At 51.1% G+C, this 461,373-nt stretch carries 416 protein-coding genes, 14 tRNA genes, 2 other RNA genes, 27 pseudogenes, 1 riboswitch and 1 other annotated feature (2 of these 461 only partly in view); of the genes and pseudogenes, 210 read left to right on the plus strand and 249 right to left on the minus strand.

The window, feature by feature from the left end; translation table 11 throughout:
• A protein-coding gene (gene rhlE, locus KXD89_RS14815; protein WP_000007101.1) for an ATP-dependent RNA helicase RhlE crosses the window boundary here: on the minus strand, nt 1-15 show its beginning. It extends 1,350 nt beyond the left edge of the window; 15 of the gene's 1,365 nt are visible here — the first part of the coding sequence; its start codon is at nt 13-15; its stop codon lies off the left edge, out of view.
• Nucleotides 16-243: 228 nt separating this feature from the next.
• On the opposite strand from rhlE, the gene cecR reads away from it, so the two are divergent.
• From cecR to KXD89_RS14840, 5 genes are read left to right on the plus strand one after another with little or no spacing between them, the layout of a single operon-like run.
• Nucleotides 244-915 (plus strand): DNA-binding transcriptional regulator CecR, encoded by a 672-nt coding sequence (gene cecR / locus KXD89_RS14820; RefSeq protein WP_001296991.1) that lies wholly within the window; start codon nt 244-246, stop codon nt 913-915.
• Nucleotides 916-917: 2 nt separating this feature from the next.
• The gene (gene hlyD / locus KXD89_RS14825; protein ID WP_001393495.1) at nt 918-1,913 is read left to right on the plus strand and encodes a secretion protein HlyD; all 996 of its coding nucleotides are present in this window, start codon (nt 918-920) and stop codon (nt 1,911-1,913) included.
• The gene (locus tag KXD89_RS14830; RefSeq protein ID WP_000996107.1) at nt 1,906-3,642 is read left to right on the plus strand and encodes an ATP-binding cassette domain-containing protein; all 1,737 of its coding nucleotides are present in this window, start codon (nt 1,906-1,908) and stop codon (nt 3,640-3,642) included. Before hlyD ends, KXD89_RS14830 begins: the two co-directional genes overlap by 8 nt.
• Nucleotides 3,635-4,768: an ABC transporter permease gene (locus KXD89_RS14835; protein WP_000070131.1), complete on the plus strand. Its 1,134-nt coding sequence runs from the start codon at nt 3,635-3,637 to the stop codon at nt 4,766-4,768. The genes KXD89_RS14830 and KXD89_RS14835 overlap by 8 nt, the downstream gene beginning before the upstream one ends.
• A 10-nt stretch (nt 4,769-4,778) precedes the next feature.
• Complete coding sequence (locus KXD89_RS14840) at nt 4,779-5,885, plus strand: ABC transporter permease (protein ID WP_000469031.1); 1,107 nt, start codon at nt 4,779-4,781, stop codon at nt 5,883-5,885.
• On the opposite strand, the gene KXD89_RS14845 is transcribed toward KXD89_RS14840, so the two are convergent.
• Nucleotides 5,847-6,257 (minus strand): YbhQ family protein, encoded by a 411-nt coding sequence (locus tag KXD89_RS14845; protein WP_000871982.1) that lies wholly within the window; start codon nt 6,255-6,257, stop codon nt 5,847-5,849. The two genes, KXD89_RS14840 and KXD89_RS14845, sit on opposite strands and share 39 nt — an antisense overlap.
• 132 nt (nt 6,258-6,389) lie before the next feature.
• On the opposite strand from KXD89_RS14845, the gene KXD89_RS14850 reads away from it, so the two are divergent.
• Genes KXD89_RS14850 through KXD89_RS14860 form a run of 3 tightly spaced genes read left to right on the plus strand, consistent with a single transcriptional unit; the run spans nt 6,390 to nt 9,345 of the window.
• A complete protein-coding gene (locus KXD89_RS14850; protein WP_001113348.1) occupies nt 6,390-7,151 on the plus strand; it encodes an endonuclease/exonuclease/phosphatase family protein in 762 nt (253 codons plus the stop codon).
• Entirely contained in the window at nt 7,148-8,389 is a 1,242-nt protein-coding gene (gene clsB / locus KXD89_RS14855; protein ID WP_000650337.1) for a cardiolipin synthase ClsB, read from the plus strand. The genes KXD89_RS14850 and clsB overlap by 4 nt, the downstream gene beginning before the upstream one ends.
• Nucleotides 8,389-9,345, plus strand: coding sequence for a YbhN family protein (locus KXD89_RS14860; protein WP_000045450.1), 957 nt, complete (start codon nt 8,389-8,391; stop codon nt 9,343-9,345). The genes clsB and KXD89_RS14860 overlap by 1 nt, the downstream gene beginning before the upstream one ends.
• A gap of 35 nt (nt 9,346-9,380) precedes the next feature.
• Here the strand turns inward: KXD89_RS14860 and KXD89_RS14865 are convergent, their stop codons facing one another.
• From KXD89_RS14865 to moaA, 7 genes are all read right to left on the minus strand, one after another.
• The gene (locus KXD89_RS14865; protein WP_000446911.1) at nt 9,381-10,094 is read right to left on the minus strand and encodes a Bax inhibitor-1/YccA family protein; all 714 of its coding nucleotides are present in this window, start codon (nt 10,092-10,094) and stop codon (nt 9,381-9,383) included.
• A 204-nt stretch (nt 10,095-10,298) separates the two neighbouring features.
• Nucleotides 10,299-11,003 (minus strand): Bax inhibitor-1/YccA family protein, encoded by a 705-nt coding sequence (locus KXD89_RS14870; RefSeq protein ID WP_000373624.1) that lies wholly within the window; start codon nt 11,001-11,003, stop codon nt 10,299-10,301.
• 136 nt (nt 11,004-11,139) lie between these two features.
• Nucleotides 11,140-11,592, minus strand: coding sequence for a molybdopterin synthase catalytic subunit MoaE (moaE, locus tag KXD89_RS14875; RefSeq protein WP_000852296.1), 453 nt, complete (start codon nt 11,590-11,592; stop codon nt 11,140-11,142).
• 1 nt (nt 11,593) lies between these two features.
• Entirely contained in the window at nt 11,594-11,839 is a 246-nt protein-coding gene (moaD, locus tag KXD89_RS14880; protein WP_000598619.1) for a molybdopterin synthase sulfur carrier subunit, read from the minus strand.
• Nucleotides 11,832-12,317 carry a cyclic pyranopterin monophosphate synthase MoaC gene (gene moaC / locus KXD89_RS14885; RefSeq protein WP_000080885.1) on the minus strand — a complete coding sequence of 162 codons (486 nt, stop codon included), beginning with the start codon at nt 12,315-12,317 and terminating at the stop codon, nt 11,832-11,834. Before moaC ends, moaD begins: the two co-directional genes overlap by 8 nt.
• Nucleotides 12,318-12,319: 2 nt before the next feature.
• A complete protein-coding gene (gene moaB, locus KXD89_RS14890) occupies nt 12,320-12,832 on the minus strand; it encodes a molybdenum cofactor biosynthesis protein B (protein WP_000084639.1) in 513 nt (170 codons plus the stop codon).
• 21 nt (nt 12,833-12,853) lie between these two features.
• Nucleotides 12,854-13,843: a GTP 3',8-cyclase MoaA gene (gene moaA / locus KXD89_RS14895; protein WP_001350494.1), complete on the minus strand. Its 990-nt coding sequence runs from the start codon at nt 13,841-13,843 to the stop codon at nt 12,854-12,856.
• Nucleotides 13,831-13,975: riboswitch (molybdenum cofactor riboswitch) on the minus strand. It overlaps the preceding gene by 13 nt.
• Before the next feature lie 264 nt (nt 13,976-14,239).
• Here moaA and yvcK point away from each other — a divergent pair.
• On the plus strand, nt 14,240-15,148 hold the full coding sequence (gene yvcK, locus KXD89_RS14900; protein ID WP_001295302.1) for a uridine diphosphate-N-acetylglucosamine-binding protein YvcK: 909 nt from the start codon (nt 14,240-14,242) through the stop codon (nt 15,146-15,148).
• Nucleotides 15,149-15,205: 57 nt separating this feature from the next.
• Nucleotides 15,206-15,303, plus strand: a pseudogene (locus tag KXD89_RS22475) (hypothetical protein); the annotation flags it as partial.
• A 36-nt stretch (nt 15,304-15,339) separates the two neighbouring features.
• On the opposite strand, the gene uvrB reads toward KXD89_RS22475, so the two are convergent.
• From uvrB to bioB, 5 genes are all read right to left on the minus strand, one after another.
• Entirely contained in the window at nt 15,340-17,361 is a 2,022-nt protein-coding gene (gene uvrB / locus KXD89_RS14905) for an excinuclease ABC subunit UvrB (RefSeq protein WP_000042533.1), read from the minus strand.
• 578 nt (nt 17,362-17,939) lie between these two features.
• The gene (gene bioD, locus KXD89_RS14910) at nt 17,940-18,617 is read right to left on the minus strand and encodes a dethiobiotin synthase (RefSeq protein WP_000044843.1); all 678 of its coding nucleotides are present in this window, start codon (nt 18,615-18,617) and stop codon (nt 17,940-17,942) included.
• Nucleotides 18,610-19,365, minus strand: a complete 756-nt coding sequence (bioC, locus tag KXD89_RS14915; protein ID WP_000246761.1) for a malonyl-ACP O-methyltransferase BioC — start codon at nt 19,363-19,365, stop codon at nt 18,610-18,612. The genes bioD and bioC overlap by 8 nt, the downstream gene beginning before the upstream one ends.
• Entirely contained in the window at nt 19,352-20,506 is a 1,155-nt protein-coding gene (gene bioF, locus KXD89_RS14920; protein ID WP_000118826.1) for an 8-amino-7-oxononanoate synthase, read from the minus strand. Before bioF ends, bioC begins: the two co-directional genes overlap by 14 nt.
• A complete protein-coding gene (gene bioB / locus KXD89_RS14925) occupies nt 20,503-21,543 on the minus strand; it encodes a biotin synthase BioB (RefSeq protein WP_000951213.1) in 1,041 nt (346 codons plus the stop codon). The genes bioF and bioB overlap by 4 nt, the downstream gene beginning before the upstream one ends.
• A gap of 86 nt (nt 21,544-21,629) precedes the next feature.
• On the opposite strand from bioB, the gene bioA reads away from it, so the two are divergent.
• The 3 genes from bioA (at nt 21,630) to KXD89_RS14940 (ending at nt 24,889) form a co-directional block, all read left to right on the plus strand.
• Nucleotides 21,630-22,919: an adenosylmethionine--8-amino-7-oxononanoate transaminase gene (gene bioA, locus KXD89_RS14930; protein ID WP_001295303.1), complete on the plus strand. Its 1,290-nt coding sequence runs from the start codon at nt 21,630-21,632 to the stop codon at nt 22,917-22,919.
• 58 nt (nt 22,920-22,977) lie between these two features.
• The gene (locus KXD89_RS14935; protein ID WP_000767389.1) at nt 22,978-23,454 is read left to right on the plus strand and encodes a kinase inhibitor; all 477 of its coding nucleotides are present in this window, start codon (nt 22,978-22,980) and stop codon (nt 23,452-23,454) included.
• A gap of 151 nt (nt 23,455-23,605) precedes the next feature.
• On the plus strand, nt 23,606-24,889 hold the full coding sequence (locus KXD89_RS14940) for a putative acyl-CoA thioester hydrolase (protein ID WP_001091569.1): 1,284 nt from the start codon (nt 23,606-23,608) through the stop codon (nt 24,887-24,889).
• Nucleotides 24,890-25,122: 233 nt separating this feature from the next.
• Here the strand turns inward: KXD89_RS14940 and KXD89_RS14945 are convergent, their stop codons facing one another.
• The 3 genes from KXD89_RS14945 to KXD89_RS14955 all read right to left on the minus strand — a co-directional run bounded on the left by KXD89_RS14945 (nt 25,123) and on the right by KXD89_RS14955 (nt 30,128).
• Nucleotides 25,123-27,384, minus strand: a complete 2,262-nt coding sequence (locus KXD89_RS14945) for a hydratase (protein ID WP_000593938.1) — start codon at nt 27,382-27,384, stop codon at nt 25,123-25,125.
• 182 nt (nt 27,385-27,566) lie between these two features.
• Nucleotides 27,567-29,000, minus strand: coding sequence for an anion permease (locus KXD89_RS14950; protein ID WP_001036475.1), 1,434 nt, complete (start codon nt 28,998-29,000; stop codon nt 27,567-27,569).
• A 75-nt stretch (nt 29,001-29,075) separates the two neighbouring features.
• A complete protein-coding gene (locus KXD89_RS14955) occupies nt 29,076-30,128 on the minus strand; it encodes a 4-oxalomesaconate tautomerase (protein ID WP_000723652.1) in 1,053 nt (350 codons plus the stop codon).
• Nucleotides 30,129-30,311: 183 nt separating this feature from the next.
• Between KXD89_RS14955 and KXD89_RS14960 the strand changes: the two genes are divergently transcribed.
• Nucleotides 30,312-31,265 (plus strand): LysR family transcriptional regulator, encoded by a 954-nt coding sequence (locus KXD89_RS14960; RefSeq protein ID WP_001350493.1) that lies wholly within the window; start codon nt 30,312-30,314, stop codon nt 31,263-31,265.
• A gap of 40 nt (nt 31,266-31,305) precedes the next feature.
• On the opposite strand, the gene pgl is transcribed toward KXD89_RS14960, so the two are convergent.
• Nucleotides 31,306-32,301 carry a 6-phosphogluconolactonase gene (pgl, locus tag KXD89_RS14965; protein WP_000815435.1) on the minus strand — a complete coding sequence of 332 codons (996 nt, stop codon included), beginning with the start codon at nt 32,299-32,301 and terminating at the stop codon, nt 31,306-31,308.
• Nucleotides 32,302-32,455: 154 nt separating this feature from the next.
• On the opposite strand from pgl, the gene ybhA reads away from it, so the two are divergent.
• Nucleotides 32,456-33,274, plus strand: a complete 819-nt coding sequence (ybhA, locus tag KXD89_RS14970; protein WP_001300666.1) for a bifunctional pyridoxal phosphate/fructose-1,6-bisphosphate phosphatase — start codon at nt 32,456-32,458, stop codon at nt 33,272-33,274.
• Here the strand turns inward: ybhA and modC are convergent, their stop codons facing one another.
• From modC to acrZ, 4 genes are all read right to left on the minus strand, one after another.
• Nucleotides 33,275-34,333 carry a molybdenum ABC transporter ATP-binding protein ModC gene (gene modC / locus KXD89_RS14975; RefSeq protein WP_000891692.1) on the minus strand — a complete coding sequence of 353 codons (1,059 nt, stop codon included), beginning with the start codon at nt 34,331-34,333 and terminating at the stop codon, nt 33,275-33,277.
• 2 nt (nt 34,334-34,335) lie between these two features.
• Entirely contained in the window at nt 34,336-35,025 is a 690-nt protein-coding gene (gene modB, locus KXD89_RS14980) for a molybdate ABC transporter permease subunit (RefSeq protein WP_000604034.1), read from the minus strand.
• A complete protein-coding gene (gene modA, locus KXD89_RS14985; RefSeq protein ID WP_000101984.1) occupies nt 35,025-35,798 on the minus strand; it encodes a molybdate ABC transporter substrate-binding protein in 774 nt (257 codons plus the stop codon). Before modA ends, modB begins: the two co-directional genes overlap by 1 nt.
• A 166-nt stretch (nt 35,799-35,964) precedes the next feature.
• Nucleotides 35,965-36,114 carry a multidrug efflux pump accessory protein AcrZ gene (gene acrZ / locus KXD89_RS14990; protein WP_000891515.1) on the minus strand — a complete coding sequence of 50 codons (150 nt, stop codon included), beginning with the start codon at nt 36,112-36,114 and terminating at the stop codon, nt 35,965-35,967.
• Nucleotides 36,115-36,242: 128 nt separating this feature from the next.
• On the opposite strand from acrZ, the gene modE reads away from it, so the two are divergent.
• From modE to gpmA, 7 genes are all read left to right on the plus strand, one after another.
• Nucleotides 36,243-37,031: a molybdenum-dependent transcriptional regulator gene (gene modE, locus KXD89_RS14995; RefSeq protein WP_001147439.1), complete on the plus strand. Its 789-nt coding sequence runs from the start codon at nt 36,243-36,245 to the stop codon at nt 37,029-37,031.
• Between the two features lie 67 nt (nt 37,032-37,098).
• Nucleotides 37,099-38,571, plus strand: a complete 1,473-nt coding sequence (gene modF, locus KXD89_RS15000) for a molybdate ABC transporter ATP-binding protein ModF (protein WP_000096869.1) — start codon at nt 37,099-37,101, stop codon at nt 38,569-38,571.
• Nucleotides 38,572-38,831: 260 nt separating this feature from the next.
• On the plus strand, nt 38,832-39,848 hold the full coding sequence (galE, locus tag KXD89_RS15005; protein ID WP_001265438.1) for a UDP-glucose 4-epimerase GalE: 1,017 nt from the start codon (nt 38,832-38,834) through the stop codon (nt 39,846-39,848).
• A gap of 9 nt (nt 39,849-39,857) precedes the next feature.
• The gene (gene galT, locus KXD89_RS15010) at nt 39,858-40,904 is read left to right on the plus strand and encodes a galactose-1-phosphate uridylyltransferase (protein WP_000191497.1); all 1,047 of its coding nucleotides are present in this window, start codon (nt 39,858-39,860) and stop codon (nt 40,902-40,904) included.
• A 3-nt stretch (nt 40,905-40,907) separates the two neighbouring features.
• Nucleotides 40,908-42,056 carry a galactokinase gene (galK, locus tag KXD89_RS15015; RefSeq protein WP_000053415.1) on the plus strand — a complete coding sequence of 383 codons (1,149 nt, stop codon included), beginning with the start codon at nt 40,908-40,910 and terminating at the stop codon, nt 42,054-42,056.
• On the plus strand, nt 42,050-43,090 hold the full coding sequence (gene galM, locus KXD89_RS15020; RefSeq protein WP_000931389.1) for a galactose-1-epimerase: 1,041 nt from the start codon (nt 42,050-42,052) through the stop codon (nt 43,088-43,090). The genes galK and galM overlap by 7 nt, the downstream gene beginning before the upstream one ends.
• 201 nt (nt 43,091-43,291) lie before the next feature.
• Entirely contained in the window at nt 43,292-44,044 is a 753-nt protein-coding gene (gene gpmA, locus KXD89_RS15025; protein ID WP_001295305.1) for a 2,3-diphosphoglycerate-dependent phosphoglycerate mutase, read from the plus strand.
• Nucleotides 44,045-44,201: 157 nt separating this feature from the next.
• Here gpmA and aroG read toward each other — a convergent pair whose 3' ends face one another.
• Entirely contained in the window at nt 44,202-45,254 is a 1,053-nt protein-coding gene (aroG, locus tag KXD89_RS15030; RefSeq protein ID WP_001109196.1) for a 3-deoxy-7-phosphoheptulonate synthase AroG, read from the minus strand.
• 315 nt (nt 45,255-45,569) lie between these two features.
• Here aroG and KXD89_RS15035 point away from each other — a divergent pair, with 315 nt between their 5' ends.
• Together KXD89_RS15035 and zitB are read left to right on the plus strand one after the other, a co-directional pair.
• Nucleotides 45,570-45,950: a YbgS-like family protein gene (locus KXD89_RS15035; protein WP_000784351.1), complete on the plus strand. Its 381-nt coding sequence runs from the start codon at nt 45,570-45,572 to the stop codon at nt 45,948-45,950.
• Nucleotides 45,951-46,063: 113 nt separating this feature from the next.
• A complete protein-coding gene (zitB, locus tag KXD89_RS15040) occupies nt 46,064-47,005 on the plus strand; it encodes a CDF family zinc transporter ZitB (RefSeq protein ID WP_000951292.1) in 942 nt (313 codons plus the stop codon).
• Here zitB and pnuC read toward each other — a convergent pair.
• The 23 genes from pnuC to mngA form a co-directional block, all read right to left on the minus strand.
• Complete coding sequence (gene pnuC / locus KXD89_RS15045; protein WP_000345410.1) at nt 47,002-47,721, minus strand: nicotinamide riboside transporter PnuC; 720 nt, start codon at nt 47,719-47,721, stop codon at nt 47,002-47,004. The two genes, zitB and pnuC, sit on opposite strands and share 4 nt — an antisense overlap.
• A gap of 37 nt (nt 47,722-47,758) precedes the next feature.
• Nucleotides 47,759-48,802 carry a quinolinate synthase NadA gene (gene nadA / locus KXD89_RS15050; RefSeq protein ID WP_000115290.1) on the minus strand — a complete coding sequence of 348 codons (1,044 nt, stop codon included), beginning with the start codon at nt 48,800-48,802 and terminating at the stop codon, nt 47,759-47,761.
• Nucleotides 48,803-49,078: 276 nt separating this feature from the next.
• A non-coding RNA gene (locus tag KXD89_RS15055) (RtT sRNA) lies at nt 49,079-49,204 on the minus strand.
• A gap of 30 nt (nt 49,205-49,234) precedes the next feature.
• Nucleotides 49,235-49,310: transfer RNA gene (locus KXD89_RS15060), tRNA-Lys, on the minus strand.
• A 132-nt stretch (nt 49,311-49,442) separates the two neighbouring features.
• A tRNA-Lys gene (locus tag KXD89_RS15065) sits at nt 49,443-49,518 on the minus strand.
• 146 nt (nt 49,519-49,664) lie between these two features.
• Nucleotides 49,665-49,740 (minus strand) — tRNA-Lys (locus KXD89_RS15070).
• 3 nt (nt 49,741-49,743) lie between these two features.
• Nucleotides 49,744-49,819, minus strand: a tRNA-Val gene (locus tag KXD89_RS15075).
• A gap of 149 nt (nt 49,820-49,968) precedes the next feature.
• A tRNA-Lys gene (locus KXD89_RS15080) sits at nt 49,969-50,044 on the minus strand.
• Nucleotides 50,045-50,046: 2 nt separating this feature from the next.
• A tRNA-Val gene (locus KXD89_RS15085) sits at nt 50,047-50,122 on the minus strand.
• 135 nt (nt 50,123-50,257) lie between these two features.
• A tRNA-Lys gene (locus KXD89_RS15090) sits at nt 50,258-50,333 on the minus strand.
• A gap of 164 nt (nt 50,334-50,497) precedes the next feature.
• Nucleotides 50,498-51,289, minus strand: a complete 792-nt coding sequence (gene cpoB / locus KXD89_RS15095; RefSeq protein ID WP_000097571.1) for a cell division protein CpoB — start codon at nt 51,287-51,289, stop codon at nt 50,498-50,500.
• Nucleotides 51,290-51,298: 9 nt separating this feature from the next.
• Complete coding sequence (pal, locus tag KXD89_RS15100) at nt 51,299-51,820, minus strand: peptidoglycan-associated lipoprotein Pal (RefSeq protein WP_001295306.1); 522 nt, start codon at nt 51,818-51,820, stop codon at nt 51,299-51,301.
• A gap of 34 nt (nt 51,821-51,854) precedes the next feature.
• A complete protein-coding gene (tolB, locus tag KXD89_RS15105) occupies nt 51,855-53,147 on the minus strand; it encodes a Tol-Pal system beta propeller repeat protein TolB (RefSeq protein WP_001295307.1) in 1,293 nt (430 codons plus the stop codon).
• Between the two features lie 132 nt (nt 53,148-53,279).
• On the minus strand, nt 53,280-54,545 hold the full coding sequence (tolA, locus tag KXD89_RS15110) for a cell envelope integrity protein TolA (RefSeq protein ID WP_000030637.1): 1,266 nt from the start codon (nt 54,543-54,545) through the stop codon (nt 53,280-53,282).
• A gap of 64 nt (nt 54,546-54,609) precedes the next feature.
• Nucleotides 54,610-55,038 (minus strand): colicin uptake protein TolR, encoded by a 429-nt coding sequence (tolR, locus tag KXD89_RS15115; RefSeq protein ID WP_000090097.1) that lies wholly within the window; start codon nt 55,036-55,038, stop codon nt 54,610-54,612.
• Nucleotides 55,039-55,041: 3 nt separating this feature from the next.
• Nucleotides 55,042-55,734 (minus strand): Tol-Pal system protein TolQ, encoded by a 693-nt coding sequence (gene tolQ / locus KXD89_RS15120; protein WP_000131314.1) that lies wholly within the window; start codon nt 55,732-55,734, stop codon nt 55,042-55,044.
• The gene (ybgC, locus tag KXD89_RS15125) at nt 55,731-56,135 is read right to left on the minus strand and encodes a tol-pal system-associated acyl-CoA thioesterase (RefSeq protein ID WP_001098384.1); all 405 of its coding nucleotides are present in this window, start codon (nt 56,133-56,135) and stop codon (nt 55,731-55,733) included. The genes tolQ and ybgC overlap by 4 nt, the downstream gene beginning before the upstream one ends.
• A 149-nt stretch (nt 56,136-56,284) precedes the next feature.
• On the minus strand, nt 56,285-56,578 hold the full coding sequence (gene ybgE / locus KXD89_RS15130; RefSeq protein ID WP_000034602.1) for a cyd operon protein YbgE: 294 nt from the start codon (nt 56,576-56,578) through the stop codon (nt 56,285-56,287).
• On the minus strand, nt 56,578-56,691 hold the full coding sequence (gene cydX / locus KXD89_RS15135; RefSeq protein WP_000270282.1) for a cytochrome bd-I oxidase subunit CydX: 114 nt from the start codon (nt 56,689-56,691) through the stop codon (nt 56,578-56,580). Before cydX ends, ybgE begins: the two co-directional genes overlap by 1 nt.
• A gap of 14 nt (nt 56,692-56,705) precedes the next feature.
• Entirely contained in the window at nt 56,706-57,845 is a 1,140-nt protein-coding gene (cydB, locus tag KXD89_RS15140) for a cytochrome d ubiquinol oxidase subunit II (RefSeq protein WP_000568275.1), read from the minus strand.
• A 15-nt stretch (nt 57,846-57,860) separates the two neighbouring features.
• A complete protein-coding gene (gene cydA / locus KXD89_RS15145) occupies nt 57,861-59,429 on the minus strand; it encodes a cytochrome ubiquinol oxidase subunit I (protein ID WP_000884361.1) in 1,569 nt (522 codons plus the stop codon).
• Between the two features lie 846 nt (nt 59,430-60,275).
• The gene (gene mngB / locus KXD89_RS15150) at nt 60,276-62,909 is read right to left on the minus strand and encodes a mannosylglycerate hydrolase (RefSeq protein ID WP_000648976.1); all 2,634 of its coding nucleotides are present in this window, start codon (nt 62,907-62,909) and stop codon (nt 60,276-60,278) included.
• A 17-nt stretch (nt 62,910-62,926) separates the two neighbouring features.
• Entirely contained in the window at nt 62,927-64,843 is a 1,917-nt protein-coding gene (mngA, locus tag KXD89_RS15155) for a PTS 2-O-a-mannosyl-D-glycerate transporter subunit IIABC (protein ID WP_001054864.1), read from the minus strand.
• Between the two features lie 168 nt (nt 64,844-65,011).
• Here mngA and mngR point away from each other — a divergent pair, with 168 nt between their 5' ends.
• Nucleotides 65,012-65,734 carry a mannosyl-D-glycerate transport/metabolism system transcriptional repressor MngR gene (gene mngR / locus KXD89_RS15160; RefSeq protein ID WP_000509902.1) on the plus strand — a complete coding sequence of 241 codons (723 nt, stop codon included), beginning with the start codon at nt 65,012-65,014 and terminating at the stop codon, nt 65,732-65,734.
• A gap of 103 nt (nt 65,735-65,837) precedes the next feature.
• Here mngR and sucD read toward each other — a convergent pair whose 3' ends face one another.
• The 9 genes and pseudogenes from sucD to sdhC form a co-directional block, all read right to left on the minus strand.
• Complete coding sequence (gene sucD / locus KXD89_RS15165; protein ID WP_000025458.1) at nt 65,838-66,707, minus strand: succinate--CoA ligase subunit alpha; 870 nt, start codon at nt 66,705-66,707, stop codon at nt 65,838-65,840.
• On the minus strand, nt 66,707-67,873 hold the full coding sequence (sucC, locus tag KXD89_RS15170) for an ADP-forming succinate--CoA ligase subunit beta (RefSeq protein WP_001048602.1): 1,167 nt from the start codon (nt 67,871-67,873) through the stop codon (nt 66,707-66,709). The genes sucD and sucC overlap by 1 nt, the downstream gene beginning before the upstream one ends.
• A gap of 274 nt (nt 67,874-68,147) precedes the next feature.
• On the minus strand, nt 68,148-69,365 hold the full coding sequence (gene odhB / locus KXD89_RS15175; protein ID WP_000099823.1) for a 2-oxoglutarate dehydrogenase complex dihydrolipoyllysine-residue succinyltransferase: 1,218 nt from the start codon (nt 69,363-69,365) through the stop codon (nt 68,148-68,150).
• Nucleotides 69,366-69,379: 14 nt separating this feature from the next.
• The gene (sucA, locus tag KXD89_RS15180; RefSeq protein ID WP_001181473.1) at nt 69,380-72,181 is read right to left on the minus strand and encodes a 2-oxoglutarate dehydrogenase E1 component; all 2,802 of its coding nucleotides are present in this window, start codon (nt 72,179-72,181) and stop codon (nt 69,380-69,382) included.
• Nucleotides 72,182-72,359: 178 nt separating this feature from the next.
• A pseudogene (locus KXD89_RS22580) lies at nt 72,360-72,453 on the minus strand (hypothetical protein); the annotation flags it as partial.
• Nucleotides 72,454-72,481: 28 nt separating this feature from the next.
• Nucleotides 72,482-73,198: a succinate dehydrogenase iron-sulfur subunit SdhB gene (gene sdhB, locus KXD89_RS15185; protein WP_001235254.1), complete on the minus strand. Its 717-nt coding sequence runs from the start codon at nt 73,196-73,198 to the stop codon at nt 72,482-72,484.
• A gap of 15 nt (nt 73,199-73,213) precedes the next feature.
• A complete protein-coding gene (gene sdhA, locus KXD89_RS15190) occupies nt 73,214-74,980 on the minus strand; it encodes a succinate dehydrogenase flavoprotein subunit (protein WP_000775540.1) in 1,767 nt (588 codons plus the stop codon).
• Entirely contained in the window at nt 74,980-75,327 is a 348-nt protein-coding gene (gene sdhD / locus KXD89_RS15195; protein WP_000254365.1) for a succinate dehydrogenase membrane anchor subunit, read from the minus strand. The genes sdhA and sdhD overlap by 1 nt, the downstream gene beginning before the upstream one ends.
• Nucleotides 75,321-75,725, minus strand: coding sequence for a succinate dehydrogenase cytochrome b556 subunit (gene sdhC / locus KXD89_RS15200; protein WP_000263347.1), 405 nt, complete (start codon nt 75,723-75,725; stop codon nt 75,321-75,323). The genes sdhD and sdhC overlap by 7 nt, the downstream gene beginning before the upstream one ends.
• 380 nt (nt 75,726-76,105) lie before the next feature.
• On the opposite strand from sdhC, the gene KXD89_RS15205 reads away from it, so the two are divergent.
• From KXD89_RS15205 to KXD89_RS15235, 7 genes are all read left to right on the plus strand, one after another.
• A complete protein-coding gene (locus KXD89_RS15205) occupies nt 76,106-76,213 on the plus strand; it encodes a hypothetical protein (protein ID WP_001305582.1) in 108 nt (35 codons plus the stop codon).
• 205 nt (nt 76,214-76,418) lie between these two features.
• Complete coding sequence (gltA, locus tag KXD89_RS15210; RefSeq protein ID WP_000785834.1) at nt 76,419-77,702, plus strand: citrate synthase; 1,284 nt, start codon at nt 76,419-76,421, stop codon at nt 77,700-77,702.
• A 389-nt stretch (nt 77,703-78,091) separates the two neighbouring features.
• On the plus strand, nt 78,092-78,658 hold the full coding sequence (locus tag KXD89_RS15215; RefSeq protein WP_000472412.1) for a fimbrial protein: 567 nt from the start codon (nt 78,092-78,094) through the stop codon (nt 78,656-78,658).
• Between the two features lie 50 nt (nt 78,659-78,708).
• Nucleotides 78,709-81,165: a fimbria/pilus outer membrane usher protein gene (locus tag KXD89_RS15220; RefSeq protein ID WP_001310647.1), complete on the plus strand. Its 2,457-nt coding sequence runs from the start codon at nt 78,709-78,711 to the stop codon at nt 81,163-81,165.
• 14 nt (nt 81,166-81,179) lie between these two features.
• Nucleotides 81,180-81,908 carry a molecular chaperone gene (locus KXD89_RS15225; RefSeq protein WP_000142799.1) on the plus strand — a complete coding sequence of 243 codons (729 nt, stop codon included), beginning with the start codon at nt 81,180-81,182 and terminating at the stop codon, nt 81,906-81,908.
• Nucleotides 81,905-82,966: a fimbrial protein gene (locus KXD89_RS15230; protein ID WP_001272410.1), complete on the plus strand. Its 1,062-nt coding sequence runs from the start codon at nt 81,905-81,907 to the stop codon at nt 82,964-82,966. The genes KXD89_RS15225 and KXD89_RS15230 overlap by 4 nt, the downstream gene beginning before the upstream one ends.
• Nucleotides 82,967-83,117: 151 nt before the next feature.
• Entirely contained in the window at nt 83,118-84,164 is a 1,047-nt protein-coding gene (locus tag KXD89_RS15235) for an AbrB family transcriptional regulator (RefSeq protein WP_001336221.1), read from the plus strand.
• Here KXD89_RS15235 and nei read toward each other — a convergent pair.
• From nei to ybgI, 5 genes are read right to left on the minus strand one after another with little or no spacing between them, the layout of a single operon-like run.
• Nucleotides 84,161-84,952: an endonuclease VIII gene (gene nei, locus KXD89_RS15240; protein WP_001113989.1), complete on the minus strand. Its 792-nt coding sequence runs from the start codon at nt 84,950-84,952 to the stop codon at nt 84,161-84,163. The two genes, KXD89_RS15235 and nei, sit on opposite strands and share 4 nt — an antisense overlap.
• A 35-nt stretch (nt 84,953-84,987) precedes the next feature.
• Complete coding sequence (gene pxpA / locus KXD89_RS15245) at nt 84,988-85,722, minus strand: 5-oxoprolinase subunit PxpA (protein WP_000687112.1); 735 nt, start codon at nt 85,720-85,722, stop codon at nt 84,988-84,990.
• Nucleotides 85,712-86,644 (minus strand): 5-oxoprolinase subunit PxpC, encoded by a 933-nt coding sequence (gene pxpC, locus KXD89_RS15250; RefSeq protein ID WP_000912724.1) that lies wholly within the window; start codon nt 86,642-86,644, stop codon nt 85,712-85,714. Before pxpC ends, pxpA begins: the two co-directional genes overlap by 11 nt.
• A complete protein-coding gene (gene pxpB / locus KXD89_RS15255; protein WP_001188343.1) occupies nt 86,638-87,294 on the minus strand; it encodes a 5-oxoprolinase subunit PxpB in 657 nt (218 codons plus the stop codon). The genes pxpC and pxpB overlap by 7 nt, the downstream gene beginning before the upstream one ends.
• A gap of 22 nt (nt 87,295-87,316) precedes the next feature.
• Nucleotides 87,317-88,060: a radiation resistance protein YbgI gene (ybgI, locus tag KXD89_RS15260; RefSeq protein ID WP_000798871.1), complete on the minus strand. Its 744-nt coding sequence runs from the start codon at nt 88,058-88,060 to the stop codon at nt 87,317-87,319.
• Between the two features lie 270 nt (nt 88,061-88,330).
• On the opposite strand from ybgI, the gene dtpD reads away from it, so the two are divergent.
• Nucleotides 88,331-89,812 (plus strand): dipeptide permease DtpD, encoded by a 1,482-nt coding sequence (gene dtpD / locus KXD89_RS15265; RefSeq protein ID WP_001032689.1) that lies wholly within the window; start codon nt 88,331-88,333, stop codon nt 89,810-89,812.
• Between the two features lie 149 nt (nt 89,813-89,961).
• Here the strand turns inward: dtpD and phrB are convergent, their stop codons facing one another.
• From phrB to KXD89_RS15315, 10 genes and pseudogenes are all read right to left on the minus strand, one after another.
• Complete coding sequence (gene phrB, locus KXD89_RS15270) at nt 89,962-91,380, minus strand: deoxyribodipyrimidine photo-lyase (protein WP_000207142.1); 1,419 nt, start codon at nt 91,378-91,380, stop codon at nt 89,962-89,964.
• Entirely contained in the window at nt 91,377-91,886 is a 510-nt protein-coding gene (locus KXD89_RS15275; protein WP_001053305.1) for a YbgA family protein, read from the minus strand. The genes phrB and KXD89_RS15275 overlap by 4 nt, the downstream gene beginning before the upstream one ends.
• Nucleotides 91,887-92,036: 150 nt before the next feature.
• Nucleotides 92,037-92,795 (minus strand): annotated as a pseudogene (locus KXD89_RS15280) (ISAs1 family transposase); the annotation flags it as partial.
• A 130-nt stretch (nt 92,796-92,925) separates the two neighbouring features.
• A pseudogene (locus KXD89_RS15285) lies at nt 92,926-94,062 on the minus strand (ISAs1 family transposase).
• A gap of 143 nt (nt 94,063-94,205) precedes the next feature.
• A pseudogene (locus tag KXD89_RS15290) lies at nt 94,206-94,442 on the minus strand (ISAs1 family transposase); the annotation flags it as partial.
• Nucleotides 94,443-94,667: 225 nt separating this feature from the next.
• Nucleotides 94,668-95,237: a protein YbfC gene (gene ybfC, locus KXD89_RS15295; protein WP_000832338.1), complete on the minus strand. Its 570-nt coding sequence runs from the start codon at nt 95,235-95,237 to the stop codon at nt 94,668-94,670.
• A pseudogene (locus KXD89_RS15300) lies at nt 95,234-96,754 on the minus strand (RHS repeat-associated core domain-containing protein); the annotation flags it as partial. The gene ybfC and the pseudogene KXD89_RS15300, both read right to left, overlap by 4 nt.
• A gap of 30 nt (nt 96,755-96,784) precedes the next feature.
• Complete coding sequence (gene ybfB, locus KXD89_RS15305; RefSeq protein WP_000873944.1) at nt 96,785-97,111, minus strand: protein YbfB; 327 nt, start codon at nt 97,109-97,111, stop codon at nt 96,785-96,787.
• Nucleotides 97,111-101,304: a rhs element protein RhsC gene (gene rhsC / locus KXD89_RS15310; protein ID WP_000015200.1), complete on the minus strand. Its 4,194-nt coding sequence runs from the start codon at nt 101,302-101,304 to the stop codon at nt 97,111-97,113. Before rhsC ends, ybfB begins: the two co-directional genes overlap by 1 nt.
• 242 nt (nt 101,305-101,546) lie before the next feature.
• Nucleotides 101,547-101,753, minus strand: a complete 207-nt coding sequence (locus KXD89_RS15315) for a YbfA family protein (protein ID WP_000424924.1) — start codon at nt 101,751-101,753, stop codon at nt 101,547-101,549.
• Nucleotides 101,754-102,065: 312 nt separating this feature from the next.
• On the opposite strand from KXD89_RS15315, the gene kdpF reads away from it, so the two are divergent.
• From kdpF to KXD89_RS15370, 11 genes and pseudogenes are all read left to right on the plus strand, one after another.
• Nucleotides 102,066-102,155 (plus strand): K(+)-transporting ATPase subunit F, encoded by a 90-nt coding sequence (kdpF, locus tag KXD89_RS15320; protein WP_001272653.1) that lies wholly within the window; start codon nt 102,066-102,068, stop codon nt 102,153-102,155.
• Entirely contained in the window at nt 102,155-103,828 is a 1,674-nt protein-coding gene (gene kdpA / locus KXD89_RS15325; protein WP_000741129.1) for a potassium-transporting ATPase subunit KdpA, read from the plus strand. Before kdpF ends, kdpA begins: the two co-directional genes overlap by 1 nt.
• 22 nt (nt 103,829-103,850) lie before the next feature.
• Nucleotides 103,851-105,899, plus strand: coding sequence for a potassium-transporting ATPase subunit KdpB (gene kdpB / locus KXD89_RS15330; RefSeq protein ID WP_000087939.1), 2,049 nt, complete (start codon nt 103,851-103,853; stop codon nt 105,897-105,899).
• An 8-nt stretch (nt 105,900-105,907) separates the two neighbouring features.
• Nucleotides 105,908-106,480, plus strand: coding sequence for a K(+)-transporting ATPase subunit C (gene kdpC, locus KXD89_RS15335; RefSeq protein ID WP_001300431.1), 573 nt, complete (start codon nt 105,908-105,910; stop codon nt 106,478-106,480).
• Nucleotides 106,473-109,157, plus strand: a complete 2,685-nt coding sequence (kdpD, locus tag KXD89_RS15340; protein WP_001310640.1) for a two-component system sensor histidine kinase KdpD — start codon at nt 106,473-106,475, stop codon at nt 109,155-109,157. The genes kdpC and kdpD overlap by 8 nt, the downstream gene beginning before the upstream one ends.
• On the plus strand, nt 109,154-109,831 hold the full coding sequence (gene kdpE, locus KXD89_RS15345; protein WP_000186076.1) for a two-component system response regulator KdpE: 678 nt from the start codon (nt 109,154-109,156) through the stop codon (nt 109,829-109,831). Before kdpD ends, kdpE begins: the two co-directional genes overlap by 4 nt.
• 233 nt (nt 109,832-110,064) lie before the next feature.
• Nucleotides 110,065-110,169 carry a leader peptide SpeFL gene (locus KXD89_RS15350; RefSeq protein ID WP_211180488.1) on the plus strand — a complete coding sequence of 35 codons (105 nt, stop codon included), beginning with the start codon at nt 110,065-110,067 and terminating at the stop codon, nt 110,167-110,169.
• A gap of 257 nt (nt 110,170-110,426) precedes the next feature.
• Complete coding sequence (speF, locus tag KXD89_RS15355) at nt 110,427-112,625, plus strand: ornithine decarboxylase SpeF (protein ID WP_000040195.1); 2,199 nt, start codon at nt 110,427-110,429, stop codon at nt 112,623-112,625.
• Nucleotides 112,622-113,941: a putrescine-ornithine antiporter gene (gene potE / locus KXD89_RS15360; RefSeq protein WP_000075845.1), complete on the plus strand. Its 1,320-nt coding sequence runs from the start codon at nt 112,622-112,624 to the stop codon at nt 113,939-113,941. The genes speF and potE overlap by 4 nt, the downstream gene beginning before the upstream one ends.
• 90 nt (nt 113,942-114,031) lie before the next feature.
• A pseudogene (locus KXD89_RS15365) lies at nt 114,032-114,166 on the plus strand (winged helix-turn-helix domain-containing protein); the annotation flags it as partial.
• Nucleotides 114,167-114,289: 123 nt separating this feature from the next.
• Nucleotides 114,290-114,940, plus strand: a pseudogene (locus KXD89_RS15370) (DUF2625 domain-containing protein).
• 40 nt (nt 114,941-114,980) lie between these two features.
• Here KXD89_RS15370 and KXD89_RS15375 read toward each other — a convergent pair.
• The 3 genes from KXD89_RS15375 to seqA all read right to left on the minus strand — a co-directional run bounded on the left by KXD89_RS15375 (nt 114,981) and on the right by seqA (nt 117,900).
• Complete coding sequence (locus KXD89_RS15375; protein WP_000856353.1) at nt 114,981-115,475, minus strand: lipoprotein; 495 nt, start codon at nt 115,473-115,475, stop codon at nt 114,981-114,983.
• A gap of 213 nt (nt 115,476-115,688) precedes the next feature.
• Nucleotides 115,689-117,329 carry a phosphoglucomutase (alpha-D-glucose-1,6-bisphosphate-dependent) gene (gene pgm, locus KXD89_RS15380; protein ID WP_001297249.1) on the minus strand — a complete coding sequence of 547 codons (1,641 nt, stop codon included), beginning with the start codon at nt 117,327-117,329 and terminating at the stop codon, nt 115,689-115,691.
• A gap of 25 nt (nt 117,330-117,354) precedes the next feature.
• Nucleotides 117,355-117,900, minus strand: coding sequence for a replication initiation negative regulator SeqA (seqA, locus tag KXD89_RS15385; RefSeq protein ID WP_000848387.1), 546 nt, complete (start codon nt 117,898-117,900; stop codon nt 117,355-117,357).
• Between the two features lie 184 nt (nt 117,901-118,084).
• Here seqA and ybfF point away from each other — a divergent pair, with 184 nt between their 5' ends.
• The 5 genes from ybfF to fur all read left to right on the plus strand — a co-directional run bounded on the left by ybfF (nt 118,085) and on the right by fur (nt 120,687).
• On the plus strand, nt 118,085-118,849 hold the full coding sequence (gene ybfF / locus KXD89_RS15390) for an esterase (RefSeq protein WP_000773288.1): 765 nt from the start codon (nt 118,085-118,087) through the stop codon (nt 118,847-118,849).
• Nucleotides 118,850-118,988: 139 nt separating this feature from the next.
• Complete coding sequence (gene ybfE / locus KXD89_RS15395; RefSeq protein WP_001300829.1) at nt 118,989-119,282, plus strand: LexA regulated protein; 294 nt, start codon at nt 118,989-118,991, stop codon at nt 119,280-119,282.
• A 139-nt stretch (nt 119,283-119,421) separates the two neighbouring features.
• Entirely contained in the window at nt 119,422-119,952 is a 531-nt protein-coding gene (gene fldA / locus KXD89_RS15400) for a flavodoxin FldA (RefSeq protein WP_001018618.1), read from the plus strand.
• A gap of 209 nt (nt 119,953-120,161) precedes the next feature.
• Nucleotides 120,162-120,248, plus strand: a complete 87-nt coding sequence (gene uof, locus KXD89_RS15405; protein ID WP_001406816.1) for a fur leader peptide — start codon at nt 120,162-120,164, stop codon at nt 120,246-120,248.
• Entirely contained in the window at nt 120,241-120,687 is a 447-nt protein-coding gene (fur, locus tag KXD89_RS15410; protein ID WP_000131702.1) for a ferric iron uptake transcriptional regulator, read from the plus strand. The genes uof and fur overlap by 8 nt, the downstream gene beginning before the upstream one ends.
• A gap of 83 nt (nt 120,688-120,770) precedes the next feature.
• Here fur and chiQ read toward each other — a convergent pair whose 3' ends face one another.
• The 4 genes from chiQ to nagE form a co-directional block, all read right to left on the minus strand.
• Nucleotides 120,771-121,097, minus strand: coding sequence for a ChiQ/YbfN family lipoprotein (gene chiQ / locus KXD89_RS15415; protein WP_000733579.1), 327 nt, complete (start codon nt 121,095-121,097; stop codon nt 120,771-120,773).
• Between the two features lie 49 nt (nt 121,098-121,146).
• Entirely contained in the window at nt 121,147-122,553 is a 1,407-nt protein-coding gene (gene chiP / locus KXD89_RS15420; protein WP_001258819.1) for a chitoporin, read from the minus strand.
• A gap of 576 nt (nt 122,554-123,129) precedes the next feature.
• Nucleotides 123,130-124,794 carry a glutamine--tRNA ligase gene (glnS, locus tag KXD89_RS15425; RefSeq protein ID WP_001287154.1) on the minus strand — a complete coding sequence of 555 codons (1,665 nt, stop codon included), beginning with the start codon at nt 124,792-124,794 and terminating at the stop codon, nt 123,130-123,132.
• A gap of 202 nt (nt 124,795-124,996) precedes the next feature.
• The gene (nagE, locus tag KXD89_RS15430) at nt 124,997-126,943 is read right to left on the minus strand and encodes a PTS N-acetyl glucosamine transporter subunit IIABC (RefSeq protein ID WP_001023093.1); all 1,947 of its coding nucleotides are present in this window, start codon (nt 126,941-126,943) and stop codon (nt 124,997-124,999) included.
• Nucleotides 126,944-127,275: 332 nt separating this feature from the next.
• Between nagE and nagB the strand changes: the two genes are divergently transcribed.
• Genes nagB through nagD form a run of 4 tightly spaced genes read left to right on the plus strand, consistent with a single transcriptional unit; the run spans nt 127,276 to nt 131,313 of the window.
• On the plus strand, nt 127,276-128,076 hold the full coding sequence (nagB, locus tag KXD89_RS15435) for a glucosamine-6-phosphate deaminase (RefSeq protein WP_001237072.1): 801 nt from the start codon (nt 127,276-127,278) through the stop codon (nt 128,074-128,076).
• A 59-nt stretch (nt 128,077-128,135) separates the two neighbouring features.
• The gene (gene nagA / locus KXD89_RS15440) at nt 128,136-129,284 is read left to right on the plus strand and encodes an N-acetylglucosamine-6-phosphate deacetylase (RefSeq protein ID WP_000271153.1); all 1,149 of its coding nucleotides are present in this window, start codon (nt 128,136-128,138) and stop codon (nt 129,282-129,284) included.
• 8 nt (nt 129,285-129,292) lie between these two features.
• On the plus strand, nt 129,293-130,513 hold the full coding sequence (nagC, locus tag KXD89_RS15445) for a DNA-binding transcriptional regulator NagC (RefSeq protein WP_000187594.1): 1,221 nt from the start codon (nt 129,293-129,295) through the stop codon (nt 130,511-130,513).
• Between the two features lie 47 nt (nt 130,514-130,560).
• The gene (gene nagD, locus KXD89_RS15450; protein WP_000153129.1) at nt 130,561-131,313 is read left to right on the plus strand and encodes a ribonucleotide monophosphatase NagD; all 753 of its coding nucleotides are present in this window, start codon (nt 130,561-130,563) and stop codon (nt 131,311-131,313) included.
• 50 nt (nt 131,314-131,363) lie between these two features.
• Here nagD and KXD89_RS22480 read toward each other — a convergent pair.
• Nucleotides 131,364-131,462 (minus strand): annotated as a pseudogene (locus KXD89_RS22480) (hypothetical protein); the annotation flags it as partial.
• Nucleotides 131,463-131,709: 247 nt separating this feature from the next.
• On the opposite strand from KXD89_RS22480, the gene asnB reads away from it, so the two are divergent.
• From asnB to KXD89_RS15485, 7 genes are all read left to right on the plus strand, one after another.
• Nucleotides 131,710-133,374, plus strand: a complete 1,665-nt coding sequence (gene asnB, locus KXD89_RS15455; protein ID WP_000337077.1) for an asparagine synthase B — start codon at nt 131,710-131,712, stop codon at nt 133,372-133,374.
• A gap of 379 nt (nt 133,375-133,753) precedes the next feature.
• Nucleotides 133,754-133,830 (plus strand) — tRNA-Met (locus KXD89_RS15460).
• Between the two features lie 9 nt (nt 133,831-133,839).
• Nucleotides 133,840-133,924 (plus strand) — tRNA-Leu (locus KXD89_RS15465).
• Nucleotides 133,925-133,947: 23 nt separating this feature from the next.
• A tRNA-Gln gene (locus KXD89_RS15470) sits at nt 133,948-134,022 on the plus strand.
• A gap of 34 nt (nt 134,023-134,056) precedes the next feature.
• Nucleotides 134,057-134,131 (plus strand) — tRNA-Gln (locus KXD89_RS15475).
• 15 nt (nt 134,132-134,146) lie between these two features.
• Nucleotides 134,147-134,223: transfer RNA gene (locus KXD89_RS15480), tRNA-Met, on the plus strand.
• Nucleotides 134,224-134,270: 47 nt separating this feature from the next.
• Nucleotides 134,271-134,345: transfer RNA gene (locus KXD89_RS15485), tRNA-Gln, on the plus strand.
• A gap of 265 nt (nt 134,346-134,610) precedes the next feature.
• Here KXD89_RS15485 and ubiF read toward each other — a convergent pair.
• The gene (gene ubiF, locus KXD89_RS15490) at nt 134,611-135,786 is read right to left on the minus strand and encodes a 3-demethoxyubiquinol 3-hydroxylase (protein ID WP_000184541.1); all 1,176 of its coding nucleotides are present in this window, start codon (nt 135,784-135,786) and stop codon (nt 134,611-134,613) included.
• 145 nt (nt 135,787-135,931) lie between these two features.
• On the opposite strand from ubiF, the gene miaB reads away from it, so the two are divergent.
• The 12 genes from miaB to hscC all read left to right on the plus strand — a co-directional run bounded on the left by miaB (nt 135,932) and on the right by hscC (nt 149,164).
• A complete protein-coding gene (miaB, locus tag KXD89_RS15495) occupies nt 135,932-137,356 on the plus strand; it encodes a tRNA (N6-isopentenyl adenosine(37)-C2)-methylthiotransferase MiaB (RefSeq protein WP_000162740.1) in 1,425 nt (474 codons plus the stop codon).
• Nucleotides 137,357-137,508: 152 nt separating this feature from the next.
• Nucleotides 137,509-138,549 carry a PhoH family protein gene (locus tag KXD89_RS15500; protein WP_001018040.1) on the plus strand — a complete coding sequence of 347 codons (1,041 nt, stop codon included), beginning with the start codon at nt 137,509-137,511 and terminating at the stop codon, nt 138,547-138,549.
• Nucleotides 138,546-139,013, plus strand: a complete 468-nt coding sequence (ybeY, locus tag KXD89_RS15505; RefSeq protein ID WP_000084469.1) for an rRNA maturation RNase YbeY — start codon at nt 138,546-138,548, stop codon at nt 139,011-139,013. Before KXD89_RS15500 ends, ybeY begins: the two co-directional genes overlap by 4 nt.
• Nucleotides 139,014-139,102: 89 nt before the next feature.
• Nucleotides 139,103-139,981, plus strand: a complete 879-nt coding sequence (gene corC / locus KXD89_RS15510; RefSeq protein WP_001278605.1) for a CNNM family magnesium/cobalt transport protein CorC — start codon at nt 139,103-139,105, stop codon at nt 139,979-139,981.
• A gap of 24 nt (nt 139,982-140,005) precedes the next feature.
• Complete coding sequence (lnt, locus tag KXD89_RS15515) at nt 140,006-141,544, plus strand: apolipoprotein N-acyltransferase (RefSeq protein WP_000853021.1); 1,539 nt, start codon at nt 140,006-140,008, stop codon at nt 141,542-141,544.
• A 365-nt stretch (nt 141,545-141,909) separates the two neighbouring features.
• On the plus strand, nt 141,910-142,890 hold the full coding sequence (locus KXD89_RS15520; RefSeq protein WP_000019403.1) for an IS5-like element IS5 family transposase: 981 nt from the start codon (nt 141,910-141,912) through the stop codon (nt 142,888-142,890).
• 249 nt (nt 142,891-143,139) lie between these two features.
• Nucleotides 143,140-144,048 (plus strand): glutamate/aspartate ABC transporter substrate-binding protein GltI, encoded by a 909-nt coding sequence (gltI, locus tag KXD89_RS15525; protein ID WP_001177086.1) that lies wholly within the window; start codon nt 143,140-143,142, stop codon nt 144,046-144,048.
• Nucleotides 144,049-144,217: 169 nt separating this feature from the next.
• Nucleotides 144,218-144,958 carry a glutamate/aspartate ABC transporter permease GltJ gene (gene gltJ, locus KXD89_RS15530; protein WP_000020941.1) on the plus strand — a complete coding sequence of 247 codons (741 nt, stop codon included), beginning with the start codon at nt 144,218-144,220 and terminating at the stop codon, nt 144,956-144,958.
• Nucleotides 144,958-145,632, plus strand: coding sequence for a glutamate/aspartate ABC transporter permease GltK (gene gltK / locus KXD89_RS15535; protein WP_000272824.1), 675 nt, complete (start codon nt 144,958-144,960; stop codon nt 145,630-145,632). The genes gltJ and gltK overlap by 1 nt, the downstream gene beginning before the upstream one ends.
• Complete coding sequence (gltL, locus tag KXD89_RS15540; RefSeq protein ID WP_000631384.1) at nt 145,632-146,357, plus strand: glutamate/aspartate ABC transporter ATP-binding protein GltL; 726 nt, start codon at nt 145,632-145,634, stop codon at nt 146,355-146,357. The genes gltK and gltL overlap by 1 nt, the downstream gene beginning before the upstream one ends.
• Before the next feature lie 117 nt (nt 146,358-146,474).
• Nucleotides 146,475-147,410 (plus strand): pyrimidine-specific ribonucleoside hydrolase RihA, encoded by a 936-nt coding sequence (gene rihA / locus KXD89_RS15545; RefSeq protein WP_001207520.1) that lies wholly within the window; start codon nt 146,475-146,477, stop codon nt 147,408-147,410.
• Nucleotides 147,411-147,493: 83 nt separating this feature from the next.
• Nucleotides 147,494-149,164 (plus strand): molecular chaperone HscC, encoded by a 1,671-nt coding sequence (gene hscC / locus KXD89_RS15550; RefSeq protein ID WP_000367875.1) that lies wholly within the window; start codon nt 147,494-147,496, stop codon nt 149,162-149,164.
• A gap of 59 nt (nt 149,165-149,223) precedes the next feature.
• Here the strand turns inward: hscC and djlC are convergent, their stop codons facing one another.
• Together djlC and KXD89_RS15560 are read right to left on the minus strand one after the other, a co-directional pair.
• Nucleotides 149,224-150,675, minus strand: coding sequence for a co-chaperone DjlC (djlC, locus tag KXD89_RS15555; RefSeq protein ID WP_001300403.1), 1,452 nt, complete (start codon nt 150,673-150,675; stop codon nt 149,224-149,226).
• Nucleotides 150,672-151,379 carry a DUF1266 domain-containing protein gene (locus tag KXD89_RS15560; protein ID WP_001030934.1) on the minus strand — a complete coding sequence of 236 codons (708 nt, stop codon included), beginning with the start codon at nt 151,377-151,379 and terminating at the stop codon, nt 150,672-150,674. The genes djlC and KXD89_RS15560 overlap by 4 nt, the downstream gene beginning before the upstream one ends.
• A gap of 101 nt (nt 151,380-151,480) precedes the next feature.
• On the opposite strand from KXD89_RS15560, the gene KXD89_RS15565 reads away from it, so the two are divergent.
• Nucleotides 151,481-152,035 carry a tetratricopeptide repeat protein gene (locus tag KXD89_RS15565; RefSeq protein ID WP_001035674.1) on the plus strand — a complete coding sequence of 185 codons (555 nt, stop codon included), beginning with the start codon at nt 151,481-151,483 and terminating at the stop codon, nt 152,033-152,035.
• 9 nt (nt 152,036-152,044) lie between these two features.
• Here the strand turns inward: KXD89_RS15565 and KXD89_RS15570 are convergent, their stop codons facing one another.
• Together KXD89_RS15570 and KXD89_RS15575 are read right to left on the minus strand one after the other, a co-directional pair.
• A complete protein-coding gene (locus KXD89_RS15570; RefSeq protein ID WP_001698092.1) occupies nt 152,045-153,472 on the minus strand; it encodes a J domain-containing protein in 1,428 nt (475 codons plus the stop codon).
• Nucleotides 153,469-154,176, minus strand: a complete 708-nt coding sequence (locus KXD89_RS15575; protein WP_000367023.1) for a DUF1266 domain-containing protein — start codon at nt 154,174-154,176, stop codon at nt 153,469-153,471. Before KXD89_RS15575 ends, KXD89_RS15570 begins: the two co-directional genes overlap by 4 nt.
• A 163-nt stretch (nt 154,177-154,339) precedes the next feature.
• On the opposite strand from KXD89_RS15575, the gene ybeQ reads away from it, so the two are divergent.
• A complete protein-coding gene (gene ybeQ / locus KXD89_RS15580; RefSeq protein WP_000578178.1) occupies nt 154,340-155,317 on the plus strand; it encodes a Sel1 family TPR-like repeat protein YbeQ in 978 nt (325 codons plus the stop codon).
• Nucleotides 155,318-155,386: 69 nt separating this feature from the next.
• On the opposite strand, the gene KXD89_RS15585 is transcribed toward ybeQ, so the two are convergent.
• Nucleotides 155,387-155,869, minus strand: a complete 483-nt coding sequence (locus KXD89_RS15585; RefSeq protein WP_001044880.1) for a zinc ribbon-containing protein — start codon at nt 155,867-155,869, stop codon at nt 155,387-155,389.
• A gap of 234 nt (nt 155,870-156,103) precedes the next feature.
• On the opposite strand from KXD89_RS15585, the gene leuS reads away from it, so the two are divergent.
• From leuS to lipA, 15 genes are all read left to right on the plus strand, one after another.
• On the plus strand, nt 156,104-158,686 hold the full coding sequence (gene leuS / locus KXD89_RS15590; RefSeq protein WP_001340834.1) for a leucine--tRNA ligase: 2,583 nt from the start codon (nt 156,104-156,106) through the stop codon (nt 158,684-158,686).
• Nucleotides 158,687-158,700: 14 nt separating this feature from the next.
• A complete protein-coding gene (gene lptE, locus KXD89_RS15595; protein ID WP_001269673.1) occupies nt 158,701-159,282 on the plus strand; it encodes an LPS assembly lipoprotein LptE in 582 nt (193 codons plus the stop codon).
• A complete protein-coding gene (gene holA, locus KXD89_RS15600) occupies nt 159,282-160,313 on the plus strand; it encodes a DNA polymerase III subunit delta (RefSeq protein WP_000620535.1) in 1,032 nt (343 codons plus the stop codon). The genes lptE and holA overlap by 1 nt, the downstream gene beginning before the upstream one ends.
• Nucleotide 160,314: 1 nt before the next feature.
• Complete coding sequence (nadD, locus tag KXD89_RS15605; RefSeq protein ID WP_000838889.1) at nt 160,315-160,956, plus strand: nicotinate-nucleotide adenylyltransferase; 642 nt, start codon at nt 160,315-160,317, stop codon at nt 160,954-160,956.
• A gap of 23 nt (nt 160,957-160,979) precedes the next feature.
• Nucleotides 160,980-161,591: an adenosylcobalamin/alpha-ribazole phosphatase gene (locus KXD89_RS15610; protein ID WP_001241872.1), complete on the plus strand. Its 612-nt coding sequence runs from the start codon at nt 160,980-160,982 to the stop codon at nt 161,589-161,591.
• A 259-nt stretch (nt 161,592-161,850) separates the two neighbouring features.
• Nucleotides 161,851-162,168, plus strand: coding sequence for a ribosome silencing factor (rsfS, locus tag KXD89_RS15615; RefSeq protein WP_001161664.1), 318 nt, complete (start codon nt 161,851-161,853; stop codon nt 162,166-162,168).
• A 3-nt stretch (nt 162,169-162,171) separates the two neighbouring features.
• Nucleotides 162,172-162,639 carry a 23S rRNA (pseudouridine(1915)-N(3))-methyltransferase RlmH gene (rlmH, locus tag KXD89_RS15620; RefSeq protein WP_000776104.1) on the plus strand — a complete coding sequence of 156 codons (468 nt, stop codon included), beginning with the start codon at nt 162,172-162,174 and terminating at the stop codon, nt 162,637-162,639.
• Nucleotides 162,640-162,669: 30 nt separating this feature from the next.
• On the plus strand, nt 162,670-164,571 hold the full coding sequence (gene mrdA / locus KXD89_RS15625) for a peptidoglycan DD-transpeptidase MrdA (protein WP_000776191.1): 1,902 nt from the start codon (nt 162,670-162,672) through the stop codon (nt 164,569-164,571).
• A gap of 2 nt (nt 164,572-164,573) precedes the next feature.
• On the plus strand, nt 164,574-165,686 hold the full coding sequence (gene mrdB / locus KXD89_RS15630) for a peptidoglycan glycosyltransferase MrdB (RefSeq protein WP_000131719.1): 1,113 nt from the start codon (nt 164,574-164,576) through the stop codon (nt 165,684-165,686).
• 10 nt (nt 165,687-165,696) lie between these two features.
• On the plus strand, nt 165,697-166,785 hold the full coding sequence (rlpA, locus tag KXD89_RS15635) for an endolytic peptidoglycan transglycosylase RlpA (protein ID WP_001231430.1): 1,089 nt from the start codon (nt 165,697-165,699) through the stop codon (nt 166,783-166,785).
• A 138-nt stretch (nt 166,786-166,923) separates the two neighbouring features.
• Nucleotides 166,924-168,135 carry a D-alanyl-D-alanine carboxypeptidase DacA gene (dacA, locus tag KXD89_RS15640; protein ID WP_001092082.1) on the plus strand — a complete coding sequence of 404 codons (1,212 nt, stop codon included), beginning with the start codon at nt 166,924-166,926 and terminating at the stop codon, nt 168,133-168,135.
• A gap of 109 nt (nt 168,136-168,244) precedes the next feature.
• The gene (ybeD, locus tag KXD89_RS15645; RefSeq protein ID WP_000850550.1) at nt 168,245-168,508 is read left to right on the plus strand and encodes a DUF493 family protein YbeD; all 264 of its coding nucleotides are present in this window, start codon (nt 168,245-168,247) and stop codon (nt 168,506-168,508) included.
• Nucleotides 168,509-168,608: 100 nt separating this feature from the next.
• Nucleotides 168,609-169,250, plus strand: coding sequence for a lipoyl(octanoyl) transferase LipB (lipB, locus tag KXD89_RS15650; protein WP_000284027.1), 642 nt, complete (start codon nt 168,609-168,611; stop codon nt 169,248-169,250).
• A 258-nt stretch (nt 169,251-169,508) separates the two neighbouring features.
• A complete protein-coding gene (locus tag KXD89_RS15655; protein ID WP_000378026.1) occupies nt 169,509-170,462 on the plus strand; it encodes a YbeF family transcriptional regulator in 954 nt (317 codons plus the stop codon).
• A 208-nt stretch (nt 170,463-170,670) separates the two neighbouring features.
• Nucleotides 170,671-171,636 (plus strand): lipoyl synthase, encoded by a 966-nt coding sequence (lipA, locus tag KXD89_RS15660; RefSeq protein WP_000042632.1) that lies wholly within the window; start codon nt 170,671-170,673, stop codon nt 171,634-171,636.
• Between the two features lie 100 nt (nt 171,637-171,736).
• On the opposite strand, the gene tatE is transcribed toward lipA, so the two are convergent.
• Together tatE and KXD89_RS15670 are read right to left on the minus strand one after the other, a co-directional pair.
• Nucleotides 171,737-171,940 carry a twin-arginine translocase subunit TatE gene (tatE, locus tag KXD89_RS15665; protein WP_000503931.1) on the minus strand — a complete coding sequence of 68 codons (204 nt, stop codon included), beginning with the start codon at nt 171,938-171,940 and terminating at the stop codon, nt 171,737-171,739.
• A 128-nt stretch (nt 171,941-172,068) separates the two neighbouring features.
• Nucleotides 172,069-172,856, minus strand: a pseudogene (locus KXD89_RS15670) (deaminated glutathione amidase).
• A 92-nt stretch (nt 172,857-172,948) separates the two neighbouring features.
• Between KXD89_RS15670 and crcB the strand changes: the two are divergent.
• Nucleotides 172,949-173,332, plus strand: coding sequence for a fluoride efflux transporter CrcB (gene crcB, locus KXD89_RS15675; protein ID WP_000939747.1), 384 nt, complete (start codon nt 172,949-172,951; stop codon nt 173,330-173,332).
• Between the two features lie 53 nt (nt 173,333-173,385).
• Here the strand turns inward: crcB and cspE are convergent, their stop codons facing one another.
• Both cspE and pagP read right to left on the minus strand, forming a co-directional pair.
• Entirely contained in the window at nt 173,386-173,595 is a 210-nt protein-coding gene (cspE, locus tag KXD89_RS15680) for a transcription antiterminator/RNA stability regulator CspE (RefSeq protein WP_000034825.1), read from the minus strand.
• 174 nt (nt 173,596-173,769) lie between these two features.
• Nucleotides 173,770-174,330, minus strand: coding sequence for a lipid IV(A) palmitoyltransferase PagP (pagP, locus tag KXD89_RS15685; RefSeq protein ID WP_001103094.1), 561 nt, complete (start codon nt 174,328-174,330; stop codon nt 173,770-173,772).
• Between the two features lie 588 nt (nt 174,331-174,918).
• Here pagP and dcuC point away from each other — a divergent pair.
• Complete coding sequence (gene dcuC, locus KXD89_RS15690) at nt 174,919-176,304, plus strand: anaerobic C4-dicarboxylate transporter DcuC (RefSeq protein WP_000955063.1); 1,386 nt, start codon at nt 174,919-174,921, stop codon at nt 176,302-176,304.
• Nucleotides 176,305-176,344: 40 nt separating this feature from the next.
• On the opposite strand, the gene dpiA is transcribed toward dcuC, so the two are convergent.
• The gene (dpiA, locus tag KXD89_RS15695) at nt 176,345-177,025 is read right to left on the minus strand and encodes a two-component response regulator DpiA (RefSeq protein ID WP_000126500.1); all 681 of its coding nucleotides are present in this window, start codon (nt 177,023-177,025) and stop codon (nt 176,345-176,347) included.
• Nucleotides 176,994-178,652 carry a sensor histidine kinase DpiB gene (gene dpiB / locus KXD89_RS15700; RefSeq protein WP_000939767.1) on the minus strand — a complete coding sequence of 553 codons (1,659 nt, stop codon included), beginning with the start codon at nt 178,650-178,652 and terminating at the stop codon, nt 176,994-176,996. Before dpiB ends, dpiA begins: the two co-directional genes overlap by 32 nt.
• Before the next feature lie 378 nt (nt 178,653-179,030).
• On the opposite strand from dpiB, the gene citC reads away from it, so the two are divergent.
• The 10 genes from citC (at nt 179,031) to yldA (ending at nt 187,557) form a co-directional block, all read left to right on the plus strand.
• The gene (gene citC / locus KXD89_RS15705) at nt 179,031-180,089 is read left to right on the plus strand and encodes a [citrate (pro-3S)-lyase] ligase (protein ID WP_000467705.1); all 1,059 of its coding nucleotides are present in this window, start codon (nt 179,031-179,033) and stop codon (nt 180,087-180,089) included.
• A gap of 14 nt (nt 180,090-180,103) precedes the next feature.
• On the plus strand, nt 180,104-180,400 hold the full coding sequence (gene citD / locus KXD89_RS15710; RefSeq protein WP_000700703.1) for a citrate lyase acyl carrier protein: 297 nt from the start codon (nt 180,104-180,106) through the stop codon (nt 180,398-180,400).
• Nucleotides 180,397-181,305, plus strand: a complete 909-nt coding sequence (citE, locus tag KXD89_RS15715; RefSeq protein ID WP_000622357.1) for a citrate (pro-3S)-lyase subunit beta — start codon at nt 180,397-180,399, stop codon at nt 181,303-181,305. Before citD ends, citE begins: the two co-directional genes overlap by 4 nt.
• A gap of 10 nt (nt 181,306-181,315) precedes the next feature.
• The gene (gene citF / locus KXD89_RS15720) at nt 181,316-182,848 is read left to right on the plus strand and encodes a citrate lyase subunit alpha (RefSeq protein ID WP_000192242.1); all 1,533 of its coding nucleotides are present in this window, start codon (nt 181,316-181,318) and stop codon (nt 182,846-182,848) included.
• Nucleotides 182,849-182,851: 3 nt separating this feature from the next.
• Nucleotides 182,852-183,403 carry a citrate lyase holo-[acyl-carrier protein] synthase gene (gene citX / locus KXD89_RS15725; RefSeq protein ID WP_000550422.1) on the plus strand — a complete coding sequence of 184 codons (552 nt, stop codon included), beginning with the start codon at nt 182,852-182,854 and terminating at the stop codon, nt 183,401-183,403.
• Nucleotides 183,378-184,256, plus strand: a complete 879-nt coding sequence (citG, locus tag KXD89_RS15730) for a triphosphoribosyl-dephospho-CoA synthase CitG (protein ID WP_000062457.1) — start codon at nt 183,378-183,380, stop codon at nt 184,254-184,256. Before citX ends, citG begins: the two co-directional genes overlap by 26 nt.
• A gap of 50 nt (nt 184,257-184,306) precedes the next feature.
• Nucleotides 184,307-185,770 (plus strand): citrate/succinate antiporter CitT, encoded by a 1,464-nt coding sequence (gene citT / locus KXD89_RS15735; protein ID WP_000050323.1) that lies wholly within the window; start codon nt 184,307-184,309, stop codon nt 185,768-185,770.
• Nucleotides 185,771-185,883: 113 nt separating this feature from the next.
• Nucleotides 185,884-186,690 carry a ribonuclease I gene (gene rna / locus KXD89_RS15740; protein ID WP_000643397.1) on the plus strand — a complete coding sequence of 269 codons (807 nt, stop codon included), beginning with the start codon at nt 185,884-185,886 and terminating at the stop codon, nt 186,688-186,690.
• Between the two features lie 229 nt (nt 186,691-186,919).
• Nucleotides 186,920-187,330, plus strand: a complete 411-nt coding sequence (rnk, locus tag KXD89_RS15745) for a nucleoside diphosphate kinase regulator (RefSeq protein WP_000089731.1) — start codon at nt 186,920-186,922, stop codon at nt 187,328-187,330.
• Between the two features lie 137 nt (nt 187,331-187,467).
• Nucleotides 187,468-187,557 (plus strand): small membrane protein YldA, encoded by a 90-nt coding sequence (gene yldA / locus KXD89_RS22485; protein ID WP_000796528.1) that lies wholly within the window; start codon nt 187,468-187,470, stop codon nt 187,555-187,557.
• A 3-nt stretch (nt 187,558-187,560) separates the two neighbouring features.
• Here yldA and KXD89_RS15750 read toward each other — a convergent pair whose 3' ends face one another.
• Nucleotides 187,561-188,799: a zinc-dependent alcohol dehydrogenase gene (locus KXD89_RS15750; protein WP_000646173.1), complete on the minus strand. Its 1,239-nt coding sequence runs from the start codon at nt 188,797-188,799 to the stop codon at nt 187,561-187,563.
• A gap of 220 nt (nt 188,800-189,019) precedes the next feature.
• On the opposite strand from KXD89_RS15750, the gene uspG reads away from it, so the two are divergent.
• Nucleotides 189,020-189,448: a universal stress protein UspG gene (gene uspG, locus KXD89_RS15755; protein WP_000278509.1), complete on the plus strand. Its 429-nt coding sequence runs from the start codon at nt 189,020-189,022 to the stop codon at nt 189,446-189,448.
• Between the two features lie 120 nt (nt 189,449-189,568).
• Here uspG and ahpF read toward each other — a convergent pair whose 3' ends face one another.
• Together ahpF and ahpC are read right to left on the minus strand one after the other, a co-directional pair.
• On the minus strand, nt 189,569-191,134 hold the full coding sequence (gene ahpF / locus KXD89_RS15760) for an alkyl hydroperoxide reductase subunit F (protein WP_000887629.1): 1,566 nt from the start codon (nt 191,132-191,134) through the stop codon (nt 189,569-189,571).
• A gap of 244 nt (nt 191,135-191,378) precedes the next feature.
• A complete protein-coding gene (gene ahpC / locus KXD89_RS15765) occupies nt 191,379-191,942 on the minus strand; it encodes an alkyl hydroperoxide reductase subunit C (RefSeq protein ID WP_000052796.1) in 564 nt (187 codons plus the stop codon).
• A 371-nt stretch (nt 191,943-192,313) separates the two neighbouring features.
• On the opposite strand from ahpC, the gene dsbG reads away from it, so the two are divergent.
• The 4 genes from dsbG (at nt 192,314) to KXD89_RS15785 (ending at nt 196,140) form a co-directional block, all read left to right on the plus strand.
• Complete coding sequence (dsbG, locus tag KXD89_RS15770; protein WP_000913829.1) at nt 192,314-193,060, plus strand: thiol:disulfide interchange protein DsbG; 747 nt, start codon at nt 192,314-192,316, stop codon at nt 193,058-193,060.
• A gap of 208 nt (nt 193,061-193,268) precedes the next feature.
• Nucleotides 193,269-194,171 carry a LysR family transcriptional regulator gene (locus KXD89_RS15775; protein WP_000002474.1) on the plus strand — a complete coding sequence of 301 codons (903 nt, stop codon included), beginning with the start codon at nt 193,269-193,271 and terminating at the stop codon, nt 194,169-194,171.
• A 146-nt stretch (nt 194,172-194,317) separates the two neighbouring features.
• Nucleotides 194,318-195,538 (plus strand): phosphoadenosine phosphosulfate reductase, encoded by a 1,221-nt coding sequence (locus KXD89_RS15780; RefSeq protein ID WP_000029814.1) that lies wholly within the window; start codon nt 194,318-194,320, stop codon nt 195,536-195,538.
• The gene (locus KXD89_RS15785) at nt 195,511-196,140 is read left to right on the plus strand and encodes a ParB/RepB/Spo0J family partition protein (RefSeq protein ID WP_000502945.1); all 630 of its coding nucleotides are present in this window, start codon (nt 195,511-195,513) and stop codon (nt 196,138-196,140) included. The genes KXD89_RS15780 and KXD89_RS15785 overlap by 28 nt, the downstream gene beginning before the upstream one ends.
• Here the strand turns inward: KXD89_RS15785 and ybdL are convergent, their stop codons facing one another.
• Nucleotides 196,141-197,301 carry a methionine-oxo-acid transaminase gene (ybdL, locus tag KXD89_RS15790; protein ID WP_000183907.1) on the minus strand — a complete coding sequence of 387 codons (1,161 nt, stop codon included), beginning with the start codon at nt 197,299-197,301 and terminating at the stop codon, nt 196,141-196,143.
• A gap of 108 nt (nt 197,302-197,409) precedes the next feature.
• Here ybdL and hcxA point away from each other — a divergent pair, with 108 nt between their 5' ends.
• Nucleotides 197,410-198,498, plus strand: coding sequence for a hydroxycarboxylate dehydrogenase HcxA (gene hcxA, locus KXD89_RS15795; RefSeq protein WP_001120441.1), 1,089 nt, complete (start codon nt 197,410-197,412; stop codon nt 198,496-198,498).
• Between the two features lie 9 nt (nt 198,499-198,507).
• Here the strand turns inward: hcxA and KXD89_RS15800 are convergent, their stop codons facing one another.
• The 7 genes from KXD89_RS15800 to entC form a co-directional block, all read right to left on the minus strand.
• A complete protein-coding gene (locus KXD89_RS15800) occupies nt 198,508-198,705 on the minus strand; it encodes a YbdD/YjiX family protein (protein WP_000460431.1) in 198 nt (65 codons plus the stop codon).
• A 182-nt stretch (nt 198,706-198,887) separates the two neighbouring features.
• Entirely contained in the window at nt 198,888-200,993 is a 2,106-nt protein-coding gene (gene cstA / locus KXD89_RS15805; RefSeq protein ID WP_001043156.1) for a pyruvate/proton symporter CstA, read from the minus strand.
• 180 nt (nt 200,994-201,173) lie between these two features.
• Complete coding sequence (entH, locus tag KXD89_RS15810) at nt 201,174-201,587, minus strand: proofreading thioesterase EntH (RefSeq protein WP_000637953.1); 414 nt, start codon at nt 201,585-201,587, stop codon at nt 201,174-201,176.
• Nucleotides 201,588-201,589: 2 nt separating this feature from the next.
• Nucleotides 201,590-202,336, minus strand: coding sequence for a 2,3-dihydro-2,3-dihydroxybenzoate dehydrogenase EntA (gene entA, locus KXD89_RS15815; RefSeq protein WP_000347651.1), 747 nt, complete (start codon nt 202,334-202,336; stop codon nt 201,590-201,592).
• The gene (gene entB, locus KXD89_RS15820; protein WP_001007138.1) at nt 202,336-203,193 is read right to left on the minus strand and encodes an enterobactin biosynthesis bifunctional isochorismatase/aryl carrier protein EntB; all 858 of its coding nucleotides are present in this window, start codon (nt 203,191-203,193) and stop codon (nt 202,336-202,338) included. Before entB ends, entA begins: the two co-directional genes overlap by 1 nt.
• A 13-nt stretch (nt 203,194-203,206) precedes the next feature.
• Nucleotides 203,207-204,817, minus strand: a complete 1,611-nt coding sequence (gene entE / locus KXD89_RS15825; protein WP_000026812.1) for a (2,3-dihydroxybenzoyl)adenylate synthase EntE — start codon at nt 204,815-204,817, stop codon at nt 203,207-203,209.
• 9 nt (nt 204,818-204,826) lie between these two features.
• Nucleotides 204,827-206,002: an isochorismate synthase EntC gene (gene entC / locus KXD89_RS15830; RefSeq protein WP_000381303.1), complete on the minus strand. Its 1,176-nt coding sequence runs from the start codon at nt 206,000-206,002 to the stop codon at nt 204,827-204,829.
• A 374-nt stretch (nt 206,003-206,376) separates the two neighbouring features.
• Here entC and fepB point away from each other — a divergent pair, with 374 nt between their 5' ends.
• Complete coding sequence (gene fepB / locus KXD89_RS15835; protein ID WP_001234311.1) at nt 206,377-207,333, plus strand: Fe2+-enterobactin ABC transporter substrate-binding protein; 957 nt, start codon at nt 206,377-206,379, stop codon at nt 207,331-207,333.
• Between the two features lie 3 nt (nt 207,334-207,336).
• On the opposite strand, the gene entS is transcribed toward fepB, so the two are convergent.
• Nucleotides 207,337-208,587 (minus strand): enterobactin transporter EntS, encoded by a 1,251-nt coding sequence (gene entS / locus KXD89_RS15840; RefSeq protein WP_001041786.1) that lies wholly within the window; start codon nt 208,585-208,587, stop codon nt 207,337-207,339.
• A 110-nt stretch (nt 208,588-208,697) separates the two neighbouring features.
• Between entS and fepD the strand changes: the two genes are divergently transcribed.
• From fepD to fepC, 3 genes are read left to right on the plus strand one after another with little or no spacing between them, the layout of a single operon-like run.
• Nucleotides 208,698-209,702, plus strand: coding sequence for a Fe(3+)-siderophore ABC transporter permease (gene fepD, locus KXD89_RS15845; protein ID WP_000016947.1), 1,005 nt, complete (start codon nt 208,698-208,700; stop codon nt 209,700-209,702).
• Nucleotides 209,699-210,691, plus strand: coding sequence for an iron-enterobactin ABC transporter permease (fepG, locus tag KXD89_RS15850; RefSeq protein ID WP_000640988.1), 993 nt, complete (start codon nt 209,699-209,701; stop codon nt 210,689-210,691). The genes fepD and fepG overlap by 4 nt, the downstream gene beginning before the upstream one ends.
• Entirely contained in the window at nt 210,688-211,503 is an 816-nt protein-coding gene (gene fepC / locus KXD89_RS15855; RefSeq protein ID WP_000140647.1) for an iron-enterobactin ABC transporter ATP-binding protein, read from the plus strand. Before fepG ends, fepC begins: the two co-directional genes overlap by 4 nt.
• Here fepC and wzz(fepE) read toward each other — a convergent pair.
• From wzz(fepE) to fes, 4 genes are all read right to left on the minus strand, one after another.
• Nucleotides 211,500-212,633, minus strand: coding sequence for an LPS O-antigen length regulator Wzz(fepE) (gene wzz(fepE), locus KXD89_RS15860; RefSeq protein ID WP_000096692.1), 1,134 nt, complete (start codon nt 212,631-212,633; stop codon nt 211,500-211,502). The genes fepC and wzz(fepE) overlap by 4 nt on opposite strands.
• 215 nt (nt 212,634-212,848) lie before the next feature.
• Nucleotides 212,849-216,730, minus strand: a complete 3,882-nt coding sequence (gene entF, locus KXD89_RS15865; protein ID WP_000077805.1) for an enterobactin non-ribosomal peptide synthetase EntF — start codon at nt 216,728-216,730, stop codon at nt 212,849-212,851.
• Complete coding sequence (gene ybdZ, locus KXD89_RS15870; RefSeq protein ID WP_000885798.1) at nt 216,727-216,945, minus strand: enterobactin biosynthesis protein YbdZ; 219 nt, start codon at nt 216,943-216,945, stop codon at nt 216,727-216,729. Before ybdZ ends, entF begins: the two co-directional genes overlap by 4 nt.
• 2 nt (nt 216,946-216,947) lie before the next feature.
• On the minus strand, nt 216,948-218,150 hold the full coding sequence (gene fes / locus KXD89_RS15875) for an enterochelin esterase (RefSeq protein ID WP_000125843.1): 1,203 nt from the start codon (nt 218,148-218,150) through the stop codon (nt 216,948-216,950).
• A 242-nt stretch (nt 218,151-218,392) separates the two neighbouring features.
• On the opposite strand from fes, the gene fepA reads away from it, so the two are divergent.
• Nucleotides 218,393-220,633, plus strand: coding sequence for a siderophore enterobactin receptor FepA (fepA, locus tag KXD89_RS15880; protein ID WP_001034943.1), 2,241 nt, complete (start codon nt 218,393-218,395; stop codon nt 220,631-220,633).
• Nucleotides 220,634-220,807: 174 nt separating this feature from the next.
• Nucleotides 220,808-221,428, plus strand: a complete 621-nt coding sequence (gene entD / locus KXD89_RS15885) for an enterobactin synthase subunit EntD (protein WP_001749708.1) — start codon at nt 220,808-220,810, stop codon at nt 221,426-221,428.
• A gap of 281 nt (nt 221,429-221,709) precedes the next feature.
• Here entD and KXD89_RS15890 read toward each other — a convergent pair whose 3' ends face one another.
• Both KXD89_RS15890 and hokE read right to left on the minus strand, forming a co-directional pair.
• A complete protein-coding gene (locus tag KXD89_RS15890; protein WP_001300563.1) occupies nt 221,710-222,822 on the minus strand; it encodes an IS4-like element IS421 family transposase in 1,113 nt (370 codons plus the stop codon).
• Nucleotides 222,823-222,898: 76 nt separating this feature from the next.
• On the minus strand, nt 222,899-223,051 hold the full coding sequence (gene hokE / locus KXD89_RS15895; RefSeq protein WP_000956455.1) for a type I toxin-antitoxin system toxin HokE: 153 nt from the start codon (nt 223,049-223,051) through the stop codon (nt 222,899-222,901).
• On the opposite strand from hokE, the pseudogene KXD89_RS22490 reads away from it, so the two are divergent.
• From KXD89_RS22490 to ybdG, 6 genes and pseudogenes are all read left to right on the plus strand, one after another.
• Nucleotides 223,020-223,288: pseudogene (locus KXD89_RS22490) on the plus strand (hypothetical protein). The gene hokE and the pseudogene KXD89_RS22490 overlap by 32 nt on opposite strands.
• Nucleotides 223,289-223,503: 215 nt before the next feature.
• Nucleotides 223,504-224,622: a YbdK family carboxylate-amine ligase gene (locus tag KXD89_RS15900; protein ID WP_001130654.1), complete on the plus strand. Its 1,119-nt coding sequence runs from the start codon at nt 223,504-223,506 to the stop codon at nt 224,620-224,622.
• 65 nt (nt 224,623-224,687) lie between these two features.
• On the plus strand, nt 224,688-224,936 hold the full coding sequence (locus KXD89_RS15905; RefSeq protein WP_000682509.1) for a DUF1158 domain-containing protein: 249 nt from the start codon (nt 224,688-224,690) through the stop codon (nt 224,934-224,936).
• Nucleotides 224,937-225,000: 64 nt separating this feature from the next.
• Complete coding sequence (locus tag KXD89_RS15910; RefSeq protein WP_000360951.1) at nt 225,001-225,369, plus strand: MmcQ/YjbR family DNA-binding protein; 369 nt, start codon at nt 225,001-225,003, stop codon at nt 225,367-225,369.
• Between the two features lie 93 nt (nt 225,370-225,462).
• A complete protein-coding gene (nfsB, locus tag KXD89_RS15915) occupies nt 225,463-226,116 on the plus strand; it encodes an oxygen-insensitive NAD(P)H nitroreductase (RefSeq protein ID WP_000351487.1) in 654 nt (217 codons plus the stop codon).
• A gap of 107 nt (nt 226,117-226,223) precedes the next feature.
• Nucleotides 226,224-227,471: a mechanosensitive ion channel YbdG gene (gene ybdG, locus KXD89_RS15920; protein ID WP_001153148.1), complete on the plus strand. Its 1,248-nt coding sequence runs from the start codon at nt 226,224-226,226 to the stop codon at nt 227,469-227,471.
• An 80-nt stretch (nt 227,472-227,551) separates the two neighbouring features.
• On the opposite strand, the gene pheP is transcribed toward ybdG, so the two are convergent.
• The 5 genes from pheP to cusC all read right to left on the minus strand — a co-directional run bounded on the left by pheP (nt 227,552) and on the right by cusC (nt 235,287).
• Complete coding sequence (gene pheP / locus KXD89_RS15925) at nt 227,552-228,928, minus strand: phenylalanine transporter (protein ID WP_001698081.1); 1,377 nt, start codon at nt 228,926-228,928, stop codon at nt 227,552-227,554.
• 101 nt (nt 228,929-229,029) lie between these two features.
• A complete protein-coding gene (cusA, locus tag KXD89_RS15930; protein ID WP_000573945.1) occupies nt 229,030-232,173 on the minus strand; it encodes a Cu(+)/Ag(+) efflux RND transporter permease subunit CusA in 3,144 nt (1,047 codons plus the stop codon).
• 11 nt (nt 232,174-232,184) lie between these two features.
• A complete protein-coding gene (cusB, locus tag KXD89_RS15935; RefSeq protein ID WP_000717157.1) occupies nt 232,185-233,408 on the minus strand; it encodes a Cu(+)/Ag(+) efflux RND transporter periplasmic adaptor subunit CusB in 1,224 nt (407 codons plus the stop codon).
• Nucleotides 233,409-233,423: 15 nt separating this feature from the next.
• Nucleotides 233,424-233,756: a Cu(+)/Ag(+) efflux RND transporter periplasmic metallochaperone CusF gene (gene cusF / locus KXD89_RS15940; protein ID WP_000709870.1), complete on the minus strand. Its 333-nt coding sequence runs from the start codon at nt 233,754-233,756 to the stop codon at nt 233,424-233,426.
• Nucleotides 233,757-233,913: 157 nt separating this feature from the next.
• Complete coding sequence (cusC, locus tag KXD89_RS15945; RefSeq protein WP_000074234.1) at nt 233,914-235,287, minus strand: Cu(+)/Ag(+) efflux RND transporter outer membrane channel CusC; 1,374 nt, start codon at nt 235,285-235,287, stop codon at nt 233,914-233,916.
• Nucleotides 235,288-235,443: 156 nt separating this feature from the next.
• Here cusC and cusR point away from each other — a divergent pair, with 156 nt between their 5' ends.
• The 7 genes from cusR to ompT all read left to right on the plus strand — a co-directional run bounded on the left by cusR (nt 235,444) and on the right by ompT (nt 246,207).
• Entirely contained in the window at nt 235,444-236,127 is a 684-nt protein-coding gene (gene cusR, locus KXD89_RS15950) for a copper response regulator transcription factor CusR (protein ID WP_000770953.1), read from the plus strand.
• On the plus strand, nt 236,117-237,559 hold the full coding sequence (cusS, locus tag KXD89_RS15955; RefSeq protein WP_000253839.1) for a Cu(+)/Ag(+) sensor histidine kinase CusS: 1,443 nt from the start codon (nt 236,117-236,119) through the stop codon (nt 237,557-237,559). The genes cusR and cusS overlap by 11 nt, the downstream gene beginning before the upstream one ends.
• 149 nt (nt 237,560-237,708) lie before the next feature.
• Entirely contained in the window at nt 237,709-239,946 is a 2,238-nt protein-coding gene (gene nrfB, locus KXD89_RS15960; protein ID WP_000383932.1) for a cyclic di-3',5'-guanylate-activated glycosyltransferase NrfB, read from the plus strand.
• Nucleotides 239,933-242,905, plus strand: a complete 2,973-nt coding sequence (gene nfrA / locus KXD89_RS15965) for a bacteriophage adsorption protein NfrA (RefSeq protein WP_000662357.1) — start codon at nt 239,933-239,935, stop codon at nt 242,903-242,905. Before nrfB ends, nfrA begins: the two co-directional genes overlap by 14 nt.
• Complete coding sequence (locus KXD89_RS15970) at nt 242,906-243,796, plus strand: DUF4434 family protein (RefSeq protein WP_001224604.1); 891 nt, start codon at nt 242,906-242,908, stop codon at nt 243,794-243,796.
• 182 nt (nt 243,797-243,978) lie between these two features.
• Nucleotides 243,979-244,740: a DNA-binding transcriptional regulator EnvY gene (gene envY / locus KXD89_RS15975; RefSeq protein ID WP_001177471.1), complete on the plus strand. Its 762-nt coding sequence runs from the start codon at nt 243,979-243,981 to the stop codon at nt 244,738-244,740.
• Between the two features lie 513 nt (nt 244,741-245,253).
• The gene (gene ompT, locus KXD89_RS15980) at nt 245,254-246,207 is read left to right on the plus strand and encodes an omptin family outer membrane protease OmpT (protein ID WP_001201845.1); all 954 of its coding nucleotides are present in this window, start codon (nt 245,254-245,256) and stop codon (nt 246,205-246,207) included.
• 249 nt (nt 246,208-246,456) lie between these two features.
• Here ompT and appY read toward each other — a convergent pair whose 3' ends face one another.
• Both appY and KXD89_RS22325 read right to left on the minus strand, forming a co-directional pair.
• A complete protein-coding gene (gene appY, locus KXD89_RS15985; RefSeq protein WP_000386784.1) occupies nt 246,457-247,206 on the minus strand; it encodes a DNA-binding transcriptional activator AppY in 750 nt (249 codons plus the stop codon).
• A 545-nt stretch (nt 247,207-247,751) separates the two neighbouring features.
• A pseudogene (locus KXD89_RS22325) lies at nt 247,752-247,919 on the minus strand (tail fiber assembly protein); the annotation flags it as partial.
• 149 nt (nt 247,920-248,068) lie between these two features.
• Here KXD89_RS22325 and KXD89_RS15995 point away from each other — a divergent pair.
• Nucleotides 248,069-248,735, plus strand: a pseudogene (locus KXD89_RS15995) (class I SAM-dependent methyltransferase).
• Here KXD89_RS15995 and KXD89_RS22495 read toward each other — a convergent pair.
• The 4 genes and pseudogenes from KXD89_RS22495 to KXD89_RS16010 form a co-directional block, all read right to left on the minus strand.
• Nucleotides 248,680-248,817: a nucleocapsid protein gene (locus KXD89_RS22495; RefSeq protein WP_071592174.1), complete on the minus strand. Its 138-nt coding sequence runs from the start codon at nt 248,815-248,817 to the stop codon at nt 248,680-248,682. The pseudogene KXD89_RS15995 and the gene KXD89_RS22495 sit on opposite strands and share 56 nt — an antisense overlap.
• Nucleotides 248,790-249,227: pseudogene (locus KXD89_RS16000) on the minus strand (tail fiber assembly protein); the annotation flags it as partial. The pseudogene KXD89_RS16000 and the gene KXD89_RS22495, both read right to left, overlap by 28 nt.
• A pseudogene (locus tag KXD89_RS16005) lies at nt 249,225-249,533 on the minus strand (phage terminase large subunit family protein); the annotation flags it as partial. The pseudogenes KXD89_RS16000 and KXD89_RS16005, both read right to left, overlap by 3 nt.
• Entirely contained in the window at nt 249,508-250,053 is a 546-nt protein-coding gene (locus KXD89_RS16010; RefSeq protein ID WP_000453566.1) for a DNA-packaging protein, read from the minus strand. The gene KXD89_RS16010 and the pseudogene KXD89_RS16005, both read right to left, overlap by 26 nt.
• A gap of 388 nt (nt 250,054-250,441) precedes the next feature.
• On the opposite strand from KXD89_RS16010, the gene KXD89_RS16015 reads away from it, so the two are divergent.
• Nucleotides 250,442-250,636 carry a YlcI/YnfO family protein gene (locus KXD89_RS16015; RefSeq protein ID WP_001421937.1) on the plus strand — a complete coding sequence of 65 codons (195 nt, stop codon included), beginning with the start codon at nt 250,442-250,444 and terminating at the stop codon, nt 250,634-250,636.
• 164 nt (nt 250,637-250,800) lie between these two features.
• On the opposite strand, the gene ybcW is transcribed toward KXD89_RS16015, so the two are convergent.
• Nucleotides 250,801-251,007 carry a protein YbcW gene (ybcW, locus tag KXD89_RS16020; RefSeq protein ID WP_001031427.1) on the minus strand — a complete coding sequence of 69 codons (207 nt, stop codon included), beginning with the start codon at nt 251,005-251,007 and terminating at the stop codon, nt 250,801-250,803.
• Nucleotides 251,008-251,292: 285 nt separating this feature from the next.
• On the opposite strand from ybcW, the gene KXD89_RS16025 reads away from it, so the two are divergent.
• Together KXD89_RS16025 and KXD89_RS16030 are read left to right on the plus strand one after the other, a co-directional pair.
• Nucleotides 251,293-251,703 carry a DUF1398 domain-containing protein gene (locus KXD89_RS16025; RefSeq protein WP_000079503.1) on the plus strand — a complete coding sequence of 137 codons (411 nt, stop codon included), beginning with the start codon at nt 251,293-251,295 and terminating at the stop codon, nt 251,701-251,703.
• Between the two features lie 68 nt (nt 251,704-251,771).
• Nucleotides 251,772-252,752 (plus strand): IS5-like element IS5 family transposase, encoded by a 981-nt coding sequence (locus tag KXD89_RS16030; RefSeq protein WP_000019403.1) that lies wholly within the window; start codon nt 251,772-251,774, stop codon nt 252,750-252,752.
• Nucleotides 252,753-253,149: 397 nt separating this feature from the next.
• On the opposite strand, the gene quuD is transcribed toward KXD89_RS16030, so the two are convergent.
• The 16 genes and pseudogenes from quuD to KXD89_RS16110 all read right to left on the minus strand — a co-directional run.
• Nucleotides 253,150-253,533 (minus strand): antitermination protein QuuD, encoded by a 384-nt coding sequence (gene quuD / locus KXD89_RS16035; RefSeq protein WP_001204791.1) that lies wholly within the window; start codon nt 253,531-253,533, stop codon nt 253,150-253,152.
• An 85-nt stretch (nt 253,534-253,618) separates the two neighbouring features.
• Nucleotides 253,619-253,759 (minus strand): YlcG family protein, encoded by a 141-nt coding sequence (locus KXD89_RS16040; protein WP_000971055.1) that lies wholly within the window; start codon nt 253,757-253,759, stop codon nt 253,619-253,621.
• Nucleotides 253,756-254,118, minus strand: coding sequence for a crossover junction endodeoxyribonuclease RusA (gene rusA, locus KXD89_RS16045; protein WP_001099712.1), 363 nt, complete (start codon nt 254,116-254,118; stop codon nt 253,756-253,758). The genes KXD89_RS16040 and rusA overlap by 4 nt, the downstream gene beginning before the upstream one ends.
• Nucleotides 254,115-254,405 carry a DUF1364 domain-containing protein gene (locus tag KXD89_RS16050; RefSeq protein ID WP_000774486.1) on the minus strand — a complete coding sequence of 97 codons (291 nt, stop codon included), beginning with the start codon at nt 254,403-254,405 and terminating at the stop codon, nt 254,115-254,117. Before KXD89_RS16050 ends, rusA begins: the two co-directional genes overlap by 4 nt.
• Nucleotides 254,398-254,568: a protein NinE from lambdoid prophage DLP12 gene (locus KXD89_RS16055; RefSeq protein WP_000224915.1), complete on the minus strand. Its 171-nt coding sequence runs from the start codon at nt 254,566-254,568 to the stop codon at nt 254,398-254,400. Before KXD89_RS16055 ends, KXD89_RS16050 begins: the two co-directional genes overlap by 8 nt.
• On the minus strand, nt 254,568-255,023 hold the full coding sequence (ybcN, locus tag KXD89_RS16060) for a DNA base-flipping protein YbcN (RefSeq protein WP_001054340.1): 456 nt from the start codon (nt 255,021-255,023) through the stop codon (nt 254,568-254,570). The genes KXD89_RS16055 and ybcN overlap by 1 nt, the downstream gene beginning before the upstream one ends.
• On the minus strand, nt 255,020-255,121 hold the full coding sequence (locus KXD89_RS16065) for a hypothetical protein (RefSeq protein WP_001303586.1): 102 nt from the start codon (nt 255,119-255,121) through the stop codon (nt 255,020-255,022). The genes ybcN and KXD89_RS16065 overlap by 4 nt, the downstream gene beginning before the upstream one ends.
• A gap of 116 nt (nt 255,122-255,237) precedes the next feature.
• Complete coding sequence (locus KXD89_RS16070) at nt 255,238-256,035, minus strand: helix-turn-helix transcriptional regulator (protein WP_000881075.1); 798 nt, start codon at nt 256,033-256,035, stop codon at nt 255,238-255,240.
• A gap of 9 nt (nt 256,036-256,044) precedes the next feature.
• Nucleotides 256,045-256,596, minus strand: coding sequence for a Raf kinase inhibitor-like protein YbcL (gene ybcL, locus KXD89_RS16075; protein ID WP_001306955.1), 552 nt, complete (start codon nt 256,594-256,596; stop codon nt 256,045-256,047).
• 464 nt (nt 256,597-257,060) lie between these two features.
• Nucleotides 257,061-258,587 carry a recombinase family protein gene (locus KXD89_RS16080; protein WP_000709082.1) on the minus strand — a complete coding sequence of 509 codons (1,527 nt, stop codon included), beginning with the start codon at nt 258,585-258,587 and terminating at the stop codon, nt 257,061-257,063.
• A 57-nt stretch (nt 258,588-258,644) separates the two neighbouring features.
• The gene (ylcJ, locus tag KXD89_RS16085; protein WP_001372443.1) at nt 258,645-258,794 is read right to left on the minus strand and encodes a protein YlcJ; all 150 of its coding nucleotides are present in this window, start codon (nt 258,792-258,794) and stop codon (nt 258,645-258,647) included.
• A gap of 47 nt (nt 258,795-258,841) precedes the next feature.
• Nucleotides 258,842-259,174 (minus strand): multidrug efflux SMR transporter EmrE, encoded by a 333-nt coding sequence (gene emrE, locus KXD89_RS16090; protein WP_001070439.1) that lies wholly within the window; start codon nt 259,172-259,174, stop codon nt 258,842-258,844.
• A 67-nt stretch (nt 259,175-259,241) separates the two neighbouring features.
• Nucleotides 259,242-259,460: pseudogene (locus tag KXD89_RS16095) on the minus strand (protein ren); the annotation flags it as partial.
• A gap of 24 nt (nt 259,461-259,484) precedes the next feature.
• A protein-coding gene (locus KXD89_RS16100) for an IS3-like element IS3 family transposase (RefSeq protein WP_085947771.1) occupies nt 259,485-260,647 on the minus strand; the annotation gives its coding sequence in 2 pieces (ribosomal slippage) (nt 259,485-260,386 and nt 260,386-260,647; 1,164 coding nt in all).
• A gap of 68 nt (nt 260,648-260,715) precedes the next feature.
• Nucleotides 260,716-260,805 (minus strand): annotated as a pseudogene (locus KXD89_RS16105) (protein ren); the annotation flags it as partial.
• Nucleotides 260,802-261,113: pseudogene (locus KXD89_RS16110) on the minus strand (replication protein P); the annotation flags it as partial. The pseudogenes KXD89_RS16105 and KXD89_RS16110, both read right to left, overlap by 4 nt.
• Between KXD89_RS16110 and KXD89_RS16115 the strand changes: the two are divergent.
• Both KXD89_RS16115 and KXD89_RS16120 read left to right on the plus strand, forming a co-directional pair.
• A pseudogene (locus KXD89_RS16115) lies at nt 261,113-261,391 on the plus strand (exonuclease); the annotation flags it as partial. The pseudogenes KXD89_RS16110 and KXD89_RS16115 sit on opposite strands and share 1 nt — an antisense overlap.
• A 119-nt stretch (nt 261,392-261,510) precedes the next feature.
• Nucleotides 261,511-262,674, plus strand: a complete 1,164-nt coding sequence (locus KXD89_RS16120; RefSeq protein WP_001350488.1) for a site-specific integrase — start codon at nt 261,511-261,513, stop codon at nt 262,672-262,674.
• Between the two features lie 15 nt (nt 262,675-262,689).
• Here KXD89_RS16120 and KXD89_RS16125 read toward each other — a convergent pair.
• A tRNA-Arg gene (locus KXD89_RS16125) sits at nt 262,690-262,766 on the minus strand.
• 242 nt (nt 262,767-263,008) lie between these two features.
• Between KXD89_RS16125 and fimZ the strand changes: the two genes are divergently transcribed.
• Nucleotides 263,009-263,641 carry a fimbria biosynthesis transcriptional regulator FimZ gene (fimZ, locus tag KXD89_RS16130; protein WP_000805428.1) on the plus strand — a complete coding sequence of 211 codons (633 nt, stop codon included), beginning with the start codon at nt 263,009-263,011 and terminating at the stop codon, nt 263,639-263,641.
• 2 nt (nt 263,642-263,643) lie between these two features.
• Here the strand turns inward: fimZ and sfmF are convergent, their stop codons facing one another.
• From sfmF to fimA, 5 genes are all read right to left on the minus strand, one after another.
• Nucleotides 263,644-264,159 carry a fimbria assembly protein gene (gene sfmF / locus KXD89_RS16135; RefSeq protein WP_001255230.1) on the minus strand — a complete coding sequence of 172 codons (516 nt, stop codon included), beginning with the start codon at nt 264,157-264,159 and terminating at the stop codon, nt 263,644-263,646.
• A gap of 10 nt (nt 264,160-264,169) precedes the next feature.
• On the minus strand, nt 264,170-265,147 hold the full coding sequence (gene fimH / locus KXD89_RS16140) for a type 1 fimbria D-mannose specific adhesin FimH (RefSeq protein ID WP_001301128.1): 978 nt from the start codon (nt 265,145-265,147) through the stop codon (nt 264,170-264,172).
• Nucleotides 265,148-265,188: 41 nt separating this feature from the next.
• Nucleotides 265,189-267,792: a fimbrial biogenesis usher protein gene (locus KXD89_RS16145; protein ID WP_001333622.1), complete on the minus strand. Its 2,604-nt coding sequence runs from the start codon at nt 267,790-267,792 to the stop codon at nt 265,189-265,191.
• Nucleotides 267,793-267,822: 30 nt separating this feature from the next.
• Entirely contained in the window at nt 267,823-268,515 is a 693-nt protein-coding gene (gene fimC / locus KXD89_RS16150) for a type 1 fimbria chaperone FimC (protein ID WP_000988364.1), read from the minus strand.
• A 219-nt stretch (nt 268,516-268,734) separates the two neighbouring features.
• Complete coding sequence (fimA, locus tag KXD89_RS16155; RefSeq protein ID WP_000776555.1) at nt 268,735-269,277, minus strand: type 1 fimbrial major subunit FimA; 543 nt, start codon at nt 269,275-269,277, stop codon at nt 268,735-268,737.
• Nucleotides 269,278-269,747: 470 nt separating this feature from the next.
• On the opposite strand from fimA, the gene folD reads away from it, so the two are divergent.
• From folD to KXD89_RS16170, 3 genes are all read left to right on the plus strand, one after another.
• The gene (gene folD / locus KXD89_RS16160; protein WP_000729160.1) at nt 269,748-270,614 is read left to right on the plus strand and encodes a bifunctional methylenetetrahydrofolate dehydrogenase/methenyltetrahydrofolate cyclohydrolase FolD; all 867 of its coding nucleotides are present in this window, start codon (nt 269,748-269,750) and stop codon (nt 270,612-270,614) included.
• A 1-nt stretch (nt 270,615) separates the two neighbouring features.
• The gene (gene ybcJ, locus KXD89_RS16165; RefSeq protein WP_000190288.1) at nt 270,616-270,828 is read left to right on the plus strand and encodes a ribosome-associated protein YbcJ; all 213 of its coding nucleotides are present in this window, start codon (nt 270,616-270,618) and stop codon (nt 270,826-270,828) included.
• 107 nt (nt 270,829-270,935) lie between these two features.
• On the plus strand, nt 270,936-271,457 hold the full coding sequence (locus KXD89_RS16170) for a metal-dependent hydrolase (protein WP_001143542.1): 522 nt from the start codon (nt 270,936-270,938) through the stop codon (nt 271,455-271,457).
• A 35-nt stretch (nt 271,458-271,492) separates the two neighbouring features.
• Here KXD89_RS16170 and cysS read toward each other — a convergent pair whose 3' ends face one another.
• Entirely contained in the window at nt 271,493-272,878 is a 1,386-nt protein-coding gene (gene cysS / locus KXD89_RS16175) for a cysteine--tRNA ligase (RefSeq protein ID WP_000912385.1), read from the minus strand.
• Nucleotides 272,879-273,051: 173 nt separating this feature from the next.
• Between cysS and ppiB the strand changes: the two genes are divergently transcribed.
• The 4 genes from ppiB (at nt 273,052) to purK (ending at nt 275,962) form a co-directional block, all read left to right on the plus strand.
• Nucleotides 273,052-273,546, plus strand: coding sequence for a peptidylprolyl isomerase B (gene ppiB / locus KXD89_RS16180; RefSeq protein WP_000255997.1), 495 nt, complete (start codon nt 273,052-273,054; stop codon nt 273,544-273,546).
• A 2-nt stretch (nt 273,547-273,548) separates the two neighbouring features.
• Nucleotides 273,549-274,271, plus strand: coding sequence for a UDP-2,3-diacylglucosamine diphosphatase (gene lpxH / locus KXD89_RS16185; RefSeq protein ID WP_000212247.1), 723 nt, complete (start codon nt 273,549-273,551; stop codon nt 274,269-274,271).
• Nucleotides 274,272-274,388: 117 nt separating this feature from the next.
• Entirely contained in the window at nt 274,389-274,898 is a 510-nt protein-coding gene (gene purE / locus KXD89_RS16190) for a 5-(carboxyamino)imidazole ribonucleotide mutase (protein WP_001295318.1), read from the plus strand.
• Complete coding sequence (purK, locus tag KXD89_RS16195; protein ID WP_000815571.1) at nt 274,895-275,962, plus strand: 5-(carboxyamino)imidazole ribonucleotide synthase; 1,068 nt, start codon at nt 274,895-274,897, stop codon at nt 275,960-275,962. The genes purE and purK overlap by 4 nt, the downstream gene beginning before the upstream one ends.
• Before the next feature lie 194 nt (nt 275,963-276,156).
• Here purK and KXD89_RS16200 read toward each other — a convergent pair whose 3' ends face one another.
• Genes KXD89_RS16200 through KXD89_RS16215 form a run of 4 tightly spaced genes read right to left on the minus strand, consistent with a single transcriptional unit; the run spans nt 276,157 to nt 280,809 of the window.
• Complete coding sequence (locus KXD89_RS16200) at nt 276,157-277,050, minus strand: carbamate kinase (RefSeq protein WP_000855379.1); 894 nt, start codon at nt 277,048-277,050, stop codon at nt 276,157-276,159.
• Complete coding sequence (locus tag KXD89_RS16205; RefSeq protein WP_000152519.1) at nt 277,047-277,862, minus strand: DUF2877 domain-containing protein; 816 nt, start codon at nt 277,860-277,862, stop codon at nt 277,047-277,049. Before KXD89_RS16205 ends, KXD89_RS16200 begins: the two co-directional genes overlap by 4 nt.
• A 10-nt stretch (nt 277,863-277,872) precedes the next feature.
• Complete coding sequence (locus KXD89_RS16210) at nt 277,873-279,132, minus strand: DUF1116 domain-containing protein (protein ID WP_000495367.1); 1,260 nt, start codon at nt 279,130-279,132, stop codon at nt 277,873-277,875.
• 9 nt (nt 279,133-279,141) lie between these two features.
• Entirely contained in the window at nt 279,142-280,809 is a 1,668-nt protein-coding gene (locus KXD89_RS16215) for an acyl-CoA synthetase FdrA (protein ID WP_000580829.1), read from the minus strand.
• A 316-nt stretch (nt 280,810-281,125) separates the two neighbouring features.
• Between KXD89_RS16215 and allD the strand changes: the two genes are divergently transcribed.
• Genes allD through allE form a run of 3 tightly spaced genes read left to right on the plus strand, consistent with a single transcriptional unit; the run spans nt 281,126 to nt 284,228 of the window.
• Complete coding sequence (gene allD, locus KXD89_RS16220; RefSeq protein ID WP_000703900.1) at nt 281,126-282,175, plus strand: ureidoglycolate dehydrogenase; 1,050 nt, start codon at nt 281,126-281,128, stop codon at nt 282,173-282,175.
• A gap of 21 nt (nt 282,176-282,196) precedes the next feature.
• Nucleotides 282,197-283,432 carry an allantoate deiminase gene (gene allC, locus KXD89_RS16225; RefSeq protein ID WP_001310618.1) on the plus strand — a complete coding sequence of 412 codons (1,236 nt, stop codon included), beginning with the start codon at nt 282,197-282,199 and terminating at the stop codon, nt 283,430-283,432.
• 10 nt (nt 283,433-283,442) lie between these two features.
• Nucleotides 283,443-284,228: a (S)-ureidoglycine aminohydrolase gene (gene allE, locus KXD89_RS16230; RefSeq protein WP_000540997.1), complete on the plus strand. Its 786-nt coding sequence runs from the start codon at nt 283,443-283,445 to the stop codon at nt 284,226-284,228.
• 227 nt (nt 284,229-284,455) lie between these two features.
• Here the strand turns inward: allE and glxK are convergent, their stop codons facing one another.
• The 9 genes from glxK to allA form a co-directional block, all read right to left on the minus strand.
• Nucleotides 284,456-285,601: a glycerate 3-kinase gene (gene glxK / locus KXD89_RS16235; protein WP_001333621.1), complete on the minus strand. Its 1,146-nt coding sequence runs from the start codon at nt 285,599-285,601 to the stop codon at nt 284,456-284,458.
• A 21-nt stretch (nt 285,602-285,622) separates the two neighbouring features.
• Nucleotides 285,623-286,924, minus strand: a complete 1,302-nt coding sequence (locus KXD89_RS16240) for a uracil/xanthine transporter (RefSeq protein ID WP_001302767.1) — start codon at nt 286,922-286,924, stop codon at nt 285,623-285,625.
• 56 nt (nt 286,925-286,980) lie between these two features.
• Nucleotides 286,981-288,342 carry an allantoinase AllB gene (gene allB, locus KXD89_RS16245; protein WP_000006900.1) on the minus strand — a complete coding sequence of 454 codons (1,362 nt, stop codon included), beginning with the start codon at nt 288,340-288,342 and terminating at the stop codon, nt 286,981-286,983.
• A 59-nt stretch (nt 288,343-288,401) separates the two neighbouring features.
• Nucleotides 288,402-289,856, minus strand: a complete 1,455-nt coding sequence (locus KXD89_RS16250) for a putative allantoin permease (RefSeq protein WP_000401100.1) — start codon at nt 289,854-289,856, stop codon at nt 288,402-288,404.
• A gap of 168 nt (nt 289,857-290,024) precedes the next feature.
• Complete coding sequence (glxR, locus tag KXD89_RS16255; RefSeq protein ID WP_000765839.1) at nt 290,025-290,903, minus strand: 2-hydroxy-3-oxopropionate reductase; 879 nt, start codon at nt 290,901-290,903, stop codon at nt 290,025-290,027.
• A 99-nt stretch (nt 290,904-291,002) separates the two neighbouring features.
• A complete protein-coding gene (gene hyi / locus KXD89_RS16260) occupies nt 291,003-291,779 on the minus strand; it encodes a hydroxypyruvate isomerase (protein ID WP_000943544.1) in 777 nt (258 codons plus the stop codon).
• Nucleotides 291,780-291,791: 12 nt separating this feature from the next.
• A complete protein-coding gene (gcl, locus tag KXD89_RS16265) occupies nt 291,792-293,573 on the minus strand; it encodes a glyoxylate carboligase (RefSeq protein ID WP_001698076.1) in 1,782 nt (593 codons plus the stop codon).
• A gap of 89 nt (nt 293,574-293,662) precedes the next feature.
• Complete coding sequence (gene allR / locus KXD89_RS16270; protein ID WP_000141275.1) at nt 293,663-294,478, minus strand: HTH-type transcriptional repressor AllR; 816 nt, start codon at nt 294,476-294,478, stop codon at nt 293,663-293,665.
• A gap of 77 nt (nt 294,479-294,555) precedes the next feature.
• Nucleotides 294,556-295,038 (minus strand): ureidoglycolate lyase, encoded by a 483-nt coding sequence (allA, locus tag KXD89_RS16275; protein ID WP_000776377.1) that lies wholly within the window; start codon nt 295,036-295,038, stop codon nt 294,556-294,558.
• Between the two features lie 229 nt (nt 295,039-295,267).
• On the opposite strand from allA, the gene allS reads away from it, so the two are divergent.
• The 3 genes and pseudogenes from allS to KXD89_RS16290 form a co-directional block, all read left to right on the plus strand.
• Nucleotides 295,268-296,194: an HTH-type transcriptional activator AllS gene (gene allS, locus KXD89_RS16280; RefSeq protein WP_000460145.1), complete on the plus strand. Its 927-nt coding sequence runs from the start codon at nt 295,268-295,270 to the stop codon at nt 296,192-296,194.
• A gap of 68 nt (nt 296,195-296,262) precedes the next feature.
• The gene (mnmH, locus tag KXD89_RS16285) at nt 296,263-297,357 is read left to right on the plus strand and encodes a tRNA 2-selenouridine(34) synthase MnmH (protein ID WP_001157938.1); all 1,095 of its coding nucleotides are present in this window, start codon (nt 296,263-296,265) and stop codon (nt 297,355-297,357) included.
• Between the two features lie 115 nt (nt 297,358-297,472).
• Nucleotides 297,473-297,838 (plus strand): annotated as a pseudogene (locus KXD89_RS16290) (helix-turn-helix domain-containing protein); the annotation flags it as partial.
• A gap of 58 nt (nt 297,839-297,896) precedes the next feature.
• Here KXD89_RS16290 and KXD89_RS22585 read toward each other — a convergent pair.
• The 8 genes and pseudogenes from KXD89_RS22585 to ybbA all read right to left on the minus strand — a co-directional run.
• Nucleotides 297,897-297,992 (minus strand): annotated as a pseudogene (locus KXD89_RS22585) (hypothetical protein); the annotation flags it as partial.
• A 366-nt stretch (nt 297,993-298,358) separates the two neighbouring features.
• On the minus strand, nt 298,359-298,532 hold the full coding sequence (locus KXD89_RS16295) for a hypothetical protein (RefSeq protein WP_001297301.1): 174 nt from the start codon (nt 298,530-298,532) through the stop codon (nt 298,359-298,361).
• 56 nt (nt 298,533-298,588) lie between these two features.
• The gene (locus KXD89_RS16300) at nt 298,589-298,849 is read right to left on the minus strand and encodes a hypothetical protein (protein WP_001320180.1); all 261 of its coding nucleotides are present in this window, start codon (nt 298,847-298,849) and stop codon (nt 298,589-298,591) included.
• Nucleotides 298,830-299,516: pseudogene (locus KXD89_RS16305) on the minus strand (RHS repeat-associated core domain-containing protein); the annotation flags it as partial. The gene KXD89_RS16300 and the pseudogene KXD89_RS16305, both read right to left, overlap by 20 nt.
• Nucleotides 299,517-299,539: 23 nt before the next feature.
• Nucleotides 299,540-299,908, minus strand: coding sequence for a YbbC/YhhH family protein (locus KXD89_RS16310; RefSeq protein WP_000877768.1), 369 nt, complete (start codon nt 299,906-299,908; stop codon nt 299,540-299,542).
• 39 nt (nt 299,909-299,947) lie between these two features.
• Nucleotides 299,948-304,228, minus strand: a complete 4,281-nt coding sequence (gene rhsD, locus KXD89_RS16315; protein WP_046607490.1) for a rhs element protein RhsD — start codon at nt 304,226-304,228, stop codon at nt 299,948-299,950.
• Nucleotides 304,229-304,658: 430 nt separating this feature from the next.
• Nucleotides 304,659-307,073, minus strand: coding sequence for a putative ABC transporter permease subunit YbbP (ybbP, locus tag KXD89_RS16320; RefSeq protein ID WP_000561872.1), 2,415 nt, complete (start codon nt 307,071-307,073; stop codon nt 304,659-304,661).
• Complete coding sequence (gene ybbA, locus KXD89_RS16325; RefSeq protein ID WP_001110573.1) at nt 307,070-307,756, minus strand: putative ABC transporter ATP-binding protein YbbA; 687 nt, start codon at nt 307,754-307,756, stop codon at nt 307,070-307,072. Before ybbA ends, ybbP begins: the two co-directional genes overlap by 4 nt.
• On the opposite strand from ybbA, the gene tesA reads away from it, so the two are divergent.
• The 3 genes from tesA to cnoX are packed head-to-tail and all read left to right on the plus strand — an operon-like array spanning nt 307,727 to nt 310,064.
• Entirely contained in the window at nt 307,727-308,350 is a 624-nt protein-coding gene (tesA, locus tag KXD89_RS16330; RefSeq protein ID WP_001295836.1) for a multifunctional acyl-CoA thioesterase I/protease I/lysophospholipase L1, read from the plus strand. The genes ybbA and tesA overlap by 30 nt on opposite strands.
• Nucleotides 308,340-309,149, plus strand: a complete 810-nt coding sequence (gene ybbO / locus KXD89_RS16335) for an NADP(+)-dependent aldehyde reductase (protein WP_000148959.1) — start codon at nt 308,340-308,342, stop codon at nt 309,147-309,149. Before tesA ends, ybbO begins: the two co-directional genes overlap by 11 nt.
• A 60-nt stretch (nt 309,150-309,209) precedes the next feature.
• On the plus strand, nt 309,210-310,064 hold the full coding sequence (gene cnoX, locus KXD89_RS16340; protein WP_001300573.1) for a chaperedoxin: 855 nt from the start codon (nt 309,210-309,212) through the stop codon (nt 310,062-310,064).
• A gap of 62 nt (nt 310,065-310,126) precedes the next feature.
• On the opposite strand, the gene fetB is transcribed toward cnoX, so the two are convergent.
• Together fetB and fetA are read right to left on the minus strand one after the other, a co-directional pair.
• Complete coding sequence (gene fetB / locus KXD89_RS16345) at nt 310,127-310,906, minus strand: iron export ABC transporter permease subunit FetB (RefSeq protein ID WP_001295323.1); 780 nt, start codon at nt 310,904-310,906, stop codon at nt 310,127-310,129.
• Entirely contained in the window at nt 310,893-311,570 is a 678-nt protein-coding gene (gene fetA, locus KXD89_RS16350) for an iron ABC transporter ATP-binding protein FetA (RefSeq protein WP_001157540.1), read from the minus strand. The genes fetB and fetA overlap by 14 nt, the downstream gene beginning before the upstream one ends.
• 145 nt (nt 311,571-311,715) lie before the next feature.
• Here fetA and KXD89_RS16355 point away from each other — a divergent pair, with 145 nt between their 5' ends.
• Complete coding sequence (locus KXD89_RS16355; RefSeq protein ID WP_000904502.1) at nt 311,716-312,633, plus strand: SPFH domain-containing protein; 918 nt, start codon at nt 311,716-311,718, stop codon at nt 312,631-312,633.
• Nucleotides 312,630-313,088, plus strand: coding sequence for an NfeD family protein (locus KXD89_RS16360; protein WP_000970323.1), 459 nt, complete (start codon nt 312,630-312,632; stop codon nt 313,086-313,088). The genes KXD89_RS16355 and KXD89_RS16360 overlap by 4 nt, the downstream gene beginning before the upstream one ends.
• On the opposite strand, the gene cueR is transcribed toward KXD89_RS16360, so the two are convergent.
• From cueR to glsA, 4 genes and pseudogenes are all read right to left on the minus strand, one after another.
• Complete coding sequence (gene cueR / locus KXD89_RS16365; protein WP_001026747.1) at nt 313,089-313,496, minus strand: Cu(I)-responsive transcriptional regulator; 408 nt, start codon at nt 313,494-313,496, stop codon at nt 313,089-313,091.
• A pseudogene (locus KXD89_RS22330) lies at nt 313,493-313,590 on the minus strand (hypothetical protein); the annotation flags it as partial. The pseudogene KXD89_RS22330 and the gene cueR, both read right to left, overlap by 4 nt.
• Before the next feature lie 30 nt (nt 313,591-313,620).
• Nucleotides 313,621-314,913 (minus strand): APC family permease, encoded by a 1,293-nt coding sequence (locus KXD89_RS16370; protein ID WP_000982172.1) that lies wholly within the window; start codon nt 314,911-314,913, stop codon nt 313,621-313,623.
• Between the two features lie 2 nt (nt 314,914-314,915).
• Entirely contained in the window at nt 314,916-315,848 is a 933-nt protein-coding gene (gene glsA / locus KXD89_RS16375; RefSeq protein WP_000883034.1) for a glutaminase A, read from the minus strand.
• 261 nt (nt 315,849-316,109) lie between these two features.
• On the opposite strand from glsA, the gene copA reads away from it, so the two are divergent.
• Entirely contained in the window at nt 316,110-318,614 is a 2,505-nt protein-coding gene (gene copA, locus KXD89_RS16380) for a copper-exporting P-type ATPase CopA (RefSeq protein ID WP_000083955.1), read from the plus strand.
• A gap of 315 nt (nt 318,615-318,929) precedes the next feature.
• On the opposite strand, the gene KXD89_RS16385 is transcribed toward copA, so the two are convergent.
• Nucleotides 318,930-319,271: a HigA family addiction module antitoxin gene (locus tag KXD89_RS16385; RefSeq protein ID WP_000806442.1), complete on the minus strand. Its 342-nt coding sequence runs from the start codon at nt 319,269-319,271 to the stop codon at nt 318,930-318,932.
• Between the two features lie 137 nt (nt 319,272-319,408).
• Here KXD89_RS16385 and KXD89_RS16390 point away from each other — a divergent pair, with 137 nt between their 5' ends.
• Nucleotides 319,409-320,203 carry a TraB/GumN family protein gene (locus KXD89_RS16390; protein ID WP_000365173.1) on the plus strand — a complete coding sequence of 265 codons (795 nt, stop codon included), beginning with the start codon at nt 319,409-319,411 and terminating at the stop codon, nt 320,201-320,203.
• A gap of 203 nt (nt 320,204-320,406) precedes the next feature.
• On the plus strand, nt 320,407-320,886 hold the full coding sequence (gene ybaK, locus KXD89_RS16395) for a Cys-tRNA(Pro)/Cys-tRNA(Cys) deacylase YbaK (protein WP_000186631.1): 480 nt from the start codon (nt 320,407-320,409) through the stop codon (nt 320,884-320,886).
• Between the two features lie 36 nt (nt 320,887-320,922).
• On the opposite strand, the gene ushA is transcribed toward ybaK, so the two are convergent.
• The gene (ushA, locus tag KXD89_RS16400; RefSeq protein ID WP_000771748.1) at nt 320,923-322,575 is read right to left on the minus strand and encodes a bifunctional UDP-sugar hydrolase/5'-nucleotidase; all 1,653 of its coding nucleotides are present in this window, start codon (nt 322,573-322,575) and stop codon (nt 320,923-320,925) included.
• A 217-nt stretch (nt 322,576-322,792) separates the two neighbouring features.
• Between ushA and fsr the strand changes: the two genes are divergently transcribed.
• Entirely contained in the window at nt 322,793-324,013 is a 1,221-nt protein-coding gene (gene fsr, locus KXD89_RS16405) for a fosmidomycin MFS transporter (protein WP_001251608.1), read from the plus strand.
• 237 nt (nt 324,014-324,250) lie between these two features.
• Nucleotides 324,251-325,927, plus strand: coding sequence for a YbaL family putative K(+) efflux transporter (gene ybaL, locus KXD89_RS16410; protein ID WP_000546237.1), 1,677 nt, complete (start codon nt 324,251-324,253; stop codon nt 325,925-325,927).
• A gap of 132 nt (nt 325,928-326,059) precedes the next feature.
• Here ybaL and gsk read toward each other — a convergent pair whose 3' ends face one another.
• Nucleotides 326,060-327,364, minus strand: coding sequence for an inosine/guanosine kinase (gene gsk, locus KXD89_RS16415; protein ID WP_000671574.1), 1,305 nt, complete (start codon nt 327,362-327,364; stop codon nt 326,060-326,062).
• Between the two features lie 151 nt (nt 327,365-327,515).
• Here gsk and aes point away from each other — a divergent pair, with 151 nt between their 5' ends.
• The gene (gene aes, locus KXD89_RS16420; protein ID WP_000801813.1) at nt 327,516-328,475 is read left to right on the plus strand and encodes an acetyl esterase; all 960 of its coding nucleotides are present in this window, start codon (nt 327,516-327,518) and stop codon (nt 328,473-328,475) included.
• Here the strand turns inward: aes and hemH are convergent.
• The 8 genes from hemH to KXD89_RS16460 form a co-directional block, all read right to left on the minus strand.
• Complete coding sequence (gene hemH, locus KXD89_RS16425) at nt 328,472-329,434, minus strand: ferrochelatase (protein ID WP_001250103.1); 963 nt, start codon at nt 329,432-329,434, stop codon at nt 328,472-328,474. The two genes, aes and hemH, sit on opposite strands and share 4 nt — an antisense overlap.
• Before the next feature lie 235 nt (nt 329,435-329,669).
• Complete coding sequence (adk, locus tag KXD89_RS16430) at nt 329,670-330,314, minus strand: adenylate kinase (protein ID WP_001220233.1); 645 nt, start codon at nt 330,312-330,314, stop codon at nt 329,670-329,672.
• 180 nt (nt 330,315-330,494) lie between these two features.
• Nucleotides 330,495-332,369 carry a molecular chaperone HtpG gene (gene htpG / locus KXD89_RS16435; protein WP_001776001.1) on the minus strand — a complete coding sequence of 625 codons (1,875 nt, stop codon included), beginning with the start codon at nt 332,367-332,369 and terminating at the stop codon, nt 330,495-330,497.
• Nucleotides 332,370-332,478: 109 nt separating this feature from the next.
• A complete protein-coding gene (recR, locus tag KXD89_RS16440) occupies nt 332,479-333,084 on the minus strand; it encodes a recombination mediator RecR (RefSeq protein WP_001195025.1) in 606 nt (201 codons plus the stop codon).
• Entirely contained in the window at nt 333,084-333,413 is a 330-nt protein-coding gene (locus KXD89_RS16445; RefSeq protein ID WP_000467098.1) for a YbaB/EbfC family nucleoid-associated protein, read from the minus strand. The genes recR and KXD89_RS16445 overlap by 1 nt, the downstream gene beginning before the upstream one ends.
• Before the next feature lie 52 nt (nt 333,414-333,465).
• Entirely contained in the window at nt 333,466-335,397 is a 1,932-nt protein-coding gene (dnaX, locus tag KXD89_RS16450) for a DNA polymerase III subunit gamma/tau (protein ID WP_000122013.1), read from the minus strand.
• Nucleotides 334,069-334,133, minus strand: a sequence feature (DnaX frameshifting element). Its footprint overlaps the gene before it by 65 nt.
• A 128-nt stretch (nt 335,398-335,525) precedes the next feature.
• Nucleotides 335,526-336,077, minus strand: a complete 552-nt coding sequence (gene apt, locus KXD89_RS16455) for an adenine phosphoribosyltransferase (protein WP_000127356.1) — start codon at nt 336,075-336,077, stop codon at nt 335,526-335,528.
• Nucleotides 336,078-336,229: 152 nt separating this feature from the next.
• Complete coding sequence (locus tag KXD89_RS16460) at nt 336,230-336,607, minus strand: DUF454 family protein (protein WP_001188905.1); 378 nt, start codon at nt 336,605-336,607, stop codon at nt 336,230-336,232.
• Nucleotides 336,608-336,676: 69 nt separating this feature from the next.
• Between KXD89_RS16460 and priC the strand changes: the two genes are divergently transcribed.
• Together priC and rsmS are read left to right on the plus strand one after the other, a co-directional pair.
• Entirely contained in the window at nt 336,677-337,204 is a 528-nt protein-coding gene (priC, locus tag KXD89_RS16465; RefSeq protein ID WP_000844874.1) for a primosomal replication protein N'', read from the plus strand.
• 13 nt (nt 337,205-337,217) lie between these two features.
• Nucleotides 337,218-337,379, plus strand: a complete 162-nt coding sequence (gene rsmS, locus KXD89_RS16470; protein ID WP_000051153.1) for a pleiotropic regulatory protein RsmS — start codon at nt 337,218-337,220, stop codon at nt 337,377-337,379.
• Nucleotides 337,380-337,590: 211 nt separating this feature from the next.
• On the opposite strand, the gene mscK is transcribed toward rsmS, so the two are convergent.
• Together mscK and acrR are read right to left on the minus strand one after the other, a co-directional pair.
• Nucleotides 337,591-340,953, minus strand: coding sequence for a mechanosensitive channel MscK (gene mscK / locus KXD89_RS16475; protein ID WP_000177732.1), 3,363 nt, complete (start codon nt 340,951-340,953; stop codon nt 337,591-337,593).
• A gap of 127 nt (nt 340,954-341,080) precedes the next feature.
• Nucleotides 341,081-341,728 (minus strand): multidrug efflux transporter transcriptional repressor AcrR, encoded by a 648-nt coding sequence (gene acrR, locus KXD89_RS16480; RefSeq protein ID WP_000101737.1) that lies wholly within the window; start codon nt 341,726-341,728, stop codon nt 341,081-341,083.
• Nucleotides 341,729-341,869: 141 nt separating this feature from the next.
• Between acrR and acrA the strand changes: the two genes are divergently transcribed.
• The 7 genes from acrA to pdeB all read left to right on the plus strand — a co-directional run bounded on the left by acrA (nt 341,870) and on the right by pdeB (nt 350,422).
• Nucleotides 341,870-343,063, plus strand: a complete 1,194-nt coding sequence (gene acrA / locus KXD89_RS16485) for a multidrug efflux RND transporter periplasmic adaptor subunit AcrA (RefSeq protein ID WP_001295324.1) — start codon at nt 341,870-341,872, stop codon at nt 343,061-343,063.
• 22 nt (nt 343,064-343,085) lie between these two features.
• Nucleotides 343,086-346,235, plus strand: coding sequence for an efflux RND transporter permease AcrB (gene acrB, locus KXD89_RS16490; protein ID WP_001132469.1), 3,150 nt, complete (start codon nt 343,086-343,088; stop codon nt 346,233-346,235).
• A 545-nt stretch (nt 346,236-346,780) separates the two neighbouring features.
• On the plus strand, nt 346,781-347,155 hold the full coding sequence (gene tomB, locus KXD89_RS16495; RefSeq protein WP_000344800.1) for an Hha toxicity modulator TomB: 375 nt from the start codon (nt 346,781-346,783) through the stop codon (nt 347,153-347,155).
• Nucleotides 347,156-347,180: 25 nt separating this feature from the next.
• Nucleotides 347,181-347,399 carry an HHA domain-containing protein gene (locus tag KXD89_RS16500; protein WP_001291435.1) on the plus strand — a complete coding sequence of 73 codons (219 nt, stop codon included), beginning with the start codon at nt 347,181-347,183 and terminating at the stop codon, nt 347,397-347,399.
• A gap of 171 nt (nt 347,400-347,570) precedes the next feature.
• The gene (gene maa, locus KXD89_RS16505; RefSeq protein ID WP_000102564.1) at nt 347,571-348,122 is read left to right on the plus strand and encodes a maltose O-acetyltransferase; all 552 of its coding nucleotides are present in this window, start codon (nt 347,571-347,573) and stop codon (nt 348,120-348,122) included.
• A 115-nt stretch (nt 348,123-348,237) separates the two neighbouring features.
• The gene (locus tag KXD89_RS16510; protein ID WP_000136192.1) at nt 348,238-348,708 is read left to right on the plus strand and encodes a YlaC family protein; all 471 of its coding nucleotides are present in this window, start codon (nt 348,238-348,240) and stop codon (nt 348,706-348,708) included.
• 163 nt (nt 348,709-348,871) lie between these two features.
• Nucleotides 348,872-350,422 (plus strand): cyclic-guanylate-specific phosphodiesterase PdeB, encoded by a 1,551-nt coding sequence (pdeB, locus tag KXD89_RS16515; protein ID WP_001310610.1) that lies wholly within the window; start codon nt 348,872-348,874, stop codon nt 350,420-350,422.
• 41 nt (nt 350,423-350,463) lie between these two features.
• Here pdeB and KXD89_RS16520 read toward each other — a convergent pair whose 3' ends face one another.
• Nucleotides 350,464-350,817, minus strand: a complete 354-nt coding sequence (locus tag KXD89_RS16520) for a DUF1428 domain-containing protein (protein ID WP_000878140.1) — start codon at nt 350,815-350,817, stop codon at nt 350,464-350,466.
• A 119-nt stretch (nt 350,818-350,936) separates the two neighbouring features.
• An RNA gene (ffs, locus tag KXD89_RS16525) (signal recognition particle sRNA small type) lies at nt 350,937-351,033 on the minus strand.
• A 162-nt stretch (nt 351,034-351,195) separates the two neighbouring features.
• On the opposite strand from ffs, the gene KXD89_RS16530 reads away from it, so the two are divergent.
• Nucleotides 351,196-351,507: an MGMT family protein gene (locus KXD89_RS16530; protein ID WP_000409911.1), complete on the plus strand. Its 312-nt coding sequence runs from the start codon at nt 351,196-351,198 to the stop codon at nt 351,505-351,507.
• Between the two features lie 30 nt (nt 351,508-351,537).
• Here the strand turns inward: KXD89_RS16530 and KXD89_RS16535 are convergent, their stop codons facing one another.
• Nucleotides 351,538-352,110 (minus strand): YbaY family lipoprotein, encoded by a 573-nt coding sequence (locus KXD89_RS16535; RefSeq protein WP_000779842.1) that lies wholly within the window; start codon nt 352,108-352,110, stop codon nt 351,538-351,540.
• Between the two features lie 217 nt (nt 352,111-352,327).
• On the opposite strand from KXD89_RS16535, the gene tesB reads away from it, so the two are divergent.
• Nucleotides 352,328-353,188: an acyl-CoA thioesterase II gene (gene tesB, locus KXD89_RS16540; RefSeq protein ID WP_000075876.1), complete on the plus strand. Its 861-nt coding sequence runs from the start codon at nt 352,328-352,330 to the stop codon at nt 353,186-353,188.
• 48 nt (nt 353,189-353,236) lie between these two features.
• On the opposite strand, the gene amtB is transcribed toward tesB, so the two are convergent.
• The 6 genes from amtB to cof all read right to left on the minus strand — a co-directional run bounded on the left by amtB (nt 353,237) and on the right by cof (nt 360,077).
• Entirely contained in the window at nt 353,237-354,523 is a 1,287-nt protein-coding gene (gene amtB / locus KXD89_RS16545; RefSeq protein WP_000685029.1) for an ammonium transporter AmtB, read from the minus strand.
• A 29-nt stretch (nt 354,524-354,552) separates the two neighbouring features.
• Nucleotides 354,553-354,891, minus strand: coding sequence for a P-II family nitrogen regulator (gene glnK, locus KXD89_RS16550; protein ID WP_000780338.1), 339 nt, complete (start codon nt 354,889-354,891; stop codon nt 354,553-354,555).
• A gap of 180 nt (nt 354,892-355,071) precedes the next feature.
• The gene (locus tag KXD89_RS16555) at nt 355,072-356,853 is read right to left on the minus strand and encodes a SmdB family multidrug efflux ABC transporter permease/ATP-binding protein (RefSeq protein ID WP_001256201.1); all 1,782 of its coding nucleotides are present in this window, start codon (nt 356,851-356,853) and stop codon (nt 355,072-355,074) included.
• The gene (locus KXD89_RS16560; RefSeq protein WP_001235649.1) at nt 356,846-358,618 is read right to left on the minus strand and encodes a SmdA family multidrug ABC transporter permease/ATP-binding protein; all 1,773 of its coding nucleotides are present in this window, start codon (nt 358,616-358,618) and stop codon (nt 356,846-356,848) included. The genes KXD89_RS16555 and KXD89_RS16560 overlap by 8 nt, the downstream gene beginning before the upstream one ends.
• A 29-nt stretch (nt 358,619-358,647) precedes the next feature.
• Complete coding sequence (gene decR, locus KXD89_RS16565; RefSeq protein ID WP_000884589.1) at nt 358,648-359,106, minus strand: DNA-binding transcriptional regulator DecR; 459 nt, start codon at nt 359,104-359,106, stop codon at nt 358,648-358,650.
• Between the two features lie 152 nt (nt 359,107-359,258).
• Nucleotides 359,259-360,077 carry an HMP-PP phosphatase gene (gene cof / locus KXD89_RS16570; RefSeq protein WP_001336137.1) on the minus strand — a complete coding sequence of 273 codons (819 nt, stop codon included), beginning with the start codon at nt 360,075-360,077 and terminating at the stop codon, nt 359,259-359,261.
• A gap of 99 nt (nt 360,078-360,176) precedes the next feature.
• Between cof and KXD89_RS16575 the strand changes: the two genes are divergently transcribed.
• Together KXD89_RS16575 and queC are read left to right on the plus strand one after the other, a co-directional pair.
• Entirely contained in the window at nt 360,177-361,877 is a 1,701-nt protein-coding gene (locus KXD89_RS16575; protein ID WP_001238234.1) for an SgrR family transcriptional regulator, read from the plus strand.
• Nucleotides 361,878-361,941: 64 nt separating this feature from the next.
• On the plus strand, nt 361,942-362,637 hold the full coding sequence (gene queC / locus KXD89_RS16580) for a 7-cyano-7-deazaguanine synthase QueC (RefSeq protein WP_000817220.1): 696 nt from the start codon (nt 361,942-361,944) through the stop codon (nt 362,635-362,637).
• A 51-nt stretch (nt 362,638-362,688) separates the two neighbouring features.
• On the opposite strand, the gene fadM is transcribed toward queC, so the two are convergent.
• From fadM to bolA, 10 genes are all read right to left on the minus strand, one after another.
• Nucleotides 362,689-363,087, minus strand: a complete 399-nt coding sequence (fadM, locus tag KXD89_RS16585; RefSeq protein ID WP_001194534.1) for a long-chain acyl-CoA thioesterase FadM — start codon at nt 363,085-363,087, stop codon at nt 362,689-362,691.
• Nucleotides 363,088-363,180: 93 nt separating this feature from the next.
• Nucleotides 363,181-363,552, minus strand: a complete 372-nt coding sequence (locus KXD89_RS16590; RefSeq protein ID WP_000680312.1) for a helix-hairpin-helix domain-containing protein — start codon at nt 363,550-363,552, stop codon at nt 363,181-363,183.
• A gap of 150 nt (nt 363,553-363,702) precedes the next feature.
• Complete coding sequence (gene ppiD / locus KXD89_RS16595; RefSeq protein ID WP_000969372.1) at nt 363,703-365,574, minus strand: peptidylprolyl isomerase; 1,872 nt, start codon at nt 365,572-365,574, stop codon at nt 363,703-363,705.
• Between the two features lie 191 nt (nt 365,575-365,765).
• On the minus strand, nt 365,766-366,038 hold the full coding sequence (gene hupB / locus KXD89_RS16600) for a nucleoid-associated protein HU-beta (protein WP_001043542.1): 273 nt from the start codon (nt 366,036-366,038) through the stop codon (nt 365,766-365,768).
• Nucleotides 366,039-366,246: 208 nt separating this feature from the next.
• Complete coding sequence (gene lon, locus KXD89_RS16605) at nt 366,247-368,601, minus strand: endopeptidase La (RefSeq protein ID WP_001295325.1); 2,355 nt, start codon at nt 368,599-368,601, stop codon at nt 366,247-366,249.
• Nucleotides 368,602-368,872: 271 nt separating this feature from the next.
• Nucleotides 368,873-369,985 (minus strand): IS4-like element IS421 family transposase, encoded by a 1,113-nt coding sequence (locus KXD89_RS16610; protein ID WP_001300563.1) that lies wholly within the window; start codon nt 369,983-369,985, stop codon nt 368,873-368,875.
• Between the two features lie 153 nt (nt 369,986-370,138).
• On the minus strand, nt 370,139-371,413 hold the full coding sequence (gene clpX / locus KXD89_RS16615) for an ATP-dependent protease ATP-binding subunit ClpX (protein WP_000130305.1): 1,275 nt from the start codon (nt 371,411-371,413) through the stop codon (nt 370,139-370,141).
• A 125-nt stretch (nt 371,414-371,538) separates the two neighbouring features.
• On the minus strand, nt 371,539-372,162 hold the full coding sequence (clpP, locus tag KXD89_RS16620; RefSeq protein ID WP_000122253.1) for an ATP-dependent Clp endopeptidase proteolytic subunit ClpP: 624 nt from the start codon (nt 372,160-372,162) through the stop codon (nt 371,539-371,541).
• A gap of 245 nt (nt 372,163-372,407) precedes the next feature.
• A complete protein-coding gene (tig, locus tag KXD89_RS16625; RefSeq protein ID WP_001198386.1) occupies nt 372,408-373,706 on the minus strand; it encodes a trigger factor in 1,299 nt (432 codons plus the stop codon).
• Nucleotides 373,707-374,049: 343 nt separating this feature from the next.
• Nucleotides 374,050-374,367 carry a transcriptional regulator BolA gene (bolA, locus tag KXD89_RS16630; protein WP_000973448.1) on the minus strand — a complete coding sequence of 106 codons (318 nt, stop codon included), beginning with the start codon at nt 374,365-374,367 and terminating at the stop codon, nt 374,050-374,052.
• Nucleotides 374,368-374,671: 304 nt separating this feature from the next.
• On the opposite strand from bolA, the gene KXD89_RS16635 reads away from it, so the two are divergent.
• From KXD89_RS16635 to KXD89_RS16670, 8 genes are all read left to right on the plus strand, one after another.
• Nucleotides 374,672-375,250 (plus strand): lipoprotein, encoded by a 579-nt coding sequence (locus tag KXD89_RS16635; protein ID WP_001295326.1) that lies wholly within the window; start codon nt 374,672-374,674, stop codon nt 375,248-375,250.
• Nucleotides 375,251-375,293: 43 nt separating this feature from the next.
• A complete protein-coding gene (gene ampG / locus KXD89_RS16640) occupies nt 375,294-376,769 on the plus strand; it encodes a muropeptide MFS transporter AmpG (protein ID WP_000098429.1) in 1,476 nt (491 codons plus the stop codon).
• 459 nt (nt 376,770-377,228) lie between these two features.
• Nucleotides 377,229-378,176 carry a cytochrome o ubiquinol oxidase subunit II gene (gene cyoA, locus KXD89_RS16645; protein ID WP_001239436.1) on the plus strand — a complete coding sequence of 316 codons (948 nt, stop codon included), beginning with the start codon at nt 377,229-377,231 and terminating at the stop codon, nt 378,174-378,176.
• Nucleotides 378,177-378,197: 21 nt separating this feature from the next.
• Nucleotides 378,198-380,189: a cytochrome o ubiquinol oxidase subunit I gene (gene cyoB / locus KXD89_RS16650; protein ID WP_000467180.1), complete on the plus strand. Its 1,992-nt coding sequence runs from the start codon at nt 378,198-378,200 to the stop codon at nt 380,187-380,189.
• Nucleotides 380,179-380,793, plus strand: coding sequence for a cytochrome o ubiquinol oxidase subunit III (locus KXD89_RS16655; protein WP_000179819.1), 615 nt, complete (start codon nt 380,179-380,181; stop codon nt 380,791-380,793). Before cyoB ends, KXD89_RS16655 begins: the two co-directional genes overlap by 11 nt.
• Nucleotides 380,793-381,122, plus strand: coding sequence for a cytochrome o ubiquinol oxidase subunit IV (locus tag KXD89_RS16660; RefSeq protein WP_000019869.1), 330 nt, complete (start codon nt 380,793-380,795; stop codon nt 381,120-381,122). The genes KXD89_RS16655 and KXD89_RS16660 overlap by 1 nt, the downstream gene beginning before the upstream one ends.
• An 11-nt stretch (nt 381,123-381,133) precedes the next feature.
• On the plus strand, nt 381,134-382,024 hold the full coding sequence (gene cyoE, locus KXD89_RS16665) for a heme o synthase (protein ID WP_000971336.1): 891 nt from the start codon (nt 381,134-381,136) through the stop codon (nt 382,022-382,024).
• Between the two features lie 148 nt (nt 382,025-382,172).
• Entirely contained in the window at nt 382,173-383,537 is a 1,365-nt protein-coding gene (locus KXD89_RS16670) for an MFS transporter (protein ID WP_001000963.1), read from the plus strand.
• Nucleotides 383,538-383,664: 127 nt separating this feature from the next.
• On the opposite strand, the gene yajQ is transcribed toward KXD89_RS16670, so the two are convergent.
• Nucleotides 383,665-384,156, minus strand: a complete 492-nt coding sequence (gene yajQ / locus KXD89_RS16675; protein WP_001138904.1) for a nucleotide binding protein YajQ — start codon at nt 384,154-384,156, stop codon at nt 383,665-383,667.
• Between the two features lie 167 nt (nt 384,157-384,323).
• On the opposite strand from yajQ, the gene panE reads away from it, so the two are divergent.
• Together panE and yajL are read left to right on the plus strand one after the other, a co-directional pair.
• A complete protein-coding gene (gene panE / locus KXD89_RS16680; protein WP_000705865.1) occupies nt 384,324-385,235 on the plus strand; it encodes a 2-dehydropantoate 2-reductase in 912 nt (303 codons plus the stop codon).
• The gene (yajL, locus tag KXD89_RS16685) at nt 385,198-385,788 is read left to right on the plus strand and encodes a protein deglycase YajL (protein WP_001276305.1); all 591 of its coding nucleotides are present in this window, start codon (nt 385,198-385,200) and stop codon (nt 385,786-385,788) included. Before panE ends, yajL begins: the two co-directional genes overlap by 38 nt.
• Before the next feature lie 53 nt (nt 385,789-385,841).
• Here yajL and KXD89_RS16690 read toward each other — a convergent pair whose 3' ends face one another.
• Nucleotides 385,842-387,290 (minus strand): tRNA 4-thiouridine(8) synthase ThiI, encoded by a 1,449-nt coding sequence (locus KXD89_RS16690; RefSeq protein ID WP_000668662.1) that lies wholly within the window; start codon nt 387,288-387,290, stop codon nt 385,842-385,844.
• 205 nt (nt 387,291-387,495) lie between these two features.
• Between KXD89_RS16690 and xseB the strand changes: the two genes are divergently transcribed.
• From xseB to yajO, 4 genes are all read left to right on the plus strand, one after another.
• The gene (gene xseB / locus KXD89_RS16695; protein ID WP_001124935.1) at nt 387,496-387,738 is read left to right on the plus strand and encodes an exodeoxyribonuclease VII small subunit; all 243 of its coding nucleotides are present in this window, start codon (nt 387,496-387,498) and stop codon (nt 387,736-387,738) included.
• Nucleotides 387,738-388,637, plus strand: a complete 900-nt coding sequence (gene ispA, locus KXD89_RS16700; protein ID WP_000347217.1) for a (2E,6E)-farnesyl diphosphate synthase — start codon at nt 387,738-387,740, stop codon at nt 388,635-388,637. Before xseB ends, ispA begins: the two co-directional genes overlap by 1 nt.
• Nucleotides 388,638-388,661: 24 nt before the next feature.
• On the plus strand, nt 388,662-390,524 hold the full coding sequence (dxs, locus tag KXD89_RS16705) for a 1-deoxy-D-xylulose-5-phosphate synthase (protein WP_000006797.1): 1,863 nt from the start codon (nt 388,662-388,664) through the stop codon (nt 390,522-390,524).
• Nucleotides 390,525-390,703: 179 nt separating this feature from the next.
• Nucleotides 390,704-391,678, plus strand: coding sequence for a 1-deoxyxylulose-5-phosphate synthase YajO (yajO, locus tag KXD89_RS16710; protein WP_001199800.1), 975 nt, complete (start codon nt 390,704-390,706; stop codon nt 391,676-391,678).
• A 53-nt stretch (nt 391,679-391,731) separates the two neighbouring features.
• On the opposite strand, the gene pgpA is transcribed toward yajO, so the two are convergent.
• From pgpA to nrdR, 6 genes are all read right to left on the minus strand, one after another.
• Nucleotides 391,732-392,250 carry a phosphatidylglycerophosphatase A gene (gene pgpA / locus KXD89_RS16715; protein ID WP_000154044.1) on the minus strand — a complete coding sequence of 173 codons (519 nt, stop codon included), beginning with the start codon at nt 392,248-392,250 and terminating at the stop codon, nt 391,732-391,734.
• Nucleotides 392,228-393,205, minus strand: coding sequence for a thiamine-phosphate kinase (thiL, locus tag KXD89_RS16720; protein ID WP_000742109.1), 978 nt, complete (start codon nt 393,203-393,205; stop codon nt 392,228-392,230). Before thiL ends, pgpA begins: the two co-directional genes overlap by 23 nt.
• Nucleotides 393,206-393,282: 77 nt before the next feature.
• Nucleotides 393,283-393,702: a transcription antitermination factor NusB gene (gene nusB / locus KXD89_RS16725; protein ID WP_000801125.1), complete on the minus strand. Its 420-nt coding sequence runs from the start codon at nt 393,700-393,702 to the stop codon at nt 393,283-393,285.
• Nucleotides 393,703-393,721: 19 nt separating this feature from the next.
• Nucleotides 393,722-394,192 (minus strand): 6,7-dimethyl-8-ribityllumazine synthase, encoded by a 471-nt coding sequence (gene ribE / locus KXD89_RS16730; protein ID WP_001021161.1) that lies wholly within the window; start codon nt 394,190-394,192, stop codon nt 393,722-393,724.
• An 88-nt stretch (nt 394,193-394,280) separates the two neighbouring features.
• Nucleotides 394,281-395,384: a bifunctional diaminohydroxyphosphoribosylaminopyrimidine deaminase/5-amino-6-(5-phosphoribosylamino)uracil reductase RibD gene (ribD, locus tag KXD89_RS16735; RefSeq protein ID WP_001150457.1), complete on the minus strand. Its 1,104-nt coding sequence runs from the start codon at nt 395,382-395,384 to the stop codon at nt 394,281-394,283.
• A 3-nt stretch (nt 395,385-395,387) separates the two neighbouring features.
• Nucleotides 395,388-395,837 (minus strand): transcriptional regulator NrdR, encoded by a 450-nt coding sequence (gene nrdR, locus KXD89_RS16740; RefSeq protein WP_000543535.1) that lies wholly within the window; start codon nt 395,835-395,837, stop codon nt 395,388-395,390.
• Between the two features lie 150 nt (nt 395,838-395,987).
• Between nrdR and KXD89_RS16745 the strand changes: the two genes are divergently transcribed.
• Both KXD89_RS16745 and tsx read left to right on the plus strand, forming a co-directional pair.
• Nucleotides 395,988-396,527, plus strand: a complete 540-nt coding sequence (locus KXD89_RS16745) for a DUF3251 domain-containing protein (RefSeq protein ID WP_001326929.1) — start codon at nt 395,988-395,990, stop codon at nt 396,525-396,527.
• A gap of 298 nt (nt 396,528-396,825) precedes the next feature.
• Nucleotides 396,826-397,710 carry a nucleoside-specific channel-forming protein Tsx gene (gene tsx / locus KXD89_RS16750; RefSeq protein ID WP_001295328.1) on the plus strand — a complete coding sequence of 295 codons (885 nt, stop codon included), beginning with the start codon at nt 396,826-396,828 and terminating at the stop codon, nt 397,708-397,710.
• 176 nt (nt 397,711-397,886) lie between these two features.
• On the opposite strand, the gene yajD is transcribed toward tsx, so the two are convergent.
• The 6 genes from yajD to queA form a co-directional block, all read right to left on the minus strand.
• The gene (yajD, locus tag KXD89_RS16755; RefSeq protein WP_000974813.1) at nt 397,887-398,234 is read right to left on the minus strand and encodes an HNH nuclease YajD; all 348 of its coding nucleotides are present in this window, start codon (nt 398,232-398,234) and stop codon (nt 397,887-397,889) included.
• Nucleotides 398,235-398,362: 128 nt separating this feature from the next.
• Complete coding sequence (gene secF / locus KXD89_RS16760) at nt 398,363-399,334, minus strand: protein translocase subunit SecF (RefSeq protein ID WP_000046637.1); 972 nt, start codon at nt 399,332-399,334, stop codon at nt 398,363-398,365.
• Nucleotides 399,335-399,344: 10 nt separating this feature from the next.
• Nucleotides 399,345-401,192, minus strand: a complete 1,848-nt coding sequence (gene secD, locus KXD89_RS16765; protein ID WP_000934822.1) for a protein translocase subunit SecD — start codon at nt 401,190-401,192, stop codon at nt 399,345-399,347.
• A 27-nt stretch (nt 401,193-401,219) separates the two neighbouring features.
• Nucleotides 401,220-401,552, minus strand: a complete 333-nt coding sequence (gene yajC, locus KXD89_RS16770) for a preprotein translocase subunit YajC (RefSeq protein ID WP_000007629.1) — start codon at nt 401,550-401,552, stop codon at nt 401,220-401,222.
• Between the two features lie 22 nt (nt 401,553-401,574).
• Nucleotides 401,575-402,702 (minus strand): tRNA guanosine(34) transglycosylase Tgt, encoded by a 1,128-nt coding sequence (gene tgt, locus KXD89_RS16775; RefSeq protein ID WP_000667319.1) that lies wholly within the window; start codon nt 402,700-402,702, stop codon nt 401,575-401,577.
• A gap of 55 nt (nt 402,703-402,757) precedes the next feature.
• On the minus strand, nt 402,758-403,828 hold the full coding sequence (queA, locus tag KXD89_RS16780; RefSeq protein WP_001266503.1) for a tRNA preQ1(34) S-adenosylmethionine ribosyltransferase-isomerase QueA: 1,071 nt from the start codon (nt 403,826-403,828) through the stop codon (nt 402,758-402,760).
• Nucleotides 403,829-403,920: 92 nt separating this feature from the next.
• On the opposite strand from queA, the gene acpH reads away from it, so the two are divergent.
• Nucleotides 403,921-404,502: an ACP phosphodiesterase gene (gene acpH / locus KXD89_RS16785; RefSeq protein ID WP_001009885.1), complete on the plus strand. Its 582-nt coding sequence runs from the start codon at nt 403,921-403,923 to the stop codon at nt 404,500-404,502.
• 4 nt (nt 404,503-404,506) lie between these two features.
• On the opposite strand, the gene malZ is transcribed toward acpH, so the two are convergent.
• The 5 genes from malZ to phoB form a co-directional block, all read right to left on the minus strand.
• The gene (gene malZ / locus KXD89_RS16790; RefSeq protein ID WP_001310597.1) at nt 404,507-406,324 is read right to left on the minus strand and encodes a maltodextrin glucosidase; all 1,818 of its coding nucleotides are present in this window, start codon (nt 406,322-406,324) and stop codon (nt 404,507-404,509) included.
• 155 nt (nt 406,325-406,479) lie between these two features.
• Nucleotides 406,480-407,853, minus strand: coding sequence for a proline-specific permease ProY (proY, locus tag KXD89_RS16795; protein WP_001295329.1), 1,374 nt, complete (start codon nt 407,851-407,853; stop codon nt 406,480-406,482).
• A 75-nt stretch (nt 407,854-407,928) separates the two neighbouring features.
• The gene (brnQ, locus tag KXD89_RS16800; RefSeq protein ID WP_000149639.1) at nt 407,929-409,248 is read right to left on the minus strand and encodes a branched-chain amino acid transporter carrier protein BrnQ; all 1,320 of its coding nucleotides are present in this window, start codon (nt 409,246-409,248) and stop codon (nt 407,929-407,931) included.
• Nucleotides 409,249-409,654: 406 nt separating this feature from the next.
• Nucleotides 409,655-410,950: a phosphate regulon sensor histidine kinase PhoR gene (gene phoR, locus KXD89_RS16805; protein ID WP_000893623.1), complete on the minus strand. Its 1,296-nt coding sequence runs from the start codon at nt 410,948-410,950 to the stop codon at nt 409,655-409,657.
• Nucleotides 410,951-411,007: 57 nt separating this feature from the next.
• Nucleotides 411,008-411,697, minus strand: coding sequence for a phosphate response regulator transcription factor PhoB (gene phoB, locus KXD89_RS16810; protein ID WP_000113933.1), 690 nt, complete (start codon nt 411,695-411,697; stop codon nt 411,008-411,010).
• A gap of 189 nt (nt 411,698-411,886) precedes the next feature.
• Here phoB and sbcD point away from each other — a divergent pair, with 189 nt between their 5' ends.
• The 3 genes from sbcD to araJ all read left to right on the plus strand — a co-directional run bounded on the left by sbcD (nt 411,887) and on the right by araJ (nt 417,542).
• Nucleotides 411,887-413,089: an exonuclease subunit SbcD gene (gene sbcD, locus KXD89_RS16815; RefSeq protein ID WP_001221319.1), complete on the plus strand. Its 1,203-nt coding sequence runs from the start codon at nt 411,887-411,889 to the stop codon at nt 413,087-413,089.
• A complete protein-coding gene (sbcC, locus tag KXD89_RS16820; RefSeq protein ID WP_000698951.1) occupies nt 413,086-416,232 on the plus strand; it encodes an exonuclease subunit SbcC in 3,147 nt (1,048 codons plus the stop codon). The genes sbcD and sbcC overlap by 4 nt, the downstream gene beginning before the upstream one ends.
• Before the next feature lie 125 nt (nt 416,233-416,357).
• A complete protein-coding gene (araJ, locus tag KXD89_RS16825; RefSeq protein WP_001326926.1) occupies nt 416,358-417,542 on the plus strand; it encodes an MFS transporter AraJ in 1,185 nt (394 codons plus the stop codon).
• Nucleotides 417,543-417,786: 244 nt separating this feature from the next.
• Here the strand turns inward: araJ and mak are convergent, their stop codons facing one another.
• Entirely contained in the window at nt 417,787-418,695 is a 909-nt protein-coding gene (mak, locus tag KXD89_RS16830; protein ID WP_001698066.1) for a fructokinase, read from the minus strand.
• 124 nt (nt 418,696-418,819) lie between these two features.
• Here mak and rdgC point away from each other — a divergent pair, with 124 nt between their 5' ends.
• Nucleotides 418,820-419,731, plus strand: a complete 912-nt coding sequence (rdgC, locus tag KXD89_RS16835) for a recombination-associated protein RdgC (protein ID WP_001298537.1) — start codon at nt 418,820-418,822, stop codon at nt 419,729-419,731.
• Between the two features lie 77 nt (nt 419,732-419,808).
• Here the strand turns inward: rdgC and KXD89_RS16840 are convergent, their stop codons facing one another.
• The 7 genes and pseudogenes from KXD89_RS16840 to KXD89_RS16870 all read right to left on the minus strand — a co-directional run bounded on the left by KXD89_RS16840 (nt 419,809) and on the right by KXD89_RS16870 (nt 423,075).
• Nucleotides 419,809-419,892 (minus strand): protein YkiD, encoded by an 84-nt coding sequence (locus KXD89_RS16840; RefSeq protein ID WP_120795376.1) that lies wholly within the window; start codon nt 419,890-419,892, stop codon nt 419,809-419,811.
• Nucleotides 419,889-420,230, minus strand: a pseudogene (locus KXD89_RS16845) (DUF2773 domain-containing protein); the annotation flags it as partial. The gene KXD89_RS16840 and the pseudogene KXD89_RS16845, both read right to left, overlap by 4 nt.
• Nucleotides 420,231-420,377: 147 nt before the next feature.
• A complete protein-coding gene (ppnP, locus tag KXD89_RS16850; protein ID WP_000941942.1) occupies nt 420,378-420,662 on the minus strand; it encodes a pyrimidine/purine nucleoside phosphorylase in 285 nt (94 codons plus the stop codon).
• A 71-nt stretch (nt 420,663-420,733) separates the two neighbouring features.
• Nucleotides 420,734-421,411, minus strand: coding sequence for an AroM family protein (locus KXD89_RS16855; protein ID WP_001276420.1), 678 nt, complete (start codon nt 421,409-421,411; stop codon nt 420,734-420,736).
• A gap of 257 nt (nt 421,412-421,668) precedes the next feature.
• The gene (yaiA, locus tag KXD89_RS16860) at nt 421,669-421,860 is read right to left on the minus strand and encodes a protein YaiA (protein WP_001142439.1); all 192 of its coding nucleotides are present in this window, start codon (nt 421,858-421,860) and stop codon (nt 421,669-421,671) included.
• A gap of 49 nt (nt 421,861-421,909) precedes the next feature.
• Entirely contained in the window at nt 421,910-422,434 is a 525-nt protein-coding gene (aroL, locus tag KXD89_RS16865; protein WP_000193393.1) for a shikimate kinase AroL, read from the minus strand.
• Between the two features lie 182 nt (nt 422,435-422,616).
• Complete coding sequence (locus KXD89_RS16870; protein ID WP_000158159.1) at nt 422,617-423,075, minus strand: YaiI/YqxD family protein; 459 nt, start codon at nt 423,073-423,075, stop codon at nt 422,617-422,619.
• A gap of 119 nt (nt 423,076-423,194) precedes the next feature.
• Between KXD89_RS16870 and proC the strand changes: the two genes are divergently transcribed.
• Nucleotides 423,195-424,004: a pyrroline-5-carboxylate reductase gene (gene proC / locus KXD89_RS16875; protein ID WP_001295331.1), complete on the plus strand. Its 810-nt coding sequence runs from the start codon at nt 423,195-423,197 to the stop codon at nt 424,002-424,004.
• Between the two features lie 16 nt (nt 424,005-424,020).
• Here the strand turns inward: proC and adrA are convergent, their stop codons facing one another.
• From adrA to KXD89_RS16900, 5 genes are all read right to left on the minus strand, one after another.
• Nucleotides 424,021-425,136 (minus strand): diguanylate cyclase AdrA, encoded by a 1,116-nt coding sequence (gene adrA / locus KXD89_RS16880; protein ID WP_000484048.1) that lies wholly within the window; start codon nt 425,134-425,136, stop codon nt 424,021-424,023.
• 101 nt (nt 425,137-425,237) lie between these two features.
• The gene (gene psiF / locus KXD89_RS16885) at nt 425,238-425,558 is read right to left on the minus strand and encodes a phosphate starvation-inducible protein PsiF (RefSeq protein ID WP_001295332.1); all 321 of its coding nucleotides are present in this window, start codon (nt 425,556-425,558) and stop codon (nt 425,238-425,240) included.
• 118 nt (nt 425,559-425,676) lie between these two features.
• Complete coding sequence (phoA, locus tag KXD89_RS16890; RefSeq protein ID WP_000814403.1) at nt 425,677-427,092, minus strand: alkaline phosphatase; 1,416 nt, start codon at nt 427,090-427,092, stop codon at nt 425,677-425,679.
• Between the two features lie 100 nt (nt 427,093-427,192).
• Complete coding sequence (gene iraP / locus KXD89_RS16895) at nt 427,193-427,453, minus strand: anti-adapter protein IraP (RefSeq protein WP_000792970.1); 261 nt, start codon at nt 427,451-427,453, stop codon at nt 427,193-427,195.
• 181 nt (nt 427,454-427,634) lie between these two features.
• Nucleotides 427,635-427,838: a hypothetical protein gene (locus KXD89_RS16900; RefSeq protein WP_001300163.1), complete on the minus strand. Its 204-nt coding sequence runs from the start codon at nt 427,836-427,838 to the stop codon at nt 427,635-427,637.
• Nucleotides 427,839-427,915: 77 nt separating this feature from the next.
• Between KXD89_RS16900 and ddlA the strand changes: the two genes are divergently transcribed.
• The gene (gene ddlA / locus KXD89_RS16905; RefSeq protein WP_000413677.1) at nt 427,916-429,010 is read left to right on the plus strand and encodes a D-alanine--D-alanine ligase; all 1,095 of its coding nucleotides are present in this window, start codon (nt 427,916-427,918) and stop codon (nt 429,008-429,010) included.
• A 23-nt stretch (nt 429,011-429,033) separates the two neighbouring features.
• On the opposite strand, the gene KXD89_RS16910 is transcribed toward ddlA, so the two are convergent.
• Entirely contained in the window at nt 429,034-429,246 is a 213-nt protein-coding gene (locus KXD89_RS16910) for a DUF2754 domain-containing protein (RefSeq protein WP_001295334.1), read from the minus strand.
• A gap of 259 nt (nt 429,247-429,505) precedes the next feature.
• On the opposite strand from KXD89_RS16910, the gene KXD89_RS16915 reads away from it, so the two are divergent.
• The gene (locus tag KXD89_RS16915; RefSeq protein WP_000763151.1) at nt 429,506-429,814 is read left to right on the plus strand and encodes a YaiY family protein; all 309 of its coding nucleotides are present in this window, start codon (nt 429,506-429,508) and stop codon (nt 429,812-429,814) included.
• A 58-nt stretch (nt 429,815-429,872) separates the two neighbouring features.
• Here KXD89_RS16915 and yaiW read toward each other — a convergent pair whose 3' ends face one another.
• Both yaiW and sbmA read right to left on the minus strand, forming a co-directional pair.
• Nucleotides 429,873-430,967 carry a surface-exposed outer membrane lipoprotein YaiW gene (gene yaiW / locus KXD89_RS16920; RefSeq protein WP_000092067.1) on the minus strand — a complete coding sequence of 365 codons (1,095 nt, stop codon included), beginning with the start codon at nt 430,965-430,967 and terminating at the stop codon, nt 429,873-429,875.
• A 12-nt stretch (nt 430,968-430,979) separates the two neighbouring features.
• A complete protein-coding gene (gene sbmA / locus KXD89_RS16925) occupies nt 430,980-432,200 on the minus strand; it encodes a peptide antibiotic transporter SbmA (protein ID WP_001301663.1) in 1,221 nt (406 codons plus the stop codon).
• Between the two features lie 351 nt (nt 432,201-432,551).
• Here sbmA and ampH point away from each other — a divergent pair, with 351 nt between their 5' ends.
• A complete protein-coding gene (ampH, locus tag KXD89_RS16930; protein ID WP_000830741.1) occupies nt 432,552-433,709 on the plus strand; it encodes a D-alanyl-D-alanine-carboxypeptidase/endopeptidase AmpH in 1,158 nt (385 codons plus the stop codon).
• Here the strand turns inward: ampH and iprA are convergent, their stop codons facing one another.
• Together iprA and KXD89_RS16940 are read right to left on the minus strand one after the other, a co-directional pair.
• The gene (gene iprA / locus KXD89_RS16935; RefSeq protein ID WP_001295335.1) at nt 433,710-434,333 is read right to left on the minus strand and encodes a hydrogen peroxide resistance inhibitor IprA; all 624 of its coding nucleotides are present in this window, start codon (nt 434,331-434,333) and stop codon (nt 433,710-433,712) included.
• Nucleotides 434,334-434,420: 87 nt separating this feature from the next.
• Nucleotides 434,421-435,872, minus strand: a pseudogene (locus tag KXD89_RS16940) (autotransporter outer membrane beta-barrel domain-containing protein); the annotation flags it as partial.
• Nucleotides 435,873-435,937: 65 nt separating this feature from the next.
• Between KXD89_RS16940 and KXD89_RS16945 the strand changes: the two are divergent.
• Nucleotides 435,938-437,100, plus strand: a protein-coding gene (locus KXD89_RS16945) for an IS3-like element IS3 family transposase (protein ID WP_085947771.1) whose coding sequence is annotated in 2 segments (ribosomal slippage) — nt 435,938-436,199 and nt 436,199-437,100 — 1,164 coding nt in all. Because the reading frame shifts where the segments join, the coding sequence is not laid out codon by codon here.
• A 29-nt stretch (nt 437,101-437,129) separates the two neighbouring features.
• Here KXD89_RS16945 and KXD89_RS16950 read toward each other — a convergent pair.
• Nucleotides 437,130-437,783, minus strand: a pseudogene (locus KXD89_RS16950) (helix-turn-helix domain-containing protein); the annotation flags it as partial.
• Between the two features lie 302 nt (nt 437,784-438,085).
• Between KXD89_RS16950 and KXD89_RS16955 the strand changes: the two are divergent.
• A pseudogene (locus KXD89_RS16955) lies at nt 438,086-438,214 on the plus strand (aldo/keto reductase); the annotation flags it as partial.
• Between the two features lie 158 nt (nt 438,215-438,372).
• Here KXD89_RS16955 and rclC read toward each other — a convergent pair.
• The 3 genes from rclC to rclA all read right to left on the minus strand — a co-directional run bounded on the left by rclC (nt 438,373) and on the right by rclA (nt 440,648).
• Nucleotides 438,373-438,966 carry a reactive chlorine species resistance protein RclC gene (rclC, locus tag KXD89_RS16960; RefSeq protein WP_001299021.1) on the minus strand — a complete coding sequence of 198 codons (594 nt, stop codon included), beginning with the start codon at nt 438,964-438,966 and terminating at the stop codon, nt 438,373-438,375.
• A gap of 11 nt (nt 438,967-438,977) precedes the next feature.
• A complete protein-coding gene (gene rclB, locus KXD89_RS16965; RefSeq protein WP_000474084.1) occupies nt 438,978-439,214 on the minus strand; it encodes a reactive chlorine resistance periplasmic protein RclB in 237 nt (78 codons plus the stop codon).
• A gap of 108 nt (nt 439,215-439,322) precedes the next feature.
• The gene (gene rclA / locus KXD89_RS16970; protein WP_001046307.1) at nt 439,323-440,648 is read right to left on the minus strand and encodes a reactive chlorine resistance oxidoreductase RclA; all 1,326 of its coding nucleotides are present in this window, start codon (nt 440,646-440,648) and stop codon (nt 439,323-439,325) included.
• Nucleotides 440,649-440,873: 225 nt separating this feature from the next.
• Between rclA and rclR the strand changes: the two genes are divergently transcribed.
• From rclR to KXD89_RS16990, 4 genes are all read left to right on the plus strand, one after another.
• Nucleotides 440,874-441,728: a reactive chlorine-specific transcriptional regulator RclR gene (rclR, locus tag KXD89_RS16975; RefSeq protein WP_000339594.1), complete on the plus strand. Its 855-nt coding sequence runs from the start codon at nt 440,874-440,876 to the stop codon at nt 441,726-441,728.
• A 526-nt stretch (nt 441,729-442,254) separates the two neighbouring features.
• On the plus strand, nt 442,255-442,974 hold the full coding sequence (locus KXD89_RS16980; protein ID WP_001102108.1) for a (Fe-S)-binding protein: 720 nt from the start codon (nt 442,255-442,257) through the stop codon (nt 442,972-442,974).
• 10 nt (nt 442,975-442,984) lie between these two features.
• Nucleotides 442,985-444,412: a LutB/LldF family L-lactate oxidation iron-sulfur protein gene (locus KXD89_RS16985; protein WP_000023927.1), complete on the plus strand. Its 1,428-nt coding sequence runs from the start codon at nt 442,985-442,987 to the stop codon at nt 444,410-444,412.
• The gene (locus tag KXD89_RS16990) at nt 444,405-445,100 is read left to right on the plus strand and encodes an LUD domain-containing protein (protein WP_000370307.1); all 696 of its coding nucleotides are present in this window, start codon (nt 444,405-444,407) and stop codon (nt 445,098-445,100) included. The genes KXD89_RS16985 and KXD89_RS16990 overlap by 8 nt, the downstream gene beginning before the upstream one ends.
• Before the next feature lie 242 nt (nt 445,101-445,342).
• Here KXD89_RS16990 and ykgH read toward each other — a convergent pair whose 3' ends face one another.
• From ykgH to betI, 4 genes are all read right to left on the minus strand, one after another.
• Complete coding sequence (ykgH, locus tag KXD89_RS16995) at nt 445,343-446,011, minus strand: protein YkgH (RefSeq protein ID WP_001209100.1); 669 nt, start codon at nt 446,009-446,011, stop codon at nt 445,343-445,345.
• A 212-nt stretch (nt 446,012-446,223) separates the two neighbouring features.
• Complete coding sequence (gene betA, locus KXD89_RS17000) at nt 446,224-447,894, minus strand: choline dehydrogenase (RefSeq protein ID WP_001159094.1); 1,671 nt, start codon at nt 447,892-447,894, stop codon at nt 446,224-446,226.
• Between the two features lie 13 nt (nt 447,895-447,907).
• The gene (gene betB / locus KXD89_RS17005; protein WP_000089110.1) at nt 447,908-449,380 is read right to left on the minus strand and encodes a betaine-aldehyde dehydrogenase; all 1,473 of its coding nucleotides are present in this window, start codon (nt 449,378-449,380) and stop codon (nt 447,908-447,910) included.
• Nucleotides 449,381-449,393: 13 nt separating this feature from the next.
• Entirely contained in the window at nt 449,394-449,981 is a 588-nt protein-coding gene (gene betI / locus KXD89_RS17010) for a transcriptional regulator BetI (protein ID WP_001335745.1), read from the minus strand.
• Between the two features lie 128 nt (nt 449,982-450,109).
• On the opposite strand from betI, the gene betT reads away from it, so the two are divergent.
• The 3 genes from betT (at nt 450,110) to pdeL (ending at nt 454,106) form a co-directional block, all read left to right on the plus strand.
• Complete coding sequence (gene betT, locus KXD89_RS17015; protein ID WP_000131044.1) at nt 450,110-452,143, plus strand: choline BCCT transporter BetT; 2,034 nt, start codon at nt 450,110-450,112, stop codon at nt 452,141-452,143.
• Nucleotides 452,144-452,448: 305 nt separating this feature from the next.
• On the plus strand, nt 452,449-452,523 hold the full coding sequence (locus KXD89_RS17020; RefSeq protein WP_120795374.1) for a protein YahV: 75 nt from the start codon (nt 452,449-452,451) through the stop codon (nt 452,521-452,523).
• Nucleotides 452,524-453,017: 494 nt separating this feature from the next.
• Nucleotides 453,018-454,106: a DNA-binding transcriptional activator/c-di-GMP phosphodiesterase PdeL gene (gene pdeL / locus KXD89_RS17025; RefSeq protein WP_001301264.1), complete on the plus strand. Its 1,089-nt coding sequence runs from the start codon at nt 453,018-453,020 to the stop codon at nt 454,104-454,106.
• A 41-nt stretch (nt 454,107-454,147) separates the two neighbouring features.
• Here pdeL and KXD89_RS17030 read toward each other — a convergent pair whose 3' ends face one another.
• Together KXD89_RS17030 and KXD89_RS17035 are read right to left on the minus strand one after the other, a co-directional pair.
• Nucleotides 454,148-455,080 (minus strand): LysR substrate-binding domain-containing protein, encoded by a 933-nt coding sequence (locus KXD89_RS17030; RefSeq protein ID WP_001084394.1) that lies wholly within the window; start codon nt 455,078-455,080, stop codon nt 454,148-454,150.
• Nucleotides 455,081-455,171: 91 nt separating this feature from the next.
• Entirely contained in the window at nt 455,172-455,669 is a 498-nt protein-coding gene (locus KXD89_RS17035; RefSeq protein ID WP_001013892.1) for a DUF1097 domain-containing protein, read from the minus strand.
• 257 nt (nt 455,670-455,926) lie between these two features.
• On the opposite strand from KXD89_RS17035, the gene KXD89_RS17040 reads away from it, so the two are divergent.
• From KXD89_RS17040 to KXD89_RS17065, 6 genes are all read left to right on the plus strand, one after another.
• Nucleotides 455,927-456,532 carry an ankyrin repeat domain-containing protein gene (locus KXD89_RS17040; protein ID WP_000023635.1) on the plus strand — a complete coding sequence of 202 codons (606 nt, stop codon included), beginning with the start codon at nt 455,927-455,929 and terminating at the stop codon, nt 456,530-456,532.
• Between the two features lie 39 nt (nt 456,533-456,571).
• The gene (locus KXD89_RS17045) at nt 456,572-457,435 is read left to right on the plus strand and encodes a DUF2877 domain-containing protein (protein WP_001310582.1); all 864 of its coding nucleotides are present in this window, start codon (nt 456,572-456,574) and stop codon (nt 457,433-457,435) included.
• Complete coding sequence (fdrA, locus tag KXD89_RS17050) at nt 457,425-458,972, plus strand: acyl-CoA synthetase FdrA (protein ID WP_000111836.1); 1,548 nt, start codon at nt 457,425-457,427, stop codon at nt 458,970-458,972. The genes KXD89_RS17045 and fdrA overlap by 11 nt, the downstream gene beginning before the upstream one ends.
• Entirely contained in the window at nt 458,972-460,390 is a 1,419-nt protein-coding gene (locus KXD89_RS17055) for a DUF1116 domain-containing protein (protein ID WP_000083429.1), read from the plus strand. Before fdrA ends, KXD89_RS17055 begins: the two co-directional genes overlap by 1 nt.
• 25 nt (nt 460,391-460,415) lie before the next feature.
• Nucleotides 460,416-460,736, plus strand: coding sequence for a protein YahH (gene yahH / locus KXD89_RS17060; protein ID WP_001360107.1), 321 nt, complete (start codon nt 460,416-460,418; stop codon nt 460,734-460,736).
• 75 nt (nt 460,737-460,811) lie between these two features.
• On the plus strand, nt 460,812-461,373 hold the 5' portion of the coding sequence (locus KXD89_RS17065) for a carbamate kinase family protein (RefSeq protein WP_000661672.1). The gene runs 389 nt beyond the window's last position; the window shows 562 of its 951 coding nt (coding positions 1-562); the start codon lies at nt 460,812-460,814; its stop codon lies off the right edge, out of view.

The following is a 461,373-nucleotide window of genomic DNA, read 5'->3' on the forward strand; positions in this document are numbered from 1 at the left end:
AGAATCGAAAGACATAACTACTCCGAACCGCCCCGACCGTTACCGGTGTAGTTTTCAGGGAGATACTGAAAAGGAAAATGACAAAAACCACAATGTCATGAGGGAGCGGAGTGTAGCAGTTTTTGTGACGCAGCGCATAAATTATCCCTGTGACTGGCGTTGCTAAAATTCTTAGCCATACTGGACAACTCCCCTATGGAGTCATAATCTTAATCAATCATTTGATTAAGAATGGACTGTGCGATGAATAATCCTGCCATGACAATCAAGGGTGAACAGGCGAAAAAACAGCTGATTGCTGCCGCACTGGCGCAGTTTGGTGAATATGGAATGAACGCCACCACTCGCGAGATAGCCGCCCAGGCCGGGCAGAATATCGCTGCCATCACCTACTACTTCGGTTCGAAAGAAGATTTGTACCTCGCCTGCGCCCAGTGGATTGCCGATTTTATTGGCGAGCAGTTCCGTCCGCATGCCGAGGAAGCCGAACGCTTGTTCGCGCAACCACAGCCTGATCGGGCTGCCATCCGTGAACTGATCCTTCGCGCCTGCAGGAACATGATTAAGCTGCTCACCCAGGATGACACCGTCAACCTCAGCAAGTTTATCTCCCGTGAGCAGCTCTCTCCCACGGCAGCCTACCACCTGGTGCACGAACAGGTGATTAGTCCGCTACACAGCCACCTGACACGCCTGATTGCCGCCTGGACCGGCTGCGACGCCAATGACACCCGCATGATCCTTCATACCCATGCGTTGATTGGTGAGATTCTGGCGTTCCGTCTTGGCAAAGAAACAATTCTGTTACGTACCGGCTGGACCGCGTTCGATGAAGAAAAGACCGAACTGATCAACCAGACGGTGACCTGTCATATCGACCTGATTTTGCAAGGATTATCGCAAAGGAGTTTGTAGTGATGAAAAAACCTGTCGTGATCGGATTGGCGGTAGTGGTACTTGCCGCCGTGGTTGCCGGAGGCTACTGGTGGTATCAAAGCCGCCAGGATAACGGCCTGACGCTGTATGGCAACGTGGATATTCGTACGGTAAATCTTAGTTTCCGTGTTGGGGGGCGCGTTGAATCGCTGGCGGTGGACGAAGGTGATGCTATCAAAGCGGGCCAGGTGCTGGGCGAACTGGATCACAAGCCGTATGAGATTGCCCTGATGCAGGCGAAAGCGGGTGTTTCGGTGGCACAGGCGCAGTATGACCTGATGCTTGCCGGGTATCGCAATGAAGAAATCGCTCAGGCCGCCGCAGCGGTGAAACAGGCGCAAGCCGCCTATGACTATGCGCAGAACTTCTATAACCGCCAGCAAGGGTTGTGGAAAAGCCGCACTATTTCGGCAAATGACCTGGAAAATGCCCGCTCCTCGCGCGACCAGGCGCAGGCAACGCTGAAATCAGCACAGGATAAATTGCGTCAGTACCGTTCCGGTAACCGTGAACAGGACATCGCTCAGGCGAAAGCCAGCCTCGAACAGGCGCAGGCGCAACTGGCGCAGGCGGAGTTGAATTTACAGGACTCAACGTTGATAGCCCCGTCTGATGGCACGCTGTTAACGCGCGCGGTGGAGCCAGGCACGGTCCTCAATGAAGGTGGCACGGTGTTTACCGTTTCACTAACGCGTCCGGTGTGGGTGCGCGCTTATGTTGATGAACGTAATCTTGACCAGGCCCAGCCGGGGCGCAAAGTGCTGCTTTATACCGATGGTCGCCCGGACAAGCCGTATCACGGGCAGATTGGTTTCGTTTCGCCGACTGCTGAATTTACCCCGAAAACCGTCGAAACGCCGGATCTGCGTACCGACCTCGTCTATCGCCTGCGTATTGTGGTGACCGACGCCGATGATGCGTTACGCCAGGGAATGCCAGTGACGGTACAATTCGGTGACGAGGCAGGACATGAATGATGCCGTTATCACGCTGAACGGCCTGGAAAAACGCTTTCCGGGCATGGACAAGCCCGCCGTCGCGCCGCTCGATTGTACCATTCACGCCGGTTATGTGACGGGGTTGGTGGGGCCGGACGGTGCAGGTAAAACCACGCTGATGCGGATGTTGGCGGGATTACTGAAACCCGACAGCGGCAGTGCCACGGTGATTGGCTTTGATCCGATCAAAAACGACGGCGCGCTGCACGCCGTGCTCGGTTATATGCCGCAGAAATTTGGTCTGTATGAAGATCTCACGGTGATGGAGAACCTCAATCTGTACGCGGATTTGCGCAGCGTCACCGGCGAGGCACGTAAGCAAACTTTTGCTCGCCTGCTGGAGTTTACGTCTCTTGGGCCGTTTACCGGACGCCTGGCGGGCAAGCTCTCCGGTGGGATGAAACAAAAACTCGGTCTGGCCTGTACCCTGGTGGGCGAACCGAAAGTGTTGCTGCTCGATGAACCCGGCGTCGGCGTTGACCCTATCTCACGGCGCGAACTGTGGCAGATGGTGCATGAGCTGGCGGGCGAAGGGATGTTAATCCTCTGGAGTACCTCGTATCTCGACGAAGCCGAGCAGTGCCGTGACGTGTTACTGATGAACGAAGGCGAGTTGCTGTATCAGGGAGAACCAAAAGCCCTGACACAAACCATGGCCGGACGCAGCTTTCTGATGACCAGTCCACACGAGGGCAACCGCAAACTGTTGCAACGCGCCTTGAAACTGCCGCAGGTCAGCGACGGCATGATTCAGGGGAAATCGGTACGTCTGATCCTCAAAAAAGAGGCCACACCAGACGATATTCGCCATGCCGACGGGATGCCGGAAATCAACATCAACGAAACTACGCCGCGTTTTGAAGATGCGTTTATTGATTTGCTGGGCGGTGCCGGAACCTCGGAATCGCCGCTGGGCGCAATATTACATACGGTAGAAGGCACACCCGGCGAGACGGTGATCGAAGCGAAAGAACTGACCAAGAAATTTGGGGATTTTGCCGCCACCGATCACGTCAACTTTGCCGTTAAACGTGGGGAGATTTTTGGTTTGCTGGGGCCAAACGGCGCGGGTAAATCGACCACCTTTAAGATGATGTGCGGTTTGCTGGTGCCGACTTCCGGCCAGGCGCTGGTGCTGGGGATGGATCTGAAAGAGAGTTCCGGTAAAGCGCGCCAGCATCTCGGCTATATGGCGCAAAAATTTTCGCTCTACGGTAACCTGACGGTCGAACAGAATTTACGCTTTTTCTCTGGTGTGTATGGCTTACGCGGTCGGGCGCAGAACGAAAAAATCTCCCGCATGAGCGAGGCGTTCGGCCTGAAAAGTATCGCCTCCCACGCCACCGATGAACTGCCATTAGGTTTTAAACAGCGGCTGGCGCTGGCCTGTTCGCTGATGCATGAACCGGACATTCTGTTTCTCGACGAACCGACTTCCGGCGTTGACCCCCTCACCCGCCGTGAATTTTGGCTGCACATCAACAGCATGGTAGAGAAAGGCGTCACGGTGATGGTCACCACCCACTTTATGGATGAAGCGGAATATTGCGACCGCATCGGCCTGGTGTACCGCGGGAAATTAATCGCCAGCGGCACGCCGGACGATTTGAAAGCACAGTCGGCTAACGATGAGCAACCCGATCCCACCATGGAGCAAGCCTTTATTCAGTTGATCCACGACTGGGATAAGGAGCATAGCAATGAGTAACCCGATCCTGTCCTGGCGTCGCGTACGGGCGCTGTGCGTTAAAGAGACGCGGCAGATCGTTCGCGATCCGAGTAGCTGGCTGATTGCGGTAGTGATCCCGCTGCTACTGCTGTTTATTTTTGGTTACGGCATTAACCTCGACTCCAGCAAGCTGCGGGTCGGGATTTTACTGGAACAGCGTAGCGAAGCGGCGCTGGATTTCACCCACACCATGACCGGTTCGCCCTACATCGACGCCACCATCAGCGATAACCGTCAGGAACTGATCGCCAAAATGCAGGCGGGGAAAATTCGCGGTCTGGTGGTTATTCCGGTGGATTTTGCGGAACAGATGGAGCGCGCCAACGCCACCGCACCGATTCAGGTGATCACCGACGGCAGTGAGCCGAATACCGCTAACTTTGTACAGGGGTATGTCGAAGGGATCTGGCAGATCTGGCAAATGCAGCGAGCGGAGGACAACGGGCAGACTTTTGAACCGCTTATTGATGTACAAACCCGCTACTGGTTTAACCCGGCGGCGATTAGCCAGCACTTCATTATCCCCGGTGCGGTGACCATTATCATGACGGTCATCGGCGCGATTCTCACCTCGCTGGTGGTGGCGCGAGAATGGGAACGCGGCACCATGGAGGCTCTGCTCTCTACGGAGATTACCCGCACGGAACTGCTGCTGTGTAAGCTGATCCCTTATTACTTTCTCGGGATGCTGGCGATGTTGCTGTGTATGCTGGTGTCAGTGTTTATTCTCGGCGTGCCGTATCGCGGGTCGCTGCTGATTCTGTTTTTTATCTCCAGCCTGTTTTTACTCAGTACCCTGGGGATGGGGCTGCTGATTTCCACGATTACCCGCAACCAGTTCAATGCCGCTCAGGTCGCCCTGAACGCCGCTTTTCTGCCGTCGATTATGCTTTCCGGCTTTATTTTTCAGATCGACAGTATGCCCGCGGTGATCCGCGCGGTGACGTACATTATTCCCGCTCGTTATTTCGTCAGCACCCTGCAAAGCCTGTTCCTCGCCGGGAATATTCCAGTGGTGCTGGTGGTAAACGTGCTGTTTTTGATCGCTTCGGCGGTGATGTTTATCGGCCTGACGTGGCTGAAAACCAAACGTCGGCTGGATTAGGGAGAAGAGCATGTTTCATCGCTTATGGACGTTAATCCGCAAAGAGTTGCAGTCGTTGCTGCGCGAACCGCAAACCCGCGCGATTCTGATTTTACCCGTGCTAATTCAGGTGATCCTGTTCCCGTTCGCCGCCACGCTGGAAGTGACTAACGCCACCATCGCCATCTACGATGAAGATAACGGCGAGCATTCGGTGGAGCTGACCCAACGTTTTGCCCGCGCCAGCGCCTTTACTCATGTGCTGCTGCTGAAAAGCCCACAGGAGATCCGCCCAACCATCGACACACAAAAGGCGTTACTACTGGTGCGTTTCCCGGCTGACTTCTCGCGCAAACTGGATACCTTCCAGACCGCGCCTTTGCAGTTGATCCTCGACGGGCGTAACTCCAACAGTGCGCAAATTGCCGCCAACTACCTGCAACAGATCGTCAAAAATTATCAGCAGGAGCTGCTGGAAGGAAAACCGAAACCTAACAACAGCGAGCTGGTGGTACGCAACTGGTATAACCCGAATCTCGACTACAAATGGTTTGTGGTGCCGTCACTGATCGCCATGATCACCACTATCGGCGTAATGATCGTCACTTCACTTTCCGTCGCCCGCGAACGTGAACAAGGTACGCTCGATCAGCTACTGGTTTCGCCGCTCACCACCTGGCAGATCTTCATCGGCAAAGCCGTACCGGCGTTAATTGTCGCCACCTTCCAGGCCACCATTGTGCTGGCGATTGGTATCTGGGCGTATCAAATCCCCTTCGCCGGATCGCTGGCGCTGTTCTACTTTACGATGGTGATTTATGGTTTATCGCTGGTGGGATTCGGTCTGTTGATTTCATCACTCTGTTCAACACAACAGCAGGCGTTTATCGGCGTGTTTGTCTTTATGATGCCCGCCATTCTCCTTTCCGGTTACGTTTCTCCGGTGGAAAACATGCCGGTATGGCTGCAAAACCTGACGTGGATTAACCCTATTCGCCACTTTACGGACATTACCAAGCAGATTTATTTGAAGGATGCGAGTCTGGATATTGTGTGGAATAGTTTGTGGCCGCTACTGGTGATAACGGCCACGACAGGGTCAGCGGCGTACGCGATGTTTAGACGTAAGGTGATGTAACTTCTTATCTTTCGCCAGCAAAGACACTACCGCCGGGCCGGCAAGGATTGCCAGCCCTGCAATTGCCAGCAAAAAGTTGTTTTCCAGAACGCGGGACAACAGCCACAGCACAATCAGCGCTGCGCCAAAATACCAGGTCGTGGTCAGCTCTTCCAGCACGTCTGCCACCTCACGCCAGCGTTGCTCGGGGTGGCGCTGAAACACCAGCATCATCACTACCGTGACACAATACAGTGCGCATAATCCCACGCCGACGTGAACCAGAGTCTTACTCATCCAGCCCACCACCAGCAGCGCCACTACCAGTAAATGCAACATAATCTGCCAGCAACTTAGACCCGTTGCGACACGAACACGTTGTTGCCACTTCATGGCTTCTCTCCTGAAGAATTTATCTCTACTTACTCAGAGTACCGAACTTTACGGAAAATTCCGTAAGACCGCACCTTTTTGTGACGCCGACTACACTATTTCAATGAGATAAGAGGCAAAGACAGGAAAATTATGCCCGATCAAACACAACAATTTTCGTTCAAGGTGCTCACCATCAATATTCACAAAGGCTTTACCGCGTTTAACCGACGCTTCATTTTGCCGGAACTTCGCGACGCCGTGCGTACCGTCAGCGCCGATATTGTTTGCCTGCAGGAAGTGATGGGCGCGCACGAAGTTCATCCGCTGCATGTGGAAAACTGGCCCGATACCTCGCACTACGAGTTTCTCGCCGACACTATGTGGAGCGATTTTGCCTACGGTCGCAATGCCGTATACCCGGAAGGGCATCACGGCAACGCCGTACTGTCGCGTTATCCCATTGAACATTATGAGAATCGCGATGTTTCGGTCGATGGTGCGGAAAAGCGCGGCGTGCTCTACTGCCGCATTGTGCCGCCGATGACCGGAAAAGCGATTCATGTGATGTGCGTACATCTGGGCCTGCGTGAGGCGCACCGTCAGGCGCAGCTTGCGATGCTCGCCGAATGGGTGAATGAGCTACCGGACGGCGAACCGGTATTGGTGGCGGGTGATTTCAATGACTGGCGGCAAAAAGCTAATCATCCGTTAAAAGTGCAGGCCGGACTGGATGAGATTTTTACCCGCGCCCACGGACGCCCGGCGCGCACGTTTCCGGTGCAATTTCCTCTACTACGACTGGACAGGATCTACGTCAAAAATGCCAGCGCCAGCGCGCCAACCGCGTTGCCGCTGCGGACATGGCGACACCTTTCTGATCATGCCCCTTTAAGTGCGGAGATTCATTTATGAAATGTAGCTGGCGCGAAGGCAATAAGATCCAGTTGCTGGAAAACGGCGAGCAATATTATCCCGCGGTGTTTAAGGCGATTGGCGAGGCACAAGAACGCATCATTCTTGAAACGTTTATCTGGTTTGAGGATGACGTCGGCAAACAACTGCATGCGGCACTACTGGCAGCAGCGCAACGCGGGGTTAAAGCGGAAGTCTTGCTGGATGGCTACGGTTCGCCGGATCTCAGCGATGAGTTTGTCAATGAACTGACGGCAGCTGGCGTAGTGTTCCGCTACTACGATCCCCGCCCTCGCCTTTTTGGTATGCGCACCAATGTGTTTCGCCGGATGCATCGCAAAATTGTGGTGATCGACGCGCGTATAGCCTTTATTGGCGGGCTGAATTACTCCGCCGAGCATATGTCCAGCTACGGTCCAGAGGCTAAACAGGATTACGCGGTACGCCTTGAAGGGCCGATTGTCGAAGATATTCTCCAGTTTGAGCTGGAAAACCTGCCTGGACAGAGCGCGGCACGACGCTGGTGGCGACGTCATCACAAAGCGGAAGAGAACCGCCAGCCGGGAGAAGCGCAGGTATTGCTGGTCTGGCGCGATAACGAAGAACATCGCGATGATATTGAACGCCATTATTTGAAAATGCTCACTCAGGCGCGGCGGGAAGTGATTATCGCCAACGCCTACTTCTTCCCCGGCTATCGATTTTTACACGCCTTGCGTAAAGCGGCACGGCGCGGGGTGCGGATCAAACTGATCATTCAGGGCGAACCGGATATGCCGATTGTCAGAGTCGGTGCGCGCTTGCTGTATAACTATCTGGTTAAAGGCGGCGTTCAGGTTTTTGAGTACCGCCGCCGCCCGCTCCACGGCAAAGTGGCATTGATGGACGATCACTGGGCGACAGTAGGGTCCAGTAATCTCGATCCGCTCAGTTTGTCACTGAATCTCGAAGCAAATGTCATCATCCACGATCGTCATTTTAACCAGACGCTGCGCGATAATCTGAACGGCATTATTGCCGCAGATTGTCAGCAGGTGGATGAAACCATGCTGCCCAAACGCACCTGGTGGAACCTGACCAAAAGCGTGCTGGCGTTCCACTTTTTACGCCACTTCCCGGCGCTGGTTGGCTGGCTTCCGGCACACACGCCACGTCTGGCGCAGGTTGATCCGCCCGCACAACCGACAATGGAAACGCAGGATCGGGTAGAAACTGAAAACACGGGGGTAAAACCCTGATGAGTAAATCACACCCGCGCTGGCGCTTAGCAAAGAAGATCCTCACCTGGCTGTTTTTTATCGCGGTGATTGTGTTGCTGGTGGTCTACGCCAAAAAAGTGGACTGGGAAGAGGTCTGGAAGGTCATCCGCGACTACAATCGCGTTGCGCTGCTTAGTGCGGTCGGGCTGGTGGTCGTCAGCTATCTGATTTACGGCTGCTATGACCTGCTCGCCCGCTTTTACTGCGGTCACAAACTGGCGAAGCGCCAGGTGATGCTGGTGTCGTTTATCTGCTACGCCTTCAACCTGACGCTCAGTACCTGGGTCGGCGGCATTGGTATGCGCTATCGTTTGTACTCTCGTCTGGGGTTGCCCGGTAGCACTATTACGCGGATTTTCTCGCTCAGTATTACCACCAACTGGCTGGGCTACATTTTACTGGCAGGGATTATCTTTACCGCAGGCGTGGTGGAGTTGCCGGATCACTGGTATGTCGATCAAACTACGCTGCGTATTCTCGGCATTGGCTTACTGATGATTATCGCGGTTTATTTGTGGTTTTGCGCTTTCGCGAAGCACCGCCATATGACCATCAAAGGGCAAAAGCTGGTGCTGCCTTCATGGAAATTCGCCCTCGCTCAGATGCTGATTTCCAGCGTTAACTGGATGGTAATGGGGGCGATTATCTGGCTGTTACTTGGTCAAAGCGTGAACTATTTCTTTGTACTGGGCGTGTTACTGGTTAGTAGTATTGCTGGCGTCATCGTGCATATTCCGGCGGGGATCGGTGTGCTGGAAGCGGTGTTTATCGCACTACTGGCTGGGGAGCATACCTCCAAAGGTACAATTATCGCCGCCCTACTCGCTTACCGTGTGCTGTATTACTTTATCCCACTGCTGCTGGCGCTGATCTGTTACCTGTTGCTGGAAAGCCAGGCGAAGAAGCTACGGGCGAAAAATGAAGCGGCGATGTGAAGTTTAGTTAAGTTCTTTAGTATGTGCATTTACGGCTAATGAAAAAAACGCGTATGCCTTTGCCAGACAAGCGTTATAGCTATCGCGGCAAGTATCCCAAAGAAGCCGATAAAATAGTAATAGAGTGTTAATGCACCTGTAAAAGCGCAACGAACCGGACTCCACAACTCTTCACTATGGCATTTCCCCGCCAATTCAAGGAGCTTATTTCGTCCATGCGAGATAATGCCTGACCATAACACAATCATTAAGCAACTTATTATCCAAATGGGCCGTTCACTCATTAATGCCGCATTCACGATGATTACCAGGGCCAACCCTGTCAACGTCATCATAATGATAAAACGGTGAGAACCAGGATCAACATTAAATAATAAACCGGCCAGCATACTGATTAAAAACATCGCGCCCGCAGTGCTGAACACGATGATAATGGCATATACAGGAACTAAACTTGCAACGACAATCGCCACCAAAGAGAGTAAAAACAGATATATTACGCCCGCGATGGCGGCATTTATCTTGTTGATATCCTTACTTAAGCCATACATACAAAGTAATAATAACCCTATGGCGACATACATTGGTGGTGAATCATATTTGGTTGCCGTAATTTCGATATACTTAGCTCCCCAGGCTAGTCCTGCGGTTGCCACCAAACCTAAAGCGGTAATGAGCCATATACCGTTTAATATCCTGGCCTCGTGCTGAAAATCTAATTTATTGCTGTTTTGCGAGTATGATTCCATTCTTTTAGTTATCCTTAGAAAAAATATTAATATTCACCATCAATAAATTTAAAACCACGCATACAAAATACTTTTGCATTTATGGATACAGAAAACGCTTCCGCTCGTCCATAAGGCATATTTTATACCTGGTACTTGTTAAGTGTCGTTTTTAGTAAGAAAAAAATCCCGACACATGGCCGGGATAGTGATGGTGAAAAAGAATTAACGGCGGTTGCCGAAGATCCGCAACAACATCAGGAACAGGTTGATGAAGTCCAGATACAAGGTTAACGCGCCAAGAATGGAATATTTGCGCAGGTTCGACGTGTCGCGGGTATCAATCTGCTCACCCATATTTTTCAGTTTCTGCGTGTCATACGCCGTCAATCCGACAAAGACAATCACGCCGATGTAGGTAACTGCCCACATCAATGCTTCGCTTTTCAACCAGAAGTTGACCAGCGATGCCAGCACAATGCCGATTAACGCCATAAACAGCATATTGCCAAAGCCACTTAAATCGCGCTTCGTGGTGTAACCGTACAGGCTCATTGCGCCGAACATCCCGGCAGTAACGACGAAAGTACTGGCGATAGAAGCAGCGGTATAGACAATGAATATACTGGAAAGCGTAAGACCCGTCAGCGCCGAATAAAGCATAAAGAGCATCGTCGTTACACCTGCGCTCAGCTTTTGAATCATCGCTGATAACACAATAACCAATGCTAATTGCGCGATGATCAGACCGATTAAAAAGACACGGTTAGTGAACAACAGCTCCATCACGGCCGCGGAATTAGCCGCATACCAGGCAACAAATGCGGTCAGCAACAAGCCAACGGTCATCCAGCCATAGACTTGAGCCATATAAGTTTGCAAGCCAGCCCGGGGTTGTACGATTGAATCAGAACGTGGGAATCTGTCCATGACGATCTCCTGAAGATATAAGGAATATCTTAAGGATACTGCAAAATGATGAGGCTGTGCATCGACGCAGCGTAAACGTATGTACTGAGCGGTGAAATTGCCGGACGCAGCGGTGCCTTATCCGGCTAACAAAAAACTACCAGCGTTTTGCCGCCTGCTGATCGCTCTCCCGAGCTTCAACCCAGCGGTCGCCTTCCGGCGTGGCTTCGCGCTTCCAGAACGGTGCGCGGGTTTTGAGATAATCCATAATAAACTGCCCGGCTTCAAACGCACTGCTGCGATGCGCACTGGTGACACCGACAAAAACGATTTCATCGCCCGGCCATAATTCCCCGATGCGGTGAATCACAGTGACGCGCCCCAGCGGCCAGCGGTTACGCGCTTCATCAACAATTTCTGCCAGTGCTTTTTCAGTCATCCCCGGATAGTGTTCGAGGGTTAATGCGTTGACGCTGTCGCCCAGGTTATGGTTGCGCACCTTACCAGTAAAGGTGACTACCGCACCGTCTTCGTCACGCTCCGCCAGCCACGGGTACTCTTCTCCTACGCTGAACGGCTGCGGACCAACAACAATTTTGGTTTCTGCCATCTTAACCTCCGGTTACCGGCGGGAAGAAAGCTACTTCGTCGCCGTCAGTCAGCGGATGGTCAAAACTCACCAGCGTCTGGTTGACGGCAGCCAGTAATTTGCCATCTTCCAGCGCCAGCGCCCAGCGATCGCTCTGCGCAGCCATGTGCTGGCGTAACGCTTCAACAGTTGGGAAATCCGCAGCCACTTCGGTTGCATCTGTTCCCACCAACTCGCGCACCTGGGCGAAAAAAAGAACTTTAATCATCCGCTTCCACCTTAAAGTCACCCGACTTGCCGCCGCTCTTCGCCAGCAAACGTACCGGACCAATCACCATATCTTTTTGCACCGCTTTGCACATGTCATAAATGGTCAGCGCCGCCACGGAGGCCGCGGTTAATGCTTCCATTTCGACACCGGTTTTCCCGGTCAGGCGGCATAAGGTTTCTATACGCACCCGATTGTGCTCCGGCTCGGCCTGTAAATTGACTTCAACTTTGCTGAGCATCAGCGGATGACAGAGCGGGATCAGATCCCAGGTGCGTTTTGCCGCCTGAATACCGGCAATACGCGCAGTGGCAAATACGTCGCCTTTGTGGTGGCGACCATCAATAATCATCGCCAGCGTCTCGCTGCGCATGGTGACAAAGGCTTCCGCCCGCGCTTCACGCACGGTTTCCGCTTTGGCGGAGACATCCACCATGTGCGCTTCGCCAGCGGCGTTGATATGGGTCAGTTGCGACATACTTATTTCTTCAAATGTGGATGGAAATTACACGGACGCGTACGGGCATCCAGCTGCGGCGCGATGATATTTTCCCATGCGGTACGGCACGCTTTGGTCGAACCCGGCATGGCGAAAATCAGCGTTTTGTTGGCGACGCCCGCTACCGCACGAGATTGCAACGTGGAAGTGCCAATCTCTTCAAACGACAACATCCGGAACACTTCACCAAAACCTTCAACTTCACGGTCGAACAACGGCAGCAATGCTTCGGGAGCCTGATCACCTTCCGTCAGGCCAGTACCACCCGTAATCAATACCACTTGTACATCGTCGCTGGCGATCCACGCAGATACCTGAGCGCGAATAGCGTAGCGGTTTTCTTTCACAATGGCTTTATCGACAACGTGATGGCCCGCTTCTTGCGCCGAATCGCGCAGATAGTGACCGGAGGTATCGTCTTCTTCACCGCGACGATTAGAAACCGTAAGAATAGCAATACGGGTCGGGATAAATTCAGTGCTTACCTGACTCATCTGATCTCTCCTTTTGACGTTTTAGCCGCCAATGTACGATAAGTTTTGCGTAATACCGGTGTTGTTTTGATGCAGGAAATGGGTCTGTTTCTTCTCCCGCAGCGCCGCTGAAATACGCGCTTCCAGCGCCTGTTGCTGGGTATCGTCTTCCAGCAGATCGCGCAGGTTAACGCCGCCTTCACCAAACAGGCAGAGATGGAGTTTACCAATGGAGGAAACGCGCAGGCGGTTGCAAGTGGCGCAGAAGTCTTTTTCATACGGCATGATAAGGCCAATCTCTCCGGCGTAATCTGGATGGCAAAAGACTTGCGCGGGACCGTCGCTGCGTTGACGTAATTGGTGGATCCAGCCGCGACGCAGTAGCTCGTCACGCAGAACCTGACCAGAGATGTGATGCTTACGGAAGAGCTCGCTGCCCTCGCCCGTTTCCATCAGTTCGATGAAACGCAGCTGGATAGGGCGATGCTGGATCCAGTTCAGAAAGGTGTCGAGCTGGTGATGATTAACATCACGCATCAGCACGGTATTGACTTTGACCTTCTCAAAACCGGCCTCAAATGCAGCATCAATCCCTGCCATGACCTGGTTGAATTTATCCTGCCCGGTAATAGCGTGAAACTGGCGGGCGTCCAGACTGTCGACACTGACGTTAATGCCAGTAAGTCCCGCATCGCGCCAGCTCGCCACATCGCGTTCCAGACGGTAACCATTGGTTGTGACCGCAATCTGGCGGATAGCGTCGTTTTCCCGCACAGCGGCGATGATATCGGTAAAGTCGCGGCGTAAAGACGGCTCTCCTCCTGTCAGGCGCACTTTTTCGGTGCCCAGTCTGGCGAAGGCGCGCGTAACCCGGCGAATTTCATCGACGGTAAGAAAGCCTTTATTGGTGACGCCGCTCGGTTTGTAGCCATCCGGCAGGCAGTAGGTGCAACGAAAGTTACACACATCGGTAATCGACAGGCGCAAGTAGTAAAACTTACGCGCAAATGCATCAGTCAGTTGTGAAGCCATGTACACCTTTCCAGATACGGGAGGCGAAGTCATTTCTTCCTTCGCCCTGGTGGCAATCTTTACGAGCATTGTCACGGCCAAAGCACCGTATCAGTTGACCCAGGTGCAGAGGCTAGAGTGTTTAGTGGTTATGCCGATACTAGCGTGTAAATGAGATTTTTACCATCCACACTTTCGCTATGTAATCATGTATATAGCGTCATGATCGTGCTATTTCGCTACAGAATAAGGGAAAATGGCGGTTTTACTTTGATATACATCATCAGGGAGGCATAGCGTGCATCGTCCTTTAGAGGTAGAAGAAAATAGTTTGTATCCTCAATATTGGCAGGTTAATTGCTGTTTCCCCGCAATTTGCGCTACTGTAGCGCGGATAATCTGACTCCAGGAAACTATATGCGCAATCGTACGCTGGCTGATCTTGATCGTGTCGTTGCTCTCGGCGGAGGGCATGGACTGGGACGCGTTCTCTCATCACTTTCGTCTTTGGGTTCTCGTTTAACGGGTATCGTCACCACCACCGATAATGGTGGCTCGACGGGGCGTATTCGCCGTTCAGAAGGCGGCATTGCCTGGGGCGATATGCGCAACTGCCTCAACCAGCTGATAACGGAACCGAGCGTCGCCTCCGCGATGTTTGAATACCGTTTTGGTGGCAATGGCGAACTTTCCGGTCATAATCTCGGAAACTTGATGTTAAAGGCGCTGGATCACCTTAGCGTGCGGCCTCTGGAAGCCATCAATTTAATTCGTAATCTGCTGAAAGTGGATACGCATTTGATTCCAATGTCAGAGCATCCTGTTGATCTGATGGCGATTGACGATCAGGGGCATGAAGTTTACGGCGAGGTCAATATCGACCAGTTAACTACGCCGATTCAAGAGTTATTGTTAACGCCTAATGTACCCGCAACGCGTGAGGCGGTTCACGCTATCAATGAAGCGGATCTCATCATTATTGGGCCTGGCAGTTTTTATACCAGCCTGATGCCAATTCTGCTGCTGAAGGAAATCGCCCAGGCATTACGCCGCACGCCAGCGCCGATGGTTTATATCGGCAATCTGGGGCGTGAGTTGAGTTTACCTGCGGCTAATTTGAAGCTGGAAAGCAAGCTGGCAATTATGGAGCAGTATGTTGGTAAAAAGGTCATTGATGCGGTCATCGTCGGGCCAAAAGTGGATGTCTCGGCGGTGAAAGAGCGGATTGTGATCCAGGAGGTACTGGAGGCCAGCGATATTCCGTATCGTCATGACCGCCAGTTGTTACATAACGCGCTGGAAAAGGCGTTACAGGCTTTAGGTTAACGGAAATCCGAAGGAAAATTCCGGCTTCCTATTGAAGACAAAGTGCGCGTTGTTTATGCCGGATGCGGCGTGAACGCCTTATCCGGCCTACAAACCGCGCAAATTCAATATATTGCGGAGAAAATGTAGGCCTGATAAGCGTAGCGCATCAGGCTGTTTTCCGTTTGTCATCAGTCTTCTTCGCTATCCTGTTACGATGCCGCGATAAACAGCTCACGCAGCTGATGCAACTGGTCACGAATTTGCGCCGCTTCTTCGAACTCCAGATTCTGCGCGTGTTGCATCATCAACCCTTCCAGCTCATGGATTTTCTGCTGCAACGCTTTAGGCGACATATCCATCGGCACATTATCCGGCTCAACAATCGGGCGCGATTTTCCTCTGCCCTTCGCTTTGGTTTTGGCAATGTTCTGCCCCAGCGCCAGGATATCGACCACTTTCTTGTTCAAGCCTTGCGGCGTAATTCCGTGTTCCTCGTTGTACTTCTGCTGTTTCTCACGGCGACGTTCGGTTTCGCCAATCGCTTTCGCCATTGATGGGGTGATCTTATCGCCGTAGAGAATCGCTTTACCGTTAACGTTACGTGCCGCACGACCAATGGTCTGGATCAACGAACGTTCGGAACGCAGGAAGCCTTCTTTGTCAGCGTCGAGGATCGCCACCAGCGACACTTCCGGCATATCCAGACCTTCGCGCAGTAAGTTGATCCCTACCAGCACGTCGAACTCACCCAGACGCAAGTCGCGGATAATCTCCATACGTTCGACGGTGTCGATATCTGAGTGAAGATAACGCACGCGCTCGCCATGTTCTTCGAGATATTCGGTAAGATCTTCCGCCATCCGCTTGGTCAGTGTGGTGACCAGTACGCGTTCGTTAATTGCCGCTCGCTGACGAATCTCCGAAAGAAGATCATCAACCTGTGTCGCCACCGGCCGCACTTCGATAATCGGGTCAAGCAATCCGGTTGGACGCACCACCTGATCCACCACATCGCCGCCGGATTTTTCCAGCTCGTAATTACCCGGCGTCGCCGAAACATAGATGGTTTGCGGCGCTAATGCTTCGAACTCTTCAAACTTAAGCGGACGGTTATCCAGCGCTGATGGCAGGCGGAAGCCGTACTCCACCAGTGTCTCTTTACGCGCCCGGTCACCGCGATACATGCCGCCAATTTGTGGAATGGTGACGTGAGATTCATCGACGACCAGCAGCCCATCGGCAGGCAGGTAATCAAACAGCGTCGGCGGTGGCTCACCCGGTCCACGACCGGAGAGGAAGCGCGAGTAGTTTTCAATCCCCGAACAGTAGCCCAGCTCGTTCATCATCTCCAGATCAAACTGGGTACGCTGGGTCAGCCGCTGCTCTTCCAGCAGTTTGTTGTTTTCCAACAGCACTTTGCGTCTGGCGGCCAGCTCTTCTTTGATCTCCTCCATCGCCTGTACGATGCGCTCGCGCGGTGTGACGTAGTGCGTTTTCGGGTAGATGGTAAAACGTGGAATAGTGGAAACAATCTGCCCGGTCAGCGGGTCAAATAACGACAATCGTTCCACTTCCTCGTCAAACAGTTCCACGCGAAGTGCAATGTCATCCGATTCTGCCGGGAAGATATCTATCACCTCGCCACGAACGCGGAAAGTACCACGCTGGAATGCTTGATCATTACGAGCGTATTGCAGCTCCGCCAGTCGGCGCAGAATCGCGCGCTGATCGATAATCATACCGACCGTGAGATGGAGCATCATCTTGAGATATAAATCAGGATCGCCCAGACCATAAATCGCGGAAACAGACGCCACCACAACCACATCACGCCGCTCCAGCATCGCTTTGGTGGCGGACAAACGCATCTGCTCAATATGTTCGTTAACCGAGGCATCTTTCTCAATGAAAGTGTCGGAACTCGGTACATAGGCTTCCGGCTGATAGTAGTCGTAGTAGGAAACGAAATATTCCACCGCGTTTTCCGGGAAGAACTCTTTCATTTCGCCATACAGCTGGGCCGCCAGCGTTTTGTTGGGCGCAAGTACCATGGTTGGGCGCTGAAGGTCAGCAATGACATTGGCAATGGTGAAGGTTTTCCCTGAGCCAGTCACGCCAAGTAACGTCTGGTGCGCCAGGCCATCTTCCAGCCCCTCTTCGAGACGTCGAATCGCCTCTGGCTGATCGCCAGAAGGTTTAAAAGCGGAATTCAGTTTGAACGGTTTACTCATGAGTCGCTACCTGAAGGAGTTGGGCGGGCAGGTATGTAATTTTACTCGTCGTACTTAATTATGCCAACAAATTATACTGGATAAAAAAACAGTTCATCACCATAATATTTCTGATACAGCGTAAACTCCGCTGTCAATCATGAGCAAAATTTACTCTGTGGCGAGATAAAACTCCGGCCTTACCGGGTTATCCCCAAAGCAACGGCTTTTTTAACATTTGTCAAGATGAGTGATGACAGTTTTATGGCAAGAGATGCCTGTTCAGTGACTGCCATTGCATTTATCTAACCAGTTAAAAAATAAAAGATATTTCTTTGAGCCGTCTTTAACGCCAATTCGCGTGCAAGCCGCGTATTCTCTCGCTTGCCTCGTGTTTTCTAACTCTAATACACATGGTTATCCACAGGAATAGTGGATAACTGTCTCCAGCCCCTATCCCCCGCCGCCTGGGCAATTCCCACATTCGCCGCATGAGGCGGAAGTAAAATTTTTTTCGTGATTATTTTAGAATTTAATTGGTTAAATTGCAGTCAATCGAAGACGCGATCTCGCTCGCAATTTAACCAAATACAGAATGGCTACAACAAGGCAAGGTTTATGTACTTTCCGGTTGCCGCATTTTCTGGATTTTCTGCAAGCCAGGGGATCTCTCCCAGCAGCGGCGCGGGAATCATGCGGGTGAGCGTGGTCATATATTCAGCGTGACGTTTTCCCGGAGGCGTAACATCGTTCGCCACCCAACCCGCCAGAGTCAGTCCGGCGTGTTGTATTACCTGTGCAGTCAACATCGCGTGATTAATACAGCCGAGTTTCACACCAACTACCAGTATCACCGGCAGTTGTTCCTGTGTTACCCAATCTGCAAAAGTGAAAGTGTCAGAAAGCGGCGTAAACCAGCCGCCAGCACCTTCCACTAACACCCAGTCAGCCTGTTGTTCAAGCGCGCGTAATCCGGCGCTCATTACCAATGATTCTATCGGTCTGCCCTCTTGCGCGCTGATGATGTGCGGCGAAGTGGGTTCTGCGAAGGTGTAAGGATTTACTGTTGCGTAATCCAGCTGCAGGCTGCTGTTGCGCTGTAACGCCAGCGCGTCGCTATTGCGTAAACCTTCCGGGGTCTTTTCGCTGCCAGAGGCGACCGGTTTATAACCTGCCGTCCGGTAGCCTGCTGCCTTTGCGGCTTGTAAAAGTGCACAACTGGCGACAGTTTTCCCCACTTCGGTATCCGTTCCGGTGACAAAATAACGTTTACTCACGAGCAATCACTCCCAAAAAAAGATGATACGTCAGAGGATATCGCCCCTGCTGTTGCGGCCAGGCCAGTTGCAATCGCTGCAACTGCGAACGCGTTAATATTCGCGGGTCGCGCCCTTCATGAAGATGCGTGGCACCGATGCCTTTCAGCGAACGCATGGCACTGAGCGCATCATCAAACCACAGCGTGATGGGCTGAATATGATGTTGATAATGCACGCCGTTCAGCGACTGTTCGATTTCATCTGGCGGTAAAAAGCGATTAGCATGCGGACGCTCGTCCACCGCCTGCCACGCCTGATGCAGTTCGGGTAACGATCCCTGCACCAGCGTGGTAAACGCGACCACGCCTTTGGGGCGCACCACCCGATACAGCTCGCGGAGTGCCGTGGATAAATTACCGCACCACTGCACTGCGAGATTGCTCCATGCAAGATCGAACGTCGCAGTCGCTAACGGCAGGGATTCGATATCTCCCGCCAGATAATGGTCTGCGGCATCCTTCTGGCGTGCCTGAACAAGCATTGGCGGCGAGAGATCTAAGGCCGTCACCTGCGCGTGACGTTCCCGCCAGTGGCGGCTCATCCAGCCAGGTCCACAACCCGCGTCCAGTACGTGGGTGTATTTACGCTGTGGAAGCATTGCCAGTAAGGCGTCAGCACTCTGGCGCTGTAGATCTGCATGTTGCTCATAGTGTGCGGCTGCCCGACCAAATGCCGCTGCAATGGCTTGTTTATTAACCGTTGCCATGCAGCACCTCCAGCAGACGGTCGATATCCTGCATTTCATGCGCAGCGGTTAGCGTTAAGCGCAGTCGCGCAGTACCAGCGGGTACGGTTGGCGGGCGAATCGCCGTGACCCAGCAGCCTTGCTGACGCAGTTTTTCTGCCAGTTGTAACGCACGGCTGTTATCACCGACAATCAATGGCTGGATGGCGCTGCATGAATCAGCAAGCGTAAACGGCAAATCCTGTACTCCGGCACGAAAACGCGTAATGAGTGCCGCCAGTTTTTCGCGCCGTGCATCACCCTCATCACTGCGAATGACCGCCAGCGACGCACGTAATGCCTGCGCCTGAGCGGGCGGCATACTGGTGCTGTAGATAAGGTGGCGGGCGAATTGCAGCAGATAATCCGCCACCGTACTGGAGCAAAGCACCGCTGCCCCGCTGACGCCAAATCCTTTGCCAAAAGTCACTACCAGCAATTCTGGTTTTACCTTTTGCAGCCAGCAGCTGCCGCGCCCCTGCTCCCCGATAACGCCCGTGCCGTGGGCATCATCGACCATCAACCAGCCATTGTGCTGTTGCGTTACCTGCTGGATTTCCGCCAGTGGCGCACTATCGCCGTCCATGCTGAACACGCCTTCTGTCACCACCATTTGCTGCCCCGGACAGGGGGAAGCAAGCAATCGCGCCAAATGAGTGACATCGTTATGAGCAAAACGGCGAAGCTGCGACGGGCTTAAACTGGCAGCTTCCAGCAATGAGGCATGGCTAAGCCGGTCGGCAGCAATACGGTCCTCTTTCGCCATCATCGCGGCAATAACTGCCTGATTAGCGGCGAAACCAGAGATAAACAGCAGTGCCCGCGAATAGCCAAGCCACTCGGCCAGCTCTTCTTCCAGTGCCTGATGCACCACGCTATAACCGCTGACGTGACCGGAGCCGCCGCTACCGATGCCAAATTGCTCCGCCCCCTGCTGCCAGGCACGGATAATTTGCGGATGATGGCTTAAACCTAAATAATCGTTACTGGAAAAGTTCAGATACTGGCGATCATCCGCCACCAGCCAGCGTCCGGCTCCTTGCGCCACCGGATAACGGCGACGCAGGGCATCGGCAGCACGCCGCGCATCGAGCGCCGCGTTGATTTTCTCCTGCCAGCTCATAATGCTGCCGCGTTGTAATATTCGTCGGTGTCCGGGGTCATCAGCGCCTGTTCAAGACGTTGCTGTTGTTCGTTATCCCCTGCCAGCACGGCAGTTTGCTGCGGATTTAGCCCCAGTTTGCGGAACAGTTGCAGGTCTTTATCTTCTTCCGGATTCGGCGTGGTCAGCAGTTTGCAACCGTAGAAAATCGAGTTTGCGCCTGCCATAAAGCACATCGCCTGAGTCTGTTCGTTCATCTGCTCGCGTCCGGCAGAAAGGCGCACGTAAGAGGTTGGCATCATGATCCGCGCGACCGCAATGGTGCGAATAAAATCAAAGGCATCGACATCATCGTTATCGGCAAGCGGCGTGCCTTTCACCTTCACCAGCATGTTGATTGGCACGCTTTCCGGCGGCGTCGGCAGGTTTGCCAGTTGCAGCAATAATCCGGCGCGATCTTTTACCGTTTCGCCTAAGCCCACAATGCCGCCAGAACAGACTTTGATCCCGGCATCGCGCACTTTTTCCAGCGTATCGAGGCGTTCCTGATAAGTGCGTGTGGTGATGATATTGCCGTAAAACTCCGGCGAGGTGTCCAGGTTGTGGTTGTAGTAATCCAGCCCGGCGTTCGCGAGGCGCTGCGCCTGAGATTCACTCAACGTGCCCAGCGTCATACACGCCTCCAGCCCCATCGCTTTTACCCCCTGCACCATTTGTTCCAGGTACGGCATATCGCGTTCGTGGGGATTCTTCCACGCCGCGCCCATACAGAAGCGCGTCGATCCTGCCGCTTTCGCTTTGCGCGCCGACTCCAGCACCTGTTCAACTTCCATCAACCGCTCGGCTTCCAGCCCGGTTTTGTAGCGCGAGCTTTGCGGGCAGTATTTGCAATCTTCCGGACAAGCTCCGGTCTTAATCGACAGCAACGTGCTGACCTGCACCTGACGAGGATCGAAATGCTGGCGATGCACCTGCTGCGCTTCAAACAGCAGATCCAGCAACGGTTTTTCAAATAATTCTGTGACTTGCGACAATGTCCAGCGTGGGCGGTGAGCCATGGGGCTTCTCCAAAACGTGTTTTTTGTTGTTAATTCGGTGTAGACTTGTAAACCTAAATCTTTTCAATTTGGTTTACAAGTCGATTATGACAACGGACGATCTTGCCTTTGACCAACGCCATATCTGGCACCCATACACATCCATGACCTCCCCTCTGCCGGTTTATCCGGTGGTGAGCGCCGAAGGTTGCGAGCTGATTTTGTCTGACGGCAGACGCCTGGTTGACGGTATGTCGTCCTGGTGGGCGGCGATCCACGGCTACAATCACCCGCAGCTTAATGCGGCGATGAAGTCGCAAATTGATGCCATGTCGCATGTGATGTTTGGCGGTATCACCCATGCGCCAGCCATTGAGCTGTGCCGCAAACTGGTGGCGATGACGCCGCAACCGCTGGAGTGCGTTTTTCTCGCGGACTCCGGTTCCGTAGCGGTGGAAGTGGCGATGAAAATGGCGTTGCAGTACTGGCAAGCCAAAGGCGAAGCGCGCCAGCGTTTTCTGACCTTCCGCAATGGTTATCATGGCGATACCTTTGGCGCGATGTCGGTGTGCGATCCGGATAACTCAATGCACAGTCTGTGGAAAGGCTACCTGCCAGAAAACCTGTTTGCTCCCGCCCCGCAAAGCCGCATGGATGGCGAATGGGATGAGCGCGATATGGTGGGCTTTGCCCGCCTGATGGCGGCGCATCGTCATGAAATCGCGGCGGTGATCATTGAGCCGATTGTCCAGGGCGCAGGCGGGATGCGCATGTACCATCCGGAATGGTTAAAACGAATCCGCAAAATATGCGATCGCGAAGGTATCTTGCTGATTGCCGACGAGATCGCCACTGGATTTGGTCGTACCGGGAAACTGTTTGCCTGTGAACATGCAGAAATCGCGCCGGACATTTTGTGCCTCGGTAAAGCCTTAACCGGCGGCACAATGACCCTTTCCGCCACACTCACCACGCGCGAGGTTGCAGAAACCATCAGTAACGGTGAAGCCGGTTGCTTTATGCATGGGCCAACTTTTATGGGCAATCCGCTGGCCTGCGCGGCAGCAAACGCCAGCCTGGCGATTCTCGAATCTGGCGACTGGCAGCAACAGGTGGCGGATATTGAAGTACAGCTGCGCGAGCAACTTGCCCCCGCCCGTGATGCCGAAATGGTTGCCGATGTGCGCGTACTGGGGGCCATTGGCGTGGTCGAAACCACTCATCCGGTGAATATGGCGGCGCTGCAAAAATTCTTTGTCGAACAGGGTGTCTGGATCCGGCCTTTTGGCAAACTGATTTACCTGATGCCGCCCTATATTATTCTCCCGCAACAGTTGCAGCGTCTGACCGCAGCGGTTAACCGCGCGGTACAGGATGAAACATTTTTTTGCCAATAACGAGAAGTCCGCGTGAGGGTTTCTGGCTACACTTTCTGCAAACAAGAAAGGAGGGTTCATGAAACTCATCAGTAACGATCTGCGCGATGGCGATAAATTGCCGCATCGTCATGTCTTTAACGGCATGGGTTACGATGGCGATAATATTTCACCGCATCTGGCGTGGGATGATGTTCCTGCGGGAACGAAAAGTTTTGTTGTCACCTGCTACGACCCGGATGCGCCAACCGGCTCCGGCTGGTGGCACTGGGTAGTTGTTAACTTACCCGCTGATACCCGCGTATTACCGCAAGGGTTTGGCTCTGGTCTGGTAGCAATGCCAGACGGCGTTTTGCAGACGCGTACCGACTTTGGTAAAACCGGGTACGATGGCGCAGCACCGCCGAAAGGCGAAACTCATCGCTACATTTTTACCGTTCACGCGCTGGATATAGAACGTATTGATGTCGATGAAGGTGCCAGCGGCGCGATGGTCGGGTTTAACGTTCATTTCCACTCTCTGGCAAGCGCCTCGATTACTGCGATGTTTAGTTAATCACTCTGCCAGATGGCGCAATGCCATCTGGTATCACTTAAAGGTATTAAAAACAACTTTTTGTCTTTTTACCTTCCCGTTTCGCTCAAGTTAGTATAAAAAAGCAGGCTTCAACGGATTCATTTTTCTATTTCATAGCCCGGAGCAACCTGTGAACACATTTTCAGTTTCCCGTCTGGCGCTGGCATTGGCTTTTGGCGTGACGCTGACCGCCTGTAGCTCAACCCCGCCCGATCAACGTCCTTCTGATCAAACCGCGCCTGGTACCTCTTCTCGCCCGATTCTGTCGGCAAAAGAAGCGCAGAATTTCGATGCTCAACACTATTTTGCATCCCTGACACCAGGTGCTGCAGCGTGGAATCCTTCCCCGATTACCCTGCCTGCGCAACCTGACTTTGTTGTCGGCCCGGCGGGCACTCAAGGTGTAACGCATACCACGATTCAGGCGGCGGTAGATGCGGCAATTATCAAGCGTACCAACAAGCGCCAGTATATTGCCGTGATGCCTGGTGAGTATCAGGGAACGGTATATGTCCCTGCCGCTCCGGGTGGAATTACTCTGTACGGTACAGGTGAAAAACCGATTGATGTGAAGATTGGGCTTTCCCTTGATGGTGGCATGAGCCCTGCCGACTGGCGTCACGACGTCAACCCGCGCGGCAAATATATGCCAGGTAAACCAGCGTGGTATATGTACGATAGCTGCCAGAGCAAACGCAGCGACAGTATCGGTGTTCTCTGCTCTGCGGTCTTCTGGTCACAAAACAATGGCCTGCAACTGCAAAATCTGACCATCGAAAACACGCTGGGCGATAGCGTAGATGCAGGTAACCATCCGGCGGTGGCACTGCGTACTGATGGTGACCAGGTACAGATTAACAACGTTAACATTCTCGGTCGTCAGAACACCTTCTTTGTCACCAACAGCGGTGTGCAGAACCGTCTGGAAACGAATCGTCAGCCGCGTACGCTGGTGACCAACAGCTACATTGAAGGGGATGTGGATATCGTTTCTGGTCGCGGCGCAGTGGTGTTCGATAACACCGAATTCCGCGTGGTGAACTCACGTACTCAGCAAGAAGCGTATGTGTTTGCACCGGCTACGCTGTCCAACATTTACTACGGTTTCCTCGCCGTAAACAGCCGTTTCAATGCTTTCGGTGATGGTGTGGCGCAACTGGGCCGCTCGCTGGATGTTGATGCCAATACCAACGGTCAGGTGGTGATCCGTGATAGCGCCATCAACGAAGGTTTTAACACGGCTAAACCGTGGGCCGATGCGGTGATCTCTAATCGTCCGTTTGCGGGTAATACCGGCAGCGTAGATGATAACGACGAAATACAGCGCAATCTGAATGACACTAACTACAACCGCATGTGGGAATACAATAACCGCGGCGTGGGTAGTAAAGTGGTTGCAGAGGCGAAGAAGTAAGAGCAATTAACTATTTGCCGGATGCGGCGTAAACGCCTTATCCGGCCTACGGTTCGATGCGATTTGTAGGTCGGATAAGATGCGCAAGCATCGCATCCGACAATAAGTGCCGGATGCTGCGAAAATGCCTTATCTGGCCTACAGATTCGATGCGATTCGTAGGTCGGATAAGATGCGCAAGCATCGCATCCGACAATAAGTGCCGAATGCGACCTACATTCACATGGCGCTTTTTACATCTGACGGTTTTTATTGAAGTTAATCAAACTACCCGCCTTGATAATCTCGCGCTCTTCAGCAGTCAGACTTTCCATATAGAGCGTAATTTCCGTTACCGGCGCATCTTCATGGATCACATAACCTTTAAACGTCGTACCCGGATTATCCAGCGCCGCTTTAATGCCAGGGATGTAAATGTAATCCCCCACTTCAAAGGTTGGTACTTCCGCCATTTGCAGCGGTAACATCCCCCAGTTGATGACGTTAGAACGATAGCGTTTAGTCGCGTACTCCTCGGCAATATTCGCCAGACCGCCAATCACACGCTGGCAGCTCGCCGCCTGTTCACGCGCAGAACCATCGCCTGGTTTCACCGCATAGACCATGCTGCCAATTTCAGTTTGCAGCGGATCAATATGCTCCTGACCAGCAATCTGCTTAATGCGCGCAAACACCTCTGTCAGCTCGCTGACATTCCCCGCCAGACGCTGATTTTCCAGCTCAGCAGTCGCTTTACTTCTGCTAACATAACCGGGATCGCGGCGAGACAGGGTAAACTCCGCCAGACCAATCGGATTTGAACGATAAGAAGAGGTTTCACCGGAAGGAATCAGTTCGTCGGTGGTGGTCACTTCGTCGAGGATCTTCGAGCACACTTTCAGGACGATATTGTCAGTCAGCGCACCCAATTCCGGCCAGTCTTTAATGTTCGGCCCGTAAATCAGCGGTTGCTGAGTTGCCCCTTTCACAAAGCCCTGATAAACACGGTTTTTATACGGCGTTACATCGAAGGCGTACTCCGGCACGTTGTCCCAGCAATCAAGTTCGCTGGCAGAGGTTAAATAGCCACCGTTTGCCGCAGTCGCAGCGATAGAACGAGCGTCCATCAACGCCACCGCTGACATCTGCCCATTAGCTGGCTTAGAGCCTTCGCGGTTCGGGAAGTTACGCGTGGTGTGGCGAATACTCAAACCGTTGTTGATTGGCGTATCGCCCGCGCCAAAGCATGGGCCGCAGAACGCGGTTCTGATGATTGCGCCTGCGCCAATCAAATCTGCTACCACACCTTTTTTGGCGAGATCCATAAACACCGGCTGTGATGACGGGTAAACTGCCAGCGAGAAGGTGTCATTGCCACAGGATTGACCGCGCAGTGCATTCGCCGCCGCGATGACGTTTTCGTAGTTACCGCCAGAACAGCCCGCGATAATCCCCTGCTGCACTTTCAGGCGACCATTTTCCACTTTATCCAGCAGCGAGAGTTTGGCTTTACCGTGCGCCACGCGTTCGGACTCAATTTCAATCTCACGCAGAATGTCGGTCAGGTTCTGGTTCAGTGTGTCGATTTCATACACGTTGCTCGGGTGGAACGGCAGCGCAATCATTGGTTTGATGGCGCTTAAATCAACGCTGATGCAGCCATCGTAGTACGCCATCGGTTGAGGGTTAAGCTGGCAGTAATCCTGGCCGCGACCGTGCAGCGCCAGCCAGTTATGGACTTCTTCATCGGTTTGCCAGACAGAACTTAAACAGGTCGTTTCAGTGGTCATCACGTCAACGCTGTTACGGAAATCGGTAGAGAGCGCGCTAACGCCCGGTCCAACGAACTCCATGACTTTGTTTTTGACGTAACCGTTTTTGAACACCGCGCCAATGATAGCCAGCGCCACATCCTGTGGCCCCACATACGGCGCAGGTTTTCCGGTCAGATGCACCGCAACCACGCCCGGATAGTCGATATCCCAGGTGTCATTAAGCAGCTGTTTTACCAACTCACCGCCGCCCTCACCGACTGCCATTGTCCCTAATGCACCGTAACGGGTGTGGCTGTCTGACCCGAGGATCATTTTGCCGCCGCCTGCCATCATCTCACGCATATATTGATGGATGACCGCAATATGCGGAGGCACAAAAATACCGCCATAACGCTGGGCCGCCGATAAACCAAAAACATGGTCATCACCGTTAATAGTGCCGCCGACGGCGCAGAGTGAGTTATGGCAGTTGGTCAGCACATACGGCAGCGGGAAACGTTCCATACCGGACGCTTTAGCGGTCTGTACAATACCAACAAAGGTAATATCGTGAGAGGCTAATGAATCAAACTTAATTTTAAGTTTATCCATATTTCCGGACGTATTATGCGAAGAGAGAATAGACCAGGCAATAGTGCCTTTTTTGGCTTCTTCTTTTTTAATTTCGCCGGTGAAATGTTCTTCGGCAATTATTTCGTTATTACTGGCGAGAAACACGCCTTTTTCAGATAACTTGATCATCAAATGCTCCAGATATCTGCGCACCGTGAAGTGCGCAGAAAGATAATAAATGGATATACTCTAAATAATTCGAGTTGCAGGAAGGCGACAAGCGAGTGAATCCCCAGGAGCTTACATAAGTAAGTGACTGGGGTGAGCGAACGCAGACGCAGCACATGCAACTTGAAGTATGACGAGAATATTTACAGCATGTTCCAGCCGATCAGCATATTCCACCACCACACGCCGAGGGTGATATGCACCAGGAAGGTTAATATCGTCAGTACCGCACCGACCAACCACCAGGATTTAATATCGTTATAACCCACGCCAAAGATGACCGGACCTGCCGCGCCGCCATAGTGAGTAACCATGCCGCCATAGGAGTTGGAGAACAACAGTGCCAGCGCGGTTAACATTAACGGTGCGCCGGAGACGTTCGCCAGCATGGCAAATACCGGTAACATAGCAACGATATAGGCACTACCGGAAGCGAAGAAATAACGCACGATAATGCTGAGGAAAATAATAACGAAGAAAGCAACGTTACCGTGACCATCAAATGCCAGGTTATTTTTAAAGACTTCAGCTAACCATTCGAAGAATTTAACTTTCGATAATAAGGAGCTTAAGCCGATAATACCGCCGTACCAGATTAAGGTATTCCAGCCGCCTTTATTTTTAACCACGTCTTCCCAGGTAACGATACCCAGCAGCAGCATGGTTGCCATAACAACGATTGCCACGGTGGATTCATCAACCCCCAGAGACTTACTGAAAATCCAGCCCAGCAGCGCCAGCACAAAGACACCGAGCAGCATTTTTTCGCGGATTTTCATCGGTCCTAGTTCGGCAAGGCCCGCTTTAGCGATGGTTTTGTTATCCACCTTCTTAATTTCTGGTGGATACATGGTGTAAATCACCAGCGGGGTGACCAGCAGCATAATGATGCCCGGCAATCCGGCTGCCAGCGCCCATCCACCCCAGCTAATTTGCAGGTGCAGAATGTCGTTGATCATTTTCAGCGCCAGAATGTTCCCCGCCATTGCGGTAAAGAACATATAGCTGGTGGTTTTGGTGACCATGTAAATGGACATCATCAGGTAATGTCCGACACGACGCGGACTTTTTTCCGGTTCGGACCCCAAAGCCACCGCCACGCTGTTGATGATCGGTAACACAATGCCGCCCGCACGCGCGGTGTTAGACGGTGTTGCCGGAGCCAGTACCAGATCGAGGAATACCGTAACGTAACCCAGACCCAGCGTGGTGTTACCGATTTTACCAATCAGCAGATAGGCAATACGTTTACCTAAACCGGTGGTCACAAATGCGGCGCTTAAGGTAAACGCCGAGAACACCAGCCAGGTGGTACCTGAAGAGTAACCGCTTAATACGGCGGTGGTTTTAAACGCACCGTCGGATAAGTTACCGACCACCACCATTGAGGCAGCAACGGCAATTAACAGTACGACAGGTTCCGGGAAAGGCTTGATAACCAGCCCCACAATGGCCGCCAGGTAAATACCAAAAAGCACCCACGCCAGTTCGCTTAATCCTGCCGGAGCTGGCATAAAACCAATAATACATGGGATCGCTAATATCAGAATTAGCTTCCATAACGATTTCTTATTCATTTAAAATCCTGTTCTTTCTGTATGACTCATACAGAAGTCCTTTATTGATTGTCCTTATCCTGACAACGAATTTTTTCAGGGAAGATAAACTTCACCGGAAAATATTTTTCTGGTCGTCCGAATAACAGATGCGCGTAACGTCGTGGCATCCTGACCTTCATTACTTAAATGAACGTCGAGCGCACCACTGGGGTGTTCAATATTGATATTGCCGTATCCTACAGAAGGGACGATTTGTCGGGTGACGGTGCCTTCCAATGCACAACTACTGGAAATAGCAATAGCACCGGTTATCGCCAGCGCGCGATGGCAAGAATGCGGCATAAAATAACGCACATTAATTGCCCCGCCTTTCTGCGCTGGAGAAATAAGCACAGGTTTAGGGATAACCATATTACTGACATCACCTAAGCCCATTGCTTTACCCGCTTGTAGACGGATAGATTCAATGCGGGCTAATAATGCTTTGTCGGCATCCAGTTCCGCCGGTAATTCATAACCTGTTTTTCCCAGATATTCAGCCGGAATAATGACGACTGGCATCGCCATATCGATACAGGTCACCGGGACATCGTCAAAATAATCAATCTGATTATCAGTCGGGAAAACTTTTCCGGTTTTGGTTCCAGCGGCATTCAGGAAAGTGAGCGCAACCGGTGCGGCAGTACCCGGTACGCCGTCAATTCTGGCGCTACCCTCGTACTCGACAACACCATTTGGCGTTTGCACATCAGCTTCGATGAACGTACCCGTATTGACGTTGCGGATACGTACGCGAGTAACTGGCGAAGTCGCTGCAATCAAACCATTTTCAATGGCGAATGCCCCAACACCAGACAGCATATTGCCGCAGTTAGGCGTGGTATCGACACGTTGCTCATGAACGATTACCTGCGCAAACAGATAATCGACATCAGCACGCGGATCGCTGGAACGGCTAATAATGGCGACTTTACTGGTCAGTGGATTACCGCCGCCAATACCGTCAATTTCCAGATCGTTACCGGAACCCATAATTGCCATCAATATTTTATCGCGCTGCGTTTGATCTTCGGGTAAATGTTCCGCTAACAGGAACGCGCCCCTCGAGGTTCCACCTCGCATCATCACGCAGGGTATTTTTTTCATAATAATGCCCTCAATTTAAAAACATAACTTATTGCGATATGGTTACATTAAGGGCAAAGCATCTCTAATGACTTTAGCTCAACGATTAATAACATTTTTTCATTAATTTAAGTTGGCTAAATGCAGTTAAAATTTTTAACGGCCAGCCACCCAAAATCGTCGCTTCCATTTTCCGGAGTAATAATGAAGCATGAATTATCAAGTATGAAGGCATTTGTCATACTGGCAGAGTCCAGTTCGTTTAACAATGCCGCTAAATTACTCAATATTACGCAACCTGCATTAACGCGAAGAATAAAAAAGATGGAGGAAGATTTACATGTTCAACTATTTGAGCGTACAACTCGCAAGGTTACGTTAACAAAAGCAGGAAAAAGGTTGCTCCCGGAGGCGCGGGAATTAATAAAGAAATTCGATGAAACGCTTTTTAATATTCGTGATATGAATGCTTATCATCGTGGTATGGTGACGTTAGCGTGTATTCCGACCGCAGTATTTTATTTTTTACCGCTGGCAATCGGTAAATTTAATGAGCTGTATCCCAATATTAAAGTGCGGATTCTGGAACAAGGCACGAATAATTGCATGGAATCGGTGCTGTGTAACGAATCAGACTTTGGCATAAACATGAACAACGTCACAAATTCATCCATTGATTTTACCCCACTGGTCAACGAGCCGTTCGTGCTGGCCTGTCGGCGTGACCATCCATTGGCCAAAAAGCAGCTTGTAGAATGGCAGGAGTTAGTGGGTTACAAAATGATTGGCGTACGCTCCTCCAGCGGCAACCGACTGTTGATAGAACAACAGCTGGCCGACAAGCCCTGGAAGCTGGACTGGTTTTACGAAGTGCGTCATCTTTCGACGTCATTAGGACTGGTGGAGGCGGGACTGGGGATTTCGGCGCTTCCTGGCCTGGCAATGCCTCATGCGCCCTATTCTTCGATTATTGGTATCCCATTGGTGGAACCCGTTATACGTCGAACATTGGGAATAATTCGCCGTAAAGATGCCGTACTTTCTCCAGCAGCAGAACGCTTTTTTGCCTTGCTGATTAATTTATGGACTGACGATAAAGACAATTTGTGGACCAATATCGTCGAACGCCAGAGACACGCGTTACAGGAGATAGGTTAATACACCGGCGCAGGAGAGACTGCGCCGGGTAAATCAGCGGTTAGTGTGCGTTAACCACCACCCACATTGGTCCCTGCCCGACCGCATAGCGGCCTTTTTCATGCAGTAGCCCCTGCTCGCCAACAATTTCGTATACCGAGATGTGGTGAGATTTTTGCCCGGCGGCAATCAGATACTTGCCGCTGTGATCAACATTGAAGCCGCGCGGCTGGGTTTCCGTTGGCTGGAAGCCTTCTTTACTCAACACGCTGCCATCTTCCGAAACGCTGAAAACGGTAATCAGGCTGGCGGTACGGTCGCAGGCGTATAAATGGCGACCATCCGGGGTGATATGAATATCAGCCGCCCAACGGGTGTCGGAGAAGTTTTCCGGCATCATATCCAGCGTCTGGACACATTCGATATTACCGTGCGGATCTTTCAGTTCCCAGACATCCACTGAGCTGTTTAACTCATTGACGCAATACGCATATTGTTCGTTTGGATGGAATACCATATGACGCGGGCCGGCCCCTTCAACGGTGGTCACTTCCGCAGGGTCCTGCGCCACGAGATGACCATCATCGCTGACCGTAAACAGGCAAATGCGATCCTGCTTTAATGCCGGAACCCACAGCGTACGGTTGTCCGGTGAGATATTGGCGGAATGGCAACCGTCCAGCCCCTCGACCACATCGACGACGCCCACTGGCAGGCCATCTTCCAGACGCGTTACGCTCACGTTACCCGCATTGTAAGAACCTACAAAGACAAACTGCCCCTGGTGATCGGTGGAAATATGCGTCGGACTACCCGGCAGCGCAGACTCTGCGGCAAAGGTCAGTGCGCCATCGTCCGGGGCGATACGATACGCCAGGACGCGAAACTCAGGGCGAACACCAACATAGAGATAACGTTTGTCCGGGCTGACCACCATCGGCTGCACCTGCCCCGGCACATCGACAACCTGTGTCAGCGTCAGTGCGCCTTCATGATTCAGATTCCAGACGTGAATTTGCTGGCTCTCAGGGCTGGCGATATAAACTGTTTGCTTCATGAATGCTCCTTTGCATTTAGCAACTGACTGTAACAGCTAAAATTAGTCGCTTTTGGCGGTGAATGCTGAATTAAAACGCAGAATTTTGTCCGATAGTGGTATCGGTGTACCATTCGCGCAGACGAAAATTCTTAACCTTAATCTGGAATACGCCATGACCACACGCGTGATTGCTCTCGACTTAGACGGCACCTTATTGACCCCGAAAAAGACCCTGCTTCCTTCATCGATAGAAGCCCTGGCCCGCGCTCGCGAAGCAGGCTATCAATTAATCATCGTCACAGGTCGCCATCACGTCGCTATTCATCCTTTTTATCAGGCGCTGGCGCTGGATACACCTGCTATTTGCTGTAATGGCACCTATTTGTATGATTATCATGCAAAAACCGTGCTGGAAGCGGACCCAATGCCCGTTATTAAAGCCCTGCAACTCATTGAGATGCTGAATGAACACCACATTCACGGTCTGATGTATGTCGATGATGCAATGGTCTATGAGCACCCGACCGGGCATGTCATTCGCACATCTAACTGGGCGCAAACCCTGCCGCCGGAACAGCGTCCGACTTTCACACAAGTCGCTTCTCTGGCTGAAACGGCGCAACAAGTTAACGCCGTATGGAAGTTCGCCCTGACGCACGATGACCTGCCGCAATTGCAGCATTTTGGTAAGCATGTCGAACATGAACTGGGACTGGAGTGTGAATGGTCCTGGCACGATCAGGTTGATATTGCACGCGGCGGCAACAGCAAAGGTAAACGTTTGACGAAATGGGTTGAGGCGCAAGGTTGGTCGATGGAAAACGTCGTGGCATTCGGCGATAACTTTAATGATATCAGTATGCTGGAAGCCGCTGGTACAGGCGTGGCGATGGGCAACGCCGATGACGCGGTAAAAGCGCGCGCCAACATTGTGATTGGTGATAACACCACCGACAGCATTGCCCAGTTCATTTATAGCCACCTGATTTAATCAGGCGGTTATCGACACACTTTTAATTTGCGCGTACAGCCACAGGCCAGGTTTGATCGCCAGTTCATCCCTGGCCCACGGGCTGATACGCGCCCACAGCGTTTTACCGCCGACTTCCAGTTCCACTTCCACCTGGCCGTTGTCGTCATAACTATTAACAACTTTTGCCCGCAATACGTTACGAATGCTGGTTTGCTGCGGCGGTTGTAAAACCAGAGAAACATCGGAAGCCTGAATGCGGATACGTAGCGCAGCTTGCAGCGGTTCGTCCAGCTTATTGACCCACAAATGCTGATCGCCCAGCGCCAGCGCGGTCATCGCGTAATGCGGATGATGCTCAAGCACCGTCACTTTCAGAATGCTACTTTGTTGCTCTTTCGGCAGCCACGGATTCATCACGCTACTGCCCCACACTTCCTCCAGCGCGCCAAAGGCTTTCACCTGACCGTTTTCCAGTACCATCACTCTGTCTGCCAGATGGAGGATCTCATCCAGCGAATGGCTGACATACAACATCGGAATGTTGATTTCCCGTGTCAGCCGTTGCAGATAAGGCAACAGTTCGCGTTTACGCGGAATATCCAGTGACGCCAGCGGTTCATCCAGCAACAGCAATTCCGGTGCTGTCAGCAAAGCCCGACCAATCGCCACGCGCTGTTTTTCGCCTCCGGACAGGCTGCCTGGTAAACGGTCAAGCAACGGTTCAATGCCTAAAAGCGCCACCAGCTTATCGAACTGATCGACCATACTTTTCGACATGCCGTAGCGCAGATTGCCACGCACTTTGTAATGCGGGAACAGCCGCGCATCCTGAAAAACATAGCCAACGCGACGCTTTTCCGGCGTCAGGCAGATACCTTTTTCGGCATCATTTAGTACCCGCCCATTGAGGACAATCCGCCCTTTTTGCGGGCGCGTCAGTCCACTGATGGCGTTAATCAGCGAAGTTTTTCCGGCACCGGAGACGCCAAAGATAGCAGTGATGCCATTGGCGGGCAGCGTTTCATTAATAGTCAGGCAATGGTTGCCCAACGTCTGGGAAAAATTCAGTTCCAGCATGATTAGCGCCCCGCCCGTTCACGGCTGATTCTGGCCAGCCATTCTGAAATCAACAGGGAGATCATCGCCAGCGCAATAGAAATAATGCACAGTCTCGCCGCTCCACTTTCCCCGCCGGGGGTCTGGATCAGGGTATACATGGCAGAAGGAATGGTTCGCGTTTCACCAGGAATGTTCGACACAAAGGTGATGGTTGCACCAAACTCACCGAGAGAACGAGCAAAAGCCAGTACCGTACCAACAATAATTCCCGGTAAGGTCAGCGGTAACGTGATAGTAAAGAAAACGCGCCAGCGCCCGGCCCCCAGTGTTCTTGCGGCCTGTTCCAGTTTGACATCAACCCCTTCCAGCGCCAGACGAATTGCCCGCACCATCAGCGGAAACGACATGACGGCGGCAGCGAGAACCGCGCCGCGCCAGCTAAAGGCGAAGGTAATACCAAACCAGTCATACAGACGTTCACCGATAAATCCGCGCCGTCCCATCGAAACTAATAATAAGTAACCGACGACCACGGGCGGTAACACCAGCGGTAGATGCAGTACGCTGTCGAGCAGAGCTTTGCCCGGAAACGTGCAACGCACCAGTAACCAGGCAAAAAAGATCCCAAACGGCAGGCTAAACAGCACAGCCAGGGAAGAAACTTTCAGGCTTAATAAAACTGCCTGCCATTCTGGATCGGTCAGTATCATTACTTGATTGTAAATCCGTAACGTTTAAAGATTTCCGCTGCCTGCGGTCCCTTCAGATAATCATAAAATGCTTTCACTGTCGCATTGTTATGCCCTTCCACAACAGCAACCGGATATTCCACTTTTTTATGTGAATCTTCCGGGAAGGTGGCAACCACTTTTACCCCTTTGCTGGCAACTGCGTCAGAACCGTAGACAATGCCCAGAGGCGCTTCGTTACGTTCGACCAGCGCCAGCGCCCCACGAACATCTTCCGCTGGGGCCAGTTTCGGAGAGAGCGTATCCCATGCGCCCAGTTTTTGCAGTGCTTCTTTTGCATAAATGCCAGCGGGAACATGTTCCGGATCGCCAACCGCCAGGCGACCGCCATTCAGCAGTGAAGTCCAGTTGGTTTTGCTGTCGATGGTGAAATCTTTCTGCACGCTGGCTTTCGGTGCTACAACGACCAGGCTATTGCCGAGCAGTGTCTGACGCGTAGCTGTATCGATCGCTTTTTTATCAACCGCATAATCCATCCATTTCTGATCGGCAGAAATAAACAGATCCGCAGGCGCACCCGCTTCAATCTGACGGGCGAGAGTAGATGACGAAGCGAAAGAAGAAACCACATCCACGCCTTTCTCTTTTTTAAACTGCGTAGCAATGTCCTGCATTGCGTTAGTCAGTGATGCGGCGGCGAACACCGTGATTTTCCCTTCATCTGCCAGTGCATTGCCAGCAACAGCGAAAGAGAGTGCCGCCCCGGCAAACAAGTTCAACCATTTACGAGCCATTGGTAACCCCTTAATGTAACGTTATGTAGGCGACAATATAACGACTAACTCGGAATTTTCCCAGCAGTTATTGCTAACCTTTGTGAGGTAGATAAGAAAAAATATCGGCAGGAAAAGCAGGAAGTTGAGAAAAAGAAAATGCCCGACTAAGCGGGCATTCAGGGAATCAATGATTTTGTCCGGGCTGGTCTTTTTTACCAACACCAGAAAAGATGTTGAATACTTCACCAAGACCGTAAATCAGACCCAGGATGATGGCCATCACGACAGGTACCATGATTACGGCGAATACCAGACTTTTTAATAACTCTAACATGGTCAACTCCAGATATAGTCATGAGACTATTCTAACCGCTAAGCACAGAAAAGCACTCCCCTTTTGTGCGGTCAGCTTTGCGTGGCGTTCGTTTTCCGTCACAATAAGACTTTTGCCAGGACATTGTTATGCAGGCCGAAATCCTTCTCACCCTTAAGCTCCAACAAAAATTATTCGCCGACCCGCGCCGCATTTCGCTACTAAAACACATTGCGCTTTCCGGTTCCATTAGCCAGGGAGCGAAAGATGCCGGTATTAGCTATAAAAGCGCCTGGGATGCCATTAACGAGATGAATCAGTTAAGTGAGCATATTCTGGTCGAGCGCGCAACAGGCGGTAAAGGTGGCGGCGGCGCAGTACTGACCCGCTATGGTCAGCGACTGATTCAGCTCTATGACTTACTGGCGCAAATCCAGCAAAAAGCCTTTGATGTGTTAAGTGACGATGACGCCCTGCCGCTGAACAGCCTGCTGGCCGCGATCTCACGTTTTTCACTGCAAACCAGCGCCCGTAACCAGTGGTTCGGTACCATCACCGCCCGCGATCATGATGACGTTCAACAGCATGTTGATGTCTTACTGGCTGACGGAAAAACACGCCTGAAAGTCGCAATTACCGCACAAAGCGGCGCGCGTCTGGGGCTGGATGAAGGCAAAGAAGTGTTGATATTGCTAAAAGCGCCGTGGGTAGGTATTACTCAGGACGAGGCGGTCGCGCAAAACGCTGACAACCAATTACCGGGTATTATTAGTCATATTGAGCGCGGCGCAGAGCAGTGCGAAGTATTAATGGCGCTACCCGACGGGCAAACACTGTGCGCCACAGTGCCGGTAAATGAAGCGACTTCTCTTCAGCAAGGACAGAATGTCACGGCCTACTTTAATGCCGACAGCGTGATTATCGCCACGCTGTGCTAAGCGTGTTGACAATTTGTTATGAAACACGTATCCCTGTCAGTAATCGCTGCACAAAGTGGGATATAAAATGTCATCGTTGCAAATTTTGCAAGGCACGTTTCGTCTTAGCGACACAAAAACGCTGCAATTGCCTCAGCTAACGTTAAACGCGGGTGATAGTTGGGCGTTTGTCGGTTCGAATGGAAGCGGGAAATCGGCCCTGGCCCGCGCGCTGGCGGGGGAACTTCCGCTTTTGAAAGGTGAACGGCAAAGCCAGTTTTCCCACATCACTCGTCTCTCCTTCGAGCAATTGCAAAAACTCGTCAGCGACGAATGGCAGCGGAATAACACCGATATGCTCGGCCCTGGCGAAGATGACACCGGACGCACTACGGCTGAGATCATTCAGGATGAAGTAAAGGATGCACCGCGTTGCATGCAACTGGCGCAGCAGTTCGGTATTACCGCCCTCCTCGACCGACGCTTTAAATACCTTTCCACTGGCGAGACGCGAAAAACCCTGCTGTGTCAGGCGCTGATGTCGGAGCCTGACTTGTTGATTCTTGATGAGCCGTTCGATGGCCTGGATGTTGCCTCACGTCAGCAGCTGGCTGAGCGACTCGCCTCGTTACATCAGTCCGGTATTACTCTGGTACTGGTGCTCAATCGCTTCGATGAGATCCCGGAGTTTGTCCAGTTTGCTGGCGTGCTGGCGGATTGCACGTTAGCGGAAACTGGCGCTAAAGAGGAACTGCTCCAACAAGCACTCGTCGCGCAACTGGCGCATAGTGAACAGCTTGAAGGTGTGCAACTGCCGGAGCCGGATGAACCTTCAGCACGTCACGCCTTACCCGCCAACGAACCGCGCATTGTGCTGAACAATGGCGTGGTTTCTTATAACGATCGCCCCATTCTTAATAACCTTAGCTGGCAGGTGAATCCAGGCGAACACTGGCAAATTGTCGGGCCAAATGGTGCAGGAAAATCGACGTTATTAAGCCTGGTTACTGGCGATCATCCGCAAGGTTACAGCAACGATTTGACGCTTTTCGGACGACGTCGCGGCAGCGGCGAAACCATCTGGGATATCAAAAAGCATATCGGTTACGTCAGCAGTAGTTTGCATCTGGATTACCGGGTCAGCACTACCGTGCGTAATGTGATTCTTTCTGGCTATTTTGATTCGATTGGCATTTATCAGGCCGTTTCGGATCGCCAGCAAAAACTGGTGCAGCAGTGGCTGGATATTCTCGGCATTGATAAACGCACGGCTGACGCTCCGTTCCATAGTCTTTCCTGGGGACAGCAGCGTCTGGCGCTGATTGTCCGCGCACTGGTGAAACATCCGACGTTGCTTATTCTCGATGAACCACTACAGGGGCTTGATCCGCTGAATCGCCAGCTTATCCGCCGTTTTGTTGATGTGCTGATTAGCGAAGGTGAAACGCAATTGTTGTTTGTTTCGCACCACGCTGAAGATGCGCCTGCCTGTATTACCCATCGTCTTGAGTTCGTGCCGGACGGTGGACTCTATCGCTATGTGCTGACAAAAATATATTGAGTCGGTAGTGCTGACCTTGCCGGAGGCGGCCTTAGCACCCTCTCCGGCCAACGGTTCGACGCATGCAGGCATGAAACCGCGTCTTTTTTCAGATAAAAAGCGCAATCATTCATAAACCCTCTGTTTTATAATCACTTAATCGCGCATAAAAAACGGCTAAATTCTTGTGTAAACGATTCCACTAATTTATTCCATGTCACACTTTTCGCATCTTTGTTATGCTATGGTTATTTCATACCATAAGCCTAATGGAGCGAATTATGAGAGTTCTGGTTACCGGTGGTAGCGGTTACATTGGAAGTCATACCTGTGTGCAATTACTGCAAAACGGTCATGATGTCATCATTCTTGATAACCTCTGTAACAGTAAGCGCAGCGTACTGCCTGTTATCGAGCGTTTAGGCGGCAAACATCCAACGTTTGTTGAAGGCGATATTCGTAACGAAGCGTTGATGACCGAGATCCTGCACGATCACGCTATCGACACCGTGATCCACTTCGCCGGGCTGAAAGCCGTGGGCGAATCGGTACAAAAACCGCTGGAATATTACGACAACAATGTCAACGGCACTCTGCGCCTGATTAGCGCCATGCGCGCCGCTAACGTCAAAAACTTTATTTTTAGCTCCTCCGCCACCGTTTATGGCGATCAGCCCAAAATTCCATACGTTGAAAGCTTCCCGACCGGCACACCGCAAAGCCCTTACGGCAAAAGCAAGCTGATGGTGGAACAGATCCTCACCGATCTGCAAAAAGCCCAGCCGGACTGGAGCATTGCCCTGCTGCGCTACTTCAACCCGGTTGGCGCGCATCCGTCGGGCGATATGGGCGAAGATCCGCAAGGCATTCCGAATAACCTGATGCCATACATCGCCCAGGTTGCTGTAGGCCGTCGCGACTCGCTGGCGATTTTTGGTAACGATTATCCGACCGAAGATGGTACTGGCGTACGCGATTACATCCACGTAATGGATCTGGCGGACGGTCACGTCGTGGCGATGGAAAAACTGGCGAACAAGCCAGGCGTACACATCTACAACCTCGGCGCTGGCGTAGGCAACAGCGTGCTGGACGTGGTTAATGCCTTCAGCAAAGCCTGCGGCAAACCGGTTAATTATCATTTTGCACCGCGTCGCGAGGGCGACCTTCCGGCCTACTGGGCGGACGCCAGCAAAGCCGACCGTGAACTGAACTGGCGCGTAACGCGCACACTCGATGAAATGGCGCAGGACACCTGGCACTGGCAGTCACGCCATCCACAGGGATATCCCGATTAAGGAACGACCATGACGCAATTTAATCCCGTTGATCATCCACATCGCCGCTACAACCCGCTCACCGGGCAATGGATTCTGGTTTCACCGCACCGCGCTAAGCGCCCCTGGCAGGGGGCGCAGGAAACGCCAGCCAAACAGGTGTTACCTGCGCACGATCCAGATTGCTTCCTCTGCGCAGGTAATGTGCGGGTGACAGGCGATAAAAACCCCGATTACACCGGGACTTACGTTTTCACTAATGACTTTGCGGCTTTGATGTCTGACACGCCAGATGCGCCAGAAAGTCACGATCCGCTGATGCGTTGCCAGAGCGCGCGCGGCACCAGCCGGGTGATCTGCTTTTCACCGGATCACAGTAAAACGCTGCCAGAGCTCAGCGTTGCAGCATTGACGGAAATCGTCAAAACCTGGCAGGAGCAAACCGCAGAACTGGGGAAAACGTACCCATGGGTGCAGGTTTTTGAAAACAAAGGCGCGGCGATGGGCTGCTCTAACCCGCATCCGCACGGTCAGATTTGGGCAAATAGCTTCCTGCCTAACGAAGCTGAGCGCGAAGACCGCCTGCAAAAAGAATATTTTGCCGAACAGAAATCACCAATGCTGGTGGATTATGTTCAGCGCGAGCTGGCAGACGGTAGCCGTACCGTTGTCGAAACCGAACACTGGTTAGCCGTCGTGCCTTACTGGGCTGCCTGGCCGTTCGAAACGCTACTGCTGCCCAAAGCCCACGTTTTACGGATCACCGATTTGACCGACGCCCAGCGCAGCGATCTGGCGCTGGCGTTGAAAAAGCTGACCAGTCGTTATGACAACCTCTTCCAGTGCTCCTTCCCCTACTCTATGGGCTGGCACGGCGCGCCATTTAATGGCGAAGAGAATCAACACTGGCAGCTGCACGCGCACTTTTATCCGCCTCTGCTGCGCTCCGCCACCGTACGTAAATTTATGGTTGGTTATGAAATGCTGGCAGAGACCCAGCGAGACCTGACCGCAGAACAGGCAGCAGAGCGTTTGCGCGCAGTCAGCGATATCCATTTTCGCGAATCCGGAGTGTAAGAAATGAGTCTGAAAGAAAAAACACAATCTCTGTTTGCCAACGCATTTGGCTACCCTGCCACTCACACCATTCAGGCGCCTGGCCGCGTGAATTTGATTGGTGAACACACCGACTACAACGACGGTTTCGTTCTGCCCTGCGCGATTGATTATCAAACCGTGATCAGTTGTGCACCACGCGATGACCGTAAAGTTCGCGTGATGGCAGCCGATTATGAAAATCAGCTCGACGAGTTTTCCCTCGATGCGCCCATTGTCGCACATGAAAACTATCAATGGGCTAACTACGTTCGTGGCGTGGTGAAACATCTGCAACTGCGTAACAACAGCTTCGGCGGCGTGGACATGGTGATCAGCGGCAATGTGCCGCAGGGTGCCGGGTTAAGTTCTTCCGCTTCACTGGAAGTCGCGGTCGGAACCGTATTGCAGCAGCTTTATCATCTGCCGCTGGACGGCGCACAAATCGCGCTTAACGGTCAGGAAGCAGAAAACCAGTTTGTAGGCTGTAACTGCGGGATCATGGATCAGCTAATTTCCGCGCTCGGCAAGAAAGATCATGCCTTGCTGATCGATTGCCGCTCACTGGGGACCAAAGCAGTTTCCATGCCCAAAGGTGTGGCTGTCGTCATCATCAACAGTAACTTCAAACGTACCCTGGTTGGCAGCGAATACAACACCCGTCGTGAACAGTGCGAAACCGGTGCGCGTTTCTTCCAGCAGCCAGCCCTGCGTGATGTCACCATTGAAGAGTTCAACGCTGTTGCGCATGAACTGGACCCGATCGTGGCAAAACGCGTGCGTCATATACTGACTGAAAACGCCCGCACCGTTGAAGCTGCCAGCGCGCTGGAGCAAGGCGACCTGAAACGTATGGGCGAGTTGATGGCGGAGTCTCATGCCTCTATGCGCGATGATTTCGAAATCACCGTGCCGCAAATTGACACTCTGGTAGAAATCGTCAAAGCTGTGATTGGCGACAAAGGTGGCGTACGCATGACCGGCGGCGGATTTGGCGGCTGTATCGTCGCGCTGATCCCGGAAGAGCTGGTGCCTGCCGTACAGCAAGCTGTCGCTGAACAATATGAAGCAAAAACAGGTATTAAAGAGACTTTTTACGTTTGTAAACCATCACAAGGAGCAGGACAGTGCTGAACGAAACTCCCGCACTGGCACCCGATGGTCAGCCGTACCGACTGTTAACTTTGCGTAACAACGCAGGGATGGTAGTCACGCTGATGGACTGGGGTGCGACTTTACTTTCCGCCCGTATTCCGCTTTCCGATGGCAGCGTCCGCGAGGCGCTGCTCGGCTGTGCCAGCCCGGAATGCTATCAGGATCAGGCCGCGTTTCTGGGGGCCTCTATTGGTCGTTATGCCAACCGTATCGCCAATAGCCGTTATACCTTTGACGGTGAAACCGTGACGCTTTCGCCAAGTCAGGGCGTTAACCAGCTGCACGGCGGGCCGGAAGGGTTCGACAAACGTCGCTGGCAGATTGTGAACCAGAACGATCGTCAGGTGCTGTTTGCCCTGAGTTCAGATGATGGTGATCAGGGCTTCCCGGGTAATCTCGGCGCGACGGTGCAATATCGTCTGACCGACGATAACCGTATCTCCATTACTTATCGCGCCACAGTTGATAAACCTTGCCCGGTGAATATGACTAATCACGTCTATTTCAATCTTGACGGCGAGCAGTCTGACGTGCGCAATCACAAGTTGCAGATTCTGGCGGACGAATATCTGCCGGTTGATGAAGGCGGCATTCCGCACGACGGCCTGAAATCTGTCGCCGGAACGTCTTTTGATTTCCGCAGCGCCAAAATCATCGCCAGTGAGTTTCTTGCCGACGACGATCAGCGCAAAGTGAAAGGTTACGATCACGCATTCTTGTTACAGGCCAAAGGCGATGGCAAGAAAGTGGCGGCGCATGTCTGGTCAGCAGATGAAAAATTGCAGCTGAAGGTCTACACCACCGCTCCGGCTCTGCAATTCTACTCCGGCAACTTCCTCGGCGGCACACCGTCGCGGGGAACCGAACCTTACGCCGACTGGCAAGGGCTGGCTCTGGAAAGCGAGTTTCTACCGGACAGCCCGAACCACCCTGAATGGCCGCAACCGGACTGCTTCCTGCGTCCTGGCGAAGAGTATTCCAGCCTGACGGAATATCAGTTTATTGCTGAGTAATGTTACGCCCTCGTCATGAGGGCTTTATCTCATATTGTTCAAATCACCAGCAAACACCGACATATTTGCAACTCAATATTCACAACAACCTTACACTGCGCCACTATTTTCGCTATGGTTATGCGTAAGCATTGCTGTTGCTTCGTCGCGGCAATATAATGAGAATTATTATCATTAAAAGATGATTTGAGGAGTAAGTATATGGCTGTAACTAAGCTGGTTCTGGTTCGTCATGGCGAAAGTCAGTGGAACAAAGAAAACCGTTTCACCGGTTGGTACGACGTGGATCTGTCTGAGAAAGGCGTAAGCGAAGCAAAAGCAGCAGGTAAGCTGCTGAAAGAGGAAGGTTACAGCTTTGACTTTGCTTACACTTCTGTGCTGAAACGCGCTATCCATACCCTGTGGAATGTGCTGGACGAACTGGATCAGGCATGGCTGCCCGTTGAGAAATCCTGGAAACTGAACGAACGTCACTACGGTGCGTTGCAGGGTCTGAACAAAGCGGAAACTGCTGAAAAGTATGGCGACGAGCAGGTGAAACAGTGGCGTCGTGGTTTTGCAGTGACTCCGCCGGAACTGACTAAAGATGATGAGCGTTATCCGGGTCACGATCCGCGTTACGCGAAACTGAGCGAGAAAGAACTGCCGCTGACGGAAAGCCTGGCGCTGACCATTGACCGCGTGATCCCTTACTGGAATGAAACTATTCTGCCGCGTATGAAGAGCGGTGAGCGCGTGATCATCGCTGCACACGGTAACTCTTTACGTGCGCTGGTGAAATATCTTGATAACATGAGCGAAGAAGAGATTCTTGAGCTTAATATCCCGACTGGCGTGCCGCTGGTGTATGAGTTCGACGAGAATTTCAAACCGCTGAAACGCTATTATCTGGGTAATGCTGACGAGATCGCAGCGAAAGCAGCGGCGGTTGCAAACCAGGGTAAAGCGAAGTAAACGTCATTCGTTTAAAATGAGAAAGCCGACTGCAAGTGAGTCGGCTTTTTTGTTGCTAACAATGGAGCACATTGCCTGATGCGACGCTGCGCGACTTATCAGGCCTGTGGTGATTCATCGGATACGCCACTCTGACGGCGCATCCGACAATTAAACCTTACCCGCGACGCGCTTTTACTGCATTCGCCAGTTGACGTAACAGAGCATCGGTATCTTCCCAGCCGATGCAGGCATCGGTGATGCTCTTACCGTAGGCCAGCGGCTCCCCGCTCTCGAGGCTCTGATTGCCTTCCACCAGATGGCTTTCCACCATCACGCCAATAATGGCCTTTTCGCCACCGGCAATCTGCTGGCAAACGTCAGCACAAACATCCATCTGCTTTTTGAATTGTTTGGACGAGTTAGCATGGCTGAAATCGATCATCACCTGTGCTGGCAGGCCTGCTTTGTTCAGCCCTTCTTTCACTTCAGCAACGTGCTTCGCGCTGTAGTTAGGCTCTTTACCGCCGCGCAGAATGATATGGCAATCGCCGTTACCGCTGGTATTCACAATCGCCGAATGCCCCCATTTCGTTACGGACAGGAAGCAGTGCGGCGCACCGGCGGCATTAATGGCATCGATAGCCACTTTAATCGTACCGTCGGTGCCATTTTTGAAGCCGACCGGACAAGAAAGCCCTGATGCCAGTTCGCGGTGCACCTGCGATTCGGTGGTACGTGCGCCAATTGCGCCCCAGCTCATCAGGTCAGCGAGATATTGTGGGGTGATCATATCGAGAAACTCACCTGCCGCTGGCAGACCGCTGTCGTTAATATCAAGCAGCAATTTACGGGCTATACGCAGACCGTCGTTGATCTGGAAGCTATTATCCATATGCGGATCGTTAATCAGCCCTTTCCAGCCCACCGTGGTACGCGGCTTTTCAAAATAGACGCGCATTACGATTTCCAGCTCATCTTTCAGCTCTTCACGCAGCGCCAGCAAGCGAGTGGCATACTCTTTTGCCGCGACAGGATCATGAATTGAGCATGGGCCAATCACAACCAACAGGCGATCATCATTACCTTTCAGGATCTTATGGATCGCTTTTCGGGCATGGGCAACCGTATTCGCGGCATTTTCAGTAGCGGGGAATTTTTCCAGCAATGCGACAGGAGGAAGTAACTCTTTGATTTCTTTGATGCGTAAATCGTCGTTCTGATAATTCATGTCTGTTCCAGTGTTGCCATACTTATCTTAGTGAATGCAATACTTCCAATCTATATCTTCCGTCAGAATGTGTAAACGGGGTTTTACACTATGAACGGATTAATCCTGGAATTAGCAAGAAAAACGCCAGATTGTCGCGAAAAACGAGATCTCTCCTACAATTTCTAACTGTAACTCCTTTGTTTGTTAATTATTTCAAGATTCTCTGCTGCGTTTCATAACCTGGCTGAAATCTTAAACCAATGCCTTATATTCACCTGCAAATGCACTGTTGGAAGAGGTTATCCGACATAACGACCATAACAGGAGCATCCTATGAAAATGACAAAACTGGCCACATTATTTCTGACTGCCACTCTAAGCCTTGCCAGCGGTGCCGCACTGGCTGCCGATAGCGGAGCGCAAACTAATAACGGCCAGGCAAACGCCGCAGCTGATGCGGGCCAGGTAGCCCCTGACGCCCGTGAAAATGTCGCGCCAAATAACGTCGACAATAACGGGGTAAATACCGGTTCTGGCGGCACAATGCTGCATTCGGATGGTTCTTCAATGAACAATGACGGAATGACCAAAGATGAAGAGCACAAGAACACCATGTGCAAAGATGGTCGCTGTCCGGATATCAATAAAAAGGTACAAACCGGTGATGGCATCAATAATGATGTCGATACCAAAACCGACGGTACCACGCAGTAACCCTGCAAAATAGCCAATAATGGGAGAGCGGAGTCTCTCCCTTTTAATTTTTCACTTCTAAAAGCAGTATGATGTCATAAAGTTAAGTGAGAATAATTAAGGGATGACTCGTCATGGCGCACTCACACTCACACACGTCCTCACACCTGCCAGAAGATAATAATGCTCGTCGCTTGTTGTATGCTTTCGGCGTGACTGCCGGGTTTATGCTGGTAGAAGTCGTTGGTGGTTTTCTTTCTGGTTCTCTGGCATTGCTGGCCGATGCGGGTCATATGTTGACCGATACTGCCGCCCTGCTTTTCGCCCTACTCGCCGTGCAATTTTCACGTCGTCCTCCCACCATTCGCCACACTTTCGGTTGGCTAAGACTGACCACGCTCGCGGCGTTTGTGAATGCCATAGCCCTCGTGGTAATTACCATTTTGATTGTCTGGGAGGCGATAGAACGCTTCCGCACGCCGCGTCCGGTCGAGGGCGGCATGATGATGGCAATTGCCGTGGCTGGGTTGCTGGCAAATATACTTTCTTTCTGGTTACTTCATCACGGCAGCGAAGAGAAAAACCTCAACGTACGAGCAGCGGCACTGCATGTGCTCGGGGACCTGCTGGGTTCGGTTGGGGCTATTATTGCCGCGTTGATTATTATCTGGACTGGCTGGACACCTGCTGACCCCATTCTCTCGATACTGGTGTCGCTTCTGGTTCTGCGTAGCGCGTGGCGACTGTTGAAAGATAGCGTGAATGAATTACTTGAAGGTGCACCGGTATCGCTGGATATCGCTGAACTGAAGCGTCGTATGTGCCGGGAAATCCCGGAAGTCCGCAATGTGCACCATGTACATGTATGGATGGTAGGCGAGAAGCCGGTGATGACGTTGCATGTGCAGGTGATCCCGCCACACGATCACGATGCCTTGTTGGATCAGATCCAACACTACCTGATGGATCACTATCAGATTGAGCACGCCACCATTCAGATGGAATATCAACCTTGTCATGGGCCAGACTGCCACCTGAATGAAGGGGTGTCTGGCCATTCACATCATCACCATTAATGGGACAGCGCGCGTGAGCCTCTTTCACGTGCGCTGTTGATCCACATCCGGCTGCCGTTGAGCGCAATAAAGGTCAGGATGATGTACTCCAGAGACATGGCGTAAACGCCCTGAAGTGCAAAAATAACGACGCTAATCACGTTAATAATCACCCACAACAGCCAGTTTTCCACATACTTACGCGTCATCAGAATCATTGCCACGATAGATAACACCATCATGCATGAATCCCAGAACGGGAAAGCGTCCGGTTGCAGTTCAGGCATCACAACCTGTAATCCTAATGCTTGCATGATCATGACTGCCACGCGGGTCAAAAATGCAAACACCGGATTGATAAATACCGTCATCAGACCAATCGAAACAACGCAAACCGCCAACCAGCTGAGTGCCTTCGGCAATGGCAACCAGCGAATTTTCAACTCCGCCTCGTTCTGACTGGTTTGTCGCGACCACGCATACCAACCGTAAATATTCGCGGCAAAGAAAAACACCTGTAATAGCAGGCTGGCATACAGCTGAATCTGAAAGAAAATAATGCCAAACAAGGTGACGTTGATCAGGCCAAAGAAGTAGTTGCTGATCTTCTCCAGACTGGCAAGGCCAATACACAGCAACCCGGCGATCGTGCCTACCGCTTCGATCCATGAGAGATCATAACCGCCTGCCCCTATTGGTATATGTACCAGGATATTCTGCACACTAAAAAAATCCATCTTTCCCCCAAAGCGTAACGTTACGCCTTATTATTCGTTATCCACGTAGTGTAGCCGCAAAATCCAGCATACGATTGAGCGGCACCAGCGCCCTCTCTCGCAGCCTTTCATCAACATGAACCTCGTGATTGCTTCCTTCCTGTTCTAATGCCTCTGCGATGGCCTGAAGGCCATTCATGGCCATCCACGGACAATGCGCGCAGCTGCGGCAGGTTGCACCCTCACCTGCGGTTGGTGCTTCCAGTAACTCTTTATCTGGCACCGCCTGCTGCATTTTGTAGAAAATACCCCGATCGGTTGCCACAATAAGCCTCTGATGTGGCAATGTTTTCGCAGCAGCGATCAGTTGACTGGTGGAACCGACCGCATCCGCCATATCGACAATAGCTTGTGGTGATTCTGGATGCACCAGTATGGCAGCATCCGGGTATTCTTCTTGCAAGCGGGTTAACGCCTGAGTCTTAAATTCATCATGCACAATACAGGCACCCTGCCAGCATAGAATGTCTCCACCCGTCTGTTTTTGCACGTAACGCCCCAGATGTTTGTCGGGTGCCCAGATGATTTTTTCACCCAAACTATCAAGATGATCAATAAGTTCGACGGCAATGCTTGAAGTTACCACCCAATCTGCGCGCGCTTTTACCGCAGCAGAAGTGTTGGCGTAGACGACGACAGTACGATCGGGATGGGCATCGCAAAATGCGTTAAATTCTTCAACAGGGCAGCCGAGATCCAGTGAACATTCAGCCTGAAGTGTCGGCATCAGAATTGTTTTTTCCGGACTGAGAATTTTGGCGGTTTCTCCCATAAATCTCACCCCAGCGACTAACAAAGTAGAAGCGGGATGCTTTGCACCGAAGCGCGCCATTTCCAGAGAATCAGAAATACAGCCACCGGTTTCTTCTGCCAGTTGTTGAATTTCGGGATCGGTATAGTAGTGGGCAACCATCACCGCATTACGTTCTTTTAGCAGACGTTTTATCTTCTCGCGGTAATACGCTTTTTCATCAATGCTTAACGGCGTCGGCTTCGGGGGGAAAGGATAAATCGCCGTGTCTGGATCAAACATTACGCTCATCTTACCATCTCGTTTTACAGGCTTAACGTTAAAACCGACATTAGCGTAATATTCGCTGTTATCGGTGTAATTTGTTTTATATGCTAAACAAGATAGTCGAATGGTGGGGAAAAGTCACTCGAATTACGCCTAATGTGCAGGATGCGTCATTTTACGCCTAATTCCACCGACATAGAGTTGCTTGCACAGTAAGCTCTGACGATGTCATCAGGTTTACAAAGTGAAATTGAGGATGCCTGAATAGCAAAAAAGCGCCTTTAGGGCGCTTTTTTACATTGGTGGGTCGTGCAGGATGACTCGCTTCGCTCGCCCTTCGGGCCGTCGCCGCGAGCGGCTCCGTTGTTTCGCTGCGCTCAACTCAAACCTGCTGCAGGTTCGAATCTTTGAGTATCGCAGATAGCAAAAAAGCGCCTTTAGGGCGCTTTTTTACATTGGTGGGTCGTGCAGGATTCGAACCTGCGACCAATTGATTAAAAGTCAACTGCTCTACCAACTGAGCTAACGACCCCTTGCGGGATTATGCTGCCTTAATCATTCAGGATGGTGGGTCGTGCAGGATGACTCGACTTCGTCTCGCCCTTCGGGCCGTTGCTAACGCAACGTTATCCTTCACGTTCTCTACCAGTAACCACCTTTAAATTGGTGGGTCGTGCAGGATTCGAACCTGCGACCAATTGATTAAAAGTCAACTGCTCTACCAACTGAGCTAACGACCCATACGGGTGTTACCTGAAAGATTTTTACTCGGGGCCAATCTTTAAGATTGGTGGGTCGTGCAGGATGACTCGCTTCGCTCGCCCTACGGGCCGTTGCTGGCGCAACGTTATCCTTCACGCTTAACATCTGAGTTTGATGTTAAAACTGGTGGGTCGTGCAGGATTCGAACCTGCGACCAATTGATTAAAAGTCAACTGCTCTACCAACTGAGCTAACGACCCGAGTGGTGGGTGATGACGGGATCGAACCGCCGACCCCCTCCTTGTAAGGGAGGTGCTCTCCCAGCTGAGCTAATCACCCGATACTGCGCTGGATACTACAAACTACTTCCACCGAACCCACCGTCATTAGTGGTGGGTCGTGCAGGATGACTCGCTTCGCTCGCCCTACGGGCCGTTGCTGACGCAACGTTATCCTACACGCTTAACATCTGTCTTCGATGTTAAAACTGGTGGGTCGTGCAGGATTCGAACCTGCGACCAATTGATTAAAAGTCAACTGCTCTACCAACTGAGCTAACGACCCGGTGGTGGGTGATGACGGGATCGAACCGCCGACCCCCTCCTTGTAAGGGAGGTGCTCTCCCAGCTGAGCTAATCACCCGATACTACGCTGGATACTACAACTAACTATGTTAGTGGTGGGTCGTGCAGGATGACTCGACTTCGTCTCGCCCTTCGGGCCGTTGCTCATGCAACGTTATCCTTCACGTTTTACTACCGCTTCCACCTTAGCGATTGGTGGGTCGTGCAGGATTCGAACCTGCGACCAATTGATTAAAAGTCAACTGCTCTACCAACTGAGCTAACGACCCACTTTTTCGTTGCTTTCGGTTTGTTTGATATCCCGTGGCAACGGCGGCATATATTACTGATTTCAGACTTGAGCGCAACAAAAATTTCGATGTAGATCACTCAACTGCTTATGATTCGCACGACACGACCAGAAATAATGCGACTTCTGGTCGTGTGTTATGCATTACATCGCGTTCAGACGTTTTTGTGCCTGTTTAGCGCCATCAGTACCAGGGTATTTACTGATAACCTGCTGGTATACGGCTTTCGCTTTTGCGGTGTCACCTTTGTCCTGCATGATGACGCCGACTTTAAACATCGCATCTGCAGCCTTTGGTGACTTCGGATAGTTTTTCACTACCGAAGCAAAATAGTACGCCGCATCATCTTTTTTACCCTTGTTGTAGTTTAACTGACCCAGCCAATAATTGGCGTTTGGCAGGTAAGTTGAATCAGGGTAATTTTTGATGAAATTCTGAAATGCCACCATTGCGTCATCCTGGCGGGATTTATCCTGCACCAGCGCAATAGCTGCATTGTAATCCGTGTTTGCATTACCGCTTTTCACCGGCGCGCCAGCATTCGCAGTACCAGCATCAGCTGTCGGCGTCGTTGATGCCGCCGCACCGCTTTGATCGCCGCTGGTTGATTGCGCCGCTGCACCACCGCTGCTGAGGCTGTCGATCTGCAACAGGATCTGCTTTTGCCGCTCCACGACCTGATTCAGTTGATACTGATTTTCCTGAATCTGACCACGCAGGGAATCAATATCGGATTGATTATCAGAAAGTTGTTGCTGGAGTTGGGTTAAAAGCTGGCTGTGAGCATTAGAAATACGCTCAAGTTGAGTGACGCGGTCTTCGACCGAGCCTGAGCCGACACTACTGATTGGTGCCTGAGCAAAAGCGGCCCAGGGGGCCGCTATACCAACCAGTAACGACAGACTCAATAGTTGATGTCTGAAGTTACTGCTCATGCAATTCTCTTAGTAAACCAGTACCGCACGACGGTTTTTGGAGTATGCCGCTTCGTCATGACCCAGTACTGCAGGTTTTTCTTTACCGTAAGAAACGATGGAGATCTGGTCTGCAGAAACGCCTTTACCCTGCAGGTACATCTTAACGGCGTTCGCACGACGTTCACCCAGGGAGATGTTGTATTCCGGAGTACCACGTTCGTCCGCGTGACCTTCTACGGTGACTTTGTAAGACGGGTTGCTACGCAGGAAGTTTGCATGTGCATCCAGCATTTGAGCGAAGTCAGAACGGATATCGTACTTGTCCAGATCGAAGTAAACGATGTTGTTCTGCTGCAGCTGTTGCATTTGCAGACGAGCCTGCTCTTCGGAAGACATGTTGCCGTTGCCGCCGTTCGCATCCATACCAGTGCCGGCACCCAGCATGCCTTCGCTGCCGTCATTGCTGGCGTTCTTGTTGGAAGAACATGCCGCAATTGCCATAACAGGCAGAGCAATCATCAGCCCTTTCAGCACTTTGTTCAGTTGCATTTCAATGATTCCTTTACTATTCAATTAATTATTATCACAGATACGGCGACCAGGCAGGGAATTTGACCTGTCCATCAGTTGCCGGAAGACGCGCTTTGAAACGCCCATCTGTAGAAACCAAATTCAGCACGGATCCCATCCCCTGAGAAGAGCTGTAGATTACCATAGTGCCGTTAGGTGCCAGACTTGGCGTTTCATCCAGGAACGTGGACGACAGAACTTGTACGCCTCCCGTTGCCAGATCTTGTTTGGCAATGTGCTGCTGCCCACCATTGGAGCTGACCATTACCATAAATTTACCGTCGCTGCTGACATCCGCATCCTGGTTCTGCGAACCTTCCCAGGTAATACGTTGTGGCGCACCGCCGTTGATATTCACTTTATAAACCTGCGGACGACCGGCCTGGTCAGAAGTAAATGCCAGGTTCTGGCTATCCGGGAACCAGGTCGGTTCGGTATTGTTACTGCGACCATCAGTCACCTGGCGGATCTGACCAGAAGCCAAATCCATTACGTACAGGTTCAGACTACCGGTTTTCGACAAGGCGAATGCCAGTTTGCTGCCGTCTGGCGAGAATGCAGGTGCACCGTTGTGACGCGGGAATGAAGCCACCTGACGTACAGCGCCATTTGCCAGCGTCTGAATAACCAGCGCGGAACGACCGCTTTCGAAGGTCACATAAGCCAGTTTAGAACCGTCTGGTGACCACGCCGGAGACATCAGCGGCTGCGGTGAACGGTGAACGACAAACTGGTTGTAACCGTCATAGTCAGATACGCGCAGTTCATACGGGAACTGACCGCCGTTGGTCTGAACAACGTAGGCAATACGAGTACGGAACGCACCTTTAATGCCGGTCAGTTTTTCAAACACTTCATCACTGGCGGTATGACCAGCATAACGCAGCCACTGCTTGTTCACTTTGTACGAGTTCTGAGCAAGTACAGTACCCGGTGCGCCGCCAGTGTCAACAAGTTGATAAGCAACATTGTAAGAACCATCCGGATTCGGAGTGACCTGACCGACAACTACAGCGTCAATGCCCAGTGCGGACCATGCAGCTGGTTGTACTTCCTGCGCACTACCCGGCTGCTGTGGCAGACGAGCGCGATCTAACGGATTAAATTTACCGCTGTTACGCAAGTCAGCAGCAACGATGCCGCCAATATCTTCAGGTGCCGCACCAGGCCCCGCCCACTGGAAAGGAACAACACCAATAGGACGACCGGAATCTACACCGCTGTCGATCACAATGCGGACTTCAGCATGCAGAACTGATGCCCACAGTATGAGAAAACCAAATGCTACTCGTAATGCCTGCTTCATCATATCTCCCTTATCTGGACCGATGGCCCACGATAATTTAGCAGAATGTTAACAAACTAAAATACACAAAACTACCAGAACCCCGTGGCAACCGGTGCCTGATGTTGACCGTCCGAACAGTCAACATCGCGATTACGGTTTGAAGTCCAATGGCGCGTTTTTGAACACTTCATATACTGCCTGGCTTGGTGGTTTCGGGATCTTCGCAAGTTTAGCTGCTGCCAACGCAGCCTGACAAAGTGCGGGATCGCCACCTTCAGGTTTGATATCCAGTAACATACCATCGGGTGCCAGTTTTATGCGCAGCGTACAGGTTTTGCCTGCATAGGACGATGCGTCATAGAACTTACTTTCGATAGCAGATTTAATCTGCCCGGCATAGTTATTGATATCGGCCCCTGATGCGCCATTGTTTTTAGTATTACCACTCCCGGCAGGCGAAGCATTGTTCCCTTTCGCCCCTCCCCCCGTTTTCGGTGCATTCTTACCAGAGCTTAGCTCACCGAAAATATCATCTGCCTCTGCGGCCGCTTTTGCTGCAGCGGCTTTTTCAGCTGCAGCTTTTGCCGCTGCCGCTTTTTTGTCTGCGGCGGCTTTTTCTGCCGCTGCTTTCTTATCAGCTGCTGCCTTTTCAGCAGCCGCTTTTTCTGCTGCTTTTTTGTCGGCTGCAGCTTTCTCTGCTGCCGCTTTCTTATCAGCTGCAGCCTTTTCAGCAGCCGCTTTCTTCTCAGCTTCTGCTTTGGCTTTTTCAGCAGCTTCAGTTGCCGCTTTCTTTCTTGCTTCAGCTGCAGCTGCTTCTGCCGCTTCCGCTTTCTTCTTCAGTGCCGCAGCGGCTGCCTCGGCTTTTTTCTGCGCTTCGGCTGCGGCTTTGGCGGCTTCTGCTTCTGCTTTTTTCTTTGCGTCTGCAGCCGCTTTCTTCGCTGCTTCTTCCGCAGCTTTAGCATCTGCTTCGGCCTTCGCTTTAGCATCTGCCGCCGCTTTCGCTGCCGCCTCTTCAGCTTGCTTCTGCTTTAACTCGGCCTGTTTTGCGGCTTCTTCAGCCTGCTTTTTCTGCTCCTGAGCCGCTAACCGCTCTTTCTCAAGTTGCTTCAGGCGTTCCTGTTCAGCCGCTTGTTTCTCACGCAGTTCTTCAGCAGCCTGCTGTTCCTTCATCTTGCGCTGTTCATCAGAACGCTTCGCGCTTGATTCCTGGCTTTGCATGCGTTTGTACTGCTCAACTACCGCACCTGAATCAACCATGACAGCGTCGATGGACGAACCACCGCCGCCTCCGGCTGAAGCTTCTATATTCTCATCGAACGAACTCCAGATCAGCGCCGCAAATAAGATGACATGCAGCACTGCTGAAATAATTATCGCCCGCTTGAGCTTGTCGTTTTGTTCGGTTGCCTTTGACACTCTCGGTTTCCAAAAACTGTTCGCCTGTTACCCGCTCTCTTTCAAGCAAGGGAAACGCAGATGTTTAGATAGGCTGCGTCATTAAACCAACCGATTTCACACCCGCACTATGTAACAAGTTCAGTGCTTTAATTATTTCATCGTAAGGCACATCTTTTGCGCCACCGATCAGAAAGACCGTTTTCGGGTTGGCCTTGAAACGGCTGGACACTTCCGCCACCACCTGCTCTGGTGGTAAACGCTCCAGGCGATCTTTCTCAACCACCACGGTGTACTGACCAATACCAGACACTTCAACAATCACTGGCGGATTATCGTTACTGCTCACCGCCTGTGATTCAGTAGCGTCTGGCAGATCGACCTCCACGCTCTGGGTGATGATGGGCGCTGTCGCCATAAAGATCAGCAACAGCACCAGCAGTACGTCCAGCAACGGTACAATGTTGATTTCGGACTTGAGATCGCGACGACCTCGTCCACGCGCTCTGGCCATGGCTTACCCCTTGTTGCTCTCGCTAACGGTAAACGCCTGGCGGTGCAGAATCGCGGTAAACTCTTCCATAAAGTTGTCGTAATTCAGTTCCAGTTTGTTTACGCGCTGGTTGAGGCGGTTGTAGGCCATAACTGCCGGGATAGCGGCAAACAGACCAATTGCAGTCGCAATCAACGCTTCTGCGATACCGGGCGCAACCATTTGCAGTGTTGCTTGTTTTACCGCCCCGAGGGCGATAAAGGCGTGCATGATCCCCCAGACCGTACCAAACAGACCAATATACGGGCTGATGGAGCCAACCGTACCGAGGAACGGAATGTGCGTTTCCAGATTTTCAAGTTCACGGTTCATGGAGATACGCATAGCACGCGACGCCCCTTCCACTACGGCTTCCGGCGCATGGCTATTGGCACGATGCAGGCGCACAAACTCTTTGAACCCGCTGTAAAAGATTTGTTCCGAACCAGTCAGATTATCCCGTTTCCCCTGGCTCTCTTGATAGAGGCGAGAGAGTTCGATTCCAGACCAGAATTTATCTTCAAACGCTTCGGCTTCGCGCGCCGCTGCGTTAAGAATACGGGTCCGCTGGATAATAATGGCCCAAGATGCGATTGAAAAACCAATCAAAATCAACATGATAAGTTTAACCAGAAGGCTAGCCTTCAGGAACAAATCAAGGATATTCATGTCAGTCACTGCTTAAACTCCGCGACAATAGACTTGGGAAGCGCACGAGGCTTCATTTTGAGTGGGTCAACGCAAACAACCAGAACCTCTGCTTCATTCAGCAAAGTATTCTCGGCGTTGACAATACGTTGCGTGAAAACCAAAGAGGTGCCACGCATTGATGTTATTTCAGTCTGTATTTCGAGCATATCGTCGAGCCGCGCAGGTGCGTAATATTCCACCGTCATTTTACGTACCACAAAGGCAACGCGTTCAGCCATCAGCGCCTGCTGACTGAAGTGATGATGACGCAGCATCTCTGTGCGTGCTCTTTCATAAAAAGCGACGTAACTGGCGTGGTACACCACACCACCGGCATCGGTATCTTCATAGTAGACGCGAACCGGCCATCGAAACAGCGTTGTATTCACTTTACATCCCGGTAATGCAACAAAAGTTAGAGCTTTTAAACGCTGCTACTATACGCGCGCGATTGAGGTTTGGGAATGAGGGCAAGTTAAGGGAGCGTAAAAATTTATGGGCCTGGAGCGGCCCATAATTTTTTAAAGAGAATTCTGATTTAAAAGAAGAAGAAAATCAGCCCGACAATGAGAACAATATCGGCAAGCAATGGGCAAAAAATCCCTTGCCAAAGAACCTTCTGCGGACGAAAGCCCACGCCGTGAATCACACCAGCACAGACGGCCCACATCAGCAATAAACCATGCCAGATTTCCAGTTCACTGGTCTTCGCGGCAAAACGAGATGGGTCCCAAAACATACATCCTGCTAACAGAAGCGCCATCACGAAGGAAAGCGCCCGCAGGGGGCGCTTGTCCATTACCGCATACAAAGTCGCGATAATCTTACTCATCAGATGTCTTCTTGACCGGCTTTGCCTGATTCGACGTGTTCAAGCGCCAGCGCGGTGATTACCCCAAACGAACAGGCAAGAAGCGTTCCCAGAATCCATGCGAAATACCACATTTTTAGCTCCTTACTTAGTACAGAGAGTGGGTGTTACGTTCAATATCTTCTTTGGTGATACGACCGAACATTTTCCAGTAACACCAGGCGGTGTAGAGCAGAATGATCGGTACCAGAACCACCGCAACCCAGGTCATGACGTTAAGCGTCAGCTGGCTGGAAGTTGCATCCCACATTGTCAGACTTGCGTTCATCATGGTGCTGGACGGCATCACAAACGGGAACATTGCGATACCGGCTGTCAGGATGATGCAGGCCAGCGTCAGGGAGGAGAACACAAACGCCCACGCGGCTTTATCCATACGTGCAGTCAGGATGGTCAGCAGCGGCAGAACCACACCCAGTGCCGGAATAGCCCACAGAATTGGCGTGTTGTTGAAGTTAACCAGCCATGCGCCAGCTTCACGAACCACTTCTTTATTCAGTGGGTTAGAGGCTGCGTAATGGTCCATTGTCGATTTCACGACATAACCATCGATACCGTACATCACCCATACGCCAGCCAGTGCGAAACAGACCAGTGTCACCAGCGCAGCCACCTGAGCCGTTGCACGGGTACGCAGGTGCAGTTCGCCCACGGTACGCATTTGCAGATAGGTTGCGCCCTGAGTAATGATCATCCCTACGCTCACCACGCCTGCCAGCAGGCCGAACGGGTTAAGCAACTGGAAGAAGTTACCGGTGTAGTACAGACGCAGATATTCATCAACGTTGAACGGTACGCCCTGCAACAGGTTACCGAACGCTACACCAATTACCAGCGGCGGAACGAAGCTACCAATGAAGATGCCCCAGTCCCACATGTTACGCCAGCGGGTTTCTTCAATCTTGGAGCGGTAGTCAAAACCGACCGGACGGAAGAACAAAGACGCCAGCACGAGGATCATCGCCACATAGAAGCCGGAGAACGCAGCGGCATAGACCATCGGCCAGGCAGCAAAGAGTGCGCCGCCCGCGGTGATCAGCCAAACCTGGTTACCGTCCCAGTGTGGTGCAATGGAGTTAATCATAATTCGACGCTCGGTGTCGTTACGACCGAGGAAACGGGTGAGCATGCCCACCCCCATGTCGAAACCGTCAGTGACTGCAAAACCAATCAGCAGAACGCCAACCAGCAGCCACCAGATAAAACGCAATACTTCATAATCGATCATTTGACGACTCCTGTCTTAGCGTGCCGGCTGAGTAGTCGTGGAAGACTGCTCAAAGTGATAGCGACCGGTTTTCAGGCTGCTTGGGCCGAGGCGTGCAAACTTGAACATTAAGAACAATTCTGCCACCAGGAACAGGGTATACAGGCCGCAAATCAGCACCATTGAGAAGATGAGATCGCCTGCGGTCAGTGACGAGTTCGCCACAGCTGTCGGCAGCACTTCACCGATAGCCCACGGTTGGCGGCCATATTCAGCCACGAACCAGCCCGCTTCTACAGCAATCCACGGCAGCGGAATACCGTACAGCGCGGCGCGCAGAAGCCATTTTTTCTCGCCAATGCGGTTGCGGATGACACTCCAGAAAGAGAGCGCGATGATTGCCAGAAGCAGGAAGCCACACGCCACCATGATACGGAACGCAAAGTACAGCGGCGCTACACGCGGGATGGAGTCTTTGGTTGCCTGTTGAATCTGCGCTTCAGTCGCATCAGCCACGTTTGGCGTATAGCGTTTCAGCAGCAGACCGTAACCGAGGTCTTTCTTCATGCTATTGAACTGGTCACGAACCGCCTGGTCGGTAGAACCAGAACGCAGTTGTTCGAGCAGAGAGTACGCCTTCATCCCGTTACGAATGCGTTCTTCATGCTGCACCATCAGCTCTTTCAGGCCGATAACCGGGGTATCCACGGAACGCGTTGCAATGATGCCCAGTGCGTAAGGGATCTGAATCGCAAATTTGTTCGTCTCCTCTTCCTGATCAGGAATGCCGAACAGAGTAAAGGCAGCAGGCGCAGGTTGCGTTTCCCACTCGGCTTCAATAGCAGCCAGTTTGGTTTTCTGCACGTCGCCCATTTCGTAGCCGGATTCATCACCCAGAACAATAACAGACAGAACAGCAGCCATACCGAAGCTGGCAGCGATAGCAAAGGAGCGTTTAGCGAAGGCGAAGTCACGACCTTTCAGCATATACCATGCGCTGATACCGAGGATGAACATCGCGCCAGTCACATAACCAGACGCTACAGTGTGAACGAATTTCACCTGAGCAACCGGGTTAAGCACCAGCTCGGAGAAGCTCACCATCTCCATACGCATAGTTTCAAAGTTGAAATCGGACGCGATTGGGTTTTGCATCCAGCCGTTCGCAACCAGAATCCACAGTGCGGACAGGTTTGAACCGAGCGCCACCAGCCAGGTGACACACATATGCTGAACTTTACCCAGACGATCCCAACCGAAGAAGAACAGACCTACAAAGGTGGATTCGAGGAAGAAGGCCATCAGACCTTCGATTGCCAGCGGCGCACCGAAGATATCCCCTACATAGTGGGAATAGTAAGACCAGTTAGTCCCGAACTGGAACTCCATGGTCAGACCGGTAGCCACACCCAGAGCGAAGTTGATACCAAACAACTTGCCCCAGAACTTGGTCATATCTTTATAAATCTGTTTGCCGGAGAGGACGTAGACCGTTTCCATAATGGCCAGCAGGAACGCCATACCGAGCGTCAGTGGCACAAAAAGGAAGTGGTACATCGCGGTCAAGGCAAACTGTAAGCGCGACAGTTCGACTATATCTAACATCATGACTCCTTGCTCATCGCATGAAGACTCCGAGAGTGAACCCCGTTAGAAAGGGTCACACGCATGCCCCAATAGAAATTTGTTTGAACACTTTCATCATACCATGTGAATGCACACAAAAACGGCGTAAAGAAAGGTTGCAAACATGTTAATAAAAACTCAAATTGATCCCACGTATATATTACGCCGCAAAATCCTTACAATAAACAGGTTTTTGTTGAAGCAAATTTGCATTTTTCGACGGTGATCAATTTATAGCTAAATTACCGCCTTTCAGCCAATTTGATCGAGAACAATTTATCTCTTTTTGATGCCCATTTCCAAGACTTATACATTGATAAATATCAATTCCTACAAATTATGTTAATCATGTTTCAATAAGGTAACTTTAGTGACATTTATGTTTAAAATGTGTGAGTTATAAGGCTGAAATTAGTTTCGGTTGGCAATTAAAGATAAAAAGAGACGAAGCAAAAACAGCACGGTTGACCTTAATTCTTTTTTTGGTCACTGGCTAATACGACGCAGAGTTTCAGGATTACTAATAAAGGCATAAATCCACCCCGCCAATATTAACATTTAGTTAACTTATAATTATATTATAATTAACTCACCCAGGGTTATTATTTTGTTAAAAATAAAGCCACATATACGTGGCTTGAGAGTGAAGATAAACGCAAAATTACCTGATGCGCTACGCTTGCCAGTGTCTACATCATCTCTGCAATATATTGAATTTGCCTGCTTTTGTAGACCGAATAAAGCGTTCATGCCGTATCCGGCATGAACAAAGCGCCCTTTGTCAACAATCTGGCCGCGCATATGTGGCTTCGGTTTGATTGCTATTCAGGCAAGCCGGTAACTGAACGTCCGTGACTGGCCGGGTAAAAAAGGCCCCGATAGATTTGAACCTTGATTTTCCTCGGTGGTAATGTGTTCATCCATCATCGTTTCTGAGCAAGAAATCACCTCGCGACTGAAAGCAACAGTCGCATCACAGGTTGCTGATTCAGCCGGATTAAACAGCCGTAAAATCACTTCTTGTCGGTCTTCAGCTTTCTTAAGTGCGCTTATCAGGCATCCCACTGGGGGCATTTTCAACAAACTATAACTTTCCGGCACGTTGAATCCGGCTTTGTTGAGCTTCATCACATCCCATGGGATTTTGTTGTAACACTGTACTGGAGTCAGCCATGCTCGCGCCTGCTGAGCTACACCAGCGGCGGTTGGCGTACCGGTATAACTCAATAAACTTAGGCGACAAGAAAGCAGACCACGTAGTTGTGAGTCCGGGACTGGCATTTTAATTCCCGAAGGCCGCCCAGGCCTTAAAAGCAGATCTTCTTTGCCCAGTAAGCCCACGCCACGCAGCAACGTAATGGCAAAGGTTTTCTTCTCTTCACCGATGACTTCAAATTCACGTAACCCTTCGCTAAAGACAGCCATGCCGTTACGCCCTTCCTGTAAGGCAACATAGTTGAGCATATTCCATACCGGAACCGGCGCTTCTTTCCAGCCTTCTTGCTGCCAGTTGTTCATTGCACTGTCGTTCACGGGGCGCGTTAGCGAACCAAACTGCGTATCTGCCAGAACACTGTCGGTGTTAAAAGGTGTAGGGACCAGGACACGAAGGCGATGATCGTCAGCCTGGTTATCAAGATTGATATCCACATCAATACGCCTGCTGTTATGACTAAGAGTGACAACCAACACCACCCCTACTCTGCCAGTGGATTGCCGGGCGCTGCGTTCTGACAAATTGAGCGGCACTGCCATGTCATAGCGGATAACAGCCCTGCTCTGCCAGGCTTCATGAATAATATCGCATTGCGGTTTCGCGTTCGCTGCGGTAATTACCCACTCTTCTTTTGCGGGTGAATAGTCATATTCATCACCATCATCAGAGCTTTCTTCAATTTGCAATACCCGGTCATAGCGCACACCGCTGTCTTTATCTACCAGTTGCAGAGAACCATCCTCATTGAGCGCAATTTGCCAGAAAGCATTTTCCAGTATCCCTTCAGCGTCACTTTTTGCCGCAATTACGTTGCCAGGCTGATTCGCTTCGATATAAAGCGTGCGATAGCCCATAGAAGGGACAATCTGGTTGATCTGTATATCAAACTCCATAAAGGGATCGTAATTACCGTAATGAACTATTTGCCGATCGATTAGGCCTGGATCGATCTCACGGGCATGGCGAATAAAATACGGTACAGGCTGACCGCGATCGTCCCGCAAATTAAACTGGCTGGCGCGCAGCCGCACAGTGGTGTTGATAACTTCTTCACGCGGCCAGGGCATCAGGTTAAACAGGACGAGTTTGTCGGCGTCGCTCTGCGGCATGTTGTCGGCAATTTTGCGCATGTAGAAACGAATCAGATTATCCGCCATGTCTTCAGCCAGTTCGAAGCGGGCGACGATTTCGCGATGAACTTTGTCACTACAGCAGCAGCCGATACTGTCGTGGGCATGATTTTTTAAGATCTCTTTCCACATTTTCTCCAGCAAGCCGTGGTGGTATTCAAAACCCAACGTCCAGGCCAGTGTTGCCAGCGGTTCCAGCAGATTAACAATCTTATTTTCAATACGCGCGTGGGCAATTTTGATATCCATACGCGTAGAACCGATGGTGCGATGCACGCGCATATATTTGCCATCAATAAATTCCCCTTTCAGGGTTGCCAGATTATCTCGCTGCGCTTCGATCTTCTCAAATACCTCTTCAAAGCGGCTCATCACAAACTTACGTTGAGGGTAGATCTCACGTAGCTTATCCATCACTTCGAAGATATTTTGCTGCAATGGCATCTGGTCATGCCCATTCGGCAGCAAAATCTCTTTGGTTACAGACGCTTTTTCCAGCACGTCAAAATAACTGTCGAGGCGTTTACGTAATCCGTTTTCGTCGGCAGGTAAGTACTTACCGATGGCGTAGCCCAGCGGCAGCACCTGCGCCGTCACTTCGCTACCGTCACTGCTTTGCCACAAAAACTCGGTTTTATCAGTACCGTGGCGCTCCGAACATCCGCGCCAGAACATGGTGCGGGTAATGCCAAATCCATTGTAGATATGCGGCAGTTGCCCGGACATGCCAAAGGAATCTGGTAAATAACCTATTTTCATCGGCTCGCCAAACGCGAGGCAGTCACGCATTCCGTACATCAGATTACGGACGATGGATTCCGCAGAAACAATCGTGGTATCGGTCTGGGTATACCAGGGGCCGATAATCAACTTGCCGGCTTCTACCTGTTTCTTCACACGGTCTTTGTTTTCCGGTTTCACCGCGAAATAATCTTCGAGGATCGCCGTTTGCCCGTCGAGTACGTAATATTTGTATTCGTTGTCCTGTTCCAGTCGGCACAGGATCTCTTCCATATTATTGACCAGCAGAATACGTGACTCTTCGGTGGTGAAATACCACTCTCGATCCCAGTGCATATGCGGGGTGATGTGAACGCGAGATACTGCTTTCATCGTCGTTTCCTTTTTGTTTATGGCATTACGCCATCAGTCAGATAGTTGCCATGCTTAACCGCGTGACGCCGCCACATCAGGAGAATTGCAGTCGAGATTGCAGCCCCCACCAATGCCGCGCCAAACCAGCCAATTGCCGCCATAACACCGCCCGCGCCATTATCATGAAGTAAAAAGAGCGAGAAAATGCCGGCACCGGGTGTCGAAAGGCCGATATTCATCGCACCGACAATAGCGCCCGTTACCATAGAGCCCAGCACAAACGAACCAATAACCCGCAGCGGATCTTCAATCGCCATCGGGATCGCCCCTTCGGTAATACCTGCCAGCCCTAACAGCCAGGTGGATTTCCCGGTCTCAATTTCAAACTCTTTAAACAGGCGCGGTGCGAGCATCGTGGAAGCGGTTACGGTAAATGCCGAAACCATTTTGACGGAGGCGAAAATGGCATACGGGCCGTAAACGCCGTTCGCCATTGCGCCCAGGCAGAATGCATAAGCGGCTTTATTCACTGGCCCTCCAAGGTCAAAGGAACACATAAAACCGAGAATGGCACCCAGCAACAGCGCGTTACTTCCTGACAGACCGTTCAGCCAGGCGGTAAGCGAGTTATTGATCCAGGCGACAGGTTCCCCCACCACAAACAGCATCAGACTGCCCGCTCCCAACGTACCGAGCACCGGGTAGAGATAAAAAGTCAGGAATCCATTGAATTTACTGCTAAGACGCAAGTGATTTTTCACCCAGCGCATCAAGTAACCGGCTATCAATCCGCCAACGACCGCGCCGAGAAACCCGGAGCCGATCATGTTGGCGGCAAGTCCAGCCGCAAAGCCTGGCGCTAACGCCGGTTTATCTGCCAGAGAATAGGCGGTATAGGCCGCGAGCACCGGTACCATCAAAATTCCGAGCAGCCCGCCGCCCAGCTTGCGGTACATCCACAGCCAGGAGTTTTCTTCATTAAACAGATCTTGTAGCCCGAAGATTTGCGACAGTAATACCGCGACCGCCAGCACCGTGCCCCCCGCGACAATCAACGGTACGGCAAAAGAGATTCCGCTCAACAGTGCCTGTTTCAGCTCCGTTTTGACACTTTTCACCGGTTGCGTATCTTGCTGTACGGTACGCGTCTCATCGCTACGCTTGAGGGTAAGCGCTTGTTGGATCAACGCTTCTGCATGGCGAATCGGCTCGGCAACAGGCACTGAAAGCGCGGGAATGCCATTAAAACGCTCACTCTCCTTGATGGCGACTTCAGCCGCAAAAATACAGGCGGTTGCACTATTGAGTTGATCCGCCGTTAAACGCCCTTCAATGCCGTTAGCGCCTTGTTTTTCAACGTAAACATTTACGCCGAGTTTGCGTCCGGCTTTTTCCAGATATTCCGCAGCCATATAGGTGTGAGCAATACCCGCCGGACAGGCCGTTACGCAGACGATAGTTGGCGCGTTGGAAAAAGAGGCAGAAGGTTGCGTGCCTCCCTTGTCATCCAGCGCCGAGAGCAACTCATCAGGCGTCGTCGCCGACTGTATACGCGCCCGAATCTCATCATCCGCAAGGCGCGTGGTCAGCGCTGTCAGCAGTTGCATATGCGTAGTACCCGCTTCATTGGGGGGAATCGCCAGCAGCACCACTAAATCAACTGCTTCCGGGCCATCAACGCCTTCCCACTGAAGCGGCTCGCTGAGTGTGGCGACCGCAAACGCCGCTTCTTTTACCGCAGCAGTTTTGCCATGCGGCACAGCCAACCCTTCACCTAAGGCGGTCGGGCCAAGGCTTTCACGGCGATACACTTCTTCCAGAAATTGCTCAGTACTGGAAATTTTCCCCAGAGCAGCAAGACGTTGAGTCAACGCGTGGATGGCCTCTTCACGGCTGGTAAAGCGCGCATTCAGACACAACGCATCGCGGTGGGTCAGAGTCGTCAGATTCATCATGATCCTCACTTGATCGTTTTTATAGTCGCGCCAGTGTGCCCGATAAAACAATACCATTATGTGATCAATTTCACTTGATTGAAATTATTTGTATTGTATTTGTATTATTTACAGGATGAATTTATCGGGCATAATGGTTAAATTCGTATTAATGAGATACTAAAAATGGGACACAAGCCCTTATACCGGCAGATTGCCGATCGCATTCGTGAACAAATTGCGCGTGGCGAGCTTAAACCTGGCGATGCGTTACCCACTGAATCAGCGCTACAAACAGAGTTTGGCGTCAGCCGGGTTACGGTGCGTCAGGCTTTGCGCCAGCTAGTCGAGCAGCAGATCCTCGAAAGCATTCAGGGCAGCGGGACTTACGTCAAAGAAGAGCGGGTCAATTACGATATTTTTCAGTTAACCAGTTTTGATGAAAAACTGTCGGACCGTCACGTCGATACACACAGTGAAGTTCTGATATTCGAAGTGATTCCGGCTGACGATTTTCTTCAGCAACAGCTACAAATCACCCCGCAGGATCGTGTGTGGCATGTGAAGCGCGTGCGCTATCGCAAGCAAAAGCCAATGGCGCTGGAAGAAACCTGGATGCCGCTTGCGTTGTTCCCGGATCTCACCTGGCAGGTCATGGAAAATTCGAAATATCACTTTATCGAAGAAGTGAAGAAAATGGTTATCGATCGTAGCGAACAGGAAATCATTCCTCTGATGCCAACCGAAGAGATGAGCCGTCTGCTTAATATCAGCCAGACAAAGCCGATTCTTGAAAAAGTATCGCGTGGATATTTAGTTGATGGTCGGGTGTTTGAATATAGCCGCAACGCTTTTAATACCGATGACTATAAATTTACCCTGATAGCGCAGCGAAAATCATCGCGATAAGCACAAAAAAGGCCATCATACGATGGCCAACCATGTCGAAACCGACAGCCCTTCGCCATTCCTGTAGAGGGAAGCGGCGAGGGCTATTTCTTATTACAGATATTTATTTCAGAACAGTTTTCAGTGCTTCACCGATATCCGCCAGGCTGCGAACGGTTTTCACGCCTGCGGCTTCCAGAGCAGCGAATTTCTCATCCGCAGTCCCTTTCCCACCGGCAATGATGGCACCCGCGTGGCCCATACGTTTGCCTTTCGGCGCAGTCACACCAGCGATGTAACCCACAACTGGCTTGGTAACGTGCTCTTTGATGTACGCAGCTGCTTCTTCTTCAGCGCTACCGCCGATCTCACCGATCATCACGATCGCTTCGGTCTGCGGATCTTTTTCGAACATTTCGAGAATGTCGATAAAGTTAGAGCCCGGGATCGGGTCACCGCCGATACCGACACAGGTCGACTGACCGAAACCGTAATCCGTGGTCTGTTTAACCGCTTCATAGGTCAGTGTACCGGAACGGGAAACGATACCCACTTTACCCGGTTTGTGAATGTGACCAGGCTGGATACCGATTTTGCATTCACCCGGAGTGATAACGCCTGGGCAGTTCGGGCCGATCATACGAACGCCTGCTTCATCCAGCTTCACTTTCACGGTCAGCATATCCAGCGTCGGGATGCCTTCAGTGATGGTGATAATCAGTTTGATGCCTGCGTCGATGGCTTCCAGAATGGAGTCTTTGCAGAACGGTGCTGGTACGTAGATAACAGAAGCGGTAGCGCCAGTGGCAGCAACGGCTTCACGCACGGTGTTGAACACCGGCAGGCCGAGGTGGGTGGTGCCGCCTTTACCTGGGGTTACGCCGCCAACCATTTTAGTGCCGTATGCAATGGCCTGTTCTGAGTGGAAAGTCCCCTGGCTACCGGTAAAGCCCTGGCAGATAACCTTGGTGTTTTTATCGATTAAAATGGACATTATTTCCCCTCCACTGCGGCAACAACCTGCTGAGCTGCATCCGTCAGACCTTTTGCTGCAATAATATTCAGGCCGCTGTCAGCCAGTTTCTTCGCGCCGAGTTCGGCGTTGTTACCTTCCAGACGTACCACGACCGGTACGTTAACACCCACTTCTGCTACCGCGCCGATGATACCGTCAGCGATCAGGTCGCAACGAACGATACCGCCGAAGATGTTAACCAGAACGGCTTTCACTTTGTCGTCAGAGAGGATGATTTTGAACGCTTCGGTTACACGTTCTTTGGTTGCGCCGCCGCCAACGTCAAGGAAGTTAGCCGGTTCGCCGCCGTGCAGTTTAACGATGTCCATCGTACCCATCGCCAGACCTGCGCCGTTAACCATACAACCGATGTTACCGTCCAGCGCAACGTAGTTCAGTTCCCACTGTGCAGCCTGTGCTTCACGCGGATCTTCCTGCGACTGGTCACGCATTTCGCGCAGATCAGGCTGGCGGAACAGTGCGTTGCCGTCAGCGCCCAGTTTGCCGTCGAGGCAAATCAGATCGCCCTGTTTGGTGATGACCAGCGGGTTGATTTCGATCAACGCCAGGTCGCGCTCCAGGAAAATGGTCGCCAGGCCCATGAAGATTTTGGTGAACTGCTGAACCAGTTTACCTTCCAGACCCAGTTTGAACGCCAGCTCGCGTCCCTGATACGGCATCGGGCCAGTCAGCGGATCAAGCGCAACTTTATGGATCAGGTGCGGAGTTTCTTCCGCCACTTTTTCGATTTCCACGCCGCCTTCGGTGGAGGCCATAAAGACCACACGACGGGAACTACGGTCAACAACGGCACCGAGATACAGCTCTTTAGCGATATCGGTCGCTGCTTCAACCAGAATCTGGTTAACCGGTTGGCCATTGGCATCTGTTTGATACGTTACCAGACGCTTGCCCAGCCAGTTTTCTGCAAAAGCACGGATGTCTTCTTTGCTGTTTACAACTTTCACACCGCCCGCTTTACCGCGGCCACCAGCGTGAACCTGACATTTCACTACCCACGGACCGGCACCGATTTTTGAAGCGGCTTCTTCTGCTTCGCGCGGAGTAGTACAGGCATAACCCACCGGTGCTGGTAAGCCATAGCGGGCAAAAAGTTGTTTTGCCTGATATTCATGTAAGTTCATGTGTTCTGTCCATCCTTCAGTAATCGTTATCTTTTAAACCGTAGACCGAATATTTCGTATCGCTTCCGGGCATTGTCGGTCACCCGTAGGCCTGATAAGACACGTTAAACGTCACATCAGGCATCGCTTGTCGGATGCGGCGCTTGCGCCTTATCCGACCTACATTGGTGGTCCCGTAGGCCTGATAAGACGCGTCAGCGTCGCATCAGGCTTCAATTGCCGGAGAAGGCGATAATGCCTTATCCGGTCTACAGTGCAGGTGAAACTTAAACTACTACACGTCCAGCAGCAGACGCGTCGGATCTTCCAGCAACTCTTTGATCGTTACCAGGAAGCCCACGGATTCGCGACCATCGATCAGACGGTGATCGTAGGACAGCGCCAGGTACATCATCGGCAGGATCTCAACCTGACCATTCACCGCCATCGGACGATCTTTGATAGCGTGCATACCCAGAATTGCGCTCTGCGGCGGGTTGATGATCGGCGTAGACATCAGGGAACCGAACACACCACCGTTGGTGATGGTGAAGTTACCACCGGTCAGATCTTCAACGGTCAGCTTGCCGTCACGGCCTTTGACTGCCAGCTCTTTGATTTTCTTCTCGATGTCTGCCATGCCGAGGGTATCGACATCACGCAGAACCGGCGTCACCAGGCCGCGCGGCGTAGAAACCGCCATGCTGACGTCGAAATAGTTGTGGTAAACCACGTCATCGCCGTCGATAGAAGCGTTCACTTCCGGGTAACGTTTCAGGGCTTCAACCACCGCTTTCACGTAGAAGGACATAAAGCCCAGACGGATGCCGTGGCGTTTTTCAAACGCTTCACCGTACTGCTTACGCAGATCCATAATCGGCTTCATGTTGACTTCGTTGAACGTGGTCAGCATGGCGGTGGAGTTTTTCGCTTCCAGCAGACGCTCTGCCACACGCTTACGCAGGCGAGTCATCGGGACACGTTTTTCACTACGTGCAGCCAGAGCCGGTTGCGCCGCCGGAGCAGCCGCTGCCGGAGCAGACTCTTTCGCCGGGGCTTTCGCCAGATGTTTTTCCACATCTTCACGAGTCAGACGACCACCCACACCGGTGCCTTTAATGGCGCTGGCGTCGAGATTGTGTTCAGCCAGCAGGCGACGGATCGCCGGGCTTAACGCATCGTTGTTTTGCTCTTCCAGAGACGCCTGCTGGCGTTGCGCCGGAGTGGACGCTTTCTCTTCAGATTTGGCGCTGGTTTCTTTACCGGCGCTGTTGCCTTCACGCAGGCGACCAAGGATCTGACGAGACGTTACCGTTGTACCTTCATCTTCCAGAACCGCATCCAGAATGCCGTCTGCTGATGCCGGTACTTCCAGTACCACTTTGTCAGTTTCGATTTCTACCAGCACTTCATCACGTACGACTGCGTCGCCGGGTTTTTTATGCCAGGTTGCGACGGTGGCATCGGCTACGGATTCAGGCAGGTCAGGGACCAGAATATCTACGCTACTCATTGTGTATCCTTTATTTATTCGACGTTCAGCGCGTCATTAACCAGATCTTGTTGCTGTTTCTGGTGAACGGACATATACCCTACCGCCGGAGAGGCGGAGGCCGGGCGGCCTGCATAACGCAGAGAAGCCCCAAACGGAATCACTTCACGGAAATGATGCTGGCTGCAGTACCATGCGCCCTGGTTGAGCGGCTCTTCCTGGCACCAGACAAAATCCTTGACGTGAGCAAACTGCTGCAACACTTCCTGCATCGCTTTATGCGGGAACGGGTAGAGTTGCTCGATACGCACAATGGCGACATCGTGTTGATTGTTCTTACGACGCTGTTCCAGCAGGTCGTAATAAACCTTACCAGAACACATCACTACGCGCTTCACGCCCTTCGGATCAAGCTCGTCGATTTCACCGATGGCTGGCAGGAAGGTGCCGTTCGCCAGTTCTTCGAGGCTGGAAACCGCCAGCGGATGACGCAGCAGGGATTTCGGCGACATCACGACCAGCGGACGACGCATCCCGCGCAGCGCCTGACGACGCAGCATGTGGTAAACCTGTGCCGGGGTAGACGGTACGCAAACCTGCATGTTTTGCTCAGCACAAAGTTGCAGATAACGTTCCAGACGCGCGGAGGAGTGCTCCGGCCCCTGCCCTTCGTAACCGTGCGGCAGCAACATCACCAGACCACACATCCGGCCCCATTTCTGTTCGCCAGAGGAGATGAACTGGTCGATAACCACCTGCGCACCGTTGGCGAAGTCACCGAACTGCGCTTCCCAGATGGTCAGAGTGCGTGGTTCTGCGGTGGCATAACCATATTCAAACGCCAGCACTGCTTCTTCAGACAGTACGGAGTCCCAGACACGGAACGCGCCCTGCCCGTTATGGATATGTTGCAGCGGCGTGTAAGTGGAACCGTTAGACTGGTTGTGGATCACCGCGTGGCGGTGGAAGAAGGTACCGCGACCGGAGTCTTCACCCGACAGGCGAACCGGAATGCCTTCATCAACCAGCGTGGCGTAAGCGAGGTTTTCCGCACCGCCCCAGTCGAACAGTTTCTCACCGGCAGCCATCGCCTGGCGATCGCCATAAATCTTGGCAACGCGAGACTGCATTTCAACTGCTTCCGGCACCGTGCTGATGCGTTTCGCCAGCTCCTGCAGGCGCTTCATCTCAACTTTGTTCGGGTACTCTTCGTCCCATTCGTGGTTGAGGTACGGCGACCAGGTGAAAGAGTGCATGTTCATCGGACGCCACTCTGCCACTACGCAATCGCCAGCATCCAGCGCATCGCGGTACAGGTTAACCATCTCGGTGGCATCTTCCAGCGTCGCCACTTTTTCCTGCTCCAGCTTGTCAGCGTAGATTTTGCGCGGTGTCGGATGTTTTTTGATTTTCTGATACATCAGCGGCTGGGTTGCGCTCGGCTCGTCGGCTTCGTTGTGGCCGTGACGGCGGTAGCACACCAGGTCGATGAAGACATCACGTTTAAAGGTGTTACGGAAATCGAGCGCCAGACGGGTCACAAAGGCAACGGCTTCCGGATCGTCCGCGTTAACGTGGAAAATCGGGGCCTGAACCATCTTACCGATATCAGTACAGTACGGCGTAGAACGGGCATCCAGCGGATTAGAGGTGGTGAAACCAACCTGGTTGTTGATAACGATACGTACCGTACCGCCAACTTCATAACCACGCGCTTTCGACATGTTCAGGGTTTCCTGAACCACGCCCTGCCCGGTCACTGCGGCGTCACCGTGGATGGTGATTGGCAGCACTTTGTTGCTGCTCGGCTCATCAAGTCTGTCCAGACGGGCACGAACAGAACCGATAACTACCGGGCTTACAATCTCAAGGTGAGACGGGTTAAACGCCAGCGCCAGGTGCACCAGGCCGCCATCGGTCTGGAAGTCAGACGAGAAGCCCATGTGGTATTTCACGTCACCCGTGCCGAGGTGTTCTTTATGTTTACCGGCGAACTCGTCGAACAAGTCTTGCGGTTTTTTACCCAGCACGTTCACCAGCACGTTCAGACGACCACGGTGCGCCATCCCGAGAACCACTTCGCGGGTGCCGCTGTTGCCAGCGTGGCGGATCATCTCTTTAAGCATCGGGATTAACGCGTCACCGCCTTCCAGCGAGAAGCGTTTTGCGCCAGGGAATTTTGCGCCGAGGTAACGTTCAAGACCTTCAGCGGCGGTCAGTTCGCTTAAGAAGCGTTTTTTCTCTTCGCTATTGAAAGTCGCGCGACCAGACTCGATACGCTGTTGGATCCAGCGTTTTTCTTCGGTGCTGGTAATGTGCATATACTCGGCACCAATCGGGCCGCAGTAGGTTTGCTTGAGGGCTTCCAGCAGCTCGCCGAGTTTCATGGTTTCTTTGCCGCTGGCAAATGAACCGACGTTGAAGGTCTCCTGGAAGTCTGCTTCGGTCAGATCGTGGAAAGACGGATCCAGATCGGCCACTTTATCTTGCTGCCACAGTCCCAGCGGATCGAGATTCGCATGCTGGTGACCACGGAAGCGGTATGCGTTAATGAGCTGCAGGACTTTAACCTGCTTCACATTGGTGTCAGGGTCGGAGATCGTTGAAGAGTAACGTGAAGCGTCTTTCGCCAGGCGGCGGAAATATTCACGCGTTTGAGAGTGGAATTGATCCGGTTTGACTCCCGTACCAGGTAACTGCTGGAACGTCGAACGCCAGTTAGCGTCAACCGAGTCAGGATCGGTTAAGAAGTCTTCATAGAGCTGTTCTATCCAGCTCTGGTTTGCGCCAGAGAGGTAAGAAGAGTCCAACCAGGCTTTCAAAGCGCTGTTCTGCATCGTGATCCCTTAAGCATCTTTTTTATGCTTACTTCGCCGTGGATACTACCACGCACAGTGATGTGCGTGCCGGGGTTCACTTGCGAGCTCTTGTCTACGTAGTGGCTCGCGAAGGAACCTTTAAAAACTGTCTTAGTGTCAGGGGCAGTTTTTAAAGATTTCCTGCATTTCTTTGTTACGCCTGATGCGCTGCGCTTATCAGGCCTACGGGTAATGACTTGTAGGCCGGATAAGGCGTTCACGCCGCATCCGGCACTGGTTGCCTGATGCGACGCTTGCGCGTCTTATCAGGCCTACGGTTTACGCATTACGTTGCAACAACATCGACTTGATATGGCCGATGGCGCGCGTCGGGTTCAGCCCCTTCGGACATACACTGACGCAGTTCATGATGCTGTGACAGCGGAATACGCTGAATGCATCACTCAAACCGTCGAGGCGGCTGTCAGTCTCGGTATCACGGCTATCAATCAGGAAACGATATGCCGCTAACAAGCCTGCCGGGCCGATAAACTTATCGGGATTCCACCAGAAAGACGGACAAGAGGTTGAACAACATGCGCAGAGAATACATTCATACAGCCCGTCGAGTTTTTCGCGCTGCTCTGGCATCTGTAAATGCTCGCGAGCTGGCGGATTTTGTCCATTATTCAACAGGTAAGGCTTAATTTTCTCATATTGCGCATAGAATTGTCCCATGTCTACCACCAAATCGCGGATCACCGGTAAACCTGGCAGCGGGCGAATCACAATCTTCTTGCCCGGCTGGTTGAGTGCCGAAATCGGGGTAATACAGGCCAGACCATTCTTGCCGTTCATGTTCAGACCGTCGGAACCGCACACACCTTCACGGCAGGAGCGGCGGAACGACAGGCTGGGATCTTTCTCTTTTAGCTGGATAAGCGCATCCAGCAGCATCATGTCGCGACCTTCATCCGCTTCCAGGGTGTAATCCTGCATACGCGGAGCATCATCAACATCCGGGTTATAGCGATAAATTGAAAACTCGAGTCTCATTTTCCTGTCTCCGCATTAGTAAGTACGAATCTTCGGCGGGAATGCCGGGCGCAGTTTCGGTTCCATGTTGACGCTTCGGCGCGTCATGGATTCCGACTCTGGCAGATACAGGGAGTGGCACAGCCAGTTTTCATCATCACGATCCGGGAAGTCGAAGCGGCTATGCGCGCCACGGCTTTCGGTACGGAAGTTGGCAGAAACAGCCGTTGCATACGCCGTTTCCATCAGGTTATCCAGTTCCAGGCACTCAACGCGCTGGGTGTTGAACTCGCTGGAAGTGTCATCCAGACGGGCATTTTTCAGACGCTCGCGGATCACTTTCAACTGCTCAAGCCCTTTCGCCATCGCATCACCTTCACGGAAGACCGAGAAGTTATGCTGCATACATTCTTGCAGCGCTTTACGGATCGCCACCGGATCTTCACCGTTACGATTATTGTTCCAGCGGTTCAGGCGATCCAGAGACGCTTCAACATCAGACTCGCTGGCATCGCGCAGTGCGCCCTGCTCGGCGATAGACTCTTGCAGATGCAGACCTGCCGCGCGACCAAAGACCACCAGGTCCAGCAGCGAGTTGCCGCCCAGACGGTTAGCGCCGTGTACCGATACACAAGCGATTTCACCAACGGCAAACAGTCCCGGAACAACCACATCTTCGCCTTTCTCATTCACAGTCAGTGCCTGACCGGTAACTTTGGTCGGAATACCGCCCATCATGTAGTGACAGGTTGGGATAACCGGAATCGGCTCTTTCACCGGATCGACGTGAGCGAAGGTACGGGAAAGCTCCAGGATACCCGGCAGACGGGATTCGAGAACTTCTTTACCCAGGTGATCGAGTTTCAGTTTCGCGTGTGGCCCCCACGGACCATCACAGCCGCGACCTTCACGGATTTCGATCATGATGGAACGCGCAACCACGTCACGGCCCGCCAGGTCTTTGGCGTTCGGCGCATAACGCTCCATAAAACGTTCGCCATGTTTGTTCAGCAGATAACCGCCTTCACCACGGCAACCTTCGGTGACCAGTACGCCCGCACCGGCAATGCCGGTCGGGTGGAACTGCCACATTTCCATATCCTGCACCGGTACGCCGGCACGGATAGCCATGCCGACACCGTCGCCGGTGTTAATGTGGGCGTTGGTGGTGGACTGATAAATACGCCCTGCTCCGCCAGTCGCCAGCACGGTAGCGCGGGCTTTGAAATAAACCACTTCACCGGTTTCGATGCACAGTGCGGTACAACCCACCACCGCGCCATCCTGGTTTTTCACCAGATCCAGCGCATACCACTCGGAGAAAATGGTGGTGTGGTTTTTCAGGTTCTGCTGATAAAGCGTGTGCAACAGTGCGTGACCGGTACGGTCAGCTGCTGCCGCAGTGCGTGCCGCCTGCTCGCCGCCGAAGTTTTTCGACTGACCGCCAAACGGACGTTGATAGATACGACCATCATCGAGACGCGAGAACGGCAGGCCCATGTGTTCGAGTTCCAGAATCGCTTCCGGCCCGGTTTTACACATATATTCAATCGCGTCCTGGTCACCGATATAGTCCGACCCTTTCACGGTGTCGTACATATGCCATTCCCAGTTATCTTCATGGGTATTACCCAGCGCAACGGTAATGCCGCCTTGCGCAGAAACGGTATGGGAACGGGTCGGGAAGACTTTAGAGAGCAGCGCACAGGTCTGGCCGCTCTGGGAAATTTGCAGCGCCGCGCGCATACCTGCGCCACCGGCACCAATCACAACTGCATCAAATTCTCTGACTGGCAATTTCATCACACACCCCACACCACAACGAATCCATAAATCACGTAAACCACCAGTGCAACGACAATCACCAGTTGCAGCATCAGGCGCAAAGCCAGCGGTTTAACGTAGTCGGTCAACACCTGCCACATGCCGATCCAGGCATGGATCAAGATAGAAAACAGCGCCAGCAGGGTGAACACTTTGGTGAACGCAGAGGCGAAGAAACCGATCCAGACTTCATATGTCAGCTCGCCACTGGTAGCGAAAAAACCGACCATATAAATGATGTAGAGCGTCAGGACGATAGCGGTAGCGCGAACGAGGATGAAATCATGTACGCCATTGCGTCCTAATGCGGAGGCGTTGCTTACCATACGAGGACTCCTGCGAGAAGTGAAAGCACGACAGTAATAACAAAGGAGATTTTGGCGGAGCGTTTACCCGCTTCGAATGTTTCTTCCAGATAGCCAAAATCCATCATCATGTGGCGAATACCTACGACGACGTGATACGCCAGAGCGGTAAGGATGCCCCACATGATAAATTTGACGAAGAAGCTGCCCATAATCGCGGAAGCTTGCTCGAAACCTTCAGGGGAAGAGAGGCTGGTACCCAGAAGCCACAGCAGGATGCCCACTGCAACAAAGGTGATCACACCGGAAACGCGATGGAGAATGGACGCTATCGCCGTGATGGGGAACCGGATGGTCTGTAGGTCCAGATTAACAGGTCTTTGTTTTTTCACATTTCTTATCATGAATAACGCCCACATGCTGTTCTTATTATTCCCTGGGGACTACGGGCACAGAGGTTAACTTTCTGTTACCTGGAGACGTCGGGATTTCCTTCCTCCGGTCTGCTTGCGGGTCAGACAGCGTCCTTTCTATAACTGCGCGTCATGCAAAACACTGCTTCCAGATGCGAAAACGACACGTTACAACGCTGGGTGGCTCGGGATTGCAGGGTGTTCCGGAGACCTGGCGGCAGTATAGGCTGTTCACAAAATCATTACAATTAACCTACATATAGTTTGTCGGGTTTTATCCTGAACAGTGATCCAGGTCACGATAACAACATTTATTTAATTTTTAATCATCTAATTTGACAATCATTCAACAAAGTTGTTACAAACATTACCAGGAAAAGCATATAATGCGTAAAAGTTATGAAGTCGGTATTTCACCTAAGATTAACTTATGTAACAGTGTGGAAGTATTGACCAATTCATTCGGGACAGTTATTAGTGGTAGACAAGTTTAATAATTCGGATTGCTAAGTACTTGATTCGCCATTTATTCGTCATCAATGGATCCTTTACCTGCAAGCGCCCAGAGCTCTGTACCCAGGTTTTCCCCTCTTTCACAGAGCGGCGAGCCAAATAAAAAACGGGTAAAGCCAGGTTGATGTGCGAAGGCAAATTTAAGTTCCGGCAGTCTTACGCAATAAGGCGCTAAGGAGACCTTAAATGGCTGATACAAAAGCAAAACTCACCCTCAACGGGGATACAGCTGTTGAACTGGATGTGCTGAAAGGCACGCTGGGTCAAGATGTTATTGATATCCGTACTCTCGGTTCAAAAGGTGTGTTCACCTTTGACCCAGGCTTCACTTCAACCGCATCCTGCGAATCTAAAATTACTTTTATTGATGGTGATGAAGGTATTTTGCTGCACCGCGGTTTCCCGATCGATCAGCTGGCGACCGATTCTAACTACCTGGAAGTTTGTTACATCCTGCTGAATGGTGAAAAACCGACTCAGGAACAGTATGACGAATTTAAAACTACGGTGACCCGTCATACCATGATCCACGAGCAGATTACCCGTCTGTTCCATGCTTTCCGTCGCGACTCGCATCCAATGGCAGTCATGTGTGGTATTACCGGCGCGCTGGCGGCGTTCTATCACGACTCGCTGGATGTTAACAATCCTCGTCACCGTGAAATTGCCGCGTTCCGCCTGCTGTCGAAAATGCCGACCATGGCCGCGATGTGTTACAAGTATTCCATTGGTCAGCCATTTGTTTACCCGCGCAACGATCTCTCCTACGCCGGTAACTTCCTGAATATGATGTTCTCCACGCCGTGCGAACCGTATGAAGTTAATCCGATTCTGGAACGTGCTATGGACCGTATTCTGATCCTGCACGCTGACCATGAACAGAACGCCTCTACCTCCACCGTGCGTACCGCTGGCTCTTCGGGTGCGAACCCGTTTGCCTGTATCGCAGCAGGTATTGCTTCACTGTGGGGACCTGCGCACGGCGGTGCTAACGAAGCGGCGCTGAAAATGCTGGAAGAAATCAGCTCCGTTAAACACATTCCGGAATTTGTTCGTCGTGCGAAAGACAAAAATGATTCTTTCCGCCTGATGGGCTTCGGTCACCGCGTGTACAAAAATTACGACCCGCGCGCCACCGTAATGCGTGAAACCTGCCATGAAGTGCTGAAAGAGCTGGGCACGAAGGATGACCTGCTGGAAGTGGCTATGGAGCTGGAAAACATCGCGCTGAACGACCCGTACTTTATCGAGAAGAAACTGTACCCGAACGTCGATTTCTACTCTGGTATCATCCTGAAAGCGATGGGTATTCCGTCTTCCATGTTCACCGTCATTTTCGCAATGGCACGTACCGTTGGCTGGATCGCCCACTGGAGCGAAATGCACAGTGACGGTATGAAGATTGCCCGTCCGCGTCAGCTGTATACAGGATATGAAAAACGCGACTTTAAAAGCGATATCAAGCGTTAATGGTTGATTGCTAAGTTGTAAATATTTTAACCCGCCGTTCATATGGCGGGTTGATTTTTATATGCCTAAACACAAAAAATTGTAAAAATAAAATCCATTAACAGACCTATATAGATATTTAAAAAGAATAGAACAGCTCAAATTATCAGCAACCCAATACTTTCAATTAAAAACTTCATGGTAGTCGCATTTATAACCCTATGAAAATGACGTCTATCTATACCCCCCTATATTTTATTCATCATACAACAAATTCATGATACCAATAATTTAGTTTTGCATTTAATAAAACTAACAATATTTTTAAGCAAAACTAAAAACTAGCAATAATCAAATACGATATTCTGGCGTAGCTATACCCCTATTCTATATCCTTAAAGGACTCTGTTATGTTTAAAGGACAAAAAACATTGGCCGCACTGGCCGTATCTCTGCTGTTCACTGCACCTGTTTATGCTGCTGATGAAGGTTCTGGCGAAATTCACTTTAAGGGGGAGGTTATTGAAGCACCTTGTGAAATTCATCCAGAAGATATTGATAAAAACATAGATCTTGGACAAGTCACGACAACCCATATAAACCGGGAGCATCATAGCAATAAAGTGGCCGTCGACATTCGCTTGATCAACTGTGATCTGCCTGCTTCTGACAACGGTAGCGGAATGCCGGTATCCAAAGTTGGCGTAACCTTCGATAGCACGGCTAAGACAACTGGTGCTACGCCTTTGTTGAGCAACACCAGTGCAGGCGAAGCAACTGGGGTCGGTGTACGACTGATGGACAAAAATGACGGTAACATCGTATTAGGTTCAGCCGCGCCAGATCTTGACCTGGATGCAAGCTCATCAGAACAGACGCTGAACTTTTTCGCCTGGATGGAACAAATTGATAATGCAGTCGATGTCACGGCAGGTGAAGTAACCGCTAACGCAACCTACGTGCTGGATTATAAATAAGTATTATTTTGGCGGCATCATCGCCGCCTTTCATAAAATATTTATCAGGTATGGACACCGTGAATATTTATCGACTCTCTTTTGTATCCTGCCTGGTCATGGCGATGCCTTGCGCAATGGCGGTCGAATTCAATCTGAATGTTCTCGATAAATCAATGCGCGACCGCATTGATATTTCATTATTAAAGGAAAAAGGAGTCATTGCTCCCGGTGAATATTTTGTTAGCGTTGCGGTGAATAACAACAAAATCAGTAATGGGCAAAAAATTAACTGGCAAAAAAAGGGTGACAAAACCATTCCATGCATCAATGATTCACTGGTCGATAAATTTGGTTTAAAACCAGATATCCGTCAGTCCTTGCCACAGATAGATCGGTGTATTGATTTCAGTTCCCGACCTGAAATGCTCTTCAATTTCGATCAAGCCAATCAGCAACTGAATATTAGTATTCCGCAAGCCTGGCTGGCGTGGCACTCAGAAAACTGGGCTCCCCCCTCTACATGGAAAGAAGGTGTTGCCGGTGTCCTGATGGATTACAACTTGTTTGCCAGCAGCTACCGCCCACAGGACGGCAGCAGCAGCACTAACCTGAATGCCTACGGTACCGCCGGAATTAACGCCGGGGCATGGCGCTTACGCAGTGATTACCAGCTTAATAAGACCGATAGCGAAGATAACCATGACCAGTCAGGCGGAATATCGCGCACCTATCTTTTTCGTCCATTACCGCAATTAGGCTCTAAGTTAACCCTCGGCGAAACCGATTTCAGTTCCAATATTTTCGATGGTTTTTCTTATACCGGCGCGGCACTGGCGAGTGACGATCGAATGTTACCGTGGGAGCTGCGTGGCTACGCCCCACAAATTAGCGGTATTGCACAGACCAATGCCACGGTGACGATCAGTCAATCAGGCCGCGTCATTTACCAGAAAAAAGTCCCGCCAGGCCCGTTTATTATTGATGACCTCAATCAGTCTGTTCAGGGCACGCTGGATGTCAAAGTGACGGAAGAAGATGGTCGGGTGAACAATTTCCAGGTTTCGGCAGCATCGACGCCCTTCCTGACTCGCCAGGGACAGGTTCGCTATAAATTGGCCGCGGGTCAGCCACGGCCTTCCATGTCACATCAAACTGAAAATGAAACCTTTTTTAGCAATGAAGTTTCCTGGGGGATGCTCTCAAACACCTCGCTGTACGGCGGCCTGCTGATTTCTGATGATGACTACCATTCTGCCGCAATGGGTATCGGGCAAAATATGCTGTGGCTTGGCGCACTGTCCTTTGATGTCACCTGGGCCAGTAGCCATTTTGATACTCAGCAGGACGAGCGGGGCTTAAGCTACCGTTTTAATTACAGCAAACAAGTGGATGCCACCAACAGCACGATTTCGCTCGCCGCTTATCGCTTCTCAGATCGTCATTTTCACAGCTACGCCAACTATCTGGATCACAAATACAACGACAGCGATGCGCAGGACGAAAAACAGACGATCAGCTTATCCGTGGGCCAACCGATTACCCCACTAAACCTCAATCTTTACGCCAACCTGCTACATCAAACCTGGTGGAATGCAGACGCCTCCACGACCGCCAACATCACAGCAGGTTTTAATGTTGATATTGGTGACTGGAGAGATATCTCGATTTCGACGTCATTCAATACGACCCACTACGAAGATAAAGATCGCGACAACCAGATTTATCTGTCGATTTCGCTCCCCTTCGGTAACGGTGGTCGGGTTGGCTATGACATGCAAAACAGTAGCCACAGCACCATACACCGCATGTCGTGGAACGATACGCTGGATGAACGTAATAGCTGGGGCATGTCTGCCGGACTGCAATCCGATCGTCCGGACAATGGAGCCCAGGTGAGCGGTAACTATCAGCACCTGAGTTCAGCGGGTGAGTGGGATATTTCTGGTACCTATGCCGCCAGTGATTACAGTTCCGTCAGCAGCAGCTGGAGCGGTTCTTTCACCGCAACCCAATATGGTGCAGCATTTCATCGCCGCAGCTCCACCAATGAACCACGCCTGATGGTCAGCACCGATGGCGTGGCAGATATTCCGGTTCAGGGCAATCTCGACTACACCAACCATTTTGGCATTGCGGTGGTGCCGTTGATTTCCAGTTACCAGCCTTCCACCGTGGCGGTGAACATGAATGACTTACCCGACGGCGTAACAGTTGCAGAAAACGTCATCAAGGAAACATGGATTGAAGGCGCGATAGGTTACAAATCACTGGCTTCCCGTTCCGGTAAAGACGTTAACGTCATCATACGCAACGCCAGCGGTCAGTTCCCTCCCCTCGGTGCGGATATCCGCCAGGATGACAGCGGCATTAGCGTGGGTATGGTTGGCGAGGAAGGACATGCCTGGTTAAGCGGTGTCGCTGAAAATCAACTGTTTACCGTGGTCTGGGGTGAGCAAAGCTGCATTATTCATCTGCCAGAACGTCTGGAAGACACGACCAAACGCCTGATTTTACCTTGTCATTAATTAAGGAAAAGAGAATGACATTTATTAAAGGATTACCCTTAATGTTGTTAACCATCAGCTTGGGTTGCAATGCTGCGGTGCAACCCGATCGCACACGCATTGTGTTTAACGCCAATGACAAAGCCACCAGCCTGCGTATCGAAAACCAAAGTGACAAACTGCCTTATCTTGCTTATTCCTGGATAGAAAATGAAAAAGGGGAGAAAAGCGATGCTCTTCTGGTCGCTTTGCCCCCTATTCAACGTCTGGAACCGAAAGCGACATCGCAGGTGCGGGTTGTGAAACAAGCCTCAACCACACAATTACCTGGCGATCGCGAAACGCTATTTTTCTACAATATGCGCGAAATTCCTCCCGCTCCGGATAAAAGCAGCGACCATGCGATACTTCAGGTCGCTATTCAAAGTCGTATTAAATTGTTCTGGCGACCGGCTGCATTACGCAAGAAAGCAGGAGAAAAGGTCGAACTGCAGTTACAGGTCAGCCAGCAGGGCAACCAACTGACACTGAAAAATCCTACCGCGTATTATCTGACCATTGCCTATCTGGGGAGAAATGAAAAAGGCGTTCTCCCAGGCTTCAAAACCGTGATGGTTGCACCTTTTAGTACGGTCAACACAAACACCGGAAGTTATAGCGGCAGCCAGTTTTATCTCGGTTACATGGATGATTACGGCGCATTACGCATGACGACGCTCAACTGCAGCGGACAATGCCGTTTACAAGCAGTGGAGGCGAAATGAGTGCTGGCAAGGGATTGTTGCTCGTCATCTGCCTGTTATTTCTGCCGTTGAAGTCTGCAATGGCGCTGAACTGCTATTTTGGTACATCTGGTGGCGCAGTAGAAAAATCAGAAGCGATTCAACCGTTTGCTGTACCAGGCAATGCCAAACCCGGTGATAAGATCTGGGAATCTGACGATATTAAAATTCCCGTCTATTGTGACAACAATACCAACGGCAACTTTGAAAGCGAGCATGTCTACGCCTGGGTAAACCCCTATCCGGGGGTGCAGGATCGTTATTATCAACTCGGCGTGACATACAACGGTGTCGATTACGATGCCAGTCTGGGAAAAAGTCGCATCGACACTAACCAGTGTATCGACAGTAAGAACATTGATATTTATACCCCTGAGCAGATCATCGCGATGGGATGGCAGAACAAAATTTGCTCGGGCGATCCCGCTAATATTCATATGTCGCGTACCTTTCTCGCTCGCATGCGGTTATACGTCAAAATACGAGAAATGCCGCCGCATGATTATCAAAGTACGCTTAGCGACTATATCGTCGTGCAATTTGACGGTGCCGGTAGCGTTAACGAAGACCCTACTGCCCAAAACCTGAAATATCATATTACTGGTCTGGAAAACATTCGCGTGCTGGATTGCAGCGTCAATTTTTCCATTTCACCGGAAACACAGGTGATTGATTTTGGTAAATTTAATTTGCTGGATATACGTCGCCACACAATGTCGAAAACGTTCAGTATTAAAACGACCAAGAGCCAAAACGATCAATGCACCGACGGATTTAAAGTCAGTTCCTCCTTTTATACCGAAGAAACGTTGGTTGAAGAAGATAAAGCATTGTTGATTGGTAATGGTCTGAAGCTACGTTTACTGGATGAAAACGCCTCGCCTTATACCTTCAATAAATATGCTGAATACGCCGATTTCACCAGTGACATGTTGGTCTACGAAAAAACCTATACGGCTGAACTTTCGTCCATTCCAGGCACCCCCATCGAGGCTGGCCCCTTCGATACAGTGGTGCTTTTTAAGATTAACTATAACTGATTTACCATGATGCCCTTTGCCGCCGGAAAGGGCATCTCTTTCAGAAAATTGCTGATTTTCCCCTTTTCCTTGATTGCTGTTATTTTTTCCTGGCCCAGCTTTCTTTATGCTGTATCGATACACCAAAGAGAAAATAATGAGGGAGCGAAGGATGCCAGTTTTGCAGTGGGGAATGTTATGTGTGCTATCACTTCTCCTTTCTATTGGTTTCCTCGCGGTACATCTCCCGGCGGCGCTATTACTTGGGCCGATGATCGCCGGGATCATCTTTAGTATGCGCGGAATTACTCTGCAACTTCCCCGCTCTGCTTTTCTCGCCGCCCAGGCCATTCTTGGCTGCATGATTGCGCAAAACCTCACTGGTTCGATTCTCACCACCCTGGCCGTCAACTGGCCGATCGTGCTTGCAATTTTACTGGTAACGCTGCTTTCCAGCGCCATTGTGGGTTGGTTATTGGTGCGCTATAGCTCATTGCCTGGAAATACCGGTGCCTGGGGCTCCTCTCCTGGCGGCGCGGCGGCAATGGTCGCTATGGCGCAAGATTACGGCGCAGATATTCGCCTGGTGGCGTTTATGCAATATCTGCGAGTGCTGTTCGTCGCGGGGGCCGCTGTTCTGGTCACCCGCATGATGCTGGGCGATAACGCTGAAGCGGTTAACCAGCATATCGTCTGGTTCCCGCCAGTGAGCATTAATCTCCTGCTTACTATTTTGCTCGCGGTCGTTGCCGGTACAGTGGGATGCCTGCTGCGTCTTCCTTCCGGCACGATGCTCATCCCGATGCTGGCGGGCGCAGTGCTCCAGTCTGGTCAGCTCATCACCATCGAACTACCGGAATGGCTGCTGGCGATGGCGTATATGGCAATTGGCTGGCGGATTGGTCTTGGTTTCGATAAACAAATCTTACTGCGGGCACTACGCCCGCTACCGCAAATCCTGCTGTCGATTTTTGCTCTGCTGGCTATTTGTGCGGGTATGGCGTGGGGGCTGACCCGGTTTATGCACATTGATTTTATGACTGCCTACCTCGCCACCAGCCCCGGCGGGCTTGATACCGTGGCGGTCATCGCCGCAGGGAGCAATGCCGATATGGCGCTCATTATGGCGATGCAAACCCTACGCCTGTTCAGTATTTTGCTGACAGGGCCTGCCATTGCGCGGTTTATTTCAACCTATGCGCCGAAGCGGTCGGCCTAGTGCTGGCAGCCAGGGCACCAGTAAAACGGGCGAGATGACAGCGTGGTTTTCTCAATGATGCTGCCACAACGTTCGCACGGTTCGCCATCTCGATGAAAAACCTTAAAGCGAAACAGCGCCCCATGATGCTTATTCTCATCCACCTGCCCCCGCGTAGCGTAGGAAAATCGAGGAATCTCCAGTAACGCGTGTGCGAGTGCATCCAGTTGCGCCGCATTGAGATCTTTCGCTTTATGATTTCCAGTCAACCCAACCTGCCAGAGGATCTCCACCCGCAAATAATTGCCAAGCCCAGCCAGAAACGCCTGATCGAGCAGTAATCCAGCAAACTGACGGTTACGAAAGCGCGGCGACAATAATCGTTCTTTCACCACCTCCGGCGTCAGATTCGGATCCAGCACATCGGGACCAACGCGTTGTAAAAACGGATGCGTGGTCAGTTGTTCCGGGGTCAACATCTCAATATCCGAGGCGCTATAAAGCAGAATGGTTTTGTCAGCCGTTTGCAGTTTTACCCGCAATACTCGCGTGGTCTGCGGCTCTTCGCCGGTATCAACCACGCGCCAGACGCCGTAAAGCTGATTATGGCTGTAGAGCGTTAAGTCGTTGGAAAAATGAGTTAACAACGCCTTACCACGCGTTTCCACATGGGTAACGTGTTGACCGATAAGTTGTGATTGATAAGGTTTTAACTGCGGGAAGGCAAACCAGACATCAGTTAGTGGTTTGCCTTTGATCGCCGCCTCCAGGTTATCCGCTGCACGGCGGATCTCCGGGCCTTCAGGCATGGTGATATCCTTTTTTCATTCTTTATTAATCGGGGTTATGCTGCGACAACAATCCCCTTTTCGGCAAATGCAGAGCGTAGTCGGCGGGCGAACGCCAGTGCGTGCTCGCCGTCGCCATGCAGGCAGACCGTTTGCGCCGCGACCGTTGCCCATTCGCCGGTGATACTTTTGACTCTGCCGTGTTGCACCATCTCCAGCGTTTGCGCCAGCGCCTGTTCTTCGTTTTCAATCAACGCGCCTGACTGGCTTCGCGGCACCAGCGAGCCGTCAGCCTGATAACCGCGATCGGCAAACACTTCCTCGCGCGTTGTCAGACCATATTGCTTGCCTGCACGAATCAGCTCGCTTCCCGCCAGCCCGACGAGAATCAATGCTGGATCGCAAGCGTATACCGCTCTGGCGATGGCGTCTGCCAGTTGTGCTTCTTTCGCCGCCTGGTTGTACAACATGCCGTGCGGTTTGACATGACGCATTACGCCGCCTTGCGCACGGGCAATCGTTGCCAGCGCGCCAATTTGATACAGCGTCTGGGCGTAAACGGTTTCTGGCGGCAGCTGCATGGCGCTGCGACCAAAATTTTCCCTGTCGGGAAAACTCGGGTGAGCGCCAATCGCGACACCATTTTTTATTGCTTCACGCACGCAAGCCTGCATGATTTGCGCATCGCCTGCATGAAATCCACAGGCAATATTGGCAGAGGAAACCAGCGTTAATAGCTCTGCGTCGCTGGCGCAGCCTTCGCCCAGATCGGCGTTCAGGTCAATTTTCATTGTGCAGCCGCCACGCTAATTGTTCAAAATAACGTTGCTGATCTTGCCGTGCTTTTAGTGCCTCTTCCAGTGAACACTGGACAAAATGAATCGGCTGACCGAGCGGAATTTGCGCCAGATGGTACATATCAGCCTCAATGATACAGGCAATACGCGGGTAACCACCGGTGGTCTGTGCGTCGTTCATCAACACAATCGGCTGCCCGTTATGTGGCACCTGCACCACGCCCGGTAACAAACCGTGAGATAACAGTTCGCGATCGGTGGTGCGTTTTAAAATTTGCCCCTGTAAGCGATAGCCCATGCGGTTACTTTGCGAGCTAAGCTGCCAGGGCGAACGCCAGAATGCATCCTGCGAGGCGCGATCGAACTCATGATATTCCGGCCCCGGCAAGGCGCGAATGCGGTTGCCCCACAGCAGCTGTTTAACGCCCTGCGCTTCCATAGAATCACGCTTCGATTTGCCAATCGGGAGTCGGTCACCATCCTTCAGTAAACGGCCTTCCAGCCCGCCAATCCCCACTTTGAGATCGGTGCTGCATGAGCCCATTACCGGCGGAACATCAATACCACCCGCGACCGCCAGATAACTGCGCATCCCGTGCTGCGGGCGTTTAAGCGTTAAACGCTGGCCTGCTTTCATCGGCAATCGCCAGCCGGTCCAGACGGCATTATCATCCAGCCGCGCTTCGCAACCGGCACCCGTCAGAGCAAACCACCCATCAGTTTCGAACTCAACAGTTAACTGACCGAGCGTGATCTCCAGCGCGGGGGCATTGGCGTCATTACCCACCAGTAGGTTAGCAATGCGTAACGCGGGCATATCCAGTGCGCCGCAGTGGCTGATACCCGACTGGCGAAAACCGTGACGACCGCCATCCTGCACAGTGGTATACATGCCCGCACGAATAATCTTCAGCATACTCCCTCCTTCTGCGGTACAAAGCGCACGCTGTCTCCCGGACGTAATAAGATGGGTTCGTCACGCGCCGGATCAAACAGGCTGAGTGAGGTATGACCAATCAACTGCCAGCCACCCGGCGTTGCCAGCGGATAAACACCAGTCTGCGGCCCGCCGATCCCGACAGAACCTGCCGGAACGAGTAAGCGCGGTTCAGCGCGCCGTGGCGTGTGTAGTTGTTCCGGCAAACTCCCGAGATACGGGAAGCCCGGTTGAAAACCTAAAAACCAGACCACGTATTCCACGGAGGAGTGCAATTCAACAACCTGTTTTTCGCTCAACCCGCAATGCGCCGCGACCACCGCCAAATCCGGTCCGCCTGCACCACCGTAAACCACCGGAATTTCAATAAAGCGAGACTCCGGCTCCAGCGCCTCGCTCTCCTCCCACCAGCGTTGCAAACGCTCTATGGCATCCAGCGCCAGCGACTCAGGATTACGCAAAATCACCGTGATATTGTTCATGCCGGGAATGGCTTCAACCACATTCGGCATATCCACCAGACGCTGCGCCAGTCGCCAGATCCGTTTCTGGCTAGCCAGCGTCACCGGCGGTTCCAGTTCCAGCACTACCGCCGTTTCACCTATCAGATAACAACGCGCTCGTTGCACTTTCGATCCCTCTGATTATTCGTTATGCAGGATTAGGAATATCAATAAAGGTCACATCAAGATCGGTATTTTCATTCAGCCACTCGCTCAATGCGCGAATACCACCACGTTCAGTGGCATGGTGACCTGCAGCATAAAAATGCAATCCCTGCTCGCGGGCTGAATGAATGGTCTGTTCAGAAACTTCGCCAGTAATAAAAGCATCCACGCCAAAACGCGCGGCGCTATCGATAAAACTTTGCCCGCCGCCCGTGCACCAGGCGACGCGCTGGACCACCTCAGGTCCGGTATCGCCACACCATAACGGCTTACGTCCCAGACGCGCTTCAATCCAGGAAGCCAGCTCCAGTCCCGGCACAGGCATGGTCAGTTCGCCCCACGGCACCAACGGCTCAATTTCGCCCATGACCGTGATCCCCAGTAACGCCGCCAGCTGTGCGTTATTGCCCAGCTCAGGATGTGCGTCAAGCGGCAAATGCCAGCCATACAGGTTGATATCATTCGCCAGCAACGTTTTTAAACGGTTACGCTTCATTCCGCGAATGACCGGAGACTCTCCTTTCCAGAAGTAGCCATGATGCACAATGACCGCATCCGCGCCCAGACGCACTGCCTCATCGAGCAAAGCCTGGCTGGCGGTGACACCGGTAACAATTTTTTGCACCGTCTCTTTGCCTTCCACCTGCAAACCATTCGGCGCGTAATCACTAATCGCCGCGCTGTTCAGTTTTTCGTTAATCAGTTGTTCCAGTTCGGTGTTTTTCATCTTCGCGCCTTCCGTATTCTGATAGCTACACCGTTAACATAGCGTTACCTCGCCAGTTCGTCGATAGCCAATCTTTTGACATATTAAGAAACAAACCCGACGCCAAAAGACGCAAATTGTTTATATCATCACGCTTCAGCTAATGTATATTTATGCAATCAGACAGCATATTGCATAAATAATCAGATCTGTATCAAAGTTTTAACTTTAAGGAAACACAAGCACGCCGCGCAACTATTACGTGACGTTGCCGTCAATTGTGGAATTATTATGAATAAACACGCATCACAGCCGCGCGCTATTTACTATGTCGTTGCGCTGCAAATCTGGGAATATTTTAGCTTTTACGGCATGCGTGCCCTGCTGATTCTCTATCTCACCAATCAACTAAAATACAACGATACTCACGCCTACGAGTTATTTAGCGCCTACTGTTCGCTGGTGTATGTCACGCCAATCCTCGGTGGCTTTTTGGCGGATAAAGTTCTCGGCAATCGCATGGCGGTGATGCTGGGGGCGTTGTTGATGGCGATCGGTCATGTGGTGCTGGGTGCCAGTGAGATCCATCCGTCATTCCTCTATCTGTCCCTGGCGATTATCGTCTGCGGCTATGGCCTGTTTAAATCTAACGTAAGCTGTCTGCTCGGCGAGCTGTATGAGCCAACCGATCCGCGTCGTGATGGCGGTTTCTCGCTGATGTATGCGGCGGGTAACGTGGGGTCTATTATCGCACCTATCGCCTGTGGTTACGCCCAGGAAGAGTACAGCTGGGCGATGGGCTTTGGCCTGGCGGCGGTTGGCATGATCGCGGGTCTGGTCATTTTCTTATGTGGCAATCGTCATTTCACTCATACCCGCGGCGTTAACAAAAAAGTACTGCGTGCGACAAACTTTCTCCTGCCGAACTGGGGATGGCTGCTGGTTCTGCTGGTGGCAACGCCTGCACTGATTACCATACTGTTCTGGAAAGAGTGGTCGGTATACGCCTTAATTGTCGCGACTATTATTGGCCTGGGTGTACTGGCAAAAATTTATCGCAAAGCAGAAAACCAGAAACAGCGGAAGGAGCTGGGGCTGATTGTGACGCTCACCTTCTTCAGTATGTTGTTCTGGGCCTTCGCACAACAGGGCGGTAGCTCGATTAGCCTTTATATCGACCGCTTCGTTAACCGCGATATGTTTGGTTATACCGTTCCGACCGCGATGTTCCAGTCGATTAATGCCTTCGCAGTTATGCTGTGCGGTGTGTTCCTGGCGTGGGTGGTAAAAGAGAGTGTCGCGGGTAATCGTACCGTGCGCATCTGGGGGAAATTTGCTCTTGGCCTTGGCCTGATGAGCGCCGGATTCTGCATTCTGACCTTAAGCGCCCGCTGGTCCGCAATGTATGGTCACTCTTCTCTGCCACTGATGGTATTAGGCCTGGCGGTGATGGGCTTTGCGGAACTGTTTATCGACCCGGTTGCCATGTCGCAAATTACGCGCATTGAAATCCCCGGTGTGACCGGCGTATTAACCGGCATCTACATGCTGCTTTCTGGCGCGATCGCGAACTATCTGGCGGGCGTGATTGCCGATCAGACATCGCAGGCTTCGTTTGATGCTTCCGGGGCGATCAACTACTCCATCAATGCATATATTGAAGTATTTGATCAAATTACCTGGGGCGCACTGGCGTGTGTAGGACTGGTACTGATGATTTGGCTGTATCAGGCGCTGAAATTCAGAAACCGCGCGCTTGCGCTGGAGTCTTAATAGGCCAGCACCGATGCCTGATGCGACGCTTGACGCGTCTTATCAGGCCTACGTATTTCCTGCAATTTATTGAATTTGCACAAATTTGTAGGCTGGATAAGGCGTTCACGCCGCATCCGGCATCTGGGCTCGATTGCCTGACGCGTCTGTTATTTCCCCTTCCGCGCCGCCTCATACGCTGCCAACGTTTGTACTCTCGCTTCTTTGTGCTCGACTATCGGTTGCGGATAATCCAGCGTCACACCTGCTTTCTGCGCCCACTTCCACGGCTCATGCACCACTTTCCCTGGCACATCGCGCAGTTCCGGTAGCCACTGGCGGATAAACTCGCCCTCATGATCAAATTTCTCGCCCTGGGTTGTCGGGTTGAAAATACGAAAATACGGCGCTGCATCGGTTCCGGTTGAAGCGGCCCACTGCCAGCCACCGTTATTGGCTGCCAAATCACCATCAATCAGCTGCGACATGAAATATCGCTCGCCTTCGCGCCAGTCGATCAATAAATCTTTCACCAGAAAACTGGCTGTAATCATCCGTAGCCTGTTATGCATCCAGCCAGTGCTGTTAAGCTGACGCATAGCGGCATCAACAATCGGGTATCCCGTTTTGCCTTCCTGCCAGGCCTGTAAATGTGCGGGATTGCTCTGCCACTGTACACGATCCGTCCAGGCAATAAATGGACGATGTTTACACAACGAGGGGTGATACGTTATCAGGTGACGGTAAAACTCGCGCCAGATCAGCTCATTAAGCCAGACACTACCGGCCCCACCGTCCAGCGCCTGCGGCTGTTCAGCCAACAAGCGATGCAAGCACTGGCGAGGCGATAACCCGCCCGTTGCCAGGCTGGCCGACAAACGGCTGGTGCCTTCCACTGCCGGAAAATCTCGTTGTTGCTCATATTCTCCGGCACCGTTCTGGCAAAACTGGCGTAATTGCGCAATCGCCGCTTTTTCTTCCACCGGAAAATGCGCAGTATCGAAAGACTGACGAGGATAATTCAGCGTAATGGATGGCGAGGGCTCTATCGATCCGCTACTACGAACTTTTGGCGCAGCGACGCACTCCGGCATCCCTTCCCGCAGCCGTTTCAGCCAGGCATTCTTAAAAGGCGTAAAGACTTTGTACATCTCGTGATTACCGGTCATCACCGCGCCAGGCGGCAGGATCACGCTGTCATCAAATCCTTCACACACCACGTTACGCAGCGCTCTTTCAACTTCCACATCCCGCGCCCGCTCATTCACTTCATACTGATAGTTATAAAACAGGTGGGTAACGCTGTTTTCCGCGCACACCTGTTTAACTATTTCGACACTGGCGACAAAGTCATCCACTTCACGGAACAATAAAGGAATACCTTTTTCCGCAAGCGCTATTTGTAGCCCATTCAGTTGAGCATTGATAAGTTCAGCCTGACGCGGCGACATGTTATGCGTCGCCCACTGGCGTGGTGTAGCGATATACAACGCCAGCACGCGTGCAGACGAATTGCGGCAGGCGGCAGCCAGTGCGAGATTATCGTGCAGACGTAAATCCTGGCGAAACCAGACCAGATGGGTAGTCATAAAACTCCTGAATGGCGCAAGTTAATCACACGCGGCCAAAGTTCGAAATAACGCTGCCCTGAAAGCCAGGCGTCAGGATAAAGCGCCATATAGTGTTTGATACGCATCAGCGGCGCAAGAAGTGGTTGCTCGCCACGGCGATAACTGTCGATAAGCGCAGCCAGCTGCTGGCGTTCTGTGGAATCAATATGCGGGCGAAAATAACCCTGAACGTGCATCAAAACATTGGTGTGATCGCGCGGGTTGGCGGGGTGAGAAAGCAAAACAACTACGCGTTGGCGGTACTGGTTGTAATAGTCATCCAGATTTTGCCACTGGTGAATATCAGCCACGAACGGGCCAAGTTTGCGGTACTCCGGCTGAGAATGCGCCAGAAAGACGAGTTTATAGCGGCTGTGATAATCGAGAAGCGCCCCGCGCGTTAAGCCATGTTCTTTCAGTCGATGTAACTCATGAAGGGCAAAGATACGGATTAGGGTGCTGTCATCAAATCGTTGTAGATTCATTACTGCTCCTGAGCGGTTTACAGGAGTAAGTGTAGACGTTGAGAAATGATATTTGTGAAGTTAATCCTGTTGTAGCAGGACAAATTTACGAAAGCCTGCTCCCCGCAAGGACTGACGTCAGGTAGTTTCTAACCATAGCTGCCCTTTCTATTCAAACGTGAAATCAATAAGCTCATCAGGGACATCGCAAACAATATGAAGACGGGTTTCTTCTCTGCCGTGACTCTTTTCACTAATTGCGTAACTGTCATGCTTGGGATTATTTAATTCTTTCAGCGGAAATTTTTCCTCGAAGGCTTTATTTAGCCGCCCCTGGTTTCCTTTTACAGCGAATAAATAATCACCTCCCTGTTTTTGTATCTTCTCTGCAATATCTTTCTGGCAACCCATCGCATCGGTTTTGATGATTTTTCCTTTAATATCCAGCATGTTAAGAAGTTCAGGGATAGCTGTGATCTCATTGGATTTCTTATCCGTCTTGATCTGTCCGATGACCAGACTGTGCATTGTTGAGAACGCACTAATGACATGAATCGCTCCCTTACGGCGACTCTTGTCATAAGAATGCCGGTGTATTTTTCCATCAATTGCGATGACGTCTTTATCATCTGAAGAATGGTAGTCAAGCATCCAGTTAATAAAGCTCTCATGAAATTTCGCAGGACAGATACAGGATACAACTCTGGCAATGGTATCGTGAACAGGAATACCATTTTCAAAATCACCATATTGCTTCAAAAAATCGGGATGTGTTTCCCCAAAATCCTCTATATCTTCCCAGCCTTCTGCACCAGAAATAACGGCACAAATAGTCAACAGTAGAATATCCGATAATTTATGTTCCACTTTCCAGGCTTGTCTGTAATCGGGGATAATAGAAATATGTTCCATCAATTTTTTAAGTTCCATTTTGTTCTCCTTAATTATGTAAGAAGTATTTGATCATGTATAAGCAATAAAAAACAGCTTCAGGTAATAAGGAATATCTCAATTTTTAAACATAAAATGCGAATTATTTAGTACAAAAAGCAGGGAAAGATTACGAAAGCCCGCTCCCCGCAAGGACTGACGCGAGATAGTTTCTATCCATGGCTGCTTTTCGCATCTTACGTCTTAACCCTGCCTTGAATACCTTATCATTCGTTAAAATATTAATAGCGATGTGCCGTATCCCTGAAAATAATTCTGCGGCGTTTCCTCTTCTTATTTTGCAGTCGTCTTCATTCATTACCACGTCCAGACGCCAGTGCAGCTTATTCTCCACGTGCCAGTGGTTTCGGATTGCTGTGGCGAACTTTTCTGCGGTTAAATCAGCAGAACTGATATAATATCTGACCGTCATTTCTGGCTCTTTCTTTTGTTCTGCTATTATTGACCGAAAGGAGACTGCCACGCATAATTTCTTCAGTCCTTTCCATTCAAACGTGAAATCAATAAGTTCATCAGGGACATCGCAAACAATATGAAGACGGATTTCTTCTCTGCCGTGACTCTTTTCACTCATTGCGTAACTGTCATGCTCTGGATTATTTAATTCTTTCAGCGGAAATTTTTCCTCAAAGGCTTTATTAAGCCGCCCCTGGTTTCCTTTTACAGCGAATAAATAATCACCTCCCTGTTTTTGTATCTTCTCTGCAATATCTTTCTGGCAACCCATCGCATCAGTTGTGATGATTTTTCCTTTAATATCCAGCATGTTAAGAAGTTCAGGGATAGCTGTGATCTCATTGGATTTCTTATCCGTCTTGATCTGCCCGATGACCAGACTGTGCATTGTTGAGAACGCACTAATGACATGAATCGCTCCCCTGCGGCGACTCTTGTCATAAGAGTGCCGGAGCGTTTTTCCATCAATTGCAATGACGTCTTTATCATTTGATGAATGGCAATCACGCATCCAGTTAATAAAGCACTCGTGAAATTTTGCAGGACTGATACAGGATACAACTCTGGCAATAGTATCGTGAACAGGAATACCATTTTCAAAATCACCATATTGCTTCAAGAAATCGAGATGTGTTTCCCCGAAATCCTCTATATCTTCCCAACTTTCTGCACCAGAAATAACGGCAAAAATAGTCAATAGTAGGATGCCTGACAATTTATGCTCTACTTTCCAGGCTTATCTGTAATCGGGAATAATAGAAATATGTTCCATCAATTTTTTAAGTTCCATTTGTTCACCTTATTTATGTAAGGAGTATTTGATCATGTATAAGCTATGAAAAACAGCTTTAGGTAATAAGGAATATCTCAATTTTTAAACATAAAATGCGAATTATTTAGTACAAAAAAGTAGCGTTACGTGATCTTTCCCTGGGATACAACTCTGGCAATGGTATCGTGAACAGGAATACCATTTTCAAAATCACCATATTGCTTCAAAAAATCGAGATGTGTTTCCCCGAAATCCTCTATATCTTCCCAACCTTCTGCACCAGAAATAACGGCACAAATAGTCAACAGTAGAATATCTGACAATTTATGCACCACTTTCCAGGCTTGTCTGTAATCGGGTGTAATAGAAATATGTTCCATCAATTTTTTAAGTTCCATTTGTTCACCTTATTTATGTAAGGAGTATTTGATCATGTATAAGCTATGAAAAACAGCTTTAGACAATAAGTAGTATCTCAATTGTTGAACTTAAAATTCGAATTATTTAGTACAAAAAAGTAGCGTTACGTGATCTTTCCCTGCAAATGGAACGCAAAATAAACACCTATTCCATGAGTTATATAATTTTTCACAATGATTAATTTGTTTTCTCAGGAAGAGATTTTATTTCTCTTCACTACGAATTAGTTCATGCTGTATCTTTATTAAACATTCGTAAGACTCATTTTTGTTCGGGAGATGTGCTGTCATTCGAGCATAAGTTGGTTTCTCATCTTTAAAATATTTTACCATGATTGAATTATCAAGGACTGCCAACAACTGAACTGGATCACTGCTCTTTTTTTGATAGATACCCGCTCTTATATAACTTCTAAACCGATCGCCGAGAAACGCCGTTTTTTCTGCTGTATTTATCAACTCCTGCAACGTTCCTTTGATGGCATGATTTTCATTAAGGCGTAGTGACCCGACGCGAATTAAGAGTCTCGCCCCGCTTGGTGTGAATTTATTATTTTTACATGTACCCAGTTCTGTTTGCCAATAATACTCACCGATGTCCTCATTCTGATACCATCTCCACATGGCTTTATTATTTAAGACAGGAAACGCGGAAAAAATAGTACCCTTAGCGAAAATAGTAAAACAATCATGATCTTTAGCTTGTATTTCGCAATCAGCTATAACACCAAAACTAACAAATATCATCAGCAAAAAGAACAAAACTCTTTTCATTTTCTTATTCCTCTCGATGTTCTCTGTTTCATCTTAGCTAAAATTTCACCCAAATCATCTATCCCTGCTGTTGCTGGCCCATCGGGTTTATTAATGTCTGGGAATAAATAGGGTTCTGCACAAGTATATCCTGGTGGTAATTGAGTTGTTGGCCAATTTGTCTGTGGCAGGTAATCACTTGCTGTCTTTGTATCCATCCCTGGATACTGGGAATCATCCTGTGGCGTACAAGTCAGATTTGGTTTTACCCACTTCCTGCAATACAGTGTGTAGTCGTAAGGGCTTAATGCTCTGAAGAATGTTTTGAAAACATTAGGCGCACTACTGGCCTGGTCAATAGGATATGGCAGTCTTAATTGTTTCGCTATGTCCGGCAATTTACTTGGATCGGGCGTAGGCGGTTTGTTGGGTCTCGCTCCATATCCGCCATTATTTAAGTGTCCATATTTTGATGCCAGTCCCATTGAATCTATATACTGAACCGGATTCAGCGGATACTGATAAAAATTCCATCCCCCCTTCAGCCCAATCGGATCCTGAGTGATATACCTCCCCTGCAGCGGGTCATAATAGCGGTGGCGGTTGTAATACAGGCCGGACTCCTCATCATACTGCTGCCCCGGCAGGCGGATAAGCTGCTGCAGCTGATGCGGGTTCTCTTCATTCAGCAGGTTGCCCCATTCATCGTATTCTGCGCACCATTCTGTTGCCCCTTCCGTGCTGACAAGCGCCAGCGGCAGGCCGCGATGGTCGCAGTGGTACAGGTGGATTTTTCGCGCCGGCGTGTACACCGGGTCCATCTGGTTTTGCATCTGCTCCACCGTCAGGCCGCACGATGCCAGCCAGCGGCGGCTTTCCTCACTCACCCGGTCAGCCAGGATTTCACTTTCCAGCCGGTCGAGCATCTGCACCAGCACCGGCGGGAACACCACACTGCCACCGTCTTCGCCGCCGGACTGCTGAAGGGTATCCGCCAGGCTGCGGCGCTGCGTTTTCGCCAGCTCACCGGTGGCGGTTTCAACCCTGATGAGTGGCGTGAAGCTCCCCGGCTGATAAATCGTCTGGATGCGGGTTCTGTCGTTCTGTATCGTGGTCAGGCGGTCGCCGTCCCAGCCGTACCAGGTCACTTGCGGTTTCCGTGACAGCGACATCCAGCCCGTCAGGTCCCGTTCACGTCGCCACACCCGTTTTGCCACCCTGCGGCCCAGCGGGTCGTAAAGATAGCGGCTTTCGACCAGCGGCTCTGCATATTGTGTCCGCGTGTAGTGCACCAGCCGGTGCTGACTGTCGTAATGGTACCGGTGGGTGCGCTCATCATCCGTGCGGATAACCCCTTCCGGGATGAGGTCGGTTTTCTCCGTCAGCCTGCCGTGACGGTCATACCGGTAAAGATAGTGCGCGTCACGGGCGATACGGTTATCCGGCCACATGCTGAGGGTGCTGTCCGGGTGCAGCTCCGGGTCGGGCAGGCGGTTACCTGCCGGGTCTGTGGCATACGGGATATCAATGCCCAGGTTACATATAATAATAAGAGCAATTAACTTAATTTATTTGTTTATAATGCGCTTACTTAATACAAACCATTGAATATACCCTCCTGACAGAAAATAAAGCCATATTATTATCGCCATAATATACTTACTATCAATCCTTACGCCAATAATGTCTGATACAGTCCCTATAAATATTAGAGCAATAAAGAATACTATGCCTGTTGGAAAACATATTACCATCATTCCATAAGACATGAGACTAATTAACTCGCTCACATCACGAGTGGAGTCTAATAGTGAAAGTCTATGCATGGAAAAGAATAGTATTAAAAGCGATAAAGCCAGCCATATAGCTCTGAATAAAAAAATAATATATTTCATTACATCACTCCGGTGAATACAAATCTAATAAAACGTCCAATGTTATTTCCGGAGCACTTCATCTTACATGTTTCTAAAGAATCATTAGACCAGTCTTGGCAGTTTTTAAATAGCCCTAAATTTATAGGTGTGAATATATCAGGCAATACAGAATAACGCGGCCTTACCTCTTTAAACTTCCCTTTTAAACAGTTCTCCACACAACTATTATCGGTTTCAACGAGGTCACAACGGCCAGCAGCTTCTTTTGTATCATTACTTGCTTTACCTGGCCCCCATAGACCATCTCCTTTTGATTCTCCCCGTTGGTCTTGGCCACCACAAGTATAGTCCCCTTTACCATCTGGGACACAAAGATATTGATGATAGAACGGATTCCCCCATATATCTGGACCGCTTCTTTCACCAGTTCCGCCCATTGAATGCAGTGGCTTAATGCATTTTAGTGTTTCTAATCCTAATGGATCTATATTTGAGATCGGATTCAACGGATACTGATAAAAATTCCATCCCCCTTTCAGCCCAATCGGATCCTGAGTGATATATCGCCCCTGCAGCGGGTCATAATAGCGGTGGCGGTTGTAATACAGGCCGGACTCCTCATCATACTGCTGCCCCGGCAGGCGGATAAGCTGCTGCAGCTGATGCGGGTTCTCTTCATTCAGCAGGTTACCCCATTCATCGTATTCTGCGTACCACGCTGTTGTCCCTTCCGTGCTGATAAGGGCCAGCGGCAGGCCGCGATGGTCGCAGTGGTACAGGTGAATTTTTCGCGCCGGCGTGTATACCGGGTCCATCTGGCTTTGCATCTGCGCCACCGTCAGGCCGCACGATGCCAGCCAGCGGCGGCTTTCCTCACTCACCCGGTCAGCCAGGATTTCACTTTCCAGCCGGTCGAGCATCTGCACCAGCACCGGCGGGAACACCACACTGCCACCGTCTTCGCCACCGGACTGCTGAAGGGTATCCGCCAGGCTGCGGCGCTGCGTTTTCGCCAGCTCACCGGTGGCGGTTTCAACCCTGATGAGTGGCGTGAAGCTCCCCGGCTGATAAATCGTCTGGATGCGGGTTCTGTCGTTCTGTATCGTGGTCAGGCGGTCGCCGTCCCAGCCGTACCAGGTCACTTGCGGTTTCCGTGACAGCGACATCCAGCCCGTCAGGTCCCGTTCACGCCGCCATACCCGTTTTGCCACCCTGCGGCCCAGCGGGTCGTAAAGATAGCGACTTTCGACCAGCGGCTCTGCATATTGTGTCCGCGTGTAGTGCACCAGCCGGTGCTGACTGTCGTAATGGTACCGGTGGGTGCGCTCATCATCCGTGCGGATAACCCCTTCCGGGATGAGGTCGGTTTTCTCTGTCAGCCTGCCGTGACGGTCATACCGGTAAAGATAGTGCGCGTCACGGGCGATACGGTTATCCGGCCACATGCTGAGGGCGCTGTCCGGGTGCAGCTCCGGGTCGGGCAGGCGGTTACCTGCCGGGTCTGTGGTATACGGGATGCGGATATCCAGATTCGCTGCGGTGGTGTGAACGCCGGTCAGCCTGCCGGTGGTGCTGTAGCTGTAACTCCGGGTCTGGCGCGGGCTGCTGATGCGGATGAGTTCGCCGTTGTCGTTCCAGGTGTAATCGCGGTCAGACAGCAGGCTGTTCAGGTGCTGGCTCTGTAACTGCCCGGCAGGGGTATAAGCGGTGGTGAGTTCATAACGGCCGAAGCTGCGCAGCGTTTCCCGGTGCAGGCGGTCGCGGGTGTACTCCACCAGCGGTGTGTCGCCGAGTTTCATGCCTGACAGCCAGCCGCTGCCGTAGGTCAGCCATTCCACGGCGGGCAGGCTGTCCGGTATACAGCGGTTCGCCAGTCCCTGTGCGTTGTACGCATGTCTGGTCTCATGCTGCCAGAGCAGTTCATTCGTCTGCGGATGATGCACCGTCAGGTGTTCACTGGCGAGGCGGCCTTTACTGTCATAACCATAGTGCACCGTCACCCGGTGCCCTTCGCTGATATGGCTGATGTCTGTCAGCCAGCCGCGTTCGTCATACTGCCACCGCTCTGCGGTTTCGCCATTCACGGTGCGGTGCGTGAGGCGGTCTGCTTCGTCATAGTGCCAGTGGGTGACCAGCCCCTCATCCTCGCTGCGGATAAGTTTGCCGGTCAGGTCGTGGTGATAACGCTGTGTGCGGCCGTCAAAGCCGGTTTCCTGTATCAGCCGGTCGAGTACATCGTAACGGAAGGTGGTGTGGCTGCCGTTTTCACTGGTCAGGCGGATGACCCGTCCGGCAGCATCGTATTCCATACTGCGCGTCAGACCGCCCTGCGTGGTACAGATGGCTTTTCCCCACGCATCGTACTGTGTCCCGTTTCTGCTGCCGTCCGGGGCAATGACGGTGGTCAGGTCACCGGCGGCGTTGTATTCATACCGCGTTTCATGGCCCTGCGTGTCTTTCACGGCAATTAACTGTCCACGGCTGTCGTATGCGCGGTACTGACTCAGCCCTTCCTCGCGGTGCACCGCCGTCACCTGACCAAAACGGTCATGGTCATAGCGGGTTACATAACCGGAACAGTCAGTGAAGCTCAGCAACTGACCGTAACGGCTCCACGTCATGGTTTTCCGGCTGCCGGTGGCATCTTCCGTTGCGCAGGGTAAGTCACTGTGTGGATTATCATAACGGTAGCGGGTGATATCGCCGTCAGGGGCAGTTTCCTGAATCAGACGGCCCCATTCATCATATTCCCGGCGTATTTCCAGCCCGTCAGGCCCGGTGGCTGACGTTAACTGGCTGTGGTGGTTATAGTAAAACGCCGATGCCCTGCCATCCGGCGTGGTGATGCGCGTGATGAGGCCCGTCACCACATCCGGACTGTATTCTGTTGTCCTGCCTGCGGCATCCGTCTGTGCCCTGAGCCTGCCCACCGCGTCAAACTGACTCTGCGTGACGCTGCCGTCCGCGTGTTCCTTTTTCACCACCCGCTTCAGCCCGCCTTCACCCTGCGTGTGCAGGACTTCACGGCGGTTCAGGCTGTCGGTGATGGTGATGCGGTCCTTCTCATACTGATACGTGTAACTTAAGCCTGCCGGGTTTAGCTGTTCTGTCACCCGCCCGTCGCTGTCGTAACGGTAACAGATTTCCGGTCGGCCCGTGTGACGGTGCGCCACCATCCGGCCCCGGTATTTATCATCGTAAGTAAAGCTGCGCACCTGTGTATTGCTGCGGTCATACACCGCCGCCAGTTCGCCGCGGGGCGTCCAGCCATAGCGCACCAGCGGCGCGGCAGGTAAATTCTCCGGGTATTCCGGGTCGTGCGTCAGCCACACGGCAGACAGACGGATGCCGTTGTCCCGGCCATATTCGGTGTAACCCGGCAGGGTATCAGGAAAAGCGGACGGTTCCGTCCCGCCGGAAATGGCCTGCTGCCGGGCTTCTTCTGCCCGCTGCGCCTGCGTGGTCAGTACCAGCCGGAAGTGACGCCCGGCACCATCCGTCACGCCGGTGATTTCGCCGCTGAATTCACCGGCGGCTTCGCGGTGGAACGTCTGTGTGCGCCCGAAGCGGTCCACCAGCCCGGTCAGTACCCGGTACGGCGGCAGCGGCGCAGGCAGCACCTCATCCGCTTCCGGCACCCGCTCACACCAACCGAGCAGCCACCACGGCCCCTGCGGACTGTTTGTCGCCAGATAACGATGCGGACTTAAGCGGAGTTCTTCCGGCAGCGCCTGCCAGAGTGCGGCCAGCCGGTGACCTTCATCCAGTTTCGCCACGCCGCCGCGCACCAGCCACAGTGACTCGCTGCGGCTGTAACCGTCCTCACCGGGAAACAGGTGCTCAAAATACAGGCTTCTGCCGCCGTTATCACTGAGTATCAGTGTGTTATCGCGCAGCTGTAAGCGGATATCCGCAGGCATTTTCCAGCCGGGGCCGAGGCTCCCCACCGGCGCGGGCGTTTTTGTCCGGTAACTGCTGTAGGTGCGGGAGAGAATGAACGGCAGCGGGCCGGGCAGGGCGATGTCGGTTTCACCGGGAAGGACCTTTGCACCGAGCAGCGGATTGACCGGATGGCCGGACGTCACCCCGCCGGGGCACACCGAACAGGCCACGCCGGTGGGGGCACCGATGCGTACCCCGGCTGAACCCTGGACAATGCTACCGCCATACTGCGTCATGTCGCCCTGACGCGCCGCCGGTTTTCCGCTCATCTGCTCATCCTTGTTTTATCGGGTTATTTGTCTGCTGACAGGCGAAACCCTACAGATTTATAAGAAAGCCTTAAGTGAGATATCTGTCAGATAAGAACAATTAGGAAAATATTTATATATATTTCATGAATATATGTTTCGATTGGTATAACGATGTCTAAATATTCCTCTGAACATCTTCCTGATACAAAAAACCGCCAGCGTTTCCGCTGGCGGTTTTCAATGTATTCAAAACTCAGCAATCAATAAAAATCACCAGTTGCCTTTTCGGCCTGATCCATCCACACCGGTTTATCGCTGGTTTTCGACCAGACGCGATGCAGGTAGCTGTAAAAGCGGGCGCGGTCTTTCCAGAAAAGCATGAAAGGCAGCGCCAGAACGCCCGCTGCAACCGCATAAGTACGGCGTAAAAAGATAAGCCATGCAGGATATTCTCTGTAGAGTTCCATACTTTTCTCCCCCTTTTGTATCTACCCGGTGAATGGCACCGGAAAAATGAATTTGTTTATCTGATGAAAATAGTACCGCCTTTTGTGTAATTTTACTACTCATCCGACCACTTATTTTTGCTTATTGATGGTTTATTTACATTCATCCTGTAATTAAGTTACACAAAAGTTAAATTAATACTAAACATTAGTTAAATCATGGCTTTTGCCATTTTTATACTTTTTTTACACCCCGCCCGCAGATTTTTGCGAAATCTTTGCAGCCAGAATTCTACCCTTCCGGTATCACTTTTAGGCCACTGGAGGTGCACTGTGAGTGCAGGCGTGATAACCGGCGTATTGCTGGTGTTTTTATTACTGGGTTATCTGGTTTATGCCCTGATCAATGCGGAGGCGTTCTGATGGCTGCGCAAGGGTTCTTACTGATCGCCACGTTTTTACTGGTGTTAATGGTGCTGGCGCGTCCTTTAGGCAGCGGGCTGGCGCGGCTGATTAATGACATTCCTCTTCCCGGTACAACGGGCGTTGAGCGCGTACTTTTTCGCGCACTTGGCGTCTCTGACCGTGAGATGAACTGGAAGCAATATCTTTGTGCCATTCTCGGCCTGAACATGCTGGGGCTGGCGGTGCTGTTTTTTATGTTGCTCGGTCAGCACTATCTGCCGCTTAATCCACAGCAGTTGCCAGGGCTGTCGTGGGATCTGGCGCTGAATACCGCCGTCAGCTTTGTCACCAATACCAACTGGCAATCTTATAGCGGTGAAACCACGTTGAGCTATTTCAGCCAGATGGCGGGCTTAACGGTGCAAAACTTTCTTTCTGCCGCCAGCGGGATTGCGGTGATTTTTGCCCTCATCCGTGCGTTTACCCGCCAGAGCATGAGCACGCTCGGGAATGCCTGGGTCGATCTGCTACGCATCACGTTATGGGTGCTAGTCCCTGTGGCGTTGTTGATTGCACTGTTTTTTATTCAACAAGGTGCGCTGCAAAACTTTCTGCCTTATCAGGCTGTGAATACCGTTGAAGGAGCGCAACAGCTGTTACCCATGGGGCCTGTAGCTTCTCAGGAAGCGATCAAGATGCTCGGTACTAACGGCGGTGGCTTCTTTAATGCCAACTCGTCGCATCCGTTTGAAAACCCAACCGCACTGACCAACTTCGTGCAGATGCTGGCGATCTTCTTGATCCCAACGGCGCTGTGCTTTGCCTTTGGTGAAGTGATGGGCGATCGCCGCCAGGGGCGCATGTTGCTGTGGGCGATGTCAGTGATTTTTGTCATCTGCGTAGGCGTGGTGATGTGGGCAGAAGTTCAGGGTAATCCTCATCTGCTGGCACTGGGCACGGACAGCAGCATCAATATGGAAGGTAAAGAGAGCCGTTTCGGCGTGCTGGTCAGTAGCCTGTTTGCGGTCGTGACGACGGCGGCTTCCTGTGGCGCGGTGATTGCGATGCATGATTCGTTTACCGCTCTCGGTGGCATGGTGCCGATGTGGCTGATGCAAATTGGTGAAGTGGTGTTCGGCGGTGTCGGTTCTGGTCTTTACGGCATGATGCTGTTTGTCCTGCTGGCGGTGTTTATTGCCGGGCTGATGATTGGTCGTACACCGGAATATCTGGGTAAAAAAATCGACGTACGCGAGATGAAACTGACTGCACTGGCAATTCTGGTTACCCCGACGCTGGTGCTGATGGGCGCGGCGTTGGCGATGATGACCGACGCCGGACGTAGCGCCATGCTCAACCCTGGCCCGCATGGTTTTAGCGAAGTGCTGTACGCCGTGTCATCCGCCGCTAACAACAACGGCAGCGCCTTTGCCGGATTAAGCGCCAACTCTCCGTTCTGGAACTGTTTACTGGCGTTCTGCATGTTTGTCGGTCGCTTCGGGGTGATTATCCCGGTGATGGCAATTGCCGGTTCGCTGGTGAGTAAAAAGAGCCAAGCCGCCAGCTCCGGCACGCTGCCAACGCACGGCCCGCTGTTTGTTGGCCTGTTAATCGGCACCGTGTTGCTGGTTGGCGCACTGACCTTTATCCCTGCCCTGGCGCTTGGTCCGGTGGCGGAATATCTCTCCTGATGATATTGAGTGAGCACTGAATATGAGTCGTAAACAACTGGCGCTATTCGAACCAACACTTGTCGTTCAGGCGCTGAAAGAAGCGGTGAAAAAATTAAACCCGCAGGCGCAATGGCGCAATCCGGTGATGTTTATCGTCTGGATCGGCAGTCTGCTGACCACCTGTATTAGCATCGCGATGGCAAGCGGTGCGATGCCCGGCAATGCGCTGTTTAGCGCGGCCATTAGCGGTTGGCTGTGGATCACCGTACTGTTCGCTAATTTCGCCGAGGCGCTGGCAGAAGGCCGCAGTAAAGCGCAGGCCAACAGTCTGAAAGGGGTGAAAAAAACTGCCTTTGCCCGCAAGCTGCGTGAGCCGAAATATGGCGCTGCGGCGGACAAAGTTCCTGCCGACCAACTTCGTAAAGGCGATATCGTACTGGTAGAAGCTGGCGATATTATCCCCTGCGATGGTGAAGTTATTGAAGGGGGTGCATCGGTCGATGAAAGCGCCATCACCGGGGAATCGGCACCGGTGATCCGTGAATCCGGCGGCGATTTTGCCTCCGTCACCGGCGGCACGCGTATTCTTTCTGACTGGCTGGTGATTGAGTGTAGCGTTAACCCCGGCGAGACATTTCTGGATCGGATGATCGCGATGGTGGAAGGCGCACAGCGACGCAAAACGCCGAACGAAATTGCCCTGACCATTCTGCTGATTGCCCTGACTATCGTCTTTTTACTGGCAACCGCCACGCTGTGGCCGTTTTCCGCGTGGGGCGGTAATGCAGTCAGCGTAACGGTACTGGTGGCGCTGCTGGTCTGTCTGATCCCAACCACTATTGGCGGCCTGTTGTCAGCGATCGGCGTCGCCGGGATGAGCCGGATGCTAGGCGCGAATGTGATTGCCACCAGCGGACGTGCAGTTGAAGCGGCAGGTGACGTTGACGTTCTGCTACTGGATAAAACCGGCACCATCACACTCGGTAACCGTCAGGCGTCGGAGTTTATCCCCGCGCAGGGCGTGGATGAAAAAACGCTGGCTGACGCCGCACAACTGGCTTCGCTGGCTGATGAAACGCCGGAAGGCCGCAGTATTGTGATCCTCGCCAAGCAGCGTTTTAACCTGCGCGAGCGCGATGTGCAGTCGCTCCATGCCACCTTTGTACCGTTTACTGCGCAAAGCCGGATGAGCGGGATCAACATCGACAACCGCATGATCCGTAAAGGTTCTGTCGATGCCATTCGTCGCCATGTTGAGGCTAACGGTGGTCACTTCCCTACCGATGTTGATCAAAAAGTCGATCAGGTTGCGCGTCAGGGAGCCACGCCGCTGGTGGTGGTGGAAGGTTCTCGTGTGCTGGGCGTTATTGCGCTGAAAGATATCGTCAAAGGCGGTATTAAAGAGCGCTTCGCCCAGCTGCGCAAAATGGGCATTAAAACGGTGATGATTACCGGCGATAACCGTCTGACTGCCGCCGCGATTGCTGCGGAAGCGGGTGTCGATGATTTTCTCGCCGAAGCGACACCGGAGGCCAAGCTGGCATTGATCCGTCAGTATCAGGCGGAAGGTCGTTTGGTAGCGATGACCGGCGACGGCACCAACGATGCTCCGGCGCTGGCGCAGGCAGATGTCGCGGTGGCGATGAACTCCGGCACCCAGGCGGCGAAAGAGGCGGGCAATATGGTCGATCTCGACTCTAACCCGACCAAGTTGATCGAGGTGGTGCACATTGGCAAACAGATGCTGATGACCCGTGGCTCGCTGACCACCTTCAGCATTGCCAACGATGTGGCGAAATACTTCGCCATTATTCCGGCGGCATTCGCGGCAACGTATCCGCAGTTAAATGCGCTGAACATCATGTGCCTGCATTCGCCCGACTCCGCAATCCTCAGTGCGGTGATTTTCAACGCCTTGATTATCGTCTTTTTGATTCCCCTGGCGTTAAAAGGCGTGAGTTATAAACCGCTTACCGCTTCTGCCATGTTGCGCCGTAACTTATGGATTTACGGTCTGGGTGGGCTGCTGGTGCCGTTTATCGGTATCAAAGTCATTGATTTACTGCTGACCGTTTGCGGTCTGGTGTGAGGTTTACCATGAGTGGATTACGTCCGGCATTATCAACATTTATCTTTCTGTTATTGATTACTGGCGGCGTTTACCCGCTGCTGACCACCGTACTGGGGCAATGGTGGTTTCCCTGGCAGGCCAATGGTTCGTTGATTCGTGAAGGTGATACGGTGCGCGGTTCGGCATTAATCGGGCAGAATTTTACCGGCAACGGCTATTTTCATGGTCGCCCGTCGGCAACGGCAGAAATGCCCTATAATCCACAGGCTTCTGGCGGGAGCAATCTGGCGGTCAGTAACCCTGAGCTGGATAAACTAATAGCCGCACGCGTTGCTGCATTACGGGCCGCTAACCCGGATGCCAGCGCGAGCGTTCCGGTTGAACTGGTGACGGCATCGGCAAGCGGGCTGGACAATAATATCACCCCGCAAGCGGCGGCCTGGCAAATCCCACGCGTGGCGAAAGCGCGTAATCTCAGCGTTGAACAGCTCACGCAACTGATCGCAAAATACAGCCAACAACCGCTGGTGAAATATATCGGCCAGCCGGTTGTCAACATTGTTGAACTCAATCTGGCGCTGGATAAACTTGATGAATAACGAACCCTTACGTCCCGACCCCGATCGTCTGCTGGAACAAACTGCCGCGCCGCATCGGGGGAAGCTGAAAGTTTTCTTCGGTGCCTGTGCAGGCGTCGGGAAGACCTGGGCGATGCTGGCAGAAGCCCAGCGACTGCGGGCGCAAGGGCTGGATATTGTGGTTGGCGTGGTAGAAACCCACGGGCGAAAAGATACCGCCGCCATGCTGGAAGGGCTGGCTGTTCTGCCGTTAAAACGCCAGGCGTACCGTGGGCGGCATATCAGCGAGTTTGATCTCGATGCCGCCCTCGCCCGCCGCCCGGCGCTGATCTTAATGGACGAACTGGCGCACAGTAATGCGCCAGGTTCCCGTCATCCCAAACGCTGGCAGGATATCGAAGAACTGCTGGAAGCTGGCATTGATGTTTTCACTACCGTCAACGTTCAGCATCTGGAAAGTCTGAATGATGTGGTCAGCGGCGTCACCGGAATTCAGGTACGGGAAACCGTGCCCGATCCTTTTTTCGATGCCGCCGACGACGTGGTGCTGGTGGACTTGCCCCCGGACGATCTGCGCCAGCGGCTGAAAGAAGGCAAAGTCTATATTGCCGGGCAGGCGGAGCGCGCCATTGAACATTTTTTCCGCAAAGGTAATCTGATCGCCCTGCGCGAACTGGCACTGCGCCGTACTGCCGATCGCGTTGATGAGCAAATGCGCGCCTGGCGGGGGCATCCTGGCGAAGAGAAAGTGTGGCACACGCGCGACGCGATCCTTTTATGCATCGGCCATAACACCGGCAGCGAAAAACTGGTCCGCGCAGCGGCGCGGCTGGCGTCACGGCTGGGTAGCGTCTGGCACGCGGTGTATGTTGAAACCCCTGCCCTGCACCGCTTACCGGAAAAAAAACGTCGGGCAATTCTCAGCGCCTTACGTCTGGCGCAGGAACTGGGCGCGGAGACGGCAACACTTTCTGATCCAGCGGAAGAGAAAGCGGTAGTGCGTTATGCCCGTGAACATAATCTCGGCAAGATTATTCTCGGTCGCCCGGCCTCGCGCCGCTGGTGGCGTCGGGAAACGTTTGCTGACCGACTGGCGCGCATCGCCCCCGATCTCGATCAGGTGCTGGTCGCGCTTGATGAACCACCCGCCCGCACGATTAACAACGCGCCGGATAACCGCTCTTTTAAAGACAAGTGGCGTGTACAAATTCAGGGATGCGTGGTTGCCGCCGCGTTATGCGCCGTTATCACCTTAATTGCCATGCAGTGGCTGATGGCGTTTGATGCCGCCAACCTGGTGATGCTGTATCTGCTTGGCGTGGTGGTGGTGGCGCTATTTTATGGACGCTGGCCTTCAGTGGTTGCCACCGTCATTAATGTAGTGAGTTTCGATCTCTTTTTTATCGCCCCACGCGGCACGCTCGCCGTCTCTGATGTGCAATATCTGCTGACCTTCGCGGTGATGTTAACCGTCGGGCTGGTGATCGGGAACCTTACTGCTGGCGTGCGTTATCAGGCGCGGGTAGCCCGTTACCGCGAGCAACGCACACGGCACTTATATGAAATGTCGAAAGCTCTGGCGGTGGGCCGCAGTCCGCAGGATATCGCTGCCACCAGCGAACAATTTATTGCCTCCACGTTTCATGCCCGCAGTCAGGTGTTGTTGCCCGATGACAACGGTAAATTGCAGCCGTTAACACATCCGCAAGGAATGACGCCGTGGGACGATGCCATCGCGCAGTGGAGTTTTGATAAAGGCCTGCCTGCGGGCGCGGGCACCGACACGTTACCCGGTGTACCGTACCAGATTTTGCCGCTAAAAAGCGGCGAGAAAACCTACGGGCTGGTGGTGGTGGAGCCGGGGAATCTGCGCCAGTTGATGATCCCGGAACAGCAGCGCCTGCTGGAGACGTTTACGCTGTTAGTCGCCAATGCCCTTGAGCGGCTGACGCTAACCGCCAGCGAAGAACAGGCGCGGATGGCAAGCGAACGTGAACAGATCCGCAACGCCCTGCTGGCGGCGCTTTCGCATGATTTACGCACGCCGCTTACGGTGCTGTTTGGTCAGGCAGAAATCTTAACGCTCGATCTGGCAAGCGAAGGATCACCCCACGCCCGCCAGGCCAGCGAGATCCGTCAGCATGTGCTGAACACTACCCGACTGGTGAATAATCTACTGGATATGGCGCGAATTCAGTCCGGCGGCTTTAATTTGAAGAAAGAGTGGTTAACGCTGGAAGAAGTAGTCGGCAGCGCGCTGCAAATGCTGGAACCGGGTTTATCGTCGCCCATCAATCTTTCTCTGCCAGAACCGCTGACCTTAATCCACGTTGACGGGCCACTCTTTGAACGGGTGCTGATTAATCTGCTGGAGAACGCGGTGAAATATGCGGGTGCGCAGGCCGAAATTGGTATCGATGCCCACGTTGAGGGCGAAAATCTACAACTGGATGTCTGGGATAACGGCCCCGGTCTTCCGCCAGGCCAGGAGCAGACGATATTTGATAAGTTTGCTCGCGGGAATAAAGAGTCGGCAGTACCGGGGGTAGGGCTTGGACTGGCAATTTGTCGGGCGATAGTGGATGTACACGGGGGCACTATTACCGCGTTCAACCGACCGGAAGGTGGTGCCTGTTTTCGTGTTACACTTCCCCAGCAAACTGCCCCTGAACTTGAAGAATTTCATGAGGATATGTGACAAACGTTCTGATTGTTGAAGATGAACAGGCTATTCGTCGCTTTCTGCGCACGGCGCTGGAGGGCGACGGGATGCGCGTCTTTGAGGCCGAAACGCTGCAACGCGGCTTGCTGGAAGCGGCAACCCGTAAGCCAGATTTGATTATTCTCGATCTCGGCCTGCCCGATGGTGATGGGATTGAGTTTATCCGCGACCTGCGCCAGTGGAGCGCGGTGCCGGTGATTGTGCTTTCCGCACGCAGCGAAGAGAGCGACAAAATCGCCGCGCTGGATGCCGGAGCGGATGATTATCTGAGTAAGCCGTTTGGCATTGGCGAATTGCAGGCCCGTCTGCGCGTCGCATTACGCCGCCACTCTGCCACCACCGCGCCCGATCCGCTGGTAAAATTTTCCGATGTTACCGTCGATTTAGCCGCCCGCGTGATTCACCGGGGTGAGGAAGAGGTGCATCTCACACCAATTGAGTTCCGCCTGCTGGCGGTGCTGCTCAACAATGCCGGAAAAGTACTCACCCAGCGCCAGCTCCTTAACCAGGTGTGGGGGCCAAACGCGGTCGAACACAGTCACTATTTGCGTATTTATATGGGACATCTGCGACAAAAACTGGAACAGGATCCCGCCCGCCCACGCCATTTCATTACTGAAACCGGTATTGGCTATCGGTTTATGCTTTGAATATTAATTTTAATACAGCCTGCCTTTTATTAATTAAAGCCGTAATAATAAATACGGCTTTTTATCTTAAACAACACACAAAAATAACAATTCAATATTTTATATTACTGAGTAAAAAGCTCATCATTAAATAAATTAAGATTGATCATTTTTTATTGATCACCTTCACAGTTCAACCGTATTTCCTGGATAGAATATCTTCACCTTCATTCACATCAGGAAAGGTAAATTAAATGGAAAATAACAGCCGCACTATGCCCCATATAAGGCGGACAACTCATATTATGAAGTTTGCTCATCGCAATAGCTTCGACTTTCACTTCTTCAATGCCCGTTAGTCTACCGACTAAGGGCACTTCAGCGTACAGGTCTTCCTGACTCTCTGTATTACAGGCATATGCCTGTATTCCGCAGTGCTCATTCTCTGTTAACCCTTGTATTATCAGCCACCTGACTGGTAAGGGTTTCTGCATTCTGAAAAAAGCAATCTACCTGATTTATTTATCAGCGGGGTAACTTTGCTTTTTTCCGGCACGATCGATTTCTCATTCGAGAAATTGAGGACCTGCTATTACCTAAAATAAAGAGATGAAAAATGTCAAAATTAAAAATTGCGGTTAGTGATTCTTGCCCGGACTGTTTTACCACGCAGCGAGAATGTATCTACATTAATGAAAGTCGTAATATCGATGTGGCGGCAATAGTTTTATCGCTCAACGATGTTACATGCGGAAAACTCGATGAAATCGATGCCACGGGTTATGGCATCCCGGTATTTATTGCTACTGAAAATCAAGAACGTGTACCCGCAGAGTATTTGCCCCGTATTTCGGGTGTCTTTGAGAATTGCGAATCGCGACGAGAATTTTATGGTCGCCAGTTAGAAACCGCTGCCAGCCATTATGAAACTCAACTGCGCCCACCTTTCTTCCGCGCACTGGTCGATTATGTCAATCAAGGTAACAGCGCGTTTGATTGCCCTGGTCATCAGGGCGGCGAATTTTTCCGTCGCCATCCGGCGGGGAATCAGTTTGTGGAATACTTTGGTGAGGCGCTGTTCCGTGCCGACTTGTGCAACGCCGACGTAGCGATGGGCGATCTGCTGATTCACGAAGGCGCGCCATGCATTGCACAGCAACATGCGGCAAAAGTGTTTAATGCCGATAAAACCTACTTCGTTTTAAATGGCACTTCATCTTCTAACAAAGTGGTTTTAAACGCCCTGCTAACACCGGGTGATCTGGTGCTGTTTGATCGCAATAACCACAAATCTAACCACCACGGAGCGTTGCTACAGGCTGGTGCAACACCGGTTTATCTGGAAACGGCACGTAACCCGTATGGCTTTATCGGTGGCATTGATGCGCACTGTTTTGAAGAAAGTTACCTGCGTGAGCTGATCGCGGAAGTCGCACCGCAGCGGGCAAAAGAGGCTCGTCCTTTCCGCCTCGCTGTGATTCAGTTAGGCACCTACGACGGTACGATTTATAACGCCCGCCAAGTGGTGGATAAAATTGGTCATCTGTGTGACTACATCCTGTTTGACTCAGCATGGGTCGGCTATGAACAGTTTATTCCGATGATGGCGGACTGTTCGCCGCTGTTGCTGGATCTTAATGAGAACGATCCGGGTATTCTGGTTACGCAATCTGTGCATAAACAACAGGCTGGTTTTTCTCAGACTTCACAAATTCATAAAAAAGACAGCCACATCAAAGGGCAACAGCGTTATGTACCGCACAAACGCATGAACAACGCCTTTATGATGCACGCCTCCACCAGCCCGTTCTATCCGCTGTTTGCCGCACTGAATATCAACGCCAAAATGCATGAAGGTGTCAGCGGTCGTAATATGTGGATGGATTGTGTGGTAAATGGCATTAATGCCCGCAAACTGATCCTCGATAACTGTCAGCATATTCGTCCGTTCGTACCTGAACTGGTGGATGGTAAACCCTGGCAGTCGTATGAAACAGCGCAAATTGCGGTTGATCTGCGCTTCTTCCAGTTTGTACCAGGGGAACACTGGCATTCTTTTGAAGGCTATGCAGAGAATCAATACTTTGTCGATCCATGCAAACTGTTGCTGACAACCCCAGGTATTGATGCACGTAACGGCGAATATGAAGCGTTCGGTGTACCCGCGACGATTCTTGCTAACTTCCTGCGCGAAAATGGCGTAGTGCCGGAAAAATGCGATCTTAACTCCATCCTCTTCCTGCTGACTCCGGCAGAAGATATGGCCAAACTTCAGCAACTTGTTGCCCTGCTGGTACGCTTCGAAAAACTGCTTGAGTCCGACGCGCCATTAGCAGAAGTGCTACCTTCCATCTACAAACAGCATGAAGAGCGCTACGCCGGTTATACCCTGCGTCAGTTGTGTCAGGAAATGCATGATTTGTATGCCCGCCACAACGTGAAACAACTGCAAAAAGAGATGTTCCGTAAGGAGCACTTCCCACGCGTCAGCATGAATCCGCAAGAAGCCAACTACGCCTATTTACGCGGTGAAGTGGAACTGGTTCGTCTGCCGGATGCAGAAGGCCGTATCGCTGCCGAAGGTGCGCTTCCTTATCCTCCGGGTGTGCTGTGTGTTGTTCCGGGTGAAATCTGGGGTGGTGCTGTTCTGCGTTACTTCAGCGCTCTGGAAGAAGGGATCAACCTGCTGCCAGGTTTTGCACCGGAGCTGCAGGGTGTCTATATCGAAGAACATGATGGTCGTAAGCAAGTTTGGTGCTATGTCATCAAGCCTCGTGATGCGCAAAGCACCCTGTTGAAAGGGGAAAAATTATGAGTCAGGCTAAATCGAACAAAATGGGCGTCGTTCAGTTAACCATACTGACGATGGTCAACATGATGGGCTCCGGTATCATCATGCTGCCGACAAAGCTTGCCGAAGTCGGGACAATCTCAATTATCTCCTGGCTGGTGACAGCCGTAGGCTCAATGGCACTGGCATGGGCATTCGCAAAATGCGGTATGTTCAGCCGTAAATCAGGCGGTATGGGCGGTTATGCCGAGTATGCTTTCGGTAAATCCGGTAACTTTATGGCGAACTATACCTACGGCGTCTCACTGCTGATTGCTAACGTCGCGATTGCTATTTCGGCGGTTGGTTACGGCACCGAACTGCTCGGCGCGAGTTTGTCGCCAGTGCAGATTGGTCTTGCGACCATCGGGGTGCTGTGGATTTGTACCGTGGCTAACTTTGGTGGTGCGCGCATTACCGGGCAAATCAGTAGCATTACCGTGTGGGGGGTCATTATTCCGGTCGTCGGTCTGTGCATTATTGGCTGGTTCTGGTTTAGCCCGACGCTGTACGTTGATTCCTGGAATCCGCATCATGCACCGTTCTTCAGTGCGGTAGGTTCTTCCATCGCTATGACGCTGTGGGCTTTTCTTGGTCTGGAGTCTGCGTGTGCGAATACTGATGTAGTGGAAAACCCGGAACGTAATGTGCCAATCGCGGTACTCGGCGGTACGTTAGGTGCGGCGGTGATTTATATCGTCTCCACCAACGTGATTGCCGGGATTGTGCCAAATATGGAGCTGGCAAATTCAACGGCACCATTTGGTCTGGCCTTCGCGCAGATGTTCACGCCGGAAGTGGGTAAAGTCATTATGGCGCTGATGGTGATGTCCTGCTGCGGTTCGCTACTTGGCTGGCAGTTCACCATTGCCCAGGTGTTTAAATCTTCATCTGATGAAGGCTACTTCCCTAAAATTTTCTCCCGTGTAACCAAAGTGGATGCACCGGTGCAGGGAATGTTGACCATTGTGATTATTCAGAGTGGATTGGCACTGATGACCATTAGCCCGTCGCTAAACAGTCAGTTCAACGTGCTGGTTAACCTGGCCGTGGTGACCAATATCATTCCGTATATTCTGTCAATGGCGGCATTAGTCATTATTCAGAAGGTCGCTAATGTGCCCCCCTCAAAAGCGAAAGTTGCAAACTTTGTTGCTTTTGTTGGCGCGATGTATAGCTTTTATGCGCTGTACTCATCCGGGGAAGAAGCCATGCTGTACGGTTCCATCGTGACCTTCCTTGGTTGGACACTGTATGGTCTGGTATCACCACGCTTTGAACTGAAAAATAAACACGGTTAATAAAACAAAGTAAAAAAGGGCGATTGAATGATCGCCCTTTCTGTTTGTTGGCAAATAGTTCGTTATTTATGCCGCATCCGGCAGATGTAGGGTCTAAACGCGATCGAACACAGCAACTATTTGCGTAATTATATGGGGCATCTGCGACAAAAACTGGAACAGGATCCGGCCCGGCCTCGCCATTTTATTACTGAAACCGGTATTGGGTATCGGTTTATGCTTTGAAAAAAGTGGCAATGTATGGATAAAGTCATTTTTTATTCAAATATAAGGAACTTAATATTTAAAAAATGTTCCATACAATTCCTCATCATAAATGACACCGTAGCACACAAGGAGCAAGTAGCGATGCGTGAAATGAATCAGTTAGTAAATACTGAAGATTCAGCCTGGCCAATAATCCAGAACTGGTTAAAAGACGCCACAAACCATACCGAACTCTTACCGGTTAATAAAGATTTAGCCGAAACCGCACTTTATCAATTACAGGTGACAACAAAATCACCGATGGGTGCGCTTGTCTATGGCTCCGGAGGTCTGCTGATTGATAATGGTTAGTTACGCATAGCAGGATCTGGTCACCCCCGGTTGCCACGAGATCCAGTAAGTTGGACACAACGCCCTGAATTCGCAGGCGTGCGGGCTTTACCCATCGCTGACGATGTCGCAGGGGTAATTTTTGCTCTTAATGGTGGCGATCTTGGGGAAGATACTGGCTGCGTTTATTATTTTGCGCCAGATACGCTGAATTGGGAAAGTCTGGAAGTTGGATATTCTGAGTTTCTTCAGTGGGCATTATCCGGTGATTTAGATACCTTCTATGAAAATGTACGATGGCAGCAATGGCGAGAAGACGTAATAAAATTATCGGCAACGGAAGCCTTCACGTTCTACCCTTTCTTATGGGTACAAAGTGAAGAAGCAAGAACAAGAAAAGTTATTTCGCTTACTGAACTCTGGGAAATGCAGTATCAAATGAAAGAAACATTCACGCAATAAGACATGTTCAGGTCCGGGTTTCATTCCCGGACTCACTATTTTAATGTGTATTTATCGCTTTCAATTCTTGCTGGCAATTTTCTGACTGGCAGCGTCGTAACTCAATAATCCCGACATGCATCATCGAGCCAAAAAATCCGCTTTCGCTGACATAATCCTCATTGACTATCGGTCGAGTGCCGGGCTTGCCCTGGCAAACCCGCATAAAAAATGAGGTGTAGCATTGCCAACCGGGATTTAAACCGACCTTTTCTTGTGCTGACATATTATGAAGATAAGTAAGTTCTTTTTCGTTCCCGCCTGACAACTGCCAGCGGCGGGTATTATCAGGTAAGTTATCACCACGGCAATTTGTCTTACACCGGAAAGGTGCAATATTTACCGCAATGCTACCCGTTAATCCTCTGGTTTTATCTTTAGGGGTCAGTAACCAGTCGCCAGCTAATGATGATTGTTCAGGTTGGGCGCATGCAGTCAGCAGTAATGTGGCGGTAATTAGTGACACTATGACGACCAGACTCCTGTTGGTCTTCATTGGGATTTCCTTGAGCTACTCAGTTTGTTGACAAAGTGTTCGTTGTTTTTGCCGGATGCGGCGTGAACGCCTTATCCGGCCTACAAAATCGCTTAAATTCAATATATTGCACCATCCTCGTAGGCCTGATAAGCGTAGCGCATCAGGCAATTCTGTGTTTGTCATACGTAAAAAAGGGCGATCTTGCGACCGCCCTTTTTTTATTAAATGTGTTTACGCGTTTTTCAGAACTTCGCTAACAATCTCAACCGCTTCTTTCTCAATCTGCTTGCGATGTTCTTCACCGAGGAAGCTTTCGCAGTAGATCTTATATGCGTCTTCCGTGCCTGACGGACGCGCGGCGAACCAGCCGTTGTCAGTCATCACTTTCAGACCGCCAATAGAAGCACCGTTGCCCGGAGCAGCAGTCAGGCGCGCGGTGATCGGGTCACCTGCCAGGGTGCTGGCGCTCACCATTTCCGGAGACAGCTTAGACAGCGCCGCTTTTTGTGCGGAAGTCGCAGCTGCCTGCAAACGGTTGTAGCTCGGCGCACCAAAGCGTTTTGCCAGTTCGTTGTAGTGTTCCTGCGGGTTCTTACCGGTGACAGCGGTGATTTCCGCCGCCAGCAGACACATGATGATGCCGTCTTTGTCGGTGGACCACGGCGTGCCGTCGAAACGCAGGAAGGAAGCCCCTGCACTCTCTTCGCCGCCAAAGCCGAAGCTGCCGTCGAACAGACCATCGACAAACCATTTGAAACCTACCGGGACTTCTACCAGTTTACGGCCCAAGTCGTTGACCACACGGTCGATCATCGCAGATGAAACCAGCGTTTTACCGACGGCAACATCTTTGCCCCACTGCGGACGATGCTGGAACAGGTAATTGATTGCCACCGCCAGGTAGTGGTTCGGATTCATCAAACCTGCCGGAGTGACGATACCGTGACGGTCATAATCCGGGTCGTTAGCAAACGCCAGATCGAACTTATCACGCAGTGCCAGCAGGCCCGCCATCGCACACTCGGAGGAGCAGTCCATACGGATCGCGCCGTCTTTATCAAGGTGCATAAAGCGGAAGGTTTGATCGACCTGATCGTTAACGATAGTCAGGTTGAGGTTGTAATACTCGCCAATACGCTTCCAGTATTCGATACCGGAACCGCCCAGCGGATCAACGCCCAGCGTCAGGCCCGCTTTCTGAATCGCGGCCATATCAACGATATCGGCCAGACCTTCCACGAACGGCTGCACCAGATCCTGCTCTTTCACATGACCGGATGCCATCGCTTCGTCGAGGGAGATACGCTTCACGCCTTTCAGGCCATCGGCCAGCAGTGCGTTGGCCCTGTCTTCCACCACTTTAGTGACGTTGGTATCAGCCGGGCCACCATTTGGCGGATTGTATTTGATTCCACCATCTTCCGGCGGGTTATGGGACGGTGTAATCACGATACCGTCTGCCAGCGGGCCACCTTTTTTATTGTGAACCAGGATGGCATTGGAAACGGCAGGCGTCGGGGTGAAGCCATTGTTTTCCTGCACAATGACATCAACGCCGTTCGCTGCCAGCACTTCCAGAACGGAAATGAATGCAGGTTCGGACAGGGCGTGAGTATCTTTACCCACATAGCAAGGGCCAGTGATGCCGTTTTTCGCACGTTCTTCAGCAATTGCCTGAGCGATCGCCAGAATGTGCGGCTCGTTAAAGCTGTGGCGCGCTGCACTGCCACGGTGACCGGAAGTACCGAATTTCACCGCGTGCTCCGCATTCCCTGCTTCTGGTTTCAGTACATAATATTGCGCCGTCAGTTGGGCGACGTTAATCAAATCACTCTGTTGTGCAGGTTGGCCTGCACGATTGTGGATTGCCATTGCTTTGTCCTTTGTCTGCAACGTTTTAGATAGTTCCGCAAACCTTCTCAATCAATTCCGCCGGGAATTGCATCGACTGCATGATGTGTTCGATCATGCTGCATTTACGGCCGGTGTTGGTGTTGGTGATCACCCAATACGGCGTGCCTGGCACATGTTTCGGCTTGGTCTGATTACCATTTTTCAGCAGCGTTTGTTCATCTGCCGCAAAGTAAACGCGTGTACGACCGTGCAACGATTCCGTTGCTTCGGCAAACGCCTGGGCGTCAAGAGAATATAGTGTAGACAACAGCAGCATAAAGCGATTGACCGCTCGCTTTTGCTCTGCGTATTCATCCGAAAGCAGAAGTTCACGCATTGCGCGAACCTTGTCTTTAATCGTTTTGACCGGCTTCGCTTCGACGATAGCAGGTGACGCAACGCGAACCTCTTTCGTCACCGGAGCAGCAGGCTGTGATGCGGCGGAAAATTTCAACATACGCCGTAAAATGTCGGATGCGCTCTCGCCGATATGCTTAGTGTGGCTGGCAATATAGCTGTAGAGTTCATCATCAACTTCAATCGTTTTCATCTTAATCCAGTGCAGTGTCTTAGCTGAATACAAGTCGCCAGGAGTATATGAATAAATCCCGGCAGCGGATAGCGTCAAGCCTGGCTTGCAGAAAAACTCGGAATAAACCTTATTTGTTGCAGCCCTGTGGCACAATGGTCAACATAATACCCTAACCCGACAACGCGAAAAAAAGAACTTTGCCATGAAATTGAATATCCGCGCGCAAACTGCACAAAACCAGCACAATAATTCTCCCATCGTTCTTGTCCACGGTCTGTTTGGCAGCCTCGACAACCTTGGCGTACTGGCTCGCGATCTGGTAAACGATCACAATATCATCCAGGTTGATATGCGTAACCACGGTCTTTCACCGAGAGATCCGGTAATGAATTACCCGGCGATGGCGCAGGATCTTGTTGATACTCTGGATGCACAGCAGATCGACAAAGCAACATTTATCGGTCACTCCATGGGCGGTAAAGCGGTAATGGCACTTACTGCACTAGCCTCCGATCGCATCGATAAACTGGTGGCGATCGATATCGCGCCGGTCGACTATCACGTACGCCGTCATGATGAGATTTTTGCGGCTATCAACGCGGTCAGTGAATCGGACGCACAAACTCGCCAGCAAGCAGCAGCAATAATGCGCCAGCATCTTAATGAAGAAGGGGTGATTCAGTTTCTGCTGAAATCTTTTGTTGACGGGGAGTGGCGCTTTAACGTGCCGGTATTGTGGGATCAGTATCCGCATATTGTAGGTTGGGAGAAAATCCCGGCATGGGATCACCCTGCCCTGTTTATCCCTGGCGGCAATTCTCCGTATGTTAGCGAGCAGTACCGTGATGATTTACTGGCTCAATTTCCACAGGCACGGGCGCATGTGATTGCAGGCGCGGGTCACTGGGTCCATGCTGAAAAACCGGATGCGGTATTACGCGCTATCCGTCGCTATCTCAATGATTAACGCAACTGATTAAAAACCCAGCGTCCGCGTCGCTTTCCGCGCGTGGGCGTTGGCGTGACTCATCGCGCTGATGTATTATGGCGCGCTATCCATCCGGGCAGAGGCCTGGCTGATTGTTTCCCCCGAAGTCACCAAGATCATGGCCAAAGAACAAACGGACCGTACGACATTAGATCTGTTCGCGCACGAGCGTCGACCGGGACGACCGAAAACTAATCCGCTTTCGCGCGATGAACAGCTGCGTATTAATAAACGCAACCAGCTAAAACGCGACAAAGTACGTGGCCTTAAGCGTGTCGAACTGAAGCTGAACGCGGAAGCTGTCGAGGCGCTGAACGAGCTGGCGGAGTCGCGCAATATGAGCCGTAGCGAACTGATCGAAGAGATGTTAATGCAGCAACTGGCGGCGCTGCGTAGTCAGGGCATCGTTTAAATTTCCACTTTCATGTAGCACAGTGTGCAGTCCTGCTCGTTTGCTGATTCCGCAAGACTGCCTGTTCTGCTATGATTGCCTTTATCCGTGGGCAATTTTCCACCCCCATTTCAATAAGTTTCAAGAGGTTATTTCACTCATGGCTATCACTGGCATCTTTTTCGGCAGCGACACCGGTAATACCGAAAATATCGCAAAAATGATTCAAAAACAGCTTGGTAAAGACGTTGCCGATGTCCATGACATTGCAAAAAGCAGCAAAGAAGATCTGGAAGCTTATGACATTCTGCTGCTGGGCATCCCAACCTGGTATTACGGCGAAGCGCAGTGTGACTGGGATGACTTCTTCCCGACTCTCGAAGAGATTGATTTCAACGGCAAACTGGTTGCGCTGTTTGGTTGTGGTGACCAGGAAGATTACGCCGAATATTTCTGCGACGCATTGGGCACCATCCGCGACATCATTGAACCGCGCGGTGCAACCATCGTTGGTCACTGGCCAACTGCGGGCTATCATTTCGAAGCATCAAAAGGTCTGGCAGATGACGACCACTTTGTCGGTCTGGCTATCGACGAAGACCGTCAGCCGGAACTGACCGCTGAACGTGTAGAAAAATGGGTTAAACAGATTTCTGAAGAGTTGCATCTCGACGAAATTCTCAATGCCTGATGTGATGCGGCGTAGACTCATGTCTACGCCGTATTAATAGATAATGCCAATCAAAATAATTGCTACAAATTTGTAACTTTTGCTGTTGTACCTGTACAATGTCCCGGTGTTCAAGTGGCCTTGCCGTTGTAAATGTAAGCTGTGCCACGTTTTTATTAACAATATTTGCCAGGGACTTGTGGTTTTCATTTAGGCGTGGCAATTCTATAATGATACGCATTATCTCAAGAGCAAATTCTGTCACTTCTTCTAATGAAGTGAACCGCTTAGTAACAGGACAGATTCCGCATGACTGATAACAATACCGCCCTAAAGAAAGCTGGCCTGAAAGTAACGCTTCCTCGTTTAAAAATCCTGGAAGTTCTTCAGGAGCCGGACAACCATCACGTCAGTGCGGAAGATTTATACAAACGTCTGATCGATATGGGTGAAGAAATTGGTCTGGCTACGGTATATCGCGTACTGAACCAGTTTGACGACGCTGGTATCGTCACCCGCCACAATTTTGAAGGCGGTAAATCCGTATTTGAACTGACACAGCAACATCACCACGATCACCTGATCTGCCTCGACTGCGGCAAGGTTATCGAATTTAGTGATGATTCCATCGAAGCGCGTCAGCGTGAAATTGCCGCAAAACATGGCATTCGCCTGACTAACCACAGTCTCTATCTTTACGGTCACTGTGCCGAAGGCGATTGCCGCGAAGATGAACATGCGCACGAAGGCAAATAAGCCAGCCTGAACGAGAAAAGCCAACCTGCGGGTTGGCTTTTTTATGCAAGGGAAATAAGAAAAGCGAGAGTTACAGCTCTCACTTATTTGTTATTACTGCGTATTTCCTGCCAGACTTTATCACAATCGGCTTTCACCGCCTGATCATTTCCGGTTTGCGTTGCACGCAGACACTGCTGATAATCCAGTACGCGTACACTTTCCTGGTCGGCAAACTGCTGATGTTGTTTCTCTTTCTTCAGCACGTTTAACACGCTCTGGCAGGCTTCAATTTTTTCTGGCGAACCTTGTGCGGTGTTGATACAGGCGCTGTATGCCTCTTTCAGACGACTGTCTTCCTGTGGCGCGGTTGATTGCGCACAAGCTACCAGCCCCGATGCCATTATGGCGATGAGAATCAGTTTTTTCATAGCAAATTCCTCAAACGTGCGGCAGGCACAAAACCTGCCGCGTCGGGCATCAGAAGATGGTGAATGGTGCGATTACCATAAATTTCACGTCACGCTCATCCTGGAAGATGTTGCCGTAACCACCGCCCCAGCTTGGGATGTCGGAGTGGTTGTCGTATTCGGTGAAATGCAGTTTGAACATCGTGCCTTTGGCGCGACCGTCCTGAATGGTATAGACCGCATCCAGGCTGTAGGCAGACTCTTCAATAGTCCGGTTTTTGTCGTAGTACGCATCCGGATTGCTCTGCCAGGTCGCAGGTTTAGCATCCCATGCGTAAACGTAGGAAGCGCCGATGGCGAAGCCTGGAAGATTCCAGTTTTTCAGGTCATACATCGCACCGAAGAAGACCGCTTTTTCGCCGTTGGCGTTGAAGTCAGAACGGTTATCCCACCAGATATCCAGGCGACCGTTTGAGGAAGCGTAGGTTGGAGTCATACGTTGCAGGAAGTATCCCTGCTGACCGTCAGCCTTAACCCAGGTGCCTTCGAGGCGCAAATCCACTACGTCAGCCGCCCGGTAACCAAAGGTCAACGCTTGCAGCCAGGCGGTGCCGTCATAAAGGTCGTTGACGCTGCGATCGTCAACTTTATCTCGGGTACCGTAGAACTGGTAGCTGGTGGTTAACGGGCTACCGGCGATATCAAATTTGTAGCTGGCTTTGGCAAAATATTGATCGATATACCCTTCCGCCTGACCAAATGCCGCTTCCAGTACGAAGTTATTTTTGAAGTCGTATTTCGCCCCAAAGGAGTGCAGATAATCAACTTTGGTGGTTTTATCGTTCTGATAAAACTCATCCATTTCCAGATGCCACGGCGCTTTGTATTCGTTGGTCCACATGTAGGAGAAACTCAACGCACCAGCATCGCCGTAATCAAAATTCGCCCCGGCTTCCGCCCCCTGATAAGTACCTGGCATAAAGCTCCAGTGCGGCGCTAACAGCGTTTGACCAGTTGGCTGAATGTAACCTGCCCTCGCCCAAACCGGACCGTATTTAAATTTGGCCGCAGCTTTATACAGGCTTATACCGCTTTTGTCGCCGGACCAGTCTTCGTCATAGGCTTTATTACTTTTTGAAAACGCGATTTCGTTCGGGTGGGAGCTGTCGCCGTTTTCCGCCATTTCAATCGCCGTAAACGCAGCAATATCAAGGCCGAACATATCAGCAGCATAACCGGACTGAAAATCGAGGTTGGCATTCCAGGTGGAGTGAGAAAGGTTGGTTTTGTATTTGTCGCCGTCGGTAACATCTTTACGGTCGCGTTCACGCTGCCAGTAATAGATACCGCCGGTTAAGGTTGAATCGTCGATGAATCCTTCGGCGCGAGCCTCCGGCATTGCCATAAAGCCCGACATTGCTGTAACACCGGCGATAGCCAGCGCCAGCGTACTACGTTTGCCACTAAACGTACGCATGGGTTAATCCTCTTTGACGTATAAATTGCTGCACCAAAGGTGAACAGCGAAAAAATAAAAATTAAAAAAGTAGCGTTGAGAAAAGTCTCGCTGACTACAGGAACAGACTATTTTTCGCGACGCGAATTATCAATCTCTTTCTGTAACCAGAATGTAAGAACATGAGCAACCGCACATATTTTGATGATTTTTGTTACAAGGCTTAAGTTTGCGGTTGAAAGGCTTGCAGAAGAATAAAAGCGTGAAATTCCAGCAAGATGAAAGCGGTTACATTTTATTTAATTATGTTTTGTTATTTTAAATTTATTTTATGGATAAATTGCGAAGCGGAATTAATTCGCGAAGAAAAGCAGAAAAAACGCCGCTGAACGCGGCGTTTTGGATTGTTTGCTGTTTCTTGCCGGATGCGGCGTGAACGCCTTATCCGGCCTACAAAAGCACGCAAACTCAATATATTGCAGAGATCATGTAGGCCTGATAAGCGTAGCGCATCAGGCAATTTAGCGTTTGAAACTGTTTGTCTGTTCCTTGCCGGATGCGACGTAAACGCCCCATCCGGCATAGCGAAACTTAAAATTACTCGCCTACTTTCGCCCAGGTATCACGCAGCCCAACGGTGCGGTTAAATACCGGTTTTTCCGCCGTAGAATGGCGGCTATCGAGGCAGAAGTAACCTTCACGCTCAAACTGGAATGCTTTACCCGCAACCGCATCTTTCAGCGACGGTTCAGCAAAGCCCTGTTTGATCACCAGCGATTCCGGGTTAATCACCGACAGGAAATCATCCGCAGCACCTGGGTTAGGCACGCTGAACAGACGGTCATACAAACGGATTTCAACCGGCAGCGCATGTGCCGCGCTCACCCAGTGAATAACACCTTTGACTTTACGACCATCTGCCGGATCTTTGCTTAAGGTATCGGCGTCATAAGTACAGAAGATGGTGGTGATATTACCTTCGGCATCTTTCTCGACGCGTTCTGCCTTAATCACATAAGCATTACGCAGACGCACTTCTTTACCCAGCACCAGACGTTTGTACTGCTTGTTAGCTTCTTCGCGGAAATCGGCGCGATCAATCCAAATCTCACCGCTAAACGGCACCTGACGGCTGCCCATTTCCGGTTTGTTCGGATGGTTCGGCATGGTAACCATTTCGCCTTCGCCCTGATAGTTTTCGATAACCAGTTTCACCGGATCGATAACCGCCATTGCGCGCGGCGCATTTTCGTTGAGATCTTCACGGATGCAGGATTCCAGCGACGCCATCTCAATGGTGTTGTCCTGCTTGGTCACGCCGATGCGTTTGCAGAACTCACGAATAGAAGCCGCAGTGTAACCACGACGACGCAGACCGGAAATGGTCGGCATACGCGGGTCATCCCAGCCTTCAACGTGCTTGTCGGTCACCAGCAGGTTCAACTTACGCTTGGACATCACGGTGTATTCCAGATTCAGGCGCGAGAACTCATACTGGCGCGGGTGAACAGGAATCGTGATGTTGTCCAGTACCCAGTCGTACAGACGACGGTTGTCCTGGAACTCAAGCGTACACAGAGAGTGCGTAATACCTTCCAGGGCATCGCTGATGCAGTGGGTGAAGTCGTACATCGGGTAGATGCACCACTTGTTGCCAGTCTGGTGGTGTTCAGCAAATTTAATACGGTACAGCACCGGATCGCGCATCACGATAAACGGTGAAGCCATGTCGATTTTCGCACGCAGGCAGGCTTTACCTTCTTCAAAACCACCGGCACGCATTTTTTCGAACAGCGCCAGGTTCTCTTCAACGCTGCGGTCGCGGTACGGGCTGTTTTTACCCGGTTGCGTCAGGGTGCCGCGGTATTCGCGGATCTGTTCCGGCGTCAGTTCATCAACGTACGCCAGGCCTTTATTGATCAGTTCGATCGCATAGGCGTGGAGCTGATCAAAATAATCGGAGGAGTAACGGACGTTACCAGACCAGTGAAAACCTAACCACTCTACGTCGTTTTTGATCGACTCAACATACTCGATATCTTCTTTTACCGGGTTAGTGTCGTCGAAACGCAGGTTGCACTGGCCTTTATAGTCCTGGGCGATCCCGAAGTTCAGGCAGATAGATTTCGCATGGCCAATATGCAGATAGCCATTCGGCTCCGGCGGGAAACGGGTGTGTACTGTGGTGTGCTTACCACTGGCCAGATCTTCATCGATGATCTGACGGATAAAGTTAGTCGGGCGGGCTTCTGCCTCACTCATCGTGGATTCCTCAAAGCGTAAACAACGTATAACGGCGTATGATCTTATAAGCGGGACAGGCTGACAACTGTTAGTTTTTTAAAATTGATAATCTAACAAGGATTATGGGGATGATTGATGAAAAAAAAAGCGGCAGAGAAGATCTCCACCGCTTGTCATTGTTGGATGCGACGCTCAAGCGTCGCATCAGGCATAAAGCAGATTACTTTTTGATTTCATACAGCGGTGTTTGACCCGCCACAATATGGCCCTGAGCTTTAATGATCAAGCCACTGAAATCGTCGATATTGCTGCAAACCACCGGGCTAATCATCGAGCGGGCGTTAGCGTTCAGGTAATCCAGATCCATTTCCAGAATCGGTTGCCCTGCGCTTACCTGCGCACCCTCTTCCACCAGACGTTTAAAGCCTTTACCTTCCAGCGCTACGGTGTCGATACCCATATGGACGACGATCTCCGCGCCTTTTTCGGTTTCCAGGCAGAACGCGTGGTTGGTGTTGAAGATTTTCACGATTGTCCCTGCGGCTGGTGATACGACGATTTTATCTGTCGGTTTCACCGCCACACCGTCACCCACCGCTTTGCTGGCGAATGCTTCGTCAGGAACCTGATCCAGTGCCACGACATCACCGGTAATCGGCGATACCAGCTCCGCGATAGATACCGCGTTTGGTACAGCCTGCGGTTTTGCTACAGGCGCGGCAGTTGCCGGAGTTGCTTCAGCTGACGCAGCGGCTACCGGACCACGGGCAACGACTTTCTTCATCGCATCGCCGATGGATTCTGCTTTCGCGCCAACAATCACCTGAATAGTCTGTTTGTTCAGTTTCACTACCCCAGAAGCACCCAGACGTTTACACATCGTATCGTTAACGCGGGCAGAGTCAGCCACTGTAAGGCGCAGACGGGTGATACAGGCGTCAATCGCTTTCAGGTTGTCAGTGCCGCCAACCGCAGCAATATAGTTGGTTGCCAGTTGAGTCAGACCTTCTTCAGTGTTGCTGTTGGCTTCTTCAGTAACGATCTCGTCTTCTTTATCTTCACGACCCGGCGTTTTCAGGTTGAACATGCGGATAACCAAACTGAACACCACGAAGTAGATAGCGAAGAAGATAACGCCCATCACCAGCAGCATCCAGACGTTCTGGCTGGCGGCCGGCAGGTTATACATCAACGCGTAGTCGATAGCCCCCGCAGAGAAAGAGAAGCCCGCGTGGATACCCAGCAGCGTTGCCACAAACAGGCTGATACCGGTCAGCAGTGCGTGCAGGAGGTACAGCAGCGGAGCAAGGAACATGAACAGGAATTCCAGCGGCTCAGTCACACCGGTCAGGAACGCAGTAACAGCAACAGAAAGCAGCATACCGCCAACCATCGGACGACGCTCTTTCGGTGCTGCGAAGTACATCGCCAGCGCCGCACCCGGCAGACCGAACATCATGATCGGGAAGAAGCCGGACATGAACATCCCCGCGGTGCCGTCACCGGCATAGAAGCGGTTAATGTCACCGTGGAAAACCGTACCCGCCGCGTTGGTGAATTCACCAATCTGGAACCAGGCGATGGTGTTCAGTACCTGATGCAGACCGGTTGGGATCAGCAGACGGTTGATGAAACCAAAGATACCGGAACCCAGCGCGCCCGCAGAAACGATCCACTCGCCGCCTGCATGGATAGCGTGCTGTACCGGCGGCCAGACGTAACCAAAAATGGCCGCCAGCACCAGGCAGAAGAATCCGGTGGCAATCGGCACAAAGCGTTTGCCGCCGAAGAAGCTCAGGAAGTCCGGCAGTTTAATATCGGACCAACGGTTATAGGCTGCGCCACCAACCAGACCGGTAATGATACCCGCCAGTACACCCATGTTAATTTCTGGGTTGATGGTCACCATCGCTTTGGTTAACACAAAGTAACCTACCGCACCCGCCAGCGCCGCCGCACCAGCGCTGTCTTTCGACCAGCTGGATGCCACACCGATGGCGAAGATTAATGCGAGGTTATCAAAAATCGCACCGCCCGCCTGGGCAATAAACGCAACGTTAAGTAAATCTGGCTGACCGAATCGCAGCAACAGTGCCGCCACCGGCAGCACCGCGATAGGGAGCTGTAACGCCCTACCGAGTCGCTGGAAAAAACCTAAAATATTCATCTTATTCCCCCTACGAGAACCCTATTTGGCTCGTTTCAAGCCGTATTTTTATTTTGCTGCAAATTGTACTGCCGATGTTCTGTAATCAGATTGTTAGATCATCTGCTACAGAGTGTGTGAAAATTTAATTCGTATCGCAAATTAAACGCGTGTCTTTTGTGAGTTTTGTCACCAAATATCGTTATTATCACTCCCTTTTACTGGCTAAACCAGAAAACTTATTTTATCATTCAAAAAATCAGGTCGGATTGACGCCTGTCTGCGCAAATCCAGGTTACGCTTAAAGATGCCTAATCCGCCAACGGCTTACATTTTACTTATTGAGGTGAATAATGAGACTGATCCCCCTGACTACCGCTGAACAGGTCGGCAAATGGGCTGCTCGCCATATCGTCAATCGTATCAATGCGTTCAAACCGACTGCCGATCGTCCGTTTGTACTGGGCCTGCCGACTGGCGGCACGCCGATGACCACCTATAAAGCGTTAGTCGAAATGCATAAAGCAGGCCAGGTCAGCTTTAAGCACGTTGTCACCTTCAACATGGACGAATATGTCGGTCTGCCGAAAGAGCATCCGGAAAGCTACTACAGCTTTATGCACCGTAATTTCTTCGATCACGTTGATATTCCAGCAGAAAACATCAACCTTCTCAACGGCAACGCCCCGGATATCGACGCCGAGTGCCGCCAGTATGAAGAAAAAATCCGTTCTTACGGAAAAATTCATCTGTTTATGGGCGGTGTAGGTAACGACGGTCATATTGCATTTAACGAACCGGCGTCTTCTCTGGCTTCTCGTACTCGTATCAAAACCCTGACTCATGACACTCGCGTCGCAAACTCTCGTTTCTTTGATAACGATGTTAATCAGGTGCCAAAATATGCCCTGACTGTCGGTGTTGGTACACTGCTGGATGCCGAAGAAGTGATGATTCTGGTGCTGGGTAGCCAGAAAGCACTGGCGCTGCAGGCCGCCGTTGAAGGTTGCGTGAACCATATGTGGACCATCAGCTGTCTGCAACTGCATCCGAAAGCGATCATGGTGTGCGATGAACCTTCCACCATGGAGCTGAAAGTTAAGACTTTAAGATATTTCAATGAATTAGAAGCAGAAAATATCAAAGGTCTGTAATTGTTATCCCTGCCCTGGCTCCTTGCTCAGGGCAATATTTTTTAAAATCGGGGGTCAGAATGTATGCATTAACCCAGGGCCGGATCTTTACCGGCCACGAATTTCTTGATGACCACGCGGTTGTTATCGCTGATGGCCTGATTAAAAGCGTCTGTCCGGTAGCGGAACTGCCGCCAGAGATCGAACAACGTTCACTGAACGGGGCCATTCTCTCCCCCGGTTTTATCGATGTGCAGTTAAACGGCTGCGGCGGCGTACAGTTTAACGACACCGCTGAAGCGGTCAGCGTGGAAACGCTGGAAATCATGCAGAAAGCCAATGAGAAATCAGGCTGTACTAACTATCTGCCGACGCTTATCACCACCAGCGATGAGCTGATGAAACAGGGCGTGCGCGTTATGCGCGAGTACCTGGCAAAACATCCGAATCAGGCGTTAGGTCTGCATCTGGAAGGTCCGTGGCTGAATCTGGTAAAAAAAGGCACCCATAATCCGAATTTTGTGCGTAAGCCTGATGCCGCGCTGGTCGATTTCCTGTGTGAAAACGCCGACGTCATTACCAAAGTGACCCTGGCACCGGAAATGGTTCCTGCGGAAGTCATCAGCAAACTGGCAAATGCCGGGATTGTGGTTTCTGCCGGTCACTCCAACGCGACGTTGAAAGAAGCAAAAGCCGGTTTCCGCGCGGGGATTACCTTTGCCACCCATCTGTACAACGCGATGCCGTATATTACCGGTCGTGAACCTGGCCTGGCGGGCGCGATCCTCGACGAAGCTGACATTTATTGCGGTATTATTGCTGATGGCCTGCATGTTGATTACGCCAACATTCGCAACGCTAAACGTCTGAAAGGCGACAAACTGTGTCTGGTTACTGACGCCACCGCGCCAGCAGGTGCCAACATTGAACAGTTCATTTTTGCGGGTAAAACAATATACTACCGTAACGGACTTTGTGTGGATGAGAACGGTACGTTAAGCGGTTCATCCTTAACCATGATTGAAGGCGTGCGTAATCTGGTCGAACATTGCGGTATCGCACTGGATGAAGTGCTACGTATGGCGACGCTCTATCCGGCGCGTGCGATTGGCGTTGAGAAACGTCTCGGCACACTCGCCGCAGGTAAAGTAGCCAACCTGACTGCATTCACACCTGATTTTAAAATCACCAAGACCATCGTTAACGGTAACGAGGTCGTAACTCAATAAGAGAAAGTATGACACCAGGCGGACAAGCTCAGATAGGTAATGTTGATCTCGTAAAACAGCTTAACAGCGCGGCGGTTTATCGCCTGATTGACCAGTACGGGCCAATCTCGCGGATTCAGATTGCCGAGCAAAGCCAGCTTGCCCCCGCCAGCGTAACCAAAATTACGCGTCAGCTTATCGAACGCGGGCTGATCAAAGAAGTTGATCAGCAGGCCTCCACCGGGGGCCGCCGCGCTATCTCCATCGTCACCGAAACCCGCAATTTCCACGCAATCGGCGTACGGCTTGGTCGTCATGACGCCACCATCACTCTGTTTGATCTCAGCAGCAAAGTGCTGGCAGAAGAACATTACCCGCTGCCGGAACGTACCCAGCAAACGCTGGAACATGCCCTGTTGAATGCCATTGCTCAGTTTATTGATAGCTACCAGCGCAAACTGCGCGAGCTGATCGCGATTTCGGTGATCCTGCCAGGGCTTGTTGACCCGGACAGCGGCAAAATTCATTACATGCCGCATATTCAGGTAGAAAACTGGGGGCTGGTAGAAGCTCTGGAAGAACGTTTTAAAGTGACCTGTTTCGTTGGTCACGATATCCGTAGTCTGGCGCTGGCGGAGCACTACTTCGGTGCAAGTCAGGATTGCGAAGACTCCATTCTGGTGCGTGTCCATCGCGGAACCGGGGCCGGGATTATCTCTAACGGGCGCATTTTTATTGGCCGCAACGGCAACGTCGGTGAAATTGGCCATATTCAGGTCGAACCGCTGGGTGAACGCTGCCACTGCGGCAACTTTGGCTGCCTGGAAACTATCGCTGCCAACGCTGCCATTGAACAACGGGTGTTGAATCTGTTAAAGCAGGGCTACCAGAGCCGCGTGCCGCTGGACGACTGCACCATCAAAACTATCTGCAAAGCCGCGAACAAAGGCGATAGTCTGGCGTCGGAAGTAATTGAGTATGTCGGTCGTCATCTGGGTAAAACCATCGCCATTGCTATCAACTTATTTAATCCGCAAAAAATTGTTATTGCCGGTGAAATCACCGAAGCCGATAAAGTGCTGCTCCCTGCTATTGAAAGCTGCATTAATACCCAGGCGCTGAAGGCGTTTCGCACTAATCTGCCGGTGGTACGTTCTGAGCTGGATCACCGCTCGGCAATCGGCGCTTTTGCGCTGGTAAAACGCGCCATGCTCAACGGTATTTTGCTCCAGCATTTGCTGGAAAATTAATGTGCTTTTATAGTGGCGCTTATTGTTGTCAATATTCTGGGTAGTCCATGACCATTAAAAATGTAATTTGCGATATCGACGGCGTGCTGATGCACGATAACGTCGCCGTACCGGGTGCAGCGGAATTTTTGCACGGGATTATGGATAAAGGCCTGCCGCTGGTGTTGCTGACCAACTATCCTTCGCAGACTGGGCAAGATCTGGCGAACCGCTTTGCCACCGCAGGTGTCGATGTACCTGACAGCGTGTTTTATACCTCTGCGATGGCGACTGCCGATTTCCTGCGTCGCCAGGAAGGCAAGAAAGCGTATGTGGTGGGCGAAGGCGCACTGATTCATGAACTGTACAAAGCCGGTTTCACTATTACCGATGTGAACCCTGATTTCGTGATTGTTGGCGAAACGCGTTCCTACAACTGGGACATGATGCATAAAGCAGCCTATTTCGTCGCTAACGGTGCACGTTTTATCGCCACCAATCCGGACACCCACGGGCGCGGTTTTTATCCCGCTTGTGGCGCGTTGTGTGCAGGGATTGAGAAAATCTCCGGGCGCAAACCGTTCTATGTTGGTAAGCCCAGCCCGTGGATCATCCGCGCAGCATTAAACAAAATGCAGGCGCATTCGGAAGAAACGGTGATTGTCGGCGATAACCTGCGTACCGATATTCTGGCCGGCTTCCAGGCAGGTCTGGAGACGATTCTGGTGCTTTCTGGTGTTTCGTCGCTCGACGATATCGACAGTATGCCTTTCCGCCCCAGCTGGATTTACCCGTCAGTCGCTGAAATCGACGTTATCTGAATAGCAACCACGTCTGCGGACGTGGTTGGCTCTGATGACAAACGCCAAACTGCCTGATGCGCTACGCTTATCAGGCCTACGCAGCTCCTGCAATATATTGAATTTTCATGCTTTTGTAGGCCGGATAAGGCGTTCACGCCGCATCCGGCATGAACAAATCGCACTTTGTCAGCAATTTGGCCCCCGTAAAATATAAACATTCAATAAAACCCGCTAAAAATTATCGATTCATCAATAAATATATCCTCACACCAGACCTTTTTTCACCAATCGACAATCACCATTACGTTTTTTATTTTTTCACCGCCAAATCGCTTGCGCACAGTGCTGCTTTGCGGCATTTTTTTAAACAAGCAAACACAACAAGCAACAAATACCAGGTTAACGGAGAAGGTTATGTGTTCAATTTTTGGCGTATTCGATATCAAAACAGACGCAGTTGAGCTGCGTAAGAAAGCCCTCGAGCTGTCACGCCTGATGCGTCATCGTGGCCCGGACTGGTCCGGTATTTATGCCAGCGATAACGCCATTCTCGCCCACGAACGTCTGTCAATTGTTGACGTTAACGCGGGGGCGCAACCTCTCTACAACCAACAAAAAACCCACGTACTGGCGGTAAACGGTGAAATCTACAACCACCAGGCATTGCGCGCCGAATATGGCGATCGTTACCAGTTCCAGACCGGGTCTGACTGTGAAGTGATCCTCGCGCTGTATCAGGAAAAAGGGCCGGAATTTCTCGACGACTTGCAGGGCATGTTTGCCTTTGCACTGTACGACAGCGAAAAAGATGCCTACCTGATTGGTCGCGACCATCTGGGGATCATCCCACTGTATATGGGGTATGACGAACACGGTCAGCTGTATGTGGCCTCAGAAATGAAAGCGCTGGTGCCAGTTTGCCGCACGATTAAAGAGTTCCCGGCGGGGAGCTATTTGTGGAGCCAGGACGGCGAAATCCGTTCTTACTATCATCGCGACTGGTTCGACTACGATGCGGTGAAAGATAACGTGACCGACAAAAACGAGCTGCGTCAGGCACTGGAAGATTCAGTTAAAAGCCATCTGATGTCTGATGTGCCTTACGGTGTGCTGCTTTCTGGTGGTCTGGATTCCTCAATTATTTCCGCTATCACCAAGAAATACGCAGCCCGTCGCGTGGAAGATCAGGAACGCTCTGAAGCCTGGTGGCCGCAGTTACACTCCTTTGCTGTAGGTCTGCCGGGTTCACCGGATCTGAAAGCAGCCCAGGAAGTGGCAAACCATCTGGGCACGGTGCATCACGAAATTCACTTCACTGTACAGGAAGGTCTGGATGCCATCCGCGACGTGATTTACCACATCGAAACTTATGATGTGACCACTATTCGCGCTTCAACACCGATGTATTTAATGTCGCGTAAGATCAAGGCGATGGGCATTAAAATGGTGCTGTCCGGTGAAGGTTCTGATGAAGTGTTCGGCGGTTATCTTTACTTCCACAAAGCACCGAATGCCAAAGAACTGCATGAAGAGACGGTGCGTAAACTGCTGGCCCTGCATATGTATGACTGCGCGCGTGCCAACAAAGCGATGTCAGCCTGGGGCGTGGAAGCACGCGTTCCGTTCCTCGACAAAAAATTCCTTGATGTGGCGATGCGTATTAACCCACAGGATAAAATGTGCGGTAACGGCAAAATGGAAAAACACATCCTGCGTGAATGTTTTGAAGCGTATCTGCCTGCAAGCGTGGCCTGGCGGCAGAAAGAGCAGTTCTCCGATGGCGTCGGTTACAGTTGGATCGACACCCTGAAAGAAGTGGCTGCGCAGCAGGTTTCTGATCAGCAACTGGAAACTGCCCGCTTCCGCTTCCCGTACAACACGCCAACCTCTAAAGAAGCGTACTTGTATCGGGAGATCTTTGAAGAACTATTCCCGCTTCCGAGCGCCGCTGAGTGCGTGCCGGGCGGTCCTTCCGTCGCTTGTTCTTCCGCTAAAGCGATCGAATGGGATGAAGCGTTCAAGAAAATGGACGATCCGTCTGGTCGCGCGGTTGGTGTTCACCAGTCGGCGTATAAGTAAGAAATGCGAAACAGCCCCGGTGAAATCCGGGGCTGTTTCAGTTATTGAGGTGCTTGTTGATTCTGATATGCAGTAAGGAAATGTTCCGGGTTTGCCACATCACTGTTTGACAACTCATCACTGTAGGCCAGTATTTCATAGATTAATTTCCCACCACTATTGTTAAATTCCGAATTTCATCCTGTATGACAAAAGAATGGCTGTAGGGTGGGAAAAAACACAAAGTAAACAATAATTGACGAATATAGCGCCACGCTGTTCGCAACCTAACCAAACAGTCACTTTCGAGCAATTTTCCTTGAAAAAGAGGTTGACGCTGCAAGGCTCTATACGCATAATGCGCCCCGCAACGCCGATAAGGTATCGCGAAAAAAAAGATGGCTACGTAGCTCAGTTGGTTAGAGCACATCACTCATAATGATGGGGTCACAGGTTCGAATCCCGTCGTAGCCACCATCTTTTTTTGCGGGAGTGGCGAAATTGGTAGACGCACCAGATTTAGGTTCTGGCGCCGCAAGGTGTGCGAGTTCAAGTCTCGCCTCCCGCACCATTCACCAGAAAGCGTTGTACGGATGGGGTATCGCCAAGCGGTAAGGCACCGGTTTTTGATACCGGCATTCCCTGGTTCGAATCCAGGTACCCCAGCCATCTTCTTCGAGTAAGCGGTTCACCGCCCGGTTATTGGGGTATCGCCAAGCGGTAAGGCACCGGTTTTTGATACCGGCATTCCCTGGTTCGAATCCAGGTACCCCAGCCATCGAAGAAACAATCTGGCTACGTAGCTCAGTTGGTTAGAGCACATCACTCATAATGATGGGGTCACAGGTTCGAATCCCGTCGTAGCCACCAAATTCTGAATGTATCGAATATGTTCGGCAAATTCAAAACCAATTTGTTGGGGTATCGCCAAGCGGTAAGGCACCGGATTCTGATTCCGGCATTCCGAGGTTCGAATCCTCGTACCCCAGCCAATTTATTCAAGACGCTTACCTTGTAAGTGCACCCAGTTGGGGTATCGCCAAGCGGTAAGGCACCGGATTCTAATTCCGGCATTCCGAGGTTCGAATCCTCGTACCCCAGCCACATTAAAAAAGCTCGCTTCGGCGAGCTTTTTGCTTTTCTGCGTTCATTCAATGTCGAATGCGATGTTGACACGTCTTATCCTTCAATGTCGGATGCGACGCTGCCGCGTCTTATCCGACCTACGGTTGGCACGCATCCGGCAATGTTGTAAGGCTACAACCCTAACGCATATTTCAGCGCCTGACGTTTCAACACGCCAGCACGCTCCGCCGCCATTAACCCGAGATTACGCATAAAACGCAGTGGTGGCAGATTATTGCTGAATCCGGCATAAAACAGATCCATACCGCTTTGCATAATGAAGTTATCCGCCATGCGCCGCATCTGGTAACGCTTGAGGACAGGATAACTGGCCCACGCTTCGCCGTAGCTGCGGGCGTTGACCAGAACATCAATCAGGGCATCGACATCACGATAACCAAGATTCACTCCCTGCCCCGCCAGCGGATGGATGGTATGCGCGGCATCGCCCACCAGCGCAAGCCCTGGCTGCACGTACTGCAACGCATGGCGACGCGTCAGCGGAAACGCACCAGCGGCAAGCGGTGTAACGTAACCCAGACGCGACGGGAAATGCTTCGCGATTTCCGCCTGGAGCTGTGCCATATTCATATTCTGCAACTGGCGAATACGCGCCGGAGAGTCATACCACACCAGCGATGCCCAGTTATCAAACAACGGCAGAAACGCACGCGGTCCGTCCGGAGTAAATTGCTGCCAGGTGCTGTCGCCGGGATCGTTCTCGCACTGGACGCTAATCAACATGCACGACTGCGCATACTGCCATGCATGAACGCCAATTCCCGCCATCTGCCGCACCTGCGAATTTGCGCCGTCGGCACCAATCACCAGCTTCGCGCGAATCACTTCACCGCCTTTCAGCTCCAGCTCCTGAAGATCATCATGGCGATGCAGCGCAATCAGCGAGCCTGGCACACGTAACGTTACTTTCGGATGCGCTTCCAGCGCCTGCCACAACGCCTGTTGCAGGACAGTGTTTTCCACCATATAGCCAAGCAGCGGTAGCTTAAGTTCAGCGGCGTCAAACACCACATGCGCCGTTTCCCACTCCCACGTTTCCAGTCTGCGGTAAGGATGGCAACGCATAGCCTGTACTGCATCCCAGACCCCTAACCCTTTAAGCAATGATACCGAAGCCGCGCTGATCGCCGAGATCCGCACGTCCGGTTGGCTATCAGCGACAAACGGCGCTGGTTCTGCGTGCTCGATCACCGTTACCGCAAATCCGTGCTGTGCCAGCCCCAGCGCCAGTGCGCCGCCGACCATTCCTCCGCCGACAATGGCAATTTCCGTTGGTTGATTTGTCATGGTCAATCATCCTGTTAGCAATATGCTTTAAGTTTACAGGATTTTTACCCCTAAGGGCTGATAACGCTCATACTGGTCACAACGGCAGCAAAGCATTACACTATGCGCCCTGCATTCCTGGCTACTATTTCGCAAGAGCAAGTCGATGACCAAAAAACTCCATATTAAAACCTGGGGCTGTCAGATGAACGAGTACGATTCATCGAAGATGGCCGATCTGCTGGATGCCACCCACGGCTATCAACTGACCGACGTGGCGGAAGAAGCGGATGTGCTGCTGCTGAACACCTGCTCAATCCGCGAGAAGGCTCAGGAAAAAGTCTTCCATCAGTTGGGTCGCTGGAAACTGTTAAAAGAGAAGAATCCAGACCTGATTATCGGCGTCGGTGGCTGCGTGGCATCGCAAGAAGGCGAGCACATTCGCCAGCGCGCCCACTATGTCGATATTATTTTTGGGCCGCAAACGCTGCACCGTCTGCCGGAGATGATCAACTCCGTGCGTGGCGACCGCAGCCCGGTTGTAGATATCAGCTTCCCGGAAATCGAGAAGTTTGACCGTCTACCGGAACCGCGCGCCGAAGGGCCGACCGCGTTTGTCTCCATCATGGAAGGCTGCAATAAATATTGCACCTACTGCGTGGTGCCTTACACCCGTGGTGAAGAGGTAAGCCGTCCGTCCGACGATATTCTGTTTGAGATTGCCCAGCTTGCGGCTCAGGGCGTGCGTGAAGTCAACCTGCTCGGTCAGAACGTGAACGCCTGGCGTGGTGAAAACTACGACGGCACCACCGGATCGTTTGCCGATCTGCTGCGTCTGGTTGCTGCGATCGACGGGATCGATCGTATTCGCTTTACCACCAGCCATCCGATCGAATTCACCGACGATATCATCGAAGTGTATCGCGACACGCCGGAGCTGGTGAGCTTCCTGCATCTGCCGGTACAGAGCGGTTCCGATCGCATTCTGAACCTGATGGGCCGTACCCATACGGCGCTGGAGTACAAAGCGATCATCCGTAAACTGCGTGCGGCGCGTCCAGATATTCAGATCAGTTCTGATTTCATCGTTGGCTTCCCTGGCGAAACCACCGAAGACTTCGAGAAAACGATGAAGCTGATTGCCGACGTCAATTTCGACATGAGCTACAGCTTTATCTTCTCTGCACGTCCGGGTACACCAGCCGCCGATATGGTTGATGATGTTCCGGAAGAAGAGAAGAAGCAGCGTCTGTATATTCTGCAAGAGCGCATTAATCAGCAAGCGATGGCGTGGAGCCGCCGGATGCTCGGCACCACCCAGCGTATTCTGGTAGAAGGTACATCGCGTAAGAGCATCATGGAGCTTTCCGGGCGTACGGAAAATAACCGCGTGGTCAACTTCGAAGGCACGCCGGATATGATCGGTAAATTCGTCGATGTAGAAATTACCGACGTCTACCCGAACTCTCTGCGCGGTAAAGTGGTGCGTACTGAAGATGAAATGGGTCTGCGCGTGGCAGAAACACCGGAATCAGTGATTGCCCGTACCCGCAAAGAAAACGACCTTGGCGTGGGTTATTATCAGCCGTAATTCTCAGGCCTGCCGTTCCGGTGGGCCTTGTTTTTTCTCTCTTTATCCCCATCTTTATTGCAATGCTTGCGCCTTTTTCCTGTGGCGTGAATAATTTCCTTATAGGCCGGTGAATGTTCAGCTTCCGGCGGCATACAGATAAGAGGAACGGTTTGAACATAGACACTCGCGAAATCACCCTGGAGCCAGCAGACAATGCGCGTCTGTTGAGCCTGTGCGGCCCGTTTGATGACAACATCAAGCAGCTCGAACGCCGTCTCGGCATCGAGATCAATCGCCGCGATAACCACTTTAAACTGACCGGCCGTCCGATTTGCGTCACCGCTGCGGCAGACATTCTGCGTAGCCTGTATGTCGATACTGCCCCGATGCGCGGTCAGATTCAGGATATCGAACCGGAACAGATCCACCTTGCGATTAAAGAAGCGCGGGTACTGGAGCAAAGCGCGGAGAGCGTGCCGGAGTACGGCAAAGCGGTCAATATCAAAACCAAACGCGGCGTAATTAAGCCGCGCACGCCAAACCAGGCGCAGTACATCGCCAATATTCTCGACCATGACATTACCTTCGGCGTTGGCCCGGCGGGTACGGGTAAAACCTACCTGGCAGTGGCTGCGGCAGTTGATGCCCTGGAGCGTCAGGAAATTCGCCGTATTCTGCTGACTCGTCCGGCAGTAGAAGCCGGTGAGAAACTGGGCTTCCTGCCTGGCGATTTAAGCCAGAAAGTAGACCCGTATCTGCGCCCGCTGTACGACGCGCTGTTTGAAATGCTGGGCTTTGAGAAAGTCGAGAAACTGATTGAGCGCAACGTTATTGAAGTCGCACCGCTGGCCTATATGCGTGGTCGTACGCTGAACGACGCGTTTATCATTCTCGATGAGAGCCAGAACACCACCATCGAACAGATGAAGATGTTCCTGACCCGTATCGGTTTTAACTCAAAAGCGGTTATCACCGGCGACGTCACACAGATCGACCTGCCGCGTAATACTAAATCAGGCTTACGTCACGCCATCGAAGTGCTGGCCGATGTCGAAGAGATCAGCTTTAACTTCTTCCACAGCGAAGACGTGGTTCGTCACCCTGTGGTGGCGCGTATCGTTAACGCCTATGAAGCCTGGGAAGAAGCCGAACAAAAACGAAAAGCGGCGCTGGCAGCAGAACGCAAGCGCGAAGAACAGGAACAAAAATGAGTCAGGTGATCCTCGATTTACAACTGGCATGTGAAGATAATTCCGGGTTACCGGAAGAGAGCCAGTTTCAGACATGGCTGAATGCGGTGATCCCGCAGTTTCAGGAAGAATCGGAAGTGACGATTCGCGTGGTCGATACCGCCGAAAGCCACAGTCTGAATCTGACCTATCGCGGTAAGGATAAGCCGACCAACGTGCTCTCCTTCCCGTTTGAAGTGCCGCCTGGCATGGAAATGTCGCTACTGGGCGATCTGGTTATCTGCCGTCAGGTGGTTGAGAAGGAAGCTCAGGAGCAAGGCAAACCACTGGAGGCGCACTGGGCGCATATGGTGGTGCACGGCAGTCTGCATTTGTTAGGTTACGATCACATCGAAGATGACGAAGCAGAAGAAATGGAAGCCCTCGAAACAGAGATTATGCTTGCTCTGGGCTATGAGGATCCGTACATTGCCGAGAAAGAATAATTTGCCAGGCATTTGACTGGCAGACGTCCCCGCCGTTGGTGATTAACGACGGCGTTTTGATTAACTAACATGAGAACCCATACGACGCCATGAGCGACGACAATTCACACAGTAGTGACACGATAAGCAACAAGAAGGGATTTTTCTCCCTGTTACTCAGCCAACTTTTCCACGGTGAACCGAAAAACCGTGACGAACTGCTGGCGCTGATCCGTGATTCCGGGCAGAACGACCTTATCGACGAAGATACGCGCGATATGCTCGAAGGGGTGATGGACATCGCAGACCAACGCGTTCGCGACATCATGATCCCCCGCTCCCAGATGATTACCCTGAAACGCAACCAGACGCTGGACGAATGTCTTGATGTCATCATCGAGTCCGCCCACTCACGTTTCCCGGTGATTAGCGAAGACAAAGATCACATTGAAGGGATTCTGATGGCGAAAGACTTGCTGCCGTTTATGCGCAGCGATGCTGAAGCCTTCAGCATGGACAAAGTGTTACGTCAGGCGGTTGTCGTTCCTGAAAGTAAGCGCGTAGACCGGATGCTGAAAGAGTTTCGCTCTCAGCGTTACCACATGGCGATCGTTATTGACGAATTCGGTGGGGTTTCCGGTCTGGTGACCATTGAAGACATCCTGGAACTGATTGTTGGTGAGATTGAAGACGAGTATGACGAAGAAGATGATATCGACTTCCGTCAGCTGAGTCGTCATACCTGGACCGTACGCGCACTGGCTTCCATTGAAGACTTCAACGAAGCGTTCGGCACCCACTTTAGCGATGAAGAAGTCGACACTATCGGTGGTCTGGTGATGCAGGCATTTGGGCATCTTCCGGCGCGTGGCGAAACTATCGACATCGACGGTTACCAGTTCAAAGTGGCGATGGCCGACAGTCGGCGTATTATTCAGGTTCATGTCAAAATCCCGGATGACTCACCCCAGCCGAAGCTGGATGAATAAAACCGAAACTGGATAGATAACTACATGGCTTTTGCCTCATTAATTGAACGCCAGCGCATTCGCCTGCTGCTGGCGTTATTATTCGGTGCCTGCGGAACGCTGGCCTTCTCTCCTTACGACGTCTGGCCTGCGGCGATTATTTCGCTGATGGGGCTTCAGGCGTTGACCTTTAACCGCCGTCCACTCCAGTCTGCCGCTATTGGCTTTTGCTGGGGATTTGGCCTCTTTGGCAGCGGTATTAACTGGGTCTATGTCAGCATCGCGACCTTTGGCGGAATGCCTGGCCCGGTTAACATCTTCCTGGTGGTGCTGCTGGCGGCGTATTTGTCGCTGTATACCGGACTGTTTGCTGGCGTGCTGTCGCGTCTGTGGCCGAAAACCACCTGGCTGCGCGTAGCGATTGCCGCCCCTGCCCTCTGGCAAGTGACCGAGTTTCTGCGCGGTTGGGTACTGACCGGCTTCCCGTGGTTACAGTTCGGCTATAGCCAGATTGATGGCCCGTTAAAAGGGCTGGCACCGATAATGGGCGTGGAAGCCATTAACTTCCTGCTGATGATGGTTAGTGGCCTGCTGGCACTGGCGTTGGTCAAACGCAACTGGCGTCCGCTGGTGGTGGCCGTCGTGCTGTTTGCCCTTCCCTTCCCGCTGCGTTACATCCAGTGGTTTACCCCACAACCGGAGAAAACCATTCAGGTTTCGATGGTTCAGGGCGATATTCCGCAATCGCTGAAATGGGACGAAGGCCAGCTTCTTAATACGCTGAAGATTTACTACAACGCAACGGCACCGCTGATGGGCAAATCATCGTTGATTATCTGGCCGGAGTCGGCGATAACCGATCTGGAAATTAATCAGCAACCGTTCCTCAAAGCACTGGACGGTGAGTTGCGTGATAAAGGTAGCTCGCTGGTAACCGGGATTGTCGACGCGCGTCTCAATAAGCAGAACCGCTACGATACCTACAACACCATCATCACGCTGGGTAAAGGTGCGCCGTACAGCTACGAATCAGCCGATCGCTATAACAAAAACCATCTGGTGCCGTTTGGCGAGTTTGTCCCGCTGGAGTCGATTCTGCGTCCGTTAGCACCGTTCTTTGATCTGCCGATGTCGTCGTTCAGCCGTGGGCCATATATCCAGCCGCCGCTGTCGGCAAATGGTATTGAGCTTACTGCGGCTATTTGCTACGAGATCATTCTCGGCGAGCAAGTGCGCGATAACTTCCGCCCGGATACCGACTATCTGCTGACTATCTCCAACGATGCGTGGTTTGGTAAATCTATTGGTCCATGGCAACACTTCCAGATGGCGCGAATGCGTGCGCTGGAGCTGGCGCGCCCACTGTTGCGCAGCACCAACAACGGCATTACGGCGGTGATTGGCCCGCAGGGTGAGATTCAGGCGATGATCCCGCAGTTCACCCGCGAGGTGTTAACCACTAACGTGACGCCGACCACCGGACTCACACCATACGCACGTACCGGCAACTGGCCGCTGTGGGTGCTGACGGCATTGTTTGGTTTTGCTGCTGTGTTGATGAGTCTGCGTCAGCGACGTAAATAATCCCTTCTTATCGTGCCGGAATACATCCCATATTTCGGCACGCTCACCGGATGCGGCATCAGTGCATTATCCGGATAACAATATTCTCCTATCCAACTTTGGCACATCTATTGCTTTGTTATACAAGGCAAACCCTGAAACAGCATCAGTACAACCTAGTTGCACCACAGTAATCCAGCGGTAGCACTAAAAGAGTGCATTTTAAGAATTTTGCTTCGGAATGGTGCGGCGCATCTCGCAAAAACAAACAATAAAACAGCAATATCTTTACATTTAGCCAAACTAAATGTTACCTAAGGAAGGTGCGAACAAGTCCCTGATATGAGATCATGTTTGTCATCTGGAGCCATAGAACAGGGTTCATCATGAGTCATCAACTTACCTTCGCCGACAGTGAATTCAGCAGTAAGCGCCGTCAGACCAGAAAAGAGATTTTCTTGTCCCGCATGGAGCAGATTCTGCCATGGCAAAACATGGTGGAAGTCATCGAGCCGTTTTACCCCAAGGCTGGTAATGGCCGGCGACCTTATCCGCTGGAAACCATGCTACGCATTCACTGCATGCAGCATTGGTACAACCTGAGCGATGGCGCGATGGAAGATGCTCTGTACGAAATCGCCTCCATGCGTCTGTTTGCCCGGTTATCCCTGGATAGCGCCTTGCCGGACCGCACCACCATCATGAATTTCCGCCACCTGCTGGAGCAGCATCAACTGGCCCGCCAATTGTTCAAGACCATCAATCGCTGGCTGGCCGAAGCAGGCGTCATGATGACTCAAGGCACCTTGGTCGATGCCACCATCATTGAGGCACCCAGCTCGACCAAGAACAAAGAGCAGCAACGCGATCCGGAGATGCATCAGACCAAGAAAGGCAATCAGTGGCACTTTGGCATGAAGGCCCACATTGGTGTCGATGCCAAGAGTGGCCTGACCCACAGCCTGGTCACCACCGCGGCCAACGAGCATGACCTCAATCAGCTGGGTAATCTGCTGCATGGAGAGGAGCAATTTGTCTCAGCCGATGCCGGCTACCAAGGGGCGCCACAGCGCGAGGAGCTGGCCGAGGTGGATGTGGACTGGCTGATCGCCGAGCGCCCCGGCAAGGTAAGAACCTTGAAACAGCATCCACGCAAGAACAAAACGGCCATCAACATCGAATACATGAAAGCCAGCATCCGGGCCAGGGTGGAGCACCCATTTCGCATCATCAAGCGACAGTTCGGCTTCGTGAAAGCCAGATACAAGGGGTTGCTGAAAAACGATAACCAACTGGCGATGTTATTCACGCTGGCCAACCTGTTTCGGGCGGACCAAATGATACGTCAGTGGGAGAGATCTCACTAAAAACTGGGGATAACGCCTTAAATGGCGAAGAAACGGTCTAAATAGGCTGATTCAAGGCATTTACGGGAGAAAAAATCGGCTCAAACATGAAGAAATGAAATGACTGAGTCAGCCGAGAAGAATTTCCCCGCTTATTCGCACCTTCCCTAACAGGCACAACACTGCACAATAAAGTTGCAGACGATAACAACACAAACACTCACAACGGGTATCCATGCGTTCTTAACGCAGAAGATAAAGGAGTTGGATATGCAATTACGTAAACCTGCCACAGCAATCCTCGCCCTGGCGCTTTCCGCAGGACTGGCACAGGCAGATGACGCCGCCCCGGCAGCGGGCAGTACTCTGGACAAAATCGCCAAAAACGGTGTGATTGTCGTCGGTCACCGTGAATCTTCAGTGCCTTTCTCTTATTACGACAATCAGCAAAAAGTGGTGGGTTACTCGCAGGATTACTCCAACGCCATTGTTGAAGCAGTGAAAAAGAAACTCAACAAACCGGACTTGCAGGTAAAACTGATTCCGATTACCTCACAAAACCGTATTCCACTGCTGCAAAACGGCACTTTCGATTTTGAATGTGGTTCTACCACCAACAACGTCGAACGCCAAAAACAGGCGGCTTTCTCTGACACTATTTTCGTGGTCGGTACGCGCCTGTTGACCAAAAAGGGTGGCGATATCAAAGATTTTGCCAACCTGAAAGACAAAGCCGTAGTCGTCACTTCCGGCACTACCTCTGAAGTTTTGCTCAACAAACTGAATGAAGAGCAAAAAATGAATATGCGCATCATCAGCGCCAAAGATCACGGTGACTCTTTCCGCACCCTGGAAAGCGGTCGTGCCGTTGCCTTTATGATGGATGACGCTCTGCTGGCCGGTGAACGTGCGAAAGCGAAGAAACCAGACAACTGGGAAATCGTCGGCAAGCCGCAGTCTCAGGAGGCCTACGGTTGTATGTTGCGTAAAGATGATCCGCAGTTCAAAAAGCTGATGGATGACACCATCGCTCAGGTGCAGACCTCCGGTGAAGCGGAAAAATGGTTTGATAAGTGGTTCAAAAATCCAATTCCGCCGAAAAACCTGAACATGAATTTCGAACTGTCAGACGAAATGAAAGCACTGTTCAAAGAACCGAATGACAAGGCACTGAACTAATTACAAGAACCAGGGGCGGAAATTCCAGCCCTCTCGATTGTTACGTAGCACGGACAGACTATACGCCTGATGGTCGTTCCCCATCGGGCCTGAAAACCGCAATACGCTGGGTAACAATCTTCGAGGGTAGCAGTTAACGCTGCTACCCTCTTTTTTCTGGAGTAGATTTATGTCTATAGACTGGAACTGGGGTATTTTTTTACAACAAGCCCCGTTCGGCAACACCACCTATCTTGGTTGGATCTGGAGTGGTTTTCAGGTGACGATCGCTTTGTCGATCTGCGCCTGGATTATCGCTTTCCTCGTCGGTTCATTTTTCGGCATTTTACGTACCGTTCCAAACCGTTTTCTCTCTGGTCTGGGTACGTTGTATGTCGAACTGTTCCGCAACGTGCCGTTGATTGTGCAATTCTTTACCTGGTATCTGGTGATCCCGGAGCTGCTGCCGGAGAAAATCGGCATGTGGTTTAAGGCCGAGCTGGATCCCAATATTCAGTTTTTCCTTTCATCCATGCTCTGCCTGGGGCTGTTTACCGCCGCCCGTGTTTGCGAACAGGTACGCGCCGCGATTCAGTCGCTGCCGCGAGGGCAAAAAAATGCCGCGCTGGCGATGGGCCTGACGCTACCGCAGGCTTATCGATACGTACTGCTGCCTAATGCTTATCGCGTTATCGTCCCGCCGATGACCTCAGAGATGATGAACCTGGTGAAAAACTCCGCCATCGCCTCGACTATCGGTCTGGTGGATATGGCGGCGCAGGCGGGTAAATTGCTCGATTACTCAGCCCATGCCTGGGAGTCGTTTACCGCCATTACGCTGGCGTATGTGTTGATTAACGCTTTTATCATGCTGGTGATGACGCTGGTTGAACGTAAAGTTCGCCTGCCTGGCAACATGGGGGGCAAATAATGTACGAGTTTGACTGGAGTTCCATTGTCCCTTCCCTGCCATATCTGCTCGACGGGCTGGTGATCACCCTGAAAATCACCGTCACGGCGGTAGTGATTGGTATTTTGTGGGGCACGATGCTGGCGGTGATGCGTTTATCCAGCTTTGCGCCCGTGGCGTGGTTTGCCAAAGCCTACGTTAACGTATTCCGCTCGATTCCTTTAGTTATGGTTTTGCTGTGGTTTTACCTGATCGTGCCGGGTTTTCTGCAAAACGTGCTGGGATTATCGCCAAAAAATGATATCCGTTTAATTTCGGCGATGGTGGCGTTTTCGATGTTTGAAGCGGCCTACTATTCAGAGATTATCCGTGCTGGTATTCAAAGTATTTCTCGTGGTCAATCGAGCGCCGCGCTGGCGTTGGGAATGACTCACTGGCAGTCGATGAAACTGATTATTCTGCCGCAGGCGTTCCGCGCGATGGTGCCGCTGCTGCTCACTCAGGGCATCGTACTGTTCCAGGATACCTCACTGGTGTATGTGTTATCCCTGGCCGATTTCTTCCGTACCGCCTCAACCATTGGTGAGCGTGATGGTACGCAGGTTGAGATGATCCTGTTTGCCGGATTTGTTTATTTCGTTATTAGTCTTAGCGCGTCGTTGTTGGTCAGCTACTTGAAAAGAAGGACAGCATAATGATTACCCTGAAAAATGTTTCAAAATGGTATGGTCACTTTCAGGTGCTGACCGACTGCTCAACCGAAGTGAAAAAAGGCGAAGTGGTGGTGGTTTGCGGCCCGTCTGGTTCCGGCAAATCAACGCTGATTAAAACCGTCAACGGCCTCGAACCGGTGCAGCAAGGTGAAATCACCGTCGATGGTATCGTGGTTAACGACAAGAAAACCGATCTGGCAAAGCTGCGTTCCCGCGTCGGGATGGTATTCCAGCATTTCGAGCTGTTCCCTCATCTGTCGATTATCGAAAACCTGACCCTGGCGCAGGTGAAAGTGCTTAAACGCGATAAAGCGCCGGCTCGTGAAAAAGCCCTGAAACTGCTGGAGCGTGTCGGGCTTTCTGCTCACGCCAATAAGTTTCCGGCGCAGCTTTCCGGCGGTCAGCAGCAGCGTGTGGCAATCGCTCGCGCGTTGTGTATGGATCCTATTGCGATGCTGTTTGACGAACCGACATCGGCGCTGGATCCGGAGATGATCAACGAAGTACTGGACGTGATGGTGGAACTGGCGAACGAAGGAATGACCATGATGGTGGTGACCCACGAAATGGGCTTTGCCCGTAAAGTGGCGAATCGGGTGATCTTTATGGACGAGGGTAAAATTGTCGAAGACTCGCCGAAAGACGCTTTCTTCGATGATCCGAAATCGGACCGCGCAAAAGACTTCCTCGCGAAAATCCTGCATTAATCACTCTGGCGCGCATACCCAATTGCGCGCCATCTCACGCTTTATCGTTTCGCCCCTCGTATCTGTTACATCCTGGCGTTACCCTTGTCGCAAAGAAGCACACAACAAGGAGCAACAATGGCACTGCCAATTCTGTTAGATTGCGACCCAGGTCATGACGACGCTATCGCAATAGTTCTCGCCCTCGCCTCACCAGAGCTTGATGTCAAAGCAATTACGTCTTCCGCCGGAAACCAGACACCAGAAAAAACCTTACGCAATGTTCTGCGTATGCTGACCTTGCTTAATCGCACCGATATTCCGGTAGCAGGCGGCGCGGTAAAACCGTTAATGCGTGAGTTGATTATCGCGGACAATGTGCACGGCGAAAGCGGTCTCGACGGCCCGGCATTACCGGAACCGACATTCGCACCGCAAAACTGTACGGCGGTAGAGCTGATGGCGAAAACGCTGCGTGAAAGTGCGGAACCTGTCACCATTGTGTCTACCGGACCGCAAACTAACGTTGCCTTGCTGCTCAATAGCCATCCGGAACTGCATAGCAAAATTGCCCGTATCGTGATTATGGGTGGCGCTATGGGGCTGGGTAACTGGACGCCTGCGGCTGAATTTAATATTTACGTTGACCCGGAAGCGGCAGAAATTGTCTTCCAGTCAGGGATCCCGGTGGTGATGGCCGGTCTGGATGTTACTCATAAAGCACAAATCCACGTTGAAGACACCGAGCGTTTCCGCGCGATTGGTAACCCTGTTTCAACCATTGTTGCCGAACTGCTGGATTTCTTCCTCGAATATCATAAAGACGAAAAATGGGGCTTTGTCGGCGCACCACTGCATGACCCATGCACCATCGCCTGGCTGTTGAAACCGGAGTTATTTACCTCTGTTGAGCGCTGGGTTGGCGTGGAAACACAGGGGAAATATACCCAGGGTATGACGGTTGTTGATTATTATTATCTGACAGGCAATAAACCGAATGCCACCGTAATGGTCGATGTTGATCGTCAGGGCTTTGTTGATTTACTGGCTGATCGTCTGAAATTTTACGCTTAACACACGTCATTGATTAAGATCACCACGCGTTACCTGGGTGGTCTTAATCTGTTTATCTCTTTTTCTTTCAAGATATAAATGCAATGGATAATGCAGAACTCGCCATTGGTATCGATCTCGGTACTACCAATAGTTTAATTGCCGTCTGGAAAGACGGTGCCGCGCAATTAATTCCAAATAAGTTCGGTGAATATTTAACACCATCCATAATTAGCATGGATGAAAATAATCATATTTTAGTCGGAAAACCGGCTGTATCACGGCGTACTTCGCATCCGGATAAAACGGCAGCGTTATTTAAACGTGCAATGGGCAGTAATACCAACTGGCGGTTAGGCAGCGACACATTTAACGCGCCAGAACTGTCCTCTTTGGTATTACGCTCATTAAAAGAAGATGCCGAAGAATTTCTGCAACGTCCGATTAAAGATGTGGTGATCTCCGTTCCGGCTTATTTCAGCGATGAACAACGCAAGCATACCCGTTTAGCAGCGGAGTTAGCCGGGTTAAATGCGGTACGCTTAATTAATGAACCCACAGCAGCTGCGATGGCGTATGGCCTGCATACCCAACAAAATACCCGTTCGCTGGTGTTTGATCTCGGTGGCGGCACGTTTGACGTTACGGTGCTTGAGTACGCCACGCCGGTGATTGAAGTTCACGCCTCCGCTGGCGACAACTTTCTTGGTGGCGAAGATTTTACCCATATGCTGGTCGATGAGGTTTTAAAACGCGCGGATGTCGCCAGGACCACGCTTAACGAGAGTGAACTGGCAGCCTTGTACGCCTGTGTGGAAGCGGCAAAATGTAGCAATCAATCGCCATTGCACATTCGCTGGCAGTATCAGGAAGAAACGCGGGAATGCGAATTTTACGAGAACGAACTGGAAGATTTGTGGTTGCCGCTGCTCAATCGCTTGCGAGTGCCGATTGAACAGGCGTTGCGCGATGCGCGTCTGAAGCCGAGTCAAATCGACAGTCTGGTGCTGGTTGGCGGCGCGTCACAAATGCCGCTGGTGCAGCGAATCGCCGTGCGTCTGTTTGGCAAATTACCGTATCAAAGTTACGATCCGAGCACCATTGTCGCGCTGGGCGCAGCAATCCAGGCCGCCTGCCGCTTACGCAGTGAAGATATTGAAGAGGTAATCCTCACTGATATTTGCCCTTACTCGTTGGGCGTTGAAGTTAACCGCCAGGGCGTTTCCGGCATTTTCTCGCCGATTATTGAACGAAACACCACTGTGCCCGTGTCGCGTGTAGAAACTTATTCAACCATGCACCCGGAACAGGATTCAATTACGGTTAACGTCTATCAGGGAGAAAACCACAAAGTTAAAAACAACATTCTGGTGGAATCCTTCGATGTGCCGTTGAAGAAAACCGGGGCTTATCAGTCGATTGATATTCGCTTTAGTTATGATATCAACGGGTTGCTTGAAGTTGACGTGCTTCTGGAAGACGGCAGCGTTAAGTCCAGAGTGATTAACCACAGCCCGGTAACATTGAGCGCGCAGCAGATTGAAGAGAGTCGGACGCGGTTATCCGCATTGAAAATTTATCCGCGCGATATGCTCATCAATCGCACCTTTAAAGCCAAACTGGAAGAGTTGTGGGCGCGGGCGCTGGGTGACGAGCGAGAAGAGATCGGCCGGGTGATCACCGATTTTGATGCGGCGTTGCAGTCAAACGATATGGCCCGCGTGGATGAAGTTCGGCGGCGGGCGAGCGATTATTTAGCCATTGAGATCCCATAAACACGGCTGCCGGATGCGGCGTAAACGCTGCATCCGGCATCGGCGCAAAAAACACATCGTCAGCTAAACAACATCGCGATTTTGCCGAGAGCATAACCTATCACCAGCACCGTTAAACTGATTTTGATAATGCTGGTAATGCTCTGTGGTTTTTCACCCTCATCATTTTTTTCTTCATGATTTTCAGGTGTTGGCTCATCGACATCTTCATCCTCCGGCTCGAGTTTCACTTTCGTCAAAAGCATCCGGGTGACAATGGCCTCTAATGGATGAGCATCTCCGCCTTCCAGCCTTGTATTAAGACGGGCCAGCATCTCTTGTTTCGGAAACGCTTCAAGTACTACCTGTTCCGCTACCCGATACAAATCCAGGAACGGTGAATCTTGCTCTGTCTCGCTACCGACTCTCGATTTCCACCACGCCCATGCTTTGCGCTTGAAGAATAACGACTCAATAAACGATTGACCTAACGGCGATAATTTTCCGCTATGTAAAATCTCCGCCCATAACAGCCGCGTCCGGGCGCTCTCACCAGGAACATATTTCAGCGGTTGACCTTGCGCATCTACCATGCTCCGCGCTTCGATAACCATCACTAATAACGCGAAATAATCCGGGCAATGACGCTTGCTCCACTGCAACAACAAATTATCAGCTTGTGTAGATGGGTAACTTTCCCAGTACGCGCAGAGATCGGCAAGCAGGCTTTCCCCCTCGCCGCAGTACAAACGTTGTGCACACAAGTAATACCGGGCATCTTCGCTTTCTGGTTCTTCCGTTTGCCACTGTTGAGCGACAGGAATGAGTTCCGCCATACCTGTTTGCACCGAGCTGTACCAGCGCAACAGTTTGCGATGTAACTTTGCATCATCAGGAATTAACCACGGACCTTCCATCGCCAAAAACGCAGTGACATAGTCAGGATGGTAACGGCAGCAACGTTCCAGCGCGAAGTAATACTCAACAGTCTGGTTCTGCAACGCAATGGGATATTCCAGAAGGCTAAGGAAATCGAAACAATCACCAGCCTGAATGGCCTCAAGAAAAGCCTCCCTTTCTTCCTCATCCATTCCTTCGCTGTCATTAAATGAATGCCAGTTCAAACGCTCTGCCAGCAAAGAAGCACAATTTAATGAAAGATATCGCGCTTCTATGGCGATTGCACACAGCGGCCAGCGTAATTGATCGACATCCTCCATGTTCCAGGTATTTAATTGCTGAATAAATTTCTGCCAGGCGGAAGGCTGAAAACGATCACTTTCTGAATCCAGTAATGTCCTGAATGCACGTAGTATTTCATGTTCAGCGGCAGCATCTTTTTCTTCATCATCTGCTTCCTCGACAGGATTTACCGCCAGTCGCAGGGCCTCTTCATAGGCCTGGCGTAATGCTTTAAACCCTTGCGGATCGGTTTCGGGATGACACAACGGTAAGCGAGCAAGATAAGCCTGGCGGATAATGTCTATTTGCGTCGTGCTTTCAATTTCGAGGATTTGCCAACATGTTTTCATAGGTCGCTCACATCCTTAAGCGTTACCGGGCATTCAGACTGGACAGTTAATGGCTGCCAGGGAAGCGTGGCATAGAAACGATCGCTTCCCGCTGCCAGCTCTTCGAACATACGACTCCCGGCGCTATCGTATTTGTACAGGGTTAGCGCCTCGCGTAGCGAAGTGTTGTCTTCGCACTGAGAAGATTGCCAGTAGAGACGTCCTAACGAATAGGCGGAAAAATAGTGCATCCAGCTGTGATAGTAATGGTGAGCTCGTACATAGACGCGCGATTGCAGCCATAAACTCTCTTCTTCCGTCAGCCACTTGTTGAGCACACCGACCCGTGACAGAAACCCCATTCGAACATAATCCCAGGCTTTGATTCCCCCTTCCCCACAGCACATAGCGGTTTGGGCAACGAATTGGGTATAAATCAACCCTCTCTCCGAGCCACCAGCAATTAATGCTTTCCACTCTTCAGGGGAAGAGCGATGCCATGTCAGATATAAGCCAGCTAAATCATTGGCATGACCATCATCAGTCATCTGATAAATAGTCTGAATTAAATCATCACGATTATTTATTCCCCAGGATGATGAGAGCTCGAATTCTTTTATCCCAGTATACATTTTTGGCGAGTCATGCGCGGGTTTGCAACCCTGATTAAGTATTTCCATGGGCGCAGAAAGCGCAAAAAGAAGATATTGTTCTTCCTTATTCATTTGTTAATAATCCCTTAAGTGCATTAACTGACTACTTTTTTATTATTGATGAGTATAAACTTGACGCTTTCAAAATAAAAAGAAAATCGAAGCATTCACACATGAATAAAAAATTAATGTATATATTCGCAATTTTTATAGTTGCAGCAATTACCTGTATTAGCCAACCCAAGAAAACGACGTTGCGTGATAAAGCCATGGTGAATTATGCCTTTGATTATTTAAGCTCACCGGGCAGTCTTCCATTCACCACGGCAGCCACGGAGCTTTCCGCGATTCATGGTCACTCAACGTCGCAATATCGCCTTGGAGAATTTTATCTTCATGGTAGCGACGGTAAACCACTGGATTATACACAGGCGAGATACTGGTATGAGCAATCAGCGGAACAGGAAAATCCACGCGCGCAAAGTAAACTGGGGTGGATCTACCTCAAAGGTCTGGGGGTCAAACCCGACACCCGTAAAGCAATTCTCTGGTATAAGGAAGCAGCTGAACAAGGGTATGCTCATGCTCAATATACTTTAGGTTTGATCTACAGAAATGGCTCAGGTATTAATGTTAACCATTATGAATCTCAAAAATGGTTAAAACTGACCGCCAAACAACATTACAAAAATGCGGAAAGATTACTTGCCGGGCTTCCCGCACATTAACGTCGACTGTCACCCGAACAGATGGAGTATTTTCCCTATCAAACCAGCAAAGATAAAAATATAGAAAATAATTTTAATGATGCCCAGACAGCCTGGCCCACCATCGTCAACGGGCATTGGCTGCGGTTGCGGCTCCGGTTCAACAGTTTGCTTCTCGGTAAAATTCGCCGCCTGAATTAATAATCGACGAATAATTAATGCTTCCAGTGGACAACGATTTTCTGCATCAAGGCGGCTCACAATCGGCATTAATGATTCTTCTGTAGGTTGGCAGGCCTGCACTAATTGTTTGGCAACTAGATATAATGGCCATAAGGTATGTTCTGTATCACGCGTGAGTGAGATCCGCGGCTTACGTCCTTTGTGCAAAACCATCTCGACCAGTGAACGCCCCAGCGCAGAGAGTTTTTCATCGCTGAGTATTTCGTATAAATGAAAACGCGTACGGGCGCTGTCGCCGGGGACATAAAGTAGCGGTTTTCCCTGATCGTTAACCAGATCACGCGCTTCAATCATCATCACCAGTAATGGGTAATAATCGACCCGATGCTGACGGCACCATTGCAACATTAAAGCATCCGCCTGGGTGGAGGGATACTCGCGCCAGTAGTCACAAAGTTCTGCCAACAGGCTTTCGCCTTCTCCACAATAGACGCGTTGCGCGTATTCATAATAAGGCGCATCTTCATTATCAGGTTCAGTTTCCCGCCATGACTGGGCGTAATCCAGAAGTTCGGGGATATCCAGGCGACCTGCGCTATACCAGCGGAGTAAATTTCTGTGCAGTTTTGCATCATCGGGGATAATCACTGCGCGATGTTGCGCTAAATACAATGTCAGCCATTGTGGATGCGATGACCAAATCCGAGCGAACATTTGGTAAAAATCGATGGTGTCATTTTGCACGGCAACGGGCAGATGCAGAATGGTCTGGAAGTTAAAAACATTCCCCTTCGCAATGGCATATAAAAAGGATTCCAGTTCTTCTTCGTCTATTTCCCCGGTATTTTCCTCCTGTAACCGCCGCAATCTTTCTGCTAATAACACCACGCACTCGAAGGATAAATGGGCAGTGTTCATGGCGATTGTGCACAGCGACCAGCGTAATTCATCAATCTCCTCCATCGAGCAATAATTTAATTGCTGAATGAATCGCTGCCAGGCGGAGGGCAGAAAACGTTCACTATCAGAGGCAAGTAACGCACGAAAGGCGAGCAGAATTTCATGTTCTGCTACCTCATATTCTTCTGGTTGCCAAACAGATTTAGCAGGCGACTGCGCAATCCGTAGCGCCTCCTCATACGCCTGACGAAGTTGTTTAAAACCCTGCGGATCGGTTTCTGGATGAAAGGACGGTAACAGCGCCAGATAAGCGCGGCGGATAATATCGACGTCAGTCGTTTCCTCTATATCGAGGATCTTCCAGCAATTTTTCATAGGTCGCTCATATCCTTAAGCGTTTCCGGGCATGCAGAATAGTAAGCCAATGGTTGCCAGGACAAGGTAGGGTAATACGCATCATCACTGGCAAATAATTGATAAAACATATCATTGCCGGAATCGTCGTATTCTTTACGCGCTAAGAATTCGCGTAATAAAGGCAGATGATCATCTTCGGGAGACTGCCAATATTGCCGACCAAAGGTATAACCGGCAAAGTATTGCCGCCAGTTACTATAATAACGTAGAGCCCGTAGATGAATGCGCGACTGGATCCATAGACTTTCTTCTTCGCTCAACCAGTTATTAAGTACGCCCATTCGGCTTAAAAAACCCATCCGGACATAATCCCAGGCTTTGATTCCCCCTTCGCCACAGCATTCGGCGGTGCTGGCGACAAATTGCGCATAAGCCTGACCTTGCTCATTTAGTTCAGCAAGATAGTCACGCCATTCACATGGCGAATAACGAAACCAGCGGTGATAAAACCCTGCCAACCGAGCGGCATGACCGTTATCGATCATTCGGTGAATTGTGCGCAGCAGGTCATCACGGTCATCAATTCCCCATGAGGAAGAAAGGTCAAAAAAGCATGTACCTAAATACATTTTGGGTGATGAATGCGAAGGTAAACAGCATTCATTGCGTATTTCCATCGGAGTGGAAAGTGCAAACAATATTTTTTGCGACTCCATGTCCATATAATTTATCCTTAAATATTCATTAAATGAATATTAGCCGCATTGCGAGGCTCGTTTATTTATACTTTTCTGACGCGACATAATACGCATAAAATAAGGCTTACGCAAAAATGGAACACATAAAAATATAATATGTTTTATCTGCAACCATAAGGAAATGATAATGATTTTCACGTCAAGTTGCTGCGATAATTTATCAATAGATGAGATTATCGAACGTGCTGAAAAAGGCGATTGCGAGGCTCAATATATTGTTGGGTTTTATTATAATCGCGATAGCGCAATTGATTCTCCGGACGACGAAAAAGCCTTTTACTGGCTGAAGCTGGCCGCTGAGCAAGGTCATTGTGAAGCACAGTATTCCTTAGGGCAAAAGTATACCGAGGATAAAAGCCGTCATAAAGATAATGAGCAAGCCATCTTCTGGCTGAAAAAAGCTGCCCTACAAGGCCATACTTTCGCTTCCAACGCCCTTGGCTGGACACTGGATCGTGGAGAAGCCCCCAATTATAAAGAAGCGGTTGTCTGGTATCAGATAGCCGCGGAGAGCGGAATGTCTTATGCGCAAAATAATCTTGGGTGGATGTACAGAAATGGCAACGGAGTCGCAAAAGACTATGCGCTGGCATTTTTCTGGTACAAACAAGCTGCATTACAAGGCCATAGTGACGCGCAAAACAATCTGGCCGATCTTTATGAAGACGGAAAAGGCGTTGCTCAAAACAAGACACTCGCCGCATTCTGGTATTTGAAAAGCGCACAGCAGGGTAATCGGCACGCCCAGTTTCAAATTGCATGGGATTATAACGCTGGCGAAGGGGTGGACCAGGACTATAAGCAAGCGATGTACTGGTATCTGAAGGCTGCCGCTCAGGGGAGCGTCGGCGCTTACGTCAACATCGGTTATATGTATAAACACGGACAAGGCGTTGAGAAAGATTATCAGGCTGCCTTTGAATGGTTTACGAAAGCCGCTGAATGCAATGACGCCACTGCCTGGTATAACCTGGCCATTATGTATCACTACGGAGAAGGAAGACCTGTCGATCTCCGACAGGCTCTCGACCTGTATCGTAAAGTTCAGTCATCCGGAACCAGAGATGTCAGTCAGGAAATTCGTGAGACTGAAGATTTACTGTAGAGATAAAAACAAGGGCCGGGGAATTTCATTCGGCCCATATTCTCTTTATTGCTGTGCGAAATCAGACTATTACGGCTCAAACGGGCGTCTCTGGAACTGGTCATGACCACATTTCGGGCATAGCGTCAGCACTTCCGGTGTGTAGATCGGGAGATGGAAGTGACATTTCTCGCAGACCAGATTTCCCAGCCCGACCACTTCTCCGCTGTGATAAACCCCATGATGATTGAGGTCCTGGAAAACTTCGCGCCATTCAAGCTGCGTTTTATCGGTGATGTCTGCCAGCTCCTGCCACAAGCTTTCTTTAATCACCCGCATAAAGACGCTGTCAGATTCTTCTTTCAGGCTCTCTTCATAGCTCATGGCGAACTCTTCCAGGTCACGTCTGACAGCTCGCGTCAGCTCATCGACCTCGGTTCGCGTTAACTCCCCTGTTTTTATTACGCGCTCGCGCGCCTGTTCCACCAGTGCGTCGATATCACGTTCGCCATTGCGCAGGCGTTCGCTCAGTGACGCAACCAGTTCACGGTAATATTGAGCAACCTTGTTCATCGTTTCATCTCCCGGGTCGTTAACTGACTATAATAATAGACGTTCTTTGTTCCTTGCTTTGCTAATACGCCCACAAACTCTGTAAATTAATGTATGAATAATCCGGGCATCATTTCAACGTCGAGTGCGCGAAAGGCTGTTTTGACGCGGACGTTTGGGCTATGCTATGCGGATCTGAAAAACCACCTCAACGCTACATTTGTAGCCGTATTGAAAACAGGACCACTGGCTGCCATGCAAGAGCAATACCGCCCGGAAGAGATAGAATCCAAAGTACAGCTTCATTGGGATGAGAAGCGCACATTTGAAGTAACCGAAGACGAGAGCAAAGAGAAGTATTACTGCCTGTCTATGCTTCCCTATCCTTCTGGTCGACTACACATGGGCCACGTACGTAACTACACCATCGGTGACGTGATCGCCCGCTACCAGCGTATGCTGGGCAAAAACGTCCTGCAGCCGATCGGCTGGGACGCGTTTGGTCTGCCTGCGGAAGGCGCGGCGGTGAAAAACAACACCGCTCCGGCACCGTGGACGTACGACAACATCGCGTATATGAAAAACCAGCTCAAAATGCTGGGCTTTGGTTATGACTGGAGCCGCGAGCTGGCAACCTGTACGCCGGAATACTACCGTTGGGAACAGAAATTCTTCACCGAGCTGTATAAAAAAGGCCTGGTATATAAGAAGACTTCTGCGGTCAACTGGTGCCCGAACGACCAGACCGTACTGGCGAACGAACAAGTTATCGACGGCTGTTGCTGGCGCTGCGATACCAAAGTTGAACGTAAAGAGATCCCGCAGTGGTTTATCAAAATCACTGCTTACGCTGACGAGCTGCTCAACGATCTGGATAAACTGGATCACTGGCCAGACACCGTTAAAACCATGCAGCGTAACTGGATCGGTCGTTCCGAAGGCGTGGAGATCACCTTCAACGTTAACGACTATGACAACACGCTGACCGTTTACACTACCCGCCCGGACACCTTTATGGGTTGTACCTACCTGGCGGTAGCTGCGGGTCATCCGCTGGCGCAGAAAGCGGCGGAAAATAATCCTGAACTGGCGGCCTTTATTGACGAATGCCGTAACACCAAAGTTGCCGAAGCTGAAATGGCGACGATGGAGAAAAAAGGCGTCGATACTGGCTTTAAAGCGGTTCACCCATTAACGGGCGAAGAAATTCCCGTTTGGGCAGCAAACTTCGTATTGATGGAGTACGGCACGGGCGCAGTTATGGCGGTACCGGGGCACGACCAGCGCGACTACGAGTTTGCCTCTAAATACGGCCTGAACATCAAACCGGTTATCCTGGCAGCTGACGGCTCTGAGCCAGATCTTTCTCAGCAAGCCCTGACTGAAAAAGGCGTGCTGTTCAACTCTGGCGAGTTCAACGGTCTTGACCATGAAGCGGCCTTCAACGCCATCGCCGATAAACTGACTGCGATGGGCGTTGGCGAGCGTAAAGTGAACTACCGCCTGCGCGACTGGGGTGTTTCCCGTCAGCGTTACTGGGGCGCGCCGATTCCGATGGTGACGCTGGAAGACGGTACCGTAATGCCGACCCCGGACGACCAGCTGCCGGTGATCCTGCCGGAAGATGTGGTAATGGACGGCATTACCAGCCCGATTAAAGCAGATCCGGAGTGGGCGAAAACTACCGTTAACGGTATGCCAGCACTGCGTGAAACCGACACTTTCGACACCTTTATGGAGTCCTCCTGGTACTATGCGCGCTACACTTGCCCGCAGTACAAAGAAGGTATGCTGGATTCCGAAGCGGCTAACTACTGGCTGCCGGTGGATATCTACATTGGTGGTATTGAACACGCCATTATGCACCTGCTCTACTTCCGCTTCTTCCACAAACTGATGCGTGATGCAGGCATGGTGAACTCTGACGAACCAGCGAAACAGTTGCTGTGTCAGGGTATGGTGCTGGCAGATGCCTTCTACTATGTTGGCGAAAACGGCGAACGTAACTGGGTTTCCCCGGTTGATGCTATCGTTGAACGTGACGAGAAAGGCCGTATCGTGAAAGCGAAAGATGCGGCAGGCCATGAACTGGTTTATACCGGCATGAGCAAAATGTCCAAGTCGAAGAACAACGGTATCGACCCGCAGGTGATGGTTGAACGTTACGGCGCGGACACCGTTCGTCTGTTTATGATGTTTGCTTCTCCGGCTGATATGACTCTCGAATGGCAGGAATCCGGTGTGGAAGGGGCTAACCGCTTCCTGAAACGTGTCTGGAAACTGGTTTACGAGCACACAGCAAAAGGTGATGTTGCGGCACTGAACGTTGATGCGCTGACTGAAAATCAGAAAGCGCTGCGTCGCGATGTGCATAAAACGATCGCTAAAGTGACCGATGATATCGGCCGTCGTCAGACCTTCAACACCGCAATTGCGGCGATTATGGAGCTGATGAACAAACTGGCGAAAGCACCAACCGATGGCGAGCAGGATCGCGCTCTGATGCAGGAAGCACTGCTGGCCGTTGTCCGTATGCTTAACCCGTTCACCCCGCACATCTGCTTCACGCTGTGGCAGGAACTGAAAGGCGAAGGCGATATCGACAACGCGCCGTGGCCGGTTGCTGACGAAAAAGCGATGGTGGAAGACTCCACGCTGGTCGTGGTGCAGGTTAACGGTAAAGTCCGTGCCAAAATCACCGTTCCGGTGGACGCAACGGAAGAACAGGTTCGCGAACGTGCTGGCCAGGAACATCTGGTAGCAAAATATCTTGATGGCGTTACTGTACGTAAAGTGATTTACGTACCAGGTAAACTCCTCAATCTGGTCGTTGGCTAAGCGCGGGAGGAAGCGTGCGATATCTGGCAACATTGTTGTTATCTCTGGCGGTGTTAATCACCGCCGGGTGTGGCTGGCATCTGCGTGATACCACGCAGGTTCCTTCCACTATGAAGGTCATGATCCTGGACTCAGGCGATCCGAACGGGCCATTAAGCCGTGCGGTGCGTAACCAGTTACGTCTGAATGGTGTCGAGTTGCTTGATAAAGAAACCACGCGTAAGGACGTTCCATCCTTGCGTTTGGGTAAAGTGAGCATCGCGAAAGATACCGCATCGGTATTCCGTAACGGTCAAACAGCAGAGTATCAGATGATCATGACGGTTAATGCGACCGTGTTGATCCCCGGCCGTGATATCTACCCGATTAGCGCCAAAGTCTTCCGTTCGTTCTTCGATAACCCGCAAATGGCGTTAGCGAAAGATAACGAACAAGACATGATCGTAAAAGAGATGTACGACCGTGCTGCCGAACAGCTGATTCGTAAGCTGCCAAGCATCCGTGCTGCGGATATTCGTTCCGACGAAGAACAGACGTCGACCACAACGGATACTCCGGCAACGCCTGCACGCGTCTCCACCACGCTGGGTAACTGATGATTCGGTTGTACCCGGAACAACTCCGCGCGCAGCTCAATGAAGGGCTGCGCGCGGCGTATCTTTTACTTGGTAACGATCCTCTGTTATTGCAGGAAAGCCAGGACGCTGTTCGTCAGGTAGCTGCGGCACAAGGATTCGAAGAACACCACACTTTTTCCATTGATCCCAACACTGACTGGAATGCGATCTTTTCGTTATGCCAGGCTATGAGTCTGTTTGCCAGTCGACAAACGCTATTGCTGTTGTTACCAGAAAACGGACCGAATGCGGCGATCAATGAGCAACTTCTCACACTCACCGGACTTCTGCATGACGACCTGCTGTTGATCGTCCGCGGTAATAAATTAAGCAAAGCGCAAGAAAATGCCGCCTGGTTTACTGCGCTTGCGAATCGCAGCGTGCAGGTGACCTGTCAGACACCGGAGCAGGCTCAGCTTCCCCGCTGGGTTGCTGCGCGCGCAAAACAGCTCAACTTAGAACTGGATGACGCGGCAAATCAGGTGCTCTGCTACTGTTATGAAGGTAACCTGCTGGCGCTGGCTCAGGCACTGGAGCGTTTATCGCTGCTCTGGCCAGACGGCAAATTGACATTACCGCGCGTTGAACAGGCGGTGAATGATGCCGCGCATTTCACCCCTTTTCATTGGGTTGATGCTTTGTTGATGGGAAAAAGTAAGCGCGCATTGCATATTCTTCAGCAACTGCGTCTGGAAGGCAGCGAACCGGTTATTTTGTTGCGCACATTACAACGTGAACTGTTGTTACTGGTTAACCTGAAACGCCAGTCTGCCCATACGCCACTGCGTGCGTTGTTTGATAAGCATCGGGTATGGCAGAACCGCCGGGGCATGATGGGCGAGGCGTTAAATCGCTTAAGTCAGACGCAGTTACGTCAGGCCGTGCAACTCCTGACACGAACGGAACTCACCCTCAAACAAGATTACGGTCAGTCAGTGTGGGCAGAGCTGGAAGGGTTATCTCTTCTGTTGTGCCATAAACCCCTGGCGGACGTATTTATCGACGGTTGATATGAAATCTTTACAGGCTCTGTTTGGCGGCACCTTTGATCCGGTGCACTATGGTCATCTAAAACCCGTGGAAACGCTGGCGAATTTGATTGGTCTGACGCGGGTCACAATCATCCCTAATAATGTTCCTCCGCATCGTCCCCAGCCGGAAGCGAACAGCGTGCAGCGTAAACACATGCTTGAACTGGCGATTGCCGACAAGCCATTATTTACTCTTGATGAACGCGAGCTAAAGCGCAATGCCCCCTCTTACACTGCGCAAACACTGAAAGAGTGGCGGCAGGAACAAGGACCGGACGTGCCGCTGGCGTTTATTATTGGTCAGGATTCACTGCTGACCTTTCCGACCTGGTACGAATACGAAACGATACTCGACAATGCACATTTGATCGTCTGTCGGCGTCCAGGTTACCCACTTGAAATGGCGCAACCGCAATACCAGCAATGGCTGGAAGATCATTTGACACATAACCCGGAAGATCTTCACCTTCAGCCTGCCGGTAAAATTTATCTGGCTGAAACGCCGTGGTTTAACATCTCGGCGACCATCATCCGCGAACGTTTGCAAAACGGTGAATCATGTGAGGATTTATTGCCGGAACCGGTACTGACTTACATTAACCAACAAGGCTTGTATCGCTGATACCTGTCGTTACGGAGGGCATGATGCGACTGTGGTTAATTCGTCATGGTGAAACGCAAGCGAATATCGATGGTCTTTACAGCGGTCATGCGCCCACCCCCCTGACCGCGCGCGGTATTGAGCAAGCGCAAAATCTGCATACGCTGCTACATGGTGTTTCCTTTGATCTGGTTTTATGCAGTGAACTGGAACGGGCACAGCATACCGCGCGACTGGTTCTCAGTGACCGCCAGCTCCCCGTGCAAATCATACCTGAACTCAACGAAATGTTTTTTGGCGACTGGGAGATGCGACATCATCGCGACCTCATGCAAGAAGATGCCGAAAACTATAGCGCGTGGTGCAATGACTGGCAGCATGCAATCCCCACGAACGGTGAAGGATTTCAGGCATTTTCGCAACGTGTGGAACGCTTTATCGCAAGGCTTAGTGAATTTCAGCACTATCAGAATATTTTAGTCGTCAGCCATCAGGGTGTACTGAGTCTGTTAATCGCCCGTTTAATTGGCATGCCTGCCGAAGCTATGTGGCATTTTCGCGTTGACCAGGGGTGTTGGAGCGCCATTGATATCAACCAAAAATTCGCGACGCTACGCGTCCTCAATAGCCGTGCCATCGGGGTCGAGAATGCATGACTTTTCTGTTTTTTTACGGGTAAGCCGCAACGACCATTGACAGACCCGGGCAGGCTGATATTCTCCGCAGCCAGACTTTTTCCGCCAGACACGACTTTGTAGAAATTGTTTTACAAAAATGGCGATGCAATCTGCGGCGCGGGGTGGGATGATAGCCCACTTTCGAAAGCCGATTCGGCGACAATTGTCCCGAAATCGCCTCTGGTTCAGGTATACTGACAGACCATTTTTATCTATTTGATTCACCCAGGGGGAAAACTTGCAGGGTAAAGCACTCCAGGATTTTGTTATCGACAAAATTGATGACCTCAAAGGTCAGGACATCATCGCCTTAGACGTTCAGGGCAAATCCAGCATCACCGACTGCATGATCATCTGTACGGGTACGTCCAGCCGTCATGTTATGTCCATTGCTGACCACGTTGTGCAGGAGTCTCGCGCAGCGGGCCTGTTACCGCTCGGCGTAGAAGGTGAAAACAGCGCCGACTGGATTGTCGTGGATTTGGGCGATGTGATTGTCCATGTCATGCAGGAAGAGAGCCGTCGCCTGTATGAACTGGAAAAACTCTGGAGTTAATGCGTGAAGCTGCAACTTGTCGCCGTGGGAACGAAAATGCCGGACTGGGTACAAACCGGTTTTACCGAGTACCTGCGTCGTTTTCCGAAAGATATGCCCTTCGAGCTGATTGAAATTCCGGCCGGAAAACGCGGCAAGAATGCGGACATCAAGCGCATACTCGACAAAGAGGGTGAGCAGATGTTGGCGGCCGCAGGCAAAAACCGCATTGTCACCCTCGATATTCCAGGCAAGCCCTGGGATACGCCGCAGTTAGCCGCTGAGCTGGAACGCTGGAAGCTGGATGGTCGCGACGTCAGTCTACTGATTGGCGGGCCTGAAGGGTTGTCGCCTGCCTGTAAAGCGGCGGCTGAGCAGAGCTGGTCGCTGTCGGCGCTTACCCTCCCCCATCCGCTGGTTCGCGTGCTGGTCGCAGAGAGTCTGTACCGGGCGTGGAGCATCACCACCAACCATCCTTATCACCGTGAGTGATAAGGGAGCTTTGAGTAGAAAACGCAGCGGATGAAACTACAGAACTCTTTTCGCGACTATACGGCAGAGTCCGCGCTGTTTGTGCGCCGGGCGCTGGTCGCCTTTTTGGGGATTTTGCTGCTGACCGGCGTGCTTATCGCCAACCTGTATAATCTGCAAATTGTTCGCTTTACCGACTACCAGACCCGCTCTAATGAAAACCGCATTAAGCTGGTGCCTATCGCGCCCAGCCGCGGCATTATCTACGATCGTAACGGTATCCCTCTGGCCCTCAACCGCACTATCTACCAGATAGAAATGATGCCGGAGAAAGTCGATAACGTGCAGCAAACGCTGGACGCTTTGCGCAGCGTGGTAGATCTGACCGATGACGATATTGCTGCATTCCGAAAAGAGCGCGCACGTTCACACCGTTTCACCTCTATTCCGGTGAAAACTAACCTGACCGAAGTACAAGTAGCTCGCTTTGCCGTCAATCAGTACCGTTTTCCGGGTGTCGAAGTTAAAGGCTATAAACGTCGTTACTATCCTTACGGTTCGGCGTTGACCCACGTCATCGGCTATGTGTCGAAAATCAACGATAAAGACGTCGAACGCCTGAATAATGACGGCAAACTGGCCAACTATGCGGCAACGCATGATATCGGTAAGCTGGGCATTGAGCGTTACTATGAAGATGTGCTGCACGGTCAGACCGGTTATGAAGAGGTTGAAGTTAACAACCGTGGGCGTGTTATTCGCCAGTTAAAAGAAGTACCACCGCAAGCCGGACACGATATTTACCTGACGCTGGATCTCAAACTCCAGCAATATATTGAAACGCTGCTGGCGGGTAGCCGCGCAGCTGTGGTAGTCACCGATCCGCGTACAGGTGGGGTGCTGGCGCTGGTTTCCACGCCTAGTTATGACCCAAACTTGTTTGTTGACGGTATCTCCAGCAAAGATTATTCCGCCTTGTTGAACGATCCGAATACACCGCTGGTGAACCGCGCCACACAGGGGGTTTATCCTCCCGCGTCTACAGTTAAACCCTATGTGGCGGTTTCGGCATTGAGCGCCGGGGTGATCACGCGCAATACGACGCTGTTTGACCCAGGCTGGTGGCAACTGCCAGGTTCGGAAAAACGTTATCGTGACTGGAAAAAATGGGGCCACGGGCGTCTGAATGTCACAAGATCGCTGGAAGAATCTGCGGATACCTTCTTCTATCAGGTGGCCTACGATATGGGGATCGATCGCCTCTCCGAATGGATGGGTAAATTCGGTTATGGTCATTACACCGGTATCGACCTGGCGGAAGAACGTTCCGGCAACATGCCTACCCGCGAATGGAAACAGAAACGCTTTAAAAAACCGTGGTATCAGGGTGACACCATTCCGGTTGGTATCGGTCAGGGTTACTGGACAGCGACCCCAATCCAGATGAGTAAGGCACTGATGATCCTGATTAATGACGGTATCGTGAAGGTTCCTCATTTGCTGATGAGCACCGCCGAAGACGGCAAACAGGTGCCATGGGTACAGCCGCATGAACCGCCCGTCGGCGATATTCATTCCGGTTACTGGGAGCTGGCGAAAGACGGTATGTACGGTGTTGCTAACCGCCCTAACGGTACGGCGCATAAATACTTTGCTAGCGCACCGTACAAAATTGCGGCGAAATCCGGTACCGCTCAGGTCTTCGGTCTGAAAGCGAACGAAACCTATAATGCGCACAAAATTGCCGAGCGTTTACGTGACCACAAACTGATGACCGCCTTTGCGCCATACAACAATCCGCAAGTGGCTGTCGCCATGATTCTGGAGAACGGTGGTGCGGGTCCGGCGGTTGGTACACTGATGCGCCAGATCCTCGACCACATTATGCTGGGTGATAACAACACCGATCTGCCTGCGGAAAATCCAGCGGTTGCCGCAGCGGAGGACCATTAATCATGACGGATAATCCGAATAAAAAAACATTCTGGGATAAAGTCCATCTCGATCCCACAATGCTGCTGATCTTACTGGCATTGCTGGTTTACAGCGCCCTGGTTATCTGGAGCGCCAGCGGTCAGGATATTGGCATGATGGAGCGTAAAATCGGCCAAATCGCGATGGGTCTGGTCATCATGGTGGTGATGGCGCAAATTCCTCCACGCGTTTATGAAGGCTGGGCCCCCTATCTCTATATCATCTGTATTATTTTGCTGGTGGCGGTAGATGCTTTCGGTGCCATCTCTAAAGGTGCTCAACGCTGGCTGGACCTCGGTATTGTTCGTTTTCAGCCGTCGGAAATTGCCAAAATAGCCGTACCACTGATGGTTGCGCGCTTTATCAACCGCGACGTTTGCCCGCCATCGTTGAAGAACACTGGCATCGCGCTGGTGCTGATATTTATGCCCACGCTGCTGGTGGCTGCACAGCCTGACCTGGGAACATCAATCCTCGTTGCGCTTTCCGGTCTGTTTGTACTGTTCCTCTCTGGCCTTAGCTGGCGTCTGATTGGCGTCGCAGTAGTGCTGGTAGCGGCGTTCATTCCGATTCTGTGGTTCTTCCTGATGCATGATTACCAGCGCCAGCGCGTAATGATGCTCCTGGACCCGGAATCAGACCCACTCGGCGCGGGCTATCACATTATTCAGTCTAAAATTGCTATTGGCTCCGGCGGATTACGCGGCAAAGGCTGGCTGCACGGCACTCAGTCACAGCTTGAATTTCTCCCCGAACGCCATACTGACTTTATCTTCGCGGTACTGGCGGAAGAGCTGGGATTAGTGGGCATTCTGATTCTGCTCGCTCTCTACATTCTGCTGATCATGCGCGGGCTGTGGATAGCCGCCAGAGCGCAAACCACCTTTGGTCGCGTCATGGCTGGCGGCTTAATGCTGATATTATTCGTTTATGTCTTCGTAAATATTGGTATGGTAAGCGGTATTCTGCCGGTTGTAGGGGTTCCGCTCCCACTGGTCAGTTATGGAGGATCGGCGCTAATTGTGCTGATGGCTGGGTTCGGGATTGTAATGTCAATCCACACCCACAGGAAAATGTTGTCGAAAAGCGTGTAAGAGGTGCGCAATGCGTAAGCAGTGGCTCGGGATCTGCATCGCGGCAGGAATGCTCGCGGCATGTACAAGCGATGATGGTCAGCAACAGACGGTAAGTGTACCGCAGCCTGCGGTATGTAACGGCCCTATAGTTGAAATTAGCGGGGCGGACCCGCGTTTCGAACCACTGAACGCGACGGCAAATCAGGATTACCAGCGCGACGGTAAAAGCTACAAAATCGTGCAGGATCCGTCTCGATTTAGCCAGGCGGGACTGGCGGCAATCTATGATGCCGAACCCGGCAGTAACCTGACGGCCTCTGGCGAAGCATTCGATCCGACACAGCTGACGGCAGCCCATCCAACGCTTCCGATCCCCAGCTACGCCAGAATCACTAACCTGGCTAACGGGCGAATGATCGTGGTGCGCATTAATGATCGCGGCCCTTACGGCAACGACCGCGTTATTTCACTTTCTCGCGCGGCAGCTGACCGTCTTAACACGTCAAACAACACCAAAGTTCGTATCGATCCGATTATTGTTGCCCAGGATGGTTCGCTTTCTGGTCCTGGTATGGCTTGTACCACAGTCGCCAAACAGACTTACGCCCTGCCTGCACCTCCCGATTTAAGCGGTGGCGCGGGAACAAGTTCAGTGTCTGGCCCGCAGGGTGACATTCTTCCGGTCAGTAATTCGACGCTAAAAAGCGAAGATCCGACCGGCGCGCCGGTAACCAGTAGCGGTTTCCTCGGCGCACCAACGACCTTAGCGCCTGGTGTACTGGAAGGCAGCGAACCGACGCCTGCGCCACAGCCCGTTGTTACAGCTCCGTCGACAACGCCTGCAACCTCGCCTGCAATGGTGACACCGCAAGCCGTCTCGCAAAGCGCCAGCGGCAACTTTATGGTGCAAGTCGGGGCCGTAAGCGATCAGGCTCGTGCGCAACAGTACCAACAGCAACTGGGACAGAAGTTCGGCGTCCCCGGTCGCGTAACTCAAAATGGCGCGGTCTGGCGGATCCAGCTTGGCCCATTCGCCAGCAAAGCCGAAGCCAGTACCTTGCAGCAACGTTTGCAAACCGAAGCCCAATTACAGTCATTTATTACTACCGCGCAGTAGCGTAAAGCAGGCATCTGATGTGTCAATTTCTGTAAATGACGTTAACAAAGTCACGCGGAAAGTCAGATGCCTGCCGGTAGTGCATTTGCTATAGTAGGGCACTTTTTTAATTCCATCACGGATGTCGTAGTTCAGACCATGAATACCATTTTTTCCGCTCGTATCATGAAGCGCCTGGCGCTCACCACGGCTCTTTGCACAGCCTTTATCTCTGCTGCACATGCCGATGACCTGAATATCAAAACTATGATCCCGGGTGTACCGCAGATCGATGCGGAGTCCTACATCCTGATTGACTATAACTCCGGCAAAGTGCTCGCCGAACAGAACGCAGATGTCCGCCGCGATCCTGCCAGCCTGACCAAAATGATGACCAGTTACGTTATCGGCCAGGCAATGAAAGCCGGTAAATTTAAAGAAACTGATTTAGTCACTATCGGCAACGACGCATGGGCCACCGGTAACCCGGTGTTTAAAGGTTCTTCGCTGATGTTCCTCAAACCGGGCATGCAGGTTCCGGTTTCTCAGCTGATCCGCGGTATTAACCTGCAATCGGGTAACGATGCTTGTGTCGCCATGGCCGATTTTGCCGCTGGTAGCCAGGACGCTTTTGTTGGCTTGATGAACAGCTACGTTAACGCACTGGGCCTGAAAAATACCCACTTCCAGACGGTACATGGTCTGGATGCTGATGGTCAGTACAGCTCCGCGCGAGATATGGCGCTGATCGGCCAGGCATTGATCCGTGACGTACCGAATGAATACTCGATCTATAAAGAAAAAGAATTTACGTTTAACGGTATTCGCCAGCTGAACCGTAACGGCCTGTTATGGGATAACAGCCTGAATGTCGACGGCATCAAAACCGGACACACTGACAAAGCAGGTTACAACCTTGTTGCTTCTGCGACTGAAGGCCAGATGCGCTTGATTTCTGCGGTAATGGGCGGACGTACTTTTAAAGGCCGTGAAGCCGAAAGTAAAAAACTGCTAACCTGGGGCTTCCGTTTCTTTGAAACCGTTAACCCACTGAAAGTAGGTAAAGAGTTCGCCTCTGAACCGGTTTGGTTTGGTGATTCTGATCGCGCTTCGTTAGGGGTTGATAAAGACGTGTACCTGACCATTCCGCGTGGTCGCATGAAAGATCTGAAAGCCAGCTATGTGCTGAACAGCAGTGAATTGCATGCGCCGCTGCAAAAGAATCAGGTCGTCGGAACTATCAACTTCCAGCTTGATGGCAAAACGATCGAGCAACGCCCGCTGGTTGTGTTGCAAGAAATCCCGGAAGGTAACTTCTTCGGCAAAATCATTGATTACATTAAATTAATGTTCCATCACTGGTTTGGTTAAAAATTAAACACTTGAAAGTGTAATTTCCGTCCCCATATACTAAGCATCAGTAAAAAACTCCCGCCTTCTGGCGGGAGTTGCTATTTAATTACGTTACGCCGGAGCTGACATGAAAACCAAACTTAACGAACTGCTTGAATTCCCTACTCCTTTTACTTACAAAGTTATGGGGCAGGCGTTACCTGAGCTGGTTGATCAGGTGGTTGAAGTGGTACAGCGCCATGCGCCAGGTGACTACACCCCAACGGTAAAACCAAGCAGCAAAGGCAACTACCACTCGGTATCTATCACTATCAACGCCACTCATATCGAGCAGGTTGAAACACTGTATGAAGAACTGGGCAAAATCGATATTGTCCGCATGGTTCTGTAACTCGCTTCTCCGTTACCCGGCTCCTGGTCGGGTAACTCCCCTCTCCTCGCTGTGATATACTTTTCCCCCACTTTTACTCATTCTCCACGGAGATGCCGTTTTGTATCAGGATAAAATTCTTGTCCGCCAGCTCGGTCTTCAGCCTTACGAGCCAATCTCCCAGGCTATGCATGAATTCACCGATACCCGCGATGATAGTACCCTTGATGAAATCTGGCTGGTCGAGCACTATCCGGTATTCACCCAAGGTCAGGCAGGAAAAGCGGAGCACATTTTAATGCCGGGTGATATTCCGGTGATCCAGAGCGATCGCGGTGGGCAGGTGACTTATCACGGGCCGGGGCAACAGGTGATGTATGTGTTGCTTAACCTGAAACGCCGTAAACTCGGTGTGCGTGAACTGGTGACCTTGCTTGAGCAAACAGTGGTGAATACCCTGGCTGAACTGGGTATAGAAGCGCATCCTCGGGCTGACGCGCCAGGTGTCTATGTTGGGGAAAAGAAAATTTGCTCACTGGGTTTACGTATTCGACGCGGTTGTTCATTCCACGGTCTGGCATTAAACGTCAATATGGATCTTTCACCATTTTTACGTATTAATCCTTGTGGGTATGCCGGAATGGAAATGGCTAAAATATCACAATGGAAACCCGAAGCGACGACTAATAATATTGCTCCACGTTTACTGGAAAATATTTTAGCGCTACTAAACAATCCGGACTTCGAATATATTACCGCTTAATTCCATACATCAATGGCCCAATTTACACTGGGTCATTACTCATAATATCTGCTAATGCTTTACATCTCCTTCGCGTTTGTATATTTTCTTTATCACTTGCAGAAATGCGGTGCCACGCCTTGCTCCGTAACTCACCCCATTGATTAACCTATTGAAATAGTTGATTATGGTGAGCAAAAGCGTTCCGTTCCAATTAGACATAAGATTATTGTAATTTTTTAAATATTATTTTTCCATGAATAAAATTGGAGTAAGTGCGTGGATAGTAATAATCAAATTGAACCCTGTTTAAGCAGAAAGTCGTCAGAAGGTAAACCACAAATATTTACAACCTTACGAAATATTGATCTTAACCTTCTGACTATTTTTGAAGCTGTATATGTACATAAAGGGATCGTTAATGCAGCGAAAGTGCTTAATCTGACCCCCTCGGCAATCAGTCAGTCTATTCAGAAACTGCGCGTTATATTCCCTGACCCATTGTTTATTCGCAAAGGCCAGGGTGTCACTCCTACCGCATTTGCGATGCATCTACATGAGTATATCAGTCAGGGCCTTGAGTCCATTCTTGGCGCGCTGGATATCGAAGGAAGCTATGATAAGCAACGAACGATAACTATTGCGACCACTCCCTCGGTCGGAGCACTGGTCCTTCCTGTCATCTATCGGGCGATTAAAACTCACTATCCGCAGCTTTTACTGCGCAACCCGCCCATCAGCGACGCGGAAAACCAACTCAGTCAGTTTCAAACCGATCTCATCATCGATAACATGTTTTGCACCAATCGTACGGTGCAACATCATGTTCTGTTCACCGACAATATGGTGTTAATTTGCCGCGAGGGAAATCCACTACTCTCTTTAGAAGATGACAGAGAGACTATCGACAACGCTGCGCATGTACTTCTGTTACCGGAAGAGCAAAATTTCAGCGGTCTGCGGCAGAGAGTTCAAGAAATGTTTCCGGACCGGCAAATCAATTTCACCAGCTACAACATTTTGACAATCGCTGCACTGGTTGCCAACAGTGACATGTTAGCGATTATTCCCAGCCGTTTTTATAACCTGTTTAGCCGCTGCTGGCCGCTGGAAAAACTGCCTTTTCCGTCCTTAAATGAGGAGCAAATAGATTTCTCTATCCACTACAACAAATTCAGCCTGCGTGATCCCATCCTGCACGGAGTAATAGATGTTATCCGTAATGCATTTTGAAAAAGTATTGTTACAGCCAGATCACAGCGCAGAACGATAAAATGGCACAATCCAACAACAATTTTACATTTTCGCGACCGCTTTGGCTGCTTTCAGGTCCGTTTCAATGATATACTGCCAGTCGTTAATTCAAAAATAGTTGATAATTACAACAATCTATTGAATTGAAACGCTTTCCTTCGTAATTCGCAACTGGAACACGCACGCTATGAGTAAACCCATTGTGATGGAACGCGGTGTTAAATACCGCGATGCCGATAAGATGGCCCTTATCCCGGTTAAAAACGTGGCAACAGAGCGCGAAGCCCTGCTGCGCAAGCCGGAATGGATGAAAATCAAGCTTCCAGCGGACTCTACACGTATCCAGGGCATCAAAGCCGCAATGCGCAAAAATGGCCTGCATTCTGTCTGCGAGGAAGCCTCCTGCCCTAACCTGGCGGAATGCTTCAACCACGGCACAGCAACGTTTATGATCCTCGGCGCTATTTGTACCCGCCGTTGTCCGTTCTGTGATGTTGCCCACGGTCGCCCGGTAGCTCCTGATGCCAATGAACCAGTGAAACTGGCGCAGACCATTGCCGATATGGCGCTGCGTTATGTGGTTATCACCTCCGTTGACCGTGATGACCTGCGCGATGGCGGTGCCCAGCACTTTGCGGATTGCATTACTGCCATTCGGGAAAAAAGCCCGCAAATCAAAATTGAAACTCTGGTGCCGGATTTCCGCGGTCGTATGGATCGTGCTCTGGATATTCTGACTGCAACGCCACCAGATGTGTTCAACCATAACCTGGAAAACGTACCGCGTATTTACCGTCAGGTACGGCCTGGTGCAGATTACAACTGGTCGCTGAAGCTGCTGGAACGCTTTAAAGAAGCGCATCCGGAAATCCCGACCAAGTCTGGTCTGATGGTGGGACTGGGTGAAACCAATGAAGAAATTATTGAGGTAATGCGCGACCTGCGCCGTCATGGTGTGACGATGTTAACGCTGGGGCAATATTTGCAGCCAAGCCGCCATCACCTGCCGGTTCAACGTTACGTTAGCCCGGATGAGTTCGACGAAATGAAAGCCGAAGCGCTGGCGATGGGCTTTACCCATGCTGCATGCGGTCCGTTTGTCCGCTCTTCTTACCACGCCGATTTGCAGGCGAAAGGGATGGAAGTTAAGTAATCCTGTAATAATTACTTACATCTGTCTGATAAAAAACCCGCTTTTTGAAGCGGGTTTTTTGTATCGAACAAGATATTGAGGGAGCGTCCTGCTCGCCACGTCACTCTTTATGAGAGAGCTTTTCAGCCTGAAGATCAACGTCTGCGCCTTTTTTCGCCGCAGCATCGTCATCATTCATCGCCTTCTTGAACCCTTTAATGGCCGCTCCAAGGTCTCCGCCCAGCGTACGTAACTTCTTAGTCCCAAACAGCAGAACGACCAGCGCCGCAACTACCAGCAGTTTGGTAATACTAATCTCACCCATAGATACCTTCTTGACATATAACCGGCAACAGAACGCGCCTTAAAAACCAGAGAATATTAACGGTCATTCGACGCGCGCACACAATAGCAATCTGTAACAAGGTGAATCAAGCGCCGAGTAAAAAAACATCATAATAATTGCGGCGGCGCAAAGCGACGGTTGTTTAAGACGGGCAGTTGCGCGCGCACCTGACGCACACGTTCGGGCGTCACTTCCGCCATAATGAGTGCAGGCATTTCTGACGCTGCCGCAATGGTGACGCCAAAGGGATCTATAATCCGGCTTTGACCGATATTTTTGTTCCCGCACTCCCCCGCCGCCACCATATAACAGGTGGTATCCAGCGCACGAGCGGCAAGCAACGTTGACCAGTGATGCTCTTTGAGCGGCCCGCGAACCCAGGCGGCAGGAAGTACCAGGATTTCAGCTCCCTGTAATGCCTGTGCCAGCGCCAGCTCTGGAAAGCGTAAGTCATAACAGGTCATCAGACCGACCTTCATCCCTTCCACCTCCAGTAACGGAGCGATTTCATTACCAGCATCAACACGGCGTGATTCCTGAATGGCAAATGCATCATAGAGATGCAGTTTGGCATAACGGGCGACGATGTTTCCTGCCTGAAGTGCCACCAGCATATTCCATGCGCGCCCCGGCGTTGAAGGAACATGAATCGTCAGAATTGTCGTCATCATGTTACGTTTACTTTCTCGCCGTAAAGTCCGAGGAATTCGCCTTCCAGCAGCTGTGCTGATTTAACCGATAGATCTGCATCATGATCATCGCGCGCCAGCAATGCTTCCGGCAGGGCAAACAGCGATGCGTCGTTTTCCGCCGCCTGCGCCATCAACGAGGCACAAATCTCAGCGTTCTTTTCCCACACAGATGTAACAGCAAACTGTCCTGCGGCAACCAGCATTGCCACCTCCTGTCAGAGTCGTAAAATTCGCCAACGACGATTATTCGGCGTTACACTTATCACTCATACAAATCAAATAGCAGGATTTTGCAGTGTTACAACTTCTTTTAGCAGTTTTTATTGGCGGTGGTACGGGAAGCGTGGCGAGATGGCTGTTAAGTATGCGATTTAACCCACTGCATCAGGCGATTCCGTTGGGGACGCTGACAGCAAACCTGATTGGGGCATTCATCATAGGAATAGGATTCGCATGGTTCAGCAGGATGACGAACATTGATCCAGTGTGGAAAGTATTAATCACCACCGGATTTTGTGGCGGTCTAACAACCTTCTCAACATTTTCGGCAGAAGTGGTGTTTTTGTTACAAGAGGGCCGCTTTGGCTGGGCATTACTGAACGTTTTCGTCAACCTTCTGGGGTCTTTTGCCATGACCGCACTGGCATTCTGGCTGTTTTCGGCCTCAACCGCACACTAAAGACCAAAAAAAACCCGCTGATTAAGCGGGTTTTGAATTCTTGCTGACGTATCTTACAGAGCGATTACGTTTGCAGCAGAAGGGCCTTTGGCACCGTTAGTGATTTCGAACTCTACGCGCTGACCTTCAGCAAGAGTTTTAAAACCATTAGTCTGGATTGCAGAGAAGTGTACGAACACGTCTTTGCTGCCGTCTTCCGGAGTAATGAAACCGAATCCTTTGGACTCATTAAACCACTTAACGTTACCTTTAATCTTAGACATCAAAATTACCTTTACATGAAAAATAGACACAAATGCTGTGTCGGTTACCAGTACACCAATTGTGGTACGCTTTGTCCAGTGTAACTTTACTAAAAAGTGATAAAAGTCGCGTTATTTTTGATGTTACTTATTTTAGCTATTGATTTTAAAGAAGTTACTAAAACTTCATTTGTCTCAAAACTGAAAGCGCATCCAGGCAAAGTACACATTGCCATTGTTGTAGGTACCCGGAATGTAGGTCATCTGAAAAGTCACTGGGCCATAACCCACGGAGGCCAATGGCAGTAGAACCGGGAGAGGGATGTAATTCCAGTTATCGCGTGCCGTTACGCCAGCGGTGAATCCCAGACCTAAATGAAAATTTTCATCCGCCAGCGGTCGCCAGGTACTTTCCCATCCGTATCCGGCAATCGGTTCCCATTTGTTCCACGAGTCCTTAAATGCCATGGCATACAGGCCATGCCAGTTTCCTTTTTCATCCCAACGCGACAGGCCAAAACCGCCACCCCACGGTCGCTCGTTATAGCGATCGGTTTTTTCTTTGTCGTAAGCGAAACGTGCATGCCAGGTGATGGCAGGAATATATAAATCATAATGTTCAGGCTGTTGCCAGGTTTGTGCAATATTTTCTCTAAACGTTGTCATCCACTCATCTGCGTTAGCAAAAACTTTACCAACGCTGATTAACTGAATAAAAACAAAGGAAAAGATAGCGACATATTTACTCACGTTCATTTGTGACCATAAAACATTTATCAAAAATCTACTACTAGCATAGCAAAGCTACAATTAACATAACCTTAATAGACCCAACATAAAGAATAATCTGAATAGCTGCTCTATTTATTTCCGCTTGTTCAAGTTAAATATTTCCGCGCATCGATTAAAGATGATGCGTCGTTTTCTGCGATGGGAATAGTCAAAAAAGAAAAACCAAGTCTTTTTTGATGACAAAATGCAATCAAGGAAAAATTATTTTATTTTTTAACGAGATACAACAATCATCTTAACGAAGTATATAATATATATCGTCAACCTATGCTCATATTAGATTATTTTTTGAGCGCACAGCCGCAGCTAACACCATTGCAATTAACAAATTTGCATCAATCCACCATCAATTTGCACACATTATTATGTGATAATTGCCAACCGCTAAATATGCGTTTTGTTATCTATGTATAAAAACAGCAACTTCAATGTCTTAATGGCAGTTTTTCTTGATTTTAATCAGCATTCATCGCCAATTTATTGGGCATATTTTTTCCTTAAGCTTTAGGAATTTTTTATTATTTACTTTGGGGCCTGGAGACAGGAAAAATTATGCTGACATTCATTGAGCTCCTTATTGGGGTTGTGGTTATTGTGGGTGTAGCTCGCTACATCATTAAAGGGTATTCCGCCACTGGTGTGTTATTTGTCGGTGGCCTGTTATTGCTGATTATCAGTGCCATTATGGGGCACAAAGTGTTACCGTCCAGCCAGGCTTCAACAGGCTACAGCGCCACGGATATCGTTGAATACGTTAAAATATTACTAATGAGCCGCGGCGGCGACCTCGGCATGATGATTATGATGCTGTGTGGATTTGCCGCTTACATGACCCATATCGGCGCGAATGATATGGTGGTCAAGCTGGCGTCAAAACCATTGCAGTATATTAACTCCCCTTACCTGCTGATGATTGCCGCCTATTTTGTCGCCTGTCTGATGTCTCTGGCCGTCTCTTCCGCAACCGGTCTGGGTGTTTTGCTGATGGCAACCCTATTTCCGGTGATGGTAAACGTTGGTATCAGTCGTGGCGCAGCTGCTGCCATTTGTGCCTCCCCGGCGGCGATTATTCTCGCACCGACTTCAGGGGATGTGGTGCTGGCGGCGCAAGCTTCCGAAATGTCGCTGATTGACTTCGCCTTCAAAACGACGCTGCCTATCTCAATTGCTGCAATTATCGGCATGGCGATCGCCCACTTCTTCTGGCAACGTTATCTGGATAAAAAAGAGCACATCTCTCATGAAATGTTAGATGTCAGTGAAATCACCACCACTGCTCCTGCGTTTTATGCCATTTTGCCGTTCACGCCGATCATCGGTGTACTGATTTTTGACGGTAAATGGGGTCCGCAATTACACATCATCACTATTCTGGTGATTTGTATGCTGATTGCCTCCATTCTGGAGTTCCTCCGCAGCTTTAATACCCAGAAAGTTTTCTCTGGTCTGGAAGTGGCTTATCGCGGGATGGCAGATGCGTTTGCTAACGTGGTGATGCTGCTGGTTGCCGCTGGGGTATTCGCTCAGGGGCTTAGCACCATCGGCTTTATTCAAAGTCTGATTTCTATCGCTACCTCGTTTGGTTCGGCGAGTATCATCCTGATGCTGGTATTGGTGATTCTGACAATGCTGGCGGCAGTCACGACCGGTTCAGGCAATGCGCCGTTTTATGCGTTTGTTGAGATGATCCCGAAACTGGCGCACTCTTCCGGCATTAACCCGGCGTATTTGACTATCCCGATGCTGCAGGCGTCAAACCTTGGCCGTACCCTTTCGCCCGTTTCTGGCGTAGTCGTTGCGGTTGCCGGGATGGCGAAGATCTCGCCGTTTGAAGTCGTAAAACGCACCTCGGTACCGGTGCTTGTTGGTTTGGTGATTGTTATCGTTGCTACAGAGCTGATGGTGCCAGGAACGGCAGCAGCGGTCACAGGCAAGTAAATAGTAATGCCGGAGGCAAGTTTCCTCCGGCTTTATCATGTCACCCACTGTGGTATATGCGTTGTGGTCTGCCAACTTTGCCGTGAACAATTTCAGCAATAATCAGATGGCGGCTGGCGCAATATTCAAGATAACGCCTGGCAGTGGTGCGGCTGATGGTCAGTGCCTGCGCCACCGTTTCTGCCGTATGTTGCACACCAGGCTCTTTAAACAGTTTTCGCACCGCGTTTAGCGTCAAGGGGTCAATGCCGGTCGGTAGCTCGTCCTTAGGTTCACCGCGAGCATAAGCATTAAACATCTCATCAATTTGCTTCTGGCTGGCGCTATCAATACTTTCCAGCATATGTTTACGCTGGCGGAAACGGGTTAGCGTTTGCCCCAGCCGTTCATAGGCAATGGGCTTAATGAGATAATCAAATACACCACAACGTACGGCTTCAGACACCGTTTCCATATCGCTGGCTGCAGTGGTAAACACCACGTCGCCGGGATAATGCGCCTGCACCAGTTCATGCAGTAAATTAATCCCTCTACCGTCAGGAAGATAGTTATCGAGCAAGATTAGCCCCGGCTTAAAACGCTCGATCATCATTCGGGCCTGCGCCAGATTTCCCGCCAGTAATATCTGACTGAATCCGGGAATGTGACGAATATATTCCGCATGCATCTCTGCCAGCGGCGTTTCGTCCTCAACGATCAATAGGGTTAATGGAGCTGTCATTAGGTTTCACTTTCGGAATATAGATTGAAAATAAGGTACCGCAGGGATCATTATCTTCGAGAGTGATAACACCACCGCAGCGCGTTACGTAGCTGGCAATCAAGTACAACCCAATGCCATGTTCACCGGGCTCGTCAGCACGCGTACTGACCCCCTGCTCAAATATTTTGTCTCGTAGAGACTCTGGAACGCCGCAGCCCTGATCGGCGACTTCAATCACCACATCATCGCCTTCATCGCTGAGGAATAATTCAACGATCTTGTTTCCTTCATCGCTACGCAGGCTGGCTTCGAAGGCGTTATCAAGTAAATTGCCCACAATGGCTGCAAACTCGGTGCTATCCAGTCCTGGCGGCAGTTGCGAAAGCTGGCTACCGGGGACAATGATCATTTTTAGCCCCAGTTCCCGGGCGCGCTGCACTTTACCAAAAAGCAGCCCCGCCACCTGGCGATCGGCAAACGCCTCGCGCAGGCTGTCAATAAGCTGTTGCTGGGCCTGAGACTCCCCCTGCACCATCGCCAGCACGCGATCATACTCTTTCATCTGCAACAGACCATTGAGCGTCGACATCCAATTGAGATGCTCGTGTCGCAATGTACGAAGGCTCTCAACGTATTGTTTTATTTGCGTCAGTTGCGCATTGAGGGTGGAAATTTCGTCTTTACTACGAAAGCTGATAATGGCCCCCAGCAAATCATCACCTGAACGAATAGCTTCCCGGTTGGCAATAACGCTCAGACCGTTAAAGTTCGCCACCACATCCTGACGTTTTTCATCAATCTGTTCGGTAAAGAAATCGGCGGGCCTGACCACTTCAACAATGGGTTTACCCAACCATTGCCGTCCGGGGGAACTCAGCCCCAGCATCTTTCTTGCGTTACGATTGATGGCGGTAATGTAACCATGCGGATCCACCGCAATCAGCCCTTCATAAACCGAACTAAACAGCGCCTCTTGCTGACGGACCACGCGTGCGATTTGCTTTGGCTCCATGCCCATCATCTGCCGACGGATATGCGCGGCCAGGAACCACGACAGCAACATCAGAATCCCTAACAGCACGACAAACACACCTGCCATCGGTAATAAAAACTCAGCCCGCCAGCTATCGATTTTACTCACCAGGTAGCCAATCGACACCACGCCGATGACTTTTCCATCGTCATCAAAGATTGGCGTTTTGGCGCGCATCGCCATCCCCATTGACCCTTTCCCGGTAATGAAGTAGCTCTCCCCTTTCTCCAGCGCGCCCTGTTTGGTGAACTGCATAGGATAACCAATTTTCTCCGGATTAGGATGGTAAAGGCGGATCGAGTGCCGGTCCCCAATCACCACATAATCAAAATCGGTATCTCTTTGTAATTTGTTAGCGATGGTCGCCAGCCGTTTGTAGTCACGCGTTTTCACCGCAGAGATGACACTGTCATTGGAGGCAATAATTTTCGCCTGATTCATTGCCATGTCGCGTACATGAAGCGTTAAATAGTCCTCAAAACTGGCCGTAAAATATTGCGCCAGGGCTGCAATGACAAATATTGAGAACACCAGAATCAGCAAAAAGATACGCAGCGGAAATGCCAGTCTTTGGAAAAATGCAAACTGTTTATTCTCGTTAAGCTGCAACATTGTTTTCCTTGCGGGTTGTCCCGAGCCTCTTTGACGGATGTAATTAAAATGTTGAATCAAAATACATAGATATTAATTATGATCGTGGCAAATTTTATTCATTAAATCAATTAAATCACTTAAACCTGCGAGTCATTTCGTAATTACATTAATTAAAAAACTTAAAATCATTAAATAAATAAAAAACCACTAACTCTATGTGAAATAAATCAAAATTTCACGCCGAAATACTCCTTAGGATGTATAGCGAAAGGAGAAAAAGATATACCTCGATCACCCCCTTTCTCCCAAGTGAAAATAAAAGGTTATCAGTTTGCAACATTGAACAACATTCGTTGCAAATCGATAACAACATGCACCTTCAGGATACTATTTATTATGTTCGGCAATGATATTTTCACCCGCGTAAAACGTTCAGAAAATAAAAAAATGGCGGAAATCGCCCAATTCCTGCATGAAAATGATTTGAGCGTTGACACCACAGTCGAAGTATTTATTACCGTAACCCGCGATGAAAAGCTTATCGCGTGCGGTGGAATTGCCGGAAATATTATTAAATGCGTTGCTATCAGTGAATCCGTCCGCGGTGAAGGACTGGCGCTGACATTAGCCACTGAATTGATAAACCTCGCCTATGAGCGGCACAGCACGCATCTGTTTATTTATACCAAAACCGAATACGAGGCGCTGTTCCGCCAGTGCGGTTTTTCCACGCTGACCAGCGTACCCGGCGTGATGGTGCTGATGGAAAACAGCGCCACGCGACTGAAACGCTATGCCGAATCGCTGAAAAAATTTCGTCATCCAGGGAACAAGATTGGCTGCATTGTGATGAACGCCAATCCCTTTACGAATGGTCACCGTTATCTGATTCAACAGGCTGCGGCACAGTGCGACTGGTTGCATCTGTTTTTAGTCAAAGAAGATTCTTCACGCTTCCCCTATGAAGACCGGCTGGATTTGGTGTTAAAAGGCACCGCCGATATTCCACGCCTGACTGTGCATCGTGGCTCCGAATACATCATCTCCCGCGCTACGTTCCCTTGCTACTTCATTAAAGAACAGAGCGTCATTAACCATTGTTACACCGAAATTGATCTGAAGATTTTCCGTCAGTACCTCGCTCCCGCGCTGGGTGTAACTCACCGCTTTGTCGGTACTGAACCCTTTTGTCGCGTTACCGCCCAGTACAACCAGGATATGCGCTACTGGCTGGAAACGCCGACTATCTCCGCACCGCCCATCGAACTGGTTGAAATTGAGCGGCTGCGTTACCAGGAGATGCCGATATCCGCTTCCCGGGTACGTCAACTGCTGGCGAAAAACGATCTCACGGCTATCGCGCCGCTGGTCCCTGCAGTCACGCTGCATTATTTGCAGAACCTGCTTGAGCACTCCCGCCAGGACGCGGCAGCTCGTCAAAAGACCCCCGCATGAGAAACAGGTGAAAAATGAAAATAAACCAGCCCGCCGTTGCAGGCACCCTTGAGTCTGGGGATGTGATGATACGCATCGCCCCACTCGATACGCAGGATATCGACCTGCAAATCAATAGCAGCGTTGAGAAACAGTTTGGCGATGCAATTCGCACCACCATTCTGGACGTTCTCGCCCGCTACAACGTGCGCGGCGTACAGCTGAATGTCGATGACAAAGGCGCACTGGACTGCATTTTACGTGCACGACTGGAAGCCCTGCTGGCACGCGCCAGCGGTATCCCGGCTCTGCCATGGGAGGATTGCCAATGATTTCCGCTTCGCTGCAACAACGTAAAACTCGCACCCGCCGCAGCATGTTGTTTGTGCCTGGTGCCAATGCCGCGATGGTCAGCAACTCCTTCATCTACCCGGCTGATGCCCTGATGTTTGACCTCGAAGACTCCGTAGCATTGCGTGAAAAAGACACCGCCCGCCGCATGGTTTACCACGCGCTGCAACATCCGCTGTATCGCGATATTGAAACCATTGTGCGTGTCAACGCGCTGGATTCCGAATGGGGTGTTAACGACCTGGAAGCCGTCGTTCGCGGTGGTGCGGACGTTGTGCGTCTGCCGAAAACCGATACCGCTCAGGATGTTCTGGATATTGAAAAAGAGATCCTGCGTATCGAAAAAGCCTGTGGTCGTGAACCCGGCAGCACCGGCCTGCTGGCGGCGATTGAATCTCCGCTGGGGATTACCCGCGCAGTGGAAATCGCTCACGCTTCCGAGCGTTTGATCGGTATCGCCCTCGGTGCAGAAGACTATGTGCGCAACCTGCGTACAGAACGCTCCCCGGAAGGAACTGAACTGCTGTTCGCACGCTGTTCCATTTTGCAGGCCGCGCGCTCTGCGGGTATTCAGGCGTTCGATACCGTCTATTCCGACGCTAACAACGAAGCCGGATTTCTGCAAGAAGCCGCCCACATCAAACAGCTGGGCTTTGACGGCAAATCGCTGATCAACCCGCGTCAGATTGATCTGCTGCACAACCTCTACGCACCGACCCAGAAAGAAGTGGATCACGCCCGCCGCGTCGTAGAAGCCGCTGAAGCCGCCGCTCGCGAAGGCCTCGGCGTGGTTTCCCTGAACGGCAAGATGGTGGACGGTCCGGTTATCGATCGCGCCCGTCTGGTGCTCTCCCGTGCAGAACTTTCCGGCATCCGCGAAGAATAAGGCAATCAAAATGACGCAGAAAATTGAACAATCTCAACGACAAGAACGGGTAGCGGCCTGGAATCGTCGCGCTGAATGCGATCTTGCCGCTTTCCAGAACTCGCCAAAGCAAACCTACCAGGCTGAAAAAGCGCGCGATCGCAAACTGTGCGCCAACCTGGAAGAAGCGATTCGTCGCTCTGGTTTACAGGACGGCATGACGGTTTCCTTCCATCACGCTTTCCGTGGCGGTGACCTGACCGTCAATATGGTGATGGACGTCATCGCGAAGATGGGCTTTAAAAACCTGACCCTGGCGTCCAGCTCCCTGAGTGATTGCCATGCGCCGCTGGTAGAACACATTCGCCAGGGCGTGGTTACCCGCATTTATACCTCCGGCCTGCGTGGTCCACTGGCGGAAGAGATCTCCCGTGGTCTGCTGGCAGAACCGGTGCAGATCCACTCTCACGGCGGTCGTGTGCATCTGGTACAGAGCGGCGAACTGAATATCGACGTGGCTTTCCTCGGCGTCCCGTCCTGTGATGAATTCGGTAATGCCAACGGCTACACCGGTAAAGCCTGCTGCGGCTCCCTCGGCTATGCAATAGTTGATGCCGACAACGCAAAACAGGTCGTGATGCTTACCGAAGAACTGCTGCCTTATCCGCATAATCCGGCAAGCATTGAGCAAGATCAGGTTGATTTGATCGTCAAAGTTGACCGCGTTGGCGATGCTGCAAAAATCGGCGCTGGCGCGACCCGTATGACCACTAACCCGCGCGAACTGCTTATTGCCCGTAGCGCTGCGGATGTGATTGTCAACTCTGGCTACTTCAAAGAAGGTTTCTCCATGCAAACCGGCACCGGCGGCGCATCGCTGGCGGTAACCCGTTTCCTGGAAGACAAAATGCGTAGCCGCGATATTCGCGCCGACTTCGCCCTTGGCGGTATTACCGCGACGATGGTTGACCTGCACGAAAAAGGTCTGATCCGCAAACTGCTGGATGTGCAGAGCTTTGACAGCCATGCTGCGCAATCGCTGGCCCGTAACCCCAATCACATCGAAATCAGCGCCAACCAGTACGCTAACTGGGGTTCGAAAGGCGCATCGGTTGATCGTCTCGACGTGGTGGTACTGAGCGCGCTGGAAATTGACACCCAGTTCAACGTTAACGTGCTGACCGGCTCTGACGGCGTACTGCGTGGTGCTTCCGGTGGTCACTGCGATACCGCGATTGCCTCTGCGCTTTCCATCATCGTCGCGCCGCTGGTACGCGGTCGTATTCCGACTCTGGTGGATAACGTACTGACCTGCATCACCCCAGGCTCCAGTGTCGATATTCTGGTCACAGACCACGGTATCGCAGTTAACCCGGCACGTCCGGAACTGGCAGAACGTCTGCAGGAAGCGGGCATTAAAGTGGTTTCCATTGAGTGGCTGCGCGAACGTGCGCGTCTGCTGACCGGTGAACCACAGCCGATTGAATTCACAGACCGCGTCGTTGCCGTTGTGCGTTACCGCGATGGCTCGGTGATCGATGTTGTGCATCAGGTGAAGGAATAAGCCATGCACCTGCTTCCTGAACTCGCCAGCCACCATGCGGTATCAATTCCCGAGCTGCTCGTCAGCCGGGATGAAAGGCAAGCACGGCAACACGTCTGGCTCAAGCGCCATCCTGTTCCACTGGTCTCCTTTACCGTGGTTGCGCCTGGGCCGATTAAAGACAGCGAGGTCACACGCCGAATTTTTAATCATGGCGTGACAGCCTTGCGTGCCTTAGCCGCAAAACAGGGCTGGCAAATTCAGGAGCAGGCTGCACTGGTTTCCGCCAGCGGGCCGGAGGGCATGTTGAGCATTGCCGCCCCGGCTCGCGACCTCAAGCTCGCCACCATTGAGCTTGAACATAGTCATCCTCTCGGGCGGTTATGGGATATCGATGTCCTGACGCCCGAAGGCGAAATTCTCTCCCGCCGCGACTATTCACTGCCGCCTCGCCGCTGCCTGTTGTGCGAACAAAGCGCAGCCGTCTGCGCGCGTGGAAAAACCCATCAACTGACCGATTTACTCAACCGCATGGAGGCACTGCTGAACGATGTCGATGCCTGCAACGTCAACTAAAACCACAAAGCTTGCGACGTCATTAATCGATGAGTACGCCCTGCTGGGCTGGCGCGCCATGCTGACTGAAGTCAATCTGTCACCGAAACCAGGCCTCGTGGATCGCATTAACTGCGGTGCGCACAAAGATATGGCGCTGGAAGATTTCCACCGCAGCGCGCTGGCGATTCAGGGCTGGCTACCCCGTTTCATTGAATTTGGTGCCTGTAGTGCGGAAATGGCACCAGAAGCGGTACTCCACGGATTACGCCCAATTGGTATGGCTTGCGAAGGTGATATGTTCCGCGCCACTGCGGGCGTAAACACGCATAAAGGCAGCATTTTTTCTTTAGGGCTGCTATGTGCGGCAATTGGCCGTTTGCTTCAACTCAACCAACCGGTAACGCCAACAACCGTTTGTTCTACGGCGGCAAGTTTCTGCCGTGGCCTGACCGATCGCGAACTGCGTACCAATAATTCACAACTGACGGCAGGTCAACGGTTGTACCAACAGCTTGGCCTTACCGGCGCACGCGGTGAAGCCGAAGCGGGTTATCCACTGGTGATCAATCACGCCTTGCCGCATTACCTCACTCTGCTGGATCAGGGGTTAGATCCTGAACTGGCATTGCTCGATACCTTGCTCCTACTGATGGCGATCAACGGCGATACCAACGTTGCATCGCGCGGTGGCGAGGGGGGCCTGCGCTGGCTACAGCGCGAGGCGCAAACATTATTGCAAAAAGGGGGCATTCGAACCCCCGCCGATCTCGATTATCTCCGGCAGTTCGACAGGGAGTGTATCGAACGAAATCTCAGTCCAGGCGGCAGTGCTGACCTACTGATCCTTACCTGGTTTTTAGCACAGATTTAATTATTTAAGCACTTGATAAATTTGGAAATATTAATTTTCGGAGAACCCGTATGTCTTTAGCAAAAGATAATATATGGAAACTATTGGCCCCACTGGTGGTGATGGGTGTCATGTTTCTTATCCCTGTCCCCGACGGTATGCCGCCGCAGGCATGGCATTACTTCGCTGTGTTTGTGGCAATGATTGTCGGCATGATCCTCGAGCCAATTCCGGCAACAGCGATCAGTTTTATTGCGGTTACTATTTGCGTTATTGGCAGTAATTACCTGCTCTTTGATGCCAAAGAATTAGCTGACCCAGCGTTTAATGCGCAAAAACAGGCGCTGAAATGGGGCCTGGCTGGTTTTTCCAGCACCACGGTATGGCTGGTATTTGGCGCATTTATTTTTGCATTAGGGTATGAAGTTTCCGGGTTAGGTCGTCGCATTGCCCTTTTCCTGGTGAAATTCATGGGCAAACGCACGCTGACGTTGGGTTATGCGATTGTCATTATCGACATTCTGCTGGCACCGTTTACACCTTCCAACACCGCGCGTACCGGGGGTACGGTTTTTCCGGTCATTAAAAACCTGCCGCCGTTGTTTAAATCATTCCCGAACGATCCGTCCGCGCGTCGTATTGGCGGCTATTTGATGTGGATGATGGTCATTAGTACCAGTCTGAGTTCGTCCATGTTTGTCACCGGTGCGGCACCAAACGTGCTGGGTCTGGAGTTCGTCAGCAAAATTGCCGGTATCCAGATTAGCTGGTTGCAGTGGTTCCTCTGCTTCCTGCCGGTTGGGGTTATCTTGCTTATCATTGCGCCGTGGCTTTCCTACGTGCTGTACAAACCGGAAATCACACACAGTGAAGAAGTGGCAACCTGGGCGGGTGATGAACTGAAAACCATGGGTGCGCTGACACGCAGAGAGTGGACACTGATTGGCCTTGTATTGCTCAGCTTAGGTTTGTGGGTATTTGGCAGTGAAGTCATTAATGCTACTGCGGTTGGTCTGCTGGCAGTTTCGCTAATGCTGGCCCTGCACGTTGTGCCTTGGAAAGACATTACCCGCTATAACAGCGCATGGAACACACTGGTCAACCTGGCAACTCTGGTTGTGATGGCTAACGGCCTGACTCGTTCTGGTTTTATTGACTGGTTCGCCGGTACCATGAGTACGCACCTGGAAGGATTCTCACCAAACGCAACGGTGATTGTACTGGTTCTGGTGTTCTACTTTGCACACTACCTGTTTGCCAGCCTGTCTGCGCACACCGCAACCATGCTGCCGGTTATTCTGGCCGTCGGTAAAGGTATTCCGGGCGTACCAATGGAACAACTGTGTATCCTGCTGGTGCTGTCTATCGGTATCATGGGCTGTCTGACGCCGTATGCAACCGGTCCTGGGGTGATTATTTACGGCTGTGGCTATGTGAAATCAAAAGATTACTGGCGTCTTGGCGCAATCTTCGGGGTGATTTACATCTCTATGTTGCTGTTGGTTGGCTGGCCGATTCTCGCCATGTGGAACTAATACGTTCGCCAAACGCTGAATAAATCATCACGCCCGCCAGGTAAGCCCACCTGGCGGGCTTTTTTATGATTTAATAGATAGTATTCAGTGTATGTATGAGTTCCACACCCATTATGAAAGCATTCTGGCGTAACGCCGCGTTGCTCGCGGTTTCTCTGCTTCCCTTCTCTTCTGCCAACGCCTTAGCGTTGCAGGCAAAACAGTATGGCGATTTTGATCGCTATGTCCTGGCCCTCTCCTGGCAAACCGGATTTTGCCAGAGTCAACACGATCGAAATCGTAACGAACGAGATGAATGTCGCCTGCAAACCGAAACGACCAACAAAGCTGATTTTCTGACCGTACATGGTCTGTGGCCAGGATTGCCTAAATCGGTTGCTGCCCGTGGTGTTGATGAACGCCGCTGGATGCGCTTCGGTTGCGCTACTCGCCCAATCCCGAATCTACCAGAAGCGCGCGCCAGCCGAATGTGTTCATCGCCGGAAACCGGATTATCACTGGAAACGGCCGCTAAACTAAGTGAAGTCATGCCAGGAGCTGGCGGACGTTCCTGCCTGGAACGCTACGAATATGCCAAACACGGTGCCTGCTTTGGTTTTGATCCGGACGCATACTTCGGTACGATGGTACGCCTGAATCAAGAAATTAAAGAGAGCGAAGCCGGAAAATTCCTTGCGGATAATTACGGTAAAACAGTGAGCCGCCGTGACTTTGACGCCGCCTTTGCCAAAAGCTGGGGAAAAGAGAACGTGAAAGCAGTTAAGCTAACGTGCCAGGGTAACCCTGCGTATTTGACTGAAATTCAGATCTCGATCAAAGCTGACGCCATCAACGCTCCGCTTTCTGCAAACTCATTCTTGCCACAACCTCACCCAGGTAACTGTGGCAAAACCTTTGTGATTGATAAAGCGGGTTATTAATCATCTGATTTACAAAACACGCTAATTCGTCTTCCATAAACCAAGGCGATTAAGATTTATACATAATGCGCTGCATTGAGGAATTCCCTGAATGTGACGCAAATCACTTCAAAGAGTGAGCAACAGTCAGTATCATCATGTGAGTTAAACCCTCGCCGCCTGACGGTGAGGGTTTTCTTTTGGGTATGTTTATCTGCGACACTCGCAGCACCGACGACATGGAGTAAAAATGTCCAGACCAACTATCATCATTAACGACCTGGATGCCGAACGCATCGATATTCTGCTGGAGCAACCCGCCTATGCTGGTTTGCCAATCGCCGACGCGTTAAACGCAGAGTTGGATCGCGCCCAAATGTGTTCGCCAGAAGAGATGCCACACGACGTGGTGACAATGAACAGCCGGGTTAAATTCCGCAATCTTAGCGATGGCGAAGTGCGTGTGCGCACGCTGGTGTATCCGGCAAAAATGACCGATAGCAATACTCAGCTTTCCGTTATGGCTCCGGTAGGTGCCGCACTGCTGGGGCTGCGCGTTGGCGATTCCATTCACTGGGAACTTCCGGGCGGCGTTGCAACCCACCTTGAAGTGCTGGAACTCGAATACCAGCCAGAAGCTGCTGGCGACTACCTGCTTTAATCCCATCTGCACAAGCGATAACTCGCTTTGCCCAGAGGATGCACTCGCATCCTCTTTACGCAAAATCAGCAATTTTTCCTGGTTCTCACTGTTCACTTTTGCTGCAAAATTATTCCGTTTCGTTTGTGGGAATAACCATGGCAGAAGCATTTTACATCCTGATAGGATTTCTGATTATGGCGGCGATTATCGTCATGGCTGTCCTTTACCTCGAAAACCACTCCTGACGATCATATTGTTCCCCCCGGCATCGCATTCACCAGACCTGAAACCGCCTTCTGCGCCGCCTCTGCGCTTTGTGCACCGGGTACCAGAATCACCTTACGGCACTCCTCTTCACGTTTTTCGAAAATCTCATATCCCCGGGCGGCCTCTTCAAACGGCATATAGTGGGTAACAATTTCTTCTGGTTTCAGTAATCCTTTCTCAATTAACGGTAATAATTCTCCCAGCCATGCGTGAACGTGGGTCTGTCCCATTTTAAACGACAACCCTTTATCAAAGGCGTCGCCAAACAGGAAACCGTGAATAAATCCAGCGTAGACGCCCGGTACGCTAACAATGCCGCCACGCCTGACCGCCGCAATACACTGACGCAACGCTTTACCGCTGCTGCCCTCCAGTTTCAGGTTAGTCAGCACCGTTTCCGTGGTGCTGCCTTTCGCTTCAAAACCGACGGCGTCTATTACTGCATCCACGCCCCGGTGACCTGCCGTTTGTTCAATAATTGACTGTGCCGGATCGCTGTCTTCATCAAAATTAATCGGGATCGCGCCGTAGCGGTCGGCGGCGAAATGCAAGCGGTAGGGATGATGATCAACAACAAAAATCTGTTCCGCACCGAGCAACCGTGCACAGGCGATTGTCAACAATCCCACAGGACCAGCACCATAGACTGCAACGCTTGAACCTTGTTGGATCTGCGCATTTTTTGCTGCCTGCCATGCCGTTGGCAGAATATCAGAAAGGAAAAGCGCTTTATCATCTGAAAGCAAAGGCGGTACTTTAAACGGCCCCACATTCCCTTTAGGGACGCGGACATATTCCGCCTGCCCACCAGGAACGCCGCCATACAGGTGACTATAACCAAACAATGCCGCTGGAGCTGGTATCTGTTTTTTATTGAGCGCAGCGCCTTTACCCGCATTGGTATTTTCGCAGGCGGCATATTGTTGCAATCGACAGAAAAAACAGTCGCCACAAGCAATGACGAACGGAATTACCACTCGGTCGCCTTTTTGCAAATTTTTTACGTCCTTTCCGGTTTCAACTACTTCCCCCATAAATTCATGACCAAAAATATCGCCATGTTTAACCTGAGGTATTTTGCCTCGATAAAGATGGAGGTCAGAGCCACAGATCGCCGTTGCCGTAATACGCAGAATAATATCATCTGCCTGTTCAACGCCCGGATCGGGAACATTTTCTACCTGAACGTGATGTGGGCCGTGATAAGTCAATGCTTTCATGCAACCTCCAGAGACAGTTCAAAAAAGAGTCAGTCTTTAAGGGTAGCTATCACAGCGGGAAAACGGGCGGTACCACAGGTTTTGGGAGAATTCCTGGTGTTCAGTGAGAATATATTCATCACAGAAACAGTTCGTAAGGAAAAAGAACCAGACAAATATCAGGGATAAATATTATAATCATGGCGAATGATTTGTTCATGATTAACAGGGAGAAAGGGTTATGTATAAGACAATCATTATGCCAGTTGATGTATTTGAAATGGAATTGAGCGACAAAGCTGTTCGCCACGCTGAATTCCTCGCCCAGGATGACGGAGTTATTCATCTACTTCACGTACTACCCGGGTCAGCCAGCCTGAGCCTGCACCGTTTTGCCGCTGATGTGCGTCGTTTTGAAGAGCATCTGCAACATGAAGCACAAGAACGTCTGCAAACGATGGTCAGCCACTTCACCATCGATCCTTCCCGCATTAAACAACATGTCCGTTTTGGTAGCGTGCGGGATGAAGTCAATGAGTTGGCAGAAGAACTGGGGGCTGATGTTGTAGTTATTGGTTCTCGCAACCCATCGATTTCGACCCATCTGTTAGGTTCTAACGCCTCGAGCGTGATCCGCCACGCCAATCTGCCGGTGCTGGTTGTGCGTTAATTGCCAGAATAAGTATCCCGCCCTGCCCGGAGCCATCCCGGCGGGGCTTTTTAATGCCATAAAAAAGCCGCCAGGTTTGACCCCGGCGGCTAAGCAATTGCAGGTGAATCTTACTTCTTCTTATGCAGTTTTGGTGCGAATCAGGTAGTCAAAAGCACTCAGAGAGGCTTTGGCACCTTCGCCAGTGGCGATGATGATCTGCTTGTACGGAACCGTCGTACAGTCACCCGCTGCGAACACGCCTTTCACGTTGGTTTCGCATTTCGCATCAATGATAATCTCGCCCATGCGGTTACGTTCGACTGCGCCTTCGAGCCAGTTGGTGTTCGGCAGCAGACCAATCTGGACGAAAATACCGGCCAGTTCGATGTTGTGAATATCGCCGCTGACACGATCTCGATATTCCAGACCAACGACTTTGCTGCCGTCGCCTTTCACTTCCGTGGTTTGCGCATTCAGAATAATGTCGACGTTTTTCAGGCTGCGCAGTTTGTCCTGCAGAACCTGGTCGGCTTTCATTTCTGGCGCAAATTCCAGCAGCGTTACGTGCTCAACGATACCCGCCAGGTCAATTGCCGCTTCCACGCCGGAGTTACCGCCGCCGATAACCGCTACGCGTTTACCTTTAAACAGCGGGCCGTCGCAGTGCGGGCAGTAGGTCACGCCTTTGGTGCGATACTGATCTTCGCCCGGAACGTTCATGTTGCGCCATTTTGCACCGGTCGCCACGATAATGCTGCGTGCTTTCAGTACCGCGCCAGAAGCTGTTTCAATCTGATGCAGACCACCTTCAACTGCTGCTGGGATCAGTTTGCTGGCGCTCTGGCTGTCGATCACATCAACGTCGTATTCATCAACGTGAACTTTCAGTGCGCCTGCCAGCTTCTGCCCTTCAGTCTTCGGTACAGAAATGTAGTTTTCGATATCAACGGTATCGAGGATCTGACCACCAAAACGTTCGCCCATCAGACCGGTACGGATGCCTTTACGTGCGGAGTAAATTGCTGCCGCTGCACCCGCCGGGCCGGAACCGACGATTAATACGTCATAAGCATCACGCTTGTTCAGCTCTTCTGCCGCACGTTTTTCCGCGCCAGTATCAATTTTGGCAACGATTTCAGTCAACGTCATGCGGCCCTGACCAAACTCTTTCCCGTTTACGAACACTGCCGGAACGCCCATCACGTTGCGATCGGTGATTTCGTTCTGGAAGGTGCCGCCGTCAATTGCAGTGTGCTTGATGCGCGGGTTCAGTACGCTCATCAGGTTCAGCGCCTGCACCACGTCCGGGCAGTTGTGGCAAGAGAGCGAGTAATAGGTTTCGAATTCAAAATCACCGTCAATATGGCGAATCTGCTCCAGCAGAGACTGCGCTTCTTTCGACGGATGACCACCGGTCCACAGCAACGCCAGTACCAGCGAGGTGAACTCGTGGCCCAGCGGGGAGCCTGCAAAACGTGGCCCCTGGTTGGAACCTGGGTTGGTGATCAGGAAAGACGGCTTACGCACCGGCAAGCTGTTATCTTCTTTAAAGGTGACTTTGTCTGACAGTTCTGCGATTTCAGCCAACAGTTCCTTGATTTCTGCCGATTTAGCGCTGTCATCCAGCGTGGCAATTAACTCAACAGGCTTGGTCAATTTCTCAAGGTAAGCCTTGAGTTGAGTTTTCATATTTGTGTCGAGCATGTTTATCTCCTGGGCTTTAAACATCATCATGCAAGCGGCCTCTGCGGCTACCTGGATGCAGCTTGCATCATGGTGCGGGGAAGAAAATCGGGTGCCGCAGCACCCGAAGAATTAGGTGAATTTCCGAAGTATTTCGCGTCAGAGCAAGGCGGCTAGCCTGTGAATCCCCGGGAGCTTACACAAGTAAGTGACCGGGGTGAGCGGGCGACGCCAACGCCGCTATGGCGTGAAAGACGAAGGAAATTTAGATTTTACCAACCAGGTCCAGAGACGGAGCCAGAGTTGCTTCACCTTCTTTCCATTTAGCCGGGCAAACTTCACCTGGGTGAGAAGCTACGTACTGTGCTGCTTTGATTTTACGCAGCAGGTCAGACGCGTCACGGCCAATGCCTTCAGCGGTAACTTCGATTGCCTGGATGATACCCTGCGGGTCAACAACGAAGGTCGCACGGTCAGCCAGACCTTCATCTTCACGCATGTTGTCGAAGTTACGGGTCAGGGCGCCAGTCGGGTCGCCGATCATCGCATATTTGATTTTAGCGATGGTTTCAGAGCTGCTGTGCCATGCTTTGTGGGTGAAGTGAGTATCGGTAGATACTGCGTATACGTCTACGCCCAGTTTCTGCAGTTCTTCGTAGTGGTCAGCAACGTCACCCAGTTCGGTCGGGCATACGAAAGTAAAGTCAGCCGGGTAGAAGAAGAAGACGCTCCAGCGGCCTTCGGTATCTTTTTCGGTGATTTCGATGAATTCGCCGTTTTTGAATGCCTGGTTTTTAAAAGGTTTAATTTTGGTGTTAATCAAGGACATCTATACTTCCTCCGTGTTTTCGATGAGATGTAAGGTAACCAATTTTTGCCGATTCGGCTAATGCGTTTCCATTATCAAATCGATAAGTTTTACCTTACAACCTTCGTAAGACAACTTTGTGAACTTTGCACCGCCAGCGGCGATAAAAAGTAAAATGGCCCCCTTTCCAGGTGACCGTGTAATCTGAACTACCCTTTGGTATCTTCAGTGCCTGCCTGCAGGCTGAGGTGTTGCCCTTACAAATGCAACAACGACATGGATTACAACACCCTCATAAACAAAGGGCAATCACCTGATCTAAGCTCTTACCTATGACAGTGATAGGTTATGCCTTTTACTCGACTTTTGCACTGACTGAAAAGGACAAATTAATGTTAAAAAAGATACTTTTACTGGCTCTGCTTCCTGCAATCGCCTTCGCAGAGGAACTTCCTGCTCCAGTAAAAGCGATTGAAAAACAGGGCATTACAATCATCAAAACATTCGATGCCCCCGGAGGAATGAAAGGTTATCTCGGAAAGTATCAGGATATGGGCGTCACCATCTACCTGACTCCAGATGGTAAGCACGCTATCTCTGGTTACATGTACAACGAGAAAGGTGAAAACCTGAGTAACACACTTATCGAAAAAGAAATTTACGCACCAGCCGGACGCGAAATGTGGCAACGGATGGAACAATCCCACTGGCTCCTCGACGGTAAAAAAGATGCGCCGGTCATTGTCTACGTCTTCGCCGATCCGTTCTGCCCATATTGTAAACAGTTCTGGCAGCAGGCGCGCCCGTGGGTAGATTCTGGCAAAGTGCAATTAAGAACATTGTTGGTTGGGGTTATCAAGCCAGAAAGCCCGGCGACAGCAGCGGCAATTCTTGCCTCCAAAGATCCCGCAAAAACCTGGCAACAATATGAAGCCTCTGGTGGCAAGCTTAAGCTAAACGTGCCTGCAAACGTAAGTACAGAGCAAATGAAAGTGTTAAGTGACAATGAGAAACTGATGGACGATCTGGGGGCAAATGTCACGCCGGCTATCTATTACATGAGTAAGGAAAATACGCTACAACAGGCCGTGGGGTTGCCCGATCAGAAAACGCTTAATATCATTATGGGGAATAAATAAAAGGTAATTCATGGATGGTTGAACTATATCCCTGCTTTTCAACCATCCTAAAAAAGCATGAATTGCTCGCTCTGCCCTAAGTGGCTGTGCTATTTTAGAAAAACTTAATCCTGAGTTAAGCAAAAAAACATAATCAATAAAAATATATACGCAAAAAACATTGATTAAGTGAATATATCATGGAAGAAAAATATAACCGGAGTAGTGTATGGCCAATCTCTACGACTTGAAAAAGTTCGACTTAAATCTTCTTGTCATATTTGAGTGTATTTACCAGCATTTAAGCATTAGCAAAGCTGCTGAATCACTATATATCACCCCATCAGCCGTGAGCCAGTCGTTACAACGCTTACGTGCGCAATTTAATGACCCTTTATTCATTCGCTCAGGAAAAGGTATCGCGCCGACGACAACAGGGTTAAATCTGCATCACCATCTTGAGAAAAATCTCAGAGGCCTTGAACAAACAATTAATATAGTCAATAAGTCCGAACTAAAGAAAAACTTTATTATCTACGGCCCTCAGCTCATTTCTTGCTCTAATAATAGTATGCTGATCCGCTGCCTACGGCAAGATTCCTCTGTCGAGATTGAGTGCCATGATATCCTCATGTCAGCAGAGAATGCTGAAGAACTGTTGGTTCACCGCAAAGCCGATCTGGTGATCACCCAAATGCCAGTGATCAGCCGTTCCGTCATTTGCATGCCATTGCATACGATTCGCAATACTCTAATTTGTAGTAATAGGCATCCACGAATTACTGACAATAGCACTTATGAACAAATTATGGCAGAAGAGTTCACCCAATTAATATCTAAATCAGCAGGGGTTGATGATATTCAAATGGAAATAGACGAGAGATTTATGAATCGCAAAATCTCATTTCGTGGTTCCTCTTTGCTGACAATCATTAATAGCATTGCAGTTACAGATTTACTGGGAATAGTCCCCTATGAACTTTATAATTCCTACCGTGACTTTCTTAACTTAAAAGAGATAAAACTAGAACATCCGTTACCTTCAATAAAGCTTTACATTTCCTATAATAAATCTTCTTTAAATAATTTGGTGTTCTCCCGATTTATTGACCGTCTAAATGAGAGTTTTTGATATATAACTACAGACAGCTACTATAACTTTCATCTATTTATTCACAGCGCGAATGAAAAATAAAACACTCTGCTTTACAGTGTTTACTTTATAATTAACAGACTTATCTCACTGATCACCCTGTAACGTTCAGAGAGCGTCTTCAGATGTCTATTTATAAAATTCCTCTTCCGCTCAATATTCTGGAAGCTGCACGAGAGCGTATTACCTGGACACTCAACACCCTACCCCGCGTTTGTGTCTCATTTTCTGGCGGCAAAGACTCTGGTTTAATGCTGCATCTGACAGCCGAACTTGCCCGACAAATGGGCAAAAAAATCTGCGTTTTGTTTATCGACTGGGAGGCGCAATTCTCTTGCACCATTAACTATGTTCAGTCCCTGCGCGAGTTGTACACCGATGTCATCGAAGAGTTTTACTGGGTTGCGCTCCCGCTTACGACGCAAAATTCCCTTTCACAATACCAACCCGAATGGCAGTGCTGGGAACCTGATGTCGAATGGGTACGTCAACCTCCCCAAGATGCGATAACCGACCCTGACTTTTTCTGCTTTTACCAGCCAGGCATGACCTTCGAACAATTTGTACGTGAGTTTGCCGAATGGTTTTCACAAAAACGTCCGGCGGCGATGATGATCGGCATCCGTGCGGATGAGTCCTACAACCGTTTTGTCGCCATCGCCAGTTTAAATAAACAACGTTTTGCCGACGATAAACCCTGGACTACGGCCGCACCAGGCGGTCATAGCTGGTACATTTACCCCATTTACGACTGGAAAGTGGCTGATATCTGGACCTGGTATGCAAATCATCAAAGTCTCTGCAACCCACTGTATAACCTAATGTATCAGGCAGGCGTTCCTCTGCGTCATATGCGAATTTGCGAACCTTTTGGCCCGGAGCAACGACAAGGATTATGGCTCTATCACGTTATCGAACCGGATCGCTGGGCTGCTATGTGCGCACGAGTCAGCGGGGTAAAAAGTGGCGGCATTTACGCCGGACATGACAATCATTTCTATGGGCATCGGAAAATCCTCAAGCCAGAACATTTAGACTGGCAAGAATATGCATTATTGCTGCTCAATAGCATGCCGGAAAAAACAGCTGAGCATTACCGCAATAAAATCGCCATTTATTTGCACTGGTATCAGAAAAAAGGCATCGAGGTTCCACAAACCCAGCAAGGGGACATTGGCGCGAAAGATATCCCCTCCTGGCGGCGGATATGCAAAGTTTTACTCAATAACGATTACTGGTGTCGGGCATTATCATTTAGCCCCACAAAATCGAAGAACTATCAGCGTTATAACGAACGGATAAAAGGAAAACGTCAGGAATGGGGGATACTATGCAACAACGATTAACGCAGGATTTAACGCAATTTCTCGCCAGCTTGCCGGAAGATGATCGCATCAAAGCGATTAATGAAATCCGCATGGCGATCCATCAGGTTAGCCCCTTTCGTGAAGAGCCAGTGGATTGCGTTCTGTGGGTTAAAAACAGCCAACTTATGCCTAATGATTACAACCCAAACAACGTGGCACCACCCGAAAAAAAACTGCTGCAAAAATCCATTGAAATAGATGGTTTTACCCAACCCATTGTGGTCACACATACGGATAAAAATGCCATGGAAATCGTGGATGGTTTTCACCGCCATGAAATTGGTAAAGGCTCATCATCATTAAAATTACGCTTAAAAGGTTATTTGCCGGTGACCTGTCTGGAAGGTACGCGTAATCAACGCATCGCCGCGACTATTCGTCATAATCGCGCTCGTGGACGCCATCAAATCACCGCCATGTCGGAAATCGTCCGTGAACTTAGCCAGTTGGGATGGGACGATAATAAAATTGGCAAAGAGCTGGGAATGGACAGCGACGAAGTGCTGCGCCTGAAGCAAATTAACGGCCTGCAAGAGTTGTTTGCCGACCGTCAATATTCCCGCGCCTGGACGGTTAAATAGCTAAAGCTGGCGCAGGCGTTCAGCTGCTGCCAGCAACGTCGATTCCTTCTTGGCAAAACAGAGACGAATCAGTTTATGTGGGAAGGGATCGGCGCAAAACACCGACAGCGGAATCGCCGCTACGCCGTGCTCCTGCGTCAGCCACTGGCAAAACTCAACATCATCCAGGGTAGAAACCGCGCTGTAATCCACCAGCAAAAAGTATGTACCTTCACACGGTAAAATCTCCAGCCGGCTTTCATTTAAAGCATTCACCAGAATATCGCGCTTCTGGCGATAAAAGTCCGGTAACGCAAGATAATGCTCAGGTTCTGCACGTAGCATATCAGCAAGCGCCAGCTGTGCCGGGGTATTCACCGAAAAGGTCAGATACTGATGTACCTTGCGAATTTCGGCGCTGATGGGCGCTGGCGCAACACAATAACCCACTTTCCAGCCGGTCATATGATAGGTCTTGCCAAATGAAGAAACCGCCACTGCCCGCTCACGCAGCTGCGGATGCGCCAGCACACTGGCATGGCCCTGTTGTGAAAAGTTGATGTGCTCGTAGACTTCATCGCTAATGACAAAAATCTCGTGCCCGGCGATCGCCTGCCACAAAGCGGCGAAATCAGCCTGCTGCCAGACAGTTGCACTGGGGTTATGCGGAGTGTTGAGGATCACCAGTCTGGTGCGCTCGCTTAATAATGCGGCAAATTCCTGCCAGTCAACGCGAAAATGCGGTGGTTGCAGTGCCATACGCTTCACTATTCCCCCAGAAAGCGCGATGGCGGGGGCGTAACTGTCATAGCTGGGATCAAAACAAATCACTTCATCGCCATTGCGCACCAGTGCGGTAATCGCCGCGTATAACGCTTCCGTCGCCCCTGCCGTTACGGTGATATCGCTATCGGCATCTGGTTGATAGCCATACAAACGTTCCGTTTTCTGAGCAATCGCCTCGCGCAAGGCCTGCACGCCGGTCATGGGCGCGTATTGGTTTGCCCCCTGTGCAACGTGGTGCGCCAGCCGCTCCTGTAAATAGCGCGGACCATCAAAATCAGGAAAGCCTTGCGACAGGTTAATCGCCTGGTGTTGCTGCGCCAGCGCGCTCATCTGGGTGAAAATAGTGGTGCCAAGTTGTGGAAGTTTGCTTTGTGGAATCAGAGGGTTATTTGTCATTTTTATTGTACCTGACGAAGTTGCGTGTTGAAGGCACTATAACACGATGCTAGTATTTGGCAATCAAGACGTTTAGATGTCTAAATAAAACAATAAGGACAACACAACATGCCTCACAATCCTATCCGCGTGGTCGTCGGCCCGGCTAACTACTTTTCACATCCAGGAAGTTTCAATCACCTGCACGATTTTTTCACTGATGAACAACTTTCTCGCGCGGTGTGGATCTACGGCAAACGCGCCATTGCTGCGGCGCAAACCAAACTTCCGCCAGCGTTTGGACTGCCAGGGGCAAAGCATATTTTGTTTCGCGGTCATTGCAGCGAAAGCGATGTACAACAACTGGCGGCTGAGTCCGGTGACGACCGCAGCGTGGTGATTGGCGTCGGTGGCGGTGCACTGCTCGACACCGCGAAAGCCCTCGCCCGCCGTCTCGGTCTGCCGTTTGTTGCCGTTCCGACGATCGCCGCCACCTGCGCCGCCTGGACACCGCTCTCCGTCTGGTATAATGATGCCGGACAGGCGCTGCATTATGAGATTTTCGACGACGCCAATTTTATGGTGCTGGTGGAACCGGAGATTATCCTCAATGCACCGCAACAATATCTGCTGGCGGGGATCGGTGACACGCTGGCGAAATGGTATGAAGCGGTGGTGCTGGCTCCGCAACCAGAAACGTTGCCGCTAACCGTGCGACTGGGGATCAATAATGCGCAAGCCATTCGCGACGTCTTGTTAAACAGTAGCGAACAGGCGCTGAGCGATCAGCAAAATCAACAGTTAACGCAATCATTTTGCGATGTGGTGGATGCTATTATTGCTGGTGGTGGGATGGTTGGTGGTCTGGGCGATCGTTTTACGCGTGTGGCGGCAGCTCATGCCGTGCATAACGGTCTGACCGTGCTGCCGCAAACCGAGAAGTTTCTCCACGGCACCAAAGTCGCCTACGGAATTCTGGTGCAAAGCGCCTTGCTGGGTCAGGATGATGTGCTGGCGCAATTAACTGGAGCGTATCAGCGTTTTCATCTGCCGACTACACTGGCGGAGCTGGAAGTGGATATCAATAATCAGGCGGAGATCGACAAAGTGATTGCCCACACCCTGCGTCCGGTGGAGTCCATTCATTACCTGCCAGTCACGCTGACACCAGATACGTTGCGTGCAGCGTTCAAAAAAGTGGAATCGTTTAAAGCCTGACGTACAAATTTAGCAGCAGCGCGCGCCGCCTTTTCCACCGTAGCGCGCGTCCTGCCGCTCACGGAAAAACTCTTCGTAGGTCATCGGCGTTTGATCGGGATGGTTAACCCGCATATGTTCGACATAGTTGTCGTAATCAGGCATACCAATCATCAGCTTCGCCGCCTGACCTAAATATTTTCCGGCTTTTGCCAGTGAATCAAACATCTTGGCCTCCGCTAACCATGTTGCTGAAAGAGTGCCGGATGCGGCGTGAACGCCTTATCCGGCCTACAAATGCTATCAACGCGCTCGGTCAGTCCCCTCGCCCCACCGGGGAGAGGGTTAGGGTGAGAGGGAACCCTGGGCACTAAGCCAACATTCGCCAACATCCCCCCCTCACTCTGACTTTAGTGTGCGCCTTTTGCCTGCGCCACGATCTCCTCGACATTTTCCGGCATTGGTTCATACGGCGTTTCTTTCGCCGTTGGCTTCGGATCTTTCAATGCCGCAAGTGCCGTCTTAATCGAGAACAGTGCCAGAACCACCACGACCACCATAAAGAAGATGGTTAACCCGGCATCCAGACGGTTGTTGAACACCAGTTGCGCCAGCTGTGACTCAGTATACTGCGACGGAATATTGCCGCTGTCGATCATTGCCTGGAACTTATTAGCAATGGCCAGGAAGCCGACTTTCGCATCCGGGCTAAACGCTTTCTGCCAGCCTGCGGTCAGGGTACAAATCAGCAGCCAGGCCGTTGGTACCAGCGCCACCCAGGCGTAACGTTGACGTTTCATCTTGAACAACACCACGGCACAGAGCATCAGCGCCATCCCTGCCAGCATCTGGTTGGCAATACCAAACAGCGGCCACAGAGTGTTAATGCCGCCCAGCGGATCGACCACGCCCTGATGGAGGAAGTAGCCCCACGCCAGTACGCACAGCGCTGTTGCCAGCAGGTTAGCAGGCAGTGAATCGGTCCGCTTCAGGCCAGGAGACACCACGCCCAGCAGATCCTGCAACATAAAGCGCGCAGCACGCGTACCTGCATCCACCGCCGTCAGAATAAACAGTGCTTCAAACAAAATGGCGAAGTGATACCAGAACGCCACATCCATCATGCCGCCCAGCGCGCCGTGCAGAATGTAGGCCATCCCCACCGCCAGCGTCGGCGCACCGCCCGCACGGGAAATGATCGACTGTTCACCCACTTCGCTGGCAATCTGGTTTAGCGTATCTGGTGTAATGCTAAAGCCCCAGCTACTCACCACCTGCGCGGCAGAAGCGACCACATCCGCCGTCCCTGCCGGAGCCAGCACCGCCATCGGGCTGTTCATGGCAAAATACACGCCCGGATCGATGATACAGGCGGAAACCAGCGCCATAATCGCCACGAAGGATTCCATTAACATCCCACCGTAGCCGATAAAGCACGCCTGCCCTTCGTTCGCCAGCATCTTCGGCGTGGTCCCAGAAGAGATCAGCGCATGGAAGCCAGACACCGCGCCACAGGCGATGGTGATAAACAGGAACGGGAACAGGTTACCGGTCCATACCGGGCCAGTGCCATCGACAAATTTGGTCAGCGCAGGCATGGTCAGCGTCGGGCGCATAATCAAAATGCCTACCGCCAGACCGACGATAGTCCCGATTTTCAGGAAGGTAGAGAGGTAGTCACGCGGGGCCAGCAGTAACCACACCGGCAGCACCGCCGCCACAAAACCGTAACCCACCAGCATCCAGGTCAACTGCACGCCGGTAAAGTCAAAGTACGGTGCCCAGGTCGGACTTTCTGCCACCCAGCCGCCAGAGATAATGGCGAAAATCAGGAATACCAGACCGATGACCGACACTTCGCCAATACGCCCCGGACGCAGATAGCGCAGGTAGATCCCCATAAACAGCGCCAGCGGAATGGTGAACGCAACGGTATATGTTCCCCACGGGCTATGAGTCAGGGCTTTCACCACGATCATCGCCAGCACTGCAAGGATAATGACCATGATCATAAAGCAGGCCACCAGCGCAATCACCCCGGCGGTTGGCCCCATCTCTTCTTTGACCAGCTCACCCAGCGAGCGACCGTCACGGCGCGTAGAAACAAACAGCACCATGAAATCCTGCACCGCACCGGCGAGAACCACCCCAGCGAGCAGCCAGATCATCCCCGGCAGGTAGCCCATTTGCGCCGCCAGTACCGGCCCCACCAGCGGACCTGCTCCGGCAATGGCCGCAAAATGGTGACCGAACAGCACTTTCTTGTCCGTCGGCACATAGTCCAGCCCGTCGTTATGGCGCACCGCTGGCGTCATACGCGTCGGGTCAACCGCCAGCACATTTTTGGCGATATACAGCCCATAAAAACGGTAAGCGATCAGATAGATACAGACCGACGCCACCACAATCCACAGCGCGTTGATCTGTTCCCCACGATTTAAAGCAATGTATCCCAGAGCAAATGCTCCCATTACAGAGAGCACTGTCCAGACGAGGTATTTCCCTGATTTGTTCATAGTTGTTATCCGTGTGCGTGTCCATAGAGATGTTACATTTTGTTTCTATAACATCTTTGTACAATTTAACAACACAGCAACCATGTAAATCGGAGTTGAAACCAATATTTAACTTAACAATGTTAACTCGATCACTCCGTTAACCGAGTTTTCCTGCAATCTCATCTAATTCTGTCGGGTTCATCCCAAAACTGCCGTACCCAGCCGACAAGTGCAGCAACGCCGCCCCTGTTCATCGAAAACGACGATTTCCCAGCTCTGATTTTGCCGACCAAGATGCAGCGGCTGGCAGACGCCGCGTACCTTTCCCTCAGACACCGGGCGATGGTGTGTTGCATTAAGTTCTGTGCCTACCACACACTGTCCGTCGCGGGTCATCATAAATCCGGCCATCGATCCCAGCGTTTCCGCCAGCGCCGCCGACGCGCCGCCATGTAGTAAACCGAACGGCTGATGAGTACGGGTATCAACCGGCATTTCGGCTTCCAGCACATCATCGCCCAGACGGGTATACACAATTCCCAGATGCGCCACCATTGTGTTATCGCTGGTGGCGTTCAGTTCGTCGAGCGTTAAATGGCGTTTCCAGATCATGCTTATGCCCCCAGCGTTGAGCCGCCATCGACCACAATATCCTGTAGGGTAATATGGCTGGCGAGGTCAGAGGCGAGGAACAAAATCGTGTTGGCGATCTCTTGTGGACGGGCGATTTTCCCCAGCGGAATGCCGAGTTTAAACTGCTCGCCAAAGCCGCGAATACGCTGTTCTTCGGCGTCATCGCTCACCCACAGCGTGCGTTGCATATCGGTGTCGGTGGAGCCAGGCGAAACCACATTACAGCGCACGCCGCTACCCGCCAGTTCCAGCCCGACGCTCAACGCCAGGCTTTTCAGCGCCGCTTTCGATGCGCCATAAGCACTCATGCCAATACGCGGCGTGTGCGCGGCGTCGGACGCCACAGTGACAATCGCCCCGCCCCGCTGACGGCGAAACTGGTTCATGGTTTGCTGGAACAGGTTAAACGCACCGCCGACGTTAACCGCAAAAGTCTGCTGCCAGTCCTCTTTACTGAGCTGATCGGTCGCGCCCATGCGTAAAATTCCCGCCGCATTGACCAGCGCGTCCAGTCGCTCCGTTTCAGCTAACAGTCGCTGACACACTTGCGCGACCTGCGCAGCGTCGGCAACATCCATCACTTCGGTCGCAAAGGGATATTGCTCCTGAGTGAACGCTTGATCAAAACCTGTAACTTTCGCTCCCGCCTCAACAAACGCCAGCGCCGTGGCGTAGCCGATACCTTTACCTGCGCCGGTTACCCAGACATTTTTACCGCTGAAATCCATTATTTCACCTCGCGGGAGAGTAGCTTCCACCAGGCGTCGATGGTCGGGTTTTTCGCCAGCATGACAAAGTCGATATCACCATGCACTTTGCGCCAGCGCGCCGCCAGCGCCATCATGCGCACCGAATCCAGACCGTAGTCGATCAGGTTGTCGTCATCGAACGGTTCATCGGACTCGTCCAGCAACGGCAGGATCACCTCACGCAGCGCCGCTTTGCTGGCGGGGATAGGTGCTGGCAGTAATTCTTCAGTCATCACCACCCGGCCAGAACGTCCGGCCACATATTTCAGCGACATCAAATGCTCGTCACGGCTGAAATCGGCCAGCGCATCCGCCACCATAAACGGTTTAATATCGCGCATAAATGCGTCGGTTGCGGTGGTCATACAGCCAATGTGGGCATATACCCCGGTAATAATCAGCTGGTTACGTCCACTCTCTTTCAGCATTTGCTCCAGCGGAGAACGATGAAACGCGCTGTAGCGCCACTTCACCAGCACCGTGTCGTCGGCATCTGGCGTCAGGCGATCCACCACCTTTTGCTGTTCCGGCGAGCGGGTCAGGCCCGGCCCCCACATATCATTCAACAGCGCCCGATCTTCATCGCTCTGCTCTTTCGGCTGGGCGGTGTAATAAACCGGGATATTGTGCTGTTTGCAGTAGTCGCGCAGCGCAGCAATATTCGCGATCACCTGCTCCATCATCGGGCAGTTCTCGCCCCAGAAGCTGACAAAATAGTCCTGCATATCATGGATTAACAACGCGGCACGTTGCGGTTCAAAGGCCCAGTCAACTTTATTCTGCGGAATATCGTGAGACTCCGGCAGTGCGTAAGCCTGTAATTTTGGAATAGCCATCGTGTTCTCTCCTTCAGGCTGATGCGCGTGACGCCAGCCACTGACGTAATTGTTTTTTATCGACTTTCCCGACCGCCGTCAGCGGAAGTGAATCCACACACTCCACGCGATCCGGTAATTTAAATTCGGCAATACCCTGTTCACGCAGGAAACGACGCACCTGCACCGCGCGCAGCGGCTCTTTTACCACCAGATAAGCGCAGCTTTTTTCGCCCATCAGCTCATCTTCCATGCTCACCAGTGCGGCGTAGATCACCGCCGGGTGGCGCAGCAGCAGGTTTTCGATCTCTTCGGCAGCGATCTTCTCGCCGCCACGGTTAATCTGATCTTTCTCGCGCCCCTGCACGGTGATGTAACCCTCTGGATCAATAGAGATCAGATCGCCGGAACAGTAAAAACCGTTGGCATCAAAGGCGCTGGCATTGTGCTGTGGACTTTTGTAATAGCCGCGGAAGGTGTACGGCCCGCGCGTCATCAGGCGTCCGACTTCCCCTTGCGGCAGTGGATTTCCTTCGGCATCGGCAACCCATACTTCGTCATCCGGACACATTGGGTAACCCTGGGTATGGATAATTTTCTCCGCGCTATCATCAAGTCGGGTGTAGTTCACCAGCCCTTCCGCCATGCCAAACACCTGCTGCAACTGACAGCCAATCTCAGCGGGAATACGCGCCGCAAGGGTGGCAGAAAGACGTGCGCCGCCGACCTGTAACAGTTTCAGCGAGGCAAGCTGCGCCCGGCTTTCGCCTTCGATCAGCGCCTGCAACCACAGGCTGACTGCGGGTGGCACCAGCGCGGTAACGTTAACCTGATGTTTTTCAATCAATGGGAAACAGAGCGTGGCGCTGGGATCGGCCGCCAGAACAACCGTTCCTCCGGCAAGAAAGACGCCCAGCGATCCTGGCGAACTCATGGCGTAGTTATGAGCCGCCGGGATCGCGCACAGGTAGCGTGTCTGTTGTGTGAACTGACAAATCTCGACGCTACGACGCACGCTGTAGTAGTAGTCGTTATGAGTGCGCGGGATCAGTTTCGGTGTGCCGGTGGTGCCACCGGAAAGCTGGAAATAGGCCACTTCATCAGCAGGTGATGGCGTGGCAGTAAAATCCTCAGCCGGATGGTTAATCGCATCCTGCAAGTTATGCTCACCGCTGTCGTTGAGCAGTTGCACCACGCGAATGGAGGAATGTTCTGTGACGAAAGTATTGAGGAAATCATCCCCGCTAAACAGCGCATGTTGGCGATCGGCAATCAGCAATGCGGGTTCAATCTGGCTGGCATAGGCGTTCAGTTCACTACGCTGATGGCTGAACAACGCCAGCACCGGCGCAACGCCCAGTTTCAGCAGCGCGAAAAAGGTAATATACAATTCAGCGACGTTACCCAGTTGTACCAGCGCGGTTTCACCAGGTTTAATGCCCTGACGGCGTAAACTACACGCGAGGTTATCCGCCGCCTGATTCAGCTCCCGATAACTCAACTGTCGCTCGCCGTCGATAACCGCGATGCTGTCACTCGCAGCATGTCGCGTCAGAATGTCGGTCAGCGGCAAATCCTGCCAGTAGCCTTTTTCCCGATAGCGACGGGCAAACTCTTCCGGCCAGCGGGTGAATGGAATGCTCATCCTCGCTCCTTAATGCAATCCAAAAACGTTCAACATGGTAGAAAGTTTGACGCCTGTTTCGCGCCACTCACCCAACGGTGACGACGCAGGCACAATCCCCGCTCCGGCAAACAGACGCACCTGATTTTCCCGCAGCTTCGCGCAGCGGATGGTCACCACCCATTCGCCGTTACCTTCGCTGTCACACCAACCCACAATGCCGCCAAACAGTTCGCGGTCGAACGGTTCCAGTTCAGCAATAACCTGGGTCGCGGCCTGATGCGGGAAACCGCTCAGCGCGGGGGTCGGATGCAGCAGACAGGCCAGAGTCAGTGCGTTTTCTTGCGAATTCGCTTTACCTTCAAAGGGAGTTGCGAGATGCCACAGCGTCGGCGTGGTGATCAGCTGTGGAGAAGAAGGAACGTGTAACTCACTACTGCGTTCGCGCAGTACCTCTTTCATCGCCTGAGTCACCAGTTCATGTTCATGGCGATCTTTTTCTGACGCCAGCAGACGATTACCTGCTTCGCGATCGAGCACTTCATCCGGCTGACGACGCGCGGAACCGGCTAACGGAATGGAGCTAAAACGCTCGCCGTCTTTACGTAGCAGCAGTTCCGGGCTGGCCCCCAGCAGGACGCCACCATCAGCCAGCGGAACATGGAAGTTGTAACTAACCGGGTTTTGCGCAATCAACCGTTCCAGCAATACGCCACTATCAATGGCGGCGTCAGTGGTGATATCAATCAACCGTGACAACACCACTTTGTCGACCTGCGGCGTGGCGGTAAGTGCGGCGGCGCGGGCAACCATCTGTTCAAACGTGGTTTGCTCCGGAATTGCCTGGCGTTCCACCACATTCAGCGACTGGCTGCGGGTGAAACGGCGTGCGGAAGCTTGTTTTTCCTGACGGGAGAACGACTGCCAGGATTCAGGAATATACAGCGACGAAGGCTGACGTGGATCGAAGGGAATCGCCCCGACCATCACCGGATTTTTGATGCCCTGCGCTTTGGCATCGGCAAACAGCGCGGCGAGTTTTTGCTGGAAGGGACTGTCGGGCGAATCCCCGTTCACAGCCGGTTCATCGAAGCGGGCGAAACATCCTGACGTCGTAAAACTGCGGTACGGCGACATAAAGAAAAAGCGATTGGGCGCAAGTGTTGCCATGGTCTGCTGTACTTCCTCAGCCAGTGACGTATCCATATCATCCTCCACAAAATGATAAAGGCTTTAATAATGATTATCATTTATATTTTCGGTCGCTAACCTAAAAGCAAACGCGCACTATGTCAACTCTTGAGGTAACGCAATCTGCAACTCGGGGTTGCATCTGGTTGTGGTTACAATGAAAATGAGAAGCATTATTGATGGATTCGCATAAGCGCAATGTGATGTCCTGCGCCGTTCTGCCCCCTCTCCCTTCCAGGGTGAGGGCTGGGGTGAGGGTTAATGTTCGCACCAGTGCTGGCTGTTCCCCTCACCCTAACCCTCTCCCCAAAGGGGCGAGGGGACGGATTGTGCGCTTTGTCGAATTTGTCATTACGCCCTTAACCTTATTAATAACAGGAAGCTGATTTGTGAGACTCGCCCCGCTCTACCGCAACGCCCTTCTATTAACAGGACTTTTGCTTTCAGGAATAGCCGCAGTTCAGGCCGCTGACTGGCCGCGTCAGATTACTGACAGCCGTGGCACACATACACTGGAAAGCCAGCCGCAGCGTATTGTTTCCACCAGCGTCACCCTGACCGGCTCACTGCTGGCGATTGATGCTCCGGTGATCGCCAGCGGCGCGACCACGCCGAATAACCGCGTCGCGGATGACCAGGGCTTTTTACGCCAGTGGAGCAAGGTGGCGAAAGAACGCAAACTGCAACGGCTCTATATCGGCGAACCGAGCGCCGAAGCCGTTGCCGCGCAAATGCCGGATCTGATTTTAATTAGCGCAACCGGCGGGGATTCGGCGCTGGCACTGTATGATCAGCTTTCCACCATCGCCCCGACATTAATCATCAATTACGACGACAAAAGCTGGCAGTCGCTGTTAACGCAACTTGGCGAAATTACCGGGCATGAGAAACAAGCGGCAGAGCGGATTGCGCAGTTTGATAAGCAACTGGCGGCGGCGAAAGAGCAAATCAAATTACCGCCGCAGCCGGTCACTGCCATTGTCTATACTGCCGCTGCACACAGTGCCAATCTCTGGACGCCAGAATCAGCACAAGGGCAGATGCTGGAACAACTCGGCTTTACGCTGGCGAAGTTACCCGCAGGGTTAAATGCCAGCCAAAGTCAGGGTAAACGCCATGACATCATTCAGCTTGGTGGGGAAAATCTGGCTGCAGGGTTAAATGGCGAGTCACTATTCCTGTTCGCCGGTGATCAGAAAGATGCCGATGCTATTTATGCTAATCCGCTGCTCGCGCACCTGCCTGCAGTACAAAACAAGCAGGTTTATGCGCTGGGAACCGAGACGTTCCGTCTGGATTACTACAGCGCCATGCAAGTGCTGGATAGGCTTAAGGCGCTGTTTTAAGCATTAACTGTCGGACGCTGTCACCTGCGGCGGCGTCTGGCGAAAATGTCGCAACTCCACCAGCACCAGCAATAACAACACGCCGATAATCAACAAACCAAAACCGCTCGCGCTTGCGGAAGCAACCGGTGTCATCATCGCGCCCAAACCACCCAGCAGCGCCGCGCCTATGGCATCGCCCGTCACGTTCTGCGCCGTCCACAAACCGTTAATCCGCCCTAACATCGCTTCCGGGGTTTGCGTTTGCAGCATTGTGTATTGCAGCAACGAGCTGACCGCACTCAACCAGCCGAACAGCGCCAGACAAACCACGCCTAAAATCCACATCGGCATCAGGCCAAACAGACCAATGGCGAGGAACGATCCCAGCGTGGAGAGCAGCATCAATAACCCTGGTCGCGCACTATGTGCCAGCTTCCCGCTGGTTAACGCACCAATAGCCGCGCCGAGCGGGATCGCCGCGTAGAGAAAACCAATCTGTGCCGCTGACATCTGCCAGTTGTCAGCCAGCGCCGGATACAGTACCCGCACCGCGCTCGCCATCGTCAATAAACCACCCAGCAGCGCAATCCCGCCCACCAGCGGGCTGGCAAGCAGAAAACGAAATCCTGCCAGTAATGATTTCAACGGATGCTCACGCGGCTGCGGTGGCGGTGGCAACGCCGGAAGGCTTAACAACGGTAGCAAGGTAATAAACGTGCCCGCCGCCGCCAGCCCGTAGTTCCAGGCTACGCCACCGGTCGCCAGCAATAAACCGCCAATCATGGGCGAAATCACCGACCCCAGACGCACGGTCAACATGGTGATCGCCCCGGCCTGCATTAAGTTTTCACGCCCTACCAGTGCTGGTGTCGCCGCCAATAGCGCCGTAACGCCAAGCGATGCGAAAAAACCATCCCATAAACCAAGTAAATAGATTGCCAGCAATGACGGCTCCGGCAGCAGTGCATTAAGGCACAGTCCAATGAAGCCAATGCCACAGGTGCCGCGCGCCAGCAAAATCACTTTTTTGCGCTCATAGCGATCCGCCAGCACACCGCCGACCATCAGGCCAACAAACATCGCGCCGCCGGTCAGCGTCACCGAAAGCCCCACCTGCCAGGTGGAATGTGTCATCATCTGGATCTGCACCGGCACCGCGACGCCGAGCAAACCCAGAGACACAATTGAGATGAAACGAGCGAGGAATACTGCGCGAAACGCCGGGTGCGTTTTCAACAGGCTGAGGTTAAGCAGCCAGGATTGTTTATTCATTACAATGCCTTGCCATCAAATATTTTAAATACCTATTCTTAGGCTGCACATGCTAACATATCCAAATAAGATCGATAACGATAATTAATTTCATTATCATGGAAGTTCGTATGTCTGGTTCTGTTGCCGTGACACGCGCCATTGCCGTGCCCGGATTGCTGTTATTACTGATTATCGCGACGGCATTAAGCCTGCTCATTGGGGCAAAATCACTCCCCGCTTCCGTAGTGCTGGAGGCCTTCTCCGGCACCTGCCAGAGCGCCGACTGCACCATCGTGCTCGACGCGCGGCTGCCGCGTACCCTTGCCGGTTTACTGGCAGGCGGCGCGCTTGGCCTTGCCGGGGCGTTAATGCAAACCCTCACCCGAAACCCACTTGCCGACCCCGGCTTGCTTGGCGTGAACGCCGGAGCCAGCTTTGCCATTGTGCTGGGTGCGGCGCTGTTTGGTTACTCTTCCGCGCAGGAACAACTGGCGATGGCCTTCGCCGGGGCGCTGGTGGCCTCATTGATTGTTGCCTTTACCGGCAGTCAGGGCGGCGGGCAGTTAAGTCCGGTGCGTTTAACCCTGGCGGGCGTGGCGCTGGCGGCGGTGCTGGAAGGACTGACCAGCGGCATCGCCCTGCTTAATCCTGACGTCTACGATCAGTTGCGTTTCTGGCAAGCCGGTTCGCTGGATATTCGCAATCTACATACCTTAAAAGTGGTGCTGATCCCGGTGCTGATCGCCGGAGCAACTGCGCTATTACTGAGTCGCGCGCTGAACAGTTTGAGCCTCGGCAGCGACACCGCGACGGCGCTGGGCAGTCGCGTGGCGCGCACACAGTTGATTGGTCTGCTGGCGATTACCGTGCTTTGTGGTAGTGCGACGGCAATAGTTGGCCCGATTGCCTTTATTGGCCTGATGATGCCGCATATGGCGCGTTGGCTGGTGGGTGCCGATCATCGCTGGTCGCTGCCCGTCACGCTACTTGCTACCCCTGCCCTGCTGCTGTTTGCCGATATCATCGGGCGGGTGATTGTGCCCGGCGAACTGCGCGTTTCTGTGGTCAGTGCGTTTATTGGTGCACCGGTGCTGATCTTCCTCGTGCGACGTAAAACGCGAGGTGGTGCATGATTTACGTCTCTCGCCGATTACTCATCACCTGTTTGCTGCTGGTTTCCGCCTGTGTGGTTGCAGGTATCTGGGGATTACGCAGCGGTGCCGTCACGCTGGAAACCTCGCAGGTATTCGCCGCGCTGATGGGCGATGCGCCGCGCAGTATGACGATGGTGGTCACCGAATGGCGTTTACCACGCGTGCTGATGGCGCTGTTGATTGGCGCAGCACTGGGCGTCAGTGGCGCGATTTTTCAGTCGCTGATGCGTAACCCGCTCGGCAGCCCTGACGTAATGGGCTTTAACACCGGGGCGTGGAGCGGCGTGCTGGTGGCGATGGTGCTGTTTGGTCAGGACCTGACGGCTATCGCGCTGTCAGCAATGGTGGGCGGCATTGTCACTTCGCTGCTGGTCTGGCTGCTCGCCTGGCGCAACGGCATCGACACCTTTCGGTTGATTATTATCGGTATCGGCGTTCGCGCCATGCTGGTGGCCTTTAATACCTGGCTGTTGCTGAAAGCGTCTTTAGAAACGGCGCTAACAGCAGGTTTGTGGAATGCCGGATCGCTCAACGGCCTGACGTGGGCAAAAACCTCGCCTTCCGCACCCATCATTATATTGATGCTCATTGCCGCCGCCTTACTGGTACGCCGGATGCGCTTGCTGGAAATGGGCGATGATACCGCGTGTGCGCTGGGCGTCAGCGTCGAACGTTCGCGTCTGTTAATGATGCTGGTTGCAGTGGTGCTTACCGCTGCGGCAACAGCGCTTGCCGGGCCGATTTCCTTTATTGCTTTAGTCGCACCGCACATTGCCCGACGCATTAGCGGCACCGCTCGCTGGGGGCTAACCCAGGCGGCGCTATGCGGGGCGCTGTTACTGCTGGCGGCCGATCTCTGCGCCCAACAACTGTTTATGCCGTATCAACTTCCGGTTGGCGTCGTTACCGTCAGCCTCGGCGGTATTTACCTTATCGTCTTGTTAATTCAGGAGTCTCGCAAAAAATGACCGAATCAGTAGCCCGTTTGCGCGGCGAACAGTTAACCCTGGGATATGGCAAATATACCGTTGCGGAAAATCTGACTGTAGAAATACCTGATGGTCACTTCACGGCAATTATCGGGCCAAATGGCTGCGGTAAATCCACGTTACTGCGTACCTTAAGCCGCCTGATGACGCCTGCTCATGGGCATGTCTGGCTGGATGGCGAGCACATTCAACATTACGCCAGTAAAGAGGTTGCACGCCGGATTGGTCTGTTGGCGCAAAATGCTACCACGCCGGGCGATATCACCGTGCAGGAGCTGGTGGCGCGTGGACGTTATCCGCATCAACCGCTGTTTACCCGCTGGCGCAAAGAGGATGAAGAAGCGGTAACGAAAGCAATGCAGGCCACGGGAATAACTCATCTGGCAGATCAAAGCGTGGATACCCTTTCTGGCGGACAACGCCAGCGAGCGTGGATCGCGATGGTGCTGGCCCAGGAAACGGCAATTATGCTGCTCGACGAACCCACGACCTGGCTGGATATCAGTCATCAGATTGATTTGCTGGAGTTGTTAAGCGAACTGAACCGCGAAAAAGGCTATACCCTGGCGGCGGTGCTGCACGATCTTAATCAGGCCTGTCGTTACGCCAGCCATTTGATTGCATTGCGGGAAGGGAAAATTGTTGCTCAGGGAGCGCCGAAGGAGATTGTCACTGCTGAACTGATTGAGCGCATTTATGGTCTGCGCTGCATGATCATTGACGATCCAGTTGCCGGAACGCCGCTTGTGGTGCCGCTCGGACGAACGGCACCTTCAACCGCAAATAGTTAAACTAAGTGGTCTGCCATCATGGCATCCTGTTTTCTGGATGCCATCGCATAGCGCAACAGCACGCCACCACAAGCCACCATCCCGCCGATCAACGCGGAAAGGATCACAATAATCGCCTTACCCGGACCGTCTTTTTTCACTGGCAATGACGGGCTTAACTGATATTTAAACGGCGTAAAATTCACATCGTTGACATGTGCTTTTGTTAATTGCTCGACAAGATACTGCCGATTACGTAATTCACCGTTCAGTTCCGCAACGTCAGTGACCGCTTTTTCTATTTCCAGTTTGCGTTCAATACCGTCTGCACCGAGAGAAATAGAAAAATCGGGGTCATCTTTAACGGCCTGACCATTACTGTAAACGGGCTTTTTAATTCCTGCCGCGTTGGCAATGTCGAGTGAATAATTGAGGCGCTGAATGTTTGCATCAAGTTGATTTTTCGTTTTAATGCGATCCTGAGCCAGTTTTTCTTTTTCAAACTGGGTTTTGATCTCCAGTTTATTACGGACGTTTTCTAGCGACTCTTTCACCACCAACGTAGAGATATAATCGATATACCCGCTCAAAACGGTCTGCGCCTCTTCACTGGTTGGCGCGGTAAAACTTAGCGTCCAGGAGGTATACAGTGACGGTTCATCTTTTTTCTTACTGGCATTGTCATCAACCGCTTTCATTTTTTCGCTCAATGCGACAATTGCGCGATGCAAATCCAGTTCGTCGATTTTCGCCTCTTTTAATTGGTCCATCACATAAGGTGATGAACGCAGGTACTCTTCCAGCAAGCTAACCGACTGAAACTTCTTGATAAACAGGTTAAATGCTTCTGTACGATCAATTTTGATATCCAGATCCAGCACACGAAGCTTAGTGAATGATTTCTCCAACTCTTGCCACTGAACAGGTTCTGGAGGCGTGACAACCGCCGCGCTGGTCCATTTTTGCGGCAGGATGAAAGAGATCAGCAAGCCTGCGCAGGCAAACGCAAAAACGACCGCCATGACCGTTTTTTTGGCCCGCCATAAAACTGAGATTAGATTAAGTAAATCAATTTCATTATTACTGGGCGACGCCAGAGGATAATCGGGAAAATGAGCGTCACTTCCCTGTTTAATATTCAGTGATGACATGGGGTATAACCTGAAAATGAGTCCAATAGGGGGAAATCTCCACGGCGCTCACTTTACCAGTTGGTGATAATTATCCGAAGCTGAAGTTTGTAAATTCCTTCCACTGAATGCAACATTCACTCTATTTAAGAGAAATATTCATCAAACCTATAAATCAAACAAATAAAAAACCCATAATTATTTTCTGTAATTATGGGTTTATAAATAATATTAATTTACCTGTTTAGCGTTGCGCGAATAATCGGCCCAATTTTTTCAAACGTCCCTGGAGAGATAATATCCACATGCGCACAATCCTGACGATAGATATCCAGCTCCGCTATCCACGGCGACCAGGCGCGTTCGGGACTCATACCTTCCTGAAGTGTGCGTTCAGCAACAAACAGCGTCGCTTTACCGTCAAACGGTACGCTATGAGCAGTCGTCAGCAGGCGCACAGCATCAGCGTAGTTGCCTTCAATGGTGGTAAACAACTCCGTTGAAGTACTTCCCTGCTGTGCTGCCAGGAAGGCCTCGCGTTCGCGGTTAATCTCCGCCAGCACTTCCGGGTCCAGACCATTAGCTTCTTTTTCCTGCCAGTTTTGCGTTTCTGGCGGCCAGGTATCCAGCAAGCCAAGAAATGCCACCTGTTCGCCACGGGCACGCAGTCGCGCCGCAATACCCTGCGCCAGCGTACCGCCAAGGGAATACCCCAGCAGGTAATAAGGGCCATGCGGTTGTTGTTCAAGTAACGTTGCCAGATGCGCTTCGCAGACTTCATCCAGGTTTGCCGCCGTCTGCATGGGGCCATTGGGGCGCGGTGACTGAATGCCGATAATCGACCATTGTGGATCGAGATAACGCGAGAGCACGCTGAACTGCCAGGCAAAACCGGACGCAGGATGGAAACAAAACAGCGTCGGGCCATTACCTTCACGCAACGGCAGAATGGTTTCGAATCCCATACGCCGGGTGCTGTCTTCTTCAGCATCAATAATCGTTGCCAGTTTGGCGACAGTTGACGCGACCATCACTTGCCCCGGCGTCACCTGGCGGGCAACCTGCCGACTTAACTGCGCTGCCAGTTTCATTGCCAGTAGCGAATGACCGCCAAGCGCGAAGAAATCAGCATCGGCATCCTGCACGTCACACCCCAGCAACGACGAGAATGCCGCGGCGATAATCGTTTCACTGCCCGCTTTCGGCGCACGCCCTGGCGCTTGTGCCTTCAGTTCAGGCAACGGTAAGGCTTTGCGATCCAGCTTGCCGTTGGCGCTAAGTGGTAACTGTGGAAGTTGCAGCAGAACCACCGGTACCATATGTGGTGGCAATGTTTCACGAAGCTGCGCCTGCAATGCGCTGGTATCCAACGGCAGGCCCGATTGCGACACCAGATAGCCCACCAATTGACGCGCATCACCACCGGTGGCAGCCGCCTGGTTAATCACACAGGCGTGGGTAACGGCTTGTTCGACATCCGGCAGCGCCTGCATCACGCGATCGATTTCGCCCAGTTCGATACGCTGCCCGCGAATTTTTAGCTGATCATCACTGCGCCCGAGGTACTCCACCGCGCCGTTATCCAGCCAGCGGGCAACGTCTCCGGTACGGTACATCCGTTCACCTGGGGCAAAAGGATCGGCAATAAAGCGGCTGGCGGTCAGATCGGGGCGTCCGAGATAGCCCTGCGCCAGTTGAATGCCAGTGAGATAGAGATCACCCGCCACACCCGGCGGCACCGGATGCATCATCGCATCAAGAATACGCAGACCCGTATTCCATACCGGATAACCAATCGGCACACTGCTGCCGCGCACCTGTGCCAGTTCCTCGCCAAAAGCCGGATACCAGCTGACATCTACCGCCGCTTCCGTCGGGCCATATAGATTATGCAACGGCGCGCCAGTTAACTGTTGCCATTCGCGGCATAAATCAGCCGGTAAGGCCTCACCACTACAGAAAACCTGTTTCAACGTCGCGCAACTCTGGCGAGCGGTTTGCGGCGTCAGCGAGGCAACAAATGCCGCCAGCATCGACGGCACAAAGTGCGTGGTCGTTACGCCATATTCGGCAAAGAATTGCTGCATAGCGAGCGGGTCGCGGTGCGCTTCCGGTTCAGCCATCACCAGTTTTGCCCCTGCGATAAACGGCCAGAAAAACTCCCACACCGAGACATCAAAACTGCACGGCGTTTTTTGGGCAACGACATCTTCGCCTGTAAGCGGATAATGATTTTGCATCCAAAGCAGGCGGTTGACGATAGCCGTCTGCCCGACCATTACCCCTTTCGGCCTGCCGGTGGAGCCAGAGGTAAAGATGATATAAGCCGTGTGATGCGGTTGTGAAAGTTGCAGCGGCGCACTGCCCTGCGGTGTAAGCGGGGCGTTATAGCAAAGGCTTGTTAAATTGGGAACATCGCTAAAGCGCGGCAGTTGATCGTCGGTGGTAATTAACAGCGACGGACGCGCATCTTCCAGCATCATTTTCAGGCGATCGTCCGGATAGCCGGTATCCAGCGGTAGCCAGGCCGCTCCAGCTTCAACTATCGCATGGAGTGCCAGGGTCAAAAAGACCGAGCGCGGTAGTGCCACCGCCACGCTGTCCCCTGGTTTAACGCCGCGCTCACGCAGCAGATTCGCCAGCGCCACCACCTGCTCGCGCATTTCCCGATAGCTGAACAGGTAACGCGCATCTGCCAGCGCCGGAGCATCCGGTGTTTTTGCCGCTTGTTCTGCCACCAGCGCGCTAAGCGTGGTTTCTGGAATCTCAACCTGAGTGGCGTTGAGCTGCGCCAGCTGCGCATACTCACCTGGCAGCATAATATCGACATCGCCGCACAACAGCGCCGGATCCGCGGCGAACTGGGCAATCAGCATTTTCAGGCGTTCAGCATGCTGGATTAACGTTGGCTCATCGTAACGCTGTTTATTGGCGAGGATCTCAATACTCAAATCACCGTGTACATCCGGGAACAGGGCCAGTTCAAGGTCATTAACCGGACCGGTTGCCAGGGTATGGGTTTGCGCCTGAACATCAGGAATATCCAGTTGGTAATCAAATACCTTGATATTGAGTACCGGACCAAACAGCGGTTCATCACCTGCCGCTCGCCCGCTGTCACGGACAATTTGTTCGGCATCGTAACGTTGATGACGACGCATTTTTTTCAGTTGTGCTGCCAGTCGGGTTGCCAGTTCCGGCAGCGTTTCTTGCGCCGCAATGTGAATACCCAACGGCAAAACGTTGAGCACGGGTCCGGTAGCCGTCAGCGCCGCCGAGCCCAGTCGACGCATAAAGATAAATCCGGCGGCGTAGTCCATACGATTGCACAATCGCCCCAGCCACAAGGCTGCCAGCGCAAGGGCTAAATCGGTACGCTGCACACCTGAAAGTTGCGTAGCCAGCTGGCGGAATTCCCCGTCGGTAAATTCCAGTTTCAGGCGCAGAATATCTGCCGAGGCGCTGCGCCCCGGTAAAGGTGCCGGAGAAAGTGACGCGGGCGGCGGCAGTTGACGACGCTGTTCTGCCCAGAATGCCGCATCACGCTGCCAGGCTTCGCTTTCGCGGTATTGCTGGTACTCTTCCACTACATCAGCGAAAGGCGTAAATGGCGAAGCAGGCGTTGGTTCGCCACGCAGCCATGTGCAGTAAATATTGGCGATCTGGCGGGTAATGGCCGGGAAACTAAAGCCATCGACCAGCAAATGGTGATAACGCTGATACCAGTACCAGCGGTTATCCGCCACCTGTATCAGCTGATGAAAGACCAGTGGTTTACCGCTATCGACGCGCAGATCTTGTTGCAAATCCGCCTGCATTAATGCCTGCGCAGTACCGTGCGGATCAATGTTGGTTCGTAGGTCGATAATTTCTGGCAGTTCGAACGTCAGCGCATCATCGACCCACTGCCAGACTTCGCCGTTATCTTCCGTAAAACGCATCCGCAGCGTATCTGCTTGCGCTAGTCCGGCAACCACCGCGCGGGCCAGTAATGGCGAATCAACCTCTCCGGTTAACTCAACGTAATGCGCCACGCTCCAGGCGGAGGGTAATTCTGACAGTTTTTCTGCCATCCAGATGCCGGGCTGTGCGGCGACCAAAGGTAAATGCTGGCTCATTGTGCCTCCTGCAACTGGGTAAAATTCGTCGGTGTCAGAGTACGCCAGTGGGCTTCCAGCCACTGCTGGCAGGACGCCTGTGACTGCGGCTGACACACAATGTCCCAGCCTGCCGGTAAGACGCATTGTTGCGGCCACAGACTGAATTGCCCCTGCGCATTGCGCAATATGTAAAACGCTCCCTGCGGATCATCGAAGGGATTACTGAATGCCATATTCAACTCCTGTCATGGAAAAGTGGTTGCCAGAGGTCGATTAGCCCCTGCATCAAGCCACCGCGCCAACAAAGCGCATCATGTCCGCCGTCAACCTGACGCCAGAAAATGGATTCTTTTATGGGGTGTAATTGCGCATACAGCGCCTGATTGGCCCGCATGATCATCGGCTCGCGAATACCCGCTTCCAGCACAATGCGCAGACCTTCGGCGCTAACTTCACCAGCTTTTAGCTTTTCAAGTAACACGCCCTCTTGCTGCCCGCCCCGATGCGGCCACCAGTACGATCCTGACTGGCTTAATACACAGCCAAAGCGTTCAGGCCAGTGCAGTCCGGCATACAGCGCGGAAAGCCCACCAAAACTCTGCCCGGCAACCACGGTGCGATCGGCACGATCGCTAAAAGGGGCAATAGCTTTCACCAGGGGTAATAACTCTTGCTGTACTGCGAGCCAGAAATCCGCATTACACGGCAGTTCGTGGGCGCGGTGCGTGGTGTCGATAGCGTCGATCAACACATACACGGCGGGAGGAAGTTGCTGACGATGGGTCAGCGAAGTCAGCACTGGCCAGACGGGCATACTTTGCGCCCAAAATTCGCCATCGAGCAAAACTGCCAGCGGGCGTTCTTCTGCTGTTGCATCGCCGGTGGTAAAAATCCATACACGCCGTGACTTTTTCAACCGTTCACTTTTCCAGATAATTTCTTTGGCAGGTATTTCTGGCGCTTGCGGACAATCCCATCCCGGTTGCAGAGGCGCTTGCGGCATTTCGAGTGCAGAAACAGCGTGCCCTCGCCCGCCTTTCCAGCTTTGTAGGTTCAGCGGATCGGCTATCGCCTGGGGTAATAGTTTTCGCCAGCCTTCGCGCAATTCGAGGCGATCGGGGGATGGTACAGAAAAAATGTCATCGCGTTCGGTGGGAATAAAGCAGTAGCTGCCGCGCCAGTTGGCATTGAGTTGTGTCGTCCACTGCCAGACGTTAGTGCCTGCAATTCGCTGCATCGACTGGGGCTGGCTGTTCTGATGGTGATCGGTCACACCAGTGATGTAGACCCATACGCGCTTTATCGTCGAGTATTCTTCAGAACCTTGGGGATCACGCCACCAGAAAGTGACCTCAAACATTTCGTCATTCAGACGCTGCCATTCCGGGCCATGTTTCGACTGCCACCAGCTCTCACTTCCTACTTTTAACGCCGTCACACCATAACCCCATGTTTACTGTGCAATTTTTCATTGATTGCAGAAATATATTGATAATATTATTGATAACTATTTGCATTTGCAATAGCGTAATGGCGCGCCGTGGGAAGCGCGGACATTAATTAACCAACTGCACTGCGTGTCTTTCAGGATCAAAGGTTTTCGCGGTAGCGGGATGCGTCGTGTTGATGACGACCATGCCCGACAGTTGCAATTCGTGGCAAAAATGCAGGAATAAAACAATGAACAAGAAGATTCATTCCCTGGCCTTGTTGGTCAATCTGGGGATTTATGGGGTAGCGCAGGCACAAGAGCCGACCGATACTCCTGTTTCACATGACGATACTATTGTCGTTACCGCCGCCGAGCAGAACTTACAGGCGCCTGGCGTTTCGACCATCACCGCAGATGAAATCCGCAAAAACCCGGTTGCCCGCGATGTGTCGAAGATCATCCGTACCATGCCAGGCGTTAACCTGACCGGTAACTCCACCAGTGGTCAGCGTGGGAATAACCGACAGATTGATATTCGCGGTATGGGTCCGGAAAACACGCTGATTTTGATTGACGGCAAGCCGGTAAGCAGCCGTAACTCGGTGCGTCAGGGCTGGCGTGGCGAGCGCGATACCCGTGGTGATACTTCCTGGGTGCCACCTGAAATGATTGAACGTATTGAAGTTCTGCGTGGTCCGGCAGCTGCGCGTTATGGCAACGGCGCGGCGGGCGGCGTGGTTAACATCATTACCAAAAAAGGCAGCGGCGAGTGGCACGGCTCCTGGGACGCATATTTCAATGCGCCAGAACATAAAGAGGAAGGTGCCACCAAACGCACTAACTTTAGCCTGACCGGTCCGCTGGGCGACGAATTCAGCTTCCGTTTGTATGGCAACCTCGACAAAACCCAGGCTGACGCGTGGGATATCAACCAGGGCCATCAGTCCGCGCGTGCCGGAACGTATGCCACGACGTTACCAGCCGGGCGCGAAGGGGTAATCAACAAAGATATTAATGGCGTGGTGCGCTGGGATTTCGCGCCATTGCAATCGCTGGAACTGGAAGCAGGTTACAGCCGCCAGGGTAACCTGTATGCGGGCGACACCCAGAATACCAACTCCGATTCCTATACCCGCTCGAAATATGGCGATGAAACCAACCGTCTGTATCGCCAGAACTACGCGCTGACCTGGAACGGTGGCTGGGATAACGGCGTGACCACCAGCAACTGGGTGCAGTACGAACACACCCGTAACTCGCGTATTCCGGAAGGTCTGGCGGGCGGTACCGAAGGGAAATTTAACGAAAAAGCGACACAGGATTTCGTCGATATCGATCTTGATGACGTGATGCTGCACAGCGAAGTTAACCTGCCGATTGATTTCCTCGTTAACCAGACGCTGACGCTGGGTACGGAGTGGAATCAGCAACGGATGAAGGACTTAAGTTCCAACACCCAGGCACTGACCGGAACGAATACCGGTGGCGCTATTGATGGCGTGAGTACCACCGACCGTAGCCCGTATTCAAAAGCAGAAATTTTCTCGCTGTTTGCCGAAAACAACATGGAGCTGACTGACAGCACCATCGTAACGCCGGGGCTGCGTTTCGATCATCACAGTATTGTCGGCAATAACTGGAGCCCGGCGCTGAACATATCGCAAGGTTTAGGCGATGACTTCACGCTGAAAATGGGCATCGCCCGTGCTTATAAAGCGCCGAGCCTGTACCAGACTAACCCGAACTACATTCTCTACAGTAAAGGTCAGGGTTGCTATGCCAGCGCGGGCGGCTGCTATCTGCAAGGTAACGATGACCTGAAAGCAGAAACCAGCATCAACAAAGAGATTGGTCTGGAGTTCAAACGCGACGGGTGGCTGGCGGGCGTCACCTGGTTCCGTAACGATTATCGCAATAAGATTGAAGCGGGCTATGTGGCTGTAGGGCAAAACGCAGTCGGCACCGATCTCTATCAGTGGGATAACGTGCCGAAAGCGGTGGTTGAAGGTCTGGAAGGATCGTTAAACGTACCGGTTAGCGAAACGGTGATGTGGACCAATAACATCACTTATATGCTGAAGAGTGAAAACAAAACCACGGGCGACCGTTTGTCGATCATCCCGGAGTATACGTTGAACTCAACGCTGAGCTGGCAGGCACGGGAAGATTTGTCGATGCAAACGACCTTCACCTGGTACGGCAAGCAGCAGCCGAAGAAGTACAACTATAAAGGTCAGCCAGCGGTTGGACCGGAAACCAAAGAAATTAGTCCTTACAGCATTGTTGGCCTGAGCGCGACCTGGGATGTGACGAAGAATGTCAGTCTGACCGGCGGCGTGGACAATCTGTTCGACAAACGTTTGTGGCGTGCGGGTAATGCCCAGACCACGGGCGATTTGGCAGGGGCCAACTATATCGCCGGTGCCGGGGCGTATACCTATAACGAGCCGGGACGTACGTGGTATATGAGCGTAAACACCCACTTCTGATGCTAACGTCAGATTGTTGACAAAGTGCGCGTCGTTCATGCCGGATGCGGCGTGAACGCCTTATCCGGCCTACAAAAATCTTGCCAATTCAATATATTGCAGGACCATGTAGGCCTGATAAGCGTAGCGCATCAGGCAGTTTTGCGTTTGTCATCAGTCTCGAATATGGTCGATATGAAAACTACGCATACCTCCCTCCCCTTTGCCGGACATACGCTGCATTTTGTTGAGTTCGATCCGGCGAATTTTTGTGAGCAGGATTTACTCTGGCTGCCGCACTACGCACAACTGCAACACGCTGGACGTAAACGTAAAACAGAGCATTTAGCCGGACGGATCGCTGCTGTTTATGCTTTGCGGGAATATGGCTATAAATGTGTGCCCGCAATCGGCGAGCTACGCCAACCTGTCTGGCCTGCGGAGGTATACGGCAGTATTAGCCACTGTGGGACTACGGCATTAGCCGTGGTATCTCGTCAACCGATTGGCATTGATATAGAAGAAATTTTTTCTGTACAAACCGCAAGAGAATTGACAGACAACATTATTACACCAGCGGAACACGAGCGACTCGCAGACTGCGGTTTAGCCTTTTCTCTGGCGCTGACACTGGCATTTTCCGCCAAAGAGAGCGCATTTAAGGCAAGTGAGATCCAAACTGATGCAGGTTTTCTGGACTATCAGATAATTAGCTGGAATAAACAGCAGGTCATCATTCATCGTGAGAATGAGATGTTTGCTGTGCACTGGCAGATAAAAGAAAAGATAGTCATAACGCTGTGCCAACACGATTAATTGACAACATCTGGTACGATTCGCCCGCAGCCATCACTGACCACGGGCGAAAGTGTAAAGCAGGTGCCTTACCATCCTGACCTGACAACCGGATATGCGGGGATTACTCCCATAAGCGCTAACTTAAGGGTTGAACCATCTGAAGAATGCGACGCCTCGGTGCCTCGTTAAGACGATGCCTCGCGTTCTTCAATTGCGTTTTGTAGGCTGTCAGGGATACTGTCCCACGAATGGCCACCTGTAAGCTCCAGATGACCATTTTTGTTATTCTCCACAACGAGTTAGTTCTTCTTTTCGGATCCGGCACTTCTGGGGGGGAAATCCAGCGATGGCTGGATTATGTCGTCAATTAAAAATGCGGCGAGTAGATTAGCAAATATCCACGCTTTCGCGAGTTCAGGTTCCTTTGCACGCAAAGCATCCAGGTGCAGCAAACTTTTGAGCCGCTTAAAAGCCAGTTCAATTTGCCATCGCAGACGGTAACAATCAGCCACTTGCTCTGCTGAATATTCATCTTCCGGTAATGATGTTAGCAATAGCACATGGCCCGCTGCTTCCAGCGTTTCCGCCTGAACTACTCGTCCTTTTCGACGATTCTCGCTGAGCAGTCGGGTTTTACTGATTAATGCTTTTTCGGGAGGAAGTGATACGGCAATGAGACGTGCCGGAAAGGGAGCTCCGGCTTTTTTATTACCTGAATTGCCTATCATTACAGTGGTTTCACCGTTCTTACCGCAATCCAGCCCGCGCAGAAAACCCATCATGTCAAAGCGCATTCCTTCTGCAGTTAACCAGCGCAATCCTCGCCAGTGAACCCGGACGATATAATCAGCTTCTCCAAAAGCAAGTGAGCGGATACATTCGGGACGCGAACCGAATCCCCGGTCAGCAATGCGTATCTCGTCTGCCGTTTGCGCAAATCGGTCCAGCCGTTCAGCGTCTCTGCTGTCGGTTAGCTCAAAATCAGTGAACTGACAGGTATGAGGATCATATCCCATATGTAGTCGCCATTCAGCGCTGCCGCCCCCGGGCGCACTGATTGCTGTTCCATCGACAAGACGCAATCTCTTTCCGCTTGTACAACCCGTAACTGCGGCGCGTACAGCAAGTGTTTGTGCGGCAAGTATGCCAAACCAGTCGGCGGCATTCCGCAGCCGCTTCAGGAGAGCCACGTCAGATAATGTTGCAACGTCATGGAGCTGAGCCCATGCAGTGACTTCACGTAATGACATCCCCCCGGGGCCGTAAGCCAGCCCCAGACGTAGCAGAGTTGCAGCATCACGAATTTCGCGGCGGCGGGTTAGAGCCCCGGCATTACGTGCCGAAGTATCCAGTTCTTCGGGCTTACCAATATGGGCCAGAATTGCTGACCAGTTATCGTGAGAGTAATTCATCGGCACGTTAAATCATATCAGGCGTAATACCACAACCCTTAAGTTAGCGCTTATGGGATTACTCCCCGCACAACGGCTACTTCTTCGGTTCGTAAGCGAGAACAGCCTTAAACTCAATATTACGTTCCTTCACCGTAAACTCACACAGCGAGTCTCCGACCAGAAGCGTAAATCCCAGCACCGTTAAACACAGCACTATGACTGCCGCAAGGGCATATTTCGTCAGCATGTTTATATTGCCTCCATGCGAAGAAGGGACTACCATCCAAATTGTTCGGGTTTGGAGTGGCAGCCCCAGGGTTGATAGAAATATCTCCTGGGGCTTCATCTTTCCAGACCTCAGAGTAAACCTGAAACCGGAAAGCTTCAGGCACCCGCCGTTATCTTACCCTTCCTCAACAAAATAGCTGTTTATTTATACAGTGAGTCCTGTTTCGGACTTCTCACTCCTCATTTAATCAACTGAAGCTGAACCCGTTTTTTTCTGCATGACTCAATCGTCAAAATTCTTCGCCACCAGTCAGCACTGCCATAACTTGTCACATTGCAAAAGTAGCCAAATTGCTTCAGGCACCATCAGTTCACCATCACCAAAAAAAAGAAACATTCCAGAACTTCCGCATCTCGCCCAGCCGCTCCGACTTCTATACTGAATAGAAAACGCCAACATAAGAGAAACCTATGCCATTACCCGATTTTCATGTTTCTGAACCTTTTACCCTCGGTATTGAACTGGAAATGCAGGTGGTTAATCCGCCGGGCTATGACTTAAGCCAGGACTCTTCAATGCTGATTGACGCGGTTAAAAATAAGATCACGGCCGGAGAGGTAAAGCACGATATCACCGAAAGTATGCTGGAGCTGGCGACGGATGTTTGCCGTGATATCAACCAGGCTGCCGGGCAGTTTTCAGCGATGCAGAAAGTCGTATTGCAGGCAGCCACAGACCATCATCTGGAAATTTGCGGCGGTGGCACGCACCCGTTTCAGAAATGGCAGCGTCAGGAGGTATGCGATAACGAACGCTATCAACGCACGCTGGAAAACTTTGGTTATCTCATTCAGCAGGCGACCGTTTTTGGTCAGCATGTCCATGTTGGCTGCGCCAGTGGCGATGACGCCATTTATTTGCTGCACGGCTTGTCACGATTTGTGCCGCACTTTATCGCCCTTTCCGCCGCGTCGCCATATATGCAGGGAACGGATACGCGTTTTGCCTCCTCACGACCGAATATTTTTTCCGCCTTTCCTGATAATGGCCCGATGCCGTGGGTCAGTAACTGGCAACAATTTGAAGCCCTGTTTCGCTGTCTGAGTTACACCACGATGATCGACAGCATTAAAGATCTGCACTGGGATATTCGCCCCAGTCCTCATTTTGGCACGGTGGAGGTTCGGGTGATGGATACCCCGTTAACCCTTAGCCACGCAGTAAATATGGCGGGATTAATTCAGGCTACCGCCCACTGGTTACTGACGGAACGCCCGTTTAAACATCAGGAAAAAGATTACCTGCTGTATAAATTCAACCGTTTCCAGGCCTGTCGCTATGGGCTTGAAGGCGTCATCACCGATCCGCACACTGGAGATCGTCGACCGCTAACGGAAGATACCTTGCGATTGCTGGAAAAAATCGCCCCTTCCGCACATAAAATTGGTGCATCGAGCGCGATTGAGGCCCTGCATCGCCAGGTCGTCAGCGGTCTGAATGAAGCGCAGCTAATGCGCGATTTCGTCGCCGATGGCGGCTCGCTGATTGGGCTGGTGAAAAAGCATTGTGAGATCTGGGCCGGTGACTAAGCCGGGAATTGCCTTACAGAAGAATATCCCTGACAATGGTGTTTTAACTTACATTTAACAATGTTATGAAACACCCTTTAGAAACCTTGACCACCGCAGCAGGCATTTTGCTGATGGCTTTCCTCTCTTGCCTGCTGCTGCCCGCCCCCGCACTGGGGCTGGCGCTGGCACAAAAACTGGTGACCATGTTCCATCTGATGGATCTTAGTCAGCTTTACACTTTATTGTTTTGTCTGTGGTTTTTAGTGCTGGGCGCTATTGAGTATTTTGTTCTGCGCTTTATCTGGCGACGCTGGTTCTCGCTGGCGGATTAAACGTCGATTATCGCCGTACTTCGCGGCATACTTTGCTTATTCTCCTTCGCCTAAAGGAACGTTTATGGATAAGCAATCACTGCACGAAACGGCGAAACGCCTGGCCCTTGAGTTACCCTTTGTCGAGCTTTGCTGGCCTTTTGGCCCGGAGTTCGATGTTTTTAAAATTGGCGGCAAGATTTTTATGCTGTCGTCGGAGCTACGCGGCGTCCCCTTTATCAATCTGAAGTCCGATCCACAAAAATCCCTGTTAAATCAGCAAATATACCCAAGCATTAAGCCAGGGTATCACATGAATAAAAAGCACTGGATTTCAGTGTATCCCGGCGAAGAAATCTCCGAAGCGTTACTTCGCGATCTGATCAACGATTCGTGGAATCTGGTGGTTGATGGTCTGGCTAAACGCGATCAAAAAAGAGTGCGTCCAGGCTAAAGCGGAAATCTATAGCGCATTTTTCTCGCTTACCATTTCTCGTTGAACCTTGTAATCTGCTGGCACGCAAAATTACTTTCACATGGAGTCTTTATGGATATCATTTCTGTCGCCTTAAAGCGTCATTCCACTAAGGCATTTGATGCCAGCAAAAAACTTACCCCGGAACAGGCCGAGCAGATCAAAACGCTACTGCAATACAGCCCATCCAGCACCAACTCCCAGCCGTGGCATTTTATTGTTGCCAGCACGGAAGAAGGTAAAGCGCGTGTTGCCAAATCCGCTGCCGGTAATTACGTGTTCAACGAGCGTAAAATGCTTGATGCCTCGCACGTCGTGGTGTTCTGTGCAAAAACCGCGATGGACGATGTCTGGCTGAAGCTGGTTGTTGACCAGGAAGATGCCGATGGCCGCTTTGCCACGCCGGAAGCGAAAGCCGCGAACGATAAAGGTCGCAAGTTCTTCGCTGATATGCACCGTAAAGATCTGCATGATGATGCAGAGTGGATGGCAAAACAGGTTTATCTCAACGTCGGTAACTTCCTGCTCGGCGTGGCGGCTCTGGGTCTGGACGCGGTACCCATCGAAGGTTTTGACGCCGCCATCCTCGATGCAGAATTTGGTCTGAAAGAGAAAGGCTACACCAGTCTGGTGGTTGTTCCGGTAGGTCATCACAGCGTTGAAGATTTTAACGCTACGCTGCCGAAATCTCGTCTGCCGCAAAACATCACCTTAACCGAAGTGTAATTCTCTCTTGCCGGGCATCTGCCCGGCTATTTCCTCTCAGATTCTCCTGATTTGCATAACCCTGTTTCAGCCGTCATCATAGGCTGCTGTTGTATAAAGGAGACGTTATGCAGGATTTAATATCCCAGGTTGAAGATTTAGCGGGTATTGAGATCGATCACACCACCTCGATGGTGATGATTTTCGGTATTATTTTTCTGACCGCCGTCGTGGTGCATATTATTTTGCATTGGGTGGTACTGCGGACCTTCGAAAAACGTGCCATCGCCAGTTCACGGCTTTGGTTGCAAATCATTACCCAGAATAAACTCTTCCACCGTTTAGCTTTTACCCTGCAGGGGATTATCGTCAATATTCAGGCGGTATTCTGGCTGCAAAAAGGCACCGAAGCGGCAGATATTCTGACTACCTGCGCGCAGTTGTGGATCATGATGTATGCGCTGCTTTCAGTCTTCTCGTTGCTGGATGTTATTTTGAATCTGGCGCAGAAATTCCCGGCAGCATCTCAGTTACCGCTGAAAGGGATATTTCAGGGGATTAAACTGATCGGCGCGATTCTGGTCGGCATTTTGATGATCTCGCTGCTGATTGGTCAGTCGCCAGCGATTCTGATCAGCGGTCTTGGTGCAATGGCTGCCGTGCTGATGTTGGTATTTAAAGATCCGATTCTTGGTCTGGTGGCAGGTATTCAGCTTTCCGCGAACGATATGCTGAAACTGGGCGACTGGCTGGAGATGCCGAAATACGGCGCGGATGGCGCGGTGATCGATATTGGGTTAACCACCGTCAAAGTGCGTAACTGGGACAATACCATTACCACTATTCCCACCTGGTCTCTGGTTTCTGACTCCTTTAAAAACTGGAGCGGGATGTCAGCATCTGGCGGGCGACGTATTAAGCGCAGTATCAGTATTGATGTCACCAGTATTCGTTTTCTTGATGAAGACGAAATGCAACGTCTGAATAAAGCGCATTTGTTAAAGCCTTATTTAACCAGCCGCCATCAGGAAATTAATGAGTGGAATCGCCAGCAAGGTTCTACGGAGTCGGTATTAAATCTGCGCCGAATGACCAATATTGGAACCTTTCGTGCCTATCTGAACGAATATCTGCGTAACCATCCGCGGATTCGTAAAGATATGACCTTAATGGTACGCCAACTGGCTCCAGGTGATAACGGTTTACCGCTCGAGATCTACGCGTTTACTAACACCGTGGTGTGGCTGGAATATGAAAGCATTCAGGCTGATATATTCGATCACATATTTGCGATTGTCGAAGAGTTTGGTCTGCGACTTCATCAGTCGCCAACCGGCAATGATATTCGCTCTCTGGCGGGTGCATTTAAGCAGTAATTAAAAAAACCGCTCTCATCGAATGGATGAGAGCGGTTTCGGATGGTTGACATCGTTTTGTCGGATGTAGCGTGAATGCCTTATTTCCGACGCAGCGTTTTAAATGCCATAAACAGGAATACAATCCACACCGGCAGCAGGATCGCTGACAAGCGCATATCATCCATCGTGCACATCAGCAGCAAAATCATGCCGAGGAAGGCAATGCAGAGATAGTTGCCGAACGGATAGAGCAGCGCCTTAAACTGTGTTTCACGCCCCTGACGTCGCATCGCTGCACGAAAACGCAGATGCGCCAGACAGATCATAATCCAGTTCAACAGCAGCGTTGCTACCACCAGCGCCATCAGCAGACCAAACGCTTTTTGCGGCAGCAGATAGTTGATTAACACCACCAGCGAAGTGATCGCTCCGGAAAGCATCAGCGAGTTAATCGGCACACCGCGACGGCTGACGCGAGTCAAAAACTTCGGCGCATTACCCTGCACAGAAAGGCCAAACAGCATGCGGCTGTTAGAGTAAACCCCGCTGTTATACACTGACAGCGATGCTACCAGAATGACGAAGTTCAGCGCAGAAGTTACCACGTTGCTGTCGAGATTATGGAAAATCATCACAAACGGGCTACTGTTGGATTTCACTTCCACCCACGGATAGAGCGCCAGTAAAACCACCAGTGAACCGATGTAAAACAGCAGGATGCGATACACCACCTGATTTACCGCTTTTGGAATGCTTTTTTCCGGATCGCGCGCTTCAGCGGCAGTAATCCCAATCAGCTCCAGACCGCCGAAGGAGAACATAATTACCGCCAGCGACAAAATCAGCCCATTCCAGCCGGTGGCGAAGAAACCACCGTAGCGCCAGAGGTTGTCGATACTGGCTTTCTCGCCGCCGTGACCAGAAAACAGCAGCCACAGGCCAAAGCCGATCATACCGATGATTGCCAGCACTTTAATCAACGCAAACCAGAACTCGGTTTCGCCATATAAGCGCACGTTCACCAGGTTAACGGCGTTGATGATAATAAAGAAGGCGGCAGCCCAAATCCACGTTGGAACATCCGGGAACCAGTACTGCATATAGATGCCCGCAGCGGTCAGCTCTGCCATTCCCACCAGCACGAACATTACCCAGTAGTTCCAGCCAGAGAGGAAGCCCGCAAACGGTCCCCAGTATTTATAGGCAAAGTGGGCAAATGAACCGGATACCGGCTCCTCAACCACCATTTCGCCAAGCTGGCGCATAATCAGGAAAGCGATGATCCCGGCGACGCCGTAGCCCAGCAATACAGCCGGACCCGCCATCTGAATCGCCGGGCCAATGCCAAGAAACAGACCAGTACCAATTGCGCCACCCAACGCAATCAGTTGAATATGACGGTTATGTAATCCGCGATGAAGCGTCGGCTCTTGATTCGACGCAGTATCTTCCGATACGGTTGACGCGTTTTTCACGCCTTTCCCCTGTGTGTCTTTTTTGTTGAGGGGCACCTTTTAACATTTAGTGCCCATCGTCGCAAGACACAATCCACACGGTTAAACGGGGTATCCTGCTTTTATTTCCGTACCCGATGTCGGTGCAGCCACATCAGCTTATACGCCGCCGGGATAATAAACAGCGACAGCAAAGGTGCGGTGATCATGCCGCCAATCATCGGCGCGGCAATCCGGCTCATCACCTCTGAACCAGCCCCCGTTCCCCACAGAATCGGCAGCAGACCGGCGATAATCACCGCCACCGTCATCGCTTTCGGGCGCACGCGCAGGACCGCGCCGTGATATAACGCCTCATCCAGCTTCTGCTCGCTGAATGTTTGTGGATTATTCAACGACGGCACGGCCTCTATGGCGTGACGTAAATACATCAGCATCACCACGCCAAATTCGGCGGCGACCCCGGCGAGGGCGATAAAGCCAGTGCCCGTCGCCACGGAAAGATGAAAGCCCATCCACCACAGCAACCAGATGCCGCCCACCAGCGCAAACGGTACGCTGCTGATAATCAGCAACGCTTCGCCCACCCGACGGAACGCCAGATACAACAGCACGAAGATAATCATCAACGTCATCGGCACCATGAGTTTAAGCTTATGGTTGGCGCGCTCCAGTAGCTCGAACTGCCCGGAGAATGCCACGCTGGTGCCCGGTTTTAACTGCACTTTTTCAGCTATCGCTTTTTGCAAATCGTGAACCACCGACACCATGTCACGATCGCGGGCATCGATATAAATCCAGCTCGTCGGGCGCGCATTCTCGGTTTTCAGCATCGACGGTCCGGTAGAGACTTTAATGTCGGCCACGTCTGCCAGGGTGATTTGCTGCTTCATCGGCGTCAGGATCGGCAGCTGGCGCAGTGCCTGCGGACTATCGCGCCAGCTTTGCGGATAACGCAGATTAATTGGATAACGGGCAATCCCTTCCACCGTTTCGCCAACCATCGCCCCGCCCACCGCAGAAGTCACAAACAACTGCACATCCGCCACCGTCATACCGTAACGTGCGGCTTTTTCACGGTTAATCTCAACGTTGATATAGCGCCCACCTTCCAGCCGCTCGGCAAGCGCAGAAGCTACGCCTGGCACCGTTCGCGCTACTTCTTCAATTTGCTCAGCCATCGCGTCGATATCCGCCAGCACAGTGCCGGAAACTTTAATGCCGATGGGGCTTTTAATGCCGGTTGAGAGCATATCGATACGGTTACGAATTGGCGGCACCCACAGATTCGCCAGCCCCGGCAGCCGCACGGTGTTATCCAGTTCCTCAATGATTTTGTCCATCGTCATGCCTGGCCGCCACTGCTCCTGCGGCTTAAGCTGGATGGTCGTTTCTACCATCTCCAGCGGAGCAGAATCGGTGGCGGTTTCCGCTTTCCCGGTTTTGCCAAATACCCGCGCCACTTCAGGTACGCTCATAATTAGCTTGTCGGTTTTTTGCAGCATACTCGCCGCCTCTGCTGCGGAAATCCCCGGCAGCGTCGATGGCATATACAACAAGTCGCCTTCATTGATCTGCGGTAAAAATTCCCCGCCAACTTTATTGAGCGGCCAGAGAACCGTCAGCACCGAAAGCGCCGCCACCAGCAGCGTGGTTTTCGGCCAGTGCAGTACTTTCAGCAACAGCGGATGATAAACACGAATCAAAAAGCGATTGAGCGGGTTACTGCTTTCCGGCGGAATTTTGCCACGGATCCAGTAGCCCATCAGGATCGGGATCACTACGATCGCCAGCAGCGCCGCACCCGCCATCGCATACGTTTTGGTGAACGCCAACGGGCCAAACAGACGCCCTTCCTGCCCTTCCAGGGTGAAGATCGGGATAAACGACAACGTGATAATCAGCAGACTGATAAATAGCGCCGGCCCCACTTCAACAGACGCATCGGTGATCACCTGCCAGCGCGTTTTATTATCCAGCGTGGCGTCAGGATGCTGGTGCTGCCACTCTTCCAGCCGTTTATGCGCATTCTCGATCATGACGATAGCAGCATCGACCATCGCCCCGACGGCAATCGCAATGCCACCCAACGACATAATATTGGCATTCAGTCCCTGGAAGTGCATGACAATAAAAGCAATACACAACCCCAGCGGCAACGAAATAATCGCCACCAGCGCCGAGCGCACATGCCAGAGAAACAGCGCACAGACTACCGCCACCACAATAAACTCTTCCAGCAACTTGCCGCTGAGGTTGTCGATGGCGCGGTCAATGAGCTGGCTGCGATCGTATGTTGTAACTATCTCCACGCCTTCCGGCAGACTACTTTTCAGCGTTTCCAGTTTGTCCTTCACGGCGGCGATCACTTCTCGGGCGTTTTTGCCGGATCGCAGGATCACCACCCCGCCCGCCACTTCGCCTTCGCCGTTTAGTTCGGCAATGCCCCGGCGCATCTCCGGGCCAATCTGGACCTTCGCAACATCGCGCAGATAAACGGGCACGCCATTTTCACTGGCTTTTAAAACGATGTGATTAAAGTCGTCGAGCGTTTGCAGATAGCCGCTGGCGCGCACCATATATTCCGCTTCCGCCAGTTCGATCGACGAACCGCCCGCTTCCTGGTTTGAAGCATCCAGCGCGCTTTTTACTTCGGCGAGACTGATGCCATACTGCGCCAGGCGCTGGGGATCGATAACCACCTGATACTCTTTCACCACACCGCCCACCGACGCCACTTCCGCAACGTCAGGGATGGTTTTCAGCTCATATTTGAGAAACCAGTCCTGTAATGAGCGTAAATCGGCCAGATCGTGCTTACCGCTGCGATCCACCAGTGCATATTCATAGATCCAGCCAACACCCGTGGCATCTGGCCCCAGCTCGGCGCTGACTCCCGCAGGCAGCTTACCCTGTACCTGGTTGAGGTACTCCAGCACCCGCGAACGCGCCCAGTACGGATCGGTGCCATCTTCGAAAATGACATACACATAAGAGTCGCCAAACTGTGAGAAACCGCGCACAGTCTTCGCGCCAGGCACCGACAACATGGTGGTGGTTAGCGGATAAGTCACCTGATTTTCAACGATTTGTGGTGCCTGACCGGGATAGCTGGTTTTAATAATAACCTGCACATCGGAGAGATCCGGCAGCGCATCCACTGGCGTATTAATGATGGTCCAGGTGCCCCAGATGCTCAGAAACAACGCGCCCATCAGCACCAAAAAACGGTTCGCCACCGAGCGACGAATAATCCATTCAATCATTGGTTATTCCCTCAATGCGCATGGGTAGCACTTTCAGAGCGCATCCGCTCCAGTGCGCCAGAAATATTGGCTTCGGAATCAATCAGGAACAGGCCGCTGGAAACCACCTTTTCACCTTCCGCCAGACCAGAGCGTAATGCGGTGACGCCTTGCGATGCCTGGAAAACAGCAACGCGTTTCGGTACAAAGCGCCCGTCGGCATCAACGGTAATCACCCGCTGTTCGCTGCCGGTATCAATCAGCGCTTGTGACGGAATGAGCAGCATCGGTTCGCTGGCGGTGTTGAGTTGCAACCAGGCGTTCATGCCCGGTTTTAGCGCCTCGTCGGCGTTGTCGACTTCCAGACGCAGCTGCAGCGTGCGGGTCGCGGCATCCACGCCAGGTAGCAGCGTCCATTTGCGGATGGTGAGTGTTTTATCCGGTCGCGCCGGAACGGTGAGGGTAAACTGCGAGGCATCTTTCACCAGCCAGGCGATAGACTCCGGGATCGCAGCAGTGACCCACACCGGGTCCATACCCTGAATTTTCGCTACCACGTTATCTTTGGCGATATTCATTCCCGCGCGCAGATCAAACGCGGTGATCACGCCATCAATGGGCGCTTTGAGCGTAAAGCGAGTCTGGATTTTTTGCGTGGCGATCAGGCGGCGAATATCCGCCTCCGGCATTCCCGCCAGTCGCAGCCGCTCAAGAATGCCTTCAGTCTGGGTCGCCGTACCGCCGGTTTCGCGCAGCAGTAAATACTCACTCTGCGCTTCCACCCAGTCAGGAATGGTCAGGTCGAGAAGCGGTGTGCCCTTTTGTACTTTATCGCCCACGGTAAGCGGATACACCTTGTCGATAAACCCGGCAGCGCGAGCCTGCACAATGGCATACTGATACTCGTTGTAACTGACATTCGCCGGGAAACTCTGGGCAAAAGTCAGCGGTCCGCGCGTGACGGTAGCCGTTTTCACCCCCAGATTCTGCGTCTGAGTCGGGTCAATGCGCACACCAGACGCAGAACTCTCTTCATCGGCATATTTCGGCACCAGATCCATATCCATAAACGGCGATTTACCTGGTTTATCGAACCGCGTATTGGGATACATTGGGTCGTACCAGAATAAGATTTTACGTTCTGCGGTCGACGTTTTTTCTGCAGGCGGTTCCGCCTTTGCAACCCAGGTAAAACCTGCCGCAGAAATAATACCGCCCGCGATCATGCTGCCGATAATAAGCGCGATTTTTTTCATCTCATTAAACCTGGGTTACTGGCTGACTTTAATATCCTGTAATAAAGAAAGGTTGCCCTGCTGGACAAAATTAAACGCCACTTTGTCGCCGGTTTTAATTTCACTCATTTTCGTCTGCGGGGTGATGGTAAAGCGCATGGTCATCTCCGGCCAGTTCACGGCAGCAATCGGATCGTGATGGATGGTGATTTTTTTGCTTTCCAGATCGATACCCTTTACCACGCCAGTGGCGCTAATAACCTGTGGTTGTGCTTCGCTCATGGTTTCATGATGATGTTCGTTAGCCTGGGCATTAAAGCCAATAACGGTAAACAGACTGAACATTGCGACTTGCAGTGCTTTTTTCATTTATTCTCTCCTGGAGTTAAAAGTCATACTCTAAATAATTCGAGTTGCAGGAAGGCGACAAGCGAGTGAATCCCCAGGAGCTTACATAAGTAAGTGACTGGGGTGAGCGAACGCAGACGCAGCACATGCAACTTGAAGTATGACGAGTATATTGCTGTCAACCGCCACCAAGTGCGGTATACAAAGAAATTTCGTTAACCTGACGGGCATAATTCAGATCAAGTAAAGTTTGTCGGGTTGCAAATAAAGAACGCTCGGCATCCAGCACTTCCAGATAACTTACTGCGCCGTGCTGATATAATGCCCGCGCCCGTTGCAAAGTAATTTGCAGCGATGCCAGATAACGCTGCTGGGCGCTAATTTGATCGTTCAGGCTTTGACGTAATGCCAGCGCATCTGCCACTTCTTTAAAGGCGTTCTGGATTTTCTGTTCATAATTCACCACCGACTGCTGCTGGCGAATTTCGGCGATATCCAGATTGGCCTGGTTGCGTCCGGCATTAAAAATGGGGATCTCAATTTTGGGTATAAAATTCCACATCCCGCTGCTGGCGTTAAATAATGACGATAGATCGCTACTGGCGGTCGATATTCCGCTGGTCAGGCTTATAGACGGAAAAAATGCCGCGCGTGCAGCGCCAATATTGGCATTAGCCGCCATTAACGCGTGTTCAGCTTCCATAATATCCGGGCGCTGCAATAAGATTTGCGACGACAATCCCGCCGGTAATTTAACGCTTTGCAGGCTGTCGCTGTTTACTGTCTGCGCTTGCGGCAGCTTGCCGTAGCTTCCCAGCAACAGTTGCAATGCATTATTCGCCTGCGCCAGTTCCCCCTGACGTTTAGCGATGTCGCTGCGGGTACTTTCTATCACCCCGCGAGCCTGTTCCAGCGCCAGAACATTACTGCTACCTGTCAACAGTTGTTTTTCGACAAACGCATATGACTGCTGATAATTACGCAGCGTTTCTTCGGCTATTTGCAATTGCGCATACGCCAGTTGCTGATTGAAATAGCTTTGCGCGACATTAGAAACCAGCAGAATATGCACCGCGCGCTGAGCTTCCTCAGTGGCTAAATAATTTTGTCGCTCGGCTTCGCTCATGTTCTTTAAGCGACCGAAAAAATCGAGGTCAAAGCTGGCGTTAAGGCCGGTCGAAAACTCCCGTGTCGTGGCGGTATTCCCTTTAAGATTACCGCTCCAGCTGCCGCTGCCCTCGCCATTGAGCTGTGGGTAGCGGTCGGCATCGGTCAGACGATATTGCGCCCGTGCCTCCTGCACTTTCAGCGTCGCCATGCGCAAATCCCGATTATTCACCAGCGCCTCGCTAATCAGCGTCTTCACCTGATTATCAACAAAAAAGGTGCGCCAGCCCGCGTTCTGATAGTTATCTGCTGCGTTAACCAGGCCGTTCTGGCTGAGTGAGAACTGCTGCGGCACGGGCATTGCCGGACGCTGATAATCCGGTGCCAGTGAACAACCGGTTAGCGCAAGGGCCACACAAAATGGCAGAAGTTTACAAGGAGACATAGGCTCATAATTTCTGGTGATTTTATGCCGCCAACTTTACTCGCCAGGCTCTGATTTTCCGGTGACAGAAAAATGACAAAATTGTCATTTTGCCAATAAGCGATTGCCATCTGATCCCGCTACTCTAGAATTGCCCGGGCAACATGCGGAGGAAATATGAAACTGTTGATTGTCGAAGATGAAAAGAAAACCGGAGAATACTTGACCAAAGGGTTAACCGAAGCCGGTTTTGTGGTCGATTTGGCCGACAACGGGCTGAATGGCTACCATCTGGCGATGACCGGTGATTATGATCTGATAATCCTCGATATTATGCTGCCGGACGTGAACGGCTGGGATATCGTGCGCATGTTACGCTCCGCCAATAAAGGGATGCCGATTCTGTTGCTTACCGCGCTTGGCACCATTGAACATCGCGTCAAGGGGCTGGAGTTGGGGGCAGATGACTACCTGGTGAAGCCATTCGCTTTTGCTGAACTGCTGGCGCGGGTGCGCACATTACTGCGGCGCGGGGCGGCGGTGATTATCGAAAGTCAGTTTCAGGTTGCCGATTTGATGGTCGATCTCGTCAGCCGCAAAGTCACCCGCAGCGGCACGCGCATCACTTTGACCAGTAAAGAGTTTACTCTGCTGGAGTTCTTCCTTCGCCATCAGGGCGAAGTGCTGCCCCGCTCGCTTATCGCCTCGCAGGTATGGGACATGAATTTTGACAGCGATACCAATGCTATTGATGTGGCGGTGAAGCGGCTGCGCGGCAAAATCGACAACGACTTTGAGCCGAAGCTAATTCAGACCGTGCGCGGCGTGGGTTACATGCTTGAGGTGCCGGATGGTCAGTAAGCCATTTCAGCGCCCGTTTTCGCTGGCAACCCGCCTGACCTTTTTTATCAGCCTGGCCACCATCGCGGCGTTTTTCGCCTTTGCATGGATCATGATCCACTCAGTAAAAGTTCATTTTGCCGAGCAGGATATTAATGATTTAAAAGAGATTAGCGCCACCCTTGAACGGGTACTAAATCACCCTGACGAAACGCAAGCCCGACGCTTAATGACGCTGGAAGATATCGTCAGTGGTTATTCCAATGTGTTGATTTCCCTGGCAGATAGTCAGGGTAAAACGGTGTATCACTCCCCCGGTGCGCCGGATATCCGCGAGTTTACGCGTGACGCCATACCCGATAAAGACGCTCAGGGTGGCGAGGTGTATCTCCTTTCCGGCCCGACGATGATGATGCCAGGCCACGGTCACGGGCATATGGAACACAGCAACTGGCGGATGATTAACTTGCCGGTTGGCCCGTTGGTGGACGGCAAACCGATTTATACGCTCTACATCGCGCTTTCGATCGATTTTCATCTTCATTACATAAATGATTTGATGAATAAACTTATTATGACCGCATCGGTAATCAGCATCCTGATCGTCTTTATCGTACTGTTGGCGGTACATAAAGGTCACGCGCCGATCCGCAGCGTCAGCCGTCAAATCCAGAATATTACCTCGAAAGATCTCGACGTTCGCCTCGACCCGCAGACCGTGCCCATTGAGCTGGAACAGCTGGTACTGTCGTTCAACCATATGATCGAGCGTATTGAGGATGTCTTTACCCGCCAGTCCAATTTCTCAGCGGATATCGCTCACGAAATTCGCACACCAATTACGAATCTCATAACGCAAACCGAAATCGCCCTCAGCCAGTCGCGCAGCCAGAAGGAGCTGGAAGATGTGCTCTACTCTAATCTCGAAGAGCTGACGCGAATGGCGAAAATGGTCAGCGATATGCTGTTTCTCGCTCAGGCCGATAACAACCAGCTAATCCCCGAAAAGAAAATGCTCAACCTGGCGGATGAAGTCGGCAAAGTGTTCGATTTTTTCGAGGCGTTAGCGGAAGATCGCGGCGTGGAGTTGCGGTTTGTTGGCGACAAGTGTCAGGTCGCGGGCGATCCGCTGATGCTGCGTCGGGCGCTAAGCAACCTGCTTTCGAACGCCCTGCGTTATACGCCAACCGGAGAGACAATTGTAGTGCGCTGTCAGACGGTCGATCACCTGGTGCAAGTTATCGTCGAAAACCCCGGTACGCCCATTGCGCCCGAGCACTTACCGCGATTGTTTGACCGTTTCTATCGCGTTGACCCCTCCCGCCAGCGAAAAGGTGAAGGTAGCGGTATTGGCCTGGCGATAGTGAAATCGATTGTTGTCGCGCATAAAGGCACGGTTGCGGTAACGTCGGATGCGCGGGGGACAAGGTTTGTTATCACATTACCCGCTTAATCCTTCAGCAAACGGCAACTTTTATAACCAGTGTAAAAATAACGTGCCGCAATAGTCATACCTATTAATGGTAAAAAGCTGTCACAATTCATAAAAAACCTTAATATACGCCACCCTAAACATAACCAGCGTTAATGTAAGGTTTTTGTGTGGACTGGCTTCTTGATGTTTTTGCTACCTGGCTCTACGGCTTAAAAGTAATCGCGATAACGTTAGCGGTCATCATGTTCATCAGCGGGCTGGACGATTTTTTTATTGATGTCGTCTACTGGGTACGCCGCATTAAACGCAAGTTGAGTGTTTATCGCCGCTACCCGCGAATGAGTTACCGCGAACTGTATAAACCAGATGAAAAACCGTTAGCGATTATGGTTCCGGCGTGGAATGAAACGGGCGTCATCGGCAATATGGCCGAGCTGGCGGCGACCACGCTCGACTACGAAAACTATCATATCTTTGTTGGCACCTACCCCAACGACCCCGATACTCAGCGTGATGTTGACGAAGTGTGCGCTCGCTTCCCGAATGTGCATAAGGTAGTCTGCGCGCGTCCTGGCCCCACCAGCAAAGCCGACTGTCTGAACAACGTGCTGGACGCCATCACCCAATTTGAGCGTAGCGCCAATTTCGCTTTTGCTGGTTTTATTCTGCATGACGCCGAAGATGTGATTTCACCGATGGAATTGCGTCTGTTCAACTATCTGGTCGAGCGTAAAGATCTGATTCAGATCCCGGTGTATCCGTTCGAACGCGAATGGACGCACTTCACCAGCATGACTTACATTGATGAGTTTTCAGAGCTGCATGGCAAAGATGTTCCGGTGCGTGAAGCCCTCGCCGGACAAGTGCCCAGCGCAGGCGTCGGCACCTGTTTCAGCCGCCGCGCCGTGACCGCACTGTTAGCTGACGGTGACGGTATTGCTTTCGACGTGCAGAGTCTTACTGAAGATTACGACATTGGCTTCCGCCTGAAAGAAAAAGGTATGACGGAAATTTTTGTCCGTTTTCCGGTGGTGGACGAAGCCAAAGAACGCGAGCAGCGTAAATTTTTACAGCACGCGCGGACATCAAACATGATCTGCGTGCGCGAATATTTCCCCGATACCTTTTCGACTGCGGTTCGACAAAAATCCCGCTGGATCATCGGCATTGTTTTCCAAGGCTTTAAAACCCATAAATGGACCTCCAGCCTGACGCTGAACTACTTTCTCTGGCGCGACCGCAAAGGGGCAATCAGTAACTTTGTCAGCTTCCTCGCGATGCTGGTGATGATCCAGCTTTTGCTGTTGCTGGCGTATGAAAGTTTGTGGCCCGATGCCTGGCATTTCCTTTCTATTTTCAGCGGCAGCGCATGGTTAATGACCCTGCTGTGGCTAAACTTTGGTTTGATGGTTAACCGCATCGTGCAGCGGGTGATTTTCGTTACTGGCTACTACGGCCTGACGCAGGGGCTGCTTTCCGTCCTGCGTCTTTTCTGGGGCAACCTGATTAACTTCATGGCCAACTGGCGCGCGCTAAAACAGGTACTTCAACACGGCGATCCACGTCGCGTGGCGTGGGATAAAACAACGCATGACTTCCCCAGCGTGACTGGCGATACCCGCTCGTTGCGCCCGTTAGGTCAAATTCTGCTGGAAAATCAGGTCATCACTGAAGAACAACTCGATACAGCACTGCGTAATCGCGTCGAAGGTCTACGCCTGGGCGGTTCAATGCTGATGCAGGGGCTGATTAGCGCCGAGCAGCTGGCACAGGCGCTGGCAGAGCAAAACGGCGTGGCGTGGGAATCCATCGATGCCTGGCAGATCCCTTCCTCGCTGATTGCCGAAATGCCGGCCTCCGTGGCGCTGCATTATGCGGTACTGCCGCTGCGTCTGGAAAATGACGAGTTAATTGTCGGCAGTGAAGATGGTATTGACCCGGTTTCGCTGGCGGCCCTGACGCGTAAAGTCGGACGCAAAGTGCGTTACGTCATTGTTCTGCGGGGACAAATTGTCACAGGGTTACGTCACTGGTATGCACGCCGACGCGGTCACGATCCGCGGGCAATGTTGTACAATGCGGTTCAGCATCAGTGGCTCACGGAACAGCAGGCCGGTGAAATCTGGCGGCAATATGTGCCGCATCAGTTCCTGTTCGCCGAAATACTGACCACGCTCGGTCATATTAATCGTTCAGCAATTAACGTGTTGTTATTGCGCCATGAACGCAGTTCTCTGCCGCTCGGCAAGTTTTTGGTCACCGAAGGCGTTATCAGCCAGGAAACGTTGGATCGCGTCCTGACAATTCAACGCGAATTACAAGTTTCGATGCAATCACTATTACTCAAAGCAGGTTTAAACACAGAACAGGTTGCGCAACTGGAGTCCGAAAATGAAGGAGAATAACCTTAATCGCGTCATCGGATGGTCTGGTTTACTGCTGACGTCTTTATTGAGTACCAGCGCACTCGCAGACAATATCGGCACCAGCGCAGAAGAGCTGGGGCTGAGCGATTATCGCCATTTTGTTATTTATCCCCGTCTCGATAAAGCGCTGAAGGCACAGAAAAATAACGACGAAGCAACCGCCATCCGCGAATTTGAATATATACACCAGCAGGTGCCGGATAATATTCCGCTGACTTTATACCTTGCGGAAGCCTATCGCCATTTTGGTCATGATGACCGGGCGCGGCTGTTGCTTGAGGATCAACTGAAACGTCACCCAGGAGATGCCCGACTTGAGCGCAGTCTGGCGGCTATTCCGGTTGAAGTGAAAAGCGTTACGACAGTTGAAGAACTGCTTGCCCAGCAAAAAGCGTGCGATGCTGCGCCGACCCTGCGTTGTCGCAGTGAAGTCGGGCAGAATGCCCTGCGGCTGGCACAGTTACCTGTCGCCAGAGCGCAACTGAACGATGCGACGTTTGCTGCATCGCCGGAAGGAAAAACGCTGCGAACCGATCTGCTGCAACGGGCAATCTACCTGAAACAATGGTCCCAGGCAGATACGCTATACAATGAAGCACGCCAGCAGAACACATTAAGCGCGGCAGAACGCCGTCAGTGGTTTGACGTGCTTCTTGCCGGGCAGCTGGACGATCGGATCCTGGCACTGCAATCACAGGGGATCTTCACCGATCCTCAGTCATATATTACTTACGCGACCGCGCTGGCTTATCGTGGCGAAAAAGCACGCCTCCAGCATTATCTCATTGAAAATAAGCCACTATTTACCACGGACGCACAAGAGAAAAGTTGGCTCTATCTGTTATCTAAATACAGCGCTAACCCCGTTCAGGCGTTGGCGAATTATACGGTACAGTTTGCCGACAACCGCCAGTATGTTGTTGGCGCGACGCTACCGGTGCTGTTAAAAGAAGGTCAGTACGACGCAGCGCAAAAACTGCTCGCCACCCTCCCCGCCAATGAAATGCTTGAGGAGCGTTATGCTGTCAGCGTGGCGACCCGTAACAAGGCTGAAGCTCTGCGTCTGGCACGATTGCTGTATCAGCAAGAACCGGCAAATCTTACCCGCCTGGATCAACTAACCTGGCAACTGATGCAGAACGAGCAGTCACGCGAAGCTGCCGATTTATTGCTGCAACGCTATCCTTTCCAGGGCGATGCGCGTGTCAGCCAGACTTTAATGGCGCGACTGGCGTCTCTGCTGGAAAGTCATCCTTACCTGGCAACGCCGGCGAAGGTGGCGATTTTATCGAAACCCTTACCGCTGGCGGAGCAACGTCAGTGGCAAAGTCAGTTGCCGGGTATTGCAGATAATTGCCCGGCAATAGTTCGCTTGCTGGGCGATATGTCGCCTTCCTACGATGCCGCCGCCTGGAACCGTCTGGCAAAGTGTTATCGGGACACGCTACCCGGTGTGGCGTTGTATGCATGGCTTCAGGCCGAACAACGACAACCGAGCGCCTGGCAACATCGTGCGGTAGCCTATCAGGCGTATCAGGTTGAGGACTACGCCACCGCACTGGCGGCCTGGCAGAAAATCAGTCTTCACGACATGAGCAATGAGGATCTGCTTGCTGCTGCCAATACCGCCCAGGCGGCAGGAAATGGTGCGGCTCGCGATCGCTGGCTACAACAGGCAGAAAAACGTGGACTGGGAAGCAATGCCCTCTACTGGTGGCTGCATGCGCAACGTTACATTCCTGGTCAGCCGGAACTCGCACTGAACGATCTCACGCGCTCAATCAATATTGCGCCTTCTGCCAACGCTTACGTTGCGCGGGCGACAATTTATCGCCAACGTCATAATGTCCCGGCCGCGGTGAGTGATTTGCGCGCCGCGCTGGAACTGGAACCGAATAATAGCAACACCCAGGCAGCGCTTGGTTACGCCTTGTGGGATAGCGGTGATATCGCACAGTCGCGGGAAATGCTCGAACCGGCGCATAAAGGGCTTCCGGACGATCCGGCACTGATCCGACAACTGGCCTACGTGAACCAGCGTCTGGATGACATGCCTGCGACGCAGCACTACGCCCGGCTGGTGATTGATGACATTGATAATCAGGCGCTGATAACCCCACTGACCCCAGAACAAAATCAACAACGCTTCAATTTCCGCCGTTTGCATGAGGAGGTCGGTCGCCGCTGGACGTTCAGTTTCGATTCTTCCATCGGCTTGCGTTCCGGCGCAATGAGTACCGCTAACAATAATGTCGGCGGCGCAGCGCCAGGGAAAAGCTATCGTAGCTACGGACAACTGGAAGCCGAGTACCGCATCGGACGCAATATGCTGCTGGAAGGCGACCTGCTCTCAGTTTATAGCCGCGTCTTTGCCGATACCGGAGAAAACGGGGTGATGATGCCGGTGAAAAATCCGATGTCCGGCACCGGTCTGCGCTGGAAGCCGCTGCGCGATCAGATCTTTTTCATCGCCGTCGAACAGCAGTTGCCGCTGAACGGCCAAAATGGCGCATCCGATACCATGCTGCGCGCCAGCGCCTCATTCTTTAATGGCGGCAAATACAGCGACGAATGGCACCCGAACGGTTCAGGCTGGTTTGCCCAAAACCTGTACCTCGATGCGGCGCAATATATCCGCCAGGATATTCAGGCGTGGACGGCAGATTATCGCGTCAGCTGGCATCAGAAGGTAGCTAACGGACAGACTATTGAGCCTTACGCTCACGTTCAGGACAACGGCTATCGTGATAAAGGCACTCAGGGCGCGCAGCTTGGCGGAGTCGGGGTCCGCTGGAATATCTGGACCGGCGAGACGCACTACGACGCCTGGCCGCACAAAGTCAGTCTCGGCGTCGAGTATCAACATACCTTTAAGGCGATTAATCAACGTAACGGAGAGCGCAACAACGCGTTTCTCACCATTGGAGTGCACTGGTAAATGCGTAAGTTCATTTTCGTATTGCTGACACTGCTTTTGGTCAGCCCTTTTTCCTTTGCGATGAAAGGTATTATCTGGCAACCACAAAACCGAGATAGTCAGGTTACCGATACCCAGTGGCAGGGGCTGATGAGTCAGTTACGTTTGCAAGGCTTCGATACCCTTGTTTTGCAATGGACCCGTTACGGCGATGCATTTACCCAGCCAGAACAGCGCACGTTATTGTTTAAGCGGGCCGCAGCTGCGCAACAGGCTGGTCTGAAGCTTATTGTCGGGCTGAACGCCGATCCGGAATTTTTTATGCACCAGAAACAGTCGTCCGCAGCGCTGGAAAGCTATCTTAATCGCCTGCTGGCTGCCGATCTCCAGCAAGCCAGATTATGGAGCGCCGCGCCTGGCATAACGCCGGATGGCTGGTACATCAGCGCGGAAATTGACGACCTGAACTGGCGCAGCGAAGCCGCCCGTCAGCCTTTGCTAACATGGTTAAACAACGCGCAGCGGCTGATTAGCGATGTTTCAGCAAAACCGGTTTATATCAGTAGTTTTTTCGCCGGAAACATGTCGCCCGATGGCTATCGCCAACTGCTGGAACACGTTAAAGCAACCGGCGTTAATGTCTGGGTACAGGATGGCAGCGGCGTGGATAAACTGACCGCTGAACAGCGTGAACGTTATTTACAGGCCAGCGCCGATTGCCAAAGTCCCGCCCCTGCCAGCGGCGTTGTTTATGAACTTTTTGTCGCCGGCAAAGGCAAAACCTTTACAGCGAAACCGAAACCGGACGCAGAAATTGCCTCGCTGTTAGCGAAACGTTCCTCTTGCGGTAAAGACACTCTCTATTTCTCTCTGCGCTATTTGCCCGTCGCGCACGGCATTCTCGAGTATTAAATCTCCTCCAGGTAAGTCGGGTACGACCTGGCTTACCTCTTTCGCTCTCATCAGAATTCCATCAAGATTAATTGCTAAAAAGCGTGCTAAAGAAAGAAGATCGTTATCGGCGAACGGGCCGATCACTCATGCAGGAAGCATAGATCCTTTGAGCGGAGTTTCTGATATCTGAGGAGTGCGAAATGCAATTGAGCAGCAGTGAACCTTGCGTGGTGATCCTGACCGAAAAAGAGGTAGAGGTAAGCGTCAATAACCATGCTACGTTTACCCTTCCGAAAAACTACCTGGCCGCCTTCGCGTGCAACAATAACGTCATTGAACTCTCAACGTTAAATCACGTATTAATCACCCACATCAACCGTAACATCATCAACGATTATCTGTTGTTTTTAAATAAGAACTTAACCTGTGTAAAGCCCTGGTCGCGGCTGGCAACCCCGGTTATCGCTTGTCATAGCCGTACACCGGAAGTGTTCCGGCTAGCCGCCAACCACAGCAAGCAGCAACCCAGCAGACCCTGCGAAGCGGAGTTGACGCGCGCATTGCTTTTTACCGTATTGTCTAACTTTCTTGAGCAATCGCGGTTTATTGCCCTACTGATGTATATCTTACGCAGCAGCGTCCGCGACAGCGTCTGCCGCATTATTCAAAGCGATATTCAGCATTACTGGAATCTGCGAATTGTCGCCAGTTCGCTATGTTTAAGCCCCAGCCTGCTCAAAAAGAAATTAAAAAACGAAAATACCAGCTATAGCCAGATTGTCACAGAGTGTCGTATGCGTTACGCCGTACAGATGTTATTGATGGATAACAAAAATATCACTCAGGTGGCGCAATTATGTGGCTATAGCAGCACGTCGTACTTTATCTCTGTTTTTAAGGCGTTTTACGGCCTGACACCGTTGAATTATCTCGCCAAACAGCGACAAAAAGTGATGTGGTGAAGGGCAAAGCGGAAACGGATAAGACGGGCATAAATGAGGAAGAAATGGCGCGCCCTGCAGGATTCGAACCTGCGGCCCACGACTTAGAAGTTCCTAGAACGACATTTTAAGTCAACAACTTACCGCGCCATCTCTGCGCTCACACGTCCCACTACCTCAAAACATGTAAAGCCTTGCAAGCCATTGCGAGGCCTTATGTGTCTCAGTTTTGTCCCTCTTTTTTGTACTAAAAAACATAGTAATTGAGGATAAACCTCATGCTATTTTCGCTTATATGCCTCTAAAGGCATGGCACTTAAATAGATAAAAGCACCACAAAAGCATAAAAAAACCACACAGTAAAACCGAAATATGAAACAATAACAGATAATTAAACCAAAAACAGATAGCGCATTGTGATAATCATTCAATACTAAACAAAATATAAACAGTGGAGCAATATGTAATTGACTCATTAAGTTAGATATAAAAAATACATATTCAATCATTAAAACGATTGAATGGAGAACTTTTATGCGGGCGAAACTTCTGGGAATAGTCCTGACAACCCCTATTGCGATCAGCTCTTTTGCTTCTACCGAGACTTTATCGTTTACTCCTGACAACATAAATGCGGACATTAGTCTTGGAACTCTGAGCGGAAAAACAAAAGAGCGTGTTTATCTAGCCGAAGAAGGAGGCCGAAAAGTCAGTCAACTCGACTGGAAATTCAATAACGCTGCAATTATTAAAGGTGCAATTAATTGGGATTTGATGCCCCAGATATCTATCGGGGCTGCTGGCTGGACAACTCTCGGCAGCCGAGGTGGCAATATGGTCGATCAGGACTGGATGGATTCCAGTAACCCCGGAACCTGGACGGATGAAAGTAGACACCCTGATACACAACTCAATTATGCCAACGAATTTGATCTGAATATCAAAGGCTGGCTCCTCAACGAACCCAATTACCGCCTGGGACTCATGGCCGGATATCAGGAAAGCCGTTATAGCTTTACAGCCAGAGGTGGTTCCTATATCTACAGTTCTGAGGAGGGATTCAGAGATGATATCGGCTCCTTCCCGAATGGAGAAAGAGCAATCGGCTACAAACAACGTTTTAAAATGCCCTACATTGGCTTGACTGGAAGTTATCGTTATGAAGATTTTGAACTCGGTGGCACATTTAAATACAGCGGCTGGGTGGAATCATCTGATAACGATGAACACTATGACCCGGGAAAAAGAATCACTTATCGCAGTAAGGTCAAAGACCAAAATTACTATTCTGTTGCAGTCAATGCAGGTTATTACGTCACACCTAACGCAAAAGTTTATGTTGAAGGCGCATGGAATCGGGTTACGAATAAAAAAGGTAATACTTCACTTTATGATCACAATAATAACACTTCAGACTACAGCAAAAATGGAGCAGGTATAGAAAACTATAACTTCATCACTACTGCTGGTCTTAAGTACACATTTTAAGAACGCCAACTAAAATTTCCCCGAGGTGAAAATCGCCCCGGGGAATAACTAGCCATTTCAATGTAACAATTAACCCTTAAAATAAACCCAGAAGGTTATTAACTAAATCACATAGAAAACCATCAATTATAGTATGTATAAAATAGGCGACAGCAACCCAATTACAAATTAATGGTTCCAGAATATCACATCAAAAAAAACGCTGTATAATATTATAATTAACATGTAGACAACTTGTAATAAACATTATCAGTCAATTGTTTTGTTTATTCCATCTGTGACGCCGATTATTTTCTCAAAATAATGAGATGGCGTGACACCATAATAATCTTTAAATGCACATATGAAATATGAAGTACTGTTATAGCCACATTTCTGGGCTACGACATTGATAGAATAAGAGTTTGAAGTTATGAGTTTTTTTGCATACCTCATCCTAGTATCTCTCAATATTTCAGTAAATGACGTTCCTTCATCCCTTAATCTTTTTTTTATTAAACTTTCACTCGTATAAATCAATTCCGCAATATCTTTTAAATGCCATTGCCGCTCAATATTAAAACTGATTATTCCAGTAATTTTACAGGTAAATGTATTTATATTTGTTAGTATAAATGAATTTACACTTTCGCGTTTTTTGAACATGGCAAGTAAGGATATACATAGTCTTTCTTTTAACCAAAGGGAGTGTGAGTCTGCTATTTTAATCCCTTCAAACAGAGAAAAAACAAGCGATAATGGAGGTTCCTCTTCAGCAATATAGCCATTCTTATCAAGAGTAAATTTGCCAGGCAGCTCATTATTCACGTCGATAAAAAAGGATAAACATGTTTTCTTATCTATATCAACAATTCTTAGTTTAGAGGGGCATACTGGTAACTCCCTTCTAATTTTGTCGCTTACAATAAACAATGAATTTTTTTTGAACGAGATAACTCTCCTGTTTATAATTAAATCAAATGATTGACAGATGAAAACTACGGAGCAAACATAATCCATCTTGCACCTATCATAAAATTAAAACAAGTTGATAGTAGTCAAATAACAACCAATTAAATACACAATCATAATCAGGATGATGTGCATTTATATTTTTATACACAAAATTATAGTTTGCAAATTTTAATAAATTTCATTTAAGATTAAATTATTATATGTATGTTGTTTTTTATTCTAACTTATTTCAAAGTTACATTTTTCAACGCTTACTATGCTTTTTATTAACATAAACTCACTACAACGCACCTGAAACCTCTTGCTATATATATGTCAACCGTTTGAATTTAAAATAAAAAGAGTATCATTTTTACTTGCATTTCTTATCAAGTCACATTCAACAACAGTAAAAAAACATTATTAGAACCATTCAATTAACAAAAAACCAACATCCAGCTTGCTTAATTTTTCTTTATTAAACGATATTGAAAATCAATTGATAAAATACATCTAAACAACCTTTTGGGGCGCAAAAGCATAACATCAAACAAACAAATAACACACCGAAAAAACTCACAATTAATAACCTATGATATACATACTGTTTATTATGGTTGAATAAGCCACTCGATATCTGGTGCTACGGAAGTGTCCACACGGTTTAGCAGCACCCGATACTTTTTTCAGGCTTCCAGCAACGATCTTTCTTCCTCCGTTGCGATTTCCAGATCTACAGCATCCTGCAGTGGCGCAATATACTCACTGAATTCCTGGATGTAGAACTGTGTGGTGACGGTCTTCCAGCCATTCGGCTCCTGCTGTATTGAAGCATACCAGGCTATTTCAATATCGCTATGCTGCGGCAGCATTTAACCCCTTGTAATTCATTGCCATAATTGATTTAATTCACAAATAAAACTATAACATGGTGAAATTAATAAAAAAACACAGATGATGGGGCTAGAATTTACACACCACTTACCCTAAAGCTTTATGACTGGTGGGTTTTGGGAGTATCAAATCGGCTTGCATGGGGATGTCCTACAAAGGAACACCTTCTTCCACACTTTCTGGAACATTTAGGTAACAACCATCTGGATATTGGTGTTGGAACTGGGTTTTACCTTACTCACGTACCTGAGAGTAATCTGATATCTTTAATGGATTTGAACGAAGCTAGCCTGAACGCGGCATCTACAAGGGCTGGGGAATCAAAAATTAAACATAAAATTAGCCATGATGTTTTTGAACCTTATCCCGCGGCGTTACATGGTCAATTTGATTCCATTTCCATGTCTTACCTTCTTCACTGCCTGCCTGGAAATATATCTACAAAAAGCTGTGTAATACGCAATGCGGCGCAGGCCTTAACTGACGATGGAACTCTATACGGAGCCACAATTCTTGGCGATGGAGTTGTGCACAATAGCTTCGGTCAAAAACTGATGCGCATTTACAATCAGAAAGGCATCTTTTCAAACACAAAAGATTCCGAAGAAGGCTTAACACATATACTCTCAGAGCATTTCGAGAATGTTAAAACCAAGGTTCAAGGTACTGTAGTAATGTTTTCCGCTTCAGGAAAAAAATAGCATCCAACCGCAGCATGTTCTTGCTTAAGACGTGCTGCGGCATAATCCCAATGATTACTCCCTGACAGGGTTCGTAGGCCACTCAATATCAGGTGCAGTTGATGTATCAACACGGTTCAGCAACACCCGATATTTTTTCCAGGCTTCCAGCAATGAGGTTTCTTCCTCCGTTGCGATTTCCAGATCTACAGCATCCTGAAGTGGCGCAATATGCTCACTGGCTACCTGCATCAGGCTGTTTTTTGTTTCTTCCGCCTCCCGAATCCGGAACAGTTTTTCTGCTTCTGCATCTTTCACCCAGGCTGTACCGTTCCACTTCTGAAACTCCCCTTCCGGCGATAACCAGGTAACATTTTCCGGTAACGGACCGAGTTCAGAAATAAATAACGCGTCCCCTGACGCTACGTCATAAACCGTTTTACCCCGATGATCTTCAACGAGATGCCACGATGACTCATCACTGTTGAAAACAGCCACGAAGCCAGCTGGAATAAGGGTGTTGCGCTGCTTATGCTCTATAAAGTAGGCATAAACACCCAGCAGCATTTTGGAATAACCGACACGGGCAGACTTCACCACATTCACCTCACGGATGTAGTCGCTGCCCATCGCATTCATGATGGCCCGCTGAAAGGGCAGTGTTTCCCAGCGCCCTTCCTGGTATGCGGATTCTTTCGGGAGATAGTAATTAGCATCCGCCCATTCAACGGCGGTCTGTGGCTCCGGCCTGAACAGTGAGCGAAGCCCGGCGCGGACAAAATGCCGCAGCCTGTTAACCTGACTGTTCGATATATTCACTCAGCAACCCCGGTATCAGTTCATCCAGCGCGGCTGCTTTGTTCATGGCTTTGATGATATCCCGTTTCAGGAAATCAACATGTCGGTTTTCCAGTTCCGGAAAACGCCGCTGCACCGACAGGGGGATCCCGTCGAGAATACTGGCAATTTCACCTGCGATCCGCGACAGCACGAAAGTACAGAATGCGGTTTCCACCACTTCAGCGGAGTCTCTGGCATTTTTCAGCTCCTGTGCATCGGCCTGCGCACGCGTAAGTCGATGGCGTTCGTACTCAATAGTCCCTGGCTGGAGATCTGTCTCGCTGGCCTGCAGCAGTTCTTCAACCTCCCGGCGCAGCTTTTCGTTCTCAATTTCAGCATCCCTTTCGGCATACCATTTTATGACGGCGGCAGAGTCATAAAGCACCTCATTACCCTTGCCACCGCCTCGCAGAACGGGCATTCCCTGTTCCTGCCAGTTCTGAATGGTACGGATACTCGCACCGAAAATGTCAGCCAGCTGCTTTTTGTTGACTTCCATTGCACATTCCACGGACAAAAACAGAGAAAGGAAACGACAGAGGCCAAAAAGCTCGCTTTCAGCACCTGTCGTTTCCTTTCTTTTCAGGGGGTATTTTAAATAAATACATTAAGTTACGACGAAGAAGAACGGAAACACCTTAAACCGGAAAATTTTCATAAATAGCGAAAACCCGCGAGGTCGCCGCCCCGTAACCTGTCGGATCGCCGGAAAGGACCCACAAAATGATAATAATTATCATCTACATGTCACAACGTGCATCTACGCCATCAAACCACGTCAAATAATCAATTATGACGCAGGTATCGTATTAATTGATCTGCATCAACTTAACGTAAAAACAACTTCAGACAATACAAATCAGCGACACTGAATACGGGGCAACCTCATGTCAACTAAGAACAGAACCCGCAGAACAACAACCCGCAACATCCGCTTTCCTAACCAAATGATTGAACAAATTAACATCGCTCTTGAGCAAAAAGGGTCCGGGAATTTCTCAGCCTGGGTCATTGAAGCCTGCCGTCGGAGGCTAACGTCAGAAAAGAGAGCATATACATCAATTAAAAGTGATGAAGAATGAACATCCCGCGTTCTTCCCTCCGAACAGGACGATATTGTAAATTCACTTAATTACGAGGGCATTGCAGTAATTGAGTTGCAGTTTTACCACTTTCCTGACAGTGACAGACTGCGTGTTGGCTCTGTCACAGGTTAAGTAGTTTGAATGATTAGCAGTTATGGTGATCAGTCAACCACCAGGGAATAATCCTTCATATTATTATCGTGCTTCACCAACGCTGCCTCAATTGCCCTGAATGCTTCCAGAGACACCTTATGTTCTATACATGCAATTACAACATCAGGGTAACTCATAGAAATGGTGCTATTAAGCATATTTTTTACACGAATCAGATCCACGGAGGGATCATCAGCAGATTGTTCTTTATTCATTTTGTCGCTCCATGCGCTTGCTCTTCATCTAGCGGTTAAAATATTACTTCAAATCTTTCTGTATGAAGGTTTGAGCACGTTGGCCTTACATACATCTGTCGGTTGTATTTCCCTCCAGAATGCCAGCAGGACCGCACTTTGTTACGCAACCAATACTATTAATTGAAAACATTCCTAATATTTGACATAAATCATCAACAAAACACAAAGAGGTCAGACCAGATTGAAGCGATAAAAACGATAATGCAAACTACGCGCCCTCGTATCACATGGAAGGTTTTACCAATGGCTCAGGTTGCCATTTTTAAAGAAATATTCGATCAAGTGCGAAAAGATTTAAACTGTGAATTGTTTTATTCTGAACTAAAACGTCACAATGTCTCACATTATATTTACTATCTAGCCACAGATAATATTCACATTGTGTTAGAAAACGATAACACCGTGTTAATAAAAGGACTTAAAAAGGTTGTAAATGTTAAATTCTCAAGAAATACGCATCTTATAGAAACGTCCTATGATAGGTTGAAATCAAGAGAAATCACATTTCAGCAATACAGGGAAAATCTTGCTAAAGCAGGAGTTTTCCGATGGATTACAAATATCCACGAACATAAAAGATATTACTATACCTTTGATAATTCATTACTATTTACTGAGAGCATTCAGAACACTACACAAATCTTTCCACGCTAAGGAAGGTGCGAACAAGTCCCTGATATGAGATCATGTTTGTCATCTGGAGCCATAGAACAGGGTTCATCATGAGTCATCAACTTACCTTCGCCGACAGTGAATTCAGCAGTAAGCGCCGTCAGACCAGAAAAGAGATTTTCTTGTCCCGCATGGAGCAGATTCTGCCATGGCAAAACATGGTGGAAGTCATCGAGCCGTTTTACCCCAAGGCTGGTAATGGCCGGCGACCTTATCCGCTGGAAACCATGCTACGCATTCACTGCATGCAGCATTGGTACAACCTGAGCGATGGCGCGATGGAAGATGCTCTGTACGAAATCGCCTCCATGCGTCTGTTTGCCCGGTTATCCCTGGATAGCGCCTTGCCGGACCGCACCACCATCATGAATTTCCGCCACCTGCTGGAGCAGCATCAACTGGCCCGCCAATTGTTCAAGACCATCAATCGCTGGCTGGCCGAAGCAGGCGTCATGATGACTCAAGGCACCTTGGTCGATGCCACCATCATTGAGGCACCCAGCTCGACCAAGAACAAAGAGCAGCAACGCGATCCGGAGATGCATCAGACCAAGAAAGGCAATCAGTGGCACTTTGGCATGAAGGCCCACATTGGTGTCGATGCCAAGAGTGGCCTGACCCACAGCCTGGTCACCACCGCGGCCAACGAGCATGACCTCAATCAGCTGGGTAATCTGCTGCATGGAGAGGAGCAATTTGTCTCAGCCGATGCCGGCTACCAAGGGGCGCCACAGCGCGAGGAGCTGGCCGAGGTGGATGTGGACTGGCTGATCGCCGAGCGCCCCGGCAAGGTAAGAACCTTGAAACAGCATCCACGCAAGAACAAAACGGCCATCAACATCGAATACATGAAAGCCAGCATCCGGGCCAGGGTGGAGCACCCATTTCGCATCATCAAGCGACAGTTCGGCTTCGTGAAAGCCAGATACAAGGGGTTGCTGAAAAACGATAACCAACTGGCGATGTTATTCACGCTGGCCAACCTGTTTCGGGCGGACCAAATGATACGTCAGTGGGAGAGATCTCACTAAAAACTGGGGATAACGCCTTAAATGGCGAAGAAACGGTCTAAATAGGCTGATTCAAGGCATTTACGGGAGAAAAAATCGGCTCAAACATGAAGAAATGAAATGACTGAGTCAGCCGAGAAGAATTTCCCCGCTTATTCGCACCTTCCCTAAAGCACTCGGTGTAAGCACTGATGACATCGTTGCTGTAGGTCTGGTTTACCAGTTCTAATCTGATTACGAAAAAGATATGTTGCGGGAGGCGTTGCCTCCCCAACATATAAGTGGCTCCCTCAAGCCACTTCCTTTAGAAGCACAACCTTGCTTCTAACTATATAAACCTTCTGTTATATATTACCCTTTATTTTTGGGGGCGTCTCAACGCCCCATTTTTAATAATTTTTAGTAAACAATTGGCATATTAATTAGAGTTATTAACAACGATATCCATCTCTAACCGGATATCTAATGCCATTAACATCCCTTCAATTATGCCCTCAGCCTTCTGTAACCTTTTCCCGATATAACCATCAGAGCAGCAATGCTTACCTGCCAGTGACATGAATGTCATACCGACTACATAATAATCTACTAATAAATCGTGCAAATCGCTGTTGTTCTTTTTCAGACGGGCCATGCACCCGCAAATGATCATCGCGTCATCGTCACAACATTGCGGGCGAGATTTTACTTTTGAAGTAATTAATCCCTTAAAACCGGCGGCAATGGACGACCAGGTCACATCTTCATGATTATTAGCCGCCCACGCTCCCCAACGCTCAAGAACCATCTGAATATCACGCATCAACTTACTCCACAAAAATCAGACCAGAACGCCAATTACAAGCAAAAATCAACAAAACAGTATTAGTTGATTGTTATCTCTGACTTCATACTCCTGCTCCTGTCAGGGTTTTGGCGTAATTCTTCAGTATTCGGTAATCGGTCAAAACAGAACCGGGGAAACGATATAAGCGCAGACGCCCCCAGCGGTGGCGAAGAAGTTCTGCCATATTAAACTCAAACATCATTCATTCCCCATTTCGGTGATGGTCAGTTCCAGCCTCCCACCTTTGGTAACAGGCATCTTCACAACGCGGTAATCAACGACCTGAGCATCATCCAGCCAGAAACCTGCTTTAGTGAGTGCGTCAAAAGCGGCTTTTTGCAGATTATCCAGGTCACGGCGACGGCGATCCGGCATGTGGCACTCAATGCGGATTTTCACAGGCATAGCCAGGCCGATATCCAGCATTGCGTTTTTAATGATTCGGGCGACGTTATCGCGGTATGCCTGCCCCTCTGCGCTGACGTGCGTGCGCCCGCGATTATGGCGGTAATAGCGATTATTGCTCGGAGGCCAGGGTAATGTGATGCTGTAGGTATTCACGCCTTAATAACCCCCTCTTTCAGCCAGATAACCTGTGTTCTCGCCATACCTTCCAGCGCGCATTCTTTTGCATATCCAGCGTCAACAAAATGCGTGCGGCGGTCGATTTCGTCGTGGCAGGCAGAACATGCAATGGTGGCAATCAGGTCTGGCGGTTTCGTACCGGTGCCGCACAATCCAGTCAGCCGGATATGTGCCAGTACAGACGTTTCAGGGTTGCCATTACATACGCCAGGGATTCTTACCTGGCATTCCCGACCACGCGCTGCTTTTCTCAAATCAGCCATGACTCCTCCTTGCTGCCAGTCGCAACCATTTTTTATCAACCAAGCTGGCGGTATATCCGAGCAGTGTTGGTATTTCGGATGGCTTCAGCTCAGGTTTACGCTTACGACGATTTGGTACTCTGTAGATGTGTCCGTTCATGACACGAATAAGCGGTGTAGCCATTACGCCTCCTGCTTGTCGCGCAGCAGCTGGAACTCGCAGCTCTGTGGAATAGTCAGGTGGCAACCAATATTCATCGCCCAGGCTTCAACCTTACACAGGAAGACATACATCTCTCCGGTATCAAGATCGGAGGTATGGCGTAACGACTGGATAGTGGTGATATCACCGGTTACGACATCAACCAGGTCTTTGGTTTCATAACCGAGATATGTGTGTTTGAGAGCATCTTTTACCCAAGCTGGAGTGGCGAACGTTTTACCCCTGCTGATGAGGTATTCACTGATTTCGCTGTACCACATGTGGCTGAGTGCATTCTGGGAAAGACTGCGTTTCTCACGCCACGGTTTAAGCACCATGCGAAAGCATTTGCCCTCCTCCAGATAAGGCTGGATCTGCCGACCGATAGCGGTGAAGTTGCCGCGATGTAATTTGATGCCGTCTTGTGAGAGGTTCACGCTTCCCCTCCGCAGAGGTCAAACGCTAGATGCAAAGAATTGCAGGTGCATTTCTGCATCTGTGAAGGGAGAAGAGAGTTTGGATTGTATGTGCGCATAAACGTCCCCGTTTAGCGCAGAAGTCACCGGAGTTGTTCAGGCTCCGGTGACATAATTATGCCGTGTTGATTTCCCAAAATCAAAATCGATAGAATTGCTCCTTCTTAAAACACTTTTACTCTCTGGAAGCTTTTCTTATCTCTCTTGGTGTTATATTAAAACGATTATGAAATCTTTCAGTAAAACGAGAAGGACACTTATAACCATTTTCTCTGGCAATCTCGCTTATAGGTTTTACCGTCGTTTGTATAGCAGACAACGCATTATTTAACCTCACATCGTCCAGTATACTTTGGAAACTTACCCCCTCGCTTGCTAGACGGCGATGTAATGTAGAAACAGAAATGTAGAGATATCGAGCAACCTTGTTTGCTGTCCATTTTGTGCCGGGTTCGGATAGCAGCAGGTTATAACAACGACTTATCAATGATTGTTTACTATATGATAAAAGTAAATGATTAACATGATTCACTCCTAACGAAAGTAGAACGCCCATTGCTAAGTGCTCCTGAATTTTAGTTGAGAAGCCTCGGGAAACAGATGTTTTTAGTTGCTCCCAACAATATATTAACTCAGGATTCTGAGGTAAAAAGAAACTTGTTTTGTTACGTATTTGATCAGTTACCGTATAAAGTTTTTGGAAACTCTCAATTAAATCAATGGGTAAGTAAAGCATTTCTGCAAGATAAAGCCCTGCTTCAGGATAATTCTCAATATAAAATTCATAACCACAAGGAAATAATATTATTTGATTATTATCAACAGTTAAAGTATGCGTCTCCCAATTGATAACTTTCTTTCCCTGACGGATACGACACAAAGCTGGCATAAGAGGCTTAACCCTATGAATCTCATGATGTTTATGCATCCGTATTTCTTCGATCTTTAAGTTAGTCTTACCTCTTGCCAGCATACTCTCACCCTACTTTATCTCATAAACTGGTGTTATCTCAGCGGTTGCGATTTTATTAGCATTAAGCATATAACCAACTAACGCTCCGCTGGAGTTAGAATCTACAGGAATCTTTTCAGTTTTTAGAGCCCATACTTTAAACTGGTAATGATGTGGTTTATCTCCTTTAGGAGGACATGCGCCACCAAACCCAGCATAGCCAAAATCATTTCGGCCTTGAACAGCACCAGTCGGCAGTTTTGTTCCATCACGTCTCCCTGCATCAACGGGCAAATATGTTACTGTTGCTGGAATATTAACAACAGTCCAATGCCACCAACCACTGCCTGTAGGTGCATCTGGATCATATACAGTTACGGCAAAGCTTTTGGTACCTTCAGGAACACCAGACCAGGTTAATGAGGGCGATGTATTACCACCTTCACACCCAAATCCAGAAAAGACATGAGACGTTGTAAGTTGCTCTCCTGTTTTTATTTCATTACTAGTGACCTGAAATGCTGCAGCCTGCGCAGAAAATGTTATGAATGCCAATACAGTTGAAACGATAAGTGTTTTCATAAAAACCTCTTTGTTATGACCTATCGTTATTTTATTTGATATTCCTTTATCTCATTATGCATAAAGGCGCAATGTTCATGCAAAAGCAATCACAATTGTACCCCCAACCCAATTATTTGCCACAATATACACAAAGCACATTGATACTATCTAAAAACTCTGCTTTATTATTAGTAACACCTACGAAAGTCGGTGTTATTTTTTAACCTACCATTCAAAATACGTGACATACACCATTTTGCTCATAATAATTTGTCACGTATTTTCAGTATTTGAATCTGCGACCAAGAGTTCTCACCTAACAAATGATTAAGATTGTATAGCTCATTTACTACCCCAATACAGCCGTACAAAACTCGCTTGTGGGAGCAAACAAAGTAATTACCCATTAAGTTTCGTCAAAGATAATTAATTCTGTCTTGCACTTTATCACCATAGCATAACTTAAAATCCGAGATCATTATTTAGAAATAAATCTCACCATCAACCATATATTTGAGAGCACTTATCGCCTGCTGGGCGGATATTACTTTCATTAAAGGATAGTGTTTAAAAACAATGCCATTCATAAAATAGATATCACAGGTTTTATTATCCGTATTAATTATGATTTTTTCGAATGTTTTATAGGCAAGTGTACGGCATAACTCTCGTCCATTTTTACTGGTTAAGTCAATAGCATAAAAATCACTGAATGAATTTACACCTTTACTCTTCAAAGTTTTCAATGATACCGAAGCCCTTCGTAATTCCTTATCTAATAGTCTTATTTTCTCTGCTATAGCGGTAACTTCAGGCGCGACAGACAATGCAACGATTAAATTATTAATTTTCATCTGAAGCTCAATAATTTTTAACTCTAAAGTTTCATTAGCATCTTTCTTGTTTTCAACTGGTTGAATTTTGCTACAATTAAAAAGCAATTCATTAATGATATTATAATCAACCAAATCTCTTTTTATTGATGGCCTGTCACATCGATGTAATCTTCTCATCGGACAAACATAATAGCCATGCAAACTTCCAGATACCGCATGAACAATCATGGTATTACCACAAGCCTCACACTTCATAACTGTTCGAAGTAGATTTATTAGCATAGGATTCTTGCTACTATTGCTAATACCAAAAGGTGCCAACCGAATTTCCTGTACAGCGTAAAACAAATCATCTGATATGACTCTGGGATAATAGCCAGCGATTTCACTTATCCCTTTCCCTCTTGCACGATATGAAGGTACGCAAATACCTATCAGAGCTTTATTCGCTAATAATTTTTCAATTACAGAAGGTCCCCATGCACTTTCTTTTCCTGAGAAATTCTTTACAGCATGATCATTTAAATACTTGGCTATTGCATTCAATGAGCGCCTTTCCATCCTGAGTTTAAAAATTAGCTCAATAGTTTTCACCCTGTCGGGGTCTGGAACAAAAGCCGTTCTTTTGTCATCTAAGGAGAGCCATCTCGGACAAGACGCCGTCATAATCGTACCTGATTCCAGTGCATCCTGCCGTTTTTTCTTCCATGATAATTTAACCCGACTTGACTTTATCTCGCTTTCTTCATTTGCCCTTTGTGCTATAAGTATGGCTTTTATTAATGAATATGGCTCATTCAAAGAGTCAATATTATAGACTGTATTGTCGCAAAGAGTTATAACATCAATACCGTGATTCAAAATCAATTTCAGACGTTCAATCGCTTCACCGACTTTTTCTCTTGAAAGTCTGTCCAGACTTTCAACTAACAATGTAGTTCCTGGCAATATATAACCATGCTCTATAGCATCTAAAAATTCCGAAAAAGCTCCTGATTGTGCATGCTTTCCTTTGAATGCACTTAATCCTAAATCTTCATATGTTATGGTATCAAGATAATAATCACTATTTACCTTTAACCATTCAGCAATAAGTCTTCTCTGTCGGTTTAATGAGTCGCCAGACATCTGACCTGGTGATGAAAATCGCATATATGCTATGGCTTTTTTCATGGTGACACCTGCTAACGTATGCTTTTATAAACCTTAGTGGTGGGATATAATTTTTGTTTATTTTTTATTTAAAAAGACAATTAAGGTCACATTATCTTGAATATACAACAATAATCGTATTGCAATTTTCTTACGCCATAATCTTGAAAGCACAAAAGAATACATAAAAAATAAAGACATTAACAAAAAGCATAAAACGAGGCTCATATAAATATAAGAGCCTCCATATTTTAGTCGTTTAGAAACAAATTATTTTAATGTGGTGTGCTTCGTGACAATAAATTAATAATCAACACACCGGCACAAATCAACATCATGCCTATAATGGCTGGCAGGTCCAGCCGTTGGCCGAAAAATCCCCATGACAGTAAGCTAATCAGGACAATACCGACTCCTGACCAGATAGCATAAGCAATCCCTGTAGGAATATAAGCCAGCGTCTGAGCTAATAACCAGAATGATGCACAATAACAAATAATTGTACCAACAGATGGCCATAACCGTGTAAAACCTTCTGAAAACTTCATTAAGGTTGTACCAATGACCTCTGCAAGTATTGCACCACCAAGATAAATATAAGGGTTCATAGCATATTCTTTCCTGTTCAAACTGGAGAGAATTGTACTACAGTTTGAACTCAACTCACCTGTTTCATCATTGTGTTCCCATTGATGTTCTTTTATATACCCTCAATACCCGTTTCATCGCGGCACTCTGGCGACACTCCTTAAAAATCAGATTCGTGCTCACCTTTCCTTCCCATTCTTCTCTGGTAGCGAACCGGTAATACACCGTTCGCCAGACCTTACCATCAACGACCAGGATTCCTGCCCGCGCCATTTTAGCCGCAGCCTGATTTATGCTGGTTGATCCTACCCACGTAATATGGACACAGGCCTAAGCGAGGTTCTTGTTTTCAAATTGTTCCGGACTGAGGCCGCCACACCAACTGTGCCGCCGCCACCGATTGTAATCACATTCGATATAATTAAACACCGTTGCCCGCATTATTTCCCGGCTGATAAAGTGTTCTCCATGGATACATTCCACTTTCAGCGAATGAAAGAAGCTTTCCACGCAGGCATTATCGTAGCAGCAACCTTTTGCGCTCATACTTCCACGCAGATTATGCCGCTTCAGTTGCGCCTGATAATCTGCTGAACAGTACTGGCCTCCACGGTCCGTGTGAACGATAACGTTCCGGGGCCTCTTACGCCGCCACAGCGCCATCTGCAGGGCATCGCAGGCCAGTTGCGCCGTCATGCGTGGCGACATTGACCAGCCAATAACGGCACGTGACCACAGGTCAATGACCACTGCCAGATACAGCCAGCCTTCATCTGTACGTAAGTACGTGATGTCTCCTGCCCACTTCTGGTTCGGGCCACTGGCGTAAAAATCCTGCTCCAACAGATTTTCTGACACAGGCAGGCCGTGTGCGCGGTAGCTGACCGGGCTGAACTTCCGGGAGGCCTTTGCCCTCAGTCCCTGACGGCGCAGGCTTGCCGCCACGGTTTTTACGTTAAAGGGGTAACCCTGAGCACGCAGTTCATCCGTCAGGCGTGGGGCACCGTAACGCTGTTTTGACCGGGTAAAAGCCGCGAGGACAACGCTGTCGCAGTGTTGGCGGAACTGCTGACGCGTGCTTATCCTTGTCCGCCGCTGACACCACGTATACCAGCCGCTGCGGGCCACCCGGAGCACGCGGCACATTGCTTTGATGCTGAACTCAGCCTGATGTTTTTCAATAAAGACATACTTCATTTCAGGCGCTTCGCGAAGTATGTCGCGGCCTTTTGGAGGATAGCCAGCTCTTCATCCCGTTCTGCCAGCTGGCGTTTGAGACGTGCAATCTCGGTAGACATCTCCAGTTCACGTTCAGAAGACGTCTGCTGATTTTGCTGTTTACTGCGCCAGTTGTAGAGTTGTGATTCATACAGGCTGAGTTCACGGGCTGCGGCAGTAACACCGATGCGTTCAGCAAGCTTCAGGGCTTCACTGCGAAATTCAGGCGAATGCTGTTTACGGGGTTTTTTACTGGTTGATACTGTTTTTGTCATGTGAGTCACCTCTGACTGAGAGTTTACTCACTTAGCCGCGTGTCCACTATTGCTGGGTAAGATCAGATTACGGTTGCGCCTGTTACCGCGGCAACGTCCTGTGCACAGAAGCTCTTATGCGTCCCCAGGTAATGAATAATTGCCTCTTTGCCCGTCATACACTTGCTCCTTTCAGTCCGAACTTAGCTTTAATTTCTGCGATCTTCGCCAGAGCCTGTGCACGATTTAGAGGTCTACCGCCCATAACAGGAAGTTGTTTTACTGGTTCAGGTATCGTCTCACCACGGTTAATTCGCGCTGTCATACAGGTCAGTTCATCGGCAGCCTTGCGCCGTAATTCCGCGTCAGCCAGCGCATTGGCCCGCATGTTCTGGTACAAGTTGGTAACCAACCAGTAATGCGCGTTCGATTTCCACGGATAAGACTCTGCATCCGGATACAGGCCACGCTTCCGGCAATACTCGTACCTCCCGGGATTTCATGAAATTCCGGCTCGGTGGTTTCGAGGCAATAAAATCGGCTTACATGGCCCAGGTGCAGTACAGCATGTGGGTGACGCGAAAAGATGCCTGGTACTTTGCCAACTATGACCCGCGCATGAAGCGTGAAGGCCTGCATTATGTCGTGATTGAGCGGAATGAAAAGTACATGGCGAGTTTTGACGAGATGGTGCCGGAGTTCATCGAAAAAATGGACGAGGCACTGGCTGAAATTGGTTTTGTATTTGGGGAGCAATGGCGATGACGCATCCTCACGATAATATCCGGGTACCTCACAACACGGCAAGCCTGCATTGCGGCGCTTCAGTCTCCGCTGCATACTGTCCAGGTGAGCGCGGGTGATGGCATAACAGAGGAAAGAAAATGTCACTCTTCCGCAGAAATGAAATATGGTATGCCTCGTATTCGCTCCCGGGCGGGAAACGAATTAAGGAATCTCTTGGCACAAAGGACAAACGGCAAGCTCAGGAGTTGCACGACAAGCGAAAAGCAGAACTCTGGCGAGTAGAAAAGCTAGGGGATTTACCTGATGTCACTTTTGAAGAGGCCTGCCTAAGATGGCTTGAGGAAAAAGCTGATAAAAAATCTCTCGATTCAGATAAAAGCCGGATTGAGTTCTGGCTTGAACATTTTGAGGGTATAAGGCTTAAAGATATCTCGGAGGCAAAGATTTACTCTGCTGTAAGCAGAATGCATAACAGAAAGACGAAAGAAATATGGAAACAGAAAGTTCAGGCCGCCATCAGGAAAGGTAAAGAACTGCCTGTTTATGAACCAAAGCCAGTATCAACTCAGACAAAGGCAAAGCATCTTGCCATGATAAAGGCCATTCTCCGTGCTGCAGAACGCGACTGGAAGTGGCTGGAAAAAGCGCCTGTCATCAAGATACCAGCGGTCAGAAACAAGCGAGTCAGATGGCTGGAAAAGGAGGAAGCAAAACGCCTTATTGATGAGTGCCCCGAACCACTGAAATCTGTCGTCAAGTTTGCGCTGGCAACTGGTCTGAGAAAGTCGAACATCATAAATCTGGAATGGCAACAAATCGACATGCAGCGACGAGTTGCCTGGGTGAATCCAGAAGAGAGCAAATCAAACCGCGCCATTGGTGTGGCGCTGAACGATACCGCCTGTAAAGTGTTGCGTGATCAAATAGGCAAGCATCACAAATGGGTGTTTGTACATACCAAGGCGGCTAAGCGAGCAGATGGAACATCAACGCCTGCGGTCAGGAAGATGCGCATCGACAGCAAGACATCATGGCTATCAGCTTGTCGTCGTGCAGGAATTGAAGATTTCCGTTTCCATGACCTCAGACACACCTGGGCAAGCTGGCTGATTCAGTCAGGCGTCCCATTATCAGTGCTTCAGGAAATGGGCGGATGGGAGTCCATAGAAATGGTTCGTAGGTATGCTCACCTTGCGCCTAATCATTTGACAGAGCATGCGAGGAAAATAGACGACATTTTTGGTGATAATGTCCCAAATATGTCCCACTCTGAAATTATGGAGGATATAAAGAAGGCGTAACTGATTGAATTGTAATGGCGCGCCCTGCAGGATTCGAACCTGCGGCCCACGACTTAGAAGGTCGTTGCTCTATCCAACTGAGCTAAGGGCGCGTTGATACCGCAATGCGGTGTAATCGCGTGAATTATACGGTCAACCCTTGCTGAGTCAATGGCTTTTGATCTGGTTGCTGAACAAGTGAACGACCGCGTCTGATTTTCTGATTTATTTCGCTATAGCGGCAAACAAACGCACACCGCTGCGCGTCTGAATCAAGAAAACCCGTATTTTCATGTATCAAAGTACAATTTCCCGACCTAACGGAAAATTGTCCGCTCCTATGAGACTGGTAACTATGAAACCAACGTCGGTGATCATTATGGATACTCATCCTATCATCAGAATGTCTATTGAAGTTCTGTTGCAAAAAAACAGTGAATTGCAGATTGTCCTGAAAACGGATGATTATCGCATAACCATCGATTATCTCCGAACCCGTCCTGTTGATTTAATCATTATGGATATAGACTTGCCCGGAACAGACGGTTTTACCTTCCTGAAAAGGATCAAACAAATCCAGAGCACAGTGAAAGTGTTATTTTTATCATCGAAATCAGAATGCTTTTATGCTGGCAGAGCGATACAAGCTGGTGCTAACGGTTTTGTCAGTAAATGCAATGATCAGAATGATATTTTTCATGCCGTTCAGATGATCCTCTCCGGATACACGTTTTTTCCCAGCGAAACGCTTAACTATATAAAAAGCAATAAATGTAGTACGAATAGTTCAACGGTCACTGTGCTATCTAATCGTGAAGTGACCATATTACGTTATCTGGTTAGCGGATTATCTAATAAAGAAATTGCCGATAAGTTATTACTTAGCAATAAAACAGTTAGTGCGCATAAATCTAATATTTATGGCAAGCTAGGTTTGCATTCAATTGTAGAGCTTATCGACTACGCCAAATTATACGAATTAATATAATATTAATTATAATTGATCATAAATATCGCATCCGCTTTCGCCACACCTGGCCGAACACCGCTGGCTAACGCTCGATAATTGGCAAAAAAGTTTAGTGTGACATTGCCATTTGCATCTACTTCCTCAGTCGGGCTCGCCTCCCCCAGTGCGAGCCGGGAGCGATCGCTATTACGTAATTCGATGGCGACGGTTTGTGCCATTGCGGGATCATCCAGAGCCAGCAGGTTGGTATCGGATGCCGGCGTTCCCGTAAATAAAATCGCAACTGAACCCGGAGGACATCCCTCCAGCCGCAGGCTAAAAGGGACGAGTGCCGTGGTATCGCCAGCGTTCAGTAGTTGTGTCGTAGGCCATCTGCCTAAATCTACCGTCTTATCAATATCCGCTGTGTTTACGGTACAGGAGAAATCAACAACGTTACCGTGCAAATTGATATTAATCGTTCCTAAAGGGTCAACTGCCCATCCACTGGAACTCCACAGTAGCCCGCAGAAACAGCTAAAGAGTACTCTTCTCATTCTCCGTACCTCATTGATAATCGACGCGTAAATACCCCAGCGCGCTAAACGGCCCTTCGGTCGGTTTTTGACCGGTAATACTGATAGGCCAGGCGCGAAGTGTGACATTGGCTGCCGCAGCTGCATCCAGACGGAAAGGAATAACGCTATTGAGATCGTTAGGCGTGATCGGCGTATCGTTCTGATCGGCGACAATAAAACCTAAATCCTGATTGTCCGACACCATCGCCTGACCAGAAACGGCACTGGCTTCCAGACGCATTGTTAAATAAGCCTGCGCAGCAACATTCGTACATTTGACCGCAATGCTCTTGGTTTGCGGCATGACACCAGCAGGTCGATTACCCGGCCCTGCCGCACTAAATAACGATGCGCCGATATCACCAAAATCAAATTCAACAATCTGCCCGGCATTTAATTCGCAGTTTTGCGGTACTTCAACCCGGCCACCAAAACTAATGGTATAAACAGGTGTAACCAACGGATCGTAAGGCGTTGATGTCACATACACGGTAAACATCACCTGTCTGGGGATCTCCACCATGTTAATAAAGGGACGAATAACCTTTAAACGAAATATTAAACGAGAATCCATCACCCCGAATGGAAGGTTTTGCGAAACGTTAGGATCTGTTCCCATCCGAATATAATTTTGCGGGGGGAACTGAATATCCATCACACTATCAACCAGACTCATCGCACCTAATAGATAATCATGTAATTGCATATATTTATAATTATCGATAGTTTCCTGAACAATAAAGTTGGTGACATAACTACGGTATGTATAATTCACCAGCGTACCGGGTGGACAAATTGCTGAGACACCTACCCAGCCGGATTTTTCCGGTAAAACAACAATCTGCCCTGGCTGGTTATTGGTGCTATTAAAGATATTTGAGAGATCATAGTGTTCATCTTCTGCTACGCCAGTACTATTTGCACAAACAGTAGCCCAGGATATGTTTGCCAGACACAAACATGCCATCGCCAATAATAATCTGCAGATTATCTTATTGATAATTTCCTTTATGAGCCAGGATGTGTGCAAACTGCCGAAATAACAGTGACGGCTTGCTGTAAGCTTTGCTTCGGCAATACATAGTGCGCAATGCAGCGTGAGTTCGCGCCGTCTCCCCACTGAACCAGTAATTCACCAGACAATGGCGCACCACTTAAATAAACTTGCCCGTCATCACCCACCATACTGGTTATTCCGGTACTGTTTTCCCGTACCAGTGATCCAAACGGCACCGGTTTTCCGCCCTGGGTAACGGTAATGAGCGCCCGCACGCCTATGCGGGTATCAAAATTGGCACGAACCAACGCGCCTTGCGTCGGCACAACGCTGCTAATATTTTTTTCAACATCGATGGAATTCCCCATCGTATTGGTATCAAGCGCGATACGGTTATACCGATAAACCGTGGCATACAGCATCACCGCATAGCCGCGCCAGTCGGTTAAAATGCCAGTTTGATTTTCAATGCGTACACCGCCTGCGCCAGGCGCTTTAATCAAAACATTGGTATCCCCTAAAGGCTGGCTCAGCGTTATGCCATTTTCATGCCCGACCACACCGCCAGACAGCTGCCAGTTAACGTCATGTTGATCGCGGTCGTAGTTATACCCGCCCCCCAGCGTACCGTAAGCGGCCTGCCAGTTTGCCGTGGCGCTGCCCGTGTACCCATTATTCGAGGTATCACCCTGGCTTACGTGATAACTCAGGTTGTGGCCTTCCAGTAAGGTCCCACCTACACCTGCCAGCCAGCTATTTTGCCCGTTGCTGTTACGGTTGGCGTTAAAGGAGGCATAAGCGCGGTCGAGCGCATTTTCCCGGGTGTAGCGACGTTTGGTCAAAACATTGAAAGGCACTGAAACATTAAGTCCGACAATACGTTCGTTATCGGGGATCCCTACAGATTCATTCCACGAAAATGAGAGCGAATAACTGATGCCAACCCAGCTGCTGGTATACCCCACCTGATACCACGTATCTGAATCCGAAGTATTCCAGTATTTTTGATGGGTACCAGAAATATAAAGCGAGCCAAAGTCATTAAGTGATTGTGAAACATTTAACTGCAAACGGTCTTTACGGCTAAAGCGTAAATTGTGGTAATTCACGATTATCGGTTCATCGCGATGCTCACCGTCGTAATCATATTCGTACCCCTCCATTCGACGATACGCAACATCATCAAGGGTATAAAAACCTTGTGTCGAATAGCGGTAACCCATTAACTGAAAATTGGTGCCGAAGGTGTTCATCGATTTCGCATAGAGGAAGCGAATAGAATCCCCCTCATGACGACTGGCGTCGGCTAACTGACTGCGCGCATGCGTTACATCCAGCGACACTGCGCCCCAGTTCCCGAGATTGCGCCCCAGCCCTAATAAAAAGGCGGTGTAATTGGCAGATAATTGCGTCCCGCCGTAGGCAGTAAATTCCTGTGGTAAACCGCCGAGTGCCGTACCCTGAAAAAAGAAAGGCGATGATTGCTGACTATTACCGCTACGAAAATCGCCCGCCGTCAGGTCAAATTTGAAACGCCCTTCGCGTTGTAAAATTGGCACTGTTGAATACGGAATTGTGTAATTCTGCTGATTGCCATCGCGCTCGTCGATGGTGACGTCCAGATCGCCATTTGAAGATGTCGGGTGCAAATCTGTAATTTCAAAAGCGCCGGGGGAAACATAGCTTTGATAGATAATAAAACCATTTTGCCGAATCGTTAGCTGGGCCGCCGTACGGGCAATCCCACGTACCGTTGGGGCAAACCCTTGCTGGCTATCAGGATACATATTATCAGAAGAATAAAGCCGTACACCACGAAATCCAACGCCATCGAAAATATCACTTCCTGTATTGCCGTCTCCCATTACCAGTTCACTTTTCAGCGGAATAATGGCGCGCTGTACCCAGGTGCCAATATTATTCCACTGTTCTGAATGATATCCATTTCCGCGAAAATAGTTCCAGGAACCATTGTTGCGTAAACGCCACGGGCCAATATTAATCCCGCTGAGCTCACTAAAAAAATAGCTATCGTTACCATTACCTCTGTTACCGGTGAAATTATAATTCAGGAGTAAAGCAGGAATACCTTCATCCCACTCTTCAGGCGGAATGTAACCGTGAGCGCTACTCAACAACGCTATCTGAGGAATAGTGATGTTCAGGCGCATCGCTGCAAAATCAAAGTTAATTGTGGCATCAGGTACAGCTTTCAGTAAATTGATGCATTTATTGTTTTGCTGCTGGGCTAACTCGGGAAATGCACTGCTATTAAGGCCAATTCGTTCAAGAAGTACCTGGTTAAAACAGGGCATTAACCCACCTGATTTATCACCTGTATTTTCTGTTGTCGATTCAAATACGATATCCTGCGAACCAATGAACTCATCATTACGCCAGAGATCCACCCGATACACGCCCGCAGGTTGATGATTACCTCTCTCAAAGCGCGATAAATCAGCAACGGATGTGCCATTCTCTAATAAAAATGCCGGGTTGAAATAACTTTCCGCATAGCTTAAAAAGGAGGGTAAAATGGCAAGAGATGAATAACAAATTCCGGCCAGACACCAGGTATACCTCTGCGGAATATCCGTAGTAGTGGGTATTTTCATAATTAGCTCTGATATTGTCAGATGATTCGGTTAGTTTAAGTTCACTTCTCTGACCGGAGTTACTGAACCATAATCATTAACGGTCTGAAATTTCAGCTTTCCCTGCACTCCTGAGGGTAAGGGAATTTGTGAATTAACTCTGGGTGCAGCCATAGCATTCCCCAACTTTTGGCTGCCCACTTGTAAGTTAACCAGGGTGACATAAAAAGGTGATGGATTATGAACATTGATATAGTTACCGGATCGCGAAAACTTGAGTGTGTCCGGCGCTTCTGCGGGTAATTCTTGTAATTGAATTGGACGGAGAAATAATTTCATGCGCGATAAAATCGCCAGTTGCAAAACATTCCTGCCGTTCAATGCATTTTTATCTACCGAAGGGATCGTCTTAACATTCATCCAGAACAGAGACTCACGATCTGCTGCCAGCGGTGGACCGGTGTAAATAATACGCAAAGTATTTTCGCTTTTGGGTTCACTAACAAACAGTGGCGGTGTAATGATGAATGACTTTTCTTTTACACCGCTGCTGTTTTCAATCCACGAATTGACCAGAAAGCGCTCATTGGTATGGCTATTTCTAATCCATACCGCAGTCTGTTTAGCATCAGCGGGATAAATAATACGCGTGGCACCTAATGCGATCCCTCCGGCAGCATGGGCGCTGGCCGAAATGATTAAATAAAATATAATGAGCATCAATAACTTTATTTTAGTCATCATAGTTAATACGCCTTGTGTATTCCTGACGGCAAAAATAAGGAATATAAAGAAATGATTGCTTTGGTTTCTTACAACACATCATTCCCTTTTCATTTAATAAAGCGGCATGATACAAAGTGAACATGATTTCGATTTACATTGCCACCATACCGCTTCAGACAACCGGTACATTACTTTGTTATAAGACGTGATATATAATTCAAAACAACGTGGTTTTGATTATTCATATCTCATAATAAAAGTCGCGTCAGCATTTGCTTGCCCTGCTGATGCACTTGTACCGGTGCCTTTATAACGTGCAGAAAAATGAAGAACGTTGGTCCCGGGGATCAAGTTCTGGTTGGTTGAGAAGCTATTCCCATCAGGTTTGAGAATTGCGGATGTATTATCAAGTATTTCAATACCGACACCCGTTGCTGTTGTTGTATTGGTACTGGATGCAATGGCCAATAAATTATCATTGATTGCATCAGCCTGACCAGAAAATGCAACGGCAGCATTAGCGGCAACAACAGGATCGCAGTCGTTCAACTGAATGGTGAATGGAATTAATGCAGAGGTATTACCAACAGCATTGAAAATATCGGTACGATATTGACCGAGTGTGACAACCTGGTCTGCCGAGTCAGTATTCACTGAACAGGCAGCATTCACCAGTTCGCCTTCAAAGTGAATTGTACCGCCATCTACAACGGCAGCATAACTACCCGTAGCGGCGAATAGTGCGGCAGCCAGCGCAGACGAAATAAATCTTAATTTCATATATATTCCTTCAATCTCATTTATCGACTCCACATCCGTATATAACCGATTACTTTATTTAAGACACTGATAGTAGTAAATTCCTTTTTATCCTCTAAGAATGTCTTAATTGAAAATATGCACTCTATTCTAAAAAATAGAGAGCCCCGTTAGATGAATACTTCCGCGCAAAATATATTCAACACAAATATAGACCTGAAGCGGTAAATTACCAGGCTGAAAATTCTTTTTATATTGTCAGGTATTTCTTAAATTATCTTAATCCTTAGACAAGGAAATAAATCAGTTCCAGATTTACAACGCCATCATGGACGAAAAATGAAGCTTTCAGTCTCAGCGACGGTGCGCCTCACCTTCGCAAGAGGTCGCTTCACGCGATAAATCTGAAACGAAACCTGACAGCGCGCCCCGCTTCTGACAAAATAGGCGCATCCCCTTCGATCTACGTAACAGATGGAATCCTCTCTCTGATGGCAGCAAAGATTATTGACGGTAAAACGATTGCGCAGCAGGTGCGCTCTGAAGTTGCTCAAAAAGTTCAGGCGCGTATTGCAGCCGGACTGCGGGCACCAGGACTGGCCGTTGTGCTGGTGGGTAGTAACCCTGCATCGCAAATTTATGTCGCAAGCAAACGCAAGGCTTGTGAAGAAGTCGGGTTCGTCTCCCGCTCTTATGACCTCCCGGAAACCACCAGCGAAGCGGAGCTGCTGGAGCTTATCGATACGCTGAATGCCGACAACACCATCGATGGCATTCTGGTTCAACTGCCGTTACCGGCGGGTATTGATAACGTCAAAGTGCTGGAACGTATTCATCCGGACAAAGACGTGGACGGTTTCCATCCTTACAACGTCGGTCGTCTGTGCCAGCGCGCGCCGCGTCTGCGTCCCTGCACCCCGCGCGGTATCGTCACGCTGCTTGAGCGTTACAACATTGATACCTTCGGCCTCAACGCCGTGGTGATTGGCGCATCGAATATCGTTGGCCGCCCGATGAGCATGGAACTGCTGCTGGCAGGTTGCACCACTACAGTGACTCACCGCTTCACTAAAAATCTGCGTCATCACGTAGAAAATGCCGATCTATTGATCGTTGCCGTTGGCAAGCCAGGCTTTATTCCCGGTGACTGGATCAAAGAAGGCGCAATTGTGATTGATGTCGGCATCAACCGTCTGGAAAATGGCAAAGTTGTGGGCGACGTCGTGTTTGAAGACGCGGCTAAACGCGCCTCATACATTACGCCTGTTCCCGGCGGCGTTGGCCCGATGACGGTTGCCACGCTGATTGAAAACACGCTACAGGCGTGCGTTGAATATCATGATCCACAGGATGAGTAACATGGCGACATTTTCTTTAGGTAAACATCCGCACGTTGAGCTGTGCGACTTGCTGAAACTGGAAGGCTGGAGCGAAAGCGGCGCGCAGGCGAAAATCGCGATTGCCGAAGGCCAGGTGAAAGTCGACGGTGCGGTTGAAACGCGCAAACGCTGCAAAATCGTCGCCGGTCAGACAGTGAGTTTTGCAGGTCACAGCGTACAGGTTGTTGCCTGATCCCTTTCCCGGCCTGTATCAACAGGCCGGTTCTCTTTTCAGACTTTTGCCCTCTACGCCCCGTTCATCCATGCTGATAGCATCGACATTTTGCCGAAGCGACCATCATGCCAACCGTTATTACGCACGCCGCCGTTCCCCTATGCATTGGTTTAGGGTTGGGTTCGAAAGTCATCCCTCCGCGTCTGTTATTTGCCGGAATCATCCTGGCGATGCTGCCCGACGCCGACGTATTGTCGTTTAAATTTGGCGTTGCTTACGGCAATGTTTTTGGTCATCGCGGGTTTACCCATTCGCTGGTGTTTGCGTTTGTTGTCCCGCTGTTATGTGTGTTTATTGGACGCCGATGGTTCAGGGCTGGGCTGATTCGCTGCTGGCTGTTTTTAACCGTCTCGTTGCTATCGCACAGCTTGCTGGATTCGGTAACCACTGGCGGTAAAGGCGTTGGCTGGCTGTGGCCGTGGTCAGATGAACGCTTTTTCGCTCCCTGGCAGGTGATAAAAGTCGCGCCGTTTGCATTGTCTCGTTACACCACGCCGTACGGGCATCAGGTGATTATTTCTGAATTGATGTGGGTGTGGTTGCCGGGGATGCTACTGATGGGAATGTTGTGGTGGCGCAGACGATAACCGGATGCGAAAACTCGCATCCGGCAATAGCGCAATTACTTACGACGCCAGGTGGTCCCTTGCGGGCCATCTTCCAGCACGATCCCCATCTCGTTAAGACGATCACGCGCCGCATCCGCCGCCGCCCAGTCTTTCGCTTTACGGGCATCCAGACGCTGTTGAATTAACGCTTCAATCTCAGCCACTTCGCTGTCGTCTGCCTGCGCGCCGCTTTGCAGGAACGCTTCCGGTTCTTGCTCCAGCAGGCCCAATACAGCGGAAAGTTTACGCAGGTGAGATGCCATTGCATTCGCCGCTGCCATATCTTCTGCTTTCAGACGGTTTACTTCACGCGCCATATCAAACAGTACGGAATAGGCTTCCGGGGTGTTGAAATCGTCGTCCATCGCTTCAATAAAGCGCGCTTCAAACGCTTCGCCACCGGCAGGCGCAACGGTTTTATCTGTGCCGCGCAGCGCAGTGTAGAGACGCTCCAGCGCCGCACGCGCCTGCTTCAGGTTCTCTTCGCTGTAGTTCAACTGGCTGCGATAGTGGCCCGACATCAGGAAGTAACGCACGGTTTCCGCGTCGTAGTATTTCAGCACATCGCGCACGGTAAAGAAGTTACCCAGCGATTTGGACATCTTCTCGCGGTCAACCATCACCATCCCCGAGTGCATCCAGTAGTTCACATACTGACCATCATGGGCACAGGTGGACTGCGCGATTTCGTTTTCGTGGTGCGGGAACATCAGGTCTGAACCGCCGCCGTGGATATCAAAGTGGTTACCCAGCTGCTTGCAGTTCATTGCCGAACATTCAATGTGCCAGCCAGGACGACCCGCGCCCCACGGAGACGGCCAGCTCGGTTCGCCCTCTTTCGACATCTTCCACAGAACGAAGTCCATTGGGTTGCGTTTGTCGTCGACCACGTCAACGCGCGCGCCTGCCTGCAGCTGGTCGAGATCCTGACGCGACAGCACGCCATAAGTTGGATCGGTCGGGACGTCGAACATCACGTCGCCGTTGTCCGCCACATAAGCGTGACCTTTGGCGATCAGTTGTTCAGTGAGTTCAATAATTTCTGCGATATGGTGCGTCGCGCGCGGCTCCATATCCGGGCGCAGAATGTTCAAAGCATCAAAATCTTTGTGCATTTCGGCGATCATGCGATCCACCATCGCCACAAAGCTTTCGCCATTTTCATTGGCGCGTTTGATGATTTTGTCGTCGATATCGGTAATGTTGCGCACATACTTCAGTTTATAGCCGAGGAAACGCAGATAGCGCGCAACCACGTCAAAAGCAACAAAGGTACGCCCGTGACCGATATGACAGAGATCGTAAACGGTGATTCCACACACGTACATGCCGACTTCCCCGGCGTGAATAGGCTTAAATTCCTCTTTTTGGCGTGTCAGAGTATTGAAGATTTTTAGCATCGAAGATTCCGTTTAGACATGTGTGGGTAATTGAGTTGCGTATAATACCCATATTTCCCGCGCGAATCAGCATACATTGCGTGATGATCCGATCGTGCGGTTATGCTATAACACCACCCTATATATGACCCGAACTGGGTTGAAGCACCAATCAAACGGAACAGGATGCAAAAATGGTTACTTTCCACACCAATCACGGCGATATTGTCATCAAAACTTTTGACGATAAAGCACCTGAAACAGTTAAAAACTTCCTGGACTACTGCCGCGAAGGTTTTTACAACAACACCATTTTCCACCGTGTTATCAACGGCTTTATGATTCAGGGCGGCGGTTTTGAACCGGGCATGAAACAAAAAGCCACCAAAGAACCGATCAAAAACGAAGCCAACAACGGCCTGAAAAATACCCGTGGTACGCTGGCAATGGCACGTACTCAGGCTCCGCACTCTGCAACTGCACAGTTCTTCATCAACGTGGTTGATAACGACTTCCTGAACTTCTCTGGCGAAAGCCTGCAAGGTTGGGGCTACTGCGTGTTTGCTGAAGTGGTTGACGGCATGGACGTGGTAGACAAAATCAAAGGTGTTGCAACCGGTCGTAGCGGTATGCACCAGGACGTGCCAAAAGAAGACGTTATCATTGAAAGCGTGACCGTTAGCGAGTAATCGTGGCGACACTCTTTATTGCAGATCTTCATCTCTGCGTGGAAGAACCGGCGATCACCGCCGGTTTTCTGCGTTTTTTAGCGGGGGAAGCCCGCAAGGCCGACGCGCTGTATATTCTTGGCGATCTGTTTGAAGCATGGATTGGCGACGACGATCCCAACCCACTCCATCGCAAGATGGCGGCGGCGATCAAAGCGGTGTCCGATTCCGGCGTTCCCTGTTATTTCATTCATGGCAACCGTGATTTTCTGCTCGGCAAACGCTTTGCCCGTGAAAGTGGCATGACGTTATTGCCGGAAGAAAAGGTGCTCGAACTTTATGGTCGCCGGGTGTTGATTATGCATGGCGACACGCTGTGCACCGATGACGCGGGTTATCAGGCTTTTCGCGCCAAGGTCCACAAACCCTGGCTGCAGACGCTATTCCTCGCCCTGCCGTTGTTTGTGCGCAAACGCATTGCCGCGCGAATGCGCGCGAACAGCAAAGAAGCCAACAGCAGTAAATCGCTGGCGATCATGGACGTTAACCAAAACGCGGTGGTCAGTGCGATGGAAAAACATCAGGTGCAATGGCTGATCCACGGGCATACCCATCGCCCGGCGGTGCATGAACTTATCGCCAATCAGCAACCTGCTTTTCGCGTGGTACTGGGTGCCTGGCATACGGAAGGTTCAATGGTGAAAGTCACGGCGGATGACGTTGAGCTGATTCATTTTCCGTTTTAAAAAACCCGCAACTTTGCTGATTTCACAGCCACGCAACCGTTTTCCTTGCTCTCTTTCCGTGCTATTCTCTGTGCCCTCTAAAGCCGAGAGTTGTGCACCACAGGAGTTTTAAGACGCATGTCTTCCCGCAATAATCCGGCGCGTGTCGCCATCGTGATGGGGTCCAAAAGCGACTGGGCTACCATGCAGTTCGCCGCCGAAATCTTCGAAATCCTGAATGTCCCGCACCACGTTGAAGTGGTTTCTGCTCACCGCACCCCCGATAAACTGTTCAGCTTCGCCGAAAGCGCCGAAGAGAACGGTTATCAGGTGATTATTGCGGGCGCAGGCGGCGCAGCGCATCTGCCAGGCATGATTGCCGCCAAAACGCTGGTGCCGGTGCTGGGCGTGCCAGTACAGAGCGCCGCACTGAGCGGTGTCGATAGCCTCTACTCCATCGTACAAATGCCGCGCGGCATTCCGGTGGGTACGCTGGCGATTGGTAAAGCTGGCGCGGCAAACGCGGCGTTACTGGCAGCACAAATTCTTGCGACTCATGATAAAGAACTGCACCAGCGTCTGAATGACTGGCGCAAAGCCCAGACCGACGAAGTGCTGGAAAACCCGGACCCGCGAGGTGCGGCATGAAACAGGTTTGCGTCCTCGGTAACGGGCAGTTAGGCCGTATGCTGCGTCAGGCAGGCGAACCGTTAGGCATTGCTGTCTGGCCAGTCGGGCTGGACGCTGAACCGGCGGCGGTGCCTTTTCAACAAAGCGTGATTACCGCTGAGATAGAACGCTGGCCGGAAACCGCATTAACCCGCGAGCTGGCGCGCCATCCGGCCTTTGTGAACCGCGATGTGTTCCCGATTATTGCTGACCGTCTGACTCAGAAGCAGCTTTTCGATAAGCTCCACCTGCCGACTGCACCGTGGCAGTTACTTGCCGAACGCAGCGAGTGGCCTGCGGTGTTTGATCGTTTAGGTGAGCTGGCGATTGTTAAGCGTCGCACTGGTGGTTATGACGGTCGCGGTCAATGGCGTTTACGCGCAAATGAAACCGAACAGTTACCGGCAGAGTGTTACGGCGAATGTATTGTCGAGCAGGGCATTAACTTCTCTGGTGAAGTGTCGCTGGTTGGCGCGCGCGGCTTTGATGGCAGCACCGTGTTTTATCCGCTGACGCATAACCTGCATCAGGACGGTATTTTGCGCACCAGCGTCGCTTTTCCGCAGGCCAACGCACAGCAGCAGGCGCAAGCCGAAGAGATGCTGTCGGCGATTATGCAGGAGCTGGGCTATGTGGGCGTGATGGCGATGGAGTGTTTTGTCACCCCGCAAGGTCTGTTGATCAACGAACTGGCACCGCGTGTGCATAACAGCGGTCACTGGACACAAAACGGTGCCAGCATCAGCCAGTTTGAGCTGCATCTGCGGGCGATTACCGATCTGCCGTTACCGCAACCAGTGGTGAATAATCCGTCGGTGATGATCAATCTGATTGGTAGCGATGTGAATTATGACTGGCTGAAACTGCCGCTGGTGCATCTGCACTGGTACGACAAAGAAGTCCGTCCGGGGCGTAAAGTGGGGCATCTGAATTTGACCGACAGCGACACATCGCGTCTGACTGCGACGCTGGAAGCCTTAATCCCGCTGCTGCCGCCGGAATATGCCAGCGGCGTGATTTGGGCGCAGAGTAAGTTCGGTTAACTGGTGCTCTATTCTTGCCGGATGCGGCGTAAACGCCTTATCCGGCCTACCGATCCGGTACCCATTGTAGGCCTGATAAGATGCGTCAAGCATCGCATCAGGCATTGTGCACCAATTGCCGGATGCGGCACCGGTTGTAGGCCTGATAAGACGCGTCAAGCGTCGCATCAGGCACAAATGTCTAATGCCTACGACTACAGCGAAATACAGGTCCCCGCTTCGCCCGCCAGCGTCTCTTCAATTCGCGATAACGCCCCAATCCACGCGGGTTTACCACGGCTTCTGACATAACCACTCACCGCCGTTACATTCGGCCCCATCGAACCATCGGCTTTGGCAAATGGCGCTAACTCATCCGGTGTGGCATGGCGAATGGCACGTTGCTGCGGCGTTCCCCAGTTTTCATATACCGCATCAGCATCGGTGAGGATCACCAGTCCATCTGCATTAATCTGCTCGGCGAGCAACGCAGCGGCGAGATCTTTATCAATCACTGCTTCACTCCCTGCTCCGTCATCCGTCACAGGCACACCGCCGCCGCCACTGCAAATCACCACATGCCCCTCTTTGAGCAACAACTCGATGGCTTCGCTGTCGAGAATTTTACGCGGTTGCGGAGACGCCACCACCCGGCGCAAATATTTACCATCACGTTTCATCTGCCAGCCGTAAGCCGCTTCCAGTGCCTCTTGTTCTTCTGGCTGATAAACCGGACCAATAAATTTCTCTGGCTGCAAAAACGCCGGATCATCAGGCGAAACCTCAATGCGCGTCAGCACCGTCGTCACGGGCGGCATCTGCGGCTGTGCGCTCAAACTCTGCGCCAGCATATAGCCAATCATCCCCTGGCTTTCCGCAACCAGCACATCCAGCGGATACGGTTCTACCTCTTTCCACGCCAGATTCTGCAATGCCAGCAGCCCCACCTGCGGCCCGTTGCCGTGAACAATCGCCAACCGATAAGAACGGGCCAGGCGTGCCAGCGCGGGTACAGCACTGGCGATATTGCGATATTGATTTTCTGCCGTCAGCGCCTCACCGCGCTGGAGTAAGGCGTTGCCCCCAAGAGCCACAACCAGTGTTTTCATGGTTTTCCTTGTAATAATTGTTGGCCAAGCCAGAACCCCAGCAGCGTATCTGCCCCTGACGTATGCCCCAGCGCCAGCAGCGAATCAATCGCAACAGCGGTACGTTTCGGGCAACTCAGAGCATGAACAAAGTGCAGGAGTGGCGAGGCGAAATATCCTTGCGCGGCATAACGTAAATAACTGACGCTCACCGCTGTGGTAACGAGTTGCAGATTGTCGGAACAGGCAAAAAACGGACGACCGGAGCGCGCATCTAAAGCGCCATAATACCAGGCCGCCAGCAGCATTCCGCTCAGCGTGTCATCATGACTCGGCGTTAATCCGGGGCCTTTACCCAGCCAGTGCCGCCAGTCGGTCTTAACGCCATTGAGCGCGGCCTGAAAACAGTGACGAAACTGGCGTAACTCAGCAGGCAGCGGATCGCTTGCCGCCAACGCCAGTGGCCCGAAAAGCCCGGTTTCCTCCGCGCGTTGCATCCATGCAGCTGCAAGTGGTTGAGGATGCGCAGGCGGCGTAATACGCAGCAAACAATAACGCTGTGGCTGTTTAACCGTGAAACGCCCGAGGCGAATCCCTTGAGCCACAACCTGTGGTCGTTCATTGCCGCATAATCCACCGCATAACGCATCGAATTGCGCACGGCGAAGCACCCATCCTCCGGGGCCGAAACCACTACCCTGACGATGCAACGTTAACAGTTCGCCGCTTTCCGTCATCAGGTTAATCGCCCGCCGCCACACTCCCGCTAACCGCCAGGACTGGCGATAATTCGGTGCGCTACTACTGGCAAGCAGAGGATGGATGATCGTCATTGCGCGTTCCTCAACCAATACCCATGCTTTCAGCCAGTGCTTCCAGCGCCTGTTCAAAGCACGCCAGCGGTGCCCGCACGGTGCCTGCGCCAATCTGCCCGATCCCCGCCTCTTTATGGGCGATACCGGTATTGATGAGTGGCGTAATGCCGGTTTCTACCACGCGACGAATGTCCAGCCCCAGGCACGCGCCCTGAAAATCCCAGCTTGGGATCTGCAACTGCATATTGCGTTCAAGGTAAATTTCCGCCATCTCTTCAGATACCGCTCTTGCCGCTTCCATGCCACCCGCACCGACAAAGCGCGTTACGCCAGGCGCTGCGATCATTGCCGCACCTCCGATACCAAAGGTTTCGGTAATCGCGCTATCGCCCATATCCGGGTTCGCCTGCTCCTGCGAGAAGCCGGTGAAAAACAGACCTTGCGGAGTGTTTACAGGCGCAGTAAACCAGCGTTCGCCCAGCCCGCTTACCCGAATCCCGAACATATTGCCGTTGCGGGTCATTGCCGTGACGATGCTGCCTGCGCGGATCATCGCGCCAGCATCCATCGCCGCCTTGCAGTAAGCCATCGCGAGGTTGAGGAAGAACTGATCGGTCACGCTGAGGAAATCCATCACTTCGGCGATGTGCTGTTTATCATGATCGAGGCGAGCAATTTGTGGGGCCAGCGCACGCATTAACAGTGCAGAGGAAGCAATATTGCGTTGATGGAACTCATCGCCCATCGTAATGCCCTGCGCCATCATCGCCGTGAGATCGATACCGCGCTCCATGCGCCCCAGCGCCGCGCTTAATACTGGCATTAACACATCGCGCATCCAGCGATGGCGAGTCAGGACATCTTCGCCGTAAGCGCCAAAACGCATCACTTTGCCGATACCTTCGTTGAGGTTGCAGTACGCCCGGTTGCCGTCGGTCACGTTCTCAACCACCAGCATCGGCATACTGGCAGAAGTAATACCGCCCATTGGCCCGACGGCATTCACATGGTGACAAGGAATGAAGTTCACTTCCCCCTGCTCCAGTATTGCCAGCGCCTGCGCTTCATCTTTCGCCCAACCTTCGAACAGACATGCGCCCACGCACGCCCCTTTCATGGGTCCGGTCATCTCCTGCCAGCGCATTGGCGGCCCGGCGTGAAGCAGTGTTTTGCCCTCGTTTAGTTCGCTGATAAGTGAAGAAGCCGGTTGCACATCCAGCCAGTGTGGACGAGCGCGACGAATTTGTTCGATAACCGCAGCATTGGCTTGCGCCACTGATGTAAACATGGGAACCCCTTATTGCAAACGTTCTAATAAACGAGCCAGTTTTTTATTGCCACCGGCGACTGGCGACCATTGGTAATGCACAACCGGTTTGCTGGCGCTTTGTAGCTCCAGCGCAAAGCTGCGTAATCCGATGTTAATCACGGCGACGTTTTCCAGTAATGACGGTGTGTGTTGCTGTGCGGCAGGCGAGAGCGGATGAATTAACGCTGCCGCCAGCAAGGTGGCTTCCGGTAGCGAACTCACGACCGCAATCCCCGCATCTTCCAGCGTGGCGATTTGCTGCGAGCGGCATTGCGGGTCACGTTCAGTGCCTGTCACCGTGGCAATGGCATACAGTGGTTGATTATCTAAACGCGCGGCACAGGCTTTTTGCCAGGCGCTCACCAGCGAGGCGGCAGGATCGGCGGTCGCACCGAAGCCAATCACGACATCAAGCAGCAACACGCGCACTTGCGGTTTAGCGCCGAGATCGGCAATTAACTGGTTGCGTAAGGTTGGGTCGATCATCGGATGGGGACGCCCGACGGTGTAGAAATCATCGCCGAGGTCAATAATCTGGTGGCTATCGGCGTCCAGCATCATGCCATGTTGATGGGTATCGTCGGCTTCCACGCCAAGGTGTCCGGCAAGTAATCCCGCCGCTTCGGCAGCCAGCGTACCGCCGGTATACAAACCGCAAATAAATCCGCTGCTGACAGGCGCTATTGCGTTACGTCGCGCCGTGACGCGTGAAAGCAGGCAAGCCAGGCGTGCGGCCTCATCCAGCGAGGAGGCAAACCAGACATTCTCGTCGCGGGCCACCGCCGGGGTATAACCTAAAAACAGCGCCACCGTCGGTTTGCCGGTTGCTTTCATGGCATTAACAATTTTCAGACGCACAGCTTCGGCAGGTGGTTTTGAAACAAATGCCAGCACTTCGCTTTTCTCGTCTGCACTGAGCATTTCCAGCGCTGTTAGCGCACTGATGCCGCCCACTTCACGGCTGAGGTCGCGCCCGCCAAGGCCAATCGCGTGAGTAATTCCCTCCCCTGCCAGCGCAATCTGCGAACACAGCTCCTGAATCCCGGTACCGGAAGCGCCAATGACGCCAATATTGCCTTCCGGCATCACGTTAGCAAAAGCCAGCGGTGTGCCGGCAATCATCGACGTACCGCAGTCCGGCCCCATCACCAGCAAGCCTTTTTCCCGCGCGCGGGTTTTAAGTTGGATTTCATCTTCCAGCGTGACGTTATCGGAGAACATCATCACGTTGAGGTTGCGATCCAGCGCCTGGTTTGCCAGCTCCGCCGCATACTCGCCAGCCACTGAAATCAGCGCCAGATTGGCATCGGGTAATTTCTGACAGGCACTGTCCCAGCGACGCACCTGCGTCAACGCCTGGCTGCTGCCTGACCCCTGCGCCAGTTGTTTTAGCGCCTCTTCAAGCTGCTGCATAATCGCCTGCGCGATCCCCGCATCCGCCGCTTCGCTACGAATTGCCACGCAAATATCGTTCGGCGTGGCGTTATTAAAATCGTCATGCCAGAAACCTGTGGTATCTAATAACGCTTTATTGGCGGGCGTACCCATCATTACGGAAACATCATCAACATTTTCTGATTCGCTGAGTTTTCGTGAAATAATCATTAAACTGACCGAATCCTGAAAACACCCTTTTTTAATAAAGGCGTGGATCATAACAACTCCTTAAAAATTGCACCCATGGCAATTGCACGAGCAGTGTTAATGTGGCGATTACGGTATCGATGACAACGAGTAAATAAGGTGATGAATATCACACAGGAATTATTAACAAAAGAATTCAAATAACCACCAGGCTATTACTCATTATTTTTTAATAAGCGTTGTTGTTTTAAAAATCAGGTTAAAAGTGAGCGGATTATCAAATAAATTCTAACTATATTTTTTTGCCTGTCTGGATCACATAATCCAGATATTTTCCCTGTATGTTAATTGCAGTCATGCTTCACACCGTCGTTAAAAAGGAAGACAGATGAAAATCAGTCGGGAAACACTCCACCAGCTAATTGAGAATAAACTCTGCCAGGCTGGGTTAAAACGTGAGCACGCTGCAACCGTGGCTGAAGTATTGGTTTACGCCGATGCCAGAGGGATCCACTCTCATGGCGCGGTGCGCGTGGAATACTACGCGGAACGCATTTCAAAAGGCGGCACCAACCGCGAACCGGAGTTTCGTCTTGAGGAAACCGGGCCGTGCTCGGCAATTTTACATGCCGACAATGCCGCCGGACAGGTCGCGGCGAAAATGGGTATGGAACATGCCATCAAAACCGCCCAGCAAAATGGCGTTGCGGTGGTCGGTATCAGCCGGATGGGTCACAGCGGCGCAATCTCTTATTTTGTGCAGCAGGCAGCCCGCGCCGGATTCATTGGCATTTCGATGTGCCAGTCCGATCCAATGGTGGTGCCGTTTGGCGGCGCGGAAATTTACTACGGTACTAACCCCCTGGCCTTTGCCGCGCCGGGAGAAGGCGACGAGATCCTTACCTTTGATATGGCGACTACCGTACAGGCATGGGGAAAAGTGCTCGACGCCCGCTCGCGTAATATGTCTATCCCGGATACCTGGGCGGTCGATAAAAACGGTGTACCAACAACCGATCCGTTCGCGGTACATGCTCTGCTCCCCGCCGCCGGGCCAAAAGGGTATGGCCTGATGATGATGATTGACGTCCTCTCAGGCGTCTTACTCGGCTTACCGTTCGGGCGACAGGTTAGTTCGATGTATGACGATTTACACGCAGGGCGTAATTTGGGGCAATTACATATAGTTATTAATCCGAACTTTTTCTCCTCCAGCGAATTATTCCGTCAACATCTTAGCCAGACCATGCGCGAATTAAATGCCATTACCCCCGCGCCCGGTTTTAATCAGGTTTATTATCCCGGACAGGATCAGGATATTAAACAACGCAAAGCCGCCGTCGAAGGCATCGAAATTGTTGATGATATTTACCAGTATTTAATTTCCGACGCGCTTTATAACACGTCATACGAAACGAAAAATCCCTTTGCGCAATAATTATTGAGACAGGACTTTCTTATGATTACACATTTCCGTCAAGCTATAGAAGAAACGCTGCCCTGGCTTTCCTCTTTTGGCGCTGACCCAGCGGGTGGGATGACCCGTTTACTTTATTCGCCGGAATGGCTGGAAACCCAGCAGCAATTTAAAAAAAGAATGGCAGCAAGCGGGCTGGAAACACGTTTCGATGAAGTGGGGAATTTATACGGTCGCCTGAATGGCACCGAATATCCACAGGAAGTGGTTCTGAGCGGTTCGCATATCGATACCGTGGTTAACGGCGGTAACCTTGACGGGCAATTCGGCGCGCTGGCGGCGTGGCTGGCAATTGACTGGCTGAAAACGCAATACGGCGCGCCGCTACGTACGGTCGAAGTGGTGGCGATGGCAGAAGAAGAAGGCAGCCGCTTCCCGTATGTCTTCTGGGGCAGTAAAAATATTTTTGGGCTGGCGAATCCTGACGACGTGCGGAATATCTGTGATGCCAAAGGAAATAGTTTTGTCGATGCGATGAAGGCTTGCGGATTTACTCTTCCGAACGCCCCACTAACTCCGCGTCAGGATATTAAAGCCTTTGTTGAACTGCATATTGAACAGGGCTGTGTGCTGGAAAGTAATGGGCAATCAATTGGCGTGGTGAATGCAATTGTCGGGCAGCGTCGTTATACGGTAACGCTGAACGGCGAATCAAACCATGCAGGCACCACGCCGATGGGTTATCGTCGTGATACAGTTTACGCTTTCAGTCGCATTTGCCATCAGTCGGTCGAAAAAGCGAAAAGGATGGGCGATCCGCTGGTTCTGACCTTTGGCAAAGTAGAGCCGCGCCCGAATACGGTAAATGTGGTGCCGGGTAAAACCACGTTCACCATTGATTGTCGTCATACCGACGCTGCCGTGCTGCGCGATTTCACCCAACAGTTAGAAAACGACATGCGGGCGATTTGCGATGAAATGGACATTGGTATTGATATCGATTTATGGATGGACGAAGAACCCGTGCCGATGAATAAGGAGCTGGTCGCCACCCTGACAGAATTGTGTGAAAGAGAAAAACTGAATTACCGGGTGATGCACAGTGGTGCCGGGCACGACGCGCAAATTTTCGCGCCTCGCGTACCAACCTGCATGATTTTTATCCCCAGCATCAACGGGATCAGCCATAACCCGGCGGAACGCACCAATATTACCGACCTTGCCGAAGGGGTCAAAACGTTGGCACTCATGCTTTATCAACTTGCCTGGCAGAAATAAGGAGTCATAAATGGGATATTTAAATAACGTCACCGGTTACCGCGAAGATTTACTGGCTAACCGTGCGATTGTTAAACACGGTAATTTCGCACTGTTAACCCCGGATGGTCTGGTAAAAAATATTATTCCGGGCTTTGAAAATTGTGACGCGACAATCCTCTCCACGCCAAAGCTGGGTGCCTCTTTTGTTGATTATCTGGTCACACTGCATCAAAACGGTGGCAACCAACAGGGCTTCGGTGGCGAAGGCATTGAAACGTTCCTGTATGTGATCTCTGGAAATATCACTGCCAAAGCCGAAGGCAAAACATTTGCCTTAAGCGAAGGTGGCTATCTTTATTGCCCGCCAGGCTCCTTAATGACGTTTGTTAACGCCCAGGCCGAAGACAGCCAAATCTTTTTATATAAGCGCCGCTATGTTCCGGTAGAAGGCTATGCACCGTGGCTGGTTTCTGGCAATGCCAGCGAACTGGAACGCATTCATTATGAAGGCATGGACGATGTTATTCTGCTGGATTTTCTGCCCAAAGAGTTAGGTTTTGATATGAACATGCATATCCTCTCTTTTGCACCAGGTGCCAGCCACGGTTATATCGAAACACACGTTCAGGAACACGGTGCCTATATTCTTTCCGGTCAGGGGGTTTATAACCTCGACAATAACTGGATCCCGGTGAAAAAAGGCGATTACATCTTTATGGGCGCTTATTCTTTACAGGCTGGTTATGGTGTAGGGCGTGGTGAAGCGTTCAGCTATATTTACTCGAAAGATTGTAACCGCGACGTAGAGATTTAAGTCATACCACTCGCCTGATTATTTTTAGCTATGTTGGATTTTGCCACGGTTTATACCGTGGCTTTTTTTGTAACATTGCCTGATGCGCTTCGCTTATCAGGCCTACATGATCTCTGCAATATATAGAATTTGCGCGATTTTCAGGAAGGATATGGTACTCATGCCGCATCCGGCATGAGTACTGCACTCTTATGCGATATAAATCGCATCCGCTTTAAAGGTAAGGGTTAGTTTTTAATTCCCTGACCTATTTTAATGGCGCAGGCAATATTTCGCGCGCTGTTGAAGAGATTGGTTTCACCGCTGGCGAGCACTTCGGCTAAAGGTGCCAGACGAGGCAAAATGCTGAATACCGCGTCAATGCCGTACTGGTGCACCACTTCCACGCCATCACCCAATACGCCAGCAATCCCAATCACCGGTACATTAAACTGCTTCGCCACCGACGCCACACCCAGCGGCGCTTTACCGCCTGCCGTTTGCGAGTCGATGCGCCCTTCCCCGGTAATCACCAGTGCTGCGCCCTGCACTGCCTGCGCAAGATTGACCGCATTCAACACAATTTCAATGCCCGGTTTAATATCCGCATTGAGAAATACCGCCGCCGCAATACCCATACCGCCCGCAGCGCCGCCGCCCGCCATCTGGCAGACATTAATTTCAGTTTGCTGTTGTAAAACACGGGCGTAATTTTGCAGCCCCTGTTCAAGTTCTTCGACCATCTCCGGCGTTGCCCCTTTTTGCGGGCCAAACACCGCCGCCGCGCCGCGTGCCCCTACCAGCGGGTTATCAACGTCACATGCTACTTCAATATGGCAATTCGCCAGACGCGGATCGCATTCATCCATCTCAATGCTTGCCACGCGCGCTAAATTACCACCGTTTGCCGCCAGCGCCTGACCGTCGGCATCAAGGAAACGCACACCGAGCGCCTGCGCCATGCCCATACCGCCGTCGACCGTCGCACTGCCGCCAATGCCGAGAATAATATGGCGAATGTCGTTATCCAGCGCATGACGAATTAACTCCCCCGTACCAAAACTGGAGGCCAGCAACGGATTACGCTTTTCAGGCGCGACCAGCATCAGGCCACTTGCTGCCGCCATCTCAATCACCGCCGTTTTCCCGTCGCCGGTAAGGCCATAAAAAGCATTCACTTTTTCGCCCATCGGCCCGCAGACTTCAAGCGTCACGATGTTGCCGCCCGTCGCGGCGACCATCGCATCCACCGTCCCTTCGCCGCCATCCGCTATCGGCAAACAGATATAGTTCGCATCGGGAAAGAGGGTCGAAAACCCGGCTTTAATTGCCTGACAACATTTTTCTGCACTTAAGCTCTCTTTAAAAGAGTCTGGCGCAATGACAATCTTCATTATCAATCCTTTTTCAACAAATTATTCGATGCGTTCCCACGGAATAAGGTTATCCATAAGAACAGCCAGTAAAATCCCGACCAATAAGCCGTTACTGAGCAGAGGACGAAGCGTTAATGGAAGGTCTTGCAGATACACAGGCGGTAATGCCATTAAAAATATGCCGACAAATAACGGCAATGCGAGTCGATAAATATTGCGAGCGGTAAACGTTATTTGCTGGCTAAACACCAGCGCGGAAAAGAGTAAAGGCAGATAAGAAACCAGCATGACCGCACTACTCACGGGTAAAGGGATACTGCAAAACAGTCGCGTGAGTGCAGGAACCAGCGCCACCAGCAGGCAAATAACGCTGCCATAAATAAACGAACGCCGCGTGTAATCGCCAGTCTGGGTTAATAAACCAATGGATGAAACAAACGGTGAAAATGGAATTACCGCCAGCGGTACGGTTATCAGCGTCATAAATCCGGTCGCCACAAAGCTACGACGATAACGCGTATTCCCTGCGCCCTGCTGCGGATAAAAAACATCCGTGCCCCGAATCGCACCGTAGGTATTGCTGATATTTACCAGACCTGTAATCACCGCCGTCAGAATAATTCCCGGCGACAAAGCACCGCCACTGCCGAGCGGGAACCACTGCCAGTGCAACTCACCGGAGAGCGAGTGCGAAGAAGGAAAGCAAAAGTACCACAACAACCAGCCGGTTATGGTGCCGACCAGCAGGCCATAACGGGCAAAACGTTGCGGCAGGAAGATAATCATCGCCAGTACCAGGCACATCACCGCCACCGAGAGCGCGAACGGCGGTAACTGAATTTTAAAATTCGGGTCGGCTATGCCAAACGGCAGCCCGAGCATACCTTTGAAAAAGATAGTGGTCAGCTGCGCGCCCAGCATCAACATAAACAAGACCATCACCGACGGCGTAAATAACCGTGCCAGGCGATGGCCTAATCCGCTAAAACCAATCAACATCGTCAGCACGCCGGAGAGTGCAATCCCCACTGCCAGGCTGGTGGCGATATCGTTGATCGGTGTCCCGCGCGATGCTTCACCAAGGGTGATAGTAAGGATGGTTCCCCACCACAGGCCACCTGGCCCTTCCATAATAGCGCGACGATGACCGCAAAACGCCTGAGCGAAGCAGGCCAGTGCGGTAGCAAGAAAAGCATATTGCGTGAGCGTAAGCAGGCTACTTTGCGGCAACTGAAAAGCAGAAAGTAGCGTAGGAGGAACCACAACCGTGTTGCAAAAAATAAAGAAAAACCACTGAAATCCTGATAACAGGCTTTCGCGGCTGACTGCAAAATTGAACATAAACACACCTTAACCGGAGAATGCCCGCCGCAAGGACGGGCATTGCAGGGGCCAGATTACTGCTGATGTTTAAGGATAAATTGACCTTTCGGCGCAACAGGGAAGCCCTGTTCAATGTCGTAAATCACATCACCACGTAAGATGGTTTTCGTGATACGCGCGCCAATGGTACGGCCAACATACGGGCTGACTTTGTGGCGATATTCCAGATCGTCATTGGTAAGAACATAGCTGCTATTCGGCTGAATGAAGACGAAGTCGGCATCTTTTCCTGGGGCGATACGGCCTTTTTGCTGCAGACCGAAAATATCTGCTGCGTTAGTCGCCATTAATTTGCCGAACATTGGCAGAGACATACCGCGTTTCTGTACCGCTTCATCGAACATCACGTCCATGCAGCTTTGCAGACCGGCGATACCGCCCCATGCTTTCATGATGTTACCGGCTTTCATTTCCGGCGGGCATGGAGAGTGGTCGGAAACCAGGCAGTCGATTTCACCGTTAAACAGTTTTTCCCACATGCCTTTCTGGTTTTCCAGATCGCGGATCGGCGGTGAACACTTCGCCAGAGTACCGATTTCTTCGAACTGATCGGTATCCAGTACAAAGTAATGCGGGCAGGATTCACAAGTAACGTCCTGACCTTCCTGACGTGCACGAGTCACTTCCTCAACACCTTCCGGGCTGCTGACGTGGCAAACGTGCAGACGGCAACCAGCAACTTTCGCCAGATACAGTACGCGGCGAATTGCTTCCACTTCGGTAAATACCGGACGCGAAGCCACATAGTCATGAGCGGTTACGCGACCTTCACGCTTCGCTTCTTCGCCCAGTTCGTCACAAATCAGCGCGTTTTCGCAGTGCACCAGCACCGGCTGACCCAGTTCGCCCAGCTTCTGCGCACCTTTGAAGAACTGCCAGTCGTTTACATCACGGAAGTCGTTGTCGATACCGCGATCGCCACAGGTCGCAACGAAGCATTTGAAGCCGACAACGCCCACTTCATCCAGCTCATGCAGACGGTCGATGTTGTAAGACACCAGGCCACCGAGTTGTGCCGCATCAATAGTCAGCTTGCCTTTAGCGGCATCGAACTTCAGTTCAATTGAAGCGCGGTCAACCGTTGCAGGCAGCTGGTTGAGCGGCATTTCGATCATGGTGGTGATACCACCTTTTGCCGCTGCGCGAGTACCGGTTTCATAACCTTCCCAGTGGCTACGACCCGGTTCAGAAATATGGGTGTGCGCATCAACCATGCCCGGCGAAACCACCAGACCAGACGCATCCATAACTTCTTTTGCATCGCCCAGATCCTGACCGATAGCAGCAATTTTTCCGCCTTTAACGGCGATATCTACAACGCGAGCTTCGTTTTCTAAAATAACGGTGCCGTTTTTAATGATTAAATCAAAAGACATAACAAACTCCTTGTAAAATACAGATTGGTTTTTAACTCAATGTTCAATATCGGGATTAATTAACCTATGGTTTTTTGCTCTCCTGTTTTTTCTGCTGTTGTACGTTTCTTTAATAAGGCGTAGGCCGCAAAGGCGACGATGACGCCGACAAACCATGAAACACGCGATAACGGTTCCATAAAGTGAATAAACTTACCGCCAAGAGATAAAATAACGGCCACCAGAGTTACTGAAAACGCAGTGAGGTTAAAACCGTTATCGTAATATTTATAATCGCCAGGTGCGGTATACAGTTCATCAAGATTAATTTGTCCGCGCATCACCACAAAATAATGCGCCATCATGACACCAATTACCGGACCAAGCATTCCGCCGATAATATCGAGGAAAAGATAAATGCTGTCCTGATTTTCCATTAATTTCCACGGGCAGATCAGCAAGCTGATAATACTGGCAATCAGTACGCCGTTTTTATAGGTCAGTTTTGTCGGTGCAATGGCGGCAATCTGATAACCGGCTGGAATAATATTACCGGTCGCGTTAGTGGAGATAGTTGTCATCAGAATAACCAGTACCGCAAAGAACGAGGCGAACAGGCTGTCCCAACGCTGAACAATATCCAGCACGTTCCAGGTATCAGCGCCGTAGTGAATACTGGCTCCGGCAATAATACATACCCCGGCGACCGCAAACAGAATATAGGCCACAACTAAACCCAGCGTTTGCCCCAGCGCCTGCTCACGAAACGAGTGGGCGTTTTGCGTAAAGTCGGATGCGCTCACCGCCGGTGCCGCCCAGACCGCAACTACCGCGTTAATCACCACCAGGAACAGGAAGCCACCGTTTTCTGCTTTCTGAATACCGCTCGGAATGTAGTCAAAGATTGGACCGATCCCGACCAGTGAAATCGCCCAAATCGCCATACCGCCGAAAACGATATAGATGCACGGGTTAAGAATGGCAGTGAATTTATTTAAAACTTTGCCACCGCCAAAACCTATACCAACGTTGACCAGCCAGAAGATTAAGAAAGTAATTAAGCCCGGTAGAGAAAGGCCTAACAGAGTGAAATCACCACCGAGAGTTAAAAATCCCGGCCAGATTTTGCCAATCAGAATCAAGCAGGCCAGTGACCCCGCGTAACATTGCAAACCAAACCACATGATGGCGGCAATTCCGCCCCTTAATAATCCGGGAAACAGTGCACCACGTACACCGTAAGAAGCACGCAGGATCATGGCAAAAGGCACACCGTATTTACTGCCCGCAGCACCGTTTAATACCATTACCGCGGCAATGAAAAAGGCGCTGAGGATAATTGCCAGCATAATACTAAAGGTAGACAAGCCGAGAATAAAAAAGCCGCCGACCATCACATAATTGGGAACGTTATGAACCGAACCCATCCATAAGGTAAAATAGTTAAATGTTTTCCAGGTCCGCTGGCTTTGCGTTTTCGGCAATAGATCTTCGCTATAGCCGCGTTGCTGGAATAGTTTTCTCTGATGTTCCATAAATCCCTCTTAATTTCACGTATCGAATAACGTTGTTTTAATCTAGCTATGAGGAACAAATAAAATAAAAATATTATTTTTAATACTGAAGCAACATCTTTGGCTGCTTTCTTTTTTAATATTGCTGGCCGATTCATTTTCTGATATCGGCCATTTTTATTGCGGGTATCAGGCCAGTTTATGGTTAGCCATTAATTCCAGCGCCTGCACTAACGCAGAGTGATCCAACTGGCTGCCACCGTTTGCCGCACAGGTATTAAATAACTCCTGGCAGGTCGCAGTGTTTGGCAGGTTCAGCGCAAGTGCTTTCGCACTTTGCAGTGCCAGGTTGAGATCTTTCTGGTGCAGAGCGATTTTGAAGCCCGGATTAAAGGTGCGTTTAATCATACGCTCGCCATGAACTTCCAGAATACGTGAGGAAGCAAAGCCGCCCATCAGCGCCTGGCGCACACGTACCGGGTCCGCACCGGCTTTTGAAGCAAATAGCAGGGCTTCAGAAACCGCTTCAATATTGAGCGCCACGATAATCTGATTTGCCACTTTGCAGGTTTGACCATCGCCGTTACCGCCCACGAGGGTGATATTTTTACCGAGCAGTTCAAACAGCGGTTTAACACGTTCAAATACCGCTTCATCACCGCCAACCATAATCGACAACGTCCCTTCACGCGCACCGATTTCACCGCCGGAGACTGGCGCATCGAGATAATCGCCGCCCAGTTCATTCACCTGACGAGCGAAACGCTTAGTTTCAATCGGGGAAATGGAGCTCATATCAACAATGGTTTTGCCCTTCAGCGAGGCTTTGGTACAACCATTTTCACCGAACAGAACTTCTTCAACCTGAGGTGTGTCCGGCACCATAATAAAAATGATGTCCGATGCTTCCGTTACCTGGCGAGCAGTTTCAACACTGACGGCACCCAGTGACAGTAATTCATCAGCAACCGGTCCAATGGTCGTGACATGTAATTGATGACCGGCACGCGCCAGATTAATGGCCATCGGTGTACCCATAATGCCTAAGCCAATAAATCCCAGTTTCATAATTAACCTCTTTTAAATTTCGCTTTTCCTGAATTCAGACAACACGATCCCCTGCCAACTTAGCGGCCTAAAAAAGCATTGTCTGAATAGCGTTACGTTTTAACGGTACGGATCCATCCAGCGTAAACCGGCTTCCGTGGTGGTTTGGGGTTTATATTCACACCCAACCCAACCGTTGTAGTCAGAATTTTCGATTACCTTAAAGAGATAATCATAATTAATTTCTCCGGTTCCCGGTTCGCCGCGATGCGGATTATCGGCAATTTGCAGGTGACCAATTTTATCAGCCCACTGAGTCATGGTGTTGGTTAATTCACCTTCCATCCGCTGCATATGATAAATGTCATACTGAATTTTCAAATTGCAGCAACCAACATCATCAATCAATTTCAGCGCCTGCCGAGTTCCGGTGAGATGGAAACCAGGAATATCAAAATGGTTAATAGGTTCAATCAGTAATAAAATATCTTCTTTCATCAGCATATTCGCGGCATAACGCAGGTTTTCTACAAGCGTTGCGTGAATCTGTTCACTGCTGAAACCAGCCGGCGTTTTACCGACCAGACAGTTAATTTTTTTATTACCCAGCGCACGGGCATAACGAATCGCTGCTGCTACGCCATCCCGAAACTCTTCTTCACGGCCAGGAATACAGGCAATACCGCGCTCCCCCGCCGCCCAGTCACCCGCCGGTAAATTGTGCAGCGTATGTTCGAGTTTATTACTCGCCAGCACATGTTTTAATTCTTCAATGTCGTAGTCATAAGGAAACATAAATTCAACGCCGCGAAAACCACACTGCGCAGCTTTCTCAAAACGGGCGAGAAAATCATATTCTCCAAATAACATCGATAAATTAGCAGAGAAACGTAACATTATTTATCTCCCTTATTCATAGTGCATGAAGCAGGTTTCAGTCGGTGCGTCCGCTGCGTTATCGGCGATATCTTCAAATTCCATGACGTTATCCAGTTCGCTGCCCATCGAAATATTGGTCACACGCTCGAGAATAACTTCCACGACTACCGGTACCCGATATTGCGCCATTAAGGCTTTCGCCTGTTCAAAGGCTGGCGCAATATCTTCCGGTTTGAAGACCCGAATAGCTTTACAACCTAAACCTTCCGCTACTTTTACGTGGTCAACACCGTAGCCATTCACTTCACTGGAGTTGATATTCTCGAAAGCGAGTTGCACGCAGTAGTCCATGTCAAAAGCGCGTTGTGACTGACGAATCAGCCCCAGATAAGCGTTGTTGACCAGCACATGGATGTACGGAATGTTGAACTGCGCGCCAACAGCTAACTCTTCAATCAGGAACTGGAAGTCAAAGTCGCCAGAAATCGCCACCACATTGCGTTTCGGATCAGCGGCACAAACCCCTAGCGCAGCCGGAATCGTCCAGCCTAACGGACCAGCCTGACCACAGTTGATCCAGTGGCGGTCTTTAAAGACATGCAGCATTTGTGCCGCAGCGATTTGTGACAGACCAATGGTGGTGACATAACAAACATCGCGACCAAAGGCTTTGTTCATCTCTTCATACACGCGCTGCGGTTTCACCGGCACGTTGTCGAAGTGGGTTTTGCGCAGCAAAGTGCGTTTACGCTGCTGGCAGTCGGCGACCCATTCTTTACGACACGGCAGACGACCCGCTTTTTGCATCTCCTGCGCCACTTCAACCAGCAGTGTCAGCGCCGCTTTAGCATCAGAGACAATACCGAGATCCGGACACAGCACGCGACCAATTTGCGTCGGCTCAATATCAATATGAACGATTTTGCGCCCTTCGGTGTATTTCTCTACCGAGCCGGTATGACGGTTAGCAAAACGGTTACCGATATCAAACACCATGTCAGACGCCAGCAGCGTTGCGTTACCGTAACGATGCGCGGTTTGCAGACCCACCATCCCGGCCATCAGTTCATGATCGTCCGGGATACAGCCCCAGCCCATTAGCGTTGGGATCACCGGAACGCTGGTCAGTTCAGCAAACTGTTGTAACAGTGCAGCTGCGTCAGCATTAATTACCCCGCCCCCGGCAACAATCACCGGACGTTCGGCCTGGATTAACATTTCTACAGCTTTTTCGATCTGCATACGGCTGGCAGCAGGTTTGTAGACCGGCAGCGGTTCGTACATGTCAGGATCAAACTCGATTTCCGCAACCTGAACGTCGAACGGTAAATCCACCAGTACCGGACCCGGACGACCAGAACGCATCAGGTGAAATGCCTGTTGCAGCACGCGAGGCACCAGCGCCGCTTCACGAACTGTAACCGCCATTTTGCTGACCGGTTTAGCAATTGCTTCAATATCTACGGCCTGAAAATCTTCTTTATGCAGACGGGCGCGCGGTGCCTGGCCGGTAATGCACAGAATAGGAATGGAATCAGCAGAAGCGGAATAGAGCGCGGTGATCATGTCCGTGCCCGCAGGACCGGAAGTCCCCAGACATACGCCGATATTCCCTGCCGTTGCGCGGGTATAACCTTCCGCCATGTGCGAAGCACCTTCCACATGACGCGCCAGAATGTGACGAATACCGCCGTGCTTACGCATCGCTGAGTAGAACGGATTGATTGCAGCTCCCGGAACACCGAAGGCGGTAGTGATACCTTCTTTCTCCAGCACATACATTGCCGCGTCAACGGCTCTCATTTTTGCCATTTTATTCCTACCTCTATTTATTGGAAAATTTTTCCAACTTTCAAATTTTGTCAAAAAAACCCGCTCCGCAGAGCGGGATGCGACAGACATTATGGATGTGCTTTCAGTCCCAACGCCGTGCTGATATCGCGGGCGGTGTCTCTGACCAGCTCACCCTGACTGACAAAACGATCTTCTGTCAGTCTTGATGAAGGCCCGGAGATGGAGATAGCGGCAACAACACTACCGACATCATCGTAAATTGCTGAAGCTATGCAATTCAGACCTACAACATGCTCTTCTTTATCTACGGTATAGCCCAGTTCACGCGCTTGTTCCAGGTCCTTCAGCAAGGTGGGCATATCCACAAGCGTAGTTGGCGTAAACTGCTGCAAACCGGTTTGCAGAATGATGCTCATCAACTCCTCTTCCGCCAGCGGATAAAGCAGCGCTTTGCCCGCACCGGAAGCATGCAGTGGCAGACGACTGCCCAGTGGCGCACACATCCTGACCATCGATTTACACTCTAACTGACCAATTAATACCGCTTCATTGCCGTTACGGATCGCGACATTGACCGTTTCGCCGGAAAGTAACATCAGGCGGCGCATAAACGGCCCGGCGACGGAGAGGACATCGCGGTTATGGATGTACGCCGCACCGACGTTAAAGACACCTAATCCTATATGCCACCAGCCTAATTGACTGTCCTGATAGACAAAATCCGCTGCCTGTAAAACCTTCAGCAAGCGAAAGGTCGTGGAGAGCGGCAAATCCAGATTGAGAGAAATATCGCTAACCGACGAACTTCCCCCACTTTTTTCCAAATATTGCAGAATCGCAATTCCCCGCTCTAACGCCTGTGCGCCCTTCTGTGCCACAGGCTCCGCCTGTCCTGGCCTGCCGCGCCGTCTAACTTCCGTCATACCTACGTTAACTCCGACCTACAAGTGAGCATAAACAATGAACAATTAGTTTATCTTATGCAAGTCGGTTGCAGGCGTCACGCAAAACAGAGTTCCTGTTCAGGAATACTTTCAACATCACAGTTGTCACTGCCGCCGCGATCGATGGTCAGAAAATCGGTGACGCGCTGCCAGGCGAAAAGTGGGTGATGCCAGACGTTACGATGGTAATTCACTCCCTGTTCGCCGTTGGTGATAAACGCCCGCAGCGTTGACAGGTCTGGTTTGTCGTCACCTAACGCCACGACCACCACAAACACCTCACCTTTCATCGGGATAAAGGCCTGAGTACCCAGCGGATGACGTTCGAGTTCGTGAATGGTCAGCGGCAGATTCGCCGGTTGCGCGCGGTTAATGCTGATAAGCGTACAGTCTTGCTCAAGAATCTCAACCAGCGCCAAATCGTGGTAACGCTCCACCAGGCCATTGTTAATATGGAAAAAATCCCGTTGCTGCGTTTCGATTACGTCGCCATAAGCACTAAAGGCTTCCTGACTTAACGGTAATACCTGAAGTTTCATCTTTTTGTCCTTGTAACATAATTCCGTTCAACCACCGCCGACCGGTCAGCTTGGTTTCAATAACAGGCAATCTAAAACCTTAAGAGAACAACATCAATACAAAAGTTGGAATATTTTTCCAAAACTAGATTTAGTCCACAAATTGAACAGGGTTATCATGTAAAAATACTGATAAATCAGAGGATAAGAAAATCACGCAACTTGCGGATTTAAAAGGGGATACCTGAAGATGTTCGATCCAGAAACCTTGCGGACTTTCATTGCGGTTGCTGAAACAGGAAGTTTTTCAAAAGCGGCAGAACGATTATGTAAAACCACGGCGACGATCAGTTATCGCATTAAACTTCTGGAAGAGAATACCGGAGTAGCGCTGTTTTTCCGTACGACTCGCAGCGTGACGTTGACAGCGGCTGGCGAGCATCTACTTTCCCAGGCCAGAGACTGGCTGAGCTGGCTGGAAAGTATGCCAAGCGAGCTGCAACAGGTGAATGATGGCGTGGAACGCCAGGTGAATATTGTCATCAACAACCTGCTCTACAACCCCCAGGCCGTCGCCCAGTTGCTGGCGTGGCTGAATGAGCGTTACCCCTTTACCCAGTTTCACATCTCCCGACAAATCTATATGGGCGTCTGGGACTCGCTATTGTACGAAGGTTTTTCGCTGGCTATCGGCGTCACGGGAACTGAGGCGCTGGCAAATACCTTTAGTCTTGATCCCTTAGGATCGGTGCAATGGCGCTTTGTCATGGCGGCGGATCATCCGCTGGCGAACGTTGAAGAGCCGCTAACAGAAGCGCAGTTGCGGCGCTTTCCGGCGGTCAATATTGAAGACAGCGCCCGCACCTTAACCAAACGCGTCGCCTGGCGATTGCCAGGGCAAAAAGAGATTATTGTTCCCGATATGGAAACGAAAATCGCCGCCCATCTGGCGGGCGTTGGCATTGGTTTTTTGCCAAAATCGCTTTGCCAGTCAATGATCGATAATCAACAACTGGTCAGCCGGGTAATCCCAACGATGCGCCCTCCTTCGCCATTGAGTCTGGCATGGCGCAAATTTGGCAGCGGCAAAGCGGTAGAAGATATTGTGACCTTGTTTACCCAGCGCAGGCCGGAAATCAGCGGATTTTTAGAAATTTTCGGCAACCCACGCAGTTAAAAATCAAGTTTCCTTGCGCGTTGGCGCGTAAAATAGCGCGCAAGCTGATTTGAGGTTCACTTTTAACTATGCAAGAGAGACACACGGAACAGGACTATCGTGCCCTGCTGATTGCTGATACGCCCATTATTGATGTTCGCGCCCCTATCGAGTTTGAGCACGGCGCAATGCCCGCCGCTATCAATCTGCCGTTAATGAATAACGATGAACGCGCCGCCGTTGGCACCTGCTATAAACAGCAAGGCTCAGACGCAGCGCTGGCGCTGGGACATAAACTGGTGGCGGGTGAAATTCGTCAGCAGCGCATGGACGCCTGGCGGGCAGCGTGCCTGCAAAATCCGCAAGGTATTCTCTGCTGCGCCCGTGGCGGTCAGCGCTCACATATTGTGCAAAGCTGGTTGCATGCAGCGGGGATTGATTATCCGCTGGTGGAAGGCGGTTATAAGGCACTGCGCCAGACCGCGATTCAGGCGACTATTGAACTGGCACAAAAACCGATAGTGCTGATTGGCGGTTGTACCGGCAGCGGTAAAACGCTGTTAGTGCAGCAACAGCCGAACGGTGTTGATCTGGAAGGGTTGGCGCGTCATCGCGGTTCGGCGTTTGGTCGCACGTTACAACCACAACTTAGCCAGGCGAGTTTTGAAAACCTGCTGGCTGCCGAAATGCTAAAAACCGACGCCCGTCAGAATTTGCGCCTGTGGGTGCTGGAAGACGAAAGCCGGATGATCGGTTCGAATCACCTGCCGGAATGCCTGCGCGAGCGAATGACTCAGGCGGCGATTGCGGTGGTAGAAGATCCGTTTGAGATCCGTCTTGAGCGCCTGAACGAAGAGTATTTCTTGCGTATGCATCATGATTTTACCCACGCGTACGGCGACGAACAGGGCTGGCAGGAGTATTGCGAATACCTGCATCACGGACTTTCGGCGATTAAGCGTCGGCTGGGGCTACAGCGCTATAACGAACTGGCTGCAAGGCTGGATGCAGCACTGACAACGCAACTCACCACCGGCAGCACCGACGGTCATCTGGCCTGGCTGGTGCCGTTACTTGAAGAATATTACGACCCGATGTATCGCTATCAGCTTGAGAAAAAAGCGGAAAAAGTTGTCTTTCGCGGTGAGTGGGCGGAAGTGGCGGAATGGGTTAAGGCGCGGTAATGAGGGACGTATTTGTATTAGTCGCGACTTGATCTGACACATGGCCTTGAAAGGTTGAGAGTTACCGGTTTTGATATGAGTGTCGAATCCTTATCCAAAACAAGAGGTAACTCTCATGCTTCATACTGCCAATCCCGTCATCAAACACAAAGCCGGTTTGCTCAATCTGGCTGAAGAACTCAGCAACGTATCAAAAGCCTGTAAAATCATGGGCGTTTCGCGTGATACGTTTTATCGTTACCGCGAACTGGTCGCTGAAGGCGGTGTGGATGCGCAGATTAATCGTAGTCGCCGCGCTCCTAACCTTAAGAACCGTACCGATGAGGCAACTGAACAGGCTGTTGTTGATTACGCCGTCGCTTTCCCGACACATGGTCAGCACCGGGCCAGCAACGAGCTGCGTAAACAGGGGGTTTTTATCTCCGACAGTGGTGTCCGTTCTGTCTGGTTACTCCATAACCTTGAGAATCTCAAAAGACGATACTGAACAAATTTTATCAGGTGACGTTCCGTAAAAAGTTGTATGGAGTTCTCGATGCAGTCGGCGCGACTATCAGTACCCCCGCTGAACCCTGGACTATCGGGCCGCCGTACTGGGGCATGTCACCCTGGCGTGCCGCTGGTTTTCCGCTAATGGTTTATTTCCTCTTTCTTTCCCGGCAAGAATTTATTTTAATCCGGAAGGATTATTTATTTTCAGATAGGGACTCACATTAAACACGTAACATTTTAATTAATGCATGGCTGAATATGTATTACACAATGTCAGATATCGTAAAAGACCAGTGCAATTCTATGTAAACTCTCTGACTGTTCATTTTATTTGTTGTTTCAGGGTCGGAACTCACCCTCAATAAACAACTGAATACGAGTAGATATTCATCGTCTGAGCTATATGGCTTTACACAATAGCCGACATGTCTTTTCTCAGTCAGGAATTTTACTTTTCCTCACTACGAAGTTGACGACTTCGATATGGGATAGACTCTTAATTCAAGCAATTACTCTGCACAAGCATCAGGCAATCCAGCTCCAATATTTGTTATAAAATAATGCGTAACATTAATTTCACCAACAAAAAAAAGGTTTACACCATCCCCTTGCCCTGGTATCTTACCATATTTACACCACACTTTTTTTGTATCTGGATCATTCTTTGATACGATTTTCGCCACTTGTTCCCTGGCCCTCACTGTCAATGTTTTCTTAAACCTACCCCCATCATCATTTGTTAGGGAAAAATAAGAAAAAAATAATCATCTTCTACATTTGTGTATATTGATATATCCACCGCTACGTGCGGAAAAAAATCTGGGAGCCATGTAAAAACTCCATCATTTTCTGGTATTGCCATATAGTTTATGTAATGTTTACTTACAAGAGATTCATCTTTGTATAAATAAAGATAAGTAATTACGCATAAAACAACAATGATTATAATAGCAAAAATAAATATTATCATCTTTGATAGATTACTTGAGATAGCCAGCATCTTGTAAAGCCTTTATCGTTTTTTTATGCTCTGGATTAATATAATCACTACATCTATCTGAGCAATCTGTTGTTGATGGACATGTCAACCCATGGTCATTTACAGCCAAGTCTTTTTTATTATCTTCAATCATTTCAGAATGGGATAGCTTTACTTTTCTGCCGTACATACCGAACAGATTTAACCCGTAATCTCTAATCTCTTTTTCATAACCCAGCCCTTTCGCCGATCGGCTAACACCAGCGTCATTTAATTTAGACACTCGACAAAATGCCATACAATGGAAAAATTGATCAGTCCCACCTAAATTTAATCTCTTCATATCTTCATAAGTATCAGATAATATATCCCATGCTCTTTGATGGTTTAGTTGATCTTTTCTTCTTATTAGCGCTACATCTGCGGGACTTAACCCTAATGGATCAATACCATTCACCGGATTCAGCGGATACGCATACAGACTCCATCCCCCCTCCAGCCCTATCGGGTCCTGAGTGATATACCGCCCCTGCAACGGATCGTAGTACCGGTTCCGGTTGTAGTACAGCCCCGACTCCTTATCATACTGCTGCCCCGGCAGCCGGTACGGCTGGTGCAGGTGATGCGGGTTCTCTTCATTCAGCTGGTTGCCCCACTCATCATACTCCCCGCTCCACGCAATGTTTCCATCCGCATCCATCAGCGCCAGCATTATTTACTATGTAGGAAATTCAAAACACATCCATTTTTCTTATTAATTTCTATAATAAATACACCACCCGCAACTTCATAAGGTAACTTTGCTCCCTCAACAACCCAACTATCTGGTAGTTCCGTAATTAAATATGGTTTTTCTTCTTCTGCAATCCGTTCGCCATAGCGATACCTAACATATATTTCAGCTAATTGTATCGCCATTGTTTCAGTTTTTACCGTATTTTTAACAGAGTATTTATCTAAATGTAATTTTTCCACATACCTCATAAAAATAATGTTTTCATCAGAACCGTAAACAGCTGTCTCATTACAGGCAAATAGTATAAAAAATGAAAGCATCGAAAATATTGAACTATATTTCATTGAATCTCCTTATAGGCCCCACTAATAAAAGCACTAAAATTAATCATGATACGGTATGCATACTGAACTCAATCCCGGGACACTATTTCTGATAAAAATATATTCTCCTTTATTATTAAGCGCCTCAAATCGTCCATCAGGTGTTGCGAGATAAAATGCTTCAAGATTATTATCTTTACTTCTTACAAGATTTTTATCGCTACTTGAAAAAAATTCATCAACATAATCGCCATGACTATCTGCACCGTGAGTATGATAAGCAGCAACTCTATCTGTACCTGTGGGACATTTTCTTTTCAGAGGATATGACTCCTTTCTTAAATTATCAGTTTCTGCCTTAGATGCAAAATATTTTCCATTAGTATCTTTACAGACAATACCAGAGTATTCCATATCATTACATAGAGATCTATTCTGCGTTTCTTTCAAAGCATCTAACGCAGCATCTGCAGTACTATCAAATTTACTTGGTCCTATTATACGTGAAAGAACACCACAAACTCCCCCCGTACATGCTCCAGATCTGGCATCATCCCAAGTCTGCAATAATCCCATAGGGTCAATTTGTTGTAGTGGATTTAAAGGATACTGATATAAATTCCATCCCCCTTTCAACCCCATCGGGTCCTGAGTAATATACCGCCCCTGCAACGGATCGTAGTACCGGTGACGGTTATAGTACAGCCCTGATTCCTCATCATGCTGCTGCCCTGGCAGACGGTACGGCTGATACACATGATGCGGGTTCTCCTCATTAAGCTGGTTGCCCCATTCATCATATTCCGCGCTCCACGCCGTATTGCCGTCTTCGCTGATAAGCGCCAGCGGCAGTCCCCGGTGGTCGCAGTGATAAAGATGAGCTTTTCGCGCCGGTGTGTATTCCGGCTCCACCTGTCTGGCCAGTTGCTCCACCGTCAGCCCGCACTGCGCAAGCCACGCCCGGCTTTCACTGCTCACGCGGTCTGCCCGGATTTCTTCCTCCAGCCTGTCCAGCAGCCGCACCAGTTCAGCCGGGAACACCACGCCGTGGCCGTTCTCACTCCCTTCCTGCTGGAGCGTCTCTGCCAGGCTGCGCCGCTGCGCTTTTTCCCGCTCGCCGTTCTCTGTCTCGACCCGGATGAGCGGCGTGAAGCTTCCCGGCTCGTATACCGTCTGGATACGTGTGGTGTCAGTCTGCACCGTCGTCAGCCTGTCTCCGTCCCAGCCATACCACGTCACCTCCGGTTTACGCGACAGCGACATCCACCCCGTCAGGTCACGCTCCCGCCGCCAGACCCGTTTTGCCATTCGCCGTCCCAGCGGGTCGTAGAGGTAGCGGCTCTCGACCAGTGGCTCGCCATGCTGTATCCGCGTGTAGAACACCAGGCGGTGCTGGCTGTCGTAGTGGTAGTGGTGGGTCCGCTCGTCGTCCGTCCGTATCACACCCGCCAGGATGCGGTCCGTCTTCTCCGTCAGCCTGCCGTATTCATCGTGGCGGTAGACATAGTGCGCATCCTCCGCGATGCGGTTATCCGGCCACACTGTGAGTGTACTGTCCGGGTGCAGCTCCGGGTCCGGCAGCCGGTTGCCCGCCGGGTCCGTGGCATACGGGATGCGGATGTCCAGGTCTGGTGCGAGGGTGCGCACACTCTCCAGCCTGCCCGTGGCGCTGTAGCCGTATTCCCGCGTCTGTCGCGGGCCGCTGATGCGCACCAGGTCGCCGTTGTCACTCCACCCGTAGTCACGGTCATATACCAGGCTGTTCAGGTGCTGGCTCTGTAACTGGCCTGCGGGGGTGTATGTGCTGGTCAGTTCGTATGCGGCATTACTGCCTGCCATGCTGCCGAAGCTGCGCACCGTCTCACGGTGCAGCCTGTCCCGCGTATACTCGACCAGCGGCGTCCCGCCCAGCTTCATTCCCGCCAGGTAACCGCTGCCATACGTCAGCCACTCCACCGGCGGCAGGCTGTCCGGCGTGACGCGGTTTGCCAGCCCCTGCTCGTTGTATGCGTGTTTCGTCTCATGCTGCCACAGCAGTTCCCCCGTCTCCGGGTTCTCCACCGTCTGGCATTCGCCGGTCAGGCGGCCTTTATCGTCATAGCCATAGTGGACGGCAACACGGTGGCCTTCGCTCAGGTGGCTGATGTCTGTCAGCCAGCCGTGGCCATCATACTGCCACTGCTCTGCCGGTTCGCCGTTCACCGTGCGGTGAGTGATACGGTCCGATTCATCGTAGTACCAGAGGATGACAAGTCCCTCATCCTCACTCTGTGTGAGTTTTCCGGTCAGGTCATAATGATAACGTTGCGTCCGCCCGTCAAAGCCGCCCTGCTGTACCAGCCGGTCCAGCGCATCGTAACTGAAGACGCTGTGGCTGCCGTTCTCGTTGGTCAGGCTGATGACACGTCCGGCAGCATCGTACTCCATACTGCGCGTCAGCCCGCCCTGCGTGGTGCTGACCGCCTTTCCCCACGCATCGTACTGTGTCTCGCTCCGGTTGCCGTCCGGGGTGATAACGGCAGTCAGGTCGCCTGCGGCGTTGTATTCATACCGCGTTTCACGGCCCTGTGCGTCTTTCACCGAGGTTAACCGGCCACGGTTGTCATAGCGGCGGTAAAGGCTGATGCCTTCCTCGCGGTGGACCGCCGTCATCTGGCCGAAGCGGTCGTATTCATAACGGGTCTGGTAGCCCGAGCAGTCGGTGAACGCCAGCAACTGCCCGTAGCGGCTCCAGGTCATCTGCCGGGTGCTGCCCGTCGCATCCGTTGTCGTCGCCGGTAACTCACTGTGCGCGTCATCGTAGCGGTAGCGTACTGTCTCCCCGCTGCGCGATGTCTCCGATACCAGCCTGCCCGGTTCATCATATTCCCGGCGGCTCTCCAGCCCGTCCGGGGACACCACCGCCGTCAGCTGGTTCCCGTCGTTATAGTAAAATTTCGTCTCCCGCCCGTCCGGTGTGGTGATGTCCGTGATATCGCCGGACACCACATTCAGACCGTACTCTGTCCTCCGTCCCGCCGCGTCCGTCTGCGCCGTGAGCCTTCCTGCCGCGTCATACCCGCTGCGCGTGACGCTGCCGTCCGCCAGTTCTTTTTTCACCACCCGTTTCAGCCCGGCCCCGCCTTCTGTATGCAGCACCTCACGCCGGTTCAGGCTGTCGGTGACGGTGATGCGGTCCTGCTCATAAAGATAGCGGTAGCTTAACCCTGCCGGGTTCAGTTGCTCCACCACCCGCCCCGTATCGTCGTAGCGGTAGCGCATCTCCGGCCTTCCCGCGTAACGGTGCGCCACCATCCGGCCCGGGTGCTGCGCGTCATACGTGAAAGCGCGCACCTGCGTATTGCTGCGGTCATATACCGCCAGCAGTTCACCGGCTTCCGTATACGTGTACCGCACCAGTGGCGCAGCGGGCAGGCTCTCCGGGTATGCCGGGTCGTGCATCAGCCACACCGCCGAAAGGCGGATACCCCTGTCGGGGCCGTATTCGGTACCGGGCAGTGTGTCGGGGAACGCTGAGGCTGAGAGAGGGCGGGAACTGTCAGAAGAAGATAGCGAAGAGGTGCGGGCCTCTTCCGCACGCTGCGCCTGCGTGGTCAGCACCAGACGGAACTCCCGCCCGGCACCGTCCGTCACGCCGGTGATTTCCCCGGCCAGGTCACCGGCGGCCTCACGCCGGTACGTCAGCGTCCGCCCGAAGCGGTCCGCCATCCCGGTAAGCACCCGGTACGGCGGCAGCGGCGCTGGCAGTACGTCCTCAGCACCCGGCACCCGCTCAGACCACCCCAGTATCCACCACGGCCCCTGTGCGCTGTTGGTCGCCAGGTAAAGATGCGGGCTTAACCGGATATCCGGCGGCAGCGCCCCCCACAGCCGCGCCAGCGTATGGCCGTCCGGCTGTGCTGCCTTACCACCGCGCACCAGCCACATTGACTCACTGCGGCTGTACACCGCCTCCCCCGGCAGCAGCGGCTCAAAGTGAATGCTCCGCCCGCCGTTGTCGTTGAGTATCAGTCCGTCATCACGTAGCTGTAAGCGGATATCAGAAGGCGCTTTCCAGCCGGGGCCGAAAACGCCCACCGGTGCAGGCGTCTTCGTCCGGTAGCTGCTGTAGGTGCGGGAGAGAATGAACGGCAGCGGGCCGGGCAGCGCAAGGTCCGTCTCGCCGGGCAGCACCTTCGCCCCCAGCAGCGGATTTACCGGGTTGCCCGAAGTCATCCCGCCCGGACACACCGAGCACGCCACGCCGGTGGGCGCGCCAATTCTTACACCTGCCGAACCCTGGACAATGGGACCGCCATACTGAGTCATATCTCCCTGACGCGCCGCTGGTTTTCCGCTCATATAAAGTGCCCTTTTAGTTATTGTTCATATCCCTGTGTTAGCAACAAAAAAAAATAAAATGACACACAAGACCAGCTAATGTATTTATATATTTTTCACATAAACTTATTTGTTCTCAATCAACAACAACTGTTATTACAGGTCACTTTCAATATTTTATTAAACTAACATTTTTAGCACAGATGAATTCATCATCAACAAATTCACTATATGGATAATATCCATTCAACGCATATGATTTATGATTTTATTAGTCTGAGTTATTTTTGTAGGGCTATATTTAAAATCAATAAACTCCACCGATTCAGATTAATATCAGCAATAGAAAGATAGGAAATCACCAATTCAATAACATCATCAATGAAACATATTGTAGAATTAATTTAAACAAGGCGTTCCATTCAACCAGAACGCCCCTTATTTACTCTCATCACCCCGCAAACTGCCTGAACAGCGCCTTACCCTTAACCAGTCGCGCACCCAGCCAGCCGCCGAAAAGCGACAGCAGCAGCGCTCCGCTGCACGGCAGAACAATCCACAATCGCCAGTCTGGCTCCCACGGAAAATCAAACACTTTCGCCTGCAACACTGCCAGCGCCGTTTCCGCACCAATTGCGGCCACCAGGCCGGAAACAAACCCAAGCATGGCGAACTCACACCACAACGTGGTACGCAGCAGTTTTTTCCCCGCACCGAGTGTGCGCCACACCACCAGCTCCTGATGACGCTGACGCATTCCCACCTGCACCTGTGCCAGCAACAGCAACATACCGCAGGCGGTGACCAGTACCACCATCACTTCCAGCGCCCGACTTACCTGCTCCAGCACCTGACCGACCTGTTTTAAAATCGCGCCAATATCTAACAGGCTAATGGTCGGGAACTGGCGGTTGAGTTGTGTCAACATGCCGTTGCCATTCTCCCAGCGGAAACTGGTAAGCCAGCTCTGCGGTTGCCCGTCTAATGCCCCTTCAGGGAAAATAAAATAGAAATTAGGCCGCAGACTTTCCCAGTCCACTTTGCGCAGGCTGGTCACTTTAGCGCGGAACTCCTGGGTATCGCCCATAAAAGTCACGGTATCACCGAGGGCAACGTTTAAGCGTTTCGCCAGCCCCTCTTCCATCGACACTTCATCGGCTTTTGGCGGCCAGTTACCGGCGACAATCGGATTATGATCGGGCCGCGTATTTTGCCAGGTAAGATTGAGTTCGCGGTTAAGCGCCTCATCTTCATTACCTTCTGTCGGCTTATCGTTAATCGCCGTCAGCCGCGCCCGCACCACCGGATAAAACGATTCCGGGACTATCTGATGTTCCGCGAGGAACGCTTTTAGCGGTGCTACCTGTTCTGTGGCGATGTTAATTAAAAAGTAGTTCGGGCTTTCTGGAGGTAGCTGCTGCTGCCAGCGGTCGAGCAGATCGCCACGCAACACCAGCAGCAGTGCCAGCAGCATAAAGGAGAGCGAAAATGCCGAAAGCTGACTTAACGTTGACCACGGCTGACGTAACAGGCGGCTAACCGCCAGGCGCAGAGGCAGCGATTTCAGCGTCATGCGGCGAAGTACATTCAGCAGCATCCAGCCCAGCACACCGCACAGCAAAGCCAGTACTACCGCGCCCGCCAGCACCGCCCAAAGCAGCATGCTGCCACCCATTAATCCGGCGAGCAGCAGCACAACCACCACACTGACAATCGGCAGATAAAACTTCAGCGGCCAGACGTTCGCTACCACATCATTACGTAATACGCGTAAAGGCTGCGTTGCCAGCAACAAGCGATATGGTCGTAGCCCCACCAGCAGCGAGATGACCGTCATGGTGCCAAGCGCCCACAGCCACGGCCAGAGGCTGGCTGGCGGTAGTGCAGCAGGCAGAACGGGCTTGAGCAGCACCATCAACACGTTTTCGAACAACAGGCCTATGGCCCCACCGGTAACGGCTGAAAGCGTCAGCACCATCAACCACTGACCGACGATTAGCTTACGCAGTTGCGCTCGCCCTGCCCCCAGCGTTTTGAGGATCGCCACCAGATCGTAGCGACTGCGACAGTAATGATTCATCGCTACCGCCACCGCTGCCACTGCCAGCAGCAAGGTCAGAAGCGCCGAAAGCAGCAGGAACTGTTGCGAGCGTTCCATCGATCGCCCCAGCGCGCCTTCGTCCTGTTCCAGACCGTACCAGCGTTGTTCGGGTTTAAGCTGAGGTAACAACCATTTCTCATAGCCGTCGAGCTGGTTCTCGTTGCCGCCGAATTTATAACGCCAGGTGACCCGACTCCCCGGCTGCACGGCTCCGGTTTTATCGACATCCGCCAGATTCATCATCAGACGCGGAGCCATCTGGAAGGGGTTAAAACCGGAATCCGGTTCCTGAATCACTTCTCCGGCAATCCGCAAGGTGGCATCGCCCACGTCAATGGTGTCGCCCGTTTTCAGGTTAAGCAGTGCCATCAGGCGTGGGGCCAGCAATACGCTGCCCGCCTGCGGTTTCAGGCCAGGGGGATTAGTTTGCAGATCGCCATACATCGGGTAGATATCATCCACCGCTTTGACGTTCGCCAGCTGCGGTGTGTCGCCTGCAAAGGTCATTGTGGCGAAAGTCAGCTGCTTGCCGACTTTCAGGCCGCGCTTTTGCGCTTCCTCCAGCCACGCTTGCGGCACTTCGCGTGAACTGCGCAACGCCCGATCGCCCGCCATAAACTCACGGCTTTGCTGGCTTAAGCCCTTCTCCATGCGATCGCTGATATTGCCCAGCGCCAGCACGCAGGCCACCGCCAGGCTTAGCGCCAGCCAGACAATTAATAGCGACGGCGAACGCCATTCGCGCCAGAACCAACGTGCAATCATGCTTCCTCCTGCAACTGCCCGTTCACCAGCCGTAAGCAGCGGTCGCAGCGTGCCGCCAGTTGCAGGTCGTGGGTCACCATAATCAACGTGGTGCCATGTTCACGGTTGAGGGAAAACAGCAGGTCGGCAATTTTATCGCCCGTCTGGCGGTCAAGGTTGCCGGTGGGTTCGTCGGCAAACAGCACATCAGGTCGACCATTAAAGGCTCGTGCCAGCGCCACTCGTTGCTGTTCACCGCCGGAAAGCTGTGCCGGAAGATGATCCAGACGTTTACCCAGCCCTAACTGTTCGAGCAACGCTTTCGCCCCGTTACGACTTTCCGCGCTACTCTCACCGCGCAGCAGAGCCGGAAGCTCGACGTTTTCCAGCGCGTTAAGGGTAGGAATTAACATAAATGACTGAAAAACAAAGCCGACGTGCTTCGCGCGCAACTTTGCCCGCGCTTCTTCGTCCATATTATGTAGCGGTTGTCCCACCAGACTCACTTCGCCACTGCTGCCGTCATCAAGCCCGGCGAGGATCGCCAGCAAGGTTGACTTACCCGATCCCGACTCGCCCACCAGTGCGATGGTCTCGCCACGTTTGACAACCAGCTCAACTCCGGTGAGGATGGAGAGTTCATGCTCCCCCTGACCGACGGACTTCTTAAGATGATGAACTTCAACAATGTTTTCCGCTGGCATTTGCCCTTCCTGTTCCTGGTCCTGTTAACCTTCCGTGCCGCCGCAGCGGACACGTTATTGATTCTGGGTGATAGCCTGAGCGCCGGGTATCGAATGTCTGCCAGCGCGGCCTGGCCTGCCTTGTTGAATGATAAGTGGCAGAGTAAAACGTCGGTAGTTAATGCCAGCATCAGCGGCGACACCTCGCAACAAGGACTGGCGCGCCTTCCGGCTCTGCTGAAACAGCATCAGCCGCGTTGGGTGCTGGTTGAACTGGGCGGCAATGACGGTTTGCGTGGTTTTCAGCCACAGCAAACCGAGCAAACGCTGCGCCAGATTTTGCAGGATGTCAAAGCCGCCAACGCTGAACCATTGTTAATGCAAATACGTCTGCCTGCAAACTATGGTCGCCGTTATAATGAAGCCTTTAGCGCCATTTACCCCAAACTCGCCAAAGAGTTTGATGTTCCGCTGCTGCCCTTTTTTATGGAAGAGGTCTACCTCAAGCCACAATGGATGCAGGATGACGGTATTCATCCCAACCGCGACGCCCAGCCGTTTATTGCCGACTGGATGGCGAAGCAGTTGCAGCCTTTAGTAAATCATGACTCATAAAGCAACGGAGATCCTGACAGGTAAAGTTATGCAAAAATCGGTCTTAATTACCGGATGTTCCAGTGGAATTGGCCTGGAAAGCGCGCTCGAATTAAAACGCCAGGGTTTTCATGTGCTGGCAGGTTGCCGGAAACCGGATGATGTTGAGCGCATGAACAGCATGGGATTTACCGGCGTGTTGATCGATCTGGATTCACCAGAAAGTGTTGATCGCGCAGCCGACGAGGTGATCGCCCTGACCGATAATTGTCTGTATGGGATCTTTAACAATGCCGGATTCGGCATGTATGGCCCCCTTTCCACCATCAGCCGTGCGCAGATGGAACAGCAGTTTTCCGCCAACTTTTTCGGCGCACACCAGCTCACCATGCGCCTGTTACCCGCGATGTTACCGCACGGTGAAGGGCGTATTGTGATGACATCATCGGTGATGGGATTAATCTCCACGCCGGGTCGTGGCGCTTACGCGGCCAGTAAATATGCGCTGGAGGCGTGGTCAGATGCACTGCGCATGGAGCTGCGCCACAGCGGAATTAAAGTCAGCCTGATCGAACCCGGTCCCATTCGTACTCGCTTCACCGACAACGTCAACCAGACGCAAAGTGATAAACCAGTCGAAAATCCCGGCATCGCCGCCCGCTTTACGTTGGGACCGGAAGCGGTGGTGGACAAAGTACGCCATGCTTTTATTAGCGAGAAGCCGAAGATGCGCTATCCGGTGACGCTGGTGACCTGGGCGGTAATGGTGCTTAAGCGCCTGCTGCCGGGGCGCGTGATGGACAAAATATTGCAGGGGTGAGTTGAAGCGCGCGCTTAAGCCCCCATGTCAAAGAAAATATCGACAACAGAGAGCGACTCCATGTCCGTAGAAAATATTGTCAACATTAACGAATCTAACCTGCAACAGGTTCTTGAACAGTCGATGACCACTCCGGTGCTGTTCTATTTTTGGTCTGAACGTAGCCAGCACTGTTTGCAGTTAACCCCAATTCTGGAAAGCCTCGCGGCGCAGTACAACGGGCAATTTATTCTGGCGAAGCTGGACTGCGACGCGGAGCAGATGATTGCCGCGCAGTTTGGTCTGCGTGCGATTCCGACCGTGTATCTGTTCCAGAACGGGCAACCGGTAGATGGCTTCCAGGGGCCGCAACCGGAAGAGGCGATCCGCGCCCTGCTGGATAAAGTGCTGCCGCGCGAAGAAGAGCTGAAAGCGCAGCAGGCGATGCAACTGATGCAGGAAAGCAATTACACCGATGCCCTGCCATTGCTGAAAGACGCCTGGCAGTTGTCGAATCAGAACGGGGAGATCGGCCTGCTGCTGGCAGAAACGCTGATTGCGCTGAACCGTTCTGAAGATGCGGAAGCGGTGCTGAAAACCATTCCGTTGCAGGATCAGGACACCCGCTACCAGGGGCTGGTGGCGCAAATCGAACTGCTGAAGCAGGCGGCTGATACGCCGGAAATTCAACAGTTGCAACAGCAGGTGGCGGAGAATCCAGAAGATGCCGCACTGGCGACGCAACTGGCGCTGCAACTGCATCAGGTTGGGCGCAATGAAGAGGCGCTGGAGTTGCTGTTCGGGCATCTGCGTAAAGATCTCACCGCCGCAGACGGTCAGACGCGTAAAACGTTCCAGGAGATCCTCGCTGCGCTGGGTACGGGTGATGCACTGGCGTCGAAGTATCGCCGCCAGCTGTATGCATTGTTGTATTGATATTCCGTTGATCGGCACATGAACCACAACGCCGGATGCGATGCTGCGCATCCGGCATCGCATCATTTCTTCTTCAATTGCGTCACCACCAACTGGTGGCGCGAATTATAAAACTTACGATAGGTTAAATAGCAGGCAATAATGGTCGACAAGCTGGCGGTTGAGAGCAGCATAAAGGTCACCATAATCTGATATTTAATCGCCTTCACCGGATCAATCCCGGCAAATATCAGCCCGGACATCATTCCTGGTAAACTCACTAAGCCAACCGTTTTTGCTGAATCGACCGTCGGAATTAAAGCCGCGCGAATACTGTCGCGAATCAATATCGCTGAAGCCTGCTTCGGCGTCGCACCAAGACTCAGTTTCTCCTGAATCTGTTGCTGTTCGCTAATGACCCGTTGCCCTAAATTGTTGTAACACAACCCCACCGCTACCATGGCGTTACCGGCAATCATCCCGGCGATAGGGATCACCTGCATCGGGATAAATTCAATCGACCCTGAGAGAATCAGCACCGCCAGGGTAATTCCCGCCCCGACCGTAATGGCAATAAACGATGAGATAAAAGCTTTAGCAATATATTTACTGCGTTTTTGCGCGTTCCACGCCGCATTAAAGCAGATAAATAACACCATCAATAATGTCAGGCTGGCATCATCCACGCTGAAAATATACTTCAGCACATAGCCGACAATAATCAGCTGAATTATCGCTCGCCCGACGCTCCAGAGAATATCTTTCTCCAGCGCCAGTTTTTCTTTATGGCTAATTAAGATTGCCACCACCACCAGCATTAATGCCAGTGCTAATGATTCGTTAGTAATATTATGCGAGTTCATAGCGTGCTTCCTGCATTTCTCCGGCATGCGGTTGCAGTGTAATCACTTTATCCGCATGATTAATTTCGTCTTTATCGTGTGTCACCCACAGCACGGCAATATTTTGCTCGCGCACATAACGATGGATCATCTCATTGACGTTATGTTTATTACTTTCATCCAGCGCACTGGTTATTTCATCCAGCAATAAAACCTTCGGCATAAATTGCAGGTTACGAATCAATGAGATGCGTTGTTTTTCACCACCAGATAGCTCGGCGATATTCTTCGTCAAAATGCTGTCCGGCAAGGCGAAGCGTTCGAGAAAATCGAGAAAAATGGCTGGGTCAGGCTGCCGGTTACGGATCTGCCAGGGAAAGATCAGATTATCGTATACCGTATCGCCAAACAGCGTCGGTGTCTGGGCGCAGTAAGAGACTTGTTGGCGGTAGATTTCTGGCTTTAGTGTGCTGACATCCTCACCTTCAAACAGTAACGTTCCGCTGGTTGGGCTGATCAATGAAGCAACTATTTTTAGCAGCGTACTTTTGCCACAACCAGAAGGACCGGTAATTAACTTAAATTCGCCAGCACGCAGCGAAAAATTGATGTTATTAAGAATCTTCGCATCACCCGCCAGATATCCTACGTTTTGTAGCTGAAGCAAAGGACTATTTTCCTGCATCGCTGTTCCCTTTTTCTGATTTTTACTAAAAACAGTTTATCCTTCGCAGGAATAAGGGGGAACTCTCTTTCAGTAATCAGGTATAATTTGTTTAATCAAGCAGCAATTTTGCTGATTATGGACGGTACAACAGGAGGTTTTTCCGATGCTTATCTTTATCCCGATTCTCATTTTTGTCGCGCTGGTCATTGTCGGCGCGGGTGTCAAAATCGTACCGCAGGGCTATCAGTGGACAGTAGAACGCTTTGGTCGCTATACCAAAACGTTACAGCCGGGGCTCAGTCTGGTGGTGCCGTTTATGGATCGCATTGGTCGCAAGATCAATATGATGGAGCAAGTGCTCGATATCCCTTCCCAGGAAGTTATCTCGAAAGATAACGCCAACGTTACCATCGACGCCGTGTGCTTTATTCAGGTGATTGACGCGCCGCGCGCGGCTTATGAAGTCAGCAATCTGGAGCTGGCGATCATCAACCTGACCATGACTAACATCCGTACCGTGCTGGGTTCAATGGAACTTGACGAAATGCTCTCTCAGCGCGACAGCATCAACTCACGCCTGCTGCGTATTGTCGATGAAGCCACCAACCCGTGGGGGATTAAAGTCACCCGTATTGAAATTCGCGACGTGCGCCCACCGGCAGAGCTTATCTCTTCAATGAACGCGCAGATGAAAGCGGAACGTACCAAACGCGCTTACATTCTTGAAGCGGAAGGGATCCGTCAGGCGGAAATCCTCAAAGCCGAAGGTGAAAAACAGTCGCAAATCCTGAAAGCGGAAGGCGAACGTCAGTCGGCGTTTTTACAGGCTGAAGCGCGTGAACGTTCCGCCGAAGCAGAAGCCCGCGCCACCAAAATGGTGTCTGAAGCTATCGCCTCCGGTGATATTCAGGCGGTGAACTACTTCGTAGCGCAGAAATACACCGAAGCGTTACAGCAGATCGGTTCCTCCAGTAACAGCAAAGTAGTGATGATGCCATTAGAGGCCAGCAGCCTGATGGGGTCGATTGCCGGGATTGCCGAGCTGGTGAAAGACAGCGCCAACAAACGGACTCAGCCATGATGGAGTTAATGGTCGTTCATCCACATATTTTCTGGCTCAGTCTCGGCGGTTTGCTGCTGGCAGCCGAGATGCTGGGCGGAAATGGTTATTTGTTGTGGAGCGGCGTGGCAGCGGTGATTACCGGCCTGGTGGTCTGGCTGGTGCCGCTGGGTTGGGAGTGGCAAGGGGTAATGTTTGCCATCCTGACGCTGCTCGCCGCCTGGCTGTGGTGGAAATGGTTGTCGCGGCGGGTGCGCGAACAAAAGCACAGCGATAGTCATTTAAACCAGCGCGGGCAGCAGCTGATTGGCCGACGTTTTGTGCTGGAATCTCCGCTGGTCAACGGGCGCGGTCATATGCGCGTCGGTGACAGTTCATGGCCTGTCAGCGCCAGCGAGGATCTCGGTGCAGGTACGCATGTTGAAGTCATTGCGATAGAAGGAATAACCCTACATATCCGAGCCGTCTCGTCTTAATCACCCTGCCCGATGATGACAGCAGCCGGAGAGATTTTCGATAATCGGGCAGTCGGCGCTGTCATCGCCAGGGCAGGCATTCGCCAGTGCCAGCAGCTGGTCGCGCATGGATTGCAGCTCCTCAATGTGTCGTTCGATCTCCGCCACCTTCTCCAGCGTGCGCCGTTTGACGTCGGCGCTGTGCCGCTGCGGGTCGTTAAACAGATTCACCAGCTCGCCGCTCTCTTCCAGGTTAAAGCCCACCTGCCGTGCCTGGCGCAGTAAGGTCAGTTCGTTGAGATGCTGCTGCGTGTAGGTGCGATAACCGTTTTCGCTGCGCATCGGCGGCGTCACCAGCCCCTTCTCTTCATAGAAGCGAATGGCTTTGCTGGTCAGGCCGGTAATTTTTGCTACATCGCTGATGTTCATCGTTCGCGCAACGCCTCCTGTGCTTTGTTAAAGGGTTTCAACAGATATTCAAGCACGTTTTTTTGCCAGTGCGAATATCGACCGCCACCACAATAATACAGGAAGTACTGCGCACAGAGAGATGTTATACGGTTTTATTGCGCTTCATGACCATTGCCACAATAAGGCTGAGTAAGAGTGAGCCAATAATCCATATCAACGCACGGCTACCCTGGGACCACAGACTGTAGATAAAGCCAACGATCACCAACAACATCACCAACGTACCAACGATAAGAATCGGCAACGAGGCGTGAATATCATGACGCAGGCGGATCGCCACCACAAACACCGCCAGGTAGCAAATCAAAAAGGTGGCGCTGGCAACGCTGGCGAGTGAGCCTAAATTCAGTGCCGCCGTCATCAGCATAATCAACACCACGACAATAATGTTGCCCCAGGTACTCTGCCGCCACAGGGATTTATTCATTAGCTTCGGCAGTTCGCGTTCGCTGCCCATGTTGTCCATGATGTTAAACACGGCGAACAGGTTCGCGTTAATGGCTGAAGCCGTCGCCAGTAAAGCGCCGATGACGACGATCACATAACCCACATGCCCGAGCAGCGGAGAAGCAGCCTGCGCTACGGCGGTATCGGCATATTTTTCTAACTCTAATGCCGATACATCGCTAAGCAAAACCAGTGCCAGCGAGATATAAAGCAACGTGGTAACGCCAATCGCCACCAGAAACGCCCGTGGCATAATGACCTGCGGATCTTTCACTTTATCCGCCGCGTTCGCCATCATGCCAAAGCCCGCATAGGCAAGGAAAGTTATCCCAATACAGGAGAAGAACGCACCGGAGCTGGGGGGCGCAGAGACGGAAATATGCGCCGGTTGCAGCGACCAGACACCGGCAATAATCAGCAATAACAGGATCATCATTTTAATGCCGACGAGGATCACTTCCAGCCGCCCTACCGCATGGTTGCTTAAGGAGTTGAAAAGCGTCATCACCGCAATGATCCCCAACGCGTAGAGCAAAATAAGGTGCTCCTCCTGGCTGCCTTCATGCAAAAACTGCACGGCATAAGCGCCAAAAGCACGGGCGACCATGGCGATGCTCACCGCCAGCGTCAACAGGTACAGTAACGAGAGCGCCAGCGAAAAGACGCCGTTGCCTAATCCGCGACGAAAGAAGTCGATAATGCCGCCATTGCTGGGATAGCTCGCCCCCAGACGCGCATAGGCATAACCGGAAAACATCGCCACAATACCGCCAAAAGCAAAGGCGACCCAGGTCGAGGCTTCCATTAGCAATGCAGCCTGCCCCAGCAGCGCGAAGATCCCCGCCCCCACCATTGCCCCAATGCCGATGGAAACGACGTTCCATAGACCGAGAGGTTTGTTACCGTTATTACCTTCCGTGTTCATCATGATCAGCCCTTAAACACGTTATAGCCGAGTTGCTTAGCGACCGATGCCACCATTTTTTGACCGCGAACACTGTTGCCATCTTCGTCCAGCGGTGGTGAGAACGCGGCAATTCCCATCACTCCAGGGACGACCGCCAGAATACCGCCACCTACACCGCTTTTGCCCGGTAAACCAACACGATACGCCCAGTCACCGGAGCGACCATACAGCCCTTCCATCATCATTTCGGCCAGAATGTACGGCACGTTGTCGGCCTGAAGAACGCGTTTATGCGTCAACGGATTCACACCACCTGCCGCCAGCGTCGCGCCAAGCGTTGCCAGTTCAATAGTATTGAGGAGCGTGGAGCACTGACGGGTATACACGTCACAGGCTTCCATTGCATCACAATAGAGATATCCGGCGGAGTACAGCAGCCAGGCTATGGCCCGGTTATGGAAGTTGGTTGTTTGTTCCGACTGGTTGACTTCGTCAGAGAGCGCTACCTGCTCGCCAGCCAGTTGCTGTTGGATATGTAAAATTCGCTGCCAGCGTTGTTCAACATTTTCAGCGTTAATCAGGCTGGTGGTGGCAATAGCGCCAGCATTTACCAGTGGCGAAAGCGGTTTGCCGCCATGCAACTCTAAGGCGATAACTGAGTTAAAGGGCAATCCGGTCGGGTCAGCGCCAATTTTGTCCTGTACCGCCTGCGGGCCGACATCTTCTAACGCAAGGGCTAACGTACAGACTTTCGAGATGGATTCCAGTGCAAAGCGGTAATCACTGTCACCCGCACTATAGACGTTGCCATCGCAGGTCACGATAGCCACTGCCGCCAGTTGACCTGGTACATTCGCCAGAAAGGGAATGTAATCGGCATTTTGTCCGCCGTTAAGTGAGTGAAATTGGGTGTAAGCCTGATCCACTGCCTGCTGTAATTTGTTTGCATCTAACATCTTTTGTTAACTCCTTTTTATAGATGCGGGAGGTAATTCCTCACCCCGGTGCCGATTTTCAGGCATCCTGATTTAACTTAGCACCCGCAACTTAACTACAGGAAAACAAAGAGATAAATGTCTAATCCTGATGCAAATCGAGCCGATTTTTTAATCTTTACGGACTTTTACCCGCCTGGTTTATTAATTTCTTGACCTTCCCCTTGCTGGAAGGTTTAACCTTTATCACAGCCAGTCAAAACTGTCTTAAAGGAGTGTTTTATGTCACAAACTATCGACCTGACCCTGGACGGCCTGTCCTGCGGTCACTGCGTTAAACGCGTGAAAGAAAGTCTTGAACAGCGTCCGGATGTTGAGCAGGCGGATGTGTCTATCACTGAAGCGCACGTTACCGGGACTGCCAGTGCAGAACAGCTGATCGAAACCATCAAACAAGCGGGTTATGACGCATCTGTAAGCCACCCAAAGGCTAAACCGCTGGCGGAGTCATCAATCCCGTCGGAAGCACTGACAGCGGTTTCTGAGGCGCTTCCGGCAGCGACCGCCGATGACGATGACAGCCAGCAGTTGCTGCTGAGCGGCATGAGCTGCGCCAGCTGTGTCACCCGCGTACAAAATGCGCTGCAAAGCGTACCGGGCGTCACTCAGGCACGGGTAAACCTGGCGGAGCGTACTGCGCTGGTGATGGGCAGTGCCTCCCCACAAGATTTAGTGCAGGCGGTGGAAAAAGCGGGCTACGGCGCGGAAGCGATTGAAGATGACGCTAAACGCCGCGAGCGCCAGCAAGAAACCGCCGTCGCTACGATGAAGCGCTTCCGCTGGCAGGCAATTGTCGCACTGGCGGTGGGTATCCCGGTGATGGTCTGGGGGATGATCGGCGATAACATGATGGTCACCGCTGACAACCGCAGCCTGTGGTTGGTTATCGGCCTGATAACCCTGGCAGTGATGGTTTTCGCCGGCGGCCATTTTTACCGCAGTGCATGGAAAAGCCTGCTGAACGGTGCGGCGACGATGGATACGCTGGTGGCGCTGGGTACTGGCGTGGCGTGGCTCTATTCGATGAGCGTCAACCTGTGGCCGCAGTGGTTCCCGATGGAAGCGCGACATCTTTATTACGAAGCCAGCGCGATGATTATCGGTCTGATCAATCTCGGCCATATGCTGGAAGCGCGCGCACGCCAGCGTTCTTCTAAGGCGCTGGAAAAGTTACTCGATTTAACCCCGCCGACGGCACGCCTGGTTACTGACGAAGGTGAAAAAAGCGTGCCTCTGGCAGAAGTGCAGCCAGGTATGTTGCTGCGCCTGACGACCGGCGATCGCGTGCCGGTAGATGGCGAGATTACCCAGGGCGAAGCATGGCTGGATGAAGCGATGCTGACGGGCGAACCAATCCCGCAGCAAAAAGGCGAAGGCGATAGCGTCCATGCCGGGACAGTGGTACAGGACGGCAGTGTGCTGTTTCGTGCCAGTGCGGTTGGCAGCCATACTACGCTGTCACGAATCATTCGCATGGTGCGCCAGGCCCAGAGCAGCAAGCCAGAAATCGGTCAGCTGGCGGATAAAATCTCAGCCGTATTTGTGCCGGTAGTGGTGGTTATTGCGCTTGTCAGTGCGGCAATCTGGTATTTCTTTGGTCCGGCACCGCAGATTGTCTATACCCTGGTGATTGCCACCACGGTACTGATTATTGCCTGTCCGTGTGCGCTGGGGCTGGCGACGCCGATGTCGATTATTTCCGGCGTCGGGCGGGCGGCTGAGTTTGGCGTGCTGGTGCGGGACGCTGACGCGCTGCAACGCGCCAGTACACTCGACACTGTAGTGTTCGATAAAACCGGGACGCTGACTGAAGGGAAGCCGCAGGTTGTCGCAGTGAAAACATTTGCTGATGTTGATGAAGCGCAGGCATTGCGTCTGGCGGCGGCACTGGAGCAAGGTTCCAGCCATCCGCTGGCACGAGCGATCCTCGATAAAGCAGGTGATATGCAGCTACCGCAGGTCAACGGTTTCCGCACATTGCGCGGGCTGGGCGTGAGCGGTGAAGCTGAAGGTCATGCGTTATTGCTGGGCAATCAGGCGCTGTTAAATGAGCAACAGGTTGGTACCAAAGCTATCGAAGCGGAGATTACTGCTCAGGCATCGCAAGGGGCAACGCCTGTGCTGCTGGCGGTTGACGGGAAAGCGGTAGCCCTGCTGGCAGTACGCGATCCGTTGCGTAGTGATAGCGTGGCGGCGCTGCAACGCCTGCATAAAGCGGGATATCGTCTGGTGATGTTGACCGGGGATAACCCAACCACCGCCAATGCGATCGCCAAAGAAGCAGGGATTGATGAGGTGATCGCCGGGGTGCTGCCGGACGGTAAAGCCGAAGCGATCAAACATCTGCAAAGTGAAGGACGTCAGGTGGCAATGGTGGGCGACGGCATTAACGACGCGCCAGCGCTGGCTCAGGCGGATGTCGGCATTGCGATGGGTGGCGGCAGTGATGTTGCCATTGAAACCGCGGCGATTACCCTGATGCGCCATAGCCTGATGGGCGTTGCGGATGCGCTCGCTATTTCCCGCGCAACGCTGCACAACATGAAGCAGAACCTGCTCGGTGCGTTTATCTACAACAGTATCGGTATTCCGGTCGCCGCCGGTATTTTGTGGCCGTTCACTGGAACACTGCTTAACCCGGTAGTTGCCGGAGCGGCAATGGCGCTCTCGTCGATTACCGTAGTGAGTAACGCCAACCGGTTGCTGCGGTTTAAACCGAAGGAATAAGTACATCATTGCGGATGCGCTGCTTTAGGGTGGCGCATTTGGCATCGACGCATGACTGCCGGATGCGGCGTAAACGCCTTATCCGGCCTACGGTTCAGGCACAGGTTTGTAGGCCTGATAAGACGCGTAAGCGTCGCATCAGGCAATGGTGCTCGGATGCCGGATGCGGCGTAAACGCCTTATCCGGCCTACGGTTCAGGCACAAGTTTGTAGGCCTGATAAGACGGGTAAGCGTCGCATCAGGCAATGGTGCTCGGATGCCGGATGCGGCGTGAACGCCTTATCCGGCCTACGAGATGAAGCGATGTTTTGGCCTTACGCGACCTTTTTTGCACGCTCTTCACGGCGTGCCAAATATTCAGCCACTGTTTCAATCCGTCCCAATTCTTCCTGGGTGCGCATGTTGTTTTCAACTTCCCAAAGATCAACCGCCGCCTGGAGGTTTAGCCAAAAATCGACTGTGGTATCAAAAACTTTCGCCAGACGAAATGCCATCTCAGTAGTGAGTTTACGATTGTTATTGATCAGTGCACTGACGCTATTACGATGAACATGCAGCAACTCTGCTAACTCATTGATTTTCAAATCGAGCGGTTCCAGATATTCATAGAGAAGAATATCTCCGGGTGTCGTCGGTTTTCTTGTTGCCTGTTTCATGGTTTTTAACTGTTGCTTCCTTGTGAATAGCGATGCAAGAACATACTGAATCATACAAACACATTAAACAAGTCTCCAACTCCATTTGCGCCATCCCTCACCGCGCGCTAGCATGATATTTCACAAAGGGAGGTCGTATGGATCTGTTGTACCGGGTAAAAACGCTTTGGGCCGCGCTGCGCGGTAATCATTACACCTGGCCTGCCATCGATATCACCCTCCCCGGCAATCGCCATTTTCATCTGATTGGCAGTATTCATATGGGTAGCCACGATATGGCTCCCCTGCCCACCCGTTTGCTCAAAAAGCTCAAAAACGCCGATGCGCTGATCGTCGAGGCGGATGTTTCCACCAGCGATACGCCTTTTGCTAATTTGCCTGCCTGCGAGGCGCTGGAAGAGCGCATTAGCGAGGAGCAACTCCAAAACCTGCAGCACATTAGCCAGGAGATGGGCATTTCTCCCTCACTCTTTTCTACCCAACCGCTGTGGCAAATCGCGATGGTTCTTCAGGCGACGCAGGCACAAAAACTGGGGCTGCGGGCAGAATACGGTATCGATTACCAGCTATTGCAGGCGGCGAAGCAACAACATAAACCCGTGATTGAACTGGAAGGGGCTGAAAACCAGATTGCCATGTTGCTCCAGCTCCCTGACAAAGGACTGGCGCTGCTGGACGATACGCTGACCCACTGGCATACCAACGCACGGTTGCTGCAACAAATGATGAGCTGGTGGCTGAATGCACCGCCGCAAAATAATGATATAACGCTGCCCAATACGTTCAGTCAGTCGCTGTACGATGTGCTGATGCATCAGCGAAATCTCGCCTGGCGGGATAAATTACGCGCCATGCCGCCGGGGCGATATGTGGTCGCGGTCGGTGCACTACACCTGTATGGAGAAGGGAATTTGCCGCAAATGTTGCGCTAAAAAAATGGCCAATATCGCTATTGGCCCGTCAAAGAGGAATTTCATTTTTTTATTATTATGCCGTCACTTTAAGCGACGGTGTAACTCGATTGTCGCTCAATCTCACCATCCTGCCAATACTCTTAGGCAAGATGACTCTTTTTTTTGGACCGCCATCAGGCGTATGCTTGCTTCGTTTTTTTGTTTAAGGCAGGAAAATTACCATGACACCCGCAGTTAAATTACTCGAAAAAAACAAGATTTCGTTTCAAATCCATACCTACGAGCACGATCCGGCTGAAACCAATTTTGGCGATGAAGTCGTCAAAAAATTAGGTTTGAATCCGGATCAGGTCTACAAAACGCTGCTGGTGGCAGTGAACGGTGATATGAAACACCTTGCCGTGGCCGTTACGCCGGTCGCAGGTCAACTGGATCTTAAAAAAGTAGCAAAAGCGCTGGGTGCCAAGAAAGTTGAGATGGCCGATCCGATGGTCGCGCAGCGTTCGACGGGATACCTGGTTGGGGGGATTAGCCCACTGGGGCAGAAAAAACGTCTGCCAACGATTATCGACGCCCCCGCACAAGAATTTGCCACTATTTATGTTTCCGGCGGCAAGCGCGGACTGGATATCGAACTGGCGGCAGGCGATCTGGCAAAGATCCTCGATGCCAAATTTGCTGATATCGCCCGCCGCGATTAAGCATTGTGCCGGATGCAAACATCCGGCACTTTCGGATTACTGCCAGCTCACCTCACCTTTCGGTTCATAAACACTCACATCCAGCGGCGAGCTTTTCTGGATATACGCTTTCAGCACTTCGGCATCAATAAAGCCGGTATTCACATAGCCCGGTTTGTTATCAAGGCGCGGATATCCATCACCGCCGGTGGCATTGAAGTTTAATGTCGCCATACGGTAAGTTTTCGCCGGATCGACCGGTTCGCCTTTGATTTTAAGGTCGTTCAGTTTGCCGTCTTTCGCCACAAAGCTAACGTTGGCAAATTGCGGGTAGGCACCTGAATCTGGCTTCATCTGCGCGACGGCGGTCAGGTAATCAATCACCTCTTTACCGGTCATGTCGGCATACACCACCACATTGCCGAATGGCTGCACTTTCAGCACGTTTTTATAGCTGATATCGCCTGCTTCGATAGAATCACGAATTCCGCCTCCGCTCATCACCGCAAAGTCGGCACCAGTGCGATCCATTTGGGCTGCCAGAATCAACCGCCCCATATTGGTCTGTACAAAACGCACTTTGTCACGATCGCCTTCCAGACGACCATTGGTTTCGCCTATTTTCACTTCCAGCTGCGCTTTGCCTTTGTTCTGGAACGGTGATAACAGCGAGATCATTTGCTGGTTTTCAGCGATTTCAGGAGTGTAAAGCACGCGCTCGCTTTTCCCGTCTTCCCAGGTCACTTTCTTCTTCAGGTTCACCGGAATCAGCTGGTAGTTAACCATTTTCATTTCGCCATTACGAAACTCAAAATCAGCCCGTCCCACGTATTTGCCCCACTCATGCGCCTGCACAATCCAGATGCCGTTTTGTTGATCTGGTTTGCATGGCGTACCCGGCACGTAATCGACCTGTTTTTTGTTTTCTGCCGCCATGCAGACCGGATCTTGCGAGTGACCACCGACGATCATCGCCAGCGATCCGGCAGGCAGCGCGCGTGCCATCTCCACATCGCCCGGTGCGTTAGAGCCGTGCTCACCATTATCGTAATGCCCCATATGGGTCGCCGCGATAATAATGTCTGGCTTTTCTGTCTGTTGCAGCTCCTGAATCACCAGCTTCGCTTCATCGGCGGGCTTACGAAATTCGATATCAGTGAAGTATTCCGGGTTACCAATTTTTGCTGTGTCATCGGTTGTCAGCCCAATAACGGCAATTTTCAGATCCTGACGCTTAAACAGCGCCCACGGTTTAAACAGGCGCTCGCCAGTACTTTTCTGGTAGATATTCGCGGAAAGCAACGGGAACTTGGCCCACTTTTCCTGCTGGCGTAATACGGTGAGCGGATTATCAAATTCATGATTACCGATCGCCATCGCGTCATAGCCCACCAGATTCATACCGCGAAAATCAGGTTCGGCATCCTGTAAGTCAGACTCGGGCACGCCAGTGTTAATGTCGCCACCGGAAAGTAGCAGCACGCTACCGCCTTCAGCCGCAACCTCTTTGCGGATACCATCCACCAGCGTTTTTTGCGCCGCCAGACCATATTCGCCATATTCATTGCGCCAAAAATGCCCATGATGATCATTGGTATGCAGAACTGTAATTTTGTAGGTTTTATCCTGCTCATACGCCAGAGCAGTTTCACTCGCCAGTGTAAATGTGGTTAACAGCGCTAACGCCACGCCCCGCTGCAATAATTTCATACTTCTCTCCCTGACCTGATTTCAACGTGTTGAAAAATAGTATGACGCGACATCATAGACAAGTCTGCGTCCGGTGAAGATAAATCTGCATCCAGATTAGAAATTCTGTATTCGGCGTTGAGACTTCCTTCAGACGACGCATACAGGTATGTTAGTCTGGTAATAATCACAAATAAGATCATTCTTTACATCGCAACCCTGAAAAAGTGACTTTCCTATGGCAATGAGTGAACAACCCCAGCCTGTGGCGGGCGCGGCTGCGTCAACGACCAAGGCCCGAACATCGTTTGGTATTTTAGGTGCTATCAGCCTCTCACATCTGCTGAACGACATGATCCAATCGCTGATTCTGGCGATTTATCCGCTGCTTCAGTCAGAATTTTCTCTGACATTTATGCAGATTGGCATGATAACCCTCACCTTCCAGCTCGCCTCTTCGCTACTGCAACCAGTGGTCGGCTACTGGACCGATAAATATCCGATGCCATGGTCGTTGCCAATTGGCATGTGCTTTACCTTAAGCGGTCTGGTGCTGCTTGCGCTGGCGGGCAGTTTTGGCGCAGTTCTGCTGGCGGCGGCGCTGGTCGGTACCGGTTCATCGGTCTTTCATCCGGAATCTTCTCGCGTGGCCCGTATGGCTTCCGGCGGGCGGCATGGCCTGGCGCAATCTATCTTTCAGGTCGGCGGCAACTTTGGCAGTTCCCTGGGACCCTTGCTGGCGGCGGTGATTATCGCGCCTTATGGCAAAGGCAACGTTGCCTGGTTTGTGCTTGCGGCACTGCTGGCGATCGTGGTGTTGGCGCAAATCAGCCGTTGGTACTCGGCACAGCACCGAATGAATAAAGGAAAACCCAAAGCGACGATTATCAATCCACTGCCGCGCAATAAAGTTGTACTGGCGGTCAGCATTCTGTTAATCCTCATTTTCTCGAAATATTTCTATATGGCGAGCATCAGCAGCTATTACACCTTTTATCTGATGCAAAAATTCGGATTATCTATCCAGAATGCTCAGCTTCATCTGTTTGCCTTCCTGTTTGCCGTTGCGGCAGGTACGGTGATCGGCGGGCCTGTAGGGGATAAAATTGGGCGGAAATATGTGATTTGGGGCTCTATCCTCGGCGTTGCGCCGTTTACGCTGATTTTACCCTACGCCAGCCTGCACTGGACGGGGGTTTTAACGGTGATTATTGGATTTATCCTCGCTTCGGCATTCTCTGCCATTCTGGTCTACGCTCAGGAGCTGCTTCCAGGACGTATCGGTATGGTTTCTGGACTCTTTTTCGGTTTTGCTTTTGGCATGGGAGGTCTGGGAGCGGCAGTTCTGGGGCTTATCGCCGATCACACCAGCATCGAGTTAGTCTATAAAATCTGTGCTTTCCTGCCACTATTGGGGATGTTGACCATATTCCTGCCTGATAACCGGCATAAAGACTGATTTCATTGCAGCCAAAGGCAAACTTTGGCTGCATCGTTTTACAGTCGCCATAAGCCTTTCCTCTGTTAAACCGCCTTCTGTTTTCCGATCCGTGCTTTTTTTGCAGCTAATTCCATTTTTCTGCAAAATTCAATAATTATTCATGAACATCATCAATGAAATTGTCATAAACTATTACCTGTAATTTTGGTTTTCCCGGCCAAAAATGGACAATAACCACCAGGAAAAGGAGACGGAATGCATCACGCCACCCCGCTTATCACCACCATTGTTGGCGGCCTTGTGCTCGCCTTTATCCTCGGCATGCTGGCCAATAAACTACGTATTTCTCCTCTGGTGGGATATCTGTTAGCGGGTGTGCTGGCAGGACCATTCACTCCGGGCTTTGTTGCCGATACCAAGCTTGCCCCGGAACTGGCTGAACTGGGCGTCATTCTGTTGATGTTTGGCGTCGGTTTGCACTTTTCGCTGAAGGATTTGATGGCGGTAAAGGCCATCGCCATTCCCGGTGCGATCGCCCAGATAGCCGTGGCGACGCTGCTGGGTATGGCGCTCTCTGCCGTGCTGGGCTGGTCGTTAATGACCGGTATCGTGTTCGGTTTATGTCTTTCCACCGCCAGTACCGTGGTGTTACTGCGCGCACTTGAAGAACGGCAATTAATTGACAGTCAGCGTGGGCAAATCGCCATCGGTTGGTTGATTGTGGAAGACCTGGTAATGGTTCTGACGCTGGTGTTGCTGCCCGCAGTGGCAGGAATGATGGAACAGGGCGATGTGGGCTTTGCCACTCTTGCAGTCGATATGGGGATCACCATCGGCAAAGTGATCGCATTTATCGCCATTATGATGCTGGTAGGTCGCCGTCTGGTGCCGTGGATTATGGCACGCAGCGCGGCAACCGGTTCTCGCGAGCTGTTTACCCTGTCGGTGCTGGCGCTGGCGTTAGGGGTTGCCTTTGGTGCGGTAGAGCTGTTTGATGTCTCCTTTGCACTCGGTGCGTTCTTTGCCGGGATGGTACTGAACGAGTCTGAACTGAGTCACCGTGCCGCCCACGATACGCTGCCATTGCGCGACGCGTTTGCGGTGCTGTTTTTTGTCTCCGTCGGGATGTTGTTTGATCCGTTAATTCTGATTCAGCAACCGCTGGCAGTGCTGGCGACGCTGGCGATTATTCTGTTTGGTAAGTCGTTAGCCGCATTTTTCCTGGTGCGACTGTTTGGTCACTCCCAACGTACGGCATTAACCATCGCCGCCAGCCTGGCGCAGATTGGTGAGTTCGCGTTTATCCTGGCGGGACTGGGAATGGCATTGAATTTACTGCCGCAGGCCGGACAAAACCTGGTACTGGCAGGGGCGATCCTGTCGATTATGCTCAACCCGGTACTGTTCGCACTACTGGAGAAATATCTGGCGAAGACCGAAACGCTGGAAGAGCAGACGCTGGAAGAGGCAATCGAAGAAGAGAAGCAGATCCCAGTGGATATTTGCAACCATGCGCTACTGGTGGGTTACGGTCGTGTAGGCAGCCTGCTGGGGGAGAAATTGCTCGCCTCTGATATTCCGCTGGTGGTGATTGAGACGTCACGAACCCGTGTTGATGAGCTGCGAGAGCGCGGGGTCCGCGCAGTATTGGGCAATGCGGCGAACGAAGAAATTATGCAACTGGCGCATCTGGAATGTGCAAAATGGCTGATCCTGACGATTCCCAACGGTTATGAAGCGGGTGAGATTGTGGCATCTGCCCGCGCGAAAAATCCGGATATTGAGATTATTGCCCGCGCCCATTATGACGATGAAGTGGCGTATATCACCGAACGTGGTGCGAATCAGGTAGTGATGGGCGAGCGTGAAATCGCCCGTACCATGCTGGAACTGCTGGAAACGCCACCGGCGGGTGAGGTGGTGACGGGGTAAACGGTGGTTGCCGGATGTAAAATATGAAAAATATGTAGGCATGATAAGACGCGCCAGCGTCGCATCAGGCATCGAGAGCCAAATGCCAGATGCGGCGTGAACGCCTTATCTGGCCTACGAACCGACGATAACTTAACGATCCCAGTAAGACTCTTCCAGGCTGTCTTCACGCTCCGGCAAGCCGCGCGTTAAACGAGGTGAATGCTGGTTCAGTACCTGATAGCTCACACGGTTAGCATATTTACACACCTGCGCTAACGATGAATAAGTTAACCAGGTGAATTTATGTTTGCTGGAGTTTGGTACGTTGCTACGATGGTAGCTGTTGGCGGTAATGTCATGCAGCAACGCTGCCAATGCGCCATCCCCCGCTCCATTAGTGTTCATGATTTTTTCCGGCCCGCCCATGTACGGCGCAATGTGCGAATATACACGCAGCGGATTCTGGCAATCCTTGTGGCGCATGGCGCGGCTAAACTCATACTGGTTGAATTCCGCTATAGCGCCCGGCAGCAGCGGATGCTGGGTTTTACGTTTCGCTTCGTCTTCGGTAAAGCCCGCCATATACAAGCCAATTGGCCCGGCGGTGCACAGCACCAGATCTACCCAGTCCAGCGCCTTGTCAGATGCCAACAACGGATCGCTTTCTCCGGTCAACGCTTCGGCTTCATCTTCGTTCATCGCAAGGATAGAGACGTGATCTTTGAGGAATTGCTGCCACCACTGCGGATTCTCGGCAATGACAAACTTGGTGCCCAGCGTCAGCACCACCGGTACGTTATATTTCTTCGCGTACTCAATGGCTTTCATGGTTGCTTCCGGCATGGGTTCACCCGGCTTGCAACGCACCAGATATGAGGTGAGAACCAGTGCCGAGGCTCCGGCAATCACATCTTCCGGAATGCTTTCAGCCCGCAGCTGGTTCATGTGGCCTGGACTGATAGCAAAGGTACGTTCCCCGGACTCGCCAATCAGCGTAAAGCAACGACCAATCGGGCCATCCACGCCTTGTAGATAGTTAAGATCGGTACGGCTGGAAGTGTTACACAGGTAACGATAGGCATAACTGCCAATTTCAATATTGCTGCACATGACGCCCAGCAGCACCGAACGGTCGTCCGCGAGCACCGAGTAGTTGTGCATGGTGTTACCAATGGTGCCACCCGCAAACTGATGGGTAATCAGGTTTTTCTGTTTTAGTTCCTGATAAAGCGCTTCGGCTACATCATCCTCAATCACCAGTGAATGCCCGGCGCTTAATCCATAACGCTCAATAAATTCATCATCCACTTTCGCTTCAATATCGACCAGCGTTTGATCGATACCCACTACCCAGGCAGCGCTGGTTTCGTTTTCTGGCTGGAATTGCTGAAGCAGCGGATCGCGTGCGTTTACGGGGAAGTAATGTTTGGATTTACGTTTACCGGGAAATTTCATGGTTGTTTTTACGGGTGGTTAACTGAGCGGCGAATGTTAACACAATCTGACGGGAGCGCGCGAGACGCAGCCAGTTTCAATATCAGCAGGCGGGATCGCATTTTCATGGCAGTGGTTCCTTACAATGACGTAATTTGAAAGGAGTTTTTGTATGAAGCCGGAAAACAAACTACCTGTTCTGGACCTTATTTCTGCTGAAATGAAGACCGTTGTGAATACTCTTCAGCCGGATTTACCGCCCTGGCCCGCAACGGGAACGATTGCTGAGCAACGACAGTATTACACGCTTGAGCGCCGATTCTGGAATGCGGGCGCTCCAGAAATGGCAACCAGAGCTTACATGGTTCCAACAAAATATGGGCAGGTGGAAACACGTCTCTTTTGTCCGCAGCCAGATAGCCCAGCGACGCTATTTTATTTGCATGGAGGCGGTTTTATTCTCGGCAATCTCGATACCCACGATCGCATCATGCGCCTGCTGGCAAGCTACAGCCAATGTACGGTGATTGGTATTGATTACACCCTTTCACCTGAAGCGCGTTTTCCGCAAGCGATAGAGGAAATTGTGGCTGCTTGTTGTTATTTCCACCAGCAGGCGGAGGATTATCAAATCAATATGTCCCGCATTGGCTTTGCCGGTGATTCCGCAGGTGCCATGCTGGCGCTCGCCAGTGCGTTGTGGTTGCGTGATAAACAGATCGATTGCGGTAAAGTTGCGGGCGTTTTGCTGTGGTATGGGCTTTACGGATTACGGGATTCCGTGACTCGTCGTCTGTTGGGCGGTGTCTGGGATGGCTTAACGCAACAGGATTTGCAGATGTACGAAGAGGCATATTTAAGCAACGACGCGGACCGCGAGTCGCCGTATTACTGTCTGTTTAATAATGATCTCACTCGCGAAGTTCCGCCCTGTTTTATTGCCGGGGCGGAGTTCGATCCGCTGCTGGATGACAGCCGTCTGCTTTACCAGACGTTAGCGGCGCATCAGCAGCCCTGTGAGTTCAAACTCTACCCAGGCACGCTGCACGCCTTTTTGCATTATTCACGGATGATGAAAACCGCCGACGAGGCTCTTCGCGACGGCGCTCAGTTCTTTACCGCTCAGCTTTAGCGATACGCGGCAACAAGATTAGCCATCATTTCGATATGTTCCGGCGTGGCATTAAGCGCCGGAATATATTCATATTTTTTCCCGCCGGCACCGAGGAAGACCTCACGGTTTTGCTCGGCAATCTCTTCCAGCGTCTCCAGACAATCCGCAGCAAAGCCCGGGCACATCACCTGAATATGACCTACGCCTTTTTCTCCGAGCATTTTCAGCGTTTCGTCGGTATAAGGCATCAGCCAGGGTTCCCGACCAAAGCGCGACTGAAAGGTCATCATCACTTTTTCCGGTGCCATCCCCAATGCGGAAGCCAGTTCACGAGTCGTTGTGCGGCAACGTTGCGGGTAATCATCGCCTTCATCTGCATAACGCTGGGGAATGCCATGATAAGAGAGCAGTAGCAGATCCGGTTCGCCATGTTTGGCAAAAGAAGCGCGTACGCTGTTCGCCAGTGCATTAATGTAATCGTGGTTATCGGCGTAATCACGTATAAACGATATCCCCGGAATGCTACGTTTGCGCGCCAGAATGCGTGCCAGTTCATCCCATACCGCACCGACCGTAGAACAGGAGAATTGCGGATAAAGCGGCAGCACCACAATATGATCTACATGCTCTGCCAGGAGTTCATCTACGGCGCTTTCCAGTGATGGCGAGCCGTAGCTCATTCCCAGCGCTACGGGCATCTCCGGTAAACGTTGTGCCAGCGCCTGCTGTTGCTGGCGGCTGTAAACCATCAGCGGCGAGCCACCTTCCATCCAGACAGAGGCATACAGCTTCGCCACACGCGGCGAGCGCAGCGGCAAAATCACGCCGCGCAGCAATGGCCACCATAACAACCGTGAGGTATCAACCACGCGTCTGTCGCTTAAAAATTGTTTCAGATAGCGTTTTACCGCTTCAGGTGTGGGGGCATCGGGCGTACCCAGGTTTGCCAGCAGGATACCGGTTTTAGTCTGACGCATTACCGCCTCTTATCGATTCAACTTGTTGATAATTGTAGCGGAAAAGTGAGGAAGAAGAACTAATTGCTGTGAGAGGTCAAATCAGAAAAAGGAATAGCGCAGATTGAGGTTTTTGTAAAAGGCCGAATGAATATCCGGCCTGAGATTGCTGATAAGTTTGCTTGTGCGGGCCTGTTCCCCTCACCCTAACCCTCTCCCCGAGGGGGCGAGGGGACTGTCCGTGCGCGCTTTCGAATTAGCCGAGGATTTTTTCCAGATCAGCGCGAACTTCAGCAACCGGCTTGGTGCCGTCAACTTTCGCGTATTTGGTATTACCCGCTTCTGCTTCTTTGGAGTAGTAGCCGATCAGCGGTGCTGTCATCTGATGGTATTCAACCAGACGTTTACGTACGGTCTCTTCCTGATCATCTTTACGGGTAGTCAGTTCTTCACCGGTAACGTCGTCTTTGCCTTCTACTTTCGGCGGATTGAATTTAACGTGATAAACACGACCAGACGGCGCATGAACGCGGCGACCGACGATACGGTCAACGATCAGTTCGTCCGGTACGTCGAATTCCAGAACGTAATCAACATTGATGCCCGCTTCTTTCATCGCGTCTGCCTGCGGAATGGTACGCGGGAAGCCGTCCAACAGGAAACCATTACGGCAGTCTTCCTGAGCAATGCGCTCTTTAACCAGCGCGATCACCAGTTCGTCGGTGACCAGTTTGCCAGCATCCATAATGTCTTTTGCTTGTTTACCCAGCTCGGAGCCAGATTTGACCGCAGCACGCAGCATATCGCCAGTGGAGATTTGCGGAATACCATATTTCTCCATGATGAACTGAGCCTGAGTCCCTTTCCCCGCGCCCGGAGCGCCAAGCAGAATGATACGCATTGCGAAAATCCCCTTAAAATGTGTCGAATTTTTTGAAAAAGCGATAAACGATACCACCAACAGGCGATTGCCTCAAGAAAGGCACCTGGGGCTGAAACGGTTAATGGCGAGATAATTTGCGGAAAGTGCAGATGATGAAAAGAAAAATGCCGGATGACACGAAGGTCATCCGGCATTACATCAGGAAACCAGCAGCTGGTTCATACGACGAATAAACAGGTTCGGATCTTCCAGCGTGCCGCGTTCTGCCAGCAGCGCCTGATCCAGCAGCAGTTCTACCCACTCGCTGAACTTCGCTTCATCTTCAGTATCTGCCGCACGTTTCACCAGTACGTGATCCGGGTTCAGTTCGAAGATGTATTTCACTTCTGGCACTTTCTGGCCCGCCGCAGCGAACAGTTTCGCCATCTGAGTGCTCATTTCGTCCGCGTCGGTCGAAACGATCGCTGGCGTATCGGTCAGACGGTGAGTCAGACGGACATCTTTCACGCGCTCGCCGAGCAGGGCTTTCACACGGTCGATGAACGGAGTCAGTGCTTTCTCCGCTTCTTTCGCGCTCTCATCAACTTCGTCAGCCAGTTTTTCAAGCGACTCGTCAACTTTAGACACCGACTGGAACGGTTTACCGTCGAACTCAGTCAGATAGTTCATCATCCACTCATCGATGCGGTCGGAAAGCAGCAGAACTTCGATGCCTTTCTTACGCAGCAGTTCCAGGTGCGGGCTGCTCTTCGCTGCCGCATAGCTGTCTGCGGTGATGTAGTAGATTTTCTCCTGCCCTTCTTTCATGCGGGAAACGTAGTCTTCCAGAGATACGGTCTGCGCAGAAGAATCGGTATGGGTAGAAGCAAAACGCAGCAGTTTGGCGATCGCTTCCTGGTTAGCGAAATCTTCCGCCGGACCTTCTTTCAGTACCAGGCCAAACTGTTGCCAGAAGGTCTGGTATTTTTCCGCGTCGTCTTTCGCCAGTTTTTCCAGCATTTGCAGCACACGCTTGGTCAGCGCATTGCGCAGGTTACGCGTTACCGTGCTGTCCTGGAGGATTTCACGGGAAACGTTCAGCGGCAGATCGCTGGAGTCAATCAGACCACGCACGAAGCGCAGATAGTTCGGCATGAACTGTTCTGCGTCGTCCATGATGAACACACGCTGAACATACAGTTTCAGGCCGTGTTTATGATCGCGGTTCCACATATCCCACGGAGCCTGGGACGGGATGTACAGCAGGCTGGTGTACTCCTGCTTACCTTCAACACGGTTGTGGCTCCAGGTCAGCGGATCATTAAAGTCGTGGGCGATGTGTTTGTAGAACTCTTTGTACTCTTCATCGGTGATTTCCGACTTGTTACGAGTCCACAGCGCCTGCGCTTTGTTGATTTTCTCCCAGGAGATAACGGTTTCGCCGTCTTTCTCTTCGCGTTTTTCGATCTCTACCGGCAGCGCGATATGGTCGGAGTATTTGCTGATGATGGAACGCACGCGCCAGTCATCGAGGAACTCGTCTTCGCCTTCACGCAGATGCAGGGTGATTTCAGTACCACGATCTTCTTTGATGATGTCGGCAACGGTGTATTCACCTTCGCCAGCCGATTCCCAGAAGACGCCATTTTCTGGTTTTTCGCCTGCCGCGCGAGTACGCACGGTCACTTTGTCGGCCACGATAAACGCAGAGTAGAAACCAACACCAAACTGACCGATCAGCTGGCTGTCTTTCGCCTGGTCAGAACCCAGGGATTCGAGGAATGATTTGGTACCGGATTTAGCGATAGTCCCCAGATGGTCAATCACTTCGTCGCGGGTCATCCCCACGCCGTTATCGGAGATGGTCAGCGTACGCTTGTCTTTATCGAAAGAGACACGAACGCGTAGTTCGCCATCACCTTCGTACAGGTCCGGGTTAGAGAGCGCACGGAAACGCAGCTTGTCCGCCGCATCGGAGGCGTTAGAGATAAGCTCACGCAGGAAGATTTCTTTATTGGAATAGAGAGAATGGATCATCAGGTGCAGAAGCTGTTTCACTTCTGACTGAAAACCACGAGTTTCTTGTCCTTTCATGTAGGTCTACCTCAATAATGCCATTTTAAGGTTAAAAACAGGATGTGGGAGAGATGGGGACAAGGGAGAATAATTTCAAGCGAGAGCAGGTGATCCTGCTCTCGTTTGCTTAAAAACGAATCTTATGACGCCCGGCAAGGGAGTGTGACAACGTGGTGCCGTCGACCATTTCCAGCTCGCCGCCAACCGGAACGCCATGAGCGATTCGGCTGGCTTCCACGTCATATTGCGCGCAAAGCTCGGCAATGTAGTTAGCGGTAGCTTCACCTTCAACCGTGGGGTTGGTGGCGAGGATCACTTCAGTGATTTTTTCCTCTGCCAGACGCTGTTCCAGACGATCAAGCCCGATATCATCCGGACCGATGCCGTCCAGCGGTGACAGATGCCCCATCAACACAAAATAACGACCTGAAAACTGCCCCGTCTGCTCAATGGCGTAGATGTCCGCCGGACTCTCCACCACGCAGATTTGACCGTTTTCCTGACGACGCGGATTCGAACAGATGTTACAGACTTCCTGTTCGGTGAAAGTGCGGCAATCGGCGCAGTGGCCGATTTCCGACATCGCCCGGGTGAGCGCCTGCGCCAGACGCATCCCGCCGCTACGATCGCGCTGAAGCAGCGTGAACGCCATACGCTGCGCCGACTTCGGGCCAACGCCCGGCAGACAGCGCAGTGCTTCCATAAGCTGTGTTAACAGCGGGCTGGTTTGCATCAGAACGGCATCTTAAAGCCAGGCGGCAGCTGCATTCCGGAGGATACAGAGGCCATTTTTTCTTTCTGCGTTTCTTCAATACGACGTGCTGCGTCGTTGAATGCTGCAGCCACCAGGTCTTCCAGCATCTCTTTGTCGTCTTCCAGCAGGCTCGGGTCGATCTCTACGCGACGGCAGTTGTGTGCACCGTTGATGGTCACTTTTACCAGACCTGCGCCAGATTCGCCGGTGACTTCCAGCTGCGCGATCTCTTCCTGCATTTTCTGCATTTTTTCTTGCATCTGCTGGGCTTGCTTCATCAGGTTACCCAGACCGCCTTTACCAAACATAGGTTTCTCTCTCAATCACGTTAAGGATGACGAACGTAAGCTGTGCTTACGATCAAATGGGGCGGATACTTTCTTCATCCAGCTCCGCATCGAAGAACCGACGCAGGGTCTGAATATTATTATCCGCAATAATGGACTCGCGCGCCTGCGCAAGTTTTTCTTCGTATATCGCCTGACGCCACTCCAGCGGCGTACGCACCGCGGGATTATCATCTTCAACGATAGTCAGTTCAACCGTTGAACCTTTTAACATGCTCAACGCTTCAGCCAGTTTTTGCTGTGCACCGCGGTTGTTCAAATGCCGCTGAGAGGAGCGCAAATGCAGACATACTGCGTTGTCGCTCTCCTCTTTCCAGGCATTTAACGCCACCTGTTCGACCAGTTTTGGTAGCGAAAGTTGGCTCACCTGTGCCGCCCACGGGTCGCGCTCAATGGCTTCTGCCGCTAGCTTCGCCGCCAGTTCCGGCGTTTTTTCATGTTCCAGCGCTTTTTTCAGCGCCTTCGGCGTGGCGACCACTTCTTTTTGCTGCATCACCGGAGTGGTCGCCTTCCAGCGATACGCTTCTTTTTTGGCTGGCGCTTTTTCCAGCGCCGATGGCACCGGACGCGCCTGAACGCGATCGGTGACCGAAGCCAGTCTTTCCAGCGCAGCGTTATTCACCGGCCGCGCGCGGGTAGCGGCTGCCGGTTCACTCTTTTTTGCTTTGGTTGCTCCCTGCACGCGCTGCAACTGCTGGCGCGCCGCCAGCACCTGGCTGGTGGTTTCCGGGAGCGGTACAGTCGGTGCCTGCTGCGGCGCTGATTGCGGTTGCGGCGGCACCTGGGTTGGCGTCATTACTGCCGTTGGCGCGACGGGTGCAAAGGACTGTCGTGGCACTTCTGGCTCAGGCAGCGGCATACGCGGATGGAATGCCAGCGCGCGCAGCAGCGTCATCTCAACGCCCATGCGACGGTCCGGCGCATACGGTAATTCTTTGCGACCAATCAACAGCGTCTGATAGTAAAGCTGAATATCCGTCGGCGGTATGGTGCGCGCCAGTTCACGCATCCGCAGCTCGATGGCGGCCATGTCGTTGCCAAGTGCAGCAGGCGAAAGTTGTACCATCGCAATACGATGCAACAGGCCGAGCATTTCCACCAGCAACGCTTCCCACTCGATACCACGGGCAGCGGCTTCATTAATCAGCGCCATTACGCGCTCGCCGTTGGCCTCGACCATCGCTTCAACCAGCGACAGCGCCTGATCGTCGTCAAGCGTACCCAGCATCGCACTGACCGCCTGGGTTGAAACCTGGCCGTCACCGCTGGCAATCGCCTGGTCGGTCAGACTTAAGGCATCTCGCAGGCTGCCTTCAGCGGCGCGTGCCAGCAATTGCAGCGCCCGCGGCTCGTGAGCGATATGTTCTTCGTTGAGGATGTGCTCAAGCTGATGGCGAATTTGCTCGACATCCAGCGCCTTGAGATGAAATTGCAGACAGCGTGACAAAATCGTCACCGGCAATTTCTGTGGATCGGTCGTCGCCAGCAGAAACTTAACGTGCTCCGGCGGCTCTTCAAGGGTTTTTAACAGTGCGTTAAAGCTGTGGCGCGACAGCATATGCACTTCGTCGATCAGATAAACTTTGAAACGACCACGCGCCGGAGCGTACTGGACGTTATCCAGCAGGTCGCGGGTATCTTCAACTTTGGTGCGCGAGGCGGCGTCGATTTCAATCAGATCGACAAAGCGCCCCTGCTCGATTTCACGACAGTTATCGCACACGCCGCACGGCGTCGCGGTAATGCCGGTTTCGCAGTTTAGCCCCTTCGCCAGCAGTCGGGCGATAGAGGTTTTTCCGACGCCACGGGTGCCGGAAAAAAGATAAGCATGATGAATACGCCCTAACGACAAGCCGTTCGCCAGTGCGGTCAGCACATGTTCCTGGCCGACGACGTCAGCAAAGGTTTGTGGGCGCCATTTTCGGGCTAAGACCTGATAACTCATTGGCAGGCTCTGAAACGCTGGAAGGTGGATTCACGAAGGGGTAATGCTAACACAGCCCCGTCAGAACGGCGAGGCTGAATGCACATCTTGTGCTGTCCGTAGCGTGGGCAGCACAAGACTGGCGATAATTAATGGCCCGGGAACGGGACAAGGCTGTAGCTGGTAATGCCCTGTTTTTCGAGACGCTGTTCGCCGCCGAGATCGAACAGGTTGATAATGAACGCAGCGTCAGCCACTTCACCACCCAGACGACGGATCAGTTTAACGGTCGCTTCGATAGTGCCGCCGGTTGCCAGCAGGTCGTCCACCACCAGAACTTTGTCGCCCGGTTTGATGGCATCAACGTGGATCTCCAGCTGATCGGTGCCGTATTCCAGGTCGTAAGTTTCACTGATGGTTTCACGCGGCAGTTTGCCCGGTTTACGGACCGGTACAAAGCCAACGCCCAGACCCAGAGCTACCGGAGCGCCAAACAAGAAGCCACGCGCTTCGGTGCCGACAACTTTGGTAATGCCCGCATTTTTGTAACGCTCAACCAGCAAGTCGATGCTGAGAGCGTAAGCTTTCGGGTCTTCCAGTAAGCTGGTGACATCGCGGAAAAGAATGCCGGGTTTTGGGTAGTCCTGAATGCTTTTGATGCTATTTTTGAGATACTCAAGCTGCTGTGCAGTCGCGGTCATAAGTGTATGCCTGCTTGTTACGGTGGTACTCACGGCGCGTTTTAAACGTATCAAAAGTAACAGTTGTTTAACCTTTGACCGCCTGCGCCTGTGCTCGAAAACGCCAGAATGTACTGGCTGTACGCAATAATTGCAACTGCGATTGTTGTGCTTCAGTGCTTTTCTTGCTTTTCATCAATCACCGGAATTCGCCACATATAGAAAAGCAAACAGGCGAGAATTACCAGCAACATGATGCGCACCCATGGCATCTGGACGAACCACAGAGAAATGGCAAACGTGAGCAAAATAAGCAAAATCGCCCGCGGTTTGACGCCGCGCGGCATCGCATGATGTTTCTGCCAGAAACGTAGATAGCTGCCAAACCATGAGCGGTACAGCAACCAGGCGTGAAAGCGCGGGGAAGAACGGGCAAAGCACCAGGCCGCCAGCAGGATAAACGGCGTCGTCGGTAATACCGGTAATACCACGCCCAGCGTACCCAGCACTACCGCCAGCCAGCCAATGATGATTAAAATGATTCGTTGCATATTGAGTGTTGTCAGCTTACAGAGTGGCTACTTTAGCATAACAATTATCATTTTCATTGAGGTCTTATCGTGAAAACCGCCCTGCTGCTGGAAAAACTGGAAGGACAGCTCGCTACGCTGCGTCAGCGTTGTGCCCCGGTGTCACAGTTCGCCACGCTAAGTGCTCGTTTCGACAGGCATCTTTTTCAGACTCGTGCGACAACACTACAGGCTTGTCTCGACGAGGCGGGCGATAATCTGGCTGCGCTTCGTCATGCAGTTGAGCAGCAACAGCTGCCGCAAGTGGCCTGGCTGGCGGAACATCTGGCGGCACAACTGGAAGCCATCGCGCGTGAAGCCTCCGCCTGGTCATTGCGCGAGTGGGACAGTGCACCACCGAAAATTGCCCGCTGGCAGCGTAAACGTATTCAGCATCAGGATTTTGAGCGGCGGCTACGTGAGATGGTTGCCGAACGCAGAGCCCGTCTGGCGCGGGTGACCGATCTCGTGGAACAGCAAACGCTGCATCGTGAAGTGGAAGCCTATGAAGCGCGCCTGGCACGCTGCCGCCATGCGCTGGAAAAAATCGAAAACAGGTTAGCGCGTTTAACCCGCTAGCAATGGAGAGAATATGTCACTGGAAAATGCCCCTGACGATGTCAAACTGGCTGTCGATTTGATTGTGCTGCTGGAGGAAAATCAGATCCCTGCCAGTACCGTGCTGCGCGCGCTGGATATTGTAAAGCGTGATTATGAAAAGAAATTAACGCGCGATGATGAGGCGGAAAAGTGAGAAATAAATGGGGTCGCTAAATGTCCCCTAAGGTTGCGGGCAAACGCAAAACTGCCTGATGCGCTACGCTTATCAGGCCTACACCGCTCCTGCAATATATTGAATTCTTGCGGTTTCGTAGGCCGGATAAGGCGGTCACGCCGCATCCGGCATGAACAACGCGCACTTTGTTAGCAATCTCGGGGCAACTAAATGTTGCCCCCTTTCGTTTTTACCCTACCGCTGGCGTCGGGTCATCGCCTTTGTAGTCGCGTTTTACTTCCGTCACCTCATCGCCCTTCTCGTTGTGCAGATGCACTTCAAGCTGGTTAAAGGCAATGTTGATGTCGTTTTCACGGCACAGCTGATCGATAGTACGGTTCAGCTCATCGACAGTACGACTACGGTCACGCAGTTCACGCACATACAGACGCAGCTCATGATCCAACGTGCTGGCACCAAATGCCGTAAAGAAGACTTCCGGCATTGGTTCGTGCATCACCCTTGGGTGCTCAGTCGCCGCCTTCAGTAACACTTTACGCACTTTTTCCAGATCGGAGCCATAGGCCACGCCGAGACGGATCACCAGACGCGTAGTAGTGTCAGTCAACGACCAGTTGATCAGACGCTCGGTAACAAACGCTTTGTTCGGGATGATCACTTCTTTGCGATCGAAATCGGTAATCGTTGTCGCACGAATACGGATCTTACTTACCGTCCCCGAGAAGCTACCAATGGTTACCGTATCGCCAATACGCACCGGACGTTCGAATAGAATGATCAAACCGGAGACGAAGTTACCGAAAATTTCTTGTAAACCAAAACCAAGACCTACGGATAATGCTGCGGCCAGCCACTGGAGTTTATCCCAAGAGACGCCCAGCGATCCGAACACCGTCATCGCACCAACAGCAATAATGATGTAGTTAAGGATGGTAGTAATGGCATACGACGCGCCCTGGCGCATATTCAGTCGCGAGAGCACCAGCACTTCCAGTAAACCAGGCAGGTTGCGAATCAACGCCCAGGCCACCATTGAGGCGATAATCGCAAACAACAGACTGCCCATGGTGACGTTTTTCACCACCGCAGCGCCAGCTTCAGTGCCGTTGTAATGCCAGAGCGTGATGCTGTCGAGATAGCTGAACACGGTGATCAAATCGGACCAAATTGCCCAGAACATGACACCGAACAGCGCAAACATCAGCAACATGGTAATACGCAGCGTCTGCTGGTTAACTTGCTCCAGTGCAATGGTGGGTTCTTCCGGCGGTTCAGCACCTTCTGCGCCCTCTTTCACCAGATTCTGCCGACGCGCCAGCGCACGACGCCAGGCGATACGCCGCGCCGCTACGCTTAAGCCACGCAGTACCGTCTGGTACAGCAGGTTCCAGATGATCACCAGATAAACGGTTTCAATCCAGCGTCCTGCCAGACGCAGCGTAGTGTAGAAGTAGCCTGTAGCAGTCAGCACCATCAGCGCAATCGGGATTATCGACAGCACGGTAATGGTGACCAGTCGCATGGTGTGCGACTCTTTATCACGCCAGCTTTCGCGGCACATCGGCCATACCAGGAAGGCAATCAGCAGCAGGTTGAAGAAAATCATCGCTTGCCCCAGCACATCATCCATCAGATGCAGCGGGGAAAGTTCTGCCACCACAGACCAGAAATGGATAGGCAGCAATGCGAGACTGATGCGGACAATTTGCCGACGCCAGTGGCTGGTCTGCTGTTCCGGCATGCCGAAGTGACGTACGGCAACGCCGTTTTTCTCCAGTACCTTCCAGCACAGGCCAAACACCAGCCAGAATATCGCCAGTTTTTTGCTGAACGACCATAGCAGTTCGCTGATGTTGAGCTGCATGGTCAACAGAATCAGGCCAACCGCGAGAATAATCAGGCACACCGGCAGCGCACGGATCAGGTCGATAAGGATCGCTTTTGGTGTGTTGAGCTGGCTGTCGTTACGCAGGGAACCCACAGCGGAAGCCAGTTTTTGTTGATACGCTTTCAGCCAGCCCAGACGCCAGTGGATCAGCCCGGCAATCAACAGCAGCGGCAAACCAGCGAGGAAAGCGATAAAAACGGCGGGCCAGGCTTTTTGCCAGTTCACCGTGATTTTCATCGACTTAAATTCATCTTTCAGGCTTTGCGGGAACGCTTTGATCCAGTCCCAGTCCATTGGACGGTTACTGTTCACCCAAAAGATTTGCTGAGTCAGGATGGATTTCAGGTTTTTCGACACACTCATTAACTGCTGCTGGTTGATTTGCAGGTTAATGGCCATCATCAGCTGGTTACCCAACTGTTTGTTGAGTTGATCCAGCAATTCGCGACGCATATCAACCACTTGCAATAACGCATCGTGAACTTCGCTGTTGACTTCGTTGGTGTGACCTTCTTCCAGTTTGTTGACGAACGCATCGCTCTGGAAGAGTGCATCACGCTGCTGGTTAACTTCAAACTGTTCGAGACGCAAATCCGCGATGCGGTTGGTCATGTTTTCCAGTTCATCCGCCGAGGGCAGCGTTTGTTGTTGCTGGTAAAGGATACGAGACAACAGCAGGCTGCCCTTCAGGACGGCAATCTGCTCTTTAATATTGCGTTCCGATTGCAGCGCCCGCTCCAGCCAGTTTTTGACTTTAATGTTTTGCTGCATCAACTGATTACCGTTTTCAGTCGCGGTAATCAGACGCTGACTTAACTGCTGGTTAATTTCCAGTTCCTGCTTCACCAGCGGATTAGCCTGAATACGCGCGGCTTCATCCGGGGAGACGGCTTCCTGCGCCGTTTTTTCGGTTAAAGTCAGGCGCTTGCTGTTTACCGCTTCTTGCAACAGTTGTAACTGGTGCTCCAGACGAGCGCTGTTCGCCGTCACGTAATCACGTTGCTTTTGCAAGGTATCCTGCAAGACGGTGTTCCCTTCCAGGCTTTTACGCTGCTGGTCAATCTCCGCATTCAGCAACGCCTGCTGGGCCTGCATTAACACTTTCTGGCTGGGACGTAAGGCTGTCTCGCCGACATCAGTCCCATCCAGACGACTGCGAATTTGTTGCAGCTGCTGCGAAGCGTTATACATCGCATTTTGCACGCGTTCGGGCTGCGTCTGTAACGAAACCAGCTGGCTGTTATAAGACGCCAGATCGTTTTGTGCGTTTTGCAAATCGTCCAGCGCCTGGGCAACGCGAGTTTCCAGCTGGCGCAACGACAGCGTGCTCAGAATTTTGCGCGTTTCTTCGTCGTTATCGACATCGCTAAGTGCTGTTAACGCCGCGGTCGCCTGGCGCATTTTTTCCGGCGCTTCAGCGACTTTTTGCCGTAGCTGAACTGTCTCTTCTTTTATGCGATCGATTTTATCGAGGGTGGCTAATGTATCTGTCAGATCCTGCTGCACCAGTTTGTCCTGAGCAGAAAGATCTTTTTGTTTATTTAGTGAGTCAAGTTGCGCCTGCAGGTCCGCTTTTGTCGGCAGATCACCATTCGATGACGCCCGCGCAAACGCCGTGTTCTGGCATAACAAGACAAAAACAAAAGCAATAAATGCTGAAAAAACAAAATGCCGTGATCGTTTGTAATACTGGAACATAGTCATGATGAATGAAGGTTTCTGAACCTGAAGAACGACCTGAAAAAGTCAAACCGCAAGAATATCACGACGCAGTGAACCAGAATAGCAACGACGAAAATGTCCAGGAAAAATCCTGGAGTCAGATTCAGGGTTATTCGTTAGTGGCAGGATTACGAAGCGTGGGGCACAGGAGATACATCTCCAGTAAGATGGCAACGTAATCGCGGGCTTCTTTTTTAAGATCAAAAGATTGCGGGGCAAAGAGCCAGTTTTCCATCAGGCCGGAAATATAGCCGCGCATAATAATTGCTGCGCGACGCGTCATTAAATCCGCAGGCAACATTTTCGCTTCAATACAATGTTTTAACGTTTGTTCTATACGGTCATAACTTTCCAGACAGAGATTACGTTGTGCCTGTTGCACAACAGCCATTTCTCCGACAAATTCGCATTTGTGGAATATAATCTCCATCAATAATCGACGCCGTTCTTCTGTCACCGTGGATTCAAGAACATGAATTAATATCTCTCTTAATACTGAGAGTGGATCGCCAGGGAATTTTGCCTGATACTCAAGCTCTAGTTCACCAATATTGGATTCTGACAGTTCCCAGATCTCACTGAACAAATCCGACTTGTCTTTAAAATGCCAGTAGATTGCACCGCGCGTAACGCCAGCTGCTTTTGCAATCTCGCCCAGCGAGGTGGATGATACCCCCTGCTGTGAGAAAAGACGTAGAGCCACATCGAGGATGTGTTGGCGCGTTTCTTGCGCTTCTTGTTTGGTTTTTCGTGCCATATGTTCGTGAATTTACAGGCGTTAGATTTACATACATTTGTGAATGTATGTACCATAGCACGACGATAATATAAACGCAGCAATGGGTTTATTAACTTTTGACCATTGACCAATTTGAAATCGGACACTCGAGGTTTACATATGAACAAAAACAGAGGGTTTACGCCTCTGGCGGTCGTTCTGATGCTCTCAGGCAGCTTAGCCCTAACAGGATGTGACGACAAACAGGCCCAACAAGGTGGCCAGCAGATGCCCGCCGTTGGCGTAGTAACAGTCAAAACTGAACCTCTGCAGATCACAACCGAGCTTCCGGGTCGCACCAGTGCCTACCGGATCGCAGAAGTTCGTCCTCAAGTTAGCGGGATTATCCTGAAGCGTAATTTCAAAGAAGGTAGCGACATCGAAGCAGGTGTCTCTCTCTATCAGATTGATCCTGCGACCTATCAGGCGACATACGACAGTGCGAAAGGTGATCTGGCGAAAGCCCAGGCTGCAGCCAATATCGCGCAATTGACGGTGAATCGTTATCAGAAACTGCTCGGTACTCAGTACATCAGTAAGCAAGAGTACGATCAGGCTCTGGCTGATGCGCAACAGGCGAATGCTGCGGTAACTGCGGCGAAAGCTGCCGTTGAAACTGCGCGGATCAATCTGGCTTACACCAAAGTCACCTCTCCGATTAGCGGTCGCATTGGTAAGTCGAACGTGACGGAAGGCGCATTGGTACAGAACGGTCAGGCGACTGCGCTGGCAACCGTGCAGCAACTTGATCCGATCTACGTTGATGTGACCCAGTCCAGCAACGACTTCCTGCGCCTGAAACAGGAACTGGCGAATGGCACGCTGAAACAAGAGAACGGCAAAGCCAAAGTGTCACTGATCACCAGTGACGGCATTAAGTTCCCGCAGGACGGTACGCTGGAATTCTCTGACGTTACCGTTGATCAGACCACTGGGTCTATCACCCTACGCGCTATCTTCCCGAACCCGGATCACACTCTGCTGCCGGGTATGTTCGTGCGCGCACGTCTGGAAGAAGGGCTTAATCCAAACGCTATTTTAGTCCCGCAACAGGGCGTAACCCGTACGCCGCGTGGCGATGCCACCGTACTGGTAGTTGGCGCGGATGACAAAGTGGAAACCCGTCCGATCGTTGCAAGCCAGGCTATTGGCGATAAGTGGCTGGTGACAGAAGGTCTGAAAGCAGGCGATCGCGTAGTAATAAGTGGGCTGCAGAAAGTGCGTCCTGGTGTCCAGGTAAAAGCACAAGAAGTTACCGCTGATAATAACCAGCAAGCCGCAAGCGGTGCTCAGCCTGAACAGTCCAAGTCTTAACTTAAACAGGAGCCGTTAAGACATGCCTAATTTCTTTATCGATCGCCCGATTTTTGCGTGGGTGATCGCCATTATCATCATGTTGGCAGGGGGGCTGGCGATCCTCAAACTGCCGGTGGCGCAATATCCTACGATTGCACCGCCGGCAGTAACGATCTCCGCCTCCTACCCCGGCGCTGATGCGAAAACAGTGCAGGACACGGTGACACAGGTTATCGAACAGAATATGAACGGTATCGATAACCTGATGTACATGTCCTCTAACAGTGACTCCACGGGTACCGTGCAGATCACCCTGACCTTTGAGTCTGGTACTGATGCGGATATCGCGCAGGTTCAGGTGCAGAACAAACTGCAGCTGGCGATGCCGTTGCTGCCGCAAGAAGTTCAGCAGCAAGGGGTGAGCGTTGAGAAATCATCCAGCAGCTTCCTGATGGTTGTCGGCGTTATCAACACCGATGGCACCATGACGCAGGAGGATATCTCCGACTACGTGGCGGCGAATATGAAAGATGCCATCAGCCGTACGTCGGGCGTGGGTGATGTTCAGTTGTTCGGTTCACAGTACGCGATGCGTATCTGGATGAACCCGAATGAGCTGAACAAATTCCAGCTAACGCCGGTTGATGTCATTACCGCCATCAAAGCGCAGAACGCCCAGGTTGCGGCGGGTCAGCTCGGTGGTACGCCGCCGGTGAAAGGCCAACAGCTTAACGCCTCTATTATTGCTCAGACGCGTCTGACCTCTACTGAAGAGTTCGGCAAAATCCTGCTGAAAGTGAATCAGGATGGTTCCCGCGTGCTGCTGCGTGACGTCGCGAAGATTGAGCTGGGTGGTGAGAACTACGACATCATCGCAGAGTTTAACGGCCAACCGGCTTCCGGTCTGGGGATCAAGCTGGCGACCGGTGCAAACGCGCTGGATACCGCTGCGGCAATCCGTGCTGAACTGGCGAAGATGGAACCGTTCTTCCCGTCGGGTCTGAAAATTGTTTACCCATACGACACCACGCCGTTCGTGAAAATCTCTATTCACGAAGTGGTTAAAACGCTGGTCGAAGCGATCATCCTCGTGTTCCTGGTTATGTATCTGTTCCTGCAGAACTTCCGCGCGACGTTGATTCCGACCATTGCCGTACCGGTGGTATTGCTCGGGACCTTTGCCGTCCTTGCCGCCTTTGGCTTCTCGATAAACACGCTAACAATGTTCGGGATGGTGCTCGCCATCGGCCTGTTGGTGGATGACGCCATCGTTGTGGTAGAAAACGTTGAGCGTGTTATGGCGGAAGAAGGTTTGCCGCCAAAAGAAGCTACCCGTAAGTCGATGGGGCAGATTCAGGGCGCTCTGGTCGGTATCGCGATGGTACTGTCGGCGGTATTCGTACCGATGGCCTTCTTTGGCGGTTCTACTGGTGCTATCTATCGTCAGTTCTCTATTACCATTGTTTCAGCAATGGCGCTGTCGGTACTGGTGGCGTTGATCCTGACTCCAGCTCTTTGTGCCACCATGCTGAAACCGATTGCCAAAGGCGATCACGGGGAAGGTAAAAAAGGCTTCTTCGGCTGGTTTAACCGCATGTTCGAGAAGAGCACGCACCACTACACCGACAGCGTAGGCGGTATTCTGCGCAGTACGGGGCGTTACCTGGTGCTGTATCTGATCATCGTGGTCGGCATGGCCTATCTGTTCGTGCGTCTGCCAAGCTCCTTCTTGCCAGATGAGGACCAGGGCGTGTTTATGACCATGGTTCAGCTGCCAGCAGGTGCAACGCAGGAACGTACACAGAAAGTGCTCAATGAGGTAACGCATTACTATCTGACCAAAGAAAAGAACAACGTTGAGTCGGTGTTCGCCGTTAACGGCTTCGGCTTTGCGGGACGTGGTCAGAATACCGGTATTGCGTTCGTTTCCTTGAAGGACTGGGCCGATCGTCCGGGCGAAGAAAACAAAGTTGAAGCGATTACCATGCGTGCAACACGCGCTTTCTCGCAAATCAAAGATGCGATGGTTTTCGCCTTTAACCTGCCCGCAATCGTGGAACTGGGTACTGCAACCGGCTTTGACTTTGAGCTGATTGACCAGGCTGGCCTTGGTCACGAAAAACTGACTCAGGCGCGTAACCAGTTGCTTGCAGAAGCAGCGAAGCACCCTGATATGTTGACCAGCGTACGTCCAAACGGTCTGGAAGATACCCCGCAGTTTAAGATTGATATCGACCAGGAAAAAGCGCAGGCGCTGGGTGTTTCTATCAACGACATTAACACCACTCTGGGCGCTGCATGGGGCGGCAGCTATGTGAACGACTTTATCGACCGCGGTCGTGTGAAGAAAGTTTATGTCATGTCAGAAGCGAAATACCGTATGCTGCCGGATGATATCGGCGACTGGTATGTTCGTGCTGCTGATGGTCAGATGGTGCCATTCTCGGCGTTCTCCTCTTCTCGTTGGGAGTACGGTTCGCCGCGTCTGGAACGTTACAACGGCCTGCCATCCATGGAAATCTTAGGCCAGGCGGCACCGGGTAAAAGTACCGGTGAAGCAATGGAGCTGATGGAACAACTGGCGAGCAAACTGCCTACCGGTGTTGGCTATGACTGGACGGGGATGTCCTATCAGGAACGTCTCTCCGGCAACCAGGCACCTTCACTGTACGCGATTTCGTTGATTGTCGTGTTCCTGTGTCTGGCGGCGCTGTACGAGAGCTGGTCGATTCCGTTCTCCGTTATGCTGGTCGTTCCGCTGGGGGTTATCGGTGCGTTGCTGGCTGCCACCTTCCGTGGCCTGACCAATGACGTTTACTTCCAGGTAGGCCTGCTCACAACCATTGGGTTGTCGGCGAAGAACGCGATCCTTATCGTCGAATTCGCCAAAGACTTGATGGATAAAGAAGGTAAAGGTCTGATTGAAGCGACGCTTGATGCGGTGCGGATGCGTTTACGTCCGATCCTGATGACCTCGCTGGCGTTTATCCTCGGCGTTATGCCGCTGGTTATCAGTACTGGTGCTGGTTCCGGCGCGCAGAACGCAGTAGGTACCGGTGTAATGGGCGGGATGGTGACCGCAACGGTACTGGCAATCTTCTTCGTTCCGGTATTCTTTGTGGTGGTTCGCCGCCGCTTTAGCCGCAAGAATGAAGATATCGAGCACAGCCATACTGTCGATCATCATTGATACAACGTGTAATCACTAAGGCCGCGTAAGCGGCCTTTTTTATGCATAACCTACGAACATTAAGGAGTAATTGAACCACCAACTCAGGATCTCATACGAAAACCAGTATTAACCACGGATAAAATTCATAAAAAATACTGATTGTTAGTTAATTTATATTAAGTAGCGCTAATAGATTTAATAATCCATAATCATTTAGAGGCTATTCTTAATTATTTGCGGTAATTCTTTATTCATTCCTCGGTTATTACGTCATATTCAGAGCAATCCTGGTATTAGTGTCACCAATTTCATCTGGCGATAATCCTGAAATGTTATGAATAGTTCGAGCAAACTGCTTTTACCTGCTGCGGGTTAGTGCTAGTATGAAAAAGTGAGTCCTGTCCCGCTTCCTTCCTAATTGTAATTTTTCGTAATAATGCGATGAAAACCTGCAAAGAGTGGCTTATAGTTAAGCTAACAAACGAGAGGGCAAGTCCAGGTCAGTAAGTTTTTTCCATCCCGAAAGGTGTCCGTTAGTTCAACCGCTAAGAAGGGGACGCGTTATGGATGAATACTCACCCAAAAGACATGATATCGCACAGCTTAAGTTTCTCTGTGAAACCCTGTATCATGACTGCCTTGCAAACCTTGAAGAAAGCAATCATGGCTGGGTAAACGACCCAACCTCGGCGATCAACCTCCAGTTGAATGAACTGATTGAGCATATTGCGACCTTCGCACTTAATTACAAAATTAAGTATAATGAAGACAATAAGCTCATTGAGCAGATCGACGAATATCTGGATGACACCTTTATGTTGTTCAGTAGTTATGGTATTAATATGCAGGATCTTCAGAAATGGCGGAAGTCAGGTAATCGACTATTCCGTTGTTTTGTCAATGCGACGAAAGAGAATCCTGCGAGTTTATCTTGTTAGAATTATTACAACCATAGGTAGAAGTATGTCCGAAAAACCTTTAACGAAAACCGATTATTTAATGCGTTTACGTCGTTGCCAGACAATTGACACGCTGGAGCGTGTTATCGAGAAAAATAAATACGAATTATCAGATAATGAACTGGCGGTATTTTACTCAGCCGCAGATCACCGCCTCGCCGAATTGACCATGAATAAACTGTACGACAAGATCCCTTCCTCAGTATGGAAATTTATTCGCTAATAAATAATTCGCTTTCGGAGCTATAACCGGCTGTTTATTAAGAATTTTATACTTTTTCGCCATGAAGACATACCCTATGTGATCTTTATCACACAGATGTAATGGGAACGTTCTCTTCACTGACTTTTCGTCTTACTGTGTTGCCGCATTTTCAGCAACCGGAGGTCAGTAATGAGCACAGAAAAAGAAAAGATGATTGCTGGTGAGTTGTATCGCTCGGCAGATGAGACGTTATCTCGCGATCGCCTGCGCGCTCGTCAGCTTATTCACCGATACAATCATTCCCTGGCGGAAGAGCACACATTACGCCAGCAAATTCTCGCTGATCTATTCGGTCAGGTGACAGAGGCTTATATTGAGCCAACGTTTCGCTGTGACTATGGCTATAACATTTTTCTCGGTAATAATTTTTTCGCCAACTTCGATTGCGTGATGCTTGATGTCTGCCCTATTCGCATCGGTGATAACTGTATGTTGGCACCAGGCGTTCATATCTACACGGCAACACATCCCATCGACCCTGTAGCACGTAATAGCGGTGCTGAACTGGGGAAACCCGTCACCATCGGTAATAACGTCTGGATTGGCGGACGCGCGGTCATTAACCCTGGTGTGACCATTGGTGATAACGTCGTGGTAGCCTCAGGTGCAGTTGTCACAAAAGATGTCCCGGACAACGTTGTCGTGGGCGGTAATCCAGCCAGAATAATTAAAAAATTGTAATCGGTTTTTCGCAACTGTTATGCAAAATTGTGGTAGATCTGTTACTTCCCCTCTACTATTCCCACGTTAAAATAGGGTGTTCCCTGGAAAGTTGCAGATACCACGAAGGCAAACGATGACCGAAATACAACGCCTGCTGACCGAAACGATTGAGTCTCTGAATACCCGCGAAAAACGCGACAACAAACCCCGCTTTAGTATCAGTTTTATCCGTAAACATCCGGGGCTGTTTATCGGTATGTACGTTGCTTTTTTTGCCACCCTGGCGGTGATGTTGCAGTCCGAAACGCTGTCAGGCTCTGTCTGGCTACTGGTTGTATTATTTATCCTGCTTAATGGTTTCTTCTTTTTCGATGTCTACCCACGCTACCGCTATGAAGATATCGACGTGCTGGATTTCCGCGTTTGCTATAACGGCGAATGGTACAACACGCGCTTTGTACCTGCCGCGCTGGTTGAAGCCATCTTGAACTCTCCGCGTGTCGCGGATGTTCATAAGGAACAACTGCAAAAAATGATCGTCCGTAAAGGTGAACTGTCTTTTTACGATATTTTTACCCTCGCTCGCGCCGAATCAACATCTTAAGTTAGGGTTACATACCAGGCGTAAAGCTCTGCGCCTGGTCAAATGACAATGATCGTTTCCACCCATCACTTCATGAAATACCAGCTCTACCTCCTTATCTCCAGCCAGCCTTTTTCCACAATCAGATATACTTTCCCTACACTGTGTTAATAAGGATATGCTGGTGAGAACACGACATCTGGTCGGCCTTATTTCGGGAGTACTGATTCTTTCAGTATTGCTGCCTGTCGGCTTAAGCATCTGGCTGGCCCATCAGCAGGTAGAAACATCGTTTATTGAAGAGCTGGATACCTATTCCTCCCGCGTCGCTATTCGAGCCAATAAGGTGGCGACACAAGGGAAAGATGCGCTGCAGGAGCTGGAAAGATGGCAAGGCGCTGCCTGTAGCGAAGCCCATCTCATGGAAATGCGTCGGGTATCTTACAGTTATCGCTATATTCAGGAAGTGGCTTATATCGATAACAACGTTCCCCAGTGTTCGTCTCTGGAGCATGAAAGTCCGCCCGATACCTTCCCCGAGCCAGGTAAAATTTCGAAAGATGGTTATCGTGTCTGGTTAACATCGCATAACGATTTAGGCATTATCCGTTACATGGTCGCCATGGGAACGGCACATTATGTCGTCATGATCGACCCCGCTTCCTTTATTGATGTCATTCCCTATAGCTCATGGCAAATTGATGCCGCCATTATTGGCAATGCCCATAACGTTGTCATAACCAGCAGCGATGAAATTGCTCAGGGAATTATTACCAGGCTACAAAAAACACCCGGTGAGCATATCGAAAATAATGGAATCATTTACGATATCCTGCCCTTACCGGAGATGAATATTTCGATCATCACATGGGCTTCAACGAAAATGTTGCAGAAAGGCTGGCATCGGCAAGTCTTTATTTGGTTACCGCTCGGGTTGGTGATTGGCCTGCTGGCAGCGATGTTTGTGCTGCGTATTTTGCGCCGTATTCAGTCACCGCATCATCGGCTGCAGGATGCTATCGAAAATCGTGATATTTGCGTGCACTATCAGCCGATTGTCTCCTTAGCCAATGGCAAAATTGTCGGTGCTGAGGCACTGGCGCGCTGGCCGCAGACAGACGGTAGTTGGTTGTCACCAGATAGTTTTATTCCGCTGGCACAGCAAACGGGCCTTTCTGAGCCATTGACGCTACTGATTATAAGAAGCGTCTTTGAAGATATGGGCGACTGGCTGCGTCAGCATCCACAGCAGCATATTTCGATCAATCTTGAATCCCCCGTGCTCACCTCGGAAAAAATCCCGCAATTGCTGCGTGACATGATCAATCACTATCAGGTTAATCCCAGACAGATCGCGCTTGAACTCACTGAACGCGAGTTTGCCGATCCGAAAACCAGCGCCCCGATAATTTCTCGCTACCGGGAGGCGGGCCATGAAATTTATCTTGATGATTTTGGTACGGGGTATTCAAGTTTAAGTTATTTACAGGATCTGGATGTCGACATTCTGAAGATCGATAAATCTTTCGTTGATGCGCTGGAATATAAAAATGTCACGCCGCATATCATCGAAATGGCAAAAACACTGAAACTGAAAATGGTAGCGGAGGGAATCGAAACCAGTAAACAAGAAGAGTGGTTACGCCAGCATGGCGTGCACTACGGTCAGGGCTGGCTCTACAGCAAGGCATTACCGAAAGAAGATTTCTTACGCTGGGCCGAGCAACATTTGTGAATTTTTGGGCTGACGGCACGCCGCACAGCCCGTCACGCTACCTATTCGTCGATGATTGACTCGAATCCGCCATAGATCATTCGCTTGCCGTCAAACGGCATGGACTCGCCGAACTCTTTCATCCGTGGGTCCGACATCATCTTTTGATTAGCAGCGTCGCGGACCTCTTTTGAAGGGTATTCAATCCAGCTAAAGACAACCTCTTCATTCTCTTCCGCTTTCACCGCCATACGAAAATCGGTCACTTTGCCATCCGGTACATCGCTGGCCCAGCATTCGACAATACGAAGCGCGCCAAACTCTTTAAACAATGGCGCAGCCTTAGCGGCCATTTCCCGATAGGCATCCTTTTTATCGGCAGGAACGGCAACCACAAAACCATCAACATACTTCATCAGACATACCTCCGAAGCGTACTGCGCAGCCAGACAATTCTTGCGACGTCAGTTGTGGTTAAAGTTTAGCCATGTTGGGATTTTTTGACGAAACGGTGGGAGGCAGAAATGGGTGGGGGCCCTGCCAGCTACATCCCGGCACACGCGTCATCTGCCTTGGCTGCTTCCTTCCGGACCTGACCTGGTAAACAGAGTAGCGTTGCGGGAGAACCAACAGAGCCCCCATTGAGAGCGTTGAGAACCAACGCGCAGGCGCATTATCACTGCTGCCCCGGCTAATTGCAACCCATCGCGTGCCAGATGCTGGTTTCTTGCGCAATGCGACTTCACTCGGGCGTTTTTCCAGATTATGCTGAAAAATTACCTCAGGAAGAAAAGATGGAAAAAGAAGATTCATTTCCCCAACGCGTCTGGCAAATCGTCGCCGCTATTCCCGAAGGCTATGTCACCACTTACGGTGATGTGGCGAAACTGGCGGGATCGCCCCGCGCCGCGCGCCAGGTGGGCGGTGTGTTAAAGCGTCTCCCTGAAGGCAGCACCTTACCCTGGCACCGGGTGGTTAATCGCCACGGCACAATTTCGCTAACCGGACCGGATTTACAGCGTCAGCGACAGGCATTACTGGCAGAAGGTGTGATGGTATCGGGAAGCGGGCAAATCGACTTGCAGCGTTATCGCTGGAACTACTAACCCTCTCCGGGCGGAGAGGGTTAACGTCGCTTAATATTGCGTAGGAGCTGGAACTGCCGAAGACGGATTCACCTGAGTTGGTGAAGTCGAAGGTACGGTAGTCGTTGCGCCACCGCTGGCCTGAACCGGCACGGCGGTTTGCTGTACCGGCACCAATGTCAGGTCGGCTTTAGTTCCGCCCTGGTTGATCACCGGCTGAACGGTATCGGTGATAAATACCAGTTTGTCATTCACGGTAATCGCCGCACTCAACAGAATACGCGCGTTCGGCTGAACATCTGCCGGGTTAAATGACAGAACAAAGCTGAATGGTGACTGTTTACCTTCAGTACGCACCGCTTTCTGCGCCAGCACTTTTGACGGTGCATCGGCTAACGACGCGTCAGAAAGTGTCACGGTCAGCACAGCATCAGGCGGCAGTGCGACTTTCTGACGGATCCAGACGGTACCGGAGACATTCGGTTGCTGGATAGCTGGTTGTTGTGTTGCTGAAATAGACGTATTTGCAGCCGGTGCTGGCGTCTGAATATCCGCGCTTTTATCTGCGCAAGCCGCCAACGCAATCGCAACCGCTAAACCACTGGCCATGTGCACGAGTTTCATTCATTTCTCCTTATTATCAATGCACCAGCGGGCTAACTTTCCTCGCCGGAAGAGTGGTTAACAAAATAGTAACGTCAACAAGTGTGGCACACATCACGCATTTCTGCCTGTAATTAGCCCGTAATTCAGACCATTGCACCCATCGGACCAGTAGCAAATTTGCGTTATACTCAACTCACTTTGGCTTGCTGCGGCAGCTTTGTTACTGGAGAGTTATATGAGTCAGGCGCTAAAAAATTTACTGACATTGTTAAATCTGGAAAAAATTGAGGAAGGACTCTTTCGCGGCCAGAGTGAAGATTTAGGTTTACGCCAGGTGTTTGGCGGCCAGGTCGTGGGTCAGGCCTTGTATGCTGCAAAAGAGACCGTCCCTGAAGAGCGGCTGGTACATTCGTTTCACAGCTACTTTCTTCGCCCTGGCGATAGTAAGAAGCCGATTATTTATGATGTCGAAACGCTGCGTGACGGTAACAGCTTCAGCGCCCGCCGGGTTGCTGCTATTCAAAACGGCAAACCGATTTTTTATATGACTGCCTCTTTCCAGGCACCAGAAGCGGGTTTCGAACATCAAAAAACAATGCCGTCCGCGCCAGCGCCTGATGGCCTCCCTTCGGAAACGCAAATCGCCCAATCGCTGGCGCACCTGCTGCCGCCAGTGCTGAAAGATAAATTCATCTGCGATCGTCCGCTGGAAGTCCGTCCGGTGGAGTTTCATAACCCACTGAAAGGTCACGTCGCAGAACCACATCGTCAGGTGTGGATCCGCGCAAATGGTAGCGTGCCGGATGACCTGCGCGTTCATCAGTATCTGCTCGGTTACGCTTCTGATCTTAACTTCCTGCCGGTAGCTCTACAGCCGCACGGCATCGGTTTTCTCGAACCGGGGATTCAGATTGCCACCATTGACCATTCCATGTGGTTCCATCGCCCGTTTAATTTGAATGAATGGCTGCTGTATAGCGTGGAGAGCACCTCGGCGTCCAGCGCACGTGGCTTTGTGCGCGGTGAGTTTTATACCCAAGACGGCGTACTGGTTGCCTCGACCGTTCAGGAAGGGGTGATGCGTAATCACAATTAAAAAAATAGCCGGAGGTGAAAACCGTCCGGCTGTTTTTTGCAGTGCTTGTTACGCGTTATAGGCATTCTCGCCGTGGCTGTTGACATCCAGCCCTTCTCGCTCCTGCTCTTCCGGTACACGCAGACCAACCGTCAGATCCGCCAATTTGTAGCCGATAAATGCCACAACACCGGACCAGACGATCGTAATGGCGATGCTTTCCAGCTGTACCAGCAACTGATGGCCCATCGTCACACCTTCAGCGAAGCCCACGCCGCCCAGCGAGCTGGCGGCAAAAATCCCGGTCATGATACAGCCGACAATGCCACAAACGCCGTGCACACCGAAGACATCGCAGGGATCATCCACCCGCAGCAAGCGTTTGAGCATGGTAACGCCCCACAAGCCCGCCAGACCAGCTACCACGCCGATAATCAACGCGCCGCCAACCCCAATGTAGCCGCAGGCTGGCGTCACGCCGACCAGACCGGCAATCGCGCCAGAACACGCCCCCAGCAGTGAAGGCTTACCACGCAGCGCCCATTCACCGAAGATCCAGCCAAGAATTGCCGCCGCCGTTGCGACCACAGTATTCACAAATGCCAGTGCCGCGATTTCATTCGCCGTGCCCGCTGACCCGGCGTTAAAGCCAAACCAACCGATATAGAGAATGGCAGTCCCGGTGAAGACCATCGGCAGGTTGTGCGGTTTAAACGCCTCTTTACCGAAGCCCACGCGTTTTCCTATCAGATACGCGCCCACCAGACCGGCGATTGCGGCGTTAATGTGCACCACGGTGCCACCCGCGAAATCCAGCGCACCGTGAGAAGCCAGCAAACCACCGCCCCACACCATATGCGCAATCGGAATGTAAGAGAGCGTCAGCCATACCACCACGAAAATCAACACAGCTGAGAAGCGGATTCGTTCCGCCAGCGCCCCAACTATCAAGCCGACGGTAATGCAGGCAAACGATCCCTGAAACGCCACGTGGATATACTGATAAATGCTGCCCATCACCGCCGTCAGTTCGATGTTTTTCAGCATCAACCAGTTAATGTTGCCGAAGAAGTTGTTGCCCTCACCAAACGCCAGCGAGTAACCGTAAACCACCCAGAGAATACAGACCAGTGCAAATGTCACCGTCACCTGCGTCAGCATCGACAGCACGTTTTTGCCGCGAATCAACCCACCGTAAAACAGGGCAATCCCCGGAATAGTCATAAACAGCACCAGCGCAGTACAAATCATCATAAACGCATTGTCGGCTTTATCGGCCACCGCAGGTGCAGCCATTACCAGTCCCGGAAGCATCGCCAGTGAAGCAAGCCCAGTTTTTATCGTCGCTATCTTCATTTTTCGTTCCTGTTGCTGTGTGCCAGAGATTACAGCGCCGCTTCGTCGGCTTCGCCGGTACGAATACGAATGACGCGTTGCAATTCAGCGACGAAGATTTTGCCGTCGCCAATTTTCCCGGTGTAAGCCGCCTTACTGACGATATCGATCACTTCATCGAGTTGGTCATCAGCAATCGCCACATCAATTTTTACTTTTGGCAGGAAATTGACGCTGTATTCCGCCCCCCGGTACAGCTCGGCATGCCCTTTCTGACGCCCGAAACCTTTCACTTCGGTGACGGTCAGGCCCTGAATACCAATGGAAGATAACGCTTCACGAACGTCTTCCAGCTTGAATGGTTTGATTATCACGGTCACCAGCTTCATAGATCCCCTCCGGTCAGAATTCGGTAATGGTTCTGCTACACGAAGAAGGTATTGCAAGCGGTGTGCCAGAAATGAAAAACGAGAAAGAGAGCAGGAAGTTAAGAAGTTTGAAAATGAAAACGCACTATGACAGTGCACAGTGCGTTACATTTTTGCACCAACGATGAAATATTGCGCTATTCAGGCGCTCAATGATTCCTCTTCACGCACGCTGGCTGCCAGCTCTTCGCCCGCAAGTTGCAGTTGATACATCTGCCAGTAGCGTCCCTGGGCCGCCAGCAGTTGCTGGTGAGTGCCCTGCTCCACGGCTTGCCCACGATGAAGCACCAGAATGGTGTCGGCATCAACAATGGTCGATAAGCGGTGAGCAATCACTACCAGCGTGGTATGTTCACGCACCGCCGCCAGAGCATGTTGAATCGCCTGTTCAGTACCGGAGTCAATGCTGGCGGTTGCCTCATCAAGGATCAGGATTTGCGGCGTCTCGACCAGCACGCGCGCCAGTGCCAGCAGTTGCTTTTGCCCAACTGAGAGATTATTCCCCTGCTCGCCCAGCGGCGTGTAAATACCGTCGCTCATGCTACGCGCCAGCTCCGCCAGTTGCACGGTTTCCAGCGCCTGCCAGACGCGTTCTTCGGAGATATCCCGCCCCAGCGTCACGTTGGCGAGGAAGGTATCCGCCAGCACCACCGGATCTTGCTGCACCATTGCCACGCCCTGGCGCAGCGCGCTGTGACTTAGCGAACTTAATGGACGACCATCAAGGCGAATCTCACCTTCCGTTAGCGGGTAATAGCCCATCAATAAACTGGCGAGGGTGCTTTTGCCACTGCCGGTATGCCCGACCAGCGCCACAAAATTGCGCGAAGGCACAGAGAGATTAATGTTCTTTAGCACCAGATTGTCATCGCGATAAGCAAATGACACGTTATCGACTTCGATGGTGCCACTCTGTAACGGGCGATCATCATTGCCATATTGCTGGCGCGGTCCGTCCATCAGTTCAAACACGCGCTCACCAGCAACAACAGCCTGTTGCAGCATCGCCTGTTGCGTGGTCAGTTCGATTAATGGTTCGTTAAGTCGCCCAAGATAGCTGATAAACGCATACAGCACGCCCACTTCAATGGTGCCGCTGGCGGAGAAGCCAAACAGCATCAACAAGCCACAAAGAATGAGCGATGAAAACAGACTCAGCAGCGGACGCAGCAGAAAACCGTCGAGGCGCAGGGTTTGCATCCTCGCCATATAGTGTGAACGACTGGCCTCCCCCATACGTTCGCCAAATCGCGCCTGCTGACGAAACTGCTGGATAACGCTCATGCCATTGATGATTTCGTTAAAGCCGTCGTTGATATCCGCCAAATAGGCGCGCACACGACGGACAATCGGCGTGCTGTAACGCTGGTATATCACCATTACCACCAGCACCACCGGGAAAATCATTATCGCCACCAGTGCCATTCGCCAGTCGAGGCTGAACATCGCCACCAGCATCGCGCCCACCAGCGCGGCACTGCGCAGGACAGTTGCCACTACGGTAACGTAGAGATCGCGGATCACTTCAGTGTCATTAGTGACGCGGGAAATCACCTGCCCGACGGGTTGGGTATCAAACTCGCTTAATGGCTGGCGTAACGCAGCATCCATCACGTCGGTACGCAACTGTTGCACTACGCCTACTGCCGCCCGATTAAACAGCAGCGACTGCGCGTAATGTAGCCCGGCGGCAAACAGTTGCAGCCCAACATACGCCGCAGCCAGCCCTGCAACCACTTTCAACGGCAGGTTATTTTTCGCTACCATATTGTCGATAAAATAGCTGATAAGCAGCGGCCCACTGACTTCTGCCGCCGCCGCAACCCACATCATCAGGACCGCAATCCCCAGCGGTTTACGCCACGGCGAACCGTACGCTAACAGGCGCTTGAGAGTCGGCCACAGTTGGCTAAAACTACGCATCGACGGCCTCCTCGCGATTTTCCGGAGCGTCGTCGAGCGCCGCCTCCAGTTGTTGATAGCGATACATATCGCGATACCAGCCGCTTTGTTGTGCCAGCACATCATGATTGCCACGCTGGGCGATATGTCCGTGCTGCATCACAATAATTTCACTGGCTTCCGTCAGTGCAGAAAGGCGATGGGCACTGATGATTACCGTTCTTCCCTGCCCCCACTGACGCAGGTTATGCAGGATCTGGTGCTCAGTGCGTCCGTCCACCGCCGAAAGCGCATCATCAAGGATGAGGATTTCCGCGTTGACTAATAACGCACGAGCAATGGAGATACGCTGTTTTTGCCCGCCGGAAAGCATCACACCGCGCTCGCCCACCTCTGTATCGTAACCTTGCGGTAGACGCAAAATATCGTCATGTACGCTGGCTAACCGCGCGACATGCTCAATCTCTTGCTGGGTGGCATTCGGGCAACCCAGCGCGATGTTATTCGCCACAGTGTCAGAAAAAAGGAATGGCGTCTGGCTAACTACCGCCAGGCGGCTACGCCAGCTATCGAGTTGTAACTTCGTCAGAGGAATATCATGAAAGCGAATATCCCCCTCGCTGACGTCGAAATGACGCTGAATGAGCGACAACAGGGTACTTTTGCCGGAACCAGTCGGCCCGCAGATACCCAGCATCTGACCGGGTTTCAGGGCGAAATTGACGTTTTCCAGCGCAGGATGGTCAGTCTGCGGATACGTGAACTGGTGAATATTTACATCCAGTTCGCCACGCCCTTCCGGCACGGGTTCGCTACCATCGTTCACCACCGGCGCTTCCGCCAGCATCGCGCGAATACGGCTGTACGCAGCACTACCACGTTCCACAATGTTAAACATCCATGCCAGCGCCAGCATTGGCCAAATCATCAGACCTAAATACATCATAAAACTGGTGAGCTGGCCCAGCGTTAAACTGCCCTGCACCACCATCCAACTACCGCCGCCAATCGCCAGCAAGTTCGCCATACCAATCGCGATATAGATGGTCGGGTCGAAACGAGCATCAATACGCGCCACCCGCATGTTTTTTTTGCCGGTATCTTCGGCATCCGCGGCAAATAACGCCGACTGGCGATCTTCCAGACCAAAGGCTTTGATCATGCGGATACTGGTGAGGCTTTCCTGGGTGCGGTCATTAAGACTGGAAAACGCCGCCTGTGCCAGCTTAAAGCGTTCATGCAAAGCATCGCCGTTGCGCTTAATCATGATCGCCATCACTGGCATCGGCAACAGGGAAAATAAGGTCAACTGCCAGCTAATTTGCGTAGACATCATAATCAACACAGCGCAGCCCATCACCAGTGAATCCACCAGCGTCAGCACCCCTTCTCCGGCGGCAAACACGACGCGATCGACGTCATTGGTCGCACGAGCCATGAGGTCACCGGTGCGATGACGCAGGTAAAACTCAGGATGCTGCCGGCTTAGCTGACGGTAATAATCTTCACGCAGTTCAACAGCCAGTTGATAAGACGCACCAAACAGCAATACCCGCCAGACGTAACGCAGGAGATAAACCACAACGGCAATCAGCACCATGGTGGCGATCCACATCAGGATCTGCCCGGTAGTAAAGTGTTGTTCTGTCACGCCATCGACAACAATACCAACCACTTTTGGCGGAACCAGTTGCAGCATCGCGATAATGACAAGCAAGGCGACAGCCCCGAGATAGCGACGCCATTCCCGACGGAAATACCAGCTTAATTGAGCAAATAATCGCACGCGTTGTGTCCTGACCTGATTCTGGATATTTATTCGATGGGTAAAGAAGTGGTGTATTTAATCTGTTCCATCGCGAAGCTGGAAGTGACGTCCGACAGCCCCGGCACGCTGTTTACCAGACGCTTATAAAACTCGTCGTAGCGTTTCATGTCGGCAACCTGGACGCGCATCAGATAATCGTATTCACCAGCCATGCGCCAGAACCCCAGCACTTCTGGCATTTCGGTAACCACCGTGACAAAGCGGCAATACCATTCGCTGCTGTGATGTTGCGTTTTTATCAGCACAAAAGCGGTCAGGCCGAGGCCTATTTTTTCCGGATCCAGCAGGGCGACTTTGCCGATAAGGATACCGTCGTCCTCCAGCCGTTTCAGGCGCTTCCAGCAAGGGGTGGTTGTCAGATTAACGGCTTCAGCCAGTGCCTGCAAAGAGAGGGTGCAATCCTGCTGCAGTAAGGCCAGCAGCTTACGGTCAATTTTATCTAACATAGCCCTTCCACAGAGAATTTTTTTCTCTTTTAATTTTATTTTAAAGGTGAAATCACGACAATTTATTCTGTGCGGTTTAAACACCACGGCACAAAATGACAAATTCAACGCAAAAAAAACCGGGCAATTGCCCGGTGCTGGAAGGGATCTCGTTATTCGGGGGAATAAGGTAGATGTGGATAGTCCAGCCAGTGCGTCAAATAGTGAGAGACAGCCTGATTTCGGCAATGTCCAATCACCGGTAAATGCGGGAGCTCCGCGCGCAGTTGCGGCATCGCATTGCCCATAATAAATCCGCTACCGACGCTGACTAACATTTCGCGATCGTTCATCGCATCACCAAAGGCCATGCAATCGCGCAACGATAAACCTAAATGTTGGGTCAGCACCGTCAATGCAGCGCCTTTATTGCAGCCCACCGGCAGCACTTCGAGGCAATCCGTGGCGGAAAAACACAAATGTGCACGCTCGCCTAATGCTTCGTATAGCTGGATCTGCAAGCGTGTAAGATCGTCGTGATCGCCACAGAAGCAGATCTTGGTGACGCTGCCGAGTGGCATTTTTTTGACATCGATTATCTGATAACGAAAACCGCTATAGACAAATGCCTGCAACAACGCAGGGATCTCTTTCCCGGTAAACCAACCGTCGTCATTGAAGATATGCATGCTGGCTCGGGTATCCCATTGCTGATACAGCACCAGCTCCGCGACATCCGCAGGTAAATCATCACGATGTAAAAGTTCACCTTCCAGAGAATGCACGCGCGTTCCGTTGCCGGTAATCAAATACGCATCCAGCGATAGCGCCCCGAGAATATGCTGCATCTCCAGCGCATGACGCCCCGTGGCAAAAGTGAGGGTAATGTCGCGTTCACGCAGTCGCGCCAAAGTAGAGAGGGTTTTCTCACCTAAATGATGGTCGGGCATCAATAAAGTGCCATCCATATCAAATGCTGCCAGACGAGCCATTTCTTTCTCCACTCTGTGACACGGTTAATGGTGATTGAGTATCACCTGATATATACGGAAGTAATAGTGAATAGTTAAATAATATTGTTCCGGGTTTATATGCGATTGCTCAACCGTCTTAACCAGTATCAACGTCTGTGGCAACCTTCCGCCGGAAAGCCGCAAACCGTCACCGTCAGCGAACTGGCCGAACGCTGTTTTTGCAGCGAACGCCATGTTCGTACGCTGTTGCGTCAGGCACAGGAGGCGGGATGGCTGGAGTGGCAGGCGCAGTCAGGACGCGGAAAGCGCGGACAATTACGCTTTCTGGTCACGCCGGAATCGCTACGCAATGCGATGATGGAACAGGCACTGGAAACCGGAAAGCAGCAAGATGTGCTGGAGCTGGCGCAACTGGCCCCAGGTGAGCTGCGCACTCTGTTACAGCCGTTTATGGGCGGACAATGGCAAAACGATACACCCACGTTGCGTATTCCCTACTATCGCCCGCTCGAACCGCTACAACCAGGCTTTTTGCCCGGCCGTGCCGAGCAGCATCTCGCCGGGCAGATATTTTCCGGCCTGACCCGCTTCGATAATAATACTCAGCGCCCGATTGGCGATTTAGCGCATCACTGGGAAACCTCTACTGACGGGTTACGCTGGGACTTTTATCTTCGTTCAACCCTACACTGGCATAACGGCGATGCAGTAAAAGCCTCACACTTACACCAGCGATTATTGATGCTGTTACAACTGCCAGCACTGGATCAATTATTTATTAGCGTGAAGCGTATTGAAGTCACCCATCCGCAGTGTCTGACCTTCTTTTTACATCGCCCTGATTACTGGCTTGCGCACCGGCTGGCGAGCTATTGCAGCCATCTGGCGCATCCGCAATTCCCACTGATCGGCACGGGTCCTTTTCGCTTAACACAATTCACAGCAGAGCTGGTGCGCCTGGAAAGCCATGATTATTACCATTTACGTCATCCGCTGCTTAAAGCGGTTGAGTACTGGATAACTCCGCCGCTTTTCGAAAAAGATTTGGGAACCAGTTGTCGGCATCCCGTGCAAATCACCATCGGCAAACCGGAGGAGCTGCAACGGGTCAGCCAGGTCAGTAGCGGCATCAGTTTAGGTTTTTGCTATTTGACGTTGCGCAAAAGTCCCCGACTCTCCCTCTGGCAGGCGCGAAAAGTGATCTCCATTATTCATCAATCCGGTTTATTACAAACGTTAGAAGTCGGAGAAAACCTGATCACCGCCAGTCATGCATTACTGCCAGGCTGGACTATTCCGCATTGGCAGGTACCGGATGAAGTCAAACTACCGAAAACCTTGACGCTGGTTTATCACCTACCGATAGAACTTCATACCATGGCAGAACGCCTACAGGCGACACTGGCAGCGGAAGGCTGTGAACTCACAATTATTTTTCATAACGCAAAAAACTGGGACGACACGACCCTACAGGCACACGCAGACCTCATGATGGGCGACAGATTAATTGGCGAAGCACCGGAATATACTCTGGAGCAATGGCTGCGCTGCGATCCGCTGTGGCCACATGTTTTCGACGCTCCAGCATACGCACATCTACAATCGACACTGGATGCCGTGCAAATAATGCCTGATGAAGAAAACCGATTTAATGCCCTGAAAGCGGTTTTTAGCCAGTTAATGACAGATGCGACGCTGACGCCGCTGTTCAACTATCACTATCGCATTAGTGCCCCTCCCGGCGTGAACGGTGTGCGACTGACACCGCGCGGCTGGTTTGAATTTACCGAAGCCTGGCTTCCCGCGCCATCGCAATGAATAGCTGGTCCGGGTTAATCGCAGGCGTTACCATAACGCTTTTATTGTTCAAGCAGGATTATCTATGAAACGTGCTGTCGTTGTGTTCAGTGGAGGTCAGGATTCCACCACCTGTCTGGTGCAGGCATTACAACAATATGATGAAGTCCATTGCGTGACGTTCGATTACGGTCAGCGGCATCGCGCAGAAATCGACGTGGCACGCGAACTGGCGCTGAAACTGGGGGCACGCGCGCATAAGGTGCTGGATGTCACCCTGCTCAACGAGCTGGCGGTCAGTAGCCTGACGCGTGACAGCATTCCGGTGCCTGATTATGAACCTGAAGCCGATGGTATCCCGAATACGTTTGTCCCAGGGCGTAATATTTTGTTCCTGACGCTGGCGGCAATATATGCGTATCAGGTAAAAGCAGAAGCCGTAATTACTGGCGTCTGCGAAACGGATTTCTCCGGCTACCCGGATTGCCGCGATGAGTTTGTGAAAGCACTAAACCATGCCGTCAGTTTGGGCATGGCGAAAGATATTCGTTTTGAAACGCCGCTGATGTGGATTGATAAAGCGGAAACCTGGGCGCTGGCAGATTATTACGGCAAACTGGATTTAGTCCGTAACGAAACGTTGACCTGCTATAACGGCTTTAAAGGCGACGGTTGCGGTCATTGTGCGGCATGTAATTTACGCGCCAACGGTTTGAATCATTATCTGGCCGATAAACCGACGGTGATGGCAGCGATGAAGCAGAAAACCGGGTTGAGGTAATTATTCCGGGTGTCGCCGGATGCGGCTTGAGCATCCGGCACCACAAAACGTTTACTTAACCATCTGCTCCAGCTTTTCGCGCAATTCCCCTTCCAGAGCTAATGCTTTCTGCGTTTTAAGATCAATACAAACAAACGTAATAAGCGCATCCGCTACCACCTGCCCTTCCGGCTCCAGTGTAATGACCTGGCTTAAGATGCCGCTTTTACCGTTTAATTGCTGCAACTGACTGGTAATAGTTAACAGGTCACTTAATACCGCTGGGCGACGATAGTTAATATTGATATTGACCACGACGAAGGCGATGTTATGGGCCGTCATCCACTGAAAACTGTCGCTATTTTCCAACCCATCCCAGCGGGCTTCTTCGAGAAATTCAAGGTAGCGGGCGTTGTTGACGTGCTGGTAAACGTCGAGATGATATCCACGAACTTTGATTTGTGTTTGCATAGCGCAATAACCTTACGTTGTTGTTATAAGTACAGAGGTCATAACTGGTATGACCTCTTCAGTCTGGCAAAAAATTGCCACTATGCAAATTAATTACAGGGTTAATACCGCCAGATTACGTTCCACCAGCGAATTGCCCATCCCCGGCACCTGCTTTAGATCCTCCACAGTTTTAAACGGACCGTACTCTTCGCGATAACTGACAATCGCCTGCGCTTTCTTCAGGCCAACGCCATTCATCGCGCGGGCTAGCTCTTCCGCGCTGGCATTATTAATGCTGACCCGGGTGCCTTCTTCGTCACTGGCTTTCGCCGGTACTGCTGCTTTACTTTGTGCTGCAGGAGCTTCCGCTTTGGTTTCTACCGCCGTCGGTTTCGCCACAGAAGCTGCCGCCAGCGCGCTATGAGACATTCCGGCACAGGCCAGGGACAGGGTAATGAGCAGTGCTTTAATTCCGTGTTTCATACTGTTTTCTCCTTGTTTGTTAACAGTGGAATCACCTTAACGGCAGTGAAAACAGTAAACAAATGGCAATGTTCAGAAATGGAAAAGGCCGCGAAAGCGACCTTTTCTTGTTACAGCTGCAACGCATTTTTTTGCGAGGCGGCTTCAGGATTATTGCTGTTCCAGCGCATCGCCAATTTTGATTTTCGCCTCTTTACGCAGGTTACTCATCAGAGCTTCAAAGACGATTTGTGCGTTGTTCTGGGTGATACCCTGCACCATCGCTTTTTTCTGATCTTCCGGCATTGAACCTTGTTTCACTTCATCCAGCGCCAGCAGAACCACATTACCTTGCATATCGGTCGCCATACCGTAGCTCGGTTTGTCTTTCGCTGGCAGTGGCAGTGCAAACGCCGCCTGGCTAATCGGGTCACGACCGGAACGGCTTAAGGTTTTCGGCTCGCCAAATTTCAGACCGGCAGCCTGCATAGCTTCCGCACCTTTGCCGGCTTTCAAATCAACCAGCAGTTTCTCAGCATCCACTTTCGCCTGTTGTTCAGCTTTGTTGTGCTGAACCAATGCCTTAACTTGTTCCTGAACATCTGCCAACGGTTTCACCGCTTCCGGTTTGTGCTCGCTGATGCGCAGCACGAATGCGCGGTCGCCGTCTACGGTGATGATGTCAGAGTTGATGCCCGGCGCGCCGTTTTCACCTACCAGACCGCCGTTAAAGATAGCGTCGGCAACCGGCTTGAAGTTCAACTCTTCCGGCAGGTTATCTTTGCTGAACCAACCCGTCTGAGTGGCTTTAACGCCGGCAGCTTGCTCTGCACCGGCCAGAGACTCGGTGTCGTTGCTTGCCGCATCGCTCACTTTCTGCTGCAGCGCGTAGTACGCATCGAGGGCTTTTTCGTGTTTCACTTTCGCCGCAATGTCGTCACGTACTTCGTCTAACGATTTCACTTTCGCTGGCTGAATGTCGTCCAGACGTACAATCAGGAAACCGACCGAAGATTTGATGACACCAGACAGTTGGCCTTTTTCTTTCAGACCAGCATTTTTCAGTTCGTCCGGGATAGTGGCATCTTCTAACCAACCCATATCGCCGCCGTTACGAGCAGAGATAATATCGGCAGATTTTTCTTTGGCTAATGCAGCAAAATCACCGCCTTTATTCAGCTCATCAAGTACCGCTTTCGCTTCATCTTCAGTTTTGGTCTGGATGATGCTGTAGCGGGTACGCTGCGGCTGGGTGAATTGATCCTGATGCTGGTCGTAGTAGCTCTGGATATCCGCATCGCTAACCGGTTGCTGCATCGTTGCGGCATCCAGCTTGATGTAACTCACGCGGAATTGTTCCGGCGTCATGAAATTGTTTTTGTTTTGTTCGTAGTAGCTGGCAATCTCCTGTTCGGTCACAGGCTGCTTCGCCGCCAGCGCGTTAACATCGATAGTCGCCTCACGCACCACGCGTTGTTGCGCGACCAGTGCCGCCAGCTCGTCGGTTTCACCTTTCAGCATAAAATCGGTACCGGCAACGCCGTTAATCAGCTGTTGGGTAGTGAGCTGGTTACGCAGCGCCTGGGCGTACTGATCGGCGGTCATCCCCATCTGGTTGAGGATACCGTTATAGCGGCTGTTATCAAATTTGCCGTCAACCTGGAAGGCTGGGGTCGCGAAAATCGCCTGTTTAACCTGCTCATCGCTGATACCCAGTTTCAGCTCACGTGCGTACTGATCCAGCAGCGCCTCGTCGATCAGACGATTCAGCACCTGTTGACGCAGGGTTTTCATATAGCCTTCGTTCGCTGCCAGCTCGGAGTATTGATCGCCCAGCTGTTGCTGCATGCGATTACGCTCGCTGTTGAAGGCGTTCTCGAATTGCCCACGGCTGATTTCCTGGTCATTCACTTTTGCGGCGTAGTTATTGCCTCCGCCAATCAGGTAACCACTCACGCCGGTCAATATGAACGACACGATAATGATACCGAAAATAATCTTGAGCACGAGACTGTTTGCAGCCGTGCGTAAGCTGTCCATCATGGTGTAACAACACTCCGCTGTAGATGACTGTGTACCTCACGCAACGTATCGATGCGCGCAAAGGCCTATTGTGACAAGAAACGGGGGCAATTGTCAGCCCACAAGACGCAGAAAGTCACCGAATACAAATAAAAAAGGCACATCAGTAGATGCGCCCTTGAACTTCGTCACATCCCCACTGGGGACAACGCTTAGTTTACCGCGTCTTTCAGTGCTTTACCTGCACGGAAGCTCGGTACTTTAGCAGCAGCGATGGTGATCTCTTTACCGGTCTGCGGGTTGCGGCCAGTACGGGCAGCACGCTCTTTAACGGCAAAAGTACCAAAACCTACCAGTGCTACATCATCCCCTTCTTTCAGAGATTCAGTTACGGAAGCAATAATAGCATCTAACGCACGGCCAGCCGCAGCTTTAGAGATATCAGCCCCTGCAGCAATCTTGTCGATCAATTGAGATTTATTCACTCTTCTCTTCCTCTTTATAATTTATATCGCACTTGAATCCTTCAAGGTACGAACGCGCAGCAGTTATATCAGGCCAGCCATCCCCTTACAACACCCCTTAATAAGGGCAAGCCCGATCCGCCATCTAACTTAGCGAGACAAAAAAAGGCTGGCAAGCCCGAATTAGCCTGCCAGCCCTGTTTTTATTAGTGCATTTTGCGCGAGGTCACTATTTTGCAGTCACAACCTGCATACCAGACGGTTCATTTTGCAGCGCCAGAGTCAGAACTTCCTCAATGCGCTTCACAGGATGAATGTCCAGATCGGCAATTACGTTGTCAGGAATCTCTTCCAGATCGCGTTTATTTTCGAACGGAATTAGCACTGTTTTAATCCCGCCGCGATGCGCTGCCAGGAGTTTTTCTTTCAAACCACCGATCGGCAGTACCTGACCACGCAGAGTGATCTCACCGGTCATTGCCACATCGGCACGAACCGGGTTACCGGTCAGGCAAGAAACCAGCGCGGTGCACATAGCAATACCGGCACTCGGACCATCTTTCGGCGTCGCACCTTCCGGTACGTGGACGTGGATGTCACGTTTTTCGTAAAAATCAGGGTTGATCCCCAGTTTTTCCGCACGCGCACGAACCACCGTTAACGCCGCCTGAATGGACTCCTGCATCACTTCGCCGAGCGAACCGGTATAGGTCAGTTTGCCTTTACCCGGAACACATGCGGTTTCAATGGTCAGCAAGTCACCGCCCACTTCCGTCCACGCCAGACCGGTTACCTGACCGACACGGTTTTCGTTATCCGCGCGACCATAGTCGAAACGCTGAACACCGAGATAGTCATGCAGGTTATCGCCGTTAATTTCGATATGTTTTAATGACTTATCGAGCAGTAACTGCTTAACCGCTTTGCGACACAGTTTGGAGATTTCACGCTCCAGACCACGCACGCCCGCCTCACGGGTGTAGTAACGAATAATGCCGATAATGGCGCTATCGTCGACGGTCAGCTCACCTTTTTTCAGTGCATTACGTTCAATCTGCTTCGGCAGCAGGTGACGTTTGGCGATGTTCAGTTTTTCATCTTCGGTATAACCGGAGAGGCGAATCACTTCCATACGATCCAGCAGCGGTGCCGGAATGTTCATGGAGTTCGACGTCGCGACAAACATCACGTCGCTGAGATCGTAATCCACTTCCAGGTAGTGGTCGCTGAACGCTACGTTCTGCTCTGGATCCAGCACTTCAAGCAGTGCAGAGGCCGGATCGCCACGCATGTCAGAAGACATTTTGTCGATCTCATCGAGCAGGAACAGCGGGTTTTTCACGCCCACTTTCGCCATTTTCTGGATCAGTTTACCCGGCATAGAACCGATGTAAGTACGGCGGTGACCACGGATTTCCGCTTCATCACGCACGCCGCCCAGCGCCATACGGACATATTTACGCCCGGTGGCTTTGGCAATGGACTGACCAAGAGAGGTTTTACCTACCCCCGGCGGCCCTACCAGGCAGAGGATCGGTCCCTTGATTTTGTTGACACGGCTTTGAACCGCAAGATACTCAAGGATTCGATCTTTCACGCGCTCCAGACCATAATGGTCGGTATCAAGGATTTCCTGCGCCTGACGCAGGTCTTTTTTGACCTTGCTACGCGCATTCCACGGCACCTGTACCATCCAGTCGATATAACCACGCACTACGGTCGCTTCTGCCGACATCGGAGACATCATTTTCAGCTTCTGCAACTCTGCTTCCGCTTTCTCTTTTGCCTCTTTCGGCATCTTCGCCGCGTCGATTTTGCGCTTCAGGGCTTCGTTTTCGTCCGGCGCGTCGTCCATTTCACCGAGTTCTTTCTGAATAGCTTTCATTTGCTCGTTCAGATAGTACTCACGCTGGGATTTCTCCATCTGCTTTTTAACGCGGTTGCGAATGCGTTTCTCAACCTGCAGCAGATCGATTTCCGATTCCATCATTGCCATCAGATATTCCAGACGTTCGTTAACGTCGGACATCTCCAGAACAGACTGTTTGTCAGCCAGTTTCAGCGGCATATGTGCAGCAATGGTATCCGCCAGACGCGCCGGATCGTCGATGCTATTCAGCGACGTCAGCACTTCTGGTGGGATTTTTTTGTTCAGCTTGATGTAGCCTTCGAACTGGCTGATTGCAGTACGCACCAGCACTTCCTGTTCCCGCTCATCAATGGTCGGCGACTCCAGATACTCCGCCTTCGCAGAAAAGTGTTCGCCATTGTCAGAGAGCGCAGAAATACGCGCGCGCTGTAACCCCTCGACCAGCACTTTGACGGTGCCGTCAGGCAGTTTCAGCATCTGCAATATAGAGGCCACGGTCCCGACGGTGAAAAGATCGTTTACACCCGGCTCATCCGTTGAAGCTTCTTTCTGCGCGACCAGCATAATTTTTTTATCATGGTCCATCGCCGCTTCCAGACAACGGATAGATTTTTCCCGCCCGACAAATAAGGGGATGACCATGTGCGGATAAACCACCACATCGCGCAGCGGCAATACGGGGATTTCAATGCGTTCAGAACGCTCAGGATTCATAGAGCTCTCTCTTAGTTTAATTTCCGCCAGGTAATCAGATGACACGACTGTGCTTCACGCCATCTATTAACATGTACGTCAGTATATGGGGATGTTTCCCCATAAGCGCTAACTTAAGGGTTGAACCATCTGAAGAATGCGACGCCTCGGTGCCTCGTTAAGACGATGCCTCGCGTTCTTCAATTGCGTTTTGTAGGCTGTCAGGGATACTGTCCCACGAATGGCCACCTGTAAGCTCCAGATGACCATTTTTGTTATTCTCCACAACGAGTTAGTTCTTCTTTTCGGATCCGGCACTTCTGGGGGGGAAATCCAGCGATGGCTGGATTATGTCGTCAATTAAAAATGCGGCGAGTAGATTAGCAAATATCCACGCTTTCGCGAGTTCAGGTTCCTTTGCACGCAAAGCATCCAGGTGCAGCAAACTTTTGAGCCGCTTAAAAGCCAGTTCAATTTGCCATCGCAGACGGTAACAATCAGCCACTTGCTCTGCTGAATATTCATCTTCCGGTAATGATGTTAGCAATAGCACATGGCCCGCTGCTTCCAGCGTTTCCGCCTGAACTACTCGTCCTTTTCGACGATTCTCGCTGAGCAGTCGGGTTTTACTGATTAATGCTTTTTCGGGAGGAAGTGATACGGCAATGAGACGTGCCGGAAAGGGAGCTCCGGCTTTTTTATTACCTGAATTGCCTATCATTACAGTGGTTTCACCGTTCTTACCGCAATCCAGCCCGCGCAGAAAACCCATCATGTCAAAGCGCATTCCTTCTGCAGTTAACCAGCGCAATCCTCGCCAGTGAACCCGGACGATATAATCAGCTTCTCCAAAAGCAAGTGAGCGGATACATTCGGGACGCGAACCGAATCCCCGGTCAGCAATGCGTATCTCGTCTGCCGTTTGCGCAAATCGGTCCAGCCGTTCAGCGTCTCTGCTGTCGGTTAGCTCAAAATCAGTGAACTGACAGGTATGAGGATCATATCCCATATGTAGTCGCCATTCAGCGCTGCCGCCCCCGGGCGCACTGATTGCTGTTCCATCGACAAGACGCAATCTCTTTCCGCTTGTACAACCCGTAACTGCGGCGCGTACAGCAAGTGTTTGTGCGGCAAGTATGCCAAACCAGTCGGCGGCATTCCGCAGCCGCTTCAGGAGAGCCACGTCAGATAATGTTGCAACGTCATGGAGCTGAGCCCATGCAGTGACTTCACGTAATGACATCCCCCCGGGGCCGTAAGCCAGCCCCAGACGTAGCAGAGTTGCAGCATCACGAATTTCGCGGCGGCGGGTTAGAGCCCCGGCATTACGTGCCGAAGTATCCAGTTCTTCGGGCTTACCAATATGGGCCAGAATTGCTGACCAGTTATCGTGAGAGTAATTCATCGGCACGTTAAATCATATCAGGCGTAATACCACAACCCTTAAGTTAGCGCTTATGGGATGTTTCCCCCACATTCAACGCCGAGAATAGAGGAAAAATTAAAGGGGAGATAAAATCCCCCCTTTTTGGTTAACTAATTGTATGGGAATGGTTAATTATTCACCAGATGCCTGTTGCGCTTCCGGCTTGCCATAAATCAGCAACGGTTTGCTTTGACCATCAATTACCGACTCGTCGATAACCACTTTTTCGACGTCTTCCATGGACGGCAGATCGTACATGGTATCGAGCAGTGCGGCTTCTACGATGGAACGCAGGCCACGGGCACCGGTTTTACGCGCCATCGCTTTCTTAGCGATAGCATCCAGCGCCTCGTCACGGAATTCCAGATCCACGCCTTCCAGATTAAACAGCGCCTGATACTGCTTGGTCAGGGCGTTTTTCGGCTCTTTGAGGATCTGAATCAGAGCTTCTTCGCTCAGTTCATTCAACGTTGCGACAACCGGCAGACGACCAATAAACTCAGGGATAAGACCAAACTTGATCAGATCTTCCGGTTCAACCTGCGCCAGCAGCTCGCCTTCGCTTGCTTTGTCGGACTTCGCTTTTACCGTCGCGCCAAAACCAATGCCGGAGCCGGTTTCTACACGGTGGGAAATCACTTTATCCAGACCGGCAAACGCACCGCCACAAATAAACAGGATCTTAGAGGTATCAACCTGCAAGAATTCCTGCTGCGGATGTTTACGCCCACCTTGCGGTGGAACAGCAGCTACCGTACCTTCGATCAGTTTCAACAGTGCCTGCTGTACGCCTTCACCGGAAACGTCTCGGGTAATGGACGGGTTGTCTGACTTACGAGAAATCTTGTCGATTTCATCGATGTAGACAATACCACGCTGTGCTTTCTGGACATCGTAGTCGCATTTCTGCAACAGCTTCTGAATGATGTTTTCAACGTCTTCACCCACATAACCGGCTTCGGTCAGTGTAGTCGCGTCGGCCATGGTGAACGGAACATCCAGCAGGCGCGCCAGCGTTTCAGCCAGCAGCGTTTTACCGGAACCGGTCGGACCGATCAGCAGAATGTTACTTTTGCCCAACTCGACGCCATTGCTGGTATCGCCGTTGCGCAGACGTTTGTAATGGTTGTATACCGCGACCGCCAGCACTTTTTTCGCCTGTTCCTGGCCGATAACGTAATCGTCCAGGTGGTTGCGAATTTCATGCGGCGTCGGTAGCGCACTGCGTTCACGATGCGGTGCAACTTCTTTAATCTCTTCGCGAATGATGTCGTTACATAAATCAACACATTCGTCGCAGATATACACGGATGGACCGGCAATCAGCTTGCGCACTTCATGCTGGCTTTTGCCGCAAAAAGAGCAATACAGCAATTTGCCTGAGCCATCTTTGCGTTTATCTGTCATGGGTCAAAACCTCTTCTTTGTTCTTTGTGCCGCACACGACGACGCAAATGCCATTCTCAGGCGCAAGCCGCTTACAGCGTTGTGCCGCCCTGGATAAGTATAGCGGCACAGTTGCGCCTCTGGCATCAATTACGATGGGTCAGAATCGAATCGACCAGACCGTATTCCACCGCTTCAGGGGCGGAAAGGAAGCGATCGCGCTCGGTATCACGTTCAATCTGTTCTAATGATTGACCCGTATGAAGCGCCATAAGTTCATTCATGCGCCCTTTAACTTTCAGAATTTCACGGGCATGAATTTCGATATCGGTCGCCTGGCCCTGGTAGCCGCCCAACGGTTGGTGAATCATCACGCGCGAATTCGGCAGGCAAAAACGTTTACCTTTTGCCCCTGCGGTCAGCAAGAAAGCGCCCATCGAGGCCGCCTGGCCCATACAGATGGTGCTGACATCAGGCTTGATAAACTGCATGGTGTCATAGATAGACATCCCGGCAGTGATCACCCCGCCTGGGGAGTTAATGTACAGATAGATATCTTTTTCTGGGTTTTCCGCTTCCAGGAACAGCATCTGCGCCACAATCAGGTTAGCCATGTGGTCTTCAACCTGGCCAGTCAGAAAAATGACGCGTTCCTTAAGTAGACGAGAATAGATATCAAAAGAGCGCTCACCGCGTGAGGTCTGTTCAATGACCATCGGCACCAGCGCCATATGGGGTGCAAAGTTATCTCGTTCGCCGCTGTATGACATTTCCGTCTCCTGGATAAAATTGAAAAAACCTGCTGTACCGATTGTAACCTTATGGACGGATTATCAGCTAGTCCCTGTGTTATGGGTACGGCATCACCATATTTCAAGCATAACAATCTTTTGTTGTTACGCTAACACCGAAAGAGGCTTTTCGCACGGTTCCATGCAAAATTCATGACAAAAAAAAGCCCACCACCTGGCGGTGACGGGCCTTTGTGCGAATTTAGCGCGTTATGCTGCGTAAATTACGCCTGCTGGTTCATCAGCTCGTTGAAAGTGGTTTCTTTTTCAGTCACTTTCGCTTTCGCCAGTACAGCTTCAACAGCCTGTTCTTCCAGAGCAACATTGCGCATGTTGTCCATCAGTTCTTTGTTTTTGCTGTAGAACTCGATAACTTCTTTCGGATCTTCGTACGCAGAAGCCATCTCTTCGATCAGGCCTTTCACGCGCTCTTCGTCAGCTTTCAGCTCGTTGGTGCGGATAACTTCGCCCAGCAGCAGGCCAACAACTACGCGGCGTTTAGCCTGTTCTTCGAACAGTTCGCGCGGCAGTTCCAGAGCTTGTTTTTCGTTGCCACCGAAACGCTGTGCAGCCTGGCGACGCAGAACGTCGATTTCGCTGTCGATCAGCGCAGCCGGTACGTCGATGTCGTTAGCTTTTACCAGACCTTCGATCGCCTGAGACTTAACGCGGTTACGGATGGCGCTCTTCAGCTCGCGCTCCATGTTTTTACGCACTTCAGCGCGCAGACCTTCTACGGAACCATCTTCAACGCCGAAACGTTTGATGAATTCTGCAGTCAGTTCCGGCAGTTCACGCTCTTCAACTTTCTTCAGGTTGATAGCGAATTTCGCTGCTTTACCTTTCAGGTTTTCTGCGTGGTATTCTTCCGGGAAGGTCACGTCGATGGTGAACTCTTCGCCAGCTTTGTGGCCTTTGATACCGTCTTCAAAGCCCGGGATCATACGACCCTGGCCCATCGCCAGTACGAAATCAGACGCTTTACCGCCTTCGAACTCTTCGCCGTCTACAGAACCGGTGAAGTCGATGGTTACGCGGTCTTCTGCTTCAACAGCGCCGTCTTTTTCTTTCCAGGTCGCCTGCTGTTTACGCAGAGTATCCAGCATGCCGTCAACGTCAGCGTCGGTCACTTCAACGATCGGTTTTTCAACTTCGATCGCTTCCAGACCCTGCAGTTCAACTTCCGGATAAACTTCAAACTCTACAGAGTAAGTGAAGTCTTCACCCAGCTTGTATTCGCCCGGAACATAAGTCGGTGCGCCAGCCGGATTGATTTTTTCTTTAATGATGGCGTCAATGAAGTTACGGCTCATCAGGTCACCCAGAACGTCCTGGCGTACAGACGCGCCATAACGCTGAGCAACGATATTCATTGGCACTTTGCCTTTGCGGAAGCCGTCAATACGTACTTTTTTCGCAACGTTGACCAGCTCGCTTTTAACAGCGGTCTCGATGCTGTCAGCAGCGATAGTAATCGTTACACGGCGGCCAAGGCCTTGAGTGGTTTCAACTGAAACTTGCATCTTGTTACCTCAAAAAATCACAGTGCTCGGTCAACTCTTACCCCGCAAGCACAGGTTGTTGGCTTCGCGGAACCGGGATGTTCTTATAATCAATCACATTCCCTGTTACCAGAATCATCCCGAAAGCATTCAAATAGGACGCGGCATTATAGCGGCATCACTTTTATGAGTCGAGAACGGTTATTGCGCGCTGTCGCGTATTTTTTCACAATTCCCGGGCAATTTTCGTCTGAATGCTGGGCAAAAAGCGCAAAATCCAGACAAAACAAAACGGCCCGCAGGCCGTTTTTCATAAAATCTTTAGCAACATACTGGAAAAGCGCCGACAGTTGCAAATGCGTTTTTACGCGATGCTTCCTGCTCCACGACAGGGAGGAGAGGCAAAGACGGTGTCCTGCAACCCTTCCCACTCCTTAATAGTGTAAGTATGCAGAGCCAGCGCATGAACGGTAGTAGAGAGTTCCTCCGCTAAAGTACTGTAAATCATTCGATGACGATTCAGAAAACGTTCACCCGTAAAACGATCGCTGACCAGCACAACTTTAAAATGGCTTTCAGAGCCGGCTGGGACATTGTGACGATAGCTTTCATCCACTACTTCGAGGAATACGGGTTGGAACGCCGCCCTTAATTTTTCTTCTATCCGCTCACGTATCATCATGAAATATCTCCTCCGACAACGCTGAGATGTCATCCATCCCTTTAAATACTAGCCGCTTTTACCGTTTCCATTGCAGCTTAACAACAAATATTTAGGTTTCGTCCTGGTTTTTCCGTCAAGCGTATGAAGTTTACTGATTTAAAGATTGAAACACAGGCCTCGCATCAGTGTTTCTTTTACCAGGGGCGATTATTTCGTCAACATGATGAATTTACATGCCTTACCCACTTCCCCTCGCCGTTGGCAATGTTATGATGGCGGGAATTTTTACCAAACACGCTTAAGAGTCTCTGAGAGCCCGAACATGTTCAAAAAAATCCTCTTCCCGTTAGTTGCTCTGTTTATGCTTGCAGGATGCGCAAAACCGCCAACAACTATTGAAGTTTCCCCGACGATTACACTGCCACAGCAGGATCCAAGCCTGATGGGCGTCACCGTAAGCATTAATGGTGCCGATCAGCGTACCGATCAGGCGCTGGCAAAAGTCACCCGCGATAATCAAATCGTTACCCTGACCGCCTCCCGCGATCTGCGTTTCCTGCTGCAAGAAGTGCTGGAAAAACAGATGACCGCGCGTGGTTACATGGTTGGTCCGAATGGCCCGGTTAATCTGCAAATCATCGTTAGCCAACTGTATGCTGACGTGTCCCAGGGCAACGTGCGCTACAACATCGCGACCAAAGCGGATATCGCCATCATCGCTACCGCGCAGAATGGCAACAAAATGACCAAAAACTATCGTGCCAGCTACAACGTTGAAGGTGCGTTCCAGGCCTCCAACAAAAATATCGCCGATGCGGTTAACAGTGTGCTGACCGATACCATCGCTGATATGTCTCAGGACACCAGCATCCACGAATTCATCAAGCAGAACGCGCGTTAATTTCTGCCCTCTGGCCCGGTGCAAGCCGGGCCTGTAGACGCCCATGTCCAGTCAATATTTACGTATTTTTCAACAGCCGCGTTCAGCCATATTGCTGATCCTGGGTTTTGCTTCCGGGCTACCGCTCGCCCTGACATCCGGTACCTTACAGGCCTGGATGACGGTCGAGAATATCGATCTCAAAACCATTGGTTTCTTCTCTCTGGTAGGCCAGGCTTACGTTTTTAAATTCCTCTGGTCACCGCTGATGGACCGCTACACGCCTCCATTTTTTGGGCGGCGGCGCGGTTGGCTGCTCGCCACGCAAATCCTGTTATTAGTCGCCATTGCGGCGATGGGTTTTCTCGAACCAGGCACCCAACTCCGCTGGATGGCGGCGCTGGCAGTGGTGATCGCTTTTTGCTCTGCTTCCCAGGATATAGTCTTCGATGCGTGGAAAACCGATGTGCTTCCGGCAGAAGAACGTGGTGCGGGCGCGGCAATCAGCGTGCTGGGTTACCGTTTAGGGATGCTGGTTTCCGGCGGCCTAGCCCTGTGGCTGGCAGATAAATGGCTGGGCTGGCAGGGCATGTACTGGTTAATGGCGGCACTGTTGATCCCCTGTATTATCGCGACGTTGCTTGCACCAGAACCAACCGACACCATTCCTGTGCCCAAAACGCTGGAACAAGCGGTTGTTGCACCTCTGCGAGATTTCTTTGGTCGCAATAATGCCTGGCTTATTTTGCTTCTTATCGTGCTGTATAAGCTGGGCGACGCATTCGCCATGAGCCTGACAACCACGTTTTTGATTCGCGGCGTCGGGTTTGATGCGGGTGAAGTAGGCGTGGTTAACAAAACGCTTGGCTTACTAGCGACCATTGTTGGCGCATTGTACGGTGGGATTTTGATGCAGCGCCTGTCACTGTTCCGGGCACTGCTGATTTTCGGCATTTTACAAGGTGCGTCTAACGCCGGTTACTGGCTGCTGTCGATTACTGATAAGCATCTCTACAGCATGGGCGCAGCCGTCTTTTTCGAAAACCTCTGTGGCGGGATGGGCACATCAGCCTTTGTCGCGCTGTTAATGACGCTATGTAATAAGTCATTTTCCGCTACTCAATTTGCCCTGCTCTCAGCGCTTTCTGCTGTAGGGCGAGTTTATGTCGGCCCCGTGGCGGGTTGGTTTGTTGAAGCACACGGCTGGTCGACATTCTATCTATTCTCCGTCGCCGCTGCCGTACCAGGGCTTATTTTGCTGCTGGTTTGCCGCCAGACGCTTGAATATACACGAGTAAATGACAACTTTATCTCCCGTACCGCATATCCGGCAGGTTATGCCTTTGCCATGTGGACACTGGCGGCGGGCGTCAGCCTGTTGGCCGTGTGGTTACTGCTATTGACGATGGACGCGCTGGATTTGACGCACTTCTCTTTCCTGCCTGCTCTGCTGGAAGTCGGGGTTTTAGTCGCCCTTTCTGGCGTCGTGCTTGGTGGTTTGCTGGATTATCTGGCGCTACGAAAAACGCATCTGACGTAATCTGTAAATATTATTTAGCTGTAGTAATCACTCGCCGTAATTATTACGGCTAAATAAACATCAGTATCGCTTATTAATATTTGTTCTTTTGTGCGGCTTAGCGTTTGGAAATTATTGGCGCCATTTATAAATTCTATTTTTCTTACACGATTCAGCTAATGAGTCTTTATTTTCTCATCACCCAGTTGTCACTCTAATGATAATTATTTGTTAAATAATTGTTTTATTTCACATTGGTTATACCAATTGCCCGCCCAGACTCCTTCAGCACTCCCCTTTTGTTATAACGCCCTTTTGCAACAGCTTCTTAAAATCAACCTGATATGTTTTGCAACATATGTGACCTGGCAGCCAAATCCAAGTAACAGGAATTTAATCATGTTTACAGTAATGTAACCTTCCCGTAAAATGCCCACACACTTTAAACGCCACCAGATCCCGTGGAATTGAGGTCGTTAAATGAGACTCAGGAAATACAATAAAAGTTTGGGATGGTTGTCATTATTTGCAGGCACTGTATTGCTCAGTGGCTGTAATTCTGCGCTGTTAGATCCCAAAGGACAGATTGGTCTGGAGCAACGTTCACTGATACTGACGGCATTTGGCCTGATGTTGATTGTCGTTATTCCCGCAATCTTGATGGCTGTTGGTTTCGCCTGGAAGTACCGTGCGAGCAATAAAGATGCTAAGTACAGCCCGAACTGGTCACACTCCAATAAAGTGGAAGCTGTGGTCTGGACGGTACCTATCTTAATCATCATCTTCCTTGCAGTACTGACCTGGAAAACCACTCACGCTCTTGAGCCTAGCAAGCCGCTGGCACACGACGAGAAGCCCATTACCATCGAAGTGGTTTCCATGGACTGGAAATGGTTCTTCATCTACCCGGAACAGGGCATTGCTACCGTGAATGAAATCGCTTTCCCGGCGAACACTCCGGTGTACTTCAAAGTGACCTCCAACTCCGTGATGAACTCCTTCTTCATTCCGCGTCTGGGTAGCCAGATTTATGCCATGGCCGGTATGCAGACTCGCCTGCATCTGATCGCCAACGAACCCGGCACTTATGACGGTATCTCCGCCAGCTACAGCGGCCCGGGCTTCTCAGGCATGAAGTTCAAAGCTATTGCAACACCGGATCGCGCCGCATTCGACCAGTGGGTCGCAAAAGCGAAGCAGTCGCCGAACACCATGTCTGACATGGCTGCGTTCGAAAAACTGGCCGCGCCTAGCGAATACAACCAGGTGGAATATTTCTCCAACGTGAAACCAGACTTGTTTGCCGATGTAATTAACAAGTTTATGGCTCACGGTAAGAGCATGGACATGACCCAGCCAGAAGGTGAGCACAGCGCACACGAAGGTATGGAAGGCATGGACATGAGCCACGCGGAATCCGCCCATTAAAGGGGTTGAGGAAGAATAAAGATGTTCGGAAAATTATCACTTGATGCAGTCCCGTTCCATGAACCTATCGTCATGGTTACGATCGCTGGCATTATTTTGGGAGGTCTGGCGCTCGTTGGCCTGATCACTTACTTCGGTAAGTGGACCTACCTGTGGAAAGAGTGGCTGACCTCCGTCGACCATAAACGCCTCGGTATCATGTATATCATCGTGGCGATTGTGATGTTGCTGCGTGGTTTTGCTGACGCCATTATGATGCGTAGCCAGCAGGCTCTTGCCTCGGCGGGCGAAGCGGGCTTCCTGCCACCTCACCACTACGATCAGATCTTTACCGCGCACGGCGTGATTATGATCTTCTTCGTGGCGATGCCTTTCGTTATCGGTCTGATGAACCTGGTGGTTCCGCTGCAGATCGGCGCGCGTGACGTTGCGTTCCCGTTCCTCAACAACTTAAGCTTCTGGTTTACCGTTGTTGGTGTGATTCTGGTTAACGTTTCTCTCGGCGTGGGCGAATTTGCGCAGACCGGCTGGCTGGCCTATCCACCGCTATCGGGAATAGAGTACAGTCCGGGAGTCGGTGTCGATTACTGGATATGGAGTCTCCAGCTATCCGGTATAGGTACGACGCTTACCGGTATCAACTTCTTCGTTACCATTCTGAAGATGCGCGCACCGGGCATGACCATGTTCAAGATGCCAGTATTTACCTGGGCATCACTGTGCGCGAACGTACTGATTATTGCTTCCTTCCCAATTCTGACGGTTACCGTCGCGTTGTTGACCCTGGATCGCTATCTGGGCACCCATTTCTTTACCAACGATATGGGTGGCAACATGATGATGTACATCAACCTGATTTGGGCCTGGGGCCACCCGGAAGTTTACATCCTGATCCTGCCTGTTTTCGGTGTGTTCTCCGAAATTGCGGCAACCTTCTCGCGTAAACGTCTGTTTGGTTATACCTCGCTGGTATGGGCAACCGTCTGTATCACCGTGCTGTCGTTCATCGTTTGGCTGCACCACTTCTTTACGATGGGTGCGGGCGCGAACGTAAACGCCTTCTTTGGTATCACCACAATGATTATCGCCATCCCGACCGGGGTGAAGATCTTCAACTGGCTGTTCACCATGTATCAGGGCCGCATCGTGTTCCATTCTGCGATGCTGTGGACCATCGGTTTTATCGTCACCTTCTCGGTGGGCGGGATGACTGGCGTGCTGCTGGCCGTACCGGGCGCGGACTTCGTTCTGCATAACAGCCTGTTCCTGATTGCGCACTTCCATAACGTGATCATCGGCGGCGTGGTCTTCGGCTGCTTCGCAGGGATGACCTACTGGTGGCCTAAAGCGTTCGGTTTCAAACTGAACGAAACCTGGGGTAAACGCGCGTTCTGGTTCTGGATCATCGGCTTCTTCGTTGCCTTTATGCCACTGTATGCGCTGGGCTTCATGGGCATGACCCGTCGTTTGAGCCAGCAGATTGACCCGCAGTTCCACACCATGCTGATGATTGCAGCCAGCGGTGCAGTACTGATTGCGCTGGGTATTCTCTGCCTCGTTATTCAGATGTACGTTTCTATTCGCGACCGCGACCAGAACCGTGACCTGACTGGCGACCCGTGGGGTGGCCGTACGCTGGAGTGGGCAACCTCTTCCCCGCCTCCGTTCTATAACTTTGCCGTAGTGCCGCACGTTCACGAACGTGATGCATTCTGGGAAATGAAAGAGAAAGGCGAAGCGTATAAAAAGCCTGACCACTATGAAGAAATTCATATGCCGAAAAACAGCGGTGCAGGTATCGTCATTGCAGCTTTCTCCACCATCTTCGGTTTCGCCATGATCTGGCATATCTGGTGGCTGGCGATTGTTGGCTTCGCAGGCATGATCATCACCTGGATCGTGAAAAGCTTCGACGAGGACGTGGATTACTACGTGCCGGTGGCAGAAATCGAAAAACTGGAAAACCAGCATTTCGATGAGATTACTAAGGCAGGGCTGAAAAATGGCAACTGATACTTTGACGCACGCGACTGCCCACGCGCACGAACACGGGCACCACGATGCAGGCGGAACCAAAATCTTCGGATTTTGGATCTACCTGATGAGCGACTGCATTCTGTTCTCTATCTTGTTTGCTACCTATGCCGTTCTGGTGAACGGCACCGCAGGCGGCCCGACAGGTAAGGACATTTTCGAACTGCCGTTCGTTCTGGTTGAAACTTTCTTGCTGTTGTTCAGCTCCATCACCTACGGCATGGCGGCTATCGCCATGTACAAAAACAACAAAAGCCAGGTTATCTCCTGGCTGGCGTTGACCTGGTTGTTTGGTGCCGGATTTATCGGGATGGAAATCTATGAATTCCATCACCTGATTGTTAACGGCATGGGTCCGGATCGCAGCGGCTTCCTGTCAGCGTTCTTTGCGCTGGTCGGCACGCACGGTCTGCACGTCACTTCTGGTCTTATCTGGATGGCGGTGCTGATGGTGCAAATCGCCCGTCGCGGCCTGACCAGCACTAACCGTACCCGCATCATGTGCCTGAGCCTGTTCTGGCACTTCCTGGATGTGGTTTGGATCTGTGTGTTCACTGTTGTTTATCTGATGGGGGCGATGTAATGAGTCATTCTACCGATCACAGCGGCGCGTCCCATGGCAGCGTAAAAACCTACATGACAGGCTTTATCCTGTCGATCATTCTGACGGTGATTCCGTTCTGGATGGTGATGACAGGAGCTGCCTCTCCGGCCGTAATTCTGGGAACAATCCTGGCAATGGCAGTGGTACAGGTTCTGGTGCATCTGGTGTGCTTCCTGCACATGAATACCAAATCAGATGAAGGCTGGAACATGACGGCGTTTGTCTTCACCGTGCTAATCATCGCTATCCTGGTTGTAGGCTCCATCTGGATTATGTGGAACCTCAACTACAACATGATGATGCACTAAGAGCGGCGGTTATGATGTTTAAGCAATACCTGCAAGTAACGAAACCAGGCATCATCTTTGGCAACCTGATCTCGGTGATTGGGGGATTCCTGCTGGCCTCAAAGGGCAGCATTGATTATCCCCTGTTTATCTACACGCTGGTTGGGGTGTCACTGGTTGTGGCGTCGGGTTGTGTGTTTAACAACTACATCGACAGGGATATCGACAGAAAGATGGAAAGGACGAAGAATCGGGTGCTGGTGAAAGGCCTGATCTCTCCTGCTGTCTCGCTGGTGTACGCCACGTTGCTGGGTATTGCTGGCTTTATGCTGCTGTGGTTTGGCGCGAATCCGCTGGCCTGCTGGCTGGGGGTGATGGGCTTTGTGGTTTATGTCGGCGTTTATAGCCTGTACATGAAACGCCACTCTGTCTACGGCACGTTGATTGGTTCGCTCTCCGGCGCTGCGCCGCCGGTGATCGGCTACTGTGCGGTAACCGGTGAGTTCGATAGCGGCGCAGCGATCCTGCTGGCTATCTTCAGCCTGTGGCAGATGCCTCACTCCTATGCCATCGCCATTTTCCGCTTTAAGGATTACCAGGCGGCAAACATTCCGGTATTGCCAGTGGTAAAAGGCATTTCGGTGGCGAAGAATCACATCACGCTGTATATCATCGCCTTTGCCGTTGCCACGCTGATGCTCTCTCTTGGCGGTTACGCTGGGTATAAATATCTGGTGGTCGCCGCGGCGGTTAGCGTCTGGTGGTTAGGTATGGCTCTGCGCGGTTATAAAGTTGCTGATGACAGAATCTGGGCGCGCAAGCTGTTCGGCTTCTCTATCATCGCCATCACTGCCCTCTCGGTGATGATGTCCGTTGATTTTATGGTACCGGACTCGCATACGCTGCTGGCTGCTGTGTGGTAACAAAACCTCTCTATTAAAAAGGTGCTACGGCACCTTTTTTCTTAGCATTAGAAACATATCCCTCTCGAAATATTTACTAAAAAATCCGCATGTTTACCCCATTCGTTTGCCGCTTTACACTAGTCGCGAATTTAAAACAGAGGTGGTAATGAACGATTATAAAATGACGCCAGGTGAGAGGCGCGCGACCTGGGGTTTAGGGACCGTATTCTCGTTGCGCATGCTGGGCATGTTTATGGTTCTGCCGGTTCTGACCACGTACGGCATGGCTCTGCAAGGTGCCAGCGAAGCATTAATCGGTATTGCCATTGGTATTTATGGTCTGACTCAGGCCGTTTTTCAGATTCCGTTTGGCCTGCTTTCCGACCGCATTGGTCGCAAACCATTAATTGTCGGTGGGCTGGCGGTGTTTGCCGCCGGTAGCGTTATCGCTGCGCTTTCCGACTCCATCTGGGGAATTATTCTGGGCCGGGCGCTACAAGGCTCTGGAGCAATTGCCGCCGCCGTTATGGCGCTGCTTTCCGATCTCACGCGCGAACAAAACCGCACCAAAGCGATGGCGTTTATCGGCGTGAGCTTTGGCATTACCTTTGCCATTGCGATGGTGCTTGGCCCGATCATCACTCACAAACTTGGGCTGCACGCGCTGTTCTGGATGATCGCTATTCTGGCAACGACCGGCATTGCGTTGACCATTTGGGTTGTGCCCAACAGTAGCACTCACGTACTTAATCGTGAGTCCGGAATGGTGAAAGGCAGTTTCAGTAAAGTGCTGGCGGAACCGCGGCTGCTGAAACTCAACTTTGGCATTATGTGTCTGCATATTTTGCTGATGTCGACGTTTGTTGCCCTGCCCGGACAACTGGCTGATGCAGGGTTCCCGGCGGCTGAACACTGGAAGGTCTATCTGGCGACAATGCTAATCGCCTTTGGCTCGGTCGTGCCTTTCATTATCTACGCTGAAGTTAAGCGCAAAATGAAGCAAGTCTTTGTCTTCTGCGTCGGGTTGATCGTGGTTGCGGAAATTGTGTTGTGGAACGCGCAAACGCAGTTCTGGCAACTGGTGGTCGGCGTGCAGCTTTTCTTTGTGGCGTTTAATTTGATGGAAGCCCTCCTGCCCTCACTTATCAGTAAAGAGTCGCCAGCAGGTTACAAAGGTACGGCGATGGGTGTTTACTCCACCAGCCAGTTTCTTGGCGTGGCGATTGGCGGTTCGCTGGGCGGCTGGATTAACGGCATGTTTGACGGTCAGGGGGTATTTCTCGCTGGCGCAATGCTGGCCGCAGTGTGGCTGACAGTCGCCAGTACCATGAAAGAACCGCCGTATGTCAGCAGTTTGCGCATTGAAATCCCGGCGAACATTGCCGCAAACGAGGCGTTAAAAGTGCGTTTGCTAGAAACTGAAGGCATCAAAGAAGTGTTGATTGCAGAAGAAGAACATTCAGCTTATGTGAAAATCGACAGCAAAGTGACGAATCGCTTTGAGATAGAACAGGCAATTCGTCAGGCATAAAAAACGCGGCGAATTGCCTGCTGCGCTACGCTTATCAGGCCTACAAAGTTTCTGAATTACAAACCTTTGTAGGCCGAATCAGGCGTTCATGCCGCATCTGACATGAACAAAACGCACATAGTCGCGATTAATCGCGGAAGTTTTTGAACTGGAACGGCTGACCGAGATCGCCACCACGTACCATCGCCATGACAGCCTGCAAATCATCACGAGATTTGCCCGTTACGCGGATTTCATCGCCCTGAATTTGCGCCTGCACTTTCAGTTTGCTGTCTTTGATCATCTTGACGATTTTCTTCTGGGTCGCGCTCTCAATGCCCTGTTTCAGTTTCGCTTCCACAAACCAGGTTTTACCGCTATGAACGATATTCTCCGGTACATCCAGCGAACTGCCTTCAATGCCGCGCTTCAGCAGCTTGGCACGCAGAATATCCAGCAACTGATTGACCTGGAAATCGGACTCGCTCAACACTTTGATGGTTTTGCTGGCGTCGTTCAGCTCAAATGAGGCTTCAACGTTACGGAAGTCAAAACGGGACTCCACTTCGCGGCTCGCGTTATCGACCGCGTTACGTGCTTCCTGAAGATCAACTTCAGAGACAATATCGAAAGATGGCATCTTTTCCTCTCCCTTCATTTTTGATGCGAAGCATAATACCCGCAAAGTTAAATAACCGACAGTCCTGCACCAGGACGTATCCCTTAATTGTGCATAGTCGCAACAGCATGCACAATTAAGGGATAGCCTTATTGAACACCCGGAGTGGTTGCGGGTGAGGAGGAACAATGAAAATTACCGTATTGGGATGCGGTGCCTTAGGGCAATTATGGCTTACAGCACTTTGCAAACAGGGTCATGAAGTTCAGGGCTGGCTGCGCGTACCGCAACCTTATTGTAGCGTGAATCTGGTTGAGACAGATGGTTCGATATTTAACGAATCGCTGACCGCCAACGATCCCGATTTTCTCGCCACCAGCGATCTGCTCCTGGTGACGCTGAAAGCATGGCAGGTTTCCGATGCCGTCAAAAGCCTCGCGTCCACACTGCCTGTAACTACGCCAATACTGTTAATTCACAACGGCATGGGCACCATCGAAGAGTTGCAAAACATTCAGCAGCCATTACTGATGGGCACCACCACCCATGCAGCCCGCCGCGACGGCAATGTCATTATTCATGTGGCAAACGGTATCACGCATATTGGCCCGGCACGGCAACAGGACGGGGATTACAGTTATCTGGCGGATATTTTGCAAACCGTGTTGCCTGACGTTGCCTGGCATAACAATATTCGCGCCGAGCTGTGGCGCAAGCTGGCAGTCAACTGCGTGATTAATCCACTGACTGCCATCTGGAATTGCCCGAACGGTGAATTACGTCATCATCCGCAAGAAATTATGCAGATATGCGAAGAAGTCGCGGCGGTGATCGAACGCGAAGGGCATCATACTTCAGCAGAAGATTTGCGTGATTACGTGATGCAGGTGATTGATGCCACAGCGGAAAATATCTCGTCGATGTTGCAGGATATCCGCGCGCTGCGCCACACTGAAATCGACTATATCAATGGTTTTCTCTTACGCCGCGCCCGCGCGCATGGGATTGCCGTACCGGAAAACACCCGCCTGTTTGAAATGGTAAAAAGAAAGGAGAGTGAATATGAGCGCATCGGCACTGGTTTGCCTCGCCCCTGGTAGTGAAGAGACTGAAGCCGTCACCACTATCGATCTGCTGGTTCGCGGCGGTATCAAAGTCACCACTGCCAGCGTCGCCAGCGATGGTAACCTGGCGATTACCTGCTCGCGCGGCGTGAAGCTGCTGGCGGATGCGCCGCTGGTCGAAGTGGCTGATGGCGAATATGACGTGATCGTGCTGCCTGGTGGCATTAAAGGCGCGGAGTGTTTTCGCGATAGCACTCTGCTGGTTGAAACCGTTAAACAGTTCCACCGTTCCGGGCGTATCGTCGCGGCTATTTGCGCCGCGCCAGCCACCGTGCTGGTGCCGCACGATATCTTCCCGATTGGTAATATGACCGGCTTCCCGACGCTGAAAGACAAAATTCCCGCCGAACAATGGCTGGACAAGCGCGTCGTCTGGGATGCACGGGTAAAATTGCTGACCAGCCAGGGGCCGGGTACAGCTATCGACTTTGGTCTGAAAATTATCGACCTGTTGGTTGGGCGTGAAAAAGCCCATGAAGTGGCATCACAACTGGTGATGGCGGCAGGGATTTATAATTATTACGAGTAGTGTCGGATGCGGCAAACGTCGCATCTGACCAGATGCGACGTAAAAACCACAAATTACGGGCGATATACCTTCACATTGTTAAAGCCCTGCTCGCGCAGATAGAGCGCCTGCAGACGGCTCATCACCCCGCGCTCACACCACAGCAGCCAGGTTTTGTTCTGGTCGAGATCGCCAAATTTGGTGCTCAGTTTATAGAACGGCAGAGAAACCACATCAATCCCTTCGACTTTCAGTGGCTTATCTTCCTGTTCATCGATAGAACGGATATCGAGGATCACGTCGTTCGGGCCGAAGCCATTGACGGTTTCCACTTCCACCACTTCCTGCTCGGTCTGCTGGGCGATTTCGCGGATATCAACGTTATTCGCTTCCTCAACCACTTTATCGAGAATGCTGAAGTCGAACTTCTCTTCTTCCGCTTCAATCTTCGATTTAACTGCTTTCACCGTCGGGCTTTTGGAGATCACACCACAATATTCCGGCATCGTGCGAGCAAAGTCTTCGGTGCCAATCTGGCGGGCCAGGTTGATGATGTGCTCTTTGTCGTAAGAGATCAGCGGACGCAGGATCAGCGTGTCGGAGACGTTATCAATCAGGCGCAGGTTGGTCAGCGTCTGGCTGGACACCTGGCCGAGCGCTTCGCCGGTGACCAGCGCCTGTACGCCGTAACGTTCAGCCACTTTAGATGCGGCACGCACCATCATACGTTTGAGGATAACGCCCATCTGACCGTCGTCGATTTTCTCGAGAATTTCCCCGACGACCGGTTCGAAATTAATAGCGACAAAACGCACGCGGTGGGAGCTGCCAAAGCGGTTCCACAGATAATGCGCCACCTGACGCACGCCAATTTCATGCGCCGCGCCGCCGAGGTTAAAGAAGCAGTAATGCACGCGGCAGCCGCGACGCATCAACATATAACTGGAAACACCGGAGTCGAAACCACCGGAAATGAGCGACAGCACATCTTCCTGGGTGCCGATCGGGAAACCGCCAATACCTTCGTAGCGGCCTTTAATCAGCAGGAGACGATCGTCTTCCACTTCCAGATGGACAGTCACATCCGGATTGGTCAGCTTCACGCGCGCGGATTCAATATGCTGATTTAAACCGCCGCCGACGTAACGTTCCACATCAATCGAGCTAAAATCATGTTTGCCACGGCGCTTCACGCGTACGCAGAAGGTTTTGCCTTCCAGCTGATCGCGATACTGAACCAACGCTTTCTCGAAAATATCGTGCATGTCGGTAAACGGCACGTCTTCGACTTCGAGAATATGGTGGATACCCGGAATACGGGTCAGAGCGTCGCGAATAGCCAGACGCTGGTTTTCATCTTTTGCGCGAACTTCGATGTTATCCCAGTGGCGGACGACAGCGAGCGTCTCATCATAGTGCTTTAAAACGTTACGAATGTTCCCGGTAAGGATTTTTATAAAGCGCAAGCGCACAGATTGGCTTTTGATGGTGATTTCCGGGAACAATTTAATGATAAACTTCATGGCGGCAATGGTTCGTTGGCAAGCCTTAAGCGACTTGTATAGGGAAAAATACAGCAGCCCACACCTGCGGCTGCATCCAGGCGCGGAAGTATACCACTAACATCGCTTTGCTGTGCACATCACCTTACCATTGCGCGTTATTTGCTATTTGCCCTGAGTCCGTTACCATGACGGGGCGAAAAATATTGAGAGTCAGACATTCATTATGCCGAAGAAAAATGAGGCGCCCGCCAGCTTTGAAAAGGCGCTGAGCGAGCTGGAACAGATTGTAACCCGTCTGGAAAGTGGCGACCTGCCGCTGGAAGAGGCGCTGAACGAGTTCGAACGCGGCGTGCAGCTGGCACGTCAGGGGCAGGCCAAATTACAACAAGCCGAACAGCGCGTACAAATTCTGCTGTCTGACAATGAAGACGCCTCTCTAACCCCTTTTACACCGGACAATGAGTAATGGACTTTCCGCAGCAACTCGAAGCCTGCGTTAAGCAGGCCAACCAGGCGCTGAGCCGTTTTATCGCCCCACTGCCCTTTCAGAACACTCCCGTGGTCGAAACCATGCAGTATGGCGCATTATTAGGTGGTAAGCGCCTGCGACCTTTCCTGGTTTATGCCACCGGTCATATGTTCGGCGTTAGCACAAACACGCTGGACGCACCCGCTGCCGCCGTTGAGTGTATCCACGCTTACTCATTAATTCATGATGATTTACCGGCAATGGATGATGACGATCTGCGTCGCGGTTTGCCAACCTGCCATGTGAAGTTTGGCGAAGCAAACGCGATTCTCGCTGGCGACGCTTTACAAACGCTGGCGTTCTCGATTTTAAGCGATGCCGATATGCCGGAAGTGTCGGACCGCGACAGAATTTCGATGATTTCTGAACTGGCGAGCGCCAGTGGTATTGCCGGAATGTGCGGTGGTCAGGCATTAGATTTAGACGCGGAAGGCAAACACGTACCTCTGGACGCGCTTGAGCGTATTCATCGTCATAAAACCGGCGCATTGATTCGCGCCGCCGTTCGCCTTGGTGCATTAAGCGCCGGAGATAAAGGACGTCGTGCTCTGCCGGTACTCGACAAGTATGCAGAGAGCATCGGCCTTGCCTTCCAGGTTCAGGATGACATCCTGGATGTGGTGGGAGATACTGCAACGTTGGGAAAACGCCAGGGTGCCGACCAGCAACTTGGTAAAAGTACCTACCCTGCACTTCTGGGTCTTGAGCAAGCCCGGAAGAAAGCCCGGGATCTGATCGACGATGCCCGTCAGTCGCTGAAACAACTGGCTGAACAGTCACTCGATACCTCGGCACTGGAAGCGCTAGCGGACTACATCATCCAGCGTAATAAATAAACAATAAGTATTAATAGGCCCCTGATGAGTTTTGATATTGCCAAATACCCGACCCTGGCACTGGTCGACTCCACCCAGGAGTTACGACTGTTGCCGAAAGAGAGTTTACCGAAACTCTGCGACGAACTGCGCCGCTATTTACTCGACAGCGTGAGCCGTTCCAGCGGGCACTTCGCCTCCGGGCTGGGCACGGTCGAACTGACCGTGGCGCTGCACTATGTCTACAACACCCCGTTTGACCAATTGATTTGGGATGTGGGGCATCAGGCTTATCCGCATAAAATTTTGACCGGACGCCGCGACAAAATCGGCACCATCCGTCAGAAAGGCGGTCTGCACCCGTTCCCGTGGCGCGGCGAAAGCGAATATGACGTATTAAGCGTCGGGCATTCATCAACCTCCATCAGTGCCGGAATTGGTATTGCGGTTGCTGCCGAAAAAGAAGGCAAAAATCGCCGCACCGTCTGTGTCATTGGCGATGGCGCGATTACCGCAGGCATGGCGTTTGAAGCGATGAATCACGCGGGCGATATCCGTCCTGATATGCTGGTGATTCTCAACGACAATGAAATGTCGATTTCCGAAAATGTCGGCGCGCTCAACAACCATCTGGCACAGCTGCTTTCCGGTAAGCTTTACTCTTCACTGCGCGAAGGCGGGAAAAAAGTTTTCTCTGGCGTGCCGCCAATTAAAGAGCTGCTCAAACGCACCGAAGAACATATTAAAGGCATGGTAGTGCCTGGCACGTTGTTTGAAGAGCTGGGCTTTAACTACATCGGCCCGGTGGACGGTCACGATGTGCTGGGGCTTATCACCACGCTAAAGAACATGCGCGACCTGAAAGGCCCGCAGTTCCTGCATATCATGACCAAAAAAGGTCGTGGTTATGAACCGGCAGAAAAAGACCCGATCACTTTCCACGCCGTGCCTAAATTTGATCCCTCCAGCGGTTGTTTGCCGAAAAGTAGCGGCGGTTTGCCGAGCTATTCAAAAATCTTTGGCGACTGGTTGTGCGAAACGGCAGCGAAAGACAACAAGCTGATGGCGATTACTCCGGCGATGCGTGAAGGTTCCGGCATGGTCGAGTTTTCACGTAAATTCCCGGATCGCTACTTCGACGTGGCAATTGCCGAGCAACACGCGGTGACCTTTGCTGCGGGTCTGGCGATTGGTGGGTACAAACCCATTGTCGCGATTTACTCCACTTTCCTGCAACGCGCCTATGATCAGGTGCTGCATGACGTGGCGATTCAAAAGCTTCCGGTCCTGTTCGCCATCGACCGCGCGGGCATTGTTGGTGCTGACGGTCAAACCCATCAGGGTGCTTTTGATCTCTCTTACCTGCGCTGCATACCGGAAATGGTCATTATGACCCCGAGCGATGAAAACGAATGTCGCCAGATGCTCTATACCGGCTATCACTATAACGATGGCCCGTCAGCGGTGCGCTACCCGCGTGGCAACGCGGTCGGCGTGGAACTGACGCCGCTGGAAAAACTACCAATTGGCAAAGGCATTGTGAAGCGTCGTGGCGAGAAACTGGCGATCCTTAACTTTGGTACGCTGATGCCAGAAGCGGCGAAAGTCGCCGAATCGCTGAACGCCACGCTGGTCGATATGCGTTTTGTGAAACCGCTTGATGAAGCGTTAATTCTGGAAATGGCCGCCAGCCATGAAGCGCTGGTCACCGTAGAAGAAAACGCCATTATGGGCGGCGCAGGCAGCGGCGTGAACGAAGTGCTGATGGCCCATCGTAAACCAGTACCCGTGCTGAACATTGGCCTGCCGGACTTCTTTATTCCGCAAGGAACTCAGGAAGAAATGCGCGCCGAACTCGGCCTCGATGCCGCTGGTATGGAAGCCAAAATCAAGGCCTGGCTGGCATAATCCCTACTCCACTCCTGCTATGCTTAAGAAATTATTCATAGACTCTAAATAATTCGAGTTGCAGGAAGGCGGCAAACGAGTGAAGCCCCAGGAGCTTACATAAGTAAGTGACTGGGGTGAACGAATGCAGCCGCAGCACATGCAACTTGAAGTATGACGAGTATAGCAGGAGTGGCAGCATGCAATACAACCCCTTAGGAAAAACCGACCTTCGCGTTTCCCGACTTTGCCTCGGCTGTATGACCTTTGGCGAGCCAGATCGCGGTAATCACGCATGGACACTGCCGGAAGAAAGCAGCCGTCCCATAATTAAACGTGCACTGGAAGGCGGCATAAATTTCTTTGATACCGCCAACAGTTATTCTGACGGCAGCAGCGAAGAGATCGTCGGTCGCGCACTGCGGGATTTCGCCCGTCGTGAAGACGTGGTCGTTGCGACCAAAGTGTTCCATCGCGTTGGTGATTTACCGGAAGGATTATCCCGTGCGCAAATTTTGCGCTCTATCGACGACAGCCTGCGACGTCTCGGCATGGATTATGTCGATATCCTGCAAATTCATCGCTGGGATTACAACACGCCGATCGAAGAGACGCTGGAAGCCCTCAACGACGTGGTAAAAGCCGGGAAAGCGCGTTATATCGGCGCGTCATCAATGCACGCTTCGCAGTTTGCTCAGGCACTGGAACTCCAAAAACAGCACGGCTGGGCGCAGTTTGTCAGTATGCAGGATCACTACAATCTGATTTATCGTGAAGAAGAGCGCGAGATGCTACCACTGTGTTATCAGGAGGGCGTGGCGGTAATTCCATGGAGCCCGCTGGCAAGGGGCCGTCTGACGCGTCCGTGGGGAGAAACTACCGCACGACTGGTGTCTGATGAGGTGGGGAAAAATCTCTATAAAGAAAGCGATGAAAATGACGCGCAGATCGCAGAGCGGTTAACAGGCGTCAGTGAAGAACTGGGGGCGACACGAGCACAAGTTGCGCTGGCCTGGTTGTTGAGTAAACCGGGCATTGCCGCACCGATTATCGGAACTTCGCGCGAAGAACAGCTTGATGAGCTATTGAACGCGGTGGATATCACTTTGAAGCCGGAACAGATTGCCGAACTGGAAACGCCGTATAAACCGCATCCTGTCGTAGGATTTAAATAAGAGTCCAGGCCTGATGAGACGTGACAAGCGTCACATCAGGCATCGGTGCACAACTACGACAGAATACCCAGCGGCCAGTGATGACCGATAAAATACAGGATGCCTGCGGAAATCACCCCGGCGACAATATCGTCGATCATGATCCCCATGCCGCCATGCACATTGCGATCAAACCAGCGGATCGGCCACGGCTTCCACATATCCAGAATACGGAAAATCACAAACCCGGCGGCAACCCACTGCCAGTCATTGGTCGGCAGCGCCATGAGCGTGATCCACATACCAATAAATTCGTCCCAGACAATGCTGCCATGATCGTGCACACCCATGTCTTTCGCCGTTTGATGACAAAGATAGACGCCGATACAGATCCCCAGCATCACCACCAGCGAGTAGAGCTGCCAGGGCAAAAAGGTCATCAGATACCAGAACGGAATCGCTGCCAGCGAGCCCATCGTCCCAGGAACGATCGGGCTTAATCCACTTCCGAATCCGACAGCAAGTAGATGCCACGGATTACTCATCTTCAGGCGACTTTTCGCGACATCTTTATGGCGTGGCAAAATGGTCATATCCTTTCCAGTCTAATGTAACAGGTTCGCCGTCACGAATAAAACAAAGCCCTTCGATATCGGCGGTCATTTGCCCGATACAGGTAAACGGTACGCCCAGGTGTCCGAGAGCCACATCCAGCGCGCCACGGTTCAGTTCCGGCACAGTGAAACACAACTCGTAATCTTCACCGCCAGAGAGCGCCCAGCGCAGCGCCTGTTCCGGTTCAACATGGCGAGAAAGCGCATCAGAAAACGGCAGCAATGCCAGGTCAATACGTGCGCCGCAGTCGCTGGCTTTCACGATATGCCCGAGATCGGAAATCAAACCGTCAGAGAGATCGATGGCTGAATTTGCCAGATCGCGCAGTGCCTGCCCCTGTAAAATACGCGGCGATGGACGGAGATGACGTTTGATCAAGTAGTCCGCATCTTTAGCATCGGCAACCTGCAAACGGTTTTGCAAAATCGCCAGCCCGGCGGCGCTATCGCCCGGTGTACCGGTCACATAGATCCAGTCACCCGGTTTCGCCCCAGAGCGCGTTAAGGCTCGTCCCATCGGAACAAAGCCGTGGATACCCAACGTCATTGATAATGGCCCACGCGTGGTATCGCCGCCAATGAGTTGCATATCGTAATAATTGAGAAGATCAAACAAACTGTCGCTGAAGGACTCAAGCCACGCTTCGTCTACGTCCGGTAAGGTTAATGCCAGCGTCAGCCAGGCCGGATCGGCCCCCATCGCTGCCAGATCGCTTAGGTTCACCGCCAGTGCTTTATAAGCCAGATCAGCAGGATCGATATCAGGGAGGAAATGGTTACCCGCCACCAGCGTATCAGTGCTGATCGCCAGGGTCTGTTTCTCGGGGATATTGAGAAGTGCGCAATCGTCGCCGATGCCCAGTTCGACATCAAGACGAGAACTTCTTACACGGTCAAAATAACGGGCAATCAGGGAGAACTCGCCACATGCCATACGTTATGCCTCAGCAGGTAAAAAAGAAAAGGCCGGCGATCATGGAACGGTCTTCCGTGAATCTACCGGCCTGGATATCACTTTTTGTTAGGGCGAATCACAGGTGCTGCTTTATCGAGTACGCCGTTGACGAACTTATGGCTGTCTTCTGCGCCGAACGATTTCGCCAGTTCGATCGCTTCGTTAATGGCCACTTTGTATGGCACATCGCTACGTTTAGACAGTTCGTACAGCGCAATGCGCAGTACTGCTTTTTCTACCTGTCCCAGTTCTTCCAGCAGGCGGGACAGGTATGGCTTCATCAGTCCGTCGAGGTATGCGGTATTAGTCGCCACCCCGGCCAGCAGCTCACGGAAGTACAGGACGTCAACGTCTTTTACATCCTGTTCAGCCAGGAACTGGTATTCAACATCAGCGATGTCGTTCTGGGACAACTGCCAGGAGTAGAGCGCCTGGACGGCACACTCACGAGCGCGGCGACGAGCAGCAGGTTTCACGGATTTCCCCTTACTAATTTCAGGCCTTGATGGCTTTCAATACATTAATCATTTCAAGCGCGGTCAGTGCAGCTTCTGCACCTTTGTTGCCAGCTTTGGTGCCAGCACGTTCGATCGCTTGTTCAATGCTTTCAGTGGTCAGAACCCCAAAAGCAACCGGAATTTCGCTGTCCTGGGCAACATGCGCCAGGCCGTTGCTTGCACCACCAGCGACATATTCAAAGTGGGCAGTGCCACCACGAATAACCGTACCCAGCGCAATCACCGCGTCGTATTTACCGGTTTTAGCCAGTGCACCCGCCGCCAGCGGCAGCTCATAGGCACCAGGCACCCAAACAACGGTAATGTTTTCATCTTTTACCTGACCGATACGTTTCAGTGCGTCAATTGCACCTTCCAGCAGGCTGTCATTGATAAAGTTGTTGAAACGCGCGATGGTGATGGCGACGCGAGCGTCCGGGGTAGCAACGTTAGCTTCAATAATGTTCATTTTCTTCCTTCGGGTTCGAGTATGGCCCCGCAGGGGGGCGGATTTTAGCATAATATTTCGTGCGCTGCTTCCCTTTCGAGCCGGGAGATCATGCACCCACTAAATGCAGGCAAACATCCGGGCCTACATGACGTATCTCTTTGAATTTAAATTGGGGGGCGTCGGCTAATTTCTCAAGCCCTGGCAGCGTGCATAATCCGCGGGCGTCGCTGCCTAATAGTTTAGGTGCGATATAGACAATCAGCTCATCGACTAAACCCGCCTGCAGCAATGCGCCAGCGAGCGTTGGCCCCGCTTCCACCCAGATGCTGTTAATTTGCTGTTTACCCAGTTGCATCATCAGTACAACCAGATCCAGATGACCTTTATGCTCTGGAATCAGCAAGGTACGCACCGTTTCCGGCCACTCACGAGAATCTTCCTGCGTACGCGCGAACCAGGTTTCGCCGGGCTGCTGCACAATGCGATGTACCGGCGTCACGCGATTTTGGCTATCAATCACAATACGTATCGGCTGACGGAGATTTTGTTGCGGATAGAGCGCCTGAGTTTGTTCATCCAGTTCAGACCAACGCACCGTTAAGGCAGGATCATCCGCCAGCACCGTGGCGCTGCTGGTTAAAATGGCATGACTTTGCGCGCGCAGTAGTTGTACATCACGCCGCGCCTGGGGCGAAGTGATCCACTGGCTTTCGCCGCTCGCCATCGCCGTGCGACCATCAAGCGATGCGCCAAGTTTTAACTGAATATAAGGAAAGCCGGTGCGCATCCGCTTGAGAAAGCCTTTATTCAATTGCTCGGCTTCACTCATCATCAGGCCGTGGCTGACGTCAATGCCAGCCTGTTGCAGACGGTAAAGTCCACGCCCAGCGACCTGCGGGTTAGGATCTTGCATCGAGGCAACCACGCGCGCTACGCCAGCGGCGATGAGTGCGTCACAGCACGGTGGCGTACGACCATGATGGCTACAGGGTTCGAGTGTGACATAGGCGGTCGCACCTTTGGCTTTTTCACCCGCCATACGCAACGCGTGTACTTCGGCATGTGGTTCACCCGCACGTTGGTGGTAACCTTCACCGACAATTTCGCCATCTTTGACAATGACGCACCCGACATTCGGGTTGGGATGCGTGGTAAAACGTCCTCGTTGCGCCAGCTTTAGCGCCCGCGCCATGTAATACTCGTCCTGCACGGCTTAGTCCTCCAGGCGCGCGATCTCTTCGCCAAATTCTTTGATATCTTCGAAACTGCGGTAGACAGAGGCAAAACGGATATAGGCGACTTTATCGAGCTTTTTCAATTGCTCCATCACCAGATTGCCAATCATCTTGCTCGGCACTTCGCGCTCACCGGTGGCGCGCAGCTGCGATTTAATATGATTGATTGCCATTTCGACGTCATCGGAACTCACCGGACGTTTTTCCAGCGCCCGCAGCATTCCGCTACGCAATTTCTCTTCATTAAACGGTTCACGCACGTCGTTGCTTTTTACAACACGCGGCATAACCAGCTCCGCCACTTCAAAGGTGGTGAAACGTTCATTACACACCAGACACTGCCGACGGCGGCGTACGGATGAACCCTCGCCCACGAGACGAGAGTCAATTACCTTAGTGTCCACGGCGAAACAGAATGGGCAATGCATACGGCGTCCTGACCAGGTGGTTAACGGAAATCTATTTTACCCTGAACTGACGATACAACAAAGGCGCAACGCTTTTGAGATAAAGGATCGATGCTTTCGCTGCTTTTACCCTCTACCATTAGGCTAATTGCGACGAGAAAGGGACGACCTATGAATACTAACGTTTTTCGACTGCTCCTGCTGGGAAGCCTGTTCAGCCTTAGCGCCTGTGTGCAGCAAAGTGAAGTGCGACAGATGAAACACAGCGTCAGCACGCTGAACCAGGAGATGACGCAACTCAATCAAGAAACAGTCAAAATCACTCAGCAAAACAGGCTGAATGCAAAATCCAGCAGTGGGGTTTACCTTCTGCCTGGAGCGAAAACACCGGCAAGACTGGAAAGCCAGATCGGTACTTTACGTATGTCGCTGGTGAATATTACGCCTGATGCAGATGGCACCACCCTTACACTACGTATTCAGGGTGAGTCGAATGATCCCTTGCCCGCATTCAGCGGAACTGTTGAATATGGGCAAATTCAGGGAACAATAGACAACTTTCAGGAAATCAATGTGCAGAATCAATTGATTAATGCCCCTGCCAGCGTCCTCGCCCCCAGCGATGTTGATATTCCGTTACAGTTAAAGGGGATTTCTGTGGATCAGTTAGGCTTTGTACGTATCCACGACATTCAACCTGTTATGCAGTAAACGTATTTCGGGACGATTTTGTGCGTCCCGCAACATCTTTCCCCGTCATTTTGTTACTCTGCTTACATCACCTGGATTGATAGTAAAAGTTTGCAACAAGGGCGAAAGTCAGTACAATCCCCGCCCGAATGTGTGTAAACGTGAACGCAATCGATTACGTAAATGATAGAACTGTGAAACGAAACATATTTTTGTGAGCAATGATTTTTATAATAGGCTCCTCTGTATACGAAATATTTAGAAACGCAATTTGCGCCTTTTTCACTCCCGCAAGGGATTTTCAAACAGTGGCATACATATGAAAAAAACATTACTGGCAGCCGGTGCGGTACTGGCGCTCTCTTCGTCTTTTACTGTCAACGCAGCTGAAAACGACAAACCGCAGTATCTTTCCGACTGGTGGCACCAGAGCGTTAACGTTGTCGGAAGCTATCACACCCGTTTCGGACCGCAGATCCGCAACGATACCTACCTTGAGTACGAAGCATTCGCTAAAAAAGACTGGTTCGACTTCTATGGTTATGCGGATGCGCCGGTATTCTTCGGCGGTAACTCCGATGCTAAAGGTATCTGGAACCACGGTTCTCCGCTGTTTATGGAAATCGAACCACGTTTCTCCATCGACAAGCTGACCAATACTGACCTTAGCTTCGGTCCGTTCAAAGAGTGGTACTTCGCGAACAACTACATTTACGACATGGGTCGTAATAAAGATGGTCGCCAGAGCACCTGGTACATGGGTCTGGGTACCGATATCGACACTGGCCTGCCGATGAGCCTGTCCATGAACGTCTATGCGAAATACCAGTGGCAGAACTATGGCGCAGCGAACGAAAACGAGTGGGACGGTTACCGTTTCAAAATTAAATACTTTGTGCCGATTACCGATCTGTGGGGCGGTCAGCTGAGCTACATCGGCTTCACCAACTTCGACTGGGGTTCCGATTTAGGGGATGACAGCGGTAACGCAATCAACGGTATTAAGACCCGTACTAATAACTCTATCGCTTCCAGCCATATTCTGGCTCTGAACTACGATCACTGGCACTACTCTGTCGTAGCTCGTTACTGGCACGACGGTGGTCAGTGGAACGACGATGCAGAACTGAACTTCGGCAACGGCAACTTCAACGTTCGCTCTACCGGCTGGGGTGGTTACCTGGTAGTAGGTTACAACTTCTGATTATGAAAATGCCGGGATTTATTCCCGGCATTTCTGATTGTTAACAACGTGTGCTTTGTTCATGCCGGATGCGGCGTAAACGCTTTGTCCGGCCAACAAAAGCACGTAAATTCAATATATTGCTGAAATAACGTAGGCCTGATAAGCGTAGCGCATCAGGCAATTTTACGTTTTAATCACTTCTTCTTGTTCATCATCGCTTTCAGGTCAGCGAATGGGTTGTACTTCGCTTCACCGACATCTTTCTGCGCATCTTCCCCTGCGATAACGGTCGTACCATACTGATCCGCTTCGGTATATTTCGAATGCTCATGATCGTGGCAATAGAGACACAACAATTCCCAGTTACTGCCATCTTCCGGGTTATTGGTATGGTCGTGATCAATGTGGTGAACGGTAAGTTCACGCAGGTTGGAATAAACAAACTCGCGGGAACAGCGACCGCAGACCCACGGATAGATTTTTAATGCTTTTTCGCGATAGCCGCTTTCTAACCGCGCATAGTTTTTTGGGATGATAGCCATGAAAAGTTACCTGGATGAAATGTAGGGTTACGCGCAGTTTCCCAAGATGCGGGGATTTTCGCAATCTCCATACATCAAAAAAAATCCCGATCTTCTGACCGGGATTTTCAACATCAACGGGAACTTGATTACGGCAGAATTGACGGCTGATCCGCCCCTTCTTTTTCCACTTTCTGCTGCAACATGTGTTCGCGCTTCATACCCAGTTTCAGAGCCAACGCAGATGCCACATAGATGGAAGATGCAGTACCGATGGAAACACCGATAAGCATGGTCAGCGAGAAGCCTTCCAGTACCGGACCACCGAAGAGGTACAGCATCAGGATAACCATCAAGGTAGTACCGGATGTGATCAAGGTACGGTGCAGCGTCTGGGTCAAGGACACGTTAAAGATTTCGTAAGGCGTACCGCGACGGATCTTGCGGAAGTTTTCACGAATACGGTCCGATACCACGATACTGTCGTTAAGCGAGTAACCGATAACCGACATCAACGATGCCACAATGGTCAGGTCAATCTCGATATGGAATAACGACAAAATACCCAGCGTAATGATAACGTCGTGCGCCAGCGCAATAACCACCCCTGCCGCCAGTCGCCACTCAAAGCGGAAACCTACGTACACGAGGATAGACAGCAGCGCTGCCATCAACGCCATCGCACCGGTTTGCGCAAGGTCTGCCCCCACGCTCGGACCGACGAACTCAATACGCTTCACTGCTGCATTCTGATTGGTGGATTCGTTAATCACCTTCAGAACCTGGCTGCCCAACACCTGACCGCCGGTTTCGCCTTCAGCAGGCGGCATACGGACCATGATGTCATGGCTGCTACCAAAGTTTTGCAGCATCGGCTCTTCAAAACCGGCTTTTTGCAATGCATCACGCATTACGTCAATTTCAGCCGGTTTTTCGAGCGTAATTTCAATAACCGTACCACCGGTGAAATCCAGCCCCCAGTTAAAGCCGCGCACGCCCATAATAACGATAGCAGCGATTAACAGCAGACCAGAGATGCCGAAAGCCCAGTAGTCCCAGCGCATAAAGTCATAGACTTTACGGCCGTGGTTTAGTTGTTCAACAGTATATTCCTGTGCCACATCGCACTCCTCAGATTGACAGCTTCTTGACGCGCTTGCCGCCATATAGCAGGTTTACGATGGCACGCGTACCGACAATCGCGGTAAACATCGACGTCGCCACACCGATACCGGTAGTAATCGCGAACCCTTTAATTGCCCCGGTACCCACTGCGTACAGGATGATGACTTTAATCAGCGTGGTGATGTTCGCATCGAAGATAGAACTGAATGCGCCACGATAACCTTCATCAATTGCCTGTTGAACAGTACGTCCGTTGCTCAACTCTTCTTTAATACGTTCGTTGATCAGTACGTTCGCATCGACCGCCACCGCAAGGGTTAAGACGATACCCGCGATACCTGGCATACTCAGCGTTGCGCCTGGCAACAGCGACATAATGCCGACGATTAAGATCAAGTTGGCAATCAGAGCACTGGTCGCAATCAGACCAAACTTCTTATAGAAGATGATCATGAACAGAATAGAAACCAGCAGACCGGCAAGGCAAGCCTCCAGCCCCTGTTCAATGTTCTGCATACCCAGGGTTGGGCCAATGGTACGTTCTTCAACAATCTGAATCGGCGCGATCAACGCACCGGCACGCAGCAGCAGTGACAGCTGACGGGCTTCGTTCGGGTTGTTGATGCCGGTGATACGGAAGCTGTTACCCAGACGAGACTGGATGTTGGCGATGTTAATCACCTCTTCCTGTTTCACCAGAACCGCACGACCATTTGCATCTTTCTTACCGCTGTCTTTGTACTCCACAAACAGGGTTGCCATCGGTTTGCCGATGTTGTCCTTAGTGAAGTTAGACATGATGTTACCACCAGCGCTATCGAGCGAGATGTTAACCTGCGGTTGGTTGTATTCGTCCTGGCTGGAAGTGGAGTCGGTGATATGGTCACCGGTCAGAATTACGCGTTTGTACAGCACAACTGGCTGACCTTCGCGGGTCTGTTTCACTTCAGAGTCGCCCGGTACGCGACCGGATGCCGCAGCGGCCTGGTCAACGTTGGTGTTTACCAGACGGAATTCCAGCGTTGCCGTCGCACCCAGAATCTCTTTCGCACGCGCAGTGTCCTGAATACCTGGCAGTTCAACAACGATACGGTCAGCACCCTGACGCTGAACCACCGGCTCCGCCACGCCAAGTTGGTTTACACGGTTACGCAGGATATTAATGTTCTGCTGCACCGCATATTCACGCGCTTCACTCAGACGAGCATCGCTCATTACCGCACGCAGCTGGTTGCTGCCCTGGCTGCTAATCACCAGGTCCGGATGGCGCTTGCTCAGATACGCAATGGCTTCATCACGAGCTTTAGCATCGCGGAAAGTGATGCTCAGGCCGTAGTTGTTTTCTTTACGAACAGTGGTATACGGGATGCCCTTTTCGCGCAGGTCACTGCGTAGGCTATCGATATTTTGTTCCTGGAGTTTGCCAAGCGCGGTGTCCATATCCACTTCCATCAGGAAGTGAACGCCGCCACGCAGGTCAAGGCCGAGCTTCATCGGCTCAGCGTGAATAGCTGCCAGCCAGCGCGGCGTTGCCGGGGCAAGGTTAAGCGCCACGACGTATTTGTCACCCATAACGCCCATTAATGCTTCACGAGCGCGCAACTGGGTGTCAGTGGAGTCGAAGCGCGCAAGAATAGCGCCCTCTTCCAGTGCCACAGACTTAGCAGTTATTTTTTCTTCTTGTAACGTTTTCTGGACCTGGATCAGCGTTTGCTCACTGGCGGCGACTCCGCGCGCACCAGTGATCTGAACAGCCGGATCCTCACCAAACAGGTTGGGAAGCGCATACAGCAGACCGATGACAATCACCACGATCAGCATGACGTACTTCCACAAAGGATAACGGTTTAACACGGCAATTCCCTTAGGGAAAAATTTTAATTACAGCGCCTTCATGGTGCCTTTCGGCAGGACGGCAGCTACGAAGTCACGTTTAATAACTACTTCAGTGGTGTCATTCAGCGCGATAGCAATGTAGCCGTTTTCCGCTACTTTGGTTACGCGACCAACCAGGCCACCGTTCGTCAGAACTTCATCACCTTTGGCAATGGAGTCCATCAGCTTTTTGTGTTCTTTGGTGCGCTTCTGCTGTGGACGCAGGATCATGAAATAGAAAATCAGACCGAATACCACCAGCATCAAAATCAAAGACATCGGGCTACCTTGCGCCGGTGCACCCGTTGCCGCTACCGCATCAGAAATAAAAAAGCTCATTAAATTTCCCTCATTATTAATATTAATCAACGTTCAAAGGTGGTACTTCTCGCCCCTGACGCTGGTAAAAATCAGTTACGAAGCTCTCTAATTTACCCTCTTCAATAGCCTTGCGTAAACCCGCCATCAAACGCTGGTAGTAACGAAGGTTATGAATGGTGTTGAGTCGCGCGCCTAATATTTCGTTGCAACGGTCAAGATGATGCAAGTAAGCGCGTGAATAATTGCGACAGGTGTAGCAATCACACTCAGGATCGAGTGGGCCAGTATCGCTCTTATACTTCGCATTGCGGATTTTCACCACGCCATCGGTCACGAACAAATGACCATTTCGGGCGTTGCGGGTTGGCATTACGCAGTCAAACATATCGATACCACGACGTACGCCTTCAACCAGGTCTTCTGGTTTACCAACGCCCATCAGGTAACGCGGTTTGTCTGCCGGAATTTGCGGGCATACATGCTCCAGAATGCGGTGCATATCTGCTTTCGGCTCACCCACAGCCAGACCGCCGACAGCGTAGCCATCAAAACCGATATCTACCAGACCTTTAACAGAAATATCACGTAAATCTTCGTAAACGCTGCCCTGGATGATACCAAACAGCGCATTTTTGTTTCCGAGACTGTCAAAACGCTCACGGCTACGCTTCGCCCAACGCAGAGACATCTCCATGGAGCGTTTTGCGTAATCCCAGTCAGCAGGATACGGCGTACACTCATCAAAGATCATGACGATATCCGAACCAAGATCGTACTGAATCTCCATTGATTTTTCAGGATCGAGGAAAATCGGATCGCCGTTGATCGGGTTACGGAAGTGCACGCCCTGTTCGGTGATTTTACGAATATCGCCAAGGCTGAAGACCTGGAAGCCGCCGGAGTCGGTGAGGATCGGCCCCTTCCACTGCATAAAATCGTGCAGATCGCCGTGCAGTTTCATGATTTCCTGGCCCGGGCGCAGCCACAGGTGGAAGGTGTTGCCGAGGATAATTTGCGCGCCAGTGGCTTCAACTTCTTCCGGCGTCATCCCTTTTACGGTGCCGTAGGTGCCAACAGGCATAAAACAAGGCGTTTCCACTACGCCACGATCAAAGACCAGGCGGCCACGGCGTGCGCGACCGTCGGTGGTGTCCAGTTCAAATTTCATTTTTTCTCCACTACGTCAGAAAAACAGTCCAACGTTTTAAACCAGCGCCGCGGAATTACTCCCCGACGCGCTCATTAATTGCCTGCGGATTGTACGTGATAAACATCGCATCACCGTAACTAAAAAAGCGATATTTCTCTTCTACCGCTGCTTTATAGGCGTTCATGGTGTGTTGATAACCGGCAAAGGCCGAAACCAGCATAATCAGCGTCGACTCTGGCAAGTGGAAGTTCGTCACCAGCGCATCGACCACTTTGTACTGGAAGCCCGGATAGATAAAGATTTGGGTATCGTCGAAGAACGGTTCAATGAGATCGTTTTTCGCTGCCTGAGCCGCGCTTTCCAGCGAACGTACTGAAGTGGTGCCAACCGCAATCACCCGGTTACCGCGCGCTTTCGCCGCCAGTACCGCGTCTACCACATCCTGCGGTACTTCAGCGTATTCCGAGTGCATGATGTGATCTTCAATGGTGTCGACGCGCACCGGCTGGAAGGTGCCCGCACCAACGTGCAACGTCACAAACGCCATCTCCACGCCTTTGGCGCGCAATTTTTCCAGCAAAGGCTCGTCAAAATGCAGACCTGCGGTCGGGGCTGCAACCGCGCCCGGTTTTTCGCTATAAACGGTTTGATAAAGTTCGCGGTCAGCGTCTTCGTCCGGACGGTCGATATACGGCGGCAGCGGCATATGGCCGATGCTGTTGAGAATATCCAGCACCGAGCGTTCATCATTAAATTCGACTTCAAACAGTGCGCCGTGGCGCGCGGTCATTGTTGCGTTAATACTTTCGTCATCGCCCAGCAGCAGTTCTGCGCCAGGTTTTGGCGCTTTCGAGGCGCGAATATGCGCAAGAATGCGTTTGTCGTCGAGCATCCGTTCAACCAGCACTTCAATCTTGCCGCCGCTGGCTTTACGCCCAAACAGGCGCGCCGGGATCACGCGGGTATTATTAAAAACCAGAAGATCGCCGGGGTTGAGCTTATCAAGTAAATCGGTGAAAGTACCGTGCGTCAGCGCGCCCGTCGGCCCGTCCAGCGACAGTAAACGACAGCTACTGCGTTCAGGCATGGGATAGTGGGCAATCAGGGATTCGGGCAATTCAAAGGAGAAATCGGTAACGCGCATGACACTGACTCAGACTAAAATAAGAGGCGGGTAGTCTAGTGCCGGGGCGCTCTCCCTGCAACCTTTACCCCCTTTTGGATAGAATATAATCGATGAATTTTTTAGCTCACCTGCATTTAGCCCATCTCGCGGAAAGCTCGCTTTCCGGCAATTTACTGGCTGATTTCGTACGCGGAAATCCTGAAGAAAGTTTTCCGCCCGACGTCGTGGCTGGCATTCATATGCATCGACGTATCGACGTATTGACTGACAATCTGCCGGAAGTCCGCGAAGCACGGGAGTGGTTTCGTAGTGAAACGCGCCGCGTTGCGCCTATTACGCTGGATGTCATGTGGGATCACTTTCTTTCCCGCCACTGGTCGCAGCTGTCGCCGGACTTTCCGCTACAGGAATTTGTCTGTTATGCCCGCGAGCAAGTGATGACGATTTTGCCGGACTCACCGCCACGTTTTATCAATCTGAACAATTACTTGTGGTCAGAGCAGTGGCTGGTGCGCTATCGCGATATGGATTTCATCCAGAACGTGTTAAACGGCATGGCAAGCCGCCGCCCACGTCTGGATGCCCTGCGTGACTCCTGGTACGATTTAGACGCTCATTATGACGCCCTCGAAACCCGCTTCTGGCAGTTTTATCCGCGGATGATGGCGCAGGCGTCACGCAAGGCGTTATAAAACGTTAGTTCATCCATACCGTAGCCGAAATGGCAGGCAAAGCCAGAATCCCGTCAGTCAGTTGCCCATGCCCTTCTTTGCATTGCCATTGCACGGCATTGAGAAACGGTGACGCGGGTAGCACCACTTCACAGGCCTCGCCACGGTTGATTGCCACCAGTACACGTTGCTGATTCAGCACGCGGACAAATACCACCACGTTATCTTCCGCATACAGCACCTGACAGCCGCCATGACGTAGCGCCTGACTTTTCTTACGCAGCGCAATCATTCGCTGGTACAGCGCGAATAACGCCGTATCCTGCTTTTCCACCTGCCAGGGGAACGGTTTACGGCAAAACGGATCGTTTTTGCCATCCAGTCCTACTTCATCACCGTAATAAATGCACGGTACACCAGGCCAGGTGAACAGCCAGACCACCGCCAGCGGCAGGCGCGCAATATCCCGACCGAGCAGCGTTTTAAATCGCGCAGTATCGTGGCTGTCGAGCTGATTAAACATACGTAATTGTTGTTGATGAGAAAGCCCTGCGCGGTAATTATCCATCCAGGCCATACAGGTTTGGGCATCAATTTGCTGCGGATCGTAAGAGATATCGGTATTGGCAAGAAATCCCCACAACGGGAATGTGAAGCCACGATAGTTCATGGCGGCATCTTCCACATCGGCCTGTAACCATTGCCGTGCATCGCCAAAATGTTCGCCGACAATATACGCTTCCGGCTGGGTTTCTTTCGCCGCTTCGGTGATCCCGGCAACGTGCTGCATATTATTGCGCGCCCCACCCGCCTCCCCCAGCATATGCACCACATCCAGCCGCCAGCCGTCCATATTCCACGGCGCTTTCAGCCAGTGGCGGACAATACTGTCTTCCCCGCGATAAATTTCATTCACCAGACTTTCCGACTGATAATCCAGCTTCGGCAAGCTGGCATAGCCAAGCCAGTCGAGCGCCGTGCCATCATCACTAAACGAGTACCAGTCGCGCCAGGGCGATTCGGGGTTGTGACAAGCACCACCCGTGCCACGATTATGCCTGTCAAACCAGGCATGGGAATCGCCACTGTGGTTAAACACGCCGTCCAGCACCAGCCGCATTCCCAGCTGCTGCGTATTGTGTCGCAAACGCAGCAACGCCCCATCACCGCCAAACTGCGGATCGACATGGCGATAATCCTCGGTATCGTATTTATGTACGCTGGGAGCTTTAAACACCGGATTGAGATACAGCGCTGTCACGCCAAGCTTTTTCAGATACGGCAGTTTTTCGCTTATCCCGTCCAGATCGCCGCCATAGAACGTTGATCCGCCCGCCTGCGCCGTGACCGGTTCATCCCAGTCACGCAAGATGATCTCTTGTCCGGCTGCATGATGGTAATAGACATGATCCTGTTCAGCTTCACGAGGAAGACTACGCGCAAAACGATCAGGGAAGATCTGATAAAAAATCTGATCCGCAGCCCATTGTGGGCCGATATCCGGTACATCGACGGCAAACTGCTCCAGTCGTGCCGGCGGCATTCGGCTGAAGCCCTGCGGTGTAAACCAACGCTGGCGATCGTGCCACAGCAGTTTGAAACTGTAACGCCGCCGGGGTTGTCCGCTGGAGAGATCAATCGCCGCACGCCATGCGGTGACGCCAGGCTGCGGCTGACTGCGCTGCTTATGCATCGGTACTGACATTTCTTCGTTATCGTGTTCTGTACGCAGCATAATGCGCTGCGGTGGGTCTTCGCCCGTCAGCCACAGTGTAATGAGCAGTTGATCTTTGCTTTGTTTAACAAATGGGGGCACCGGCAGGTGCCATGCATTTAACATCATAATTCCCCTGTGATGAAAATCTGATCACCTTGCCATAGCCTAATGCAGGATCACTCATCATCTGAAGGATATTTGGGGGAGGAGGACGGGGGCGGATAACTTTCGGAATAGCCGGATCAGGATTTCCTCCTGAACCGGCTTACAGAACGCAAGGATTACTGGTTTTCAGCCAGCTGACGATCGTGGCGGCGTTTAAACATCCAGCCAATCAACAGCACAACAATCCACGCGAAACCGACATACAGCGAGATACGCGTATCCGGGTGATAACCAATCAACCCGATAATAAAGAGCAGGAAAATCAGCCCGCCGATGGTCGTTGCTACCCCACCCGGCACTTTAAATTTCAGCGCCTTAACTTCTTCTGGCGGCAAACGGCGACGGAAGGCAATTTGCGACAGCAGGATCATAATCCACACCCACACCGTGGCGAAGGTTGCCAGCGAAGCGATCACCAGGAAGACGTTTTCCGGCATGATGTAGTTCAGATACACCGCAAACAGCAGCGCGGTAGTCATCACCAGCACCGTAACCCACGGAATACCGCGACGCGACGTTTTGCTGAAAATTTTCGGCGCGCTGCCCTGCTCTGCCATACCGTGGAGCATACGGCCTACGCCAAATACATCACTGTTAATTGCCGACAGCGAAGCAGTCAGCACAACAAAGTTAAGAATGCTGGCGGCAAAGGTAATGCCCATATGCTGGAACGTCAGCACGAACGGGCTACCGGCAGTGCCAACCTGATTCCACGGGTAGATAGACATAATGACGAACAGCGTACCGACGTAGAACACCAGAATACGCATCGGCACGGAGTTAATCGCACGCGGTATCGATTTCTCAGGATCTTTCGCTTCACCGGCGGTAATCCCGATAATTTCGATCCCACCGTAAGCAAACATCACCATTTGCAACGACATTACCATGCCAAGCCAGCCGTTACTGAAGAAGCCGCCGTTGCTCCACAGGTTATGAATACCGGTCGGTTGCCCGCCGTTGCCAATCCCCCAGATGATGATGCCGAAACCGGCGACAATCATGATGATGATGGTGGCGACTTTAAAGAACGAGAACCAGAATTCCAGCTCACCGAATACCTTCACGCTCATCAGGTTTACGGCGCAAATGATCAGCACCACGCTCAGTACCCAAATCCAGTGCGGCACCGTCGGGAACCAGACACCCATATAGATACCAAAAGCGGTCACATCGGCGATGGCGACAATAAGGATTTCAAAGCAGTAGGTCCAGCCGGTAATGTAACCTGCCAGCGGGCCGAGGTTTTCCTGCGCATAACGCGAGAAAGAGCTGGCGGCCGGGTTATGTACCGACATTTCCCCCAGCGCACGCATAATGATATACGCCGCGATACCACCGATAATATAGGCCAACAACACGCTCGGACCGGCCATTTTGATGGCGTCTGCCGAACCGTAAAACAGCCCGGTGCCAATTGCTGAACCCAGTGCCATAAAGCGTATGTGACGGGTACTTAGCCCACGCTTTAGCTTGTTCTTACTTTCCATCAATTCCTAACCCATCAACACAATAAAAAACCACGGGGCATCGCAGCCCCGTGGTTAAAACAAATGTTCAGTGATTTAGTGAGCGCTGGAGGTCACCTGACGACCTGCCGCGCGATCCCAGATAATGGCCAGAACCACCATCACCACTGTTGGCATTAACCACGCCAGACCTTGTTCGGCCAGCGGTAAACGCTGCGCCCAGGACGGTAAGATATCGCTGAATGCAGATGCTTTGATCCCGTCGAGAATACCAAAAAGCAGGCTGATAAACATCGGCGGAGCAATCACGCGGGACGAATTATGCCACCATGAGCGTGTAAAACTTAATACAACCAGTGCGATACACGGCGGATAAATAGCGGTCAGCACCGGTACGGAGATCTGGATCAGCTGGCTTAAGCCGAGGTTAGAAACCACCATCGAGAAGCCGCCGAGGATAAACACCAGCGTACGATAAGAGAGCGGTACGTACTGGGCAAAGAATTCTGCACAAGCACAGGTCAGGCCAACTGCCGTTACCAGGCAGGCGATGAAGATTAACGCCGCCAGCAGGAAGCTACCGCCGCCGCCAAAGGTGTGCTGAACGTAAGCATGCAGAATAGCAGCGCCGTTTGCAGACTGATCGACCAGCGACGCGCTGTCTGACCCCAGACGGAACAGCGCCAGGTACAGCAGAGTCAGACCAACACCCGCCATCAGGCCAGCCCAGACGGTATAACGGGTCAGCAGACGCGCTTCGGTAACGCCACGAGAACGCGCCGCGTTAACAATAACGATACCAAACACCATTGCGCCCAGCGTATCCATGGTCAGATAGCCGTTAACGAAGCCGTTAGAAAACGCAGCGTTTTGATAAGCCTCAGTCGCCGTGCTGATAGAACCCGCCGGCCAGACAATAGCGGCAACAGACAGGATGACCAGCGCGATAATTTTCAGCGGCGCAAGGAAGTTGCCCACGGTATCCAGCAGCTTGCCCGGATAGAGCGAAACCAGAATAACGATAGCGAAATAGACCAGGCTGTAGATAAACAGCGGCAGCGCGGAATCACCCGTCAGCGGCGCAATCCCCACTTCAAAGGAAACGGTAGCTGTACGCGGCGTAGCGAAAAGCGGCCCCACCGCCAGGTAACAAACCGTTGCCAGCAGTACGCCAGCGACTTTACCGATTGGCGTGCTGAGGCTGTCAACACCGCCGCCAACTTTTGCCAGCGCCACTACCGTTAATACCGGCAGGCCAACGGCAGTAATGAGGAAGCCGAATGCCGCAGTCCAGACGTGTTCGCCTGCCTGTAAGCCGACCATTGGAGGGAAAATAATGTTACCTGCGCCGACGAACAACGCAAATGTCATAAAGCCCAGAGCGATGATATCGCGCGATCTTAATTGATGGGTCATAAATCATACTGCCTGTGGATGTGGTGTTGTAACGTTAAATTTTTGTGCCAATCCCTGGGGATGATACAGCGGTATATTTAAACAATTTTAGCGGGAAATACTCCCAACCAGGCGCGGCGAAGAATAGTTTTTCGATTTACCGCGTTAATGCAGTCAGTATGACAGCACCTGAAGCGCAATTTAAACGCTTATAACGTTTTAAAGCAAGGAGGGATCTAAAAACCAGAGGTATATAGCGATAAGAAATCACCAACCAGTATAAAACACTATTTCCGTGAAAAAGACATGGCTAATCATGCGAACAAAAAATCACCAATCGTTGTAAAATCTAACGCCCGTATTTTGACTGCAAAGAAAATAAGCCAGCATCGACTGGCTTATGGCAATAAAAGATGACAAAGGCGGATTAATCGCTGTTTTTGGCAATTAAACGTTCCGGGATAACAAAACTGAAACGTGTTCCTTTTCCTACTGTACTCTCAATATTCAGGCGACTTTCGTGATGATTCACAGCATGTTTCACGATCGCTAACCCTAATCCGCTACCGCCGGTTTGCCGGGAACGCGCTTTATCAACGCGATAAAAACGCTCGGTCAGGCGCGGAATATGCTCCGGTGCAATGCCCGGTCCGTTATCTTCAACGCTAAATTCGGCACCGTGCGGCACTCGCTGCCAGCGTACGGTGATATGCGTGCCTTCCGGCGTATGATTCACGGCGTTATAGACCAGGTTCGAAATCGCACTGCGTAGCTGATCTTCGTTGCCAGACACCTTGAGGCCGTTATCTATCTCAAAGGTAAATGTCTGTTTTTTCTGACTCAGAGTCTGAGCCTCGCGCTCAACAACGCGCAGCATCATCGGCACATCAACCTTTTCATTGAGCAAATGCGTCGGTGCGGCTTCTATTTTCGACAGCGTCAGCAATTGCTTCACCAGTCCTTCCATCCGCTGGGTCTGCTCGCGCATGGTGTGCAACGCTTTTTCGCGTACCGCGCCTTCCAGCGGCTGCTCATTCATCATCTCCAGGTAACCCTGTAACACGGTCAATGGCGTACGTAACTCATGGCTCACGTTGGCAAAAAAGTTACGCCGCGCCCCTTCCAGTTGATGCATTTGCGTGACATCACGCGCCACCATCAGCAACTGTTTGTGGGTATAAGGCATGACGCGAATTTCCAGATGCCGCCCGGTGTTGAGCACCAGATTGAGCGGGCGAGAAAAATCACGCGTTTTCAGATATTGCGTAAACTCCGGGTAACGCAGTAGGTTAAGGATGTTCTGCCCGTTATCTTCCGGCCAGCGCAAACCAAGAATTTGTTGCGCCAGACCGTTACACCAGAAAATACCGCCCTCTTCCGTGGTCAGCACCACCGCGTCGGGCAGCGACTCCGCGCCGCTACGAAAGCGTTTAATCAGATTGCCCAGTTCACGGCGGCGTTTTTTATTTCGCAGCTGCATCTGGTGTAAGCCGTATAGTAGCGGTTCCCAGCTACCACGCCCCGGTGGCGGGGTCATACTGCGATCCACCCACAGCCACCATGAAAGGCGCAATAAATTCCAGAAATGCCAGATAAGCAGTCCTGTTACCGATGCCAGCAAAAACCAGGGCAGGTAACCAAAAAATGCACCCAGGATGAAAGCCGGGAGGCAGCAAAGTAGCAGCTCCAGCACCAGCCTTTTCCACGACAGCCGTTCCAGCACGTAAGATACTCCAGTTAAGAAATCATAAGCCCTGCTCTGCGTCCGATGAGCAAGGCGTTAAAAGCGGGTTGAAAAACGATATCCTGTACCGCGCACGGTCTGCACCATGCGGTCATGCCCGCCGGGCTCCAGTGCTTTACGCAGGCGACGAATGTGGACATCGACCGTGCGGTCTTCCACATACACGTTAGTTCCCCAGACGTGGTTTAACAGCTGCTCGCGGCTGTACACGCGCTCAGGATGCGTCATAAAAAAGTGCAGCAGTTTAAATTCTGTCGGCCCCATCTCCAGCGGCTCTTCGCCCGCCATCACTCGGTGAGATGTCGGGTCGAGACTTAATCCCTGCATCTCAATCACCTCTTCCACCGCCATTGGCGAAATACGGCGCATTACCGCTTTGATTCGCGCCACCAGCTCCTTCGGCGAAAACGGCTTGGTGATATAGTCATCCGCGCCGGTTTCAAGGCCGCGCACGCGATCTTCTTCTTCCCCTCTGGCGGTCAACATCACCACTGGAATATCCCGGGTCATCGACTCGCGCTTGAGGTGTTTGATGAACTGGATACCGGAGCCGCCAGGTAACATCCAGTCGAGGAGAATTAAATCCGGCCAGGGTTCATTCAGTTGATTCACAGCACTGTCATAATCTTCCGCTTCGACCGGCTGAAAGCCATTTTGTTCGAGCACGAAGCAGACCATTTCGCGAATTGGAGCTTCATCTTCTACGACCAGAATACGTCTCGCCATGATTTGCCCTGTTGTAATAAATAGGTTGCGATCATTAATGCGACGTCATTATGCGTCAGATTTATGACAGATTTATGAAAAGCTCGTCGCACATATCTTCAGGTTATTGATTTCCGTGGCGCAGAAAAAAGCAAATGGCACATCTGTTTGGGTATAATCGCGCCCATGCTTTTTCGCCAGGGAACCGTTATGCGCATCCTTCACACCTCAGACTGGCATCTCGGCCAGAACTTCTACAGTAAAAGCCGCGAAGCTGAACATCAGGCTTTTCTTGACTGGCTGCTGGAGACAGCACAAACCCATCAGGTGGATGCGATTATTGTTGCCGGTGATGTTTTCGATACCGGCTCGCCGCCCAGTTACGCCCGCACGTTATACAACCGTTTTGTTGTCAATTTACAGCAAACTGGCTGTCATCTGGTGGTACTGGCAGGAAACCATGACTCGGTCGCCACGCTGAATGAATCGCGCGATATCATGGCGTTCCTCAATACTACCGTGGTCGCCAGCGCCGGACATGCGCCGCAAATCTTGCCTCGTCGCGACGGGACGCCAGGCGCAGTGCTGTGCCCCATTCCGTTTTTACGTCCGCGTGACATTATTACCAGCCAGGCGGGGCTTAACGGTATTGAAAAACAGCAGCATTTACTGGCAGCGATTACCGATTATTACCAACAACACTATGCCGATGCCTGCAAACTGCGCGGCGATCAGCCTCTGCCCATCATCGCCACGGGACATTTAACGACCGTGGGGGCCAGTAAAAGTGACGCCGTGCGTGACATTTATATTGGCACGCTGGACGCGTTTCCGGCACAAAACTTTCCACCAGCCGACTACATCGCGCTCGGGCATATTCACCGCGCACAGATTATTGGCGGCATGGAACATGTTCGCTATTGCGGCTCCCCCATTCCACTGAGTTTTGATGAATGCGGTAAGAGTAAATATGTCCATCTGGTGACATTTTCAAACGGCAAATTAGAGAGCGTGGAAAACCTGAACGTACCGGTAACGCAACCCATGGCAGTGCTGAAAGGCGATCTGGCGTCGATTACCGCACAGCTGGAACAGTGGCGCGATGTATCGCAGGAGCCACCTGTCTGGCTGGATATCGAAATCACTACTGATGAGTATCTGCATGATATTCAGCGCAAAATCCAGGCATTAACCGAATCATTGCCTGTCGAAGTATTGCTGGTACGTCGGAGTCGTGAACAGCGCGAGCGTGTGTTAGCCAGCCAACAGCGTGAAACCCTCAGCGAACTCAGCGTCGAAGAGGTGTTCAATCGCCGTCTGGCACTGGAAGAACTGGATGAATCGCAGCAGCAACGTCTGCAGCATCTTTTCACCACGACGTTGCATACCCTCGCCGGAGAACACGAAGCATGAAAATTCTCAGCCTGCGCCTGAAAAACCTGAACTCATTAAAAGGCGAATGGAAGATTGATTTCACCCGCGAGCCGTTCGCCAGCAACGGGCTGTTTGCTATTACCGGCCCAACAGGTGCGGGGAAAACCACCCTGCTGGACGCCATTTGTCTGGCGCTGTATCACGAAACTCCGCGTCTCTCTAACGTTTCACAATCGCAAAATGATCTCATGACCCGCGATACCGCCGAATGTCTGGCGGAGGTGGAGTTTGAAGTGAAAGGTGAAGCGTACCGTGCATTCTGGAGCCAGAATCGGGCGCGTAACCAACCCGACGGTAATTTGCAGGTGCCACGCGTAGAGCTGGCGCGCTGCGCCGACGGCAAAATTCTCGCCGACAAAGTGAAAGATAAGCTGGAACTGACAGCGACGTTAACCGGGCTGGATTACGGGCGCTTCACCCGTTCGATGCTGCTTTCGCAGGGGCAATTTGCTGCCTTCCTGAATGCCAAACCCAAAGAACGCGCGGAATTGCTCGAGGAGTTAACCGGCACTGAAATCTACGGGCAAATCTCGGCGATGGTTTTTGAGCAGCACAAATCGGCCCGCACAGAGCTGGAGAAGCTGCAAGCGCAGGCCAGCGGCGTCACGTTGCTCACGCCGGAACAAGTGCAATCGCTGACAGCGAGTTTGCAGGTACTTACTGACGAAGAAAAACAGTTAATTACCGCGCAGCAGCAAGAACAACAATCGCTAAACTGGTTAACGCGTCAGGACGAATTGCAGCAAGAAGCCAGCCGCCGTCAGCAGGCCTTGCAACAGGCGTTAGCCGAAGAAGAAAAAGCGCAACCTCAACTGGCGGCGCTTAGTCTGGCACAACCGGCACGAAATCTTCGTCCACACTGGGAACGCATCGCAGAACACAGCGCGGCGCTGGCGCATATTCGCCAGCAGATTGAAGAAGTAAATACTCGCTTACAGAGCACAATGGCGCTTCGCGCGAGCATTCGCCACCACGCGGCGAAGCAGTCAGCAGAATTACAGCAGCAGCAACAAAGCCTGAATACCTGGTTACAGGAACACGACCGCTTCCGTCAGTGGAACAACGAACCGGCGGGTTGGCGTGCGCAGTTCTCCCAACAAACCAGCGATCGCGAGCATCTGCGGCAATGGCAGCAACAGTTAACCCATGCTGAGCAAAAACTTAATGCGCTTGCGGCGATCACGTTGACGTTAACCGCCGATGAAGTTGCTACCGCCCTGGCGCAACATGCTGAGCAACGCCCACTGCGTCAGCACCTGGTCGCGCTGCATGGACAGATTGTTCCCCAACAAAAACGTCTGGCGCAGTTACAGGTCGCTATCCAGAATGTCACGCAAGAACAGACGCAACGTAACGCCGCACTTAACGAAATGCGCCAGCGTTATAAAGAAAAGACGCAGCAACTTGCCGATGTGAAAACCATTTGCGAGCAGGAAGCGCGCATCAAAACGCTGGAAGCTCAACGTGCACAGTTACAGGCGGGTCAGCCTTGCCCACTTTGTGGTTCCACCAGCCACCCGGCGGTCGAGGCGTATCAGGCGCTGGAGCCTGGCGTTAATCAGTCTCGATTACTGGCGCTGGAAAACGAAGTTAAAAAGCTCGGTGAAGAAGGTGCGACGCTACGTGGGCAACTGGACGCCATAACAAAGCAGCTTCAGCGTGATGAAAACGAAGCGCAAAGCCTCCGACAAGATGAGCAAGCACTTACTCAACAATGGCAAGCCGTCACGGCCAGCCTCAATATCACCTTGCAGCCACTGGACGATATTCAACCGTGGCTGGATGCACAAGATGAGCACGAACGCCAGCTGCGGTTACTCAGCCAACGGCATGAATTACAAGGGCAGATTGCCGCGCATAATCAGCAAATTATCCAGTATCAACAGCAAATTGAACAACGCCAGCAACTACTTTTAACGACATTGACGGGTTATGCACTGACATTGCCACAGGAAGATGAAGAAGAGAGCTGGTTGGCGACACGTCAGCAAGAAGCGCAGAGCTGGCAGCAACGCCAGAACGAATTAACCGCGCTGCAAAACCGTATTCAGCAGCTGACGCCGATTCTGGAAACGTTGCCGCAAAGTGATGAACTCCCGCACTGCGAAGAAACTGTGGTATTGGAAAACTGGCGGCAGGTACATGAACAATGTCTCGCATTACACAGCCAGCAGCAGACGTTACAGCAACAGGATGTTCTGGCGGCGCAAAGTCTGCAAAAAGCCCAGGCGCAGTTTGACACCGCGCTACAGGCCAGCGTCTTTGACGATCAGCAGGCGTTCCTTGCGGCGCTAATGGATGAACAAACACTAACGCAGCTGGAACAGCTCAAGCAGAATCTGGAAAACCAGCGCCGTCAGGCGCAAACTCTGGTCACTCAGACAGCAGAAACGCTGGCACAGCATCAACAACACCGACCTGACGACGGGTTGGCTCTCACTGTGACGGTGGAGCAGATTCAGCAAGAGTTAGCGCAAACTCACCAAAAGTTGCGTGAAAACACCACGAGTCAAGGCGAGATTCGCCAGCAGCTGAAGCAGGATGCAGATAACCGTCAGCAACAACAAACCTTAATGCAGCAAATTGCTCAAATGACGCAGCAGGTTGAGGACTGGGGATATCTGAATTCGCTAATAGGTTCCAAAGAGGGCGATAAATTCCGCAAGTTTGCCCAGGGGCTGACGCTGGATAATTTAGTCCATCTCGCTAATCAGCAACTTACCCGGCTGCACGGGCGCTATCTGTTACAGCGCAAAGCCAGCGAGGCGCTGGAAGTCGAGGTTGTTGATACCTGGCAGGCAGATGCGGTACGCGATACCCGTACCCTTTCCGGCGGCGAAAGTTTCCTCGTTAGTCTGGCGCTGGCGCTGGCGCTTTCGGATCTGGTCAGCCATAAAACACGTATTGACTCGCTGTTCCTTGATGAAGGTTTTGGCACGCTGGATAGCGAAACGCTGGATACCGCCCTTGATGCGCTGGATGCCCTGAACGCCAGTGGCAAAACCATCGGTGTGATTAGCCACGTAGAAGCGATGAAAGAGCGTATTCCGGTGCAGATCAAAGTGAAAAAGATCAACGGCCTGGGCTACAGCAAACTGGAAAGTACGTTTGCAGTGAAATAACTATTCAGCAGGATAATGAATACAGAGGGGCGAATTATCTCTTGGCCTTGCTGGTCGTTATCCTGCAAGCTATCACTTTATTGGCTACGGTGATTGGTAGCCGTTCTGGTGGTTGTGATGGTGGTATGAAAAAAGTCATTTTATCTTTGGCTCTGGGCACGTTTGGTTTGGGGATGGCCGAATTTGGCATTATGGGCGTGCTCACGGAGCTGGCGCATAACGTAGGAATTTCGATTCCTGCCGCCGGGCATATGATCTCGTATTATGCACTGGGGGTGGTGGTCGGTGCGCCAATCATCGCACTCTTTTCCAGCCGCTACTCACTCAAACATATCTTGTTGTTTCTGGTGGCGTTGTGCGTCATTGGCAACGCCATGTTCACGCTCTCTTCGTCTTACCTGATGCTCGCCATTGGTCGGCTGGTATCCGGCTTTCCGCATGGCGCATTTTTTGGCGTCGGAGCGATCGTGTTATCAAAAATTATCAAACCCGGAAAAGTCACCGCCGCCGTGGCGGGGATGGTTTCCGGGATGACAGTCGCCAATTTGCTGGGCATTCCGCTGGGAACGTATTTAAGTCAGGAATTTAGCTGGCGTTACACCTTTTTATTGATCGCTGTTTTTAATATTGCGGTGATGGCATCGGTCTATTTTTGGGTGCCAGATATTCGCGACGAGGCGAAAGGAAATCTGCGCGAACAATTTCACTTTTTGCGCAGCCCGGCCCCGTGGTTAATTTTCGCCGCCACGATGTTTGGCAACGCAGGTGTGTTTGCCTGGTTCAGCTACGTAAAGCCATACATGATGTTTATTTCCGGTTTTTCGGAAACGGCGATGACCTTTATTATGATGTTAGTTGGGCTAGGGATGGTGCTGGGAAATATGCTAAGTGGCAGGATTTCAGGACGTTATTCACCACTGCGCATTGCAGCAGTGACTGACTTTATAATTGTACTGGCACTGCTGATGCTCTTTTTCTGCGGCGGCATGAAAACAACGTCGCTTATTTTTGCTTTTATTTGTTGCGCGGGATTATTTGCCCTTTCAGCACCGCTACAAATATTGTTACTACAAAACGCCAAAGGCGGAGAGTTATTAGGTGCCGCAGGTGGGCAAATAGCGTTTAACCTCGGTAGCGCCGTCGGCGCATATTGCGGAGGTATGATGCTGACGCTGGGGCTGGCATATAATTACGTGGCGCTGCCTGCCGCCCTGCTTTCGTTTGCTGCGATGTCGTCGTTGCTGCTGTATGGTCGCTATAAGCGCCAGCAAGCGGCGGATACTCCGGTGCTGGCGAAACCACTGGGGTAGGTTATAGTCTCGGTGCTCATTACTTATTGCCGGATGCGGCGTGAACGCCTTATCCGCCCTACGCGGTTCTGGCACATTTTGCAGGCCTGATAAGACGCGGCAAGCGTCGCATCAGGCATCGGAGCACTTATTGCCGGATGCGGCGTGAACGCCTTATCCGGCCTACGGTTCTGGCACCTTTTGTAGGCCTGATAAGACGCGGCAAGCGTCGCATCAGGCATGATGCGCCAATTGCCTACGTTTTTTACTCTTGTGGCCATAACCACGCAGCGCCGCGTACGCCGCTGGAATCACCGTGCTTCGCCTTACGCACCGGCGTTTCACATTCGCCGCCGAAGACAAATTGTTTAATCAACTGCCCAACCGTTTGATATAAACGGTCTACATTGCTCATCCCGCCCCCCAGGACAATCACATCCGGATCGAGAATATTCACGACATGTGCCAGCGATTTTGCCAGCCGCAGCTCGTAGCGACGCAATGCCAGTTCCGCTACCGGATCGCTTTCTTCAACCAGGCGGATAATTTCACTGCCTTTCAGCGCATGTCCGCTCAAACGACGATAATCCATCGCGAATCCCGTGCCCGAAATAAAGGTTTCAATACAACCTTGTTTACCGCAATAACAAGAGACTTCCTCGCGATAACGCAGTTCGTCTTCGTCCATCCACGGTAGCGGATTGTGTCCCCACTCACCTGCCGTGCCATTGCCGCCGATATGCGCCCGCCCATTGAATGCCACGCCCGCGCCGCATCCCGTGCCGATAATCACGGCAAATACCGTCTGCGCTCCCGCTGCCGCGCCATCTACTGCTTCTGAAACCGCCAGACAGTTAGCGTCATTTGCCAGCCGCACTTCCCGCTGCAACCTCGCGCTTAAGTCTTTATCGAATGGCTGACCGTTGAGCCAGGTTGAATTGGCATTCTTCACCACACCGGTGTAAGGCGAAATTGAGCCAGGAATGCCCATACCTACCGTTCCGCGCTGCCCCGTCGCCTGCTCCGCCATATCAACCAACGTGGCGATCGTTTCAATAGTCTGCCGGTAATCATCACGCGGCGTGGGCAGACGATGGCGGTACAACTGCTCCCCTGCATCGCCCAGTGCAATCACTTCAGTTTTGGTGCCGCCTAAATCGATACCTATACGCACGGTACTCTCCTTATTTTTTTCAATATCAATAGCGTAGAGACGGACAACCGGATTGGCAATGCAAGGCCGCCGACAATTCGTTATCATGCCCGCTAAATTTAACGACAAGGCCGTGGAAATTATCATGCTGTGGTTCAAAAATTTAATGGTTTACCGTCTTAGCCGCGAGATTTCGCTGCGTGCAGAAGAGATGGAAAAACAGCTAGCCTCGATGGCATTTACCCCATGCGGCAGCCAGGACATGGCGAAGATGGGCTGGGTTCCTCCGATGGGATCGCACAGCGATGCGTTAACGCACGTTGCCAATGGTCAAATTGTTATCTGCGCGCGCAAAGAAGAAAAAATCCTCCCGTCTCCGGTGATTAAACAGGCGCTGGAAGCGAAAATCGCCAAACTGGAAGCGGAACAGGCGCGTAAGCTGAAGAAAACCGAAAAAGATTCGCTGAAAGACGAAGTGCTGCACTCTCTGCTGCCGCGTGCTTTCAGCCGTTTTAGCCAGACAATGATGTGGATCGACACGGTTAACGGTTTGATTATGGTGGACTGCGCCAGTGCCAAAAAAGCGGAAGATACGCTGGCATTACTGCGTAAAAGCCTGGGGTCGTTACCGGTTGTACCATTGAGCATGGAAAACCCGATTGAACTGACGCTGACCGAATGGGTTCGCTCCGGTAGTGCGGCACAGGGCTTCCAGCTGCTTGATGAAGCCGAGCTGAAATCGTTGCTGGAAGATGGCGGCGTGATCCGCGCGAAGAAACAAGATCTGACCAGCGAAGAGATCACCAATCACATTGAAGCCGGAAAAGTGGTGACTAAACTGGCGCTCGACTGGCAGCAGCGCATTCAGTTTGTGATGTGCGACGATGGTTCGCTCAAGCGTCTGAAGTTCTGCGACGAGCTGCGCGATCAAAACGAAGATATCGACCGTGAAGATTTCGCCCAGCGTTTTGATGCCGATTTCATCCTGATGACTGGTGAACTGGCAGCGTTAATTCAAAACCTGATTGAAGGATTAGGTGGCGAAGCACAACGTTAATTGCTGATTTTCCTTTAATGCCGGATGCGACGCCTGCCGCGTCTTATCCGGCGTACGAAGCCACACCAGGCATATAATTATTCGCTACGGCGAGCAATAATTTTTAGCGCAGCAATATTATGCGTTTTACGCTGTAACTTGCTCCATGGACGTTGTGTCATTGTTTTTCCTCAAGCCGGTGACGCGCTTCACTGCGAATTTTCCGCGTTGCCCCGGTTTTCACTAAATCACGTAACAGCGAAAGATCGGGTTGTTCGACAAATAAGAGTAATGATGGATCCTCTTTTAACCACGCCGTTTTCACATCGGCAGCCAGCTGTGGATTATTAATAGCCAGCGACCGATCCTGAGGCTCAGTCAATGTCGTTAACAACAACGCCGGGGTATGTGCGTTGCGCAATGCCGTTTGGCGTAAATGATCATTGCGACTTTGCAGCAATGCACGCCACCATTCATCATCTGATTTATCTTTTATCGTAGCCAGTTCCGCAACAATATCTGGAGATCTTCACTGATATTTATATCAACCTTGATAAATTATGAATATATCGGAAATTGAAAAAATCGCAGCAAAGGAAATATTATTATGGGCTAAAGAAAGGATATTTCAGAAAAATGCCCTCCCGTTCAAGGGGAAGGCGAGGAATTACAGATAGCGGCACAGATAAGAGGTGGGTTCGGCAACTTGCAGATGAAACTCACTGTGACCGGGAACATTAAACACCGAACCGGCTTCATACACCTGCCAGTCGGTCGCGTCAGGCAGTAACACATTCAGCGCGCCACTGATTACCGTCATCTCTTCCGGCTCAGCGGTGCTGAAGGTGTATTCGCCTTCAACCATAACACCCACGCTGGCGCGACCAGTGCTGCTGCTGGAAAAGCCGATTGATTTCACTTTGCCGGAAAAGTACTCATTACTTTGAAGCATAAACTGGCCCTGTTTGGTAGTTGAACATCTACTTCACTATAGGGGCCAGAGGCGCTGGCTGTCACGCAAAATTACACCAGTAATTCCGCAGCCAGCCGTGCAATCAATACGTTAGACAGCAAGACAGGAACATCGAGCTGTTTTTGCAGTAAATCGCGATGACGTTGGTGAAATCCTAAACAATCCAGCATGATGACATCAGCCCCTTTTGCCAGTAATTCTTTCCCGGCATCAATGATTTTTTGTTCTGAATCATGAATGGGGTTACCCAATGAAAATACCGGCGATTTCTGCAAAATTTGCCATTTTTGCGCCTGAACGGGCAGCATCTCCTCAACCGGAACGATAACCCCCACCTGATGATCTTCAACAATAGAGGAAACCAGTGGAGGCAATATTCGCGACGGCTCAAGAAAGATCGTATTACGCGCAGTCATACTACTAATGTTTGCTGTACTCATTAATAAAATGACGTCATAACCCTGATTATCGAGCACTTCAACCACACCTTGCAGGTCACGCTCCACTTTGCGACGCGAAACATGGGCCAGCTGGTTGTCATTTAATAATGTGAGAATGGTGTCTTCGCCTGCTTCTGGCGCGTACTCCGCCATCACTTCTTCACGACTTAACTTCCCCAGCAGGCTATGATGGGAAATATTATCTTCGTCAATGTATTCCGTCAGGAGCGGCAAAACTTCCTGCATAGGTACAATGCCGATGGTCAGGATCGCCAACGACGCACTCATTGTTCATCCACCTTACTTTTCTTTCGTCGTTAATTACCGGGCAAGTGTGAAGCACCACTGCTGACACTTACTTGTGCTACAAATGACAAAAAGCGTAGCAGCAGACGTGCACGGCATAATGTAAAGATTCCAAATGATTCCAGTAATGGATTGTTATTGTTTAATATTCTAATTATTAGAAAAACATGAATTATGAAAAATGTGACGCAGATCCCTTGTAGTGGCACTCAGAATCCCTTCCGAGCAGTCTGATGCGGTCACTCTTTGTCAGGGTCCTCATAGCGTTTTTTCGCATCCATCGCTTCCTGAGCGGTCGGATGTTCACTGATCAACGAGTCTGGTTTAGGATGATCGGCTCTGAGTTGGTACCAGGTTACCGTCTGTCCTGGCTTTCCTTTTTCAATCGTCACTATATATGCTTCACGAGGATAAGGCGGTTTCGTTGGCATCGTTCTTCCTTATTTCACGGGATGAACGTTAAGTATAGGCGCTCGAAAATCAACAATTGATCGTCTGTGCCAGGGCGCTGCGAATTTCAGAAATCACCTGGCTGGGTTCGTTTGTTGCGTCGATGATAATATGCGCAACTTCGCGATATAGCGCATCGCGTTCTTCCAGCACTTCCTGAACTTCTTCGCTCAGCGGTTTTCCCGTTAAGGTTGGCCGTAAATCTTCTTCCGGTGCAGCTTGCAGTCGGTTAACCAGGACTGATACTGGCGCACACAAATAAACCACGATCCCGTTATTTTGCATGAAGTGACGATTAAATTCCGTCAGAATAATGCCGCCGCCTGTAGCGATAACGGTGGATGGCGCAGTTACCGCTTCCAGCGCCGCCGTTTCTCTGGCGCGAAATCCCGCCCACTCTTCCCTTTCGACGATCTCCGCGACCGTCATATTGAGCTGTGATTGCAACCACTGATCGGTATCGACAAACCGACGGTTAAGCGAATCGGCAAGGGCCATTCCGACCGTTGTTTTACCACAGCCCCGAGGCCCGATCAGAAAAAGAGGTTGTGTCATCGTGGGTTTTCCCCAATAGGTCGCAATGCGGCGAAAGCCGGTGTCATGAGAATAGCGATCATACCATCAAACTAGTACAATTTCGATTGTAAAGAAAAAATTCCACTTAAAGTGAAAATCTCAATACACCCCTTACTATACCAATAAATATTCAAGAATGAAGTGTAAATAATAAATTACATTTAGCCACGACTACGTTGCACTTCCAGCCACCACTTCTCCAGCTCCGCGGCAAAGGCCTGGCGGTCACGTTGTGAAAGGCTATCTGGTCCGCCGGTCTGGATCCCACTGGCACGTAAGGTATCCATAAAATCGCGCATCGTCAGGCGCTCACGAATGGTCGCTGGCGTGTAACGTTCGCCGCGCGGATTAAGCGCCGCAGCGCCTTTCTCGATGGCTTCAGCAGCCAAAGGTATATCTGCGGTGATCACCAAATCGCCCGCTTCACACTGCCGGACAATTTCGTTATCGGCAACGTCGAAACCTGCCGCGACGCGCAGCGTACGAATAAATCGCGATGGCGGCACGCGTAAACTCTGGTTTGCTACCAGTACCAGCGGCATCTGCATACGTTCCGCCGCGCGATACAAAATCTCTTTAATTACATTGGGACACGCGTCGGCATCCACCCAAATTGTCATAAAGTCATCCTTTGTTGGGTAATCCTCTATTGTGTCGCGCTTTTGCCTTCCGGCATAGTTCTGTTTATGCTTCTGCCAGCGATTATCAAAACAATGAATTTCACGGCAGGAGTGAGGCAATGGAAAAGAAAATCGGTTTTATTGGCTGCGGCAATATGGGAAAAGCCATTCTCGGCGGTCTGATTGCCAGCGGTCAGGTGCTTCCAGGGCAAATCTGGGTATACACCCCCTCCCCGGATAAAGTCGCCGCCCTGCATGACCAGTTCGGCATCAACGCCGCAGAATCGGCGCAAGAAGTGGCGCAAATCGCCGACATCATTTTTGCTGCCGTTAAACCTGGCATCATGATTAAAGTGCTTAGCGAAATCACCTCCAGCCTGAATAAAGACTCTCTGGTCGTTTCTATTGCTGCAGGTGTCACGCTCGACCAGCTTGCCCGCGCGCTGGGCCATGACCGGAAAATTATCCGCGCCATGCCGAACACTCCCGCACTGGTTAATGCCGGGATGACCTCCGTAACGCCAAACGCGCTGGTAACCCCAGAAGATACCGCTGATGTGCTGAATATTTTCCGCTGCTTTGGCGAAGCGGAAGTAATTGCTGAGCCGATGATCCACCCGGTGGTCGGTGTGAGCGGTTCTTCGCCAGCCTACGTATTTATGTTTATCGAAGCGATGGCCGACGCCGCCGTGCTGGGCGGGATGCCACGCGCCCAGGCGTATAAATTTGCCGCTCAGGCGGTAATGGGTTCCGCAAAAATGGTGCTGGAAACGGGAGAACATCCGGGGGCACTGAAAGATATGGTCTGCTCACCGGGAGGCACCACCATTGAAGCGGTACGCGTACTGGAAGAGAAAGGCTTCCGTGCTGCAGTGATCGAAGCGATGACGAAGTGTATGGAAAAATCAGAAAAACTCAGCAAATCCTGATGACTTTCGCCGGACGTCAGGCCGCCACTTCGGTGCGGTTACGTCCGGCTTTCTTTGCTTTGTAAAGCGCCAAATCTGCCGATTTCAACCACTCACGATAGTGACTCATTTGTGGGTTCAGCGGCGCAACCCCCACACTAATCCGTAAAGTTACCTGTGGCGTATTCGGCAAACGTAATGTATTTAGCCCTTCATGCACCCGTAACATGGCGGTAATGGCGCTCTCAGCTGGCGTACCGGACATGATTACTGCAAACTCATCGCCGCCAAACCGACCAATCACATCGCTACCGCGCAGGGTAATTTGTAACTGTCGGGTAAGCGCCACAATCGCTTCATCGCCCACATCATGGCCCCAGGTATCGTTGATGCTCTTGAAATGGTCGATATCGATAATCAGTAACGTTGCATCGCGATTATGCCGCCGACAGTTATCAAATTCATTGCGTAACATAGTTTCCCAATGACGTCGGTTATACACGCCCGTCATGCCGTCGCGGGTACTCATGACCTGCAACCTGCGTTTATGTTCCGCCAGTTTGGTTGCCGTCTGGTAGCTGACCCAGCCAAACAGCAGAGGATAAATGACAATAATGGGAAGGGAGAGCCACCATTCCAGCGGCGCACTATTGAACGACACGGTAATGCCCGTCAGCTCGAGGGTGACAAGGCAGGAAACCACCATCAACACCAGACCCGCGACAAACAGACGGGGGCCGCCTGCCCCCATCAAATTCAGACACATAATCATCAACATCGCGGTGGAAGGCAGCACGTTTACGCCCATTACGCCTACCCACATTCCCGCTAATACTGCATCGGTTTTTAAGTTGTAAATTTCCCGGCTAAGCGGATCGACGGCCCTGCTCGCTATCTGCCAGGCTAAATGCGGCCAGACGAACGCCCAGCCGACCAACACCAGCCACCACCAGCCCGGCGGCGGGTGTGAAACCAGCGTTGAAGCAATCGGTAAGAACATGCCAGCCAGGCCAACCGCACGGGGTAGTCTGACGCGACGGGCGAAGCGCAGCCCGGACCGCTGATGTTCGTTTTGAGGAGTTAAAGGAGGTTCCTCCCCGTGCGCCGCCGCTTTTTTGAAAAAGTTTTCATCATTCATTATTTTTGGGAACATTCAGAAACAATTTTCCCAAATTATAGAGACGGAGCTAAAGGCAGAAGTATGATATTTCGGGTGAGCCATTTTCGTAGCTCACCCGTTAGCACTATCAGGTATCAGGCGGCTTTCTTGAGGCAGGCACTCATAAACTTATTACGATCATCACCTTTCAGAGATTGTTGTGTTGCTTGATTATTGCATTCGCGCATCTTTTGCTGCTGTGGCGTCAAACTTTTTTCGCCAGGCGCAGACTTGCTGTTCTTCAGGCAATCACTCATGTAGGTCTTACGAGCATCCCCTTTCAACGCCTGCGCCGTCGCCTGCTGATTACAGGAGGTCATACGCTGTTGTTGTGGGGTTAAAGTTCTCTCGGCAGCGCCGACGGTGGTTAAAAAAACCAGACCGAAAAGCAAGGTAACCAGTAATGTTATTTTCATAGCACCATCCCTCTTCATGTTTTAACCATGAGCGTATGCGCCCGTGATCTGCCATTAAGTCTGGTTGCTAACAGCAAAAAAACCACCCGGCAGCGAAAATTCACTGCCGGGCGCGGTTTTATTTCAGCCCCAGAGCGGCTTTCATGGTGTAGAAGAGATCGGTCTGGTCGGTCAGTCCAACAACATTGGCGGCATGCGGGCCATACGCCGCAATACGCAACTGACTGCCGGTATGTTCTTGTGAATCCTCTTCGGAGTTCCCGTAACTCATCACCATCACTGCGCCATCTTTGGTATTTAGCGCCTGGGTGAGGCCCGGAGCTTTGGTATCCGGCGCAACAATCTGGCTGGCGTGGGCGTGATCAGCGGTGACTATGACCAGCGTGTTACCCTCCTTTTTAGCGAATTCCAGCGCCCGTTGTACGGCTTCATCGAGATCGACCGTCTCGCCAATTTGCCCACAAGGATTCGCAGCATGATCCTGTTTATCGATTGACGCACCTTCAACTTGCAGGAAAAAGCCTTTCTCATTTTTACTCAACAATTCAATGGCTTTGTCGGTCATCTGCGCCAGGGTTGGTACACTGTCATTACGTTGCGGATTTGGCGTACAGGTGACTGCGGGCTTATCGATATTGCCATGGTACGTTGCTTTCGGTCCTAGCCAGCGCACTGGCATATTGCCGTCAGCAAACAGGCCAAGCAGGGGTTTTTGCTGATTCGCTTCCGTCACCGAATTCAGTGAGGCAGCATCGCTCACCAACTGATAACCACGCGCCTGTGCCTGTTCACGCAGCGTTTTTCCCTGCCATTCACCAGCGGTTGCCGTTTCAGCAAAGGTTTTTGCGCCGCCGCCAAGCGTAACGTCGGCACGAGCGTTAAGCAGCTGTTCGGTAATCGATCCTTTTCCGCCTTTTTCCAGAGCGTTACCCGGACATTTTTCACTGGTCGCGCTCGGACCGTAGCATTTGCGCGAGGTCACATGTGCCACCAGCGCAGCGGGCGTGGCATCCTGCAACTCTGCGGTAGAAACGTTACCGGTCGCCAGACCTGCGGCTTTTGCCATTTCCAGAATCGTTGGGTGATCTTTTTCGTGAATATCGACGCCCAGCGCGCCGTTATAGGTTTTGACACCGGTTGACCAGGCGGTTGCTGATGCAGCCGAGTCGGTGACGTAGTCCGGTTTGCCGGTTTTTTTATTCAGCGCATAGTGAGTGTATTGCCCGGTAAGCGGTAAGGCATCTATACCTTTAAAAAAGCCGCCCGCACCTTCGGCATAATTACGTGCGGCAGTAATTTCCGAGTCCCCCATCCCATCGCCAATCAGCAAAATAATATTTTTTGCAGGTTTATCGCTAAGAGAATCACGCAGAGCGGCAGTCTGATCACCCGTTAAACGGCGAGCACCGCCGGGTGCAGTAATATCGCCCTGAGCAGCCCGGTTTTCCAGAACAGGCATTTCTGGTGTCCGGGCTTTTGTCACAGGGGTAAACAGTAACGGTAAGAGTGCCAGTGCAATAGTGCTTTGTTTCACTTTATTTTCTCCATGTACAAATACATTAAAAAATAAAAACAAAGCGACTATAAGTCTCGGCCGTGACAACTTTATGACAGCTGTTGAAAAGATTAACTTTTTACTGACGAGGATGCTTCAATAACTTCTTTACGTAATCGCGCAGCAGCTCCGTATCGTCGTCAGGAATGCTGGCATCGGGCTTTACCTCGTACAGCGCCCCCTCTACCTGATCAATCAACCGCTGTTGGTCATTTTGCGCCATATTGCGAAGCATTGCAGTGACGATAATCTCCAAAGCTTCTACCTGCGCACACAGTTCTTTCGACTCTTCTTCTTTTTGGGCAAGCTTAAATAACAACTCAGCAATGAGATTTTTCATGTCTGTATTTCCTTATCCAAAGTATGGAGAAGTTAACATTATGTTTCACAACTTCATAGTGTCTGGAAGTATTATTTTTATGACAAAGGAAATACTTTGCGCAAATATTTTTTGTTTGATTACCAGCGAAACGTTTCTCTTATTTAAATAATTACCCACACAAAATATAGGCTTTTAATTATCAACCTTTATTATAAATAAAAGTTATGAAATATATTCTCTTCGTTAACTTATAATTAAGAGAAAAAAACTCACCGCATGGCCATTTAAGCCAGGAATAAATTAGCTTCCCGTTCATCATTTTTGTGATCTTGCGCACATCTTTGAGATAACGCACTTTCTTCACCAGTACGTTGCACGCTTTGTCAGCAGAAGATTGCAACAATCTTTCAGAAGGCCGCGAATCCCCCGTTTTGTCGTGGTAATGTATGCACTTTGTGTTAGACGGGATAGGTTTTTAAGATGGAAAAACTGCGGGTAGGAATCGTTTTTGGTGGTAAATCAGCGGAACATGAAGTGTCTCTGCAATCGGCAAAAAACATTGTCGATGCCATTGATAAAAGTCGCTTCGACGTTGTGCTGCTGGGCATTGATAAACAAGGGCAATGGCACGTCAGCGATGCCAGCAATTATCTGCTAAATGCAGACGATCCTGCCCATATTGCGTTGCGCCCTTCGGCGACCAGCCTTGCGCAGGTGCCAGGTAAACATGAGCATCAGCTTATCGACGCGCAAAACGGTCAGCCGTTGCCGACGGTGGATGTCATTTTCCCGATTGTCCACGGTACGCTGGGCGAAGATGGTTCCTTGCAGGGAATGCTGCGGGTCGCCAATTTACCGTTTGTAGGTTCTGATGTTCTGGCTTCAGCAGCCTGTATGGACAAAGATGTCACCAAACGTCTGCTACGCGATGCCGGGCTGAACATTGCGCCATTTATTACCCTGACGCGCGCCAATCGTCACAACATTAGTTTTGCCGAAGTGGAGTCTAAACTGGGGTTACCACTGTTTGTAAAACCGGCTAATCAGGGCTCTTCTGTTGGTGTCAGCAAAGTAACCAGTGAAGAACAGTACGCAATTGCCGTCGATCTGGCGTTCGAGTTCGATCATAAAGTGATCGTTGAGCAAGGGATCAAAGGTCGTGAGATCGAATGCGCAGTTCTGGGCAACGACAATCCGCAAGCCAGCACCTGTGGAGAGATCGTACTCACCAGCGATTTCTATGCCTACGACACCAAGTACATTGACGAAGATGGCGCGAAAGTGGTAGTTCCGGCAGCCATTGCGCCAGAAATCAACGATAAGATCCGGGCGATTGCCGTTCAGGCTTATCAAACGTTGGGATGCGCAGGCATGGCGCGTGTAGACGTGTTTTTAACCCCAGAGAACGAAGTGGTGATCAACGAGATCAACACCCTGCCTGGCTTCACTAATATCAGTATGTATCCGAAGCTGTGGCAAGCCAGCGGTCTGGGTTACACCGATCTGATCACACGTTTGATTGAACTGGCGCTGGAGCGTCACGCTGCGGATAACGCATTGAAAACCACAATGTAATATTTTAACGCCCGATAATATTCTTATTGGGCGTTTTCAGTTTCTTCATCGCGACGACGAATAATCAACCCCGCCAGCCAGAAACTAATCACCCACGTCACCAGACCGACGGCATAGGTCTGCCAACCTTTTGCTTCAAATCCCAGTAACCCCACCACGCCATTAAGAATGAATATAAGGCCAATGGCGAACGCATAGTAGTGCCAGTCACGGCGGATTTTTACAGGCAGATTCATGGCAGCTCCGTTAACGAAAAACAACATCCTTGCATATTCTGCAACAACCGTCTGTGGTGTAGACAACATTTTCGTAATTGTTAATAAATTTAACTTAAGGTTGCCATTTTGTGACTCACAACGAAGATTCACGCTTCGGGAATATTCCCAACATCAATTTACCATGATTCTGATATTGACAATCTAAATGACCTGTCAGACTTGCCATAAGCCGCTGGTATCACACCAGAAGAGAAGCAGATGACTTCCGGAGGTTTTTATGGCTGATTTCACCCTGTCAAAATCGCTGTTTAGCGGAAAATATCGCAATGCCTCTTCAACGCCTGGCAACATTGCCTATGCGTTGTTTGTGCTGTTTTGCTTTTGGGCTGGGGCGCAATTGCTGAACCTGTTAGTGCATGCGCCCGGCGTCTATGAGCGTTTAATGCAGGTCCAGGAAACAGGTCGCCCACGGGTGGAAATTGGTTTAGGTGTCGGCACCATTTTCGGGCTGATCCCGTTTTTAGTAGGCTGCCTCATTTTTGCAGTGGTGGCGCTATGGCTGCACTGGCGACATCGCCGCCAGTAAGTTTTACATTGTCAGATGCGGCCTGAAACGCCTTATCTGGCCTGACATTCCTGTTTGATCACTGTTTCATACAACGCGCCCGCCGTTCGTCTACGCGCTTCGCAAACCAGGCCGTAGTCAGGTTGCGGGTGATTTTCGGGCTTTCCAGTTGAATGCCAGGCAACATTTCGCGGGGGAGTGATTTACCCGTTTTCGTTTCGGCAAGTTGATAAACTTTCTTGTACAGCGCCGTCTCCTCAAAAGAGAAGCTGTCACCTTTCTCTAACTGACGGCGAATTTCGCTGTCGCTCATCCCCAGTTTTGCAGCCAGTTTGCGCGTTGCCAGTTCGGTTTTCCCGGGTTCTTTACTGTCGTAACGAATTAAATCACCGTCCAGTGCCAGCTTCACGCCGCTGGCCTTACTGACCGCGTTCTGAAACGCGGCATTACGGCTGGCGTACCAGCCAGCGTTAAAATCAGCAAAACGGTATATCGGTGCGCTATAACTGGCGGGATAATTCAGTAAATGGTAAGTACCAAACCACAACCCGCCGCGGCGACTGAAGACTTCCTGACGGACTGTACCGTCCATTTTCCACGGATACCCTTTGGTATGCTGTTCGGCAAAAGCAATGCTGACCTGCATCGGCCCACCGGTGCGCACCGGATTGAGCGAACCAAACAGCGTCTGCCCCATTGGCACCATGTTGATCAGATCGTCAAAAATCGCGCTCAATTGCTTTTCTGTACGCACCGAATCTAACCGTTCGCTATAACTTTTGCCGTTTGGCGATTTGATTTTTAGCGCGGTATGAACCAGAAAAGCAGGAATGTGCATCCGTTCAGCACGACGGTCAATCTCTTGCCAGGCGATCTTGCTTAAGCCCGGAACGGCCGGATCTGCCTGATAATTTGACTCCTGCTGCGCCACCGCCAGCACCGAGCAGACGTTTTCCAGCGTCGGTGCCAGCCCCTGACTTTCAAAGGTGGTGGCGAGATCTTTCGCCCAGGCATCGCGGTCTTTCACGCTCGCAGGCATCTTCTGCCGCACGACGCTCGCTACATCTATCGCTTTTTCGCCCTTTTTCAACGGTTGCGGAGCCTGACTACTACACCCCGCTAAAACCAGAACCGCCAACAATGACAGCGAAGATAGAGGATTGACGCGCGACATTACTTCTCCTTTTTAGCTCAAGGTATGGGTTACTTCCTGAATTTTGTCACCATCCAGCTCATGTTCAAAGCTGCGCAGACGTTTGTAGATAGACATCAACTCAACCAGTGTGGTCCATGAGTTAATCAGGTACTGGAAAGCACCGCGAACCTGACCAAAAACGTTGGTAATCTGCGTCATCAGGCCGAGCGTAATCGTACCGGCAACAATTGACGGAAACAGCAAGAACAAACCGAAAACGTTATCGACCTGCAAATAGAGAATGCGGGCGATGTTGAAATACATATAGTGAAAATAGAGGCGGAAATAGTTTTTCCGTACGGCGCTAAACAGCTCGCGTACCGTAGGCGGCGTCGCGCGCGTGGCATCGTCTTCACCATAAACCAGCTCTTTACGGTAGGCAGCCTCTACACGCTGGTTTTTAAACTCCAGCCCCGGCAGTTTGATCCCTACCACTGCCAGCAATCCGGTCCCCATCAGCGACCAGACGATTGCGGCAATCACCAGACCATACGGAATGTGCCCGATAATCGGCAGCTCCGGCACATGCGCGGAGAGCGTTACCAGCACCGGCAGGAAGGCGATCAACGTCATGATGGCGTTGATAAAACTGACGCCCATATTCTCCAGCGTTGAAGCAAAACGCATGGTGTCTTCCTGCACACGCTGTGCGGCCCCTTCGATATGACGCAGTTGTTGCCAGTTCGCCATGTAATATTCGTTCATCGCTGTACGCCAGCGGAACACGTAGTGACTGACAAAGAAGTTGTTCAGCACACTGATCACCACAGCGATCAGCGCAATCCCCAGAAAGACGCCCACTTCGCGGTAAAATTGTTCGATGGTGACTTTATGCGGCGAACTTAGCGCGGTTTGAATCAGATCATAGAACGGCGCATACCAGGCGTTGACGGCGACCCCGACTTCCACCAAAAACCAGGTGACGAAGATGATCAGTGCAGTACCGAGTATTGACCAGTATTGCCAACGATGCGGGCTGTAGATAAACCAGAACAATGCAAAAAGTCCTACGCAAACAATGTAGTAAGCGTAAAAAATCAGGAAATCCAACGACCAGAAACGCGCGGCGCTAATCGGGATCTGCCCGGAAGCGCCGGTGATACGCGCCACCCAGTCACCCCCACCGGCTTGCCAGAAGATAACGGCAATCAATGCCCAAACGAAGGCCGAGAGAAAAAACGTTCCCGGCTTTGGGAAAAAAGACTTAAACATATGCACTCCTGCTAACTTCTTATCGTTTTAACAACTGCTGTGTATTAACCGCATGACCGCTACAAAGCGTCAGCCAAATGAAACCGCCCATTGTGACCCATAGCAAGGCGCTTAGTTCGCCAGCCTGACCATAAGAATTGTTTCGACGGATTTCACAAACCAAAGATTGTTTACATAAGCGGATTAACACGCGCAGGATCACAAATGCAGGCATTGGTGAGCAGGAAAAAGATCGTGTTTACGCGCCGTTACGTTTTTAACACTATTATTGCACTAATTCGCCCTTTGCAATCTATCAATGAGTAGTATAAATACGCTCAGTTACCTTCATTCAATCTATGGACACCACCGTTGAAACGTAGTCTGCTTTTTTCTGCCGTGCTGTGTGCGGCGTCATTGACCTCCGTCCATGCGGCGCAGCCGATCACTGAACCGGAGTTTGCCTCTGATATTGTCGATCGTTATGCCGATCATATTTTTTACGGCAGCGGTGCCACGGGGATGGCTCTGGTTGTTATCGACGGTAACCAGCGCGTCTTTCGCAGTTATGGCGAAACGCGACCTGGTAATAACGTTCGCCCGCAGCTGGATTCGGTCGTGCGTATTGCTTCCCTCACCAAGCTAATGACCAGTGAGATGCTGGTGAAATTGCTCGACCAGGGGACCGTGAAGTTAAACGATCCGCTAAGTAAATATGCTCCGCCAGGCGCACGCGTGCCAACCTACAATGGGACGCCCATTACGCTGGTCAATCTGGCAACCCATACCAGCGCCCTGCCCCGTGAACAGCCCGGTGGCGCGGCACATCGTCCGGTGTTTGTCTGGCCAACGCGCGAGCAACGCTGGAAATACCTTTCTACGGCGAAGCTGAAAGCCGCGCCAGGCAGTCAGGCGGCGTACTCTAACCTTGCGTTCGACCTGCTGGCAGATGCACTGGCGAATGCGTCCGGCAAGCCTTATACCCAGTTGTTTGAAGAGCAGATTACCCGTCCATTGGGGATGAAAGACACCACCTACACCCCCTCACCGGATCAGTGCCGCCGTTTAATGGTTGCTGAGCGCGGTGCCAGTCCGTGCAATAACACGCTGGCGGCAATTGGCAGCGGCGGCGTCTATTCCACGCCTGGCGATATGATGCGCTGGATGCAGCAGTATTTGTCATCTGATTTTTATCAGCGCAGTAACCAGGCAGATCGCATGCAGACGTTGATTTATCAGCGCGCGCAGTTTACGAAAGTGATTGGCATGGATGTCCCCGGCAAAGCGGATGCGCTTGGTTTAGGTTGGGTATATATGGCCCCGAAAGAGGGTCGTCCGGGGATTATTCAGAAGACAGGCGGTGGTGGCGGTTTCATTACCTATATGGCGATGATCCCGCAGAAGAATATTGGCGCGTTTGTGGTGGTCACTCGTTCGCCGTTGACGCGCTTTAAAAATATGAGCGATGGCATCAATGACCTGGTGACCGAGCTAAGCGGGAATAAACCGTTGGTTATCCCCGCGTCCTGATTAATACTCTGAAGGCAAACGGTTGATAGCGACCAGTTTGCCTTTATTCATTTCGATATAGCCGCCTTTACGCAAAGCAGCGAGAACTTCTGCGACGACAGAACGCGATATGCGTGTACGTTGATGGATATAATTCATCACACCAATACGTGATCGCAATTCTTCATTCCAGTCAATCATTGATAATAATGTTGCGCGGATTTGTTCGTAGGAATTATGCCCAATGAGCTGCACGTCGCGTAATTCCAGAATTCTATTTTGCCAGGCTAACCAGTAAAAAGCGTCTCGCCAGAGTTGATTTTGTTCAATAAGCGTAATGGTTTGTTTGGCTGGTAGATGATATCCCGTACAATTTCCTTCTGATATTAATTTGTATGGTATATCGTTTTTCATTAAACCATCAGCCAGCCCCATAATATAAGGAGCCTGGGTAATACCGATAAGTACGTTTTCTTCTCTACGCAGAGAGATAACTCCCTCTAAAATAACGAAAGTATCTTCGTTATTGACATCACTGGAAAATATAACTTGCTTTTCATTATTAAACTCGAAGCGCGTACCGTATCTGGACAAACATTTATCGAGCTTACCAAATTCCTGAAGAGGTTTAACTACAGATAACATTTGCGCGTCCTTTGCAGTAATGCCCGTCAAATCCTTGACGGGCATTATTTAGATTAAATTACCAGTATTTCTTCGGAGTGAAGAATATTACCAGGTATATTTAACACCCACGTTCGCGGACCAGTCTTGATCTACGTCACCACCACCGAGGTAGTTAGCATCGGTATAGGCGCTGAAGTTCTTGGTGAAGCTAAACTGAGTACCCAGACCAACACGTACCGCAGACCCTTCAGTACCGTTATCGATGGAATCGCCGTTCACATCGTTATCGTTGTTAGAGTCGTCGTAGACGTAAGCCAGTTTGAAGTACGGAGTCAGAGCCTGATCTTCGCTGTAGGTGAAGGTATAACCTGCATCTACACCCAGTTCATAACGCATGCTGTCGTAAGACTGACCGTCAACTTTCATGTCGTTGCTCAGCTGGTAGTCATCACCAGACTGGAACAGACCAGAAACGCTGCCGTAAGGAGTCACGTAACCAGCATCACCCAGTTTGAAGTCGTAACCGGCTTTCAAACCGAAGCCCCAAGCGTCGGAGTTGGTGCTACCGTCAACGTAAGTACCGTTGCTCATGGTTGCAGACAGGTCGTTGTTGAAGTGAGAGTAGCTCAAGCTACCATCAACAAAGACGTTGTTCGCGAAGTGAGCAGAAGAGTAGATGTAGGCAGTCTGGCTGTCTTGATCCACCTGACCAGAACGGTCATTCATGTCACCTTTAGCGAAGCCTGCAGCCGCACCGACGATCCACTTAGCGTTGTTACCGTCAATTTTGGTATCAACACCGACCATGATGCCGTTAACATCCTGATCATAGTTGATGGTGCCGTTGTCGCCGTTGAAGTTACCACCGAAGTAGCTTACCCATGCGCCGCCGTTATCAGCCAGGCCATGACGAGAGTTGGTCAGACGAGTACCAACGGTGTCTTGTTCCAGGTTCCAGATATTGGTGTTCGCAGACGGGATGCTCAGCGCCATGTTAGCGTAGTCGGTCAGCTCCATCTGTTGCAGAACAACGGTGTTACCGCGCTGTTCAGCCTGATAGGTGTATGCACCCAGGTCAGCTTTGTTAGCAGCAGAGAAGGTCGCGTTGCTGTTGACGTCGTTTACGTAGATAATTTCTTTATCTTTGTAATCAGCGATAGCGCCAGCGCCAGTTGCGTTGTCGATACGAACTTTGTAGTTACCGGTTGCAGCAACAACATTGTCTACAGAGCTGTTATCCAGTTCAGTACCGTTGTCTACGTCGCCGTTACCGTTGATAGTCAGGTGACCATCAGAGTTCATAGCAACAATACCGTAACCGTAGTTAGACTTGGAAGTATCCCAGGTACGGTCGTTCACCAGATCAGCGTTCAGAACGTAATCGCTGCTATGGATATCGAACACACCAGATACTACGTTACCGTTATGGTCAGCGATGTTGCCGCTGGTCAGTTCCAGTTTGTCAGTACGGAAAGCTTCAGTATCGAACTGATCAACGTTCACATCCAATACACCGCCGTTAGTTACGGTGATAGTATTGGCGTACAGGTTGTAATCTGATCTTACCCAGCAATAGTGGACACGCGGCTAAGTGAGTAAACTCTCAGTCAGAGGTGACTCACATGACAAAAACAGTATCAACCAGTAAAAAACCCCGTAAACAGCATTCGCCTGAATTTCGCAGTGAAGCCCTGAAGCTTGCTGAACGCATCGGTGTTACTGCCGCAGCCCGTGAACTCAGCCTGTATGAATCACAACTCTACAACTGGCGCAGTAAACAGCAAAATCAGCAGACGTCTTCTGAACGTGAACTGGAGATGTCTACCGAGATTGCACGTCTCAAACGCCAGCTGGCAGAACGGGATGAAGAGCTGGCTATCCTCCAAAAGGCCGCGACATACTTCGCGAAGCGCCTGAAATGAAGTATGTCTTTATTGAAAAACATCAGGCTGAGTTCAGCATCAAAGCAATGTGCCGCGTGCTCCGGGTGGCCCGCAGCGGCTGGTATACGTGGTGTCAGCGGCGGACAAGGATAAGCACGCGTCAGCAGTTCCGCCAACACTGCGACAGCGTTGTCCTCGCGGCTTTTACCCGGTCAAAACAGCGTTACGGTGCCCCACGCCTGACGGATGAACTGCGTGCTCAGGGTTACCCCTTTAACGTAAAAACCGTGGCGGCAAGCCTGCGCCGTCAGGGACTGAGGGCAAAGGCCTCCCGGAAGTTCAGCCCGGTCAGCTACCGCGCACACGGCCTGCCTGTGTCAGAAAATCTGTTGGAGCAGGATTTTTACGCCAGTGGCCCGAACCAGAAGTGGGCAGGAGACATCACGTACTTACGTACAGATGAAGGCTGGCTGTATCTGGCAGTGGTCATTGACCTGTGGTCACGTGCCGTTATTGGCTGGTCAATGTCGCCACGCATGACGGCGCAACTGGCCTGCGATGCCCTGCAGATGGCGCTGTGGCGGCGTAAGAGGCCCCGGAACGTTATCGTTCACACGGACCGTGGAGGCCAGTACTGTTCAGCAGATTATCAGGCGCAACTGAAGCGGCATAATCTGCGTGGAAGTATGAGCGCAAAAGGTTGCTGCTACGATAATGCCTGCGTGGAAAGCTTCTTTCATTCGCTGAAAGTGGAATGTATCCATGGAGAACACTTTATCAGCCGGGAAATAATGCGGGCAACGGTGTTTAATTATATCGAATGTGATTACAATCGGTGGCGGCGGCACAGTTGGTGTGGCGGCCTCAGTCCGGAACAATTTGAAAACAAGAACCTCGCTTAGGCCTGTGTCCATATTACGTGGGTAGGATCATAAAGTCCTCGGGTCGTTGTCCACTCTTTTGGCATGTCAGCATATTCACATACCGTACCAGCAAAAGTTTCAACCGTGAGCAAATCGACCGATTTTGTTGACGGTTCAAACGTGGAAACGAAATAGATATCCGTCTTAAAATTCTTCATACATCTGGCTAAATGATGACGTCGTAGTTTGACTTCTTCATCCGGTGATTTATTCGACACTTCAATGTCATATTTAAATGAGTTGCCAAAAATAGGTGTCTCAGGAAAGTTGATTAATCTACACTCCGTCTTTTGCTGTTGACGTATTAAAAAAGAAGGGAAGATATTTGCGAGATCCCAATAATCACGGTGGCGGTATTCACGGGGAGAGCAGCCGAATAACTTTTTAAATTCGCGGCTGAATGACTGCTGTGAATCAAAATGCAAAGAGAGTGCAATATCAAGCATAGATTTCGCGGTGAGCCGGACAAGAATGGCGGCACGACAAAGCCTTCGTTTGCGAATGTATTCTCCCAAAGGCACATGCATGAAATTTCGGAACAGAAGCTGGATGTTGCGTCTGCTGTAGCCAGATTTCTGTGCGATATCTTCGATTGAAATAGGGTGCTCAAGATTGCACTCAATCCACTCCAGGAGCTGCTGTAGAATCTTCTGCCTGATCATCTCATTCTCCGTTAATTCTTTGTCATATCGCACATTTTCGTTATACCCTGGGCCCTAAGTGTATCAAAAATAGCAAGGGCGAAGGCAAAAGCACTGGTAGCGTCTGCTTCGTTGTCCCCGAAAATAGAGAGGTTTCAGTCCTACATTATTAATGAATTTTTTGCATAAGTGATATCAAAATCCACATACTACTTTGAGGTTACGTTTTAACGTAGACTCATTGTTCATGCCTAATGGAGGGACTGACAGTGGAATTTTCCGTATAGTCTGCTTCAGAGTATTGCAGATGCCCATCAAAAATCGATTTCTCACTGACAGATAAAGAAATGGCACAAATTAGTTCGCTTGATTTGGGTTATGTTGGGGAGTCGGTAAAACATTTTAATCCTGAATTTGTTCGTGGTTGTCTTGCTGTAAAAATACATGATTGATATTAATCATGTATTTTACCTAAGACGACAAAAACCTTTTAACAGGGAGTGATATTGATCTTCACTCTGTCATATCTCCGGTAATATGGCGTCAGGCTTCATCATCAGAAAGGGGGCCTGACGCCTGAAAAAGTGAACAACAGACAGTGTTCGGATTATCAATATTCAGTTTTTAACGTTGAACTGGATTCATTACTGCGTTGTTTAAGAATTTCCCGCGCCGAATCTGCCATTATCATGACTGCACCTGCCAGCATCAGAGTATCTTTCAATACCAGGCGACCAGCACCGGATAAATAAGGGAAACCATGATGAGCGTCACCCAATGCGGGTACCCATGCCTCCGGGGTGGTGATTAAAAATGAGAGTGTTACCAGCGGCGTGGTAAATGCCATCAGTCCTCCCAATAAACCTAACCAGCGATTGACAGGATTAGCCAAAACCAGCAGAGCAATAATCACCTCCACGACGCCAAGACCGTTGGAAAAACCATAGGTATTATTGGCCGTTTGCCATGCCCTTGCTTCTGGTTTGTATTCGCCTTCGTGAGTCAGATACTGTTTATAGTCTTCCGGGTGTTCATAAAAGAACGACATTAGTGGACTGTTTGCGACGAATGGTGTAATGCTGTCTGCCTCGTAAGGGACAAACTTTAATAACCCAATCCACATAAAAACAATTGCAATACTCAGACGAATCAATGTCAGGCCAATTTTATCTCCCCGACTTAACAGGTGCAGGTATTTTTCCATTGTGAACATCCTTATTTATACAATACTGCTGTTGCGGTTGAATTATTATCAATTCGCATCGATGTGACTTTCCAGGATGAAGCATTATATTTTCTGGCTATATCAGCAATGGTATCCTCCAGAACTGTCGGTGATGCTGATACTGACGAGACGCTGATATGTTTCAGAATTATTTTATCATCTGCATTGGTGGAAAATGCCATAACGCCAGATAATAGTGTTGCAAATAAAACAGATTTTTTAAACATATAAAATACCATCAATGAAGTGATTAAGAAGTTATAGAGTAACAGAGAATTAATAAGATTCTTTTCTCTGAGACGCCAGAATATTTGTTCTGGCGTCTGATTTTGAGTTTATTTGACTAATGAAAATAGATCATTGAGTGATTCGCTCATCGACGGATGAGTAAATATCTGATCGCGTAATATGCTATAAGGCAGCCCGGCATCCATCACCATTTTCACTATATTGATCATCTCGTGGGAGTCAACACACAGCAGTGATGCCCCTAACATACGTTGGGTTTTATTATCAACAATCGCTTTTAATACCCCACGAGTATCATTCATCACTCTGGCACGCGGAATTGCAGCTACAGGCAATGTCACCACCTGAATATCAGCACCACTCTCTCTGGCTTGTTCTTCTGTCATACCAACCCTGGACAGGGGCGGTGTCATAAATACGGAATAAGGCACATTTTTCCGATCATCAGTACTACGTTTGCCTTCACCCAGTAACTCATCACGTACAATGCGGTAATCATCCAGTGATATGTAAGTAAATTGCAGCCCGCCGGTAACATCTCCCATCGCCCAAATATTGTCTGCGGTGGTATGTAATCGCTTGTCAACGACAATTGCCCCGCGCTCGTTTACTGCGATACCGGCATTTTCTGGATGTAACGAAGCGGTAGCCGGTTGACGACCGGAAGCTATTAACAGTGCATCCACCGCCAGTTGGGCGTGCTCGCTATGCACTTGCACTTGATTTTCATGGTGACTGATTCGCTCCACATGGGCATTGAGGATAATATCGACGCCCTGATCGCGTAAAATCGTCGCGATATTATCAGCAATATCCCGATCTTCCCGAGGCAAAAACAGCGAAGCTGCTTCTAAAATGGTTACCTTGCTGCCAAAATTAGCGAACATAGAGGCGAACTCAACGCCAATATATCCGCCGCCCAAAATACCTAAATGCCCAGGCAATTCTTTTAGATTAAGTAATCCGGTGCTGTCATATACTCCTGGCGTGGTGGTAATTCCAGGAATTGGCGGAACCACGGTTTGTGCACCGGTATTAATAAAAATTTTCTCGCCATGAATTTCCAGATTTCCCTCAGGCCGATGAACACGCAGGCTATGATTATTGATAAACTCCGCCTGGCCGTCGATCACGTCGATATTGGGCATATCCGCAAGATTATGAAAATTCTTATTACGTAAAAAATTAACCACTTCATTTTTACGCTGTATGGCACGGACAAAATCTGTGTGCTGCTGTGCGTCATGAACCAATGTTTTGGTTGGGATGCAGCCGATATTAATACAGGTCCCGCCATACATTGCATTTGATTGTTCGATGAGAGCCACTCGCCAACCTGCTTTTGCCAGCGTGACGGCTAATGTTTTTCCAGCCTTGCCAAAACCAATAATCACTGCCTGATATTTATTCATGATGATTTCCTGTCGAAACGCGTTCATTTGACATCATGACTATAGACGCAAAAGAGCAAATAACATTTCTTCACAACGCTTGATATTTTGTCTTATCGTCTGATATTTTCTTTTTCTTAATCAGAATCACAAAACAAAAATCATGATTAACTATTTGATGGTATTAGATTAGTTATTTACTAAGATTGTTGGTGTTTGTAATCAAAAACCACTCAGGAGTCTGATATGGATGCCCTTAGCCGTTTGTTGATGCTTAACGCTCCACAAGGAACGATCGATAAGAATTGCGTGTTAGGAAGTGACTGGCAGCTTCCACATGGTGCCGGGGAATTATCGGTTATTCGTTGGCATGCGTTAACGCAAGGAGCGGCGAAGCTGGAAATGCCGACGGGGGAGATTTTTACATTACGCCCGGGAAATGTGGTCCTGCTACCACAAAATTCAGCTCATCGCCTGAGTCATGTCGATAATGAATCGACCTGTATTGTCTGCGGCACTCTTCGGTTGCAACATTCGGCGCGTTATTTTTTAACGTCTTTGCCGGAAACGCTGTTTTTAGCACCGGTTAACCACAGCGTGGAATATAACTGGCTGAGGGAGGCGATCCCGTTTTTACAACAGGAATCCAGATCGGCAATGCCGGGAGTGGATGCACTGTGTAGCCAGATCTGCGCTACATTCTTTACCCTCGCGGTGCGTGAGTGGATTGCACAGGTTAATACTGAGAAAAACATTCTCAGTTTGCTTCTGCATCCACGTCTTGGTGCGGTAATACAGCAAATGCTGGAAATGCCAGGACACGCCTGGACCGTCGAATCGCTGGCCAGCATCGCTCACATGTCCCGGGCAAGTTTTGCCCAGCTTTTCCGTGATGTTTCCGGAACCACGCCGCTGGCTGTATTAACAAAGTTGCGTCTACAAATAGCGGCCCAGATGTTTTCCCGGGAAACGCTCCCTGTTGTGGTGATCGCTGAGTCAGTAGGCTATGCCAGTGAATCATCTTTTCACAAGGCGTTTGTCCGCGAGTTTGGTTGTACCCCGGGAGAATATCGGGAAAGGGTCAGACAGCTTGCACCCTGAATAAAACCGCCAGAAATCAGGGCAAAGATAATCCGCATTCCGGGAGTTGTGAGCCTTTCAACTATTTCTATTTCCAACGGTGGTTTGGGCTTTATATATTTTTTCTGATGGACTCTAGCTCAGTTTTTAAATAAAAATGCAAACTAAATTGCTTCAATTAAATAAAATCCCGACTATTTCTTGATACGTGATTATTGTCGGTGATTTTTTTGTACACCATCAGTGTATATCTCAATAACCCCTGAATAAGTAGCTCTGAATAGGTATAAGGGATGTAGCCATTTTTAAATGGATTTCTTATGCCAAAAATGATCGTCGATTTCCCCATAAAATGTGAGCGATGCCGAAAGAAATAAAATTAGTTATTGCATTTGACGTTTGGATGAAAGATTATCATTTGTCATACAAATGAGGGGTGGTATGTTGCTAGCCAATTAAAAAAGAACGCCATATTTATTGATGATTGATCCCCCGGTGGGGGGGAAACATCGGGCATAAATGGGCATGAAGTAATGGAGTATTAGTTGTGAATGTCAATTTCTTTGTCACCTGTATTGGTGACGCCCTGAAATCAAGAATGGCACGAGACTCCGTGCTGCTACTGGAAAAACTCGGCTGTCGCGTAAATTTCCCGGAGAAACAGGGATGCTGCGGTCAGCCTGCGATCAATAGCGGTTATATCAAAGAAGCGATTCCAGGGATGAAAAATCTGATCGCCGCACTGGAGGATAACGACGATCCCATTATTTCACCGGCTGGCTCTTGCACCTATGCCGTAAAAAGTTACCCGACGTATCTGGCGGATGAACCTGAATGGGCATCACGTGCCGCAAAGGTTGCCGCGCGTATGCAGGATCTCACCTCTTTTATTGTTAATAAATTAGGGGTAGTCGATGTAGGTGCCAGTTTGCAAGGGAGAGCGGTGTATCACCCATCTTGTAGCCTGGCCCGTAAGCTGGGAGTGAAGGACGAGCCACTTACGCTGCTGAAAAATGTGCGTGGACTGGAGCTGTTGACCTTTGCTGAACAGGATACCTGCTGCGGATTTGGCGGCACGTTCTCGGTCAAAATGGCCGAAATATCCGGCGAGATGGTGAAAGAAAAGGTTGCGCACCTGATGGAAGTCCGCCCTGAGTATTTAATTGGTGCTGACGTGAGTTGCCTGCTAAACATCAGTGGGCGATTACAACGGGAAGGGCAGAAAGTCAAAGTGATGCATATTGCTGAAGTGTTGATGAGCCGCTGAGGATATAAAGATGTCGATCAAAACCAGTAATACAGATTTTAAGACACGCATCCGTCAGCAAATTGAAGATCCGATCATGCGCAAAGCGGTGGCAAACGCGCAGCAGCGTATTGGGGCAAATCGGCAAAAAATGGTCGATGAATTGGGGCACTGGGAGGAGTGGCGCGATCGGGCCGCCCAGATACGTGATCATGTTCTGAGTAATCTCGACGCTTATCTGTACCAGCTCTCAGAAAAAGTGACGCAAAACGGCGGTCACGTCTATTTTGCAAGAACCAAAGAAGACGCTACCCGCTACATTTTACAGGTTGCCCAACGCAAAAATGCCCGGAAGGTGGTGAAATCTAAATCGATGGTGACCGAAGAGATTGGTGTCAATCATGTGTTGCAGGATGCTGGCATTCAGGTGATTGAAACCGATCTGGGTGAATATATTCTCCAGCTGGATCAAGATCCGCCATCTCATGTTGTGGTCCCGGCAATTCATAAAGATCGCCATCAGATCCGTCGAGTGCTACACGAACGTCTGGGCTATGAGGGGCCGGAAACGCCTGAAGCGATGACCTTATTCATCCGGCAAAAAATCCGCGAAGATTTCCTCAGTGCTGAAATAGGTATTACCGGCTGTAATTTCGCGGTGGCAGAGACCGGTTCGGTATGCCTGGTGACCAATGAAGGTAATGCGCGAATGTGTACCACGCTGCCTAAAACGCATATTGCAGTGATGGGAATGGAGCGTATTGCCCCCACGTTTGCCGAGGTAGATGTATTGATCACCATGCTGGCGCGCAGTGCCGTTGGTGCACGTTTGACGGGATACAACACCTGGCTGACAGGACCGCGCGAAGCTGGGCACGTTGATGGTCCTGAAGAGTTTCATCTGGTTATTGTCGATAACGGGCGTTCTGAGGTGCTGGCCTCTGAATTTCGGGATGTGCTGCGCTGTATTCGCTGCGGGGCTTGTATGAATACTTGTCCGGCATATCGCCATATTGGCGGTCATGGATATGGCTCTATTTATCCAGGGCCAATTGGTGCGGTGATTTCTCCGCTACTTGGCGGCTATAAAGATTTTAAAGATTTACCCTACGCCTGCTCTTTATGCACAGCTTGTGACAACGTGTGTCCGGTGCGTATTCCGCTGTCAAAACTGATTTTGCGTCATCGTCGGGTGATGGCTGAAAAAGGGATCACCGCAAAAGCAGAGCAACGGGCGATAAAAATGTTCGCTTATGCCAATAGTCATCCAGGATTGTGGAAAGTCGGGATGATGGCCGGTGCTCATGCGGCAAGCTGGTTTATCAATGGCGGCAAAACACCACTCAAATTTGGCGCGATTAGCGACTGGATGGAAGCACGCGATCTTCCTGAAGCTGACGGAGAGAGTTTCCGTAGTTGGTTTAAGAAACATCAGGCGCAGGAGAAAAAGAATGGATAATCGAGGCGAATTTTTGAATAACGTTGCTCAGGCACTGGGTCGCCCGCTGCGACTTGAACCGCAAGCAGAAGATGCGCCGCTTAACAACTATGCTAACGAGCGGCTTACCCAACTTAACCAACAGCAGCGCTGTGACGCGTTTATTCAGTTTGCCAGCGATGTTATGTTGACGCGCTGTGAGCTGACCAGCGAGGCGAAGGCGGCAGAAGCTGCAATACGTCTGTGTAAAGAGCTGGGAGATCAGTCGGTCGTGATTAGCGGTGACACGAGGCTGGAGGAATTGGGGATTAGCGAACGTTTGCAGCAGGAATGCAATGCCGTTGTTTGGGATCCGGCGAAAGGTGCCGAGAATATCTCGCAGGCAGAGCAGGCTAAAGTGGGTGTTGTGTATGCTGAATATGGTTTAACCGAATCGGGAGGCGTGGTTCTTTTTTCCGCCGCCGAGCGCGGGCGTTCATTGAGCCTGCTCCCGGAATATTCTCTTTTTATCCTGCGTAAAAGCACTATCCTGCCGCGTGTAGCGCAACTCGCAGAAAAATTGCATCAGAAAGCGCAGGCCGGTGAACGAATGCCTTCCTGCATTAACATCATTAGCGGCCCCAGTTCAACGGCGGATATTGAGCTTATCAAAGTCGTCGGAGTTCATGGCCCGGTGAAAGCGGTGTATCTGATTATTGAGGATTGTTGAGAGAGATATGAAGTCTGGACATAAACCTGAAGAAGGCATACGAGGTTGAAAATAGCGTTTAGGACAACCTGACTTAACCCCGTTCCGTCATGGTTATGCTGCTCTTCTGTAAATATCCTGGTATTACCAATGCCAGGATATTTACAGTGAAAAAGACAGGCATCCATTCCTGAAAACGGGTTCCCTTCCCGGTCATTGTCACTTCAGCTTTATACAGGCACTCTCTATCAGAATGTTGTTTATTACTGCCCAGAGTTTTGTTGGTATTCATCTACCATTTTTTTGACAAGGCAAAACATTACAGAAATTACAATGCTTAGAAAAAATCCCAGAGCCAGGCAAATGGCAGCAGGGTATTTATTTTTTATTTCTGGTGAGCTTATAGTTACACAGCCATCACCGTTCGGATACAATGACCAGTTCCTGGTCAGGTATATCATTTTTGTATAAAGCTCACTGTTAATTGCTGAAGGCGTTTGTATCTCATCGAGAACTTGCCTGCCATTATGATATTCTGACGCATACCATTTGATAATAGAGGCCTGCACGCGAGATATTTCCTCTTCAGCAGTTGGTAAAGCTCTCTTATCTCCTGACCATTCCAGCCTTATTTCTCTGTTCTTGACATCTGGGCTGGTGTGAAAAAATGTAGTAATTCGCTGAATAACATCTTCAGTCATTGTAGTCTGACAGGCAAAATTATTATTGCTATCACAGCTAACAAGTATACCTGGCGTTGTCTGGTTTATTTTTAGGCTGTAAATCACTTTTATATTGTCTTTATTGATATACAGAAACAACAGCACCATAGCCATACATATAGCCATAATAAAAAGGATAACACGAATCTTTTTCTTCAGATAAAATAAAATCTCAATCAGATCGATATCCTGTTTGATTTGTTCACGCATAATATATCCAGAGAATAAAATCTGTCGCAGATAAGGTTGTATTAATAGTCTGTATCAGGAATGTTCGGGTTAAATATCAGCAAAAAGCCCGCATCATGAATACTGGATATGAAGCATGAGAGTTACCTCAGTGTTTATATAAGGATTCGGTCCCCCTCTCTGGAACGGTAACTCTCAATCTGATCGGTTCCTGCGTTAGTTCACATCACGACTCATTTTTTCGCTCTCACCGGCATCCCATTTGCCACAAAATATCCCGCCGTGCTCCTCGGCAGCGCTTCCTGTCCACGAATCATATCCGCTATTTTCTCGCCAATCATAATTGTCGTGGCGTTCAAATTCCCGGTGATAATCTGCGGCATAATCGACGCATCCACCACACGCAGGCCTTCTAACCCGTGTACGCGGCCTTCGCCGTCAACCACGGACATCTCGTCGTAACCCATTTTGCAGGTACCGCACGGATGGAAGGCGGTTTCGGCGTGGTTACGCACGAACTCATCGAGCTGTTCATCCGTCTGGCATTCGACACCGGGGCTGATTTCGCGGCCACGATACTGATCCAGCGCGGGTTGATGCATGATCTCGCGGGTGATGCGAATTGCGTCGCGGAACTCCTGCCAGTCCTGCTCGTGCGACATGTAGTTAAACAGAATCGCCGGATGCTGGTGCGGGTCGCGGGATTTAATCCGCACATGCCCACGGCTTGGCGAGCGCATTGAGCCGACGTGGCACTGGAAACCGTGCTCTTTCACTGCATTCGAGCCGTTATAGTTAATCGCTACTGGCAGGAAATGGTACTGAATATTCGGCCACGCAAATTCCTCACGGCTGCGAATAAATCCACCTGCTTCAAAGTGGTTGCTGGCACCAACGCCAGTGCCGCCAAACAGCCACTCCGCACCGATTTTCGGCTGGTTCCACCACTGCAGGGCAGGGTAGAGGGAAACCGGTTCTTTGCACTCATATTGCAGATACATCTCCAGATGATCCTGAAGATTTTCGCCGACGCCGGGTAATTCATGCACCAGCGGAATATCAAACTCCGCCAGCAGTTCAGCGTTGCCGACGCCGGAGCGTTGCAGGATCTGCGGTGAGGCAATCGCGCCTGCACATAACAGCACTTCTTTGTTGGCCGTTGCGCGGGTTGGGATGGTGCTGTCGCCTTCCAGCCATTCGACGCCCACCGCGCGTTTGCCGTCAAAAATGATGTGATCGGTCATAGCGTGAGTACGAATGGTCAGGTTAGGACGCGATTTGGCCTGATCGAGATAGCCACGCGCGGTGCTGGCGCGACGGCCCTGCGGCGTGACGGTGCGATCCATCGGACCAAAACCTTCCTGCTGATAACCGTTGAGATCGTCCGTGCGCGGGTAGCCCGCCTGCACGCCCGCTTCAATCATCGCTTCAAACAGCGGATTGACGCCGGGTTTGGAGGTAGTGACGCTCACCGGGCCATCACCGCCGTGATAGTCGTTTTCACCCATATCGCGAGTCTCGGCCTTGCGGTAGTAGGGCAGGCAGTCGAGGTAGCTCCAGTTCTCCAGACCGGGTTCTTGCGCCCAGTTATCGAGATCCAGCGCATTGCCACGGATGTAGCACATGCCGTTGATCAGCGACGATCCACCCAGACCTTTACCGCGTCCGCACTCCATGCGGCGGTTATTCATAAACGGTTCAGGTTCCGTTTCATAGGCCCAGTTGTAGCGTTTACCCTGTAGCGGGAATGCCAGGGCAGCGGGCATCTGGGTGCGGAAGTCAAAGCGATAGTCCGGGCCGCCCGCTTCAAGCAGCAGCACGGAGGTATTCGGATCTTCAGTCAGACGGGTAGCGAGAACGTTGCCGGCTGAGCCGGCACCAATAATGATGTAGTCAAATTGCAAATAAACCTCCTGGTTAGAATATGGACTGGAATTTAGCCATCTCAACCTGGATGGACTTCACCTGGGTGTAACTCTGGAGCGTCATCACGCCGTTCTCGCGACCAATGCCGGAGTGTTTGTAGCCGCCAACGGGCATCTCTGCCGGGGATTCGCCCCAGGTGTTGATCCAGCAAATACCCGCTTCCAGCTGATGAATGACGCGATGCGCGCGGTTCAGGTCCGCTGTCACGATGCCCGCCGCCAGGCCGTAGTCGGTATCGTTAGCGCGGCGAATGACTTCGTCTTCCGACTCGTAGGTCAGAATGGACATCACTGGCCCGAAGATCTCTTCACGCACGATGGTCATATCGTCGCTGCAATCGGTGAACACTGTCGGTGCAACCCATGCGCCGTTATCGAAGCCATCGCCTTTCAGTACATCGCCGCCGCACAGTACGCGCGCGCCTTCCTCTTTGCCTTTGGCGATATAGCGCAGCACGTTATCGCGATGCGGGAAGCTGACCAGCGGGCCGAAGTTAGTTTGCGGATCGAAAACGTCGCCCGCGCGAATGCGCTCAACGCGCGCCAGAATTTTCTGCTCAAATGCGGCTTTGCATTTCGCCGGAACGAAGACGCGGGTGCCATTGGTACACACCTGACCGGAGCTGAAGAAGTTTGCCATCATGGCGATATCGGCGGCGAGATCGAGATCCGCATCATCGAAAACGATCAGCGGTGATTTACCGCCCAGTTCCATGGTCACTTCTTTCAGGGAAGAGGCCGCCGAGTTAGCCATCACTTTTTTGCCGCTGGCGACACCGCCGGTAAATGACACTTTGGCAATGCCCGGATGCTCGGTCAGATATTGCCCGGTCTCCGCGCCCACGCCCGGCAACACGTTAAATACGCCGTCCGGCAGGCCCGCTTCGCTGTAAATTTCAGCCAGCTTTAACGCGGTAAGCGGGGTAACTTCGCTCGGTTTGAAAATCATTGCGTTGCCTGCCGCCAGCGCCGGGGCGGATTTCCACAGGGCAATCTGGATCGGGTAGTTCCATGCGCCAATCCCTGCCACTACGCCCAGCGGTTCGCGGCGGGTATACACAAAGGACGTTTCACGCAACGGGATCTGGCTGCCTTCCAGCGCCGGGATCAGCCCGGCGTAGTACTCCAGCACGTCCGCACCGGTAACGATATCGACGGTTGAGGTTTCCGAATATGCTTTTCCGGTGTCGAGGGTTTCCAGTTTTGCGAGTTCGTCATTGCGTTCACGCAGAATATCAACGGCCCGACGCAGAATACGCGAGCGCTCCATGGCGGTCATCGACGCCCAGATTTTTTGCCCCTGCTGGGCGCTTTTCACGGCGCGATCGACATCCTCGCGCCCGGCGGCCTGCACGGTCGCCAGCACGTTACCGTTGGCCGGGTTAATGGTCTCGAAGGTGCGACCGCTGGTGGCGGAGGTATAACCACCATGTATATAAAGCTGCTGTTCTGCCATTCGGGACATCACGTCTCCTCGGTTAATCGGTGGGTAGATGCTGAGTGATAAAGTGGCGGGTCAGGGAATTAGCGCGGGTTTTATCCAGCGGTTTGCCGCTCAGAGCCGCGCGCAGCCATAATCCATCAATCAGCGCGGCCAGGCCGTAGCCCGCTTCCTGTGCCTGTTCGCGCGGCAATTCGCGACGAAACTCGCTCACCAGATTCGACAGCAAGCGGCGGCTGCTGACCTGCTGTAAACGATAGAGCATCGGCTGATGCATACTGCTGGCCCAGAACGCCAGCCAGGCTTTCATCGCCGCACTGCTCACCTGCGTTTCATCGAAGTTTCCGCCAACAATCGCCTGTAATCGCTGCTCTGCACTGCCCTGCGGAAGTGCATGTAATCGATTCAAAACCGCGTCACGCAGCTGACTGGTGATATCGCGCATGGTTGCTTCCAGCAGACCATTTTTGTCCCTGAAATAGTGGCTGATGATCCCCGTAGAAACGCCTGCACGGCGGGCGATCTGCGCGATCGTTGCATCGTGCATGCCCACTTCATTTATTGCTTCCAGTGTGGCGTCGATCAGTTGTCTGCGCCGGATCGACTGCATCCCCAATTTGGGCATTTTCGCCACTCCATTCATCAGCGGTGTTTATCTATTAAAGCGGTTATTGATTGGACGTTCAATATAAAATGTGTCTTAATTGTTACGAATTTGATTTTAAATAGTAACAATAACAGTGGGGATACTGGATGACAGACCTTTCACACAGCAGGGAAAAGGACAAAATCAATCCGGTGGTGTTTTACACCTCCGCCGGACTGATTTTGTTGTTTTCCCTGACAACGATCCTGTTTCGCGACTTCTCGGCCCTGTGGATTGGCCGCACGCTGGACTGGGTTTCTAAAACCTTCGGTTGGTACTATCTGCTGGCGGCAACGCTCTATATTGTCTTTGTGGTCTGTATCGCTTGTTCGCGTTTTGGTTCGGTGAAGCTCGGGCCAGAACAATCCAAACCGGAATTCAGCCTGCTGAGTTGGGCGGCGATGCTGTTTGCTGCCGGGATCGGTATCGACCTGATGTTCTTCTCCGTAGCCGAACCGGTAACGCAGTATATGCAGCCGCCGGAAGGCGCGGGACAGACGATTGAGGCCGCGCGTCAGGCGATGGTCTGGACGCTGTTTCACTACGGCTTAACCGGCTGGTCGATGTATGCGCTGATGGGCATGGCGCTCGGATACTTTAGCTATCGTTATAATTTGCCGCTCACCATCCGCTCGGCGCTGTACCCGATCTTCGGTAAACGGATTAACGGGCCGATAGGTCACTCAGTGGATATTGCAGCGGTGATCGGCACTATCTTCGGTATTGCCACTACGCTCGGTATCGGTGTGGTGCAGCTTAACTATGGCTTGAGCGTACTGTTTGATATTCCCGATTCGATGGCGGCGAAAGCGGCACTGATCGCCTTGTCGGTGATAATCGCCACGATCTCTGTCACCTCCGGTGTCGATAAGGGCATTCGCGTGTTATCGGAGCTTAATGTCGCGCTGGCGCTGGGATTGATCCTGTTCGTATTGTTTATGGGCGACACTTCGTTCCTGCTTAATGCACTGGTGCTGAATGTTGGCGACTATGTGAATCGCTTTATGGGCATGACGCTCAACAGTTTTGCCTTCGACCGTCCGGTTGAGTGGATGAATAACTGGACGCTCTTCTTCTGGGCATGGTGGGTGGCATGGTCGCCGTTTGTCGGCTTGTTCCTGGCGCGTATCTCGCGTGGGCGTACCATTCGCCAGTTCGTGCTGGGCACGTTGATTATTCCGTTTACCTTCACGCTGTTATGGCTCTCGGTGTTCGGCAATAGCGCGCTGTATGAAATCATCCACGGCGGCGCGGCATTTGCCGAGGAAGCGATGGTCCATCCGGAGCGCGGCTTCTACAGCCTGCTGGCGCAGTATCCGGCGTTTACCTTTAGCGCCTCCGTCGCCACCATTACTGGCCTGCTGTTTTATGTGACCTCGGCGGACTCCGGGGCGCTGGTGCTGGGGAATTTCACCTCGCAGCTTAAAGATATCAACAGCGACGCCCCCGGCTGGCTGCGCGTCTTCTGGTCGGTGGCGATTGGCCTGCTGACGCTCGGCATGCTGATGACTAACGGGATATCCGCGCTGCAAAACACCACGGTGATTATGGGGCTGCCGTTCAGCTTTGTGATCTTCTTCGTGATGGCGGGGTTGTATAAATCTCTGAAGGTAGAAGATTACCGCCGTGAAAGTGCCAACCGCGATACCGCACCGCGACCGCTGGGGCTTCAGGATCGCCTGAGCTGGAAAAAACGTCTCTCGCGCCTGATGAATTATCCGGGCACGCGTTACACTAAACAGATGATGGAGACGGTCTGTTACCCGGCAATGGAAGAAGTGGCGCAGGAGTTGCGGTTGCGCGGCGCGTACGTGGAGCTAAAAAGCCTGCCACCGGAAGAGGGACAGCAGTTGGGTCATCTGGATTTGTTGGTGCATATGGGCGAAGAGCAAAACTTTGTCTATCAGATTTGGCCGCAGCAATATTCGGTGCCGGGCTTTACCTACCGCGCACGCAGCGGTAAATCGACCTACTACCGGCTGGAAACCTTCCTGTTAGAAGGCAGCCAGGGCAACGACCTGATGGACTACAGCAAAGAGCAGGTGATCACCGATATTCTTGACCAGTACGAGCGGCACCTTAACTTTATTCATCTCCATCGTGAAGCGCCGGGCCATAGCGTGATGTTCCCGGACGCGTGATTGTTATTGCATAAAACCGCGCCATGTCTGCATATGGCGCTGTTTCTCCTACCTCTTGATACGTTATATCTATACGGTTAAGCCCTTAGTATCTATTGATGATTACCAGACAACAGATAATAAAAAAGAAAAGAACTATTGCAGCCCAAAACCTACATTTGGGCTGTTGCGAATGTTCAATAAGTTTAGTCTTATTTAATGTAAATATTGCTGATCATTTGAAATGACGCATTATTCATGAGAAATGTGTATCGTAAATCAACTGAAATTAACGCAACCATTTGTTATTTAAGGTTTAATTATCTGTGTGTGATATTTTATTGAATGTTTTAAATATTGTTTTTATTGGCATTGCTATAATATTGGTTATCATTTGCTGAATGGATTCAGTCTTAATGAGTGGGTTTTTAAGGGACAGGCATAGAGTAATGATACGTATGCATAACCAACATCTTTACTCATTATGTCATTGAATGTTGACGCTATGTGTTTATGAGGGAGAGGTATTTTCAGTTGATCTGGATTGTTAAATTCATATAATGCGCCTTTGCTCATGAATGGATGCCAGTATGTAGTGGGAAATTATAAATATTGAAATAGTCCAACTACTTCTTTATTACCAAAAATGAGTATCTGAATTTTAATATTGCATTCTTGCGTGATTATCTCCTGAGTTTGACTTGTGATTACCTTTTTAAGGTATTTAGCGTAACTGTTTTTGAGCGAGCATCAGAGGTAAAGATAATCTTCTTGATAGTGATGTGGGATGTTATACGTATGGCATCGCTGATGTTTATGGTTACCCCTTATGTGTGCTCAGGAATCGACAGGTAATCACTCATACTGAACAGCGATAAAAGATAAAGGTGTGTTCATGAATTCATGTGATTTTCGTGTTTTTCTGCAAGAGTTCGGTACAACGGTTCATTTGTCATTGCCTGGTAGCGTATCCGAGAAAGAACGACTGCTACTCAAGCTGCTGATGCAGGGAATGTCTGTAACAGAAATATCACAGTACAGAAATCGCAGTGCAAAGACAATTTCACATCAAAAGAAACAGCTCTTTGAGAAACTGGGGATTCAGAGCGATATTACTTTCTGGCGCGATATTTTCTTTCAGTACAATCCGGAGATCATATCCGCCACGGGGAGTAATAGTCACAGATATATTAATGATAATCACTATCACCATATCGTCACGCCTGAAGCCATCAGTCTGGCGTTGGAAAACCACGAATTCAAACCGTGGATCCAACCGGTTTTCTGCGCGCAGACTGGCGTACTGACGGGCTGTGAGGTGCTTGTCCGCTGGGAACATCCACAAACGGGAATTATCCCACCGGATCAGTTTATTCCTCTGGCGGAGTCATCCGGTCTTATTGTCATAATGACCCGCCAACTGATGAAACAGACTGCGGATATTCTGATGCCGGTAAAACATTTGCTGCCGGACAATTTCCATATTGGCATCAACGTCTCGGCGGGTTGTTTTTTGGCAGCGGGATTTGAAAAAGAGTGTCTGAACCTGGTTAATAAATTAGGTAACGATAAAATCAAGCTGGTTCTCGAGCTAACGGAACGTAACCCTATTCCGGTAACGCCAGAAGCCAGAGCGATATTTGACAGCCTTCATCAGCACAACATTACCTTTGCGCTGGATGACTTTGGTACGGGTTATGCGACCTATCGTTACTTGCAGGCGTTCCCGGTCGATTTTATTAAGATCGATAAGTCATTTGTGCAAATGGCGAGTGTCGACGAAATCTCCGGTCATATTGTGGACAATATTGTCGAACTAGCGCGTAAGCCTGGTCTGAGTATCGTGGCGGAAGGGGTAGAAACCCAGGAGCAGGCGGATTTAATGATCGGTAAAGGCGTTCACTTTTTGCAGGGCTATTTGTACTCTCCGCCAGTACCGGGTAATAAATTTATCTCTGAATGGGTAATGAAAGCAGGTGGTTGATGTAAACCGCTATTCACAGCGCATCGGGAGGTTGGCAGCGATTAATTCTCCCGATGCAGTAAATCCTGATAGATCCCCGTTAATATGCCATTTGGCGCAAATTGTTTTTTAATCCACTGCGTCACCTGACCCGTAGCAGAATGCTGAGTCGCCAGTAACATGCGCGAATCCTGGCGCGGATTATGGATTTGTCGGGTAACCAGCAGGGATTGCGTCATCGCCTCACGGACCATGTAATCCGGCAAAAAACCAATTCCTTCACCTAAAATCTGGCACTGACATTTGGTGTTGAAATCTGGCACCAGAATTGACTCCTGCCCGTGCAGCAACCAGCCCACTTTTTTATTAATCGTATGCGCGGTGTCCTCCACCATAATATTAGGGTAGAGACGCAGTTGGCTTTCGGCGATGGGTTCCGGCACAAAGGCTAACGGGTGATCCGGGGCGATAGCAAAAGCCCAGCGAATCGCGCCAATTTCAGTGTAATCAATACCGCCGCCGTCCAGTAGTGTATCGGGTGCGCCGATGGCGATATTGGCCTGATTATTAATAATCGCATCCCAGACGCCGTTATACACTTCGGTGGTGACGGTAATCTGGCAGGTAGGAAACTGCTTTTTCAGCACCTGTAACAAGCGTGCGGTGTGTTTGGGCGTATAAAGCAGCTGATTAATACAAATGCGCACACGCGCTTCTATGCCCTGCGAAATAGTATCGATTCTGCGTTTGATGGCATAAAAATCATTCAGCAGGTCGGTAGCTTTGCGGAAAAAATAACGCCCGGACTCCGTTAACTCAATGCTGCGGGTACTGCGAGTGAACAGCACCACATCCAGCCCCGTCTCCATACGCTTAATGGTGTAGCTAATGGCGGAAGTGGTTAAACCCAACTCTTCTGCGGCTTTACTGAAGCTGCCAAAACGCGCAGCGGTAGTAAATGCCAACAGATTCTCTTCGGTAAAAATTGAGTTCATTAAACCATTCTCGCCATTATCTACTATGAATTTCTCCAGCTATGACTGTAGAGGTATCGGTTAAAGATAGATAATCATTTTTGAATAACTTTTAATACCCGTCGCGTTTAGTCGTCGCTTCGCTTAATTTTTGTCCACCATATTCTGAAATTACCCCCACGCAGTTACCCGCCAGAAAACCCAGTAACGTCACCGTCCAGTTCATCCCGCTGGCAAAAAACAGCGTCATGCCGAGAAAGCCACCGGGAATAAAGGACAGTAACCAGAAACGCCCTTGCCAGACCACTACCGCCGAGAAGGGTACGGTAGTAATTACGCTCGCCCAGAACGCGGACAGTCCACTTACAGAGGCCAGCCAACCAGCAGTCAGCGCGGCGAAAAACGCCCACACCATCCCGGAATAATTAACCGCCAGACTTCTGATAAACCCCGATTTACCGCCGCCTGCGGCATAAAAACTGCAAAAGGCGACGAAGCCAATGGTTCCTAATAATTCCCATCCTTGAGAGAGCCCGACATGTGAAGACACTAACTGCCAAAGCCCTGCACAAATACCGACGGTGACACCCGTTGCCGTGAGTCCGTTCATCTTGTTCCCCTCTGGTTAGACATGGACGAAAGCTACTCTTACATGTGCAGACTATAGAGAAATAAAACCTGATTGAGTGAAAGGGTATCGGGTCAAAGAAACAAATATTGCACTACCGCACACTGCGAAAAGATTGTTGAATATTATTCAACAAAAAGGCGAGATACGGCGAATTAAATTTAAGCGGGTTCTTTTATCAGATTATCGTTGCTATTCTCAATTCATCGAAAACAGCCACAAAAACCAGGGGAATGTGAATGAGTATAAAAAATCTACCTGCCGACTATTTATTGGCTGCACAACAGGGTGATATCGATAAAGTAAAAACCTGCCTTGCGCTGGGTGTCGATATTAATACCTGCGATCGTCAGGGGAAAACGGCAATTACGCTGGCAAGTTTATATCAGCAATATGCTTGCGTTCAGGCATTAATTGATGCCGGAGCGGATATTAATAAGCAAGATCATACCTGTTTAAATCCTTTTTTAATTAGCTGTCTGAACGATGATTTAACGCTACTACGAATTATTTTACCGGCTAAACCCGATCTTAATTGCGTAACCCGTTTTGGCGGTGTCGGCCTGACGCCTGCCTGTGAAAAAGGCCATTTAAGTATTGTAAAAGAGCTTTTGGCGCATACGGAGATTAACGTTAACCAGACCAACCATGTAGGCTGGACGCCGCTACTGGAAGCGATTGTGCTTAATGATGGTGGTATTAAACAGCAGGCGATTGTGCAGTTATTGCTGGAACACGGTGCCAGCCCGCATCTGACCGATAAATATGGCAAAACGCCACTGGAACTGGCGCGGGAACGGGGCTTTGAAGAGATTGCGCAGTTACTGATTGCCGCAGGTGCATAAACCGGGAGGCTTGCTATCAACACACCAGAAAGACGGTGTGTGTGGGCGCTAACTGCGGATGCGGATTTTCTGGCGCAGCGGGGGCAAGGACAGGTTGAACAGGTCTTTGCCAGAGCGGTAAATATCGCACTCCCGGCTCGCCAGCAGTTGCTGACGCTGCTTTGTGAAGAGTACGACAATGCGCCAAACAGTTGTCGGTTGGCACTCACTCACTTTGATGATCTGTTCCGGCATGGTGATAAGGTTCAGTTTGACGATCAAGGTATTACGGTTGGTCAACATCTTCATATAGAGATGAGTCGTTGTCGGCGTTGGCTGTCCCCAACCTTGCAAATGACCGCTGTGAATTTTCACCTTATCGCCTGGCTACAGTGGCACGACATTATTCATCAGCACCTGGGGGAAAATGAAACCCTGTTTAATTATCGCGGCGATAATCCGTTTTATCAGGCGTTAAATAAAGAATTACATATTAAACGACGGGCAGTTATTCAGGCCGTAAACGATAAACAAAATATCGCCTCAGCGGTCGCCAGTATGATGGGGTTAGGGATTGGCCTTACGCCATCAGCCGACGATTATTTAACAGGTCTGGCGCTTATTTTATTTATTCCCGGGCATCCGGCGGAAAAATACAAAGAGGAATTTTATCTCGGTCTGCAACGCGGCAAAAATAATACCACATTATTAAGTGCCATAACGCTGGAAGCCGCATTACAACAACGCTGCCGGGAAAATATTCATCGTTTTATTCACAACATTATTTATGACATCCCTGGGAACGCAACTCAGGCAATAGAAAAAATTAAACATATTGGCTCCAGTTCCGGCTGCGACATGCTGTATGGCATGGCCGATGGTTGTGCGCTGAGCCAAACCTACGGAGGGAATTATGTCAGTTAAAATAGTCATTAAACCGAATACCTATTTTGATTCTGTCTCGCTGATGTCTATCTCCACGCGTGCAAATAAACTCGACGGCGTCGAGCAGGCATTTGTGGCGATGGCGACCGAAATGAATAAAGGCGTGCTGAAGAATTTAGGACTGCTGACGCCGGAGCTGGAGCAGGCGAAAAACGGCGACCTGATGATTGTCATCAATGGTAAATCGGGTGCGGACAACGAGCAGTTACTGGTGGAGATTGAAGAACTGTTCAACACCAAAGCGCAAAGCGGCTCGCACGAGGCGCGTTACGCCACTATTGGCAGCGCCAAAAAGCATATCCCGGAAAGTAACCTGGCGGTGATTTCGGTCAACGGTCTGTTTGCCGCTCGCGAAGCGCGTCAGGCGCTGCAAAACGATCTCAACGTGATGCTGTTTTCCGATAACGTCTCAGTTGAAGATGAACTGGCGCTCAAGCAACTGGCCCACGAAAAAGGGCTGCTGATGATGGGGCCAGACTGTGGCACGGCGATTATCAACGGCGCGGCGCTCTGTTTTGGTAACGCCGTGCGTCGCGGCAACATCGGTATTGTTGGCGCATCCGGCACCGGCAGTCAGGAGTTGAGCGTCCGCATTCATGAATTTGGCGGCGGCGTTTCGCAACTGATTGGCACCGGCGGGCGCGACCTGAGCGAGAAAATCGGCGGCCTGATGATGCTCGACGCCATCGGGATGCTGGAAAACGATCCGCAAACTGAAATCATTGCGCTTATCTCCAAACCGCCTGCGCCTGCGGTGGCCCGCAAAGTGCTGGAACGTGCGCGCGCCTGCCGCAAGCCGGTGGTCGTCTGCTTCCTCGATCGTGGCGAAACGCCAGTGGATGAGCAGGGGCTACAGTTTGCCCGCGGCACCAAAGAGGCAGCGCTAAAAGCGGTGATGCTCTCCGGCGTGAAACAGGAAAATCTCGACCTGCATACGCTTAACCAGCCGTTGATTGCGGATGTGCGTGCGCGTCTGCAACCGCAGCAGAAATACATTCGTGGCCTGTTCTGCGGCGGCACGCTGTGCGACGAAACCATGTTCGCGGTGATGGAAAAACATGGCGATGTCTACAGCAACATTCAGCCCGATCCGGAATTCCGCCTGAAAGATATCAACCGCAGCATCAAACACACCTTCCTCGACTTTGGCGATGACGACTTCACCAATGGCAAGCCGCACCCGATGATTGACCCCACCAACCGCATCAGTCGCTTGATCGAAGAGGCGCGCGATCCAGAAGTGGCGGTGATCGTGATGGATTTTGTGCTCGGATTTGGATCGCATGAAGATCCGGTCGGCTCCACCATCGAGACGATCAAAGAAGCGAAAGCGATCGCCGCTGCCGAAGGACGCGAGTTGATCATTCTCGCCTATGTGCTGGGTACCGATCTTGATACGCCATCGTTAGAACAACAAAGCCAGATGCTGCTTGATGCCGGAGTGATTCTGGCGAGCAGCAGCACCAATACCGGATTGCTGGCGCGTGAATTTATCTGCAAAGGGGAGGAAGCCTGATGAGCCAGTCACTGTTTAGCCAACCATTGAACGTTATTAACGTCGGCATCGCCATGTTTAGCGATGACCTGAAAAAGCAGCATGTAGAAGTGACTCAACTCGACTGGACGCCGCCGGGGCAGGGCAATATGCAGGTGGTGCAGGCGCTGGATAACATTGCCGATTCGCCGCTGGCGGACAAAATCGCCGCCGCTAACCAGCAGGCGCTGGAGCGTATTATCCAGTCGCATCCGGTGCTGATTGGTTTTGATCAGGCGATTAACGTGGTGCCGGGCATGACGGCGAAAACCATTCTTCACGCCGGGCCGCCGATCACCTGGGAAAAAATGTGCGGCGCGATGAAAGGCGCGGTCACCGGAGCGCTGGTGTTCGAAGGACTGGCGAAAGATCTCGACGAGGCGGCTGAACTGGCGGCTTCCGGGGAGATCACCTTCTCGCCGTGTCACGAGCACGACTGCGTGGGATCGATGGCGGGTGTTACCTCGGCCTCGATGTTTATGCACATCGTAAAAAACAAAACCTACGGCAACATCGCTTATACCAACATGAGCGAGCAGATGGCGAAGATTTTGCGTATGGGCGCTAACGACCAGAGCGTGATTGACCGCCTGAACTGGATGCGTGATGTGCAGGGACCAATACTGCGCGACGCGATGAAAATTATCGGCGAAATCGATCTGCGCTTAATGCTGGCGCAGGCGCTGCATATGGGCGATGAGTGCCATAACCGCAATAACGCCGGGACGACACTGCTGATTCAGGCGCTGACGCCGGGGATTATTCAGGCGGGTTATTCCGTCGAGCAACAGCGCGAAGTGTTTGAGTTTGTCGCCAGCAGCGACTACTTCTCCGGCCCGACGTGGATGGCGATGTGTAAAGCGGCGATGGATGCGGCGCATGGCATCGAATACAGCACCGTGGTCACCACCATGGCGCGTAACGGCGTCGAGTTCGGCCTGCGGGTCAGCGGCCTGCCGGGGCAATGGTTTACCGGCCCGGCGCAGCAGGTGATCGGCCCGATGTTTGCCGGTTATAAGCCGGAAGATTCGGGGCTGGATATCGGCGACAGCGCCATCACCGAAACCTACGGTATTGGCGGATTTGCTATGGCGACCGCGCCCGCTATCGTCGCGCTGGTGGGCGGCACGGTGGAAGAAGCTATTGATTTCTCCCGTCAGATGCGCGAAATCACCCTCGGTGAAAACCCCAACGTCACCATTCCGCTGCTCGGTTTTATGGGCGTGCCGTCGGCAATCGACATCACCCGCGTGGGTAGCAGCGGCATTCTGCCGGTGATCAACACCGCCATCGCCCATAAAGATGCGGGCGTCGGCATGATTGGCGCGGGCATTGTGCATCCACCTTTTGCCTGCTTCGAGAAAGCCATTCTTGGCTGGTGCGAACGTTACGGCGTCTGACCTACATGTTCATGCCGGATGCGGCGTGAACGCCTTATCCGGCCTACGAATGGCGCAAGAATCTGTAGGCCTGATAAGCGTAGCGCATCAGGCATTTGTCACCATTGCCGGATGCGGCGTGAACGCCTTATCCGGCCTACGAATGGCGCAAGAATCTGTAGGCCTGATAAGCGTAGCGCATCAGGCATTTGCCACCACTGCCGGATGCGGCGTGGACGCCTTATCCGGCCTACGAGTGGCGCGAGAATCTGTAGGCCTGATAAGCGTAGCGCATCAGGCATTTGTCACCATTGCCGGATGCGGCGTGAACGCCTTATCCGGCCTACGAGTGGCGCGAGAATTGTAGGCCTGATAAGCGTAGCGCATCAGGCAGTCTGGCGTTGGTCATAACCCCATCACCCTCTGTAGCGGACATAACAACATGAAAGAGCTTGTGGTCGTTGCCATTGGTGGCAACAGCATTATCAAAGATAACGCCAGCCAGTCGATTGAGCATCAGGCGGAGGCGGTGAAAGCCGTCGCCGATACGGTGCTGGAAATGCTGGCTTCCGATTACGACATTGTGCTGACCCACGGCAACGGGCCGCAGGTCGGGCTGGATTTACGCCGTGCGGAGATTGCCCACAAGCGCGAAGGGCTGCCCTTAACGCCGCTGGCGAACTGTGTGGCAGATACGCAGGGCGGCATCGGCTATCTGATCCAACAGGCGCTGAATAACCGGCTGGCGCGTCACGGCGAGAAGAAAGCCGTCACCGTGGTGACTCAGGTGGAAGTGGATAAAAACGATCCAGGTTTTGCCCATCCCACCAAGCCCATCGGCGCATTCTTTAGTGACAGCCAGCGTGACGAATTACAAAAGGCAAACCCTGACTGGTGTTTTGTTGAAGATGCCGGGCGGGGCTATCGCCGCGTGGTCGCCTCGCCGGAACCGAAACGTATTGTCGAAGCACCTGCCATTAAAGCGCTGATCCAACAAGGTTTTG

Origin of the sequence: Escherichia sp. TC-EC600-tetX4, assembly GCF_019356055.1 — a bacterium.
GTDB lineage: Bacteria > Pseudomonadota > Gammaproteobacteria > Enterobacterales > Enterobacteriaceae.

What these genes read in the sequence shown, in the direction of transcription:
- ushA (WP_000771748.1), bottom strand. Translation starts at nt 322,575, where the DNA reads ATGAAATTATTGCAGCGGGGCGTGGCGTTAGCGCTGTTAACCACATTT.
- pxpC (WP_000912724.1), bottom strand. Translation starts at nt 86,644, where the DNA reads ATGCTGAAGATTATTCGTGCGGGCATGTATACCACTGTGCAGGATGGC.
- cydA (WP_000884361.1), bottom strand. Translation starts at nt 59,429, where the DNA reads ATGTTAGATATAGTCGAACTGTCGCGCTTACAGTTTGCCTTGACCGCG.
- KXD89_RS16610 (WP_001300563.1), bottom strand. Translation starts at nt 369,985, where the DNA reads ATGAATTACTCTCACGATAACTGGTCAGCAATTCTGGCCCATATTGGT.
- KXD89_RS15785 (WP_000502945.1), top strand. Translation starts at nt 195,511, where the DNA reads ATGGGGGATACTATGCAACAACGATTAACGCAGGATTTAACGCAATTT.
- ybdZ (WP_000885798.1), bottom strand. Translation starts at nt 216,945, where the DNA reads ATGGCATTCAGTAATCCCTTCGATGATCCGCAGGGAGCGTTTTACATA.
- KXD89_RS16390 (WP_000365173.1), top strand. Translation starts at nt 319,409, where the DNA reads ATGGATCTGTTGTACCGGGTAAAAACGCTTTGGGCCGCGCTGCGCGGT.
- acrB (WP_001132469.1), top strand. Translation starts at nt 343,086, where the DNA reads ATGCCTAATTTCTTTATCGATCGCCCGATTTTTGCGTGGGTGATCGCC.
- adrA (WP_000484048.1), bottom strand. Translation starts at nt 425,136, where the DNA reads ATGTTCCCAAAAATAATGAATGATGAAAACTTTTTCAAAAAAGCGGCG.
- rclR (WP_000339594.1), top strand. Translation starts at nt 440,874, where the DNA reads ATGGATGCCCTTAGCCGTTTGTTGATGCTTAACGCTCCACAAGGAACG.
- gltI (WP_001177086.1), top strand. Translation starts at nt 143,140, where the DNA reads ATGCAATTACGTAAACCTGCCACAGCAATCCTCGCCCTGGCGCTTTCC.
- sdhC (WP_000263347.1), bottom strand. Translation starts at nt 75,725, where the DNA reads ATGTGGGCGTTATTCATGATAAGAAATGTGAAAAAACAAAGACCTGTT.
- yvcK (WP_001295302.1), top strand. Translation starts at nt 14,240, where the DNA reads ATGCGCAATCGTACGCTGGCTGATCTTGATCGTGTCGTTGCTCTCGGC.
- KXD89_RS16670 (WP_001000963.1), top strand. Translation starts at nt 382,173, where the DNA reads ATGAACGATTATAAAATGACGCCAGGTGAGAGGCGCGCGACCTGGGGT.
- KXD89_RS16385 (WP_000806442.1), bottom strand. Translation starts at nt 319,271, where the DNA reads ATGAAACAGGCAACAAGAAAACCGACGACACCCGGAGATATTCTTCTC.
- moaE (WP_000852296.1), bottom strand. Translation starts at nt 11,592, where the DNA reads ATGGCAGAAACCAAAATTGTTGTTGGTCCGCAGCCGTTCAGCGTAGGA.
- xseB (WP_001124935.1), top strand. Translation starts at nt 387,496, where the DNA reads ATGCCGAAGAAAAATGAGGCGCCCGCCAGCTTTGAAAAGGCGCTGAGC.
- KXD89_RS16870 (WP_000158159.1), bottom strand. Translation starts at nt 423,075, where the DNA reads ATGACAATTTGGGTGGATGCCGACGCGTGTCCCAATGTAATTAAAGAG.
- ybdG (WP_001153148.1), top strand. Translation starts at nt 226,224, where the DNA reads ATGCAGGATTTAATATCCCAGGTTGAAGATTTAGCGGGTATTGAGATC.
- sbcD (WP_001221319.1), top strand. Translation starts at nt 411,887, where the DNA reads ATGCGCATCCTTCACACCTCAGACTGGCATCTCGGCCAGAACTTCTAC.
- ybgE (WP_000034602.1), bottom strand. Translation starts at nt 56,578, where the DNA reads ATGAGTAAGATTATCGCGACTTTGTATGCGGTAATGGACAAGCGCCCC.
- entB (WP_001007138.1), bottom strand. Translation starts at nt 203,193, where the DNA reads ATGGCTATTCCAAAATTACAGGCTTACGCACTGCCGGAGTCTCACGAT.
- aroL (WP_000193393.1), bottom strand. Translation starts at nt 422,434, where the DNA reads ATGACACAACCTCTTTTTCTGATCGGGCCTCGGGGCTGTGGTAAAACA.
- sbmA (WP_001301663.1), bottom strand. Translation starts at nt 432,200, where the DNA reads ATGTTTAAGTCTTTTTTCCCAAAGCCGGGAACGTTTTTTCTCTCGGCC.
- pgl (WP_000815435.1), bottom strand. Translation starts at nt 32,301, where the DNA reads ATGAAGCAAACAGTTTATATCGCCAGCCCTGAGAGCCAGCAAATTCAC.
- pgpA (WP_000154044.1), bottom strand. Translation starts at nt 392,250, where the DNA reads ATGACCATTTTGCCACGCCATAAAGATGTCGCGAAAAGTCGCCTGAAG.
- nagC (WP_000187594.1), top strand. Translation starts at nt 129,293, where the DNA reads ATGACACCAGGCGGACAAGCTCAGATAGGTAATGTTGATCTCGTAAAA.
- KXD89_RS16355 (WP_000904502.1), top strand. Translation starts at nt 311,716, where the DNA reads ATGCTTATCTTTATCCCGATTCTCATTTTTGTCGCGCTGGTCATTGTC.
- cstA (WP_001043156.1), bottom strand. Translation starts at nt 200,993, where the DNA reads ATGAACAAATCAGGGAAATACCTCGTCTGGACAGTGCTCTCTGTAATG.
- citT (WP_000050323.1), top strand. Translation starts at nt 184,307, where the DNA reads ATGTCTTTAGCAAAAGATAATATATGGAAACTATTGGCCCCACTGGTG.
- thiL (WP_000742109.1), bottom strand. Translation starts at nt 393,205, where the DNA reads ATGGCATGTGGCGAGTTCTCCCTGATTGCCCGTTATTTTGACCGTGTA.
- ybcW (WP_001031427.1), bottom strand. Translation starts at nt 251,007, where the DNA reads ATGAATAAAGAACAATCTGCTGATGATCCCTCCGTGGATCTGATTCGT.
- fur (WP_000131702.1), top strand. Translation starts at nt 120,241, where the DNA reads ATGACTGATAACAATACCGCCCTAAAGAAAGCTGGCCTGAAAGTAACG.
- pxpA (WP_000687112.1), bottom strand. Translation starts at nt 85,722, where the DNA reads ATGAAAATTGACCTGAACGCCGATCTGGGCGAAGGCTGCGCCAGCGAC.
- KXD89_RS15350 (WP_211180488.1), top strand. Translation starts at nt 110,065, where the DNA reads ATGGAAAATAACAGCCGCACTATGCCCCATATAAGGCGGACAACTCAT.
- KXD89_RS15205 (WP_001305582.1), top strand. Translation starts at nt 76,106, where the DNA reads ATGCGTAAAAGTTATGAAGTCGGTATTTCACCTAAGATTAACTTATGT.
- appY (WP_000386784.1), bottom strand. Translation starts at nt 247,206, where the DNA reads ATGGATTATGTTTGCTCCGTAGTTTTCATCTGTCAATCATTTGATTTA.
- acpH (WP_001009885.1), top strand. Translation starts at nt 403,921, where the DNA reads ATGAATTTTTTAGCTCACCTGCATTTAGCCCATCTCGCGGAAAGCTCG.
- hlyD (WP_001393495.1), top strand. Translation starts at nt 918, where the DNA reads ATGAAAAAACCTGTCGTGATCGGATTGGCGGTAGTGGTACTTGCCGCC.
- fetB (WP_001295323.1), bottom strand. Translation starts at nt 310,906, where the DNA reads ATGAACTCGCATAATATTACTAACGAATCATTAGCACTGGCATTAATG.
- cysS (WP_000912385.1), bottom strand. Translation starts at nt 272,878, where the DNA reads ATGCTAAAAATCTTCAATACTCTGACACGCCAAAAAGAGGAATTTAAG.
- ampG (WP_000098429.1), top strand. Translation starts at nt 375,294, where the DNA reads ATGTCCAGTCAATATTTACGTATTTTTCAACAGCCGCGTTCAGCCATA.
- ybhA (WP_001300666.1), top strand. Translation starts at nt 32,456, where the DNA reads ATGACCACACGCGTGATTGCTCTCGACTTAGACGGCACCTTATTGACC.
- KXD89_RS14960 (WP_001350493.1), top strand. Translation starts at nt 30,312, where the DNA reads ATGAAGCATGAATTATCAAGTATGAAGGCATTTGTCATACTGGCAGAG.
- sdhA (WP_000775540.1), bottom strand. Translation starts at nt 74,980, where the DNA reads ATGAAATTGCCAGTCAGAGAATTTGATGCAGTTGTGATTGGTGCCGGT.
- uof (WP_001406816.1), top strand. Translation starts at nt 120,162, where the DNA reads ATGATACGCATTATCTCAAGAGCAAATTCTGTCACTTCTTCTAATGAA.
- rihA (WP_001207520.1), top strand. Translation starts at nt 146,475, where the DNA reads ATGGCACTGCCAATTCTGTTAGATTGCGACCCAGGTCATGACGACGCT.
- cusB (WP_000717157.1), bottom strand. Translation starts at nt 233,408, where the DNA reads ATGAAAAAAATCGCGCTTATTATCGGCAGCATGATCGCGGGCGGTATT.
- entD (WP_001749708.1), top strand. Translation starts at nt 220,808, where the DNA reads ATGAAAACTACGCATACCTCCCTCCCCTTTGCCGGACATACGCTGCAT.
- maa (WP_000102564.1), top strand. Translation starts at nt 347,571, where the DNA reads ATGAGCACAGAAAAAGAAAAGATGATTGCTGGTGAGTTGTATCGCTCG.
- fimC (WP_000988364.1), bottom strand. Translation starts at nt 268,515, where the DNA reads ATGATGACTAAAATAAAGTTATTGATGCTCATTATATTTTATTTAATC.
- KXD89_RS16250 (WP_000401100.1), bottom strand. Translation starts at nt 289,856, where the DNA reads ATGGAACATCAGAGAAAACTATTCCAGCAACGCGGCTATAGCGAAGAT.
- pagP (WP_001103094.1), bottom strand. Translation starts at nt 174,330, where the DNA reads ATGAACGTGAGTAAATATGTCGCTATCTTTTCCTTTGTTTTTATTCAG.
- purE (WP_001295318.1), top strand. Translation starts at nt 274,389, where the DNA reads ATGTCTTCCCGCAATAATCCGGCGCGTGTCGCCATCGTGATGGGGTCC.
- rclB (WP_000474084.1), bottom strand. Translation starts at nt 439,214, where the DNA reads ATGTTTAAAAAATCTGTTTTATTTGCAACACTATTATCTGGCGTTATG.
- sbcC (WP_000698951.1), top strand. Translation starts at nt 413,086, where the DNA reads ATGAAAATTCTCAGCCTGCGCCTGAAAAACCTGAACTCATTAAAAGGC.
- htpG (WP_001776001.1), bottom strand. Translation starts at nt 332,369, where the DNA reads ATGAAAGGACAAGAAACTCGTGGTTTTCAGTCAGAAGTGAAACAGCTT.
- citG (WP_000062457.1), top strand. Translation starts at nt 183,378, where the DNA reads ATGTCGATGCCTGCAACGTCAACTAAAACCACAAAGCTTGCGACGTCA.
- rhsD (WP_046607490.1), bottom strand. Translation starts at nt 304,228, where the DNA reads ATGAGCGGAAAACCAGCGGCGCGTCAGGGAGATATGACTCAGTATGGC.
- mscK (WP_000177732.1), bottom strand. Translation starts at nt 340,953, where the DNA reads ATGACTATGTTCCAGTATTACAAACGATCACGGCATTTTGTTTTTTCA.
- KXD89_RS14835 (WP_000070131.1), top strand. Translation starts at nt 3,635, where the DNA reads ATGAGTAACCCGATCCTGTCCTGGCGTCGCGTACGGGCGCTGTGCGTT.
- betB (WP_000089110.1), bottom strand. Translation starts at nt 449,380, where the DNA reads ATGTCCCGAATGGCAGAACAGCAGCTTTATATACATGGTGGTTATACC.
- brnQ (WP_000149639.1), bottom strand. Translation starts at nt 409,248, where the DNA reads ATGACCCATCAATTAAGATCGCGCGATATCATCGCTCTGGGCTTTATG.
- dtpD (WP_001032689.1), top strand. Translation starts at nt 88,331, where the DNA reads ATGAATAAACACGCATCACAGCCGCGCGCTATTTACTATGTCGTTGCG.
- fimZ (WP_000805428.1), top strand. Translation starts at nt 263,009, where the DNA reads ATGAAACCAACGTCGGTGATCATTATGGATACTCATCCTATCATCAGA.
- KXD89_RS16690 (WP_000668662.1), bottom strand. Translation starts at nt 387,290, where the DNA reads ATGAAGTTTATCATTAAATTGTTCCCGGAAATCACCATCAAAAGCCAA.
- fadM (WP_001194534.1), bottom strand. Translation starts at nt 363,087, where the DNA reads ATGCAAACACAAATCAAAGTTCGTGGATATCATCTCGACGTTTACCAG.
- glnK (WP_000780338.1), bottom strand. Translation starts at nt 354,891, where the DNA reads ATGAAGCTGGTGACCGTGATAATCAAACCATTCAAGCTGGAAGACGTT.
- gltL (WP_000631384.1), top strand. Translation starts at nt 145,632, where the DNA reads ATGATTACCCTGAAAAATGTTTCAAAATGGTATGGTCACTTTCAGGTG.
- KXD89_RS14860 (WP_000045450.1), top strand. Translation starts at nt 8,389, where the DNA reads ATGAGTAAATCACACCCGCGCTGGCGCTTAGCAAAGAAGATCCTCACC.
- nadA (WP_000115290.1), bottom strand. Translation starts at nt 48,802, where the DNA reads ATGAGCGTAATGTTTGATCCAGACACGGCGATTTATCCTTTCCCCCCG.
- KXD89_RS16660 (WP_000019869.1), top strand. Translation starts at nt 380,793, where the DNA reads ATGAGTCATTCTACCGATCACAGCGGCGCGTCCCATGGCAGCGTAAAA.
- allS (WP_000460145.1), top strand. Translation starts at nt 295,268, where the DNA reads ATGTTCGATCCAGAAACCTTGCGGACTTTCATTGCGGTTGCTGAAACA.
- KXD89_RS15375 (WP_000856353.1), bottom strand. Translation starts at nt 115,475, where the DNA reads ATGAAGACCAACAGGAGTCTGGTCGTCATAGTGTCACTAATTACCGCC.
- envY (WP_001177471.1), top strand. Translation starts at nt 243,979, where the DNA reads ATGCAATTGAGCAGCAGTGAACCTTGCGTGGTGATCCTGACCGAAAAA.
- bioF (WP_000118826.1), bottom strand. Translation starts at nt 20,506, where the DNA reads ATGAGCTGGCAGGAGAAAATCAACGCGGCGCTCGATGCGCGGCGTGCT.
- fepA (WP_001034943.1), top strand. Translation starts at nt 218,393, where the DNA reads ATGAACAAGAAGATTCATTCCCTGGCCTTGTTGGTCAATCTGGGGATT.
- KXD89_RS15910 (WP_000360951.1), top strand. Translation starts at nt 225,001, where the DNA reads ATGGATAAGCAATCACTGCACGAAACGGCGAAACGCCTGGCCCTTGAG.
- nagD (WP_000153129.1), top strand. Translation starts at nt 130,561, where the DNA reads ATGACCATTAAAAATGTAATTTGCGATATCGACGGCGTGCTGATGCAC.
- entE (WP_000026812.1), bottom strand. Translation starts at nt 204,817, where the DNA reads ATGAGCATTCCATTCACCCGCTGGCCGGAAGAGTTTGCCCGTCGCTAT.
- hscC (WP_000367875.1), top strand. Translation starts at nt 147,494, where the DNA reads ATGGATAATGCAGAACTCGCCATTGGTATCGATCTCGGTACTACCAAT.
- ylcJ (WP_001372443.1), bottom strand. Translation starts at nt 258,794, where the DNA reads ATGAGCCTCGTTTTATGCTTTTTGTTAATGTCTTTATTTTTTATGTAT.
- lnt (WP_000853021.1), top strand. Translation starts at nt 140,006, where the DNA reads ATGGCTTTTGCCTCATTAATTGAACGCCAGCGCATTCGCCTGCTGCTG.
- asnB (WP_000337077.1), top strand. Translation starts at nt 131,710, where the DNA reads ATGTGTTCAATTTTTGGCGTATTCGATATCAAAACAGACGCAGTTGAG.
- kdpB (WP_000087939.1), top strand. Translation starts at nt 103,851, where the DNA reads ATGAGTCGTAAACAACTGGCGCTATTCGAACCAACACTTGTCGTTCAG.
- KXD89_RS15220 (WP_001310647.1), top strand. Translation starts at nt 78,709, where the DNA reads ATGGACACCGTGAATATTTATCGACTCTCTTTTGTATCCTGCCTGGTC.
- rclA (WP_001046307.1), bottom strand. Translation starts at nt 440,648, where the DNA reads ATGAATAAATATCAGGCAGTGATTATTGGTTTTGGCAAGGCTGGAAAA.
- rnk (WP_000089731.1), top strand. Translation starts at nt 186,920, where the DNA reads ATGTCCAGACCAACTATCATCATTAACGACCTGGATGCCGAACGCATC.
- betT (WP_000131044.1), top strand. Translation starts at nt 450,110, where the DNA reads ATGACAGACCTTTCACACAGCAGGGAAAAGGACAAAATCAATCCGGTG.
- ddlA (WP_000413677.1), top strand. Translation starts at nt 427,916, where the DNA reads ATGGAAAAACTGCGGGTAGGAATCGTTTTTGGTGGTAAATCAGCGGAA.
- dsbG (WP_000913829.1), top strand. Translation starts at nt 192,314, where the DNA reads ATGTTAAAAAAGATACTTTTACTGGCTCTGCTTCCTGCAATCGCCTTC.
- KXD89_RS15780 (WP_000029814.1), top strand. Translation starts at nt 194,318, where the DNA reads ATGTCTATTTATAAAATTCCTCTTCCGCTCAATATTCTGGAAGCTGCA.
- entC (WP_000381303.1), bottom strand. Translation starts at nt 206,002, where the DNA reads ATGGATACGTCACTGGCTGAGGAAGTACAGCAGACCATGGCAACACTT.
- bioC (WP_000246761.1), bottom strand. Translation starts at nt 19,365, where the DNA reads ATGGCAACGGTTAATAAACAAGCCATTGCAGCGGCATTTGGTCGGGCA.
- acrR (WP_000101737.1), bottom strand. Translation starts at nt 341,728, where the DNA reads ATGGCACGAAAAACCAAACAAGAAGCGCAAGAAACGCGCCAACACATC.
- modC (WP_000891692.1), bottom strand. Translation starts at nt 34,333, where the DNA reads ATGCTGGAACTGAATTTTTCCCAGACGTTGGGCAACCATTGCCTGACT.
- yajL (WP_001276305.1), top strand. Translation starts at nt 385,198, where the DNA reads ATGAGCGCATCGGCACTGGTTTGCCTCGCCCCTGGTAGTGAAGAGACT.
- leuS (WP_001340834.1), top strand. Translation starts at nt 156,104, where the DNA reads ATGCAAGAGCAATACCGCCCGGAAGAGATAGAATCCAAAGTACAGCTT.
- ahpC (WP_000052796.1), bottom strand. Translation starts at nt 191,942, where the DNA reads ATGTCCTTGATTAACACCAAAATTAAACCTTTTAAAAACCAGGCATTC.
- KXD89_RS15235 (WP_001336221.1), top strand. Translation starts at nt 83,118, where the DNA reads ATGCCAGTTTTGCAGTGGGGAATGTTATGTGTGCTATCACTTCTCCTT.
- KXD89_RS16520 (WP_000878140.1), bottom strand. Translation starts at nt 350,817, where the DNA reads ATGAAGTATGTTGATGGTTTTGTGGTTGCCGTTCCTGCCGATAAAAAG.
- tesA (WP_001295836.1), top strand. Translation starts at nt 307,727, where the DNA reads ATGAACTTCAACAATGTTTTCCGCTGGCATTTGCCCTTCCTGTTCCTG.
- malZ (WP_001310597.1), bottom strand. Translation starts at nt 406,324, where the DNA reads ATGATGTTAAATGCATGGCACCTGCCGGTGCCCCCATTTGTTAAACAA.
- KXD89_RS15775 (WP_000002474.1), top strand. Translation starts at nt 193,269, where the DNA reads ATGGCCAATCTCTACGACTTGAAAAAGTTCGACTTAAATCTTCTTGTC.
- KXD89_RS16120 (WP_001350488.1), top strand. Translation starts at nt 261,511, where the DNA reads ATGTCACTCTTCCGCAGAAATGAAATATGGTATGCCTCGTATTCGCTC.
- KXD89_RS16215 (WP_000580829.1), bottom strand. Translation starts at nt 280,809, where the DNA reads ATGATCCACGCCTTTATTAAAAAAGGGTGTTTTCAGGATTCGGTCAGT.
- kdpC (WP_001300431.1), top strand. Translation starts at nt 105,908, where the DNA reads ATGAGTGGATTACGTCCGGCATTATCAACATTTATCTTTCTGTTATTG.
- modF (WP_000096869.1), top strand. Translation starts at nt 37,099, where the DNA reads ATGTCATCGTTGCAAATTTTGCAAGGCACGTTTCGTCTTAGCGACACA.
- KXD89_RS14850 (WP_001113348.1), top strand. Translation starts at nt 6,390, where the DNA reads ATGCCCGATCAAACACAACAATTTTCGTTCAAGGTGCTCACCATCAAT.
- allD (WP_000703900.1), top strand. Translation starts at nt 281,126, where the DNA reads ATGAAAATCAGTCGGGAAACACTCCACCAGCTAATTGAGAATAAACTC.
- KXD89_RS16200 (WP_000855379.1), bottom strand. Translation starts at nt 277,050, where the DNA reads ATGAAAACACTGGTTGTGGCTCTTGGGGGCAACGCCTTACTCCAGCGC.
- dpiA (WP_000126500.1), bottom strand. Translation starts at nt 177,025, where the DNA reads ATGACAGCTCCATTAACCCTATTGATCGTTGAGGACGAAACGCCGCTG.
- apt (WP_000127356.1), bottom strand. Translation starts at nt 336,077, where the DNA reads ATGACCGCGACTGCACAGCAGCTTGAGTATCTCAAAAATAGCATCAAA.
- KXD89_RS16070 (WP_000881075.1), bottom strand. Translation starts at nt 256,035, where the DNA reads ATGCTGGCAAGAGGTAAGACTAACTTAAAGATCGAAGAAATACGGATG.
- cyoE (WP_000971336.1), top strand. Translation starts at nt 381,134, where the DNA reads ATGATGTTTAAGCAATACCTGCAAGTAACGAAACCAGGCATCATCTTT.
- citD (WP_000700703.1), top strand. Translation starts at nt 180,104, where the DNA reads ATGAAAATAAACCAGCCCGCCGTTGCAGGCACCCTTGAGTCTGGGGAT.
- KXD89_RS16010 (WP_000453566.1), bottom strand. Translation starts at nt 250,053, where the DNA reads ATGGAAGTCAACAAAAAGCAGCTGGCTGACATTTTCGGTGCGAGTATC.
- cof (WP_001336137.1), bottom strand. Translation starts at nt 360,077, where the DNA reads ATGGCTCGTCTGGCAGCATTTGATATGGATGGCACTTTATTGATGCCC.
- KXD89_RS16025 (WP_000079503.1), top strand. Translation starts at nt 251,293, where the DNA reads ATGGCTCAGGTTGCCATTTTTAAAGAAATATTCGATCAAGTGCGAAAA.
- uvrB (WP_000042533.1), bottom strand. Translation starts at nt 17,361, where the DNA reads ATGAGTAAACCGTTCAAACTGAATTCCGCTTTTAAACCTTCTGGCGAT.
- allE (WP_000540997.1), top strand. Translation starts at nt 283,443, where the DNA reads ATGGGATATTTAAATAACGTCACCGGTTACCGCGAAGATTTACTGGCT.
- ybgI (WP_000798871.1), bottom strand. Translation starts at nt 88,060, where the DNA reads ATGAAAAACACCGAACTGGAACAACTGATTAACGAAAAACTGAACAGC.
- panE (WP_000705865.1), top strand. Translation starts at nt 384,324, where the DNA reads ATGAAAATTACCGTATTGGGATGCGGTGCCTTAGGGCAATTATGGCTT.
- nagA (WP_000271153.1), top strand. Translation starts at nt 128,136, where the DNA reads ATGTATGCATTAACCCAGGGCCGGATCTTTACCGGCCACGAATTTCTT.
- ybfF (WP_000773288.1), top strand. Translation starts at nt 118,085, where the DNA reads ATGAAATTGAATATCCGCGCGCAAACTGCACAAAACCAGCACAATAAT.
- KXD89_RS16145 (WP_001333622.1), bottom strand. Translation starts at nt 267,792, where the DNA reads ATGAAAATACCCACTACTACGGATATTCCGCAGAGGTATACCTGGTGT.
- KXD89_RS15970 (WP_001224604.1), top strand. Translation starts at nt 242,906, where the DNA reads ATGCGTAAGTTCATTTTCGTATTGCTGACACTGCTTTTGGTCAGCCCT.
- yajQ (WP_001138904.1), bottom strand. Translation starts at nt 384,156, where the DNA reads ATGCCATCTTTCGATATTGTCTCTGAAGTTGATCTTCAGGAAGCACGT.
- cusC (WP_000074234.1), bottom strand. Translation starts at nt 235,287, where the DNA reads ATGTCTCCTTGTAAACTTCTGCCATTTTGTGTGGCCCTTGCGCTAACC.
- gltA (WP_000785834.1), top strand. Translation starts at nt 76,419, where the DNA reads ATGGCTGATACAAAAGCAAAACTCACCCTCAACGGGGATACAGCTGTT.
- mnmH (WP_001157938.1), top strand. Translation starts at nt 296,263, where the DNA reads ATGCAAGAGAGACACACGGAACAGGACTATCGTGCCCTGCTGATTGCT.
- citE (WP_000622357.1), top strand. Translation starts at nt 180,397, where the DNA reads ATGATTTCCGCTTCGCTGCAACAACGTAAAACTCGCACCCGCCGCAGC.
- rsmS (WP_000051153.1), top strand. Translation starts at nt 337,218, where the DNA reads ATGTCACTGGAAAATGCCCCTGACGATGTCAAACTGGCTGTCGATTTG.
- citF (WP_000192242.1), top strand. Translation starts at nt 181,316, where the DNA reads ATGACGCAGAAAATTGAACAATCTCAACGACAAGAACGGGTAGCGGCC.
- corC (WP_001278605.1), top strand. Translation starts at nt 139,103, where the DNA reads ATGAGCGACGACAATTCACACAGTAGTGACACGATAAGCAACAAGAAG.
- ybaL (WP_000546237.1), top strand. Translation starts at nt 324,251, where the DNA reads ATGCATCACGCCACCCCGCTTATCACCACCATTGTTGGCGGCCTTGTG.
- cnoX (WP_001300573.1), top strand. Translation starts at nt 309,210, where the DNA reads ATGTCCGTAGAAAATATTGTCAACATTAACGAATCTAACCTGCAACAG.
- miaB (WP_000162740.1), top strand. Translation starts at nt 135,932, where the DNA reads ATGACCAAAAAACTCCATATTAAAACCTGGGGCTGTCAGATGAACGAG.
- allB (WP_000006900.1), bottom strand. Translation starts at nt 288,342, where the DNA reads ATGTCTTTTGATTTAATCATTAAAAACGGCACCGTTATTTTAGAAAAC.
- KXD89_RS16240 (WP_001302767.1), bottom strand. Translation starts at nt 286,924, where the DNA reads ATGTTCAATTTTGCAGTCAGCCGCGAAAGCCTGTTATCAGGATTTCAG.
- KXD89_RS14950 (WP_001036475.1), bottom strand. Translation starts at nt 29,000, where the DNA reads ATGAATAAGAAATCGTTATGGAAGCTAATTCTGATATTAGCGATCCCA.
- ybfB (WP_000873944.1), bottom strand. Translation starts at nt 97,111, where the DNA reads ATGAAATATATTATTTTTTTATTCAGAGCTATATGGCTGGCTTTATCG.
- gsk (WP_000671574.1), bottom strand. Translation starts at nt 327,364, where the DNA reads ATGAAATTTCCCGGTAAACGTAAATCCAAACATTACTTCCCCGTAAAC.
- holA (WP_000620535.1), top strand. Translation starts at nt 159,282, where the DNA reads ATGATTCGGTTGTACCCGGAACAACTCCGCGCGCAGCTCAATGAAGGG.
- KXD89_RS16460 (WP_001188905.1), bottom strand. Translation starts at nt 336,607, where the DNA reads ATGCAACGAATCATTTTAATCATCATTGGCTGGCTGGCGGTAGTGCTG.
- citC (WP_000467705.1), top strand. Translation starts at nt 179,031, where the DNA reads ATGTTCGGCAATGATATTTTCACCCGCGTAAAACGTTCAGAAAATAAA.
- cydX (WP_000270282.1), bottom strand. Translation starts at nt 56,691, where the DNA reads ATGTGGTATTTCGCATGGATTCTGGGAACGCTTCTTGCCTGTTCGTTT.
- KXD89_RS16985 (WP_000023927.1), top strand. Translation starts at nt 442,985, where the DNA reads ATGTCGATCAAAACCAGTAATACAGATTTTAAGACACGCATCCGTCAG.
- sucC (WP_001048602.1), bottom strand. Translation starts at nt 67,873, where the DNA reads ATGAACTTACATGAATATCAGGCAAAACAACTTTTTGCCCGCTATGGC.
- nfrA (WP_000662357.1), top strand. Translation starts at nt 239,933, where the DNA reads ATGAAGGAGAATAACCTTAATCGCGTCATCGGATGGTCTGGTTTACTG.
- cspE (WP_000034825.1), bottom strand. Translation starts at nt 173,595, where the DNA reads ATGTCTAAGATTAAAGGTAACGTTAAGTGGTTTAATGAGTCCAAAGGA.
- KXD89_RS15225 (WP_000142799.1), top strand. Translation starts at nt 81,180, where the DNA reads ATGACATTTATTAAAGGATTACCCTTAATGTTGTTAACCATCAGCTTG.
- modA (WP_000101984.1), bottom strand. Translation starts at nt 35,798, where the DNA reads ATGGCTCGTAAATGGTTGAACTTGTTTGCCGGGGCGGCACTCTCTTTC.
- ybbP (WP_000561872.1), bottom strand. Translation starts at nt 307,073, where the DNA reads ATGATTGCACGTTGGTTCTGGCGCGAATGGCGTTCGCCGTCGCTATTA.
- pal (WP_001295306.1), bottom strand. Translation starts at nt 51,820, where the DNA reads ATGCAACTGAACAAAGTGCTGAAAGGGCTGATGATTGCTCTGCCTGTT.
- chiQ (WP_000733579.1), bottom strand. Translation starts at nt 121,097, where the DNA reads ATGAAAAAACTGATTCTCATCGCCATAATGGCATCGGGGCTGGTAGCT.
- KXD89_RS16080 (WP_000709082.1), bottom strand. Translation starts at nt 258,587, where the DNA reads ATGAAAAAAGCCATAGCATATATGCGATTTTCATCACCAGGTCAGATG.
- KXD89_RS16170 (WP_001143542.1), top strand. Translation starts at nt 270,936, where the DNA reads ATGCCAACCGTTATTACGCACGCCGCCGTTCCCCTATGCATTGGTTTA.
- rna (WP_000643397.1), top strand. Translation starts at nt 185,884, where the DNA reads ATGAAAGCATTCTGGCGTAACGCCGCGTTGCTCGCGGTTTCTCTGCTT.
- ppiD (WP_000969372.1), bottom strand. Translation starts at nt 365,574, where the DNA reads ATGATGGACAGCTTACGCACGGCTGCAAACAGTCTCGTGCTCAAGATT.
- cueR (WP_001026747.1), bottom strand. Translation starts at nt 313,496, where the DNA reads ATGAACATCAGCGATGTAGCAAAAATTACCGGCCTGACCAGCAAAGCC.
- KXD89_RS15570 (WP_001698092.1), bottom strand. Translation starts at nt 153,472, where the DNA reads ATGAAAAATTGCTGGAAGATCCTCGATATAGAGGAAACGACTGACGTC.
- cusA (WP_000573945.1), bottom strand. Translation starts at nt 232,173, where the DNA reads ATGATTGAATGGATTATTCGTCGCTCGGTGGCGAACCGTTTTTTGGTG.
- tolB (WP_001295307.1), bottom strand. Translation starts at nt 53,147, where the DNA reads ATGAAGCAGGCATTACGAGTAGCATTTGGTTTTCTCATACTGTGGGCA.
- ybbA (WP_001110573.1), bottom strand. Translation starts at nt 307,756, where the DNA reads ATGCCAGCGGAAAACATTGTTGAAGTTCATCATCTTAAGAAGTCCGTC.
- uspG (WP_000278509.1), top strand. Translation starts at nt 189,020, where the DNA reads ATGTATAAGACAATCATTATGCCAGTTGATGTATTTGAAATGGAATTG.
- clsB (WP_000650337.1), top strand. Translation starts at nt 7,148, where the DNA reads ATGAAATGTAGCTGGCGCGAAGGCAATAAGATCCAGTTGCTGGAAAAC.
- KXD89_RS16065 (WP_001303586.1), bottom strand. Translation starts at nt 255,121, where the DNA reads ATGCGCACATACAATCCAAACTCTCTTCTCCCTTCACAGATGCAGAAA.
- ybeQ (WP_000578178.1), top strand. Translation starts at nt 154,340, where the DNA reads ATGATTTTCACGTCAAGTTGCTGCGATAATTTATCAATAGATGAGATT.
- entH (WP_000637953.1), bottom strand. Translation starts at nt 201,587, where the DNA reads ATGATCTGGAAACGCCATTTAACGCTCGACGAACTGAACGCCACCAGC.
- KXD89_RS14845 (WP_000871982.1), bottom strand. Translation starts at nt 6,257, where the DNA reads ATGAAGTGGCAACAACGTGTTCGTGTCGCAACGGGTCTAAGTTGCTGG.
- sdhD (WP_000254365.1), bottom strand. Translation starts at nt 75,327, where the DNA reads ATGGTAAGCAACGCCTCCGCATTAGGACGCAATGGCGTACATGATTTC.
- potE (WP_000075845.1), top strand. Translation starts at nt 112,622, where the DNA reads ATGAGTCAGGCTAAATCGAACAAAATGGGCGTCGTTCAGTTAACCATA.
- KXD89_RS16370 (WP_000982172.1), bottom strand. Translation starts at nt 314,913, where the DNA reads ATGATGAACACGGAAGGTAATAACGGTAACAAACCTCTCGGTCTATGG.
- KXD89_RS16015 (WP_001421937.1), top strand. Translation starts at nt 250,442, where the DNA reads ATGTCAACTAAGAACAGAACCCGCAGAACAACAACCCGCAACATCCGC.
- hcxA (WP_001120441.1), top strand. Translation starts at nt 197,410, where the DNA reads ATGCCTCACAATCCTATCCGCGTGGTCGTCGGCCCGGCTAACTACTTT.
- sucD (WP_000025458.1), bottom strand. Translation starts at nt 66,707, where the DNA reads ATGTCCATTTTAATCGATAAAAACACCAAGGTTATCTGCCAGGGCTTT.
- yajC (WP_000007629.1), bottom strand. Translation starts at nt 401,552, where the DNA reads ATGAGCTTTTTTATTTCTGATGCGGTAGCGGCAACGGGTGCACCGGCG.
- sfmF (WP_001255230.1), bottom strand. Translation starts at nt 264,159, where the DNA reads ATGAGAAGAGTACTCTTTAGCTGTTTCTGCGGGCTACTGTGGAGTTCC.
- KXD89_RS14865 (WP_000446911.1), bottom strand. Translation starts at nt 10,094, where the DNA reads ATGGAATCATACTCGCAAAACAGCAATAAATTAGATTTTCAGCACGAG.
- rhsC (WP_000015200.1), bottom strand. Translation starts at nt 101,304, where the DNA reads ATGAGCGGAAAACCGGCGGCGCGTCAGGGCGACATGACGCAGTATGGC.
- kdpA (WP_000741129.1), top strand. Translation starts at nt 102,155, where the DNA reads ATGGCTGCGCAAGGGTTCTTACTGATCGCCACGTTTTTACTGGTGTTA.
- amtB (WP_000685029.1), bottom strand. Translation starts at nt 354,523, where the DNA reads ATGAAGATAGCGACGATAAAAACTGGGCTTGCTTCACTGGCGATGCTT.
- galK (WP_000053415.1), top strand. Translation starts at nt 40,908, where the DNA reads ATGAGTCTGAAAGAAAAAACACAATCTCTGTTTGCCAACGCATTTGGC.
- ybcJ (WP_000190288.1), top strand. Translation starts at nt 270,616, where the DNA reads ATGGCGACATTTTCTTTAGGTAAACATCCGCACGTTGAGCTGTGCGAC.
- queA (WP_001266503.1), bottom strand. Translation starts at nt 403,828, where the DNA reads ATGCGCGTTACCGATTTCTCCTTTGAATTGCCCGAATCCCTGATTGCC.
- KXD89_RS17040 (WP_000023635.1), top strand. Translation starts at nt 455,927, where the DNA reads ATGAGTATAAAAAATCTACCTGCCGACTATTTATTGGCTGCACAACAG.
- chiP (WP_001258819.1), bottom strand. Translation starts at nt 122,553, where the DNA reads ATGCGTACGTTTAGTGGCAAACGTAGTACGCTGGCGCTGGCTATCGCC.
- ybcL (WP_001306955.1), bottom strand. Translation starts at nt 256,596, where the DNA reads ATGAAAACACTTATCGTTTCAACTGTATTGGCATTCATAACATTTTCT.
- araJ (WP_001326926.1), top strand. Translation starts at nt 416,358, where the DNA reads ATGAAAAAAGTCATTTTATCTTTGGCTCTGGGCACGTTTGGTTTGGGG.
- KXD89_RS15890 (WP_001300563.1), bottom strand. Translation starts at nt 222,822, where the DNA reads ATGAATTACTCTCACGATAACTGGTCAGCAATTCTGGCCCATATTGGT.
- KXD89_RS16555 (WP_001256201.1), bottom strand. Translation starts at nt 356,853, where the DNA reads ATGCGTAGTTTTAGCCAACTGTGGCCGACTCTCAAGCGCCTGTTAGCG.
- lon (WP_001295325.1), bottom strand. Translation starts at nt 368,601, where the DNA reads ATGAATCCTGAGCGTTCTGAACGCATTGAAATCCCCGTATTGCCGCTG.
- KXD89_RS17035 (WP_001013892.1), bottom strand. Translation starts at nt 455,669, where the DNA reads ATGAACGGACTCACGGCAACGGGTGTCACCGTCGGTATTTGTGCAGGG.
- citX (WP_000550422.1), top strand. Translation starts at nt 182,852, where the DNA reads ATGCACCTGCTTCCTGAACTCGCCAGCCACCATGCGGTATCAATTCCC.
- decR (WP_000884589.1), bottom strand. Translation starts at nt 359,106, where the DNA reads ATGTTAGATAAAATTGACCGTAAGCTGCTGGCCTTACTGCAGCAGGAT.
- nfsB (WP_000351487.1), top strand. Translation starts at nt 225,463, where the DNA reads ATGGATATCATTTCTGTCGCCTTAAAGCGTCATTCCACTAAGGCATTT.
- KXD89_RS15230 (WP_001272410.1), top strand. Translation starts at nt 81,905, where the DNA reads ATGAGTGCTGGCAAGGGATTGTTGCTCGTCATCTGCCTGTTATTTCTG.
- fdrA (WP_000111836.1), top strand. Translation starts at nt 457,425, where the DNA reads ATGTCAGTTAAAATAGTCATTAAACCGAATACCTATTTTGATTCTGTC.
- ybeY (WP_000084469.1), top strand. Translation starts at nt 138,546, where the DNA reads ATGAGTCAGGTGATCCTCGATTTACAACTGGCATGTGAAGATAATTCC.
- iprA (WP_001295335.1), bottom strand. Translation starts at nt 434,333, where the DNA reads ATGTTATCTGTAGTTAAACCTCTTCAGGAATTTGGTAAGCTCGATAAA.
- fepD (WP_000016947.1), top strand. Translation starts at nt 208,698, where the DNA reads ATGTCTGGTTCTGTTGCCGTGACACGCGCCATTGCCGTGCCCGGATTG.
- cecR (WP_001296991.1), top strand. Translation starts at nt 244, where the DNA reads ATGAATAATCCTGCCATGACAATCAAGGGTGAACAGGCGAAAAAACAG.
- KXD89_RS15035 (WP_000784351.1), top strand. Translation starts at nt 45,570, where the DNA reads ATGAAAATGACAAAACTGGCCACATTATTTCTGACTGCCACTCTAAGC.
- recR (WP_001195025.1), bottom strand. Translation starts at nt 333,084, where the DNA reads ATGCAAACCAGCCCGCTGTTAACACAGCTTATGGAAGCACTGCGCTGT.
- KXD89_RS15560 (WP_001030934.1), bottom strand. Translation starts at nt 151,379, where the DNA reads ATGAATAAGGAAGAACAATATCTTCTTTTTGCGCTTTCTGCGCCCATG.
- moaD (WP_000598619.1), bottom strand. Translation starts at nt 11,839, where the DNA reads ATGATTAAAGTTCTTTTTTTCGCCCAGGTGCGCGAGTTGGTGGGAACA.
- yaiA (WP_001142439.1), bottom strand. Translation starts at nt 421,860, where the DNA reads ATGCCAACGAAACCGCCTTATCCTCGTGAAGCATATATAGTGACGATT.
- KXD89_RS15215 (WP_000472412.1), top strand. Translation starts at nt 78,092, where the DNA reads ATGTTTAAAGGACAAAAAACATTGGCCGCACTGGCCGTATCTCTGCTG.
- rclC (WP_001299021.1), bottom strand. Translation starts at nt 438,966, where the DNA reads ATGGAAAAATACCTGCACCTGTTAAGTCGGGGAGATAAAATTGGCCTG.
- KXD89_RS16855 (WP_001276420.1), bottom strand. Translation starts at nt 421,411, where the DNA reads ATGAGTGCGTCGTTGGCGATCCTGACCATCGGCATTGTACCTATGCAG.
- adk (WP_001220233.1), bottom strand. Translation starts at nt 330,314, where the DNA reads ATGCGTATCATTCTGCTTGGCGCTCCGGGCGCGGGGAAAGGGACTCAG.
- nadD (WP_000838889.1), top strand. Translation starts at nt 160,315, where the DNA reads ATGAAATCTTTACAGGCTCTGTTTGGCGGCACCTTTGATCCGGTGCAC.
- KXD89_RS16445 (WP_000467098.1), bottom strand. Translation starts at nt 333,413, where the DNA reads ATGTTTGGTAAAGGCGGTCTGGGTAACCTGATGAAGCAAGCCCAGCAG.
- yajO (WP_001199800.1), top strand. Translation starts at nt 390,704, where the DNA reads ATGCAATACAACCCCTTAGGAAAAACCGACCTTCGCGTTTCCCGACTT.
- speF (WP_000040195.1), top strand. Translation starts at nt 110,427, where the DNA reads ATGTCAAAATTAAAAATTGCGGTTAGTGATTCTTGCCCGGACTGTTTT.
- KXD89_RS15585 (WP_001044880.1), bottom strand. Translation starts at nt 155,869, where the DNA reads ATGAACAAGGTTGCTCAATATTACCGTGAACTGGTTGCGTCACTGAGC.
- entS (WP_001041786.1), bottom strand. Translation starts at nt 208,587, where the DNA reads ATGAATAAACAATCCTGGCTGCTTAACCTCAGCCTGTTGAAAACGCAC.
- KXD89_RS14945 (WP_000593938.1), bottom strand. Translation starts at nt 27,384, where the DNA reads ATGATCAAGTTATCTGAAAAAGGCGTGTTTCTCGCCAGTAATAACGAA.
- galT (WP_000191497.1), top strand. Translation starts at nt 39,858, where the DNA reads ATGACGCAATTTAATCCCGTTGATCATCCACATCGCCGCTACAACCCG.
- KXD89_RS17030 (WP_001084394.1), bottom strand. Translation starts at nt 455,080, where the DNA reads ATGAACTCAATTTTTACCGAAGAGAATCTGTTGGCATTTACTACCGCT.
- KXD89_RS16990 (WP_000370307.1), top strand. Translation starts at nt 444,405, where the DNA reads ATGGATAATCGAGGCGAATTTTTGAATAACGTTGCTCAGGCACTGGGT.
- queC (WP_000817220.1), top strand. Translation starts at nt 361,942, where the DNA reads ATGAAACGTGCTGTCGTTGTGTTCAGTGGAGGTCAGGATTCCACCACC.
- copA (WP_000083955.1), top strand. Translation starts at nt 316,110, where the DNA reads ATGTCACAAACTATCGACCTGACCCTGGACGGCCTGTCCTGCGGTCAC.
- ybeD (WP_000850550.1), top strand. Translation starts at nt 168,245, where the DNA reads ATGAAAACCAAACTTAACGAACTGCTTGAATTCCCTACTCCTTTTACT.
- bolA (WP_000973448.1), bottom strand. Translation starts at nt 374,367, where the DNA reads ATGATGATACGTGAGCGGATAGAAGAAAAATTAAGGGCGGCGTTCCAA.
- sdhB (WP_001235254.1), bottom strand. Translation starts at nt 73,198, where the DNA reads ATGAGACTCGAGTTTTCAATTTATCGCTATAACCCGGATGTTGATGAT.
- proY (WP_001295329.1), bottom strand. Translation starts at nt 407,853, where the DNA reads ATGGAAAGTAAGAACAAGCTAAAGCGTGGGCTAAGTACCCGTCACATA.
- KXD89_RS16655 (WP_000179819.1), top strand. Translation starts at nt 380,179, where the DNA reads ATGGCAACTGATACTTTGACGCACGCGACTGCCCACGCGCACGAACAC.
- allA (WP_000776377.1), bottom strand. Translation starts at nt 295,038, where the DNA reads ATGAAACTTCAGGTATTACCGTTAAGTCAGGAAGCCTTTAGTGCTTAT.
- mngB (WP_000648976.1), bottom strand. Translation starts at nt 62,909, where the DNA reads ATGAAAGCAGTATCTCGCGTTCACATCACCCCGCATATGCACTGGGAT.
- gltK (WP_000272824.1), top strand. Translation starts at nt 144,958, where the DNA reads ATGTACGAGTTTGACTGGAGTTCCATTGTCCCTTCCCTGCCATATCTG.
- ispA (WP_000347217.1), top strand. Translation starts at nt 387,738, where the DNA reads ATGGACTTTCCGCAGCAACTCGAAGCCTGCGTTAAGCAGGCCAACCAG.
- KXD89_RS16030 (WP_000019403.1), top strand. Translation starts at nt 251,772, where the DNA reads ATGAGTCATCAACTTACCTTCGCCGACAGTGAATTCAGCAGTAAGCGC.
- KXD89_RS15565 (WP_001035674.1), top strand. Translation starts at nt 151,481, where the DNA reads ATGAATAAAAAATTAATGTATATATTCGCAATTTTTATAGTTGCAGCA.
- KXD89_RS15315 (WP_000424924.1), bottom strand. Translation starts at nt 101,753, where the DNA reads ATGGAACTCTACAGAGAATATCCTGCATGGCTTATCTTTTTACGCCGT.
- glsA (WP_000883034.1), bottom strand. Translation starts at nt 315,848, where the DNA reads ATGTTAGATGCAAACAAATTACAGCAGGCAGTGGATCAGGCTTACACC.
- ybbO (WP_000148959.1), top strand. Translation starts at nt 308,340, where the DNA reads ATGACTCATAAAGCAACGGAGATCCTGACAGGTAAAGTTATGCAAAAA.
- gpmA (WP_001295305.1), top strand. Translation starts at nt 43,292, where the DNA reads ATGGCTGTAACTAAGCTGGTTCTGGTTCGTCATGGCGAAAGTCAGTGG.
- bioA (WP_001295303.1), top strand. Translation starts at nt 21,630, where the DNA reads ATGACAACGGACGATCTTGCCTTTGACCAACGCCATATCTGGCACCCA.
- djlC (WP_001300403.1), bottom strand. Translation starts at nt 150,675, where the DNA reads ATGAAAACATGTTGGCAAATCCTCGAAATTGAAAGCACGACGCAAATA.
- psiF (WP_001295332.1), bottom strand. Translation starts at nt 425,558, where the DNA reads ATGAAAATAACATTACTGGTTACCTTGCTTTTCGGTCTGGTTTTTTTA.
- bioB (WP_000951213.1), bottom strand. Translation starts at nt 21,543, where the DNA reads ATGGCTCACCGCCCACGCTGGACATTGTCGCAAGTCACAGAATTATTT.
- moaC (WP_000080885.1), bottom strand. Translation starts at nt 12,317, where the DNA reads ATGTCGCAACTGACCCATATCAACGCCGCTGGCGAAGCGCACATGGTG.
- tolR (WP_000090097.1), bottom strand. Translation starts at nt 55,038, where the DNA reads ATGGCCAGAGCGCGTGGACGAGGTCGTCGCGATCTCAAGTCCGAAATC.
- aroG (WP_001109196.1), bottom strand. Translation starts at nt 45,254, where the DNA reads ATGAATTATCAGAACGACGATTTACGCATCAAAGAAATCAAAGAGTTA.
- cusR (WP_000770953.1), top strand. Translation starts at nt 235,444, where the DNA reads ATGAAACTGTTGATTGTCGAAGATGAAAAGAAAACCGGAGAATACTTG.
- clpX (WP_000130305.1), bottom strand. Translation starts at nt 371,413, where the DNA reads ATGACAGATAAACGCAAAGATGGCTCAGGCAAATTGCTGTATTGCTCT.
- tomB (WP_000344800.1), top strand. Translation starts at nt 346,781, where the DNA reads ATGGATGAATACTCACCCAAAAGACATGATATCGCACAGCTTAAGTTT.
- KXD89_RS16500 (WP_001291435.1), top strand. Translation starts at nt 347,181, where the DNA reads ATGTCCGAAAAACCTTTAACGAAAACCGATTATTTAATGCGTTTACGT.
- KXD89_RS16745 (WP_001326929.1), top strand. Translation starts at nt 395,988, where the DNA reads ATGAATACTAACGTTTTTCGACTGCTCCTGCTGGGAAGCCTGTTCAGC.
- pnuC (WP_000345410.1), bottom strand. Translation starts at nt 47,721, where the DNA reads ATGGATTTTTTTAGTGTGCAGAATATCCTGGTACATATACCAATAGGG.
- glnS (WP_001287154.1), bottom strand. Translation starts at nt 124,794, where the DNA reads ATGAGTGAGGCAGAAGCCCGCCCGACTAACTTTATCCGTCAGATCATC.
- KXD89_RS16050 (WP_000774486.1), bottom strand. Translation starts at nt 254,405, where the DNA reads ATGGCTGATTTGAGAAAAGCAGCGCGTGGTCGGGAATGCCAGGTAAGA.
- KXD89_RS16840 (WP_120795376.1), bottom strand. Translation starts at nt 419,892, where the DNA reads ATGACACAACGTCCATGGAGCAAGTTACAGCGTAAAACGCATAATATT.
- purK (WP_000815571.1), top strand. Translation starts at nt 274,895, where the DNA reads ATGAAACAGGTTTGCGTCCTCGGTAACGGGCAGTTAGGCCGTATGCTG.
- KXD89_RS15750 (WP_000646173.1), bottom strand. Translation starts at nt 188,799, where the DNA reads ATGAAAGCATTGACTTATCACGGCCCACATCACGTTCAGGTAGAAAAT.
- gcl (WP_001698076.1), bottom strand. Translation starts at nt 293,573, where the DNA reads ATGGCAAAAATGAGAGCCGTTGACGCGGCAATGTATGTGCTGGAGAAA.
- nrdR (WP_000543535.1), bottom strand. Translation starts at nt 395,837, where the DNA reads ATGCATTGCCCATTCTGTTTCGCCGTGGACACTAAGGTAATTGACTCT.
- KXD89_RS16510 (WP_000136192.1), top strand. Translation starts at nt 348,238, where the DNA reads ATGACCGAAATACAACGCCTGCTGACCGAAACGATTGAGTCTCTGAAT.
- ahpF (WP_000887629.1), bottom strand. Translation starts at nt 191,134, where the DNA reads ATGCTCGACACAAATATGAAAACTCAACTCAAGGCTTACCTTGAGAAA.
- mrdB (WP_000131719.1), top strand. Translation starts at nt 164,574, where the DNA reads ATGACGGATAATCCGAATAAAAAAACATTCTGGGATAAAGTCCATCTC.
- galE (WP_001265438.1), top strand. Translation starts at nt 38,832, where the DNA reads ATGAGAGTTCTGGTTACCGGTGGTAGCGGTTACATTGGAAGTCATACC.
- KXD89_RS14830 (WP_000996107.1), top strand. Translation starts at nt 1,906, where the DNA reads ATGAATGATGCCGTTATCACGCTGAACGGCCTGGAAAAACGCTTTCCG.
- folD (WP_000729160.1), top strand. Translation starts at nt 269,748, where the DNA reads ATGGCAGCAAAGATTATTGACGGTAAAACGATTGCGCAGCAGGTGCGC.
- KXD89_RS15575 (WP_000367023.1), bottom strand. Translation starts at nt 154,176, where the DNA reads ATGGACATGGAGTCGCAAAAAATATTGTTTGCACTTTCCACTCCGATG.
- fepC (WP_000140647.1), top strand. Translation starts at nt 210,688, where the DNA reads ATGACCGAATCAGTAGCCCGTTTGCGCGGCGAACAGTTAACCCTGGGA.
- pdeL (WP_001301264.1), top strand. Translation starts at nt 453,018, where the DNA reads ATGAATTCATGTGATTTTCGTGTTTTTCTGCAAGAGTTCGGTACAACG.
- hyi (WP_000943544.1), bottom strand. Translation starts at nt 291,779, where the DNA reads ATGTTACGTTTCTCTGCTAATTTATCGATGTTATTTGGAGAATATGAT.
- phrB (WP_000207142.1), bottom strand. Translation starts at nt 91,380, where the DNA reads ATGACTACCCATCTGGTCTGGTTTCGCCAGGATTTACGTCTGCACGAT.
- KXD89_RS15520 (WP_000019403.1), top strand. Translation starts at nt 141,910, where the DNA reads ATGAGTCATCAACTTACCTTCGCCGACAGTGAATTCAGCAGTAAGCGC.
- KXD89_RS15800 (WP_000460431.1), bottom strand. Translation starts at nt 198,705, where the DNA reads ATGTTTGATTCACTGGCAAAAGCCGGAAAATATTTAGGTCAGGCGGCG.
- cyoB (WP_000467180.1), top strand. Translation starts at nt 378,198, where the DNA reads ATGTTCGGAAAATTATCACTTGATGCAGTCCCGTTCCATGAACCTATC.
- KXD89_RS16300 (WP_001320180.1), bottom strand. Translation starts at nt 298,849, where the DNA reads ATGCTGGCTATCTCAAGTAATCTATCAAAGATGATAATATTTATTTTT.
- KXD89_RS14955 (WP_000723652.1), bottom strand. Translation starts at nt 30,128, where the DNA reads ATGAAAAAAATACCCTGCGTGATGATGCGAGGTGGAACCTCGAGGGGC.
- pgm (WP_001297249.1), bottom strand. Translation starts at nt 117,329, where the DNA reads ATGGCAATCCACAATCGTGCAGGCCAACCTGCACAACAGAGTGATTTG.
- ybdL (WP_000183907.1), bottom strand. Translation starts at nt 197,301, where the DNA reads ATGACAAATAACCCTCTGATTCCACAAAGCAAACTTCCACAACTTGGC.
- dacA (WP_001092082.1), top strand. Translation starts at nt 166,924, where the DNA reads ATGAATACCATTTTTTCCGCTCGTATCATGAAGCGCCTGGCGCTCACC.
- lipA (WP_000042632.1), top strand. Translation starts at nt 170,671, where the DNA reads ATGAGTAAACCCATTGTGATGGAACGCGGTGTTAAATACCGCGATGCC.
- tatE (WP_000503931.1), bottom strand. Translation starts at nt 171,940, where the DNA reads ATGGGTGAGATTAGTATTACCAAACTGCTGGTAGTTGCGGCGCTGGTC.
- yajD (WP_000974813.1), bottom strand. Translation starts at nt 398,234, where the DNA reads ATGGCTATCATCCCAAAAAACTATGCGCGGTTAGAAAGCGGCTATCGC.
- KXD89_RS16205 (WP_000152519.1), bottom strand. Translation starts at nt 277,862, where the DNA reads ATGACGATCATCCATCCTCTGCTTGCCAGTAGTAGCGCACCGAATTAT.
- fepG (WP_000640988.1), top strand. Translation starts at nt 209,699, where the DNA reads ATGATTTACGTCTCTCGCCGATTACTCATCACCTGTTTGCTGCTGGTT.
- mrdA (WP_000776191.1), top strand. Translation starts at nt 162,670, where the DNA reads ATGAAACTACAGAACTCTTTTCGCGACTATACGGCAGAGTCCGCGCTG.
- KXD89_RS15900 (WP_001130654.1), top strand. Translation starts at nt 223,504, where the DNA reads ATGCCATTACCCGATTTTCATGTTTCTGAACCTTTTACCCTCGGTATT.
- KXD89_RS16310 (WP_000877768.1), bottom strand. Translation starts at nt 299,908, where the DNA reads ATGAAATATAGTTCAATATTTTCGATGCTTTCATTTTTTATACTATTT.
- KXD89_RS16535 (WP_000779842.1), bottom strand. Translation starts at nt 352,110, where the DNA reads ATGAAACTCGTGCACATGGCCAGTGGTTTAGCGGTTGCGATTGCGTTG.
- cyoA (WP_001239436.1), top strand. Translation starts at nt 377,229, where the DNA reads ATGAGACTCAGGAAATACAATAAAAGTTTGGGATGGTTGTCATTATTT.
- glxR (WP_000765839.1), bottom strand. Translation starts at nt 290,903, where the DNA reads ATGAAACTGGGATTTATTGGCTTAGGCATTATGGGTACACCGATGGCC.
- cydB (WP_000568275.1), bottom strand. Translation starts at nt 57,845, where the DNA reads ATGATCGATTATGAAGTATTGCGTTTTATCTGGTGGCTGCTGGTTGGC.
- KXD89_RS16055 (WP_000224915.1), bottom strand. Translation starts at nt 254,568, where the DNA reads ATGGCTACACCGCTTATTCGTGTCATGAACGGACACATCTACAGAGTA.
- nagE (WP_001023093.1), bottom strand. Translation starts at nt 126,943, where the DNA reads ATGAATATTTTAGGTTTTTTCCAGCGACTCGGTAGGGCGTTACAGCTC.
- ybfE (WP_001300829.1), top strand. Translation starts at nt 118,989, where the DNA reads ATGGCCAAAGAACAAACGGACCGTACGACATTAGATCTGTTCGCGCAC.
- cusS (WP_000253839.1), top strand. Translation starts at nt 236,117, where the DNA reads ATGGTCAGTAAGCCATTTCAGCGCCCGTTTTCGCTGGCAACCCGCCTG.
- mngR (WP_000509902.1), top strand. Translation starts at nt 65,012, where the DNA reads ATGGGACACAAGCCCTTATACCGGCAGATTGCCGATCGCATTCGTGAA.
- KXD89_RS16635 (WP_001295326.1), top strand. Translation starts at nt 374,672, where the DNA reads ATGTTCAAAAAAATCCTCTTCCCGTTAGTTGCTCTGTTTATGCTTGCA.
- glxK (WP_001333621.1), bottom strand. Translation starts at nt 285,601, where the DNA reads ATGAAGATTGTCATTGCGCCAGACTCTTTTAAAGAGAGCTTAAGTGCA.
- seqA (WP_000848387.1), bottom strand. Translation starts at nt 117,900, where the DNA reads ATGAAAACGATTGAAGTTGATGATGAACTCTACAGCTATATTGCCAGC.
- betI (WP_001335745.1), bottom strand. Translation starts at nt 449,981, where the DNA reads ATGCCCAAATTGGGGATGCAGTCGATCCGGCGCAGACAACTGATCGAC.
- hemH (WP_001250103.1), bottom strand. Translation starts at nt 329,434, where the DNA reads ATGCGTCAGACTAAAACCGGTATCCTGCTGGCAAACCTGGGTACGCCC.
- moaB (WP_000084639.1), bottom strand. Translation starts at nt 12,832, where the DNA reads ATGAGTCAGGTAAGCACTGAATTTATCCCGACCCGTATTGCTATTCTT.
- yaiW (WP_000092067.1), bottom strand. Translation starts at nt 430,967, where the DNA reads ATGTCGCGCGTCAATCCTCTATCTTCGCTGTCATTGTTGGCGGTTCTG.
- fsr (WP_001251608.1), top strand. Translation starts at nt 322,793, where the DNA reads ATGGCAATGAGTGAACAACCCCAGCCTGTGGCGGGCGCGGCTGCGTCA.
- modB (WP_000604034.1), bottom strand. Translation starts at nt 35,025, where the DNA reads ATGATACTGACCGATCCAGAATGGCAGGCAGTTTTATTAAGCCTGAAA.
- KXD89_RS16210 (WP_000495367.1), bottom strand. Translation starts at nt 279,132, where the DNA reads ATGTTTACATCAGTGGCGCAAGCCAATGCTGCGGTTATCGAACAAATT.
- ompT (WP_001201845.1), top strand. Translation starts at nt 245,254, where the DNA reads ATGCGGGCGAAACTTCTGGGAATAGTCCTGACAACCCCTATTGCGATC.
- KXD89_RS17055 (WP_000083429.1), top strand. Translation starts at nt 458,972, where the DNA reads ATGAGCCAGTCACTGTTTAGCCAACCATTGAACGTTATTAACGTCGGC.
- acrZ (WP_000891515.1), bottom strand. Translation starts at nt 36,114, where the DNA reads ATGTTAGAGTTATTAAAAAGTCTGGTATTCGCCGTAATCATGGTACCT.
- ppiB (WP_000255997.1), top strand. Translation starts at nt 273,052, where the DNA reads ATGGTTACTTTCCACACCAATCACGGCGATATTGTCATCAAAACTTTT.
- iraP (WP_000792970.1), bottom strand. Translation starts at nt 427,453, where the DNA reads ATGAAAAATCTCATTGCTGAGTTGTTATTTAAGCTTGCCCAAAAAGAA.
- KXD89_RS16040 (WP_000971055.1), bottom strand. Translation starts at nt 253,759, where the DNA reads ATGATGTTTGAGTTTAATATGGCAGAACTTCTTCGCCACCGCTGGGGG.
- gltJ (WP_000020941.1), top strand. Translation starts at nt 144,218, where the DNA reads ATGTCTATAGACTGGAACTGGGGTATTTTTTTACAACAAGCCCCGTTC.
- mngA (WP_001054864.1), bottom strand. Translation starts at nt 64,843, where the DNA reads ATGAATCTGACGACTCTGACCCACCGCGATGCGTTGTGTCTGAATGCG.
- ykgH (WP_001209100.1), bottom strand. Translation starts at nt 446,011, where the DNA reads ATGCGTGAACAAATCAAACAGGATATCGATCTGATTGAGATTTTATTT.
- clpP (WP_000122253.1), bottom strand. Translation starts at nt 372,162, where the DNA reads ATGTCATACAGCGGCGAACGAGATAACTTTGCACCCCATATGGCGCTG.
- fetA (WP_001157540.1), bottom strand. Translation starts at nt 311,570, where the DNA reads ATGCAGGAAAATAGTCCTTTGCTTCAGCTACAAAACGTAGGATATCTG.
- nagB (WP_001237072.1), top strand. Translation starts at nt 127,276, where the DNA reads ATGAGACTGATCCCCCTGACTACCGCTGAACAGGTCGGCAAATGGGCT.
- acrA (WP_001295324.1), top strand. Translation starts at nt 341,870, where the DNA reads ATGAACAAAAACAGAGGGTTTACGCCTCTGGCGGTCGTTCTGATGCTC.
- dnaX (WP_000122013.1), bottom strand. Translation starts at nt 335,397, where the DNA reads ATGAGTTATCAGGTCTTAGCCCGAAAATGGCGCCCACAAACCTTTGCT.
- quuD (WP_001204791.1), bottom strand. Translation starts at nt 253,533, where the DNA reads ATGCGTGATATTCAGATGGTTCTTGAGCGTTGGGGAGCGTGGGCGGCT.
- fldA (WP_001018618.1), top strand. Translation starts at nt 119,422, where the DNA reads ATGGCTATCACTGGCATCTTTTTCGGCAGCGACACCGGTAATACCGAA.
- KXD89_RS14840 (WP_000469031.1), top strand. Translation starts at nt 4,779, where the DNA reads ATGTTTCATCGCTTATGGACGTTAATCCGCAAAGAGTTGCAGTCGTTG.
- KXD89_RS15905 (WP_000682509.1), top strand. Translation starts at nt 224,688, where the DNA reads ATGAAACACCCTTTAGAAACCTTGACCACCGCAGCAGGCATTTTGCTG.
- nei (WP_001113989.1), bottom strand. Translation starts at nt 84,952, where the DNA reads ATGCCTGAAGGCCCGGAGATCCGCCGTGCAGCGGATAACCTGGAGGCG.
- entF (WP_000077805.1), bottom strand. Translation starts at nt 216,730, where the DNA reads ATGAGCCAGCATTTACCTTTGGTCGCCGCACAGCCCGGCATCTGGATG.
- KXD89_RS15610 (WP_001241872.1), top strand. Translation starts at nt 160,980, where the DNA reads ATGCGACTGTGGTTAATTCGTCATGGTGAAACGCAAGCGAATATCGAT.
- KXD89_RS14935 (WP_000767389.1), top strand. Translation starts at nt 22,978, where the DNA reads ATGAAACTCATCAGTAACGATCTGCGCGATGGCGATAAATTGCCGCAT.
- KXD89_RS15275 (WP_001053305.1), bottom strand. Translation starts at nt 91,886, where the DNA reads ATGAATCTACAACGATTTGATGACAGCACCCTAATCCGTATCTTTGCC.
- ppnP (WP_000941942.1), bottom strand. Translation starts at nt 420,662, where the DNA reads ATGCTTCAAAGTAATGAGTACTTTTCCGGCAAAGTGAAATCAATCGGC.
- moaA (WP_001350494.1), bottom strand. Translation starts at nt 13,843, where the DNA reads ATGGCTTCACAACTGACTGATGCATTTGCGCGTAAGTTTTACTACTTG.
- proC (WP_001295331.1), top strand. Translation starts at nt 423,195, where the DNA reads ATGGAAAAGAAAATCGGTTTTATTGGCTGCGGCAATATGGGAAAAGCC.
- phoB (WP_000113933.1), bottom strand. Translation starts at nt 411,697, where the DNA reads ATGGCGAGACGTATTCTGGTCGTAGAAGATGAAGCTCCAATTCGCGAA.
- KXD89_RS16360 (WP_000970323.1), top strand. Translation starts at nt 312,630, where the DNA reads ATGATGGAGTTAATGGTCGTTCATCCACATATTTTCTGGCTCAGTCTC.
- ribE (WP_001021161.1), bottom strand. Translation starts at nt 394,192, where the DNA reads ATGAACATTATTGAAGCTAACGTTGCTACCCCGGACGCTCGCGTCGCC.
- fimH (WP_001301128.1), bottom strand. Translation starts at nt 265,147, where the DNA reads ATGGCATGTTTGTGTCTGGCAAACATATCCTGGGCTACTGTTTGTGCA.
- hokE (WP_000956455.1), bottom strand. Translation starts at nt 223,051, where the DNA reads ATGCTGACGAAATATGCCCTTGCGGCAGTCATAGTGCTGTGTTTAACG.
- allR (WP_000141275.1), bottom strand. Translation starts at nt 294,478, where the DNA reads ATGACGGAAGTTAGACGGCGCGGCAGGCCAGGACAGGCGGAGCCTGTG.
- KXD89_RS16575 (WP_001238234.1), top strand. Translation starts at nt 360,177, where the DNA reads ATGCGATTGCTCAACCGTCTTAACCAGTATCAACGTCTGTGGCAACCT.
- emrE (WP_001070439.1), bottom strand. Translation starts at nt 259,174, where the DNA reads ATGAACCCTTATATTTATCTTGGTGGTGCAATACTTGCAGAGGTCATT.
- allC (WP_001310618.1), top strand. Translation starts at nt 282,197, where the DNA reads ATGATTACACATTTCCGTCAAGCTATAGAAGAAACGCTGCCCTGGCTT.
- rdgC (WP_001298537.1), top strand. Translation starts at nt 418,820, where the DNA reads ATGCTGTGGTTCAAAAATTTAATGGTTTACCGTCTTAGCCGCGAGATT.
- tesB (WP_000075876.1), top strand. Translation starts at nt 352,328, where the DNA reads ATGAGTCAGGCGCTAAAAAATTTACTGACATTGTTAAATCTGGAAAAA.
- zitB (WP_000951292.1), top strand. Translation starts at nt 46,064, where the DNA reads ATGGCGCACTCACACTCACACACGTCCTCACACCTGCCAGAAGATAAT.
- odhB (WP_000099823.1), bottom strand. Translation starts at nt 69,365, where the DNA reads ATGAGTAGCGTAGATATTCTGGTCCCTGACCTGCCTGAATCCGTAGCC.
- tsx (WP_001295328.1), top strand. Translation starts at nt 396,826, where the DNA reads ATGAAAAAAACATTACTGGCAGCCGGTGCGGTACTGGCGCTCTCTTCG.
- KXD89_RS14870 (WP_000373624.1), bottom strand. Translation starts at nt 11,003, where the DNA reads ATGGACAGATTCCCACGTTCTGATTCAATCGTACAACCCCGGGCTGGC.
- fimA (WP_000776555.1), bottom strand. Translation starts at nt 269,277, where the DNA reads ATGAAATTAAGATTTATTTCGTCTGCGCTGGCTGCCGCACTATTCGCC.
- modE (WP_001147439.1), top strand. Translation starts at nt 36,243, where the DNA reads ATGCAGGCCGAAATCCTTCTCACCCTTAAGCTCCAACAAAAATTATTC.
- KXD89_RS16530 (WP_000409911.1), top strand. Translation starts at nt 351,196, where the DNA reads ATGGAAAAAGAAGATTCATTTCCCCAACGCGTCTGGCAAATCGTCGCC.
- dpiB (WP_000939767.1), bottom strand. Translation starts at nt 178,652, where the DNA reads ATGTTGCAGCTTAACGAGAATAAACAGTTTGCATTTTTCCAAAGACTG.
- ybaK (WP_000186631.1), top strand. Translation starts at nt 320,407, where the DNA reads ATGACACCCGCAGTTAAATTACTCGAAAAAAACAAGATTTCGTTTCAA.
- kdpD (WP_001310640.1), top strand. Translation starts at nt 106,473, where the DNA reads ATGAATAACGAACCCTTACGTCCCGACCCCGATCGTCTGCTGGAACAA.
- dxs (WP_000006797.1), top strand. Translation starts at nt 388,662, where the DNA reads ATGAGTTTTGATATTGCCAAATACCCGACCCTGGCACTGGTCGACTCC.
- sucA (WP_001181473.1), bottom strand. Translation starts at nt 72,181, where the DNA reads ATGCAGAACAGCGCTTTGAAAGCCTGGTTGGACTCTTCTTACCTCTCT.
- tig (WP_001198386.1), bottom strand. Translation starts at nt 373,706, where the DNA reads ATGCAAGTTTCAGTTGAAACCACTCAAGGCCTTGGCCGCCGTGTAACG.
- KXD89_RS16590 (WP_000680312.1), bottom strand. Translation starts at nt 363,552, where the DNA reads ATGAAACACGGAATTAAAGCACTGCTCATTACCCTGTCCCTGGCCTGT.
- cpoB (WP_000097571.1), bottom strand. Translation starts at nt 51,289, where the DNA reads ATGAGCAGTAACTTCAGACATCAACTATTGAGTCTGTCGTTACTGGTT.
- aes (WP_000801813.1), top strand. Translation starts at nt 327,516, where the DNA reads ATGAAGCCGGAAAACAAACTACCTGTTCTGGACCTTATTTCTGCTGAA.
- KXD89_RS16910 (WP_001295334.1), bottom strand. Translation starts at nt 429,246, where the DNA reads ATGAATCTGCCTGTAAAAATCCGCCGTGACTGGCACTACTATGCGTTC.
- KXD89_RS16915 (WP_000763151.1), top strand. Translation starts at nt 429,506, where the DNA reads ATGGCTGATTTCACCCTGTCAAAATCGCTGTTTAGCGGAAAATATCGC.
- tgt (WP_000667319.1), bottom strand. Translation starts at nt 402,702, where the DNA reads ATGAAATTTGAACTGGACACCACCGACGGTCGCGCACGCCGTGGCCGC.
- cusF (WP_000709870.1), bottom strand. Translation starts at nt 233,756, where the DNA reads ATGAAAAAAGCACTGCAAGTCGCAATGTTCAGTCTGTTTACCGTTATT.
- ubiF (WP_000184541.1), bottom strand. Translation starts at nt 135,786, where the DNA reads ATGACAAATCAACCAACGGAAATTGCCATTGTCGGCGGAGGAATGGTC.
- yldA (WP_000796528.1), top strand. Translation starts at nt 187,468, where the DNA reads ATGGCAGAAGCATTTTACATCCTGATAGGATTTCTGATTATGGCGGCG.
- entA (WP_000347651.1), bottom strand. Translation starts at nt 202,336, where the DNA reads ATGGATTTCAGCGGTAAAAATGTCTGGGTAACCGGCGCAGGTAAAGGT.
- ybfC (WP_000832338.1), bottom strand. Translation starts at nt 95,237, where the DNA reads ATGAAAAGAGTTTTGTTCTTTTTGCTGATGATATTTGTTAGTTTTGGT.
- rlpA (WP_001231430.1), top strand. Translation starts at nt 165,697, where the DNA reads ATGCGTAAGCAGTGGCTCGGGATCTGCATCGCGGCAGGAATGCTCGCG.
- dcuC (WP_000955063.1), top strand. Translation starts at nt 174,919, where the DNA reads ATGCTGACATTCATTGAGCTCCTTATTGGGGTTGTGGTTATTGTGGGT.